Origin of the sequence: Bradyrhizobium centrosematis, assembly GCF_045571495.1 — a bacterium.
Lineage (GTDB): Bacteria > Pseudomonadota > Alphaproteobacteria > Rhizobiales > Xanthobacteraceae > Bradyrhizobium > Bradyrhizobium centrosematis.
Genome location: NZ_CP120703.1, coordinates 2,913,051 through 3,356,925, shown reverse-complemented (window position 1 = coordinate 3,356,925; position 443,875 = coordinate 2,913,051). Strand labels below are relative to the sequence as shown.

Genomic DNA, 443,875 nt, shown 5'->3' with positions numbered 1-443,875 from the left:
ACACCGTGACGTCGCCGTCGACCAACACCGGCACCTTGCCGGCGCGGCTGAAGGACAGGATCTGCTCCTTGTCCGCGGGGTTGTCGGTGTAGAGCGGGATCAGCGTCTCCACGAACGGGATGTCGTTGGCGCGCAGCGCGAGCCAGGGCCTCATCGACCACGACGAGTAGTTCTTGTTGCCGATGGCGAGTTTCAGCGCAGCCATGTCATCAATCCTTCCCGAGACGCTTTGAAACGAGCCGCTTTTAACGCCATCGCCTGCCGCCAATCAATCGTTGCTGCCCCCCCTCATGCGTGGCAATCGTTGCCGCTTCCGAGGAGACAGACATGAGCAGGCATTGGGTCGACATCACCGCCGTCGGCTTCTTCATCATCGAATGGCTGGTCTACGCCCTGACGCTGGAACATTCGAGCTATGGCCGCGACAGCCTGTCGGCGCGCATGAACCGCTATCGCGAGGTCTGGGTGCGCCGGCTGCTCGACCGCGAGACGCGCATGGTGGACATGCAGATCATGGCTTCGCTGCAGAACGGCACCGCCTTCTTCGCCTCGACCAGCCTGTTCGCGCTCGGCGGCGCCCTGGCGCTGCTGCACGCCACCAACGACGCCATCACCATCCTGAGCAAGCTGCCGGTCGATCTCAGCACCTCGCCCGCCATGTGGGAGCTCAAATGCGTCGGCCTCGTGCTGATCTGCGTCTACGCGTTCTTCAAATTCGCCTGGGCCTATCGGCTGTTCAACTATGTCGCGATCCTGTTCGGCGGCATGCCGCCTGCCGACCGACGCGACACGCCGGAGGCGGAAGCCCATGTCATCCGCACCTCGCGCCTGTTCGAATCCGCCGGCCGCCATTTCAATCGCGGCCAGCGCGCCTTCTTCTTCGCGCTCGGTTATCTCGGCTGGTTCGTCAGCCCCTGGGTTCTGTTCGTGACCACCGCGGCCGTAGTGGTGGTGACCTGGCGGCGGCAGTTCGCATCCAGTGCGTGGGCGGCGATGGCGCCGGAGACGGTGCATGGTGAGGAGAGCATCAGGCGCGGTCATTGAGCGCTCGCTCTCCCCGCCTCGTCATTGCGAGGAGCCCTTGCGACGAAGCAATCCAGAATCCCTCTGCGGAAAGTTTCTGGATTGCTTCGCTGCGCTCGCAATGACGGAGTATGTGGCCGCAACGGAATTCTCCAGCGTGCGCAGACACGCCTTCGCAGCCTCGCGGCTGAATTCGCCCGAGCTTTGCTTCGTCGCTTCGCCCTCTGAAAGTCAAGAGGGCGCAGGGAAGGCCGGGTGCCGGCTCGCACCCGCGGTCCGCCGCGCGAAAGGCACGCGCAGGAAGAACCGCACAGCAGCATACAGGTGAAGCCCAACACACGGCCTTCCCTGCGCGGTGGTCGGACGGCTTATGCCGTGCTCTCCCGGGAGCCGAGTTCGTTCTGGCCTCCCTCGCCGTTCGAATTGGATGATGCCGTCCACCCGGTCGGGCTCGCGCGCATCTTCGATCCGGCTTGACCGAAGCAACGACGGCCAGGACCACACGGTTTTGCCGTACGCGCATTCGTTGGCGCCACAGGGTCTCCCGGCATTGTCGACATGGCCGAGAGAATGTTGGCGCGACGAATAGAACAGCGCCGCTCGTCTGCACGCGGGATTCAGGCTCACAGGGACTACCCGCCCTGCCCGCCCCATCTCGTGCCGACGCTGCCGCGTCCACCGCAAGCCCGGCTCGCGCATCGTGACGACAACATGATCGCCCCTCAAGGATGAGCCGGGATGGGCGACACATACGACAAATCCGAATTTCGGTAAAGTGGAATATTCTTGGGCTGGCGGATTGACAGAGGGCGACACAGGCGCGATCGCGTAGCCCGGAGCTTCGGGACAGCTACGACCCGAAATCCCGCGGGCTGAACGGCAGGTCCATGACCTTCCATTCCCCGTACAGGTTGGCGGGCAGCATCTTGTACGGTTGGCAGGCCTGAACCGCGCTCATGGCGGACTTCACGAGCGCCACCCCTTTCGCCGAGGGCGGGGCCTCGATCAGGATCGGCTCGCGCGCCAGCGTGCCGTCGGTCGCGAACACCGTGCGCAGCTTGATGTGAACGTTGTCGGTCGGGCTTAGTCCGGCGGGCAATTTCGCACAGCTCCGCAAATGACGGCGGAGCTCGGCGACGATCTCGGGCGGCAGCTTGGCCGCGATCGAATCCTTGGCATCGCCGCCATCGTCCTTGGGAGCGTCTTTCGGCAGTTGCAGCGGCAATTCTGGCGGCAGGCCCAGCATGACACCGTATTTGATGGTGACGTCAGGCTGCGGCGCCTGATAGGCCGGCGGCGGTGCTGCCTGTGGCGGCGGTTGCTGAGCCGGTTGCGGCATCGTCTGGGCCGGCGGTTGCGGCGTCGGCTGGGGCTGGGCTTGCGGCTGCGCGTTGGCCTCGCGTGGCTTCTGCGCTGGCTGCTGCTGGGGCGATTGCGGTTCGGGCGAAGGCTGCGGCGATGGCGCCTGCGGCTTGGCCGCGGGCTTAGGCCCTGTTTCCGCCTTCTCCTTGTCGGTGAAATCCAGCTTCGGCAGCTTCAGGTCGGGCTCCGGCGGCTTGTCTTTCGCCTCTTCCCTGGCCTTCTCCTCGGCCTTCTCTTGAGCCTTGGCCTCTTCCTGTTTCACCTGCTCCGGCGTGACGATGTCCACCGCAACGGTCTCGGGCGGCTGGCTGCGAAACGGATGGACTTCGCTGATCAGGATGATCAGCACCACCAGCGTCAGATGCGCGATCGCCGACGCTGCAATGTCCGTCCGTATGATTGACCGCAGTTCCATTGCCCGATCTTGGATTGCCGCCCTGCTGTTAGCATACCGCGGTCTCCCCTCAATCCCATTTCGGAGCGAAGCCGAAGTCGGTCAGGCGGCCCTTGGGGCTGGCGAGCGCGGCGATCCGGCTCATCTCGTCCTCCGACAGCTCGAAATCGAAGATCTCGATGTTCTCGGACAAGCGCTCGATCCGCGAGGTGCGAGGGATCGCAGCGACATTCTGCTGCACCAGCCAGCGCAGGCAGACCTGAGCCGGCGTCTTGCGGTGGGTGCGTCCGATCTCGGCCAGCGTCTGATCGGTCTTGATGCGTCCCCTGGCGATCGGGCTGTAGGCGACGAGTGCAAGGCCATGCTGGTCGCAGGCCGCCCTCACCTTCGCCTGGTCGAGGTAAGGATGATATTCGACCTGGTTGCAGACCAGTGGCTCCGGTGAAGCCGCGACCGCCTGCTCGATCAGCGCCACCGTGAAATTGGAGACGCCGATGTGGCGGGTCAGGCCCATCGTCTTCGCATGCGACAGCGCGCCGAGCGTCTCGGTCAGCGGGACATGGGGATTGGGCCAATGCAGCAGCAACAGGTCGACGGAGGGAAGCCGCAGGCGCGCCAGGCTCTCCTTGACCGAGCGCTCCAGATCGTGCGGCGCGAAATGGTTGGTCCAGACCTTGGTGGTGAGGAAGACGTCGTCACGGCGCACGCCCGAGGCGCGCAAGCCGTCGCCGACCTCGCGTTCATTGTCGTAGGCCTGCGCGGTGTCGATGTGGCGATAGCCGAGCCGCAGCGCCTGCTCGACCACGCGCGCGGCGGGCCTTCCGCTCAGCTCCCAGGTCCCGAGCCCGATCGCCGGAATTCTTGCGCCATTGGCCTCGACGAACAGCATGAGGAGTCCTCTTCCGCTGCGGCAGCCCCAAACGTCATCAGGCAGCATTATGGACCCGGCCCATGACCCTGCCAACGCAGACCGCGGCAGCCCCGGCCGGATATTTGGCGCAATGCTAACGGGAGGTTCGCGTCAGGGCTGGCCGGCAGGCGCCCGACGTCAGGCTTTGGCGAGCGCCTGGAACACCGTTTCCGGCGCGTGCGCGATCACCGCAAGCAGCGCGCGGGCCGGTCCCCGCGGAGCACGCTTGCCTTGCTCCCAGTTCCGGATGGTCTCGACGGGAACGCCGAGCTTGGCGGCGAACTCCATCTGGGTCAGGCAGGCGCGGCGGCGCAAATCTCGCACCGCGAGCGAAGAGGTTTCAACCGGCGCGGCATTGGCCGTCGGCTGGACCGGAAATTCCTGTCCGTCCCGCAATTCGACGATCCGTCCGTCCGCCTTCAGCCGCAACCGCATGCCCATTCCCCCAAGCGCAGTGATGATGCGGCAGGTCGCTTAAAGTCGGATTAAAGATGCTCTTGCGCCCCGGACGCGAGAGGAAGGGTGCCGCGCTGTCTGCTCCCGTCATTGCGAGCGCAGCGAAGCAATCCAGAAATCTCTCCGCGGAGGCAGCCTGGATTGCTTCGTCGCAGAGCTCCTCGCAATGACGTGGAGAGAGCACGGGCCCAAAGCGCCCCCCTACCTCAACCCGAACCAGAGCGTCGCAATTCCGAGGAAGGAGAAGAAGCCGACGACGTCGGTCACGGTGGTAACGAAGGTGCCGGAAGCCACTGCCGGATCGGCCCTGACGCGTTCGAGCGCCATCGGGATCAGGATGCCGCCGAGCGCGCCGGCGACGAGGTTGCAGATGATCGCGAGCCCGATGACGATGCCGAGGCCGGGAATCTTGAACCAGGCCACCGCCGCAATCCCCGTGATCACCGCGAAGGCGAGCCCGTTGACGAGGCCGACCAGCGCCTCGCGCATCACCACGCGCCAAGCATTGGAGGAGCCGAGCTCGCGCGTCGCCAGCGCCCTCACCGCCACCGTCATGGTCTGGGTGGCGGCATTGCCGCCCTGGCTCGCCACGATCGGCGCCAGCACGGCGAGCGCGACCATCTTCTCGAGCTGGCCCTCGAACAGGCCGAGCACGGAGGACGCCAGGAAGGCGGTGGCGAGATTGACCAGCAGCCAATTGAAGCGGCCGCGAGCGATGGTCAGGAAGGTATCGGACAGCTCTTCGTCGCTGGTGACGCCGCCGAGCGCCTTGAGGTCCTCGTCCGCCTCCTCCTCGATCACGTCGACGACGTCGTCGACGGTGATGACGCCGACCAGGCGGTCCTGGGTGTCGAGCACGGGCGCGGCGACGAGATTGTACTTGCCGAACATGCGCGCGACCTCCTCCTGGTCCTCCAGGACGGAGACGCGGCGGCGATCCTCGTCGGTCAGCTCGGTCAGCGCGACCGGCCGGCGCGCGCGCAACAGCACGTCGAGGGGGACTGCGCCCTGCCAGTGCTGGTCCTTGTCGACGACGTAGATCTCGTAGAAGCGATCGGGCAGGTCCGGCGTCTCGCGCATGTAGTCGATCGCCTGGCCCACGGTGAAATCCTGGGGCACCGCGATGAACTCGGTCTGCATGCGCCGGCCCGCGGAATTCTCCGGGTACAGCAGGCTGCGCTCGAGCGCGACGCGCTCGCGCAGCGGCAGCTTCTCGAGGATCTCCTCCTGCTCGGCCTCGTCGAGGGTCTCCAGCAGCTCGACGGCGTCGTCGGATTCGAGCTCGCGGACGCCCTCGGCGACGGTCTCCGGCGGCAGTTCCTCCAGAATCTCCTCACGGACGGCCTCGTCGACCTCGTTCAGGGCGGAGAAGTCGAAGTCGCGCCCGGTCAGCTCGACCAGGCGGACGCGGTCGTCAGGTTCCAAAGCGCCGATCAGATCGCCGAGATCGGCCTCGTGCAGCTCGGCAACGCAGGCGCGCAGCACGGCACTGTCGCCAGCCTCGATCGCGCGCGCGATCTCCTCGACGAATTCGTGACGAATTTCGCCGTCTTCATTGCGCATCGGCACGTGGTCGAGTACCGAATCCGCGGCGGATCGGGCAACGTCCATATGTTCATCCATGGCGCGCCTCGCCGTTTGACAGGTTGGAACGGGTGATCTGGGCTGATTGTTCAGGCAATACCCATAAGGCAAAGCCGAGCGCAATGACAAAGATGCTGCGACTGAGGTGGACCTCGACCCTGGCGGGTGCGCTCGCCGCGACCGTCATTGGCAGCGCCGCGGCGGAGGCCGCCGAGTGCCCGCGCAAGGACGCGCTCGGCACCTCGCGCGTCATCAGCGTCGATCCCAAGACCTATCCGCGCGTCGGCCTGAAGAGCTTTCCGCAGACGCTGCCGCTGGCCGATCACGAGGTCGTGCTGACCTTCGACGACGGACCGAACCCTCCGTTGACGTCGAAGGTGCTGGCCGCGTTGGCGCAGGAATGCGTGCGCGCGACCTTTTTCCTGATCGGCCAGCACGCCTCCGAGCATCCCGACATGGTCAAACGCATCGCCCGCGAGGGCCATACCATCGGCCATCACTCCTACTCGCATCCGCTCTTGGGGCATATTCCGTTCGAGAAGGCCACGGCCGACATCGACCGGGGCATTGCCGCAGACGAGATGGCGCTGCGCGGAACCTCGACGACGACGCCCTCGACGCCGTTCTTCCGCTTCCCCTATTTCGAGTCCACACAAGCGCAGCTCGATCTGCTCCAGTCGCGCGGCATCGTGGTATTCGGGGCCGATCTATGGGCCAGCGACTGGGAGAAGATGACGCCAGAGCAGCAATTGAAGCTCGTCACCGAGCGCCTCGCCGCGAGTGGCAAAGGCATCATCCTCTTCCACGACAACAAGGCGCGCACGGCCGCAATGATGCCGGCCTTCCTGCATTATTTGCGCGAGAACGGCTACCGGATCGTCCACATCGTACCGCCCGGCACGTCACAGAAGAATGCCGACGCGCGCTGATGCCGGAATGTCACGCCGGCGCAAAATGGGGTGATTTGGGCCCTATTAACACTCTGTTCATGCTACCCCCTCCAAATGGACGGGGACTTCATACCGGGAAGGGCTCGTGGCGCCTGAACCGTTTCCGGACGTCTCCGACCTACTATGGCGGCAATCGCGCATGAGGGCAGACCGGGTTCATGATCGGAAGTAGCGTTGTTTCGCGGACGCGATCCTGGATCGTCCTTTGCCTCAGCGGATTCCTTGGATTTTCGACCATCGGATCGCCGGCGGCGCGTGCGGCCGACTGTCCGGGCCATCCGGACGCGCTCGGGACGTCCCGCACCCTGGTGGTCGATCCGCGCGAGCATCCGCTGATCGGCACCATGCAATACCGCGAGACGCTGCCGTTGAAGGACCACGAGGTCGTCCTGACCTTCGATGACGGTCCGCTGCCGAAATATTCCAACCAGGTTCTCAAGATCCTCGACGACGAGTGCATCAAGGCGACCTTCTTCATCATCGGCAGCCAGGCCAAGGCCAATCCCGAAGGCGTGCGCAAGCTGGTGGCGGCGGGTCACACCGTCGGCACCCACAGCATGAACCATCCGCTGACCTTCGACCGGATGCCGGCCGAGAAATTCGAGGCCGAGATCAACGGCGGTATCGAGTGGACTTCGGCCGCGATGGCCGATCCGTCCAAGCTGGCGCCGTTCTTCCGCATTCCCGGCCTGATGCGCGCCGAAGCCGTCGAGCAAAATCTGATCTCGCGCGGCATCCAGGTGTGGAGCGCCGACTTCCCGGCTGACGATTGGCGCCACGTGTCGTCCGACCGCGTCTATCAGCTCGCGATCCAGCGGCTGGAGGCCAAGGGCAAGGGCATTTTGCTGCTGCACGACATCCAGGCCCGCACCGTGGCGGCGCTGCCGAAGATCATCCGTGACCTCAAGGCGCGCGGCTATCGCATCGTGCATGTGGTGCCGGCGACCGCCGACCGACCGGCGACGCCGACCACGCCGGTCGAATGGCTGCTGCATCCGCCGACCGAGACCGTGCCGATCGCGCGCTGGCCGGCTGTCCCGCACTTCGTGTTCACCGAGACGCGGACGCTTCCGGCACCCTCGCTCGCCGACCTCAACGCGCAAGCCGAGCATCAGCCGCTGCTGCCGCACCGGGCCAAGGGGCAGATCGATCTCGCATCCACCCTGCCCGTACCCGGCCGCGCGCTGTTTGCGATCCCGGAAGGCTCGATCGAGGTGTTGCTGTCGACGACGCTGTCGCGGCGTGCCGCGACGCGGCTGGCGATGGCGGCCGCGATGCCGCAGGCTGCCAAGGGCAAGCTTGCACGGGGCAAGACAGCCAAGCCGCAGGCTCGTCACGCCGCGCATGCGGCGCCGGCCGCACCAAAGCATGCCGCGCAGGTCAAGGGCGGTACGCCGCGCCCGACCCGCATCGCCAGCCTGAAGAAGCGGGCTTGATCCCTACTGCCGCAGGATGGCAGCGACGCAGAGCAACACGATCAGCGCCAGGAAGAACAGGTCCATGTAGGACTTGAGCTCGCCGTCGCGCCGCAGCCGCGCGACGTCGGCGATGATCTGCTTGCGCGCGTTCGTTCCTCCGGAGCCGTCATTGATCGGGCCTTGAAGACGCTTCGTCTCGGCTTCCAGCCTCTCGATCTTCTGGAAAAAGTAGAACGCGCGCAGCGTCGAGACGGCGCGCATCGCGGCATAGACCAGCACCAGGATCGCAAGGATCGCCCGGTTTGGATATTTCTCCATGAAGTTGAGGCTGAAATAGACCACCGCCATGAATGCGAAGTTGGTGAAGAAGCGGTAGACGAAGCTGAGAAAGACCATGCTGGTTCGAGCCTTGAGCGGGCGCAACCGGGATCGTGTTGCGAAATTCGGGGTGCGGAGGAACCAGACCGGGAGGGCCGGCCGGATGCCGTTGCGGCCTCGGTCTATGCCAACTTTGTTTCAACAAAGATACAGCAAGTCGCCGCCTTTTAGCCACACGCGGCCATAATGCAAGCTATCGCCCTGCCCCGTGCAGCGCGCCCGCAACGGCTCAATGGCGGTTTGACGGAAGTCGCGATAGACTTGGCCGCGCCGCCATATCCGGGGTCTGCCGATGCCGAAGAAGGGAATCACCGGCCACGACGATTGGGTTCTGACCGAGGCTCTCGCGACCGCCCTGGTCGCGCTGGAGCAGCTCGAACCGAAGCACCAGCCGAATGCGCATATGGAGGACATCCGCAAGCTGCTCGCGAACGGCAAGGAGCCGGCCGCGGTGAGCCTGCACCTCGCCCAGGCCAAGTGCCGCCTGTTTCCCGACCTCGACCCGCTGGAGATCTACCGGGAATACGGCATCGGCGAGGAATACGGCTGAAGGGGCCGGCTGGCGGCCGCGCTCACGGGCCGCCGGCGACTGATCCCGCGATCACCATGACCAGTGCGCCAAGGTCGACCTTGCCGTTGACGGTGAGCTCCTCCGAGCCCTTCACTTCGTCGGTGCCTTGGACCTTGAGCGCTTGCGGACGGTCGGCGGCCTGGCGCTTCAACTCCTCGACGATGGCTTGCTTGAGCTTCTCTTCCAGCATGGGCTTGGTCCTTCACGCCGCCATTGCGCGGCAGGATTGGGCGCACGAGCGGCACCTCGCGACGCATTCGTCCATGCCGCCGACCCGCTCGCAATCTTCGGCGCATTCGGCGCATATCTCGGCGCATTCACCACAGGTGTGCTTGTGATGTGGCGTGTTGATCAGCATGAAATGCGCCGCCGTCCGGCACATCTCGGCGCAGGCCATCATCAGGCGGAAGTGCTTGGGCTCGACATGCTTGCCGCCGGTCTCGAGGCAATGGTTCATCGCCGTGCCGAGGCATGTCTGGTAGCAGCTCAAGCAGAGCCCGATGCAGCGGGTCATGTCTTCGGATTGAGCCATCCGTTCTCTCCATCGCACTGCCCCGCTCCGCTCGACCAAAGCGGGGCGGCGCGCTTCGTTCCAGGTTCCGGTCGATTGTGCGGCTCGGCTGCGTCACGCCAGACGGCGCGGCAGGCTGTTGTGGATCGTGCAGGCGGCAATCGCGGCGTGGCCGAACGCGACGGAGATCTGGTGCAGGTCGGTGACGATGTCGCCGATGCCGTAGAGCCCGTCGATCGACGTACGCTGATGGTCGTCGACCTTCAGATAACCCTCCGCGGTATGTTCGGCGCCCAGCGCCATCGCGAGCTGCGAGCGTACCTGCGCGCCCATCGCGGGATAGACCATGTCGAATTGCACTGTCCGGCCGTCCGTGAGGACCGCCTGAACGCCGCCATCTCGTCGCGTCAAGTTGAGATCGGGCGCGAACAGGATTCCGACTCCCGCTTCGGACAGTTCTGAGGTTGTGGCCTCTCCGTCATCCGAACCGGTTGCGAGCAGCGTCACGTCGCGCGAATAGCCGCGCAGGAAGAGCGCCTTGCCGGCAGCGCGCTTCAGCGGACCGACAACGCCGATGCGGCGGTCAGCAGCTTCGAAGGCGTCACAGACGGGACAATAGCGCAACAGCCCCTCACCGACCGCCGCGCGCCATTCGGCGAATGGCGGATGGGTGTCGACGATGCCGCAGGCGAGAATGACGGTTGCGGCCTGATGCGCGCAATGGTTCCAGATCGCTTCAAAGCCGTGGTCGTGCCGCCGCAATGCGGTGACCTCGGCCGCCACCCGTGTGACGGCGAGCTCGTCCAGTTGTGCCGACATGCGCGCAATCAATTCGGTGCCGGGCACGCCATGGACGAAACCCGGGACGTTGTGACTGCGCGGGATCAGGGCGGCGCGGCTGGCGCCGGCGTCCACGACGCAGACGTTGCGGCGGAAGCGCGCCAGATAGATCGCAGCCATCAGTCCGGCGGGGCCGCCGCCGACGATCAGGCAATCGAGCGGCAGCGCGCCGGTCATTTGGGGTTGGGGTCGGCGAGGCCGGCGCCGGGCTCCTGAAGGCGCCCGCTCCTCGCCAGCCGAACTGCATTGCCCAGCGCGCGCGCCGCATTCTGCACCTGCCGCTGGAATTTCACGTCCTCGTCGAGCTCGTGATGCGAGGTGGCATATGACTCCCCGTAGCCGACATAGCCGTCGAGCTCGGCGAAGCGCCCGGCCGAGATCAGCTGCATGTCGGTCAGCCAGTCCGACAAGGCGCGGCGCACGCCCTCGGCCCCGACGGCATCGCCGTGCACGACGAGGCCGAAATGACGGCCGGCGAGATGGCGCGGATAAGGCCAGCCCTTCAGCTCCATCGCCTTGGCTTCGGCGGCGTTCTTGCCGTGCGTGGAGGTCGGATCAGGATTGCCGCCATCGGCGCAGACCATGCGGTCCATCATCGCCTTGAGTCCGGCGGGCACGTGATACCAGTTCACGGGCGTCACGATCAGGATGCCGTGGGCGGCGACCCAGAGCGGATAGATCTCGTTCATCCAGTCGTGGGTCTGGCCCAGCGAATAGTTCGGATAACAGCTGCACGGCCAGTGGCAGAGCGGCATGGCGGTGCCGACGCAGGTCTTGCACGGATGGATCACCTTGCCGAACTCCGAAGCAAGGCGCGACAGATCGAGGATATCGACGGCAAACCCCATCTCGGTGAAGACAGGCTCGGCGAGCTTGACCAGGCGCCAGGTCTTGGACATCTCGCCCGGACAGGTGTGCTCGCTGCGGGCCGCGCCGTTGATGACGAGGATGCGCGGCGGCTCGTTCGCATCGTCGTGCCGTCGCTGCGCTTCCAGGATCCTTGCGCGCGCATCGAGCCAGTCGATGGCGATGTCGTAGTCGGGATCGGAAAAACCTGCGCCCGCCTTCCGCGTCAACGGCGCCTTGCGCGAATGGCTGTAGGCGTCCCAGGCAGCACCGGTGATGGCATCGAGCTCGCGCTGCAGCGAGGCGAAGGCGGGGTCGACGAACTGGCTCTTGTAGCGCCGCACGAACTCTTCGCGCGACAGCTTGACCGGCGGCATGCCTTTGCGAGCTTCGATGTCCGTCATGCTGGCTCCCGGCGAAGTCGGTATCCGACCAACCCGGGGCGCTGCGTGCGGTTCCCGCAAGCTCTATTGCCGAACCATTTCCTGCGGCACATCGAATTTCGCGATGCGCTGGTCGAGCCGCCACAGCTCGATGCGATGCACCAGCACGAGCCCGGCGGCTTCGCGCTTGGCCTGCTCGTCGTTGTCGCAGACGAGGTTGATGCATCCGAACACATGCCCGTCCGGATCGATCTGGAACGCGCGGTAATGCTTGAAGCTTCCCATTATGGTTGTCCTCGCCTTGGATAGACGGGTGCGCTCAGCCAGTCCGTCAGATTCGAGGTCACTTCGTTCTGCTTGGCACGTCGCAGCAGCATCTCCCGCTCCTTGCCGGGCGGCAGGCTGCGCGCGCGCTCGCGGGCGTTTTCAGCGAATGTCGTGAGCCGTTCCTGAAGCGACTGGGTTTGTTTCCTGCGGTTGCGTTTGGCGGTCATCTGGACTCATGGACGATTGGATTGGGGAAATGGGCCCCGGCGGGGGATCGGGCGCCGGGGCCCGAGTTCTCGTTTTACTCAGCTACTCAAGTTGCTTGCCGGCCGGGGCGGCCCAGCGCGGCAACGTTTGTAGCTTCCGCTGCAACCTGCGGTTCCGGCATTTCAATAAGTTAACGCCGCGTGATTTTGCGGAAGAGCGCGCAAGGGGTCGATCCGTCTTCGCACTGCGGCGGAACCGAAATGCTGATTCGTATGTTCAAGATCGACTTGAAGGAGGATCATCATGGCAAAAGCAGCATGGAAACGGCCGGGCTCACCGATCGGCCGCAAGGGACCGCGCAAGGCTAATCCCGCCTACAAGCGCCGCGCACGTCAGCCGTGGACGCCTGCGGACGTGAGCAAGCTGAAGCAGCTTGCCAAGGGCAACACGCCGACCGGCGTCATGAGCATCAAGCTGCAGCGCCCGGTCGCGGCCATTCGCAGCAAGGCGCAGCGCGAAGGGATTTCGCTGCGGCCCGTCAACCGTTCACCCTACAACCGGCGAACCAAAGCCGCGAAGCGGCGTTGAGGAAGGGCACCGCCGGGTGACAACCGGACGCAACGGGGACGATGGACGTGGCGCTCATTTTTCCGGTTTCTGCCCACGACAGCAACGCATCGGTACGCGCCGACATCTGACCCGTTCCCGGCGCGTGCGGCTCGATCGCTCCACGTTTTACGGCCGCCGAGCCTAATGCGGAGGCTGAAGGCCCGGCGAGCGCAGCCATTCGCTCATCTGGGACCCGGTTTCCGCCTGGCGCGCCTTGCGCAGCATTTCGTCGCGAGCCGCGCCGGGCGGAAGCGAACTTGCTTGTTCGCGCAGCCGCTCCGCCTCCGCGGCGAGCCGGGCTTCCAGAGGATCTCTCTGCTTGAACCTTTGTCGCGTCGTCATCAGGCGTCTCCTGGTGCATGAGGCCGAGCGCGGCGTTGCATATGCTGACTTCGTGGGTGCCTGGCCGCACAATTGGCAGACGATCAACGTCCCAGCGGCGGCCGGGTTGCGTGCTCCTGCGCAAAGTCCGGCTACGGTTCCTCGTTGTCCCGGCGTGCCCTGATCTCAGACCGGAGCATGGCGCTGTCCATGATGGTCAGACGCAAATCGTTCACGGTCTCGCTGTAGTGGCCCGCAAGCCGTTTATGCTGCTCCCGAAGAGCGCGACTTTCCTCGATAGCGCGTGTGGCGCGGGCAAACAGGGCCTCAGGCATCCGCCATGATGCCTCAAAGCTCACGAGCATTCCCTTGCATAGGTTACTCAAATCGAGCCAATCGCTCAAAAAGCTTCGCTGACTAACCTGGATCAAGCGTTCACAACCTTTGCGCCCCCTTCTTCAACCAGAGCCGAAGGGCCGGACATGCAAAATTGACAGGCCCACCCCGTTTCCGCTGGCCGAAGCGCGGCGGTCGGTCTATGGTTGGTTCATCACTGGCTGAGGCTCTGCCCGTAGGCGCTGGTGGCTGAGAGACCAATGGTGCTCCCGCCTGCACGACCAGGGGAGCGCCCGATGGCGAAGCAAACTCACTATCCATTGCAGTCGGATGAGAAGCACATGGAGCAGATTCGCGAAGCCATGCGCGAGTCACGAAAAGCCCTGGACCTCCCGCTGCCGGATACGTTCCTCGGCCGACGAACCCACGAACCTTTCCCAAGCGAACAAGATGATGCTTCGCCGGACGGGCGGCCTCGCAAACCGGGTTGATCGCGAGCGGGTGGCTCTTCTCGGACCTGACGTCACCGGAGGAAAGTTGTGAGCGAAGGACGCGGGCCTCACCGCGTCTTGTCCGCCCCGCGATACACTTGCAGATAACCCGGAGAGTATAGTGCCGCGTCCCTGAGCGCGCTCAAATCGTTGATGATCAGCGTCCGATCCCGCAGCACGATCAGGCCGGACGCACGAAGCTGCTGCACGGTCCGATTGAGATGGACGACCGACAGGCCGGTGGCGTCGGCAAGATCCATCTGCGTCACCGGCATGCTGCAGGAATTGCCTTCCAGCAATCCGACGGGACGAAGCCGCTCAAAGATCTCGCAGAGCAAATGCGCCACGCGCTCCAGGGCCGTGCGGCGGCCGAGATTGATCGCCCATTCGCGCTGAACGGCGTTGTTGACGAGGGTCTCGCACAAGAATGCCTCGGCGAGCGAGCGGTCGCCCGCCACCAGGCTTTCGAACCGTGCGCGCTTGATCTCAGTATAAACGACCGGCGTCAGCGTCGAGACGGAATGATCCATGACCGCGAGCAGGAAGGCATGCGCGTCACAGCTCTCGCCCGGAAAGATGAAATTGACGATCTGGCGCCGGCCGTCCTCGAGCGTCTTGTAGCGGCAGAGCCAGCCCGACAGCACGACGCGAACGCTATCGACGGGATCGCCTTCGGAGATCAGGTCCTCGCCGGCCCCGGCGCGCTGGAGCCCTTCGAGCATCGCATATTCGAGCGAGGCGCGGCCTTCCGCGGACAGCGGCCTCAGTGCATTCAGCCGGCGGATGGCCGGCTCCACCAGGCTGCGATCGGACATCGACAACGGCATCAACCAGCCACCACCGGTGTGTGAAATGTGCGCTTGCTGAGCGGGATCATGATCGTGCATTGCAGGCCCGCTGGGTTGTAAGCCAGCGTGGTCTGCCCCTTGAACTCGAATGCAAGTGTACGCTCCAGAAGCTCGGTGCCGAAACCCTTCCGCGGCGGCGGCTTGACCTGCGGCCCGCCGCGCTCGCGCCATTCGAACACCAGCTCTGCCGGCTGCGTGCTTTCGTCGAGGCGCCAGGTGATCTCGATGCGCCCGCCCGGCTGGCTCAGGGCGCCATATTTCAACGCGTTGGTTGCAAGCTCGTGGATGGCGAGCGCAAAGCTTTCGGCGGCCTTGGGCTGGAAGCGAACAGTCGGACCGGTGACCCTCATCTGCTCGCCTTCGCGGGCGTTGTAGGCCGAGAGCTCCTCGACCACGAGATATTCAAGGTCGACGCCGCCTTCGGGATCGCGGGTCACCAGCGCCTGGGTGCGGGCAAAGGCATTGAGGCGGCCATCGAGATGGGCGGCGTATTCCTCGACCGTGGAGCTCGATTCCGCCGAGCGGCGCGCGATCGAGCGCACCACGCTCAGGGTATTGCGGACGCGGTGCTGGAGCTCGGCCAGCAGCAGGCGCTGCCGCTCCTCGGCGCGGGTGATCGCGGTGACGTCGATGAAGGTGATGACGACGCCGGCGATGAAATTGTCGATGCTGCGATAAGGCAGGATACGTACGATGTAGCGCCTGCCGCTGTCCGGCGCGCTCAGCTCGCGTTCGACACTGGCGAGCGTGCGCAGGACGCGGCGAACGTCCTCATAGAGCTCCTCGATCGGGACGCGGGCCTTGATGTGGGCGATCGGCCGGCCGGTATCGGTCTCGACAAGATGCAGGATCTGCGTGATCGCCGGGGTGAAGTTCATCACGCGCAGGTCATTGTCGAGGAAGACGGTCGCGATCTGCGTGCTTTCGAGGAAGTTCTTGAGGTCGCTGGTGGCGCGCGTCAATTCCTGCACGCGGTGTGCCAGCTCGCCATTGACCGTGGTCAGCTCCTCGTTGACGGACTGCAACTCCTCGCGAGAGGTTTCCAGCTCCTCATTGGCCGACTGCAGCTCCTCGTTGAGAGACTGATATTCCTCGTTGGAGGATTTCAGCTCCTCATTGGTGCTCTCGAGCTCCTCGATGGTGGCCTGGAGACGCTCGCGCGTGGCGCGCAGATCGCTTTCGAGCCGCTCCACATGCTCGGTGCGCACCAGCGCGTTGGGACCGTTGTGGTTCAGCTCGATCGCGCGGACGGGACCGTCCTTGAACAGCACGACGAAATTGCGATGGCCACCAGTGCCTTCCTGGATCGGCTCGACCGTGATGTCGACGATGACGCGGTGACCGTTGACCCCGAGCTGCACCTGCTCGGCATGGGCCGGCTCGTTGGTTTCCGCGGCACGGCTGAGCGCAGTGCGCAATTCAAGCCGGAGATCGCGGTGCACGAGCTGAAGCAGGTCGAGCGAGGCCGTGCCGGCCGTCGGCTCGATGTAGCGGCCGGTTCGCCCGGAGAAGTGCAGGATCTGGAAATTGTCGTCGATGATGACGTAGGCGGGCGCATAGCGCTCCGCGATGCGCTGTGCGCGGCGCTCCAACCCGACGTCGGGGCCGAAGGAGCGAACCGGCGGAACTTCGACCGACGCCCTCCCCGCCGTGGCCGAGATCGGAAATTCCGGCGGCAGCCGCGTTCCGGTTTCCAGCTTCTTGAAGATGCGCGCACGGCGATCGACCGGCGCAAACAGCTTCGGGTGCCGCGTCACGTTTTCGGAATTGCCAAGAAACAGATAGCGCTCCGGCAGTAGCGCGAAATGGAACAGCGGGATCACCCGGTTCTGCAGCTCGGCATTGAGGTAGATCAGAAGATTGCGGCAGGAGACGAGGTCGAGCTTGGAGAACGGCGCATCCTTGATGACGTTGTGCTGCGAGAAGATGCACATTTCGCGCAGCTCCTTGACCACGCAATAGGTGTCGCCTTCGCGCACGAACCAGCGCGCCAGGCGCTCGCTGGTCATGTCCGCTTCGATATTGGTACGGTAACGTCCGACACGCGCGGTCGCAAGCGCCCGTCCGTCAATGTCGGTGGCGAAGATCTGCACCTGCGGCGCGGAATCCAACCGTGCCATGTGTTCGCGCAGGAGAATGCCGATCGAATAGGCCTCCTCGCCGGTGGCGCAGCCCAGCACCCAGACGCGCACCTGCTGCCCTGCGCCCTTGTTCTCGAATATCTTCGGAATGACCTGGTTTTCCAGCACCTCGAATTCGCGCTTGTCGCGGAAGAACTCGGTGACGCCGATCAGGAGGTCATTGAAGAGGTGCTGGGCCTCGTCCTTGTCGTTGCGCAGGAAATCGACATAGGCCGGGATCTCGTCGATCTGGACCACCTGCATGCGCCGCTGCACCCGGCGCAGGAAGGTGTTCTGCTTGTAGCCGTGGAAATCGTTGCCGGTCTTGTTGCGCAGGATGTCGGCGATGCGCGACAGCGAGGGTGCCGCCGCGGCCAGAACCTCGTCGAAGCCGTGCTTCTCCTCCAGCCGCCTGAGATGACGGGCATAGACCTGGATGTGCTCGGGAATGTCCTCGGGCGGCAGCACATAGTCGGCGATGGCGGCGGGCGTGTTGCCGTCGACCAGATGCGCGGCGTCGTCCGTGCCGGCGTTCTTTTCGGCGATGGCCAGACCGCCGTGATCCTTCAGCGTCGCGGTGCCGAGCGTTCCGTCGGCGCCGGTTCCGGCGAGAATGACGCCGATAGACTGCTCGGCGCGTTCTTCGGCCAGCGACACGAGGAAGCTGTCGATGGTGGCGCGCTCTCCCGGGGCCTGCTCGGCCTTGCGGATCGCGAACCGGTCGCCCTGGATCGTGGTGATCATCGCCGGCGGGCACAGATAGATCGTGCCACCCTCGATCGCATGGCCGTCGCGGATGTCGGCGACCTTGGCGCCATTGGATCCCTGTACGATGCCGCGCAGCCGCGGCTCGTCGAAGGCCTCATGATGCTGAAGCGCCAGCACGATGGCCTGGTCGGCCCCTACGGTCAGTTTGGCAAAGAAGCGCTCGATGCTATCCAGAGCCCCCGGTGAGGCCCCGACGCCGATGATCAGCGGGACCTTGCTGTGGCGCTCTCCATCGACCGGCTGGTCGCCGACTTCATTCATGGCTCTGGTCGCTCTCTTCCGCTGACCGGGACGAACGGGGGCCCGGCTCCTGCAAATAGCAGAAATCGATATAATCCCAACAGATCAAAGGCGAAAATGTCCCGAAGCTCCCTTCAATTCCCCGTCCGGGCGCCGTCAGGCCGGCCGAACGGTCCGTACTGCTCTGGGAAGGCCAGGAATGCAGATGCGTGACGAACTCGCGGCCCTGATCAACCGCGCCGAGGAGGCCATCGCGGCAGCGACCGGCCTCTCGGCGGGAACGCCGGCGCCGCAGCACGAGACGGCAGCTTGGTCACACGATAGCACTCGGCACAAAGTTCGGGAGCCTCACCATCAGCCGCCTTCAGGCGATCTCGCCTCGACATCCTGCCGAAGATACCTGACGCGCTGGTCGATCAGAACGCGATGGCGCTCCCATTCGATCAAGGTCTGCTTGAGCAGATCGACCAGCCGCTGCGCCTGGCGCGTATCACGCCCGCCGGCCATCAGCTCGCGTACGCGATCCTCCTGATCGCGGATGCGCCGCCAGCCGTCATCGATGTCCTGATCCGCCTTCTCCAGCAGGCGCTGCTCCACCTTGAGCTGCTCAGTGCGTTCGGCAAGGGACATGGCCATGACGGAGCATCAAGTGTCCCGCTTCCGAGCCGGAGGAGGATCGAGCGACTTTAGCACGACACGCCGGATCATGTCGGCATATTCGCGATATTCGACCGCACGCGCTTCGTACATCTGAGCGACCGCGGGGCGGCCGCTGCGCCGGCCGTCGGCCGCCATGCGGTGCACCAACTCCGCCCGTTCCTCGATGATGCGGAGAGCGACCCGCAGGGCTTCGTCGACACGCCCTTCCTGCTCCTTGGCAAGAACATCGGCGGTGAAACCATGGCCGACCTGGCAGCGAAAGCGCATCGGGCGCGACTCCTTGACCTCCGACAGCACCCCGCCGCAGGCCGGACAAGTCAGCGCGACGGGATCGGCCAGAGAGAGGAGATTGTCGCTGCCGATCCGGTCACCGGCGGCAATCTCGACCTCGAGCCTGATCTCGGGCGGGATTGGCAGCGCCGCGCCTGCCTCTTCCCTGACGAGGTCGGAGAGGACGTCGCCCATGCCAAGGCCGGGAACGCAGAGATCGATGGTGGTCGCCTCCATGGCGCGCCGCGGCATCTCGTCCGACACGGCGTCCGAGGGATCCTGGACCACGGCCATTCCGCCGCAGCGCTTGATGGCATTGAGGCCCGCGGCCCCGTCGGACAACAGGCCGCTCAGGAGTACGCCGATCACCCGCGGGCCATGATAGAGCGCGGCCGAGCGGAACAGAGCGTCGATCGCGGGACGGACCATGTTTTCGCGGGGCCCGCGGCCGAGGACGATGCGATCTTCCGCGACGAGGAGGTGATGGTCCGGCGCCCCCAGATAGATGTGGCCGGGCTCGATCTTCATGCCGTTCTCGGCCTGACGCACGGGAAGCGGCCCGGCGCTGCTGGCGACGGTCGAAAGGATGCCGATGCCCTGCGCCGGAATGTGCAGGACCACGAAAATGGCCGCCGGCAGATCCGCGGGCAGACGGCCCAGAATCTGCTTCAGAGGCGCAGTCGCTCCGGCCGAGCCCCCGATGACGATGATGTCGCGGTTTCTCATGGAACCCGCCTTCGATTGCATCGTTTGAAGTTTGCACCAAGGCGGTTCGCTGTCTTATGTTCCTATGCGTTCGGAGGCTGAGACGCCATGGCGACCTCGTCCATGTCATCACATCCGCGCGGGCCGCTTGCGGGGCGCCGCATCTTCATCGTCGAGGACGAGTATTTCCTTGCTGACGACATCGGCAACGCATTCCGTGCCCTCGGCGCGGAGATTGCGGGTCCTGCCGGTCATTTCGAGGACGCAGTCAAAATCTTGAACGATGGCAGCGTCCTGGATGCCGCGGTGCTCGATGTCAACATCCGCAGCGACATGATCTTCCCGGTCGCGCGCGAATTGAAGGTGCGCGGCGTGCCCTTCGTGTTCACCACAGGATATGACAAGGTGGCTGTCGGGCCGGAATTCCACGACGTTCCGCTGCTGGAAAAGCCGATCGATCTGCCGGCCATGGCGCAGAAGCTCGCCAGTCTGATCGCCGAGACCAGGACCTGACACGCAACGAGGCGTGCTCCTTCGCCCGACACATCATCAGGAGCGCTCGATGACCTATGCCCCCAATTCCGCACTCGACAAGCGAATAGTCAGCCATTCGCGCGAACTGGTCCGCGAAGCCATGGTCCTGCTGCGCAGGAGCGATCACCTGGTGAGTTGGCTACGCCTGCGCGATGAGCTGGCGGAGGAACGTCGCAACCCGACGCTCCGTGACGAGGCAGCGGGCCGCGACCCCTGAGGTCGCAAAGGCCCAATTCATTGACCATCAAAATACATGCGCGAAAGCGAGCCAGGCGGTCACCGCCAGGCATAGCAGAACCGCGGCATAAGGCAGCGCGACGCGCAAGACAGCCAACCTTTCCGCGTCAGCTCATCATCATCCAGACGATTGCCGCCATCATCACAAGGAAACCGGTGATGGCAGTTGCGACAAAGGCCTGTTCGATGCGATCCATCGCCATAGCAGCCCCCTTCTGTTTCCAGCCCGTACAATGTGACGGTTTGGGGGCCGCGGCGCATTAGGCTATGTGAATCGACGCCTCCGCAGCTCGCTCGTGCGCAGGTTAGCGCAGAGCACGTCCCGCAGATTGCAACGGAATCGGTTCACGATCTCGCCGTGCCCGGCTCCGCCATCTTGCGGTGTTGCTTGGCCAGCATCTCGTTCGGCGTGACATTTGCCACCGTCGTCTGGATCTTGTTCTTCAGCCCGATGACGATATCGGCCTCGCCGCGCAGCATCGCATCGAAGCCGGCCTTGGCGACATCGTAGGCGCCGTCCTTCTTCTCGGTGCCGACCTTGGTGTCCATCATGTCGGCGCGGCGGAAGAACTCGGTCTCGGTGGCGCCCGGCATCAGGCAAGTGACGGTGACGCCGCTGTCGCGCAGCTCCTCGCGCAGCGCGAACGAGAACGAGTCCAGAAACGCCTTGCTGGCATTGTAGGCCGCCTGGAAGCTGCCCGGCGTGAAGCCGGCAATCGAGCCCGTGATCAGGATGCGCCCGGACTTGCGCCGCAGCATCTCGTTCCCGACGCGATGGATCAGATAGAGCGTGCCGGTGATGTTGGTATCGATCAGATGTCTGATCCTGGTGAAGTCCTGATCCAGGAACGCCTTGCCGAGGCCGACACCGGCATTGGCGAGCAGCGCGTCGATCGGCCGGTCGCCGACCGCGGCGCAGAGCTTGTCGACGCCTTCGGTGGTGGAAAGATCGGCTTCGACCGGCTCAACGCTGCCGCCGAGCCGGCGCAGATCGACCGCCACGCGTTCGATCTGGGGTTCATCGGCGGCGATGACGAGGTTGAATCCTGCCTGGGCGCAGCATCGTGCGAGTTCCAGGCCGATGCCGGTGGAAGCGCCGGTGACGACGGCAAGCTGATTGGCGGGCATGGCATAGGTCCTTGAGATGGGATGATGACGCCCAATGACGCCGCCGCCATCTCGTTCCTATCAGGCGCGCTTGCGAAGAATTGCACGTCGCTTAGCAACCATCGTTCATTCCTGGACTTAAGTGCCAACTGGTTCAGCCGAAAGGACGGAAGATGAAGGCGCTGGTTTGGCACGGCAAGGAGGACATTCGCTGCGACACCGTCACAGATCCTGAGATCCAGGATCCGCGCGACGCCATCATCAAGGTCACCAGTTGCGCGATCTGCGGCTCCGACCTGCACCTGTTTCACAATTTCATTCCCGGCATGCTGCCCGGCGACATCATGGGCCACGAGACCATGGGCGAAGTGGTCGAGGTCGGCTCCGGCGTCGATGGCAAGCTGAAGAAGGGCGACCGCATCGTCGTGCCCTTCACGATCATTTGCGGCGAATGCGACCAGTGCAAGCGCGGCAATTTCTCCGTTTGTGAAACAACCAACCGCAAGCGACACCTGGCCGACAAGGTGTTCGGACACACCACCGCCGGCCTGTTCGGCTACACGCATCTGACCGGCGGCTATCCAGGCGGCCAGGCCGAATATCTGCGCGTGCCCTTTGCCGACGCCACCCACATCAAGGTGCCCGCGGGCATTCCCGACGAGCAATTGCTGTTCCTCAGCGACATCTTCCCGACCGGCTGGCAGGCCGCCGTGCAATGCGACATCGAGCCGACCGACACGGTCGCGATCTGGGGCTGCGGCCCGGTCGGCCAGATGGCAATCCGCAGCGCCATCCTGCTCGGCGCCAACCAGGTGATCGCGATCGACTGCCTGCCGGAGCGGCTGAGCATGGCGGAAGCCGGCGGCGCCACCACCATCAATTTCGAGACCGAGAGCGTGCTGGAGCGGCTCAAGGAGCTGACCGACGGCAGGGGCCCGGAAAAATGCATCGATTGCGTCGGCATGGAATCGCATGTGATGGCCTCGCTGCCCGACACCCTGCTCGACCGCGCCAAGCAGATGGTGATGGCAGAGAGCGACCGGCCTCACGTGCTGCGCGAGATGATCTATGTCTGCCGGCCCGGCGGCATCATCTCGGTGCCGGGCGTGTACAGCGGCCTGTCCGACATGCTGCCGATGGGCGCCTTCATGAACAAGGGCCTGACGATGCGGACCGGCCAGACCCACGTCAACCGCTGGACCGACGACCTGCTCCGCCGCATCGAGGACGGCGAGATCGATCCGTCCTTCGTCATCACCCACACCGTCCCGCTCGCCCAAGGCCCCGAGATGTACCAGGTATTTCGCGACAAGCGCGAATCCTGCGTCAAGGTCGTGCTGAAGCCCTGAAGGATCAAGCCATGTTTCACTTCTCCAACATCGTGCGCACCAAGGGCGATCCGAAGATCGTCGAGACCGGACCGAGCCTGAAGCAACCGGCAGACCAGCTCGCCCGCGCGCTCGGCTGGTTCAGCATTGGCCTCGGGGTCGTCGAGCTGTTCGCACCGCGCCGCGTCACGGAAACACTCGGCATGGAAGGCCAGGAGACGCTGGTCCGCGCCTTCGGCGTGCGCGAGATCATGGCCGGCATCATGTCGCTGTCGGTCGACAAGAACGCCGGCCTGTGGGCCCGAGTGGGAGGAGACGGCCTCGATGCCGCCGCGCTGCTGTCCGGGCTGACCGCCGACAATCCGAGGAAGGGCAATGTCGCCCTGGCGCTGCTGATGGTCGGAGGCATCGCCATGCTCGACTACCGCGCCGCGCAGGACACCAAGCCGCGCCGTCCGGCGCGCGACGCACGGCGCAAGCTCTATCCGAGCCGCAGCGGTTTCCCCAAGGGCATCGAGAGCGTCCGAACGGCGGCCAGGCAGATCGCGTCCCACGCTGGGCATAACGAGGTGAAGCAAGGTGATGAGCGTCGAGTCCCGTGACGAAGCAGCGTGGTGGGAATCCGCCGTCATCTACGAGATCGCACCGATCTCCTTCCAGGACTCCAACGGCGACGGCAAGGGCGATCTCGCCGGGCTGATATCGCGCATCGACTATCTGAAATGGCTCGGCGTCGACGCGGTGTGGCTGACGCCGATCTACAAGAGCCCGTTCCGTGACCTTGGCTACGACATCTCCGATTATTGCGCGATCGATCCCGCCTTCGGCAGCCTCGGTGATTTCGACCGCCTGCTCGAAGCGCTGCACAGGAATGGCATCCGCCTCATCCTCGACCTCGTGCCCAATCACACCGCCAATGATCACGCCTGGTTCGTCGAAAGCGCGAGCTCGCGCAACAGTGCCAAGGCCGACTGGTACATCTGGGCCGACGCGGCCGAGAATGGCGGCCCGCCCAGCAACTGGCTGAGCCGCTTCGGCGGCAGCGGCTGGGAATGGTGCGAGGCACGGCGGCAATATTACTATCACTCCTTCCTGGTCGAGCAGCCCGACCTCAACTGGCGCAATCCGCAGGTCCGCGCCGCGATGGCCGATGCGATGCGCTTCTGGCTCGACCGCGGCGTCGACGGCTTTCGTGTTGATGCCAGCGCGGTCCTGATCAAGGACGCGCTGCTGCGCGACAATCCGGCAAATCCCGACGCCGAGGGCAAGCCGCCGCCACAGCGTCAGACCCCGGTGTTCACCGATGACCGGCCGGAGACGATGCACTGTATCGAATTCATCCGAGAGGTGATCGACGGATACCGGGGACGCATGCTCTGCGGTGAAGTCCAGGGCAAGACCGACCGCATCGGGCACTTCTACGGCAACGACAAGCCGCGCCTGCATCTGCCGCTCAATTTCGCACTGCTCGACACGCCCTGGAACGCGCTGTCGCTACAAGCGGCGATCGACGCCTACTTCAACGCCATTCCGGAGCGGGGATGGCCGGTCTGGGTGATCGGCGGCCACGACAAGCAGCGGATCGCCAGCAGGATCGGGCAGCCGCAGATGCGCGTGCTGGCGATGCTGCTGATGACGCTGCGAGGAACGCCGTTCCTCTACATGGGCGACGAGATCGGCCGCAAGCGCGTTGCCATTCCGCCCGACCGCGTTCGCGATCCCTTCGAGAAGCTCGTGCCTGGCTTTGGACTTTGCCGCGATCCCGAGCGCGCACCGATGCGCTGGGACGACAGTCCGCAAGGCGGCTTTACGACGGGCGATCCGTGGCTGCCGCTGGAGCGTCCCGATGGCGCGGCCAACGTCGCCGCGCAGCAACGTGACGAGCGTTCGATGCTGATGTTGTTTCGCGCGCTGATGGCGCTGCGGCGCGAGCATGCGTGCCTGCGCCAGGGTGGCTACGAGCCACTGCGCGCTCAGAACGATATTCTCGCCTACAAGCGAACCGACGGCGGCAACGGACTCCTGGTCGCGCTCAACATCGCGGCCGAGCCGCGGAAATGTCATTGGCAAGGTCGCGGCCGCCTGCTGATGTCGACGCATCTGGATCGCCCGCCCGCGCCATTGCCGGACGCCTCCATCCTGCTCCGCGGCAATGAAGGCGTGATCATCGCGGTCGAGGCGCGGTGACGGCAGGAACCATCGGCGCATCAGGGAGTCTGATCAACGCCTCCGACATCCCCCCGCCGGAGGCGGACTGCACGAAACCGCGGCCCCGGCGCTCGCCCCCCTTCAGGCGCCGGGGTTGGCGGCATGAAGCCTGGTGGCAGGCCAATGGAGGCAGCTCATGAGCAAGACGAAGGGTCTGCGGCAACGGATCGTCGGCAAGACCAGGCAGGCCGTCGGCGAGATCATCGGCGACCAGGATCTCCACGATGATGGCAAGGCACAAGCCGAGCGCGGCCGCGACGAACAGGATAAGCCGAGCGAGCTCAATCCGCTGAAGAAGCTCAAGCAGCTGACGTGAACGCCGAACCGCCAACGCCTTCCGATCCAGCGCAACACGCTGGCGGAGGTGCGTCGCGGTTCGCGGGGCGACAGCGGCGTTCGCGATGGATCGCCGCCGCCGAGCTCGGCCTGATCAGCAGCACGTTCTCGACCCTCGTCAGCCAGCTCTTCGCCGCCCGCATCGGCCGCGATGCCGCGGTCGACTGGATGACGGTCGCCGCCATCCCCGCGCGCGACTGGGCGCTCGGCGCAGAGCCATCATGGGGCGCGATCCTCGCCGGCATCGCGTTTCATCAATGGGCGGATTTTTCCTGGGCCCTGGTCTTCTTCGGCGTGCTTGGCCGCTGGACCGCGGACTTGCGGCCGCGAACGATCCTCTTGCTGGCACTGCCTTGGGCGGTGTTCTCCTCGAGCACGGAATGGTTTGCGCTGGTGCCGCTATTTCCGTTCTGGCAGCCGCTGTTCACGCTGCAACAGCCCTACTGGATCGGGCTGCTGGTCCATGCCTCCTCGGCCGTGATGTACCCCCTGTTCGCCCGCCTGCGCTGGAGGCGCGGCCATGCGCCGGCGCGCGATATTCGTTTCACCTATGCCTGGATCACCGGAGCGCTGGCTATGGTGGTGCTGCTCGGCGCGGTCGCGCTGTTCGGCAGCCACGGCTACGAGCCGCCGTGGATGGGCCGCGACAGGGATGCGGACCAGACCTATATCCGCCACATGACGACGCATCACGTCCAGGGCATCGAACTTGCGCGGATCGGCGCCGAGCACGCCCAGGATCCGCATCTGCGCAAGCTCGCGATGCTGATGGTCGCGAGCCAGGCCGGCGAGATCAGGATCTTCGAGAACTTTTGGCTGAGCTGGTTCGATACGGAGATGCCCGACTGCAGCGCGGAAGAACGTGCCGCCATGCCCGGCTTCCTGACGCCAGCGGAGATGCGACAGGTCAAGGCCGCGCCATCCGACCGGTTCGACGCGGTCTTCGTCGAGACCATGAGCCGGCATCACGCCGGCGCGGTCAGGATGGCCGATCAGATGTGGCGGAGCCGCGGTGATCCGCGCCTGCGCATCATGGCTCATGCCATTCGCCACGAGCAGCAGGGTGAGATCGCACTCATGCACGGCGTGGACGGCCTTGCGGCCGTCGCCACGGCCTTCCGCAACATGTTCGCCGACAACGTCAATTGAGCAGACCGCCCTACTCGCGCCAGAACTCGGCCAGCTCCTCCGCGGTCACCAGGTCGACCTGGCCGTGAAAGCGGGTGCGGTACATCGTCATCAGCGCGTCGTGCCCGACGTCGGACGAGCTGCACAGCGCGTCCTCGACGATGACGACCCTGAAGCCGAGATCGACGGCACTGAGGACCGTCGAAAGCACGCAGACATCCGTCTCGGCGCCCGAGATCACGACCGTGCCGATGTTCTTTTCGACCAGCAGGCCCGCAAGGCCCGGATTGCTGAAGGCGGAATAGGCCGGCTTGTCGATCAGCGACGCCGGCGGAACGAAGCGGCTCAGGGCCGGCACGAGCTCGAGGGCGGTTGGCGGAAGATGCTTCCGCGTCGCCTGATGCCAGCGCTGAAAATAGCGCTGCCACTGTCCGGGACGATCTTCCGGATCTTCCGGCGTGATGAAGCGGGTGAAGATCGTTCTAACCTGGCTGCGCGAGACGATCGAGACGATCGTCGGCAGCACGCGCTCCATCCAGGGGGTCGCCCACAGACCGCCGGGGGCGAAGATGTTCTGCATATCGATGCAGAGATGAACGGCATCCTTGATCTCGGCGACGTCTGACGTGCTGCTCCTCATTGTCCTCCACCGGCGCACTCTCGGCTGCGGCACGGCCGCGGCTACCGACTGCAAATGCGATCTCGACGGTCATCGTTCCGCATCATGCGCTCGGCGATCGGCAGCGGACAAAGCCTGGATACACCCCTCCGGCGAATCGAGGCCGGGATGGCGTCAGGGCAAATGAGAAGGCCCGGTTCGGCCGATCACGGCCAAAACTGCCACAGCTCCAGGCGGCGCGCCCGAGGTGAGCGGCGGACGGATGATGCGCGGCTCAGGGCCATGCCAAGTCCGGTTGAGCTTTTGGGAAAAGCTTAGCTATTTCAGGGACAAACGAGGATTTGGTGCGCTCGGAGGGACTCGAACCCCCACGATTTTACTCACTGCCACCTCAAGGCAGCGCGTCTACCAGTTCCGCCACGAGCGCTTTGGGGATGCCGGCCTGAGGCTTGAGGGCCGGCCGGATCAGCGGCGCCGATCTAACAAATCCATCAGGGGGATACAAGCCTGCAAAGATCCCGAATTCCACAGGCTTGGCCGAAAAGCACCGCCCTGCCCCGGATCGGCCTTTTCCCCGGGTCCGGGCCGCTACTGCGTGCCCAGACCCGCTATCGCGTGCCCGGCGAGCGTGGCAGCATCTGCTTGACCTCCACCGCGATCCGGTTGCGGTCGACGAGCACGACGCCGGAGGCGATCGGCAGGTTGTTGGCGAGGACTTTGACCTCGTCGGCCTCGGTTGCGTCCAGCTCGATGATGGCGCCGCGGGAAAGACGTAATACTTGATGGATCGGCATCGTGGTCGTCCCGAGGACGACCATGAGATCCACGGTGACTTTATCGAGAGTAGGCACTGTCGGGACCGCCGCAACAAAGGGACTGACGCCAAGGGACTTGGCATTTGCTCCCGAGATGATCACCACGTTATGGTTAGCCAATGGTTAATTCAGCCCAAAACCCCCGCCAACAGCTCGATTTGACGCCGTTTTCCGCTTCTGGCGGCGCGCCGGTCGAATGGCGAATCTCGGACGCGCCGGTGCCCTATCCGGAAGCCATCGCCGCCATGGAGGCCCGGGTTGCCGCGATCGCGGCGGGCGACGCGCCGGAGCTGGTCTGGCTGCTGGAGCACCCCGCGCTCTACACCTCCGGCACCTCGGGCAAGGCCACAGATCTGCTCGATCCCCGCTTCCCGATCTTCGCCACGGGACGCGGCGGGCAGCTGACCTATCACGGACCCGGCCAGCGGGTGGCCTACATCATGCTCGACCTCAAGCGGCGCCGGCCGGACGTCCGGGCCTATGTCGCGAGCCTGGAGGAGCTGATCCTGCGCACGCTCGCCGCCTTCAACGTTCGTGGCGAGCGGCGCGAGGACCGGGTCGGCGTCTGGGTCAGGCGGCCTGACAAGGGGCCCGAGAACGAGGACAAGATCGCCGCGATCGGGGTCCGGCTGAAGCGCTGGGTTTCCTTCCACGGCATCGCGATCAATGTTGAGCCGGAGCTATCGCATTTCGCCGGCATCGTGCCTTGCGGCGTCGTCGATCCCCGCTACGGCGTCACCTCGTTGGTTGACCTCGGCCAGCTCGTGACCATGGCCGATGTCGATATCGCACTCCGGCAGGCGTTCGAGGAGCTGTTCGGACCGACCCGCGCGCTGGTGCCGGAAGCGGCCGCTTGACGCATTCCTGGTGGAGACTTGCCGTCTGCGTTCTCGACCGACGCGGAATCGGCTATGTTCAATTCCGGTGCCGCCCACGCCTCCCCCCTCCGCCGGGAAAGCACACCTCATGTCGGGCGATGAGACCACCGGACCGACTGTTCGAGCGCCAGGCATAAGGAGGGATTGCGCTTCTGCTCGCAATGGGAGGTTTGGGACGATGAGACTCTCTGCGCCGATCTATCATCTGAAGCGACGGGCGAAGCGCCTGTCGCGCGAGAAAGGCATTCCGCTCCACGATGCGCTTGACCGCATCGCCACGACGGAAGGGTTTTCCGCCTGGAGCATGCTCGCGGCGAAAGCCGCCGCAACGTCACCGGCGAACAGACTGTTTCCGCAATTCAGGCCAGGCGACCTGATGCTGGTCGGGGCGCGTCCCGGCCAGGGCAAGACGCTGATGAGCCTCGAACTTGCCGTGGAGGCCATGAAGTCGGGCCATCGCGCCGCGTTCTTCTCGCTCGAATATACCGAGCGAGATGTGTTGGACCGCCTTCGGGTGATCGGCGTGGAGCCGGCGCAGTTCGACAAGCTGTTCGAGGTCGATTGCTCCGACGCGATCAGCGCCGACCACGTCATCAAGCAGATGGCCGCTTCTCCGCGCGGCACCGTCGTGGTGATCGACTATCTGCAACTGCTCGACCAGAGACGGGAAAATCCTGATCTCGCCGTGCAGGTGCGCGCACTGAAATCATTCGCGCGCGACAAGGGGCTGATCGTCGTCTTCATTTCGCAGATCGATCGATCCTATGATCCCTCGGTCAAGCCCTGTCCTGATCTCAGCGATGTCAGGTTGCCGAATCCGCTGGACCTGAAGCTGTTCGACAAGACGTGCTTCCTTGGCAATTCCGAGGTTCAGTTCCGCGCAGTGGGCTGACGAGTCTTCGCGAATCGGCCGCGGGCGACATCGCTCACCCGCGGCCTCTCGCATCACGCCGCCTGCAGCGAAACCTCGAGCTTGCCGGCAATGTAGCGCCGCTCCTGGGTGAGGCCGCCGAAACCGTAGGCGTCGCCCCTGACCTCGTCGACATGCAGGTAAGTCTCGGGATGCAGCGGGCCCAGGATCTCGGCCATGCGCTTGAACATGGCCGCGAGATAGGCCGCCTTCTCGTCCTTGGTATTGGTGCCCTCGGTGACGTGGATGTCGATCCAGTAGCTTGCAAGCTTCTGCTCGGCGAGCGATTTGCCGCCGGCAAACCAGTCGCCCGCATCCACCGACTTCACGATGATGGCGGTGACCTGGGGATCCTTATGCAGGATCTTTGCGGTGAGCTCGGACACGGCGTTCGCGATCTCGATCTTCAGGGCGGGTGATTGACGCGACGTGGTGTAGGACACGGTGATCAGGGGCATGGTGGCTCTCCTCAAGTTGAGGCGCGGGTGGCGCGGCGTTGGTGAGAAGCTAGACCTCCGCGCATCATTTTGATACCTTATCTCTGTTGATATCAATGATAACAACTTATAATGACACCGATCCTAGACATCGCCACCGTTCGAGCCTTCCTGCTGGTCGCCGACTTGCAGAGCTTCACGCGCGCCGCCGAAGCGCTCGGCACGACGCAGGCGGCCGTCAGCCTGAAGCTGCAGCGGCTGGAGACGTTGCTGGGAAAACGCCTCGTCGAGCGCTCGCCGCGCGCGGTCCGGCTCACCGCCGACGGCGCCGCGTTCCTCGATCGCGCCCGCGCGCTGATGACCGCGCACGACCGCGCACTCTCGGGCGAGACACCGGCCGCGCAGTCTCTCTCGCTCGGCATCTCCGATCACGCCGCCGGCCCCGAACTGGTGCCGCTGCTGGAACGCCTGCACGCGATGTCTGCGAATCTCACGCTCGCCGTCACCATCGGTTTCTCGCGCGAGATGCAGGATGCCTATGACGCGGGTGAGCTGGACGCCGTGATCGTGCGGCAGGAAGGCAGTCGCCGCGGCGGCGAGAGGCTGACTGAAGACGAGTTCGGCTGGTACGCCGCGCGACGCTTCGCCCTGCCCAAGGGTGAGCCGCTGCCGCTTGCGACGCTCGCCCCGCCCTGCGGCGTACGTGCCGTCGCCGTGCGCGCGCTCGACAAGGCCGGCATCGCCTGGCGTGAGCGCTTCGTCGGTGGCGGCGTCACCGCGGTAGTCGCCGCCGCGCTGGCCGGACTTGCGATCGCCCCGCTGGCCCGGCGGATCGCGCCTGCCGGCCTGGTCGACATCGGACCTGCGCACAAGCTGCCGAAACTCGGCAGCTCCAAAGTGATGCTGCATTCGAAGGTCAGCGACCCCGCCAAGCTGGCGGCGCTGCGTGCCGTGGCGGCGACGTTCCGCAGCGGGGCGGCCTGACCACCGTGTGGAGGCGTCAGCGGCCCTTGTCTGCATACCGGACGGGAATACCTGCCTAAAAATGCTCCACCTCGCGGAACCATTCCTCGCCTGCCGCGTTTGTCCCCGTCGAGGCGGGGTCCGGAATGGTCAGAAAGTTCAGTCAGCAGAGAGACTTGTTCGAGAGCGAACGCAGTTTCCGGCTGTTGGTTGAGGGAGTTGCGGACTACGCCCTCTACATGCTCGATCCCAACGGGATCATCACCAGCTGGAACATCGGCGGCGAGCGCATCAAGGGCTACTCCCCCGAGGAAATCCTCGGCCAGCATTTCTCCCGCTTCTACACCGAAACCGACCGCGCCAATGGCAAGCCGGCCCGTGCGCTGGGCATCGCGCGGGAAAAGGGCCGCTACGAGGAGGAAGGCTGGCGCGTCCGCAAGGACGGCACGTTCTTCTGGGCCAGCGTCGTGATCGATCCGATCTACGAGGGCGGCAAGCTGGTCGGATTCGCCAAGATCACGCGCGACATCACTGAACGCCGCAACACACAGATCAAGCTCGAGGCGATGCAGAAGCAGCTCGCCGAGTCCCAGAAGTTCGATGCGCTCGGGCAGCTCACCGGCGGGGTCGCCCACGATTTCAACAACCTGTTGATGATCATCAGCGGCAGCCTCCATATGCTGAAGCGAGGAGCGGACGACGCCGCCAAGGTTCAGCGCGCGATCTCGGCCATCGAGACCGCCACCAAGCGCGGCGCGGCGCTGACGAACCAGCTGCTCACCTTCGCGCGACGGCAGAGCGTCAATCCGCAGGCGATCGATTTCGCCGAGCGCATCGCGGCGATCCGCGAGGTGCTCGACGCCGGCGTCGGCAGTTCCGTGCGGCTGGCCTTCGACATCGGCCGGGACGTCTGGCCGATCAAGGCCGACGTCTCCGAGCTCGAGACCGCGCTGCTCAACCTCGTCATCAATGCCCGCGATGCGATGCCCGACGGCGGCACGGTGACGATCCGCGCACGCAATGCCGTGCTGGACGAGGCGCCGCTTGCCGGCGATTTCGTGGCCATCGACGTGACCGACACCGGGCTCGGCATCCCCTCCGACGTCCTCGACAAGATCTTCGAGCCATTCTTCACGACCAAGCCGATCGGAAAAGGCACCGGGCTCGGCCTGTCTCAGGTGCACGGCTTCGCGCACCAGGCCGGCGGCACGGTGAGGGTCGCAAGCGAGCTCGGCAAGGGCACGACGTTCACCGTCCTCCTGCCGCGCGGAGAAGACGCGCCGTTGCAAGACACGGCCGGAGAGCCGGCTTTCCAGGGCAGCGGCACGGTGCTGCTGGTGGAGGACAATCCGGACGTCGCCGTCGTCAGTATCGGCTTGCTGGAGCAACTCGGCTACCACGTACGCCGGGTCGCCGACGCCGAAGCCGCTCTGCGCGAGATCGAAACCAACGGCGTCGACTTCGTGTTCTCGGACATCGTCATGCCCGGCAAGATGGACGGCCTGACCCTCGCCCATCATCTCCGCCAGATTCGGCCCGGTTTGCCGATCCTGCTCGCCACCGGCTACAGCGACGTCGCCGCCCACGTGCGCGGCGACTTCCCCATCCTGCGCAAGCCGTATGAGATCCACGAGCTGAGCGAAGCGATCGCGAAATTGCCGCGGTGACTTTCTCTTAGCCTCTCCCTGCAAGCGGCAGGGCTATCGCATATCGAGTGAACGATGCGGCGGCGTCGGCGCTGGGCTCCCTCTCCCGCTTGCGGGGGAGGGCTGGGGTGGGGGTCTCTCCGCGTCGGGATTGTTAGGGATTGAGGAGGATGTCCCTGCGTGGCGAGAGCCCTCACTCGCCGCGCTCTGCGCGCGTCGGCCTCTCCCGCAAGCGGGAGAGGCGGAGCAAGCCCGCAGACAGTCCTCGTGAAGTCCATATACGATAGCCCGCTGCAAGCGGGACGAGGGAGCAGACCTACACCGTCGGCAACACCGAAAACGCTTCGCCTGCCCTGCGCAAATTCAGCTCATCCGCACCGGCGGTCTCGCTCGTCACACTGTCGACGCGCGAGGATGGCGGGCCATGGCGGCACAGTGCGACCATGTCGGCGACGTGCTTCGGTGGGCCCGCGAACAGCGCTTCCACGCTGCCGTCGCGGCGGTTGCGGACCCAGCCTTCGAGCCCGCTCGCCGTCGCCTGGTACTCGACCCAGGCACGATAGCCGACGCCTTGCACGCGCCCGCGGATCATGACCTGGAGAATCGCCCGGCTCATTGCTTCAATCCGAGGACGTCGGCGCTGCGCGCCTTGACATCGGCCTCGCGCATGACGCGGGCCATCAGCTCGGACGACGCGAGCCCTTTGAGGTTCTTCGGCGACGCGCCTTCGCGGAGCGCCTTCAGCGTCTCGTACACGGCCTGCGTCGCGGCGGCGATCGGCGCATGGCCCTGCAGCGCGATCCGGACGCGTTGACTTGCGAGGTAATCGGGTGCGTTCAGCTCCTCCGGCGCCCCGCCAAGCACGATCGGCAGGCGCGTCGCGGCGACGATCGCCTCGAGCTCGGCGCGCGACTTGATGCCGGTGAAGAACAGTGCATCGACGCCCGTCGCCTCATAGGCCTTGGCACGCCTGATCGCATCTTCGACCGAGGTGATCGAGGCCGCTCCGGTGCGGCCCATGATGACCAGCGAGGCGTCGCTGCGGCCACCGAGTGCCGCCTTCATCTTGCCGACGCCTTCCTCGAGCGAGATCAGCTGCGTCTTCGCTTCACCGAAGGCGCCCGGCAGCAGTGTGTCCTCGATGGTGAGGCCGGCGGCACCAGCCGTTTCCAGCTCCTGCACGGTGCGGCGCACGTTCAGCGCATTGCCGTAGCCATGATCGGCATCGACCAGCACGGGGAGCGCGGAGGCGCGCGACATTCGCCGCATCTGCTCGCAAAGTTCGGTGAGCGTGATCAGCGCGATATCGGGATCGCCCAGCACTGCGAGCGAGGCGACCGATCCGCCGAACATGCCGAGCGGAAAGCCGAGGTCTTCGGCGATGCGGATCGAGATAGCGTCATAGACCGAGCCGGGATGGACGCAAGCCCCGCCCGACAGGACGGCGCGCAGCTTCTCGCGGCGGGAACGAAAGGCCATGGGTGCCTCATTCTCAATTCCTCATCCTGAGGAGCGCGCTCTTGCGCGCGTCTCGAAGGATGCTGGCCCGGCTGGTGGCCTCCGCCCTTCGAGACGCGCGCCAATAGGCGCGCTCCTCAGGGTGAGGGTCTACTGTCGTACTCCGGAGCGCTTACGCAAACTCCAATATCAGTGCGTCCACCGCAAGCGTCGCGCCGGCGCTGGCATGAATCTTCTTCACGGTGCCGTCCTGCTCGGCGCGCAGCACGTTCTGCATCTTCATGGCTTCGACCACCGCCAGCGTCTCGCCGGCCTTGACCTCCTGCCCCTCGGTCACCGCGATCGAGACGACGAGGCCCGGCATCGGGCAGAGCAGCTTCTTGCCGGTGTCGGAGGCCGCCGTCACCGGCATCAATCGCGCAGACGTGGCTTCCGTCTCGGTCCAGACATAGACCGGCACCTCGACGCCCTGATGCGCGAGGCGAATGCCGTTGGCGATCGGGCGCGCCTGCACCGCGATGAAATGGCCGTCGATGGTACCCTGCCAGACCGGATCGCCCGGCTTCCACGGCGACCGCAATAGATGCGCGTTGCCGGCCTTGCCTTCGGCGTCGACGAAGCGGATCGCGATCGCCTCGCCCTCGCGTGCGACCTCGAGCGGAATCTCCTGGCGATCGAGCCAGACCGCGCGGCGCCGCTCGCGCTGCACGACGCGGCCGCCCATCTGGCCGGAGATCTGCCGCTTGCGCTCCCCGAGCACGTGATCGATGGCGGCGCCGACTGCGGCGATCCGCCGGGCAACCTCGCCTTCAGGCACGCGCACCGCGAAGCCCTTCGGGAATTCCTCGGCGATGAAGCCGGTCGACAGATTGCCCTCGCGCCAGCGCGGATGATGCATCAAGGCCGACAGGAACGGGATGTTATGCCTGATGCCGTCGACATAGAACGAATCCAGCGCTGTCGCCTGCGCCTCGATCGCCGCTGCGCGCGACGGCGCATGCGTGACGAGCTTGGCAATCATGGGATCGTAATGGATCGAGATCTCGCCGCCCTCCTGCACGCCGGTGTCGTTGCGGATGGTGATGCCGTCCTTGCTGGCTTCCGCCGGTGGGCGGTATTTCACGAGCCGCCCGATCGAGGGCAGGAAGTTGCGGAACGGGTCTTCGGCATAGAGGCGCGATTCCACCGCCCAGCCGGTCAGCGTGACGTCCTTTTGCGCGATCGCGAGCTTCTCGCCGGCGGCAACGCGGATCATCTGCTCGACGAGATCGACGCCGGTGACGAGCTCGGTGACGGGATGCTCGACCTGGAGGCGCGTGTTCATCTCCAGGAAGTAGAAGCTCTTGTCCTGGCCGGCGACGAACTCGACGGTGCCGGCAGAGTCGTAATTCACGGCCTTGGCCAGCGCCACGGCCTGCTCGCCCATCTTGCGGCGCGTGGCCTCGTCGAGCAGCGGCGACGGCGCCTCCTCGATGACCTTCTGGTTGCGGCGCTGGATCGAGCATTCGCGCTCGCCGAGATAGATCACGTTGCCGTGCTTGTCGCCCAGCACCTGGATCTCGATGTGGCGGGGATCGACGATGAACTTCTCGACGAAGACGCGGTCGTCGCCGAACGAGGCCTTGGCCTCGGCCTTGGCGAGGTTGAAGCCTTCGGCGACCTCGGCCTTGGAATGCGCGATGCGCATGCCCTTGCCGCCACCGCCCGCGGAGGCCTTGATCATCACGGGGTAGCCGATCTCATCGGCGATGCGGACCGCGTGCTTGTCGTCCTCGATAACACCGAGATAGCCCGGCACGGTCGAGACCTTGGCCTTGGCAGCCGCCTTCTTGGATTCGATCTTGTCGCCCATCGCCGCGATCGCGCCGGGGTTCGGGCCGATGAAGACGATGCCGGCGGCCTCCAGCGCGCGCGGAAACGTCTCGCGTTCGGACAGGAAGCCGTAGCCGGGATGCACGGCCTGCGCGCCCGTCTTGCGGCAGGCCTCCACGATCTTCTCGATCACCAGATAGCTCTCGGCCGCCGCCGGCGGGCCGATCAGCACGGCCTCGTCGGCCATCTCGACATGGAGGGCGTCGCGATCGGCCTCGGAATAGACTGCAACCGTCTGAATTCCCATCTTGCGGGCGGTCTTGATGACCCGGCAGGCGATTTCGCCGCGATTGGCGATCAGAATGCGTTTGAACATGCTTTTCTTGAGTCTCGACCTTGGGCGGGACCCTTCCCCGGCCGTTGGGGCCTATCGGGACGGGCCGTGTAGCTCCCGTGGTACATCAAAATGGGCCGGAGGCAACGGTCTAAATCCGGCCCGCTTTTAGCGTACCAGCGCAAGACCGAAACGGGCGCGACAAGCCCCTAGGGACGCCCGGCGGCGTCCTGCGGCTTCCCAGGCCTGGCCACGTCCCGGACCAGGCCGTGAATGAAGTCCAGCTTCCCCACCACGGCCGGCGACAGGATGAAGGGATAGAGGTCGCGCAGGCCCATGGCACGGTTGACGCTGTTCATGGCGAAGGTGAAGGGCAGCCATGCGTCGATGAGCGCCTGGACGTCCCTGGCCTCGTAGGGGTTGAAACGAATGCGCGCCGTCAACTCCCCGTCGCGGTCGACCTTGGGGCGCACCTCCATGCCGAACTCGGCGGCCATCTCCAGGGTGTCGACGATGTGGAGATAATGCGCCCAGGTCTCGGCGAAGTCCTCCCAGGGATGCGTGGTGGCATAGGCGGAGACATAGTTCTGCTGCCAATCCGGCGGCGGCCCTTCGGCGTAGTGACGCTGCAAGGCCTGGCCGTAATCGGCGGAATCATCGCCGAATACCGCGCGGCATTGATCGAGCTTGCCGCCGTCGCGCACCAGCACATCCCAGAAATAGTGCCCGACCTCGTGACGGAAATGCCCGAGCAGCGTCCGATAGGGCTCGCCCATCTCGAGCCGGCGGCGCTCGCGCTCGATGTCGTCAGCCTCGGTGAGCGCGATCGTGATCAGACCGTTGTCGTGGCCGGTCAGGACCTTCTCGCCGCTGTGCGGATCATCGGCGAGAAAATTGAAGATCAGACCATGCTCGGGATCGTCTTGCCGGGTCCGGAGCGGCAGTTTCCAGCGGATCAGGGAATAGAACAGACGGTGTTTCGCCACCTCCAGCTCGCGCCAGCCGGCGAGCTGCGCCGGGTCAGAGAGGTTCGGCACCGTCCCATTGTGGCGGCAGGCGCGGCAATAGCCGGTGGTATCGCCCGCGTCGATCAGCCAGTTGCAAGCATCGTACGCGGCATTCCGGCACAGCATCCGGCGTTCGCCCTTGTCGGCGAGCACCCTCCAGGCCTCCCCGTCGGCCTCGATCGCCGACATCGTCTCCTTCTCCGGCAGAAAGGCGACCCGATGGCCGCAGCGTTCGCAGGCATGGTTCTCGAAATAAAGGACGTTGCCGCAGGCCTGGCAGACAAAGAGCTTCAAGATTTAGCCTCTTCGGAAGGGGAGCTTCATGGAAGCCGGTGATTGCGCCTCGCGAAGACGCCTTCACCGGCGGATCGTTCCAGTCTCTGGAACAAATTGCCAGGCCGGGCGTTGGCAACGCGTCCTTTTTCCCGTCTGCGCGCGCCCGCATTTTCCCGACACGCGCTTCCCTCTAGGCAATGGCCATCACGCTCCGTCTGTGTGAATATCGATCCGGCACGTGCGCTCCCGCATGACAACGGCCGACGCCTTGAACGATCCCTTGCCAGAGACCATCGCCGCCGAAAGGCTGCGCCAGCACCTCGAAGACGTCGCGCGTGAGCGCGATAACGCCTACCGCGCGCTCCAGGAGCGCGAGGCCGAGCTGGCGCGCATCCAGCGCATCGGCAAGGTCGGCGGCGTCGAGGTCGATTTCCGCGAAGGCTTCAAGAACCGTCGTTCGCCCGAATATTTGATGATCCACGGCCTGCCGCCGGAGGCGGCAGAGGAGTCGCACGAAGATTGGGTCAATCGCATCCATCCCGACGACCGCGATGCCACCGTCAAGCACTTCTTCGAAGCTCTCGCCGGCACGAGCGAAGACTACAGCGCCGAATACCGCATCATCCGCCCCAATGACGGCGAGACCCGCTGGATCCGGGTCGTCGCCAAGATCGAGCGCGACAGGGATGGCCGCGCCATCCGCCTCGTCGGCGCCCATATCGACATCACTGATCAGGCGCTCGCGCGCGAGACGCTGCGCGAGAGCGAGGAGCGCTTTCGGCTGATCGCCGACAGCGCGCCGGTGCCGATCTGGGTGACCAAGCTCGATCGCAAGCGTTCCTTCGCCAATCAGGCCTATGTCGACTTCCTCGGCCTGCCCTACGATGAGGCCATCGACTTCGATTGGCGCAAGGTGCTGCATCCCGACGACCTGCCGCACGTGCTCCAGCAATCCGTCCAGGGCGAGGCGTCACTCAAGCCCTTCGTCCTCGAAGCGCGTTACAAGAACGCCAGCGGCGAATGGCGCTGGCTGCGCTCGGAATCGCAGCCGCGCTGGGATCCGACCGGCAAGCATATCGGCTTCATCGGCGTCGCCCATGACATCACCGTGGCCAAGCAGGCCGAGATCGAGCTCAGGCGGCTCAACGAGACGCTGGAGGAGCGCATCGCTGAGCGCACCGCCGAGCTCGAGTCCAACGAGGCCCGGCTGCGCGCGATCCTCGAAACCAGCAACCAGTATCAGGGCCTCGTCAATCTCAAAGGCGAGCTGCTCTACGCCAACAAGACGGCGCTGGACGGCATCAAGGCAGTCTCCTCGGATGTGATCGGAACGCCCCTGTGGGAGACGCCCTGGTTCAGCGCCACCGAGGGCATGGGCGCGCTGGTGCGCGAGGCCTTCGACACCGTGCTCAACGGCGAGGCCGTACGCCTGGAGATGCGCCTGCGCCTTCCCATCGGCGAGCGCGATTTCGACTTCAGCATGCGCCCCGTGCTTGACCGCCACGGCAACATCACCGGCGCCGTGCCCGAGGCCGTCGACATCACCGAGCGACGCCGCGGCGAGGAAGCATTGCGGCAGTCGCAGAAGATGGAGGCGATCGGCCAGCTCACCGGCGGCGTCGCACACGACTTCAACAATCTCCTCACCATCATCCGCTCGGCCACCGATTTCCTGCGCCGCCGCGAGCTGCCCGAGGAGCGCCGCCGCCGTTATGTCGATGCCATCTCCGAGACGGTCGAGCGCGCCTCCAAGCTGACCGCCCAGCTTCTGGCGTTCGCGCGCCGCCAGCCGCTGAAACCCCAGATCTTCAACGTCGGCAGCCAGGTCGAGGCCGTCGCGCAACTGGTACGGCCGCTGGTCGGTGCCCGGATCGAAATCGCGGTGCAGATTCACGATTCCGACTGCTTCACCGTTGCCGACATCGCCCAGTTCGAGACCGCGCTGATCAACCTCGCCATCAACGCCCGTGACGCCATGGACGGTGAAGGCCGCCTCGTCATCGCCGTGCGCAAGGTCTCTGGCATCCCGAGCCTGCGCGCGCAGTCGGCGCGCGGCGGCGATTACGTCGCCATCTCCGTCACCGACACCGGCAGCGGAATCGCGCCGGAACATCTCGACTCGATCTTCGAGCCGTTCTTCACCACCAAGGAGGTTGGCAAGGGCACGGGCCTCGGCCTCAGCCAAGCCTTTGGTTTCGCAAAGCAGTCCGAGGGTGACGTCGCGGTGACGAGCAGCCCGGGCAAGGGCGCGACCTTCACCATCTACCTGCCGCAGGCGCAAAGCCCGGCGACGGACAAGGAAGTCGCGGCGCTGACCCACGAGACGGCGACCACCGGCCGCGGCTACCGCGTGCTCGTGGTCGAGGACGACGACGAAGTCGGCCGCTTCTCCACCGAGCTGCTGGAAGATCTCGGCTATGTCGTTCGCCGCGTCGCCAACGCCAACGCGGCGCTGGCAATCCTCGGCGAGAACGAATTTGCCGTCGACCTCGTGTTTTCCGACGTCATCATGCCCGGCATGAACGGCGTCGAGCTTGCCGGCATCATCCGCGAGCGCTATCCGGGCTTGCCCGTGGTGCTCACCTCTGGCTACAGCAATGTGCTCGCGGAAAATGCCCATCGCGGCTTCGAACTGATCCAGAAGCCGTATTCGGTCGAATCGCTGTCGCGGATCCTGCGCAAGGCGATCACGGAGAAGCTATCGGTGGCAAGGTGAAGATGACGGCGCCGAGGGTCGCCGCGCCATTGCCGCCGATCCAACCCGCGGATGTGAAGTTGAAGGCGGGAACAATGATGCCGTGATGTCGGTTCTTGCCGCGGCGCTTCCCAGCCTCGATCGAGACACCGATGCCCAGCGAAAATCCCGATCAGGCAAGGCAGGCCGGCCGCGCGCTGGATGCGGCCAATTTCTTCCTCGCGGATGTCCGCGACGGCCTCGGTCCCTATCTCGCCGTCTATCTTCTCACCGAACAGCACTGGGACGAGGCGCGCATCGGCCTGGTGATGTCGATCGCGACCATCGCCGGCATCGTGGCACAGACGCCCGCCGGTGCGCTGGTCGACGCGACGCGGGCAAAGCGTCTGGTGATGGTCATCGCCGCGGTCATGGTGACGCTGGCCTCGCTGTCGCTGCCATTGTTTCCGCGCTTCCTGCCGGTCGCGATCTCACAAGGCATCGCGCAGGCTGCCGCCGTGATCTTTCCACCCGCGATCGCCGCCGTCTCCCTCGGCATCTTCGGCCATGCCGCCTTCACCCGACGGATCGGCCGCAACGAGACCTTCAACCACGCCGGCAATGCCGTCGCGGCCGCACTGGCGGGCGTCTCCGCCTATTGGTTCGGCCCGACCGTCGTCTTCTATCTTCTGGGCGCAATGGCGATCGCGAGCCTCCTCAGTATCCTCGCGATCCCCGCTCGCGCCATCGATCACGACCTGGCCCGCGGCCTGCACGATGCGGACACGGCTGCGCAGCGGGACACGCCGTCAGGCCTCGCCGTGCTCCTGACCTGCCGCCCCCTGCTCGTCTTTGCGGCCTGTGTCCTGCTCTTCCACCTCTCCAATGCGGCGATGCTGCCGCTGGTTGGGCAGAAGCTGGCGCTGCAGGACAATGACATGGGCACCAGCCTGATGTCGGCCTGCATCGTCGCCGCGCAATTGGTGATGGTGCCGTTTGCCATGCTGGTCGGAGCCAGGGCCGACCGCTGGGGCCACAAGCGATTCTTCCTCGCCGCGCTGTTGATCCTCCCGGTCCGCGGTGCACTCTACACGCTCTCGGACAATCCGTTCTGGCTGGTCGGCGTGCAGTTGCTCGACGGCGTCGGGGCCGGCATCTTCGGTGCGATCTTCCCCGTGATCGTCGCCGATCTCATGCGCAACACCGGCCGCTTCAACGTCGCGCAAGGCGCGGTCATCACCGCCCAGAGCATTGGCGCGGCACTGTCGACGACGCTGGCCGGTTTCGTCGTGGTCGGCGCGGGCTACAGCGCGGCCTTCATCACCCTCGGTATCGTCGCCGCAATCGGTGCCGTCATCTGCTTTCTCGCCCTGCCCGAGACACGACATGGCGCCTCGCGCCCACAGGGGGAGACAGCAGCGCCGGCATCCGCTATCGCTGCCGAATGAACGCATTTCATCTCGAGGACTGACCGTGCCGTCTGACGCCATTTGGGCCTGGAGCATCATCGCCGTCGCGACCGCAGGCGTCATCGTCCGGCCGTTTCGCCTGCCTGAAGCGATCTGGGCCGTGATCGGCGCGAGCGCCCTGGTGCTATCAGGCTTGCTGCCGTGGCGGGACGCTCTCGCCGGCATCGAAAAGGGCCTCGACGTCTACCTCTTCCTGATCGGCATGATGCTGATCGCCGAGCTCGCGCGGCTCGAGGGCCTGTTCGACTATCTCGCCGCGCTGGCGGTGGAATACGCAGCCGGCTCGCCGCAGCGGCTGTTCCTGCTGATCTATCTCGTCGGCACGCTCGTGACGGTGCTTCTCTCGAACGATGCCACCGCGATCGTGCTGACGCCGGCCGTCTATGCCGCGACGCGCGCGGCTGGCGCAAAACCGCTGCCCTATCTCTTCGTCTGCGCCTTCATCGCCAATGCCGCGAGCTTCGTGCTGCCGATCTCCAATCCCGCCAATCTCGTCGTGTTCGGCGCGCGCATGCCGCAGCTGACGGAATGGTTGCGCCTGTTCGCCCTGCCATCGCTGGCCTCGATCCTGCTGACCTACATCGTGCTGCGCCTGACCCAGCACCGCGCGCTGAAGGAGGAGACGATTGCGCGCGCCGTGCCGCATCCCAAGCTCGGCCGCGGCGGCAAGCTGACGGCTATCGGCATCGTCGCGATCGGCATCGTGCTGGTCACGGCGTCGGCGCTGGACAGGCCGCTGGGCCTGCCGACCTTCATCTGCGGCGGCGTTACGGCCGCAATCGTGCTGCTGCTCAGCCGGCAGTCGCCCGTGCCCGTGCTACGGGGCGTGTCCTGGAGCGTGCTGCCGCTGGTCGGCGGACTCTTCGTCATGGTGGAGGCGCTCATCAAGACCGGCTTGATCGCGCAGCTCAGCGCGCTGCTGCACCAGGCGGTCGCGCAATCGGTGCCGCAGGCGGCCTGGAGCGTCGGCATCGCCACCGCGCTCGCCGACAACATCGCCAACAACCTTCCGGTGGGCCTCGTCGCCGGATCGGTCGCCGCCAGCGATCATTTGCCGGCGCCGGTCGTCAGCGCCATCCTGATCGGCGTCGATCTCGGCCCTAATCTGTCGGTGACCGGATCGCTCGCGACCATCCTCTGGCTGGTCGCGCTCCGCCGCGAAAAGATCGAGGTCGGCGCCTGGCCGTTCCTCAAGCTCGGCCTGCTGGTGACGCCGCCCGCCCTGATCGCGGCGCTGGCTGCGGCAATCAGGTAAGAGAAGCCGGACGCAGCTTCGAAATGGGTGCAAGCTCTTTGCGGTGCGTCAATGCCGGAGGCGACACTGCGGCTGATACTCCATTGCCGCGCAAATCAGATCGGTATCGCGCGGCAAGGAGCCCATGATGCGAATCCAATCGAAAGCATTGCCGCGGAGCTTCTCCCTGCGTCGCGCGATCCGGAGCCTCACCGCAGCGAGCGAGAGCGGGGTCGAGACGGCCCATCCCCTTCTGGTCGTCACCGCGGTGGCGTTGTTCACCCTGTTCGTCATCGTGGAGATCGATCTCCACACCGCCCAGCTTCAGGCGCTCGGCCTGCTCGGCCATGGGACGGGACTCGATCCGGTTTTCTTCAGCCCTTAGTCGCCGGCGCGCAGCATTTCGAACTATCTCCCGATCGCGGCCATGGCCGCGACCGGGAAGCGTTTCGTCAGTCGTTCTCGTAGCCGTAGACTTCCGGCAGGATGAAGATTGCGGCGAGCAATCCGATCAGCGGGAAGATCGCGACCATCAGCGTGGCATTGGCCTGCCCGATCGCGGCGAACACGGTTGGAAACAGGAAGATCGCCAGGAACGACGGCAGCTTCACAAACATGTAGGCGAAGCCGCTGGCGGTACCGCGATATTTGGGCTTGGCGACCATAGTCGGGATCGTCATGCAGTTCGACGCATCCCAGTAATGGCCCCACAACATCGCGGCGGCCGCGAACGGCAGCAGGATCTTGTTGTCGGTGTAGAGCGCGAAGGCCGCGACCAGCAGCGCGGCCAGCACGATCGAGAAGCCCGCGATCGAGATGCCGCGGTGGCCGATCTTGGGCGTCAGCAGCGGACCGACCCACCCCGACAGTGCGGCGAAGGAGAACAGCACCATCGTCACCAGATTGATGCCGAGCACGCTCGACACGCCGACCATGACGAAGAGTACCGGCAGATAGAACGCGAAGGTCGAGAACTCGCTGGCTTGCACGAAGCAGGCGATCCAGCCGTAGATCGTCGCACGCCAGCGGATCGGATCCTTCTTGAGATCGGCGAGAAAAGCGCGGGTCGAGACCTTCGGAATCTCCACGTCGTGGTCCGGCAGCATATCGAGATTGTCGTTGAACATCTCGCGCGCGACCTGCTTGGCCTCCCGGTAGCGGCCCTTCTGCACCAGCCATACCGCCGTCTCCGGCACGTCGTGCCGCATGATCAGGATGATCAGCGCCGGCACCGCGCCGAGTCCGAGCGTCACGCGCCACAGCATCTCGTGATTCATGTCGATCAGGAGGAAGATCACGATGACGCCGATGGTGAGGACCTCGCCGACCGCGAACATGAATTGCCAGCGGTTGCCCATGACCTCGCGCTCGCCCTTGGCCATGGATTCCATGATGTAGGTGTAGCCGGTCGAAATGTCCGAGCCGAGCGGAATGCCGAGCAGGAAGCGGATCACGATGAGCCAGGTGATATCAGGCACGAAGGCCTGCGCCAGCGCCAGCACGATGAACAGCACCATCGTGGCCAGGAACATCACGCGGCGGCCGATCTTGTCAGACAGCCAGCCGCCGAGCAGTGCACCGATCAAGGCGCCGCCCTGCGTTCCCGCCGCGGCGAGGCCCAGCATTAGAGCCGAGGGATTGTACTGTTCCTTGATGAAGATCAGCACGAAGGCGATCGAATAGAGATCCCAGGCTTCGACCAGGATCGAGGCCATCATCAGCCAGCCGACCTTGTTGCCCTTGGGGCTATAGTTCGTGATGAGGTAGCGGACCGCGGCTTCGCTCGCGGTCGGTTGTGGCATCGCCATCGTTGACATTCTTCTTCCTTTCTCAGAACTTTCTAAAGAGCGATGAGATCGAGATCTCATCGCTCTTTAGCTTGTTGTCTTGCTCATGATCTCTTCGGAAAACCGCTTCACACTTTTCCGGATCATGCGCTACGCGCCGAGCAGCGGCTCGATCCTGCAGTCGAGCAGGCGCGGGTCGATCCCCGCCTCCATGCCCGTGAACATCTCGCCCATGTAGTCGATCAATGCATCGCTCGCCTTCACCGCGTCCTCGACGCGGCGGTTGGCGACGGCGTTCAGAATGGCGAGATGATGATTGATCGTGCCTGACAGATCCGCCTGCCCCGGCATGAAGCGGTGGTGGATGTAGCCGATGCGGCGATACAGCGTGTGCAGCGGCCGTAGCGTGTGCACCAGGAAGGGCTCGCCGGCCGCCTCCAGCACCAGCGCGTCGATGCGGCGGTCGAGCTGATTGAATTCGTCGAGCGTCAGGCTGGCGCGGCGCTCGCGCAGCAGACGCTCGATGTGCAGCGCCTGATTGCGATGCGACAGGCTGGCGCGATCGGCCGCCAGGCGGATCACGAAGCGCTCCATGTCGCGGCGCAAGGCCAGCAGCATGCGTTCGCGCGCCAGATCGATTGGCGCGATGTGCAGGCCATGACGAGGGCGGACGATGATGAGGGTGTCGGCGGAGAGACGATTGACGGCGTGATGCACGGGCGTGCGGCCGAAACCGGTGATTTGCTGCAATTCCAGCATGGTCATGAACTGGCCTGGCTTGAGCTCGCAATGGACCAGGAGCTCTTCGATCCTTTGATAGGCCAACTCGAAAAAGTTGAGACGGTTGCTACGGGAAGGCCGGCCTCCGCCGTCATCCTCGTCCTTCACCACCTCGAGCGCGCGCTTGCGTCGTGCCATGTCGTCCTCCCGTCAGCCCGCGCTCTCTCGTTGCAGGATGGCGCCCTGTTTGTGGCAGCCTTAAAACATGTTGTGATATATTACAAGCAGGCGTAAGACGTCGGCACGGCCTGCAAACATGCTGCAGCGCAAAATGAGACGTCGGGTGCGAAGCGCCTTTCGATGGGAGGATAGTTGCCGTGAAGATCACGTCGATCGAGACACTGCGCACCGAGGAATTTTCCAACGTCATCTGGGTCCGCATCCACACCGACACGGGCATGATCGGTCTCGGCGAGACCTTCTACGGCGCGGGCGCGGTCGAGGCGCAGATCCACGACACGTTTGCCGGTCGTCTGCTTGGCCGCAATCCCCTGCACATCGAAGCGATCCATCGCGACATGCTGAACCTGCCGATGGCGCAGTCCTCGACCGGCGTCGAATATCGCGCGGCCTCCGCGATCGACATTGCGCTGTGGGACCTGTTCGGCAAGGTCTGTGGCCAGCCGGTGCACCAGATGCTCGGCGGCCTCTGCCGCGACAAGCAGCGCATCTACAACACCTGCGCCGGCACGCAATATGTCCGCTCGACCAATATCAGTCCGGTCTCGAACTGGAATCTCGGCGCGTCCAAGGGGCCTTACGAGGATCTCGACGGATTCATGAACCGCGCCGATGCCCTCGCCGAAAGCCTATTGGAAAGCGGCGTCTCCGCGATGAAGATCTGGCCGTTCGATCCGGCGGCCCAGGAGAACAAGGGGCTCTACATCACCGCCGCGCAGATGAAGCAGGCGATCGAGCCGTTCGAGAAGATCCGAAAAGCGGTTGGCGACAAGATGGAGATCATGGTCGAGCTCCACTCGCTCTGGAACCTGCCGACCGCCAAGCAGATCGCGCGCGCACTCGAGCCCTACAAGCCGACCTGGTACGAGGACCCGATCCGGATGAACTCGCCGCAGGCGCTCGCCGAATACGCGCGCTCGACCGATGTCTGGGTCTGCGCCAGCGAGACGTTGGGCTCGCGCTTCCCCTACAAGGACATGCTCGACCGCGACGCCATGCATGTGGTGATGGCCGACCTGTGCTGGACCGGCGGCCTGACCGAAGGCCGCAAGATCGCGGCGATGGCCGAGACCTATCACCGGCCTTTTGCTCCGCACGATTGCATCGGCCCGATCGGCTTCATCGCCGCCATCCACATGTCGTTCAGCCAGCCCAACACGCTGATCCAGGAATCGGTGCGCGCCTTCTACAAGGGCTGGTACAATGAGCTCGTCACCACGATGCCGGTGATCAAGGACGGCTTTGTCTTCCCGATGGAGGGCCCTGGCCTCGGCGTCGACCTCCTGCCTGCCGTGTTCGACCGCACCGATCTCACCGTGCGCCGCTCCAACGTCTAAGGACTTTTCTGACATGAGCACTTCCCTGTTCGATCTCTCCGGCCGCACGGCGCTCGTGACCGGTTCGTCCCGCGGTCTCGGCCGCGCCATCGCCAAGGGCATGGCGAAGGCTGGCGCGAAGATCATCGTCAACGGCGTCGATCCGAAGCGCGTCGAGCAGGCTGTCGCCGAGTTTCGTGCCGCGGGCCATCAGGCCGAAGGCGCCGCGTTCGACGTCACCGACGAGGGTGCGATCGTCGCCGCCTTCAACGACTTCGACAAAAAAGGCATTGCGGTCGACATCGTCGTCAACAATGCCGGCATCCAGCACCGCAAGCCGCTGGTCGAGTTCACCACCGACGAATGGCGCAAGGTAATCGAGACCAACCTCACCAGCGCCTTCGTGATTGGCCGCGAAGCGGCCAAGCGCATGATCCCGCGCAAGCACGGCAAGATCATCAATATCGGCTCGCTGGGCAGCGAGCTCGCCCGCCCCACCATCGCGCCCTACACCGCGGCCAAGGGCGGCATCAAGAACCTCACCCGCTCGATGGCGGTGGAATGGGCGCAGCATGGCATTCAGGCCAATGCGATCGGCCCCGGCTACATGCTGACCGACATGAACGAGGCGCTCGTCAACAACGCCGATTTCAACAACTGGCTGATGGGCCGCATCCCCTCCAAGCGCTGGGGCAGGCCGGACGAGCTGGTGGGCGCGGCGATCTTCCTGGCGTCGGACGCCTCCACTTACGTCAACGGCCAGATCATCTATGTCGACGGCGGCATGATCGCCGCGATGTAACTGCGAACCAGGAGCAGGCCATGCGCGCCGTCGTCATCCACGCCCCGAAGGATTTGCGGATCGACAGCTACCCCGATCCGGCGCCCGGCCCGGGCGAGGTCCGCGTCAAGATCGCCAACGGCGGCATTTGTGGCTCCGACCTGCACTACTACCATCACGGCGGCTTTGGGGTCGTCCGCATCAAGCAGCCGATGGCACTGGGGCACGAGATCGCCGGGATCGTCGCCGCGGTTGGTGACAACGTCACCACCGTCAAGCCGGGCACGCGCGTCGCGGTTAATCCAAGCAAACCGTGCGGGGCATGTCCGCATTGCCAGGAAGGCATGCGCAACCAGTGCCTCGACATGCGCTTCCTCGGCAGCGCGATGCGCTTTCCCCATGTGCAAGGTGGCTTTCGTGAGTTCATCACGGTCGACGCCTCGCAGGCCGTGCCGATCGCGGACAAGCTGTCGCTGGCGGAAGCGGCGGTCGCCGAACCGCTGGCGGTGTGTCTGCATGCCGGCAAGCAGGCCGGCGCCCTGCTCGGCAAGCGCGTGCTGATCACCGGCTGCGGCCCGATCGGCGCGCTGATGATCCTGGTGTCGCGCTTCGCAGGTGCGTCCGAGATCGTCGTGACCGATGTGGCCGAAGCGCCGCTCGCGGTCGCGCGAAAGCTCGGCGCCACGCACGCCGTCAATGTCGCGGCCGATGCCGCAGCGCTCGACCCCTGGCGTGCCCGCAAGGGCGTGTTCGACACGCTGTTCGAGGCCTCCGGCAACCAGGCCGCGCTCCGCACCGCGCTCGACGTGCTGCGTCCAGGCGCAACCCTGGTGCAGCTCGGCCTCGGCGGCGAGATGACGCTGCCGATCAATTCCATCGTCGCCAAGGAATTGCAGCTACGCGGCACATTCCGCTTCGACCCCGAGTTCGAGCTCGCGGTGCGCCTGATGGGCGAAGGCTTGATCGACGTTAAGCCGCTGATCACGGCCACCATGCCGTTCGAGAACGCCGTCGCCGCCTTCGAACTCGCCAGCGACCGCTCGCAGTCGATGAAAGTGCAGCTTACTTTTTGAGCGAGCCCGCGGCCTGCTGGCTCTCGATCAACCGTTCATTGACCAGCCGAACCGCGCCGCGTTTCCAGGAATAGTCCGCGCCCATGCGCAAGCCGCTGTCGCCGCGCGCCAGCACCGCGCCGGTACTGGCATCGCGAACCTGGAAGCCGAGCGTGTATTCGGTGCGGCTGACCCGCCGCACCACGCCGATCAGCGATTGATCGGCTCCGAGCCCCCTCGCAATCGCAGCCTCACAGCCGCCGCAGTCACGCAGCGTACCCGCCGTCGCCACCTCCCGGCCGACCTCGACGATTCGGTAACGCCCGGATTGGCTGAGGACGTCACGCACGCCGCCGGTGACCTCGGCGAGGTGCGACGCGTCCGACGCGGCTGAGCCGCCCATCGACGCGGCCGTCATATCCTCGAGCTCGAACTCGAACACGGCAAGCGCGACCGGAGCAGGTGTTGCGAGCGCAGCCATCACCTCGCGCGAAACAAAGATCTCGGCGCGCGCCCAGGATTCATCATTGTCGCCGCGAAAGGTGTAGAGCTTGTCCATGACCAGCTTCTTGGCGCCGATGTCGATCACCGCGACCCTGGCCCATTGCACCAGCGTGCTCGTTTTCTGAATGCCGCCGATGATCTTGTACGCCGCACCGTCCTGGGCAGCGGGCACCACGTGATAGCGCCCACCCTCCTCGATGTCGCGCCGCAGCGCGGCCATGAACGCCGACAGCCGCCGCTCATGGGCCGCAGTCTGGTTGGTCGGCTCGGCCGAGGTATCGGTATAGCTGAAATCGTCCATGGCAACGCCGATGGCGGCCGCGGCAGCCGGCCCGGAAGGCAGGAGGAAGAGCAGAAGTGCAGGAAGGGTGAACCGAGAGAGGTGCATGAGCGGGACCTCGCGAGATGGAGCGGCCGAAAATCTCGACGGCAGCCCGAGACGCTGCAACGGCGAGCATCCCGGCGAGCCCCGGGAAAATCTCACGACGTTGCACTGCGGGAACACCTGACGCTTTCCGCGGCTGGCGTTCTGCCGTTTAATGCGGAGGCGACAAACCCGTTCGCGCAAGGCACCTCCGATGTGGAACCGCCCGAGATTCGATCTCAAGGTCCGTCTGACGTTGCGCGTGGCCGCGATATCGGCCGCCTGCTTCGCCGGGATCTCCGCTTATTTCCTGATCACGGCCGATCGTGAGGCTCATGCGCGCATCGACGGCATAGCCGCCATCGTGGCGAAGTCGCTGGAGCTGCAGCAGGGTAAGATCCAGTGGGTGGCCGGTCCGCGCTCGGACTTTCCCAATCTCGATCCCGTCGCCGCCTATGTGATGACGCCCGGCCTGTGCCTGGCGTTCCGCGGCGCAGGCGGCGAGATGCTGCAGCGATTCTGCAGCGGTGCGCCTGCCCCTGCGAGCCCACCGCCGCAGGCCTTCGCGGCCTTCTATCGCAGCCTGTTCGATCCCGGCCGCGAAGCGGCGCGGCCCGTGATCGTGCGCGGTACGAAGCTGGGCGAGACTGTGGTCTCGGTCGATCCGGCGGTGCAGACAGCGGAGGCCTGGCACGAGGCCGGCCGCCTGATGATCGCGCTTGCGATCGCGCTGCCGTTATTATGCCTGCTGGTCTACGCCGCGCTGGCACGCGCGCTGCGTCCGACCCGCCTGATCTGCACCGGCCTCGAGCGCATCGCGGCCAACGACCTCTCGGCGCGGCTGCCGCCGTTCGACCTGGCCGAGCTCTCCGCGATCCGCGACGGCTTCAATCATCTCGCCGAGAGCCTCGACACCGCACTTGCCGAACGCAGCGAGCTGACGCGGAAGCTGATCGCGCTGCAAGATGACGAGCGCCGCCATCTCGCGCGCGAGCTGCACGACGAGTTCGGCCAGTCGCTGGCCGCCATCCGCGCGCTGGCCTCGTCCGCGCGCCAGACCGCCGCGCAGGATTGCCCCGCCTTGCTGTCCGAATGCGACGGGATCGCGCGCACCGCGACCGGCATGATGGAGACGCTGCGCGGCGCGTTGTTCCGGCTGCGCCCGCCCGACGTCGAGGAGCTCGGGCTCGTTGCGAGTTTGGAAGGCCTCGTCGCCGGCTGGAACGGCCGCAGCCGCGGTGAGACGCGCTTCACGATCCAGTTCGACGGCGCGTTCGAGACCCTGCCCGCCGCGATCAGCGCCAATCTCTATCGTATCGTGCAGGAGGCGCTCACCAACGCCGCCAAGCACGCCGGCGCCATGAAGGTCGGCTTGCATTTGACGATGGAGGCAGACGAAATCGCGCTCGCCATCGACGATGACGGCCGGCCGAGCGATGCATCGGGCAAGTCCGGCATGGGCCTGCTCGGGATGCGGGAGCGCGTTGCGGCCTTGCGCGGCCGGATGAGCTTCGACGTCGGCCGCAACGGCGGCTCGGCGCTGCGCGTCACCATCCCGATCGCCGCCACCGAACGGCAGGTGCTGGAGCACGCGGCATGAGCGCGGCCGATGCGTCCATCCTTCTGGTCGACGACCATTCCGTCGTTCGCGAGGGTTATCGCTCCGTGCTCCAGAAGCAACCGGGCCTGCGCGTCGTCGCCGAAGCCGCCGACGGCGCGGAGGCCTATCGCCTTTACAAATCCGAGACCCCCGACCTCGTCATCATGGACCTGAGCATGCCCGGCATCGGTGGCATCGAGGCCGTCAGGCGGATCAGGCAATGGGACAAGCGCGCGAGGATCCTCGTCTTCACCATGCACCAGAATGCGGGCTTCGCCGTGCAGGCGATCCGTGCCGGCGCCAGGGGTTACGTCACCAAGACCAGCCCGCCGGAAACGCTGGTGCGGGCCGTGATGGACGTGCTCGCCGGTAAGATCGCCATCAGCCCCGACATCGACCACGAGCTCGCGCTGAGCCGGCTCGGCGGCGAAAGCTCGGCCGCCGACGTCCTCACCGCGCGCGAGTTCGAGGTGCTGCGTTTGCTGCTCGCCGAGAAGACGACGGACGAGATCGCCGAGACGCTCCATGTCAGCCCGAAGACCGTGGCCAACCTGCATTCCCTGATCAAGGACAAGCTCGGCGTCGGCTCCGATATCGAGCTGGTCCGCCTCGCGCTGCGGCAGGGGCTGCTGACGGAGCTGGATCTCGGCGAGGCCTGATCGCTCTCACGCCACCACGATCATTCGCGCGCGATCACCTGGTCCAGCCACGCGCAGTTGAGCGGCGGCACGCGCGGATCGGCGGCGCGCACGCCGCGGGCCGCCGCATCGAGGCGCATGTCACGCAGACGCTTGCGCTGTTCTTCCGGCATATGCAGCCGCTCGTGGCCCCACAGCGACGGGCCATCAAAGGTCTCGTGCGGTTGCCAGGTCTCGGGATCGATCACACGTCCGCCCCAGCCGTATTCGATGAAGAAGCCGGACGGGGTGTTCACATAGAACGAGGTCATGTGATCATTGGTGTGCCGGCCCAGCGTGTAGGCGACGCGGCCCTCCTCGAGCTGCGCGAGGTCGTAGCCCTGACCGACATCGTCGAGGCTGCCGAGCTCGATCATGAAATGGTGCAGCGCCTTCCGTCCGGAGCCGACCATCGCGAAGCTGTGGTGGCGGCCGTTGACGTGGAAGAAATACAGTCCGTAGGGCTTCAGCCCGAAATCCGAGACGTGAAAGCCGAGTACGTCGCGATAAAACGGCAAGAGCAGCTCGACATCCTCCACGTTGAGCACGACGTGGCCCATGCCGAGCGCGCCGGTGCGGAAGCCCGAGATCGGCCTACCCGGCCTGAAGGGTTCGGTCGCAAGCTCAGGGTTGCAGAAGGCTTCGAGCCGATTGCCCGCGGGATCCGCAAACGAAATCAGCTGGGTTACGCGCCGTTCATCGGCGAGCGCGCGCGATCCGGAGATCACCTTGAGGCCGTGGCTCTCCAGCCGGCCGGCGAGGCGATCGAGCTCGGCGCCTGATGGAACTTCCCATCCCATCACTGCAAGGCCGGCATCGCTGCTGCCATCGACGATCAGCCGCTGCTTGCGATCGTCCATGCGGAAGGCGCGCATCTTGCCGCCGCGATCGACCTGCTGCATGCCGAGCAGCCCCGTTGCCATCCGGTCCCACTGGTCGAGCTGCGATGAGTTGATCCCAATGTAACCGAGTGCGGTGATTTCCATTGAATTCCTCCCGAAGGCATCGCCTGTGCCGGAATACGGCCAACTTGATACCGACCGCGCGCGATCTTAACGTGGCGCTCCGCAATCGCTTCGCGTTCGCAACGATAATCGCGGGACCGTGCGCCACAAGGGAGGAAATGCGAGGTGTCCAAGGAGCGGACGGGATCGGGAGCGCCGCGGCAATCCGAGGGCGTCCGTGCCTTCAAGCGCGGGCTCGACGTGCTGCGAGAGGTCAACCGGTCCGGCGGCATCCGCGCCGGCGACGTCGCCCGCGCGCTCGACCTGCCCCGTCCCACCGTCTACCGCCTGCTCGAAACCTTGGAGGAACTGGGTTATGTCGCGCGCAGTGCCAGCGACGACCGATTTCGGGTGACCCGGCGGGCGCTGGGCCTCGGAGACGGCTACGATCCCGGTGTGGTGATCTGCCAGGCGGCGGCGCCCTACCTCGCCGAGCTCAGCAAGACCCTGGTCTGGCCGGTCGACCTCTCCACGTATGAGAACGCGGCGATGGTCGTGCAGGAGACCACCCACGCGCGCAGCCCGCTCTCGATCGACCGCGGCATGATCGGCAAACGCCTGCCGATGCTGCGCACCTCCGCCGGCCGCGCCTATCTCGCCGCCTGCCCGGCACGCGAGCGCGACCTGATCGTCAATCATCTGCGCCGCATCGACGAGGCCGACGATCGTCCGTTCCTGGACGCAGCCCACCTCGATCGCATGATCGCCGAGACGAAGGCGCGCGGTTACGCGATCCGCAGCGAGGGCGAATACAATGCCAAGACGGCCTCGATCGCCGTCCCCATCGTTCGCAATGAGATCGTCTTCGGCTGCATCTCAATCATCTGGATCAGGACGGCGCTAGGAATCGACGAGGCGATTGCGCAGTTTGCAGTACAGCTTAAGGAGGCAGCTTCGGCGATTCCGGTCGAGGTGTAACGCACTGCCGTCTCACGCTGTCATGCCCGGGCTGATCTTGCCGCGCGGCACGGCGTGGATGGCCGGGACAAGCCCGGCCATGACGAGCGAGCCCGTCCGCTGGGCGGACACTTGGCGCGCGGCCGTTGATGCTGCGACGCGGCTTGGGGAAGAGATGGCCCCATGCAAGATAAATCCACCCCCGAAGAGTTCGACGTCGTGATCGTCGGCCGCGGCCCGGTCGGCGCCACGCTCGCCAATTTGCTCGGCCTTTGCGGCGTGCGGACACTGGTGCTGGAGCGAGAGGCACGGACCTATCATCTGCCGCGCGCGGTGCATTTCGACGACGAATGCATGCGCGTGTTCCAGACCATCGGTCTCGCCGACGCCATCCTGCCGCACGTGATCCTCAGCCCTGGAATGCTCTTTCTCGATGCCGAGGGCCGCCTGCTGCTGGACTGGTCCCGTCCGCAGACATTGACCCCGATGGGTTGGCATCTCAGCTACCGATTTCACCAGCCGGATCTGGAAGATGTCCTGATCAGTGGACTCTCCCGCTGGCCGCACGTCGTCCTGCGCAACCGCTGCGATGTGTTCGCGCTCGACCAGGGCGAGCATGGCGTGCGCGTCCGCTATGAGGACCTCTCGAACGGAAAACTCACTGAGGTGCGCGCAGGCTATGTGATCGGCTGCGACGGCGCCCGCTCGCTGGTCCGGCGCTTTATCGGCTCCAGCATGGACGATCTCGGTTTCCACGAGCGCTGGCTGGTGATCGACGTGCTGCTCAAGCGTGAGCGCGACGATCTTGGCGACTACAGCCTCCAGCATTGCGATCCCAGGCGGCCTGCGACCTATGTGCGCGGGACCGGCACGCGGCGGCGCTGGGAAATCACGATCCTTCCGGACGAGGATTCTCACGAGATCGCACAACCCGCGAAGGTCTGGGAATTGCTGTCGCGCTGGATCACGCCAGACGATGCCGACATCGAACGTGCGGCGGTCTACACCTTTCATTCCGTCATCGCGCGGCAATGGCGAAGTGGACGATTGCTGCTTGCTGGTGATTCCGCACACCAGACTCCGCCCTTCCTCGGACAGGGCATGTGCGCGGGCATCCGCGATGCCGCGAACCTCGCCTGGAAGCTCGCCGCCGTCATCCGGGGCGCCGCAAGGCCGGACCTGCTCGACACCTATCAGAGCGAGCGCGAACCGCATGTGCGCGAATTCATCGAGCTCGCCATTCGGCTGGGCGGCGTGATCAATACCAAGGCGATCGAAGCTGGCCTTGCTGCCGGAGAGGTTCGCGAGAACGCGCCCGTGAAGCTCGAGGTGAAGAAGCCTCTGCTCGGCCCTGGTCTGGCGCCCCGCGACCAGCCTCTCGCCGGAGATCTGGCGCCGCAGTTCGAGCTTCGGGATGGCAGCCGCAGCGACGATCGTGTCGGCTACGGCCATGTCCTGCTCGTCGCAAACGCGACCGCCCTCTCCTCACGCCCGGCTTTTGCACAGGCAGGACTGAAGATCCTGACCAGCGACGATGCGGGCGCCATCGGCGACTGGCTGCGCAAGCACGGCATTATCGCTGCACTCGTTCGCCCCGACCGCTATGTGCGCGGCATCGCCCGTAACGAGGCCGAATTCGACCTGCTCATCGCCGCCATCACGCCTCCAACCCACGTGCCGTCCGCGGCCTGAAGCGAACACCTCAAGGATATCTCATGAAGCTGCTTTCATTCATCGCCGACGGCCGCGCCTCTTTCGGCGCCGTCAAGGATAACGGCGTCGTCGATCTCGGTGCGCGGATGACCGGCTGCGCGACGCTGCGGCAGTTGCTCGAAGCTGGCCGGCTTGCCGAGGTGGCCAAGCTCGTCGCGGCCGCCGCGCCCGATCATCCGCTCGACAGGATCAGCTTCGCCCCCGTGATTGCGGACCCCGGCAAGATCATTTGCGTCGGCTTGAACTACCGCGACCATGTCGCCGAGACCGGACGCACCGTCACCGAGAAGCCGGCGCTGTTCGCGCGCTTCGCCTGCAGCCAGGTCGGCCATCTCCAGCCGATCGTGAAGCCGAAGGTGAGCGAGGATTTCGACTATGAAGGCGAGCTCGCGCTCGTCATCGGCAAGCAGGGCCGGCACATCCCGGCGAGCCGTGCGCTCGATCATATCGCCGGCTATTCCTGTTACAATGAAGGCAGCATCCGCGACTGGCAGCGTCACACCAGCCAGTTCCTCGCCGGCAAAACCTTTGCCGAGAGCGGCAGCTTCGGCCCGTGGCTGGTGACGGCGGACGAGATTCCCGATCCGTCAAAGCTCACCTTGCAGACGCGCCTGAACGGCACCGTCGTGCAGAACACCACCACCGACCTCCTGATCACCGCGATTCCCGATCTGATCGCCTACATCTCCACCATCTGCCCACTCGTCCCCGGCGACGTGATCGTTACGGGCACGCCGGGCGGGGTCGGGGCCAAGCGCACGCCGCCCTTGTGGATGCGGCCCGGCGACACGGTCGAGGTCGAAATCTCAGGCATCGGCACCTTACGCAACACGGTCATCGCCGAACAGGCCTGACCACGCCTTCGAACAATCAAGAACAATCAAAATGACAAACGGGGAAACACCATGGGCCACCTTCGCGCTAGATCCGCCGCCATCCTGCTGGTCACGCTGACGCTCGCAGGCCCGCCTGCGCGCGCCGAGATAAAGGGCGACGCCATCCGCATCGGCGTGCTCACCGACATGAACGGCGTATTCGCGACCGCCATGGGCCCGGGCTCGGTCGAGGCGGCGCGGATGGCTGCGGAGGAGTTCGGCGGAAAGATCAACGGCAAGCCGATCGAGATCCTGCAGGTCGATCATCAGAACAAGCCGGATCTAGCGGCATCGCTCGCACGCAAATGGTTCAGCGAAGGCGTCCAGGCGATCGCCGACGGCGGCAGCTCCGGCGCCGCCCTCGCCGTGCAAGAGCTGGTGCGCGGCAACGGCAGGATCTTCCTCATCTCCGGCGCCGGTGCCAACCAGCTCACCGATGAAGCCTGTGCGCCGACCAGCGTGCAGTGGACCCAGGACGCCTATTCCACCGCAACCGCGGTGGTCTCCGGCATCATGCAGACCAGCAAGGAGCCATGGTTCTTCATCACCGGCGACTATGCGTTCGGCCATTCGATCGAAGCGACGGCGCGCGCCCGCATCGGCGAGCTCGGCGGCAAGGTCGCCGGCAGCGTCAAGGCGCAGCTCGGCACGCCCGATTTCAGCTCGTTCCTGCTTCAGGCGCAGTCGTCGGGCGCCAAGATCCTCGCCATCAACGTCGCCGGCGACAACGCCACCGCGATCAAGCAGGCCGAGGAGTTCGGCCTCGCCGATCAGGGCATCAAGATCGTGCCGATGTCGTTCCAGAACGTCGATATCGAGTCGGTCGGGTTGAAGGCAACCCGCGGCGACCTCATCGTCACCTCCTTCTTCGAGGACGTCTCCCCCGCCGCCCGGAAGTTCTCCGACGCCTTCTATGCGCGGCGGAAAGCAATGCCGTCGCAGATCCAGGCCGGCGTCTATTCCGCCGTGCGCCACTATCTGCAAGCCGTGAAGGACACCGATTCCGACGAGGCCGCTGCCGTGATGGCGAAGATGAAAGCAACACCGGTGTCGGACGCCTACACCCCCAACGGCCGCATCCGGGAGGATCAGCGCATGGTGCACGATCTTTACCTGGTTCAGGTCAAGACACCCCAGGAGTCCCGGGGGCCATGGGATTTCGTCAAGCTGGTCGCGACCATCCCGCCCGACCAGGCCTTCCGTCCGCTCGACCGCAGCAAGTGCAGCCTAGTGGGGAAATAAAAGCTTACGCCAGATACAGCGCCAGATAGCCTTCCATCGCATAGAGCGCGCAGAGTGCGAGGCTCGACCACACGGCGGCGCTGAAATACAGGAACATCCAGGTCAGCTCGCCCTTCCAATGCGCGATATCGTGGGTCACCACCCAGCGCGTCGAGACGTCATGCAGGCCCTCGAGAAAGCCGAGGAATGTATTGCCCTCGGCGTGCCCGGCCCGCCAGCGGCTGAGATACATCGGCACGTCGACGGTGATGAGGAAGGCGAGAAAGCAGGCGATGCCGACGATGCCCGACATCAGCGCCCAGCGCACCATGCCCTGGAATTCGGGCATCAGGCGGCACAGCGCGATGCCGGCCAGGAAGAAGGTCACCGCCCACAGCGAGTTCTCGATCGCGTTGTAGAGGAAGTTGGTCGTCACCACCGCGTACCAGGAGAAACACTCCGCGATGATGATGATCGGCACGATCACGAGCGCAATGTTCACCGCGGTCTCCGCGCCGGTCATCTTGCCGAGCTGATGCAGGATGATCGCCCATTGCGCGACGAAGCAGAGCTCGGCCACGGTCGCCACCGTCCGGCCGACGACGACGCTCGACAGCCAGGTATCGAACAGGCAGATGCGCTGCACGTCGGCGCGCGGCAGCACCGAGCGGAACGCACAGCCGAACACATAGCCGGCGCAAAGCAGGAACATCAGCCCGATATCCGAGCCGCCGCCGTGGCTGCCGGAGGGCGTCGGATGAAATTCGCGGTACAGCATGAACCAGACCAGGATGTTGGCCGCGCTCACAAGCGTCAGGGAGCCCCACCACCACGCGAGGGGATTTGACCGCGCCTGCCACTGCAACATGAGCCGCTCCGCAAATTATCGATCTGACATGTCGTCGTAATAATCCTGTCACAGGACGGCATGCAATCACGACAAGAATCTGCGTGTTGGATCGGTCCAGCGCGTTCTTTCACGACCGGCAGCGCACGTCGATTGTCCACATATTAGACATCTTATCGGCGATCGACGAATTTATTGGACAGAGCTGATCCGACCGTTCGATAGTTGGGAATGCCCACGACAGACTCATCCAAGCCGCGACACCCGCCCTCCTCCGCGGCTGCCGTGCTGGCGGAAAGTGTCGATGACGCCGCCTTCGCAACGACGCTGGCCAAGGGGCTCGTCGTGCTCGAGGCGTTCAAGGCCGGGAGCACGCTGCTGGGCAACATGGAGCTATCGACGCTGACGGGCATTCCACGGCCGACGGTCGCGCGGCTGACCCATACGCTGGCTGAGCTAGGCTATCTCCGCTACGACGCCGAGCGGTCCAAGTACCACGTCGGTGCGCGAGCGCTGCGCATCGCGCATCCCCTGCTCGCCGGAATGCAATTCCGCCAGGTCGCACGGCCGATGATGCAGGAGCTCGCGCTCAGCGTCCGCGGCACCGTCTCGATCGGCCTGCTCGACGCCACCTCGATGATCTATGTCGAGACCGCGCGCTCAGGCGACGTCGGCCCGCACGTGCCCGATATCGGCATGCCGATCCCCGTAGTGCTGACCGCCATGGGACGCGCCGCGGCGGCGACCTTGCCGCCGGCCGATGCCGACCGACTCGAACGGAACATCGCCGCCGAAGATTCCGGGCTATGGACGGCTTTTCGCGACAAGTACCGGGCCGGGCTCGTGCAATGCAAAAGCCGCGGCTTCTGCACCTGCTGGGGCGAGTACATCGCCTCCATCCATGCGGTCGCGGCACCGCTGTTTCACGCGAGCGAATCGAAGCAGTCGTTCTCGATCAATTGCGGCATCCCCGCGTTTCGCCTCCAGCCGGGCCAGCTGGAAGCCGAGATCGGCCCGCGCATCGCGGCGCTCGCCGACAGTATCCGCGCCATCGTTGGACACACGGAGCTCGCGCCGCTGCCACGCAAGACCAAGAAGATCACACGCGGCGGGACGTGACATGGCCGGACCGCTCGAGGGATTGAAGGTTCTCGACATCGCGACGATCATCGCAGCGCCCTTTGCCGCAACGCTGCTGGCCGACTACGGCGCCGAGGTGCTCAAGATCGAGATGCCCGGCCAGGGCGACGGCGTACGCTCGTTTCCGCCATTCAAGGACGGCAAGCCGCTGTGGTGGAAGGCGGCCAACCGCAACAAGAAGTTCGCCACGCTCGACCTGCGGACGCCGGATGGACTTGCACTGTTCAAGCAGCTGCTTCCACGGTTCGACGTGCTGATCGAGAATTTCCGCCCGGGAACGCTCGATCGATGGGGCTTGCCCAAGGAGGTGCTGTGGTCGATCCAGCCGCGTCTCGTGATCCTGCGCGCCACCGCCTTCGGGCAGGATGGCCCCTATCGCGAGCGGCCCGGCTTTGCCCGTATCTTCGAGGCCATGGGCGGGCTCACCTACATCACGGGGGAGACGGACGGCGAGCCAACTCATCCCGGATATCCGATCGGAGACTCGATCGGCGGCCTGTTCGGCGCCGTCGGCGTGCTGGCGGCGCTGTGGAAACGGGCGCGCGATCCCGATGCGCCCGGCGAGGAGATCGATCTTTCGCTGACCGAAGCCACCTTCCGCCTGCTCGACGTTCTCGCGATCGAGCACGATCAGCTCGGCGTCGTTCGCAGCCGCATCGGCAATGCCAACGGCTATTCGGCTCCGGCTGCCGTGTTCCGCACCAGCGACGACCGTTGGGTGACGCTCGCAGGCTCGACCAACGCGCTTTTCGCAGCAAACTGCCGGGCGATCGAACGGCCCGACCTCATCGACGATCCGCGCTTTGCCACCAACGACCGGCGCGTCAAGCACGCCTCCGAGCTCAACCACATCTTCGCCAGCTGGTGTGCCGCCCATCCCCTGAGCGAGGTCCTCGCCAGATTCAATGCCGCACAGGGAACGCTCGCTCCGATCTATTCGACCGACCAGATCGCGGGCGATCCGCAAGTGAAGGCGCGCGAGGTGATCACACGCGTTGCCGACCGCGATTTTGGCACCGTCGCCATGACCAATGTCGTCCCGCGTTTCACCAATGATCCCGCGCGAATGCGTCACGCCGCCGGCGACGTCGGCCAGGACAATGACGAGGTGTTCAGGGATTGGCTCGGCCTTTCGGACCATGAGATTGAACGGCTCACCGATCGGAAGGTGATCTGAACGTCACAACAAGACCAACAATAAAACGGGAGAAAGACAACAGTGGCATCGCTCGAAGTCACACGCCGAACGCTGCTGGGCACGATCGCGGGCGGCATGGTCGCCGGATCGAGTCTGGCGGCACGCGCCGAGGATGCATGGCCCTCGCGCATGGTGCGGCTGATCTCGCCTTACGGGCCCGGCGGCTCCAACGACATCTCGCTACGCCTGCTCGCCGAGGAGTTCGGCCGCAGTCTCCGCCAGCAGTTCATCGTCGAGAACAAGCCGGGCGCAGGCACCCGCATCGCCAACGACATGGTCGCCCATGCGCCCGGCGACGGCTACACCATTCTCTACGTCGCGGCGCCCTACGCCACCGCCGAGGCGCTGTTCGGCAAGCTGACCTATGACCGCAAGGATCTGCAGCCGGTCGCTATGGCGGTGATCGCGCCGCTGTTTCTCATCATCAGCGCCGATGCGCCGTTCAAGACGCTCCCCGAGCTCATCGCCTACGGCAAGTCGAAGCCGGATGGGCTGACTTTCGCCTCGCCCGGCGCCGGCTCGCAGCCGCACCTTGCCGGAGAGCTGCTGTTCCGCGATGCGGGCGTCAAGGGTCTCAACATCCCGTTCCGCGGCGATGCCGCTTCCTATACCGAGCTGCTCGCCGGCCGCGTCGACGCCACGCTGACCGCGCTCCCGACCGCGCTGCCCTACATCCAGAGCGGCAAATTCATCGTGCTCGGCGTGGCTTCACCCGAGCGCAGTGCGCTCTATCCGCAGGCGCTCACTTTGCGCGAGCAGGGCTTTCCCAACGTCGCCGCCGCCGGCTGGTACGGCTTCATGGCGCCCTCCACGACGCCGCGCGCGATCATCGACAAGCTCCAGGCCGAAGTCCTGCGCGCGCTCGCAGAACCCGGGATCAGGGACAAGCTGACGGCTCAAGGTCTCGAGGTACGCGCCGGCACCGCCGCCGAGTTCGGCCAATTCATCGATAAGGAGACCCAGAAGTGGACCAGGCTGATCCGCGACGCCGGCCTCAAGGGCGAATGAGCATTCGCGAGCAGGAAATCAACATGAAATACCGTCGTCTCGAACACGCCGCGGCCGTCGCGCTCGCTCTGGCGATGTCGATCGTACAAGCGCATGCGAAGAAATACGATCCCGGGGCTTCCGATACCGCGATCAAGGTCGGGCAAACCATTCCGCTGAGCGGTCCCGCTTCGGCCTACGCCGTGATCGGCAAGACCCAGGCCGCCTACATGAGGATGATCAACGACCAGGGCGGCGTGAACGGCCGCAAGATCGAGCTGATCCAGTATGACGACGCTTATTCGCCGCCGAAAACCGTGGAGCAGACCCGCAGGCTGGTCGAAAGCGACGAGGTGCTGCTGACGTTCCAGATCATCGGCACCGCGCCCAACGTCGCCGTGCAGAAATATCTCAACGCCAAGAAAATCCCTCAGTTGTTTGCCGCGACCGGTGCGGCGCGCTTCACCGATCCCAAGAGCTTCCCCTGGACCATGGGCTTCAACCCGTCCTATCTCGTCGAGGGCCGCATCTACGCGCAGTACCTCCTGAAGAACCATCCGAATGCCAGGATCGGCGTGCTCTACCAGAACGACGATCTCGGCAAGGATTATCTCGCCGGGCTCAAGGCCGGTCTCGGCGACAAGGCGAAGATGATCGTGGCCGAGACGTCCTACGAAATCACCGAGCCGACCATCGACTCGCAGATTCTGCGGTTGAGGGATGCCGGTGCCGACGTGCTGTTCAGCGCAACGACGCCGAAACAGGCGGCCCAGGCCATCAAGAAGGTCGCGGAGATCGGCTGGAAGCCGCTGCACATCATCGATATCAACGCCTCCTCGCTCAGCGCCGTGCTGAAGCCGGCAGGTCTGGACAATTCGAAGGGTGTCGTCAGCGTCGGCTACGTCAAGGATCCCGCCGATCCCGAATGGAAAGACGATCCTGGCATGAAGCGCTATCTCGCCTTCATGGCGAAGTACTATCCCGACGGCGACAAGGACTCGAACCTGAACGTCTACGGCTACATCACCGCGCAGCTCCTGATTCAGGTGTTGAAGCAATGCGGCGACGATCTCACCCGCGACAACGTGATGCGGCAGGCGGCCAATCTCAACAATGTCGTGCTCGACCTCACGCTACCCGGGATCTCCGTCACGACTTCGCCGACCGACTACCGCGTCAACAAGCAGTTCCAGATGGTGCAGTTCGACGGACAGCGCTGGCAGAAACTCGGCGAGATCGTGACGGACGAGGCCAGGGAGTGAGGCGACGGCGCGTGGGTCGTGCGGGTGCGGCTCTCAATGCCGTTCCGCACGGCGGCCGCCGCTGCGGATGACGTCGTCGGTCTCGTCGACATGGCGCTGATATTCGGAGATCGCACGATTGGCCATGCGGATCCGGTTCGTCTGTCCCTCCTCCACCATCACGGTGATACGCTGCGCCAGGAACACGCAGGCATCGAACTCCTCCTGGATGGCGCCGGTGCGCACGAGAAAGTCCCAGGCAATCTCGTAAGCCTCCTCCGCAGCGGGATTGCGATAGTCGCTGAAGATGATGTGTGTCATCACTGCCAAAGCCGGAGCGCAGCGATCGTTCCTACCGGCCGGAGAGCCGGGCCAAGGGCGTGAAAAAACCACCGGCCGCCTTGGCGCGCCGGTGGTCCGATCTCGGCGAAGAACGCGTAAAACTAGGCCGCCTGACGCTGATGCGACAGGAACTCCATCGTCACCTTCTCAACATTGGAGTCGATCCAGGCGGCCATGCGCTGCTCCTCCTTCAGCGAAGTCTCCAGCGGTGCCTTGGCCTCCGGCATGCCGGCGGCGGAGCAGAGCGCCAGCAGAGACTTGTAGGCAGCGATCTCGAAATTCTCGAACGCATTGTTGGCGAAGGTATTCTTGAGGATCTCGTCTCCGGCAACCGAATTCGCCATCGCCATCATGTTGGCCATCACCGACTGCGCGGTATCCTTCAGGCTGGACGTGCTCTCGCCGCAGGCTTCGAGGCATTTCTCCAGCCGCCTGAGCTGTTCGTTGGTCTCCTGCAGGTGCGCGGTGACCTTCGCCTTGACCTCCGGGTATTCGTCCAGCCGCTCCGACTGGCGCTCCATCAACTCTCGCGCCTGCACTTCCATCGCATGCGCGTTGCGTAGTCCGACCACGAACGTGTCGCGGGCTTCGTTAGCCATCTTCCTGTCCTCCATCTGACTGGCTTCCTTCCCGCAACCGGGAACACCAGCGGTTGTTCCTAGGAGGAACGGCTTGATGACCGAACCAGACGTCCGAGTCCCGGCGCGTGTTCCGTCCGAAGGACCCGACGCTAACCTGCGATAGCAAAGCGCTAAACAGGTCTTCTGCGGCAGGAACGTCGAGCTCGACCGACGGTTCAAAGCGGCGTGCGGCCTCGTCGCGGAATTGCGGGCCGAAAGACGATGATGACCTGATGACAAACACTCCCCTTACCGCCGGCAATCCCTCTGTCTTGCGTCCCGGACACGGACACCCGGACAACGCCTCTGACCCCTATTTCATGCAGATCCGCGACGACCTCGCGGACAAGGGCTTCTTCACCGCCACCTCGGAAGAGCTGATCACGTGGGCCCGCACCGGATCACTGATGTGGATGACCTTTGGCCTCGCCTGCTGCGCGATCGAAATGATGCAGATGTCGATGCCGCGCTATGATGCCGAGCGGTTCGGCTTCGCGCCGCGGGCATCGCCGCGGCAATCCGACGTGATCATCGTGGCAGGCACCTTGACCAACAAAATGGCCCCCGCCTTCCGCAAGATCTACGATCAGATGCCCGAGCCGCGTTACGTGATCTCGATGGGATCCTGCGCCAACGGCGGTGGCTACTATCACTACTCCTATTCCGTCGTGCGCGGCTGCGATCGCGTGGTGCCGGTCGACATCTACGTGCCCGGCTGTCCTCCCACCGCCGAGGCGCTGCTCTACGGCGTGATGCTGCTTCAGCAGAAGATCCGGCGCATGGGCACGATCGAACGTTAGACGCCAAGAATTGCATGCATCGGACAAGTCGGACATGACGCAGATCCCACTCTCCTCCACGGCAGAAGCCGAGCACCCCGCCCTCGATTTCGACCGCAACGACGACACGCGACAGATCGTCGCCGACGTCGCGTACCGGCAGCTTGCCATCGTCAACGTGATCTTCGTTGGCATCGAAGGTGCCGGTGACGGCAATTGGGTGCTGGTCGATGCTGGCCTTCCCGGCTCCGGTTACGCCATCCGCTCCGCCGCCGGCGCGCGGTTTGGAGGACATGGCCGCCCGGCCTGCATCGTCATGACGCATGCTCATTTCGATCACGTCGGTGCGCTCGAGACGCTGGCGAGCGAGTGGGACGTACCGGTCTATGCACATCACGCCGAGCATCCTTATCTCGACGGTACGCAAAGCTATCCACCGGCCGATCCGAGCGTCGGCGGCGGGCTGCTCGCCCGGCTCTCTCCGCTGTTTCCGACCCGGCCGGTCAACGTCGCGGCCCACCTTTACGACCTTCCGTCGGATCACAGCCTGCCCTTCATGCAGGACTGGCGATGGATCGCCACGCCGGGGCATACGCCCGGACAAGTCTCGCTTTGGCGCGAGCGCGACCGCGTCCTGATCGCCGGTGATGCATTCATCACCACACGACAGGAGTCCGTCTATGCGGCAATGACCCAAACGCCGGAGATGCACGGACCCCCAATGTACTTCACGCCGGATTGGGGGAGCGCGAAAGCATCGGTGCGCGCACTTGCCGCGCTTGCACCTGAGATCGTCGTCACCGGTCATGGTGCGGCAATGCAAGGACCGGAGATGCGCGCTGCGCTCGATGCTCTCGCCGAACGTTTCGACGAGGTTGCCGTGCCGCCACATCGACGCGCTGAAGGTGTGCAGCCTAGGAACGGCAGGCCCGGCACGTGATTGGTTCGTCGTAAACCTCAAGGAGAAACAACATGCGCAAGACAATTCTGACGATCTTCACGGCAGCCATGCTGGCTGGCGCTTCATTCGGCGTCGCCGTCGCACAAGGCGCAGGGGGCGGTGGCGGCGGGGGTGCCGGGGGCGGCGCTGGTGCAGGCGCCGGTGGTGCGGGCGCGGGTGCTGGCGGCGCCGGAGCGGGTGCCGGTGCGGGTGCCGGAGGTAGCGGCGCTGGCGGAAGCAGCGGAAGCGCGGGAGACGGCTCCGGCTCCGGCAGTGGCGGCATCACTCATGTGGAGCGCGGCGGACAAGGCGCTTCGAGTCCGCGTGGCATGCGCAACGAAACGACGCCGCCTTCAAACGGTGTGACGCCGCGACGCTAGCCAATCGTCGAACGCGCTCTTCGAAACCCGGTCCCTTTCTCAGATGCGCGTGTGAGCGCGGCCCCGGCGAGTCCTCCCCCCGCCGGGGCCGCATTCGTTTTCGAACTGCGCATCCAGTCGGGGAGCGCGCGAGACGTGTAGGAACGCAACCTCCGTCGCCTTCATTGACCTGGTCAAGGTCTAGAAACTAGAACCGCCGGTTGTCAACGCGCTCACCTGAGCGCGCCGCCGACCGATCCGTCATTCCGGGCAAAGCGGAGCCCAAGAGTCCGGAATGACGATGCTCCGTTTACCTCTTCATGCCGGCGACATAGGCCGCGAGCTTGTCCAGCGTCTGATAGCCATACTCGACGGCACCGAAACCGATCATGCCGTCGCGCTGCTCGGTGCTCGAGGCCAGCTGACGCATCATCAACACGGTCTTGCCGTTGCTCTGCTCGGCAAAGGTGACCGTGAAGCGGAACATGCCGGGATCTTCATCCTGGTCGACGCCGTGATCCATCTCCATCAGCGAGGGCCGCTCGATGCGGCGGAAGCGCATGCGGTTTGGATAGATCGTGCCGTCGGGGCCGATCATGTTGAAGCGCCAGACGCCGCCGACGCGCACGTCGATCTCGAAGGTCTCGACCTTGAAGCCTTTCGGCCCAAACCATTGCGGCAGATGCTTCGGGTCGGACCACGCCTCGAACACCAGCTCGCGCGGCGCGTCGATCACGCGTGACATCACGATCTCGCGGTCGAGTGACCATTGCGACAGAGCGGGATTGGCAGAATTCGTCATCAGTCGGACCCTTTCCGTTTGGTTGTTCGGGACGGCCGCTTGGCGGCCGCCCTCTCCTTCTCTTTCTTCAGCTTCATCACGTAGGCTTCGAACCGGTCGAGACGCGCCTCCCAGATCGCGCGCTGCTGCTGGAACCAGTCCTCGGCGCCGAGCAGCGCATCCGGGCTGAGGCGGCAGGTGCGGACGCGGCCGGATTTCTCGGATTGGACGAGCCCGCTCGCCTCCAGCACATGAATGTGTTTCATGAAGCTCGGCAGCGCCATGTCGAAGGGATCGGCGAGCTCGCCGACCGAGGCCTCGCCGGCGCAGAGCCGCATCACGATCGCGCGCCGCGTCGGATCGGCAAGCGCCGCGAAGACCTGGTCGAGCCCGGATGATTGGTTAGCCATGAAGCTAACTATATACGCCGGATGCTGGGGCGTCAACGATAGTTAGCCGATTGGCTCAGTTTTTGTGGCCCGGATGGAACGCAGCGCGTTCCAAGGAGGTCTTCGCGCTCATCCGGCCAACGGAACCCGCAACGCGCAATTGTGAATTGGGACATCGCGCCCTGTTCGCTAAACAGGATTCGGGGGTGCATCCGCATCATTCATCAGAGCACGTGCCGCCTATTGTCACCTCATCCTCGATCAGCCGGCGAAGCTTCGTACGGGCCGCATGCATTCCGATTGCGATGGCGCTTGGCCCGCAGGCATCCGCGGATTCCGACATGATCGCGCAGATGCGCGACATCGTCGCGGACGAGCTGGCGCCGACCGCGACGCCGGACCATGCGGGCGGCCTCGCCGCAGCCCTCTACGCCGGGCGCCATGTCGAGTTCTTCAACTACGGTTTTGCCGACGATTTGACCGGACGGAAGGTGACGCCCGACACGCTGTTCAATCTCGCCTCGTTGCGAAAGCTGTTCGAAGCGACACTCGTGGCGCTCGGCGTGCTGCGCGGCGAACTGCGCCTCGACGATCGTCTGCCGAAATACCTGCCCGAGCTGAACGGCAACGACATCCGCAATGTCACTGTTGGCCAGTTGGCGACGCACACCTCGGGCCTGCTGCTGCCGACCGACCATTCGCCCTGGCCGAACGAGGAGTACACACGCGAGCAGTTCATCGCCATGCTGAACGCCTTCACGGCAGCGGCCGGCGTCGTCCCCGGTCGGCAACGCGTCTACACTCATGCCGGCTACGTGCTGCTTCAGCTCGTGCTCGAGCGCTGCTACGGCCTGCCGATCCACGCGCTGATCGAGCACCGCATTCTCCGCCCGCTCGCCATGGAATCCACTTTCGTCCCCGAGCGCGGCCCGGACAACCGCGCCGTCATGGACCGGGCCTGGATGCAGCGCGTGGTCCAGGGCTATTCCGACCAGGGCATGGCGATTGGCCCGATCGGCAATCAGCAGAGCTATTTCGATTTTCCCGGCACGGGCCAGATGTTCGCCTCCGCCCGAGACCTCGCCCTTTTCGCGGCGGCCTGCATCGACGGCCGCGCGATCGATCCGCATCTGCGCGAAGCGTTGCGGATGACGCAACGCGAGGCCTTCCGCGTCGATGAAAAATTCGGGCAGGGCATGGCCTGGGAGACCGTGCGCCTCCCAGGCGTTACCATCGTCGACAAGCCCGGCGGCCTCAACAACGCCTCCGGCTATATCGGCCTGGTGCCGGCGCGGCGGATCGGCATCGTCCTGCTCGCCAATCGCGGCGAGTATCCGCACGAGATCGCCCGTTACAAGATCCTGCCGGAACTGGCGCGGCTTGTCGCCTCACATTGAGGCGTCGCTCAGACCGAACGGGTCAGGCCGCCATCGACGCGGATGTTCTGGCCGGTGATGTAGGCGGCGCCGTCGGAGGCCAGGAACGCGATCGTCGCCGCGATCTCCTCGACCTTGCCGTAGCGCTTCATCGGCACGCTGTCGCGCCGCGCGTCCTGCTGCGGCAGGCTGTCGATCCAGCCCGGCAGAACGTTGTTCATGCGGATGTTGTCGGCCGCGTGGGTGTCGGTGAAGATCTTGGTGAAGGCGGCAAGCCCTGCGCGGAACACCGCCGAGGTCGGGAACATCGCGCTGGGCTCGAACGCCCAGGCGGTCGAGATGTTGATGATGACGCCGCCCTTCTGCGCCTGCATGAGCGGCGTCACCAGCCGGGTCGGCCGGATCACGTTCAGGAGATACGTGTCGAGGCCGGCATGCCACTGCTCATCGGTGATCTCGGTGATCGGCGCGCGCGGCCCGTGGCCGGCGCTGTTGACGAGCACGTCGATCCGTCCCCATTTCGACATGGCACCGTCGACGAGGCGCTTCAGGTCGTCATTGGACTTGTTCGAGCCGGTGACGCCGAAGCCGCCGAGCTCGGCCGCCAGCGCCTCGCCCTTGCCGGAGGACGACAGGATCGCGACGCGAAAACCGTCCGCCGCCAGCCGCCGCGCAGCCCCTGCCCCCATGCCGCTGCCGCCGGCGGTAACGAGCACGACCTTCTCTGCTGCCATCTTTGATCACCCTTCAGTTGAAGCGAGCCGCGGGCTCGGCCTATCATGAGGGCCTTCTACAACGAGACCTGTCGGCAGGTCCATGGCCGAGCGCATCCATCATGAGCGACGCGCAGTGAGTGATTTGCTGATCCGCAATCTGCGCCCCGAGGAAATCTCCCTCGCCATCGACTGGGCGGCGGCCGAAGGCTGGAATCCCGGCCTCTCCGATGCCGCCTGCTTCGCGGCTCCCGACGCGCAAGGCTTTTTCGTTGGCGAGATCGACGGCGAACCGGTGGCAACCGTCTCATGCGTCAATTACGACGACCGTTTCGCCTTCCTCGGCTTCTACATCGTGGCGAAGAGCTTTCGCGGCTCCGGCCACGGCGTGCGCATCTGGAACGCGGCAATCGCGCATGCGGGCCCGCGCGTGATCGGGCTCGATGGCGTGGTGGCGCAGCAGGACAATTACCGGAAATCGGGCTTCGAGCTTGCCTATGCCAATATCCGCTATGGCGGCGTCAGCGCCGCGCCCGTGAAGCCGCCTGCCGATGTCGTTGCGCTCGACACGATCCCGTTTGCGCTTGTGGAAGCCGACGACGCCACGGTCTTCCCCGCGCCGCGCAGCACCTTCCTGCGCGCCTGGATCAACACGTCAGGCCATGTCGGCCGCGCGCTCCTGCGTGACGGCAAGCTCGCCGCATGGGGCGTGATCCGGCCCTGCCGCACCGGCTGCAAGATCGGCCCGCTGGTTGCCGACGACTGCGCAGCCGCGGAGGCGATCGTGCAGGCTCTGCTGGCCGGCACGGATGGCGGCGAGGTATTTCTCGACGTTCCCGCCGTCAATCGCGAGGCCGTCGCGCTCGCCGAAGCGCTCGGGCTGAAGCCGGTGTTCGAGACAGCGCGGATGTACACGGGAGCGATTCCGCCGCTGCGCATCGCGCGCGTCTTCGGCGTGACCAGCTTCGAGCTGGGTTAGAGCGCCACTCAGTAGCAACGCATGATGTTGACGGTGTGCTCGCTGCCGCCGCGGCCGGGAACCGTCACCTGCTCCGTTGGACAGCTCGGCACATAGGGCCGATCGGACGGCACGACGTTCGGCGGGAAGCGGTGCGTCCAGTCCCACGGCACATCATAGGTGTAGGTGTAGCGCACGTCGGTGGAGACCAGCTGCCCCGCATCCACGAAGGGCTGGCTGTAGCCAGCGCTGTCGTAGAAGAACCCGCCGCCTCCCGGCCAATAGACCCAGGGATTATTCCGCCGGTGGAACCGGGCGCCGGGCGCGATCGACGGACGCGCCATTGCGCCGGAAGGCGCAGCCGTGATCCCATGCGGCGCGGCACCGCCGGGTCTGGCAAGGCTGTCATCGAGGCAAAGGAGCAGCGCGGCTGCGCTGAGCGAGGCGAGCAAGGCCCCGTGCATTCGATAGGTCATGATACGCACCAACTCGTTGGGCTTAAGCGAAAGCGGCTCCCCGCAGCTACGCTAGGCCGGGCCATCACCCACCCGCAAACGTATAATTAATTATTGGTTAAGGCACGGGATTAACGGCGGAACGGGTGCGGCAAGACGCCCGGGTTTCTCGACTCGTTTCAAAGACTTCGATCCAACCAGCTCGGTCTTCATAACCAGTTGATCGGAGTTGATCGCACGCCGCGAATACCTCCGGAACGCTACCGCAGCGCAACCGTTGGCCCCCGACACAAGCAAGGAGCATCGCGAATGCAGAGTAAGTCAAAACTCCTCTGCCTGATCACGGCATCACTCATCGCCGGCACGGCAGCCGCCTCGGCGCAGGGCTACGACTGGAACGGTCCGCGCAGGGGTTGGGACCGCACCGCCCCCGCCTACGAACCGGTCCAGCCAAGGGCATACTATCCTGATGTCGGAGGACCTTATGGCGCGCTCAACGGCACCAACCATCCGACCCCGAGTTCGACACAGGGCGACGTCGGCCCTGACGGCAACAACAACGGCACGCTGACCGGCGGTTATCGCTGGTGACGCGGCGCGCGGCGAGGCCCATCATCCCTTCGCGGACGGTGGGCCTTTGCGCGTCACTGCGATTGGTGCTGTTTGAGCAGCCAGTCGAGCAGGTTCTGCATGTCCTGCGGATTTCCGCTGCCCTGCGACACGATCGCGGTGTTGCCGCCGCTGCGCCGATAGACCGTCGTGCGGCCCGGCTCCTTCTCGATCTTGACCTCGGCCTGCGCGGGATTGCCGCTTTGCGTGATGACGGCGGACCCATTCTCGTCCTGGATCACGGTGGTATTGCCGTTGCCGGTCTCGCCGGCGCCGGCTAAATCGGCTGTCGTCGCTGCCATGATGCCAATTCCTGCTGCGAGGATGATGAACCTCATGTCGCACCACCTTTCGGATTACCGGCCGAACTGGAAGATCGCCGCCCAGTTGAAGCGCCCGAACTGCTGCACCGTTCCCCTGTTCATGCTGCCAAGTTGAAGCAGCAGCGCGTTCGTGGAATTCGCGACCTGGGTGATAGAGGCGATGTTGTTCACGCCGGACTGGCCAACCACCGCATTGGTGGTGCCGCCGACCTGGAGCACACTGACATAGTTGGTCGTGCCGTTCTGGACAATGGTCGCATCGACCTCGCCAGTCCCGCCGATCTGGATGACCCGCGCGATGTTGATGGCGCTGTTCTCGAAGATCGTGACCGGCTGGACATTGTTGCCGACCTCCACGACCGTCTCGATACTCACACTCTTGTTCGAGAGCCCGCCTAGTCCGAACCCGCCTGGCCCGTATCCGCCTTGTCCGAAGCCGTAGGATCGCGGTGCCCCTCCGGCCGATGCCGCGGACGCAAAACTGACCAGGGCAATCAACACCGACAGCTCGAAAAGCTGCTTGGTATACTTCATCGCCTTTTCCCCCTGCCGGCTCCTGACGCGGACAAGCGCGCATTCACCTTACGCTCCCCGGATGTGAACATGTCCCGGATCTGCGTTCTGGACTGACCAACTAATGACCGATCTGTGTGATGCTCGACAAATTGAGGCCGCCGAACTGAGCGATCGAGCCGGTATTCCCGGACCCGACCTGGCCAATCGAGCTGACGTTCCACGCGCCGCTCTGACCAACGGCGGTGCTGTTGGTGCCGCCGAACTGCAGGACGCCGGTGGCGTTGTTGGTTCCGTTCTGGGTGACGGTCGCGCTGGTTGTACCGCCGATCATGAATATGCCGACCGCGTTGGTCGGGCTATTCTGGTTGACGACGACCGGCGCCCCATTGATCGAGATGATCGTCCTGGAGTCGACGGTTTGCGCCCGTGCCGGGCCGTTCGCTGCGCAACAGGCGACGAGAGCTGCAGCAGCAGCGATTAGAAGATGCTGGGTCATCACATGTCTCCACACTATTTCCGAGATCTCGGTACCGTCTCGGGTCACGGAGCCGCCTGCAGAACCGTGGAGCCGTTCAGGATCCCTAGCTGGGTCACTCCCGCCGTGTTGTTCAGGCCAATCTGACCGATCAAGCTCGTGTTGGCGCCCCCGGCCTGTGCGACCCCGGCAATGTTGGTCGCGGTCGTCGTCGTGCCACCCTGTCCGATCGTCGCCGAATTGGATGAACCAAGGGATCCCGACTGTACGCTCGAGGCTGCGTTGAAAGCTCCGAATTGCAGGGTCGTCGCGGTGTTGTTGCCCGCGCTGGCCTGGTCGGTCGATGAAAGATTTACCGTGCCGAACTGCAACACGCTGCTCGTGTTAGCAGCTTGAGCATCGACTGACGTCAACGCACTGAGCGTGACGATCGCCGCAACAAAATATCTGATCCGCATGGGACTGCCTCCGCCAGCAGCAGCTGGTCGATCCGTCGTTTCTACTGATCGCGATCACTTCAGGCCTGCCTTGGGTGCACCAGGCTGTGGCGCACCCAAGGGGGTACGGGGCTGGCTTAATGCTGCACAACCACGCCGGTGTTGAGTCCGCCGCCGAGCTGCAGAAGCGAGGAGGCGTTGTTGCCGCCGGAGAACTGGAAGATGCCGGCCGTGTTGTTGCCGGTGGCAACTTGGGCCGTGGCTTGCGCGTTCGCCAAGCCGACCTGGGTGGTCAGGCTGAAGTTGCTGGTCGACCCGCCGGCCGTGGTCGTGCCCTGAGTGGTCTGCGAGAGATTCAGGAGACCGACCTGCGTGGTGGTCGAGCTGTCAGCCACGTGGCCCTGCTGGTCCGTGCTGGATACGTTGACAGCACCGACCTGAGTGGTGGTCGACGTGTTGGCAGCCTGCGCTGCGGAGGACAGGGCGAGGACGGCAACGGAAGCAAAAAACAATTTGCGCATGGAGAATCCCTTTCTAGCAAAGTTGTCTGACTGAGTTCGGATGCCGTCTTGGAAGGGGCGGACATCGTAGGGACAACTTTGAACCGATCGTGTCCTGCGCGACAGACTGCAGTTCATGCTAGTCGGTACGGATTAGACGTTGCGCGAAATCTCGCGCGATAAAAGCTCGGAAGCGACGCTACCCGGCACCGGTGCGCGTCGTCTCCGCTTCGCGCCCCATGCTGTCGATCAGCCGCACCACCTCGATCGGCGTACGCAGCTCCAGCTTTCGCATCATTCTGGCGCGATGGACCTTCGCCGTCACTTCGCTCACGCCGAGTCGCGCCGCGATCTGCTTGGCGACGAGCCCTTCGGCCATCAGCAGCATGATCTCGCGCTCTCGCGCCGTCAGCGTCTCGACGCGCTGGCGGGCTTCACGCACGCTATCTTCGCGTTCCAGCCGCCTGCGATCGCGCTCGATGCCGTGCCTGATCGCGTCGAGGATCTCCTGCTCGCGAAACGGTTTCGGCAGGAACTCGACCGCTCCGCGCTTCATGGCTTCGACCGAGACGCGGACGTCGGAATGGCCGCTGATGAAGACGATCGGAATCGGCACGCCGGTCTCGGCGAGCCGCCGTTGAAGCTCGAGGCCGGTCGGCGAGGTGCCGGGAAAGCGGACATCGAGCACGAGGCAAGAAGGCCCAGGCGAAATGGGCTCCGCGAGGAATGCGTCGGTCGACGCAAACAGCTTCACCTGATGCCCGGTCTCCTCGCAGAGGCTTCCGATCGCGGTTCGAATCTGGACTTCGTCGTCAACGACATAAACTGTGGCTTGACCTGAACTCATGAGCAGCGGCTCCCCCGGCTTGGGGCTCGATGAAAAAGCAACGAACCATCCATTCTTCTTGCAAGCGTGACAAAGGTGCTTGAAATAGAATCGCGAAGGTCGAACGAGGCGCATCGCTCCGCCGGTTCGACCTCTTAGAGCCAACACGCGCCTGAGACGAGTGAAGGCGTTCACATATCGGGCTTCGTGATCGAAAGGATTCGGCCTCGCTTCCGGCGGCGTCGCGTCGGGCCGATATCGAGAATGCGGCAATCCTACGTCGTGGTGTCGCCGGCTGCGTCATGGCATCGCCGCCCATGTGCCGGTTCGAACGCCGGCGGCTTGGCCGCTTCGGCCAGACCAGACGGGACGTTCAATCGGCTTATCCGAGTTCGATACCGCGCGCGTCATATCGATACGCCCGGTATGCCTTGTCTTCAAATCACAAAAAGTAGCACTGCGCGGACTTTACTACTGGATCATCAAACGCACCCGACCGTCGGCCCGGCAGCAGCGACATACTGACGATCGGTATTGCTTTGGGGAATTACAACCACAGCGCGATCACTGTCCGTGCCTCCATGAAGCCATTTCAAGAGGCGGGTTTTTGATATGCGATTTGTGCCAGTCATTGCCTTGCTTGGAACTGCCTGCAGCCTCGCCGCGGTCTATGCCGCAGGGCCGGCCGTGATCGGCGCGGCCGGGGGCGCTGCGAACAAGGCGTCGCATGCCTTGGAATCGACCCGACGCCTGCTCGTGCCCGGCGGGCACAAGGCCTCGACATTTGGGCCCGAGGCGCCGGTGTTCCGCTACGCCTCGATCCAGCGCGGCAGCATCGAGCAGACCGTCACCGTCACGGGTGCCCTGCAGCCGGTCAAGACGATCGAGGTGGGCTCCCAATTGTCCGGGCAGCTCGCCCGGGTCTATGTCGACTTCAACGATACGGTCGCCAAGGATCAGCCGCTCGCCCTGATCGACCCGCGCAGCTTTGCGGCCAAGGTCGATGAAGCCAAGGCGTCGCTGGCGGTCGCCAATTCCATGGTCGACATCGCCAGGGCCAAGCTCGATCGCGCCAGGATCGACCTGCAAAACGCCAGGGGCAGCCGGGACGTGCTCGCCGCCAAGCTCGAAAGCGCCCAAGCGGTCAAGAGCTCGGCTCAGAAGACCCTGCAGCGCAAGCTCGCGCTGCAATCGCAGAACGTGGTGGCGACCACGACGGTCGACGACGCGCAGACGGAGTTCACGGCACGGCTGGCCCAGGAGCGCGAGGCCGAGATCCTGGTCTCACTGAACACCTATTCCGTCGACGGCGCGCAGGCCGATGTGCGCCGCATCGAGGCCGAGCTGCAGCAGGCCCGGATGACGGTGCCCGAGAAGGCGGCCGTCCTCGCCGCGGCCCAGGCCGATCTCGACCGCACCGTGATCCGCTCTCCCATCGACGGTGTCGTCGTCGGCAGGTTCGTCAACGAGGGCCAGACGCTCGCGGTGGGATTGGAGTCGCGCACCACCTTCGTGGTCGCCCATCGGCTGGAAGACATGGAGATCCACGCGCAGGTCGACGAGGCCGATATCGGCCGCATCGCTCCCGGCCAGCGCGCTCATTTCACCGTGGACGCCTACCCGGATCGCCGTTTCGAAGCCGTGGTGCGGCAGGTGCGCAAGGCGCCGCAGACTCAGCAGCATGTCGTCACTTATACCGTCGTGCTCGCGACCTCCAACCTTGACGGCGCGCTGCTCCCAGGAATGACCGCTTTGGTGAAGATCGTGATCGAGCGGCAGGATGACGTTCTGAAGGTGCCGCTCGCCGCACTGCGTTTCCAGCCCTCCGGCATGCGGCCGGAGCCGGCAGGCACCCACAGTGGGGTGTGGGTACGCACCGCGAGCGGCTCGCTCCAGCGCATTGCCGTGACGGTCGGCGCGGCCGGGACCGAACAGGTCGCACTCAAGAGCGGCGATCTCGACGAGGGCAGTCAGGTGGCCGTCGGCCAGGCGATCCGTCCGGCGGGCTTTGAATTTCTCGGAATCAGGTTCGGATCATGACCGCCTCTCCTCTCATCAGCCTCCGCTCGGTCAGCAGGACCTACCGCACCGACGGCATCGCGGTAACGGCGGTGCGCAATGTCAGCTTCGACATCGCGCAAGGCGAGATCGCGGCCGTGATGGGGCCGTCCGGCTCGGGCAAATCGACACTGATGAACATGATCGGGCTGCTCGACCTGCCGAACGAGGGCGCCATCTATCTCGAGGGGGCCGACGTCGCCGGCCTGTCGGAAGATCGCCGGTCGTCCTTGCGCGCCCGCAGCATCGGCTTCGTGTTCCAGTCCTACAATCTGCTCGCCCGCCACAATGCGATCGAGAACGTCGCGCTGCCGCTGGTCTATTGCGGCATCAATCGCAGAGAACGCCTGGCGCGTGCGGAAGCGAGCCTTGAGGCCGTTGGCATGCTGCATCGAGCCCATCATTTCCCGCGGCAGCTCTCGGGCGGCGAGCAGCAGCGCGTCGCGATCGCGCGCGCACTGATCGCCTCCCCGCTGATCGTGCTCGCCGACGAGCCGACCGGCGCCCTCGACAGCCGTACCGGCGCCGAGATCCTGGCCCTGTTTGCCGCGCTCAACCGCACCGGCCAGACCATCGTGATGATCACGCACGATCCCGGCATCGCGACGCAATGCCGCCGCACCATCCGCCTGCATGACGGCGAGCTCGTCAGCGACGAAACGCAATCTCCGATCCTGCCGAAGCGGAGCCTTGCGCCATGACGATGCTCCAGGGTTTTCAGATCGCTCTGCACGCCTTGCGCCTCAATCCGCTGCGCAGCTTCCTCACCATGCTCGGCATCGTCATCGGCGTCGCCTCCATCGTGACGGTGTTCGCGATCGGGGCCGGCGCGCAGCTGCGTCTGCAGGAGCAGATCCGCTCAATCGGCGCCAACGTGCTGATGATCACCCCCGGTGCGGTCTATCAGGGCGGCGTGCGCCTCAAGGACGGCAGCAAGCTGACGATGACCGAGAGCGACGTGCAGGCCATCCTCGAGCAGATTCCGGAAATCCAGGCCGCGGCCGGCTCGCTCGCCGGAACGGCACAGGTCATCCACGAGGGCAGGAACTGGAATACGACAATCAACGGCACGACGACGGGACATTTCATGGTGCGCGACTGGCAGCTTGCCGCCGGCCGCTATTTTTCCAGCGCGGAAGAATCGGGCGCCGGCAAGGTCGTGATCCTCGGAAACAGGGTCGCACGCGAGCTGTTTCCAGCCGGCGACGACCCGATCGGTTCGCAGATCCGGATCATGAAGGTCCCGCTCGAAGTGGTCGGCGTGCTCGACCGCAAGGACCCCGCCCAGGACGATGTCGCCTTCGTGCCGCTCGCCACCGCCAAGCTGCGTTTTCTCGGCAGCGCAAGCAACATCAATCGCGATTCGGTCGCCTACATCATCGCCAAGGTTGCCGGCGACGGACAGATGGCGGGGGCGCGAGCGGAGATCGAGAACCTGCTGCGGCAGCGCCACCGTATTCCCGCCGGTCAGGAAGACGACTTCAAGGTCCAGGATCCCGCCGCCGCCATGGAAGCGCAGCAGGGTGCGATCCGGACCGTCGCGCTGCTGCTCGTCGCCATCGCCTCGGTCTCGCTGCTCGTCGGCGGTATCAGCATCATGAATGTCATGATCGTGTCGGTCACGGAGCGCACGCGGGAGATCGGAATTCGCCGTGCGCTGGGCGGGCGGATGCGCGACATCCGTCTGCAGTTCCTCTGCGAGGCCCTCGTGCTCTGCCTGCTCGGCGGAGCCATCGGGGTCGCCTGCGGCGTCACGCTCTCGATGACGGTCGCCCGTATGGCAGGATGGATCACCTCGATCGACGGTCAGGCGATCGGCCTTGCCCTCGCCTTCTCGATCGCCACCGGCCTCATCTTCGGTTTCTATCCCGCCCACAAGGCATCCAAGCTTAGCCCAATCGAGGCGCTCAAGACGGAGTGAGAAGATGCTGGAGGCGGTCAATTCGGCCCGAAGACCAGGGAGGAGCCCGTCATGAGCCCGGATCCGAAGGATTCGATTACACCGACGCCGCGCGAGCGCGAACTGATGACGTTGATCGCGCGGGGACTGCAGAACAAGACCATCGCCTACGAGCTCAAAATCTCGGAGAACACGGTGCGGGCGCATATCGGCAACATCATGCGCAAGTACCGGCTCCAGAACCGGACGCAGATCGCGATCGCGTTTGCCCTCCACGCGGCCCCCCTGGCGCTGCGCCGCAATCTTGCCAGGGCCGGCCGCCGTCCGCCAGCCGCAAAGCCCGCTCAGGCCCCCGCACCAGGTCCGGAGGTACAGACCGCGCCGGATTGAACGTCGCGGCACAATCCTTGCGGTGACCGACGGGCAAAACACCCCGAGCCGTGCGCCAATGCATACGGCCGAAGATATTCAGTCCCGCCGAATTTCGGCAATCCCATTTGTCGCCGCGACCCGGTCCTGGCTCTATGCCGCAACATTCACGCGCTGCGTCGCGTCCGGGACGCGAGAGCAACGCCATTCCTTTTCCGGCCCTCTTGCATCGGCAACGGCTCTTGTAACAAAACTGTCATCCACGGAAACTAAACGAACCGGGGGCCGCGGTCGGCGGCCATGCCGCCTCACCGCCAGGAGACCTCCATGCGCCGTTCACTGCTGTTGCTGTCCGCCGGACTGACAGTGTTGTCCACCGGACTTGCTTCCGCCCAGAACAACACTCCCCGCAATCTCATCCTGTTCATCCCGGATGGTCTGCGCGCGCTGAAGGTCACCCCCGAAACGGCCCCCGCGATGGCGGAAGTCCGCGACAAGGGCGTCAACTTCAAGAACCCGCACTCGCTCTTCCCGACCTTCACCATGGCCAACGGCTCGGCGATGTCGACCGGCCATTATCTCGGCGATACCGGCGTGTTCTCCAACACGATCTGGACCAACTACACCTCGGCCCCGGCGGGCGACACCGTGGTCCCCTTCATCGAGAACGACGCCGTGCTCGGCGACATCGACGAGCATTTCAAGGGCGACTATCTCAACGAGGAGACGATTCTAAAGCTGGCTCGCAGCAAGGGCCTCAGCACCGCGGCAATCGGCAAGGTCGGCCCGACCTACCAGTTCGACCACACCGACAAGCCCGAAAAGGCCGGCCAGCATTCGATCGTGTTCGACGATTCCACCGGCGGCAAGAACGGGGTGGCGCTGTCGGACGAGGTGAAAGAAGCGCTGACCAAGGCCGGCCTGCCCACCGCCACGCCGCCGCGCGGCGACAATTCCAAGGCGGGCGACGCCAAGACGCCGGGCACCACGGTCGCAAACGTCGCCCAGCAGGCCTATTTCGCCGACGTCGCCACCAAGGTGGTGCTGCCGATGTTCAAGGCGCGCAACAAGCCGTTCGTGCTGGTGTTCTGGTCGCGCGACCCCGACGGCAGCCAGCACAACACCGGCGACAGCCTCAATCAGATCATGCCGGGCATCAACGGGCCGACCTCGATGGCCGGCATCAAGAACGCCGACAACAATCTCGCCCAGCTCCGCAAGGCGCTCGACGAGCTCGGGCTCGCGGCCTCAACCAACATCATCATCTCGGCCGACCACGGCTTCTCCACCATCTCCAAGGAGAGCAAGACCAGCCCGTCGGCCAAGGTCAGCTATGACGATACGCCCAAGGACTTCCTGCCGATGGGCTTCTTGGCGCTCGACCTGGCGAAGGCGCTCGATCTGCCGCTGTTCGACCCCAACGACAAGAATGCCAAGATCGAAGGCAACAAGCATCCGAAGGCCGGCAACGGCGTGCTCGGCAACGATCCGGCCAAGCCCGACCTCGTCGTCGCCACCAATGGCGGCTCCGACCTCGTCTATCTCCCGAACAAGGACAAGAAGCTGGCGGCGAGGACCATCAAGGCGCTGCTCGAACAGGACTACGTCTCCGGCCTGTTCGTCGAGGACTCGCTCGGCCGCTTCCCGGGCACGTTGCCGCTGTCGAGCGTCAACCTGCGCGGCAAGGCGGCAACGCCGACGCCGTCGATCGTGGTCAACTTCCGCTCTTATGCCAGCGATTGCGGCGAAGCGCCGACCAACTGCTCGGTGCAGGTGGCCGACACCGTGCTGCGTCAGGGCCAGGGCATGCATGGCAGCTTCAGCCGGGGCGACACCATGAACTTCATGGCCGCCATCGGCCCGGACTTCAAGTCCGGCTTCGTCGACGAGCTGCCGGTCAGCAATGCCGATGTCGGCATGACCGCGGCCCGTCTCATGGACCTGCGCGCCTCGCAGAACGGCGGCCTGGTCGGCCGGGTGATGTCGGAGGCGCTGCCCAACGGCGTCGTGCCGAAGGCGTTCAAGATGGTCGAGAGATCGAAAAAGAAGGCCGAGAATGGTCTGGAGACCGTGCTCAACGTCCAGCGCGTCGGCAGCCAGCGCTATTTCGATGCCGCCGGTTTCCCCGGCCGCACGCTGGGCCTCGAGCCTGATAGCGGCAAACAAGAAACGGCGGGGAAATAACCCCGCCGTTCAGATGCTCCTCGCAAGAGGTGCGAATTCACATGCCGATGTCGAACACGTTCGGCAATTGGCCCGCCAGAGGCAGCGCGGTGGCGCCGAGGAAGGTCGCCACCATCGCCATCAGGCGACGGTTGTTGTGGCGCTTGCCGCGCATCTGGCCGGCGATCCACTCCAGCATCTCGCCGTTGACCTTGGAAGCATAGGACGGCGCCCAGCTCTCGATGTCGGTGTCGGGCGACAGCGCGACGCTGCGCGGCGGCACCTTCAGGCCCGAGGCGCTTGCGGCATAATGGGCAACGGCCTTCGCCAGCAGGTCGTCGAAGCGACCACCATCGGTGCGTTCGGTCGCGGCCTCGTTGATCTCGAACAGGACTTCAGCTTCCGCGCGGCTCACCGGCTGGTCGTTGACGGCAGTGGCGGTCAGGATACGCGCGCACCAGGCGGTGTCATCGGCATCGAGCGAACGGGAGAAGTGCACCCTTCCCTTGGTGGTCGGACCTTCGCCCGTGATCACGCCGTCGCGCACGATGGAGAGTGCATGAGCCGCGGTATCGCGGCAGGATGGTTCGAGGGACGACGACTCGACAGATTTAGGCGCAGCGGCAGACATAGTTCACTTCCAGATTTCTTCTGACCGGTCAGCATTTTCATGCTGACGTAAAGGGGTGGTTAACGATTTGATACGGTGGTCGCGACTTTTCTAGATGGTTGCCAATTGGTCGCTGTCGGGACCATTTTGGTTCTAGCTCGCGACGGGCGAGCGTGATGGAAGTCATAAAAGGCATTATCGGGGCGAGCGAGACCGTGTGAGCCCGGGTGGGGCTGTTTCGCCGCAGGTGCCGCTGTAACAATAAGTTGCTAGAAAATCGGCCCTTCAAGGAAGGAATTCACATTTTACTTGAGCCGGTTCAGTTGGCGTTCACTTAGACTCGTAGGCCCCCTATAATGAGGGCGGCCACCAAAGACGAATTCTGCAGTAAATTCAACGCGATGAGGTAAAATCATGACACTTCCGATCGGCGCCACCGCCCCCGACTTCGAAGCCGAGACCACCGAAGGGAAGATCAAGTTCCACGACTGGATCGGCAACAGCTGGGCCCTCCTGTTCTCTCATCCCAAGGACTTCACACCGGTTTGCACGACCGAGCTCGGCGCGCTCGCCAAGCTGAAGCCGGAATTCGACAAGCGCGGCGTTAAGCTCATGGGCCTCTCGGTTGACCCGGTCGACAACCACGCCAAATGGTCGGAAGACATCAAGGAGACGCAGGGCGCAGCTCCCAACTATCCGATGATCGGCGATACCGATTACAACGTCTCCAAGCTCTACGGCATGCTGCCGGCCGCCATCTCGGGCGATCCCCTCAAGCGCACCGCCGCCGACAACCAGACCGTCCGCAACGTCTTCGTCATCGGCCCCGACAAGAAGATCAAGCTGGTGCTGGTCTATCCGATGACCACGGGCCGCAACTTCCAGGAGATCCTGCGCGTCATCGACTCGCTGCAGCTCACTGCCAAGCATCGCGTCGCGACGCCGGCCGACTGGTCACAAGGCGACGACGTCATCATCGCGGGCTCGGTCTCCAACGACGAGGCCAAGACGATCTACCCGCAGGGCTGGAAAGAGCCGAAGCCCTACATCCGCATCGTGCCGCAGCCGAAGTGACTTTGGCGGTCGCGCACAGCGACTGCAAAAAGTCATCCCGGGATGGTCCGAAGGACCAGACCCGGGATCTCGAGATCCTCTGGTGCGCAGTTGCGCACCAGAGCTCGGTCCTGCGGACCGCCCCGTTCGGATTACGCCGCGCGGACGCGGTCCAGGAAACCGTCGACCTCTGCCTTCAGGTGCAGGCTCTCGCTCGATAAGGCCTGGGCGGAGGCAAACATCCGGCTCGAGGTTTCGCCCGTCTCGCTGGCGCCCTTGGCGGCATGGCGGACGTTGACGGCGACATCGGCCGTGCCTGACACCGCGGCGCGAACGCTGGACACGATGTTGTGCGTCGCGCTCTTCTGCTGCTCGACGGCAGCCGAGATCGAGCCCGCAATGCCGCTGATGCGCTCGATGGTCTGGCTGATCGCCTTGATGGCCGCAACCGACTCCTCGGTCGCGAGCTGCATGCTCTCGATCTGGTTGGAGATCTCGTCCGTCGCCTTCGCGGTCTGGCCGGCCAGCGTCTTGACCTCCTGGGCCACCACCGCAAAGCCGCGGCCGGCGTCGCCCGCGCGCGCGGCCTCGATGGTGGCGTTCAGGGCCAACAAGTTGGTCTGCTCGGCGATCGAGGTGATCAGCTTGACGACGTCGCCAATGCGCGCGCCGGCCTCGGAGAGCTGCGCGATGCGCTGGTCGGTTGCCTCGGCCTGGCGGACCGCCTCGGCGGAAATCTCGTTGGATTCCTGCACTCGCCGCGTGATCTCGGAGATCGATTGAGACAGCTCGTCGGAGGCCGACGCCGCCGAACGCACGTGCTCGGAAGCGTTTTCGGAAGCGCCGGCGGATCGTGCCGACAGATCGGCGGTGGAGCGTGCGACGTCGGTCAGTTGCCGCGCCACGCGCTCGAACTCGCCCGACGAGGTCAGCACCTTGTCGAGGATGCCGCCGACGCTGCCGCGAAACTCCTCGACGAAGTTGCGCAGGTCGGATTTGCGCTGCTCGGCGGCTGCGGCCGAGGCCGCCGCCTGCTCGCTGCGCAGGCGCGCCCGCTCCAGCGAATTGCTCTTGAATACCGCAACCGTGCGGGCGATCTCGCCGATCTCATCGGCGCGATCCTCGCACTCGATCGCGACGTCGCTCTGGCCGTTGGCAAGCGCGGTGAGCGAGCGGGTAACCGAGGTGAGCGGACGGGTGACGCGGCGCACGACCAGCAGAGTCAGGACCAGCACCACAAGCGCGGCAAGGCCGGCGGCCGCCGCCATGCTCTGGATCGCGTGGGCCAGCATGCTCTCGTACTGCATCATGGGGATGCCGACATAGAGAATGCCGACGACCTTGCCGGCGCCGTCCACGATCGGGAAATAGGCGGTCATGAACGATTTGCCGAACAGCGTCGCCGGACCCTTGTAAGCCTCGCCGCGGCGCAGCGGCGCCTGCCCCGGATGGTCGGCTGCGAGCTGAGTGCCGACGGCACGGTCGCCATTTTCCTTCTTCACGTTGGTGGAGCGGCGGACGAACTGCCCGCTCGCATCGTCGAACACGAACAGGGTCGCATTGCCGCCGACATAGGACACCGCGCGATCGACGATGGCGTGATCACCAAAGTCGGGCATCCTGGGGATTTCGGCGCGCACCACCGCGCCATCCCGCATCGTGATCTTGGCAGCTGGGACTGTTTCGGTGAAGGCTAGCGCCAGCGTGCGCAAATTGACCTCGATGTCGCGCAATGCGCGGTCATTGAAGGCGGACGTCAGTGACCAATAGCCGGCGCCGACCACAAGCGCCGTGTTCACGGCGATCAGCAGCACGGCGCACAGCACCGCTTTCGTGCCCAGCTTGAACTGCGGCAAGAACTTTCCAGTCAGAACCTTTGACATGAATGGAATGACCCCCGTAATTCCTGCATAATGGTGCAGCCGGATTACGGTCGCATTAACGACGGTTCCCACCTCCGCCTTCCGATATGCTTTCCAAATCGTAAACGAGGACGCCCTGACCCCGCCGAGCGCGCCCCCCATCATCGTCTGGTTCCGCGACGACCTTCGCCTGTCCGACCATCCCGCCCTGCACGCCGCTGTGAAGACCGGTGCGCCGGTGCTCTGTCTCTTCGTCCTCGACGACAGCGCCGGGCGGGCGCCCGGCGCCGCAACGCGCTGGTGGCTGGCGCAATCGCTGCGATCGCTCGGGGCCGCGATCGCCGCGCGCGGCGGGTCGCTCGTCCTGCGCAAGGGACCGGCCGCCAAGGTCATCGGCGAGGTGGCCCACCAGAGCGGCGCTCGCGCTGTCTATTGGAATGCAATCGCGCAAGCGCCGCATCAGGCTGTCGAGCGCCAGCTCGCAGCGATGCTGGCAAGGCTCGGCATCGGCTCGCAAAGCTTTGCCGGCGATCTCCTTGTCCCGCCCTCGGCAATCCGCACCAAGGACGGCCGCGGCCTGCGCGTGTTCACGCCGTTCTGGCGGCGCGTACTGTCGCTCGGCGATCCGCCAAAACCGTTGCCTACCCCGAAGCAGCTGCGCCCCGGACCGAAGATCGCCGGCGATGTGCTGGAGAGCTGGCGACTCGCGCCGAGCACGCCGGACTGGGCGGGCGGGTTGCGCGAGGCATGGACCCCGGGCGAGGCCTCCGCGCGAGCGCGCCTGCGCGACTTCCTCAGCCACACCTTACGCGGCTATGTCGGCGATCGCGATCGCCCGGATCGCGATGGCACCTCAAGGCTCTCGCCGCATTTGAGGTTCGGGGAGCTCAGCCCGCGCCAGATCTGGCACGCGGCGCGGTTCGCCGCGGACGAGGATCCGACACTCGGACCCGGCATCGAAAAGTTCCTGAGCGAGCTCGGCTGGCGCGAGTTCTGCCGCCACCTCCTCCACGATCATCCCGACCTCGCCATCGCAAACCTGCAAACGAACTTCGACAGCTTCCCCTGGACGCGCGACGCCAAGGCGCTCGCGGCCTGGCACCGCGGCCGCACCGGCTATCCGATCGTCGATGCCGGCTTACGCGAACTCTGGCGCACGGGAGTGATGCACAACAGGGTGCGGATGGTGGTCGCCTCCTTTCTGGTCAAGCACCTCTTGATCGACTGGCGCGAGGGCGAAGCCTGGTTCTGGGACACGCTGGTCGATGCGGACGCCGGCAGCAATCCCGCCAATTGGCAATGGGTCGCCGGCTGCGGCGCCGACGCCGCGCCTTATTTCCGCGTGTTCAATCCGCAGCTCCAAGGCGAGAAGTTCGATGCGGATGGAAGCTACGTTCGGCGCTGGGTGCCGGAGCTAAAGGACATGCCGGCCAAGCTGATTCATCGGCCCTGGCAGGCAACGCCGATCGAGCTTGCGAGCGCAGGCATCACGCTCGGCAAGACCTATCCGCAGCCGATCGTCGATCATGCCAAAGGCCGCGAGCGCGCGCTCGCTGCTTACGCGACGATCCGCAGAAGTTGAGCGCGGCTTTGACACGATTCCGAAACCCGCTATCGTCACCACTGCAGTCAAACCGTGGGGGGCGACATGGACGACGACAAGCCGATCACCGAGCAGGCGATTGAAACGATCACCACCGCCGTGGAAGCGACCAAGGACGCGGCAGTGACCGCCGTCAAGAAAGTCAGGCAGGCCGCGAAAAAAGTAGCGCCGAAGAAGAAGGCCAAGACGGCTCCGAAGAAGAGCTCAAAGAAAGCCGCCAAGACATCCTCGAAGAAAGCGGCCAAAAAGACCGCGAAGAAGGGTGCCAAGAATTCGACCAAGAAAGCTGCAAAGGCAAACAAGAAGGCCAAGAAGGCGAAGCGCTGATCATAGCGATCAGGCCGGGTCCTGCGGATGCGCGCGCATCCGGAGACCAGCGCCGCGATCCCGTGCTCCCGCCGCTCCCTGCGCCTACGCGCGCCGGTTGACGACGAACACCGCGGCCGCACACATCGCCATGCCGGCAATTGCCAGCCCATCGAGCTTCTCTCCGAACAGCATGTAAGCCATCAGCGCGGTCACGGCCGGCACCAGATAGAACAGGCTCGCGACCGAGGTCGCCGCGGCGTGACGGATCAGCCAGTAGAGCAGCCCGATCGATCCGATCGAGAGCGCCACGGCGAGCCAGGCGAGCGCCAGCACGAACTCCCGCGTCCAGTGCACCACGCGGTCCTCGAACAGGAAGGCTCCGATCGCGAAAAAAATGGTGACGGCGACATATTGCACGAGATTGCCGGCGCGCCAGTCGATCTGATTGCAGTAGCGGCGCTGATAGAGCGTGCCGAGCGTGATGCTGATCAGCGAGACCACCGAGGCGAGCCAGCCAAGCCCGGCTTCGCCGGTCATGGGACGGTTGTGCAGGATCATCACCACGCCGCCGAGGCCGAGCACCAGCCCTGCCCATTGCAGCGGCGTCACCCGCTCGCCGAGCCAACGATTGGCGATCGTCGAGGTCAGGATCGGCTGAAGGCCGGGGATCAGCGCAGAGAGCCCGGCCGGAATCGAATGGGCGATCGCGATTGCGGTGCCACCGAGATAGAAGCCATGGACGAGGATGCCGGCGACCGCGCTATGCGCAATGCCGGCACGGTCCGGCCATTTCGGCCGGGCGAGGCCGGCGATGATCGCCATCAGGCCGACCACGATCGCCATGCGGATGGCGAGATAGGTCAAGGGATCGGCGTTGTCGACGACGTATTTGGTGCCGATGAATCCTGTGCTCCACAGCAGGACGAACAGGATTGGCGCGGCGCGGGCCGTCAGGGCTTCTTGATTATGATTCATTGCCGCCCTCATTGCCCCACCCGGGGCTATGCGGCAATGCGAATTTCGGTCGGGCGATGCTGCGCTGCGACGGACGCCGGCGGCTCAGCCCAGCCGCTCACCATTCTTCCGGACAGGGATCGACGATCTTCCAGAGCTCGACGCCGTTCTTGATCTTCTTCATGTCCGTGGTGAGCCCGCCGTTGCGGCGAATCCAATCCTTCACCGTATCGGGGTAGTAGGACATCAGGTCGGAAGTCCCCTCGGAGCTGGTCACCTTGATGCCGAAGGTGAAGGCCTTGTCGTAATAGGCCTGATGGAAGCCGAGGCTCGCGCGCGGCGTCACGCAGATCTTGTTCATCGGCACGATGCCGAGCACCAGCGTGCAGGCCGAATTGCAGATGCCGTCGATGATGACCCGCTCGCCCTTCTCGCGGACGCGCTTGTACTTGGCCTTGTATTCCTCGACATAGCCGCCATGGTCGCGGGTAATATGCAGCTCGGCCCGCGCCGGCGTAGCGGCGACGAGGCAGAGCGACAGCAGGCTCAGAAGCGTGATGCGCATGGCGAGGTGACGGCGGCAGCCTTCAGAAAGACACCGGCCTCGAAGGAGCCCAACGGGCCGGCGACAGGATCTTAACCGAATAGTCTTTGGTCACACTTGTGTGGGGAATTCGTTAAGCATCCCGAAAAGGCCAAAAATGGGCAGTCTTCGGCCGCATATCCGGCAATTCTGTCACACCCGCCCGGAAATCTGAGGGATCAGGCCGGATTTCCGGGCATCGGACCGGTGCCTCGCAGGCTCGAAATGGCTATAGATGAGGGGCTATTCGCGCGGGTTCCGGAGAATCGAGATGAGCAAGTTGAAGCTTGTAGCCGCGGTTGCAGCCCTGTCGGGTGCAATCCTCGCCCCTGGCCTTGCGGAGGCGGGCGGCCACCACCGGCACCACCGCACTTACGCCAACCCGTTGCCCTACCCGATCAGCTATGTCCACAATTACGGGCCCGGTATCAGCCCCGGCACCTTCGCCTATTACGACGGCCCGTCGACCAATCACTGCTACCAGAGCTCGGCTGCCTATGTCGGCCAGGACCGCCGCCGGCACCCCTGCTACTGAGGCGCGCCGGCGCGTCTGCACCGGGCGCCCTTATTTGGCGGCGCCCGAGCGCAGCAATTGCTTCTCGATCTCGTAGACCGGCAGCTTGACGAGATCCTTACCGACTTCTCCTTGAAGTGCCTTGCGCACGACGTCCGAGTAATCGGCGCGGATCATGCCAAGCGCGCGCGGCGAGGCCACCATGGTCAGGGCCGTGGTCTCGCCGGAGCTGATGGCGGCATCGAGCCGGCCGGCCAAGCTTCGCAGGAAGGCGCGCTCGGCCTCGTCATGCCAATCGGTCTGCTCGACCGAGCTGCGGGCGCCGCCGGCAGCGGCGTGCACTCGCCCCGGCGCGTCGCTCCCTTGCGCGCTGGTTGCGGGATTGGGCTGCTCGTGCACCTCCTTGGTGTGGAGGTTCGGAAACATCTCGTCGCCGAGGTTTTCCAGAATGAGCGCCTTGCGCCCGTCGCACACGACCAGCCAGTCGCCCTTGTCGATTCTCATTTTGTCCATTGCCACTCTCCTTGAAACTTATGGACGCCGCGGCCGGCATCAGAGATGTTCTTCGAATTCCTCAAAGGACTTGCCGAACTGCGCCATCGCCTCCTCCAGATAGTCGGCGAGCATTGGCGTGCCGATCAGGTAGGACGCGGTGCGCTGGTTGTGCGCCTGCGCGGCCTGGGTCCGCAGTTCGCGCCAATTGGAGAGATCACCGTCGCCGCGGCCGAGCCAGGTCAGCGCCACAAGATCGATCTGCTCGTCGACATTGAGATCGCGGATAAAGCCCGCGAGCTCCGCACGGTCGGTGGTCCCGCCGCGCCCTCCGCGGCCATAGCTCATGTCATCGTCGCCGAAGTCCAGGACGACGCCGCCTCCGGCCGCCTCGTTGTCGGACCGGCGCGATTTGGAAATGACGAAGAAGACTTTCTCCGGCGAGATCGACAGATTTGGAATGACTCGCATCCAGCTCACCTTGTCCGGCAGCAAGCACCATGCCTGCCGTCACACCAACACTATGAGCCGGCGCAGGCTTGCGAATTGCGCAGGATCAAGGTTGGCGGCACGTCATCGGACGCGGCTACAGCCAGCCAGAGCAGCGATTGGCCAAAGGCCTCTTCATCAGCATTACATTTCGGCTTCGCCACAATTTGAGCAGAACATCTTCGATATCCTGCTTTGCGTAAGCGGAGGAAGACATCATGACTTTCAAGATCGGCCTCGTCGGCGCAGGCCTGTTCGGTGCCATGTTGGGCGCGTTGGCGGCATCGCCGGCGTCCGCCATGCCCATCGCGCCGGCGCCTGCGACGCCGCAGCTCTCCGGCGTCGAGCAGGTCCGCATGGTCTGCGATGCATGGGGGCGCTGCTGGTGGCGTCCGAACTATTATGGGTATTACGGTCCGCGGCCATATTACGGCCCGCGGTATTATCGGCCGCGCTACTACGGCTATTATGGCCCGGGCTACTATCGCCGCTGGTGACGTCTGAAGGGGCCCTCGGGCCCCTTCGCTTTTGCGAGATCAGGCCTGGCGCCGTTGTCACCGGCCTAGAGCGGTTCCAAAACTGATCCAGATCAAAGCGGAAGCCGCCCTCACCGGCATTCTACGGCAATGGCCGAGTTGATCGTCTTTCGATGCCCTCAGACGGGCATGAACGTGCAGACGCATCTGGAGAAACAGGAGAGGACAGAGGGACAGAGCTTTGCGTCCTTCGCCTGTCCCGCCTGCACGCGGCTGCACTTCATCGACCTCGCTTCGGGAAAGCCGATGAGCCGAGAACGTTGACGGTGACATTGACCGGACCAACGTCATGGCATGATGTCCGCAATACTACGGCCTGGAATTCGATTTACTGAAGCGCGATGTTTCGCCATTGATGGCGGTAATCGACGTTCATTTGATTGTCACATTTCAGCAGCCGGTCCAATCCATGTTGTTCGACGCCCTCGCCCCCTCCTCCGCGCTTCAGGTGATCGGCTTTGCCGACGTCGATGCGTTTCGGCCGGTCGAGACGGTGGAAGATGCGAGAAGCATTCCGCTCGACATCCCGAACTTCGCCGCGGCCCGCGCTGTCGTCTCCCTGCCGGCGTGCCGCATCATCGTGATGAGATCGTTCGCGCGCATCCTCGACACCGCCTATCGGATGCCGGGCGGGATGGTGATCCTGTCCATGACCGACGACCTCCAGGTCAACTTCAAGGGCCTCGACCTTGATGCGCGCTTCTTCGTCACACTCCGCGGCACTGACGAATGCCATTTCGTCGAGCCCCAGACCAATCATCATGCGATGATCATCTTCTCCCCCGAGCTGAAGGACCGGGGCTGGTTCGATCGCGCCGACGACTTGCGAGCCCGTGTTGCGAACCGGCCCGCCCTGCTCCACACGCGGCAGCTGCTGCTCGACATCCTGCGCACCGCCTCAGTGCAGCCGCTCCTGTTCGAGACCACCGAGGTGGCCGCGCATCTCCAGGAGGGCCTGCTGCTCGCGCTCGACGATTTGTTTCGGGTCGATCCGATGCCGGATCTGAGCGCCTCGGTCCAGGGCGAGCGAGCGATCAAGCTCGTGCAGCGCATCGACGATTACGTCGCAGCCTATCCCACCGCGCCGATCTACACCGCCGATCTCGCCGCTCAGTTCGGTGTCTCGATCCGGACGCTCGGCGGCGCGGTCAGCAAGGTGCGGGGCATGAGCCTGCACCAGTACATTCGCCTCAAGAGGTTGTGGGCGACCCGCGCCCGCCTGCTCAAGGGCGGTGGCGCCACCGTCGCCACGTGCGCGCGTGCCCAGGGCTTCCATCATCTCGGCGAGTTTGCCGCAGCCTACCGCGCGATCTTCCACGAGGCGCCCTCCGACACCCTCGCACGCGGCCGGCAAGGCGCTTGCCGTCAGGTTGACTGACGCGGCCAGCCCTTGCGACGGTTGCTCGGCCTCAGCGCCGGTTCGGAACATATCTGGAACACAGTGAGGCTGGCGCGCTCGGAAGGATTCGAACCTCCGACCCTCGGAATCGAAATCCGATGCTCTATCCAGCTGAGCTACGAGCGCCTGGGCCCGATTGGCAACAATCGGGACAACACCGCATCGCGGCTGAGGCCAGCGCACCGAGCGGTGTTCGGATGGGTTGGAATTAGCAGAGAGACCGACGAATAAAAAGCCCTTCCCGCCTCGTTTCGAAGCGGGGCGGTGCCGTTCTTACCAGGTATTGCCGAAGAAGCCGAATTGCGGGCGCTGCGCCACCATCATCGGCCGGTCCTGCTGTTGCGGTACCAAACGCGCTCTGGCGACCTTGCGCTTCGGCGGCTGCGCCTGAGCAGGCTGGGCCTGCGTTTGAACCTGCAGCTTGGCGTCCGTCTTTTTCGCCGCAGCGGCGTCGGTCTTGGGAGCCGGCGTGAACTGGGCGAACGTCTCGCGCACCCGCGCCTTGGCCGACATCTCGGCGAGAGCTGCCGACGTGGCGTCCTGAACCGGCGGCTGAGGCGGAACGACGGCGGCGGTCTTCACCGCAGGCGGTATGATCGTGGGCTGGGTGGTGTCGAGCACGACACGCTCGGGCAGGTGGCGGTCGGAGCGAATCCGGATCAGCGGCTGATCATTGCCTACCGTGGCGGTGGCCTGCACAACCGGTTGCGATGGCAGAACAAAGTCAGCTGCGAATAGCAGTGCGAGTAGAGCCCCACCGACAAACATGAAATACCGAAAGATGGGCATTGGCCGCGCTCCGCCCCCCGCATCCCCGCGTGGGCTCTCCGCCTCAACAGGCGATCTCTCAATTGGTTCCTGGCCCAGCCGTTCGGTTCAAATGGCGACGTGAGGTTTTTTGGCCAAGGGTCGCGCAAGGTAACTTTTCCGCTACCGGAACATGTCGCCTTCACGCGCGGCGCGCCGCAACCAGCGAGCATTTTGCCTGATCGGCATTAACGTTGACGAAGCCGACGGGAATCCGCGCAAAGGTCTTGCGGCTCCTCATGCTGACCGGATCTGCCAGCACGCGACTGCGATCGGTGAGATGGCTGCCGTCACGCCGCGCAAAGGCGCAGACGATCTCGACATCCTTTACGGCATAGTCATTGTCGTTTCGCAGCGTGAACGTCACCAGGGCTTTTGATCCGAGGCCGCCGCGGCGCCAGGTCTGCGATGAAATGCGCAAGCGAGCGAGCTCCGCCATCGCCGGCACTTCCGCCTCGGGAGCCGAAGGTACCGTTACCGCCGCATCATCAGGAGGAGCCGTCCCGGCGGCAGCCACCTCCGACTTCACCGGCTCGGTACTGTTGCCTTTGGACAGCGGCAGCAGCATCCACACACCGCATCCGAGGATGATGGCTGCCAGCAGCCACAGCAGACTTCGGCCAAACGAGACGCTCGCGATCGTCACGGCCCGCGCCAGTCGCTCGCCGCTTGTTCCGGCGAAACGCCCCAACCTGGTCCGGTCAAGCCGCGCGTTCATGACATCCCGATAGCGGCCGAAGCACGTCGGACGACGGATTCGGCTACAAGCTCATTTCAATCCGGAAGACGACCTAAGGTTCCGCGCGGTTGCGAATCGGCAAGGACGGTGGCGGTTGCCGGTTACGGCCGCTAACATGCGCTGCAACATCAAAGCCCTCGCGGGAGAACATGAAATGCCAATCGCCGTCACTTGGGATCACGTCCATCTGCGCAGCCCCGATCCGGAGGCCACGGCGGGCTGGCTGCGGGACATCCTCGGCGGCGAGGTCGTGCGCGCGCCGGGACGGATCGACGTGAATCTCGGTGGCGCCAGGATCTTCATCGCGCCGCTCGAGGGCGACAACACCGTCAACCCGCCGCCCCCGCACCCGCACCAAGGCCTCGACCATTTCGGCCTGACGGTGAAGGACATCGACGCCGTCGCGGCCGAGATCAAGGCCAAGGGTGTCACCTTCACGCGCGAGCCGACCACGATCCGGCCCGGCGTGCGCATCTGCTTCATTCGCGGCCCCGAAGGCATCTCGATCGAGCTGCTCGAGCGAGACAAGAAATATACCTGACGCGGCGCTTGCCGCGCCGTACATCGGGCCACCGGGCAAGGTACCGCCCGGTGCGGCTCAAGTCATGCTACCGGGCATAAAGCAGCGGATCGTGACGCCCATATAGCCGTAGATCGGCCAGACCATTGTGCGCCCGACACGGTTCGGCTCCGCGATCACGGCTTCCTCGGGCACATCGACCCAGACCAGTTCCTGCTGCTGGCCGTCGATCGCGTAGCCGTAGCGTGGCACACGGACGCGATAATGCCCGTCTTTGCTGTCCCAGTCGCTATCCGAGAGCGCCGAGCCGTCGGCATCGGAGCAGCACGGCCCCTTGCCGCTGCGCAGGCCGTCAAACCAGGCTTTCAAATCGGGATTGGTGTTGGCGAACTGGCCGCGGTCGCGCGCATGTCCGAACGGGGCTGCAAGCGCCATCAACGCCAGGACGCAAGCGAAGCTTGCGACGCCTCGCCAGCGTGTCGAGCTGGCGCCGTAGCATGTCTTGGAACGCGCACTGTACAGACGCGACTCATCGCCGCCGGATTTGATCCAGTTCCTCATCGTCTTGCTCCAGCACCCCGCGGCCAGTGCAACAAATGGCTATGCATTTCACGGGCCAAGTCCGATTCGCAGCGACCGGCCCCGTCTCGTCATCAGGCCGTCATGAGGCGCCACACGCAAGCCGGGACAATTACGGCTCGCGGCGGCAGGCACTTGCGGCTGGCCGCCAAACTGCCGCGTTGCGCGAGCGGATGCGCTTTGGCATAAAAGCAGGACCGGTCTACGCCATTGGGCGATGGCGGCCGGCCGACGGGACGTTATGAAGAACGGCCTCTATTCGATTCATGTGACCCTGCTCGATGGTCGAGTCGGCAAGGGCAGCGGTGTCATTCTTTTCCGCGACGGCAAGATCCTTGGCGGCGATGCCTATCTCTATTACACCGGCAGCTACGTGGTGAAGGACAGCACGAACTTCAAAGGCGAGGTGCTGGTGCAACGGCACACCTCGCCACGGGGCGATGACAATCCGCTGTTCGGCGGCCCTGCCCCGGTTGGCATCGGCGTCAGCGGCACCTACACGGACACGCGCGCGGAGATGATCGGCACGGCGCTGGTCGGCAAGGCCAGCCTGATCTTCGGCGCCACCCTGCACAAGCTCGCTGACGTCGATTAGATGCGCGGCCGAAACATGGCCCCTGACATCCTGAGCAAGAGGTTGCAGGCGGTGAAGATGCCTGGAGCGTGGACATATGGTCCGTTGGCTCGCGGCTCGGCGATCGAGCTGGGCCGTCTCACTGCGGCCTCGGCAACCGTGCTTGCGTGTCACATTCACCCGGACGTTCAAATCGCCACCGTCACGGAAGGATGGCGGACGTACACGAGCGTGTTCGGCGAGTTCCGCGCTGTCGCCGGCGACATCGTCGTGATTCCGAAGGGCGTACCACATGCCTCGCGCGGCGGCGCCGGCTCCATCATCACCCATCTCTATGTACCGAGCGATCATGCAGCCGTGAGAGAGATCTCGAGGCCGCTCCGCATCCGCCACTCGCGGGCAATCCTGCCCGACGAGGTACTCGATGCGATCGGCTCGCACGGTCCGTGGCCGCGAGATCCCGTGCGGCCGGAGCGAGGTGCCGCGCTGGTGGAACTGGTTTCGGGTGACGATCTCGACATCCGCAGAATGGCGGCACGGGAGGGCCGATCCACCGACGGCTTCATTCGGCTGTTCAAGCGAGAGGTTGGCATGACGCCAGCCGCCTATCGTCTCGCGCGGCGACTGGCGTCGGCGCGCTCGCAGCTGAAGTGCGGCGATGCGGTTGCCGACGTCGCCTATGCCGGTCTGTTCTCCGACCAGAGCCACCTTGGTCGTCTGTTTCGGCGCGCTTATGGCGCAACGCCGGCCGCCTATCGGTCGGCGTTCGCAGACTGAAGCCGTCGATTTCGTTCCAGACGTGAATTGACCCGGGCGCTACGCTGGCAGCATCTCTCCATGCCATTGCGAGCCGCGCATGAATCTTCTCGCACCTCTCCTGGTCCTGTCTGCGGGCCTGAGCCTCGCCTTTCAGCAGGTGCTGAACGCCAGCCTGGGCAGCGCCATGCAATCCGCGAAATGGGCGGCGTTCGTGAGCTATCTTGGCGGAACGATCGCGCTGCTGCTGGCTCTCGTCGTCGCGCGGGAGCCGATGCCGACGGCCGCCCTCGCCGGGCGAGCTCCCTGGATCGCCTGGACCGGAGGAGGCTTCGGTGCGATCTTCATCGCGACCAGCATCTTGATGGTGCCACGTCTCGGCGTGGCGACCGTGCTCACGCTGGTCGTTGTGGGCCAGTTGGTCGGTTCGTTGGCGCTCGACCAGGCCGGCATGTTCGGCCTACCGCAGCATCCGATCACGCTGACGCGCGCGTTGGGGGTCCTGTGTCTCGTCCTGGGCGCGGCTCTTGTTCGTGGGTGACGACACCAATAGGCATCCACGCGTTCGAGTCACCGATCACTCCGCCGCCTGCTCCAACGGCGCCGTGCGCGGCAGGATGATCTGGATGCGCGTGCCTTTGCCCGGTTCGGAATCGAGATCGAGCCGTCCACCGAGCCGGTTGGTGACGATGCTGTAGACGATGTGCAGCCCGAGGCCGGTGCCGCCCTGGTCGCGCCGGGTCGTGAAGAACGGATCGAAGGCGCGGCGGCGGACGTCGAGCGACATGCCGCAGCCATTGTCGGAGAAGATGATCTCGACATTGTCCTTGCCGGACTCGCGCACCTGAATCTCGATGGTCCCCGGCCGGCCGTCCGGGAAGGCATGCGCCACCGAATTGAGAAACAGATTGGTCAGCACCTGGCCGTACGGACCCGGATAGCTGTTCATGGTGAGATCGGGCTGGCACTCGACGTTGAGCGTCAGGTTGTGCTTGCGCAGGCCCGGCCGCAGGCTCATCACCACCTGCTCGGTGAGGTCGCCAAGATCGAAGGTGCGCTGGTCCGAATAGTTGCGATCCGCGGCAACCTGCTTGAACGACTGGATCAGCTCGGCGGCGCGGTTGAGATTGGACACGAGCTGCGAGGATGCGTCGCGGCTGGTGCTGAGGAAGTCGTTGAGCGTGGAGCGGCGGAGCTCGCCGCGCTCGACCTCGGCGGTGAATATCGCGGTCTTGCGCTCCAGCGCGGAAGCGACCGTGAGGCTGATGCCGACGGGGTTGTTGACCTCGTGGGCGACGCCGGCAACCAGGCGTCCGAGCGCGGCGAGCTTCTCGGCCTCGATCAGCGAGGCCTGCGTCTCGCGCAGATTGCGCAGCGCCGTCTCGGCGGCTTCCTTGGCCTTGCGCATCTCCTGCTCGCCGCGCTTGCGCTCGCCGATGTCGAGCGCGACGGTGACGATCCGCTCGATCTCGCCGTCGGCATCGAGCAGCGGCAGCTTGTTGACCAGCCATTGCCGCATGTTGCCGGAGGCGTCCTTGTATTCCTCCTCGTAAAAGCCGAGCCCCTTGCGGAGGCTGAGCACTCGCTTGTCGTTCTCGTCGGTCTTTGCCGCGCCATAGCGCGACATCAGGTCGGCCGTGGTTCGGCCGAGTGCGTCAGCGGGTTCGATGCCAAAGATGCCCGCCATGTAGCGGTTCATCAGCACATAGCGCAGGTTACGATCCTTGACGTTGATCACCGCCGGCACGGTGTCGATGACCTGCTGGAGCAGGCGCCGGCCTTCGGCGATGGCGTCTTCCGCCCGCTTCTGGTCGGTGATGTCGCGCAGCGTGCCCTCGTAGCGGACGATGTTACCCGCTTCGTCCCGCACGCCGGTGGCGCTGTCGGAGAGCCACAGGATGTTGCCGCTGCGCTGGCGCACCTGATACTCGAACTCGCGGACCATGCCGTCGCGGGCCATCAACCGCTGGTATTCGGCGCGCGCCTCCGGATGGACGTAGATGGTGTGCGCGATGTCGCTGATGCTGTCGATCAGCTGCTGCGGGCTGTCGTAGCCCATCATCCGCGCCAGCGCCGGATTGGCATTGAGGAGATCGCCGGCCGGCGTCGTCACGTAGATGCCGTCGATCGAGCCCTCGAACAGCTTCCGGTAGCTCTCTTCGGCAAGGCGCTGCTCTGTGAGCGCGCGCACCGCCGCCTCGCGCGCCGTGTCCGCCTCCTCCAGCGCGCGGCGGAACACTTCGGCTGCACGCGCGATGTCGCCGATCTCGTTGTCGACATCCGCCGACGGGATCAAGGTGTCCTTCTGGCCCGCCGCAAGCGCGCGGATGGAGCGCGCGATCTGGGCGAGCGGGCGGACCGTCCGGCGCACCACGAACAGCGCAGCGCCGATACCGATCAGGACGCCGATGGTGCCGAGCACGATGCTCTGCCATCGCGCTTCCGTCAGGGTCCGGGCGAAGTCGCGCGACAGCACGTGGCCCCGCCGGGCACTGACTTCGCGCAGCAATTCGGTGACGCGGCCGATCAGCCGGCCCTCGGTTCCCAGCACCTCGCGGTCGATGTCGGCGATCTGCCGCTCGCGGACAGCCACGGCGATGATCGCCTCGGCGTAATCATTCACCGCCGCCTTCAGCTTGGCATCGCCGATGTTCAGGGCCCGCATGGTCTGCGCGGCCTGCTCGGCCGCGGACGGGTTGCGTGCGAGCAGCCCGAGCGCGATGCGGCTCTGCGCCTCCGATAGGCGCGAGGCCAGCTCGCGGTCGGCGGTGCCGGACACCGCCGCATCGAACTGGTCGCGCAACGGCGGCAAGCCCGCGAGCAGCTGGGCGCGGCGGTCGATCAGCGTCGAGATCCGCTCGAGGCCGTTGCGATAGGTCGCAAGCCGCTCGGTCACCCCGTCGATCATGTCCTGCTGCTCGGGCGCGAGCTCGATGCGGGTCTTCTTCAGGACGTCGCTCAGGGTCGCAGCCGCCTCGCCCACCTGCTTGAACTGGATGCCGGCGCCGGGATCGGTGACAAAGTCGCGCGCGGCGAGGCGCAATTCGTTCATGCGGCGGTCGATGTCCTCGGCAAGGTCGCCGACGCTCTGCAGCCGCTGCAGCTCGGCGAAGGTCGTGTCGATGTGCCGGATCGCGATCACGCTCGCGGTCGAGGTGACGATGATCACCGCCAGCACCAACAGGAAGCTGCCGAAGGTGAGCTGGCCGATGGAGAGCGAAAAGGCTCGCTTTTTCTCAAGAGTCGGCGTCAATTCGGCGGACATTGGCGATGAGAGGACCGGGCTATCGGGGGCCCAATATACGACGTATTGCCGCCCGGGGGGAACATGCCTCCGAACGCCCATTATCCTTAATATGGTGGTCCTGTAGCCTCCTTTCTCCAATCTATGACGGCTTAAGGCGCGCCGGCTGCCGGGCCGGGATCGTCATGGCGGCGACGCCGAGGACGACGCAGGCAAGCCCGATCCAGGCGGTCCGGCTGAGGCTCTCGCCAAGGAAGGCGACGCTGATGGCCACGCCAATGGGCACGCGGAGATAGGCCTGCGCCGTGGTGCCGACCGAACCCAGAGTCTGGATCAGGCGGAAGTAGATCGCAAACGCCGCGGCGGTCGAGAACACGGCGAGCGCGAGCAACGCCAGCACGGAGCTCAGCGACGGCGACAGCGTCCAGGGCTGCTCGACCACGAGCGAGGCCGGGATCAGGGCCGCCGCCCCCGCCAGCAGCGAGCCGGCGGCCGGGGCCATGGGATCGAGGCCCTTGAAGCTGCGGCCGAAGATCGCGGCGCAGGCATAGCATAGGGTGGCGGCAACGATGGCCGCCTCCGCGGGGAGGCCGCGACCGATGCCATCGAAGGCGTCGGTTCCGACAATGAGGCAGATGCCGGCCATGCCGGCGACCACACCGAAAAGTTTCCTGGGGGACGTTGCTTCGTGGCGGGTGACGATTGCCGTGAGCAGGAAGGTGAAAATCGGGCCGGCCGAGTTGAGGATGGTGGCGAGCGCGGCATCGACATGACGCTCGCCCCAGGCGATCAAGATCCAGGGAATGACGCTGTTGAGCACGGCCTGGAAGGCGAAGCGCTGCCACGTCGCGGCGTCTCTGGGCATCCTGATGCCGCGCGCCCGCATCACGACGAGCAGTAGCAGGCCCGCGATGGCGGTGCGTGCAGCGATCAGCGTGATCGGGGGAATGGTGGCGACGCCGAGCTTGATGAAGGTGTAGGAGCCGCCCCACAGCGTCGCGAGCGCGACCAGCAGCGCCAGCTCGACGGCGAGATTGGTGTCCTGCCTGACGTCCATGACCGTTCCGTCCTCTCCACGATTGACGGAATCTAGCGCGACCGCGGGCCCCAATACTTCGTCCGGCGTCGAAGTGTACTAGCCCACGGCTCCCACCTCGAAGACCTCGCCGTCATAGCCGGCCTCGCGGGGAATGCGGAGCTGGCGGCCCGTTTCGGTCTTGGTCATGACCGGCATCACGGTGACAATCGACAGGCTGCGGGCGTGCTCCAGTGCGGCACTCACGCTGTTCTGCTTGGCGAGCCTGATGAGGTTGCGCGTGGTGGGGAACGGCAGCTTGAAACGGCCGCTCTCGCCGCCCTCCACCGCTTCGCGCGGCGAGACCCAGATCGAATCCGTCGATTCCCGGCCATCATGGGCGCCGAGCTGGTCGGGCGGCGCGGCGGCAAGGAAGAACCAGGTGTCGAACCGTTTCGGCATGCCCTCCGGCGTGATCCAGTGCGCGTAGGGCACCAAGGTGTCGAGCGCGAGCTGGAGGTTGTTGTCGGCCAGGATGTCCAGGAAGCTGACCTTGTGCTCGTTGAGCGCAACGCGATGCTTGTCGGCGATCTCGCCGGCACGCCTGGCGTCGACCGGCGCACCCGTCTCCTTTGAGCGAGCCAGCAGGATGCCGCTCTCCTCGAACGTCTCGCGGATCGCGGCGATACGGAAACCGCGATCCGCTGCGCTGAGGCCCTCGCCGCCCGAATACAGGTCGGTGCGGGCAACGATTTCCTTGTCGCCGGCATCGACGCTGCCGCCAGGAAACACCAGCGCGCCCGAATTGAACTCGATCTGATGATGGCGAACCATCATGAAGACCTCCAGCTCCTTCCCGCCGTCACGCAGCAGGAGGATCGTCGAGGCCGGGCGTGATGCTGATGTTTCGGCCATTCAACTAGCCCGCGGCGCTGGATTGCGGGCCGAGATTGGCGCGCTTGTCGAAACGGGCGACCCGCGACAAGAGATAATCGACCTCGGCCTTCGCCGTCGCCGTCATCACTGCGCCCGGCTTGCGCTGCGCGCTGGAGGCGATGACGCCGCGCTTCTGCAGCACGTATTTGCGCACGGTCAGGCCGACGCCGGGCTGCTGCTCGTAGCGGATCAGCGGCAGATGCGCGTCGAACAGGTCATGCGCGGCATCGCGCTTGCCGGCCTTGGAGAGGTTCACGACGTCGATCAGGAGCTCGGGGAAGGCGTAACCGGTCATGGCACCGTCTGCGCCGCGCTCCATCTCGAAGTCGAGGAACGTGCCGCCATTGCCGCACAGGATCGAAAGCGGACGCAGCGAGCCGTCCTTCTGGAAGCCACGCAGGGTCGAGATCTTCTCCAGGCCCGGCCAGTCCTCGTGCTTGAGCATCACGCAGTTCGGATTGTCCATGACGATCTTGCGGATCACGGACGGGGTGAACACCACCTGCAAGGTCAGCGGATAGTCCTGCAGCACCCAGGGCACGTCCGGACCGATCGCTTCGGCCGCCTGCTTGAAATAGCCGATGATCTGGTCGTCGGTCCGCAAGGATGGCGGCGGCGCGATCATGACGCCGGCCGCACCCGCATCCATCGAGGCCCTCGCCAGCGAGCGCATGGTGGCAAAGCCCGGGGCGGAGACGCCGACGATCACCTGCATCTTCTTGGCGCGCTTGACGTAGCGCACCGCCACCTGCTCGGCTTCAGTGGCATCGAGCTTCGGGGCTTCGCCGAGAATGCCCAGCACCGTGACGCCGTCGCAGCCGACCTCCTCGTAGAAATCGGTCAGGCGGTCGATCGAGCGCTCGTCGATCCGGCCGTCGTCGTGGAACGGCGTCGGCGCGATTGCGAAAGTGCCCTTGGCGTCGGCGGTGAGTTTCATGAGTCCAATATCCTCTTGTTCGTCATTCCGGGGCGATGCGCAGCATCGAACCCGGAATCTCGAGGTTCCGGGTTCACGCTAGGCGGTGCCCCGGAACGACAGTAAATCAGAACCGCCGCGCCCCCATCTTGATCTGCTCCTCGGAGAAGAAGATCTCCTTGGCGTGATCGACGATGTCCTGGGCCTTCCAGCCCGAATGCGGCGGTTTCCAGCCTTCCATTTCCATCATCCGCATCTCGCGCACGCCGCGGGGCCCGGACACGCCCAGCACCTTGCCGGTCTGGTCGCCCGACAAGTCGCTGACCATGTATAGCACGGCCGGCGCGATGCCGTCCGGCCCCAGCGCCGCGCCGGGGTTCTCCTTGTAGCGGGGCAGGTCTGCGGTCATGCGGGTCAGGGCGCCCGGGGCGAGCGTCCAGATCCGGATGTTGTACTTCCGGCCCTCGATCGCGAGCACGTTGGACAGGCCCCAGATGCCGCCCTTGGCCGCGCCGTAATTGGTCTGGCCGAAATTGCCGATCAGCCCCGATGTCGAGGAGGTGTTGACGATGACGCCGCCGCCGTTTTCCCGCATCCAGCGAAACACCGGCATGGTGCAACAAAAAGTGCCCTTCAAATGGACCTTGATGACCTTGTCCCAGTCGGCCTCGCTGGCCTTGTGAAAGGTCTGGTCGCGCAGGATGCCGGCATTGTTGACCAGGATGTCGGCGCGACCGAAGTGCTTGATGGCGTCGTCGAACACCGACTGGCCGCCCTCCATGGTGGAGATGTCGGCGCCGTTGGCGACCGCCTTGCCGCCCTCGGCCTTGATGGCGTCGACCACCTGCTGGGCCATGGACTTGTCGGCACCTGAGCCGTCGCGAGGTCCGCCGAGATCATTGACGACGACCGCGGCCCCTTCCCGCGCGAACAGCTTCGCATAGGCCTCACCGAGCCCCCCGCCCGCGCCGGTGATCAGCGCAACCTTGCCATCGAGTAGTCCCATGGTGGCTCCTCCCTGTTTTTGTTTCTTTGCTAACCTCTCCCCGCCTGCGGGGAGAGGTCGGATCGCTCTTGCGATCCGGGTGAGGGGGTACAGGTCTCAATACCGTCCCGACTCGTGGTGAGAGCCCCTCACCCCACCCTCTCCCCGCAAGAGCGGGACGAGGGAGACGACGGCCCGTGCCTGCCTAACCCAGCACCGTCTTGCCGTTCTTGATCACCGTCACGCCGCGCGACTTCACCTTGGCTTCGAACGAGATCACGTGGCCGTCCTTCCAGAGGTCCATGGTCACGGTCTCGCCGGGATAGACCGGCGAGGAGAACCGCGCGACGTGCTGGCGGAATGCGCTCGCGTCGTAGTCGGCATAAGTCTGCAGCACGCCGCGGCAAGTGATGCCGTAGGTGCACATGCCGTGCAGGATCGGACGCGGGAAGCCGGCTTTCTTGGCGAACTCGGGATCAGAGTGCAGCGGGTTGCGGTCGCCGCAGAGGCGATAGACCAGCGCTTGATCGGGACGCGTCGTGATGTCGATGGTCTTGTCGGGCCCGCGCGATGGGATCTTGTGCGGATCGGGCTGCGTCAGGCTCGGCCCGCCAAAGCCGCCGTCGCCGCGGGCGAAGCGTGAGGCGACCAGCGTTGCCAGCTTCTCGCCCTTCTCATTCTTCAGCACGGTCTGGTGCACGATGACGACGCCCTTGTCCTTGCCCTTGTCGTAGACTTCGAGCACGGAGGAGTCGGCGGTGATGTTCGCGGCCACCGGCAGCGGCTGGTGAAAGGTAATATCGCGCTCGCCGTCGACTACCATGACGCGGTTGAGATTCATCTCGCCGGGACCGGCCCCCCACGCCGCGACAGAGGCGAAGGTCGGCACCACCTTGAGCGGCCGCGGCGTGAACGTGCCCTCGTTGACGAAGGCGAGCTCCTTCTCGTCCATGGGGTCGGCGCCGAGGCCGATGCCGTAAGCGTAGAGCATGACCTCGCGGTCGGTGTAGGCATATTTCTGGCCGAGGTTCTTGAGGCCTTTGAGCTCTTCGTATCTGGCGGACATTTTTTCTGGTTTCCTCTCCGGCATTTGTCTCAGCGAGCGCCGGCGCTCGTCAATTTGCCCTCTCCCCTTGTGGGAGAGGGCTACTCCGCCGGAGCAACAAACTCGTTTGGGTGAGGGGTTGGCTGCTCGATGACACTTCTCGTGTCGAGAGAGACCCCTCACCCGGCAGCCTTCGGCTGCCACCCTCTCCCACAAGAGGAGAGGGTTACATCTTGCTTCGCGTCAAGCCGGCGTGAAAAACGGCAGCGGCGCGCCATCCGTCGGCTTGAACACCACCTTCACCTTCTGGCCGATCTTGAGCGTCGCAAGATCGCAGTCGACGAAGTTGGTCTGCACCGACGGTCCCTCCTTGAGCGTGACGTAGCCGATGGCGTAAGGGCCGGTCGGTGATTTCCGCATCAGGCTGTAGGTGTAGATCGTGCCCTCGCCCGACGCTTCCTCCCACACCGTCTTGTCGGAGTAGCAGAACGGGCAGATCGAGCGCGGGAAGTAATGCGCTTCCCCGCAGGCGGTGCAGCGCTTGATCATGAACTTGCCCTGCTTCGCCGCGTCCCAGAACGCTGAGGTCTCGGGGTTCGTGATGGGGGCCGGGTATTTCTTTGCTTCACTCATCACACGCGCTCCAGGATAGCCGTCGAGGCGGCGTGGCGGACGCCGAGGAGGCCGCCGGTGCCGTGGGCGATGGCGAGATCGCAATTCTTGACCTGCACCTTCGGATGCGCCTCGCCGCGCAGCTGGCGCACGGCTTCGAGGATCTTGGTCATGCCGCCGCGGTTGACGGGATGGTTGCTGCAGAGGCCGCCGCCGTCGGTGTTGAACGGCAGGTTGCCGACGCCCGAGATCAAATTGCCGTCGGCGACGAACTTGCCGCCCTCGCCCTTCTTGCAGAAGCCGAGGTCTTCCAGCTGCATCAGCACCGTGATGGTGAAGCTGTCATAGATCGAGGCGTATTTGATGTCCTTCGGCGTGATGCCGGCTTCCTCGAACGCGCGCGGGCCCGACCACACGCCGGCGGAGTAAGTGAGGTCGAGATCCTTGCCGCCGCGCGGGCCCTTCATGGCTTCGCCATGGCCGATCAGGCGCACTAGAGGCTTCTTCAGGCTCTTGGCAATTTCGGGCGTCGTCACGATCATCGCACCGCCGCCGTCGGAGACGACGCAGCAATCCATGCGATGCAGGGGATCGGAGATCATCGGCGAGTTCAGGACGTCCTCGACGGTCACGACATCCTTGAGCATCGCATGCGGATTGTACTGCGCATGATGCGAGGCCGCGACCTTGATCCAGGCGAGCTGCTCGCTCGTGGTGCCATAGTCGTGCATGTGGCGCATGGCACACATGCCATAGGCATTGTGCGTGGTCGCGCCGTAGGCAGATTCAAAATCGACCTCCGCGCCGGCCGCACGCGGCGGCATCACGCCGGTGCGCGGCTTGCCGGCTAGCGTGATCAGCGCGATCGAGCACTTGCCCGCGGCGATCGCTTCGGCGGCATGGCCGAGATGGATGATGTAGGAACAGCCGCCGGTCTCGGTGGAATCGACGTGACGGAGCTTCTTGGTGTTGAGGCCGAGATAATCGACCATCGGCCAGGCACCACCCGGGGCATCGCCCGCGCAGAAATAGCCGTCGACGTCGTCCTTGCTGATCCCGGCATCCTCGATCGCGCCCTTGGCGACCTCGGCATGGAGCTGGGCGGTGGATTTGTCCGGCGCATGCCGGGTCGGGTGTTCGTAGATCCCGGCAATGTAGGCCTTGCCCTTGATGGTCAAACTTCAGGTCTCCGCTCGCGTTTCTTATTGCCCCGTTTTTCTGAACCGCACCGGGCGGATTGGCAAGCGCGGAAATATTCCGCCCTGCGAGAGGGCGGCGGGTGGCGCAAGGGGTCCGCATCCAAAATCGGGCCGAGGATAGGACGCGACGCTGCCTGCCGCGTCGTCGTTGCGAGGAGCCCTTGCGACGAAGCAATCCAGAATCCCACCGCGGAGAGATTCTGGATTGCTTCGCGGAGCCTGTCATCGGGCCGCGCTTCGCGGACCCGTTGGCTCGCAATGACGGAGTTCGGGTCGCTTACAGCGCTCCTTCAACTCAAAACGCGTTCGCAGACACAGTCCCGCATCCTCGCGGCGCATCTCGCCCGAGTTTTGCTCCCGTCTTGCTCCCTCGGAAACAGAGGGCGCAGGGAAGACCGGGTGCCGGCTGGGCACCCACGGTCCGCTGTGCGCGAATTGCGCGAAGAACAGATGCACAGCGGCATACAGGTGGAGCCAAACATCCGGCCTTCCCTGCGCAGTGGCTTTACGGCTTATGTCGCGCTCTCCTCGGGGAGCGATGCACTATTGCCCCCGTCGCCTTGCGAGAGACCCGCAAGACTTGACGCACAGACCCCGGGCGTCAGGACCACACGATTTTGCCGTACGCGAGACTGCGTCCGTCGTGCACGAGACAATCGCTCGCGCGACGCCGCCCGCGTCCACCGCCGCTCACCCCGCGTTTCGTGACGATCGCGATACGCCCCTCTGAGAGGGATGAGGTGGGGAAGCGATACGACAATTCCGAATTTCGGTAAAGCGGAATGTTTTTACGCCGGTAGATTGACCCATGGCGTGGGTGTTTTGCCCGACTGGCAGCACAACGGGTGGTGCCGTACGGTGGGCAAAGGCGCACCGCGCCGTGCCCACCATCTCTCCGAGATCATTCCCGAAGACGTGGGCACGCTTCGCTTTGCCCACCCCGCGAGACTGCCCTACTCCGCCGCGATCTGCCTTGGCGCGGGCGGCGGATTGGCAAGATCCGCGGCGAGCTGGGCATAACGCACTTTGGCGTCCTGAACCGCCTTCTCCTTCACCGGGCCGTAGCCGCGGATGCGGTCGGGCAGTGACAGGAGTTCGACCGCGGTATCGATCGTGACCGGCGACAGCAGGCCGAGCACGGTCGAGACGTCCTTCTCGTAGCCGGCGATCAGGTCGCGCTCGAGCTTGCGGTCGGCGCTGCGCCCAAAGATGTCGAACGGGGTGCCGCGCAGGAATTTGAACTTGGACAGCACGCGGAAGGCCTTCAACATCCACGGTCCGAAGGCACGCTTCTTTGGGCGGCCCAGGGCGTCGACACCGCTCGCCAAGATCGGCGGGGCCAGATTGAAGTTGAACGTGAAGTCGCCTTCGAACTGATCGCGGAGCTGCTGCTCGAAGGCTCCATCGGTATAGAGGCGCGCGACTTCGTACTCGTCCTTGTAGGCGAGCAGCTTGGCGTAGTTGATCGCGACGGCGCGCGGCAGCGCATCGCCATAGCCGCCCTTCGCCGCGGCATCGCGCACCTGGTCGACCAGCTTGCGATAGCGCTTGGCCAGGCGACCGTTCTGATAGGCGGTCAGATGCTTGGCGCGATGCTCGATGACCTCGTCGAGGCTCATCGCGTCGAGAGTCTTCGGCGCAATCACCTCGTCCGTTCCCTTCAGCATGTCGGCAAGACGCTTGGGATCCGCGACCGCGAGACGGCCGAGCCGGAAGGCTTCCTTGTTCATCTTGATCGAGACGCCGTTGACCTCGATCGCCTGCTCGATCGCTTCTGCGGAGAGCGGCAACAGGCCCTTCTGATAGGCATAACCCATCATCATCATGTTGGTGGCGATGGCATCGCCGAGCAGTTGCTCGGCGGGCTTGGTGAAATCGAAGAACACGGAGTCCTTGTGCAGCGCGGTTTCCAACAGCCCGTTCAGCTTGCGGGTCTGGAAGTTGAAATCGCGGTTGAGGATGAAGTCGGCGGTGGGAATGACGTGGCTGTTGATGATGCCCCGGGTGCGGCTGGTATCACAAAGGGTGATCGTGTCCTTGGCGACGGCGACCACCTCGTCGGCGGCTAGCACGAGATCGGCCGTGCCGGTGACGATGCGCGAGCAGGTCACTTCGGCCGGATGATCCGACAGGCGGACATGGCTGAGCACCGCCCCGCCCTTCTGCGCAAGGCCCGACATGTCGAGGATCATCGAGGCCTTGCCCTCGATATGGGCAGCCATGCCGAGCAGCGCGCCGATGGTCAGAACGCCGGTGCCGCCGACACCGCCGACCGCGATGTTATAGGGCTTGTCGAGCGTCGGACGCGACGCCGGCTCGGGCAATTCGCCGATGTCGGCAAGCTCGCTAGGCGCGCGGTGGCGCGGCTTGCCGCCGTCGACCGTGACGAAGGACGGGCAGAAGCCTTTCAGGCAGGAATAGTCCTTGTTGCAGGAGGACTGGTTGATGGCGCGCTTGCGGCCGAACTCGGTCTCCAGCGGCTCGACCGAGATGCAGTTCGACTGCACCGAGCAGTCGCCGCAGCCTTCGCAGACCGCCGGGTTGATCATGACGCGGCGCGCCGGATCCTCCATCAGGCCGCGCTTGCGGCGGCGGCGCTTCTCGGCCGCGCAGGTCTGCACGAACACGATCGCGGAGGTGCCCTTGAACTCGCGGCACATCTTCATGACGTTCTGAAGCTCGTCGCGATGGTACTTCTTCACGCCGGGCGCAATGGTGTCGGCCGGATAGGCGTCGGGCGCTTCCGAAACCAGATAGATCTCGCGAATGCCTTCAGCATGGAGCTGAAAGGTGATCTGCTGCGGCGAGAGATCGCCATCGTGGCGCTGGCCGCCGGTCATGGCCACCGCGTCGTTGTAGAGGATCTTGTAGGTGATGTTGGCCTTGGACGCGACCGCCTGGCGGATGGCGAGAATGCCGGAGTGGAAGTAAGTGCCGTCGCCGAGATTGGCGAAGATGTGGTTCTCGTTGGTGAAGGGCGCGATGCCGACCCAGGGTACGCCCTCGCCGCCCATATGCGTAAACGTCTCGGTCGAGCGGTCCATCCACAGCGCCATGAAGTGGCAGCCGATACCGGCAAGCGCGCGGCTGCCCTCGGGGACCTTCGTCGAAGTGTTGTGGGGGCAGCCGGAGCAGAAATAAGGGGTTCGGGAGACAGGGGCGACCGCCTGCATCTGGGTCGCCTGGCGGCCGTTGAACCAGTCGGCCTTGGCGCGGAGCATCTGCGCGATCTCAGGGTTGAGATCAAGTCGAAGCAGCCGCTCGGTCAGCGAGGTCGCCAGCGAGGCGACGCTGAGCTCGGCGGCGAAGGTCAGGAAGCGCTTGTCGTGCTCGTCCATCTTGCCGACGATGCGCGGACGGACATCGTCGCGCCAGTTGAACAAGACCTGCTTGACCTGGTTCTCGACGATCTCGCGGCGCTCCTCGACGATGAAGATCTCTTCGAGGCCGACGGCGAATTGATGCACGCCTTCCGGCTCCAGCGGCCAGGGCATGCCGATCTTGTAGAGGCGCAGGCCGATCTTTGCGGCGACCTCCTCCGTAATGCCGAGCTCGCGCAGCGCCTGGCGCACGTCCTCGTAGCTCTTGCCCGAGGCCATGATGCCGAAACGGGCATTCGGCGAATCCATGGTGATGCGGTTGACCTTGTTGGCGCGCGCAAAGGCGATCGCGGCAAAGCCCTTGTAGTCCTGCAGCCGGCGATCCTGCTCGAAGCGGTCGTCGGGCCAGCGCAGATTGAGGCCGCCGGGCGGCAGCTCGAAATCGGTGGGGATGATGAACGGCTTCATCTCGTCGGTGAGATCGATCTCGGCGGTGGTCTCCACCGTCTCCGTGATCACCTTCATGCCGACCCAGCAGCCCGAATAGCGCGACATCGCGATGCCGAGCAGGCCCATCTCGATCATCTCGTGGATGCTCGAAGGATAGAGATACGGCATCAAGGCCGACATGAAGGCATGGTCGGACTGATGCGGGACGGTGGAGGATTTCGCGCCGTGGTCGTCGCCGGCAAGGCACAGCACGCCGCCGTTCTTGGCGGAGCCCGCAGCATTGCCGTGGCGGAACACGTCGCCGCAGCGGTCGACGCCCGGGCCCTTGCCGTACCAGATCCCGACCACGCCGTCGTATTTGGCGCCGGGCGAGAGGTTGAGCTGCTGCGAGCCCCAGACGGCGGTGGCCGCCAGGTCCTCGTTTACGCCGGGCTGGAACTTGATGTTGTACTGCTCGAGGTGCTTGCGGGCGGCGAACAGCTGCTGGTCATAACCGCCGAGCGGCGAGCCGCGATAGCCGGAGATGAAGCCCGCGGTGTTGAGGCCGCTGGCGCGGTCGCGCCGGATCTGGGCCATCGGCAGGCGGACCAGGGCCTGGATGCCCGTGGTGAAGACGTGCCCGGTCTCCTGGGTATATTTTTGATCGAGGCTGATCAGACCCTGGTTGATGCCCATGCTGTCCTCTTTTGCCGCCCTGTTCAGGTCTTGCTGACTTAAGCCGTTGCCTTCCCGTTGTTTTTAGCTAGGGCGCGCCGACCAATTGCGCCACTCTATGTCGGATATTTCACGATCCGCATCACAAATCTGGACCAAAGGGAGACCTAATTAAAAATCGCAATTTCGTGGCCCGAAACACGCCAGGCATTTTCAATTTGTGTCACCATACCCCCGGCACCGCGAAATGAATCGACGCTGCACCTATGCGGGCGACGTCGATTGGTCGCAGGAGAAGCTTTCGATGCGGACGATTCTGACCGGCCTGGCTCTGGCGGGCGTGGCATTGTGCAGTGCGGTTGCAGGCGCGGCCGAGCCGTCGCCGGAGCTGATCGCCTACGGGAAGACGCTGGTCGAGGCCGGCGACTGCGCGGGCTGCCACACCGCCGATCCCGCGAGGCCGTTCGCGGGTGGCAAGCGCATCGACACCCCGTTCGGTGCGATCTATGCGCCCAACCTCACCCCCGACCGCGACACCGGGATCGGCGCCTGGCTGGATGCCGATTTCACCCGCGCGCTGCGCACCGGCATCGCCCCTGATGGATCGAACTATTACCCGGCCTTTCCCTATCCCTACTTCACGAAGATGACGAAGGACGACACGCTGGCGATCCGCGCCTATCTCGGCACGCTCGCGCCTGTCGTGAGCCGCAACAAGCCGCCGGAGCTGCGCTGGCCATTCGGCTATCGCGGCCTGATGCGGATCTGGAACGCCGTGTATTTCAAGCCAGGCCTGTTCGAGCCGGACCAGAGCAAGAGCGCGGCCTGGAACAGAGGCGGCTATCTCGTCAGCGGGCTCGGCCATTGCGGCGCGTGCCACACGCCGAAGACCTATTTCGGCGCGGACCGGGACACGCAAGCGCTCTCCGGCAACGCGGTCGACGGCTGGTTTGCCCCGCGCCTCGATGGCGCCGCACGCACGGGGTTGCAGTCGTGGAGCGCGGATGACATCGCCGAATATCTGCAAAGCGGCCGCAATGCGAAGAGCCATGCCGGTGGACCGATGGCGCAGGTCATCGTCAACTCGACCTCGAAGATGAGCGATGCCGACGTGCACGCGATTGCGCTGTATCTGAAGAGCCTGCCGCCGGCGCGGCGCGAGACGATCGTGACGCCGCCCGACGAGGCCGAGATGAAGGCGGGCCAGGCGGTCTACGCAAAACTCTGCATCGCGTGCCATGAAGCCGACGGCACGGGCAGCCCGCGCATCTATCCGCCGCTGCCCGGCAACGCGCTGCTGCAATCGATCAATCCGTCCTCCACCTTGCGCATCATCCTCGACGGCGCCCACACCGTGACGACGCCGCGCGCCCCCAACACCGGCGAGATGCCGGGCTATGCCAAGCAGCTGTCCAATGAGGAGATCGCGGCGGTGACGAACTACATCCGCAATTCCTGGGGCAATGCCGGCCTGCTGGTGACACCGGCGCAGGTGGCGAAGGCAAGGAAGGAGGAGTAGCTCACCGCTGCCTCTCCGCAATGACGGCGATAGAGCGGAGCGAAATCACCGCTCCCGCTCCTCGTCTCCCGTGAACACGAATTTCGGCATCTCCCATTTGTAGCGGACCGCGAGCAGGCGGAAGCTGATGCCGAGGGCGAAGGTTAGAATGGTCCAGAGCTCGGCGTTGAGCTGCAGCCCGAAGGCCGTCGCATAGAACAGGCCGGTGACCACCGACACGCTGGCATAGAGCTCGGAGCGGAACAGCAGCGGCACGTCGTTGCAGAGCACGTCGCGCAACACGCCGCCGGCGCAACCGGTCACCATGCCGGAGACGATGACGATCGGCAGCGAGGCGTCCATCTGCCAGGCGACGTCGCAGCCCGTCATGGTGAAGACGACGAGCCCGATGGCGTCGAGCACGATGAAGGCGACCTTCAGCCGGTGCACCAGATGCGCCATCAGGATGGTGACGAAGGCCGCGCCGCCGGCGAGCGCGAGATAGACCGGGTTTTGCACCCAGGCCAGCGGATAATGGCCGAGGAAGAGATCCCGCAACGTGCCGCCGCCGAGCGCGGTGATGCAGCCGAGAAAGCAGACCCCCAACCAGTCCATGCTGCGGCGCCCGGCAGCAAGCGCGGCCGTCATGCCCTGTGCGGCCACCGCAACCAGGGACAGGAAATGCAGCACGCTGTCGGTCGGCGGCAGGCTCCACATCGGGGTTGTTCCTTCGTCAAGGCCAAGGAACTCGCGTCCAGTTCCGGCGTCAACAGGTTCCCAATTCCTGGGGCGGAGCAACATGCGACGAAAGCATTAGGGAGCGCGGAACGGAATCTCGCATCTGAGGGTTGTCTCGGCGTCATAACCGAGGAGATCCAATCGATGGCTGACGACCGTTTTCCCAACGATCCGTACCGCCCGAACCTCGCCGACGATGAGTATCTTCGCGCGGCCCGCCGGGATGCCGATCTGCAAGCCGACCCCGAGCTCGGCGAAGGCCCCGCCTCCAGCGGCAAGGTTGCATTGTTCGCCGTTGCGATCGCACTGGTGCTGGGCGCCGTGTTCTACGGCCTGAACAACAGCAGCACGACCAACCAGGCCAGCAACGCTCCGACCTCGCAGACGGCACAGACGCAGCCCACCAATCCGGCCGCGCCTCCCGGCATGCGCGACGTGACGCCGCGCAACAACACGGGACCCGGCGTGACCACGGGCGCAGCGCCGAGCAAGCCGGCGCCGGATGCCCAGACACCGTCTGACGGCGCGAAGTAACACTTAGCAACAGCGCGTGAGAGCGGCGGGACTGATCCAGTCCCGCCGCTTTTCGTTGTGCTGCTAGCCGAACATCTTGTTGAGCTCGCCACCCGGATAGCCGCTGCCGAGCTCGGTGAATGTGCCCTTCTCCGCCATCTCCTTTGCCGCGCGCATGAAGCCGCCCCAGGCGACGCGGGCCAGCGAGCCGCCGACACTGATGCGGCGCACGCCGAGGTCTTCCGCTTCCTTCAGCGACAGGCCCGAAGCACCGATCAGGAGGTTGAACGGCTTGGGCGCGACGGCCTTCACCACGGCAGTGATGTCCTCGCGGCTCTTGAGGCCCGGCGCATAAAGGCAATCGGCCCCGGCGTCCGCATAAGCGGTGAGCCGGTCGATGACGAGCTTGAGATCGGTGACGCCCCAGAGATAAGCCTCGCAGCGGCCGACCAGCAACGTGCCGCTGTCGCCGATCGCCTTGCGCGAGGCCTTGATGCGCTCGACCGCGAGCGTGCGCTCGTAGATCGGCTTGTCCTTGTCGCCGGTGGAATCCTCGATCGACAGGCCAGCAACGCCGGTGCGCACGCAGCGCTCGACGTTTTCGGCGACCTTGTCCGGCTCGACCGCAAAGCCGCCCTCGAAATCGGCGTTGACGGGAATGTCGACGGCCGAGCTCAATGCTGCCAGATGCTGACAGACGTCCTCAACGGTGACGTGATTGTCGGCCTTGCCGATGGTCCAGGCAAAGCCGGCGCTCGACGAGGCGATCGCCTTGAAACCGAGATGCTGCAGTGCCTTGGCGCTGCCGACGTCGACCGGATTGGGCAGGATGAAGCACCCGCTCTCGTGCATCTTCCTGAAGGTCGCGCGCTTGTCAGCGGTTGTCACATGCATGTTTCTTCTCCCTTGTTGGCCGCGCACACATAGGGGCACCGAGCCGGCAGTGCCAGAGCGGGCCCGACAGCCTAATGCGCGTCGTGCACCGCCCGGCTGTCCTTCGGCGCCTGCTCGCGATCATTCATGCCGTAGTCCCTGACCACACTGGCGATGCGCAGGTGATAATCGGCAAAGATCTGCGCCCTGCCCTTGGCCTGGGTGCGGCGGTGCTCCACCGTGTTGCGCCAGGCAGCAACCGCCGCCTCGTCGCGCCAGAACGACACCGACAGGATCTTGCCCTTCTCGGTCAGGCTTTCGAAGCGCTCGACCGAGATGAAGCCGTCGATGGTTTGCAGGATCGGTTTCAGATCGGCTGCGAGGTCGAAATAATCCTGGCGGTGTTCCGGCTTCGGCCAGACCTCGAAGATCACGGCGATCATAGGCGTCTCCTGCTGCTGCGGTTTGGCCTACAATACCACCTTACGCAGGAAGGTGCGCTCTTCGGCGAGAATGAATTTGTGCTCCTCGGCGAAATGGAAATTGGCCATGGCTTCGGCGTCCTGCCGCAGCCGGGCGCGATAGGCTTCATAGCCGGCGAGGCTCTCGAAGCTGATCAGCCCGAACGCGATGTTGTTGGTGCCCTCATGCGGCATGAAATAGCCGATCAGATCACCACCGCATTTCGGGATGATGGTGAGCCAGCGCTTCGCGTATTCCTCGAACTGCGCCCGCTTGAACGGATCGAGCTGGTAGCGGATGAAGACGGTGACGGACATGATGGGCTCTCCTCTTTTGCGTCATTGCGAGCGCGGCGAAGCAATCCAGGAATTCCGCCGCGAAGGCAGTCTGGATTGCTTCGCTGCGCTCGCAATGACGACCAAGTGAGAGGCTACCCGCTTGCCTGACCTCAATGCTTCGGTTACCATCGAAGCATGAAATCAGGACCCGACATTGCCATGGTCGCCTCGCTGGTCGGCGACCCCGCCCGCGCCAACATGCTCACCGCGCTGATGAACGGCCGCGCGCTGACGGCGAGCGAGCTGGCGCAGGAGGCCGGCATCACGCCCCAGACGGCGAGCTCGCATCTGGCCAAGCTCGAGGCCGGCGGCCTGGTCGAGCCGGAGAAGCAGGGCCGCCATCGCTACTACCGCCTCACCGACGACGACGTCGCCGGCGTGCTCGAGGGCCTTGCGGGTCTCGCTGCGCGGACCGGCCATATGCGGGTGCGCACCGGGCCAAAGGATCCGGCGCTGCGGCGCGCGCGGATCTGCTACGACCATCTCGCCGGCGATCTCGGCGTGCAGATGCTCGATTCCTTACGCGAGCGGAACCTGGTCAGGCAGAAAAAGCAGGACATCGAGCTCACCGCCGAAGGCGAGCGTTTTCTCGCCAAGCATCTGCAGATCTCGCCCGACATGCTCGCCCACCCGCGCCGCCCGGTGTGCAAGGCCTGCCTCGACTGGAGCGAGCGGCGGCATCACCTTGCCGGCACGCTGGGGGCGGCCATGATGCAGCGCTTTGCCGAGTTGAAATGGGCCGCGCGCGACGCCACGCCCGGCAGCCGCGTCGTGAACTTCACCCGCACCGGCGAGAAGCAATTTGCCGCGCTGTTCGGCAACGGGAAAGACTGATCCCCCAATCTGCGTCAGATCGCACATTTGCGTGTGAACTCTCACTGTCGTCATGGCTGGGCTTGACCCGGCCGTCCACGCGTTTATGGCCATTGTCATTCCGGGGCGAAGCAAAGCATCGAACCCGGAATCTCGAGATTCCGGGTTCGCGCTCCGCGCGCCCCGGAATGACGGCTCCAATTATGAGACCCCAAAATGAACCGCTTCCTCCCGGCCACACTCGCCGCGGCCCTCCTTGCTTCCCCGTTCACCTCCGCCCACGCCGCCGAGACTGCGCCGCGCGAGCCCTACGGCATTGCGCTGGAAGGCTTTGCCTATCCCTATCCCGTGCACCTGCTCCCCGTCGTCAATGACGGCGAGCAGCTCAGCATGGCCTATATGGACGTAGCGCCCGCGCAGCCGAACGGGCGCACCGTGGTGCTGCTGCACGGGCGCAATTTTCCATCGAGCTATTGGGCGCCCGTGATCAAGATGCTGAGCGAGGCGGGTTATCGCGTCGTGGTGCCGGACCAGGTCGGCTTCGGCAAATCCTCCAAGCCGGCGGGAGAATTGCATTTCGACAATCTGGCGCGCAACACCATCGCGCTGCTCGACCACCTCAAGATCGACAAGGCCGAGATCGTCGCGCATTCGCTCGGCGGCATGCTGGGCGTGCGCATCGCGCGCGCCTATCCCGACCGCGTCGCGCATCTGGTGCTGACGGCGCCGATCGGACTCGAAGACTACCGCTTCTACGTGCCGCCAACGCCGACCGAGACGATGATCGAGACCGAGGACAAGCTCACCGCGGACGGCTATCGCAAGCAGCTGCAGACCAACTACGCGATCAAGCTGCCGGGCGACGCGATCACGCCGTTCATCGACGCCCGCTTCAACATCAAGGGCAGCCCCGACTATCCGCGCTGGCTGCGCGCCTTCGTCAGTTCCGGCCAGATGATCTATCGTGAGCCGGTCGCGCACGAGATCCCGCTGATTGCGCTGCCGACGCTGTTCATCATGGGCGCCGACGACCACAACGCGCCGGGCCGGCCGCTCGCGCCCGAAGCGCTGCGCGCAAAGATGGGACAGAACGCAGAGCTTGCAAAGCAGCTCGCCGCGAAGATGCCGAACGCGCGGGCCGAGGTGATCCCTGACACCGGGCATCTCGTCTTCCTGGAGTCGCCCGAAAAGTATCGCGAGCTGGTGCTGGGCTTTCTCGGCCGCTAGCGACGTTGCGTGTCGCGTGAGGCAGGATGCGGCGAACGTTCATGCCGCATTCAGGTCACGATTGGCAGGTTTGGATCGCGCCGCGTCGATATGTTGCAAGATTTGACATGTCGAATCGTGTCTTTTGAATCATTGTGCGCCGCAAGCGCAGTCTCCGAGAATCTGCCCAAAGGACGAGAAGGAAGATCAAATGAAATATCTGTTCGCAGCCGTTATGCTTGCCAGCGCGGCAGTGGGTTTCAGCGAGACGGCCAGCGCTGCCGGCGGCTGCGGTCCCGGCTGGTATCGCGGCCCTTATGGCGGCTGCCGCCCGATGCGCGGCCCGGTGGTCGTGCGCCCCGGCCCTGTCGTCGTGGCCCCGCCGGTCGTTGTCGCGCCCCGCGCGCGCGCGTGCCCCTATGGCTTCCGCTGGTACGCCGGGCGCTGCCGCCCGTTCTGATCTCGTCCATTCGCGTTGCAGAGTGGCCGCGCGGCGAAAGCCTGCGCGGCCTTTTTTTGGACTGCCGGCGCTTCAACCGCCATGGAACCGAAGCGCTTGCAGAATCGAAACGGGGACCGCCAGTGGCGATCCCCGTCCAGTCCGCGAATTGTCCCGAGCCTACCAGTGGCGGCGGTGCCAGCGTCGGTAATGCCGGCGCCAATGACGGCGGCGCCAGCCCCAGTGGCGGTGATGGCCATGCCAGTGCACCTGCTCGGGGGTGAGCTGCGCTGCTTCCTCGCTGGAGGTGACGGCAGGATGAGCGTCGGGATTGCCTTGCGGCGTGCGAGCGGGATCACCGAGCGGCTGTGGTGACAGCGGCGCGGCCTGCGCGGCCGTCGCGGCGAAGGCCGCGGCGCCCGCGGTCACACCCAATGCAAGTTTCAAAAAGTTCCGGCGCTCCATGACAAAACCCTCTAGGCTATCTGGAAAGTGATGCAGAGGAAGTGTCGCGGTCGCGACATGAACCAAGGCTGAATCAACCAGGGCTGAATCGTGTTTGAGATGGAGAATTCGCAGCCCGGATCGCGCGCAACGCAATCCAGGTACCGGGACCTCGCTATTTCACAAACTCCTGCGCAAGCACCAGCGTCTCGCGCGTGCGCTTCACGTCGGGCCAGTCGCGGTTGAAGTCGGCGACCAGCTTTTGCAGCGCGTCACCCTTCAGCATCGCCGCGAGCTTGGCCTCGTCGTCGAACTGATACATCGCCTGATGCAGCGAGGGATCATCGAGGCTCCAGAACCGCCACGCCTTGCTCACGCCAAACGCCTTCACCGCATCGGGCAGATGTTCCGTCTCGTACCATCTGTCGAAAGCGGCGCGCTTGTCGGCATCGGAGACGGTGGCGCGGACGACGAAGAAGGCGGCGGGCATCGGATTTCCTCCTGTTTTTTGAACCGAGACTAACCGCTTCCGCCGCCGGCGACAAAAAGAGTTGACCACGGTGTCGGAATGGCCGCCCTTCGCCCGTCCTTTGCTTCGAACAGAACACGGAGACAGCAGATGGCCGACCTCACCCTGACCACCTTCGACTGGGTTCCCGAACCGCCGCGTGGCCTCGTGCGCGATCTGCGCGTACGCTGGGCTCTCGAAGAGGCCGCCTTGCCCTATCGCGTCGCCAGCGCTCGGTTCGACGAGCGCGGGCCTGCGCACCTGGCGCACCAGCCGTTCGGCCAGGTGCCGTGGCTGACCGACGGCGACATCTCGATCTTCGAGACCGGCGCGATCCTGCTGCATCTTGGCGAGCGCAGCGAGAAGCTGATGCCCACAGATCCGCGCGGCCGCACTGAAACGACGAAATGGGTGTTCGCGGCGCTCAATTCGGTGGAGATGGCCAGCCTGCCCTGGGCCATGTCGAAGTTCATGGGACATCCGACCGACACGGCGGCGTGGAAATTCGTCGACGACTTCCTCAAGCTCCGGCTGAGGCATCTCGAGCCGGTGCTGGCCGGCCGTGAATGGCTGGCCGGCTCCTTCTCCGTCGCCGACATCCTGATGGCGGACGTGCTGCGTGTCGTGGGTCGCTTCGACGGGCTGGCGGACAGTCCTGCCTGCCGCGCCTACGTCGCGCGCGCCACCGCTCGCCCGGCGTTCGTCAAGGCGCATGCGGACCAGCTGGCGCATTTCGCCGCGGCGGATCAGGCGCGCGCGGTGTGATGCGCCTCACATAATCGCCCCGGTGCCCGGCGTAGAGTTGCCGCCATCGGAACAAAGCCATTCGACAGGTGCCACATGCTCCGAATCGAATATCTCAAGCGACAGATCGCCCGCGCCGAGCGGCTGGCCAAGGCCATCCTCGACCGCCAGACCGCCGAGCGGCTCCAGGCCTACGCCGCCGAATGCCGTACCGAATTGTCGGAGTTGACGCTCAAGACCGCCGCGTAAGGCGTGGCGGCGCTGGATGCGTCAGATCCGTAGGGCGGATTCGCGTCAGCGTAATCCGCCGCTTCTCCATCCGGTGACGCAGACCTTGGCGGATTACGCTATCGCTAATCCGCCCTACACCTCACACCAATTTCAGCGGCGCGTCCGCGACGACGCGCAGGTCGATTGATCCAATCAACGCCGCACGCCGCGCCTCCGCCGCACTGATGGCTTCGTCCGTCTGCCGCAGCGTCGAGACGTTCGAGCCGAGCGAGACGATTCCGCCGAGCACCAACGCGATCGATCCGAGCGCGGCGGTCTGACCAAATCCGAACAGGCCGAGGATCGTCACCAGCAGCAGCGCCGCCCCGCTTCCGATCGCGATCTTGGACGCCAGAATGTACTTGCGGCACCGCTCGGCGACCTCGGCGAGCCGCTCGATCCGATCCTCGAGATCAGAGATTTCGTCGGTCCGATCGTCGTCGGTCATGGGATCGAGGACACCAAATCAGCAGCAAGCGCTAGCCCGCATGAGCAACGCGACATGCGGGACCTCGGCAAAGACCCGGATGTCGCTGCGCTCATCCGGGCTACCATCCTTCACAATGGCAAATTGTCGTGCTTCTTCGCCGGCATTTCCGTTTTCTTGTCCTTCAGCATCGCCAGCGCCCGCGCGATGCGCTTGCGGGTGGAGTGCGGCATGATCACGTCGTCGATGTAGCCGCGCTCGGCGGCGATGAAGGGGGACAGGAAGCGGTCTTCGTATTCCTTCGTTCGCGCCGCGATCTTGTCGGGGTCGCCGATGTCTGAGCGGAAGATGATCTCGACCGCGCCCTTGGCGCCCATCACCGCGATCTGGGCGGTCGGCCAGGCGTAGTTCATGTCGGCGCCGATCTCCTTGGAGGCCATGACGTCGAAGGCGCCGCCATAGGCCTTGCGGGTGATGATGGTGACAAGCGGCACGGTGCACTGCGAGTAGGCGAACAGCAGCTTGGCGCCGTGCTTGATCAGGCCGCCATATTCCTGCGCGGTGCCGGGCAGGAAGCCCGGCACGTCGACGAAGGTGACGATCGGGATGTTGAAGGCATCGCAGAAGCGGACGAAGCGCGCCGCTTTCCGCGAGGCGTCGCTGTCGAGCACGCCGGCGAGCACCATCGGCTGGTTGGCGACGAAGCCCACCGTGCGGCCCGCAATGCGGCCGAAGCCGGTGACGATGTTCTTGGCGAAGGCTTCCGCGATCTCGAAGAAGTCGCCTTCGTCCACGACCTTCAGGATCAGCTCCTTCATGTCGTAGGGCTTGTTCGGATTGTCGGGAATCAGCGTGTCCAGCGACATGTCGACCCGCTCGATGTCGTCGAAGCTCGGCCATTCCGGCACGCCGTCGGTATTGTTGGACGGCAGGAAGTCGATCAGGCGCCGCATCTGTAAGAGCGTCTCGACGTCGTTCTCGAAGGCGCCGTCGGCGATCGAGGAGCGCGTGGCGTGCACCGAAGCGCCGCCGAGCTCTTCCGCCGTGACGACCTCGTTGGTCACGGTCTTCACCACGTCGGGGCCGGTGACGAACATGTAGCTGGTGTTCTTGACCATGAAGATGAAGTCGGTCATCGCCGGCGAATAGACGTCGCCGCCGGCGCAGGGGCCCATGATGACGGAGATCTGCGGGATCACGCCGGAGGCGAGCACGTTGCGGCGGAACACGTAGGAATAGCCGGCGAGCGCGGCGACGCCCTCCTGGATGCGGGCGCCGCCCGCGTCATAGAGGCCGATGATGGGCGCCCTCGCCTTCATCGCCATGTCCTGCAGCTTGGTGATCTTCAGCGCGTGGGTCTCGGACAGCGAGCCGCCGAACACCGTGAAATCCTTGGCGAACACGAAGGTCTTGCGGCCGTTGACGGTGCCCCAGCCGGTGACGACGCCGTCGCCGGGCACCTTGGTCTTCTCCATGCCGAACTCGGTGGAGCGGTGCTCGACGAACATGTCGAACTCCTCGAACGATCCCTTGTCGAGCAAGAGCTCGATGCGCTCGCGCGCAGTCAGCTTGCCGCGGGCGTGCTGCGCCTCGATGCGCTTCTCCCCGCCGCCGAGCTTTGCGCCGGCGCGACGATCTTCAAGGGCGTCCAGGATGTGCTTCATTTGCTCCCGCCAGTTCTTAACTAAGCCATGCTTGCCGGGGGTTCTAACACGGCATTTTGCGGCCCGGGAAGCGGCTTTCGGCGCCGCAGGGCTGCCCTGTCGCAGCGTGAAAGCGCAAGGAATTACAAAGTTTTGCCTGGGAGGCGCAGATGGACGAGCGAGCGACCGAAACAGGAGCTGCGACAGGTGGCGTCAAGATCCTGCTTCGCCTGGAGGGCCTCACCCTGTTCGCAGGCATGGTGATGCTCTACTGGGCCTGGGACGGCTCCTGGCTGGTGTTTGCCCTGCTGTTCTTCGTCCCCGATCTGAGCTTCCTTGCATACCTTGCCGACGCGCGCTTCGGCGCGATGGTCTACAACGCCGCCCACAGCTATATGGCGCCGGTGACGCTGCTGACATTGGGCTTTGGCCTCACCTCGCCGCTCACCCTGTCCATCGCCTTGATCTGGCTCGCCCATATCGGCATCGACCGGGCGCTGGGCTACGGCTTGAAATATTCCGCCGGGTTCGGCTTCACCCATCTGGGACGGATCGGCCGGCAGAAGGATGCCTGACGGTAGCGGCGGCCCGGCTTCGACGGACGGCGTGGCCCGGATGGAGCGCAGCGTCAGGCTGTTGACCGCGCCGGGCGATTCAGGCTTGCTTCAGGCCTGCGATCAGGCGCCGAGTGTTGCGTGAGCCCAGTCGGTACGGCGGCGGTCCATCACGTCTGGCTGCAAGCATCACCCATGTCCGCGACGGTCGTCTCCCTGCCGCCGAAGTCATCGTCCGAAACCACCGATTTCCTGCGGCGGATGGCCAGCATGGTGTCGGGGCGGAACGGCGAGATGCTGCTGCGCGCCGCGAAGCTGATCGAGTCGTTGGCACAGCGGGCGATGTCGGCCGAGCGGCTCTATCACGAGCAGCAGATCGAAGGCACCCGCAACGCCGAGCTGCGCGAGGCCGCCGAGCGCGCCACCGACGCCATGGCCGGCCAGATCGAGCTGCTGCGGGCGCAGCTCGCCGAGGTCACGGCGGCAGCCGCAGCCGAGCGCGCCGCCTTCGACGCCGAACGAGGCAAGCTGATCGGCCTGATGCAGAGTGCGGAGAGCCATATCGGCAACCTCACCACCGAGCTGGACAGGTTGCGCGCCTCCGTCGACAGCTTCAACGAGAGCGTGGTCTCCGTACCGATCGAGGCACTGCGGCTGGCGCGGACGCAGTTCGACTTTCTCTCGGCCGGTTTTGCCCGCAAGGGCGATGTGATCTCGCAAGCCATGAGCGAGATCGGCGGCTTTGCGATCGACCAGGCGCTGTCGGCGAAGAAGACTGCCGACAAGGCCTGAGGCCGAGCCGCGACAAATTGACAGCACTCCGGCACGTTGTTCTACTGAGAAAAATATCAGGGAGGATCCGATGCCGACGGCATTTCGCGTCGTTGCAACATTCCTTGCGCTCTGCGCTTGCACCGTGCTCGCCCATGCGCAGTCCCTGCCCAGGGAAGTCGCCATCCGCGCCGAGATCTATCCGATCCCCTCCCTTACCCTCACCGACCAGCAATTCCTCAACGGCGATGCCGCCGCCGGGCGGCCGGTGACGGTGGCCGGCGAACTCCGCGTCGCGCAAGGCACCGGCAAGCTCCCCGTCGTGGTGCTGATGCACGGCTCGAGCGGCGTCGGCGCCGCCACCGAAGCCTGGGTGCACGCCTTCAACGCCATGGGCATCTCGACCTTCGTGATCGACGGCTTTTCCGGCCGCGGGCTGACGGTGGTCGGGCCGAACCAGGCTCTGCTCGGCCGGCTCAACCTGATCGTGGACATCTACCGCTCGCTGGAGATCCTGGCGAAACATCCGCGCGTCGATCCCGATCGTATCGTACTGATGGGCTTTTCCCGCGGCGGACAGGCGACGCTCTATGCGAGCCTCGACCGCTTCAACAAGCTCTGGAACAAGTCGGGCATCCAGTTCGCGGCCTATATCCCGTTCTATCCGGACTGCTCGACGACGTATCGGAGCGACAACGAGGTCGCCGCACGACCGATCCGCATCTTCCACGGCACGCCCGACGACTACAATCCCGTGAAGAGCTGCAAGGCATTCGTCGAACGGCTCAAGACGGCGGGGCACGACGTGGTGCTGACCGAATACCCCAACAGCGCGCACGGGTTTGACAGCGGCCTGCTCGGCGTCAGCACCGTGGCCGTATCAGCCAACGCGCAGACCGTCCGCAGCTGCACGATCAGGGAGGGTGAAGGCGGCGTGCTGATCAATGGCGATACCAACGCACCCTTCACCTACAAGGATTCCTGCGTCGAGCTGAACCCGCATGTCGGCGGCAACCCAACGACGGCGGCGGAATCGCGCAAGGCGGTGCTGGAATTCCTGCAAGTGCTGTTCAAGCTGGGCTAGGCCAGCGCGGCATACTCCGTCATTGCGAGCGCAGCGAAGCAATCCAGAGTGTTACCCGCGGAACAATTCTGGATTGCTTCGTCGCAAGAGCTCCTCGCAATGACGGGCCCCCTTACGGCTCACCCGGCTTGAACGGCTCCTGCTTGTCCGGCGGCACCGTCTCCTCGGCCATCGCCAGCAGCATCGCCACCATCACGTAATTGCCGGCGACCGCGGTCAAATCGACGATCTGCTGGTCGTTGAACACCTTCTTCGCCCGCGCATAGGTTTCGTCGGAAATCTTCTTGGTCGTGGTGAGCTCGGTGACGAAATCGTAGACCGCCGCCTCGTCCTCGGCCATCTTCGACGGCCGCTTGTTGGCCTTCAGCTCCGCGATGATGTCGGCCGACAGGCCTGCCTTGGCCGCCAGCGGCGCATGTGCAAACCACTCCACCTGAGAGCGCCACTGCCGTCCGATGATCAGGATCGCAAACTCGTTGAGCTTGATCGGGACCGAGGTTTCCCAGCGCAGATAATGGAACAGGTCGAACAGGCGCTGGCCCAGCACCGGGCTGCGGATCATCGGATTGTAGGGACCGCCGATGCCGACGCTCGACACCTTCATGATCTGCTCGCCAAGCGGCTTCTGCTTGGCATCGAGCTGATCCATGGTGAGCTGCGGAAAGCGCGGCTCCTTGCTGGTGGCGGGGCCGGCGAACATCGTTGCGGCGAGCCAGCCGCCGGCTGCGGCAAGCGTGAGCGACGACAGCCAGAGTGGCGTTGAGTTCATCATGATCCTCCCGGTTTTCTTTCTTGGCCGGGAGGATGCTAGTCGAGCGACAGCGCTAGATCGCGCCGATATCGGCAAGGCAGGCTTGCGTCAGGCTCATGCGGGCCTCGATGTGACGCGGCTCCTTGCAATCCATGTTGAGGGCGAACACGGTATGCGCTTCGCCCTTCTCGGCCCAGCCGACCATCCAGCCGAGCGACGGCTCACCGCGCTCGGCGCCAAGCAGTCCGGACTTGGCGCGGATGACGCTGTCGCCCACCTTGGTCACCGGCAGGATGTCGGCGACGAGGTCCTGGCTGCGCTTCGAGATCGGCAGCGCGCGGCGGCGCAGCCGGTCGACGAAATCGATCTGCTCGACGGGATCGATGCGCAAGGCTCCGGTGAGCCAGAACTGGTCGATGCCGCCGCCGATGTCGCGGTTGCCATAGTCGAACTCATCGAGATATTTCTGCATGCGGGCCTCGCCGATGCGGCGCGCGATCTCCTGATAGACCGGTACCGCGCTCACCGCGAGGGCGCTGCGCAGCGTGTGATCCTTGTTCCAGGCTTCGATCGGACGCTTGACGCCGTCCCAGGCAAACACGTCCTTGTCGGGGTCAGCGACCACGCCGGTCTCCAGCGCGATCAGCGAGTTCGGAATCTTGAAGGTCGAGGCCGGCAGCTTCCCCTCGCCCGAGCGATCCTTGTCGCTGGCGACGATCAGATAGTCCTCGACCTTGTAGCCGACGAAGGTGCCGGATGTGCCGAGATCGGTGAAGCGTTTCGCCAGGCTGTCGCGAATTTCACTTCGTGGCGGCGCGACGTGGGCCAGCGCGCGTTGCGGCATGGTGGCGGCTGCGGCGAGAAGGCCGAGAGTAGAACGGCGGGTCAGCAAGGGCAGTGTCCGTAAGCAATGAAAGACCAGCGCGACCATGCAGCCGCGACGTGGTGAAACGATGACAGGTTAGGTCTACCGGCCCCGGCCCGACAGCCGCAACACGAACACCAGCACTTCGGCGACGGCCTTGTAGAGGTCGGGCGGGATCTCCTCGCCGAGCTCGACTTTGGACAGCGCCCCGGCCAGGATTTCGTTCTCCTCGATCGGGATGTCGTGGGCCTTGGCAATCTCGACGATCTTCTCGCCGATCGTGCCCTTGCCCTTGGCGACGACGACCGGCGCGCCCGAGCCCTTTTCGTAATGAAGCGCGATGGCGAGCTTGGAGGGATCGCTCATGTGGCGCGATCCAGAAAGTGGCCGGCGCGCGCCGGTGCCGGTTGCGGCGGCGTGCCCTCGCGGACCATGATGTCGCCGGGCTTGAGCTCGGCCCGTGTCAGCGCCTGGTTCAGCTCTCCGATGCCGGCGCGGAGCTGCTGCACCGTCGCCGGCCGCTCCGCCCACATCCGCACGAAGGTCTTGTCGCCGCTCAGCGTGATCAGCGCGTGAACCGGACCCGCCGGCTCGACATTGAGCGAGAAGCGCGCGCGCCAGGCGCGCTTGGCGGGATCTTCCGCCTCATGGCTGCCGTCGCGGGAGATCTCGAATTGCGCCATCGCGGTGCCGTGCGGCGTTGCAAAGGGAATCTCGAAATTCCACTGCGGCACCGTGGGATCAACGCGATGACCGCTGGCGTCGGTGCGATCGGGAAGCGAAGCGACCTGGAGCAGGGTCTGCCGCGCGATCGCGGCATCGGTATCGTCGAGCAGGCGATGCACGGTCGCGTAGAGCGGCGCATCCGGTGCGAGCGATGGCGATACGATGGATTGCGCCGACGGCAGCGCGCCACGAAATGGCGGCGGTGTCGCCCGCGCCGCGGCTTCGAAAATATGGCCCTCGGGCACGGCCTTGTTGGAGCCCGGGACATTGCCGGTGAGACGCGGCAGGTTCTGCGTGGCCTCCTGCAAGAGGCTCGCGGCGAGACCCGCGGACATGATCCGCGGCATCGCCATTTGCGGTGCGTCGGCCGCCATATCGGCGAGCACCGCGGCTGCGGGATTGGCGCCGCGCGGCACTTGCGGCTGTTGCGCCGTTTCGGCTGCGATCGACGGCGAGACGGCTTGGGGGACCTGATTTGCCGGCTGAGCCGGCGCGGCGGCGGTGCTGGCCTGAGGCGCGGCGGCTTGCGCCTGCGGCGCCGCGGACTCGAGCGCGACCAGGGTCTGGCGCAGCACCAGCAGTGCCGCCTTGAGGTCGGGCAACGTGCCGGAGGGCGGCGTCGCGCCCGCGGCCAGCGAGGCCTCGAGGAACAAGCCGGATTTCTGGAACGCGGACGCGATGTCGGCACCATCGAGCCCCGAATTGAGCGGCGTCTGCTGCGCCAGCACGTCCAGCACCGCCTGCTTCAATCCCGCGGGCAGATTGCTGCCGGTGACGACGGACGCCAGGTTGGCGAACAGCGGCGCCTGACTGCCCTGCTTTGTCACAGCCTCCGCCGAGGCGGTGGTGACAACGGCCTGCTCCGCCGGCGTCAGTGTATTGCGTGCCGCGCTCGCCGCGGGCGCAAGTGGCGGGCTCTCCACCAGCGAGGCCGCCCGCGGCGTCAGCGTGATCTGATCGCTGGCTGCCTCGCCTGCCCCGTTCAGCACAGCGAGCCGGATGATGCCGTCATTCTGCGACACCGCAAGCTGCAGATTCTGCCCCTGTGTCAGCGCCACTTCCGACATCACGTCCATCGACAGATTGGCGATCGCAATCCGCACCAGATTGTCGGCCATCACGCTGACGACTCGTGCGTCTACGACGCTGCCGGCCTGAAGCACGAGGTCGGGCGACGTCGCATCAGCCACGCGGCTCGCGGCACTGACGGGAACGATGGACGTGACCGGCGTCGGCATCTCAGGAAGCCCAGGGAAGCATGCCGCAACCCTAACGCCAGCGTCGTAAACCTCTCGTTAAGGACCTTTGGACGCCGCCGCCTTGACCGCCGCCAAGACCGTCACGGCCGCCTCGAAATCCCGCAGGCGCGCAGCCCGGCGAGCGGCCGCTTCCTCGTCCACGCCCCACTGGTCGGCGTTCCAGTCCTCGTCGACATGGGCGGCGGCCCAGACCTGGCCGGCGTCCCGCGCGCCATGGGCCAGCGCCAGCGCCAGCAGCGCCGAGCCCGTCAGGGTCGTCACCATGTGGAGCGCGGCGACCGACCAGGCGTCGTCGGGCAGCGCGGCGCGGGCCGCCTGAAGCGCCTCGTCCGGCTGCTTCACGTGCATGATGCCCTCGGACAGGATGAAATGCGCTCCCAGCGTCTCCGCGGCCCAGAACAGCACGGGATCCCAGTGCGCCGCCTCGCGGGCGACAAGCCCCTCGGGATGGCCGGCGCGATAGAACAGCAAGTCGGACTGGAAGTATTTTGCGAGGTCGTCGCTGACGAGCTCGACACGGTCGAGGACGCCCTCGACCACGCTGTTGGCGATCCGCGTCAGCGGCATGGTCGAGGGATCGATCGCCTCACCCTGGGCTGCCCATTCCGCAGCCACGGCGTCGGCGAGTTCGCGCGACGGGATCACCACCTGGCGGCCGGACGGCGTACGAATCGGCTTGCCGTCGAGCGTGATGGCAAAACCGTCCTCGGCATCGGTGACGCCGGCCTCCTTGTAGAAGCGCTTGCGCAAGGGCGTGCGCGCGGCCTGCCGGATCGCAGCTTGCGGATCGGGCGGGGTCTGCCCCGCGGCTTCTTCGAACAATTGGCGCATGTCGTTTCGGCCCTGGTCGCTGAATGCTAGGCTTTTAAGATAAGACCTGTGGCCGATAAAGCGAGCAGCGGGCATGAGGGAACTTGCGGGCATTTTGGCCCTGTTCGCCGGGCTCTGGCCGGCCGCGGCGGAAGCCGGCTTTCGCAGCCCGGAATCGCTGGTCCGCAACGTCTATGCCCATTATGGCGAAGGCGCGCCGGAGCTGTCGAAGGGGCTGCCGCGGGATGCGGCCACGGCCCGGCAATTCTTCGATCCTCCCTTGCGCAGGGCCTGGAGCGCGCCGCGGGTCGAACCCTACGATTTCCTGGTGCAAAGCCAGAGCTGGAAGCTCGGCCCAGTCGCGATCGCGGTGCTCCGCAGGCAATACGACAAGACCTATGTCGCCGCGAACTTCGACAATCGCGGCAGGGCCGTGACGCTGAACTTCATCCTGATCAACGGCCCCGAGGGCTGGCTGATCACGGATGTCGAGAGCCCGCACGACAGCTTGCGGATGTTTCTGGAGCAGTTTCGGAATTGAGGGGGCCGCGGCAGGTAGCGCGCCGCGCCCCCTAGTCCTCCGGCGCGTTCTCGATCGGATCGAACCGGCTTGCATCCAGCCCGAGCAGATTCCACGACTGCTGCATGTGCGGCGGCAGCGGCGCGGTGGCGTCGATCACGCCGCCGCGCGGATGCGGGATGATGATGCGGCGCGCGAGCAGATGCAGCCGGTTCTGCAGGCCGCCCGGCAGCTCCCAGTTCTCGATGTTGAAATATTTGGGATCGCCGATGATGGGGTGGCCGATATGAGCCATGTGGGCGCGCAGCTGATGGGTACGGCCCGTCACCGGCTTGAGCGACACCCAGGTCAGCTTGTTGCCGGCGGTCTCCACCACCGCGTAATAGGTCACCGCGTGGCTCGCCCCCTCGTCGCCATGCTGAGCGATGCGCATGATGGTATCGTCCTCACTCTCTTCCTTCGCCAGGAAGGTCGAGATACGCCCCTGCTTGGGTTTCGGCAGGCCCGGCACCAGCGCCCAATAGATCTTGCGCGCCGACCGCGAGCGGAATGCGCCGGTCAGATGCGAAGCCGCAAAGCGCGTCTTGGCAATCAACAGACAGCCGGACGTCTCGCGATCGATGCGATGCACGAGGCGCGGCTTCTGGCCCTTGGCATCGCGCATCACCTCTAACATCTGGTCGATGTGGCGCGTCATGCCCGAGCCGCCTTGCACCGCAAGACCCGCCGGCTTGTTCAGAACGAGGACGTCGTCGTCCTCAAAGATCGTCATCTCCTTCAGCGCCTTGAGCGTCTTCTGCGCAGCCTCCGAGAGCGGGCCTGCGGCCTTCGGCGCGTCGAGCTTCAGCGGCGGAATCCGGACGCTCTGTCCCTCCTCCAGCCGGTCCTTGCTGTCGACGCGCTTGCCATCGACGCGCAGTTCGCCTTTGCGGACGACACGCTGGATGTGAGAGAACGACAGGCCGGGAAAGCGCGCTTCGAGGAAGCGGTCGACACGCATGTTGTTCTCGTCGGCCGTCACCTTGACCGTCTGCACCTTGGTCGGCAGCAGCGCCTCGATGGGCTTTTCAGGCGCAGGCCTCTCCTGGACCGCTTTGGGCGGACGCCGCTCGGCACGCTCGCCGGAAAAGCGCGGCTTCCCGCCCGGTTTGCCGCCCGGACGCGGCCCGGCCTTCTTCGCGCTACGCGCCTGGTGCGGCCGCGAGTCGTCGCGCTCGTCACGCGAACGCGGCTTTGGGTTCATTCTTTTGATACGGCGGCTCATGGTTGCCTGCGTACCCTAAAAGCCGGCTGCCGTCACGGCGAAATGGCCGTTTCTACCGCGAGCCGCCCCGCTCTTTGCGCAGCTTGGCCCAATAATCCAGCCGCTTGCGGATCTCGCGCTCGAAGCCGCGCTCGGGCGGGTCGTAGAAGGTCTGGCGGCCCAGGGCTTCCGGGAAGTAGTCCTGGCCGGAGAAGGCATCGGGGGCGTCGTGGTCGTATTCGTAAGCTGCGCCGTAGCCTTCCGACTTCATCAGCTTGGTCGGGGAATTGAGGATGTGCTTGGGCGGCAGCAGCGAGCCGGCCTGCTTGGCGACCTGCATGGCGGTGCCGAAGGCGGTGTAGACCGCGTTCGATTTCGGCGCGGTGGCGAGATAGACGACGGCCTGCGCGATGGCGAGCTCGCCTTCGGGATGGCCGAGGAAATCGAACGCATCCTTCGCCGCATTGGCGATCACGAGCGCCTGCGGATCGGCAAGGCCGATGTCCTCGACCGCCATGCGCACGACGCGGCGGGCGAGGAACAATGGGTCCTCGCCGGCATCGAGCATGCGCGCGAGATAATACAGCGCCGCGTCGGGATCGGAGCCGCGCACCGACTTATGCAGCGCCGAGATCAGGTTGTAATGGCCATCCGCCGACTTGTCGTAGATCGGCGCACGGCGCTGCAAAATGTCCTGCAGCTGCGCGGCGTTGAAAACCTCGTCCGCGCGCGCCGAACGCCAGACCTCCTCGGCGAGCGTCAACGCCGCACGGCCATCGCCATCGGCCATGCGCACCAGCACCGCGCGCGCCTCCGCATCGAGCGGCAGCTTCCTGCCCTCGACCGCCTCGGCATGCGCGAACAGCTTTTCGATCGCGGCGGCATCGAGCGAGCGAAACACCAGCACGCGCGCACGGGACAAAAGCGCCGCGTTGAGCTCGAAGGACGGGTTTTCGGTGGTGGCGCCGACCAGCACCACCGTGCCGTCTTCCATCACGGGCAGAAACGAATCCTGCTGGGCGCGGTTGAATCTGTGCACCTCGTCGACGAACAGCAGCGTGCCCTTGCCCATCTCACGCCGCGCGCGCGCGGCATCAAACGCTTTCTTCAGGTCGGCAACGCCGGAGAACACCGCGGAGATCTGCTCGAAATGCAGATCTGTCGCATCCGCCAGGAGCCGCGCCACCGTGGTCTTACCGGTGCCGGGCGGGCCCCAGAACACCAGGGATCCCAGCGTGCGCGTCTCCAGCATGCGCGTCAGCGCACCGTCGGGACCGAGGATGTGATCCTGGCCGACCACCTCCGACAGCGCGCGCGGGCGCAGCCGATCCGGCAGCGGATGCGGAGCCTCGTGGTCGAGCCCCGCCGCGGCGAAGAGAGTTGGCGTCTGTTGTGGTCGCTTCGGACTCATCCGCCCAGCGTGACGTTGATTTGCTGACCGCCGCGTATCAGCGTGATGCGCCAGATCCGCGGGCGCTCTCCGGCCGCCCTTTCGAGGTCGCCGGTCTTGCTGATCTTCTGGTTGTTGACCGCGAGAATGATGTCGCCCTTCTGGAAGCCGACGCTCGCGGCCGCACTGTCGCTGCCGAGATCGGTGATCACGACGCCTTCGGTATCGGCGTCAAGATGCAGCTCGTCGGCAACCGCCGGCGTGATGGTCGAGACCTTCGCGCCCTGGAATGGCGAGCGCGCCGTGACGACGAGCTCGTTGCGCCCCGTATCCGGTGCGGTCTCCAGTGGCACCGTCAGCTTGAGCGGCCTGCCGCCGCGCTGCACGTCGATCTGCGCGGTCCCGCCAAGCGGACGGGTGGCGAAGCGATAGTCGAACGCGTTGGGATCATCCACGGTCTGGCCGTCGATGCCGGTGATGAGATCGGAGGATTTCAGGCCGGCCTTCGCCGCGGGGCTATTCGACACCACGCTGGCGACCAGCGCACCGGTCGGCGAACGCAGGCCAAGGCTCTCGGCGATCTCGGGCGTCACCGCCTGCAGCTTTGCGCCGAGCCATGGCCGCTTGACCGCCTTGCCGCCGCTCTTGGCGGAGGCGACGACGACGCGCACCATGTTGGCGGGGATGGCAAAGCCGATTCCCTGCGAGCCGCCGGAGCGCGAGTAGATCGCGGTGTTGATGCCGGCAAGCCGGCCGTTCATGTCGACCAGCGCGCCGCCCGAGTTGCCGGGATTGATCGCGGCATCGGTCTGGATGAAAAACTGATAATCGGTGATGCCCACCTGCGTGCGCGCCAGCGCCGAGATGATGCCGTGGGTCACGGTCTGGCCGACGCCGAAGGGATTGCCGATCGCCAGCACGACGTCGCCGACCAGCAGCTCGTCGGAATTCGTGAATTCGAGCGCCGGAAACTTCTCTTTCGAATCCTTCAGACGCAGGACCGCAAGATCGGTGCGGGAATCCTTCAGCACGATCTCCGCCTCAAACTCGCGCTTGTCCGACAGCGACACTTTCACCTGATCGGCGCCTTCAATGACGTGGACGTTGGTGACGACGAGGCCGGACGTATCGACGATCACGCCGGAACCGAGTGAGCGCTGCACCTGCTCCGGCTGCTGGCCCGGCACGCCGAAGAAGCGGCGGAAGATCGGGTCGTCCAGCAGGGGGTTGCGGTTCTGCACCACCTTGGCGGCATAGACGTTGACCACTGCCGGCTGCACCCGCTGCACGATCGGTGCATAGGACAACCGCAGCTCGGCCGGCGAGGACGGGACGCGACGGTCCTGCGCCGCAGCGGGATTGAACTGGGCAGAAAAGGCTATGCACAAAGCCGTGACGACGGCGGCCGAGATCGATCGAAACATTCCTACCTCTTGGAAAAGACGCCGGAATATAGGCGCGTTCGCCCCCCAATAGAAGGGCGCCGGGCCGCAATTTCGGTCTCCATCCGGCGGCTCCGGCATGCAAGCGGAACGTGCAAGACGGCGATTGGCTCGGCCTCCTGCATTGGCATGACGCGCGTCATCTTGCATTCTTTCCCACGGCGGATTCGGTGGCGGCGAAATTGCATCAGTGGGAACCGCACAATCGACACGCGCCGTCGCGGGGCAGTCATCGACCATTCCTAGGCTCTCCGCTTGCGACTTGGGGAAGTTCGTCCAACGAGGGAGTGATGACGTGAGCAAGACAAGGATTGCAGCCGCGGCGATTGGCCTCGCCGGCGCGCTGGCGGCCGCGCAGGCCCGGGCCCAATCAGCCAACAGCAGCGAGCAGGAGATCGCGCTGCTCAAGCAGCAGCTGAAGATGCTGGAGCAGAAGCTCGACAAGCTGCAGAGCCAGACCGCCGCGAACACGGCGGCTGCGGCGAAAGCCAAGGCCGAGGCAAAGGCTGAAGCCAAAGCCGAAGCGCGCTCAGAGGCGAAAGCGATCGTGGCCAATGCGAATGCGGCGATCCCCGTCAAGGGACCGGCGCCCGCCTCCGGCGTCGTCGTGACCATGCCGAACAACCGACCGACCATCTGCACCGCCGACGGGGCGAACTGCGTCGCGATCACCAGCCGCCTACATTGGGACGTCGGCGGCTACGACTTCCGCCCCAACACGGCGACAACTGTGCCGCAAAAGCTCGACAGCGGCGAAAACGTCCGTCGCGCGCGCATCGGTGTCGTCGGCAAATTCCTCGAAGACTGGAATTTTGCCCTGATCTACGATTTCGGCGGCACGTCCGACGGCTTTGGCGGCACCGCCGCCGCGGGCGCGACCCCTGTCGGCTTCCTGCCCGGCGGAGGCACGTCCGGCATCGAGAACGCGTATATCAGCTACACGGGGCTGAAGCCGTTCGGCGGCAAGATGGCGATCGAAGCCGGCATCATGGATATTGCCTGGACCTTGGATGAATCCACGAGCTCCAACGACATCGCCTTCATGGAGCGTGCCTCGGTCGGCATCATCGCGCAAAATATCGCTGCCGGCGATTTCCGTTCTGCCGCCGGTGCCCGTTGGTACAACGACGTGTTCTACGCCGGCGCCTACGTGACCGGCCCGACCACGGGTGCCATTCACTCTGCATCGAGCGTTTCACCTCCCGGCACCAGCGAGCAATACGGCGCGACGGCCCGCGTTGCGGGCCAGGTCGTAAGCGGCAACGACTACTCGGTGCATCTCGGCGCCGACGCCGAGTGGCTGATCCAGCCGCCGCGCAATCTGGTGGCGAACACGCAAACGCTTACGCTCAGCGATCGTCCGGAGCTGCGCATCGATCCCACGACGCTCATCTCAACCGGAGCGATTGCAAATGTATCGGGCGCGCAGATCTATGGCGTGGAAGCCGCGGGCACCTACGGATCGCTCTGGGTCCAGGGCGAATACTATTGGTTCAACATCGATCGCGGCGCGAACACCGCCGTGGCGCCCATCGGTACGTCGAGCCTGAAATTCCAGGGCGGCTACGCTCAAGCGGCCTATGTCCTGACCGGTGAGTCACGCAAGTACAATCCGGGCAACGCGGCCTATGGTGGCGTCAAGCCGAACAATCCGTTCTCGATCAACGGCGGCGGCTGGGGTGCATGGGAGATCGCCGGTCGCTACTCGACCGTGGATCTGAACGATCAGCTGGCGACCGCTGCCGGAATCGCCGGCGGGCGGCAGACCGTCTACACGCTGGCGCTCAACTGGTACGTCAACGGCAACGTCCGCTTCATGCTCGACTATCTGCACGGCACGGTGTCGAAGCAGGCCTCGGCGGTGTCGGCGGCGGACACCGGCTCGAAGTTCGACGCGGTCGCGTTGCGTACGCAGTTTGCGTTCTGACACGATCTCGTCCGGGAGCGGCAGGTGCCGCTCCCGGATACTTACGCCGCGCGCTTCGGCTTCTTCACGACCACCGGCGGCGGCGCGCAGGAGAGCCGCTGCTGATGGCTTTCGCCCCAGGCTTTCAAAATATCGATCACGGGCTTGAGGCTGTCACCGAGTTCGGAGAGGCAGTATTCCACCCGCGGCGGCACCTCGGCATAGACCTTTCGGATGACGAGCTGGTCCTCCTCCAGGGCGCGAAGCTGTTTTGTCAGCATGCGCTGCGTGATCCCTGGCATCCGGCGGCGCAACTCGCCGAAGCGTTGGGTGCCGCTCTGCAGGTGGTAGAGGATCACCCCCTTCCACTTGCCGTCGATCAGATCCAGCGTCGCCTCGACCGAGCAGCCGGGACGACGGGCAAAATTGCGCCGTTTCATGCGGAGTTTTCCCAATAGTATCCAAACAGGGACTATATCCCCGAATTTACAGTACTTGCCAAATCGGAGCCAGGAAGACAGTTAGCAGGTCAGGCGCCCATGCCAAGCTGCGCGCCATCTGATGGAGACACGCCATGAAAGCCGTCGGCTACAAGAAATCGCTTCCGATCGAGGATGCGGATTCATTGTTCGATTTCGAGACCGCAAAGCCCGAGCCCAAAGGACGCGACATCCGCGTCGCCGTGAAGGCTATCTCGGCCAATCCGGTCGATTACAAGGTGCGCAAGCGGGCCGCCCCGCCCGAGGGCGAGACCAAGATCCTGGGCTATGACGCGGCCGGCGTGGTCGATGCCGTCGGGCCCGAGGTCACGCTGTTCAAGCCGGGTGACGAGGTGTTTTACGCCGGCTCGATCCTGCGCCAAGGCACCAATGCCGAGTTCCATCTGGTCGACGAGCGCATCGTCGGCAGCAAGCCGAAGAGCCTGTCATTCGCGCAGGCGGCCGCCCTCCCCCTCACCTCCATCACCGCCTGGGAGCTGCTGTTCGACCGGCTCGGCGCGGTACCGGGCAAAAGCGTCGATCCGCGCACGCTGTTGATCACGGGCGGTGCCGGCGGCGTCGGGTCGATCCTGATCCAGCTCGCCCGCCGCCTCACCGGCCTCACGGTGCTTGCCACCGCGACGCGGCCGGAATCGCAGAAATGGTGCCTCGATCTCGGCGCGCATGCCGTCGTCGACCATGGCAAGCCGATGAAGGAGCAGATCGAGATATTGAAGCTGCCGCCGGTCGCGTTGGTCGCCAGCCTCACCTTCACCGACCAGCACTACAAGGCGATCGCGGAATTCATGGCACCGCAGGGCAAGTTTGGCCTGATCGACGATCCCCCGGAATTCACGATTGCCGCATTCAAGGGCAAGGCGATCTCGGTGCATTGGGAATCGATGTTCACGCGCTCCTCGTTCCAGACACCGGACATGATCGCGCAGCATCATCTGCTCAACGACGTCGCCGACCTCATCGACAAGGGCGTGTTGCGCACCACGCTGGACCAGACCTTCGGCACGATCAACGCCGCCAACCTCAAACGCGCCCATGCGCTGCTCGAGAGCGGCAAGTCGCGCGGCAAGATCGTGCTCGAGGGGTGGTAGGCCTCATTTCGAAGCGTGTGGCGCCTTCGCTTCGAGCGGAGGCGTCGCCCGTTCGACAAAGCCCTTTGCCAGTGCGTGGTAGATGCCCTCCTCGCAGATCATTCGCGAGGTCACATGCGCGATCAGCGCGGCCGCCATCAGCGGCACCACCATGCCATGATTGTCCGTCATCTCGGTCACGATCACGAACGCCGTGATCGGCGCCTGCACCACGCCAGCGAAGTACGAGACCATGCCGAGCAGCATGATCGCGCCGAGCGGCGCGTCGTGGAAGAACGAGGCGATGTTGCTGCCGATGCCGGCGCCGACGGCCAGCGAAGGCGAGAAAATTCCGCCCGGTATGCCGCTGATCGCGGCAAAGGTCGTCGCGAGAAGCTTGAGCACGCCGAAATCCTGCGGCAAGGCCGAGCCGTGCTCCAATGCCGTCTTCACCTGCTCATAGCCGGTGCCGTAGATCGTATCGCCTGAGACCAGGCCGCAGATCGCGACAGCGATGCCGCACGTAAATGCGAACCAGAGCGGATGGCCTTTGATCGCGCGTCCGAACGGAGTCTTGAACCCGCGCGCCGTCGCGATGACGGTGCGGCTGAACAGGCCTCCGGCGAGGCCGCCCACAACGCCACAGAGCGGGACGGCCAGCCAGTCCATGCCACGCGCCAGCGACATCGCGCTGCTGCCGAAATATGCGTAATTGCCCGCCAGCGCCAGCGAGGTCAGGCCGGCCGCGATCACCGCCGCAATGATGAGGCTGGAGGTGCGGGTCTCAAAAGCGCGGCTCATCTCCTCGATGCCGAAGACGATCCCCGCCAGCGGCGTGTTGAACGCCGCGGCAACGCCTGCGGCGGCGCCGGCCAGGATCAGCCCCGGCTGGCGGCGCGGCGAGACACGACCGAGCGCGAACATGATGGACGCGCCGACCTGCACCGTGGGTCCTTCCCGGCCCACGGAGCCGCCGCACAACAGACCGAACAGAGTGAGGATCACCTTTCCGACCGCGATCCGGATCGAGACCAGGCTCTCGCGCGCCCCCTGATCGGTCAGATGGCGTGCGGCGATCGCCTGCGGAATGCCGCTGCCCTGCGCATTGGGAAACAGCCGGATCGTCAGATAGGCCGACAGCATGAAGCCGAGCGGGGTCACCGCCAGCACGGCGTAGCGCGACTTCGCCAGCAGCAGCGCAAAAGCATGCTGTGCCAGATCGGCGAGTTGCGCCAGCACCACCGCCGCCGCGCCAACGCCGATACCGCCGAGCAGAAAGATGGCCTGCCGCTGCCATCGTGCGGACGTCAGTCTGAACAGGCGTTTATGGCGGGTCGACAGGGGCCAGATCATGCAGGCCCCTTTAAGCGCGTTGGGCGCCGAAATGAAGCCGCAAGTGGGCAGATCAGCTAGGCCGGAACCACGCCCTCGACGAACATCAGCCGCCGCTCCAACGCTGCCTGGCGCAGCTTCAGCGCCTCCGCATATTCCGGAGAAGCGTACCATTCACGCGCGCGGGCCATCGAGGGAAACTCCACGATAATGATGGTCTTGGGCGGCGGGCCGCCCTCCACCACCTCGGCGGCACCACCGCGCACAAGATAGCGACCGCCATATCGCGCGATGCTCTGCGCGGCCAGTGCACGATAGGACTCCATCGCGACCCTGTCGCGCGCCTCGACTTCCGAGATCACATAGGCCGGCACGCGACGGCCTCATGCGATCGTATTGACGATGCCGCCTTCCGCGCGCAGCGCGGCGCCGTTGGTGGCCGACGCCTCTTTCGAGGCAACATAGACCACCATGTTGGCGATCTCCTCGACGCTGGCGAAGCGTTGCAGCAGCGAGCTCGGCCGATGCTGCTTGACGAAATTGGCGGCGGCCTCGTCCACGGATTGACCGTTCTGCTTGGCAAGATCCTTCACGAACGTCTCGACACCCTCCGACATGGTCGGGCCCGGCAGCACTGAATTGACGGTGACACCGGTGCCGCGGGTGAGCTGCGCGAGGCCGCGCGCGATCGCAAGCTGCGCCGTCTTGCTCATACCGTAGTGAATCATCTCGACGGGAATGTTGAGGCCCGATTCCGAGGAGATGAAGACGATGCGGCCCCAGTTGCGCTTGAGCATGCTCTTCATGTACGCGCGCGACAGCCGCACGCCGCTCATCACGTTGACTTCGAAGAAGCGGCTCCAGTCCTCATCCGGAATCTCGAAAAAATCCTTGGGCTCAAAGATGCCGGCATTGTTGATGAGGATGTCGACCTCAGGCAGAGCAGCCACCAGCGCCTTGCAGCCTGTAGCGGTCGAGACGTCGGCAGCGATGCCGCGGACCTTGGCGCCCGTCCCTTCGAGCTTGCGCACGGCCGCATCGACCTTGTCCTGGCCGCGGCCGTTGATCACGACGCTGGCGCCGGAGGCTGCCAGGCCCTTGGCGATGGCATGGCCGATGCCCGCAGTCGAGCCGGTGACGAGGGCGGTCTTTCCGGAAAGGTCGATGTTCATGCGTCGTCTCCATAAAGATTGACCGAGATATCGTGCGCTGCGAAGGCAGCTTCAATCGTCCCTCACCGACGCGTGAGGATCGGCGTCATGACAGCAGTGCGGCAAGGATGGGCAAAGCGTAGCGCGTCCACCTGTCAACGCGGGATGCGATCCAATGACAGCATATACCAGCGGCGAGACCAGCTTGTGCCCGCCTCAGGCGATGCCTTACGTGATCGCACGTTTGATTTGGTGATCGCTCCAGGCGCGCAGTCGACCGCTTTCCAGGGAAAGGCGTTGGTCGAGAGACAATGGCCGTGCCACAAAAAAACGGCGCCCGAGGGCGCCGCTTTCTGAAAACTCGACTACCGGTCGGCTTACGCCGCCTCGGCTTCCTTCTCCTGCACCGGGCCGGAGTCCTGGCCCTTGGCATCGACGTCGCGATCGACGAACTCGATCACGGCCATCGCGGCGTTGTCGCCGTAGCGGAAGCCGGCCTTGATGATGCGGGTGTAGCCACCCTGGCGGTCCTTGTAGCGGGTCGCAAGCGTGTCGAAGAGCTTCTTGACCATGTCGACGTCGCGCAGCTCCGAGATCGCCTGGCGGCGCAGCGACAGGCCGCCCTTCTTGCCGAGGGTGACGAGCTTCTCGACGATTGGGCGGAGCTCCTTGGCCTTGGGCAGCGTGGTGACGATCTGCTCGTGCTTGATCAGCGCAGCCGCCATGTTGGCGAACATTGCCTTGCGGTGCTCGGCCGTGCGGTTGAGCTTCCGATGAACCTTGCCGTGACGCATGTGTGTAGTCCTTCTTCGATTGTGTCGCGGTGGTTCAGCGACTGGTTTTCAGGTGGGCTTCCTGCGTTCGCCCTGGGTCGTCATTCCGGACGGCGCGAAGCGGCGATCCGGAATCTCGAGGTTCCGGGCCCGGCTCTGCGAGCCGTCCCGGAACGACGAAATGCTCAGTAATGATCCTCGAAGCGCTTGGCGAGCTCGTCGATGTTCTCCGGCGGCCAGCCCGGCACTTCCATGCCGAGGTGCAGACCCATCTGGGCCAGCACTTCCTTGATCTCGTTCAGCGACTTGCGGCCGAAGTTCGGGGTGCGGAGCATTTCCGCCTCGCTCTTCTGCACGAGATCGCCGATGTAGACGATGTTGTCGTTCTTCAAGCAGTTGGCCGAACGCACCGACAGCTCGAGCTCGTCCACCTTCTTGAGGAAGGCCGGGTTGAAGGCGAGGTCCGGGATGATCTCCTGGGCGACTTCCTTGCGCGGCTCTTCGAAATTGACGAACACGTTGAGCTGGTCCTGCAGGATGCGGGCAGCATAGGCCACCGAGTCATCCGGCGAGATCGCGCCGTTGGTCTCGATCGTCATGGTCAGCTTGTCGTAGTCGAGGATCTGGCCCTCGCGGGTGTTCTCGACCTTGTAGGAGACCTTGCGGACGGGCGAGTACAGGCTGTCGACCGGGATCAGGCCGATCGGCGCGTCCTCGGGGCGGTTGCGCTCGGCGGGCACGTAGCCCTTGCCGGTCGAGACCGTGAACTCCATGCGGATCTCGGCGCCCTCGTCGAGGGTGCAGATCTGCAGGTCCGGGTTCAGCACGACGACGTCGCCGACGGTCTGGATGTCGCCGGCGGTGACGACGCCGGGGCCCTGCTTCTTCACGACCATGCGCTTGGGGCCTTCGCCCTGCATCTTGATCGAGATGTCCTTGATGTTGAGCACGATGTCGGTGACGTCCTCACGGACGCCCGCGATCGAGGAGAACTCGTGCAGCACGCCGTCGATGTGCACCGACTGCACCGCCGCGCCCTGGAGCGAGGAGAGCAGGATGCGGCGCAGCGCGTTGCCGAGGGTCTGGCCGAAGCCGCGCTCGAGCGGCTCGGCGACAATGGTCGCGAAACGCGAGGGGTCACTGCCGGGCGTGACCTGGAGCTTGTTCGGCCGAATCAGTTCTTGCCAATTTTTCTGGATCGTCACTGTTTCACCCATACAGGCCAGTCAATTTGACGCATCAAATACTGGCGTTGGAGAAAGGCCGCAGAGCATTCCCGCGGCTTCTTGCAAAGTCGTTGCGGGCGCCGATGCGCCCGCAACTTGTCAAATCAAACGCGACGACGCTTGCGGGGACGGCAACCGTTGTGCGGGATCGTGGTCACGTCACGGATCGAGGTGACGGTGAAGCCGGCAGCCTGGAGCGCGCGGAGCGCCGACTCGCGGCCCGAACCGGGACCGGCGACCTCGACTTCCAGCGTGCGCATGCCGTGCTCCTGCGCCTTCTTGGACACGTCCTCGGCGGCAACCTGCGCGGCGTACGGGGTCGACTTGCGCGAGCCCTTGAAGCCCATCGTGCCAGCGGAGGACCAGGCGATCGTGTTGCCCTGCGCGTCGGTGATGGTGATGGTCGTGTTGTTGAACGACGAGTTCACATGCGCGACGCCGGAGGCGATGTTCTTGCGCTCACGACGACGAACGCGGGTGGCTTCCTTGCCCATTGAGTCCCTTTCCTGAAGATCTCAAACGCCGCCGTAATGCCAGCGGCTACACCTGTGGAACGAAAAGCGCGCGGCGAACGGGTCATCCCCTTTCGCCACACGCCGCGATTGGATGCGAAAACTTACTTCTTCTTGCCGGCGATGGCCTTCGCCGGACCCTTGCGCGTACGCGCATTGGTGTGGGTACGCTGACCGCGCACCGGCAGACCGCGACGATGACGCAGGCCGCGATAGCAGCCGAGGTCCATCAGACGCTTGATGTTGATGCCCACCTCGCGACGCAGGTCGCCCTCGACGAGATAGTCGCGGTCGATCACTTCGCGGATCTGGAGCACTTCGGCGTCGCTGAGCTGATTGACGCGACGATCCTCGGGAATCTTCACCTTCTCCATGATGTCACCGGCGATCTTCGGGCCGATGCCATGGATGTACTGAAGCGCGATCAGCACGCGCTTGTTGGTGGGAATGTTCACGCCGGCAATACGGGCCACGGCCTTCTCTCCTGTTGCCGATCCTCGTCAGGACCGGGCTTTAAGTGCTTGCTTTCTCGGGCAGGTGTTCACAAACGCGAACACGACGCCCACCCCCGGTCTTCCTGGGGCCCGGCATCGTCTGAAACTATCCGACTTGGATGCGGGGCTTATTAGGGGATTCCGGGGGCTTTCGTCAACCGCTGCTAGCGCTTGGCTCGCTTTTTCGTGACCTTTTTTGCAGCCTTTTTGGCACCCTTTTTGACGGCCTTCTTGGTGGTCTTTTTGACTGCCTTCTTGACGGCTTTCTTGGTGGGTTTCCCGGTAGCTTTCTTGGCCGCCTTCTTAGGGCCCTTCACCACCGACTTGCCGGCCTTTTTGGCCGATTTGGCGCTCTTTTTGGCCATTTCCGCCGGCTTTGCAGCCGCCTTCTTCCCTGCCCCCGCCTTGGCCTTCTTGGCCGGCGCCGCCTTGGCTGCGCTCCTGGCATGGGTCTTGGGCTCGACGGCTCCCAGCGCCAGCAGCTGGCGATGGATGGCGCGGGTGACCTCGTCGATCGCCATCATGCCGTCGATGGTGGAGAGCTTCCGTCGCTCGGAATAGTAGTGAATCAGCGGTTCCGTCTGGCTGCGGTAGCTGGCGAGTCGCTTGGTCAGGACTTCCGGTGTGTCATCGAGCCGGACCTCCTCGCCGCGCTCCCGCATCTGGGCGACGCGTGTCTCGACGCGGCTCAGCAGCGCGCTCTCGTTGACGCGGAGCTCGATCACGGCGTCGAGCTTGAGGTGCTTGGCCTTGAGCAGCTCGTCCAGCGCCTCGGCCTGCGGCACGGTGCGCGGAAAGCCATCGAGGATGAAACCGTTCTTGGCGTCCGGCTGGTCGATCCGGTCGGAGATGATTCCCACCACGACCTCGTCGGGCACGAGGCCGCCGCTGGCCATGATCTCCTTGGCCTTCAGCCCGACCGGCGTTCCCGCCGCAACCGCTGCGCGCAGCATCTCGCCGGTCGAGAGCTGGACGATGCCATAGCGCTGCACCAAGAGCTGCGCCTGGGTCCCCTTGCCCGACCCCGGCGGTCCCAGAAGTATAATTCTCATCGGCGTACGCCCCCCGGATTGGTGAGCGATACGTCGCGCACCTGTGTTTGAAGATCAAGAACGGTGCAAACCACAATCAGCGCCGCACCGCTACCCATATCATAGGGGAGCGAATGGGCGGTCGCCAAGAAGGCTTTGAAATCAGGGATTGCGCACAGTGAGAGCGGCATCTGCGGATGCGGCCAAGCGGCCCGCTGACGGTGGTCGCGGACGCACCACATTGCTCGCGCCGCGAATCGGCGGCGCGGTTGCGCCGCCCGAGAGATGCGTTCAGCGGCGGCGGCCGCGCAGCTTCGACTTGCGGATCAGGCCTTCGTACTGATGGGCCAGCAGATAACCCTGCACCTGTGCCACCGTGTCCATGGTGACGCTGACGACGATCAGCAGCGAGGTACCGCCGAAGTAGAACGGCACCGAGGCGTAGGAGATCAGGATCTCCGGGATCAAGCAGACGATCGCCAGATAGATCGCGCCGAGCACGGTGATGCGCGAGAGCACGTAGTCGATGTATTCCGCGGTGCGCTCACCCGGGCGGATGCCCGGAATGAAGCCGCCGTGCTTCTTCAGATTGTCCGCAGTCTCGGTCGGGTTGAACACGATCGCGGTGTAGAAGAAGGCGAAGAACACGATCAGCGCGAGATAGAGGATCAGGAACAGGGGGCGGCCGTGGCCGAGCTGGGTGGTGATCCACTGGAACCATTCCGGCCCGCTGCCCGCGTTGAAATTCGCGACCGTGGTCGGCAGCAGCAGCAGCGAGGATGCGAAGATCGGCGGGATCACGCCGGAGGTGTTGAGCTTGAGCGGCAGATGCGAGGACTGGCCCTCGAACATCTTGTTGCCGACCTGGCGTTTCGGATACTGAATCAGGAGGCGGCGCTGCGCGCGCTCCATGAACACAATGAAGGCGATCACGGCGACGGCCATGACGATGACGACCAGGATCAGGCCGGTCGACATCGCGCCCTGACGGCCGAGCTCGAGCATGTTGGCGAGCGCCGCCGGCAGCTCGGCAACGATGCCGGCGAGAATGATCAGCGAGATGCCGTTGCCAATGCCGCGCGAGGTGATCTGCTCGCCCAGCCACATCAGGAACATGGTGCCGCCGGTCAGCGTGATCGCGGTCGACAGGCGGAAGAACATGCCGGGATCGCTGACGACGTTGCCGGCACCCTCGAGGCCCACCGCGATGCCGTAGGACTGGAATGCGGCCAGGATGACGGTCAGATAGCGGGTGTACTGGTTCAGCGTCTTGCGGCCGGCCTCGCCTTCCTTCTTCAGCGCCTCGAGCTGCGGCGAGACGGTGGTGAGGAGCTGGATGATGATCGAGGCGGAGATGTACGGCATGATGTTCAAGGCGAAGATCGCCATGCGGTGGATGCCGCCGCCGGCGAACATGTTGAACATGCCGAGGATGCCGCCCGCCTGGGAGCGGAACACCTGCTCCCAAATGTTGGGATCGATGCCCGGCAGCGGGATATAGGTCCCGAGCCGATAAACGAGCAGCGCACCCAGGGTGAACCAGATGCGCTTCTTCAGTTCGTCAGCCTTGGCAAACGCACCGAAATTGAGATTGGCTGCCAGTTGTTCCGCTGCAGAGGCCATCTTGGACTTTCTCCCGCCGCCTATTGCGCCGTCATGCCCGCGGCCGGGCTACTGAAGCGCGACGATATCGCGCTTCAGGCTATCGTTTGAGCAATCTTTCCGGAAAACCGCGTCACACTTTGCGCTGGCGCGGCCCTCCGGGTCCGGATCATGCTCGAGCGGACGCCGGACATTATCTGGGGCTCGACTTCGATAAGTCCACGTCCCGCATACGTAAAGGCCCGCGAGCCGCGGGCCAATGACGCAGTTGTTACGCCGCCTCGCCTTCTTCCTTGGCAGGGGCGAGGATCTTGACCGAACCGCCGGCCTTCTCGACCGCGGCGATGGCGGTCTTGGTGGCACCGTGCACTTCGATGTTGAGCTTGGACTTGAGCTCGCCGCGGCCGAGCAGCCGCAGGCCGGCCTTGGCGCGGCGCAACACGCCGCCCTTCACCAGGGCCTCGACGTTGACGACGCTGCCGGCGTCGATCTTCTTGGCATCGACCGCTTCCTGGAGCCGGTCGAGATTGATCTCGGCGAACTCGACGCGGAAGATGTTGTTGAAGCCGCGCTTGGGCAGACGGCGATGCATCGGCATCTGGCCGCCTTCGAAACCCTTGATGCGCACGCCCGAACGCGCGGTCTGGCCCTTGCCGCCGCGGCCGGACTGCTTGCCCTTGCCCGAACCGATGCCGCGGCCGACGCGCATGCGCTTCTTGCGCGAGCCGGCGTTGTCGGCGATATCGCTGAGCTTCATCGCCCTTCTCCTTGTGTCTTGCGCCTGATCTTCGCCGAAAACGGGTAGCCCGCTGTTCGGGATCACGCGCCCTTGCTTACTTCTCGTCGACGATGCGGACGAGATGGTGAACCTTCTCGATCATGCCGCGGACTGCCGGGGTATCAGGCAGCTCGCTGGTGCGGCCGATCTTGTTGAGCTTGAGCCCGATCAGCGTCGAGCGCTGCGAGTGATGGCGGCGGATCGCGCTGCCGGTCTGCTCGAGCTTGATCGTCTTTGCGGCCTTGGCCATGGGAGTCTACTCCGAAAAGCTTCCGTTAGTCGGCAGCCGCCTCGGCATCGCCGCCGATACGGCGGGACTGGAGGGTGGACACCTTGATGTTGCGGCGGGCTGCGACCGAACGCGGCGAATCCTGATGCTTCAGCGCGTCGAAGGTTGCGCGAACCATGTTGTACGGGTTCGACGAGCCGATCGACTTCGCCACCACGTCCTGGACGCCGAGCGTCTCGAACACGGCGCGCATCGGGCCACCGGCGATGATGCCGGTACCGGCCGGAGCTGCACGCAGGTAGACACGGCCCGCGCCATGACGGCCGGCGATGTCGTGATGCAGCGTGCGGCCCTCGCGCAGCGAGACGCGGGTCAGGTTGCGCTTGGCGGATTCAGTGGCCTTGCGGATCGCCTCCGGCACTTCGCGCGCCTTGCCGTGACCGAAGCCGGCGCGGCCCTTCTGATCGCCGATCACGACCAGCGCTGCGAAACCGAAGCGCTTGCCGCCCTTGACGACCTTGGCCACGCGGTTGATGTGGACGAGCTTGTCGACGAACTCGCTGTCGCGCTCCTCGCGCTCCCTGCGTTCACGTCCGCCGCCGCGTTGATCGCGTCCACCACGTTGTTCGCGTTCAGCTGCCATGGTTTTTCCAATCCTTCAGAGGCTTACGCCTCAATCCTCAAATTCTGTTAGAAGCTCAGCCCACTCTCACGCGCCGCGTCGGCAAGAGCCTTGACGCGCCCGTGGTAGAGATAGCTGCCGCGATCGAACACGACTTCCTTGACACCCTTCTCGGCGGCGCGCTGGGCCAGCAGCTTGCCGACCGCCTTCGCCGCATCGATGTCGGCGCCGGTCTTGCCGCCGTCGCGCATCGACTTCTCGAGCGACGAGGCAGAGGCCAGCGTCTCGCCCTTCAGGTCGTCGATGACCTGGGCGTAGATGTGCTTGGACGAACGGAACACCGACAGACGCGGACGGCCGCCACCGGAGCGGCGCAGCTTCAGCCGCACACTCCGCTTGCGCCGGGCATTCGTAACCTTGGCTTTGGACATGACCGGCTCCGTTACTTCTTCTTGCCTTCCTTGCGGAAGATGAATTCGCCAACATACTTCACGCCCTTGCCCTTGTAGGGCTCCGGCGGGCGATAGCTGCGGATCTCGGCTGCGACCTGGCCGACGCGCTGGATGTCGCTGCCCGACACCGTGATTTCGGTGGGCTTCGGCACCGCGATCGTGATCCCTTCCGGGATCGGGTAGATCACGTCGTGGCTGTAGCCGAGCGCGAGCTGCAGGTTCTTGCCTTGCATCGCGGCGCGGTAACCAACGCCGGTGATCTCGAGCTTCTTCTCGAAACCCTTGGTGACGCCTTCGACCAGATTCGCGACCTGGGCGCGAGCCGTACCATAGAGCGCGCGCGCGCGGTTGGTCTCGAGCCGCGGCTTGACCTTGATCTGGCCGCTCTCGAGCTTCACCTCGACGTCGTCATGAACGACGAACTGAAGCTGGCCCTTGGGGCCCTTCATCTTGACGGTCTGCCCATCGACGGTCGCGGTAACACCCGACGGCACCGCCACAGGCTTTTTGCCAACACGTGACATGGATCAAAAATCCTTCTCAGAACACCGTGAAGAGGACTTCACCGCCCACATTCGCGTCGCGCGCGCTGTGGTCGGCCATGATCCCCTTCGGCGTCGACAACACCGAAATGCCGAGCCCATTGTTGACCCGCGGCAGGTTCTTCACCGAGGCGTAGACACGGCGCCCGGGCTTGGAGACACGTTCGATCTCGCGGATGACGGGCTCGCCGTCGAAATACTTCAGCTCGATCTCGATCTCGCTGCGACCCGAGGAATGCTCGAGCGTGGCGTAGCCACGGATGTAGCCCTCGGTCTTGAGGACCTCGAGCACGTTCTCGCGCATCTTCGAGCCAGGCGTGGAGACCTTGGTCTTGGAACGCATCTGCGCGTTGCGGATACGGGTGATCAGATCGCTGATTGGATCGTGCGTAGACATCTAAACGACCCTCCTTACCAGCTGGACTTCACGAGGCCCGGGACCATGCCCTTGGAGCCAAGGTCGCGCAGCGCGATACGGGACAGCTTGTTCTTGCGGTAGTTCGAGCGCGGACGGCCCGACAGCTCGCAACGCAGGCGAATGCGGGTCGCCGACGAATTGCGCGGCATTTCCGCGAGCTTCAGGGTCGCGGCGAACCGCTCCTCCATCGGCAGCGTCTTGTCGGCGATGATCGCCTTCAACCGCTCGCGCTTGGCGGCGGCGTTCTTCACCATCCGCTTGCGCCGGTTGTTCTTCTCGACTGAACTCTTCTTTGCCATGCTTGGCTCCTGGGTATCCGCGTTTGAGAGGCTCTAGGTCAGCGTCTCACTGCCGGAACGGGAAATTGAAAGCGGTCAACAAGGCCCTCGCCTCTTCATCGGTCTTGGCCGTGGTGCAGACGGTGATGTCCATACCGCGGGCTTCCGTGACCTTGTCGAAGTCGATCTCGGGGAAAATGATGTGCTCCTTGATGCCGAGCGAGTAGTTGCCGCGGCCGTCGAAGCTCTTCGGGTTCAGGCCGCGGAAGTCGCGGACGCGCGGCAGCGCGACCGTCACCAGGCGGTCGATGAACTCGTACATGCGCGCCTTGCGCAGCGTGACCTTGCAGCCGATCGGCTGGTTCTCACGCAGCTTGAAGGTCGCGATCGCGATCCGCGAATAGGTCACGATCGCCTTCTGGCCGGCGATCTGGGTCAGCTCGGCAGCGGCGGTCTCGGCCTTCTTGCGGTCGTTGACGGAATCGCCGACGCCCATGTTCAGCACGACCTTGTCCAGGCGCGGAACCTGCATGACGTTCTGGTAACCGAACTTCTCGGTCAGAGCCGTGCGGATCTTCGCGTCGTATTCCGCGCGCAGGCGCGGGGTGTAAGCGGCCTCAGCCATCGATCTCAGCTCCCGAGCTCTTGGCGATGCGGACCTTCTTGCCGTCCGCCAGAATCTTGAATCCGATGCGGGTCGGCTTTCCGTCCTTGCCGACATACGCAATGTTGGACAGTTGGATCGGCGACTCCTTGGAGATGATGCCGCCCTCCTGGGCCTGCGTCTGCTTCTGGTGACGCTTGACCATGTTGATGCCGCGCACCAGCGCCGTACCGGCCTCGGGACGCACCTCGAACACTTCGCCGGTCCGGCCCTTGTCGCGGCCGGTCAGCACGACGACCTTGTCGCCCTTGCGAATCTTCGCAGCCATCACAGCACCTCCGGCGCGAGCGAGATGATCTTCATGTGGTTCTTGGCGCGCAGCTCGCGCGGCACCGGTCCGAAGATACGGGTTCCGACCGGCTCGGACTGGTTGTTGATCAGAACGGCGGCGTTGCGGTCGAAGCGGATGAGCGAACCGTCGGCGCGGCGGATGTCCTTGCGGACGCGCACCACGACGGCCTTCATCACGTCGCCCTTCTTCACCTTGCCACGCGGAATCGCTTCCTTGATCGAGACGACGATGATGTCGCCAATCGTGGCGTAGCGGCGCTTGGAGCCCCCGAGCACCTTGATACACATGACACGGCGTGCGCCAGAATTGTCGGCCACGTCGAGGTTGGTCTGCATCTGAATCATTGATGCACCTCGTCCTCTTCTCTTTGCGCCAGCCCAGCCGGCGCTCAACATTTCCCTGAAGTCAGTCGGCTAAAGCCAACAGATCAGGCGCTTTTCTTGTGCTCGCCCCGGATCACGACCCAGCGCTTCAACTTCGAAATCGGCTTCGATTCCTCGATCCACACCATGTCGCCCGGCTTGAACTGGTTGCTCTCGTCGTGCGCGTGGTAGTTCTTCGAACGGCGGATCGTCTTCTTGTAGATCGGGTGCGTGAAACGGCGATCAACGCGCACCACGATGGTCTTGGCCTGCTTGTCGCTGACGACCACGCCCTGCAAAGTACGTTTCGGCATCTTCGTAAGCCTCTTACTTCTTCTTCGCGCGCGTCTGCGCGGCGACGGTCTTGATCCGGGCGATGTCACGGCGGGCCTCGCGCAGGCGCGAGGTGTTCTCGAGCTGCCCGGTGGCGCGCTGGAAGCGCAGGTTGAAGCGCTCCTTCTTCAGGTTCAGGATGGCGTCATCCTGCTGGTCGGGGCTCATCGCGCGGATGTCTTCGATCTTCATCTGGGCCATGGCCATTACTCCGCTATGCGCTCGACGAAGCGCGTCTTGATCGGCAGCTTGGCGGCCGCCAAGGTCAGCGCCTCACGCGCCGTCTGGGTGTTGACGCCGTCGATCTCGAACAGCACCCGGCCCGGCTTGACGCGCGCCACCCACAATTCCGGCGAACCCTTGCCGGAGCCCATGCGGACTTCGGCCGGCTTCTTCGACACCGGAACGTCGGGGAATACGCGGATCCAGACGCGGCCGGCGCGCTTCATGTGGCGGGTGAGCGCGCGGCGCGCGGCTTCGATCTGGCGCGCGGTGACGCGCTCAGGCTCGGTCGCCTTCAGGCCGAACTGGCCGAACGCCAACGTCGCGCCCGAAGACGCGACGCCGTGGATGCGGCCCTTATGCGCCTTCCGGAACTTCGTTTTCTTAGGTTGCATCATGGCTTTAAGCCCTCAAATTCCTGTGCGGCTTTAGGCTGCAGCCGTATCGCGGCGCTGACGGCCACCACGATCGCCACTGCCACCCGTCTCGCCTTCGGCCATTCTCTTGTCCTGGGCCATCGGATCGTGCTCGAGGATCTCGCCCTTGAAGATCCAGACCTTGACGCCGCAGGTGCCGAAGGTCGTGAACGCGGTCGCAACGCCGTAGTCGATGTCGGCGCGCAGCGTGTGCAGCGGCACGCGACCTTCGCGGTACCACTCCATGCGCGCGATTTCCGCACCGCCCAGACGTCCCGAGCAGTTGATGCGGATGCCTTCCGCGCCGAGACGCATCGCCGACTGCACGGCGCGCTTCATGGCGCGGCGGAACGCCACGCGGCGCTCCAGCTGCTGCGCGATCGACTCGGCCACCAGCGTCGCATCGAGCTCCGGCTTGCGGATTTCGACGATGTTGATGACGACGTCGGACGAGGTGATGTCCGCCACCTTCTTGCGCAGCTTGTCGATGTCGGCGCCCTTCTTGCCGATCACCACGCCCGGACGGGCCGAGTGGATGGTGACGCGGCACTTCTTGTGCGGACGCTCGATCACGATGCGGGCGACGGCCGCCTGCTTGAGCTCCTTGTGCAGGATCTCGCGGATCTTGACGTCCTCGTGCAGCAGCTTGCCGTACTCCTGCTTGCCGGCGAACCAGCGGGAATCCCAGGTACGGTTGATGCCGAGGCGCAGACCGATCGGATTGATCTTTTGACCCATCGTGTTCTCCTGCGCCCTTAAGCGGCGGCTTCAGCTTCGACCTGACGAACGATGATCGTCAGCTGCGAAAATGGTTTGTAGACACGGCCCGAGCGGCCACGGCCGCGCGCGGCGAAGCGCTTCATCACGAGGCCGTTGCCGACGAAGGCCTGCGCCACGACGAGATCGTCGACGTCGAGGTCGTGGTTGTTTTCGGCGTTGGCGATCGCCGATTCCAGGCACTTCTTCACGTCGACCGCGATCCGCTTGCGCGAAAACTGCAGATCGGCGAGCGCAGCAGCGGCCTTCCGGCCGCGAATGAGCTGGGCGACCAGGTTGAGCTTCTGCGGGCTCACCCGCAGCATCCGGGCGACCGCCTTGGCCTCGTTGTCGGCGAGGCTCCGTTCGCGCTTAGGTTTGCTCATCGTTTAATCCTCAAGCCTTCTTGGCTTTCTTGTCGCCGGAGTGGCCATGGAAGGTCCGGGTCGGCGAGAACTCGCCGAACTTATGACCGACCATTTCCTCGTTGACGGCCACCGGCACGTGCTTCTGACCGTTGTAGACGCCGAAGGTCAGGCCGACGAACTGCGGCAGGATCGTCGAGCGACGGCTCCAGATCTTGATGACGTCGTGACGGCCGGACGCGCGCGCGGCATCTGCCTTCTTGAGCAGAGAACCCTCGACGAACGGGCCTTTCCAGACTGAACGAACCATGTCCGGCGTTCCTTACTTCTTCCGCTTGTGGCGGCTTAGGAGAATGAATTTGTTGGTCGACTTGTTGGTGCGGGTCTTCTTGCCCTTGGTCGGCTTGCCCCACGGAGTGACCGGGTGGCGACCGCCCGAGGTACGACCTTCACCACCACCGTGCGGATGGTCGATCGGGTTCATCGCGACACCGCGGTTGTGCGGGCGACGGCCCATCCAACGCTTGCGACCGGCCTTGCCGATCGAGGTGTTCATGTGATCCGGGTTCGACACCGCGCCGATCGTGCCACGGCAACGGCCGTGCACCAGGCGCTGCTCGCCCGAGTTCAGGCGGATGATCACGTAGTCCTGGTCGCGGCCGACGAGCTGGGCATACGTGCCGGCCGAACGGGCGAGCTGGCCGCCCTTCCCGATCTTGACCTCGATGTTATGGATGATCGTGCCGACCGGCATGTTGCCGAGCGGCATGACGTTGCCCGGCTTCACGTCGACGTAGTTGCCGGCGATGATGGTGTCACCCACCGCCAGGCGCTGCGGCGCCAGAATGTAGGCCTGCTCGCCGTCCTGATACTTGATCAGCGCGATGAAGCCGGTGCGGTTCGGATCATACTCGAGACGCTCGACGGTCGCGGGGACGTCGATCTTCTCGCGCTTGAAATCCACGGTGCGCAGCGTCTGCTTGTGACCGCCGCCACGGAAACGCACGGTGATGCGACCAGTGTTGTTGCGACCGCCCGAGGACTTCTTGCCTTCGGTGAGCGCCTTCAACGGCTTGCCCTTGTAGAGGGCCGAACGATCGACCATGACCAGCTGGCGCTGGCCCGGCGTCGTGGGATTGAATGTCTTCAGTGCCATCGTCGTGCGACCTTACAGACCGGTGGTGACGTCGATCCGGTGGCCCTCTTCGAGAGTCACGATCGCGCGCTTGCTGTTCGACTGAGAACCGAGATTACCGCGGAAGACCTTGACCTTGCCCTTGCGGACCAGCGTGTTGACGCTCTTGACCTTGACGTCGAACAGCTTCTCGATCGCTTCCTTGATCTGCGGCTTGGTCGCCTTGGCGGCCACCTTGAACAGCACCTTGTTGTGCTCCGAGGCGATCGTGGCCTTTTCGGTCACGACCGGCGACAGGATCACGTCGTAGTGGCGAGGCTCGATGTTCTTGCTCATTTGAAGCGCGCCTCCAGCGCATCGATGGCGGCCTTGGTCAGAACGAGCTTCTGACGGCGCAGGATGTCATAGACGTTGATGCCCTGGATCGGCAGCACGTCCATGTTCGGAATGTTGCGGGCCGCGGCGGCAAAACCGTTATTGAGCTCGGCGCCGTCGATGATCAGAGCGTTGGTGAGCCCGAGGCCCGAGAAGTGGCCGAGCAGCGCCTTGGTCTTGGCGGTTTCGAGCGCAGCCTTCTCGATCACGACGAGATCGCCGTCCTTGGCCTTGGCCGAGAGCGCATGCTTGAGCGCGAGCGCACGGACCTTCTTGGGCAGGTCGGTGGCGTGCGAGCGCACCACCGGACCGAACGCCCGACCGCCGCCGCGGAACTGCGGCACGCGGGCCGAGCCGTGACGAGCACCGCCGGTGCCCTTCTGCTTGTACATCTTCTTGCCGGTGCGCCAGATCTCGGCGCGCCCCTTGGCCTTGTGCGTGCCGGCCTGGCGCTTGTTGAGCTGCCATTGCACGCAGCGCGCGATGATGTCCTCGCGCGGCTCGAGGCCGAAAATGGCGTCGGAGAGCTGGACGGAGCCGGCTTCCTTACCTTCGAGGGTGGTGACCTTCAATTCCATCTCACGCCTCCTGCGCAGCCGGAGCGGCTTCCGCGTCGCCAGCAACCTTGAACTTGCCGGGCTTCGGAGCTTCCTTCGGCAGCGGCTTCTTGACGGCGTCGCGCACGCGAATCCAGCCGCCCTTGGAGCCGGGAACGGCGCCTTCGACGAGGATCAGACCGCGCTCGACATCGGTCTGGACGACGCGAAGATTGAGCGTGGTGATGCGATCGACACCCATGTGGCCGGGCATCTTCTTGTTCTTCCAGGTCTTGCCGGGGTCCTGACGTCCGCCGGTCGAACCGATCGAACGGTGCGAGATCGACACACCGTGCGTGGCGCGCAGACCGCCGAAGTTCCAGCGCTTCATGCCGCCGGCAAACCCCTTACCGACCGAGGTGCCGGTGACGTCGACAAACTGGCCGACGACGAAATGATCGGCCTGGATCTCGGCGCCGACCGGGATCATCGCATCCGCGGTGACGCGGAATTCCTCGACGCGGCGCTTCGGCTCCACCTTGGCGACCGCGAACTGGCCGCGCTCAGCCTTGGGCATGTAAACGGTCTTGCGGCTGCCAGAACCGAGCTGCAGCGCGACGTAACCGTTCTTCTCTTCGGTGCGGTGGCCTACGACCTGGCAATTGCCGAGCTTCAGCACGGTCACGGGGATATGTTCGCCGGCCTCCGTGAAGACCCGCGTCATCCCGACCTTTTGTGCGATCACTCCGGAGCGCATCGGCTTGCTTCCTGTTCTTTCTGTCCGCTTACGCGAACGGGATCCAAAATCTTAGAGCTTGATCTCGACGTCGACACCGGCGGCCAGGTCGAGCTTCATCAAAGCATCGACGGTCTGCGGGGTCGGATCGACGATGTCGAGCAGGCGCTTGTGAGTGCGCATCTCGAACTGTTCGCGGCTCTTCTTGTCGACGTGGGGCGAACGGTTGACGGTGAACTTCTCGATGCGGGTGGGCAGCGGAATGGGTCCGCGGACCTGCGCGCCGGTGCGCTTCGCCGTGTTCACGATCTCGCGGGTCGACGTATCGAGGATACGATGGTCGAACGCCTTGAGACGGATACGAATGTTTTGGCCGTTCATTGCCGTGGTCTCTCTTCAGTGGGTGGCGAATAGCGAATAGCGAATGTCACCATTCGCTACTCGCCGTCCCTATTCTCGTAATTACTCGATGATCGAGGCGACGACGCCGGCGCCGACGGTGCGGCCGCCTTCGCGGATCGCGAAGCGGAGCTTCTCTTCCATCGCGATCGGCACGATCAGGTGCACTTCCATCGCGATGTTGTCGCCCGGCATCACCATCTCGGTGCCTTCCGGCAGGTGCACGACACCGGTCACGTCGGTGGTGCGGAAGTAGAACTGCGGACGGTAGTTGGTGAAGAAGGGGGTGTGGCGACCGCCCTCTTCCTTGGTGAGGATGTAAGCCTCTGCCTTGAACTTAGTGTGCGGCTTGACCGAACCCGGCTTGCACAGCACCTGGCCGCGCTCGACGTCTTCACGCTTGGTGCCGCGGAGCAGCGCGCCGATGTTGTCGCCGGCCTGGCCCTGATCGAGCAGCTTGCGGAACATTTCGACGCCGGTGACCGTGGTCTTCTGCGTGGCGCGCAGACCGACGATCTCGATTTCCTCGCCGACCTTGACGATGCCGCGCTCGACGCGGCCGGTCACGACGGTGCCGCGGCCCGAGATCGAGAACACGTCTTCAACCGGCATCAGGAACGGCTGGTCGATCGGACGCTCCGGCTGCGGGATGTACTCGTCGACGTTCTTCATCAGCTCGAGGATGGCGTCGTGGCCGAGCTTCTTGTCGGAATCTTCGAGGGCGGCGAGCGCCGAACCCTTGATGATCGGGATCTTGTCGCCCGGGAAGTCGTACTTCGAGAGCAGCTCGCGGACCTCGAGCTCGACGAGCTCGAGCAGCTCCGGATCGTCGACCATATCGCACTTGTTGAGGAACACGACGAGCGCGGGCACGCCGACCTGGCGGGCGAGCAGGATGTGCTCACGGGTCTGCGGCATCGGGCCGTCAGCGGCCGACACGACCAGGATCGCACCGTCCATCTGGGCGGCGCCGGTGATCATGTTCTTGACGTAGTCGGCGTGGCCGGGGCAGTCGACGTGAGCGTAGTGACGGTTCGGCGTCTCGTACTCGACGTGCGCGGTCGAGATGGTGATGCCGCGCGCCTTCTCTTCCGGCGCCTTGTCGATCTGATCGTACGCGGTGAACGTCGCACCGCCGGCTTCGGCGAGGATCTTGGTGATCGCCGCGGTCAGCGACGTCTTACCATGGTCGACGTGACCGATGGTGCCGATGTTGCAGTGCGGCTTGGTACGTTCAAACTTTGCTTTGGCCATTTGACTCTCCGTTCAATCGTCAGCTTGAGACCGACGACAATCAGGCAAACTTCTTCTGGACTTCTGCCGACACGTTGGCCGGCGCTTCTGCGTAGTGGTCGAACTGCATGGTGAAGGTCGCGCGGCCCTGGCTCATCGAGCGCAGGTTGTTCACGTAACCGAACATGTTCATGAGCGGCACCATCGCGTTGATGACGTTGGCGTTGCCGCGCATGTCTTGACCCTGGATCTGACCGCGCCGCGAATTCAGGTCGCCGATGACCGAACCGGTGTAGTCTTCCGGGGTCACCACCTCGACCTTCATGATCGGCTCGAGCAGGACGGACTTGCCCATCTGCAGCGCTTCGCGGAAGCAGGCGCGCGAGGCGATTTCGAAGGCGAGCGCCGACGAGTCGACGTCGTGATACTTGCCGTCGACGAGCTGCACCTTGACGTCGACCACAGGGAAGCCCGCGACCACGCCGGACGACAGCACGCTCTCCAGGCCCTTCTCGACGCCCGGGATGTATTCCTTAGGCACCGCGCCGCCGACGATCTTCGATTCGAATTCGAAGCCCTTGCCGGGCTCGTTCGGCTCGACGATGAACGACACCGCCGCGAACTGACCGGTACCGCCGGTCTGCTTCTTGTGGGTGTAGCTGTGCTCGACCCGCTTGGTGACGCGCTCGCGGAAGGCCACCTGCGGCGCGCCGATGTTGGCATCGACCTTGTAGGTGCGCTTGAGGATGTCGACCTTGATGTCGAGATGGAGTTCGCCCATGCCCTTGAGGATGGTCTGGCCGGACTCGTGGTCGGTCGACACGCGGAAGGACGGATCCTCCGCGGCGAGCTTGGCCAGCGCCACGCCCAGCTTCTCCTGGTCGGCCTTAGACTTCGGCTCGATCGCGATCTCGATGACCGGCTCGGGGAATTCCATCTTCTCAAGGATGACCTGATGGTCGGGATCGCACAGGGTGTCGCCTGTGCGCGCTTCCTTCAGACCAGCCAGCGCGACGATATCGCCGGCATAGGCTTCCTTGATGTCTTCGCGGTTGTTCGCATGCATCAACAGCATGCGCCCGATCCGCTCCTTCTTCTCGCGGGTCGAGTTCACGACGCCGGTGCCGCTCTGCAGAATGCCGGAGTAGATGCGGCAGAAGGTGATGGTGCCGACGAACGGGTCGTCCATGATCTTGAACGCGAGCAGCGCCAGCGGCTCCTTGTCGTCCGCCTTGCGCACGACTTCGTTGCCCTTGTCGTCGGTGCCCTTGATCGCAGGCACGTCGAGCGGCGACGGCAGATAGTCGACCACGGCGTCGAGCAGCGGCTGCACGCCCTTGTTCTTGAAGGCCGAGCCGCACAGCACGGGATAGAACGCGCCGGTCAGCACCGCCTTGCGGATCAGACGCTTCAGGGTCGCCTCGTCCGGCTCCTTGCCGTCGAGATAGGCAGCCATGGCGTCATCGTCGAGCTCGACGGCGGCTTCCACCATCTTCTCGCGGTATTCCTTGGCCTGGTCGACGAGGTCTTCCGGAATGTCGACATAGTCGAACTTCGCGCCGAGCGACTCGTCGTTCCAGATCACGCCCTTCATCTTCACGAGGTCGACGAGACCCTTGAAGTTGTTCTCGGCACCGATCGGAAGCTGGATCGCGACGGGCTTGGCGCCGAGGCGGTCAACGATGTCGGACAGGCACTTGAAGAAGTCCGCACCGATCTTGTCCATCTTATTGGCGAAGACGATGCGCGGAACCTTGTACTTGTCGCCCTGGCGCCAGACGGTCTCGGTCTGGGGCTCGACGCCCTGGTTCGAGTCGAGCACGCAGACGGCGCCGTCGAGCACGCGCAACGAACGCTCCACCTCGATGGTGAAGTCGACGTGGCCGGGCGTGTCGATGATGTTCAGGCGCTTGCCGGCCCAGAACGCGGTGGTCGCAGCCGAGGTGATCGTGATGCCACGCTCCTGCTCCTGCTCCATCCAGTCCATCGTCGCGGCACCTTCGTGCACTTCGCCGATCTTGTGGCTCTTGCCGGTGTAATAGAGGATGCGCTCGGTCGTCGTGGTCTTGCCGGCGTCGATATGCGCCATGATACCGAAGTTACGGTAGTCCTCGATGGCATGTTGGCGGGGCATGGGTGGTTCCTTGCGAGTCCGAGTGTGTCGCCGTTACCAGCGATAGTGCGAGAAGGCGCGGTTGGCTTCCGCCATCCGGTGCACGTCTTCACGCTTCTTGACGGCGTTCCCGCGGTTGTTCGATGCGTCCAGCAGCTCGGCCGAGAGCCGCTCGGTCATGGTCTTCTCGTTGCGCTCGCGCGCAGCCGAGATCAGCCAGCGGATGCCCAGCGCCTGCCGGCGGGTGGAGCGAACCTCGACCGGCACCTGGTAGGTCGCGCCGCCGACGCGGCGGGAGCGAACTTCGATCGTCGGCATGACGTTCTCGAGCGCCTGCTCGAACACGCCGAGCGGGTTCTGCTTGGTCTTGGCTTCGATGATGCCGAACGCACCGTAGACGATGCCTTCCGCGACCGACTTCTTGCCGGCGTACATCACCGAATTCATGAACTTCGTGACGATGATGTTCCCGAACTTCGGATCGGGAAGGACTTCGCGCTTTTCCGCTGAGTGGCGACGAGACATGGAGCTGATTCCCGCTTACTTCGGACGCTTCGCGCCGTACTTCGAACGACGCTGCTTACGGTTCTTGACGCCCTGGGTATCCAGAACGCCGCGGAGGATGTGGTAGCGCACGCCGGGCAAGTCCTTGACGCGGCCGCCGCGGATCATGACCACCGAGTGCTCCTGAAGGTTATGGCCCTCGCCGGGGATGTAGCCGATCACCTCGAAACCGTTGGTCAGGCGCACCTTGGCGACCTTACGAAGCGCCGAGTTCGGCTTCTTCGGGGTCGTGGTGTAGACGCGGGTGCAAACACCACGCTTCTGCGGCGACTGCTGCAGCGCCGGCACCTTCTTGCGCGACTTCTGCACTTCACGCGGTTGAGCGATCAGCTGGTTGATCGTCGGCATCCTGGCCTTACCCTTTGTTCTGTCGCAGACCCTTCCGGATCCACTGTCTTGCTGCAGCCCGTTGCCGGGACTGCAAATTCTTTCGAGCCACCTGCCCGACGAGGCCGCCTTCGCGGAACAATCCGCACAAAGCGAAATTGCGCCAACCGCTCCATCAACGAGCGGAAAGCGCTTCGACGCCACAGAGGACCGCAGTATTTAGGCCGATCGGCGTAAAGCCGCGGCCCGCGCACTGAGGTCATGCATCCGAATTCGATCTCAAGAGAACGTGCTCAAGAGAACTAAAGTCGCACTGGCATTGCCTAGCTATGATCGACAGCGTTTGAGCGGCATTCGTCGAGGTTGGTGCCCGCCTTGAGCGACCCTTGAGGATCCAGGTCCTTCGGGGTCTAACGGGTGGCCCGTTCCGACGCTGGCGATGCTCACCGCCTGTCGTTAAGTGAGGCGCTTTCTATAAGTGAGAATCGCTCAAGTCAAGGCGAAACGACAGCCACAAAGCGCTTCAGGGACCTGTCAAAATCGCTGTTTGCCGCCCTCGCCGCACCGCCTGACATGGGACCGGAGCCTAGCCGGCAGACCATTTATATCCGGGTGAAACGAAACTTTATGACTCTCAGCGAGGGGCTTTTGCGCTTATGATGCGTTAAGGCGCTTTAACCCCTCCACTTCGGCGACGATCCGCGACGCACATCACCATGATTGGCGTCGGATGGCCCGGTCCGACCGACGCCGAAGTGTATCGGCTACACACGCTTATGTCGGCCAACCAATCTGCATGAGAGCCGTCTGCCCCCGGTCTCGAATCGAAGAACTCGCCGTCAGGCTCGCCCCGCACGCATATCGGCGACCGGAATCACGGACCCGCTGCGGGGCCCCGGTCACGCCTCGTCCTCGTCCTCGTCCCCGTCCTCCTCGAGGTCGTCCTCGTCATCCTGGTCTCTGTCGTCGGCATGAGCGCCCGCGCCGTGCGGCTGATGGATCTGGTCGTTCCAGAGCTTGCGATAGGTCCCATTCTTGGCCAGCAGCTGCGCGTGCGAGCCGCGTTCGATCGCCCTGCCCCCGGAAATCACGATGATCTCGTCCATCTCGACCACCGACGTCAGACGGTGGGTCGACCAGATCATGGTGCGGCCCTTGGCGACCTTGAGCAGCGTGCGGTTGATTGCGGCCTCCGTGGTCTGGTCCAGCGCGGAGGTGGCTTCGTCCAGAAGCAGCACCGAGGGGTTGCGGATGATGGCGCGCGCGATCGCGATGCGCTGGCGCTGTCCGCCCGACAGGGTGTCGCCGCGCTCGCCGACCGGGGTGTCATAGCGCTGCGGAAGGCTCATGATGTAGCGGTGGATCTCGGCCTTCTTGACCGCCTCCTCCACCTCCTCGTCGGTGGCGCCCTCCTTGCCGAGCCGGATGTTCTCCCGGATCGACATGTTGAACAGCATGTTCTCCTGGAACACCACCGCCATGCTCCGGCGCAACGAATCCAGCGTCACCTTGCGGACGTCGACGCCGTCGATGGTGACGCGCCCCTCGTCGGGCACGTACAGCCGCAGGATCAGATTGAGCAAGGTGCTCTTGCCGGAGCCGCTCGGGCCGACGATCGCAATGCGCTTACCCGCGTTCAGCTTGAGACTGAGATTGTCCAGCACCGGCGTCTGGCTGCCCTCGTACTGGAAGGTGACACGGTCGAAGGTGATGTCGTTGGTGATGCGGGGCAGATCGGGCGCGCCGGGACGATCGGCGCCGCGGGTCGGCTCGTCCAGCAGTTCCTGGATATGGCGGATCGCGGCGGCCGAGGAGATCGACACCGGGATGAAATGCATGACGTGGGCGATATTGTAGGAGACCTCCCAGAACGCACTCTCGAAGGTGACGAAGGTGCCGATGGTGATCTGGCCCTTAGTCGCCAGATAGGCGCCGATCGCGAGCACCACGAGGTGCAGCAACAAGACCGAGATGGTGACCGTCCGCTCCACCATGGTCGACAGGAACGCGGCCGAAGCGATCTTGTTGCGGGTCTCGTCGTTGCGGAAGGTGAAGAAGCCGAACATCTTGCGCTGCAGGCTGAATGCCTTGATCACCGCCTGCGCCGCCACGTTCTCCTGCACCATGCCGAGCAGCGCGCTCTCGTTGAGCTTCTGCTCGTAATTGGCCTGCACCGCCTTGGGCGTCAGGATCCGCGGGCCGATCAGCGTGATCGGGAACACCAGCAGCGCGACCACCGCGAGCTGCCAGTTCAGGAACACCATCAGGATGATGCCGGCGACCAGTTCCAGGAACGGCAGCGCGGCGCTGTTGGCGAAGGTCTTCACCGAGCCTTCGAAGGCCGAGAGGTCGACCGAGAAGCGCGACAAAATCTCGCCGCGCTTGGTGCGGCCGAAATACGCGGCCGGCAGGTCCTGGACGTGTTCGAACAGGCGCTTGCGGACGTCGGAGATGATGCAGGCCGCCAGCCGCGCATCCCAGCGCTCGTACCAGACGGCGATGATCGAGGTGAGGATGCCGGCGACCGCGAGCACGCCGAGGATCTTGTACAGCGCCTGGAAATCCTCCTCGCCGAGCGCGTCGTCGATCAGGAACTTGAGGCTGAGCGGCATGATGACGTTGAACAGCGTCTCGACGCAGACGCCGAACGCCACGAATGACAGCATCCGCTTGTAGTTCGACACGAAAGGCTTGACGAAACCGACGATGGTCGCGAGCGCACCGGCAGCTTCCCGCGCGGTGAAGACGACGAGATCCTCGTCCTCATCGTCGTCGTCGAGCTCCAGCTCGTCTTCCGCCTCGTCTTCGTCATCCTCGTCGTCTTCGAGGTCCGGCTTGGCAGCCGCGGCGAGCTTGTCGCCGAGCTCGACCGCCTCTTCCGCGGCGCGCTTCTGTTTGTCGGGCGAGAGAGGCTTGTCGTCGGGAGAGAGAGGCTTGGATGCCATGAAACCAACCGATGCTGACGGCCGGCATGACCGCAGAGAAAGCAGGATATAGCGGCAACCGCTATTGAACCGATTCTATGCGATCAGGATGAATTCGGCAAAACAATTGGCGAATTCGCGTGTTCTGTTCTGCCGCGCCACATGCACCCCGCTCCTCATCCCGAGGAGCCCCGCTTGGCGGACATCTCGAAGGATGGCCGCGGGCGCGAATGCGGCCTGCATGGTTTCGCCGCGCGATGCGAAGCATTGTCGGAGACGCGCGCCGCGCGGGCTAGTCCTCGTCCTCGACCTTGTCGAAGAAGGAATAGCGCAGACTGTCGGCGTCAGCGTACCACTGCCCCGGCCCCTTGTTGGCCGCGAGCGTCGCCTCCCAGAGCGCATCGGTGCAATCCTTGCGGTGCATCGACAGGTCGAAACCGTTGCCGAAGAACAGCTCGGACCATTCCCACCAAGTGCCGAGCTTCTTGACGCCGCGCAGCAGATCGTAGCGATCGATCAGAGCCGGAGCCATGTCCGAGGTGATCGAGCCGAACACGAGGCCGGTCTTGACCACGCGGTTGAGCTCGCGGATCGCACGCACCACCTGCTTCGGGGAAACGTGGCACAGGCTGGTCTCGAACACGAAGTCGAACGCGCCGTCCTTGAACGGCATGTCGGTGATCGAACCGAGCTTGTTGTACTTCTTCAGCGCCTTCGGCGTCTTGGCGTGGATGGCGCGGTTGTTCTCGATGCCGAAGGCATCGATGCCACGCTCGCGCAGCGCGCCGACCAGCTCGCCGCTGGCCGAGCCCGCGACGAGCAGCTTGGCGCCCTTCGTCTTGCCCCAGACGATGCCGAGCAGTTTGGTGAGATAATCAGGATCGGTGAAGTGGCGCCACGACTCGTGATAGGGACCGAGACCGCGATAGTTCTCGAAATAATCGCGATCGATCTTGTCGGAGAGCGGCTTGTCTTCCTGCGCGCGTTCCCGGCGCAGGCGCATCATCTCGGTCAAGATGATGTCGGTGGCGGCGTCCGAGGAGTCGAGCAGGCCGTTCAGCGTCGAGTCGAACAGATAGTCGCCGACCACGACGATGCCGGGATGCTCCTTCGGCTCCGGCCGGTGATTGGTCATGACGTCGCGCACGGGCAGACCGCCCGGTATGGCGTTCACCGACGACAGCCAGCGGTGGATCTTGCCTTCCATGAAGTGCGAGCGCGCATCGCCGAGCGAAGCCGGCAACGACTTCAGCGCGGCCTCGATCAGCTCCTGGTCCGACAGATTGGCGTAGGCCAGCGCGTCGGAGCCGGGAATCAGCCAATTCAGCACGCCGTGCTTGCCGACGTCGTGGCGCGCGCCCTCGTTGTAGACACAGCAGCCACCGAATGCTTCCGACATGAACCAGGCGCCGGGAATCTTCTCGCCCCAGAACGGCGTGTCGAACAGGATCGAGACGCGCAGGTAATGCGCGGGACGGTCGAAATAGGCGACGTGCTTGACCATCGACTTGCGCAGCTGTTCGCCTTCCCACCCCATGGTGGCGAGCCAGGAATGCGGGAGGCAGACCAGCACGAGATCGAAGTCACGTGTCTCTGGTCCCTTGCCATTCATCATCTTGAGCTGGTAGCGGCCGGTCGGCGCCTTGCCCACGGCGAGGACGCGGTGATTGAGCTGGATGTCGGCGTTGACCTCCGACTGCAGGCATTCGATCAGCTGCTCATTGCCGTTCTGGATGGAATAGAGGCCGATATAGCCGTCGACATCCATCAGATAGTTCTTGAGCGCATTGAGGCCGTTGGTGTTGTGGCTCTCGGTCGCGATGTCGGAGCGCGCCATCACCTTGAAAAAGCGCTTGGCGGTCTCGTCATCAACCTCCTCGTCGAGCACCTGCTCGGCGGTCTGGTAGGCCCAGGGATTCTCGTTGTCGTGCGCGCCGACGCCCTCGTAATACTCGATCGGCGACATCACCTCGGTGCAGCGCTTGCGGAAGGCCTCGATCGCAGCGGCGGTCTTGGCCCCGTATTTGCGGCGCATGCCGGGAACGTCGTTCAGCAGCTCGCCGCCGAGGTGCACCTGCTCGGCGTCCATCGGAATGGTCTGCAGCCCGAAATGCTGGATCAGCTCGCGCAGCGGATCCGGACCCGTCATCGAGTAGTCGTAGATCTCGGCAACGCCGGCCTCGTACATCGCCGGCGCGGAATCGAACTTGCGCGTGACGATCTTGCCGCCGAGCCGGTCCGAGGCCTCGTAGATGGTGACGCGACAGAGATCGCCGAGCTTGCGCTTCAGATACCAGGCGCTCATCAGCCCGCCAGGGCCGCCGCCTACGATTGCGAGATCAAGCATGTGAGTTCCGTGGTCTCCCGGTCCGCCCCCCTTCACGGGACCACCGGTCTAAACTCTCCTAGCAGAAGCGCTTTTACGCCTGAAGGAAAGATGAACAAAGGTTGGTCCCGCATCGCAGCAAGCGAAGAAAGCAACAAAAAGGCCGGCTTTCGCCGGCCTTTTCATTGTCCTCGGTATTCCTACGGATGAACCATCATTCCGCCGGCGGCAGCGCAGGAAGCTCCGCTTCCGGCGCGGGCGATACCACCGCCGCCTGCTTCTCGCGCTCATCCAAAATCAGCTTGTCGCGCTTCATGGCGACTTCGCGGATCTTGGCCATGGAGGCGCCGGTGCCCGCCGGGATCAGCCGGCCGACGATGACGTTCTCCTTGAGGCCTTCGAGCGGGTCGATCTTGCCGTTGACCGCCGCTTCCGTAAGGACGCGGGTGGTCTCCTGGAACGAGGCCGCCGAGAAGAACGAGCGGGTCTGCAGGCTCGCCTTGGTGATGCCGAGCAGAACCGGCGTTCCCGTGGCGGGCTTCTTGCCCTCTTCCTTGGCCTTCTCGTTCAGCGCGTCGAACTCGATCTTGTCGACCTGCTCGCCGGAGATCATGTCCGTGTCGCCCTGGTCGGTGACTTCGACCTTCTGGAGCATCTGACGGACAATCACCTCGATGTGCTTGTCGTTGATGAGCACGCCCTGGAGCCGGTAGACCTCCTGGATCTCGTTGACCAGATAGGCCGCGAGTTCCTCGATGCCCTTGACCGCCAGGATGTCGTGCGGCGCGGGGTTGCCTTCCACGATGAAGTCGCCCTTTTCGACGACGTCGCCGTCTTGAAGGTGGATGTGCTTGCCCTTCGGGATCAAGTACTCGCGCGGCTCGTCGGTCTTGTCCATCGGCTCGATCGAGATGCGACGCTTGTTCTTGTAGTCGCGCCCGAACCGGATGGTACCGGCGATCTCGGCGATGATCGCCGCATCCTTCGGACGCCGTGCCTCGAACAGCTCCGCCACCCGCGGCAGACCGCCGGTGATGTCACGCGTCTTGGCGCTTTCGGTCGAGACGCGGGCGAGGATGTCGCCCGGATTGACCTTGGCGCCGACGTCGACCGAGAGAATGGCGTCGACCGACAGCATGTAGCGGGCATCGCCGCCACGGGGCAGCTTGAGCACCTTGCCGTCCTTGCCCTTGACCACGATGGCCGGACGCAGGTCCGAGCCGCCGCGGGTCGAGCGCCAGTCGATGACCACGCGCTTGGCGATACCCGTGGCTTCGTCGAGCGTTTCCGAGATCGACTGCCCCTCGACCAGATCCTCGAAGCCGATGGTACCTTCGACCTCGGTGAGGAGCGGACGGGTGTAGGGATCCCACTCGACGACACGCTGGCCGCGCTTGACCATGTCACCTTCGTCGACGTGCAGGCGCGAGCCGTACTGGACGCGGTGCGTCGCACGCTCGGTGCCGTCGGCATCGACGATCGCCACCACCATGTTGCGCACCATCGCGATCAGGTGACCTTCGCTGTTGCGGGCGATGGCCTTGTTCCTGATCACGACCTTGCCGTCGAAATTGGCTTCGACGAAGGACTGCTCGTTGAGCTGCGCCGCACCACCGATGTGGAAGGTGCGCATGGTGAGCTGGGTTCCCGGCTCGCCGATCGACTGCGCCGCGATGACGCCGACCGCTTCGCCGTGATTGACCGGCGTGCCGCGGGCGAGGTCGCGGCCATAGCACTTGCCGCAGATGCCGTTGACGAGCTCGCAGGTCAGCGCCGAGCGGATCTTCACCTCCTGGATGCCGGCCTGATGGATGGCATCCACGTGGCTTTCTTCCATCAGCGTGTCGCGCTTGATGATCACCTTGCCCGAGCTGTCACGCACGTCTTCGCAGGCCGTGCGTCCGAGGATGCGCGAGCCGAGCGAAGCGACGACGGTGCCCGCATCGACGATGGCGCGCATCTTGATGCCGAGCTTGGTGCCGCAGTCGCTCTGCGTGATGATGCAGTCCTGCGCGACGTCGACGAGACGACGGGTCAGGTAGCCCGAGTTCGCGGTCTTCAACGCGGTGTCCGCGAGGCCCTTGCGGGCGCCGTGGGTCGAGTTGAAGTACTCGAGCACCGAGAGGCCTTCCTTGAAGTTCGAGATGATCGGCGTCTCGATGATCTCACCCGACGGCTTGGCCATCAGGCCGCGCATGCCGGCGAGCTGGCGCATCTGGGCCGGCGAACCGCGGGCACCGGAGTGGGCCATCATGTAGATCGAGTTGATGTCGGCATCGGCTCCGCTCGCCGTCTTCTTGGTGGCGGAGATCTCCTTCATCATCGCCTTGGCGATTTCTTCCGTGGCCTTCGACCAGGCGTCGACGACCTTGTTGTACTTCTCGCCATGGGTGATCAGGCCGTCGTTGTACTGCTGCTCGAAATCCTTCGCTAGCGTACGGGTGGTGTCGACGATCTTCCACTTGCCGTGCGGCACGACCATGTCGTCCTTGCCGAACGAGATGCCGGCCTTGAACGCATTGTAGAAGCCGAGCGCCATGATGCGGTCGCAGAAGATCACCGTCTCCTTCTGACCGCAGTGGCGGTAGACCTGGTCGATGACGCCCGAGATCTCGCGCTTGGTCATCAGCTTGTTGATGATCTCGTACGTGACGCGCGGGTGCTTCGGCAGCAGATTGCCGAGCATGACGCGTCCCGCCGTGGTCTCGATCCAGCGCTTGGAGACCTTGCCCGTCTCGTCCATGCCTTCCCACCGGTACTTGATCTTGGTGTGGAGGTGGATGACCTTCGCGTGCAGGGCGTGCTCGAGCTCGGCCATGTCGCCGAACGCCTTGCCCTCGCCGGGCAGGCCTTCGCGCATGATCGAGACGTAGTAGAGACCGAGCACGATGTCCTGCGACGGCACGATGATCGGCTGACCGTTGGCCGGATGCAGGATGTTGTTGGTCGACATCATCAGGACGCGCGCTTCCAGCTGCGCTTCGAGCGACAGCGGGACGTGCACGGCCATCTGGTCGCCGTCGAAGTCGGCGTTGAAGGCGGAGCAGACCAGCGGGTGCAGCTGGATCGCCTTGCCCTCGATCAGCACGGGCTCGAACGCCTGGATGCCGAGGCGGTGCAGCGTCGGTGCGCGGTTGAGCAGCACCGGATGCTCGCGGATGACCTCATCCAGGATGTCCCAGACCTCGGGCCGCTCCTTCTCGACCAGCTTCTTCGCCTGCTTCACGGTGGTGGACAGGCCCTTGGCGTCGAGCCGCGAGTAGATGAACGGCTTGAACAGCTCGAGCGCCATCTTCTTCGGCAGGCCGCACTGATGCAGGCGCAGCTCGGGACCGACCACGATCACCGAACGGCCCGAATAGTCGACGCGCTTGCCGAGCAGGTTCTGACGGAAGCGGCCCTGCTTGCCCTTGAGCATGTCGGCGAGCGACTTCAGCGGGCGCTTGTTGGCGCCCGTGATGACGCGGCCGCGGCGGCCGTTGTCGAACAGCGCATCGACCGCTTCCTGAAGCATGCGCTTCTCGTTGCGGATGATGATGTCGGGAGCGCGCAGCTCCATCAGGCGCTTCAACCGGTTGTTGCGGTTGATGACGCGGCGATAGAGGTCGTTGAGGTCCGAGGTCGCGAAGCGGCCGCCATCCAGCGGCACCAGCGGACGCAGGTCCGGCGGAATCACGGGAACCACGGTCATGATCATCCATTCCGGCTTGTTGCCGGAATGGCGGAACGCTTCCACGATCTTCAGGCGCTTGGCGAGCTTCTTGTGCTTGATGTCGGAGTCGGTCTCCTGCATCTCGACGCGAAGCGAGGCCTCCAGCTTCTCGAGGTCCATGCCCTTGAGCAGCTCGCGGATCGCCTCGGCACCGATCATGGCGGTGAAGCTATCCTGGCCGTACTCGTCCTGCGCCTTCAGGTACTCGTCTTCCGACAGCAGCTGACGGTCCTTGAGCGCGGTGAGCCCCGGCTCGAGCACGACGTAATATTCGAAGTAGAGGATCCGCTCGAGATCCTTCAGCGTCATGTCCAGCAGGAGGCCGATGCGCGAGGGCAGCGACTTCAGGAACCAGATGTGGGCGACGGGAGCTGCGAGCTCGATATGGCCCATGCGCTCGCGCCGAACACGCGACAGCGTGACTTCGACCGAGCACTTCTCGCAGATGATGCCCTTGTACTTCATGCGCTTGTACTTGCCGCACAAGCACTCGTAGTCCTTGATCGGCCCGAAGATGCGGGCGCAGAATAGGCCGTCGCGCTCGGGCTTGAAGGTGCGGTAGTTGATGGTCTCCGGCTTCTTGATCTCGCCGTAGGACCAGGACAGAATCTTCTCTGGAGACGCGATCGAGATCCGGATCTGGTCGAAGACCTGAGCCGGCGTCGTCGGGTTGAAGAGATTCATAATTTCTTGGTTCATCGTCTTCTCCTCGCGTGCCGGTCGCCTCCGGCCGCAAATTCGAAAATCACTTCTGCACGGCGCCCTGCCCTCAAGGCCTCGGGCCGGGCGCCGATGCCCGGCCGCGAAGGCCGGGCATGACAGGTCGAATTACTCGGCCGCTTCCGACGTCGGCGCCGGTCCCATCTTGGAGTTATGCAGGTCGACGTTGAGGCCGAGCGAGCGCATTTCCTTGACCAGCACGTTGAACGATTCCGGAATACCGGCCTCGAACGTGTCGTCGCCGCGCACGATCGCCTCGTACACCTTGGTACGGCCGGCGACGTCGTCCGACTTCACCGTCAACATCTCCTGGAGCGTGTACGCCGCGCCGTAAGCCTCGAGCGCCCACACCTCCATTTCGCCGAAACGCTGGCCGCCGAACTGCGCCTTGCCGCCCAGCGGCTGCTGGGTAACGAGCGAGTACGGACCGATCGAACGCGCGTGGATCTTGTCGTCGACCAGATGGTGCAGCTTGAGCATGTAGATGTAGCCCACCGTCACCTTGCGATCGAAGGCATCGCCGGTGCGGCCGTCATAGACGGTCGACTGGCCCGACGCATCGAGACCGGCAAGCTTCAGCATCTCCTCGATGTCGGCTTCCTTGGCGCCGTCGAACACCGGGGTTGCGATCGGCACGCCACGGCTGAGGTTATGGCCGAGCTCGAGCAGCTCGTTGTCGTTGAGCGACTTGATCGTCTCGTCCTCGCCGTAGACCTTCTTCAAGGTTTCCTTCAGCGGCTTGATGTCCTGCTTCGACAAGTACGCATCGACCGTCTGGCCGATACGCTTGCCGAGGCCGGCACAGGCCCAGCCGAGATGGGTCTCGAGGATCTGTCCGACGTTCATGCGCGAGGGCACGCCGAGCGGATTGAGCACGATGTCAGCATGCGTGCCGTCCTCAAGGAACGGCATGTCCTCGATCGGCACGATCTTCGACACCACGCCCTTGTTGCCGTGGCGGCCGGCCATCTTGTCCCCGGGCTGGATCTTGCGCTTCACCGCGACGAAGACCTTGACCATCTTCATCACGCCGGGCGGCAATTCGTCACCGCGCTGAAGCTTCTCGACCTTGTCGAGGAAGCGCTGTTCCAGCCCCTTCTTCGACTCGTCGTACTGCTTCCGCATGGCCTCGATCTCGGCCATCAGCTTGTCGTTCGGCGAAGCGAACAGCCACCATTGCGACTTCGGGTACTCCTCGAGCACCGCGCGGGTGATCTTGGTGTCCTTCTTGAAGCCCTTGGGACCTGCGATGCCCTGCCGCCCCTCGAGGAGCTCGGCAAGACGGTTGTAGACGTTGCGGTCCAGGATCGCCTGCTCGTCGTCGCGGTCCTTGGCCAGACGCTCGATCTCTTCCCGCTCGATCGCCAGCGCACGCTCGTCCTTGTCGACGCCGTGACGGTTGAACACGCGCACTTCCACGATCGTGCCCTGCACGCCCGGAGGAACGCGCAGCGAGGTATCGCGGACGTCGGAGGCCTTTTCGCCGAAGATGGCGCGCAGCAGCTTCTCTTCCGGCGTCATCGGGCTCTCGCCCTTCGGCGTGATCTTGCCGACCAGGATGTCGCCGGCGCGCACTTCCGCGCCGATGTAGACGATACCGGCTTCGTCGAGGTTCTTCAGCGCTTCTTCCGAGACGTTCGGAATGTCGCGGGTGATTTCCTCAGGTCCGAGCTTGGTGTCGCGGGCCATCACCTCGAATTCCTCGATGTGGATCGAGGTGAAGACGTCTTCCTTCACGATCCGCTCGGAGAGTAGGATCGAGTCTTCGAAGTTGTAGCCGTTCCACGGCATGAACGCGACCAGCACGTTGCGCCCCAGCGCGAGCTCGCCGAGATCGGTCGACGGACCGTCGGCGATGATGTCGCCCTTCTTGACGATGTCGCCGACCTTCACCAGCGGACGCTGGTTGATGCAGGTCGATTGGTTGGAGCGCTGATACTTCATCAGACGGTAGATATCGACGCCCGACTTGGTCGGATCGAGATCTTCCGTGGCGCGGATGACGACGCGGGTAGCATCGATCTGGTCGATCACGCCCGAACGGCGCGCCGCGATCGCGGCGCCCGAGTCACGCGCAACCACGCCCTCCATGCCGGTGCCGACGAACGGCGCCTCGGCGCGAACCAGCGGCACCGCCTGGCGCTGCATGTTCGAGCCCATCAGCGCGCGGTTGGCGTCGTCGTTCTCGAGGAACGGGATCAGCGCCGCGGCGACCGAAACGAGCTGCTTCGGCGACACGTCCATGTAGTCGACCTTGTCCGGCGTCACCGGCAAGACTTCGCCGGCATGACGACAGACGACGAGGTCTTCGGTGAAGCGGCCCTTCGGGTCGAGCGGCACGTTGGCCTGCGCGACTGTGTAGCGGCCCTCTTCCATTGCCGAGAGGTACACGACCTCGTCGGTGACGCGGCCGTCCTTGACCTTGCGGTACGGCGTCTCGACGAAGCCGTACTTGTTCACGCGCGCGAAGGTCGCGAGCGAGTTGATCAGGCCGATGTTCGGACCTTCCGGCGTCTCGATCGGGCAGATGCGGCCGTAATGCGTCGGATGCACGTCGCGGACCTCGAAGCCGGCGCGCTCGCGGGTCAGACCGCCCGGTCCAAGTGCCGACAGGCGGCGCTTGTGGGTGATCTCCGAGAGCGGGTTGGTCTGGTCCATGAACTGCGAGAGCTGCGAGGAGCCGAAGAACTCGCGCACCGCCGCAGCCGCAGGCTTCGCGTTGATCAGGTCCTGCGGCATGACCGTGTCGATGTCGACGGAGGACATGCGCTCCTTGATCGCGCGCTCCATGCGCAACAGGCCGATGCGGTACTGGTTCTCCATGAGCTCGCCGACCGAACGCACACGACGGTTGCCGAGATGGTCGATGTCGTCGATCTCGCCCTTACCGTCGCGCAGGTCCACCAGCGTCTTGATGACGGCAAGGATGTCCTCCTTGCGCAGCGTGCGCTGGGTGTCGGGCGCATCGAGGTCCAGGCGCATGTTCATCTTGACGCGGCCGACCGCGGAGAGGTCGTAGCGCTCGGCGTCGAAGAACAGCGACTGGAACATGGCCTGCGCCGAATCCAGCGTCGGCGGCTCGCCCGGACGCATCACGCGGTAGATGTCGAACAGCGCGTCCTCGCGCGTCATGTTCTTGTCGGCCGAGAGCGTGTTGCGGATGTACGGGCCGACATTGACGTGGTCGATGTCGAGCAACGGCAGTTCCTTGTAGCCCTGCTCGTTGAGACCCTTCATCAGCTTGTCGGTGATCTCCTCGCCGGCTTCGGCATGGATTTCACCCGTCTTCGGGTTGACGAGGTCCTCGGCGACATAGTTGCCCACCAACTCTTCGTCCGCCATGCGCAACGCCTTCAGCCCCTTCTCCTGGAGCTGGCGGGCGGCACGGACGGTGAGCTTCTTGCCGGCCTCGAGCACGACCTTGCCGGTATCGGCGTCGATCAGGTCGTTGACGGTCGAGTAGCCGCGGAAACGGTTGGCGTCGAACGGAACGCGCCAGCCTTCCTTGGTCCGCTTGTACAGGATCTTCTTGTAGAACGTCGAAAGGATCGCCTCGCCGTCCAGCCCGAGCGCGAACATCAGCGACGTCACCGGAATCTTGCGGCGACGGTCGATACGCGCATAGACGATGTCCTTGGCGTCGAACTCGATGTCGAGCCAGGAGCCGCGGTAAGGGATGACGCGGGCGGCGAACAGCAGCTTGCCCGAGGAATGGGTCTTGCCCTTGTCGTGGTCGAAGAACACGCCGGGCGAGCGGTGCATCTGCGAGACGATGACGCGCTCGGTGCCGTTGACGATGAAGGTGCCGTTCATCGTCATGAGCGGGATGTCGCCCATGTAGACGTCCTGCTCCTTGATGTCCTTCACCGACTTAGCGCCGGTTTCCTCGTCGATATCGAACACGATGAGGCGCAGCGTCACCTTGAGGGGAGCCGCGAAGGTCATGCCGCGCTGGCGGCACTCGTCGACGTCGTATTTCGGCTGCTCGAACTCGTAGCGGACGAACTCCAGCATCGAGGTGCCCGAGAAGTCGGAGATCGGAAACACCGAGCGGAACACCGCCTGCAGACCCTCGTCGAGACGGCCACCCGGGGGTTCATCGACCATCAGGAACTGGTCATAGGACGCCTTCTGAACCTCGATGAGGTTCGGCATCTCGGCGACTTCCTTGATGTGTCCGAAGAACTTGCGAACGCGTTTGCGACCGGTGAATGTCTGCTGCGCCATCGTGGCCTCTCATTTTCGTCGCCCGCTCTGGGCGCGCCGTCCAGGACGCGGCTGCCACCGCTCCCCGGGTTGAATTTTTCGAACCCGTTTTGGGGCCGCAGACTCAGTTTCAGGCCAGAATGTCCTGAATCTGTTCTTCAGACCTTCAAAACGCAAAACGACGCGCGGGGCGCTGGTGCGCGCCCGCCCGTCACAACGATTGTCTTCACGGACTGCAAAAGCCCGAAATAGCCTGCTCTCCCAACGGCTTACAGGGAAATCCGGCCTCCCTGCCCACCGCGCTTTCGTGCTGCCGACCCGATATGGGGCGACAATAGTGCAGATTCGAGGGTCGAACCCTCAAATCCCCACACTTTTTCGTGTTCGGCCCGCGTCGGGACGTTCCGTCGCACGCCTTTTGCATCCGGCCCCGGTCTTTCCGATCGTCATGGCCGGGCTTGACCCGGCCATCAACGATCTTGGGGCGAGATCCCGGGTCACGCTGCGCGAGCCCGGGATTTCACTGAGGTAACGCGCGTTACTTCAGCTCGACCTTGGCGCCAGCCTTCTCGAGCTGGGCCTTGATCTTGTCGGCTTCTTCCTTGTTCACGCCTTCCTTCAGCGGCTTCGGAGCACCCTCGACGAGGTCCTTTGCTTCCTTCAGGCCGAGACCGGTGATGGCGCGGACTTCCTTGATGACCTCGATCTTCTTGTCGCCGGCGCTGGCGAGAACGACCGTGAACTCGGTCTTCTCTTCCGCCGGAGCGGCAGCACCGCCGCCAGCACCAGCCGGGCCGGCCACGGCGACGGCCGCGGCAGCCGAAACGCCCCACTTCTCTTCGAGGAGCTTTGCGAGTTCGGCAGCTTCGAGCACGGTGAGGCTCGAGAGGTCGTCAACGATCTTCTGCAAGTCAGCCATTGTTCAGTTTCCTTAAGTGTAAGTCTGGTTCGGGTTTGAGTTTTGCGAAGGGCGTCAGGCCGCTTCGCCCTTTGAGGCATGAGCCTGGATGACGCGCGCGAGCTTGCCCGCGGGCGCGTTGGCGAGCTGGGCCAGCTTGGTCGCCGGGGCCACGATGAGGCCGACGATCTTGCCGCGCAGTTCGTCAAGCGACGGCAGCGAGGCAAGCGCCTTCACCCCGTCGACATTCAGGACGGTCTTGCCCATCGAGCCGCCGACGATGACGAACTTTTCGTTCGCCTTGGCGAATTCGATGGCGACCTTTGGCGCCGCTACCGGATCGTTCGAAGTGGCGATCACGGTCGGTCCCTTCAGCATGGGACCGATGGCAACGACGTCAGTGCCTTCAAGAGCAATTTTGGCGAGACGGTTCTTCGAGACCTTCACCGAGGCGCCAGCCTGCTTCATCTGCTTGCGCAGGGTCTGCATCTGGGCGACGGTCAGGCCGGAATATTGAGCAACGATCGCGACGCTCGTGGTCTTGAAGACCTCGTTGAGCTGTTCGACCGCCTCTTTTTTTGCCGCTCGTTCCACAGCAAGCTCTCTCCGGTTGGCGGTCATCGCGAAAAGCGGGACCGCCGGGTTGCACCCATCGTCCCGCCCAAACCTGAACCTCGGGGCCAAACCCTTCGGACACGCCGGGCAAGACGACAATTCAAAGCCTGCCCTCCGGAAGCCCCTAGAGGCCCGCGGCGTGTCGAGGTCCGAACCAGACCCGTTTCGCGAACCAGCTTAAAGCTGGGTGCGAAGTCAAATCCGGTCTTCACCCGTCTATGCAGGCCATGCGATTAAGCCGTTGAGAAATCGAAACTCCTCGCGGGCGCCTGCAGTCTTGGACAGGACAAGGTCAGCCGGCGAACCGCCCGACCTCTGCCCGCATCCCACCAACCGACGGATTTTCCTTCCTTTTCCGGCAAATCCTTGCGGACGTCCTGAAAAGGAATGATCTCCTGTCGTGTCAGGTTTTCGGAATGCGTGCACGAACGCGCCAGCCGAGGCCGGCACGTCCGGAGGCGGTTCTTTAACCGCTCCGGGCCTGCTTGCCAAGAGCAAAATTCACACCAGTTCCAATCCGTTGCCGGCCGGGCTTGAGGCGGGCCGACAAGGGCCGATTCAGGCCGATTTGACCGCATAGGGCAGCGGTTTGCCCTCGAAGAACGCAGTCAGGTTCGCCAGGACGCAGGCCTGCATCGCGACGTGCGATTCGAGGGTGTGGCCGCCGATATGGGGCGCAAACACCACGTTCGGCAGGGCAGTCAGGGCGTCGGGGGCGTGCGGCTCCTTCTCGAACACGTCGAGGCCGGCGCCGGCGATGGCCTTGTCGGTCAGGGCCGCCACGAGGGCGTTCTGGTCGATCACCGATCCGCGGGAAATGTTGACGACATAGCCGTCCGCGCCGAGACGTTGAAGAATGTCCGCGTTGACGACGTGCTGGGTGTCGGCCCCTGCCCGCACCGCGATCATCAGCACGCTGCACCACTCGGCCAGCGCCTCCAGCGACGGAAAATATTGATAGGGCAGATCGTATCGGGTGCGGCTGAAATAGCCGACTTCACTCTCGAAGGCGGCGCAGCGGGCGGCGATCTTGCGGCCGATTTCGCCCATGCCGTAGACGCCGATGCGGCGGCCGGGCATGCCGGCCTGCGGCCGCATCATCGGCGACGGCTTCGACGCCGCCCAGTCGCCACTGCGGACATATTGGTCGGCAATCAGGAGCCGCCGCGTCGTCGCCAGCATCAGCGTCATCGCGATATCGGCGACCGAGGCGGCGTTGGCGCCCGGACTGTGGCCGACCGCGATGTTGCGGGCGGCAGCTGCCCTGAGGTCGACGCCGTCATAGCCGGTGCCGTAGCAGACGATGGCGCCGAGCTTCGGAAACATGTCCATCGCCTCGGCACCGAGCGGCGAGCCGCCGGCGGTCAGCAGCGCACGGATGCTGCCGAGTTCGTCGGCCGGAAACACGTCTCGCGCCGGTTTGCCGCCGGTGTCGAGCAATTCGAACCGCTCGGCAAAGCGCGCCATCATGGTCTTGGGAAAGCGCGAATAGATCAGGACCTTGTCAGCCATTGTTCTTGTTTCCGGTAAGCGCCGACGAAAATGGAAAGGGGCGGAATCGGTCGCCCGATTCCGCCCCTCGCCTCATGCAATTTCCAAACCTCAGCCGAGAATGGTGCCCGGCTCGACCTTCACGCCGGGGCCCATCGTCGAGGACACCGCAACGCGCTGGATGTAGGTACCCTTGGAACCGGCCGGCTTGGCCTTCGAGACAGCGTCGGCTAGAGCCTTGATGTTCTCGACCAGCTTCTCCTCGGAGAACGAGGCCTTGCCGACGCCGGCCTGCAGGATGCCGGCCTTCTCGACGCGGAACTCAACCGAGCCGCCCTTGGCACCCTTCACCGCCCCGGTGACGTCCATGGTCACGGTGCCGATCTTCGGGTTCGGCATCAGGCCGCGCGGGCCGAGCACCTTACCGAGACGGCCGACCAGCGGCATCATGTCGGGGGTGGCGATGCAGCGGTCGAAATCGATCGAGCCGTTCTGTACCTTCTCGACCAGATCCTCGGCGCCGACGACGTCGGCACCGGCGGCCTTGGCCTCGTCGGCCTTGGCGCCGCGGGCGAACACGCCGACGCGAAGCGTACGGCCGGTGCCGTTCGGCAGGGTCACGACGCCGCGGACCATCTGGTCGGCGTGACGCGGATCGACGCCGAGATTGATCGCGACCTCGATGGTCTCGTCGAACTTCGCTTTCGCGCGTTCCTTGACCATCTTGATGGCGTCCGCGAGCGGGTAAAGCTTTTCGCGGTCAATGCCTTCGCGGGCTTTGTTCAAACGCTTTCCGATTGCCATGGCCGCTTACCCCGCAACTTCCAGACCCATCGAACGGGCGGAGCCCTCGACCATCTTCATGGCCGATTCGATGGTGTCGCAATTCAAGTCCTTCATCTTCTTCTCGGCGATCTCGCGCACCTGCGCCTTGGTCACCTTGCCGGCCTTGTCACGGCCCGGCGCCTTCGAGCCGGACTGGATCTTGGCGGCCTGCTTGAGGAAGTAGGACATCGGCGGCGTCTTCATCTCGAAGGTGAAGGAACGGTCCGCATAGATGGTGATGATCACCGGGATCGGGGTGTTCTTCTCTTCCTTCTGGGTCTGGGCGTTGAACGCCTTGCAGAACTCCATGATGTTGAGACCGCGCTGACCGAGCGCGGGACCGATCGGGGGCGAGGGATTCGCCGCACCGGCCGGGACCTGAAGCTTCAGGTATCCGGTCACTTTCTTTGCCATGTATCACTCCTGTTGTGCCGGCAGTCGCCGGCGGTTTCAGGTTCGTGGTCTGGGTCGGATGCGGCTGGCAACCGCCCTCTCCCTCCCACGGCCTCTTGTTGCGTAAGACCTAACGCCTCACGCGCGACCCGGTCAGACCTTCTCGACCTGCCCGAATTCCAACTCGACCGGCGTGGCGCGGCCGAAGATCGACACCGCGACCTTCACGCGCGAGCGCGCCTCGTCGATTTCCTCGACCACACCCGAGAACGAGGCGAACGGGCCATCGGCCACGCGCACGTTCTCGCCGATCTCGAACGACACCGACGCCTTCGGCCGTTCCACGCCCTCCTGCACCTGGTGCAGGATCCGCATGGCCTCGGCTTCCGAGATCGGCATCGGCTTGTTCTCGGCGCCGAGAAAGCCCGTGACCTTCGGCGTGTTCTTGATCAGATGAAACGCCTCGTCGGTCAGCTTCATCTTCACCAGCACGTAGCCCGGGAAGAACTTGCGCTCGGCATCGATCTTGCGGCCGCGGCGCACTTCCGTGACCTTCTCGGTCGGCACCAGCACCAGCTCGAACAGGTCCTCGAGCCCGCGCTGCTTGGCCTGCTCGCGGATCGATTCGGCGACCTTCTTCTCGAAGTTCGAATAGGCGTGGACGATGTACCAGCGCTTGTCAGACAGTTGAGCGGTTGCTGTTGCCATCAGTGAATGCCCAGAAGGAAGGTGATGAGGTAGCGGATGATCTGGTCGGCGGCGAAGAAGAAGATCGAGGCCACCGCGACCATGACGAACACCATGATCGTGGTGATCGTGGTCTCGCGGCGGGTCGGCCAGGTAACCTTGGCGGTCTCCGAGCGCACTTCCTGCAAGAACTTGAACGGGCTGACTGCCATCGTCTAGGGTCCAGCGTCCGTCGACAGACGCAACTGAATTTCGGGGATCCGAACAGCCGCCGTTGGCCCAGCCCTCTGTCTCGAAGGATGAGCCGGAAACCGGGCTCGATTGTTCGGGGATTTCAAAGCCGCGCCGGAGATCCGCGTCTAACGGGCCGGCTGCGAGTGCCGGCTATCTACTGCGGTTGGGACCAAAGGTCAAGATAGAGCGGGCCCGCCCGGCCCGGCCGCGCTTCCCGGACGGGAGAGCAGAGCCCATGCGGATCAAGGGCTTACCTGCCCCGCCCCTGCGAGGCGGGGCCACCGCTTCCATCGGCTCCGTCAGGACGCTCCACTGGAGCGCCCGCTTCCTCAGCGCTATCGCCGGTCAGTCGGCGCGGTCGACGATGGAAATGCCCGGCAGCGGCACTACGAACTTTCCGCCTTCGGCGAAATAGCGGGCGTGCTTGGCCCGGATCGGGTCGACATAGCGCCAGGCGAACACGACGACGAACGCCGGCTTGCGCTCGTACAGGGCGACCGGCGGCAGGATCGGGATGTCGTAACCCGGACCGGCCATCACGTTCCCCTTCTTGGGATCGTCGTCGACCAGGAAGTCGATCTTGTTCTCCAGGCCGAACTGCGGCAGCAGCGTCGTGGTGCCGACCGAGACGGCGTAGCCGGCAACGAGCTGCCCGCGCGCATGGGCGGCATCGGCCATCGCGACCAGCTCGTCGCGAATGGCGGCAATCCGCTTCACGTAGGGCGCATAATAGGCCGGCTGATCGACACCAAGCCGGTCCTCCTCGGCAACGAAACGCGCCACCTCGGCCGACGGCTTCTTGGCGCCACCGGCACGCTGCACGGTCACGCGGATCGAGCCGCCCTTGGTCCAGATGTGCTGGACGTCGATCAGCTCCATGCCGAGCCGGGCAAAGAAACGGATCAGCGGCTTGATGTTAAAATACGACAGATGCTCGTGATAGACGGTGTCGAGCAGATTCTTCTCGGTGACGTCGACGCCGTATTGCGTCTCGAAGACGAACAACCCGTCCGGCGCGAGCACGTCGCGAACCCCGATCACCAGCGGATCGAGATCGTCGACATTCGCAATCATGTTGTTGGCGATCACGACACTTGCCGCGCCGTGGCTCTGCAGGATGCGGTGACCGATCGCGTCGGTGAAGAAATCGCCGATCGTCTCGATTCCCGCCTCCGTCGCGCGCCGCGCGATCTCGACGGCGGGATCGACACCCAGCACCCGCATCCCCCGCTCCTTGAAGAAGCCGAGCAGCGATCCATCATTGCTGCCGAGCTCGACGACCAGCGAGCCCGGGGCGATGCCGAAACGGCTGACGACGTCGTTGGCATAGCCCGCGAAGTGCTCCCGCAGGCCGAGCGAGAGCGAGGTGGTGTAGACGTAGTTGCGGTACTGCACCTCCGGATTACCGACATGGAGAATCTGGAGATGACCACAATTCCTGCACAGATGCAGCGCCATCGGCACCGCGGCCCGGAACACGGGATCGTCGACGCTGGCGTCGGGGACCTGGAAGTTCGGCGTGCCGATGGGCATGCCGGCCATCGGGACGACCAGCTCTTGCTTGTCCGAATGACAGAGGCGGCAGGTATGGCGGACGTAGAACAGATTTTTCATCGTTGGACCGAAAAGTGAGAGATGCGTGCGAGTGAGGCAGTCCAAGCCCGTGAACACCGGGCCGGCAGCAACGAGCGCGGGCGGAAGACCGGCACCGCGATCGACAGCGGCAGCTTCAGCGAAAACCGGGCCGCCCGCTTGAACCGCGCCTGCATCGGTTGCTCTCAGGACGCCGGATATTCCGCGCGACCGATCACGAGGTCGATCGCGGCCATCATCCAGAACTGGTGCGTGGTCTCGACAATATTGTAGCTGCGGCTGTCGACGAAGAAATTGACGTCGCCGAGATTGCGCAGGGGATTGTCCGCATTCATCCCCGACAGCGTGACGACGTCGAGCTTCATCGAGCGCGCCTGCGCAACCGCATTGAGGATGTTCTTCGAGCGTCCCGACGAGCTGATCGCGACGAGGCAATCGCCGGTACGGGCGTTCAGCCGCACGGCATGCGCGATCCAGTCCTCGAATCCGAAGTCGTTGGCAAGACACGACATCATGCTCGCATCGCTGAAGCAGAGCGCAGGCACCGATCCGTTCTTCGCAAGATCGATCGCCAGATGCGAGGCTATCCCAGCCGAGCCGCCGTTGCCGATGAAGATGACGCGGCCGCCCTGCTCGCGCACGCGCAACCAGATCGCGCGCGTGGCGGAGATCCCGGCGAAAACGCCATCGTCGATCGCCGTCGCGCGATGCAGCCGCGCCACATAATCGTCGAGGAACGCCTTGTGATCGGGATCGACGGACTCGACAGGCATGGGCTGGCGACTCGCTTGCAGCATCACGTCCTGATACCGGCTATCACCAGGGATTGCAAAGGTATCCTCCTTGCAAAGTCGGCGAGCGGCTGATAGTCGGATTCTCGTTGGCCGGCCTGTTTCGCTGGGCATTCGCATCACGGATGTTTCCCATGAAATGCATTGTCACTGGTGGCGCAGGTTTCATCGGAAGTCACCTCGTCGATCGCCTGCTCGATGATGGCCATGAGGTCATCGCGCTCGATAATTTCGTCATCGGCCGCCCCGAGAATCTGGCGCCACGCGCCGATTCGAGCCGCTTGAAGGTGGTGCGTGCGGACGTCACCGATCTCGAAACGATCAAGCCGTATTTCCACGGTATCGACTGGGTCTTCCATCTTGCGGCGCTGGCTGACATCGTACCGTCGATCGAATCGCCGATTCCCTACCATCGCGCCAATGTCGACGGCACGGTCAACGTTCTCGAGGCGGCACGGCAGGCGGGCGTCAAGCGCTTCGTCTACGCTGCCTCATCGTCCTGCTACGGAATTCCCGACGTGTATCCGACGCCGGAGAACGCCGAGATTCGGCCGATGTACCCTTACGCGCTGACCAAAAATCTCGGAGAGCAGTGCGTCATGCACTGGTGCCAGGTCTACAAGCTGCCCGCGGTCGCGCTGCGCCTCTTCAACGTCTACGGGCCGCGCCATCGCACCACCGGCACTTACGGTGCCGTGTTCGGCGTGTTCATGGCACAGAAGCTCGCCGGCAAGCCCTTTACGGTGGTCGGTGACGGCGAGCAGACGCGTGACTTCACCTTCGTCAGCGACGTCGCCGACGCCTTCGTGACCGCCGCGCACTCCGATATCTCGCATGAAGTACTCAACGTCGGCTCGGACAACACCTACAGCGTCAACCGGCTGGTTGAGCTTCTCGGCGGCGACAAGGTCCACATTCCCAAACGTCCGGGCGAGCCGGATTGCACCTACGCCGACATCACCAAGATCAAGCAGGTCCTGAACTGGACGCCGAAGGTGAAATTCGAGGACGGCGTTGCGACGATGCTGAAGTCGATGGATCAGTACAAGGACGCGCCGCTGTGGACCGTCGACAAGATCGCCGACGCCACCAAGGACTGGTTCAAATATCTCGGTGATGACAAGGGTTCGCCGCGGAAGGCAAGCTCCTGAACAGGTTCACCTGTTATCGTTGCTGTGAGTCGATCGTTCCGCGCGGCCATCTGAGACCTGCCGGCGCTTTGGGTGATTCACATGGGTAGTGCTCCGATAGACAAGCCGGCCGTCCATCCGGCGCCCCACGCCAAGATCAAGACGATCGAGGAGCTCGGCGAGGTGGCACGCGCCGCGCAAGCCAAGGGCCTGACCGTCGCGCTCTGCCACGGTGTGTTCGATCTGGTGCATCTCGGCCACGTCCGACACATCCTGGCGGCGCGCAACGAGGCCGACGTGGTCATCGTGACGATCACCGCCGACCGTTTCGTCAACAAGGGTCCAGGACGCCCGATATTTCCGGAGAGCATGCGCGCCGAGATGCTGGCCGCGCTCGGCACGGTCGACTGGGTCGGCATCAACCAGACCTCCAGCGCCGAGCCGGTGCTCGATGCCGTGCGCCCGGACATCTATGTGAAGGGCTCCGACTATGAAAATCCGGAGGATGACGTCACCGGCAAGATCGCCGCCGAGCGCGAGGCCGTTGAGCGTCATGGCGGGCGAATCGTCTTCACGCGCGACGTGACCTTCAGTTCGTCGTCGCTGCTGAACCGCTACTTCGACATCTACGATCCCCCCTTGCGCGACTACCTGCAGAAGGTCCGCGAAGGCGGCGGCGCCGAACGCCTGCTCAAGCTCATTGACAAGATCCAGGACATGCACGTCGTGCTGGTCGGCGATACCATCATTGACGAATATCAGTATGTCACGGCGCTCGGAAAGGCCTCCAAGGAGAACATCGTCGCCACTCAGTTCAAGAATGGCGAGCAATTCGCCGGCGGCGTCATCGCCGCGGCCAATCACGTCGCAAGCTTTTGCAAATCGGTCGAGATCGTCACGACGCTGGGTGGCAACGACTACCCCGAGGAGTTCATTCGCGCGCATGTCCGCCCGAATGTCACGCTGACACCGATCCGCATTCAAGGCCGTCCGACGACCCGCAAGCTGCGCTACGTCGAGATGGGCTATCTGCACAAGCTGTTCGAAGTCTACACGATGGACGACACGCCGCTCGACGAGACCGCGCGCAAGGAGGTCGACCGCATCACCGCCGAGCGCGTGCGCGGCGCGGACGTGGTCATCGTCACCGACTTCGGTCACGGCATGATCGCATCCAGCACGATCGACACGCTGATCGCGAACGCCAGGTTCCTGGCGGTCAACGCCCAGAGCAACAGCGGCAATCACGGCTACAATCTGATCACGAGATACCCGCGGGCCGACTACATCTGCATCGACGCGCCGGAAGCCCGGTTGGCCGCCACCGACAAGTTCAACGACATCGCGTCGGTGATCCAGGACGGCCTGCACCGCAAGATCGATTGTGGCAACATGATCATCACGCACGGCTCCTTCGGCTGCTACCCCTTCTCGTCGAAGACCGGCGTCGCGCGCGTGCCCGCCTTCACCAAGACCGTGGTCGACACGGTCGGCGCAGGCGATGCCTTCCTGACGATCACAGCGCCGCTGGTGGCGGCCGGCGGCAATATCGAGGACGTCGCCTTCATCGGCAACGCAGCAGGCGCGATCAAGGTCGGCATCGTCGGTCACCGCAACTCGGTCGAGAAGGCGCCGCTCGTCAAGTTCGTCACCGCGTTGTTGAAGTAGCGCGATCGAAGAGTCCGGAGAACGACAGTGATTGATCAGAAATGGAACGTGATGGTCACCGGTGGCGCCGGCTATGTCGGCAGCGTGCTGGTTCCCCAGCTGCTGGCGGCCGGCCACAAGGTCACGGTGCTCGATCTCTTCATGTACGGCGACGACGTCTTCAACGCGGTTCGCGACAATCCGAACCTTCGGCTGGTCAAGGGCGACATCCGCGACGAGGCCGCGATCAAAGAGGCGTTGCGCGGCAACAACGCGGTGATCCACCTCGCCTGCATCTCCAACGACCCCTCGTTCGAGCTGGACCCGGCGCTCGGCAGGTCCATCAACTACGACTGCTTTCGTCCGATGGTGCGCGCTGCGAAGAAAGCCGGCATCAAGCGCTTCATCTACGCCTCCTCCTCGAGCGTGTACGGCATCAAGGAAGAGGCCGAGGTGACGGAGGAGCTGTCCTGCGAGCCGCTCACCGACTACTCCAAGTTCAAGGCGATGTGCGAGACCGACCTCGCCGAAGAGGCCACGGCCGGCTTCGTCACCTGCACGGTTCGTCCCGCCACCGTCTGCGGCTACGCGCCACGGCAGCGGCTCGACGTCGTCGTCAACATCCTGACCAATCTCGCCGTCAACACCGGCCGCATCCGCGTGTTCGGCGGAACGCAGAAGCGGCCCAATCTGCATATCCAGGACATGGCGGCCGCCTATCTGTTCCTGCTTCAGCAGGAAGACGCAAAGATCGACGGCAAGACCTACAATATCGGCTACGAAAACCACTCGCTGATGAAGATCGCCGACATCGTCAAATCCGTGGTCGGAAACAACGTCGAAGTGGCCGTCGAGCCGACCGACGATCTACGCTCCTACCACGTGTCTTCGGAGAAGATTCGCCGCGAGCTCGGATTTGCGCCGACGCACACGATCGAGCAGGCCGTGTCCGGACTCGTGGACGCCTTCAAGGCCGGCCGCCTGCCGAATTCGCTGAGCGATCCCCGGTATTTCAACATCAAGATGATGCAGAACATCAGCCTGAAGTGAGCGGCGTGCGGATCGGCATCGATTTCGACAACACCATCATCTGCTACGACAAGGTCTTTGCCGCCGCCGCGCGGCAGCGTGGGCTGGTGCCGGAGGGCTGGGTCGGGGTGAAGACCGAGGTGCGGGATCTCTTGCGGTCCCGCGCCGGCGGTGAGCTGGCCTGGCAGGGGCTGCAGGGCTTCGTCTACGGCAAGGGCATCGGCGGCGCCGAGATCTACCCCGGAGTCCGCGAGTTCCTTGCGGCGTGCCGCAAGGCCGGCGCGAACGTTTACATCGTCAGCCACAAGACCCAGTTCGGCCATCAAGACCCCGACCGCGTCGACTTGCGCGAGGCCGCGCGCGGCTGGTTGAAGAGCGCCGGTCTCATCGACGCCGCCGATGCGGCGCTGGCAGCGGGCGACGTCTATTTCGAGGACACGCTGGCGGCCAAGGTCGAGCGGCTCGCGAACCTCAAGCTCGATGTCTTCATCGACGATCTCGTCGATGTCTTCGAGCAGCCGCATTTTCCGAAAGCGACGCGATCGATCCTGTTCACGCAGTCGCGGCCTCCTCATCCCGATCATTGCGAGCCTATCGCGACCTGGGCGGATATCCACCGCGGAGTGTTCGCGCCATGAGCGAGCTGGACCTCAGCGCGCAGGATGCGATCGCGATTGGCAGCCACCTGGCCGGGGCGCGCGTCACAGCCGCCCAGCCGGCGCGCTCCGGCGGCAACAACCGGGTGTTTCGGCTGGAAATGGCAGAGGGACCGCCCCTCGCTCTCAAGCATTATCCGTCCGACGGGCGCGATCGCCTGGGACAGGAATACGACGCGCTCACATTTCTGTCGCGCCACGGCATCGATTCGGCGCCGCGGCCAATCGCGAAGGACGCGAATGCGTCCTGTGCCCTCTATCAATGGTTCGACGGTGAGGCAGCAGTCCTGCGGCCCCGGCACGACGATGCCGACCAGTTGGCCGATTTCCTGATCGAACTACAGAAGCTGCGCGACGCGGAAGGTGCGCAGGCTTTGCGGAACGCATCCGCCAGCATCTTTTCGCCCGAGCAAGCCGTCGCCCAGTACGAGCTGCGCCTCGACGGATTGAGGCGGGCTGCGGACGATCATCCGGACCTGCGCGCGTTCATCAACAACAGCCTGGTTCCCAGCACTGCCGCAGCCGTTACGCGACTGCGTCGACGCTATGCGGAACTGGGGCGAGATCCCGCCACGAACCTCCTGCCCGCGCATCGCGCATTGAGCCCGTCGGATTTCGGACTGCACAACGCGCTGCGCACCGAAGACGGCCGGCTGCGCTTCATCGACTTCGAATATTTCGGCTGGGACGATCCGGTCAAGCTGGTGTCCGACACCGCGATTCACCCGGGCAGCGATCTGCCCGAGGCCGGCGCGAATCGGATCATCGAACGACTCTCGCGCATGTTCGAGGCCGGCGATGACGCCTTTGCGATCCGCCGGACCGTACTGTATCCTGTGTTCGGGGCGATTTGGTGCCTGATTGTCCTGAATGCCTATTTGCCGGAAAGCCGCTCCCGACGCGCGATGGCCGCGCAAGGTGGCGATCTGACGGTCCGCCTTGCCGGTCAGCTCGACAAAGCCCGCCGGCTTCATCAAGCGATTTGCCAACGTGATCCAGATCTCACCCCACGCTGAAGCCGCCCTCACCTGCACGCTGGACGAGCGCAGTCTCCATTTGCGCCGCCTGGTCCTCGGCTCTGTCCGTTCGGCTGGACGCGGCCATGTCGGTCCGGCGCTGTCGCTGATCGAGATGGTCCGCGTGCTCTACGACGACGTGCTGCGGATCGACCCGAAGAACCCACGCGATCCGAATCGCGACCGCGCGATCCTCAGCAAGGGACACGGTTGTCTCGCGCTCTACGCGCTGCTGGCCGATCGCGGTTTCTTCCCGCTGTCGGAGCTGGACGGCTTTTGCGGCCCCGACAGTATCCTCGGCGGACATCCCGAATACGGCATGGTGCCGGGGGTCGAGGCATCGACCGGCGCGCTCGGACACGGCCTGTCGATCGGCGTCGGTCTTGCGCTCGCAGCCCGCATGCGCGAGCGCAACTACCGGACCTTCGTGCTGCTCGGCGACGGCGAGATCAACGAGGGATCGGTGTGGGAGGCCGCCATGGGCGCGGCCAAGCACGGGCTGGACAATCTCGTCGCGCTGATCGACTACAACAAGCTGCAGAGCTACGGCCCCACCGACTATGTGCTGCCGCTGGAGCCGCTCGCGGACAAATGGCGCAGCTTCGGCTTTGCCGTTCAGGAGCTCAACGGTCACGACGTCGGCGCCCTGCGAACCGTGCTGAAGCAGGTCCCGGCCGTTCCGGGCAAGCCCACCGCAATCATCTGCCATACCGTCAAGGGCAAGGGTCTGCCTGCCGCAGAATCCAACGCCGACTGGCATCACAAGAACAAGCTGACCGACAGCGAGCTCGACGCCATCCGCGTCGCCGTCGGCGATTTTTGATCGGCTCCCCATGCGCAACACCGCGATGAACATGGTCCACAAGCTCGCCGCAAGCGACGAGCGTGTGCTTTACATCGGCTCCGATCCCGGCGCCGGCACCTTGCGCGCGATGAGCAAGGAGTTTCCCAAGCGCCATCTGATCGAGGGCATTTCGGAAGCGCACGTCATCGGAATGTCGGCCGGTCTCGCGATGGAGGGCTTCGTGCCTTACGTCAACACCATCGCGACCTTCCTCACCCGCCGCTGCTACGAGCAGGTGGCCGTCGATCTCTGCCTGCACAATCTGCCGGTGCGGCTGATCGCCAATGGCGGGGGCCTCGTCTACGCGCCGCTCGGCCCCACCCACCAGGCCATCGAGGACATCGCGATCATGCGGGCGCTGCCGAACATGACGGTGGTCTGTCCGTGCGATGCCGACGAGGCCGCACGCCTGATGGAAAAGACGCTCGACTGGACCGGGCCGATCTACATCCGGCTGGGCAAGGGCGGCGATGCGATCGTCTCGAAGGCCGAGCACGGCTTTGAGATCGGCAAGGCCATCCTGATGCGACCGCCGGGCGACGTCCTCATGGTGAGCACCGGCATCATGCTTCAGCGCGCAATCGCCGCCGCCGACCTGCTGGCCGCGGAAGGCATTCGCGCCGGCATCCTGCACATGCATACCGTGAAGCCGCTCGACGCCGATGCGCTGCTGCAGGCGGTCCGCGGTATCAAGCTGGTGGCAACGCTGGAGGAGCACGTGCCTTCGGGCGGCCTCGGCAGTGCGGTCGCCGAGACGCTGATCGACAAGCTCGGTTCAGGCCTGCCGGCGATGCTGCGGCTGTCGCTGCCGGACCGCTTCATGCACAATTACGGCTCGCAGGATTCACTGCTGAAGAAGCACGGACTTTCCGCCAATGCCATTGCGACCTCGATCGAGCATGCGCTCGCGGCGTCGCGCCCCTCCGCTCCTCAACTTCATTCCACCTGACGGGTCACATGTACGACGTTCGATATTCCTATCTGCTCGAGCAATTCGCCGACCCCGCCCCCATCCTGGCCGAGATCGGCCGGCTGGTTGCGACCGGTGACTTCACCCTTGGCAAGCCCGTCGCCGAATTCGAGAAGCGCTTCGCCGAACTGATCGGTGTGCGTCACGCCATCGGCGTCGGCTCCGGCACCGACGCGCTCAAGCTGCCGCTCAAGGCGCTCGGCATCGGCCATGGCGACGAGGTCATCACCGCCGCCAACACGTTCATCGCGACCGTCGGCGCGATCGCCGAAACCGGCGCCACGCCGGTGCTGGTCGACTGCGACGATTCCTTCTGCATGAACGTCGACCAGGTCGAGGCGGCGATCACCGAGAAGACCAAGGCGATCATGCCGGTTCAGCTGACCGGCGAGGTCACCGACATGGGCAAGCTGATGCCGATCGCGCAGCGGCACAACCTGCCTGTGGTCGAGGACGCCTGCCAGGGCATCCTGTCGGAGTTTGCCGGAAAGCGTTCCGGCACCCATGGCATCGCAGCCGGATTCTCCCTGCATCCGCTCAAGAACCTTAACGTCTGGGGCGATGCCGGCGTCGTCGTCACCAATGACGACGGCATGAACGAGAAGCTGCGCCTGATCCGCAACCACGGCATGAAGAACCGCGACGAGATCGCGATCCTCGGCTGCAATTCGCGGCTTGATTCGCTCCAGGCGGTCGTCGGCAACTGGCTGATCGGCCAGACCAGCGAGATCACGCGGCGCCGGATCGAGAATGCCGCCTATTACGACGCCGGTCTTGCCGGCCTGCCTGGCCTGCGCGTTCCGCCGCGCCGGCCCAATGTGAAGCACGTCTACCATCTCTACATGGTGTTCGCCGAACGCCGCGACGAGCTCTACAAATACTGCCTGGACAATGGCATCGAGGCCAAGATCCACTATCCGATCCCGCTGTATCAGCAGGAAGGCCTGAAGCATCTCGGCTACGCGCCCGGCACTTTCCCGGTCACCGACCGCCACGCCAGGGAAGTCATCAGCTTCCCCGTCGACCAGCATCTGACGCGCGCCCAGCAGGACCGCGTCATCGAAACCGTCAGGACGTTCTGCCATGGACGCTGACACCGGCCGCCGGCGCGTCGGTTACGTCAATCTTCCCGCACAATTCGAGGAAGAGCGCGCCGAGATCATGCAGGCGGTCGAGGGCGTGTTCCAGCGCGGCGACTTCATCGGCGGCGCGGCAGTTGCCAAGCTCGAGGAGGAATTGTCGGCCTATCTCGGCTCTCCCCACGTGGTGACGCTGAATTCCGGCACCGACGCGCTGATCCTTGCCATGCGGGCGCTCGACATCGGTCCCGGCGACGAGGTCATCACCCCGCCGAATTCGTTCGTGGCATCGACCGCCGCGATCATCGCGGTCGGCGCGAGGCCTGTCTTTGCGGACGTGCTGCCGGACCAGAACATCGATCCCGCCGCGGTCGAGGCGGCCGTCACGGCGCGCACCAAGGCGATCATGCCGGTGCATCTGACCGGGCGCATGGCGGACATGAACCCGCTGATGGCGATCGCCGCCAAGCACGCGCTCGCGGTGATCGAGGACAGCGCCCAGGCGATCGGCTCGACCTATGACGGTCGGATGAGCGGCACCATCGGCACGTTCGGCTGCTTCTCGGCCCACCCCCTGAAGAATCTCAATGCTGCCGGCGATGCCGGCTTCCTCGTCACCGCCGATACAGAGCTCGCCGCAAGAATCCGCCGGCTGCGCAATCATGGCCTGATCAACCGCAGTGACGTCCAGGAATGGGGCGTCGTGTCACGGCTCGACACGTTGCAGGCCGAGGTGCTGCGCATTCGCCTGCGTCACCTGCCCTCGGTGATCGAGCGGCGGCGGCGCAATGCCGCGCAATACCGCGCCGAGCTCGCAGGGGCCCCCCTCTTCATTCCGCCCTGCCGCAACATCGAGTGCAACACCTTCCACACCTTCGTGGTGCAGACCGACCGCCGCGACGACTTGCAGAAATACCTGGCGGGCAAGGGCATCGAGACCGCCATCCACTATCCGGTCCCGATCCACCTGCAGCCGGCGGCGGCGCATCTGGGTCACGGCCGCGGCGCGTTCCCGGTGACCGAGCGGCAAGCGGACCAGATCCTCACGCTTCCCATCAACCAGTTCCTGTCGGCCGCCGATATCAGCTATATCTGCGCGACCGCCCGGGAGTATTTTGCATGACGGATACGGACTTCCTTCAGGCCGACGAACAGGCGCTGGCGCAGCGTTTCATCGACGACGGCTTCGTCACCACCCCGGCCGACGACCGCGCCGGGCTCGACCGGATCCAGCGGCGCGCCGCCGAGCTCGCGGCGGACTATCTGAAGCTGCCGCACAGCAACGATCCCTATGCGATGCTGGACAGCATCCACACGCGCGTGAGCGTGGACGATCTCAACGGCCTGCGGCTGCACGTCTTCAACGGCCTCAATGCCGAGCCGTGGTTCCGGCCGACCTATTTCCGTCTGGCGCGCTCGACGATCGAGATCATCGTCGGCAACGAGCTCTGCATGCAGCGCCGCGTCAATCTGAGCATCCAGCTTCCCGGCGACACCTCGTCGCTGCTCGCCACCCATTCCGACGTGTGGTCGGGCGACTCGCCGTTCGAGGTCGTGGTCTGGGTGCCGCTGGTCAACGTGCACCGGACCAAGTCGATGTATCTGCTGCCGCCGTCCCTGAACGGCGAGATGCAGGACCGGATGGCCGATCTGCGCAGCGCCGAGGAGCTGTACAGGACGATCAAGCCGCACGCGACCTTCATCGAGATTCCCTACGGTCACGTGATGCTGTTCAACCAGACGCTGATGCACGGCAACCGCGTCAACGAGGAACCCGGCACGCGCTGGAGCATGAACTGCCGCTTCAAGAGCATCATGTCGCCTTACGCGGACAAGCGCTTCGGCGAGTTCTTCGAGCCGATCCTGCTGCGCCCGGCGACACGGGTCGGCATGCAGTACAAGCTGCCGGGAGGCTTCCATGGCTGAGCGCACTGGCCATCGCGGCTATATCGGCGCCCGGCCGTTGAACGGCAGCCGCACTCCGCAGCACGTCCAGAACATCGTGATCCGCGATTACGCGCGGCGGAAGAACCTGCAATATCTGCTCAGTGCCGCCGAGCACACCATGCCCGGCAGCTACATGGTGCTCGAGGATATCCTGGACGAGCTGCCGCAGCTGCGCGGCCTGATCCTGTACAGCATCTTCATGCTGCCGCCCGACGAGGCTCGCCGGCGACAGATCTACGACCGCGTATTGCGCGAAGGCTGCGACCTCCACGCGGCCGTCGAGGAGATCACGCTGTCGTCGCAGAAGGACATCCAGGCGATCGAGGATATCCTGCTGGTCAACAAATTCGCGACCATCCTGTGACGATGCCGCGATCCGGTTAGCGACCATGGCCGAGATCAACCTGCTCCAACCGATGCACGCGTCGACCCGGCGGAACTACGTTCAGCGCGTGATCGAGCACGACAAGGCGGAATCCGCCACGGTGGCGCGACAATGGGGGCGCGACTATTGGGATGGCGACCGGCGCTACGGCTATGGCGGCTATCGTTATGATGGCCGCTGGCGTCCGCTCGCCGAGACCCTGATCAATCGCTACGGCATCAAGCCCGGCATGAGCGTGCTCGACGTCGGCTGCGGCAAGGGCTACCTGCTGTACGAGTTCACCCAGCTCGTCCCCGACCTCAAGATCGCCGGCATCGACATCTCCGAATACGGCATCGCCAACGCCAAGGAGGAGGTGCGGCCGCACTTGAAGGTCGGCAGCGCCGTCGAGCTCCCCTATCCCGACCACAGCTTCGATCTCGTGGTATCGCTCGGCGTGCTGCACAACCTACCGCTCGAGGAGGTGTTTCGCGCGGTGGGTGAGATCGAGCGCGTCGGACGCGGCACCTCGAAATATCTGATGGTGGAATCCTTCCGCAACGAGCGCGAGAAGGCCAATCTGCTCTACTGGCAGCTCACCTGCCTGAGCTTCCACGGCCCGGAAACCTGGGCGTGGATCTATCACAAATGCGGGTATCGGGGCGACCATGGGTTCATCTTCTTCGAATGAGGCTGCGGGCCGGCGCCGGTCGACGTCGCTGCGCGCGCAGAATCCCGAAGTCTATTATTCGGACGACGCCATCGTCACGGCGGACGACGCCACGATTGCGGAGCTGAAGCGCATCGCCGCGGCCAACCCGCGCCTGCGCAGCCGGCTGTGCACCCATCCGGATCCCTCGTCCGGCCTGCATGAGATGCTGATCGTGCATCACCGCGAGGCCTATGTGCGGCCCCACAAGCATTTTGGCAAACCAGAATCGTTTCACCTGATCGAAGGCACCGCACAGGTCGTGATCTTCGAGGACGACGGCCGCATTCGCGACGTGCTCGAGATGGCGCCATACGGCCGGGGCGCTCTCTGCTATTACCGGATGCCGGAACAGGTCTTTCACTCGATCCTGATCACCTCGGAATGGCTGGTGTTCCACGAAACCACCGCCGGTCCGTTCGATCCCTCACGCACTGCTTTTCCCGACTGGGCGCCCGATGGCAGCGACGCCGCAAAGGTGCAGGACTACGTCACGAGGGTTGGCGCACTCGCCGCGGAGCATCTGCGGGGACGCTAGCCTCGAATGCTGTTGCCGCTCCATTACGCTGCGACAGATCGAGGACGAACCAAGCGAGGAAGGCTGGTACGAAAGCGTCGCAACAGCACGGCGTGCAATGGTCGCAGACGATCGGCAGCATCTTGGCCGATCGCCCCGCGACGCGTCAGGCCGACAATCCAAGGATTCTGGTGCGGCCTGTGACGCAATATCAGCTTCGGCTACACTGCGCACCAGTCAACGATGCTGATTCGTACTCCTCCTGCAAAGAGTCAAAGCCGTGACCGACCATTGCCGCCTTTGCCATTCGACCAAGCTGCGTCCGGTCATCGACCTCGGGCTGATGCCGATCGCGCATCGGCTTCGACATAGCCGAAACGAGCAGGAGGAGCGCTATCCGTTCGAGGTGCTGGCCTGTGGCGACTGCGGCCTGCCTCAGCTCGTCAAGCCGATCGATCCCGAAATTCTGTACCGCCAGTTCAACTACAATTTCAGCAGCTGGAAGCCGGAGCCGCATCAAGCGGACGAGCTCGACACCATCGCTAAATTCTCGAACCATCGATCCGTGTTCGAGATCGGATGCAACGACGGCCTGTTCATGGACAAGCTGCGCGAACGCGGCGCGAAGGTCCTGGTAGGTGTGGAGCCCAATCCCGTCTCGGGCAAGATCGCCCGCGAGCGCGGCATCAAGGTCTATGCCGACATGATCAGCCCGGCGCTGTGTCACGACGCAGTCGCTGAGGCCGGCAAGTTCGACCTCGTCGTCTCGCGCCAGGTGCTGGAGCACATCGTCGATTTCGAAAACTTCTTCGACTGCGTCAAGATCGCGCTCAGCGACGACGGGCTGCTGTTCATCGACGTGCCGGATTTCGCGCCCGGCTCGACGGCCGGTGACCTCTCCGTCCTCTGGGAAGAGCACGTCAGCTATTTCACCGAGCCGACCCTGCTCGCCCTGCTGGCGCGCCATGGCTTCGAGGCGGTCTCCGTGAAGAAATACAATTTCAGCGGCGGCAGCCTCGCGATCGCAGCCCGCCGTGCCAAGGGCGACGTGACGCCGCCGCCTGCGCCATCCGGCGTCGGCGAGAGATTCGGTCAGCGAGCTAGGGAATACGGCGCACGTCTCCGCCCGATTCTCGCGAAGGCCCGCGCCGGCGGTGCCGAGGTCGCCATCTACGGCGCCGGCTGCCGCTCGTGCACCTTCACCAACGCCCACGAGCTGGCGGAGCTTGTCGACCTCTCGGTCGACGATCAGAAAGAGCGTCAGGGGCTGTTCCTGCCCGGCACCGGCATCCCGATCCGTTCGCCCGAGGAGCTCGCCGGCAAGTCGGGACCACTCGTCTGCCTTCTCGCCGTGAACGAGGAGAACGAAGCCAAGGTCAGCAGCCGGCTGCGGGAAAATGTGAAACGTCCATTGCACATCGTTTCGATCTTCGCACCCTCCGACATCTGGAGCGAGCTCGATCGTCTCGAGGCGGCGCTAAGGTCGCGGCATGGCTGAGGACAAGCTCTTCAACTACTACGAACGTCAGGACGTCCTGCCGACGTTCGGAAATTTCAAGTCGCCTACCGAGCTCGACGCCTACGCCAGCCAGCGGCGCGAGCTGTTCGCGGACAAGCTGGTGCTGCCGCCGCGGCTGTTCGGCAACGCCGAGGTGCTCGAGTTCGGTCCCGATTCCGGCGAGAATGCACTGGTGTTTGCCGGCTGGGGGGCGAACATGACGCTGGCGGAGCCGAACCGGCATGCCCATCCGAAGATCGAGGCCTACTTCGCCCATTTCGGCCTGACCGAACGTCTCCGCACGCTCGCACTGGCTGACGTCGAGGGTTTCCGCAGCGATCGCCGTTTCGACATCATCGATGCCGAGGGCTTCATCTACACCGTGCAGCCAAGCGAAAAATGGCTCGGCATCTTCCACCGCCTGCTCAATCCCGACGGTTACGCCGTCGTGTCTTATTATGAGCGCTATGGCGGCTTCTTCGAGCTCGCGCTCAAGGCGATCCATGCGGCCGGCAAGGCATTGACCGGTCGCGCCGCGCTGGAGACGGCGAAGATGCTGTTCGAGACGAAGTGGAACAGCATCCCGCATACCCGCAGCTTCGAATCCTGGCTGATGGATGTGCTGGAAAATCCATTCGTCCGGCATCGCTACTTCCTCGATGCGACCGCCTTGTGCACGGCGGCGCACGAACAGGGCTTCGACATTCATTCGGCCTGGCCCCCCTACCGCGACAGCCTGGACATCTACTGGCACAAGAAAGTCCTGCCCGGTGACGAGAGGCTGCATCGCACCGCACGCCATCTCGACCGCAGCCGCCTCAGCTTCGTCGGCGGCCGAAAGCTCTATCTGGTCGGCAAGGCCGATGCCGTGCAGGCGATCTCGGCATCGATCGAGGCGCTGGTTCTCGACGTCGATGCGATGATCGACGATCCCTTCGGCGAGAGCTTCCCGCGCGCGGTCGCGGGTCTTGCGTCCCTGCGCGAGACGATCCGGACGGCAGACGTTCTCGCCGACGATGCGGCCGACGTCGAAGCCATCATCGCGACGCTCGACAGCCTCCATCGCATCTTCGGCGCAATCGGGCGCCGGGATGTATCCGCGGTCACCGCCCTCACCCAGTCAGACCCGGCGTTCATCAACACCTGGGGTCAACCGGCGCATTTCCTCGTCGTCCGGAAGCGCCTCGAGGGATCGTAGCCAGTGAAGCCAGGCATTGGCATCATCGGAACGGGGATGGTCGGCCAGATGTGCCACCTCGCCAATTTCGCTGCCAATCCCGCCTGCCGCGTCGTCGCGATCGCCGATCTCCGGCCCGATCTGGCGGCCGCCGCCGCGCAGAAATTCGGCATCTCGCGAGTCTACGGCACGCACCGGGAGCTGCTGGCGGATAGCGAGGTCTCCGCCGTCGTCGTCGTGACGAAGCGTCGTGCCACGGGCCCGATCGTCCTGGACGCGTTGCACAGCGGCCGGCACGTGCTGTCGGAAAAGCCGATGGCCTACACCACCGCTCAGGCCCTCTCGCTGGTCGAAGCCGCGCGGCAGCAAAACCTCGTCTACACCATCGGTTACATGAAGCGTCACGATGCCGGCGTGGCGCGGGCGCTGCAGGTGCTGACGCGTTTGCGCAACGACCGGTCGCTCGGACGCATCGTCCGGGCAAGAGGCTGGTGCTTCGGCGGCGACACCGGCCGGTCGCAGGACAATTTCGTGATGACTGGCGAAGCGCGACCGGACGGGCTCGAGCTCTGGCAGGATGGCCCTGACTGGATGCCGCGCGATTTGCGTCCCGGCTACGACAATTTCCTGAACGTCTTCAGCCATATCATCAACCTGGCGCGCTACCTGCTCGGACCCTCGCCGACGGTCGCCGAAAGCGCGGTCGAGACTTCGGGCGCCGCGCGCGTCACGCTCGACTTCGACGGCATCGCCTGCACGCTGAATCTCGTGAACGGATCAGAGGGAGCCTGGCGCGAGGGACTGACGATCGATTTCGAGCGCGGCGCGGTGACCCTGGAATTGCCCCCGCCCTTTGCCGAGCAGGAGGCGGACGTCATCGTCGATCACGATGGTCAAAGCACGCGGCTGACCGGCGAAAGGAGCTGGGCATTTCGGCGCCAGGCCGACGCCTTCGTGTCCGATATCGCCGCACGCAGCCGGCCCGTGGCCTCCGGCGAGGATTCGGTCACCGATATCGCGCTCGCTGAGGCTGTTTGGAAATCACGCGCTAGCGGCTAGGTGCGGGACCCTTGTTGGTGGCGGTAAGCCCGAAGGCGCGACCGAAAGGATCCGCGCGGATGCCCTCGGCACAAGAGCTGGCGCCTGGCGGATCGCCGGTGCGACGCGGTGTTCCTATCCTGCCAGAATTCCATCTAAGCGATTGATTTTGCTGGCAGGAGTGGCAGGGCTCGAACCTGCGACCCCCGGTTTTGGAGACCGGTGCTCTACCAATTGAGCTACACTCCTACAGACCCTGCGTCGCCTTAGGATCAGGGGCGCTTTCAAGCACAGAGAGCGGCCGGATTGCAAGGGTGAACCGCGCCGAGTTCGCTTGTTTGTAGCAAGGGTTCTGGGCCACAGTCGCCTCCGGACAACGAAGAACAATTGGGAGCGCCCATGACCGCCACAGCGACTGCTACAGCCGGCCCACAGGCCACGATCGCGCCGCACACGCCGCCCCTGCCGGAGGCCCGGCCGGAGACGCTCGGGCTGTCGCGCCCCCGCCTCCAGGCGATGTCGGACGCGTTCAGGCGGGAGATCGACAAGGGAACCGTTCCCGGAGTCACCGTGCTGGTGGCCCGACGCGGCCAGATCGGCTGGTTCGAGGCGCTCGGCAAGCAGAGCCCGGCGGCCGGCGCGCCGATGGCCCGTGATTCGATCTTCCGGATCTTCTCGATGACCAAGCCGATCGTCTCGGTCGCCGTCATGGCGCTGGTCGAGGACGGCCACCTCCTGCTCAGCGACCCCGTCGCCAAGTTCATCCCGGAATTTGCAAGCCAGCAGGTCGGCATCGTCAAGGATGGCAAGCTGGAACTGGTGCCGCCGGCGCGGCCGATGACCGTACAGGACCTGCTGCGCCACACTTCGGGTCTCACCTACGAGCACCAGGGCGACGGCCCCGTGCACAAGCTCTACCAGGAATCCCGCGTCCGCAGCCGCAAGATCAGCAACGCCGAGCACGCCGCGCTGGTGGCGAGCTTCCCGCTGGTCTGCCAGCCCGGTGCGGAGTTCAACTATAGCCGCTCCACCGACATCCTCGGTCGCATCATCGAGGTCGTCAGCGGCAAATCGCTCGGCACCTTCCTGACCGAGCGCGTGCTCGGCCCGCTGCAGATGGCCGAGACCGGCTTCTCGACCTCCGAGGCCAATGCGGGCCGGCTCGCCGAACCGTTCGCGGCCGATCCCTGGACCGGCGACAAGGTCGCGCTGTTCAACATGTGCGAGCAGCCGGTGATGGAATCCGGCGGCGGCGGCCTGGTCTCGACCACGATGGACTATGCCCGCTTCTGCCTGATGCTGCGCAATGGCGGTACGCTCGACGCCAACAGGATCATCGGCCGCAAGACGCTTGAGCTGATGGCGTCCGATCATCTCGGGCCTCACGTTCAGACCAACGGCACGCTGCTCTCTCCCGGCCACGGCTTCGGGCTCGGCTTTGCCGTGCGCCGCGAGGCCGGCATCGCGCCCTTCCCCGGCAGCGTCGGCCAGTATTTCTGGAGCGGCATTGCGGGCACGTTCTTCTGGATCGATCCGAAGGAGGATCTGTTCACGGTGTTCATGAGCCAGGGACCGGGCCAGCGCGATTACACGCGGACCTTGGTGCGGGATCTGGTTTACGCGGCGGTGGAGTGATCCGCAGGGTCATTCCGGGGCGGTCCGCAGGACCGAACCCGGAATCTCGAGATCCCGGGTTCGCGCTAAGCGCGCCCCGGGATGACGCTCTATCGCCTCAACTGATCGTCGCTCCGCCGTCGATCACCATGGTTTGGCCGGTCATGAAGTCGCCGGCCTTCGAGCCCAGGAACACGGCCGCGCCCGCGATCTCGTCGGGAATGCCGATGCGCAAGAGCGGGGAGCGCGAGGTCGAGGCCTTCAGGTTCTCCGGATTGTCCCACAGCGCCTTGGCGAAGTCGGTCTTGATCAGGCCCGGCGCGATGCAGTTCACGCGGATGTTGTGCTTGCCATATTCGCAGGCGAGATTGCGCGCGAGCTGCATGTCGGCGGCCTTCGAGATCGCGTAGGCGCCGAGGATGGTCGATCCCTTGAGGCCGCCGATCGAGGAGACGATGATGATCGAGCCGTCCTTGCGCTCGATCATCTGCGGCACCACCATCGAGATCAACCAGTTGTTGGCGACGATGTTGTTGTCCAGGATCTTCCTGAACTGATCATCGGAGATGCCGGCGAGCGGACCGTAATACGGGTTCGAGGCGGCGTTACAGACCAGCACGTCGATCTTGCCGAAGGCGCGGTTGCTCTCGTCGACGAGATTTTGCAGGTTCTCTTTTGACGAGATGTTGGCGGCAATCGCGACCGCGGTGCCCTTGCCAAACTTGTCGTTGATACCCTTCGCCACCTGGTCGCAGACGTCGGCCTTGCGCGAGGAGATCACGACCTTGGCGCCGTGCTCGGCCATGCGCTCGGCGATCGCCAGCCCGATGCCGCGCGTCGAACCGGTGATGACGGCGACTTTTCCCTTCATGTCGAACAAGGTCATGTGTCTCTCCCAAATTTGATTTTCGTTAGGCAACGTCATTCCGGGACGGTCCGTAGGACCGGACCCGGAATCTCGAGATTCTCAGGTGCACAATTGCGCACCATAGTTCGATGCTTTGCATCGCCCCGGAATGACAATTTAGATCACGCGAGCTTCTTGACTTCCGGCCCCGCCGGCTGGTGCATCGCCGCATGCGCATCATCGGCGATCCACGGCTGCTGGTTCACCATCGGCAATCGCCAGACCGTACGCTCGGGACTTGCGAAATGATCGAGCCGTGTCACCGAGCAATTGTCGATGTCGAACGACAGCCCCCGCTCCGGCTGGCCGTCGAGCGCAAGCCCGAGCGCCGCCTTGATAGTGCCGCCATGGGCGACGGCAATGATATCCTGCCCGGCCGCCTCGCTGTTGATCCGCTCGATGGTGCGGCGCGTGCGGTTGTAGAGATCCATGAAGCTTTCGCCGCCGGGCGCGGGCTCGTTGATATCGGCGAACCAGCTCGCGCCGACGGGACGGCTGGCGATGAACTGGGCGCGGTTCATGCCCTGCCAGCGGCCGAGATTTTGCTCGGCGAGGTCCGCTTCCCATTTCATGGACGCAGGCCGCGGGAAACCGGCCGCCCAGATCGCTTCCGCGGTCTGGTGCGTGCGCATCAGGTTGCTCGAATACCAGACGGCGGTGCGCGGCAGCACCTTGGCAACGGCATTGAACACATAGGTATCGCTGGTGTCGCAGGCGATATCGCTCTGTCCGTAGATGTTGCCGCCGTCATTGCGCACCGGCGCGTGGCGGACCCACCACCATCGCGTGACGACCACATTGGGCTTGCCTGCACCTGCCATCGAAACTCTTCCATCCCGTTTGATGTCGCTGTACGTGAGTAGGCAACGTGTCTCAAGACACTTTACCGTTTGAAATCTTGTTTGAAATTCCGTCGCGCGGCAAGCGTCGTGCGAGCACCCAAGGGAGAAGCGCATGGGCCGTCTGCAAGGCAAATCCGTCATCATCACCGGCGCCGGCAGCGGCATCGGCCGCGCCGCCGCGCTGCTCTTCACCAAAGAGGGCGCCAAGCTGATCGCGGTCGATCGCACCGAGGCGGTGAAGGAGACGGTCGAGGAGATCAAGAAAGCCGGCGGCATTGCGGAGGCGATGGTTGCCGATGCCGGCTCCGAAAAGGACGTCGTTGCCGTCATCGAGAAGGCGGTGACGACGCACGGCCGGCTCGATGTGATCTGGGCCAATGCCGGCATCTCCGGCGGGCTCGTCCCGATTCCCGAGCAGACTGTGGAGCATTGGCAGGAGATCCTGCGCATCAATCTGATCGGACCGTTTCTCGCGGTGAAGCATGCGATGCCGCACATGGTGAAGCAGCAATCCGGCGCAATCGTGCTGACCGCGTCCGTTGCGGGCCTCAAGGCCGGCGCCAGCGGGCATCCTTATGCCGCGAGCAAGGCCGGCGTGATCAGCCTGGTGCAGACCACGGCCTATTCGCTCACCGGCACCGGCGTGCGCATCAACGCGGTGTGCCCGGGTCTGATCGAAACCGGCATGACCAAGCCGATCTTCGACCGCGCCAAGGAGCGCGGCACCCAGGACAAGATCGGCCAGCTCAACCCGCTCAAGCGCCCCGGCCAGCCGCACGAGCTCGCGGCGATGGGCCTGTTCCTGGCCAGCGACGAGGCGTCGTATGTCAACGGTCAGGCCTTCCCGGTCGACGGCGGCCTGACAGCGTCTATGCCGTACACGGGCAAGCCGGTTTAGCAATGGTCGCGTGTCCCCCGACGCGGTGCAATGTCGAAGAGACGCTGCGCTCCGTCCGGGGCATGAGAGCGGGAGTTGGTGCGCGACTTTTCCGTGCCGTCATTGCGAGCGTGGCGAAGCAATCCAGGCTGCCCCCGCGGAGGCAGTCTGGATTGCTTCGTCGCAAGGGCTCCTCGCAATGACGGTGTATCTGGTACGCACCTGGCGTATTCAACTCGCATCTTCATCGCAGACACAGTTTCGCATCCTCGCGGCTCATCTCGCCCGAGCTTTGCACGATCTCTTCACCCTCATGAATGAATGGAGAGGGCGCAGGGAAGACCGGGTGCCGGCCGGGCACCCACGGTCCACTGTGCGAGAGATGGCAACAAGAATTTGCACAGCGGCATACAGGTGGGGCCAAACATCCGGCCTTCCCTGCGCAGTGGTTTTACGGCTTATGTCGTGCTCTCCTCGGGGAGCGATGCACTATTGCCCCCGTCGCCTTGCGGATGGCTGATGCGCTTGCCCGGTTGGGCACCCCACATCACCGCAACGCTTGACGCACAGACCCCGGGCGTCAGGACCACACGATTTTGCCGTACGCCGATCGCACCGGTCGTATGCGCGAGGCCCTTCGCTCACGGTTGCCCGCCCTGCAAAACCCTTCGCGCCGATGCAATCAGCGTCCACCGCCCCCCGACCCGCGTTCGTGACGATCGCGATACGCCCCTCTTCCTTGGGCCGGGTTGCGATGACACATACGCCGTTTCCGAATTTCGGTAAAGTGGAATATTTTCGGCGATGCGCCTTGACCCACCGCTCGGGTGTTTTGCCCGACAGCAACGCAAGGGATCGTAGCTCACCTTCGTCATTCCGGGGCGCGAGGGCGCGAGCACGGAATCCATTTCACCGCGCGTGGAGCGGCCCGGTGGAATTCCGGGCTCGACGCCGCCCCGGAATGACGGTTGCGACGTCATTTGCTCTATCAGCCGCCACATTGGTATGGTTCCTGCAGGCACCTCAGCCTCCTTCCTCCCGAACAAGAACGTGACAATGCCAAGCTCAAGACCGGACCGTATTCGCAAGCTCCTCGCCGACCTCGTCGGTTTCGATACCGTCAGTGACCGCACCAACCTGCCCCTGATCGCTCACATCGAGAGCTACCTCGCCACGTTCGGCATCAAGGGCGAGCGTATCGTCGATGCCACCGGGCAAAAGGCCGCGCTGTGGGTCACGATCGGCCCCGACGACCGCCCGGGGTTCGTGCTGTCGGGCCACACTGATGTCGTGCCCGTTGTGGGTCAGGACTGGAGCCACGACCCGTTCAAGCTGATCGAGCGCGACGGCAGGCTCTATGGCCGCGGCACCACCGACATGAAGGGCTTTGTCGCGGTGTGCCTCGCCATGGTGCCGGAGATGGTGGAGGCCAAGCTCGCAACGCCGATTCACCTGGCGATCTCCTATGACGAGGAGATCGGCTGCGTCGGCGTCCGGCCGATGCTGCGCGAGGTCGCGAAGAAGAGGGTGCGGCCGCTCGGCGCCTTCATCGGCGAGCCGACCGAGATGAAGGTGATCATCGGCCACAAGGGCAAGCACGGCGTGCGCGCGACCTTTCACGGGCTCGCCCGCCATTCCTCGATCGCGCCCGACGGCGTCAACGCGATCGAATATGCAGCCGAGTTGATCACCGAGATCCGCCGCCGTGCCGTGGCGCTCGCAGCCGCGCGGGCGACGGACAGCCTCTACGACGTTCCGCACTCGACGCTGCTCACCAGCATCGTGCATGGCGGCGCCGCGCTGAACATCGTGCCTGATACCTGCACGGTGGATTTCGAATGCCGCGGCATCGGCATCACCGAGTCGCGCGAAGTCACGGATGCCATCGTTGCCTGGGCCAAGGCCGAGATCGAACCGGCGATGAAGGCGCGGCATCCGGATTGCGGCATCGATTTCGAGGAGATCCTCGACTACCCCGCGCTCGACACCGCCGCCGACGCCGCGATCGTCACGCTCGCCAAGAGCCTCGCCGGCCGCAACGACCACGCCAAGGTCGCCTTCGGCACCGAAGCCAGCCTGTTCGCCAGCATGGCCGACATCCCGTCAGTGGTGATCGGCCCGGGCGCGATCGCGCAGGCGCATACCCCGGATGAGTTCGTGGAGATGGCCGAGCTGGAGAAATGCGCGGGCTTCGTGGAGAGGTTGATCGCGCATTGCGCGAAGGCGGAGTCCTAGGCGACACTGCCATAGAGTGGACAACACGACGTGTGCCCACCACCGTTCCATATGCGATCGCCCTGCCGTTACCACGATCACAGAAAGACGGTGGGCGCATCGCTATGCTCTCTTGCCCACCCTGCAAAGACTGCCGGCGAAGACGCCGGACTCGATCCTCGTCATTGCGAGGAGCTCTTGCGACGAAGCAATCCAGACTGCTACTGCGGATACATCCCTGGATTGCTTCGCTTCGCTCGCAATGACGGACGGAACGAGCTCGCCTTATCACAGCTAACGCAGCAAGTTTCGTGACGGCGAATAATCCACCGGCACGAGCAACCGGTCCTCGATCTGGCCAACCATCAAACCGTGCTCCGCGTGAGTAACCCGCTTGATCTCGGCCCACTCGGTGTCCGCCATGAAGGCCGTCCATGCGGCCACCTTGGTCGCTTCGTCCGGCCACTCCAGGAGATAGACGAACTCGGTCCTGTCGCCGAATTTCGTTTCCCACATCGCCACGATGCGAAAGCCATACTTTGTCCGCATAATCCGCGCGGCGTGGTCGCGGAAGCGAGCGTGAAAGGCCGCCTTGTTCTTCTCGAAGATCTCGTAGATGCGCAGTTGCTGAACCATGATCTGTCTCCACGGGGGAGGAGATAAGGTCGGGCCGCTGGATGTCAAAGGTCGCGATCTCGACGCAGACGACAGGCACAGCGCTGCCGCGCCGTCGTCGCCTAGGCTACGAGACGGCGTAGCCTGCTGACACTCAGCGCTCCTGCAGGGCCAGCCTCACACCGACGGCGCAGTAGATGGCGCCGACCACCTTGCCTTGCCACTTCACCACCGCCGGATGGCAGCGCAGTAGCTTGCCGAGACGGCCGGCGCCGATGGCGAACACGATGGTGCTGACGAGACCGAGCAGCACGAAGACGACACCGAGAATGGCAAGCTGAACTGCCATCGCGCCGTGCTCCGGCTTCACGAATTGCGGCAGGAACGCCAAGAAGAACAGCGCGGTCTTGGGATTGAGCACTTCCGTCAGCACGGCCTCGCGGAAGGCACGACCAGCACTGATCGTCGGGGTTCCGCCATTCAGCTCGATCGGAGACCGGTCGAGCATGGCGCGAATGCCGAGATAGATCAGGAACGCCGCGCCGGCATATTTGACGATGCTGAACAGCAGCGCGGAAGTCGCGATGATCGCCGACAGCCCGACGATGGCCATGCTGGTGTGGATGATGTCGCCCGCAGCAATTCCTGCTCCTGTCGCGATGCCTACCCTCGTGCCGGAGCTCGCCGCCCGCGCCATTGTCAGCAGCGTCGCTGGCCCGGGAATAAAGACGAAGCCGAGGACAATGAGGACGTAGGTGATAAGGGTGGTCTGGTCGATCATGTGTCCGTCCCTACGTGAACAGATGATGGGCTCGCCACCCGCCGCCCGTCATTGCGAGGAGCTCTTGCGACGAAGCAATCCAGAGTGCTGCGGCGGAAGCATTCTGGATTGCTTCGCCGCGCTCGCAATTGTGCATGTTCACTAATTCGCTGATTGGATCGCTCCAGCGGAGGAACGATCCGATGCGAGACAACAGCTATGACCGAACGGTTGAACGCAACTATCTGCAGAAATGGCGTTTTCTGATTTCAGAGTATGAGGCGGTAAAGGCTGGCCGATCGCCGCTGTTCAAGCGGGTCGGTGACTTTTACCGGCACCACGGGACCTGCTCGCAGACGTTCCGCAAGTATTACAATCGCTATCTGCAGAGCGGCGAGGAAGCGGACCTGCTGCCGCGGCGGCGTGGCCCCAAGTGGCGGGAACGGCGCGAGCCGGAAGGGATCGAGACGGAGATCGTCGCCCATCGCCAGCAGGGGATGAACCGTTATGAGATTCATGCCGTCTTGCGCGAAACGCGCGACACAGTACCTTCGCCGATCACGATCTACCGGGTGCTGAAACGCTACCGTCTGAACCGCCGTACGCCGGCGATGCGTGAGGAGAAACGCCGTATTATCAAGGACAAGCTCGGAGAGCTGGGCCACGTCGATCTGCATCAATTACCGCGCGATATGTTCCTCGCGCCACCCCCGGTCACGGCCTACATCATCAGCCTGATCGACAGCTGCTCGCGTCTGGCCTGGGCAGAGGTCCTGACATCCAAGAAGGCGCTGCCGGTCATGTTCAAGACCCTGAAGATGATCAACACCCTCAACGTCACCTACGGGCTCGTCTTCCAGGAAATCCTGTCTGACAACGGCGCCGAGTTCGCCGCCCGCACCAAGCCGGGCGAGCATCCGTTTGAGGCCATGCTGCTCGAGCTCGGCATCAAACACCGCTACACCAGGCCCTATCGGCCGCAGACCAACGGCAAGGTGGAACGCTTCTGGCGTACCCTCGATGACGACGTCATCGACGGCGCGACCTTCGACAACCTCGACCACTTCGCCAATGAACTGTTCGAGTACCTCGTTTACTACAACAACCACAGACCCCATCAGGCCTTGGCAGGACTAACCCCCAAGGCCTTCGCCGCTACCAAGACCACCGCGATCCAATCAGCGAATTATTGAACATCGACAGCAATGACCGAGACTGTTGAAGCAGCACGAACTGCAGATAGAAGGCGCAGCCACCGGCCGCGCCCTTGTCATCCCTACACCGCGCCCGCCTTCTGCGCGTATTCCCACGACGCCTTCGACAGCGGCACGGTGCGCTTGGCGGATTCGAGCGCCTTGGCGTTGGCGGCGGTGCCGTCGCGGACGCGGCCGGCGATGCCTTGCGTGATACCGGCGAGACGGAACAGATTGTAGGCGAAGTACCAATTGAGATCGGGCACCGTCATCTTGGTGACGTTGCAATAGATCTGCGCCGCCTCTTCCAGGCTCGGAATGTTGAGCGCCTTGAGATCGGCGCCCTCGAGGCCCGGCATGATCCACTGCATCAGCAGGTAGGTGAAGTCGGCCATGGGATCGCCGAGCGTCGACAGCTCCCAATCCAGCACGGCCTGCACGCGCGGTTCCGTCGCGTGGAAAATCATGTTGTCGAGGCGATAGTCGCCATGGACGATCGAGACGCGCGCCTGTTCCGGCACCGTCTTGGGCAGCCATTCGGCGACCTTCTCGAACTCGGGAATGTGCTGCGTCTCGGAGGCGCGATACTGCTTGGTCCAACGGTCGATCTGGCGCGCGAAATAGTTGCCGGGCTTGCCGAAGTCGCCGAGCCCGATCGCGGTGGGATCGTACATATGGAGTTTTGCCAGCGTCTCGATCTTGCTGGTGAAGATCTTGCGCCGCGCATCATTGTCCTGGCTCGGCAGCGTCGGATCCCAGAACACCCGGCCCTCCTCCATCGACATGATGTAGAAGGCCGCGCCGATCACGCTGTCGTCCTGGCACAGCGCGTAGGCGCGCGCGACGGGAAAACCCTGCTTGCCGAGCGCTGCGATCACCCGGTATTCGCGATCGACTGCGTGGGCGGACGGCAGCAATTTGCCGAACGGCTTGCGCCGCATCACGTAGGAACGGTTCGGCGTATTCAGGCGATAGGTCGGATTGGACTGGCCGCCCCTGAACTGGAGCACGACCAGCGGCCCCTCGAAACCTTCGACATTCTCGCGCATCCAGGCTTCCAGGCGCAGCTCGTCGAAACGATGCCGCTCCTCGACCGGCTTGGTGCCCGAGAACTCTTCGTCTTTCCTGACGCCGTCAGCCACGATGACGCTCCCTCTTCCCATTGTCCGTCATTCCGGGGCGCCTCAGAGAGGCGAACCCGGAATCTCGAGATTCCGGGTTCTCGCTGCGCGAGCCCCGGAACGACGGTGAGGAGAGCACTGTTCGCGCTCTCCGCCGTTCTTAATGACTAGAGTTTGCATACTTCCGAAGTTCAAGTCTGGCAATGGCGCGATTGTGCACCTCGTCCGGACCGTCGGCGAGACGAAGCGTGCGGATGTGGGCGTAGTCCTTGGCAAGGCCCGCCTCGTCCGACACGCCGGCACCGCCGAAAGCCTGGATCGCCTCGTCGATGATCTTCAGCGCCATGTTGGGCGCAGCGACCTTGATCATGGCGATCTCGGCCTGCGCCGTCTTGTTGCCGACCTTGTCCATCATGTCGGCGGCCTTGAGGCACAGCAGGCGCGTCATGTCGATGTTGGTCCGGGCCTCGCCGATGCGCTGCTCCCACACCGAATGCTCGACGATCTTCTTGCCGAAGGCGGTGCGCGAGGCGAGCCGCTTCACCATCTTCTCCAGCGCCTCCTCGGCCTTGCCGATGGTGCGCATGCAGTGATGGATACGGCCAGGGCCGAGGCGGCCCTGCGCGATCTCGAAGCCGCGGCCTTCGCCGAGCAGGATGTTCTCCTTGGGCACGCGGACGTTCTCGAGCAGAACCTGGGCGTGACCGTGCGGCGCGTCGTCGAAGCCGAACACGGGAAGCATCTTCTCGACCTTGATGCCGGGCGTGTCGAGCGGAACCAGGATCTGCGACTGCTGCTGGTGCTTGGCCGCCTTGAAATCGGTCTTGCCCATCAGGATCGCGATCTTGCAGCGGGGATCGCCGACGCCCGACGACCACCATTTGCGGCCGTTGATGACGTAATGATCGCCGTCGCGCTCGATGCGGGTTTCGATATTGGTGGCGTCCGACGAGGCGACCGCAGGTTCCGTCATCAGGAAGGCCGAGCGGATCTCGCCGTCCATCAGCGGACGCAGCCATTTGCGCTTTTGCTCCTTGCTGCCGTAGCGGATGAACACTTCCATGTTGCCGGTGTCGGGCGCGGAGCAGTTGAACACTTCGGAGGCCCAGGTGATGCGGCCCATCTCTTCGGACAGCAGCGCGTATTCGAGATTGGTCAATCCCGCGCCATGGAATTCGTCGTCCTCATGCTCGGACGGCGGCATGAACATGTTCCAGAGGCCTTCGGCCTTCGCCTTCTTCTTGAGGTCCTCCAGGATCGGGATCACCTTCCAGCGCTCGCCGCTGTGATCCTGCTGGTCGTAGATCGGCACCGCCGGGCGCACGTGCTTGGCCATGAAGGACCGCACGCGGTCGAGCCATTCCTTCTGCTTGGGGGACAGATCGAAATCCATGGGACGCTCCTCGTCTCTCTCTCTCTTCTCTCTTACGAAACTGGCGGCTCCGCGAGCCTGCGTTGGGCCGGACTGTCCTCCCGCTGCGCAGCGCCCGCAAGCGCGGGCTCGCGGACGCCTTGGACCCGGGATCCGCAAGTTGCGAACGAGTCCGAATTGCGGATTGACATTTCCGGCCTTCAAACGATAGTTTCATACAACTGTTTGAATTGCAACTGCCTCGACTGTTTTGCAGCCCCCCGTGCGTCATTCCGGGGCGATGCGAAGCATCGAACCCGGAATCTCGAATTGCGGCGCGAGATCCCGGGTTCGGCACTTTCGTGCCGCCCCGGAATGACGAGGTGTCCCAATCATGGCGAGCGATCATACGAGATCTGCCATTCTTGCCGCCGCGGAACGGCTCTATGCCGACCGGGGCTTCGGCGACGTGACTCTCCGCGACATCGTTGCGGAGGCAGGCGTCAATCTCGCCGCGGTGAACTACCATTTCGGCTCGAAGGACGAGCTGATCGCAGAACTATTTGTCACCCGTTCGATCGCGACCAACCGCGAGCGCCTGCGCGAATTGAAGGCGGCGGAAGAGCAAGGCGGCGGCCGTGCGCCGATCGAGGTGATCCTGCGCGCGCTGGTCGGGCCGACGCTGCGCGGTTGCCTCGGCCCTGAGAACCAGCGCTCGACCGCGGCGCGATTCATGATCCGCGCCTCGATCGAATCCGTGCCGCCGATCCGGCGCATCAAGAACCGCGAGATCGACCATTTGCGCAAATTCGCCGGCGCGATGCGGCGCGCCCTGCCCGAGCGCAGCGAGGTCGATATCTATTGGGGCCTCAATTTCGCGCTCGCGATGGCGCATCACACCATCCGCGAGAGCGAGCGGCTGACCAAGCTGTCGGAAGGCAAATGCGACCTCGACGACGTCGAGGACGTCGTCGCGCGCGTGGTCAGCGTGGCGACGATGGCACTGACGGCAGGAAAGGCGGAGACGAAGGCGCCGTCGCGCGTGGCGGCGCGGTAACGCGCTCACATCATCGCGATGCAGTCGATCTCGACGTCGAAGGGGCCGAACCATTCCGGCGTGCAGACAAAGATCCGCGCCGGCGGATCATCAGGGAAATAGCGGGCATAGACCGCGTTGAACGCAGCGAAGTGTCTGGTCGAGGTGCAGTAGACGTTGCACTTCATGACGTTATCGAGCGAGGCGCCGGCCGCGTGCAGGCACAGCTTCATCTGCTCCATGATGAGCTCGCTCTGCCGCTCGATCGGCGCCTCGGCGATGTCGCCCGTATCGGGATCGAACGGCGGCAGGCCGGCGACGAAGATCATGTTGCCGGCGCGCGTGACCGGCGAGGCCGGCGCCTTCCAGCGATCGAGAAACGTCGAGATCGGTTCGACGCGGAGCGCTTCGCGTTTCATGCCGCCACCCTTCGTTTCGAGCGAGAGTGACGCCTGACTACATCATCTTGCAGCCGGCACGCTTCGCTTCTGACCGAAGTGTGGTCGCCGGGTCAGACCCGCTGCGGCATCTCCTCGGCCTCTTCCTTGGCGAGCAGCAGCAGCATCTCGATGCCCATCTCGCCTTCCTGCGGCGAGCGGATGAACTTGATTTCGTCGGAGCTTTGCCGCAGCGCGGCAATGATGGCGACGGCCTGATTGGCGGTTGCCGCCTCGGTTGCCAGAATGGACTTCTGGTTCTTGGCCTGGAACCCGATCGTGTAGGACATTCATTCCCTCCCGCGCTCAAGTGGAGAGATCGAATCAGAGTCGCGCGCAGAGTGGAAGCCTGTGCGACTACGGACCGGGCTTAACTGGGGATTGCGCACAAGCTCCACGCAAGGTCGCGCGAGCGCCATGTTGTCGTCACCAGCCTATGCTTAGCGATCCGGCGCAGTCGTTACGCCAGCCCGAGCAGTTCCCGCGCGTCCTGTGCGCTCGCAATGCTTGCGCCCAGGCTCTTCAGGATGGAGGCGGCATGCGCGACCAGCTCGGCATTGGTCTTCGCCAGCACGCCCTTGGACATATAGAGATTGTCCTCCATGCCGACGCGGACGTGGCCGCCGAGCAGATAGGCTTGCGCCACCATCGGGAATTCGGCGCGGCCGATGCCGAAGCCGGACCAGATCGCGCCTGATGGCAGCAGGCTGCGAGCATAGAACATCGTCTCGGGCGTGGCGGAGAAACCGTATTTCACCCCGAGCACGAGGGAGAACAGTCCCGGCCCCTTCAGCGTGCCCTCGGCGAACAGGTCGCGTGCCAGATGGCAGTCGCCGCTGTCGAACAGCTCGATCTCCGGCAGCACGCCGGCCGCCTTCATGCGCTCGGCCATGATGCGGACGTTGCGCGGCGTGTTGATCACGACCTCGCCGCCGGAATTCATGGTGTTGAGATCGAGGGTGCAGATATCGGGCTTGAGCAGCTCGATATGCTCGACGCGCTTCTCGGGCTGGAGCAGCGTGGTGCCGGGACCGGCGACGCGAGGATCCTCGATCGAGGGCACGAACCGCCCGCCGGGACCGGTCGTGAGATTGATGACGAGCGACTTGTTGCGGGCGCGGATGCGCTCCATCACGTCGCGGTAGAGATCGATCTCCATCGACGGACGGCCGGTTTTGGGATCGCGCACATGGATGTGGGCGATGGCCGCGCCGGCCTCGGCCGCTTCCAGCGCGGAGGTTGCGATCTGCTCGGGCGTGATGGGCAGATACGGCGACTGCTCGGGCTTGGTCAGGTTGCCGGTGATGGCGCAGGTGATGATGGTCTTGGTGGTCATTGGGGCTACTCCGGCTTCGCAAGCTGGGTCACGTTAGATGAATCCGCCGCCGCAGAGTAGCTGCGCCGCCTCGCCCCACTTGCGGCGGCGAGGCGAAGGAAGAATCGCTAGATGATCCCCTGCTTCTTCAACTCCTCGATCTTCGCCGCATCATAGCCGAGCTTGCCGCCAAGCACCTCCTGAGTGTGCTCGCCGAGCAGCGGCGGGGCGCGATATTCGGTGATGGGAGTGCCCGAGAGGGTCAGCGCGTTGCGGATCAGGGAGAGCTCCGGCTCGAACTTGTGCTTCGTCTTCACCCGCATGCCGCGCGACTGGACGTGCGGATCGGAGAACACCTGCTCGAAATTGTTGATCGGACCCGAGGGCACGCCGGCCTCTTCCAGCTTTTCCAGCCAGTAGGCCACCGGTTTCTTCAGGAACAGGCCGGCGAAGATCGCCATGATCTCCTTGCCGTGCACGACGCGGTCGTTGTTCCTAAGGAAGCGCGGATCGCTTGCCAGCTCCGGCTCGCCGAGCACGGCGCAGGTGCGCTGGAACTGGCCGTCATTGCCGACCACCAGCATCAGCTCGCCGTCGGTGCAGCGGAACACGCCAGCCGGCATGCCGCCATTGCCCCAGGTGCCGCGGCGCGGCGGGGTCTTGCCGTTGACGAGATAGATCTGCAGCCAGTGCGACAGCGACGCGATCACGGTATCGAACAGGCAGACGTCGATGTGCTGGCCCTGCCCGTCATTGGCGTCGCGATGATAGAGCGCCGAGAGAATGCCGATCGAGGTGTTCATGCCGGTCATGTAGTCGACGATGGAGGGGCCGACCTTCATCGGGCCCTCGCCCGGCTCGCCGTCCATATGGCCGGTGACGCTCATCAGGCCGCCCATGGCCTGCAGGATGGCGTCGTAGCCGGCGCGCGGCGCGTAGGGTCCGGTCTGGCCAAAGCCGGTCACCGAGCAATAGATGATGCCGGGGTTGATTGCCTTGATGGTCTCGTAGTCGAGGCCGTAGCGCTTGAGGTCGCCGACCTTGTAGTTTTCCATGAAGACGTCGGCATCCTTGGCGAGCTCGCGGATGATTGCCTGCCCTTCGGGCTTAGCGATGTTGACCGTGACCGACTTCTTGTTGCGGTTGGCGCAGAGATAGAACGAATTGTTGTTGTTGGCCTTGCCTTCAGGGTCGGTCAAATAAGGCGGTCCGAACGCGCGCGCGTCATCGCCGGTGCCCGGCCGCTCGATCTTGATCACCTCCGCGCCGAGATCGCCCAGCATCTGGGCCGACAGGGGCCCCGCCAACACGCGGGTGAGGTCAAGGATCTTGATGCCTGAAAGCGGCAGGGCCGACATGTCGATTTCCTCCGGGGAACTGATCTTGGCGCCGATTTGGCTTGGCCGCTCGAAGCAGCCCGCGCTCCTTGCCGATACACCATTTTGGCGCGCTGGAGCACTGCACTGGCGGCATACGGCTATCTCCCGCCGGGGCACGGAGGCCATTGCCATCAGCAACTTTCCGCGCCGCGAATATATTGCCTCGTCGGCTCAGGTCACCGCCGCCGCAACCCGCGGCCGGCGCCGGCCAAGCAGGATCAGGATCAGCACCGTCGCGCAGGAGAACACCAGCGTGAGGCCGAGCGCGCCGCGGCTGCCGAATTCGGTGAGCAGGCCGACAAGGAGCGGCGGCGAGATCGCGGAGGCCAGGTTGAGCGGCAGCGCGATCATGGACATCGCCTTGGCGAACTCGGCCTGGTCGTAGAACACCAGCGGGATGGTGGCCCGCGCCACCGCCATCGCGCCGCTGCCGGCACCGTAGAGCAGGATGAAGGCCGCGACGGCCCAGGTCGCGCCCTCGCTCATCATCAGCAGCAGCATGGCCACGGGCAGCGCCGTGCCCGCGACGAGCCCGGTCGTGATCCCGTCCCAGCGCCCGCCGCCGAGAAGATCCAGCCCCCGCGCGCTGACCTGGATCACGCCCAGCATCGAGCCGAAGGCCAGCGCCTGCGCGGGCGCCAGCCCCTCCGCCCGCAAGAGCTCGATCAGGACGGCGCTGATGCCGAAATTGACGAAGGCGTTCAGCGTGATCGCGGCCACGACGAGGCCGAATGTGCTCCTTGGAATCGCAGGCGGCGGCGACGACTTGACCGGCGCCCCAGCATCATCGCTCGCGATCTTCCGGCGCGGCGCGAGGAACGCATAAAGTGGGAGGCTGACGAGGAGCATCATCGCGGCATAGACGAGGCACGTTCCGCGCCAGCCGAGGTGGCCGCTCAGGAACGAGGTCGTCGGCCAGAAGATGCTGCTGGACAGGCCCGTCACCAACATCAGGGCTCCGATCGCGTTCTTGGCCTGTCGCCCGGCGATCTCGTTCAGCATGATATAGGCGCCGGTGGAGAGCGTGGCGCTGCCGGCGATGCCGAGGACGATCCACCCGGCGAAATAGAGCATCGGCTCGCGCGCGAGCGACAGCAGCACGAAGCCCGGTGCGGTGACCACCGTGCCGACCATCATGACTATCCGTGCGCCATGCCGTGCAAACGATTTGGCGAGCCACGGCGCGCACAGGCCCATCGAGACGTAGAGAACGGATGTCCCGGCGAACACCGCCGGCAGGCTCATGCCAAGATCGGCGGCGAGATCGCGCCCGACGATGGCAGGAAGACCGATCGTGCCCCATCCGACCAGCTGCGTGATCGCGAGCACCAGCAGGACGCCGATCAGCCCGCCGTCAGATTTCAAGAAGCGCATTCCAAACGTTCGCCTGCCCTGCCAGGCGCAGATCGCGCCGGCGCGGCCAGTCTTAGCCGGAGACTCAGCTCACGGGCATGTCGGTTCCGAATGGCACCGCAGCGCTGACCGCAGAGCGGCGCGTCCGATCAGGGCCTATTCCGGCGGATTGAACGTCCGCACGAAATACACGGGCTTACGGCCAGAATGACGCTGAGCCGCATCACGCGGTGTGGCCGGGATCGACGTGCTTCGGCGTCTTCTTGTCGCGCTGGGGCGTCATCTTGGCCGGATCGGGCGCACCGGCCACACCGCGCGGACCGAGCTGCTCGCGCTGGATGTCGTCCTCGGAGCGGGATGGCTCGACACCGTTGGGCTCACGGGGCTTGGTCATCGCGTCTTCCTTCTCAAGCGTTGCCTTATGCGTTGTCCTGGACGCCGAGCGCGTTGCCTCCAGCCTCGCGGCCGGGCACGCTCACCTGGACTTCATGCCCCTCACGCAGCGCGAGGGACGCCGCGGCGACGGCGGACTCGAACGCAGCTTCCTTGGTGGCATAGATGTTCTTGACGTCGCCGTCGTGCAGCACGCCCCATTCGTCCCGCACCGGCACGATGGCATATTGAGCAAGGCCCATTTGTCCAACTCCTGGCTTTGAGCTTCAGAATCTTGGCTTTCAGAAAACCTCTGCCAGATAACGCGCCGGTGGGCTCAACGTTGCGTCAGTTGCGGATGCGCGGCGGTAACGCGCCACACCGTGTTGCCGCTGTCGTCTGCAACCAGCAACGCGCCTGATTTGTCTATGGCGACGCCGACGGGGCGGCCGCGGGCCTTGTTGTCGCTGTTGAGGAAGCCGGTCACGACGTCCTGCGCCGGCCCGCTCGGCTTGCCGTCCGCGAATGGCACGAACACCACCTTGTAGCCGTTCAGCACTTGCCTGTTCCAGCTGCCATGCTCGCCGACGAAGGCGCCGCCGCGATAGGCGGCCGGCAGACCGGAGCCGGTGTTGAAGGCGAGCCCGAGCGGTGCGACATGCGAGCTCAGCGCATAATCCGGCACGATCGCCTTCGCGACCAGATCCGGCCGCTGCGGCTTGACGCGGGGATCGACGTGCTGACCGTAATAGCTGTAGGGCCAGCCGTAGAAGCCGCCGTCCTTCACCGATGTCATGTAATCGGGCACGAGATCGGGACCGAGCTCGTCCCGTTCGTTCACCACCGTCCACAGCGCGCCGGTCTGCGGCTCGAAGCTGAGCCCGTTGGGATTGCGCAGGCCGCTTGCGAACACGCGCCAGCGGCCGCTGGCGCGATCGACCTCGAGGATGGCGGCGCGATTGTGCTCGGCCTCCAGGCCGTTCTCGGTGATGTTGCTGTTGGAGCCAACGCCGGCATAGAGCTTCGAGCCGTCGGGGCTGGCGACCAGGCTCTTGGTCCAATGATGGTTGATCGGCCCGCCCGGCAGCGGCGTCAGCACCGTGCCCGGCGCGGTGATCTTGGTATCGCCTTCCGTGTAGGGATATCTGACGATAGCGTCGGTATTGGCGACATAGAGATCGTTGCCGACCAGCGCGACGCCGAACGGCGAGTTGAGATGGTCGAGGAAGACGCTTTGCGTCTCCGGCACCCCGTCGCCGTTGCTGTCACGCAGCAGCGTGATGCGGTTACCCGGTCCGGTGTCGTCGCCGCCTGATGTCGCCCAGGACTCGATATATCCCATGACGATCTCCTTGGGCCGCTTGATCGCGGCCCCCTTCGGCGCCTTCGATTCCACCACCAGCACGTCACCGTTGGGCAGCACGTAGAGGAAACGCGGATGCTGCAGGCCGGCCGCGAAGGCCTTGACCTGCAGACCATCAGCCACCGTCGGCGTCTCGTCCTTCTTCCAGCCGACGATGCGCGCGATGTGCACGGGCGGCAGCAGATATTGCTGGATGCCGGGAAGCTGAGGGTTGGCACCGATTTGCGCCTTGGGATCACCGCTGCCGTCGTCGCAGCCGGCCAGGAGCAGCAAGGCGGAGCAAAGCAGCCCGCGGACAAGCAAGAAATTCATCGCGCTACTCCCACGCCGTGGCGATAGACCATCGCCCAGCCGAGCCAGCCGGTGACGGGCAGGATCAATACGGTGATGACCGACAGAACGAGCCCCGTCGGCCACACCGAAGTCCAGGCGTCGCGGGTGTGGATCAACGCGTTGACGATGGCGAGGATCAGCGCCAGGGCGTTGCCGATCAGATGCGGCCAGGCCGGCGTCTGCGCCCGCACCAGGCGATTGCCGAGGAAGTCGGTCAAGCCCGCAATCGCCGCCAGCACGCCGAAGACGACGCCGACGAGCAGAAGCCAGGCGGAAAAATCCGCCCACATGATCTCGGCGCTGGCGACATAGGCGATGTCGGTCAGCAGCGCCCCGACGAAGCATGCGATCGGGATCGGCACCAGCATCGGATGAATCGGATGGCCCGCGATTTGCGCGGTGGTAGGAACGCGCGCGACGTTCTGCACGGTCTTGCCTCTTGCCGAAAGGCCCCTTCCCAATGGCAAAACTCTACCTCGTGGCGAAGGTTCCTCGCTGAACCCTGCGCCGCAGGTCAACTGGCTCTCGCGAGGAACTGACGCGCACGAGCGGCCTTGAGTTCGATCACCCATTATCGAAAGACCCAAGCGTGGATCAGCTCGGCGACGGCGCCTCATTCAATCCAGCCTCGAAGCTCGACGGCGTCTCACGGCGTCAGACCGAGCAGATCGAATCTCAGAGCCGCCCGAATGCTGCACTCATCCACGAAACGATCCGTGCCGAGGGTGAGCAGGAACTGGAACGGCGATGGTGGGCAATCCTGCTGTCCGGTTTTGCCGCCGGCCTGTCGATCGCGTTGTCGCTGATCGTCCAGGGCGAGTTTCACGCGCTGATCGCGGACGAGGCGACGCGCCGCCTCGTCGCTCCGCTAGGATACACCGTCGGCTTCCTGGTCGTCGTGCTCGGACGGCAGCAGCTCTTCACCGAGAACACGCTGACACCGATCCTGCCGCTGTTGCACAACCGAGATCTCGCGACGCTGGGGAGCGTGCTCAGGCTGTGGGTGCTGGTCCTGGCCTCCAATATCGCAGGAACCTGGGCGGCCGGATCCGTGCTCGCTCACACCAGCATCTTCGAACCTCGCATCGTCGATGCTTTCGTCGATCTCAGCCGTAACACAATAGAGGGGCCTTTCGCGCCGACCCTCATCCGCGCGATCTTTGCCGGCTGGCTGATCGCTTTGATGGCATGGCTTCTCCCGGCGACAAAAGGCGCGCGGGCCCACATCATTGTCGTGATGACCTACGTGGTCGCGCTCGGCGAGTTCGCGCATATCGTCGCCGGCTCGGTCGAGTGCGCTTTCCTGGTGCAAAGTGGCCGGGCCTCGCTGGCCCAATATATATCGGACTTTTTCATGCCAACGCTGCTCGGCAACATCCTGGGCGGAGTGACTCTGGTTGCGCTGCTGAACTACGGACAGGTCGCCCCCGAAATCGACGCCCACAGGGAATAGGACCTGCGGGGCAGGAACGATAGGCGCGAGCCGGGCTTGCCTCCGCAGTCACTTTCGGACACAGGCAGGAGCGCTCATGAGCACCACAATAAAGAGCCCATTCGATAAGGAACCCGCAGAAGGATCGCGAGAGGTCATCGACCGCGAACTGCAGCGCGCCGAAGAGGCGGACAAGAACAAGGTCGATCATCTACCCGGCGTAAAGGTCAGCGGACAACCTCAAGGCGGCGCCGTCGACCGCGCACGGAAAGAACGCGAGCAGGAGAACGCGAACGGAAAATAGAGGCTGGTGACTGCCAGACCAAGCGGTTGCTGAGGCCGTTGGCCATCCCACAATTAGCTGGGCCGGGTGAAACTATGCCATGCCCGCGCGCCGCGCGTAATCTCAAAGAACGCGCGGCAGACCCAGCTTTTCGCGAACCTCGTCATCCTCGATCGCTTGATCCAGGCGCGCATCCTTGGCGGCCTCGAACTCTTCCGCGATCGTCTCGAGCACCCGAAACGCGTCTCCGGCGCTCGCGGCCGTCTCGATGTGCGCAATCGACTGACCGTTGACGGTGAGATCGGCCTCGCCCCAGGGCGTGGTGTCGATCTCCAAGCGGTCGCCGCCGGCCTTTGCGACGAAGTGCTGGACGGTGGATTTGGAGGTCGGCAAGGAAAGGTCCGGCGTCCAGTCGATCGGCTTGTCGGTCATGTCGTTGTTGTCCCGAAGTTGCGACCAATGGATAGATCATCGGGCGTGCGGGACATTGACCTGGATCAGGCGGGAGGCGACCGGCCATCTTGGACGTGGCGGCCGGTGATGATTGGAGCGGGTGAAGGGAATCGAACCCTCGTATTCAGCTTGGAAGGCTGCTGCTCTACCATTGAGCTACACCCGCGTTACGGGCTCCCTAACACGGCCGGGCGGCGGTCTCAACTGCCCAGGACGCCGCTTTGCGGCGTCGTCCCCCGCCCTTGCCAACCGCGCCGGTTCCTGCAGACCGGCCGCCCCTTAACAGTGGGGGCAATGCCACCTATATTGAGGTCTTCCGAAACCAACGAAAGGAGGTGATCCAGTGTCTTTTACCAAGCGCTGTCACCTCGCTGGGATCGCCCGCTGAGTTCTGAATAAGGGCTTGGCATCGGGGCGTTCTCAGCCCTGGACCAGCGAGCACGAAATCGGGCGCGACGGGGCCTCCCCGCCGCGCCTTTTTCGTCGGTCGCGCGGTTCAACCCGGCGGCTCGCCGGCAAGCACCTCGCGAATCTTCTGCGACAGCTCCGACTTCCGATAGGGTTTCTTGAGCAACGCCACGCCGGGATCCAGATGCCCTTCGTGGACGATGGCATTATCGGTGTAGCCGGAGGTGTAAAGCACCCTCACGCCGGGCCGGCGGAGCCGCACGGCGTCGGCCAATTCCCGCCCGTTCATGCCGCCGGGCATGATGATGTCCGTGAACAAGAGATCGAACTTGGCGCCCTGGTCGACCAGCGCCAAGGCCGATGCGCCGTCGCCGGCCACGAGCGTGCGATAGCCGAGGCTGCCGAGCTGGGCGATGACGTAACCCTGCACCAGCGGATCGTCCTCGACCACGAGGATCACCTCGTGCCCGCGTGCCGTGGCGAGCGCCTGAACCGGCGCCGTCCTGGCCGGCGCCTCGCCCTTCGAGCGTGGCAGGAACAACCGCACCACCGTGCCACGCCCCTCCTCGCTCTCGATGGCAACGGTGCCGCCGGTCTGCTTGGCAAAGCCGTAGACCATGCTGAGCCCGAGCCCGGTGCCGCGACCGACGCCCTTGGTGGTGAAGAACGGCTCGAACACGCGTTCGCGGATGTCGGCCGGAATGCCGTGACCGGTATCGCTCACGGCCACCATCACGAAGGCGCCGCGCACGACCTCGCCGCTCGTATCGTCGAACTCCCGGTTTGCGGTCTCCACAACGAGCTTGCCGCCACCCGGCATCGCGTCGCGCGCATTGACCGCGAGGTTGACGATCGCGGAGGAGAGCTGCGACGGATCCGCCATCGCGGACCAGGTGTCGTCGGCGAGCCGGGTCTCGATCGCGATATGCTCGCCGAGGATCGGCTTGAGCAGCTTTGCGGTCTCGACCACGAGGGCGTTGACGTCGATCTCGCGCGGCTCCAGCGGCTGGCGGCGCGCGAAGGTCAGGAGCTGCGAGGTGATCTCCGCGCCGCGCGCGGCCGCATCGTCGATCAGCTGCGCGATCGCCGCGAGCTCGGGCTTGTCCGCAAGCCCCTCCTGGATGATCTCGATGGTGCCGGTGATGACGGTGAGCACATTGTTGAAATCGTGCGCGACGCCGCCGGTGAGCTGGCCGATCGCATCCATCTTCTGGGATTGACGTAAGCGCTCCTCGGTTTCGTGCTGCGCGGTGAGGTCGGTCGCGGAGCCGCGGTAACCCAGGAAGCGTCCGTCGGCATCGAAGACCGGTTGGCCGTTGACGCTGAAATGATGCACCCGCCCGCGCGAGTCGCGTCCGCGATATTCGAATTTGCGGAACGGCTCGTGACGGTCCAGCGTCGCCAGATGGGCGCGCCATTTCTCCGCCTCGGTATCGCGGTCGAGGGCAGTATCGATGCGACGCGTGCCGATCCGCACCTTGGGATCCATGCCGAAGGCAATCACGCGGTCAGAGAGGTAGGTGAAGCGATGGTCCGGTCCGGTCTCCCAGAACCAGTCGGACGCGGTCTCGGCATAGTCGCGGAAACGTTGTTCGCTCGCCCGCGCGTCCGCTTCGGCGCGCCGACGGATGGTCAGGTCACGCTCGAGATTGGCATTGGCCTCGCGCAACTCGCCGTAGGCTCGTTCGAGGTTCGCACACATGGCGTTGAAGGCCTCGATCACCTTGTCGAGCTCGTCGGCATCGGAGGGCGGCCGGCGCTCCAGGCGTAACGGCGGCGGCGGCCGCGCCAGATTGTATCTGCTGACGAACTCGGCGATGGCGACCAGATGCCGCGTCACCAGCAGATGGACCATGTAGATGATGAACAGCGAGACGAGGAACGTCTTCGCCGCCTGGCTCGCCAGAATGACCAGGGCCCGGTTCAGCAAATGCTGATAGACGTCGGTCAGCGTGGCCTCGACGTGGAGCACGCCGATCTCACGTGTGCTGCCCTGCACGCCGTAGGTCAAGGGATAGTCGCGCGTCACGACCGAGCGGGTGCCGGGCTCGCCGACTGCAAGACGGATCGGATTGGGACGATCGGCAATCTCGCGCACCTCGGCGGCGCGAATGTCGGGCAGCCGCAGAATGCCGTCGAGCTGGAGCTTGAGCTGGTTCTGGTCGAGATTCCACAGGCTCTCGCCAAGGCTGCCGGTCGTGCTGCGGCCGATCTCGTCGAGTCGCGTCTCGATCAGAGCGACCTCGCGATCGTAATCGAGATAGAGCTGGAGTGCGGTCAGCGTCAGCGTCACGACCGAAGAGAACAGCAGCACGGCGGCGAGCAGCCGCGGTCCGACGCCGCTGCGCGACCAGTTGAACAGCCGCGACAGCAGCGAAGCGAACATCGAAGGCGCAAGCGGGGCATCAATGCCGGTCAAACCCGGCTTGGCAGCCGCCGGCGCGATGGCGCGGCTGTGCTTGGCGTCCTCGTCACCTGCGTTGGCCATGCATCACGTCCCCGAGATGGCAGCTCTCTGCTCCGGTCCACCGGTCGCAGTTACGAGCAGTCCAAGAATTGAGACGCCTGCCTCGTCACCCGATGGGCGCGATCACCCTGTCATCCCGTGGGCGGCGAGTCATTTGTTGCGCCCAACGGCAGGATTTCCGCGCAGGCTAGCACTGCGCGTGTTAGAATGACATCGGTGAAACTCCGGAATAGCTCGCATGGCAGGCGAGCGGTAACGGTTGCCGGCGCAAATTCCAACTTGCGGTAGATCGCGCGGGCGTCCGAATCCAGTGGTAGCAATGCACGGCCGAAGGAGGCGCCCGATGTGGCGGCTAATCGTCGCCTGCCTGTTGCTCGCAGCCGGTCCGTCGCAGGCGCAGGACTTGATCCGGCTGGCGCGCATCGCCGACATTCCCGACCAATATGTCGGCGGCGAGATGCTGCGGGCCGTCTATGCCAAGCTGAACATCAGGCTGGAGTTCGAGGACGTCCCTGGCAAGCGCGCGCTCGCGTTGTCGAGCGCCGGCGAGGTCGACGGCGAGATCCAGCGGATCGGCACGCTCTCGCGCGATTACCCGACACTGATCCAGGTCACGCCGGCGATCAACTACATCGAGCCCGCGGTGTTCGCGACCAAGCTCCGGTTCGACGTCGCCGGCTGGGACTCGATCAAGGACTACAGCATCGGCATCGTCCGCGGCGTCGGCTCCTCGGAAGCGGGCACGCGCGGCATGGCTCGCGTCACCGCGACCAGCAGCCTCGACAACATGGTCAGGATGCTCGACGCCGACCGTTTCGACGTGATGGTGACCGACCTCTTCAGTGGCCTTGCCGCCGTAAGGAAGCTCAATCTGCAGGGTAGGATCTACCCGCTTTCGCCGCCGCTCGAGCGGATCCACATCTACCACTACCTGCATGAACGCCACCGCGACCTGGTGCCGAAAGTGGGCCAGGTGATTGCTCAGATGGAGGCGAGCGGCGAGCTGGCGGCGCTGCGCGAGGCCCTGGTCAAGCAGGTCCTGAGCGCGCCGTGAGAGCCACGCGTCAACCCGCGCGAAGCCGCTCGCGCAAGGCTACGGCAGCGATCAAGATGCCGACACACCAGGCCATGACCGCGCGGTGAGGCTCTCCGCCGAGGAAGACTGTAAAAATGCTCGCGAGCAGGCACGGCGCGATGGCCTTGGCGTTGCGGCTCACGAGCGAGACGGCAAACGGCATCGCCGCGATCGATATTTGCAGGGCGTCCATGCTGGAAAGACGGTCGCGCCAGAGGATTCAGAAGCCGAGAATGTTGAACGTGCGCCGGCGCTTGCCGCGCCGGCTCTCCACGATCCGCTCGCCGACGTTTTCGGCCGAGCTGCCGTAATAACGGTGATGACCCGCCTGATCGTGCAAGTCGGCCGGCTCCGATTGTCCCGCCCGACGCGCGTCGCAGATAATCTTGATGGTTTGACCCGACATAGCCGCCTCCAGCGAAAGCCTTGTTGTTTGTGGTCATCAGTCGCAATCGCGTCCGGCGGCGTTCATGCAACCAGGCCGCAATCGGGTTTCAGGAACGTTTCGTGGCGGCATGACCACGCAATGTTTCGTGCGAGAATTTTTGCGTGAATTTTTCCTTGAATTTTTCCTTGAGTTTTTTCTTGGGGATTGTCGGCACCGCCTCCCGTGCTACGTCCTTGGGGTCTGTGCGGAAAAAACAACGAGGTGACGATGCTATACGCCATCCTGGCCTATCATGTGGAAGAGGAGCTCCTGTCCTGGACGCCGGAGCAGGATGCCGCGGTCGTGGCCAAGGTCATCGAGGTTCAGGCGCCCTTGCGGGCAAGCGGACAGTTTGGGCCAGCCGCCCGTCTGGACGAGACCCGAAAAGCCCGCACCTTGCGTGGCCCGGGCGCGGGCATGGTGCTGGACGGGCCGTTTGCCGAGACCAAGGAGCAGCTCCTGGGCTTCCACCTGATGGAATGCGCCACCGAGGACGAGGCGATCGCGGCGGCGCGCAAGCTGCGTGCGGTCAATCCGACGGCCGTGTACGAAATCCGCCCGGTCAAGCTTTACGTGCCGGCCGATGGGTTCGGCGCGACAGCGGGGTGAGCTAGGCGTCCGGCGCGGTCCGTACAGTGTAGAAGCGCTGGATCGCGATTCCGCCGAACGCGATGAACCACAAGAAGGGCGCGACGCGCGGGGCGAAGGCCGCAACGATCGTGCCCGGGATGAACACCAGCAGCGGAAACAGCGCGGCCATGATTTCATGGCGCCAACCGCCCAGGATCGTCCACCACAGCCAGGCATTGAGGCCGGCGATCGCCGACAGGTGCAGGCCGTAGAGCACCGCGACCGCGCTGCTCGTGGCGTAATTGGTATAGAGGCCGTTGGTCACGGGCAGCAGCACGATCGAAAGCAGGAAGAACAGATTGAGTATCACCGCGCCGCGGCTGCCGACAGGCTGGCGCGCCAGCCGCCGGTGATGGCTGATCCAGAATACGCCGGCGATGATGAAGCTGAGTGCGAAGCCGGCGAGCCTGCCGGAATAGACATGGGCGAGGTCGCTCCAGTCCGGCGCGCTGGTGAAGACCGCCGCCTTGGGCAGATCGTAGGCGAGAAGCGTCATGGCGACGCCGAAAATGGTGTTGCTGAGCGATTCCAGCCGCCGCATCTCGAACTGGTCGGGCTTGAGCTCGGTCATGCCGGTGCACTTTTCGGGCTGGAACTTCGGACCCTCTTTCCCCTAGGTCTTAACACCGGTTCCCTCCAGCCGCATTGCGATTCGCGCCGGGATCGCCGACTCTCACCCTTTCACCGGGGCGATTCGTGGCGACATATCTGGACACGCTCAATGCGGAGCAGCGCCGCGCCGTCGAGCATGGCGTGGCCGATGGCGCGACCGTGGGCGCCCCCCTGCTCGTCATTGCCGGCGCCGGCTCCGGCAAGACCAACACGCTGGCCCATCGTGTCGCGCATCTGATCGTCGCAGGCGCCGATCCGCGCCGCATCCTGCTGATGACGTTTTCGCGCCGCGCCGCGGCCGAGATGGCCGGCCGGGTCGAGCGGATCGCCCGCAAGGTGCTGGGGGAGAACAACGCCGCGATCATGCGCGACGCGCTCACCTGGGCCGGCACCTTCCACGGCATCGGCGCGCGGTTGTTGCGCGAGTATGCCGAACGGATCGGCGTCGATCCCGCCTTCACCATTCATGACCGCGAGGATTCCGCCGACCTGATGAACCTGGTCCGGCACGAGCGCGGGCTGTCGAAGACCGAAAGCCGCTTTCCCGCCAAGGGCACCTGCCTGTCGATCTACTCGCGCTGCGTCAATGCCGAGATGGAGATCGAGAAGGTGCTCGGCCAGCATTATCCCTGGTGTGCGGGGTGGGTCACCGAGCTGAAGGGCCTGTTCGCGGCCTATGTCGAGGCCAAGCAGGCCCAGCATGTGCTCGATTACGACGATTTGCTGCTGTACTGGTCGCAGATGATGAGCGACGCGCTGATCACTGAGGAGATCGGCAGCCGCTTCGATCACGTGCTGGTCGACGAATACCAGGACACCAACCGCCTGCAATCCTCGATCCTGCTGGCGCTGAAGCCCGACGGACGCGGCCTCACCGTGGTCGGCGACGACGCGCAGTCGATCTATTCGTTCCGCGCCGCCACCGTGCGCAACATCCTGGACTTTCCGCAGAGCTTCTCGCCCCGTGCCGAGATGATCACGCTCGACCGCAATTACCGCTCGACGCAGGCGGTGTTGGCAGCGGCCAACGGCGTCATTGGCCTCGCACGCGAGCGCTTCACCAAGAACCTGTGGACCGACCGCAGCTCGGGGCGGAAGCCGCAGCTCGTCACGGTGCACGACGAGGCGAACCAGGCGCGCTACATCGTCGAGGAAGTGCTGGCCAACCGCGAGCAAGGCGCGCTGCTCAAGCACCAGGCGGTGCTGTTCCGCACCTCCTCGCATTCCGGCCCGCTCGAGATCGAGCTGACCCGCCGCAACATCCCCTTCGTCAAGTTCGGCGGGCTGAAATTCCTCGATGCCGCCCACGTCAAGGACGTGCTGGCGTTGCTGCGCTTTGCCGAGAACCCGCGCGACCGGGTCGCCGGATTCCGCATCCTGCATCTGTTGCCGGGCATTGGGCCTGCCACCGCGCAGCGCGTGCTCGACCAGATGGCGGAAAGCACCGATCCGCTTCATACGCTCGGCCAGCTTCCGGTGCCGGCGCGCAGCGGCGCGGACTGGACCTGTTTCGTCCGCACCATCGGAAATCTGCGCTATTCGGAATGGCCTGTCGATCTCGAGCGCGTGCGGCTCTGGTACGAGCCGCATCTCGACCGAATCCACGAGGATTCCGAGACCCGCCGCGCCGACCTGATGCAGCTCGAGCAGATCGCGAGCGGCTATTCGTCTCGCGAAAAATTCCTGACCGAGCTGACGCTCGATCCGCCGGACGCGACCAGCGACAAATCGGGTCCGCCCTTGCGCGACGAGGACTATCTGATCCTCTCCACCATCCACTCCGCCAAGGGCCAGGAGTGGAAATCGGTGTTCGTGCTCAACGTCGTCGACGGCTGCATGCCGTCCGACCTCGGCGCCGGCACCAGCGCCGAGCTCGAGGAGGAACGCCGGCTGCTCTATGTCGCGATGACGCGCGCCAAGGACGATCTCCACCTCGTCGTCCCCCAGCGCTTCTTCACCCACGGCCAGGCCGCCAAGGGCGACCGCCATGTCTACGCCTCGCGCACCCGCTTCATCCCGGAGCAGCTGGTCCACCTGTTCGAGCGCACCGCCTGGCCGAAAGCCGCGGCCGGTGCAGCGCGCACGGCGGCGCAAGGTCCGAAGATCGACATCGGGGCGCGGATGCGCGGGATGTGGCGGTAGTTACGCGTCCAACCTGTCGAACTGAACCTTGCCCGCCTTCATCACCAGCGGGATGTGCTCGCCCTGGCCGAGCAGGCAGGCAACATCGCGCAGCGGATTGCCGTCGACCACTAACAGGTCCGCGAGTGCCTCTGGCGCGATCCGGCCGAGCTTGCCTTCCATGCCGAGCACCTCGGCGCCGATCACCGTGGCACTGGCGATCACGGCGCGCGGGCCGAGGATTTCGGCGCGGATGCGGAATTCGTCGCTCTGCAGGCGCTGCGACGGCCCGAGCAGATCGCTGCCAAAACCCATCTTCACGCCGGCGTCGCGATAGATCGCGAGCGAGCGCAGGCCGGCGTCGCGAACATCGGTGATCTTGGCGACGCTCTCCGGCGGCAGGCCGTATTGGGCACCCTCGCTCGCCAGCGCCTCGTAGGTGACGAGCGTCGGCACCACATAGGCGCCCTGCTCGGCCATCAGGCGCGCGGTCGGCGCATCGACCAGATTGCCGTGCTCGATGGTGCGCACGCCGCAGCGAACCGCGCGCTCGATGGCGGCGGCGGTGTAGGCATGGGCGAGCACATAGGTCTGGCGCCCGCGCGCCTCCTCGACGATGGCGCGAATCTCGTCCTCGCAGTAGCCAAACGCGCCGACCGGATCGGTCGGCGAGGCAACGCCGCCGGACGCCATGATCTTGATCTGGTCGGCGCCCATCTGCAGCTCCTCTCGCGCGGCCTTGCGCACGCCGTCGACACCGTCGGCGACGCGCGCAAGCGCGCCGACACGCACGCAGCACGGGCACGGCGCGTCGCTGGCGAGAAAGTCCGAGCGCGCCCGCATGTCGCCGTGGCCGCCGGTCTGGCTCAGCGCACGGCCGGAAACGAACAGCCGCGGACCGTCGGTCAGGCCGGTCTCGATGGCCTGCTTCAGCGCATGGCCGGCGCCGCCGGCATCGCGAACGGTGGTGAAGCCGCGCCGCAGCATGCCGCGCAGCAGCAGCGTCGAGCGCAGCGTCACCAGCACGTTCGGCATGTGCACCTGCTGCGCCAGATTGAGCTCGACCGCGATCGCATGCACATGCAGGTCGATCAGGCCGGGCATCAGCGTCTTGCCCTTGAGGTCGATGGTGCGAGCGGCGGCGACCAGGAGCGGCCGGTCCGAGACGTCCTTGATGACGTTGTCCTCGACCAGCACGTGATGGCCTTCCAGCAGATCCGGCTGCAGCGGATCGAGCAGCGCGGCATTCTTGAAGAGGGTGCTGGGCATGGTGTTTATTCCCGGGGTCAGGACGGAGTGAGCAGCGCGGGCAATGCGAGCTGGGCGAACGGAAGGCAGGCGGCGACATCGTCCTCGCCATACCAGCCCGCCTCGTGGAGCAGGTTGAGCGAGCCGAGCGTGCGCCCGCGCCAGCGCACGGGCATGTTGAGCACGCTCTCGCAGCCGAGTGAAGCGATCAGCTCGTGATCGGGAAACACGTTGCGCAGATCCTCGATTGTATAGCCGACATAGGCCTCGCCGCGATCGAGCACGGCCTCGGCCCACGGGCCCGCAGTCAGGCGCTTGCGCCCGCCCGTCGGGTAAGGTCCGGGACGGCTGGAATAGATCCGCGCCGCTTCTCCGCTGCCGTCATCATAGGTCAGGATCGTGAACAGCTTGTGCCCGATCGCCGATTTCAGGGCCTGGTCCAGCGCCGCGAACAGCGCCTCCGGCTGATCCGCCCTGCCCTGCGCCGCCGCCACGGCGCCGAGCAGCGGATCGGCCCGGCGTGTCGCCTCCCTCATGCCACTTCGCCCGCGGCGATGTCTTCCAGCGAACGGCCGCGGGTCGGCACGCCCATCACCACGACGGTCAGTGCGCCGATCAGCAGGACGCTGGTGGTGATGCCGAACACGCCGGCAAAGCCGAAATTGGGATAGAGATAGCCGACCAGGATCGGCGAGACGATGGCGCCAATGCGGCCGATCGCCGAGGCAAGCCCGGCGCCGGTCGTCCGCACCGGCGTCGGGAACACCTCCGCCGTATAGGCGTAGACGCCGGCATAGGTGCCGTTCATGAAGAACGACAGCATGATTCCGGCGAGCATGATGTGCTGGTCGCTCTGCGCGAAGGCGAGCCCGAGCGCGCTGACGCCGCCGAGCACCATGTAGCACGCGATCGTTGCCTGCCGGCCGATGCGCTCGTTGAACCAGGCTGCGCTGAAATAGCCGGGAATCTGCGCGCAATAGATCGCGATCGAATAGGCAAAGCTCTTGGTGATGCTCATGCCGTTCTGGACCAGGAGGCCGGGGATCCAGACGAAGAAGGAATAATAGCTGAAGGTGATCGCGAGCCACATGATCCAGGTCATGATGGTGATCCGCGCCTGCCGCCCCGCGAGCAGCGCGGCAAAATTGGCAAGCAGTGTTCCCCCTGCGACGGGTGGGCTGACGACATCGACGACCGGCTGGGGCAGTCGGAGCCCCTGGCGCGCGAAGCCGGCTTCGATCCTGTCCAGCACCGCCTCGGCTTCCTTCGCCCTGCCCTGGCTTTCGAGCCAGCGCGGCGATTCCGGCAGCGCCCTGCGCCACCACAGCAGCATGACGACCGGCACCGCGGTGATGACAAGCACGACGCGCCAGCCATTGTCATAGGCGGGCACGATGAAATAGCCGAGCAAGGCCGCAGCGACGAAGCCAAAGGAGAAGAAGCCGGCCAGCGCGCCGGTGAAGCTGCCGCGGAAGCGCCGTGCGACGAACTCGGCGAGATAAGGCGCGATGATCGCGCTCTCCGCACCCGTGCCCATGCCGGCGACGACGCGGGCGGCGAAGAAGGACGGCCAGCTGTCCACCGCCGCGCTGATGATCGATGCCGCACAATAGAGCGCCAGCGCCGACATCATCACCGCACGACGGCCGATCAGATCGCCGAGCGTGCCCGCCAGCAGCGCGCCGAACAGGAAGCCGATATAGGTGCTGCTGCCGAGCACGCCGATCTGCACGCTCGTCAGATTCCACGCCGTGCGCAGCACCGGCAGGATGAAGGCCAGCACCGCCGCGTCCATCGCGTCGAACATGTAGCCGAGCCCGCCCATCAGCAGCAGATGCGTGTGGAAGCGGGCGTACGGAAGGCGCTCGATGCGCGCCGATATCATCGACATGAAAGTCCCCTTCGATTTTCACGGCCCGGCGCGCCGCTCGGGAGGGAACCATAGACAAAGTGACATTATCGTCATAATTTATAATCATGATCTGATATATCACTGTGGTGAATGTTTGTGTCGTTCCGCGCGCTCGACCTCAACCTCCTGAAAGTCTTCGAGGCGCTGATGACCGAGGGCAGCGTCACGCGCGCCGCCAATGCGCTGCGGATGACCCAGCCCGCGGTCAGCAACGCGCTCGCGCGGCTGCGCGACGCGCTCGGCGATCCCCTGTTCGTGCGCGCCGGCACCGGCATCCGCCCGACCCAGCGCGCCGTGGTGCTGTGGGAGCCGATCGGCGAGGCGCTGGAAAGCGTCCGCGGCGCGCTCGACGAGCAGGTGTTCGATCCCGCACGCGCGCAGACCGAGTTCAGCCTGTCGATGTCGGACTACGTCTCCTCGCTCGTCATGCCGAACCTGCTCAGCCATTTCGGCAAGATTGCGCCGAAGTCGCGCGTCCACACCGTGCCCAATACCGTCGTCGAGATCGCCGACCAGCTCGAGGACAACAGAGTGGACTGCGTGCTCAGCGTCTATGTCAACGAGGCGCAGCAGCCGGCCGCCATTCGCTCGCGCTCGCTGTGGACGGTCGACTACGCCTGCTTCATGCGGCGCGGCCATCCGCTCGCCGCCCAGAAACGGCTGAGCACGCGGACCTTCCTCAGCGCAGGCCATGTCGACGTCAGCCTCGCCGGCAAGACCATGCCGTCCTACGACCTGTTCCTCGCCTCGCGCGGGCTGTCGCGCAATCTGGTCGCGACCGTCAATCATTACAGCGCGGCCTACGAGGTCGTCCGCCAATCCGATCTCATCGCCGTGCTGCCGAGCGACTTGCGCTCGCAATCAAGGCATGCGCCGCTCCTGCACGCCATGCCGCTTCCGCTTCGCGCGCCGCCGCGCATCGTCAGCCTGTTCTGGCACCAGCGCAACGACACGGTGCCGGCACAGCGCTGGCTGCGCGAGACGCTGGTCGCGATGTTCGCGGAGTCCGACTGATCACGCGGGCGATCCCCCTTCCCACAATAGACAGGCGCAAGTTGCGCCCACAGACAGGATGGCGGGTTCGGACACTTCGGCAAAAGCCATTGACCAGCCCAATGGCTAAGGCAAGATAACCGACCCCACAATTGTGTGCACACGCATAACCCTCTCATCGAACACCCGCTAAGGGTCCAACGGCAAGGGGAGATCATGGGCTTTATCAATATCGGCTATAGCGCTCTGCTGGCTAACCATCCAAGCATGACCGACGATTTCAAGACAATGATCAACGGCCCCATAAAGAAGTTTCACGACGAACCGGGGCACAAGAATACGTGCGCTTCGAAAATCAGTTGGGCCTTCAATCATGTCGATGGTCACTATATCAATTGCGACGGCGACTATGGAAAAGGTGGCGTGCTCGTCAAAAAAGTTCGGGTTCTGATGGACGACGACGGTTGGGAATATATTTTTTCAACGCTCGATCTTCGGCAGTACCTCAATAACAGATATGGCTCCGGACAGATGTTTTCGAACACGTCTAAAATAGGGAGCCGGAACGGGGTGATCATATTTGAACCGACAGACACCAGTACCATCGGCCATACTGACATCTGGGTAAATGGACAGATACACGATGCTGACATGTACTATGGCAGTTGGTATTCGGCAGTGACAAACGACAGGGTCTTTTTTTGGGACCTCAATTCGTAATGGCGACTGAAGAAGCCGCCCATGCAAGCCGGCTCCCGGCCTATCAGCTTTTGATATGGGGGTCTGACCGCATGGGATTAAGTTCGGTATTTTTCCAGATTGGAGATTTCAGCCTCACTGGAGTCGGGCAACGGGTATGATGCGGTCACAATCTCTAGAGACGGCCGCTTCTTGGCAAATGTCGCGGCCGGAAGCTGGCATCAATATTTCCTAGAGGCGACGGCCTGCTGCTGATCAGAAAAGGCAACCTACGTCGTGAGCCTACCAAGTGGTTTTGACGCGGAGCAACGTCATCAGCATGTGCTTTTTGAGTCGCGCGAAAATCAGACGTCAGGTCGACGCAATAGCTTGACAGCCTTCGCTAGCTTCGCGTGACGACGATCTTGGCTGGCTTGCCTAGCCGCAGCTCGCGAAGCGAGCGAAGGCTGGTGGGGGAGGCAGGACTCGAACCTGCGAAGCCATGAGGCGGCTGATTTACAGTCAGCTCCCTTTGCCACTCGGGACACTCCCCCGCTCGACGGCAGCACAATCGGGCCGGACCTTGCCGGCGGACCGAAGACGGCCATGGAACGTGAAGGCCGCGACAGCCCGGATGGGGGCGCGACCGGGCGCGTTTATGGGCGAAGCGGTGGGGCAAAGTCAACCGAGGCGAACAGCTAAAATCGCCCTCGCGGGCACTCAAATTGCCATATTCGGGGACCCGTGACACAAGCGAGCCCATGAAGGATCGAAAATTCACCCCGAGGGGTCCCCGCGGTGGGGCTAAGCCCTTCAACAGGCCCGGAAAATCGGCCGGCCGACCGGCCTGGCGCGACGGCGATTCGCACTCCGACGGGCCCGTCATCCTCTATGGCTGGCACACCGTCACCATGGCGCTGGCCAATCCCGCGCGCCGGATCCGCAAGCTGACGCTGACCGAGAACGCGGCCCGGCGGCTCGCGGAAGAAAACATCGAAACCCGCGTCACCCCTGAGATCGTCCGGCCTCAGGAGATCGACCGCCTGCTGTCGCCCGACGCCGTGCATCAGGGGCTGCTCGCCGAGGCCGATCCCCTGCCCTCGCCCGATATCGAGACCTTGAAGCAGGAGGGCATCGTGCTGGTGCTCGACCAGATCACGGACCCCCACAATGTCGGCGCCATCCTGCGCTCGGCCGCCGCGTTTGCGGTGAAGGCGATCGTCACCACCGCCCGCCACAGTCCCGAAGCGACCGGCGTGCTGGCCAAGGCCGCCTCCGGTGCGCTCGAGCTGGTGCCTGTTGTCACCGTGCAAAACCTCGCCCGCGCGCTCACCGCGCTGAACGAACGCGGGTTCCAGACGGTTGGGCTCGACAGCGAGGGCAGCGAGGACCTCTCGGAGGTCGCGTTGCGCGAGCCGCTGGCCCTCGTGCTCGGCGCCGAGGGAAAAGGTCTGCGGCAATTGACCCGCGAGACCTGCAGTGTCGTGGCGCGGCTCGATATGCCCGGCGAGATCAAGAGCCTCAACGTGTCGAATGCCGCCGTGCTCTCGCTCTATGTCGGCGCCAGCCGGCTGGGGCTGATGAAGCGCTAAAGCATGATCCGGACACGTGCGAAGCGATTTTCCGGAATGATCGTGCGCGACCAACAACCCAAAGCGCGATGAGGATTCATCTCACTCTCATCGCGCTTGAGACAAGACAAAGCGCCCGTCCGCATCATGCGAACGGGCGCTTTGCAGCTTTCAGCCGATCAGCGATCGGGGATCAGTAGTAGCGGCGCAGGACACGATGGCCGCCGTAATACGGCGCGTGGCGGTGGGCATAGCCGTAGCGCGGACCGTAGCCATAGTGCGCGCGCGGCAGATAGCCGTAGCGCGGGCCGTAGCCGTAGCGGTACGGACGGTAGTACGGGCGGTGATAGGGAGCCAGGGCGGCGCGATAGCCGTAGCCATAGCCGTAATTGGCGGGCGCGACGACCGCGTCCTCGCGGTAGGTCGGATACGGTGCGAAGGCGCCCGGACCGGTATAGGTCGGGCCCTGGTTGACATAGTAATACTGCGTGGTCGGCTCGGCGAGACGCTCATAGGCGCCATAGCCATAGCCGTAGCCATAACCGCCGCAGCCGGTGTTGCAGCCGGTATAGGCCGGCGCAACCGGCGCGCAGGTGGTGAAGCCGCAGGCCGCAGCGGGCCCGGTGGCGGCGAACATCACGGCAGCCGCCGCGACCAGTCCCGAAATCATTTGACGCATGACTCTCTCCTGTTGATTTCTGTTTGTTGGATTACGACGTTTCTTAACCCGGCGGCCTGCCGGGTTCTTGGACATGAGGCCGAGGCCGCGGACGCTCGTTGATCTCGGGCGCAAGGATCACCGCCGGCGGATTGACGGGCACGTCCATCTGCGGCGGCAGCGGCGCCGATTGCGCGCCCCAGCTCTGGTAATAGCTCTCGGCGGGCTTGGGCAGTTTGCGGTTGGCGGGCGGCTCGACCTCAAGCCGGCCATAGCCGGGCCGCAGGCCCAGCGTCGGATAATAATGGCCGACATTGTCGGGCTGCCGTTCGGCGACATAGCGCCCGCCATAGATCGTGGGCTGCACCTGTTGGTTCTTGCCGAGGCCCCAAACACCCTCGACCACGGCGTAGGAGGCGTCGATGTTGTTGATGATGATCGGGACGCCCGGACGACCGGGAACGACGACATCGAAGCCGCCCGCAAACGCCGTCGCAGGCAATCCGATCAGACAGGCGGCGAGCGCCATAGCACGCATGAAAAGACCCCGGTTATTCAGGCGGCAACCTAACCGATCGCGACGCAGAGAGGGTTAAGGCCCGCTCACCAAATTCCGGTAAGCCTAATGTGTAAGGATCGCGCGCCGCTCAAATGCTGCAGAGCGAGCTAGCGAAGCGTTAACGGCGCAAGGCCCCGACGCACGGAACCGTGCGGTGCGCTCACATCCGTTTGACCGTCCGCGTGCGAAAATCCACAGGTTTCGCCGGAACGTCCGGCGCCTTCGGCGTTTAGCCCCGGTCAACAAAATGGGAGCCAACAACCATGAACATCAAGCTTCTCGGGGCTACGGCGATTGCGGCGACCATGCTGGCAAGCAGTGCCATGGCGCAGGCAGTCGTCAACGAACCCGGCCGCTGCTCGGCGCAATTCCCCAACGCCAATTGCCAGAATCTCGGCCCCGGCAATCCGTCCACGGATCGCGGATACCGCCGTCATCGCGTCTCCTACCGTCAAACCAGTTCTTACCGTCAGGCGAATGGGGACTGGAATAACGACTGGAACAGGAGCCGCACCGGCTTCTGGCCGACCGACGTCGCGGCCGGCGTAGCCGGCGCCGCAATCGGCACCGCTGGTGCGATTGCGACTGCGCCGTTCCGCGCCTGGGACAATTCCTACGCCTACGACAATCGATGGGACAACCGCGGCTGGGACACCCGCACCTATGCCCAGCGTAACGGCTTCGTCTGCACGCCCGGCACCTGGTTCAAGGGCGAAGACGGCCGCCGGCACATCTGCCAGTAAGGCCATCCAAATCGAGCGCGCGACGTCAGGCGGCCTTCACGGCCGCCTGATTCATGTCAGCGAGGGCGCCCCGGGGTTCTGGCACTTTCCGATCAAGTCTGGTATTGCGGCGCGCACGGGTGGACAGCCCCGGCCCATGCCGGCTCTCCCCATGTTTTCAGGCGTCGCCGGCTTAGCTCAGCGGTAGAGCAGCGGTTTTGTAAACCGAAGGTCGGGGGTTCAATCCCCTCAGCCGGCACCAGCGTCTGGCGTATAGCTCTCAGCGCGACTGCTTGGACACACGCCTGACATCTCCACCCAGCCATGTTTAGGCACCCACACCGAACGGCGCGCCGGTACGCCGCTGGCAGTCGAGGCAATGGCAGGCGACGACGAGGCGCGAGCGCCCCGGAAGCGACAACGCAAGGGCACCGCAGCTGCATCTGGCATCGATCATAGAATGTGCTCTCCTCGCGTTGGCGGATGGAATTGAAGTGGCGACGCCGTCGCCGACCTTCCGTCATTGCGAGCGAAGCGAAGCAATCCAGACTGCCTCTGCGAAAAGACTCTGGATTGCTTCGTCGCTCCGTCGCAATGACGCGTTCGAGGAGGTAGCCTCAACCCGCCTGCAGAAGCGTTGCAGCGTGTCCAGGACATGAGTGCGAATGCGTGACGCTCACTCCGTCCCCACCTCGAACGCCAGCAGCACGTTGCCGGGGACGCCGCTCCATTGGCCGTAGCCGGAATTGGTGTAGAGCATGCCGCCGGCGATGACCGGGCCGGGGCCGTCGATCGCGCCGCCATGGGCAGGGACGCCGTTCACGGCCTTGAAATCCCGCGCGGTGTCGAACTCCCAGAGCAGCTTGCCGTCGGCGGTGGAATAAGCGCGCAGGAAGCCGCTGACGCTGCCGGAGAACACGACGCCCGGGATCAGGCTCACCGCCGCCGAGAGCGCCGGGCTGCATTGCGGACGTTCGCCGCAAGCGACCGGCGGCACGTCCATCACGACTTTCCCGCTGGCAAGGTCGAGGCCAAACAGGCCGCCGCCTTGCGTGGAATCTAGTTGCCGCGTGCCGTCGCGTTTGAAGCGCACGTCGGAGTTGGCGACATAGACGCGCTCCCCATCCGCAGCCGAGCCCCATTCGCTGCCACCGAGTGAACCGCCCTTCCCGACTCGGGTCTGCCACAGGATCTTGCCGCCATCGTCGGGGTCGAGCGCATGCACGACGCCGGACTTCTGCGCGATGGCAAGAATACGCTTGCCATCGCGCAAGCTCACGAGGATCGGCGACTGCCCGAAATCGTGATCGGGCCCAGGCTCCTCGGGACAATTGGTCTTGTCCGCAGTGAAGCAGGCGACGACGAAGGCATCCTTCGGCGTCGCCTGCTGCTTCCACAGCAGCTTCCCCGTTGCGAGCTCGAACGCCAGGATCGCATCGGCGGTCGCGGCCGGCGGATTCGAATAGGAATTGCTGGTCGCGACATAGACCGCGCCCCGCTGCGCATCGATCGTCGGCGCCGACCAGATCGCGGCGCCGGACGGGCCGAACAGCTGGGTGCCCCGGGCGTTCTTGCCGGTCGGATGCGGCACTTCCGGAATCGTATACGCCTGCCAGATCATCTTGCCGGTCGCCGCATCCAGCGCCACCACGCTGCCGCGGAAGGTGCAGCATTCGTAGGAGGCCTGCGAGCCGGCTGCTTCCTCGATCGAGGACACCGGGACGTAGAGCATGCCTGAATGCAGCGTCGGCGCGCCGGTGATGCGCGCGGCGGCATGCTCCTCGACCTTGGTCTTCCAGATCAGCGCGCCGGTCAGCGCGTTCACCGCATAGGCGTTGGCGCGCAGATCGCCGAAGAAGATCGCGAACTGGTCGGAGCCCGGAAGCGGCGCAAAGCTGATCGCGGCGCGCACAGCCGCATCGATCCCCAGCGTCCATATCGTGCAGCCGCTTCGCGCGTCGAGCGCATGCACCTTGCGGTCGGTGCCGCCGATGAACAGCATGCCGCCGACGATGGTCGGCGGCGCAAAGGACACCGAGGCGCCGGGAAAGGCATAGGCCCATTTCAAGCGCAATCGCGGCACCTGCGCCGCGGTCAGCCCCGCCATGCCGGCCGGCTGGAAGCGGCTGTTGCCGGCATCGACGCCCCACCCATTCCAGCGCGGACCATCGAGCGCTTGCGGAAAGCCGCTGATCTGCTGCGTGCAGCGGCCGTCCGCATCAGCTGCGACGCCTCCGGCCGCCGCCATCTTGCCGGTGACGAAGGCAGCTATCGCACGGCGCTCAGCGTCGCTGCGGTCCTTCGCCATGGCAGCCATGCTGCCCGAGGTCAACGTCCCCAGCACATGGTCGAACGACATCGCCTGCAGGGCGCCGCGGCCCGGCACGCGGCTCTGCGCATCGCCGTCGTGGCATTGCGTGCAATGCGTTGCATAGAGCGCAGCACCGTCCTGCTGCGCCAACGCCGGCGCGCTGCACCAGATCAACAACGCGGCCAGCACGGCACGTGCGCTCATGGTGGGTTCCGGTATGCGAGATGAGAACGCTTCACACAACCAGAAGTCTATCGCCATTGCGATCGCGGACGCAATGGCGTTGCGCCCTCCGGCCGTCACACATCCGTGGCGGTGCGGACGCGATCCGGCAACGCGTCCAGCCGCCAGAGCCCGAGGCTCTTGTCGCGCCAGCCGCCATCGCCCTCCTCGCAGCGCTCGTCGATCAACTCGCGCGGCGCCGGCCAGTCGAACGGCGCCCTCGTCATGTTGAGCGCGCGCCAGTCGCCGTCCTCGCAATCGCGATTGTCCTCCCACTCCGGAAACGTCGTCGCGAGCAGGAATTGCGCGCCGCTCTCGCGAAAGCGGTCGGTGACGCGGGCGATGTTCTGGAAGCTCAGATGCACCAGGCAGTCCCGGCACAGGATCAGATCGGCGCGCGGCAGCGCATCGCGGGTGATATCGGCAACCAGGAACCGTCCGGCGAATTCGCCGTCCACCACGCGCCGGTTGTTGGCTTCGATCAGCGACGGCACGATGTCGATGCCGATGTAGTGGAGATCGAGCTTGAGGCGGCCGATCCAGCCGGCATCGCCACAGGGCGCATCGAGCAAGGAGCGCACACCGAGCCGTTGCAGCAACGGCGGAAGCGCGTCCCGAATCGCGGCGGTGGCGGTGTCCTCCGAGCCGAGGCCCGACACCGAGCTGGCAGCGCCCCAGAGGTTCGTCCGCTCGATCCGCTCGAACCGCGCAGCGAGGTCCAGCCCCGAGAAATTGTCGCGGTCGGCGACGAAGCGGTCGTGGGCAAGCACGGAGGGACGATTGGAGATCATTGGATCAGCCCCAGTCAAAATTCCGTCGCAAGGCCACCATACGACGGATGCACCGTACCCGAAATCACCTTGAAGCGAGCCCGCCGATGATCACTCGACGAACGGCCCTGAGCGGGCTCGCCGCGTTGATGATGCCTGCCACGGCGCATGGCGTGCCGAGCGAGCAGCTCAGCGTCGCAACCGGGAACGGGAGCCAGTCGGTCTCACGCTATGCGGCGAAACCGGCCGGAAAGCGCCCTGCGGTCGTTCTGCTGCACGGCTCGCGCGGCGTCGAGCTGAGACAACGCGCCTATGAGCGCTATGCCGACGCATTGACGGCGGCAGGTATCGACACCTATCTCCTGCACTACATGACCGCCAGGGACGCCGCGGCACTCGATCCAAAGTCAAGCACGAAACAAAGCCGCGAGGCCTATGACATGGGGCGCTTCGACGGCTGGTCCGACACTGTGTCCGCCACCGTCACGACCATTCTCGACCGTGCCGACAGCTCTGGGCATGTCGGCCTGCTGGGCTTTTCGCTCGGTGGCTTCATCGCCGCCAATACCGCCGCCCGCGATGCGCGCATTGCCGCGCTCGCGGTGCTCTATGCCGGCATGCCCGAGGCGACAGCTGGCAAGGTCAAGCATATGCCGCCCGTGATCGAGTTGCACGGCGAAGCCGATCAGACCGTATCGATCGCGAATGGCAAGAAGCTGATCGAGCTTGCGAGGTCCGTTGGCGCCGAGGCCGAATTCGTGCCCTATCCCGGCAAGCCGCATGGCTTTGATTTCGCCGACTCCGATCCGATGACGTCGGACGCGATCGATCGCGTCACGCGGTTCTTCAAGGCGAGGCTCGCTGCCTGATCCGCCACCGCTCAAGCCGGCTTCTGCCACTCCATAATGTGGAAGTAGGGCACGCGTCGATGGCGGGCGATTTGCTCGGGAGTGCCGCCCGTCGGTTGCGGCTCGCTGAACAGGCGCAGCTGGAGCCCGTGATCGAGCAGCAGCGTCATGTAGCTGCTGAGCGGACGGTGCCAGTTCTGGATCCGGATGCCGCGCCAGCTCAACCAGATCGGCCGCTCCTCCATGTAATGGTCGATCGCAAAGCGCGGGATGCCCTCATGATCGCACGTCCAGCCGCCGGGCTGGCCGGCGGTGTTGAAACTGGTCAGGTTGGCGATCAGAAGCGTGCCGCCCGGCCGCAACGCCGCCACCATCCTGGCGATCGCTGCGCCGAGATCAGGCATGTCGATCAGGCTGAGATAGCTGACGACGAGATCGTAGGAGGCCTCGATGTCCATCATCTCGGCGCGGCCGAACCGATAGTCGCCATCGGGATCAATTTCCCTGGCGCGCGCGAGCAGCGCCTCGGTTGGTTCGATGCCGGTGGTGCGGATGCCAGCGCGCTGCATGATGCGGCAGAAGCGCCCCTCCCCACAGCCGACATCGAGCGCATTGCGGAAGCCGCGGCCTTCGATCCGCGCAAGCATCGGCGCATCGAGCACGAAGCGACGGCCATAGTCGCCGTCTTGTCCTTGCTCGACGATCCATGCGGCCGCGGACGCGGCCCAGCCATGGCTGACGTCCTCGTTCATGGGAGCGACCTTCCGGAACGGAGGTTTGACCGCGCGCGTCGCGGGCGCGGTTACTGACCACAGATTGGATCAGAGTTCAATATGAGGTAGCCTGCGCATGCCATGCGCCCGACCACCGCCAAAGAGAAGTCCAGGATCATCGCCGGCGCGGCGACGGCCGTCGTCATGACGGCCATGCTGCTGGTGATCGTGCTCGGTTTCCTGCTGGCGTGACCGAGGCCGCGGCAGACGGGCGCCGGCGCGCGGGCTTACGCCGTGCGCACCGTCCGCAAGAATTTTCCGACCTCATCCTTCAGCCGGTTGCTGTCGGTCGCCAGCATCTTGGCGGTCGAGAGCACCTGCGAGGAAGCCGACCCGGTCTCGGCCGCGCCGCGCTGCACGTCGGTGATGTTCGAGGAGACCTGCTGGGTGCCGTGAGCGGCCTGCTGCACGTTGCGCGAGATCTCCTGGGTCGCGGCGCCCTGCTCCTCGACCGCCGCGGCAATGGTCGAAGACACTTCCGACAGCCGCTCGATGGTCACGGAGATGTCGCGGATCGCGTTGACGGATTCCTGCGTCGCGGTCTGGATCCCGGTGATCTGCTGGCTGATCTCGCCGGTCGCTTTCGCGGTCTGCTCGGCGAGCGTCTTCACCTCGGAGGCGACGACGGCGAAGCCGCGGCCGGCCTCGCCGGCGCGTGCCGCCTCAATCGTGGCGTTGAGCGCCAAGAGGTTGGTCTGACCGGCAATGGTGTTGATCAGCTCGACGACGTCGCCGATCCGCGTCGCCGCGACCGAGAGCTCGCTGACCCGTTCCGTCGTGGTGCGGGCCTGGGCGACGGCCTCACCCGCCATCCGCGCGGATTCCTGCACCTGCCGGCTGATCTCGTTGACCGACGAGGACAGCTCCTCCGTGGCGGTCGCGACCGATTGCACATTGCCGGTGGCTTCGCCGGAGGCGACCGCAACGAGCGAGGTCAGCTCCTGCGCGCGCTGCGCGGTGGTGGCCAGCGTCGAGGATGACGCTTCGAGCTCGGTGGACGCGGATCCGACCGTCTCGATGATCTCGCCGACTGCACGTTCGAAACTGTCGGCCAGGTCGACCATATCCCGGCGGCGCCGCTCGGCCGCCTGCTTCTCCGCTTCGAGCTGCGCAGCCTTAAGGCGCTCGACCTCGAGACCGTTGGTCTTGAACACTTCGACGGTCTTGGCCATGTCGCCGATCTCGTCGCGCCGGTCCTTCTCGGGCACCTCGGTGCTGAGATCGTTGCGGGCAAGTCCCTCCATGGCGAGCTTGAGCCGGGCGATCGGCTGCGACATTGCCTTGAGACCGATGAACAGCGCGATCATGATGCCCAGGACGAGGCCGCCGGCGCTGACGCCGATCACGGTCCAGGTCGCGGCGTGGGCGTCGCGGTTGATGGCGTCCTTGCGCTTGGCAACCAGCTGCGCGGTCTCGGTGGTGAAACTGGCGATGCGGGCCAGGGCTGCATCGAGCAACGGATCGCACTCCTTGTGCGCCCGGTCGGCGGCCTTGGCATTCTCTTCCGTGCTGCTGGCCTGCGATCCAGCCTTCAGCACCGGATCACAGCCTGCGAAGGCCGCCTTCAACTGGTCACCGATGCTCTTGATCTGGCTCGCGCGTGACGGATCATCCTGCTCCGCCGCGTCCAGATATTGACGGATCTCGTCGCGATTCTGGTTCGCAGTTTTCAGGCGGGCGACATTGCCGGCCTCCGTCGCCTCGGTGAAGATGGCGTAGAGCGCAGCATGATAGGTTTCCGTGCGGCGCTGGACGCGCGCGAGGCTGAGGGCGGAAGATTGCGCGGCGGCGAGTTCGCCGAAGCCATCGATGGTCGCGGACAACTCGCGCACACCGAAGGTCGCGACGCCGATCATCGCACACCCCATCACGGTCACGATCAGCGCGACCTTCCACACGATTTTCAAATTGTTCAAAAAGCTCATTTCCACCGCCCAATGATGGTTCTGCCGACGCATAATCCCGGTATTGGGCATTGGAAGTGGTGGACGTTAAAATTTACCCCAAATGATCTGAGTAGTCTTACGGAAAACTAACCCTTTCGCGCTTCGGCGTAAGCCTCGCGTAAGCTTCAGCCCGTTTTCGCTCAGGGCCGATCCTGATCGCCGCTTCCGGAACCGCAACCCGGCGCCGGCCGTTGTCGGCGCATGCGGATCAGGGAAGAAAACCGAAACATGTTTTTGCTGGCGACGGTGACGCTGTGCTGTGGCACCGTGGCCGGCACATTGACGCTGCTTGAGCCAATGCTTGCGCGGGCTCCCGCAAGGCTGGGCGCCGAGCGGCCGGCCGTCGACCTTCCCCGAACGGCGGTTCAGACACCCGTCCGGGTGGTCGGCGCGCCGTTCGAGCCCAACGTCAATCCGCGCGAGCGATAGCGGTCACCTCGGCGATACCTTCGTGCCCTCCTCGGGCCGGCCATGGACACGGGCCAATTCCTCCACGAACGCGATCACCTCCGCCCGCTTATCGGGCGGTAGCGACAGGAACGCGCGGATGAGCCTCAGCCCCTCCACCTCGTCTGACCGTTCTTTTCCGGCATCCATCTGCCCACTGTCGGCCGACCGGGAAAAATATGCAATCCCTTGTGAACCTCCTTGATTCGTCGCGGCCGCTTTGCTGGAATGAGGTTTCGCTGAGGTGGATCATGAAATGGATCAGGGAGCGCGACGCACTGTTCGCGCAGACACTGGCCTTCGTCCAATCGGTAACCGGCAGAAAGGATGATGTCCTTCAGCCGGAGAAGGCGACGGTAGCGCCGATCCGCGCGACCGAGCTTGTCGCCGTCGAGGCCGTCACGGTCGAGATCGAGCCGACGCAAGCTTCCGTGCCGCCCCTGCCCACGCCTCTTGCGCCACCACGGGCGGGCGGAGATTTCCGCGCCGAAATGCAGGCCCGAATCGCCAATTTCCGCAGGCATCAGGAGCGGTTCGAGCGCGAGCGGGAGGAATATTGTGCCGCAACCCTGACGAAATTGCGCGCCGCCATCCGCGACGCCCCTGGGCTCTTGGCGAAAAAGTGAGCCTCCCCAGAGGCCTAAAGCCAGGACCAGACCAGCCAAAGATTGGCCGCGCAGGCGCCGAATAGCGCCAGCGTCAGAGGCAGGAGCATGTGCCCGCAGGAGGTCTTGAGGTCGCTCGTCATGGCGGAAAACATCCGCTGATTCCGGCCAACGAGTCCCAGGGATTCTTTTTTCCCGGATTCAGGACTCGTTAAGGACTCAGGGCCCTGTCCACCGATCACGGCTCCGTGATCGGTCGCCGACCGGAACCCCTTACCCCACAAGCTCGTTAATTGGCAGTTTTGGAGCGGTAAGAATGCCCTACGCCCTGTTCTGCAACGACGCCCAGATCAGCAAGGCCTATCCGAGCGAGGCCGACGTCTGGAAACTCGCACAGCGGAGTGGTCTCGTCGTCGATGTCATGGCGGACGATGAGCGGCCGGGGCCACGCCGGGTGCTGGACAACGACTACGAAATTGCGCCTTGCCAGGCAGCGCAGGGCGAGGACCCCGCAAAGAACAAGGCCGAGGCCGACCGCCAGTCCAGGATGGAGCTTGAGCTGAATTCCTGAAGACGCCGGCGAAAGCCGCAAAATGGTCAGGGCGTGGCGGCCGCAAGCGACGCCTGCTCGCCCGGCATGGCCACGCAGGCCTTACGGCGGTGCAGCCCGCGGATGGCGCCGGTCACCTTCAGCACTTTGCCCGACGAACAGGACGCATCCTTGACGAAAGCCACCTCGTAAGGTGCCAACATCAGAGGCTCGGATTTGAGGATTGTCTGTGCAGAGCACGGCAGGCAGAACAAGCACGAGAACACCACCGCCGACACCAAGATACGCATGTCCGTCGTCCCACCTGCCCGGTAATTCTCATATAACGCGTTCCGGAGCGCGAGTTCCGTAAGCGGCAAAAATTATTTTTGCTTTACCCAAGTCCCATGACGCGCGTGAGAAGGCGCGCTCCGGAATGTTTGCTTGCAAATGGCGCGCCAGATGGTTCACGCATTGCAAACCCCGGGCCGGCGGCAAGTCAGCCCCACAAACAAAAGGCCGGCGGAGCCGGCCTTTGTCAGAGCGTGACCGCGGTGGAGGGGTCAGTAGCGCGAGGCTGCCGGCCCGCCCCAGCCGAAGCGGTAGTTCACACCGACCTTGACGGTATGCTCGTCCTCCCGGCCGCGGACGCCGACGATGTCGGCCGGACCGGAGGTGAAGGTGGTGCTGCCGAAATTGTAGTACTGGTACTCGGCCTTGGCCGACCAGTTCGGCGCGAACATGTATTCGAGGCCGGCGCCGACGGTATAGCCATCCTTGTTGTTGCCGGTGGCGGTGAAGGTCTGCGGCACGCCGGCGACGTTGACACCCAGGCCGCCATTACGCCAGGCGTAACCGCCCTTGGCGTAGAGCAGCGTCGGACCCCAGGTGTAGCCGATGCGACCGGTCACCGACCCGAGCTGGTCGGTGTTGGAGGTCACCTGCGTGCCCAGCGGGAACGTGACACCGTTATTGTTGGTCGGCAGCCAGGAATACTGGGCCTCGATACCCACCACCCAATTCGGTGCGAACTGGTAGTCGAAGCCGCCCTGCACGCCGCCCAGGAAGCGGGCGTCGCTGGACTGGAAACTGCTGTCGCCGGCAAACGCGCCGCCGACATGGCCACCAATGTAGAAACCGGTCCAATTGTAGATCACCTGCGGCGGCGTATAGGCGGGAGCCTTGGTGTAGGTGCGCGGCTGCATATCCGCAGCTGCGGCCGGCGCGGCCAGCGCAAGCAGAGCGGCTGCACCCAGCAAAGTCGATTTCATGATCATCCCCGTTCTTTCATTTACAACACTCAGGAAACAACGTGGCGTGAATTGGGTTGCTTCGCGGCGGTGCCGGAACGTTGATCGTTCGTTACTGTGACGGGGTGGCAACATCGCGATTTTGTTCCGTCACTCGCCCGTGCGCCGACTGTTTTTGTCGCCTGCGCGAGACCTGCCGTAACAATTTGTCGCAACACCAAGCCGCCCCGTTCAAAGCTCGCCGAAATGTGATCCGGCCGCTCCAGCAGCCTTCGTTCTAGCAGGCGGCGGTGAAGGTGGGCTTTGCCTCACCGCGTCATCTTTTCCAGTTCCGGAAAGGGTGTGTAAACCGCACCTGCGCAGAGCTCGCTCGTCCGGTCGACGACGCGATCGCCTCGCCCGTTGACGAAGATCACGGCGCGCTCACGCATCGCCTTGTAGCTGCCGTCGGTCTCGCGCGGGGTGAAGTGCAGGCAGCTCACGTAGAACTGCCGGCCACCGACCTCGCGCTGAACCGGCTCGGCCATGCTGGCTTCGCGCACACCGACCGGATTGTTCAGATAGGTGCGCATCAGGGCCAGCGTATCGCTGCGGAAATTATCGGGAAATGGCTGCGGTCCTCCGGCCTGGGTCCCGCCGATGAACGTTGGACGGTCACCATCGCTACCGAAACATGCCGCAAGCGCCAGCGGCAGGGCCATGATCAATGCCAAGCGTGCCGTACGTTTCGCCAATCGCCCCACAGGTCCGCTCTCCGCTCGATCAGACTCGGAGACGTTCTAGCCGCTAGGTTGCGCAAAGGGAATTCGCATCCGCCCAGCCTTTCGATCAACGCACCGCCCCGCCGCCGGCGTCTGCGCTTTCGCACAAGGCGCCGAGACGGCGGGCCGGGCCTGAGGTCCTGACGCGGCGGCGGGCAATGCTTGGAATGCCGCCGCGCAGGATCAGTCGTTAGCTGCGCTTCTCGGTGGTTGCCGGCTTGGTCAGATCCGGCTGCGCCTTCTGCGCCTTCTTAGCCGAAAGATGCTTGTGGTGATGGCGATGCGTACGCACCGTCTTGTGCTCGTCCGGCGTCACCGCCGCGTTGGCATTCATCGCCTTCGACTTGGTATCCACCTTGGCGTCCGCCTTGACGTCGGCAGGCTTGGTTTCGGAAGCCTTGGTATTGGCCTTGACGCCGGCGTCCGGCTTCGCGGCGGTGGTCGAGGATTTGGTCTGGCTCTGGTCCGCCTTGATCACTGGCGTCGTCGTGGTGGTCTTGCCGGTCTCGGCAGCGAAGGCCGGGGCTGCGATGACGGAAGCTGCGAGCAAGGCTGCGGAAATGGTCTTCAGCATGGTGGTCTCCTCTTGGAAGGATCTTGAGGCGGCGCCCTCTCGCCAACTCTTCGATCGTAGGTGGGAGCCTAGGAGCAGCGCACTGAACCCAGTCTGAAGCCGGTTGCAGGCTTCCGTTCATCTCGATGACAAGTTTGTCATCTGGAAGCGGGCAAACGGATCGTGCGATGCGGGAATGTTTTTGCCGGGCGGGTGTTCCGGTCTTCGGGCAATCGTGTAGGATCGCCACGTTCCATACGGGAGAAATTAGATGCGCAAACTCTCAATGCTTGTCTTGCCGGGACTGGTCGCCATGTCGCTGGCGGCCGCCCCGGTGCTGTCCAGCGCCTATGCCGCCGGCAGCGACGAGCCCTCGTCGCCGCCGAAGTCGGACTCCTCGTCCAAGAAGGGCAAGAAGAAGAGCTCTTCCGTCAGCGATCCCAAATTCCTCGCCGCCTATCGCACCGCCTACACGGCGATCTACGACAAGCAGGACTACACCAGCGCGATCGATCAGTTGAAGTCGCTCAAGCGCGACGACGTCGCCGACGTCGCCAATCTGATCGGCTACTCCTATCGCAAGCTCGGCGACTACCAGTCGTCGAAGGCCTATTACGAGCTGGCGCTGAAGGACGATCCGAACCACGTCCGCACCTGGCAGTATTACGGCCTCTGGCAGCTCGAGCAGGGCAACCGCGAACAGGCCCAGTATCATCTGGGCAAGATCGCCGCGCTCGCCGGCACCGACAGCTCCGAGTATCGGTCGCTCGCCGCAGCGCTCGACAAGCCGACCGGCGCGACGCTGGTCTACTGACCACACCGCAATTTCGAACAAAGCGAGCGGGCACAACCTTTGGGTTGTGCCCGTTCCGCTTTCTCGGCTAGCCTCTAAGCACCACTCTCCCCCGCAAATCGGTGTGCAATGGATAAATGGCTGCGATCGGCGATCGACTACATGGTCCCTTGGATCGAATTCCAACTGACGACAATCCAGCAGCCAGGCGTCATCGTTGCGTTCGCCCATCGCGGCGAGATCGTCGCCGAGCATGCGTTCGGCCTCGCCAATCTCGACACCGGCGAGAAGCTCACCCCGCGTCACCGCTTCCGGATCGCCTCCCATTCCAAGAGCTTCACCTCGGCCGGCGTCATGAAGCTGCGCGAGCAGCGCAAGCTTCGGCTCGACGATACGGTCGGCCAATATGTCGGCGGCCTGCATCCGCACGTCGCCGAAACCACGATCGCACAAGCGCTGTCGCACAGCGCGGGGCTGACGCGCGACGGCGCCGATTCCGGCCAGTTCATCGACAGCCGTCCCTATCTCAACGCGAAGGAGTTGCTGGCAGAATTGAAGTTGCCGACTGCGATCGAGCCCGGCACCCGCTTCAAATATTCCAATCACGGCTTTGGCCTGCTCGGCCTCGTGATCGAGGCGATTGCGAAGGAGCCCTACTCGGTTTGGATCAAGCGAGAGATCATTGCACCGGCCGGCCTGCGCGAGACGGAGCCGGACGCACCGCTTCCCAAGGGCGCAGCGTTCGCGCGCGGCCACACGCGAAAGGTGCCGTTTGGCGAGCGCTGTGTGATCCCGGGTGACAATCCCGCACACGCAATGGCATCTGCCGCAGGCTTCGTCGCCACCGCCGCCGACACCGCCCGCTTCTTCGCGCAGCTGGCGCCCAATGCGAAGAAGAGCGTGCTGTCAGTCGCGAGCCGCCGCGAGATGACGCGAAACCATTGGCGCATCCCGCAGAGCTTCGAGGCCCATTATGGCTTGGGCGTCAATGCCGGCAAGACCGATGGCTGGGACTGGTTCGGCCATGGCGGCGGTTTCCAGGGCTATATCTCGCGGACCTGCTCCATTCCCGCTTGCGAGCTTGCAATCAGCATCCTCAGCAACTCGATCGACGGCGCGGCACCGTTCTGGATGGACGGCGCAATGCAGATCCTGCGCGTCTTCCAGACCCGCGGCGCACCGGACCGGCGCGTGCGCGACTGGACCGGGCGCTGGTGGACGATCTGGGGCGCGACCGACCTCGTCCCCGCAGGCAACCGCGTGCTCGTCGCCAATCCGCAGTTCAACAACCCGTTCATGGATGCCGCCGAGATCGAGGTCACCGGCCGCGACACCGGCAGGCTGGCCTGGGCCGCAGGCTATTCCAGCCACGGCGAGCCGGTGCGTCGCATCCGCGACAAGCGCGGCAAGGTCAGCGACATCTGGATCGCGGGCGCAAACGTGAAGCCGGAGCGCGTCGTGGCGCGCGAAATCGCGCGACGCTATCCACGGCGCAAGCGGCGCCCTACTCCCTGACGAGCGCCTCGACCTCGCTACGAAACGCTTGCCGCGAGCCGTCTTGTGAATAGAACATGTGGCCGCCGGGATAGACCACGAACTTCACCCGCTCAGTCACGAAGGCCGGCAGCTGATCGAGCACCCGCCTCGTTCCGAAATAGGGCGTGGCAAGGTCGAACAGGCCATGCGCGACCAGCACGTTCAACTTGGCATCGGTGGCGAGGATCTGGCGCAGCTCGGACACCGACTGCGGCGGGTTGATGCCGCGGCCGAAATCCCAGTGACCTTCCACGCTGCCGTTCAGAACTTCATAGGAGCCGTCGGGCCGCCAGTTGAGCTTGCGCGCGAGCAGGTCGACCGCAGCGCTCGTCAGTGGCGCCTGGAGCGCATCGCCTGAGGGATCGCCGAACCGCGAGCTGCTCGAATCCGGATAGGGATCGAAGCCGCGCACGGAGCCGTCGTAACGCCCCGTCACCTTGCCGTTCTTGCGGTCGAATTCGCGGCGGAATTCGCCGACGTCGAAGCGGCCGGCGAGCCGGCGGCTCACCGCCTGGTCGATGCCGGTCAGCTCGGCGACCTTGTCGGCCAGACGATTGGTTGCCTCCTTGTCCGCCTCGCCCCTGACGAGGTCGGCCAGGAATTCGCCGCGCGCGTAAGCTTCGACGTCGGCGAGATCGGCGCGCTTGACCGGCCCTTTGGCTTGGCGCGCCACCGCCACATAGCTCGGCAGCGTCGCGACATATTGCAGGAGGCTGGTGCCGGTGAACTCGCGGAAATCGAGCAGCGGCGAGACCAGGATGAGGCCCCTGACGCCGACGCCGTGCTGGAGTTGCAACTGGCGCACCACCTTCGGTCCGCGAATGCCGCCATAGCTCTCGCCCGCGACGTATTTCGGCGAGGTCAGCCGGTCGTGCTTCTCGAGCCAGCGGCGGATCACAAGCGCGATCGCGTTGACGTCGCCATCGACGGAGTAGAACGATTTGCGCGCCTCCTCGCCGCTCGCGACGAAGCGGCTGTAGCCGGTGCTGACGGGATCGATGAAGACGAGATCGGTGAAGTCGAGCCAGGTCTCCGCATTCGGCTTCACCTCGGGCGAGGCCGATGGCGACAGCGCCTCGCCGTCCAGCGGCAGCCGCCACGGACCGGCGGCGCCGAACTGGAGCCAGGCCGAGGACGCGCCGGGCCCGCCATTGAACAGGAACGTGACCGGGCGCGTGGCGCGGTCGGCGCCGTCGAGCTGATAAGAGGTGTAAGCGATGTCGGCCAGCGGCTCGCCCTTGCCATCGAACACACGGATGGAGCCAGCGGTAGCCGCGAAGTTGAGCGTCCGGCCGGGCAGATCGAGCGTCTGCCGGGTGGTCGAATCCGGCGGGAGGCGGTGCGGCTCGGCGACCGAGGGCGATGCCTGCGCCGCACTTTGCGCGTTGCCGGCGCGCCCACCTTTCTGTCCCGCTGGCGAGGCCGTCTCCGAGCGCGGCTGCGGCTGATCCTCCGCGCGCGCAATGCTCGCGAGCGCGAGCGCAGACACGGCCAGCACGAGCCCGGTTCGTCGCAGCGTCGGCAAGATCGCGAGCATGGTCGTTCTCCCTGCCCGGCTGTAATAGCCGATGCCCACCCCAGCTAGCGAGGAATTGCGACGGTTTGCGGGATCACGATGGCGCGCGAAGGAGCCCGAGCTGGCCCAAATCGACCCGTTTTGTTCTCTGGATCGAGAATGGCCCGTTTCCCTTGAGAGGCGGTCATCCTCGACAATGGAGCCCCAGGTCGTATAGACGAGCCCGGCGGAACTTACTCGAGCCAGCGGCAGCTGCCTGGAAGCCCATGACCAAGCCCTCGCGATACGACCGGATCGCCTTCGTCGCCAGCCCGAGCAGCGAGGCGCAGGCCGCCTTCGGCCAGCTCACCAGGGACTATGGCAATTGCGACCCGAAGGACGCCGACATCGTGGTCGCACTGGGTGGCGACGGCTTGATGCTGCAGACGCTGCACCAGAACATGCACACGGGTAAGCCGATCTACGGCATGCATCGCGGCACCGTCGGCTTTCTGATGAACGAGTACTCGACGCACGACCTGCGCGCGCGTCTCGAGGCGGCGCATGAATCCGAGATCAATCCGCTTCTGATGCGCGCGACCGACGTGAACGACCGCGTCCATCTGCATCACGCCATCAACGAGGTCGCCCTGTTCCGGCAGACCTACCAGGCGGCGCGCCTGCGGATCATGATCGACGAGCGCGAGCGCATGGCCGAGCTGATCGCCGACGGCATCATGGTGGCAACGCCGGCCGGCTCGACCGCCTACAATCTCTCAGCCCAGGGACCGATCCTCCCGATCAACGCCGCGCTGCTGGCGCTGACTCCGATCAGCGCCTTCCGCCCGCGCCGCTGGCGCGGCGCGCTGCTCCCCAACACCGCCTATGTCGTGATCGAGGTGCTGGAGGGCGACAAGCGCCCCGTGGCGGCGGTGGCCGACCACGACGAGGTGCGCGACGTCCGCCGGGTCGAGGTCTTGTCCGACAAGACCATCTCGATGCGCATGCTGTTCGATCCCGGCCACAGCCTGGAAGAGCGTATCCTGCGTGAGCAGTTCGGCTACTGAAACCGCCGCCCCGCCCGCCGCCGTCGCCTCACTCGCAACCCTTCGTTAACCCCCGCCACGATATGGTTAACGAAGGTTGACCGCTTTGGCCCGGGCGTCATGTTCCGTATCGACTTCAACAAGCTGCGCTTCCTCGTCTGCGACGACAATCCGCACATGCGCCGCATCCTGCGGACGCTGCTGCATTCGTTCGGCGCGCGCGAGGTCTATGAGGCCGAAGACGGCGCGACCGCGCTCGAGATGTACAGCCATTACGTGCCCGACATCGTCATCACCGATTGGGCCATGCCGATCTTCGACGGACTCGAGCTTGCGCAGATGATCCGGCAGCCGGAATCAAAGGGCAACCCTTACGCGCCGATCATCATGCTGACCGGGCATTCCGAGAAGCGCCGCGTCACCGTGGCGCGCGATGCCGGCGTCACCGAATTCTTGGCCAAGCCGATCTCGGCCAAGGGGCTCTATCAGCGCATCCTCAATGTGGTCGCCAATCCCCGCCCCTTCATCAAGACCAAGACCTATTTCGGGCCGGACCGGCGCCGCAACACCAATTCCGCCTATATGGGCCCCGAGCGCCGCGTCGGCGAAAAGCACGAGGTGTTGCAGCAGCCCTCGCTGCTCGACAAGGCCCGCTCCACCATCTAGCGCAACGTCTTCAGACGAGGCAGGCATCATGGCGAAGAACAGCGCAAAGGACATCGAGGTCAAGGCCTTCGCCACGCATCAAATCATCACGCAGCCCAATCCGCTGCGGAAGGTGTTGCGCCGGGTCGAGGAGAAGGACCTGGACGATCCGGTGGGCCGCGCCGAGCAGGCGCTCGCGAGCCTTTCCGGCGAGTTCAAGCACTGGATGGCGATCGAGGTCGACAGGCTCTCCGCGGCCTGGGCCGCCGTGCAGAAGGACGGTTTCACCAAAGAGCGGCGCGACGAGCTGTTCCACGCCGCCCACGACATCAAGGGCGACGCGGCGACGTTCGGCTTTCCGTCGGCAGCCGGAATCGCCGAGAGCCTGTGCCGGGTGATCGAGCACGCGCCGGATCTAGCGAAAGTGCCGGCCGAGCTGTTCACACATCACATCAATGCCATCCTCGCTATCCTCCACGAGAACACCAAGCTCGACAGCATCAGCGTCTCCGCGGAGCTCAGCCGCCGCCTGCGCAAGATCGCCGACGACTATCTCGCTGACGTCAACCGCGACCGCCCCGAGCATCTCGAGGTGATCCTGGCGCCCAGCATCGCGCCGTCGGAGTAAGGCTTCACTCTTTCCTCGGCATTGCGAGCGCAGCGAAGCAATCCAGATTCCCTCGCGAACTTTGAACTACGCCGCGATCAGATCATCATAAACCGGATCGATCGCGTCGTCCGCGACCAGCTCGTCGCAGAATAGCCGCGCCTCCTCGCGCGCGGACTCGGTGGCGAAGCGGCGCAGCAGGACCATCAGCGGCTCGGTGGCGCCACGGTCGGTCTCGCAATGGGTGAGCACACGCTCGACCATGCGCCGGCGCAGCCGGGCCGCACCGTCGTCGCTGCCGACAAAGCCCTGCTCATGGCAGGCTTCGAGTGCAACCTGGAACGCCGCAAACGTCGTCTCGGGCAGCCCGGCGCGGCGGAGCAGCGCATGCAGGCTGTTCCCGCCGCGGTCATGCAGCAGCGCAGTGACGCGCGCCAGCGGCAGATCGGCAAGCTCGGCCAGCGCCGCGTCGAACAGATCGAGATTGCTCGACAGCAGCGCGCGCAGGATCAGGCCGGCGGTCAGCTGGCCGGTGACGCGCAAATGATGCACCAGCCCCTGCAAGTCCTCGCCGCGCGAGCGCGCCGCGATGTTGATGGTGGAGCGGTCGCGCGCCTCGATGGTGATGCGGTCGGCACGGTCGGCGCTGAGCCAGTTCCGCGCCACGACGAATTGTGCCAGCGTCTCGGAGAGTTTCGCCACCAGCGCGGCACGGGTCGCGGACGGCAGATCATCCAGCACCAGCATCGCCTCGCGGATCGCGGCGAGATGGCCGTGACGCTCGACGATGCGACTCCAGGAGAACGGCGCCAGCTCGGCGTTGGGATTTTCGATCAGCTCCAGCGCGGCCGCCGCACAGCCGACTTCGGCAATGGCGGCGCCGACCGACGCCGGCAGCGCGATGCGGCGAGCGACCGCGCATTGCACGTCGTCGTTTCCGGTCGCAACGATGTCGACGAGATCCGCATCGATCAAGAGCGGGGAATGTTCGAGCACAGGCAGCGCCACGGTCGGCTGGTCCGCCGACAGCGCCCGCACGATCGATGCCGGCGCATCCGGGCTGCGCGCAAAAGCCTCGGCCATCGCCTGCCGTACCAGCGGCGAGGGATCGTCGAGCAACATCAGAAGCGCGCCCTCGGCTGCGATGCGGTCGTCTGTCGAAAGATCCGAGATCAACCAGGCCCGGGCTAACGCCCGTGTTGCCTCGGCCCGCTCGCCGGCGGGCGCGGTCCTGATCCAATTAATGAACTGCCGAACAATCATGCTGCTTCCGGCTTACACAACAAAAGAAAATGGCGACGGCTCGTCACCTGCAACACAAAATAAACCACGACGCTTAACAAAGCGTTCACCATAACTGGCTGGTATTGTTGATGATTTATTAAGGTCAGACAAGAGAGGGGACGGGAGTTCCCGTCCATCCTCCGTCATTGCTGTCGATGTTCAATAATTCGCTGATTGGATCGCGGTGGTCTTGGTAGCGGCGAAGGCCTTGGGGGTTAGTCCTGCCAAGGCCTGATGGGGTCTGTGGTTGTTGTAGTAAACGAGGTACTCGAACAGTTCATTGGCGAAGTGGTCGAGGTTGTCGAAGGTCGCGCCGTCGATGACGTCGTCATCGAGGGTACGCCAGAAGCGTTCCACCTTGCCGTTGGTCTGCGGCCGATAGGGCCTGGTGTAGCGGTGTTTGATGCCGAGCTCGAGCAGCATGGCCTCAAACGGATGCTCGCCCGGCTTGGTGCGGGCGGCGAACTCGGCGCCGTTGTCAGACAGGATTTCCTGGAAGACGAGCCCGTAGGTGACGTTGAGGGTGTTGATCATCTTCAGGGTCTTGAACATGACCGGCAGCGCCTTCTTGGATGTCAGGACCTCTGCCCAGGCCAGACGCGAGCAGCTGTCGATCAGGCTGATGATGTAGGCCGTGACCGGGGGTGGCGCGAGGAACATATCGCGCGGTAATTGATGCAGATCGACGTGGCCCAGCTCTCCGAGCTTGTCCTTGATAATACGGCGTTTCTCCTCACGCATCGCCGGCGTACGGCGGTTCAGACGGTAGCGTTTCAGCACCCGGTAGATCGTGATCGGCGAAGGTACTGTGTCGCGCGTTTCGCGCAAGACGGCATGAATCTCATAACGGTTCATCCCCTGCTGGCGATGGGCGACGATCTCCGTCTCGATCCCTTCCGGCTCGCGCCGTTCCCGCCACTTGGGGCCACGCCGCCGCGGCAGCAGGTCCGCTTCCTCGCCGCTCTGCAGATAGCGATTGTAATACTTGCGGAACGTCTGCGAGCAGGTCCCGTGGTGCCGGTAAAAGTCACCGACCCGCTTGAACAGCGGCGATCGGCCAGCCTTTACCGCCTCATACTCTGAAATCAGAAAACGCCATTTCTGCAGATAGTTGCGTTCAACCGTTCGGTCATAGCTGTTGTCTCGCATCGGATCGTTCCTCCGCTGGAGCGATCCAATCAGCGAATTAGTGAACATGCACAATTGCGAGCGCAGCGAAGCAATCCAGAAATGCCTCCGTGGAGAGATTCTGGATTGCTTCGCTGCGCTCGCAAAGACGGTGTTGATGCAGCTTGACACGAAAATCTCCATCCTGTGCCGGGACGCAACGCGTCCTGGACACGAGACTGCGTTTCTAGCTGGAGAACGCGCCGCTGCGATCGCTGAAGAGATCGAGTGGCTGCGGCGGCCGCACGTCCGGCGTCACCGAGGCGACCGAGCTGAGCGAGGCGTTGTTGCCCCATAGCTTCTGCACGGTGGTCGAGACCGGCTGCGTGGTGTCGCCGGGTTGATAGATCGAACGGAATGCCGGCGTCACCGGCGTATTGTCTGCGACCATCGTCGATGATGTCGCACCCACCTGCGTCACCGCATTGGTATTGGGAAAAGTCTGAAGATAAGCCGCGTTGTCGACCAGCGGGGCCGTCGGCTGCACGCCATTGGCGCTCGCGACCTGCGTCGTGGATGGCGTATCGCCATACATAGCCATCGCGCTGCGGGTCACTTTCGAATTGGCCGCGCTGGCATAGCGCGCGTCCAGCACCGAATAGACTTCGGAGACGCTGCGGGCGCGGCCGTCCTTGGCGTAGAAGATCGAGCGATTGGAGGCCGCCGCGTTGGGAAACAGCCGCGCCCCGACCGCTTGCGGATTGTCCTCGGCATTGGCGATCAGTTTCGCGGCACCACCGACGCCCATGAAATGCGCCATGTAGAGCTCGCTGTCGCTCGGCCTGCGCCCGAGCAGGCCGGTGAGCTTGAAGCTGTTCGACTGAGTCAGCGCCGCCGCCATGCTGGAGGCAGCCTGCGGATCGTCGCGCAGCTTCATGATCGATCGCTTCATCACGGGATCATCGACGGTGTAGGTCCCCGACGACGTCCTGGTGATGGCGTCGGAATAGTTGCCATAGCCGAGCTGTGTGCCCGCCTCCTTCACCGTGCCGAGCCAGGTCTGGTCGATGAACTGGTAGAGCCCGTGCGCAGAGGACGTGGTGGCGCCGGCCGCCGGATCGAAATCCGATTCCATCTTGGCGGTGGTCAGCATGTACTGGAAGCTGACGCCGCTGACGTTCGAGGCCTGCTTGATCGCACCGGCCACACGCGCGCGTGTCGGATCGAGACCGGCCGTCTGCGTGGCGCTGGAATTGTCGACCGACATGATGAGTGCCCGCCCCGCGCGGCCTTGATCGGCGCCGGCAATTCGGCGCCCGTCGTCTCACCGTGGGACAGGCATGGTTAATGCGGAGTTAATTTGGGAAGCGGCCCCTCTCCGAATCATTCCGGGCTCGCGCTTCCGCGCGCCCCGGAAGGACGGAGGCTACTTCTTGTAGACGTCGCTGGGATCGAACAGCCGCTCGGCATCGGCGAACACCAGCTTGGCGCCGCCGCCCTCACCTTCGACCTTGCGATAGAAGCACGACCGCCGCCCGGTGTGGCAGGCAGCGCCAATCTGCTCGACGCGGATCCAGACCGCGTCCTGGTCGCAATCGGTGCGCATCTCGACGACGCGCTGGGTTTGACCCGAGGTCTCACCTTTTCGCCACAAGGCCTTGCGTGAACGGCTGAAGTACCAGGCCTCGCCGGTCGCGATCGTCTTGCGCAGCGCCTCGTCGTTCATGTGCGCGACCATGAGCACGTCGCCGGTCGCGACGTCGGTCGCAACGCAGGTCACGAGCCCGCTTGCATCGAACCGCGGCTGGAAGGACAGTCCTTCCTCGATCTCATGGGAGTGAGCGGACACAGCAACTCTCGCCGTTCATGCGCGAGGTCAGCGCGTGCCTCGCACCAAGGACAGGAAACGGGCCTGCTCCGCCGGATTGTCGCGGAACATGCCGGTGAAGCGGCTGGTGAAGGTGGAGGCGCCGTGCTTGGCGACGCCGCGCACCGACATGCAGGTATGCTCGGCCTCGATCAGCACGGCCACGCCGCGGGGCTTCAGGACCTCGTCGATGGCCGCCGCAATCTGCGCCGTCAAATGCTCCTGGGTCTGGAGCCGGCGGGCGAAGATGTCGGTGAGGCGGGCAAGCTTGGAGAGGCCGACGACGCGTTCCACCGGCGTATAGGCGATGTGCGCCTTGCCGTAGAACGGCATCATGTGATGCTCGCACTGCGAGGTGAACTCGATATCGCGCACCAGCACGAAATCGTCGTAGCCGGCGGTCTCGCCGAACGTCCGGTCGAGCACTTCGGCCGGGCATTGGTGGTAGCCCTGATAGAGCTCGTCGAACGCCTCGACGACGCGGCGCGGCGTGTCGAGCAAGCCCTCGCGCTCGGTGTTCTCGCCGATATAGGCGAGCAGCGTCTTCACCGCCGCTTCGGCCTCGGCGCGGGCCGGGCGCGGCTGGTCGGCGCGGACGGCGGCCGCCAGGAATTCGGCGGGATCGAGCTCGGCCGGACGGCTCTCGAGCTGCCGATCGGAGGGCTTGTTGGGGCGGATGGATTTGATTGCAGCGTCCATATCGACTCCGTTCGACGGCCCTAACGGCCGGAGTGTCACCGGCAGACGGGGCGGCCAAGCCGCCGGACGCCTGAACAGAACAGTTCTGGCGCAAAAGATCCGCAGTCTATACGGCCGGCCGCGCAGTTGGCTGTCGCCTCCGGTGTGCTGCTGGACTGTTTTTCCGCCAGTTCCGCCCCTATATAGGACCGTGGACGCTGCCCGCCAAGGCCGATCGGGCGCGGAAGTGCTGGACTCCATCACATGCTGAACGACATCTACAACAAGCGGATCATCGAACTGGCCGGGAATATTCCGCGCCTCGGACGGCTGCCGGACCCCGATGCCTCCGCCACCGCCCACTCCAAGCTGTGCGGCTCGACCGTCAAGGTCGACCTCAAGATGACCGGCGACACCGTCACCGACTTCGCCCATGACGTGAAGGCCTGCGCGCTCGGACAAGCCTCTTCATCCATCATGGCAAGTCGGGTTGTCGGCTCGACTGCGAGCGAACTCCGCGAGTTACGCGAAACTGTTCGCAAGATGCTGAAGGAGAACGGTGCACCTCCTGAAGGCAAATGGGAGGAGATCAAGTTCCTCGAGCCGGTCCGCGACTACAAGGCGCGCCATGCCTCGACGCTACTGACCTTCGATGCCGTGGTCGACGCCATCGGCCAGATCGAGGCCAAGGCCAAGCAGCCGGCTCCGGCACAGGGCTGATTCCACTTGGTCATTCCGGGATGATGCGCAGGATCGAACCCGGACGTCCGAGATCGTCGATCGAGATTGCGGGCTCGCGCTGACGCGCGCCTCGGAATGACTGTCGGCAGTCTGCTTACTTCTGCTGCGTCGCCGCAGCTGGCGCGGCCACGCCACCGGTCGGGACCAGGGCTTCTGCCGTCTTGGTCGACTTGGCCGGCGGCTCCGGTTCCACGCCGAACCTCGCCTGCGTCTTCGGGGCAAGCTCCGCCATCGCCGGCGCGGAGATATCGACATGCGGCAGCACGTCGGCAACGAGATCCGTCGTCACGAGATTGGTCAGCTTGAGCTCGCCGGCATCCAGCTCGTGCAGGTCTTCCCAGGGCGGAACGCTGAGCGCGAGCGAGAGCAGATCGCCTGCACCGCCCATGTCGAACGTGTATTTGGCAAGCCGGCCGATGTCGCGCTCCACGATCATCAGATCCTGCGCGTTGTAGCTCGCCGCCTTGGCATCGTCGGCGCGGTCGCCCATCCAGATCTGGTGGACGCGGACATGGGCGGCATCCGGCACGTAGCGCTTCTTGCCGGCCAGCAGCAGGAACACGCACATGGATTCGCAATAGGCCTCGGGCGCGACCGCAGGGCGGGCCGACTGCCCGCCGCGGAGGCTCACGCCGACCGTTGTCAGAAGTCCGAGATTGCGGAAGCGTCGGCCGAGCGTGATCGCGTCATTGACGGAACCGCCGCTGGAATCCAGCACCACGGTGGCACCGCCGAGCTGGCGGCCGCGAGAAAACTCTTCGAAATCCTTCGGCGTATCAGCGGTGATGATGCCGACCGCGCTAACCCAGCCGCGGCAGTTCGGCTCGCAGGCGACCCAGCTGAACTTCATCGGCAGCTTGCGCTCTTCGAGAGCAGCACCGGCACGGGCCGACGACCCGAGCGTCGCGACGGCAGCGATCAGGGCAACTCCGCACACGGCGGTTCCCACCAGCAACCAGCCGCGAAGATTGAGCGACGTCAGAATTTTCAAACTGGTCCCTTCCCCAAGCCCCGAGCACTAAGCCAAAGCCGATTCAGGCAAGCCCCGTATTGCGTCCGATGAGTCTACACATGGACGTCATAAAAATGGTATCCGGGGGAATACAGATCGTCCATAGGCACTTGCTGCACTGCTCCCAAAAAGCATGCAAAATATGGCGCAGAAACAACAGCTTACAGTTCCCTGCGTCGGAACCGTGCAATACCTCGCTCACCATGACAGCATTGTGCTCATGAAGCATTCAGCCTGCGGGCACTGTTCCAGTTCGGTCGAAGGGGCGCTGCGGCTCCCGCGCCGATTCGGCCGTGCGCTGATCTGGCTCTACCGCCACATGCTCTCGCCCCTGGTCGGTTACAACTGCCGGCATCTGCCGACTTGCTCCGTCTATGGCGACGAGGCCATCGAGCGCTTCGGGCTCTGGGCCGGCGGCTGGATGACGCTGGCGCGGCTGCTCCGCTGCAATCCCTTCGGCACGTCGGGTATCGACAACGTGCCGCTCACCGCTCCGCCAGGCGCGCGCTGGTATCTGCCATGGCGCTATGGCCGCTGGCGCGGCGTCAATGCATCCTGAGATTGCTGCGATGCTTCGGGCGCCGGGAGCCTGAGCGGAACCTTAAACTTTCTTCCCGCGTTGTTTAATGCTCCCCCGGGAGGAAACAACAATGCGCTGGAAAATCAGCCCTCATCTTCACTTCAGGCTTGGGCCCACCCCCGGCTCCAGGCGGCACCACGATCCCAGAACCATGGACCTGCTCGCGATCGTCGTCCTGCTGGCGCTCGTGCTCGGCTCCGGCTGGTATCTGGCCACGAGTCTTGCCACGCCGCCGAGCACGACGGCGTTCATCGTGCCGAGCCAGAGCGTGCACTGGTAGCTTAGAGGTCCAGCACCAGCCGCTCGGCCTCCGAGCCGGCCACGCAAACCATGAGATAGCGCTCGCGCTCGTAGGGCGACAGGATGCGGTCGCGATGCACCGGCTTGCCCTCGATCCATCCGACCTTGCAGGCGCCACAGATGCCGCCGCAGCAAGAGGTCGCGATGTCGATGCCTCCCTCCTGCAATGCGGCAAGCATGGTCTGACCGGCCCGCACGTGAATCTCGGCGCCCGAGCGCGCCAGTGACACTGTGAACGGTTTGGCGTCTGGATCGATGACCGGTGGTGGTGCGACGAACCGCTCGATATGGACACTCGCCGCGGGCCATGCCGCGGTCACCCGCTCGAAATCGTCGATCATGCTTTCCGGGCCGCAGCAGGCGACCATGGTCTCAGATCCGCCCTCTCCGACGAGCACGGCGAGATCGGGACGCCCGGCCTGGGACGTCCGATGCACGATGATGCGCCCCTTGTCGACCAGCGAGCCGAGATGCGCGGCGAGCGGCACCTCCTCGCGCGCGATCAGATGCAGCGCGAAGTCGGCTTGCTGCGTGCGCTCGAGATACCGCGCCACGGACAGGAACGGCGTCACGCCGATGCCGCCAGCCAGGAACACGTAGCGCGCGATGCGGGCTTGGGGCTCAAGTCCGCCCCGGGGCAACGAGACGCCGATGACGTCGCCGATGCCGACTGCGTCATGCAGCGCCCGCGAGCCGCCGCGTCCGCCCGCCTCGCGCTTGACCGCGATGACATAGCGCGTGTTGTCCGCGGGGTCGTTGCACAGCGAATAGGTGCGGACCAGCCCGTTCGGCAGATGCAGATCGATATGCGCGCCGGGCTTGAACGGCGGCAATTCCCACTGGTCGGGATCGGCCAGCGTGAACAGTTTTATACCTGCCCCCGCCTCCTCGATGCCGGTAACGACCGTCTTGACCGTCGTGATGGGGCGCGCGCTCATGCCGCATTCCGCACGGTGTCGCCGATCCTGACGATGCCGCCTTGCAGGATCTTGCAGTTGAGGCCGGAGCGATTGATCAAGGGGTCGAAAATCGCCTTGCCGGTAATCTCCTCGATATGCCGGCACGGTATCGACAGGCGCGTCGCTTCCAGCAGGGTCTCGCCCAGCCAGAAGCGGCAGCCGACAAGACGATTGAGCGGCACGCCCTCCACCGTGACGTTGCGCCGATGCTCTTCCGGGCCGAGCTCGATCCCCGCGTCGCGCTTCAGCGCAACCAGCGTCTCGAGTTCGAACAGGGTGACCTGCCGGCCCTCCTCTGGCTTGTGCGAGTAAAACCCCTCTTCGTTGCCGATCATGTAGCGGTCGCCCTCGATCCCCTTGCCGGCGACGAGGGTGACCGTCTCGGCTGCGCGCATCGGCAGGAACGCGCGCGGGGCGAGATGGAGGAAGCGCACCACGCCGGTCCAGCCGAGCTGTGCTGCACTCTGCGCCGGACCGGCGCTGATCGTATCAAGCATGACAAATCCTTATGAGCAGGTGATGGCGCGCCGCCGGGAGTGGCGCGCCGCGGGATCAGGTCAGTTCCTTGTTCGCCATCTCCGGCGCGAACCTTGTCGCGGTCGCGGTAATGGCCGCACAGACGATCAGCAGCAGCGAGACCGGCCAGGTTGCGCCGCCGCTCCAGGCCATCAGAGAGGCTGCAATCAACGGCGTCAATCCGCCGCTCAGCGCGGCGCCGACCTGGAACCCGAGCGAGGCGCCGCTGTAACGCAGGCGCGCGGTGAACAGCTCGGAGTACCAGGGCGCGCCGATGCCGAACATCACCATCTGACCGAAGGTGATCGCGACCACGATGGTGCAGATGACGATGGCGGGATCGCGGGTGTCGAGCAGCCAGAACAGCGGGAAGGCAAACAGCGCCGAGAATACGCAGCTCGCATAGAACATGGTCTTGCGGCCGACGAGATCGGACAGCCAGCCGAACAGCGGAATGGCAAGCAGCGCAACCAGCGACGCGGCAAAGGCGCCGTTCAGCACCACCGCCCGCGGCAGTCCCAGATTGGCGGTGGCGTAGGACATCACGAACACGCCGCCGATGCTGGCATAGGCGATCTCGGAAATCTTGAGACCGACCGCTGTGAAGAAGGGCGTGCGGTGATGCGTGAAGATCTCGACCAGCGGCAGCTTCGCAACGTCCTTCTTGGCCTGAACCTGACGGAAGGCGGCGGTCTCTTCCATGTTGAGGCGGATGTAGAGACCGACGCCGACCAGCAGGACCGAGATCAGGAAGGGGATGCGCCAGCCATAGGCCATGAAGTCGCTCTCCGGCAGGCTCGCCACCAGCGCGAACATGCCGATCGCGGCGAGATTGCCGATGGGATTGCCGACCTGCACCATGCTGCCGAGCAGGCCGCGGCGGTGTGTCGGGCAATTCTCCACGACCATCAGCACGGCCCCGCCCCATTCGCCGCCGAGGCCGATCCCCTGGAGAAAGCGTAATCCAATCAGCAGCACCGGCGCTGCGATGCCGATCTGCTGGTAGGTCGGAAGCAGGCCGATCAGGAAGGTGCCGATGCCCATCACCATGATCGTAATCGCGAGCATCGCCTTGCGGCCGACCCTGTCGCCGTAATGGCCAAAGATCGCAGCCCCGAGCGGTCGTGCCAGAAATCCGACGGCATAAGTGCCGAAGGCCGCGATGGTGGCGAGCGTGGGGTTGCCGGCGGCGAAGAAGACCTTGTTGAACACCAGCGCGGTCGCTGTGCCATAGATGAGGAAATCGTACCATTCGACCGCGGTGCCGATCACGCTCGACCACACGATCCGTCGCAAGCTCGCCGCCTCGTCCGGCGCTACGTTCAGTGTTACGTCGTCTGCTACGGTCATCGATCTCTCCAGAAGGTACCGGCGCCAGGGAAAAGCAGTTGGTTCGGTCCGCGCGCCCATCGGCAGCCACGGCGGTAAAAATCGATCATGTTTACTGTTGGAAATCAACGCATCGAAACGCGGCAAATGCCGACAATCGCGGCAAATTTGAGAGAATGCACTTATTTTGAGCCAGTTTTCGCGCCATACCAATTCACCTGCTCACAATATCCGCGCCCCTGCCTGAAATTTCTGCTCATAAGTTTTCTTTTGGAATACACTCGGCGGCGACCGGCGCCGTGCCTTGCCGGCCGCCGGGCTGGCAGTCCGGCGCCATCTGTTGCAAAACAGGCCTGAGCAGTTCGGGAGATTCATGCGTGCTTGACGTCAGCAAAGCCACGGCGGTCGGGGCCAACATCCGCCAGGCGCGGATCGCCAAGGGCCTGACGCTGGACCAGCTTGCGAAGCAGAGCGACCTCACGCGCGGCTACATCTCGCTGGTCGAGCGCAACCTCAAGATCCCCTCGCTCGCGGCACTTCTGCGGATGGCCGCCGCGCTCGAGGTCAATGTCGCGAACTTCTTCGACCCGAACGCCGAGCCGGCGCCGCGCTACACGCTGTTCCGCCGCCAGGACGGCAATGTACCGCTGTTCCAGGACACGTTTGGCGTGGTCCCATTGGCGACCGGTCGCATCCGCAAGATGATGGAGCCATTTCTGCTCAGCCCGCCGCACAAGGCGGCGACGCGGGCCTCGCATGCGGGTGAGGAGTTGATGTTCGTCGTCAACGGCAAGATCGCGATCAAGCTCGATGGCGAAGAGCTCGTCCTCGGTAAGGGGGACTGCCTGTATTTTTCAGGCGAGACGCCGCACGAGGTCAGGAGCCTCGGCCGGCAGAAAGCCGAAGTGCTGGTCGTCGTGGCCCAGACCTCTTGAGGCCCACCAAAAAGCCTAGCGAAACCAGAAAAAGCGTCCCTGTGACGGTGGGATCAGCTCGGGCGGCCGCAGTCGTTTCGGACGCGGCGGCTTGGGCGGTAGATCGGCCGACGAGGTGGCCTCCTCGCCCGGCGGCGTTTCGGTACCCGGCACCCTCACCGCCAACAGCAAATTCGACTCGTGCATCCGCCAGCGGTAGCCGACGCCGAAATCGATCGGCTGGGCGCGCGTGAACAACTCGGCGTAACGCTCCTGGTAGCGGCCGGGGAATTCGTCGATCGGGCCGAGATAGCGGCCGAACGGGAAGAACCGCCATTGCCGCGCGCTGTAATTGGCAAGCGGAATCCCGGAATCGTCCTGGATGATGGTGGCACTGTTGGCGAGCAGCCAGTCGCGGACCACCGCGAAGTCGCCTTTGTGCAGCAGATAGGATGCGCTCTTGAGCAGGCTGTTGCCGGATCCCTGCGTCTCGCAGAATTTCAGGAATCCGGTGTTGCGCGCACCGGCATTGGAAAGGTCGGTCGAGAAATAATACAGCGTGCGCGCTTCGCCATCGGAGCCTGCAAAGGTGATGCGGACACCGTGGGTGGCGTTCGGTCCCGGATTGTCGCCAGCGGCATGCATCCCACCCTTGGCATCGAGCGCGACCAGCTCGACGTTGCGGATGGTCTTGCCCGAGCGGGCCAGGAAGACATAGAGGATCGGCAAGGTGCCGTTGACCTGGTTGGCGTGCAGGTCGACCTTCATCTGCTTGGTGATGAAGAAGGAAAAGCTCAGGATCGAGCCGAGCGAACGCTCGACATTGTAGAGCGCGGCACTGATCGAACCGCGCGGCAGCCGCGTCAGATCGGGCACGGCGCCGACCGGCTCCAGCGCGCCGAGCACATAGGTGCTGGCCTTGGAATAGAAGGTGTTAGCGTAGAGGAAATCGGGGCCGCTGAACATGTAGAACATGGTCGGCCTGGGCGCGGCGAGATTGACGTCGGCCCAATTGCGGATCTTCGAGAGCTGGCGCTGTTCGAGCTGGGCGAAGGCGCCGTCGAAGAATTTTGCATGGCGCTGCCAGGTCGGATCCCTCGTGAGCGGCAGCAGCGGCGAGTCCGCCGAAGGCTCCATGCCCGCGAGGAAGCGCGCGGTGTCGTCGAAGGTCATTTCGGCGGCGCGCGCGGACGCGACGGCCGCAGCCAGCAGGACAAGAGCGACGGCCGCAATTCTGAGGGGTCGAAACATATCTATCCGCGATTGTGTGACGTTCCAGCGGCGACCGGCCGCCTGCGGAAACCAGCATAGATCAACAGGCCCGAGAGCATGACCAGCATCCCCGACAGCGACTGCACCGGCCGCTCGGTCAACAGGTAGTACATCATGAACCCTGTCACGAGCAGGAAAACCAGCGGCGTGAACGGGTATCCCCAGGCGCGATAGGGCCTCGGCAGATCGGGATCGGTGATGCGCAGCTTGATGACGCCGGCGACCGTGAAGAACGAGCAGAACAGCAGCGCGAACTGGATGAAGTCGAGCACCGCCTCGAAGCTGCGCGTGAACAGCAGCAGGGTCGCGACGGCGAGCTGAAACAGGATGGCATAGGCCGGCGCGCCGCTCACCGATCGCTTCGAGAACACGCGCAGGGCCGGAATGTCCTCCCCCATCGTCATCATCACCCGCGGGCCGATCCACATCATCGCACTGATCGAGGAGATCAGGCCGACGCAGATCATCGCGCCGACGATCCGCCCGCCCAGACTGCCGAAGATCGCGCTGCCGGCAACGCTGGCAACATCGAGCTGGCCGGCCAGCGCATCGACGGGCGTGGAGTAGAGGAACACCGCGTTCAGTGCGACGTACAGCACCAGCACGATCAGCGTGCCCGAGAGCAGCGCGCGCGGCAGGCTCTGCTGCGGCGTGTTCATCTCGCCAATGATGTAGGTCGCGGCATTCCAGCCCGAAAACGAGTACATCACGAAGACGAGCCCGATCGCGAAGGGCGCGCTGACGATGTGGGCGAGATCGCCCGGCTGCGGCGTGAAGGCGATCGGCTGGGGCACGCCGATGACGAAGCCGGCGACCAGGAAGGCGACGATCAGCACGACCTTGATGATCGTCGAGATCAGCTGGAAGGTCGAGGAGTGCCTGACACCGGTCAGTTGCACGAGCGAGACCAGCCACACCACGGCGATGGCGAGCGGGATCGGCGGCAGATCGGGCATGACCGATTTGGCGTATTCGCCGAACGCCATTGCGGCGAGCGCGACCGGCGCCGCGAAGCCCACCGTCGCCGACACCCAGCCGGCGAGAAAGCCGAAAGCCGGATGATAGGCACGGCCGAGGAAGTTGTACTCGCCGCTCGAGCGCGGAAACATCGCGCCGAGCTCGCTATAGGCGAACACCCCGCACAGCGCGACGATGCCGCCGACGGTCCACAGCAACAGGATTGAAAAGCCGGACGGGATGTCCTTGACCTGGAAGCCGAGGCTGGTGAAGACGCCGACCCCGATCATGTCGGCCACGACGATGGCGGTTGCGACCAGAACGGAGACCCCTGTCCCGCTTCCGGTCAGTCGGACGATCCAGGGTGCGGTGCCCGCATCTGATGCCGTCATCGGGGTCCTTAACCTCAGGCGTCTTGCCTCGCGGGCGCATCGTGCAGTTCGGCCCAGTCAATTCAAGCAGGGTTAACAAGGGTTAAATGAGGCAGCCGAAACGGGTACTTGAACACCGCATACTCCCGCCATCAGGCGAAAAGGCAGCAGATTCCCCGGGATGTCCCCTTCCCCTCCCCCACAATCAGGACACGATTGCATGGTCCTTTTGAGCGTTCCGGATGTGGGGAAGTTTCTCCGGACGCTTAACGTCGCCTAAACGCCCGTCGCTCAATTGTTGAGATCGCCGATGGACGTGTGACTTGGGTCGTGACTTTGGGGTCATGGGTGGATGGTCGGGGCCGCTCCGAAACTGAGAGCTGATAATCGTGCCGATCGGACGCTGTCCGGTCGGCACGGTCGTGCGCTCCGGATCGGCCTGATCTCAGCCTTGATGCCGCTGTCGCTGACACTGGTTCAATGCGGCAAGGCGCCGAACCCGGCAGCCCTTGCCGCGAACTCGCAGGCCGACGCCCAAGGGGGCAGTCAGGTCGTTGCCAAAACCCATCAGCAGGTGGCAAGCGGCGACACGTTCGAGGATCGCTTTCCGGTCCCGCAGTTCGGCGAACGCTTTCCCTCGCCGAGCGAAAGCTTCCTGCAACGGCAGATGTCGGACTTCTCGCCCAAACGCGCCGTGCAGCAACAACCGCCGGAGCAGGCGCGCTACAAGGTGGCGTCGCTCGAGCCGCAAGTCCCCTACAAGCGCCCCGGCCGCGAGGATCTGACGACACTCGTCAGCATGAAGTCGTCGGCCTTTCCCTATTTTGGCAACAACCCCGCCTCCGACGCGCCCTTCCTCAACATCTCCAAAGGCGACCGCCGCGGCCACCGCAGCTATTCCGGGCGCGTCTACTGGCAGGACGAGACCTACAGCGACAGCCGCGTGCTGGTGCACGTGCCCGAGCATTTCGACGTGCGCAAGCCGGGCGTGATCGTGGTGTTCTTCCACGGCAATGGCGCAACGCTCGAACGCGACGTGCGCGATCGTCAGCTGGTGCCCAAGCAGATCACCGATTCAGGCGCCAATGCCATCCTGCTCGCGCCGCAGATGGCAGTCGACGCCGCCGATTCCAGCGCCGGCAAATTCTGGCAGCCGGGCGGCTTCAAGCGCTTCATGGCGGAATCGGCCGACCACCTCGCCCGCGTCACCGGCGATCCCAACAACGCGCGCACCTTTGCCAACATGCCGATCGTGATCGTCGGCTATAGCGGCGGCTTCCTGCCGACGGCCTGGAGCCTGGAGGTCGGTGGCATCAGCGACCGCGTCCGCGGCGTCGTGCTGCTCGATGCGGTCTACGGGGAAATGGACAAGTTCGCGTCCTGGATCGAAAGCCACCGTTCCGGCTTCTTCGTCAGCGCCTACACCCGCTACACCGCCCGCCGCGACCGCGAGCTGATGAGCATGCTCCGTCAGAAGGGCATCAGCGTCGCCGAGGACATGGACGGGCCGCTCCGTCCCGGCAGCGTGGTGTTCGTGGAGACCGGCGACGGCATCACCCATCGCGACTATGTCACGCGCGCCTGGACGCGCTATCCGCTCAAGGACGTGCTGGTGAAGATGGCAGCCACGCCGTCGCTCGCGCTCACGCGCGTCGCCACCACAAATCCCTAGCCGGGCAGATTCCAAATATCAGTTCTTGGGCAGCTTCGGAATGCTTTCGGCGAAGCCGTTGAAGCAGGTCAGCCGCTCGTCCTCTTCCTTGAAGAAGCGGCAATCGGCATAGCCCTTGGCCTTCGCCGGCTTCGGCTTCGGGGCCGGCGGGATGACGGCGTCGTAGCAGTTGAGGCGGTCCTTGGTGCCGTCGTCGATCTCGAGGCAGGCCTGGAGCCGCACGGCAATCGACTGCGGCTTGCCCTTCGGCGCCGTAGCCGGTTTCGCGGCGGCTTCCTTGGTGCCCTTGGGCTTGACCTGCACCAAGGGCTTGTCCCCGACCATCGGTGGCTTGTCGGCTTGCGCGAACGCGGAGGCTGAATAGAGCACCGCGGCAACCGCCAGAATCATCCTCATCTCAGTCAACTCTCTTTGGTCCCCATAACCGGCCTTCTAGCGCTCCCGCGCGCGGTTTGCCAAGCATCTTGCGCACGCGAAACGCGCCCGTCAGGCCGCGGCAGCAGCCCGACGGGGCCGGGTCAGGACCACCAGGATCAGCGCTGCCACGACGAAACCGACCGCGACGAACCCAAGCGAATGCAGGAGTTCGCGGGCGAACAGCAGCCCGCCGATGGCGGAGCCGACCGCCTGGCCGATATAGAGGACCGAGGTATTGAGCGCGACCGTCGCCGAGGCCAGCGACGGCGCGGCGGCGACCAGCCGCACCTGCTGCATCGAATTGGTCGAGGCAAAGCCGAGGCCCCAGATCGCGACCCCGCAAGTCATGAAAGCAAGCGTGCCGGCGCCGAGCGCCCAGCCCGTGATCCCCGCGAGCAGCAGGCAGGTGAACAGCAGCGACGTCCGATAAGGCCCCCAGGTGTCGACGATGCGGGTGGCGGTGACGACGCCGAGGAAGCCGCAGACGCCGTAGAGCGCGAACACCATGCCGATCGAATCCGGGCCGGCGCCGGCGAGCTTGTTGAGCAGCGGCCCCATGAAGGTGAACACCACGAACTGCCCAGACATCTGCAGCATGGTGATCGCAAGCAGCAGCAGGATCACCCTGCTTCGGCCGACGGCGGCCCATGTCTTCAGGTCCACCGGTGCGCCTTTCAAGCCCGCCGGCAGGCGCAGCAACAACAGCAGGAAGCTGATGCAGCCGAGCACGCCGATCTCGCCATAGGCCGCGCGCCAGCCATAGCGGCTGGCAATGAAGGTGATCAGCGGCAGCCCGACGGCGGCAGCCAGCGACCAGCCGAGGAAGATGTAGGCGATCGTGCTGCCACGCCGCTCGGCCGGCACGATCAACGCCGCCGTGCCCGCGGCCTGCGGTGTGTAGAGCGCCCCGACCGCGAGCATGACGAGACGGATGACGAGGAGACTGGTGTAATCGGGCGCGAAGGCCGAGGCGAGATTGCCGAGCGCAAGCACTGCAAGCGTCGTCGTGAGCAGCGTCCGCCGTTCGATGCGGCTTGTCAGCCAGGCCGTCAGCGGCGAGCCGATGCACAGCGTCACGGCGCCGAACGTGATCAGGAGCCCGGCCGCATGAATGCTGACGTCGAGCCCCCTCGCCAATTCCGGCAGCATGCCCGCCGGGGCCAGCACCGAGCAGCCGGTGACGAGATTGCCAAGCATCAGGGCGGTGGGGGCGAAACGGCCGGCGGCGGGCGGATTTTTCATGCAGCTGCATGTAGAGCCGCCATCGACGAGTTAAAGGGCGCAAAGCCAAATAGTTGAAGCTCCGCCCCGGCTTTTGCGCGCCACTTTCTTGGAATTGCCGGATTGCGCAGGCCGAATCGCCTGATATATCGCTCGTTCCCGCTTACCTGCGCTCGTTCGCAGGAGTGAGCCTCAGGAGAAAAGCAATGACCGACCAGCCCAAATCCGAGTCCGGCTTCCAGTATAGCCTGTCCAATTTGAAGCCCGTGACCCCAGCTCCCAAAGTCACCCTCACCTTTCCCGATGGCGCCCAGCGCCAGTTCGACAAGGGCATCACCGGCCTCGACATCGCCAAGGGCATCTCGCCCTCGCTGGCCAAGCGGACGGTTGCGATGGCGCTCGACGGCGCGCTCGCCGATCTCAACGATCCGATCGAGGCCGACGCCAAGATCGAGCTGGTCAATCGCGACGATCCGCGCGCGCTGGAGCTGATCCGCCACGACTGCGCGCATGTGCTCGCCGAGGCCGTGCAGACGCTGTGGCCTGGCACCCAGGTCACCATCGGCCCCGTGATCGAGAACGGCTTCTACTACGACTTCTTCCGCAACGAGCCGTTCACGCCGGAAGATTTTGCCGCGATCGAGAAGAAGATGCGCGAGATCATCGCGCGCGACAAACCCTTCACCAAGGAAGTCTGGGATCGCGAAAAGACCAAGCAGGTGTTCCGCGACAAGGGCGAGGCCTTCAAGGTCGAGCTGGTCGACGCCATTCCCGGCACGGAGCCGATCAAGATCTACTACCAGGGCGACTGGTTCGACCTGTGCCGCGGTCCGCACATGACCTCGACCGGCAAGGTCGGCAACGCCTTCAAGCTGATGAAGGTGGCCGGTGCCTATTGGCGCGGCGACAGCAACAACCCGATGCTCACCCGCATCTACGGCACGGCCTTCGCCAAGCAGGAGGATCTCGACGCCTACCTCAAGCAGATCGAGGAAGCCGAGAAGCGCGACCATCGCAAGCTCGGGCGCGAGCTCGACCTCTTCCATTTCCAGGAGGAAGGCCCGGGCGTCGTGTTCTGGCACCCGAAGGGCTGGACCATCTTCCAGCAGCTGATCGCCTATATGCGCCGACGCCTGACCGGCGACTACAGCGAGGTCAACGCACCGCAGATCCTCGACAAGGTGCTGTGGGAGACCTCGGGCCATTGGGGCTGGTACCGCGAGAACATGTTCGCGGCGCAGTCGGCCGGCGACGAGGCCGAGGACAAGCGCTGGTTTGCGCTCAAGCCGATGAACTGCCCCGGCCACGTGCAGATCTTCAAGCACGGCCTGAAGAGCTACCGCGATCTGCCCTTGCGCCTCGCCGAGTTCGGCGTGGTGCATCGCTACGAGCCCTCGGGTGCCATGCACGGGTTGATGCGCGTGCGCGGCTTCACCCAGGACGATGCGCACATCTTCTGCACCGAGGACCAGCTCGCCGAAGAGTGTCTGAAGATCAACGATCTCATTCTGTCGACCTATGCCGATTTCGGCTTCACCGGCGATCTCACCGTGAAGCTGTCGACCCGGCCGGAGAAACGCGTCGGCACGGACGAGATGTGGGATCACGCCGAACGCGTGATGGCGACGGTGCTGCGCGAGATCCAGTCGCAGAGCAATCACATCAAGACCGAGATCAACCCGGGCGAAGGCGCGTTCTACGGGCCGAAGTTCGAATATGTGCTGCGCGACGCCATCGGCCGCGACTGGCAGTGCGGCACCACGCAGGTCGACTTCAACCTGCCGGAGCGGTTCGGTGCATTTTACATCGACCACGACGGCGGCAAGAAACCGCCTGTCATGGTCCACCGCGCGATCTGTGGCTCGATGGAGCGCTACATCGGCATCCTGATCGAGCACTATGCCGGCAACTTCCCGCTCTGGCTCTCGCCGGTGCAGGCGGTGGTCACCACCATCACCTCGGAAGGCGACGAATACGCCAAGGTGGTGCTGGAACAGGCCCGGCGCGCAGGGCTCCGGGTCGAGATCGACCTGCGCAACGAAAAGATCAACTACAAAGTCCGCGAGCACTCGTTGGCCAAGATCCCGGCACTGCTCGTGGTCGGCAAGAAGGAGGCCGAGACGCATTCGGTCTCGGTCCGCCGGCTCGGCAGCGACGGCCAGAAGGTGATGACGACCGAGGAGGCGATCGCCGCGCTGGTCGATGAGGCAACCCCGCCCGACGTCAAGCGGGCGCGCGGCGTCGCTTGATCTCTGAAATCGATCTAAATTCGCTTCCGGTTGCGGGCGTGCATGCTTATCTCGGCATGGCACGCCCGCCGACCATTTGAAGAGGATATCGCAGTGCCCGACGCCATCGAACTCCTGAAGACCCGCCGCTCGGTCAAGCCGCGCGAGATGACCGGGCCCGGCCCTTCCGCGGCCGAGCTCGAGACGATCCTCACCATCGGGGCGCGGGTGCCCGACCACGGCAAGCTGGCGCCGTGGCGCTTCATCATTTTCGAGGGCGACGCCCGCGCACGTGCCGGCGAGGTGATCGCCAAGGTGTTTGCGCGGAAAAATCCCGGCGCGCCCGCGGCCGACATCGAGACCGAGCGCAAGCGCCTGATGGATGCGCCGCTGGTGATCGGCGTCGTCAGCTTCACCAGGCCGCATCCGAAAGTGCCAGCGTTCGAGCAGGAATTGTCGGCGGGCGCCAGCGCCATGAACATCGTCACGGCCGCGACCGCGCTCGGCTACGGCGCCTGCTGGCTGACCGGCTGGTTCTCGTTCGACCGCGACGTGCTCGACGGCCTCGGCCTCAAGCCGGATGAGAAGCTCGCCGGCTTCATTCACGTGGGCAAGCCGACCAAGCCGAGCGAAGACCGTCCGCGACCGTTCCTTTCGGAAATCGTGACGCGTTTTTAGTCGATGTTGTGTTGACGCCTCCAACGTCTTGCGGCTTTGATCCCGCCGAGGGAGGAAGCCCGGATGAGACGCCGTGAATTTCTGGTCGGGGCCGCAATGCTCGCCGGCACGATGGCGCGAAGCCGGGCCGCCGACATCCCCGCCCCTTCGCCCGACGGGCTCGATCGCATCACGGCATTCTTTGACAATGAGGTTACGAGCGGCCGCCTGCCGGGCGCCGTGATCCTGGTGCAGCAGCACGGCAAGCCGGTCTATCTGAAAACCTTCGGCGTGCGCGACACCAGGACGGGCCTTGCGATGACGCCCGACACGATCTTCGCCATCCACTCGATGACCAAGCCGATCACGTGTCTTGGCGCAATGATGCTGATCGACGAGGGCAAGCTCGCCCTCACGGACCCCGTGTCGAAATACATCCCGCTGTTTGCCCGCACCAAGGTCGGCCTCGAGGTCACCGAGCCTGACGGCAAGCTGGAACTCGACCTCGTGCCGCCGGTACGTCCCGTCAACATCGAGGATCTGCTGCGGCACACTTCCGGCATCAGCTACGACTATATCGGCGGCAAATGGGTCGAGCAGGCCTACCAGGCCGCCAACATCTTCGAAGGGCAGTTCAACAACAGGGAATTCGCCGATCGCATCGCCAAGCTGCCGCTGGCGCGGCAGCCGGGAACGCTGTGGCGTTACGGCCATTCCACCGACGTACTCGGCAGCATCATCGAGATCATCTCTGGCCAGACGTTGTACCAGTTCCTCAAAGCTCGCATCTTCGATCCGCTCGGCATGAACAGCACCAAATTCGTGCTGGCGACCGAGGACGAGCTGGCGCGGATGGCGCGGCCGCTGCCGAACGATTTCATCCTGCTCGCTGGAGAGCGCGAACGTCTCGATCATCCGGAATGGCAATCCGGCGGCGGCGGCCTGCTTTCGACCATCACCGACTATCAGCGCTTCTCGCAGATGCTGCTCAATGGCGGCTCGTTCGCGGGCCGGCGCTATCTAAGCCCCGCCGCGTTCAAGGCGATGACGACCGACCATATCGGACCGGGCTCCGGCGTCGGACGCGACTATTTCTATTTCCCGGGCGATGGCTTCGGCTATGGCTACGGCCTTGCGGTACGGACCGATCCCGGCAATGCGAAACCGCCACCGCCGGGCTCGCTCGGCGAACTGAAATGGGACAGTGGCAGCGGCACCTATTTCGGCGTCGATCCCAAGCTCGACATGGTCTACCTCATGATGCAGCAGACCCAGACCGAACGCGGCCGCATCACGCCCGCATTCAAGGCGCTGGTCTACGATTGCTACCCGGAGGGGCTACGCCGCCCGTGAGGCGCGCTGGCCGAAATCGGCGAGCAGCTTTGCGATCTCTGCCGCAGGCCGCGCCGCGCTGAACAGAAAGCCCTGTACCTCGTTGCAACCCTCCGCGCGGAGCCAGTCGAGCTGGTCCTCGGTCTCGACGCCCTCCGCAGTCGTGGTTATGTTGAGGCTTCGTCCAAGTCCGGAGATCGCACGCACGATCGCGCCGCAGTCAGGCCGCTGCGCCAGATCCTTCACGAACGAGCGGTCGATCTTGATCTTGTCGAAGGGAAAGCTTCTGAGATAGCTCAGGCTGGAATAGCCGGTGCCGAAATCGTCCATGGAAATGCCGACACCGAGCTCGCGCAGCTGGTGCAGGATGGCGAGATTGGCATCGGTCTCGGCCAGGAAGATCGACTCGGTGATTTCGAGCTCGAGCCGCCGCGGCGACAGGCCCGACTGCGCCAGGGACGAGATCACGACCTGAACCAGGTTGCGGCTGCGGAATTGCGCCGGCGACAGGTTGACCGCGACCTTGACATCGGCAGGCCATTTGACGGCCTCTGCGCACGCCTCCCGCAGCACCCACTCCCCCAACTGGGTAATGAGGCCGATGTCCTCGGCGACCGGAATGAACTCCGCCGGCGAGATCATGCCCTTGTCCGGATGACGCCAGCGCAGCAGCGACTCGAAGCCGGCGATGCGGTCGGAAGCGATCGACACCAGCGGCTGGTAGTGCAGCTCGAATTCGCCGTTGGCGAACGCACGCCGTAGATCGAGCTCCATGTCGCGGCGCTTCTGCGCCTGGAGGTCCATCTCGCGCTCGAAGAAATGGTGCACGCCGCCGCCGTCGGACTTCGCCCGGTACAGCGCCATGTCGGCATTTCGCATCAGCTCTTCCGGCGTCGTGCCGTCGCCGGGCGACAGCGCAATGCCGATGCTGGCGCCGATCACCACCTCCTGACCGTCGAGATCATAGGGCACCTTCAGCGTATCGATCAGCAGGCCGGCACAGGCGCTGGCCTCGTTCGGCGAGACGTCGGCCGCGAGGATCACCGCGAACTCGTCGCCGCCGAGCCGGGCCGCCAGATTGGCGCCGCGAACCGCGGTTGTCAGGCGTTCGGCGACTTCCTTGAGCAGGCGGTCGCCCACGGGATGACCGAAGGAATCGTTCACGTTCTTGAACAGGTCGAGGTCGATGTAGAGCACGCCGACGCGCTTGTCTCCGGCCTGGTCCAGCGCCTGCTTCAGGCGCTCCTGGAAATATTCGCGGTTCGGCAGGTCGGTGAGTCCGTCATGGTGGGCCATGTGCGCGATGCGCGCCTCGGCCTTGCGCCGCTCGGTGATGTCGACCACCGCGACAAGATAGCCGTCGCGATCGTCGAAGGCGACGCGGCGGCCAAAGGTGAGCACCTCGATCTCGGTGCCGTCGGCGCGCAAGTGCCGCCAATTGCGCGAGGAATGGTAGGCGTCGCCGAGGCGTTCCAGCGCCGCAGCGTGGCTGTCCCACTCGTCCTCCGGCCATATCTCGTGCAGCTTCATGCGCAGGAAGGTCGCACGGCTATAGCCGTAGTGCTGGACCGCGGCGTCGTTGACGCTGAGAAACTCCTTGGTCTCGGCATCGAACACCCACATTGGCATTGGATTGTTGTCGAACAGGAGGCGGAACGACGCATCGCGCCGCTTCAAGACGGTGACATCGGAGATGGTCAGCGAGACCACGTCGGCGAACGCGGTAGCGCTGAGCCTGAGATAGCGCCCCTCGCTCTCGATCTCGAGCTGCTCGCAGCGGCTGCCCGAAACGGCCTTGAGCAGGAATTCCATCACCTCGGGTAAAGCCAGCAGCGTGCCGCCCTCGCCGATCCGCCGCCACAACAGGCTTGCGCCTGCAACCTTCAGCAGCTCGCCCGCGCTCTTGTTGTGGTGCACGACTTGAAGGTCGAACGGCTTGCCGGCGGCATCGCGGAGCGTCGCCAGCGAGACCACCGCGTCATCGGTCGAGGCGAAGATGGCGTCGAGGAGATTGTACTGCGCGCCGCGCTCGTTGATATAAGCCCCGACCAGCGTGGCGCCCCAGCGCGAGGCCGTCGGCAGCGCCAGCACGTCGTAGGTCCGCACCATGCCGTCGCGCACGCAATGCGCGCTGGCCCGATGCGGCCGTCCGTTGGCAAGCGCGCTGGTCGCTGCTTCCGACAGCGCGGTGGCGCAATCCGGCGACAGTTCGGCGACGGGAATGTCCCAGCGCTCCTCGCCGAGCCATTTCTGCACGTACCGTCCGCTGCGCGACAGCTCGAGCACGCCGTCGTTCTTCAGCAGCGCGATGTGGTCGGCAAGCCGTCCGAGACTGCCGAGCATGACGTCCTCGTAGCGCGGCAGCCGTTCGCCCGGCTTCAACGCCGCTCGCCATTTGCGCTGAAGCACCGGGATGTCGTCGAACATTTCGGCGGCCGGCTTTCCCGACATCTTCTTCGCGGCAGTCATTGCAGTCCCCAACGCACTTTGCCGCCGCATCCAATGCAGGCGCGCTTAACGACATGTAAAAAGCGCGCAGGCGCGGGTTCCATTCAGCGATTATGACAGTCTTAAGTCAGGTGTTGGTTAGTGCGCGTTAGAGACTATGACGGTGGTGCGAAGGCGGAAGGAGGATGGCTAGAGCGAAGCGAAACCCTCATGCTTCCCGAACGAAAGGCGATGGGTTTCGCTTCGCTCTACTATCCGATGCCTCCTAGACACACCTTCGCATCCTCGCGGCGCATTTCGCCCGAGCTTTGCTTTATCGTCTCGCCCACAACTGAAAGAAGGGCGCAGGGAAGACCGGGAGCCCGCTGGCACCCGAGGTCCACTGTGCGAAATCCTGCGTAACAAGAAGCTGCACAGCGGCATACAGGCGTAGCCAGGACATCCCGGCCTTCCCTGCGCAGTGGTCTTACGGCTTATGTCGCGCTCTCCTCGGGGAGCGATGCACTATTGCCCCCGTCGCCTTGCGGATGGCTGATGCGCTTGCCCGGTTGGGCCGCCTACATCACCGCAAGACTTGGCGCACAGACCCCGGGCGCCAGGACCACACGATTTTGCCGTACGCCGATGACACCGGTCGTATGCGCGAATGCCTTTGCTCACGGTTGCCCGCCCTGCAAAACCCTTCGCGCCGATGCAATCAGCGTCCACCGCCGCCCGGCCCGCGTTCGTGACGATCGCGATACGCCCCTCTTCCAAGGGCCGGGTTGGGGCGACAGATACGCGATTTCCGAAATTCGGTAAAGTGGAATATTTTCTGCGATGCGCCTTGACCCACGGCTCGGGTGTTTCGCCCGACGGATACCGCAAGGGAATGTGGCTTGTCGCCCGAATGGAGCGCGGCGTAGTTGGGCAATCTTCGAACAGGTGCCAAGGCCCCGGATTACGCTGCAGCGCAATCCGGGCTACGAACCCGGCCTCTAGTCCTCGCTGGACGCCGCGGAGCGATTGCGCAAGTGAGCCTGCGACAACAGGAAGAACAACGCGCGCTCGCCATGGTATTTGGCGGACGGCCGGGTGCGCTCGAAGCCATCGGCAAATATCTTGCCGGACTGGTCGCACACCTGCCATCGCCAGCCGAACCGTTTGCGCCTGGTGAGGATCACTTCGAACATGTCGACGAGCTTGGTCCCCTGCTCCCTGCCGGTCTCGCAGACGCACAAGCCTGCTCCGGCCTCCTCCGTTAGATGGATGCCCGACATATATCGCAGCGGGACGGAAAGAGAATAAAATTGATTATCGGAAATACGTATCTTCCACCGGCCGTGATGAGTCCGGAATAAGTCGACGATGCCGGTGTTTTTGCCGCTTCTGAGAAGTAGCCCGGGAGCGCGTATTCAAGACAGAATACGGGCATTGATGCCGAAGAGCCTGCGCGCACCCGCGCGCCTGGACGGCGGCGGTAACAGGAGATGGGTCAATCGTGCGCGGAATAATAAATGGCGTGCGAGCGAAGCTCGTCCAGCATCTTGCCGGCGGCATCCAGGCCTAGCGCGCGACGAGATCTAGATGAACGTCGTCGCGCTTCCGGTTGTTGTTTGCGCATGATCTTTCCGGAAAACCGCTTCGCACTTTTCCGGATCATGCTTCAGCGCGCGACGACCTCGACTTCGCCGTCGACGCCGTTCACGACGTTGAAGCCGCGCTCGTAGACCTTTCCCTCGTTCTTGGCGATAGCGCGGTATTCGCCCTCCGAGAGCACCACGCGTGGAAAGGCGCCGATCGATTCCTTGATGACGTCGCCGCCCGGCGTCAGCACCGACCAGGCGGTGTTGGCCAGCGCCTCGCCGCCCTTGTCGCTGACCAGCTTGAGCGTGATCACGGCGGCACGGTGCGTGATGGTGACGTCGGTGAGCTTGCCGGCCTGGACACGGATGTCCGAGCGCACCACCGAGTTGGCGTCGCCGTAGTTGGAGACGATGTAATAGGTGCCTTCCGGGATCAGCACGACGTCGCCGGCGGCGACGTTCGGCACCAGCGAGGCGCGCTCGCCGGATTCGAACTGGCTGCCCTTGTAGATCGCGAACGAGATCTGGTTCTGCGGAATGCGGCTGGTGCCGACCCGGCCTTCGATGCGCAGGCCGCCGGCCGGCAGCACGAACGACTCGCGGTCGGTCTCGGCCTTCAGGCTGACGGTCCGTACCGCGCTGACCAGGCCGAAGGCGACGTGCACGACGTAATTGCCGGGCGGCAGCACGATATTGGGCGAGGCGTTGCGGTCCTCGCGGATCAGCTTGAAGGTGCCGTTCTCGTCGGGACGGTCGGCAAACACGCGCCAGACCAGGCCGCTGGTGATCGGCGGTGTGTCCTTGCCGTATTTCGCGGTCAGCGACAGCACGCCCTGTCCGGGTACCGCGGCATTGAGCGGCGCGGCCGGCGGCACGGTCGTGACCGCGGGCGGCGGCATGCTGGGCGTGGTCGGCTGCATCAGGGTCGGCGGCAGGCTCGGAGGGCCGGCGCCTGGCCCGGAGGGCGGCGCCAGGCTGACGGCGCCGCCGGGATCGGGTACCGGAGCCGGCGGCACCGGTGGCGGACGATCGGAGAAAAGCTGCGCCTGCGCAGCGTTTTGGCCGGAGGTAACGAGGCCCACGACGAGCATCAGCGCCGGCAGCAGCTTGCCGCTGCGCCGCCATCCGATGATGCCGTCACCCCCGCGTGTCATACCCCTGCTTTTCACTGAAAACGCGGCAAATTCAAGCCTCTGAAACCCCAGGAAATACGGTCACGGGACGTTCTGTGGAACCGGGTTGACGGCTGCGTGATTAGCCTGGAGGCAACCGCCCCTCGCCATACTCCTGCCCCGTGCCGTTTCCAAAGCGGCATAAACCATGCTTCACGCCTGATATGGCGGAAGGCAAGTGCGGTGCCTAGTCTCATCATAAGGGCTGGCCCGGCGTAGGAGAGTTTCGGTGCTGGACAGATTGAAAGGCCGGAGCGCGAACGGCTCGAATGGCGAGAAGGTGGGCCTCGGCAGCATCCGCCGGCCGGTGATTGGCCTTGCGCTCGGCGGCGGCGCGGCGCGCGGCTTTGCTCATATCGGAATCCTGAGGACGCTGATTGCCAACGGGATCGTGCCCGATGTCGTGGTTGGCACCTCGATCGGGGCTGTGGTCGGCGGCCTCCATGCGGCCGGCCGGCTCGATACGTTCGAAGATTGGGGGCGCAGCCTGCAGGGCATGCGCAACATCCTCGGCTATCTCGACATCCGCCTCAATGGCTCCGGCCTGCTCGGTGGCGAAAAGCTGGCGAACCGGCTGGAGGAGGCAATCGGGCAGATCCTGATCGAGGACCTGCCGATCAAGTTCGCGAGCGTCGCGACCGAGGTCCGCACCGGCCACGAAATTTGGCTGACACGCGGTCGCGTGGTCGATGCGATGCGGGCGTCCTATGCCCTGCCCGGGATCTTCGCGCCCGTGCTGATCGGCGACCGCTGGCTGGTCGACGGCGCGCTGGTGAACCCGGTGCCGGTTTCCGCCGCCCGAGCGCTTGGCGCCGAAATCGTCATCGCCGCAAATCTTTCCAGCGACATCTTCACGCATTCCACGACGATCTATTCGCACGGCGCAAAGCCCGAGCCGGACGCGCCGGCGGCCGAAGAGCCCCGCACCAAGCGGCGGTTCTCGCGCCTGTTCTCGCCCGAGAAGACTGTGAAACGCGAGTTTTTCGGCGGCAACGGCCGGCCCGGCATCTCCTCGGTGATGGTGGATGCCTTCAACATCATGCAAGACCGCATCACCCGTGCGCGCCTCGCGGGCGATCCGCCAGATCTGTTGATCACCCCACGGGTCGGCCAATTCGGCTGGTTCGACTTCCACCGCTCCGAAGACCTGATCGCGCATGGCACGCGCGCCGCCGAGCGCGCGCTGGACTCGATCCAGGAGGCGATCCAGGTGCTGGCACCGGCGCCCGAAGGCACCGCGCCAAAAGCGGGCGAGCAGGCCTGATCAGGCCGTCTTGATGTAGTCGCGCAGGGCTTCCTGCTCGGACTCGTATTCCTGGACGCGACGCTTGACGACGTCGCCGATCGAAATGAGACCGACGACCTTGCCGTTCTCGACCACGGGCAGGTGGCGGAACTTGCCCGTCGTCATCGTCTCCATGAGCTCGGCGATGGTGTCGGTCTCCTTGCAAGTCACGACCTTGCGGGTCATCACCTCCGAGACCGGCACCTCGAGCACGCCGGCACCGCGCTCACCAAGCACACGGACGATGTCGCGCTCCGACAGGATGCCCTCGAGACGGCTCTGGTTCATCACCAGCACCGCGCCGATCTTCTTCTCGCCGAGCAGCTTGATCGCATCCGCCAGCTTGGCGTCGGGCTCGACGCTCATGATCTGGTGGCCCTTGGTGTTCAGAATGGAACGTACCGTCATTGTCGCCTCCCTGAATCCGAGCCGTCCGCCTTTGGCGGTCCGGACTTGTTCGCGAGTCTTCAACTAACAGTTACAGCGCCGGTTTCACGCTCGTGCGCTTTGCGAAACATCGTCGCTAAGGACGTGTCGCTTCGGAACATTCTTCGCGGGAATGATGGATGAATTCGGGCCGGGTCGCAAGCGCCGCTTCAGATACGGTCTGAAACGTCCTGTGATGACGCATCCGCAGCATCGCTTCGCACGCGCGGCACGGGATCGAACAGGGTGAACAGCAACAGGCCGGCGAAGAAGCCGCCGATATGCGCCTGCCAGGCGACGCTCGTGGTTTCGGCATCGACCCCGATCGCGCCGACGCCGAAGATGATGTTGACGCCGAACCACACGGCGAGGAAGCCGACCACCCGTCCGTCGCGCAGCGCGCGCGACAGCGGCAGCGCCGGAACCCTTGCTGCGGTCTCGGCGTCCGAACGGTTGAACGACAGGAAGCTGCCGCGGACGAACGCGAAGCGGATCGCGGCTGCCATCGCGCCCGACACCGAAGCCGAGGCGCCGATCATCGGCGCCACCGCATGCTCATGGGTGACGAGATGGGCAAGCGCGCCGGCCACCGCCGTCACCGCGAGGAACAGGAAGAATCTGACGGCACCAAAGCGCCGCGCCAGCGCGCTGCCGAACGGCAGCAGCCACAGCACGTTGAAGCCGAGATGGGTCAGGTTGGCGTGCAGCAGCGAATAGGTGACGAAGGTCCAGACCTTCGCCCCCGCGCCGCCGGGGATCTCCAGATTGAGCAGAGAGGAATCGTAGCGCTTCGGAATGAAGCCGAAGACGTCGATGGTCCAGTTCTCGAGCTCCGGCGGCAGCAGCACCCGCAGATGGATTACGGCCAGGAGGACGATATAGGCCGTCAGCGCCCCGGGCAGCGTCAGGACCGGCTCGCGCGGAACCTCCTCGTGGACGGCCGGCAGGCCCTGTTGAGGATGTTGCGACGAATCTTGCGGCGGGGAGTCCAAGGCAGCTTCGCTTTCAGGCGCGATCGGAGCGATTCACTTGCAGATAGTCGCCTTTCCCGCCCTTGCGCAAGTGCACAATGGGAAATCGTCGACGAGGGGGCGCGTTGTGCACGGCGAGGCGCGTCATCCCGGCTCTGCAGCGCATATGTTTCGTCGCCAGGGAAGTGCTGCGCTGCGTCCGCGACGGATGCCTGTGCTGAAAAAGGAAAAGGCAGGGCCCTGGGAAGCCCTGCCTGTCCGTGTCAGCCTTCCGATGCCGGAGGAATGAAGGTGTATCCCCACCCCTCCCCGGCCCGTGGCCAAACTGTTTGACGCCTCATGTACAGACCTCGCCGAGAACCTGGAGAAAAAGCGGCGAGGCTTGCGACCGCGATCACCGTAGCAGGGCCGCGCGCGCTGCAAAGCGCATAGTTAATTTAACGTTAACGGTTGTGGTCCGCGCAGTTGGACGCAAGTGACTCGTGCCGCTTGAGTATTTGGGGCGCACCTTATTGGCGCACGCGACCCAATAAGGTGGATTTGGTAGGCCCCGCCCCTTTGCGCCCATTTGTGCGGGGCCACTGTGCAAAACCCACCAGCGCGACCCGCACTGTGACTGGCGCGATCGCCCAGAACTGGCGTTACGCAAACACGCCTTGGCGCCGCCCAGCTGGTGCTGGACGCCGCGATGGCTCCCGTGACTCTGCGAATGCTAAAATTCGGCTTACGCGAATATTGGCAGAGGAGCCCCACATGCGGACCCGAGTTCATCCCACCATGCTGCGAGGGAGTGCGTTCATCGACGAGATCGCCGAGGCGCGGTCACCGTCGCCGCGAGTGCTCTTGGCAAAGTTGCAGGCGGCACAGGAGCGGTGGCGGAACAGCACCGGCAGAGAGCGCGATAGGGCCATGGCGCGGGTGCTGCGGCTGGCGAAGGCCATCGACCACCTATGACAGGGTGCGCATAGCTGCCGATTTCAAGCCCGGCAATTGCCGGGCTTTTTCTTATATGGGGCCGGTTCTAGCATTCAGACTTCCCTCTCGGCTCCTTTCCTGCCGAGCAGAGGCTCGGTCTCTGGACGCGGACTTCCGTTTCGTTTCTCTCCAAAACAGACGACGCGGGGCAAGCACAGAAGCGCCCGCGATTTCGGTATGAGCAGCGAAGGAGCAAGCATGATCGTCGAACAGATTGGGCACATGAAGCCGTTCAAAGATCTCGAGAACGGGACGTTATTCTATAGAGGCAACCTAGGCATAAAGGTTACGATCGACTCGCATTCAAGCGTGCTGGTGCTTGAGGCTGGCCCTAAAGCCGTCATGTACGACGGTAACGACCTAGCCAACAGATCAGTCCTCGTGCTGAACAAGCCAGTCTTTCAGGTAAAGAACGATCTGGCCTTATGGCATTTTGGGGTACCGAAGGGACCCGTCACCGGAATTGTGGTCGTGAGTGCAGATGGCCAGCGCCTGCGCGCTCATCACGAAAGTGGCGAGTACGACATCGACCTCGCCACGGGCATAGGGCATCGGATAAATGCTGATGAGAACGTGAGCTGGACTGCTGCGTGGCGGGTGGTCAGCAAATCTGGCTTCGAGCAAGAGACCGCGCTGCTGCAGTCCTCCGAATGGGAGCGATAGACAGTTGAGGCGTGCGGTGGCATCGATGACCGACGATGCCACCGCAGCGCCAATATTAGCGACTGCGCTGCCGGCCTGTTCATTTCGTCGCATGCAGGCTGTCGATAATAATAGCAAAAGATTCGTTGCACTCCTTACAGAGTGCGCGGAAGTGTGCGGGAAAAGACCCGTACTTTGCCAATGCTTCCTGTTCCAACTCTACACGCTCTTTTGTGTGGTGACCTGAGACCTTGCTTCGTAGGTGATGAAGACTCCGTAGTGGCGCAACAATTTCATCCGAATGATCCTGCCCGCGAAGTCGGAGTAGAGTCTCGATGATTTTGAGGCTTTGCCAGTTGCGATCGAGCTCTGCGTTTGCGCCCTCAGCCAACCTTCTTAGTTCTTTTGCGACGAAGCCTTCCACAATGAACTGGTCGAGCAACTGCAACTCATCAGCCCACTCCTTGGATGCGTTCGTGACCGGATAGTGAACTCGTCTGCTCAGTTCGTCACCGCGCTGCTTCCACCATGCCGGGGGCTTGCCGTCCAGCTCACTCACAGCATGCCTGAGGGCTTGTAAGGGATCTTCTTCAGATGCCCAGCTGCCTTGAAAATCGGATTCATACGCTCGCTTGGAGATGGGAGCCTTGGGCCGCTCGTTGTAGAGCTTCCAGTACTGCTGCTCGCTGTACGGCAAGTTCTGTAAATACCCGATATACGTGTGCACCTGACCCGCCTCATTGACATCATATGTTTTCAAGTACCAAGCGTTTCGGCACGAAATTGACCGATCCCGCAAATCATACTTCTCGGGATCGGCCTTATACTTGACCAAAACCTGCGGCTTGAAGAAGGCAGGGGATGTCTCGAATGGTTTTTCGGACGTTTGGAAATAGTTACTAAGCGCGTCCGGCGCACTCGACCATTCTATAATGCGCTTATTTTTCCAGTCGTGGATGATAAAGCTCTCGTACCGCCGATTAGACCGATCTTCCGTAGCCTTCCACTCTTCCACCATATCTTCAACGGTCAACACCGACCGAAGGATCTGCCCACCGTGCACGTAGCTGCCACCGCCTCTTGACAGCCCCGCGTAATAAAAGAGGTCATCACGCTCGAAATGCTGCTTGGCATTGTCCCAGTCACTGAAGTTACTGGGCGGAAAGCGTGTCACATCGAATTTTCGAAACAGCGCATAGTCCCCGACAGCCATAAATTCTGCTAGAGCTTTTGAGCTGATCAAGACGCATGCGCGATCGTCGAAGTTGCCGGTTCCCTCATCTTGAAACACGTGGATGACGTCCTCGATATCTCCGTCACTATTCAAGCGGCAGTAAGCGTTGCGACTTTTTACGAAATGAAGACCAAGAGCGTGTACCAGCTTCTGGCTTATCTCGACGGGCGTCGCTTGATTTTGGACGCCCGTAAATGAACGATAGAAAGTGATAGGCTCCGCGCCCCTGAGCGGATGTCGCGGCTCGAATTCAAGCGGCGGCTCTAAGCACACCCGGTGCCCCTTGCCGCCTCCCCAAATCCTTTGGATGCACCACGCTGCATCCACTTCTATCCTTGCATCGTACAATTTCTTTTTGTTCGGCTTTTTCATCCTCGCGGCGGGCGCAAAAACAGATACTATCCACAAGTGACGGAACATCGCATAGAGAATCGTCAGGTCACCGGCTTCGCGTAGCAAGGCAAGAGCGTCTTCCTCCGCGGTCTGCAACCAGCTCTGGCCGTCTGCTCCAGAAGGCATCGCGCTTAACGAACTCAATCTCTCATAGAGCTTTCGTGCTGAAATCATGCTTGCGGCTTTCGCGGCGGCTTTAAGAATCGCCCAACTCGCTAGAGTTGCACAAATTTCCATGTTTTTCAGCGGTCAAGGCGCGGCGGTAAGGAGCAACCCGCCGCGCCAGCCGTTGTCGCACTCCCGCCGGCTGGGTCAGTCGTGCGCCGAATGGGTGCCCGGTCGTCTGCATCCGGACCGGGCGCGTCGAGCGACCACGTGAAGGGCCCGACCCCTGCGGCGATGGGGAGAAGCCATCGCCGAAGCTTTTGGGAGCGACGGCGCCACCCTGCCAATGGCGCCGCCGCCCTTTGCGCGGCCGGTGCTGGCGCGCGCATTGCGATCACCGGAACGTGGAGCCGACGAAGCCGATTTGAACACCCTCGCTCGGAACGCGGTCGGCGATCCGAAGCTCGGCGCTGAACATCGAATAGGGCAACGGGCTCGCAGCGGGCACCCGGCCGGCTGCCAGCGTTTGCCGCCACGCGTCGCCGGGGGGCTTTCCCGCGAACGGGTACGTCAGTCCCCAACACGCATCGTAGGGCCAGCGCGGGCCGATGGTGTGCGGCACGTCCCCGTGAGACAGCGTGGCGGCGGCAAACATCCGGCCCTCGACCTCGTGGTCAATGCGATGATCGCGAAGTAGGTCGCTGAGGTAATCGCACCACCAGCTCGTGTGCTTGGGGTCCCTCTGCTCGACCTCGGGCAGGCGCCCAAGCCACCCGACGCTCCAAAAAGTGCGCTTGAAGGCAAGGTCGTGGTCGTCCTTGCTCAGCACATTGCGCGTGTCGAGCATGGGAAAGGCGGCGTAGGCGAGTGCCGCGAGCTGTCGCAACTCTGCGTCGCTGGGCATGACGAGCGTCGACTTCACTCCGGTCTCGGCGCCAACGAGTATGCGAACCATGTTGCCTCCTATCATGCAGTTGTCCAGGCGAACCTTTCGCCGGGATTGACGGCGATGTCCTCGCGCGAGTTGAGCGCTGGATCATAGTAGCGGCGAGGGTCGCTATTGATGTTGGGGTTCTGGCCGACGACGTAGAAGATGGGCGCGCTCGCGCTGATCGAGAGTAGCGGGAGCGGGCCGACACCCAGCTCCGAGGGAGCACTGATGGTGGACGTTGCCGGCGAGGCCATCGTCTGTGAGGAGGTCGCATTGAACGGCAGCGCCGGCCCGTGCTTGTTGAGGACATCGACGGCGTAGCCAAACGTGATGTGTACCCCCGAGAGGGCCATGACGGTTCTCCTTGGTTAGAGCGGCGCCTCGCCGCGCGCCCTGCGGCCGGCGTTGACGATCTGCAGAGCGAGACCAGTCGGCTTGATCCCGTCGTCGATCTCTCCCCGACGAAGCTTGCCGGCTCGGATGATCGCGCGTGCTGGGTTCGGACCGACAGGCTCCTGGGCGGCCGGGGATGGTTGCGACTTGCCTCTGGCAAATTCGACTAGTGAGCGCATCTTCAGCTCTCCTCTGCGCGCCGCTTCCTGCCGGCGCGAACGATTGCGTCGGCGGCCTCGCGCTCGCTGACGATCTCCTTGGCTGCCGCGACGGTCGCGTCCCAGTCGCGGGCAGCTCGGTCGTGCGTCATCCTGCCCGCGCGACCATTAGCAATGGCCAGCTTGGCCATCCGCTGGTAGTCGGGAGCCGGGCAAATGAAGTGCTGAATAGTGCGCTGAAGCTCCGCCCCAAATTCGCGGCGCATTGCGCGGCGCATTTCGCGAACCTCGGTCGAGGAGTAGATGAGCCTGAGGGTCGGTAGGCCGTGCTCGCGGCGGCAGGCGTTGAGCCGATCCTGCTCTGCCAGCGCCTGACCGGCAGCGCGGCGGGCGCTGGAATCACGAAGCTTTACTAGCTGGGGTACGGGTGCCTTTGCCATTTTGGCACCCTAGCGCACCCCAGTTGATGCACGCGCGGAGCAAAAATGCACTTGCTGCAACGGAGTCGGTTGTGGCCCGGAAAGGCGGTTGGTGCTCGCCCCAGAGAAGAGCGGAGCAGCCCCAACCAACCAAATTGGATTGTGCCGGTTGGCTGACTTGACCCAGGATTGAGGCTTGCGTCTTGCACGCAGGCGTTGCACCTTTCAAATAGTTTCCGGTGTCTTTTTGTTTGGAAGTTCTCATGCCGCTTGCTGAATTTTATGACCAGTTTCGCACGCTCAAATATGTAGTTCGCAAACAACTGATCGAGAGCCCCCGTCTAATTCAAAAGCCGAACACTGCGATTCTCGATCTTCGGCAATTTGATTGCCCGGACATCGACAACACCCTCTTCATCGAGGACGAGGTAGATATACAAATCGAGAAGGACTTCGCTTCTGGACGCAAGCCTCGCGCACGCACTGATTTCCTTATCATGCCGGCGCAAGCTGGTTGGTTGAGCCTCAGAATAGGCGGGAGGCCGCTTCCGGCTCCCGCGACTGCGGCGGCATTCGGCAATGAAAAGGGCGCTTCTCTCGTTTTTAGCCAACATGAGTTGGACGGCTCCGTGATTGCTCTATCCACCTGAATCGGAAACTAGAGTTGCCAACTTCTGCTGCTTCCTCGGACGATTTTCCCGGCCCATCGAAATCAGAGTTGATCACATTGCAGCCTTTATCGAATTGCTGATTCAGTTTCAGCGGGTGCTTGGCTTCGATCAGCACCCGACTCGTTCGGAACGTCTTCGGGTTTGGTACACGAGAGTGACCACCGGTGCGAAATTGGATGGATCCGAGCCTTTGCAATTCGGTTTTCGCCAACGTCTGACCATCTATCTGAAGCAAGTGCTTGGAAGAGGTGCACTAGTGATCGGCGGCGCCATCGTTGTCGCCATAGTTGTTGCGGTCCTTAACCACATTGGTCTCGACAACTTAGCAAACATTCTGCGAGGGAAGCCGCTTTAGGTTCAGCAGCTTCGCGATTATCTCCACTTCGGCCGCCGCGCCGCTCACGATGTTCGATGCTGCACGTCTCCTTCAATACGTGCACGGAATTCGTCCATGCTCTTCCGGTGGATGAACACCCGGCCGCCAACCTGAACGCGCCGCAGATTGCCCTTGCGGCAGTGATACTTCACCCCGTTGACGGTTAGGCCCAACTCGCCGGCCGCTCGTTTAAGGGGCACGTCATCGGCGCCCATTGCCGGGGGTGGCGGGTCGAGGTGGAGTTTGGCCCGGAGCTGTTCGTTGGACTGTTCCAGTTGGGATATGCGGGCCGACAGAACCTTGCTGATGCCTCGAAGCTCCTCGATGCGGTCTAGGAGCACGGATTGATCGGGCGCCGTCATTCGCCTTCCCCCTCCGTGCCGGCATCTGACGTTGCGGATTCCTCATCGGCAAGGCGGCTCCATTGCTGGCTAAGGCGCTGTCGCTCCCCCTGAATCACTCGGTCGTACTCCGACCGCAGCTTCAAGTCGCGCGTGAGCATGGCCGGGAGCCCGTTGAGCATTGCCGCCATTCCGCCGACCATGAGGGCGACTGTGTCGCAGTGAAACTGAAAAGTGACCAACTCTCCAGATTCCCGAGCGGTGCGCAGCTTGATCTGCTCTGCGCGAGCTTCGTCTACCTTGGTTCGCGCCGGAGTTGGCGCAACCATAGCGCCGCGCTTCTCTTCGCGTGCGTGCTTGAGGAGTCCGGCCACCACGTTTCCGATGCGATAGGTGCCGTGTCGCTCGCTCTTGAAGTAGCCGTCCGCCGCCAACTTGTTGAGCCAAGACTTCGATCGGCTAGTTATGTCAGCCAGTTCTTCGAGCGATACCTCGCTGCTCTTTGTCAACTTCATCTTCATCTTGCGGTTCTCCGCTTTGGTCATGAAATACAAATGCAACCGGGGAATTCTCGCCATCCGGAAATACTCATAAGGAGCGATGGCGCGAGCCTCGCGCGAATTTTCGGGCCCAGCAAGGACCCGCGAGGAATGCCGGGGGTTACGTTACGCACGCGCACATAAGGCAAAATTTCTATAGTAACGCGCGCGCAGGCGAGCTTTTTGCGTAACTGCGTAACCTTATGTGCGTACGCTATTGGGGCTGCTTGAGTTTTTGCGGTTACGGAACGGGTTACGCACGAGCCCAAGGTTACGCTACCCCCGTAACCCTGCGACGGTTGCGCACGAACCCGCGACCGAAAGGTTACGCCACCTGCGTAACCCGTAACCTTGGTTGCTATAGACATCAGACGTGCTCCTTGGGCAGCGCGGGGGGATCTAGCTCGGGGGTCTCTTGAACAGCGTTCGCAGGCACCCACCAGATAGAAATGAGCTTGCCTTTCACCTTCGTCTTGTTTTGCTCATTGTCGGCCAGCGGCCCTCCACCCAGCGCCTTGATCCATTCGTACGGCTGCATGCGAGTGTGCTTGAAGCCCTCCTGCTTGAGGAAATTCGTCAGCGCTGGCATCGTGAATTCGTATCGTCCGCTCTCCTCGTCCTCCCAGGGCGCGCCGCGCAGCAATGCCTCGCGTCCCTCAGAGTGCGCAGCCCTCCTTCTGTTGGTGAGAAAGCTTTCCAGCAGGTTCTTGAATTCGCCCAGCGGCGTCAGGTCGATTGGCGTCTCCTTGACCTCTGCGTTCTCCAGCTCGAAGCTATAGAGCAACGTCCAGAAAGCGTCCGTCAGAGGCGCGAACGTCGTGTGAAGTTGGGCAATGCACATATTGCGAAACCTCTTGAAGTCGCTGATGTCCCGCGCATCCGCCGTCTTTATCCACCGGTCGTAGCCCTTCAGCTTAATGTGAAAGACCGGCTCCTCCGACGCATAGACCACGATGCGCTCGACCACCGGCACGCGGGCGCCGTCCCCGATGCCGAACTGCCGCCCGATGCAGACGGGCTGATCGCAGGCGCCGCTCATCGGCTGGTCCTTGCAGCGGTAGTTGTATAGCTTCTTTTCCAGCTGCCGCTGCACCTGCAGCACTTCGTCGCGCGGCAGTGGAGGCCGCATGTACCTTTGGTTATCCGCCTCTAACTGCTCCTTCCATGCGTCAGGGAATGCACGCTTGGAGTAGATGCCAAGCTGCAGAAGCGCGTTGTTTCGGCTTCCCTCGGGAAATCCGCCGCGAGCCAGCTTCTGCAGGCAGGGCGGTCCATCTGCGAACGCCTCATTGGGATCGGCGCTTAGGTCAGCTATCTCGCGCCTTCGCTGCGCGCGCTGCGCTGCCTTGTTCTCTCGCGCGTTGTCGAGGCTCACAACCTCCGCCTTCAGCCGATTGTGCTTGGATGCGGAGGACGCAACGACGGCCGGTCTGGCGGGCCTGGTCGCAAGCGCGGCGAGCTGGGAGATAGAAACCCGCCGCTGCTCTGCGAGGCGCAGAAACTCCTCTATGGTCTGCTCGGCGCCCGTTCGCTTTAGACCGTACTGCATCTTCAGCTTGCCGCCGAAGTCCCCGCCGAAGTAGGGCATCACGATCCAGTTGCCGCTGCTGCTCTCGTCTATGTGCGCCTGCTTTGGAAAAACCTCGGCATCTGCAAGCCCAAGCGTCGCGGCCATGCACTTGAGCGCCGCCACTAGCTGCTCGGCGCTCACCGGTTCGTCGGTAAGGCAGAACAGGTGAAGTCCGCCGGATTTCGACCGGCAGGGCACCAGCGGCAGCCGCATCGACTCCACTCTGCCGACCAGCTTCAGAAGGTCGATGTCGTAGCTATCGACGTCGATGCAGCCCCACCGGCATGAGCTGTCCTCCAGTATGGGAACGACTCCGAGCGGGCGCTCGCCCGCGAGATGCTGCTCCCACCACTGCAGCGACGGTCCTTGGGCAAGCGTTCGCGCGGTGTTCTTAATCGCCCACTTGCCGTTTGGCCGCTGCTCGTCGGGCTCGCCGTGCGTGCCACTCGCCTTCGAGTAGCCCGCGAACAGCGCCATCATGCGCGCTGCGGGGGTGTCGCCTGCTTTCACGAGCCACCCCCGATCCTCGCCATGATGGCGTCGAGGTGCCGCGTCCACTCCGTGGCGTAGCCCATGATGTCGAGAACAAACTCGCTATTGTCGCTGTCCAACATTGTCAGAGCGAAGCCGATGGCATTGCGAAGCTGCGGTCGGCGAATTGCGCGCTCGGGGCCGGAGTCATAGCGCGCCAGCCACCCACCGCGCCGCCCTGCAGCGCGCCGCACGCAGACCACGTGATTGCGGCCGCCCTTGGTGTGGGGTAAAATTAGCGCCGTGGCCTCAATGGCCGCCCCAGATTGATCAGCAGTGTCCTTTGCCCCGCGCGCCGCTCCACCGGCGCCGGGGCTTTTGCTTTTATGGAATGACCGCATCGCTCAGGCCTCCTCCGCCTGATATTCTGCGGTGGATTTGTGCTTGCGACTTTCAAGCCATTGAATGAGATCGCCGACGCGGTAGCGAATGAGCTTCGCGCTAATCTTTCGAAAAGGCGGTCCATAGCCCTTCGATCTTCCGATCTCTAGCCAGGGCACGCTAACGCCCAGCCAGTCGGCAGTCTGCCGCGTATCAAGTAAGATGTCGGGATCGGCGCCAATTGCCATGTTGGCAATCTGCTGCGCGCGGCGGTCGAGGAGCAAAAACTTCGGCTGATGACGAGTTCGATTGTCCGCCTTGATAGGCATGCGGTTCACCGTTGCAGAAGGCGCCCAGTGCGCGCACGCACTCGACGTCCTATTGACGAGGTGAGATCGAACTCAGGCGTGGTCGCGCCATCGAACTCGGTTCGTCCCCTTCTGCAGCGGGGAATTCTCTGGGCTCGCCAAGCCTGCACCGTCGACCGGTGCGGAGGGGTCGTGGCCTCCTCCCAAGCGTCTCAGACCAAGGGGCCTCCCGCCAAACTGAGCGGATGCCGCGCTAGCGCAATAACTGCCCAGCACCAACATTAACGCTACAACACACGCGCTCGTTTTGCCTAGTGCCAGTTGCTAGGTTTTTTAGCCGTGGGGCGCCCGTAAGAATACGGTGCTGCGCGCAATTACCCACTCTGTCCGCGTCGCGCATCACCGATTGCTTCCTTCGATAATTCGGCAAGCGACGGCGCCCGAGCAAGACTCGGCTGTACTCCTTTGATGTACCTGTCGGCCAACGAGCGCCAAATCTGCCTTCGCTCGCTTGCCGAAAAGTCACCTTCTTGGATGAGAAGCTTGACCGTGTTTATCTGCTGAATGGGAGCCTCAAGCGCACCCTTTCGTCCCATCACTAGAGGAACGAACAGCAGCGGCGTAACTATCAAGATATAGCACCACGCCGCGTACTCGTTAAGTGTCGTCCAAATTGGGCTGTCCGGAAAGTACTTAGCTAAGATCGCGACTGCGATCTTTGCAATCAGTGCAAGCGATACGCCAGAAAGAAGCCTTATCGGATGTCCCGCGCCAAGGCTGCTGGTCAGAAGCCTGGCAAAAGCTGAAAGGTCATCCCCCATCATGCATCACCTGGAATCGCGCTGCCAACAGGCTCTTCTGAAAAGCCCTCGCCTCCTGCATGCGCTTCATACAATCTCCCCCCGGGCGGACGTCCGTCCTGGTGGTACCGAGCAAGGATGAAGGAGATTACTTCCTGCACCTCTTCAGAATTTGAAGGAAACAGGCCACCGCGCACGCGAATCTTAGTAAGAGCGAGGTGTGCAATAATAATTGCGGCCATGCTGGCCGACAGGATCGCTGCGGAGAACTCTTGAAGAAAAACCGCGACCAGACTCAAGACGAAAAGACCGCAGGTCGCCGCAATGGATTGCGTCCAAACTTTCGAGAAATAGTTCTCTGACACCGAATCGGACGGCGGAGGTTTTTTAATGCGCAACGTTATCCAACGGGTCGCCAGCGTCCTTGAGCGCTCTTCGAGAGACCTTGCTGCCCCTCTTGTGTCGATTCGACTTAGCAGGATTCCTCCGAGCAACACCAACATCGAAACCCCGGCAGTCATTGCAGCAGCCATAGTGCCAGTAGGAAAACCGAACTGGCTGAGATAAGCGGCGAGCCCAACTGCAGCTCCAGCGACCGCATTTGCAAGGACGGCCAAAAACAATACGCTAAAGTAAGGTCGATGGACCTTTAGAATTGGGAGACTTAGAAAAATGCCCATAAGCAATGCCGTTGCGGCAAGCTTATGGGTTTCCGAGCCCGATGAGCGGAAGAGCCCCCAAGCAAAAGCATGGATAGCTGAAGCGAGTAAGAGGATAGCGACTATGCCGCGCATATAACCACCTCCAGCAGTATCAGGTATTTCTGCAGGATGCTTGCGCCTCGGTCAACCTCCGCTTAGGAAAGATTGTCGCAACTTGGCAACGTTCCCCGAAAGCATCCGGGGCACGTTGCACAGCTCCAGCATCTTGTCACAAACCTGCTGTGCCGGCTCGCGAAGATCCTCCAGCTCAGGTGCGATGTAGTGTTCGGACGTGACATCACGGCCGAGCGAGTGATTGGCGAGCGCCTTGAGGTAGACGAGATTGACCCGCGCGGCGGCTCCGGTCTTCAGGAACGTGCGCCGGAGCGAGTGTGCGCTGACTGTAATGCCGGTTGCCTTCTTCACCTTGCGCAGCGGCAACTGAGTGTCTGAGAGCGGCCTACCTGCGCGATAGCCCGGAAACACGTACTCATCGTTGCCGGTCAGCCCCCGACGCTTGACCAGCAGCTCGTAGACAAACTGGCTCATTGGAATCTCAACCCTCTTCTTGGACTTCGTGTCGGGCGCAATCAGCGTAATCGCGCGCTGACGCAGATCGATGGCCGTCCACTTCAGGCGCGCTGTCTCGGTCTTGCGAAAGCCAGTGAACAGCAGCATGAGGAGGAAGTCGCGCTGCACCGGGCTCAGGTCCGCCTCCGCGCTCACCGCCCGATAGAACGCGGGTAGCTGGTCGGGGGCTACGCGCGTGGTGCGGGCTGCCACGTGAAACCAAGCCTTGTCCTCCTCCAGTCTGCCGACGGGGCATGGCGGCAGCGCAATGCGCTTGGCAGCCCATCGCCACAAGACTCGCAGCGTCACCATCACGCCGTTCGCGGTTGCCCTCCCCTCGTACCGCCCCTCCCTCGCGATGTCGGCAGCGATCTTCGCGTGTCGCTGCTCGACCATGTCCTTGGTGATCGAGGCCAACGGCTGGTCCATCCAGTCAGCGAGATGCGCCTCGATCTGGTCGTAGACGTGCTTGCTGCCCTTGCTCAAATTCTTCTTGGCGAGGTAGTAGCGCTCCTTCGTTTGCCGGAGCGTGAACATCGTGGCCTCTGGCCCCGGCTCGGCCTTCGCCTTCGGGTCGATGCCGCGCCGGATCTTGTCCAGCTCCTCCTCGGCGCGCTCGCGGGCCACCTCCAGTGTGACCACCTTCGAGTTGACCGGCCCGATGTTGACCCGGCGCGTCTGCTTCCGCGCACCCTTGATCTTGTTTGGTAGATCGCGCTGCGCGATGTAGTCGATGGCAGCCGTGGAGCCGGACACCTGGACCCCGAAGCCCTTGGTGACCGTATCGAGATAGAGCACCTGCTTTCCGCTCGGATGCGGCGCGCGCAGCTTGTCGACGAACGACTGGGTTAGCTTCACAACTGGCATGGCCTGCCCCCGTGGTTGGGGCGGCCCCGCCAATAAGGGGATTCTTGACGTTTGGCCGCCCAAGGATGCCTTAGCGGCCACATAATTAACGGCGCAGCGATCGGCCGACCATCAACAAAATCAATGGGTTAACTCACCCAGCCTTAGCGCTAAAACCCCGTACGGCTGCGTTTGGTAAATTTAACGTTAACAACGCAAAGACCGCCTGAACTGGAGCGAAAACGCCCGCTCGGCATGGACGCTGCAAATCCCCTCCTGCACAACAACACAAGGGATCGTGGCTGCACTGAAGCGGGACAGGTTTGTCTCATCATGTTGCGCCCCGGGTAAGCGTTCAGACATGAAACATCCGTCAAGCCGCGCGTTCTTCTCGTATTGGGACAACAAGCGCGGCACTGCACGGGCCCCTGATCGGGCCGACATCGACCCGGCTGCGGTGCGTGGCCTGCTCGGCGACATCTTCGTGCTCTCCTGCGAGCCGAAGCTCGGCTTCCCGTTCCGCGTCGCCGGCACGCGCGTCTGCGCGCTGGCCGGGCGTGACCTCAAGGACCAGAGCTTTGCGGCTCTGTTCGATGATGCGAGCCGCAGCGAGATCGAAGAGATCGCGACCGTCGTCGCTGACGAAGCGTTAGGTGCGATCGCCGGCGTCACGGCCGCGCGCGACGACGGCAGCAAGGCCTATCTCGAGCTGTTGCTGCTGCCCTTCAACGCCCGCCCGCACACGCCGGTGAGCGTGACGGGCGTGCTCGCGCCGTTCGACGACGAGTGCGGCGCACTTTCAGCCTTCACCCTCACCTCCTGGCGCTATCTGCACCAGCCGGAGAAACTGCTGCCGCGCGCGATCCGAAAATTGCAGATCGCACGCGGGCTGATGGTGTATGAGGGGCTGAGGTAGTCCCTCTCCGTGACAATTGATCGCGCTGGTGCACGCGACCGTTTTTGCGGGATCTGCGTCATTCCTGATCGTGCTGCGAACGGATAGTTTCCGCCTCGCGTGAGTGACGACGATCAGGTGACATCGCATGAGCTGGCGAATTCTGGCATTGAGCGCTCTCGGCTGCATGGCGCTGCTGGTGGCGATCGGCGGGACCTGGCTGTACCTGCTGCCTGGCTCGCCGGCCCGGGGAGCCGCGCCTGCGATATCCAAGGACGAGAGCGAGGCGACGCTTGCGGCGCTGAAGCCACCGAAGCGCAAGCGTCCGCTGATCGCCATCGTCGGCATCAACGACATGAGCGAGACGACCGACTATCTGATGCCCTACGGAATCCTCGCGCGCGCCGACATCGCCGACGTCCTCACATTGGCGACGCAGCCCGGACCCGTCGCCCTCTATCCCGCGCTCAGAGTGCAGCCGCACGCGACCATCGCCGAATTCGATGCGGCGCATCCTGATGGCGCCGATTACGTCATCGTGCCGGCGATGAGCCGCGAAGACGATGCCGTGGCCTTGCAGTGGATCAGACGCCAGGGCGGCAACGGCGCGATCGTCATCGGCGTCTGCGTCGGCGCCAAGGTCGTCGCCAACACCGGGCTGCTCGACGGCCGGCAGGCCACCACGCACTGGTACTCCGTGCGCGACCTGCAAAAGCATTCCGCGATCCGGTATGTCGCGGACCGCAGGCTGGTGGTCGACCGCGGCGTCGCGACAACGACCGGCATCACCGCTTCCATGCCGATGGCGCTGACCCTGGTCGAAGCCATCGCCGGCCGGGCCAAGGCGGAGGCGGTCGCCCGCGAGATCGGTCTTGCGCACTGGGATGCGCGCCACCGCAGCGAGGCGTTCCAGTTCACACGTCCCTTCGCGCTCACCGCGATCGCCAACACGCTCGCATTCTGGAATCGTGAGCAGCTCGGAATTGCCCTCACGCCAGGGATCGACGAGGTGTCGCTCGCGCTGGTCGCCGATGCGTGGTCGCGCACCTATCGCTCGCGTGCCCTCACCTTCGCGGCCACGGCGGAGGCGCAGACGAGCCGCGGCGGTCTTCTCATCCTGCCCGACAAGGTCGCAACCGACTGGCCGGCAAGACAGACGCCGCCGACCACGGTCGAGCTGCCGCCGGCGCGCGCATTGGACCAGACCTTGCACGCTATCGATGCGCGTTACGGGTTACGCACGGCCGACTTCGTCGCGATGCAGCTCGAATATCCGAGATAAGGACACGGCAGCGCGTCGGCCGTCGCCTGCGACAGCCGGCGCGCCGTGTCTGCGTGCGGGGCCGTTACGGCATGGCTAGATGCCAGGCGCCGTTCAGGAAGCCATCGCCGGTGACGTCGCCGGGCTTCTGATCCTTGGCGAACGTGTAGAGCGGCTTGCCCTTGTAGGCCCATTGCTTGGAGCCGTCGTCGCGGGTGATGATGGTGTAGCCGTCACCCGCGGTGTCGCTCGCTTCGGCCTTCAGCACCGGCCAGTTCGTCGCGCACGGACCGTTGCAGGCCGACTTGCCGTCCGCATCCTTGTCGAAGGTGTAGAGCGTCATGCCCTTGGCATCGGTGAGCACGTTGCCCTTGTCGGTCTTGCCGGTCTTGGTCGGCGGCGCGGCGAAGGCAGTGGGAACGATCGCGAGCGAAAGTACGAGCGTCAGCGCGAGGCGGATCGAGGACGTCATGATGTCTCCTGTCATGCAATTGGCTTGCATGGATAGGACGCCGGGCGAGACGTCCTATTCCTGAAACGGCGGCCAAGAAATTTTTCGCTGCGCGCGGTGGCGTGGTGGAATAAACTGCATGATGTGAGACGGAATGACGGATCGAGATGAGCAAGCAGCATTGGCGCCCCGCGCGCGTATCCGACGTCCGCGCGATCGTCGCGATCGCAGCGCAGATCCATCCTGACCTTCCCGAACGCCCCGAAGTGTTCATGGAGAAGATGCAGCTCTATCCTCCCGGCTGCCGCGTGCTCGTTGCGGACGATGCGGTCGCCGGTTACGGCCTCGCGCATCCCTGGACGCAGCTTCAGATCCCGCCACTCGATGGTTTCCTCGAGCGGCTGCCGGCACATGCGGACTGCCTCTACGTGCACGATGTCGCCGTGCTGCCGGACCGGCGCGGCGGTGTTCTGCGCGGCTATATCGCCGACATCGAGGAGCTGGCGCGCGCAGCCGGCATCGCGACGCTTGCTCTGGTGTCGGTCTATACCACGCGGCCGCTGTGGGAACATCTCGGCTTTCGTCCCGTCACCGCAGATGCGGAGCTGCGCGGAAAGCTCGCCTCCTACGGGCCAGGCGCGACCTATATGCTGCGCGATCTCGCCGCGACATAGCGCCTGCCCCGCCCGGCCGGCTCACGCGGGCGTGAAGCCGCCGCCTCGAACCGGGTCCGGGCAGGCCCCGTCGAAGGGGTGTGCGAGCCGTTCCGGTCTCGCCGAACCGAGGCTGGAGAAATTTCATGAAGCTCACATTGTCGAAAGTTGTTTTTGCTGCATGCGTTGCGACGAGCGCGTTCGCAGCGACCGCCGCCAACGCGGCGACACACCGAACCGATGGCTGCCAGTTCGCGTTCTTCGAAAGCTGCGGCATCGTCGCGGAGTCGTCGACCCCGGGCCGCGCACGCCGCCTCGTCGGTCGCATCGCCAACGATACCTCGCCGACCTACATGAAGCAGTCTGACCCGCGCTACAGCTCGTCGATGCGCGACGCCGGCGGCGGAGGTGGTGGCGGCGGAGGTGGTGGCGGTGGTGGCGGTGGTGGCGGCGGCCGCTGAACTCAGACCCGACCTTTCGAGTGATGCCGCCGGCACAATCCGGCGGCATCATTTCCGTCCGTGCTGAACGGTGCCAGTTCAGCCGCGATGCTTTTTCTTCTTCGGCTTCTTTCCAGGCGCGCCCTTCACGGGCCATGGTGTGACCGACGGCTCTGCGCGGCCCGGCTTGTTCTTGTGCTTCTTCTGACCGAAAGACCGAGCATCGTCGAATTTCGGCCCGCGCTCGCTGTGAGGCTTGGCACGTGGCTTGAATTCACTTTTTTCGCGCGGACGATCGTCGCGCCGGTCACGATATTCGGCCGTTTCGCGCCGAGGCGCGTGTGGCCGCTCTTCCAAAGGCTCCTGCCGCTGTGGGGCGTCCGCCATCGGCTCGATGCGGATGCTGTCTTCCTTGTCGGGACGCTTGATCTTTGCGGCAAAGGACTCCGCGACCCGCTCGGAAATCTCGAACTCGGTGGTGGTGTCCATGATCTTGATGGCGCCGATGTCGCGCTTGTCGATGCCGCCACGACGGCAGATCATCGGCAGAAGCCAGCGCGCTTCCGCATTCTTGCGTCGTCCGATCGCGGCGCGGAACCAGACGCTGCCCTCCGCCATGCCGTGCTTCGACGGTTTCCCGGATTTCGGTCGCGGCTTGCCGGGACGATCGTCGCCGGCTTCAAATCTGTCGCGTCCGCGTTCGTCTCGCGGCCGGCTGGGTCGCTCGCCGGGGTCGATGATGTCTTCCGGCGCCGGCAGCCGCGCGCGATAAAGTCGCGCCAGCGCCGCGGCGATGTCCTCGGCCGAGCGCTCCGCCAGGAGCGCCTGCGCCAATGCGAGATCGTCGGCCGTCGTTTCCTCGGTGAACAACACGTCCTTCATGCGCTCATGATCGAGCTTGCGGATCTCGTCCGCCTGCGGCGCCGTGCCCCAGGCAGCCTCGATGCCTGAGAGATTGAGCAGCAGCTCCGCGCGGCGCCGGCGGGCGGGCGGCACCAGCAGGACGCTCGTCCCCTTTCGACCCGCGCGCCCGGTGCGGCCCGAGCGGTGCTGCATCACCTCGGCGTCGTTGGGCAGGTCCGCATGAATGACGAGGTCGAGGCTCGGCAGATCGATGCCGCGGGCGGCGACGTCGGTCGCGACGCAAACGCGCGCGCGTCCGTCCCGCAGCGACTGCAGCGCCAGGGTGCGCTCGTTCTGCGTCAATTCGCCCGAGAGCGCGACGACGGAAAAGCCGCGCTCCAGCAGCGCCGCCTGTAAATGCCTGACCGCATCGCGCGTGCTGCAGAACACCAGCGCGCTCGGTGCCTCGTAGAAGCGCAGCACGTTGACGACGGCATGCTCGACGTCGGCGGGCGCGACGCGGATCGCGCAGTACTCGATGTCGGCATGACCGCCCTCGTCACCGGCGACCTCGATCCGGAATGCGTCGCGCTGATATTGCCTCGCCAGCGCGACGATGCCGCGCGGGAACGTCGCCGAGAACAGCAGGGTGCGGCGCGTCTCCGGCGTGGTCTCGAGGATGAATTCCATGTCCTCGCGAAAGCCGAGATTGAGCATCTCGTCGGCCTCGTCGAGCACCACCGCCTTCAATTCCGAGATGTCGAGGCGGCCGCGACGCAAATGGTCGCAGAGCCGGCCGGGCGTGCCGACGACGATATGGGCGCCGGCCGCCAGCTCGCGCTGCTCGCGGCGCGGATCCATACCGCCGACGCAGGAGACCACGCGCCCGCCCGCATGCCCATAGAGCCAGGCGAGTTCGCGCTGAACCTGCATCGCGAGCTCGCGCGTCGGCGCCACGATCAGGGCGAGCGGAGCGGCCGCCGGCCCGAACCGCTCGGCGTCATCGAGGAGATCTTTCGCGATCGCCAGTCCATAGGCGACGGTCTTGCCGGAGCCGGTCTGAGCCGAGACCAGAAGGTCGCGGCTGGTCGCTTCGTGGGCGAGGACGGCGAGCTGGACGGGGGTCAGCGAATCATAGTTCCGCTCGGCCAAAGCGCGGGCGAGCGGCGGGGTCAGGGCCGGAACAGACACGGGATGGGAAACCTTGGTTAATTCAGGCGCGCAAACGGCGGACCGGCGGGCCTAAAGCTGACGTGCGCGGCAAACGGCCCGGCCGCACGCTGGATTTGATCTGGGCGCTCTTTACGCCAAGAGTTCGGAAATCACCATGCCTATGATGCATGGCTTCGCCAAGAGAGCCGCGCCTTAGAGGTTGCAGCTGAGATTTTGGGCCGCGTCGGTTAACCCCGGGGATCCACTGGATCTGCTGCCCGCTCCCTCCACCGTCATTGCGAGCGGAGCGAAGCAATCCAGAATCTCTCCGCGGAGGCAGTCTGGATTGCTTCGTCGCATCTGCGCAAAATTGCTCCGCAATTTTGTCGCTGTGCTCCTCGCAATGACGTGGAGAGAGCGCTGGTGAACATCCGGCTGGGCGATGCTAGATATGCCTGGTGACCTGACAGCATAGTGTTCAGGCGAAATCACGTGGGAGCGCGCGGCGATGCGATTGGCAGTCATTTCCGATGTCCACGGCAACCTTGCTGCGTTGGAGGCCGTGCTGGCCGACATCAAGGCGCGGGGCGTCGATCGTACGGTGAACCTCGGCGATTGCGTCACCAGCCCGTTGTGGCCGAAGGAGACTTTCGAAGCTCTGCAATCGCTCTCATTGCCGACCGTGCGCGGAAACCATGACCGCTGGATCGAAGAGTTTCCGGACGACAAGCTTTCGCCGGCCGGCCTGTTTGCGCGTCGCGCATTGACTGCGGAGCAGCGTCGGGCGCTGCACAGCCTGCCTTCGCGCTTGCAGCTGGATGACGAAATTCTGGCCTGCCACGGCACGCCGGAAGACGATACGGCGTGCCTGCTGGAGGAATCACTCGACGACGGCCGCTTCGTGCCGGCACGCCGCGAGGTGTTGGCGACGCGCCTCGCGAACGAGCCGACGGTGCGCGTCGTGCTGTGTGGCCATAGCCACCGCCAGGCCGCGGTTCACGGACCTCGCGACTGCCTGGTGCTCAATCCCGGAAGCGTTGGCTGCCCCGTCTTCGCGGACATTCCGTTTGCCGCAAAGCTGGAGTACCGCTCGCCTCACGCCCGCTACGCGATACTCACGAAGAAAAAGAGGGGCTGGCAGGTCGAACTCCTGGCTCTCGAATATGATTGGGACGCCGCAGCGGCGCGTGCACTCGCCAACAACCGTCCCGAATGGGCGCAGGCCATGTTGTCCGGCTATGTCAAATAGCCCGCCACGGTGACAACTCCCGAATTCGCTGCGGTCCTGCTGGATTCACCGGTGAACGGCTACGGTCTTGTCGCGCCCGCACGCGCCCCCAAATCGTCCCTCACGAGACAGCAACGGGTGAAACATGGCTGACAGCATATCTCTCGCCGACAAGCTGGCATAGGAGCCGTATCGCAGGCTGGCAACCCTAGTCTTAGTCGGCCGGGATGAAGCGAAGTGTGCCTGCCTGTCGCGTCGGCTTACCGGTGTCATTGGTGTGATTGATACCGTCCATGACGGGCACTTCGGCGAAATCGAACGGGCTCACCCCATCGAGGCAGGCGACGTTGACGGCATAGAGGCTCTGGTCGGACCGACGCTGGTGGTGGGTGTAGATTCCGCAGCGCGAGCAGAAGAAGTGCTGTGCCGAACCGGTGTGGAAGCGGTACGTCGTCAGCACCTCCTCACCCTGCAGGAACCTGATCCCGCCCATGGCCGCCATGGCAACGACGGCGCCTCGCATGCGGCAATAGGAGCACGTGCAGCGGCGGATCGACCTGAAGCCGTCGCTGAGTGTCACCTCGAAGCGCACCGCGCCGCAATGGCACTGGCCGGCTTGAACGTTCGCATCGCTCGCCATGGTCGCTGTATTCCCTGATCAGATGATGTCCACGCCCGATCGCACCGGGCGCACTGGACTGTCTTAGCGAGGATCGCGCACGATGTAAGAAATATTCGCGCGAGCACCCTTCAGTCGCGGGAGGTCGCGAGCCTGCTGAAGCCGTTGACCAGCCTTGCTCTTGCCCGGGCAAGACTGTCCCTCACCGCGCGGCTCACGGTTCGGATAGCGCGCCAGGCTTCGGTGGCTTGCAGCCAGACCTTCGCGGCGGCGTATTTTCCGTAAGCCCAGGCAAAGGCGGGGATCCGCATCAGCTTGTCGCGCGTGAGATGAAACAGCCGTTCGACCAGCACCAGCTTGAGCAATTCGCCGACAATGAACGTCACCGCGCCGCCCACGACCTGACCGGTTGCAGCGAGGTAGGCAGCCACCGGCTTGACCGGCTCCAGAACAATGACGGGCACGGAGAACAAAGCGAGTGACGGATAAGGCGACAGGGACCTGATCCAGCCCCGCAAACGCCTGAAATCGAAATGCCGCCCGATCCAGCGCGCGATCGGGGCCGCCACGGCCATAAAGACCGCATCCACCAGGAAGTAGATCACGGCCAGAACGTATGTGACTGGTTTCAGAATGCGCTTCACGTCACCTCTCCCGCGAAGTGAAAGCCGGAACCCGGGCCTAAGTTTCACGTCCGTGTGGATCATTCGAGGCAGCCACCGGGAACTTTTGCGGCACTGCCGCGCTCAGATCTCCGCATAGACCTCCAGCAGGTTGCCGTCGGGGTCGCGAAAGAACAGCGTGCGGTGGCCGAAAGGCTGGTTCGTCGGCGGCGACACCAGCGCGACGCCCCGCCGCATGAGTTCATCGGCGCACTGATCGACCTCGGCGGCCGAGACCTTGAATGCCAGCTGCAGCGCGGCGCTTCCCGCCGGCGTCGGCGCATCGCCCGCGGTGCGGCTTGGCCGTGCCAGCGCCAGCGTGTTGCTGCCGATGCCGTATTCGATCCAGTTCGGCGACAGCTCGCGCAGCGGGGATAAGGCGAGCACGTCCTCATAGAAGCGGCGCATCGCGGTCATGTCGCGCACGAAGATGACGGTGTAGTCGATCGCGCGGATGGCGTTGAAGGGGGAGCGGGTTCGTTTCGACTGCGGCTCCATCGGCGATTTCACTCCTGATCCGCAATGCGATCGGCGACGGAGACACCGTTCGGCTGGTGAAAGACGATCTGATCGATTTCGCCGTGTTCGCCGCGAAACTCGACGGCAAAACCGTCCAACTCCATGATGCGAAACCTGCGCCCCTGCTGCGGCTCGAGACGATAGGTCGGCTGGAAGTCCGGCTTCAGCAGCAGCCGGCCGTCTGGGTCGAGGGTCACGTGGTGATTCACGCTTCCGCTCTTGAAATGCCCGGCGCAGCGCTTGCGAAACGCGGGATCCATACAATCCCCGGCCGCGCGACGCTCGAAAACGATGTCCTTCACCATCGGCTCCAGCGGCGCCGACAGGTGCACGATATTGCCGTCGCGGTCGGTCTGGAAGGTGATGGGGAGATTGTCCGGATGCAGCGCACCGACGATCTCCGGCGTCACGAATGTCTCAAAATGCCGATGCGACAGCGGCGCGCTCATACCACGCCACGACCAGTGCAATGCGCCGTCCTGCTCGCGGATTGATATCACGCCATAGGCTGGATGGGCGTAGTCGGCCGCATAGGCGGCCAGCTCGTGCGCCGGCTTCGTATCCTTGTGACGCGAATTCTCGCGTGCCGCCTTGTCTGCCGGAATATGGGCGACAAAATCGTCTCGCATCTTGCGGAAGCGCGCGAGCCAATCGACCGGCTCCCGGCCGCGCAGCCGGTCGATGATATAGTACGTCAGAATCGACGTGACCTCGCTGGGACTGCGGTTCGTCAGCACGGCCACGCCGATGCCGGCGTCCGGTACCAGCGTCATCAGCGAGCCCCAGCCAATCCAGCCGCCGCTGTGCGAGACGATGCGCTCCCCTTGATAGGTGTTGGTCTGGAAGCCAAGGGCGTAATGTCCATGGCCGAACTCGGAAAACTCCGACTTGGCGACGAACGCCAGCGGCGCGTGCAGCTGCCCGATCAGTTCCGCCGGCAACAGCCGCTCGCCAGCGAACTCGCCCTTGCCGAGATGCAGCCGCATCCAGTTGGCGAGATCAGCCACCGACGTGTTGATAGCGCCGGCGGCGGTGGTGCGGATCGGCAGCCGCAACGCCGGCAACCGCGTATTCACGTCGATCATATAGGGCCGCGCCGGCTCAGGCCCGGCTTCGAGCTCGTCCACCGAAAAACTCACGGTCATGCCGAGCCGATCCGTGAGGCGCCTGCGCAGGAAGGCTTCAAAGCTCTGCCCGCTCAGCCGCCCAATCAGGAGACCGGCAACGTTGTAACAGAGGTTGTTGTATTGCCAGGCGGCGCGAATGTCGCGACTTAGCTCGAGATGCCGCATCAGGGGCAGCATCTCGGCCGGCGAGAGATCGCCCGGCATATGAATCCAATCGTGCCTCGGCAGCCCCGACTGATGGCTGAGCAGATCACGAATGGTGATGCGCTCGGTGGCGACCGCATCAGAGAGGCGAAACTCAGGCAGATAGTCGCGGACCGGCTTGTTCCAGTCGAGCACGCCTTCATTGTGCAGCAGCGCGACGGCGGTGGCGGTGAACGATTTGGTGATCGAACAGATCACGAAATGCGTATGCGGCGTGACCGGCAGATCGGCCTCGACATCACGCTGGCCATAGGCGCGCGTGAGCGCGACCTCGCCGCCCTGCACGATGGCAAGCGCGACGCCCGGCACCTTCCAGACGTCCATCGCTTCCATGGCGAGCCGATCGACGTCGGGAATCAGAGACGCAACCGCGGAATTTGGGATGTCGGCAGATGTGTCCATTGGCACACGGGGAATTCCTGCGAGATGCGCAGTATAGATGCATCAACTTCAGATGGAAGCTGGCGCTGAACGTCTTCGCAGAGAATTGAACCGCGGATCACAAAAACCGCGACACTTATCGCAGCAGACCTCCACATAAGCGCAGCTCGTACGGCAAGGTGCCGTCCTGTGGCGCAATGGTTTCAACGCGCCGCTTGGCCTCCACGAGGAACGCCGCGCGATCGGGTGGAATGGACGGCATTGGCTGCTACTCCACCAGCTCCGGCCAGGGCACGATGGTCGACTTCACCGTCTTCATCGCCATCGCGTCCTTCACGGCCTGCGCGACGCCTTCTTCCGTGAACGGATAGATCGTCTGCATCTTCAGCCACGGATATTTGTCTCGCGTGCGATAGAGCATGTCGACGCCGAGCGGCAGGTCGTTGCCGGTGAAGCCCCAGGATCCCAGCACGTTGAGGTCCTTGGTGCAGATACGGTGCCAGGAGGTGTCGATCGAGCCGGCGTCGGTGAACTGGCCCATTTCGACATAGGTGCCGCCGTCGCGCAGCATCTCGATGCCCTCGGGGCCGGCTGAGGGATGGCCCGAGCAGTCCATCACGAGATCGGCGCCGAAGCCGCCCACGATCTCCCGCACGCGGGCAATGCGATCCTGCGCAGACGTCAGCTCTTCGATGTTCACAGTCGCCTCCGCGCCGAATTCGCGGGCGAGCTTGAGCCGCGGCTGCTCCGGCGCACCGACGCAGATCACACGCCCTGCCCCCATCTCCCTGGCGGCCGCGACCGCCAGAATGCCGATCGGACCCGAGCCCTGGATCACCACCGTATCACCCCAGGAAAAGCCGCCAGCGCGGCTGGCGCGGTTGAAGGCGCGGATGCAGGAGGTCAGCGGCTCCGACAGCGCCCCTAAGCGCAGCGACATGTCGTCGGGCAGCTTGTAGATCTTGGTGCCCGGCAGCATCTCGAGATCGACATAGACATATTCGGCCCAGCCGCCCCACAAATGCGGCGCCTTGTCGAAGCCGAGATAGCGGCCGTAATAGACAGGCGTCAGGCACTTGTTGGCCGTTTGCGGATAGTGGATGCAATAGTAGCAGCGCCCGCACGGCATCAGCGGCGGGATCATCACCTTGGAGCCGACCGTCAGCGGCTTGCTCATGAAGTCCTCGGTGAATTCGTCGCCGCATTCGACGATGACGCCGCCGAGCTCGTGACCGAGCGTGAACGGCCAGGGCAGCGGTTTCGGCCAATGTCCTTTCAGGATGTGCAAATCGGTGCCGCAGACCCCGCAGGCGCCGACCTTGATCAGGGCGGCCTTCTTGCCGACCTTCGGCCACGGCACGGTGCGGATGACGGGCTCCGAGCCCGGCCCGGCGTGGGTGCAGACGCGGATCTGTTGCATGGCTGTTTCCTCGGTGCCCGTCTGTTATGATCGATGGGTGCGGGCTGACGACAAGCGTATGTGAGATGCGCGGCCGTGCCAAGCAGGCAGTCACATTGCCAAAGAGGACCGTGCCGATGCTGCGCGACTATCGGACTGACGATGCGGAAGCTGTCGGGCGCGTCGCTCTGGCGGCCTTTGCGCAATTCGAGCAGCACTATTCCGACTGGCCGCTGTTCACGGCCAATGTCGCGAAGATGCCGCTGCTTGCCAAGGCAGGCGAAATCATCGTCGCCGAAGACGGAGGCCAGATCGTCGGTGCCGTCGCCTATGTCGGCGCGCAAGCGCCGAAGCCGACATTCTTCGATCCGGCCTGGCCGGTCATCCGCATGCTGGTGGTCGACCCCAGCGCACGCAGCAAAGGCATCGGCCGGCAATTGACGGAAGAATGCCTGCGCCGCGCCGAGCGAGACCAGTCGCCGGCCATCGCCCTGCACACGACGCCAATCATGACGGTCGCGCTGCCGATGTACCTCTGCATGGGATTCGTGAAGACTGGCGAGGCGCCGGATATTCTGGGCGTGCCGTACGCGGTTTATGTGAAGTCGCTGGTTTAGGAGCGGATGCGCGAGGTTCGAATTTCGGCAAGAAACTTGCAGCGAAGCGCGCCGTAGGGCCACACCAAATCGATGTCGGGGTTCCATGACTGATAGCACACGCGCGCTTTTCGATCGCTGGGAGCGGGTCTGGCACGAGGGACGATTTGACCTGATCCCGGACTGCGTAGGGTCGCACTACATCCGCCACGATGAGAAAGGCGACCGGACCGTTACCCGGGACGAGTATGCGGTGGAATTGCAGGCGGTGCATCGAGACAGGCCTGGAATCCGCGTCCTGGTGTACGATCATTCCTTCACGATCGACCGCGCCTGGTTCCGATTTGCATTCGTATGGCCCGATCCCACGACCGGCGCGACGCATAGTCGGGCCGGCATGCAAAGCTACCGTATCGAGGGCGGCAAGCTCGCCGAAACCTGGATCACGATGGCTGGTCTTGGTACTGCATGGGCGGACGAGCCCCAGGTCAGCTGGACCCGCCGCAAGGCATGAGAAAGACGCAAGGTCGGGACGTCGCTCGTGCGCGGTTCGCGTTTGATGCACCGGCGGAGCACGGTCCATCGCGCGACGGGTCACGGCCACCATGCAAGGCATGGCTGGTCTTCAACCACACCTAAGTGTCTTGAGCAGCGGCAGGCGAACGTGTAAGGCCCAACCAATCCTGCCCAGGTGATCGATTGAACCCCCTTCCCCCAAATCCCGTGGTCGCCTCCGGCTCGTTCGCGGCGATGAGGTCGGTGCCGTATCGTCTGCAATTCATGGCCTATGTGCTGGCGATGATGGCCGACAATATCGAGCACGTGATCAGCTATTGGGTGGTGTTCCAGAAATTCCATTCGCCGGCGCTCGCGGGCTTTGCGGTGCTGTCGCACTGGCTGCCGTTCCTCTTGTTCTCGGTCGCGGTGGGCGGGCTCGCCGACCGGTTCGATCCGCGCCGCATCATCCAGTGCGGCATGCTGCTTTTCATCGTCGCCTCCGCCGGATGGGGCTTCTTCTTCATCACCGATACGATCCAGATGTGGCACGCGATGCTGCTGCTGGTGATCCATGGCTGCGCCGGCGTGCTCTGGCAGACGCCGAACCAGCTCCTGCTCTATGACCTCGTCGGCCCCGCGGATCTGCCAAGCGCGGTGCGGCTGAATGCCATGGCGCGCTATCTCGGCATCCTGGTCGGGCCCGCCGTCGGCGGAATCATCATGCTGACGCTGGGCACCTCGCACGGCATCATCTTCAACACGCTGTTCTATCTGCCGATGCTGCTCTGGCTGTTCTGGGCGCCGGCGCGCGACAAGAGCGTGGCGGCGCGGCGCTTCGCCGTGCGCGGCCTTGCCGACATCGTGCTGACCATCCGCGCCATCGGCACCCAACCGGTGCTGACGGCGATGACATGGCTTGCCGGCCTCACCTCCTTCATGATCGGCAACGCCTACCACGCCCAGATGCCGGGCTTTGCCGGGGATCTCGGCCACGGCGATCCCGGCGTCTCCTACAGCGTGCTGCTCGCGGCCGACGCCGCCGGCGCGCTGCTCGCCGGCATTGCGCTCGAATCCTGGGGGCGCCTCAAGGGCACGCCGCGCACGGCGATCATGCTCGCGATGCTCTGGAGCGTGGCACTGCTCGGCTTTGCCGCGGTGCGGATCTATCCGGTCGCGATCGTGCTGCTGTTCTGCGCCGGCTTCTTCGAGCTGTCCTTCAACACCATGGCGCAGGCGCTGGTGCAGCTGAACGCGCCGCACGACATTCGCGGCCGCGTCGTCGGTCTTTATAATATGGCGGGCCTCGGCATGCGGGCCTTCAGCGGCATCACGGTCGGGCTGTTTGGGGCGGCGATCGGCATACACTGGTCGCTCGGCCTGTCGGCCGCGCTGCTGCTGGCGCTGCTGCTGTTGCTGCAGCGGCGGGCAGCGAGCCCGGCTTGAGCGGCCGCGCCGGGCCTTTGGGGTGTGGCTTTTCGAACGCATTGTGTCAGTCTGTGACCGCCGCACCCGATCCTAACGCGGCATTAACCCTATGCACCTTAGGGTCGTCCCGGACTCCGCCCGGGCGGGGGGTCGGGTGTTGAAAATGGCGTTGGCTAACAAAAAGTTTCTTCCGGCCGCCGAGGAGCGTCGGCGCTTCCAGCGGGTGAAGGTGCACCTGCTCGGCCGCTACATGCTGCCGGACCGCCGCGAATTCCCCTGCCAGGTGATCAACATGTCGCCGGGCGGGCTCGCGCTGCTCGCCCCCGGCATCGGCAATGTCGGCGACCGCGTGGTCGCCTATCTCGACCATATCGGCCGCGTCGAAGGCAAGATCACCCGCATCATCGACAACGGCTTCGCCATGACGATCGGTGCGACGCCCAGGAAGCGCGACAAGCTCGCGGCGCAGCTGACCTGGCTCGCCAACCGCGACATCCTCAATCTGCCGGAGGACCGCCGCCACGACCGTATCGTGCCGCGCAACCCGATCGCGGTGCTGACGCTCGAGGACGGCACCAAGATGACCTGCCGCATCATCGACCTGTCGCTGTCGGGCGCGGCCATCGCCGCGGAGAACCGGCCGCCGTTGAAATCGACGGTTCTGCTCGGCCGGGTCCAGGGCCGCGTGGTCCGAAACCTCGAAGACGGCTTCGCGCTGGAGTTCCTGCACGAGCAGCCGATCGAGACACTCGAAGAGAGCGTTACCGCGCGGTAAAGCACCAGAGCGCGAAAACACCCGTATTTCCGGCGCTGAAGGCGGCCTCCGCGATGCGGACGCCGCCTTTTCCTTGCCGCGAGATGTGCCGCGCTCAGGTTAACGCGCGCCGCTTTGCAGGTGGGAAACGGCGGTTCCGACAGCGTTTCCGCGTTAATCGAGAAACTTTGAATCAATTGCAGTTGTTTCGAATTTTATGAGAATTCGATTCAAGTATAGATCGAATTCGCCGCGGCTTTTACTTGTATTCGTCTCGACTTGACTTGACTGACTTAGCGGCAGCTCAAAAGCTCCGTGCGCAATGTGGTCCCAACAAGAAACGGGGGCCGCAATGTTTGACTTCAGGGGACAGGGGAAAGGGCTGGCGCTGGCCGCCATGCTCTTCGGGATCAGCGCGGCAGCGCAGGCCGGCGAAAGCCGTCTGCTCTACGCGAGCCTCGGTGACACCACGCGTGCACCGATCGGCTGGGTCGAATTCTGCGCGGACAATGCCGCCCAGTGCCAGGGCGCACCGACGCAGCCGCGCGACATCGTGATGTCGCAAGGCGCATGGCGCGACCTCGTCAAGGTCAATCGCTGGGTCAACGAGACCATCAAGCCTTTGACCGACCAGGAGCACTGGGGCGTGATCGAGAAATGGTCGCTGCCGACCGACGGTTACGGCGACTGTGAAGACTACGTGCTGTTGAAGCGCAAGATGCTGATCGATGCCGGATGGCCGCGCGAGGCCCTGCTCATCACCGTCGTGCGCGACAAGAAGGGCGAAGGACACGCGGTGCTGACGGTGAAGACCGACAAGGGCGAGTTCATTCTCGACAATCAGAACGAGAACGTCGTCGCCTGGACGGAGACCGGCTACCGCTTCGTCAAGCGCCAGTCGCAGAGCGATCCCAATGTCTGGGTCTCGCTGGGCGACACCAAGCCGGCGGTCTCCACCGCCAGCGCGAAGGATCAGTAGGAACGAGACAACGAGTTACGCGGCCCGGTCACATCCCCACCCCTCCCCGTCCCAGACCGGTTCGCGCGCGGCCAGGCTTCCCCCAAAGCCTGGCCGCAACTTTTTTCGGTGGCGAGCCGCCTCACTCTGCGGCTTCAAGATTGGCCGGCTTCTCGACCTCGCCTAGCGGCGACACCGCCGGGCCATTGAGCGCGGTGCCGTCGGGCGCGAACTGCGAGCCGTGACACGGACAATCCCAGCACTGCTCCAGCGCATTCCAGTGCACGACGCAGCCGAGATGGGTGCAGCTTGCGGAATGCAGATGCAAATGTCCGTGGCGGTCTCGGCACGCCGCAACCTTTTTCAGGCCGCTGCGGACGATGCGCCCTTCGCCGGGCTGCAGCCGCTCGACGGTCGCGATCTCGCTCGCCGCGAGATACTCCGCAAAATTCTTTAGCGGCGTGATGTTCTCGCTGATGAACTCACCGATATTCCTCTGAATCTTCCGGGAGGGGGCGTAGAGATCTTCCCACGGGCTCGCGCCCGTCGTGATCAGATCCGTCACCAACAGGCCGGCGACGAGCCCGTTCGTGATCCCCTGGCCGGAATCGCCGCTGACGATGAAGACATGCTCCTCGCCGGGACTGCGGCCGATGAAGCCGGCGAAATCGACCGGCTCCAGCACCTGACCGGACCATTGATGAGTGACCTCGCGCAAATCCGGCAGGCGCTCGCGTGCCCAGCGCTCGAGCGCGTCAAGGCGCTGCGCGCCATCGTTCGCTTCACCCGACTTGTGATCTTCTCCGCCGACGATCACGATGTCCTCGTCTTCAGAGAACGGCTGCAGCCGGACATAATGATAGGGATCGAGCGTATCCCAATAGAGCGCATCCTCCAGGGCGCCGGCTGCCATCCTCGCGGCGAGCGCATAGGTGCGGTAAGGTGCCTGCTTGGTGTGGATCGCCACCTCGACGTTGACGGGCGAGTTGGTTGCGACCACGACGTCGGTGGCGTGGACCTCGTGGCCTGAGGCGGTCGTCACGACCATCTCGCCATGCCGCTCGCGGATGCTCTCGACACACGTATCGGCGTAGAGCCGAGCCCCGCGGCGCTTCAGTGCGCCTGCCAGACCCGCGAGGTATTTGGTCGGGTGCAGGCGCGCCTGGCTGGCAAAGCGCAGCGAACGCACCTGACCTCTGGCATGGAACGGGGTTGGATCGACGCAATTTTCGACGGGAATCCCGAGCTTGCGACAGCAGTCCAATTCGTCGTCCAATTCGGACGCGGACGTTTCGGGTGCCTGCACCCAGTAACCATCGACGCGTTTGAAGTCGCAATCGATGTGCTCGGCCCCCTGCACGGCCTCGGCCCGATCGATCGCGGCGGCGACGCTCTGATAATAGCGGCGCGCACAATCGAGCCCGCGCACCTTCACCAAGGCGTCGTAACCATCGTCGAGTGCAGTGGCCAAATGCGCGGTGGTGCGCGCCGTCATCCCGCTGCCAATGCTGCCGCGGTCCAGCACGACGACCGAGCGTCCATGGCCGGCCAGCTCATAGGCGACCGATAGCCCAGCAATTCCAGAGCCGATAACGACGACATCCGTGCCCAGCGTTCCGGACAACGCCGGCGCGTCCGCGACCGACACATCCATCCAGAGCGATCGGGTGTACTCATCCCGTACGTTCATGACACGGCCTCCTCACCCACGAACCAAACGACCCGGCAAGATCAGGGTTCCTCTCTTGCAGTCGGCGACAAGAAATGCCGTTGAAACGGGGATCGAGTAGGAACCTTCAGCGCGCTCGCGGTTGAACCGGCATGACAGATCCATCACCCGGGATGCGCAGGGCATTGCGTCATGCCCAATTGTACGGCCACCTGCTCGTCCGACATGACAGGCTGTATTACCCAGGAGGTAACCATCCCATCTGCTCGGTCCAGCTTGCACGGGAGATGGTCAGGTCAGGATGGATGACGAAGCAGGACGGCGATTACAAGATCACCCCGGACGGGCAGCTCGCCGCGGAACGCGAACTCGGTCGCTGACATAGATCGCCGGTCGGGCCACCGCCACCCCTCCCCGTCCCAGGCCGGTTCGCGCGCGACCAGGCTTCCCCCAAAGCCTGGCCGCAACTTTTTAGGGCTATGCCGGCGCGGTCTCGGCGGCAGCCGGAGCCGCCGCTGGCCGCGCGATCAGGGCATAGGCGACCGGCACCACGAACAGCGTGAACAGCGTGCCGATCGACAGCCCCGTCGCGATCACGAGGCCCATGTTGTAGCGCGACACCGCGCCCGCACCGCTCGCGGTGATCAGCGGAACGACGCCGAGCACCATCGCCGCGGTCGTCATCAGGATCGGCCGTAGCCGGATCGCCGCGGCCTCGATGATCGCCTCCGTCCGCCCCTTCCCGGCCGCGCGCAACTCGTTGGCGACTTCGACCATCAGAATGCCGTGCTTGCTGACGAGGCCCATCAAGGTGAGCAGCCCGACCTGGGTGTAGATGTTGAGACTCGCGCCGCCGATGCCGAGGCTGATGAAGATCAGGGCGCCGGCCAGCGACATCGGCACGGACACCAGGATGACGATGGGATCGAGGAAGCTGTTGAACAGCGCGGCGAGCGCCAGGAAGATGATGATGACGGCGAAAGCGAACGTCGTGACGAAGCCGCCCGACTCCTGCTCGAGCTGCCGCGAGGCGCCGCCGAAATCCACCGTGTAGCCGGCCGGCAGTGTTTTCGCGAGATCCTTGAGCGTGGCGAGCGCGCTGCCCATCGACACCGTCGGCATCGCAACGCCGGAGATCGTCGCCGCATTGATCTGCTGGAAGTGGTTGCGCGACTGCGGAACGGTCCTGTTCTCCAGATGGGCGACGGTCGACAGCGGCACCATCGAATTGTCGCTCGCCTTGATGTAGTAGCCGAGCAGCTGGTCCGCGTTGAGCCGTTCGTTCTGGCGGGCTTGCGGAATCACCTTGTACGAGCGGCCGTCCAGGCTGAAGTAATCGAGATAGTTGCCACCCAGCATGGTCGCGAGCGAACCACCGAGGTCGCTCATCTTCAGGCCGAGGTCGCCAGCCTTGTCGCGGTCGAACGTGACCATGGTCTGCGGCTTGTCGACCTTGAGGTCGGTATCGAGGAAGATGAACTGCCCGCTCTTCAACGCCTGCTCCATGAAGTTGCGGGAGACCTCGTTGAGCTCGTCATAGGAGCCGGTCGTGCCGATCACGAACTGGATCGGGAGGCCGTTGCTGCCGGGCAGCGGCGACGGCTGGAAAGCGACCGAGCGCGTGCCCGCGATGGTATTGAGCAGATTCTGGAAGTCCGGCTGCAGCGTCTTGGTGGTGAGCACGCGCTGCTCCCAGGGCTTGAGCACCCAGCCGCTGATCACCTGGGTCGAGGTGTCGATCTGGAACACGGTGGCCGTCTCGGGGCGCTTGGCAATCAGATCGTAGAGCTGTCGTCCATAGAACTGCCGCTGCTGGAGAGTCGCCGAGGGCGCCGCGGTCGTCAACGAGAGAACGACGCCCTGATCTTCGTCCGGTGCGAGCTCGCTGGTCGAGGTCGCATACAGCCAGGGAATGCCGGCGAGCAGCAGCAGCGCAAACACCGCCACGACAGGCTTCATGGTGAACACGGCTTCCAACCGGCGGCGATAGGCGCTGGAAAGCCAGTCCAGCACGTGGTCGATCCGGCGCACCAGTCGCGCCTCCCAATGGGTCGCGTCGCGCTCGGTCCGGCGCAGGAGCCAGGCGCAGTTCATCGGCGACAACGTCAGCGCGATCACCGCCGACACCGTCACGGCACCGGCGAGCGTGAAGGCGAATTCGATGAACAGCGCACCGGTGAGGCCGCCCTGGAATCCCACGGGCACGTAGACGGCGATCAGCACCACGGTCATGGCGACGATCGGGCTCGCCAGCGCACGCGCGGACTGGATCGCCGCTTCGACCGGCGCCACGCCCTCGTCGATCAGCCGGTGCACGCTCTCCACCACGATGATGGCGTCGTCGACGACGAGACCGATCGCGAGCACCAGGGCCAGCAGGGTCAGCAGGTTGATCGAGAATCCCATCAGCAGCATCAGGCCGAAGGTGCCGATCAGCGACAGCGGAATGGCGATGACGGGGATCAGGACCGAGCGCCACGAGCCCAGGAACAGGAACACCACGACGATCACGATCACCACCGCCTCGAGCAGCGAGTGGATGACTTCGCTGATCGAGGAGTTGACGAAGTCGGTGGAGTCGTAGAGCACCTCGCTGACCAGCCCATTGGGAAGCTGCGCCCGGACGTCGGGCAGCACGGCCTTCACACCATTGACGACGTCGAGCAGATTGGCGGTCGGGGCCGTCTGGATGCCGATGTAGACCGCGGTCTTGCCGTTGAAACGCGTCTCGCTGTCGTAGTCGTCGTTGCCGAGTGTGACGTTGGCGACGTCGCGCAGGCGGATGATGGCGCCGTTGACCGTCTTGACCACGAGGTTACGGTACTGCTCCAGCGAATGGAGATTGGTCGAGGCCGCCAGGTCGACCTGCACCAGCCGGCCCTTGGTCGTGCCGAGGCCGGAGATGTAATCGTTGCCGGAGAGCGCCGTCGACACGTCGCTTGCGGTGAGGCCGTAAGCCGCCAGCTTGTCGGGATCGAGCCAGGCGCGGAGTGCGAACTTCTTGGCGCCGAGCAGCTCGGCGGTCTGCACCCCAGCGACGGCCTGCAGCCGCGGCTGAACCACGCGCGTCAGATAGTCCGTGATCTGGTTCGGTGCCAGCACCTCGCTGGCGAAACCGATATACATCGCGTCGATGGTCTGGCCGACCTTGAGGGTCAGCGTCGGCTGCTGCGTGCCGCTCGGAAACTGGTTCAGCACCGAATTGACCTTGGCATTGATCTCGGTCATCGCCTTGCCGGAATCGTAATTCAGCCGCAGGTTGACCGTGATGGTGCTGGAGCCGGTGACGCTGCTCGAGGTCATGTAGTCGATGCCGTTGGCCTGGGCGATGGCATTCTCGAGCGGCGTCGTGATGAACCCGGCGATGATGTCGGAATCCGCGCCGGCATAGGCGGTGCTCACCGTGACGATCGCGTTCTGCGTGCGCGGGTATTGCAGGATCGACAGCGTGGCCATCGAGCGCAGGCCGAGCACGAGGATCAGGACGCTGACCACGAGCGCCAGCACCGGTCGGCGGATGAAGATATCGGTGAAACGCATCTTGTCCTGAACTCGTTTGTCGCCACTCGTTGCTGCGGTATCCTCGCGCCGTCGCGAAGCCTACTGATCGACGATGTTTGGCGCGGCTTCCGCCTGCGGCACGTGTGAATTGTCGATCTTGACCGGGCTGCCGTTGCGCAGCTTCAGCTGGCCGGCGATGACCACCGTCTCCCCCGGCTTGATCCCATCATTGACCGCGACGCGGTCGCCTTTCGGGGGCCTCGTCTTGACGAACATCTGCCGTGCGGTGCCCTGCCCGTCATGGAGATCGTCGACGAGATAGACCATGTCACCGTAGGAATTGTTCACGATCGCGGTGAGCGGGAGGGTGACGACCTGCTCGGGCTTGCCGACGGCGATCTCGACCTTTGCGAACATGCCCGGCAGCAGGCGGGCTCCGCCATTGCCCAAGGTGGCGCGAACCTGGATGTTGCGGCTGCTTGAATCCACCTTGGCGTTGATTGCCGTGATCTGCCCGGTGAAGCGCTCGGCCGGAAAGGCGTCGACTGCGACCGACACGTCCTGCCCGATGCGGATCGAGGCCAGCGCCTGCTGCGGCAGGTAAAAGTCGACATAGATCGGATCGAGACTCTGCAGCGTGACGATGCTCGTGCCGGCGGAGAGATACTGGCCGAGATCGACGGCGCGGATGCCGAGGCGCCCGGAGAACGGTGCCTTCAGCGTCTTCTGCTCGAGCAGAGCCTTCTGCTGCTCGACCAAGGCCTGGGCGTTCTTCAGGTTGGCCCTGTCGCTGTCAACCGTCGCCTGGCTCACCGCGTTGAACTTGATCTGCTCCTCGTCGCGCTTGAGCACGATCGCGTAGTTCTCCGCCGTCGCCTGCAGTGAACGTAGCTTGGCGAGGTCGTCGGTCGCCACCAGCGCCAGCAGGGTCTGTCCGGCCGTGACGCTGTCACCCGAAGAGAACTCGATGCTCTGCACGATGCCGGCGACCTGGAGCGCGAGATCGGCACCGTTGACGGCGCGCAGCGAGCCGACCGCGGTCAGGCTGGACTGCCAGGGCGCGTTCGCTGCAACCGCTGTGGAGACCGTCTGCGGCGGATTGGCCAACGCCCCGATGGCCCGCCTGATCATGATCTCCTTGAAAGCCTGGAATCCATAGAGGCCGCCGAACAGGATTGCCATCCCACACAGCATGATGGTCATCCGCTTGATCATCGCAACGCGTCCTCAGTCTTCTTGTCGACACCGGCGAAATAAGCGGCATTGGCGCGCGGCAGCGCGTCCGGCGTTTCATCCACGCGATTCCACCAGCCGCCGCCGAGCGCCTGGAACAGCGCGGCGGTGTCGGTAAAGCGGGTCGCTTGCGCCTTGACGCGCGACACCCGCGCGTTGAGGTAGGATTGCTGGGCATTGATGATGTTGGCGTACGGCACGGCGCCGGTCTTGAACTGCTCGACCGCCATCGTCAGGCTGTCGGCCGTCGCCTTCTCGGCGGCGGTCTGCGCCTTCAGCGTCGCGGCGTCGTACTGGATGGCGCGCAGGGAATCCGCGACGTTCTGGAACGCGGTCACCACCGTGCTCTTGTAGAGCGCGAGATCCTGCTCGAACGCCGCCACGTCGGCTTCCTTGGTGTGGTACAGCGTTCCGCCGTCGAAGATCTTCTGGCTGACGCTGGAAGCGGCACTCCAGACGATCGTCTCGGGCGAGAACAGCCGCTCGGGACTGGTGGCACCGTAGCTGCCCGAGAGCGTGAGCTGCGGCAGCAGGTTGGCGATGCCGACACCGACGGTCGCGGTTGCCTGATGCAAGGTCGCTTCGGCCTGACGGATGTCCGGGCGCTGCCGTACCAGCGTCGAGGGCAGCGACAACGGCAGCCGCCCGGGCAGGCGCAGATCGGCCAGCCGCACATGCTCGCCGCGGTCCTGGCTCGGCAGCCGGCCGAGATAGGCCATCAACTGGTTGCGCTGTTGCGCCAGCTGCTTCTGCAGAGGAGCCAGCGTCGCCTTGGCTTGCGCCAGCGTGGCCTCTTGCGACAGCAGGTCGGATTTCGAGATCGCACCGACCTCGAACTGCCGCTGGATGCGCGCCAGCTGATCCGACTCCGCCTTGATGATCTCCTCGGTCGCAAGGATTTGATCGCGAAGCGAGGCATCCGTGATCGCGGCCGTCACCACGTTGGCGGTGAGCGCGAGATAGGTCGCTTCGAGCTTGAAGTCCTGATAGTCGGCCTGGGCTTGCAGCGCCTCGACCTGACGCCGCGTGCCACCCCAGATGTCGAGCGCGTAGGACACGCTGACCGAAGCGTTGTAGAGCGTGTAGGTCGAACCTTGCGCCGGCCACACCCCCGACTGCGACGTGCTCGTCCGATCGCGCTCCGCCGAGGCGCTTCCGGACACTTGCGGAAACAGGCTGCCTTGTTGCGCCAGCGCACTCTCCCGCGCATAGCGCAAGGCGAACTGCGCCGCCTGCACGTCGGGATGATTGCGGATGGCTTCCTCGACAAAGGCGTTGAGCTGCCGCGAGCGGAATAGCGCCCACCAGGCGCCGGGAATGTCCCGGCCTGTTTCGAAGCCTTGCGAATTGCCGCCGGTCACCGGCGCGCTCGTGGTGGCGGCCGGGCGCTGCTCGCGTGTGTAGCCGTCCACGGCCGGTCCGGCCGGCGACACGAAGTCCGGTCCGATGGCACAGGACGCCAGTACAACGCCGCAGAGCGAAACGCCGGCCCAGGCCGGGGCCCGCGCCGGCCGCCACCCTCCTGCGACGACGGGGACGTGCCTGGGCCGGCCTGAAAGAGGAGCTGTCAAAGAACTAAACCGTTTAGTTTTTGTCCGGAAGGCTGTATGTTGCAGGTTGGAACCAAAAGTCAAGCCGTGGGGTTACGGGCCAATGACGACGACAGTGCATAAGGCGCAGATGCGAGAGACCAAAGAGCTGGCCGATACGAGTCAGAAGCCGCGCGCCAGGGCCAAGCACAGCCGGATTCTCGACAGCGCTCGCGTTCTTTTTCTCGATCAAGGCTTCGATGCCACCAGCATGGACGCGATCGCGCGCGAGGCCGGGGTCTCGAAGGCTACGCTCTACGTTCATTTCGACGACAAGGACGATCTGCTGCTGGCGCTCGTGAATGAGGAGTGCAAGCGCTTCGGGCCGAAGACGCTATGGCGCGATCACGGTGGCAAGATCGATCTCAGGGCAGAACTCCACGCCATTGGCACGACGTTCCTCGACGCCTTTCTCGACCAGCGCGGGCTCGCCGTGCACAGACTCGTGATGTCCTGCGCCTCGCGCTATCCGCGCGTGGCGGAAGTATTCATGAAGTCCGGACCGGACCGCTGCGACTCCGAAGTCGCCGCCTTCCTGCGTGCAGCGCAGGCGCAGGGCCTTGTCGACGTTTCCGATGTCGCCATGGCAGCGACGCAGTTTCTCAGTCTGATTCAGGGCAAGGAGATCCTGAAATGGACCCTCTCGATGAAGACGCCGAGCCCGGCCCACCATCGCGCCCTGATCGAGAATGGCATCAAGGTGTTTCTCGCGGCCTATGAACGACGTCCCGCGGCTGCGAAGCGGACGCGGCGAAACTCGGCAAAGGCATCGGCGCGCCGCTAAGGAGCGATGCGACTGGATGAACGTGATCGCGCTCTGGGTTGTCGTTCAAGCATGATCTCTAGGAAGCCACGGCGGATCACACTTTAGTATCCGGACCGCTCAGGCGCCCAGCACGTCGGCGAGCCGCAGCTCGTCCGCGGCCGGATCTTTCAAGAACAGCTCGGCCTCGATCTCGGTCAGATGCGACAGCATCTGTGCGCGCGCGGCCTCTCTGTCGCGCTTGCGGATCGCGGCAACGATGCCGGCGTGGTGATCGGTGCCGCAGGCCGGCGTGTCGTGGCGGCGGTAGAGCAGGATGATCAGCGAGGAGCGCGCGATCAGCTCCTTCAGAAATCCGAGATAGATGCTGTGGCCGCTCATCTCGGCGACGAGCTTGTGAAACTCGCCGGAGAGACGGACCGAGGCGCGGGCGTCACCGCGCAGCTCGGCCTCGCGCTCTTCCGTGAGATGGTGCTGCAGACGATCGATCCAATCAGGCGACACCGCATCGATGGCATGATCGACGATGGTGGGCTCGATCAGGCGCCGCGCCTCGAACACTTCGCGGGCGTCGGCCGGCGTCGGCCGCGCGACGAAGGCGCCGCGATTCTTCTCGATGTTGACGATGCCCTCATGCGCGAGCTGCTGCAGCGCGGTGCGCACCAGCGTACGGCTCGCGCCGTAGATCTCGCCGATCTCGTCCTCGCCGAGCTTGGTGCCCGGCAGCAGGCGATGCTCGAGGATCGCTGAGGTCACACCCTCCCGGATGCGGCTGACGCGATCGCTCGCATCTGGCGCGTCGGATTTGGGGCGAGACTTGGCAGCCATTAGGTCGAGGCGTGGTTCGAGGACTCGATCGGCGACGTTCGCCCCGAATGTTAGTCGACGTGCTGTATCCAATCACAGGCGAAACTTTATACAATCTTCGCCCGTTTTGTGTGCAGACGGCTGCGCGGAAAACAGGCGGGACGAAGGCGCCGGATTCGATCTAACGATCTGACTCCGCTGCACAGTTTTAGAATTCGGCCGGCAAGGAGGCGGTTGGCACGGAGCTTGCGGAGAGAACGGCAGCCCCGCCCCTCTTGGATACGCCATGGCCACTCCCGCCGCCCTTGAACTGGTCGCCGTCACCAAGCGCTATGACACGACGCTGGCGGTCGACGCCGTCAATCTGAAGATCCCGGCCGGCACCTATTGCTGCCTGCTCGGCCCCTCCGGCTGCGGCAAGACCTCGACCTTGCGGATGATCGCCGGCCACGAGGCGGTCAGCGAGGGCGACATCATCCTCGGCGCACAGAACGTCACCGACCTGCCGCCCGCCGACCGCGGCACGGCGATGATGTTCCAGTCCTACGCGCTGTTTCCGCATCTCTCCGTGCTCGACAACGTCGCCTTCGCGCTGAAGATGCGCGGCATCGACAAGCCGACGCGCCACAAGCGCGCCGGCGAGTTGCTCGAACTGATGGCGATGAGCCAATATGCGGGCCGGCTGCCGGCGCAGCTCTCCGGCGGCCAGCAGCAGCGCGTCGCGCTCGCCCGTGCGCTGATCACCGAGCCGCAGATCCTCTTGCTCGACGAGCCGCTGTCGGCGCTCGATCCGTTCCTGCGGGTCAAGATGCGCGGCGAGCTGAAGCGGCTGCAGCGCGAGCTCGGCATCAGCTTCATCCAGGTCACCCACGGCCAGGAAGAGGCGATGGCGCTCGCCGACCACATCGTCGTGATGAACCACGGCAAGATCGAGCAGCAGGGCACGGCGCGCGAGATCTTCCACCATCCCCGCACCGAATTCGTGGCCCGCTTCATCGGCGGCCACAACGTCCTCAGCGACGCCGGCAAACTCATCGCCGTACGCGCCGATCAGCTCGGCATCGTGCCGTTTGCTGACGGCGCGTTCGGCGCGCCGGCGCTGCTGACCCAGACCGAGTACCAGGGCTCCTACATCGCCGTCTCGCTCACGCTCGACGACGGCACCGCCCTGTTCTCCCACGTTCCCGAAGCCACGTTCGACGTGCACCCGTTCCGTCCGGGCGATCGCGTGCTGGCCACCTGGGATCCCGCCAAGGCGCAACGCCTGCAATAGCGCCCGTCACGACAGAAATGCGCAACACAGAGGAGTGAGCGAAATGACCGAGACGACCAGGACAAAAGGCGTCAGCCGCCGCACGCTATTGAAGGGCACCGCGGGTCTCGCCGGGCTTGCCGCCGGCTCCGGCGCCATCACCGGCTTTCCCTACGTGAAGTCTGCAGATGCCAAGGTGCTGCGCTATCTCGGCACTGCCGTGAACGAGGGCGACGACATCTCCAAGCAGTGCCTGAAAGACACCGGCATCAAGATCGAATACATCACCGCGACCACCGACGACGTCACCAAGCGCGTGATGACCCAGCCGAACTCCTTCGACGTGCTCGACACCGAGTATTTCTCGCTGAAGAAGCTGGTGCCGTCGGGCAACATCCTTGCGCTCGATGCCAAGAAGATCAAGGAATTCGACAACATCACGCCCGTCTTCACCAAGGGCGAGACGCCCGGCGGCAAGAAGATCGGCGGCCAGGGCACCGCGCCCTGGAAGGTGCTCTATCTCGAGGGCAAGGACTCCAAGAAGTTCGCGACCTCGGCGACCGAATTCGTCACGCTGATCCCGACCGTCTACAACGCCGACACGCTCGGCATCCGTCCCGACCTGATCAAGCGGCCGATCAGCTCCTGGGCCGAGCTGCTCAACCCCGAATTCAAGGGCAAAGCCTCGATCCTCAACATCCCCTCGATCGGCATCATGGACGCCGCGATGGTCGTGGAAGCCACCGGCAAGTACAAATACGCCGACAAGGGCAACATGACCAAGGAAGAGATCGATCTCACCATGAAGGTGATGACCGAAGCCAAGAAGGCCGGCCAGTTCCGCGCCTTCTGGAAGGACTTCAACGAGAGCGTCAACCTGATGGCCTCGGGCGAGACCGTGATCCAGTCGATGTGGTCGCCCGCGGTGACCAAGGTTCGCTCGATGGGCATCCCCTGCACCTTCCAGCCGCTCAAGGAAGGCTATCGCTCCTGGGCCTCGGGCTTCTGCGTCTCCAAGGGCGTGTCGGGTGCCAAGCTCGAATGGGCCTATGAGTTCGTGAACTGGTTCTTGTCCGGCTATGCCGGTGCCTATCTCAACCGCCAGGGCTACTACTCCGCCGTGCTCTCCACCGCCAAGGCGCATATGGAGCCATACGAGTGGGCGTATTGGATGGAGGGCAAGCCGGCCGAGAAGGACATCAAGGCGCCCGACGGCTCGCTGCTGGAGAAGGCCGGCGCGGTGCGTGACGGCGGCTCGTACGAGGACCGCATGGGCGCCGTCGCGTGCTGGAACGCGGTGATGGACGAGAACGATTACATGGTCCGCAAGTGGAATGAGTTCATCGCGGCGTAACGGACATGTCGGAAGAGGTCCTGCAACAGGCATCCCCGGGCTTGATCCCGGGGTCGGGCACGGTGCGCGCGGCAAAGCCGACGCGCCTGTCACCATCCTTCATATCCTGGCTTCAGGCCGGGCCGATGATGCTGGTGTTTCTCGCCTTCTTCCTCATTCCGCTCGTCTTCGTCGTCATCGTCTCGTTCTGGGACTACAACGAATATCAGCTGCTGCCGGCCCTCTCCGGCCGCGGCTACACCGACACGTTCGAAGGCTGCATCGCGCAGCTTCCTGATCTCTGCACCATCGCCAAGACTTACCTGAAGACACTGAAGCTGTGCTTCCTGGTCTGGGCGATCACCCTCTTCATCGGCTTCTGGGTCGCCTATTTCCTCGCCTTCCACGTCAAGTCCAAGACCTGGCAGATGGGATTGTCGCTGCTCTGCACGATTCCGTTCTGGACCTCCAACGTGATCCGCATGATCGCCTGGATTCCGCTGCTCGGGCGCAATGGCCTCGTGAACTCCGGTCTCACCAAAGCGGGGCTGATCAATCACCCGATCGAGTGGCTGCTGTTCTCCGAATTCTCGGTGGTGCTGGCGCTGGTGCACCTCTTCACCTTCTTCATGGTGGTGCCGATCTTCAATTCGATGGTGCGCATCGACAAATCGCTGATCGAGGCCGCCTATGATGCCGGCGCGACCGGCTTCCAGACGCTGGTCAACGTCATCATACCGCTCGCCAAACCCGGCATCGTGATCGGCTCGATCTTCGTCATCACCATCGTGATGGGCGATTTCATTACCATCGGCGTGATGGGCGGCCAGCAGATCGCCGCCGCCGGCAAGATCATCGAGACGCGCGTCAATGCGCTGCAGTTCCCGGCCGCGGCAGCGAACGCGGTGATCCTGCTCGCCATCACCTTCCTGATCATCACCATGATGTCGCGCATCGTCGACATCAAGAAGGAGCTCTGAGCATGAAGGAAGGACGCCCGCGCTCGTTCTACGTGCTCGCGATCTTCTTCGCGGCCTATGTGCTGTTTCTCTACGGGCCGATGATCGCGATCTACGTGCTGTCGTTCCAGGGGCCGCAGGGCGGCCTCACCTTCCCGATGAACGGCGTATCGACCTTCTGGATCGCAAAGCTGTTCCAGGGCACCGGCATCGTCGATCTCGGCGCCGCCTTCCGCCGCTCGCTGCTGCTCGGAATCATCGTGATGATCGTCACCGTCGTGCTGTCGGTCGCCGCTGGCATGGCCTTCCGCCGAAAATTCAAGGCGCAGAGCATCCTGTTCTACTCGGCGATCGCCAGCCTGATCGTGCCCTCGATCATCACCTCGCTCGGCATCTCGCTCGAGTTCCGCATTATCGACGACCTGATCAAGGCGCATTGGAACGAGAATTTCGAGACCTCGATGGGCCTGCTGACGTCGGGCCTGGGGGCGCATCTGACCTGGACGCTGCCGTTCGGCCTGCTCATCATGTTCGCGATCTTCAATCGCTTCGACCCGCGCCTCGAGGAGGCCGCGCGCGATCTCGGCGCCACACCGTGGCAGACGTTCCGCCATGTCGTGCTGCCGATCATCCTGCCCTCCGTAATCGGCATCGGCCTGTTCGGCTTCACGCTGTCCTGGGACGAGCTTGCCCGTTCCAGTCAGGCGATCGGGGCGGTGAATACGTTGCCGCTCGAGCTGCAGGGCCTTACCACCACGGTGACGAACCCCGACATCTATGCGCTCGGCACCGTGATCTCGGCGGTCTCGTTCACGGTGATCACCCTTGCGCTCGGCACCATCCACATGCTCAACAAGCGGCAGGCGGCCAAGGGCTCGGACGCCGGCCAAGGACTCGTCTAATAGAGCGCTTCTCTGAGAAAGGACTTTGTCTGGATCGATGCGGCTGCACGTCGTCAATCCCAACACCACCGCATCCATGACGGTGAAGATCGCCGCCGCGGCACGCAGCGTCGCCCTGCCCGGCACGGTGATCGATGCGCGGCAGCCGACGATGGGCCCGGTCTCGATCGAGGGATTTTACGACGAAGCCTTCGCCGTGCCCGGCATGCTCGGCTGCATCCGCGAGGCCGATCGCGACGGCGCGGAGGCGCATATCATCGCCTGCTTCGACGACACCGGCTTGGATGCCGCCCGTGCGGTGGCGAAAGTGCCGGTGATCGGCATTGGCGAAGCCGGCTTCCACATGGCGAGCCTGATCGCGGCGCGCTTTGCCGCGGTGACGACACTCGGTGTCTCCATCGTGCCGATCGAACACAATCTGAAGAAGTACGGCCTCGCCGAGCGCTGCGTCCGCGTCCGCGCTGCCGAGGTGCCGGTGCTGGCACTGGAAGAGCGCAACACGGATGCGCTCGCGAAGATCTCGGCGGAGATCACCGCCGCCATCCGTGAGGACCGCACGGAGGCGATCGTGCTCGGCTGTGCCGGCATGGCCGACCTCGCAAGCGAGCTCGCCGCCGCGCACGGCCTGCCCGTGATCGACGGCGTCGCGGCAGCGGTGACGCTGGCGGAATCACTGGTGCGGCTGGGACTGAAGACCTCGCGTCTCGGCCCCTACGCGGCGCCGCGGCCGAAGACCTATTCCGGACCATTTTCGGTGTTTCAGCCCTGATTCCCGAGCCAGGGGCCGAGCCTCGGAGGCTCCAAGGCCCGCTAAGTACTGGTTTTTTTAGCCCCAGCCTCTTTTTGGTCCCATTCCTTGCCGAAACGTAGCGTTTTCGGGACGCCCCGGCCGCCTCTGGGCTGCCGGTCTTCGCCACTCACCAAGTTTCAATTTGGGTTTTGTGACCGATGATCGATCTCGCCCAGGACACACCTTCCATCCCCCGCCTTCGTCTCGGCGCCCAGCCCATCGCGCTGACCGCCGCAGCGCTCCTGCTCCTGATCGCGGGGGTCACCTCGATCGCGATCTGGCGTGCCTATACGGGTGCCGCACCTGAGACCGACCGGGTGGTGGCCTCGCGGCAGCTCCAGGCACGGACCGCCCAAGCCTCCGAGCAGCTCGTCGAGAAGACCAAGGGCCTGGAGGCGACCCAACAGGAGTCGATCGACCAGCTTCAGGTGGTGCAGGATCAGCTCCAGACCATGAAGCGGCTGATGGCAGCCCAGCAGGCCGATACCAAGCGCCTGTCCGAGCAGGTCGCGACGCTGAGCGAGTCCATCGACGGCCTGCGGCAGTCATTTGCCAGCGCACGGGCAACCGAGGTCGAAACACCCACAGTTACCCGCAGGAAACCGGCGCGGCATCGCGTCCACGCCAGCGCGCGCAAGGGCTCGCGCGGCTGAGCCGCTCACGAAACCGCGACTAATTTTTTCGACTTGTGAACTGGATCACATTCGCCCGTATGATTCCGAGCGATGCTGGCGATTACCGGATGGCGTGAGCCGATTTCAATGTCCGGGGCTGGCAAGGTCGTTGACGGTATACTGCGTCAACGGCCTTGTTTTTTGCCCGGTAAGTCCGGCGTGAAGGACGCTATTCGCAGACGTCCACGCGGCGGATACGCCAGCCTGCCGGCGTCATGACGCGCTTGCGCGCCACGTAGCAGCCGCCATAGCCATCATTGTCGTCGTAGCCGGTACCATAATAGTAGGGATCCCCATAATAGGGGTACCCATAGCCGTAGCCGTAGCCGTAGCCGTAATAGCCGCCGTACAAACCGGCGCCGGCGATGCCCGCCCCGATCGCGACGCCGGGCCAGAAGCCGCCGCCATGCCAATGGCCGCCATGGTGGCCCCAGCCGCCACCGCCGTGACCCCAGCCGCCGTGTCCCCAACCGCCATGCCCGAAGCCCCGCGCCTGTGCCACCTGCGGCACCGACAGCCCGACCACCGCGACGGCCAGCGCCGCCATCATCATCCTGCGTAACATCACTCGATCCTCTGCGCGGACACGCTCCACGCTTCAAAGTGGGATCAAGCTATCGCCACTTGGGCATTCCGGACAGCCACACTGCCTCACTTCCGCGCGAGCCTTCAACAGCCGCGGCAGATGCTCTTGAGCTTCTTGTCGAGCATACGATTCTCGGCGGCGACGGCCGCATCCGTCCCGCCGCCCGTGGCGGCGGCGCCTCCTCCGCCCGCCCCGGATGATTGAGCCGTGCCCAGGCTGTTGGTGCCGGGCGGCGGGGCCGGCGAATTGGCGACACCTCCAGCCGATCCCGCAGCGCCGCCGGCCGAACCGGCAGACCCGCCGGTCGCCTGCGCGAGGGCGACGGCCGGCAACGCCGCCGCGAGCACGAAGATCGGGATCATGGTCTTGAGTGAGCCGGTTGCACGCAATGCAGCCATCGGAAGTTCTCCTTTACCGGTCAACCGCCGCTGCGAAGTCCAGTTCCGGAACAAATGCCGGTCACGTCGGCTTGAAAGCCGAGGAGGCACATCACGATGACCGATCGGGATCCCTTTGCGGAGGGCGAACGCGCCGCGCGCGACAGCATTCCAAGGGAGGCCAATCCCTACGTCGACGGCAGCGATGAGCATGCGCTGTGGTCCGCCGGCCACGAGAAGGTCGCCGGCGCCATCGAAGCGAGCGAATCCGAAGGGCGCTGACGCGCCGCTCGGGTGGCGCAGGCCGGCGGTTATGCCGCCGCCACCATATTCTCGGTCCGGTCCTCGACCATGGTCACGAACATGTGGGACTCTTCGCCGGCGCCGCCGATCTGAACCCGGCGTGCGGAAATCACGCGGCGCCCGCGCGCCGGATTGTCGATGGTGTCGATGATCGGCTCGAGCTGCTGCTTTTGCGCGAGCAGCTGCTGGTCGCGCCGCTCGATGAGTTCGGCCGCCTCCGCCGAGAACAATTCCCGCGCGGTCTTGCCGATGAGTTCGCTGCGCGTCATGCCGATCATCTTCTCGGCGGCCTTGTTGACGAAGACGTAGCGCAAATTGCGCGCATCCTTGGCGATGATGCCCTCGGCGACGTTCTCGACGATGGTGGCAAGGAAGCGCTCCATCCGTTCGAGAAGGCGCTCGCGCTGACGCTGTTCGGTCACGTCCTCCTGCACCGAAACCCAGCCGCCGCCGTCCATCGGACGCTCGTAGATCTTGATGGTGCGGCCGTCGTTCAAGGCGATTTCGTACGCCGTCGGCTCGCGCCTGGCGATGCGGCCGAGAACCGCTGCGACATATTTCGCGACATCGCCATCGAACAGCCCGCTCTTGACCCGGTGCTGGAGGATTTCCTCGAGCGTCGATCCGGCCTGAATCGTGTCGGGCAGATTGTAGATCTTCCGGTAGTTCGCATTCATCGCCACCACATTGGCCTTGCTGTCGAGCATGATCAGGCCATGCGGCATGCTGTTGATCGCCGCCGAAAGTTGCCACTTCTTGGCCTGGTACTTGTCGTTGAACTGGTCGCGCTCGGTCATCGCCGCGTCGCGCGCCTGCGCGGTGCCGAGCTCGAGCTCCTCGAGCTCGAAGATGCGTGCCACCGCGTCGCGGAAGTTCTGCACGGCGCGCGCAAGACGCCCGATCTCGTCGTGGCGGCCGAGATGCGGCACCTCGCTCTTGACGTCGCCTTGCGCGATCCGGTCGGTCGCGAGCGTGATTTCGGACAGCGCGCCGACGACCAAGCTGCGCATGACGACGACGTTGAGCGCCGCCAGCATCAGGGCGGCAAGTCCGAGCGCGAACAGATAGGCAGCCGCATAGTGGTTCTCGTTGGCGAGCTCGTCTGCTTCGCTGGCGCGTTGCCTGTAGATCCGCTCGAGCGCCTCGATATCGCTGTTGAGCTCACTGCGCACGGTCCGGTTGGCTTCGTTGGCGCCCCATTCGCGCGCCGCCGCCGGGCTGATCTCCACTCCGCGCCGCACCAGCTCCTGGCGGAAGTCGCTGAACTGCATGATGCGCTGGCGGAAGCTCGCGAACAGTTCGGCGTCGTCGTCGCCGACGTTTTTCTGCATGCTCTTCACGGCCTCGGCGAGCTCGTGGTTGCGCCGTACCAGCCCGTCCGCAAACTGCTTCGCCGCGCTGCGATCGGCCGACATGTAGATACCGCGTGATTCCATCACGATGGCGTAGATCAGCGCATTGATGTGCCCAACGCCGATCGCCGCCTCCGCGGACGAGGCATGCATGTGACGATAGGTCGTCTGCAGCCGCACCGACTGGACCGACATCACCATGAGGAAGGTGGTGACGATCCCAAGGAAGGCGGCAATGCTGTACACCTTCTCGGCAACGGTGAGCGTGTCGGTGCCGCGCGCGAACCTGACAAACTTCTTCAATAATTTGGTTCCGGCACCGAAGCCGGAATCCAGCGCTCTCGCATCCATGGCGCCGCTCCTCCCGGTTGAAAACGCTCAAGGATAAGCGTGAGCGCGCTAGCGGAGGATTAAAGTACCAGCCTGTATTCTTACGGTGCGGAACCGTGGCTCAGACACCTTGGGCCGGCCGGCGGGCTTCTCAACCGATCCGCCTCAAGCCCTTCTTGAAACGCGGACCGTTGGCCACGTAGAACCTCGCCGCGCTTCCCATCTTCTGCACCTGGGCGTCGTCGAGCGTGCGGATCACGCGCGCCGGAGAGCCGATGATCAGGGAACGCTCGGGAAACTCCTTGCCCTCGGTGATGACGGAACCGGCGCCGACGATGCTGTTGCGGCCGATCTTGGCACCGTTCATCACGATCGAGCCCATGCCGATGAGCGCGCCCTCCTCGATGGTGCAGCCATGCAGGATGACGTTGTGGCCGACGGTGCAGTTCCTGCCGATGTGAAGCGGAAAGCCGAGATCGGTATGGCAGGTCGAGCCGTCCTGCACATTGGCGCCCTCGCCGATCTCGATCCACTCATTGTCGCCGCGCAGCACGGCGCCGAACCAGACGCTCGCACCCGGCTTCAGGCGCACGCGGCCAATCACGGTCGCGGTCTCCGCGATGAAATAATTGCCGTCGGCGGGAAGATCGGGCGCCTGCCCGTCGAGCTCGTAGATCGCCATGAAGGTCTCCTGTCAGGTCGACCTCAGCCATAGCGAAACGGCGGCGAAGAGGCAAAGGGCCGCGCGCGCCGGGCGTCAGCCCAGAACGCCGGCCGCGCGCAGCGTCATCAGAAAGAAGGTGCCGCTCATCATGCTCCAGAAGCCGGCGATCAGCGTCGCCATCATCACGAACTCGGCGCGGCGGCTTTCCACCCGCATGCCGCGCAGCGTGTTGCGCATGATGATGAAGGGCGCGGCAAACACCAGGAACGGCACCGCCGCGAAGGTCTTCGGCGCCACGCCGGCCTGCAGCAGGCCGAAGCCGGCGGGCCGCTGCGTGGCCGCCTGATATCCGTTCACGAGCGCCCCGGCGAGCGCGAAACCGATGCAGATCGAGAAGAGGGTATTGAGAGCTTCAGGTGTCATCGGAACGGTCCGCTCTTACGCAACGCCACCGCCTTCCTGTGACAAATCGTGCTGGTTAACGCTACATTATCCTTAAGGGAAGGTTAATGCCGCCGCCCCTCCTGCGCAGGGCCGTCTCTGCCTGCCGCAGGCGCGGAATGCTGCGCGAAATCGCCGCCGCATGGCATATTCGCCGCTGATTCGTCGGCCATCGGCCGACGTCCGGCTCGACTTCGCAAGCTCATGACGGTGTTCTCGGCAGCTCTTTTCAGGTCTCCCCGCATGCGCGCCCGGGCGCATGTCGTCCCGGTCGTGCTCGGCGGCATCGCCGCGGCGTGCGCGGCCGCGCTCGTCGCCTATTTGCTGTGGCCGACCTGGGGCACCGGCGGCGCCAACGCGCCGGACAAGCTGCCGGTGAGCGTCGGCGGCACGCTTTTCAACCTGCCAGTCAACGCAATCCGCATGAAGATCCAGCGGCACTCCGGACCGCAGGAGCGCATCGATCTCGACTTCCTCTATCCATCGCTCGAGCCGCCCGGTGCGCCGAAGCACGTCACCGCCGATACCGTGGAAGCGGCGGTGCAGACGATCGACCGCATCTTCCTGTCGATCGCGGCCCATCACGATGCGCTCTCGCCCGAGCAGCGAACGGCCACGATCTATCCGCGCTATCTCGACCCCGCCGCGGCCACGCCCGTGGACGGCCTGACGATGCGGATGTTTCGCACTGAGACCCCTTACGGCAGCGAGGACCTCTATTCCGCCGCAAGCCCGGCGCTGACGGCGCGCTGCACGCGCGATGCGGCGACCCCGGGCATGTGCCTCTCCGAGCGCCGCGTCGGCGGCGCCGACCTCACCTTCCGCTTTCCACGCAGCTGGCTGTCGCAATGGCGCGAGGTGGCGGAAGCGATGGACAGGCTGACGGCGCAATTGCGCGGTCCGAAGGGCTGAGCGTGGCCGTTCGGCCTGGCGTCCAAAGCAGAAACTGCGAAAACAACCCCATGCACAGTAGCCAAGCGCCTGTGATGTTTCGCCTTTTTCGAAGTCAATTTCGAGCGCAGGATGTCAACATGGGGCGCGGACGCAAGACGCGTCTCCTGTAGCCCGCAGCGCGCTGCGCATTCTTACAAGGAAGTCGAATGAGTGGCCGTGATGCTGCGGTCCATCATTGAGCCAACGGTCCGCGCATAGCGCGGCCCCGTTGGCTCGCAGCAATGACCCAGGAGAGACTATTCCTGATCGACGAGATCGTCCTCGAGGATCGCCATCTGGAACTGGAACGAACGATCATCGTCCTCGTCGTCGACGAACAGCACGCCGATGAATTCCTCGCCGATATAGACTTCGGCGGAATCGTCCTTCTTCGGCCGCGGCACGACGCGGATCTTGGGATTGCCGAATACGCGCTTCAGATACGCATCCAACTTTCTGACTTCTTTGACGTCCACGGCAAGTCTCCGATCGAAAATGGTCGGCGGGTTTTAGGACGAGACGCGACGAACCGCCAGCATGAATTGCCAATCAATTTGGGGACGGAAAGGGCCGGCAAATCCGGCCCTCTTGAGCATCGATGCAGGTCTCAAAGCCCCATGGCGTTGATCATCTGGTCCATGGTGCGCGACGGCTCGGCACAGCCGGCCTCGCCGACGATCTTGGCCGGTACGCCCGCAACCGTGACGTTGTGCGGCACAGGCTTGACCACGACCGAGCCGGCGGCGATGCGCGCGCAATGGCCGATCTCGATGTTGCCGAGGATTTTCGCGCCCGCGCCGATCAAGACGCCGTGACGGATCTTGGGATGGCGGTCCTCGTTCTCCTTGCCGGTGCCGCCAAGCGTGACGCCGTGCAGGATCGAGACGTCGTCCTCGATCACCGCCGTCTCGCCGCAGACGAAGCCGGTGGCGTGATCGAGGAAGATGCCGCGGCCGATGCGCGCGGCGGGATTGATGTCGGTCTGGAACACCGCGGAGGCGCGGCTCTGGAGATAATACGCAAAATCCTTGCGGCCCTTCAGATAGAGCCAGTGCGCCAGGCGATGGGTTTGGATCGCATGGAAGCCCTTGAAGTAGAGCAAGGGATCGATGAAGCGCGAGGTCGCGGGATCGCGGTCATAGACGGCCACGAGATCGGCGCGGAAGGCGTTGCCGATATCGGGATCGTCGCGCAGCGCGTCCATATAGGCCTGGCGCACCAAGTCGCCCGAGAGCGCGGAATGATCGAGCCGCTCGGCGACGCGGTGAACCACCGAATCCTCGAGGCGCCCGTGATGCAGCACCGACGAATAGATGAAGGTCGCAAGCTCGGGCTCGCGACGGACGATGTCCTCCGCTTCGCCCCGGATCCGGTCCCAGATCGGATCGAGCGATGCGAGCTTTCCTCCCGGATTGACCTGATGCACTGCCATGGATTTGCTCTTTGGAATTTGCTCTTTTGAGTGGGCTCGTTTGGCCGGCTCTATAGCATAGTCTAGGCGACAAAGTCCTGAGCGGCTTGCCTGAGAGTGAACTTCGGCTTGCCCCGCGAAAGCATAGTAAGACGTTGAAACACAAAAGTTTCTTCCGACGCCCCCACGCGGCAAGGTCGGCTCAAAATGGTCAGAGTTTTGCCAAATTCAAGCCGGGCGGCCTCAAACTATTGGTGAATTCTCTTTGAACCGCTATTGCGAGCATGGTCCAAGGCGAGGACGGGGACGGATTTGAGCATCACCACCGATCAATTGCGCGCACGCGCCGCGGGCTCTTTGTGGCTGCGTCTGGCGACGATGGCCCTGCCCCTCCTGATGATCGCGCCCGCGTTCTGGAACGGCTATCCGCTGTTGCAATGGGATACCGGCGGCTACCTGGCGCGCTGGTACGAGGGCTATCTCGTCCCCAGCCGCTCCACGGTGTTCGGGCTCTATCTGCATTATGGCGAGAGCTTTGGGTTCTGGATCAACCTCGCGGTCCAGTCGCTGGCGACGTTGTGGCTGCTGCAGCTCACCCTTCGCGTGCTCTCGCTGATGCAGACCTTCCGCTTCGTTGCGATCAGCCTTGTCCTGATCGTGTCGACCGCGCTGCCCTGGCTCGCGAGCATGCTGCTCACCGACATCTTCGCCGGGCTCTCGGTGCTGTCGCTGTTTCTCCTGGCGATCGGCGCGAACCGCATCTCGGCGCTCGAAAAAATCTCGCTGTTCGTCTTCACCGCCTTTGCCGCGGCAACCCACAGCGCCACGCTCGGCGTGCTGCTCGGTCTTTGCACCGCGGGCTGGATGGTACGGCCGCTTCTAAGGGATCGCCTTCCGCTGGCTGGATTGACCCAGGCGAGCCTCACGATCGTTGCAGGCGGCGTGATGCTGGTCTCGGCGAATTACGCGCTGTCCGGCAAGCTCGCCTGGACGCCCGGCGGTTACGGCGTCGCCTTCGGCCGCATGATGCAGGACGGCATCGTCGCGCGCTACCTCAACGACCACTGCCCACGCGAACGCTACAAGCTGTGCCCATATCGCAACGAGCTGCCGGCGACGGCAGACGAGTTCCTGTGGGGCCAGAGCATGTTCAACACGCTCGGCCGCTTCGATGGGCTCAACGACGAGATGGGTTACATCGTCGTGCAGTCGCTGAAGGATTATCCGGCCTGGCAGGCTGGCGCGGCGCTGCAGGCGATGGGCCAGCAATTGCTGCATGTCGCGACCGGCGAAGGCACCAATGGCTGGATCCCGCACACCTACGGCATCATCGAGCGCTACGTGCCTTCACAGGTCGCGCCGATGCGCGCGGCGCGGCAGCAGCACTGGGCCATCAATTTCGACGACGTCAACTGGCTGCATGTCCCGGTCGCGCTCGCCTCGATGCTGGGGCTGGTTGCGCTGCTCGCCCACGCGCTCGCAACCCGCCGGCTGGACGAACTGACGCTGCTCGCGGCGACGGTGACGCTGGCCCTGCTCGGCAACGCCTTCATCTGCGGCGTGATCTCGGGGCCGCATGATCGCTACGGCGCGCGGATGGTGTGGGTTGCGACGTTCGTCGTGCTGATCGCGCTGGCGCGGCGGTTTGGCGAGGACGCTAAAGGCTGAAGCGTCATTGCGCATGCCACCGCGGCAGCATGAGGATCGTCAACGGCCGGACTGGGACCAGTTTTCCGGTGCGCACGTTCGCGGGGCGAAGGCAATGTGCGCTGTTCGGCAGGCGGCGCGATCCTTAACCTGGGTTTAGCCGCGGCGTCTTACGGCTTGGTTTGGCTCGGCAACGGGAACGATGGCGGAAAGAGAGGATTGTGTCGTGAATCTTCCCAAGTGAGAGGACGACGCAATGCGTCCGAACCTGTTCGGCTCCTGCGCGGCAGTGCTGCTCTCGATCTCATCCGCTGTCCACGCGCAAACGGCGACAGATGACATCAAGGCCAAGGCGGAACGACTTGTCTCTCCTTTGATCGACACTCGCGACAACCGCCTGCAAGCGGTCGCCAAATTCGAACATCAGGTCACCGGTGTCACCGTCGCACCGGACGGCCGCATCTTCGTGAATTTCCCGCGCTGGACCGAGGATACGCCCGTTTCAGTGGCTGAGCTCATGCCGGACGGGACGACCAAGCCTTACCCGAATGAGGAGTGGAACAGCTGGCGCAACGCTCGGATGTCCGAGGTCTCGCCAAACGATCATTTCGTTTGCGTTCAAAGCGTTGTCGCGGACCAACGGGGATCGCTCTGGGTCGTGGATCCGGCAGCCCCAAATGCCGAGAAGACGATCAAGGGCGGGCCCAAGGTTGTCGAGATCGATCTAAAATCAAACAACGTGAAACGATCCTTCCCGATTCCTCCCGAGATAGCGGGTCCGGGCAGCTATCTGAACGACATCCGCATCGCACCCGATGGACAATTCGCCTACCTCACGGACTCCGGCTCACCCGGCGGTCTGATTGTTCTCAAGATCGAGTCAGGAGAGGCGTGGCGCGTGCTGAGCGACGATCCTTCAACCCAATTCGATCCGAGCGTCAATGTGATGAGCGATGGTCGGCCGGTGCGGCGGCCCGACGGACGGCAACCGCTCTTCAATGCGGATAGCCTGGCGCTGTCCAAAGATGGCAGCACACTGTATTGGCAAGCCCTGACCGGGAAAACCCTCTACCGCGTCCCCACATCCAGCATCCAGAATCCCGACGGGGCAAGTCGTGCGCGTCCCGAGAAGGTTGCCACGACCGAGCCGGTCGATGGACTCTGGATGGGCGAAAATGGCGAGATCTACCTCAGCTCGATCGCCAACAATGCAGTCAAGATCTTAAATCCGCAGAACGGCAGCATAAGGCAGCTCTTGACCGATTCGCGTCTGCGCTGGCCGGATACCTTTTCGCAAGGTCCCGACGGCCACGTCTATGTGACGGCGTCGCATATCCAGGATTCGCCCTGGTTCCACATGGCATGGACCGACAAGAACTTCACCTTGTTCAAGTTCATGCCGCGCGATTCCAGTGCGGCCGCGTCGGACGGCACTTCCACACGGAAGTAAGCGACGACTTGGGCCGCCGACTCAGCCGAGGAGGCCGATGGTGCGCTGGTTGGAGCCCGTATTGGGCACGTTGTTGATGGCCATCGTCCTTGCCGATGTCTTTCTCACGGTTCTCTACGCGCGCGCGGGCACCGGGATCATAAGCGACCGCCTCGCACGATTGGTGTGGCTCGCAATGCGCGGGGCTGCTTCCGGCCGCAATAATCATCTGCTTTCGTTCTGCGGACCGATCATCGTCGTCTCGTTGCTCCTGACCTGGTCGATTCTGCTCGCATTGGGAGCTGCACTGATTGCCCATCCCCTACTCGGGACGAGCATCACGAGCAGCAACCCGGACACGCCGACGGATTTCATGACCGCTCTATACGTCGCCGGAAGCAGCCTCTCGATCGTGGGCGGCAGCAACTTTGGACCGCAAAGCGGAGGAGCGAAGCTGCTGTTTCTTCTCAATTCGGTGATCGGAACGTCAGTCATATCGCTCACCATCACTTACCTGATGCAGATCTACGGCGCTCTGCGCAGCAGAAACTCGCTATGTCTCAAAATCCACGCGCTTTCCGGTGAAACCGGTGATGCTGCGGAGTTGCTCGCTCACCTCTTTGCGAACAACCAGCTCAGCGCGGGTTACAACAACCTCTCGGAGCTCGCTGCAGAGCTCACGGACGCGAAGGAAGCTCACCATTTCTACCCGATCCTGTTCTACTTCCGTTTCCCCGAGCCGTTTTACGCAGTGTCCAGGTCGTGGTTGATCGCGCTTGATGCAGTTTCGCTGATCAGAAGTGCGTTGCCGAAAGATGCGGAATGGCTGAAACAATCAGGAGCGGTCACGCAGATCTGGTCCTCCGCGCTATTGCTCCTTGCCACCCTCAACGACGTATTTCTGCAGAAACGCCCGTCGCGTGAAATCCTCGGGGCGGATCAGCAATTCTGGCCAGCACGGTTTGACAATGCGCGACAGCGGCTACAGGGCGCCGGAATTCGTGTAACCGACGATGTTCGACATTCGGTCCACTCGTACATGGAATTCAGAACCAGGTGGGACAGCCTTGTCCACCTGGTTGGCAATTCCATGGCTTACGCATCCGCGGAGATCGATCCAGCGATGCGGAGGACGCAAACGCCTATCTTTCTCTCGGAGCGACGAGAGGGCGAGGTTCCAAGTGGTTCGGATTAGGAATCCCTCGGCCCGTGGAGCAATGGGAGGGTTACCCGAAGAGAGTGGATGGCCCTGAAGCCAGATAGCCCGGGACAATAAGACGACGACCTCATCGCCTCAGACAACGCCACCTCACCCCCGCCGCGACAGAAAATCCAGCACGCCGTTCTTGTAGACCTTGTCGCCGACCGCGCGCATGTGGTCGCGGTTCGGAATGTCGAGCACTTCCGCACCCGGAATGATGGCGCCGAGCGCGCTGGCGCTTCCGGCGACGTCGTCGGTCGAGCCGACAGCGATCAGCACCGGCACGTCGATACGCGCGGCTTCGTCCCTGGTCATGAGGTCGCGCGTGCCGCGCAGGCAGGCGGCGAGCGCGCGATGATCGGAGCGGGTCTGGTCGGCGAACGCGCGGAAGGTACGGCCCACGGGATCGGTGACGTCATCCAGCGACGGCGCCTCCAGCGCCTTGGCGACGTTCTCGCCGGGCCCGGTGCCCTCGATCAGGCCGCCGATGCCGATGCCGCCAAGGATCGCCGAGCGCAGGCGCTGCGGCTCGTTGAGGCCGAGCCAGGCCGTCATCCGCCCGCCCATCGAATAGCCCATGATGTCGGCCTGCGGGATGGCGAGATGATCCATCAGCGCGAGCACGTCGCCGGCCATCACGGGAATCGAATATTGCGCGGGCTCGTAGAGCTTTGCGCTTTCGCCATGGCCGCGATTGTCGAGCGCGATGACGCGGCGGCCGCTCTTGCGCAGCTCCGAGACCCAGGTCGGATAGACCCAGTTCACGTTCTTGCTCGAGGCAAAGCCGTGCACCAGGATGATCGGATCGCCCTCGCCTTCGTCGAGATAGGCAATTTCAACGGCGCCGTTGTGAAAGCTCGGCATCATCAGTTCCGTGAGGTCTTGAGGGGGATAGGTCGATCTTAGAGCATGATCCGGAAAAGAGTGCAGCGCTTTTCCGGCAACATCATGCTCAAACATTAGCCTGAAGCGCGTCGTAGCTCACGCCGCCGTGGCCGCATTGGCCAGAGCGGCGGCCGCCGCGATCTGCGCCCGACGGAGCCGGCGCGCCCTCTTGCGATCGCACCAGGCCTGGGTGAGGCGCTCGGTGGTCGCCTTGATGGACGAAAGAAGACCGAACAGCGTGAACATCGCGCCGAGCAGCCAGAGCGCCAGATCGAACGCGCCGCCGACGAGCAGCAGCGCGCCCCGGCCGAGCAGCTTCATGATCGCACGCGTCTTGCCGCCTTGCGCTTCCGCAAGCCGCGCCGCGCGCGCGACATCTTTGGGACCTTCGGCGATGCGCAGCGTATCCATCGCCCCGCGTGTGCCGGTCTTCTCGGCGACGCGCGTGACGTCCTTGCCGAGCCGGACCAGCGCGCCGGCCTTCTCGGCCCGGAACGCGGCCTTGATCGCGCTCACCGTCTCGCCCGGGCGGAGCACCGAACCCTTGGCAACTGCATTCTGGAGCATCGGCGTGTCGACGACCTCGCGCGCGGAGCGGCCGGCCCAGACGGCGAGCCCCTCGCCGAGCCGCCCGACTTTGCGTGCATCCTTGACCAGGGTCAGTCCGGCGCGCACCGGCGCTGCGCCACCGACGGATACGTAGGTTGCCGCCGTCACCGCAAGGCCAGCGGCCGCAAGGCCGAGCACGAGGCGGTCGGTGTCCTCGCCCATGGCGAGGTGCTTGCCCTCGCGAACGACGTCCCTGATGTCGCCGATGACGAAGAGATCGCCGGCGACCGTTCCGGAGAGGCTCGCCAGATCGTCGGCATTGCCGGTGACGAGACCGGTGGCAAATCGTTTGGCGAAATGCGAGGTGGAGCCTTCGGCCCTGACCGCATCGCTGACGCGGTTCAGGAGGTCGTCGGGCAGCGCGATGTTGCGGTCACGCGCGAGCACGACAAAACTATCGGCGAGATCGGCATCACCAGCGGCGAGCGCGGCCTCGATATTGTCCTGAACCAGGCGGTCGTTCTGCCGCAGCAGCTGATCGAGCCTGAGCTCGGACAGCACGGCCGGATCGTCCTGGGCGGCGAGGATCGCGCCGGCCTCGCTGGCGTGCGGCGCCACCTGCGCGAGCATGAAGCCGCACGCCGCGATACCGGTCAACGCAGTGGTGATTCGCAGCCACTTCATGTGGAAAAGCCTGAATTGGAAAAGCCTGACGTGGAAAGCCTTGATGTGGAAGGCCTTGCGGTCCCTGGGATCATTTGCGCGGAATGATTCGTCTTTCGGCGCAATTTTGCTCGTCCGAGAGACATAGTATGCCAAAATTGCGACACAACGTCCCCGACGAAAGAAGGGCTTCTCTCAGGCCGCAAGATTGTGTCGAATTTGCATGAGCAAATGAGCATGGGGCAATTGCGGAGCTTTCGGTTCCGCTGGACTAGCAATCATCTGCACCCGCCAGTATGGTCCGCGGCGCCTTAAAGATGCCGCGTCAGTTCTTGATTGTGTCTGCCGCCATTGCCACTCCAGGATGAGTTACGATGTCCGACCATGTCGTCCCGCACTTCCATAACGATGCCGGTGTTCCCGTCATCGAGATCGGCTCGCAAGAGTTCATGTGCGTGGGCGCCAATCCTCCGTTCGACCATCCGCACGTGTTCCTCGACCTCGGCAACGACAACGAGATCATCTGCCCTTATTGCTCCACGCTGTACCGCTTCGCGGCCGACCTGAAGGCAGGCGAAGCCCGCCCGCCGGAATGCGTGCTGAAGGACAAGGTGGCCTGACCGCATCCGTCGGTCAGGGGTGGCGCTCTCCCGAACGATTGTCATCGCCGGTGCCGGGATCGGTGGATTGACGGCCGCGCTGGCGCTCGCGGCCCGTGGCTTCCGCATCGTCGTGCTGGAAAAGGCCGAGCGCCTCGAGGAAGTCGGCGCCGGCCTGCAGCTCTCCCCCAATGCCAGCCGCGTGCTGGTCGAGCTCGGCCTCACCGAGCGCCTCAAGCTGCGCGCCGTCACCCCGGAAGCGGTCTCGATCATGAGCGCGCGGGCCGGCGGCGAGCTGCTGCGCCTGCCGCTCGGCGAAGCCGCCTCTGCGCGGGCCGGCGCCCCCTATTGGGTGGTGCACCGCGCCGACCTGCAATCCGCCCTCGCCGGCGCGGTCTCCGACCATCCCGATATCGACCTGAAGTTAGGGGCGACCTTCGAAGACGTCGCGCCTCATGCCAAGGGCCTGACGGTGGTCCATCGCAGCGGCACGATCCGCCGCAGCGATCTCGCCAGCGCACTGATCGGCGCCGACGGCATCTGGTCGACGGTGCGCCAGCATCTGTTTCCCGAGGTGCAGCCGCGCTTCTCCGGGCTGATCGCCTGGCGCGGCACGCTCGAGGCCACGCAGCTGCCGAAGGATTTCACCGGGCGCCGGGTGCAGCTCTGGATGGGCCCGAACGCCCATCTCGTCGCCTACCCCATCGCCGGCGGACGCCAGATCAACGTGGTGGCGGTGCTGCCGGGCATCTGGAACAGGCCGGGCTGGAGCACACAAGGCGATCCGCGCGAGGTGGTGGACGCCTTTGCCGGCCCGCGCTGGCCGCCGACCGCGCGGATGATGCTCGCCACGGTCGATCACTGGCGCAAATGGGCGCTGTTCGGCGTGCCCGACGGCTGCCCCTGGAGCAAAGGCCCGGTCGGGCTGCTCGGCGATGCCGTGCATGCGATGCTGCCGTTCGCGGCCCAGGGCGCCGGCATGGCGATCGAGGATGCCGCGGTGCTCGCCCGTCATCTGAGCCTCGAGGCCGCCGAAAGCACTGCGGGCATCACTGCGGCGCTGACGCAGTATGGCCGTGCGCGCCAGGCGCGGGTGCGGCGGATGCAGCGGACCGCGCGGCAGCAGGGCCGCATTTATCATTTCAGTGGGCTGCTGGCGACCGCGCGCGACCTTGCGATCCGCACGCTCGGTCCTGACCGGATGCTGGCACGGCAGGACTGGATCTACGGCTGGCGGCCCTGACGCGAAGCGCCGAGACGGCGCCCTCAGCGGGTCGCTTTGCCGGATTTCGACGCGGGCCTGGCCGCGGCTGCGGGCGACAACGAGGTCGCAGGCGGAATCGCCTCGGGCGTCTCCCGGCACCTGTTGCGGCGCCAGGCGTCCTCGGCCAGTTGGGCCTGCCCGCGCACCGAGATGTAGTCGTTGCGATAGGCGAGCTCGGACACGACGGCGCCGCCGGTCCCGGTCTCGGCCTTGTCCATCAGCTTCTGCAACTCGTCAGTGCGCTTTGCGAGCTGCTTGCGCTCCCCCTCGAGCTGCTTGCAGTCGTACAATTCGTATTTGGCGGGATCGGCGAAGGCCGGCGCGACGGTCTCGCTCATGCTGGCGCAACCGGACAGCGCGGCGGCGGCCGCAAGCAGCGCGAAGAGCGCACCAGAGGCGCGCAGGGAAGAGGAAATCGAAGCAGCCATGCCGGATGGATAGTCCCCGTGGATTGAGAATGCCTAAAGCAAGGCCAGATGTCCGGATTGAGGCTTTGCCTTGTGCGCCCGGCTCGCTTAAGGAAGAACCGTCCCCCGGCGACGCAACGCGCCAATTCCAGACGGCCGCCGATGGACTTAAGTGTTTGATCTCGTTGGATCAAGCGGGCATGGCGGAATTGGTAGACGCAAGGGACTCGAAGCCCCGGTGGGCATCATGGGTCTGGACTGCAGCGATGCCCGTCAGTCGATTGCCTCCGCGCCTTGGACGTTTCGACGAGACGAGCTGCTTCGAGGCCATGCTGCTCAAGCCGTTGCGAAGCAACTGTATTCCCTTTGCCTCAGGCGATCTGCACCGTATAGATGGGCTGATGCGGGCGTGGCGGAATTGGTAGACGCATCGGACTTAAGCCATTGAGTGCCCTGGGGGAAACTCCGGGAGCAGAACTGCTCAAAGTCGGGGAAACCTTCACTGGCAATCCCGAGCCAAGCCCTCTCCCCGGGGGAAGGTGTAGAGACTAGACGGGCAGCACCTAAAGCGGACAGACGCCAAGGTGAAGGGATAGTCCAGACCACGAACGCCGGAGGGGCGGCGGCGAAAGCCGAAGTGGTACGAAAATCCGTGGGGCCGCAAGGCCTGTGCCGGTTCGAGTCCGGCCGCCCGCACCAACCTCTCTAAGGCTCGCGCTCAGTAGGTCTTTGAAGCCAGTTGCTGACGCCGAGCGCGGGAGGGAGATTTGTTCACTCGATCCTTGCGGGGAGCACGGTCGCTTCTCGTCTGCATACATCCGGAGTTGATTGGCTCTGGCGCATCCGGCTCAGCTCTCTTCCCCAAGAGAGGATCGGCGCTTCAATGACGATGTGCAAGATAGCGGCAAGACCGATGGAGAGCAGGATGACAGCGATGACTGTCGCGAAGGTCGACAGCGCCCACGGCCCATCAAAATTGGCGATCCATTGCAATAACGGGCAGTGGACGATGTAGAGCGAGTACGAGATCTTGCCGAGCCATTGCAGGACCGGCGAGAAGGATCGTCCTTCGATCTCGGCAGACACCACCGCATGGATGAGCAATCCCGCGCCAAGGCCATAGGTCGGTACGCGGGCGAACAGTGCATCGGTCGCTCCATGCATGAAGATCCAGTACCAGCCGCCAAAGAACAGGCCTGCTGAACAGGCTATGATGCGAGGCGAAAAGCGCAATCCGCGATTTGTCAGGAGATAGGCAATGCCAACGCCTGCGCCGAATTCCAGCACCAGCGGATGGGAGTAGATGCCGAGCTGAATTTGGAAGAAGGCAGCGACGATGACCATGCCGAACCACGTGAAGAGGATCTCGAATAGCCGGTTCGGCTTAATCGCGAGGATCATCGCGACCACGGCATAGAAGTGCAGCTCGAAAGCCAGTGACCATGCCGGCCCGATATACCAGTTCGGGTATGTCCATGCGAAGATCGTTCCGGCGTCGAGCCCTGGACGTTCCCCCGGCGCCATTGCGATCCAGAACGAACTGATGAACGCCACGAGCAGCGCGAGCCAATAGACTGGATAAATTCGGATGGCTCGTCTGAAAGCAAAGCTCCACGCGTTGTGTTGTGCCGCGGCCGTCGTTGCGATGATGAAGCCCGAGATAACGAAGAAGACGTCAACGCCGCTCGAAAGAATGGTCAGCGCACCTTCGGCAAGCTCCGGGCCGACCATGTCGGGTCGCACACTGACTGCATGACCGCAGACCACCGACAGCACAGCAATGCCGCGCATCGCCTGCACACCCGCGAACACTTGCGGCATCGGAGGAGCCTGGCACTCGACCGGACCATCGCAGCAGGTCTCGCCTCGCCGTGACGACAGTGATGCGTCAAACTCCGGCGCTCTGAGCGATTGAGAAGGCGATTGCGAAACTGCCTCATCGCTTTCTTTTGTCATTGGCATTCTCGTATTCCAGGAGAATGTTTCTGGCAGAAGAGCTCTTAAGGGAATCACAACTCCTGGATGTGATTGTTGGCAAAAACATCCACTTTGATCGATTTCAGGAAATCTTGGCAGGACAATCTGGCAATGCAGGATCACGCATGCCTGCAGATGACAGGCTTATTGTGGTCTGCAGCACGCTTACGACCGTCAAACGCCGCCGGCGCGGCGTGCGGCAGCGTTGCCCGGACGAAGCAAAGGCGAAGCCGGGTCTCCTTGAAATAATGAAGTCTGCTCAGAGCCAGGCCTGCATCAGCCTCGCCACCGAAGCCGCAGACTGCGTCCTGGTCGGATCAGGAACGGGCGCGGGCGGCGAGCCAGGCATGGAGCGCTTCGCGGGTGTCCTCTGTCGCTGCCATGCGCGCGAACTGCTCGCTCTCGACCGCGAGGCCCTCCGCGATCGAGACATTGAGGCCTCGCGTCGCCGCCGTGATGACCCGGGCGACCGCCAGCTGCGAATGCCGCGAGATGCGGTCCGCCAATGCGAAGGCGGCGTCGAGAAGCTGCGCATGCGGCACGATGCGGTTGACCAATCCCATCTCCAGGGCTCGCTGTGGTGAAAAGGAATCTCCGGTCAGGAGATATTCCAGCGCCCGCTTTCGCCCGGCGAGCCGCGGCAGCCGCTGCGTGCCGCCGAAGGTCGGCGTGATGCCGATCGCGATCTCGGGCTTGGCGAAGCTCGCCTGCTCGCTGGCGACGGCGAGATGCACGGCTTCCGTGATCTCGCAGCCGCCGCCGAACGCGATGCCGTTGACCGCGGCGATGATCGGCTTCGGAAATGCCTCCATGCGCGCGGTCATCGCCTGGCCGCGTCGCACGAAGTCCTTCACGGCAACGTCCGGTCCGCGCTTCACGCTCTCGGAGAACTCGGCGATGTCTGCGCCGGCCGAGAACGCGCGATCGCCCGCTCCGGTCAGGACCACCGCGCGAACCTTCGCATCGTCCTCGATGCGGTCGAGGATGGCCATCAGCCGATCGACGAGAGCGTAGCTCAGCGCGTTGAGCTTGCTCGGGCGGTTGAACGTCAACAGCGCGGTGGCACCGCGCGTCTCCCAAAGGATCAGATCAGACAAGTCGCAGCTCCTCCCAGATCGAACAGATGGAAATGAGCCACACCAGCCTTGTTGTGTATACTCACTAGTCGGTATACATTGCGGCAATGTCGGAGAAAGGCAACACCACGCGCGAGCAGATCGTCGTTGCGGCGACGCGCCTGTTCTATGGCCAAGGTATCCGCGCGGTCAGCATGGACGCGGTCGCCGAGAAAGCCGGCGTCACCAAGAAGACGCTGTATTATCACTTCACCAGCAAGGACGAGCTCGTCGCAGAAACCATCGCCGCCCGGGATCAGCCGACGCTGGAGCTCTATATGCGATGGTTCGCCGAGACCGACGGCACCGTGGCCGACAAGGTCCGCGGTCTCTTCGTCAAGCTCGGACGCTCCGTGGATACGCCGCGCTGGCGCGGCTGCGGCTTCCTGCGCACGATCGCCGAGCTCGCCAATACGCCGGCACATCCGGCCGTCAAGGCCGGCGCTGCGCATAAGAAGCGCTTTGAAGCCTGGCTCGGAGCAGAGCTGCGCAATCACGGCGTTCCGGGGGCGGAGACGCTGGCACGGCAGCTATTGATCCTGCTCGATGGCGCCACGACCGTGATGCTGATCCATCGCGATCTCGATTATGTCGACACCGCCGGACGATTGGCACTCGGCCTGGTCGAGGCGGCACGCAAGCGGGGCTGATGGCGGCACCAGCCTCGCCCGGAGGGTGACTTCACCAATTCTTGTCCGCCCGCCTGTCAGCCATCCCGAAACATGGGTTGTGCAACGCAGCATGGACATTGGATAAAGTCGCTCGATTTCAGAGGTGAGCTGCTTGTCCGACGTCAATGCCGACTCCTGGGTGTCCTCCGGACACCGTCCCATGGGTTTTCCAGAATTCGTCATCGTGATCGCGTCCATTATGGCGCTGAATCCGCTTGCGATGGACATGATGCTGCCGGCGCTGCCCAATATCGGCACCGCCTTCAAGATCCCCGTCGCCAACCATCTCCAACTGGTGCTGTCGACCTTCCTGATCGGCTTCGGCGCCGGCCAGTTCGTGATGGGCCCGTTGTCGGACCGGTTCGGCCGCCGGCCGGTGCTGCTCGGCGGCATGGCGGTCTATGCGGTGGCGAGCGTGCTGGCGGTCGCTGCGCCCTCGTTCGAGACGCTGCTGCTGGCGCGCGCGCTGCAGGGCCTCGGCACCTCGGCGACACGCGTGATCGCGACCTCGATCGTGCGCGACTGCTATGTCGGCCGCCGCATGGCGAGCGTGATGTCGCTGGCCATGATGGTGTTCATCGCGGTGCCCGTGATCGCGCCCTCGTTCGGCCAGGCGGTGCTGCTGGTGACGGCGTGGCGCGGCATCTTCGTGGTGCTGATGCTGTACGGCCTGCTCGCGCTCGCATGGTGCGTGCTCCGGCTGCCTGAAACGCTGCCCGAGTCGGAGCGCCGGTCGCTGGCGCCCGCCGACGTGCTCTCGGCGTTCCGGCAGACCGTGACCCATCGCCAGACCATCGGCTATGCCACGGCGGCCGGCAGCGTCATCGGCGCGCTGTTCGCCTATGTCTTCTGCGCCCAGCAGGTCTTCACCGGCATCTATCATCTCGGCCACTCCTTCCCGCTCGCTTTCGCGGCGATTGCGGCCGGCACGGCCATCGCCGGCTTCCTCAATGCGCGGCTGGTCGGACGGCTCGGCATGCGCGTGATCTCGCACGGTGCGCTGGCGCTCTACACGGCCGTAGCCGCCGTGATGCTGCTGACGGAAAGCCTCGGCATGCTGCCGCTGGCTTTGTTCATGGTGCTGTCCGCCCTGATGATGTTCTCGTTCGGCATGATGGTCGCCAACTTCACCGCGCTCGCCATGGAGCCGCAGGGCCACATCGCCGGCACCGCCTCCTCGCTCTACGGCTCGATCACGACGCTGATCGGAATCGTGGTCGGCATCGCGATCGGCCAGAGCTTCGACGGCACGCTGCTGCCGTTCTCGGTCGGCTTCTTCTTGTCGACGCTCGCTGCGCTCGCGATCGTGCTGGTGGTGGAAAAGGGACGGCTGTTCAAGCCGCATCATCGCCCGCTTGCTTGAGGAACCTCCCGGCGGCCTCGATGTTGTCCTGCAGCAATTCGAAAGGCCGCTGCGATGGAACTGGAACACCGCGAAGATCACGCTGAGGTCGAGCCGCAGACCACGGAGCGTTGCGAGCCGGGTACCGGACCGGCCGCGTTGACAACGCCTTTTGCGAGCGAGGGCCTCGAGCAGTTGCGTGACAGCCACTGCTGAGCCCGACATCTAAAGCGCGATGAGATTTAGATGAATCGTCATCGCACTTTAGGTCGCTGTCTGCGCATGATCTTTCGGAAAACCGCTTCGCAGTTTTCCGGATCATGCTTTAGTCGGCCGCTCGCCGGCTGGCGCTGAAATCATCCGCCGCGCTCTTGGGAATCGTCCGAATTCCCCGAGGGCGCGCCATCAGCATAACCACCTGTCGCGTCAGACCCGGCCGCCCCCACAGCGTGGCCTGCACGGTGAACTCACGCCTGACGACGTATCCAGCCTGCGAGGACGCCCACTCCATCCATCGGAGGCAGGGCTCCTGGTCGCGGAAACACAGCCCGGCCCAGCTACGGCTGAGCACCGACTTGCCCGGCAAGCTCAACATGTGATCGTACTCGAAGGGCCGCGCATCGGGCGGATGATCCGCGCCGTAGAACGCGGTGGCGAAAGCCAGCGAAGCATCGCCGCTCACGGCCTTCAGGGGCTCGCCGGTCAGCTCCCGCCAGGCACGCGTCGCTTCGCTCGCCGCCTGGGCGTAGAGATTGCGGCTCTCCTCATAGCCGTGATCGTTGCGATAGACCGCATGAATCGGCGCGGCGATCAAAACCGCCGCGAGGGCGACGCCGGCTACGATCACGGTGAGGTTGACCGTGTGGAATCGCTCGATCGGGTAGCTGGTCCCGCAGACCACGAGAACGGCGAACAGGAACAGCCCCTGCAACGCCCACAGCGAGGGCAAATCCGTGCCCATCACAAGCGATGTCGCCACCGGCAGCGCGATGGTGCCGATCGTGACGTAGAACAGAAGCCGCAGGCCCGGGCTCATCGCCGCGAAGTCGGTCGGAAACTGCTTCAAGCGCGTTCCTGCGACGAGCACCCAGAGCACGGCCGAGATGCTCATCGCCGCTGCCAGCCCCAGCAGGAAGCTTCTCGCCTCGCCGAGCGAGGTCGCGGCACTTCCGCCGGTGTGCGCCAGCGCGTAGGTGAAGGTCGAGGCGCCCGTCGTCGCGAGCCAATGGATGTGAGGTGACAGCGCCGCGAGCCCGACGACGACCGAGATCCAGGGCGAAGCGGAGGTGAAATAGGCGCGCCGCGCCGGGTGCGCCAATGCGGCAAGCGCGAAGCTCGCGACGAGAAAGATCGAGTAATATTTGCCGACCATCGCCAGTGCTGTCGTGCATCCCACCGCAACCGCCCACAGCGGAGCGCGCGTCTCGAATGCGCGCAGGAAGCACCAGGTCGCCAGCGGCCAAGTCGCGAGCAGCACCGAATTGGCATTGAAGCGCTGGGCATGGAATTGATAGGCCGGCGTCAGCATCAGGAGCAACAGCACCAGGATGCGCTTGTGCCCGGTCACGAAGTGCCGGGCGATCCGGTCGACGAAGATCAGCGCGAGCCCGGCATTGACCATTGCCATCAATTGCAGCGACCAGTCGCTGAGCGGAAACACGGAGGTCCAGCTCGCGGCTATCCAGCCGCTCAAGGGCGGATGCTTGTGATAGCCCCAGGCGAAACGCCGCCCCAGGTTCCAGGCCTCGAGCGTATCGGGATGCAGGCCGCCGCCGGCATAGGCGATCACGAGATAGAGCGTCCAGGCCGCAACGAAACAGCCGATGAGCAGCGGAACGGCCCAGCCCGCCTCAACGCCATCCAGCCAATGCAGGAAGGGTCTCCGCCAGCGTGCCGGCGCACGATCGGACCGTTCGGCCATCGCCTGGAGGGGAAAATCGATCGGCACGGAACTCAAATGGCAGACGGGAAATGATGCGTAAGGACAACACATCTATTTCAGGACTGAAACAAATAGCAATGATTGGAAATTGGAAGGGTTAAAGGCTCCACCGGTTTCGGCCTGACGCGAAGCTGACAAAAGCCAACGGCGCCGCTGACGACAGCGGCGCCGCCGATGGTCGAGCCGACGGGCGCGGATATGCCGTCCGCCTACTCCAATTTGTCGACATTCCAGAACACCGGAGTCGCTGGGCCGTCGAGAACGCCGGTCAGCGACTTGCGCCAAGCGCTCGGCGCCTGATACTGGCCGAGCGGCATGTAGAGCACCTGATCGTAGGCCTCTTTCTGGATCTCGGTCGCGATCTTCTTTTGCTCATCGAGCGAGGTCGCACGAACGAAGGCATCCTTGAGCTGCTCGATCTTGGCATCCTCCGCCCATCCAAACCAGCCGCCCTTCTTGCCCTGCCCGCCGACGGCGACGTTGGAGATCGGGTTGTCCACGTCGGCGCTGACCCAATTGGTGATGAACATGTTCCAACCGCCCTCCTTCGGGGGCTTCTGGCTGGCGCGCCGGCTCACCACCGTCTGCCAGTCGGTCGCCTGCAGGTCGACCTTGAAACCGGCCTCGCGCAGTTGCTGCGCGACGACGATGGGCTGCGCCTTCAGCGTCAGCACATCGCCCGGCGCCATCAGCACGACAGGTGTTCCGTCGTAACCGGATTCGGCCAGCGCCTTCCTGGCCGCGGTCATGTCGCCGCCCTTCGCCAGGGTCTCTCCGCCAGCCTCCGTCGCAAACGGCGTGTCGCAGATGAAGGCCGCCGCGCAAGTCTTGTAGTATTTGGGATTGCCGATCAGTGCATCGAGCACGTCCTTCTGGTTCATCGCCAGAAACGCGGCGCGGCGGACCTTGACGTTGTCGAACGGCGGATGGAGGAAGTTCATCCGCGCGCCCGTCTGGAAACCGAACTTGTTGAGGATCCCGAGCTTGAGCTCCTTGTCGGCTTCAATGGCCGGCAACATGTCGATGGCTGGAAATTCCATGAAGTCGACGTCACCCGACTGCAGCGCGTTTAACGCCGTCTGCGCATCCGGCATCGTGATCCATTCGACGCGGTCAACCTTCACCACCTTGCCGCCGGTGGTCCAGTTCGCCGGCTCCTTGCGCGGCACGTAGTCGGTGTTCTTGACGTAGACCGATTTCACCCCGGGCTGGAATTCACCCTGCACGAACTTGAAGGGACCGGAGCCGATCTGCTCGGGGATCTGCTTGTCCACCGGCGTCTCGGCGAGACGCTTCGGCATCATGAAAGCCACCCGCGAGGACGGTTTGCCGATCGATTCCAGCACCAGCGCGTAAGGCTCCTTCAGCTTCAGCGTGATCGTCTTCGGGTCGGTCGCCTCCATGCTCGCGGTGAACAGCATCAGCTGCTGCCCCATGCCGTCGACCGCGGCCCAGCGCTTCAGCGAGGCGATGCAATCTTCGGCGGTGACGGGCGCGCCGTCATGCCACTTCAGACCGTCGCGCAGCGTGAAGGTGTAGGTCAGCTTGTCGTCGGAGATCTTCCAGTCCGCCATCTGCGGCTGGATCTTGAAGTTGGAATCCGTCGCAATCAGGGTGTCGTAGACCATGTAACCATGGTCACGCGAAATATAGGCGCTGGTGAAGATCGGATCGAGGATGCGCAGATCCGAATGCATCACCGCTGTGATGGTCTTGCCCCCGGCAAGAACTGGCGAGGCCAGTGCCGAAAGTGCCGCAACTGAAAGCGCAAGCTTGGAGGCGAACGACCGACGCCCCCGACGCATGAGTTGGAACATTGAAGTTCTCCTGGCGAGCGGTTGGCGCACGGCGCCGCTGACGTCAGCGGCGCCGTGTAACGTTCGGCGTCGAAGGCGCGCGATGCGCCTTCGCTTGGCTAGCTTGACATTACTCCGACTTGTCGACGTTCCAGAACAACGGCGTCGCCGGACCGTCGAGCACGCCGGTCAGCGATTTGCGCCAGCCGCTCGGCAGCAGGTACTGCCCGAGCGGGATATAGATCACCTGCTCATAGGCTTCCTTCTGGATATCGGCCGCGATCTTCTTCTGGTCGTCGAGCGAGGACGCCCGGACGAAAGCGTCCTTCAGCTGCTCGATCTTGGGATCTTCCGCCCAGCCGAACCAGCCGCCCTTCTTGCCCTGGCCGCCGATCGAAAGATTGGCGATCGGGTTGGCGACGTCGGCCGCGACCCAGTTGGTGAAGAACATGTTCCAGCCGCCCTCCTTCGGAGGCTTCTGGCTGGCTCTGCGGCTCACCACCGTCTGCCAATCGGTCGCCTGCAGGTCGACCTTGAAGCCGGCCTCGCGCAACAGCTGGGCCGCGACGATCGGCTGGGCCTTCAGGGTGGTGACGTCGCCGGGCGCCATGATCACGACCGGCGTGCCGTCATAGCCGGACTCGGCGAGCGCCTTCTTGGCTTCCGCCATGCCGTTACCCTTCACCAGGGTCTCGGCCCCGACCTCGGTCGCCAGCGGCGTATCGCAGACGAAGAACGCACCGCAGATCTTCTGGTACTTGGCATTGCCGACGAGGGCGTCGAGCACGTCCTTCTGGTTCATCGCCAGAAACGCGGCGCGTCGCACCTTCACATTGTCGAACGGCGGATAGAGGAAGTTCATCCGGCCGAGAGTCTGAAAGCCGAACTTGTTCGAGACCTCGATCGTGATCTCCTTGTTCGCCTCCAGCACCGGCAGCATGTCGTAGGGCAGGTTCTCCATGAAGTCGATGTCACCCGACTGCAGCGCGTTCACTGCGGTCTGCGAGTCCGGCATGGTGATCCATTCGACGCGGTCGACCTTGGCGACCTTGCCGCCGGAGGTCCAGCTCGCCGGCTCCTTGCGCGGCACGTAGTCGGTGTTCTTGACGTAGACCGCCTTCACGCCGGGCTGGAATTCCGATGCGACGAACTTGAAGGGACCCGAGCCGATCTGCTCCGGGATCTGCTTGTCCGGCGGCGTCTCGGCGAGGCGCTTCGGCATCATGAAGGCGACGCGCGAGGACGGCTTGCCGATGGAGTCGAGCACGAGGCCATAGGGCTCCTTCAGCTTCAGCGTGATGGTCTTGGCGTCGGTCGCCTCGAGGCTCGCGGTGAAGTCCATGAGCTTCTGGCCCATGCCGTCGACCGCGGCCCAGCGCTTCAGCGAGGCGACGCAGTCTTCCGCCGTCACCGGGGCGCCGTCATGCCACTTCAAACCGTCGCGCAGGGTGAAGGTGTAGGTGAGCTTGTCGTCGGAGATCTTCCAGTCCGCCATTTGCGGCTGGATCTTGAAGTTCGAATCGGGGGCCACCAGCGTGTCGTAGACCATGTAGCCATGGTCGCGCGTGATGTAGGCCGTGGTGAAGATCGGATCGATGATGCGCAGGTCCGAATGCATCACCGCCGTGATGGTCTTGCCGGCCGCAAGCACCGGCGAGGCGAGTGCCGTCGAAAGCGCGACGACAGACAGCGCAAGTTTGGAGGCGAACGCGCGAGGCCCCCGGCGCATGAAGTGGAACATAAAAAGTCTCTCCTGACGTGAAACTGTTCAAAGGCAGGTTATTGATTGAGCATGTGGTTCGTTCCTTGGGCGAACTAACTCCATGCAATGCCTTTGTCTTTCGAGACTTGCAGACAGTGCCGAGCGCGTCAATCCGGTTTCGCTGCAAGCCCTGGCGGCGCGCGCACGGGCTCCACAAAGATCGGTTTGGCTCTACAACACCCTCCACTCGTCCTGCCCCGCGCAATGCAATGTGCGTTCCACCTTCGAAGCTTGAGAGACATTGAGATGAATCCAGCCAATCTTCCCTTCGATTCCGAGGCCATGCTTGAAGGCCTGCGCACCTGGGTGGAATGCGAAAGCCCGACCTGGGACGCTGGTGCCGTCGACCGCATGCTCGATATCGCAGCGCGGGATATGGCCATCATGGGTGCGACGATCGAGCGCATTGCCGGCCGGCAGGGCTTCGGCGGCGTGATCCGCGCGCGCTTTCCCCATCCGAAGCAGGGCGAGCCCGGCATCCTGATCGCCGGACACATGGATACCGTCCACCCGGTCGGCACCATCGAGAAGCTGAAATGGCGCCGTGAGGGCGACAAGTGCTACGGGCCCGGCATCTATGACATGAAAGGCGGCAACTACCTCTCGCTGGAAGCGATCCGGCAGCTGGCGCGCGCATCCTTCACCACGCCGCTGCCGATCACCGTGCTGTTCACGCCGGACGAGGAAGTGGGCACGCCCTCGACGCGCGACATCATCGAGGCGGAAGCGGCGCGCAACAAATACGTGCTGGTGCCCGAGCCCGGCCGCGCCGACAACGGCGTCACCACCGGACGTTACGCCATCGCGCGCTTCAATCTCGAGGCGACGGGGCGGCCCAGCCACGCCGGGGCGACGCTGTCGGCGGGACGCTCTGCAATCCGCGAGATGGCACGGCAGATCCTCGCGATCGATGCCATGACGTCGGACGATTGCACCTTCTCGGTCGGCGTCGTGCATGGCGGGCAATGGGTCAATTGCGTCGCCACGACCGCCACCGGCGAAGCGCTCTCCATGGCCAAGCGGCAGGCCGATCTCGACCGCGGCGTCGAGCGAATGCTGGCGCTCTCAGGCACCAACAACGATGTCACCTTCAAGGTGACGCGCGGCGTGACGCGGCCGGTCTGGGAGCCGGATGCCGGCACCATGGCGCTGTATGAAAAGGCGCGCGGCATCGCCAAATCCCTCGGCGCCGAACTGCCGCATGCAAGCTCCGGCGGCGGCTCCGACGGCAACTTCACCGGCGCGATGGGCATCCCGACACTCGACGGCCTAGGCGTGCGCGGCGGCAACGGCCACACGCTGGAAGAGTATATCGAGGTGGAGAGTCTCGCCGAGCGCGGTCGGTTGATGGCGGGGCTGCTGGCGACGCTGGAGTGACGGCGCAGCCGTCATTCCGGGATGGTCGGAAGGACCAGACCCGGAATCTCGAGATTCCCGGTTTCGATGCTGCGCGTCGCCCCGGAATGACGCCGAAACGCAAGGGCGCAGAAAACGGCTGACCGCACTGCAAAATCTGTGGCCCTGATGGCACGGGAATTGCTGAAATGTTAGGCTGGTGGCAGAACAGCGATAAACCGCTACCACCGATTTGACTCTAATCAGACGGATCCAACTTGCTCGGATATCTCCTTCGCCGAATTCTCGCCGCCGTGCCCGTGATGGGCGTCGTCGCGCTGTTCGTGTTCCTCCTGCTCCGCCTCACCCCCGGTGATCCCGCCGCGATCCTCGCCGGCGACAATGCGACGCCCGAGCGGCTGGAGCGCATCCGCACCTCGCTCGGTCTCAACGAGCCCCTGATCGTGCAGTTCATCACCTGGGTGAACAAGCTGCTGCACGGCGATCTCGGCACCTCGCTGATCTCGAACCTGCCTGTCATGAAGATGATCGGCCAGCGCGTCGAGCCGTCGATTTCCATCGCGCTGTGCACCATCATCCTCGCCGTCATCGTCGCAGTTCCCTTGGGGGTGATCGCGGCGTGGAAGCACGGCACCTGGATCGACCGCTTCGTGATGGGGCTGTCGGTGCTCGGCTTCTCGGTGCCGGTGTTCGTGGTCGGCTACATTCTGATCCAGCTCTTCGCGATCGAGCTGCGGTGGGTGCCGGTGCAGGGCTTCCGCAGCATCTTCAACGGCTTTGGTCCGTTCTTCGAGCGCATGATCCTGCCGACCTGCGCCCTCTCCTTCATCTACATCGCGCTGATCGCTCGCATGACGCGCGCAGCGATGCTCGACGTGCTCGGTGAGGACTATGTGCGCACCGCGCGCGCAAAGGGCATCAACGAGGTCGCCGTGATGATGCGCCACGCGCTGCGCAACGCCGCCGTGCCCGTGATCACCGTGATCGGCACCGGCTTTGCGCTGTTGATTTCGGGCGTCGTCGTCACCGAGAGCGTGTTCAACATCCCCGGCATCGGCCGTCTCACCGTGGATGCGGTGCTGGCGCGCGACTATCCGGTGATCCAGGCGATGATCCTGCTGACGTCGCTGATCTATGTCGTCGTCAATCTCCTCATCGACGTCGCCTACACCCTGCTCGATCCCCGGATCCGGTACTGAGGCAAGGATTAAGGACAAACATGTCGGTCGATACCCTTCCCCAGTCGTCCATTCCGATCACGTCGCCGCTGCGGCCGCGTTTCGGGTTCCTCACCTCGACGCCGATCATCGCGACGGCAACGGTCCTGCTCGCATTGGTCATCCTGGTCTCGATCCTCGCGCCCTTGATCGCGCCGCATGATCCGATCCAGCTCGCACCGTCGCAGCGGCTCAAGCCGTCGTCCACGCAATTCCTGCTCGGCACCGACGCCTATGGTCGTGACCTGTTGTCGCGCGTCGTCTATGGCGGCCGCATCTCGCTGCTGATCGGCATCGGCTCGGCGATCCTGTCGATCGTCATCGGGCTCGCGATCGGCCTCGTTTCCGGCTTCTTCAAGCTGGTCGATGCCGTGATGATGCGCATCATGGACGGCCTGATGGCGATGCCGAGTATCCTGCTTGCGATCGCCGTGGTGTCGCTGTCCGGCGCTAGCCTCTGGACCGTGCTGATCGCGATCACCATCCCCGAGATCCCGCGCGTGGCGCGCCTGGTGCGCTCGGTCGTGCTGTCGGCGCGTGAGGAGCCTTATGTCGAGGCGGCGATCTCGGTCGGCTCATCCTTGCCGAAGATCATGTGGCGGCACCTGATGCCGAACACGGTCGCGCCGCTGATCGTCCAGGGCACCTACATTTGCGCGAGCGCCATCCTCACCGAGGCCATCCTCTCCTTCCTCGGCGCCGGCATCTCGCCGGAGACGCCGACCTGGGGCAACATCATGGCCGAGGGCCGCCAGTACTTCCAGATCAAGCCGTCGCTGATCTTCTGGCCGGGCCTCTTGCTGTCGATCGCCATCCTCAGCATCAACCTGATCGGTGACGCCGCCCGCGACGCGCTCGACCCCCGCATGAAGCAGCGGGAGGGGAAGTGATTTGTTTCGCCGGCTTATCCCCTTGTTCCGTCATTGCGAGCGAAGCGAAGCAATCCAGTCTGCCTCCGCGGAAACATTCTGGATTGCTTCGTCGCCAGTGCAAGATTGCTTTGCAATCTTGTCGCGGGCTCCTCGCAATGACGACGGAGTGACCTCATGACCAACACCATCCTCGACATCAACAACCTCGTCGTCTCCGTCGGCAAGAAGCCCGGCGGGCCGAAGATCATCGACGGCATCTCGATCCAGGTGCGCGAGCGCGAGACGCTGTGCCTCGTCGGCGAAAGCGGCTCGGGCAAGTCGGTGACCTCGCTCACCACGATGGGCCTGTTGCCGAAGGGAACGCTGGTTCCCACGGCCGGCAGCGTCAAGCTGGTCGGCGAGGAGCTGCTCACCGCGACCGACCGCCGCCTGCGCCAGCTCCGCGCCACGCAGATGGCGATGATCTTCCAGGAGCCGATGACCGCGCTCAATCCGGTGGTGCCGGTCGGCCGCCAGATCGACGAGGTGCTGCGCGCGCATACCAATCTCGACGCCAGGGCGCGAAAGAAGCGCATCCTCGACATGATGGAGCAGGTTCACCTGCCCCAGGTCGAGCGCATCTTCGCCTCCTATCCGCATCGCCTCTCCGGCGGCCAGCGCCAGCGCATCATGATCGCGATGGCGCTGGTGCTGGAGCCGAAGCTCTTGATCGCGGACGAGCCGACCACCGCGCTCGACGTCACCACGCAGAAGCAGATCCTGTCGCTGATCCGCGAGCTGCAGCGCGATCACGGCACCGCCGTGCTGTTCATCACCCATGACATGGGCGTGGTCGCCGAGATCGCCGACCGCGTGGCGGTGATGCGGCAGGGCCGCCTGGTCGAGACCGGCCCGCTCGAGACCGTGCTGCGCAATCCGACCATGGAATACACCCGGAACCTGCTGGCTTCGGTGCCGAGCCTGGTGCCGCGGGCGGCGCGGGAGGAAAGCCGCGAGCCGATCGTGCTCGAGGCCAACGAGCTCAGCAAAGTCTACAAGGAGCGTGCCTTCTTCGGCAAAGGCCGCGAGGTCGTCGCCGCCGACAAGGTCACGCTGACCCTGCGCAAGGGCCGCACGCTCGGCATCGTCGGCGAAAGCGGGTCGGGCAAGTCGACGGTCGCACGCTGCATCGTCCGCCTGATCGACCCGACCTCCGGCGGGGTGCGCCTCGCCGGCCGCGAGATTGCCGACATCTCGCGCCGCCTGCTGCAGCCGCACCGCCAGAAGATCCAGATCGTGTTCCAGGATCCCTACCGCTCGCTCAATCCGCGCGTCACCGTCGGCGAGAGCATCGCCGAAGGCCCGATCAATTACGGCATCGCGCATGCGGATGCGATGAAACGCGCGCGCGAGCTGCTCGAGCTGGTCGGCCTGCCCGCCGATGCGGTGTCGCGCTATCCACACCAGTTCTCCGGCGGCCAGCGTCAGCGCATCGCCATCGCCCGCGCGCTCGCGCTCGATCCCGACGTTCTGGTCGCGGACGAAGCGGTCTCCGCGCTCGACGTCTCGGTGCAGGCGCAGGTGCTGGAGCTCCTGGACGAGATCCAGAAACGCCTCGGCATCGCCATCCTGTTCATCACTCACGACTTGCGCGTCGCAGCGCAGATCTGCGACGAGGTCGTGGTGATGCAGCACGGCCGCGTCGTCGAACAGGGCCCCGCCGCCGAAGTGCTGACGCATCCGAAGGAAGCCTACACCAAGGCGCTGCTGGACGCCGCGCCGGGGCGCAACTGGGACTTTGCGAACTTCCGGCCAGTGGCGGAGGGCGTGGGGGCGAGCGCGTAGGCCATTCGCTCGTCATTGCGAGCGCAGCGAAGCAATCCAGAATCCTTCCGCGGAGAAAGTCTGGATTGCTTCGCTGCTGTTCGCAATGACGATGTGCGCGGCACACATTCCCAAAACAGCTTGAGGCCATGCATGGCGCGATGGCCTCTCACCTTGCTCTCTCCTCAGAGCCAAGGCTAATTTCGCGCACTTTCAAAGACTGGACTTGAATTGATGACACGTATCGCCGTCGGCGGCTTCCTGCACGAGACCAACACTTTCGCTCCGACCAAGGCGACGTTCGCCGATTTCGAGCATGGCGGCGGCTGGCCGGCGATGACCAGAGGCGCCGACGTGCTGAAGGTGATGCGGCGCATCAATGTAGGCCTTGCCGGCTTCGTCGACAGCGCGGAGGCCAACGGCTGGGAACTCGTTCCGACCATCGCCTGCGCCGCGAGCCCGTCTGCGCATGTCACCAAGGACGCCTTCGAACGCATCGTGAAGGAGATGGTCGATGGCATCGCCGCCGCGGGCCCGCTCGATGCGGTCTATCTCGATCTGCACGGCGCGATGGTGACCGAGCATCTCGACGACGGCGAAGGCGAAATCCTGGCCCGCGTCCGCCGCGTCATCAGCAAGGATGTTCCGCTGGTCGCGAGCCTCGACCTCCACGCCAACGTCACCCCCGAGATGATCGAACATGCGGATGCGCTGATCGCCTACCGCACCTATCCGCATGTCGACATGGACGACACCGGCCGCGCCTCCGCGCGACATCTCGCTTTGCTGCTGAATTCGAAGCAGCGTCTTGCAAAGGCGTTCCGGCAATTGCCGTTCCTGATCGCGATCAGCTGGCAATGCACCAATGACTTCCCCACCAAGGGCATCTACGAAAAGCTCGCCGCGCTGGAGAGCGATGCGGTTCCGACGCTCTCGTTCGCGCCGGGCTTTCCCGCCGCCGATTTCCGCCACTGCGGCCCAAGCGTGTTCGCCTATGGCAGGACGCAAGAAGACGCCGACCGCGCGGCCGACGCCATCGTCAAGCTGGTCGAAAGCCATGAGGACGATTTCGACGGCAAGATCTGGACGCCCGACGACGGCGTGCGCCACGCCATGGAGCTCGCGAAGACTGCGAGCAAGCCGATCATCATCGCCGACACCCAGGACAATCCCGGCGCCGGCGGCGATTCCGACACGACGGGCATGCTGCGCGCCCTGGTGCGCAACAGAGCGAGCGCCGCGACCGGCGCGATCTACGATCCGGAATCGGCGAAGGCCGCGCACGCGGCGGGCGTCGGCGCCACCGTGACGCTGTCGCTCGGCGGCAAGTCCGGCATTCCCGGCGACGAGCCGTATCGCGAGACCTTCGTGGTCGAACAGCTCTCCGACGGCCGCTTCATTGCGCCGGGCCCCTATTACGGCGGCCGCGAGATGGAGATGGGCCCCTCGGCAGCCTTGCGCATCGGCGACGTGCGTGTCGTCGTCGCCTCGCACAAGGCGCAGCTCGCCGACCAGGCGATGTACCGCTATGTCGGCATCGAGCCGACCAAGGAGAAGATCCTGGTCAACAAGAGCTCGGTGCATTTCCGTGCCGATTTCGAGCCAATCGCGGAAAAGCTGATGATCTGCGCCGCGCCGGGCGCGATGCCGGCCGATACCGCTTCGCTGCCCTGGACGCGGCTGCGCCCGGGCATCCGCATCAAGCCGAACGGTCCCGTTTTCACGCCTCCCTCACGCTAACTGGACAGAACATATGCCCACGATCGATCGCATCGACGGCTACGCCGACGAGCTCACCGCCATCCGCCGCGACCTCCACGCCCATCCCGAGATCGGCTTCGAGGAAGTGCGCACCTCCGGCATCGTCGCCGACAAGCTGAAGAGCTGGGGCATCGAGGTGCATCGCGGCCTCGGCGGCACCGGCGTGATCGGCGTCATCAAGGGCAAGGGCTCGGGCAGCAAGCGCATCGGACTTCGCGCCGACATGGACGCGCTGCCGATGGAGGAGAACACCAACCTGAAATGGAGCTCGAAGATCCCCGGCCGCTTCCACGGCTGCGGCCATGACGGCCACACCACCATGCTGCTCGGCACCGCGCGCTACCTCGCCGAGACCCGGAATTTCGACGGCACTGTGCATCTGATCTTCCAGCCGGCCGAGGAAGGCCTCGGCGGCGCCCGTGCGATGATCAAGGACGGCTTGTTCGATAAGTTCCCCTGCGACGAGCTCTACGGCCTGCACAACGCGCCCGACCTCAACCATGGCGAGATCGCGATCCTGCCAGGACCGGCAATGGCCAGCGCCGACTTCTTCGACCTGCGCATCACCGGCTACGGCGCGCATGGCGCGATGCCCGAACGCTCCAAGGACGCAGTGGTCATTGCGACCACGCTGGCGCAGGCGATCCAGACCATCGTCAGCCGCAACGTCGAGCCGCTGCAGGCCGCCGTCATCTCGATCACCCAGATCCATGCAGGTTCGGCCTACAACGTCATTCCGGGCGATGCGCATCTGTGCGGCACCATCCGCACCTTCTCGAACGAAGTCCGCGCCCTGATCGCCGAGCGCATCCGCACGATCTGTGCCGGCATCGCGGCGGCGTATCAGTGCACGATCGAAGCCGACATCCGCGACACGTTCGGTGTTCTGGTCAACCAGGTCGAGCAGTCCAAGGTGGTCGAGGAGGTCGCGCGCACAATCGTCGATCCCGCCAAGGTGATCACCCGCGCCCAGCCCAAGATGGGCAGCGAGGATTTCGCCGACATGCTGGAGACCATTCCCGGCGCCTATTTCTGGGTCGGCCATGACGGCTCGGTGCCGGTGCACAATCCCGGCTTCGTGCTCGACGACAAGATCCTGCCGATCGGCGCCAGCATGTTCGCCCGCATCATCGAGACGCGCATGCCGGTGGGTGGCAATGCATAAAAAGAGCGTCGAGGAGACGGTTGCCTCGCTGCACGATCTGTCCGCGGTCGATCTGATCGCGGGCTATCGCGCCAAGCAGTTCTCGCCGAGCGAGGTGCTGGAGGACGTGCTCGCGCACGTCGCTGCGTGGGAACCGCATCTGAAGGCACTCTATGCATTCGACCCCGATGGCGCGCGCGAGGCCGCCAAGGCGTCGACCGCGCGCTGGACCGGCGGCGAGCCGTCGGGCGCGCTCGACGGCGTGCCGGTGACGGTGAAGGACAATATCGCGACCAAGGGCGTGCCGGTGCCGCTGGGCGCCGCCAGCGTCAAGCTCGTCCCGGCCGAGAAGGACGCGCCGCCCGCGGCGCGCCTGCGCGAAGCCGGCGCGATCATCTTCGCCAAGACCACCATGCCCGATTACGGCATGCTGTCCTCCGGGCTCTCCAGCTTCCATGCGCTGGCGCGCAACCCCTGGGACCTCAGCAAGAATCCCGGCGGCTCCAGCGCGGGCGCCGGCGCCGCGGCCGCGGCCGGCTATGGCCCGCTGCATCTCGGCACCGATATCGGCGGCTCGGTGCGCCTGCCCGCCGGCTGGTGCGGCCTCGTCGGCCTGAAGCCGAGCTTCGGCCGCGTGCCGATCGATCCGCCCTATGTCGGCCGCGTCGCCGGTCCCATGACCCGCACGGTCGATGACTGCGCGCTGATGATGAGCGCGATCGCAAAGCCCGACCGGCGCGACGGCATGAGCCTGCCGGCCGAGCCGCTCAACTGGAAGGGACTCGAGAAATCTCCGCGCAAGCTGCGCATCGGGTTGATGCTCGATCCCGGCTGCGGCCTGCCGCTGGAAAAACCGGTGCGCGAGGTCGCGGTGAAGGCCGCGAAAGCGTTCGAGTCCGCTGGCAGTGTCGTCACCGAGGTCGACGGCATCCTGACGCGCGAGATGCTCGACGGTCTCGACAATTTCTGGCGCGCGCGGATGTGGGACGATCTGTCCAGGCTGACGCCTGCCGAGCAGGCCAGGGTGCTGCCCTATATCTTCAAGTGGGGCGAGTCCGGCGCCAGGCTCTCGGGCGTCGACGTCATCCGCGGCTTCAACCAGACCATGGCGATCCGGGCCGCGGCCTCAAAGCTGTTCTGCGAGCTCGACTATGTGATCTCGCCGATGGCGCCGAACGTGAACTTTCCGGCGGAATGGGCGTCGCCGACCAATGATCCGATGAAGCCGTTCGAGCACATCGCCTATACCGTGCCATGGAATATGTCGGAGAACCCCGCGATTTCCGTCAATGGCGGCTTCGATGCCAAGGGCTTTCCGATCGGCGTGCAGATCGTCGGCCGCCGCTTCGACGACATCGGCGTCCTCGGCATGGCCAAGGCGTTCGAGGGCCTGCGGGGTGCGCAGCGGCCCTGGCCGAAGCCGCCGGCGAAGTAGCCGCACTCTCTGTCATTCCGGGTTGCGCCCACTTGGCGCAAGCCCGGAATCCATTCCTCGGCACAATCCGTGCGGAGAGATGGATTCCGGGTTCGCGCTTCGCGCGCCCCGGAATGACGTGCTAGAGAAATCGGCAAAGAACCCGGGAAGGAAACCAGCCATGGCGTATGAGACGATCAAATACGAGGTCGCCGAGCAGATTCTCACCATCACGCTGAACCGGCCCGACAAGCTCAACGCCTTCAATGCGCAGATGCAAGGAGAGCTGATCGACGCATTCGACGCGGCCGACAAGGACGACAACGTCCGCGCCATCATCGTCACCGGTGCGGGCCGCGGCTTTTGCGCGGGAGCCGATCTCTCCTCCGGTGCCGACACGTTCGATCGCGACGCACGGCGCGGGCCGGTCAAGCGTCTTGCCGACGGGAAGGTCGACTACAGCGATCCCCAGGTGCGCGACGGCGGCGGCCAGGTGACCTTGCGCATCTTCAAGTGCCTGAAGCCTGTCATCGCCGCGGTGAACGGCCCGGCCGTCGGCATCGGCGTCACCATGCAGCTCGCGATGGACATCCGCATCGCCTCGGAGGCTGCACGCTTCGGTTTCGTGTTCTCCCAGCGCGGCATCGTGCCGGAGGCCGCCTCGAGCTGGTTCCTGCCGCGCATCGTCGGCATCTCTCAGGCGCTGGAATGGTGCTATTCCGGCCGCGTCTTCCCGGCGCAGGAGGCGCTTGCCGGACGGCTCGTCAGCAAGGTCGTGGCCCCCGATGACCTCCTGCCGACCGCCCGCGCGCTCGCCAAGGAGTTTGCGGCCAAGACCGCACCGGTCTCGGTCGCGCTGATCCGCCAGATGATGTGGCGCATGATGGGCGCAGACGATCCCATGGAAGCGCACAAGGTCGACAGCCGCGGCATCTATGCTCGCGGCCGCTCCGACGACGTGAGGGAAGGCGTGGTGTCGTTCCTGGAGAAGCGCCCTGCGCAGTTCAAGAACAAGGTGTCCACCGACATGCCGGACTATTTTCCGTGGTGGACCGAGCGGGAGTACAAATAGTTCACGGTCATTCCGGGGCTCGCGAAGCGAGAACTATGGTGCGCGCTTGCGCACCTGAGAATCTCGAGATTCCGGGTTCGCCCTTCGGGCGCCCCGGAATGACGACTTTAGAGGTCACTCCATCATCAGTGCCACGCGCCCGATCGCCTTGCGGTCGATCAAAAGCCGCATCGCGCTCGCATAGTCTTCCAACGGCAGGCGATGAGAGACGTTGGGGCGCAGCTTGCCCTCCTCGGCCCATTGCAGCAGCGCCTTCAGGCGCACCTGGCCGAGCGCCGGATTCCTCCGCACCGCCTCACCCGCACGCACGCCGAGCACGCTGGCACCCTTGATCAGCAGGAGGTTGGTCTTGGCCGAACCGATCCCGCTGGTGAAGCCGATCACCAGGAGCCGCGCGCCCCAGGCGATGCAGCGCATGGAGTCTTCGAAGACCTGGCCGCCGACGGGATCGAACACGACGTCCGCGCCGCGGCCGTCGGTGATGCGCTTGACGGCATCGCGAAACGGCTCGCGGTCGTAGCGGACGAGATGATCGGCGCCGCGCGCCTTGGCAATCGCGAGCTTCTCGTCGCTGGACGCGGTTGCGATCACGGTGGCGCCCAGCATCTTGCCGATCTCGACGGCGGCAAGGCCGACGCCGCCGCCGGCGCCGTGCACCAGCAGCACCTCACCCGGCTCGACCCGGCCGCGATCGATCAGCGCATGATAGGCGGTGCCGTGGCCGGCGAGATAGGTCGCGGCCTCCGCGTAGTCGAATGTGGATGGCTTGGGGGTGAGCTGTGACGGTGTGACGACGGCTTCGTCGGCGAAGGCGCCGTGGCGCATCTTGACGATGACCTTGTCGCCGACGGCAACACCTCTCGCCTCCGCGCCCACCTCGGTCACGTCGCCCGCCGCCTCCATGCCCGGTGTAAACGGCAACTCCGGCTTGAGCTGATACTGGCCGGCGGCCATCAGCACATCCGGAAAATTCAGCCCGGCTGCGCGGATCGCGACGCGCACCTCGCCCGGGTTCAGGGCGCGCGACGGAAGCTGCTCCAGCCGCAACGCTTCGGGCGCGCCGAGCGCGCGGCAGACGACGGCGCGCACCATCAGGCCGCGCTCGCCTTGCTGCGCATCAGCGCTTCGCGGATCAATGGCAGGCGGTCATTGCCGAAATACATGTCGGTCTTGTTGACGAAGATCGTGGGCGAGCCGAAGCCGCCGCGTGCGACGACCTCTTCCGTATTCGCCTTGAGCTGATCCTTGATCTCCTGCTCCGAGATGCCGGCGAAGAATTTTGGCGCGTCGATGCCGACTTGCTTGCAGATACCCGCAAGCACCGTGTCCTGCGAAATGTCCTTGTCGTCGCCCCAATAGGCCTCGAACACGGCGGTCGCGAACGGCACCATGTCCTTGCCCAGCCAGATGCAGCCGCGCATCGCTTTCACGCTGTTCACCGGGAACACGGTCGGCGGCATCTTGATCGCAAGGCCTGCCGAGCGCGCCCAGTCCTGAAGATCCTTCTTCATGTAGCGCGCCTTCAGCGGCACCGGCTTTTCCCGCTGCGCATAGACGCTCGGATTGACCGTATTGAAAATGCCGCCGACCAGGATCGGCCGCCAGACGATTTCAGCGCCCAGCTCCTTGGCAAGCGGCTGGATGTTGTGGAAGGCGAGATAGGTCCAGGGACTGGAGCAGTCGAAGAAGAATTCGATCATGGCGCTTCCTTTTCTTGTATTCGACACGCTCAATCTTCCGTCATTGCGAGCGCAGCGAAGCAATCCAGAATCTTTCCGCGGCGACAGCCTGGATTGCTTCGTCGCAAGGGCTCCTCGCAATGACGGGGAGAGAGCGGTGCTTACCTCTTTCCCAACACTTCCTTAGCCCTTTGCCCGAACATGATCTTGCGTGATTCCTCGTCGAACGGCTCTTTCACGAATTTGCCGATGGCAAGCCCCGCCTGCACCTGCGGCCTGGCGCGGACCTCGGCATACCAGCGCTTGACGTTCGGATAGTCGTCCAGCGTAAAGCCCTGTGCCTTGTGGGTCATGGTCCAGGGAAAACAGGCGATGTCGGCGATGGAATAGTCGCCCGCGACATAGGAACCGGTCTTCTCCAACTGCCGGTCGAGCACACCATAGAGCCGTGCCGCCTCGTCGCGATAGCGCTCGATCGCGTACGGGATCTTCTCCGCCGCATAGAGTGCGAAATGACCGTGCTGGCCGAGCATCGGCCCGAGGCCGGCCATCTGCCACATCACCCACTGGATGGTGGTGGAGCGGCCGCGCAGATCGGGCGGCAGAAAACGGCCGGTCTTTTCGGCGAGATAGATCAGGATCGCGCCGGTCTCGAAGGCCGAGAACGGCTCGCCCCCGTCGGCGGGAGCGTGATCGACGATCGCGGGAATGCGGTTGTTCGGGGAGATCGCCAGAAACTCAGGCGCGAACTGCTCGCCGGCGCGGATGTTGACAGGGATCACCTTATAGGGAAGCCCGAGCTCCTCCAGCATGATCGAGATTTTCCAGCCGTTCGGCGTCGGCGCGCAATAGAGGTCGATCATGGCCTTTCCCTTGCGCCGTCCCCGTCGCTGCCGCCAGCCAATGGCGACTTTTGTTGTTCTGTACCTCGACGTTAGGACATGGCAGGAAGGGGCGCAACACAACCTGCCGGGAGGGCCGCCATGCTGTTTCCAACCACGATCGCCGGCTCCTTGCCGAAGCCGGAATGGCTCGCCGAGCCCAACATGCTCTGGGCGCCCTGGAAGTCACAAGGCGACGAGCTTCTTCGTGCCAAGCGCGACGCGACGCTGATCTGGCTGAAGATCCAGGAGGACGCCGGCGTCGACATCGTCACCGAGGGCGAGCAGGCCCGGCAGCATTTCGTCCACGGTTTCCTGGAGAAGATCGATGGCATCGACTTCGCCCACAAGGTCGAGATGGGCATCCGGAAGGATCGCTACAAGGCGATGGTGCCGCAAGTGGTCGCACCGCTCCGGCTGAAGGATCGGGTGCATGCCTTCGAGGCGCGCGTGGCGCGCACGCACACCAAGAAGCAGCTGAAGTTCACCCTGCCCGGTCCGATGACCATCATCGACACCATCGCCGATCGCTACTATGGCGATCGCGTGAAGATGGCGTTTGCGTTTGCCGAGCTGCTCAATGAGGAAGCCAGGGCATTGCAGGCCGACGGCGTCGATCTCGTGCAGTTCGACGAGCCAGCCTTCAACGTCTACATGGACGAGGTCAACGATTGGGGCATCAAGGCGCTCGAGCGCGCCGCGCAGGGGCTGACCTGCACCACTGCCGTGCACATCTGCTACGGCTATGGCATCAAGGCCAACACCGACTGGAAGGAAACGCTCGGCAGCCAATGGCGGCAGTACGAGCAGATCTTCCCGGCGATCGACGCCAGCCCGATCCAGCAGGTCGCGATCGAATGCCGCAATTCGAAAGTGCCGCTCGACCTGCTCGCGCTCCTGAAGAACAAGATCGTGCAGGCCGGCGTGATCGACGTCGCCAGCGACACCGTGGAGACCGCCGAGGACGTCGTGAAGGTGATCGAGGCGGTGTCGGAATTCGTGCCCAAGAGCAACATCATCGCCACCACCAATTGCGGCATGGCGCCGATGCGGCGCGAGATCGCCGAAGCCAAGCTGACGGCGCTCGGCGCGGGTGCCGCTCTGGCGCGCGAGAAGCTGGGGTGATCTTCGGGCCGCTCCGCTAGTCCAGGGCGGTCGGATGCAGCGCCGGCTGATAGCCGGCGCCGAGCGCACGCAAGGTGGACGGCGGCGTCAGCAGCATTGCGCTTGCCAACGTATGCCCGGTGCGGGCATAGCCGGCCGGCGACCACAGCAGCGCCCTGCCCTGCAGCACCAGAAAGCTCTCCTCGCCCTGCTGCACCATCGCGCCATCGGGCAAATCTTCCAGCGGCCTTCGCACCGCGTGCAGGCGCTTGCGGCCGTGATCCAGACGCTCCAGGTGCAACTGGGCGTCCATCGCCTTTGCGCTCATCTTGCTTGCACCATTGCCCTTCTCCCATGCGGCGCGGAAGCGGTTGGCATCGTCGCGCCGGCAAAAGAAGCAGGGCCGGTGTCCGGCGGCGAACGCGGTGGCCTCGTCGAGGAAGAACAGCTCGGTCCAGCTCCGCCGCGCCATCACCGGCCGCCGCCAGCCGCGGAATTCGCACAGGCACGTAATCCAGGCCGGCGACGACCAGCGCTTCTTCAAGAGCGTCCTGGTCGCGGGATCGTGGATGATGCCGCGATTGCCCGTGAACATGCCGCGGTGCGGAGTCGCGATGATCTCGCCGGTGGGGGTGACGCGGTTTTGCAGGGGCATGGCGGTCAACTGTCGTCATTCCGGGATGGTCCGCAAGGACCAGACCCGGAATCTCGAGATTCCGGGTTCGGTCCTGCGGACCGCCCCGGAATGACTTCATGCCTCACGCCGCGCCGTCGCGCAGCGGCGGGTGATAGGACAGCGCGGTGTCCCAGGGGAAGAAGATCCAGGTGTCCTGCGACACCTCGGTAATGAAAGTGTCGACCAGCGGTCGTCCCATGGGCTTGGCATAGACGGTGGCGAAATGCGCATCGGGCAACATCTTGCGCACCATCCTGCCGGTCTTGCCGGTGTCGACGAGGTCGTCGACGATCAACAACCCCTTGCCGGTGCCGCTGCCGAGCTTCATGGTCGCGTCCGAGATGCCCTTGAGGACCTGGAGCTCGCCCTGCTTGTCGTGATCGTAGCTCGCGATACAGACCGTATCGATCACGCGCACCCCTAACTCGCGCGCCACGATCGCGGCGGGCACCAGGCCGCCGCGGGTGATCGCGATCACCGCCTGGAACGGACCGACCTCGTTGAGTCGCCAGGTCAGCGCCCGGCAGTCCCGATGGAACTGGTCCCATGAAACCGGGAAAGCCCTGCCCGCCCGCTCCTGCGCACTCAGTTCCGGTGCTTCACCAGCCATCGTTATCTCCTGCTTCGTCTGTCGGCAGCCGCCGTCGCTAGCGCGTGATGTTCAATCCTGCGAGCATGTCCTTCACTGCAGCCATCGCGGCCGCCAGCTTCTCCGGATCGCGCGAGCGCACCACCAGATTGGTGTTCGGCTTCTGCTCCTCGTCCATGAAGGGATAGCTGCCGATGATGGTGTCGGGATGGGCGGCGGCGATCGCCCGCAGCGGGCCGCCGATATCGCCCTCGCGCGCGTTGGCGCGAACCGATTCGGACAGCATGCGCACGCCCGACTTCAGCTTGGGCGCGACGATGTCCATCATCGCCTGCATGATCGAGGGCACGCCGGCCATGACGATGACATTGCCGATCTTGAAGCCGGGCGCGAGGATGGTCGCGCTCTGGATCAGCTCGGCCCCGTCGGGAATCCGCGCCATGCGCAAGCGGGCTTCGTTGAGGTCCTGCTCGCTCCAGCGCTCGCGGAAACGCGCAACCACCTCCGGATGGTGGTCGATGCCGACGCCAAACGCCTTGGCGACGCTGTCGGCGGTGATGTCGTCATGGGTCGGCCCAATCCCGCCGGTGGTGAAGACGTAGGTGTAGCGATGCCGCAGTGCATTCAAGGCAGCGATGATGTCGGCCTCGTCGTCAGAGACGACCCGGACTTCCTTCAAGTCGATGCCGATATTGGTCAGGTATTCGGCGATGAAGCCGATATTCTTGTCCTTGGTCCGGCCTGACAGGATTTCGTCCCCAATGACCAGAATGCCTGCCGTGACGATCTCGCTCATACCTTAAGTCCCTCACCTGTGGCGCCAACTTTGCCGGGGCAACGCGTTGAAGTCACGCGGTTTTGCTGCCGAAATAAGCAGTCCTCAGCCATTTTTTCAGGCAAGCCGCCGGCCATGCCCGGCAAATGCTGCCAGTCCATGCTTATCGCGCTGGCCCGGCCCTTGCTACCACCTCAGAGTCATGCACTCTTGCCGCATGGCCAGGACGTTGCGGTCTTCATGAGGGCTTGGCGACCTGTCCAACGGCGCAACGCCTTGCGGAGACAAGTCGGGATCTATGGCAGTCGCGTTTGACGAAATGAACATTCCCGGCGGGGACCTTCGCCCCGCCTACCAGGAGCTGGCGCGCTGGCTCAAGGAGACGCCTCCCGAGGCGCTCGAATATCGCCGCCAGGAGGCCGAGCTCCTGTTCCGCCGGATCGGCATCACCTTCGCAGTCTACGGCGATTCGGAGTCCACCGAGCGCCTGATCCCCTTCGACGTCATCCCCCGGATCATGTCCGGCAAGGAATGGGCGCTGCTGGAAAAGGGCCTGAAGCAGCGCGTGCGCGCGCTCAACATGTTCCTGCGCGACATCTATCACGGCCGCGACATCCTCCGCGCCGAAATCGTGCCCGACGATTTGATCTTCCAGAATCCGGTATTCCGGCCGGAGATGAACGGACAGCAGGTGCCGCACGACGTCTACGTGCACATCGCCGGCATCGACATCGTCCGGGTCGACGCCGAGGACTTCATTGTGCTGGAGGACAACGCGCGCACGCCTTCCGGTGTGTCCTACATGCTGGAAAACCGCGAGATCATGATGCGGCTGTTTCCGGATTTGTTCGCCCGCCACAAGGTGGCGCCGGTCGAGCGCTATCCGGACGAGCTGCTCGCAGCGCTCCGCTCGGTCGCGCCGCTCAGCGCATCCAGCGAGCCGACGGTTGCCCTGCTCACCCCCGGCGTCTACAACTCCGCCTATTACGAACACTCGTTCCTCGCCGACAAGCTCGGCATCGAGCTGGTCGAGGGCCGCGACCTCATCGTCAAGAACAACGAAGTGTTCATGCGGACGACGGAAGGGCTGAAGCGGGTCGACGTGATCTATCGCCGCGTCGACGACGACTTCCTCGATCCCCTCACCTTCCGTCCCGATTCCGTGCTCGGCGTGCCCGGGCTGATGTCGGCCTATGCGGCCGGCAACATCACGCTTGCCAACGCGGTCGGCACCGGCATCGCCGACGACAAGGCGATCTACTCCTACATGCCCGACATCGTGAAATTCTATCTCGGCGAGGAGCCGATCCTGAAGAACGTGCCGACCTGGCGCTGCCGCGAGCCGAAGGATCTCGCCTACGTGCTGGACAACTTAAGCGAGCTCGTCGTCAAGGAAGTCCATGGCTCCGGCGGCTACGGCATGCTGATCGGCCCCGCCGCGACGAAAGCCACGATCGAAGCCTTCCGCGAGAAGCTCAAGCGCGAGCCGGAAGGTTTCATCGCCCAGCCGACGCTGGCGCTCTCGACCTGCCCGACCTGCACCGCCTCGGGCCTTGCGCCCCGCCACGTCGACCTGCGGCCCTTCGTGCTCACCGGCCGCAAGAGCACGACCATCGTGCCGGGCGGGCTGACGCGCGTGGCGCTGAAGGAAGGCTCCCTGGTGGTGAATTCGAGCCAGGGCGGCGGCACCAAAGACACCTGGATTCTGGACGAGTAGAGAGAATGCTGTCGCGTACCGCTGAAAACCTCTACTGGCTCGCCCGCTACGTCGAACGGGCCGAATATCTCGCGCGCACCATCGATGCGACGCTGCGCGTCACCGCGCTCCCCGCCGCCTATGTCGGCAAGACCAATGAATGGGACTCGGCGCTGCTCACCGCCGGCGTCGCCGCCAGCTTCTATCAGACCTATGAGGAAGCCAACGAGCACAACGTCGTCGATTACCTCTCCTTCTCCGTGAACAATCCCTCCTCGATCAGGAACTGCATCGAGGCGGCGCGGCTGAACTCGCGCTCGGTGCGCACCGCGCTGACCAGCGAGATGTGGGACACCATCAACTCGGCCTGGATCGAGCTTCAGGCGGTGTGGAGCAAAGGCACCTCGACGCGCGAGGACCTCGCCAAGTTCCTCCGCTTCGTGCAGGAGACCTCGCTGCGCTTCGACGGCTCGGCCTATCGGACCATGCTGCGCAATGACGCCTATTGGTTCTCGCGGATGGGCGTGCATCTGGAGCGAGCCGACAACACCGCGCGCATTCTCGATGTGAAGTACCATGTGCTGCTGCCCGAGGAGGAGCATGTCGGTGGTCCGCTCGACTTCTACCAATGGAGCTCAATCCTGCGCTCGGTTTCGGCGCTGACGGCCTATCACTGGGTCTATCGCGAGACGCTGAAGCCGTGGCTGATCGCCGACCTGCTCATTCTCAACGACACGCTGCCGCGCTCGCTGGCGAGCTGCTACGGCAACCTCGTGCGCAACCTCGACCAGATCGGCGTCGCCTATGGCCGCCAGGGCCCGGCCCAGCGCCACGCCCGCGGCATCCGCAACCGGCTGGAACACAGCAACATGAACGACATTTTCCAGCATGGCGTGCATGAATTCATTCAGGAATTCATCGCGGACAATTCCAGGCTGGGCGAAATCATCACGAAGCAGTATTTGATCTGACCTTCAGTCATTCCGGGGCGCCCGAAGGGCGAACCCGGAATCTCGAGATTCCGGGTTCGATGCTGGCGCATCGCCCCGGAATGACGGAGCAAACAACCCACCATGCGCCTGCGAATCCGCCACATCACGACCTATCGCTACGAGCCGCCGGCCACCAGCGTGATCCAGATCCTGCGCATGACGCCCGGCAGCCATGACGGGCAATATGTGGCGGAGTGGCAGATCGACGTCTCGACCGACACCAAGCTCGACACCCATGAAGACGCGTTCGGCAACGTCACTCACGTGCTGTCCTGCGGGCCTGTCGGCGACATCCAGATCACCGCAGAGGGGCTGATCGAGACCCACGACACCGGCGGCGTGCTGCGCGGCACCGACGAACGCTTTCCGCCGGGCATGTTCCTGCGCTCGACCGATCTCACCTCGGTCAATCCGGCGATGCTGGCGGTTGCGCGCCAGTTGCGCAGCGAGGCCGAGAGCGACACGCTCGGCTTCCTGCATACGTTGATGACTGAGATTGCCGATCACATGACGTTCGACGAGGACCCGACCACCAGCGGCACCTCGGCGGCGGAGGCGTTCACGCTCAAGCGCGGCGTCTGCCAGGACTACGCGCATATCTTCATCGCCTGCGCCCGGGCCGGCGGCGTGCCGGCGCGGTTCGTCTCCGGCCATTTCCTCCGCTCGGACGGCCTGCTGCATCAGGAGGCCGGGCACGCCTGGGCGGAAGCCTTCGTGCCCGATCTCGGCTGGGTCGGCTTCGATCCCGCCAACAGCATCTGCGCCACCGACGCGCATGTCCGCGTCGCGATCGGACTCGACTATCTCGGTGCAGCCCCGGTGCGCGGCACCCGCTATGGCGGCGGCACGGAGACGCTGGACGTGACGGTGAAAGTCGAGCAGGCCGGCCGCGGCGGACCGTCGCAATCGCAATCCCAGCGGCAGGGCTAGGCACGGCGTCCAGGCACGTGGGTCGTGCTACACTTGCGAAGATCAGACCTGCCCCCCGCGAGGTACCCCATGGCAACCGTGAAGCTGCTTTCGGACGCTGAACTCTCTGCTGAAGCGCGCGCCGTCTTCAATGACATCCGCAAGGTGCGGAAGTCGGACTTCGTTAACAATTTCTGGCGCGCGCTGGCGCATGATCCGAAGACGCTGCGGCGGACCTGGGAGAGCATCAAGGAGGTGATGGCTCCGGGCGCGCTCGATCCCAAGGTCAAGGAAATGCTCTATGTCGCGGTGTCGATCGCGCATGGCTGCAGCTACTGCATCCACTCCCACACCGCCGCCGCACGCGCCAAGGGCATGACCGAGGCCGAATATGGCGAGCTGCTCGCCATCGTCGGCATGGCCGCGGAGACCAACCGCCTGGTCACTGCGCTCGGCGTGCCGGTTGATGATGCCTTTCTCGTCGATGCCGCGGATTGAGGTCGGAGCGAAGCGCTAAGCCGATACCCTCGTCATTCCGGGGCGCGCCGAAGTCGCGAACCCGGAATCCATTCATCCACCAACTATGCAGCCTCATGGATTCCGGGCTCGCGCTGGCGCGCGCCCCGGAATGACGCCCTTCCCCGCGGGAATCGGGGGTTTCGTGGCTCCCGGAAATTGGCTAGTAATTCCGCGCAAACGCGTTCGGGGACTGGAAATGACCTATTGCTGCGGAATCCTGGTTCGGGACGGTCTGGTGATGATCGCCGACACCCGCACCAATGCCGGGCTCGACAATGTCTCAACCTTCCGCAAGCTGCACATCTTCTCCAAGCCCGGCGAGCGCATCATGGCGATCGCCAGCGCGGGCAACCTCGCCATCAGCCAGTCGGTGCTCTCTACCCTGACCGAAGGCCTGGAGGACCCCAACACGGGCGAGATCGAGACGCTGATGAACGCGCCGACCATGTTCCAGGCTGCCCAGCGCATTGGCCGGGCCATCCGCGCCGTGCATGCCACCGAAGGGCCGGCCTTGAAGTCCGAGGACGTGTCCTTCGACGTCTCCTTCCTGTTCGGCGGTCAGATCAAGGGCGCGCGCATGCGCCTGTTCATGGTCTACACCGCCGGCAATTTCATCGAGTGCACGACCGACACGCCCTACCTGCAGATCGGCGAGCACAAATACGGCAAGCCGGTGCTCGACCGCGCCATGCATTACGACGTCGAGCTCTACGAGGCGCTGAAGACCGGCCTGATCTCGATGGATTCGACCATGCGCTCCAATCTCGGCGTCGGCCTGCCGATCGACGTGCTGGTGGTGCGCAACGACGCCTGCGAGGCCGATCTCAACCACCGCATCGAGGCCGGCGAACCCTATTTCCACGACCTGCGCTCGCGCTGGTCGGCGGCGCTGCGCGCGGCGCATCAGAACATTCCGCGGCCGCCCTACAAGAACGAAAAAGAACCCAAAACCTGACAGCTCAAGAGAAAAGGCAGGAAACAATGAGTGAAGCAAAGAAGATCGCCCTGGTGACGGGCGCCGGCACCGGTGTCGGGCGCGCGGCGTCGCTGGCGCTGATGAACACCGGCTTCACCGTGGTGCTCGCAGGGCGCCGCCTCGACATGCTCGAGGAGACCGCAAAGCTCGGCCCCGCGGGAAAGAGCCTCTGCGTCACCGCCGATATGACCAAGCCGGACCAGATCGCCGCGCTGTTCGACAAGGTGAAGGCGACCTATGGCCGGCTCGACGTGCTCTTCAACAATGCCGGCATGGGCGCGCCCGCGGTGAACTTCGAGGACCTCAGCCTCGAGCAGTGGCAGGCCGTGGTGAACACCAACCTCACCGGCCCGTTCCTGTGCACCCAGCACGCCTTCCGCATCATGAAGGACCAGACCCCGCGCGGCGGCCGCATCATCAACAACGGCTCGATCTCGGCGCATGCGCCGCGGCCATTCTCGGCGGCCTATACCTCGACCAAGCACGCCATTACGGGCCTCACCAAGGCGAGTAACCTCGACGGCCGCATGTATGACATCGCGGTCGGCCAGGTCGATATCGGCAATGCCGCCACCCCGATGACCGATCGCATGGTCAACGGCCCCGGCGTGCTGCAGCCCGACGGCACCACCAAGCACGAGCCGCGCATGGACGCCAAGGCGGTCGGCGACGCCGTGGCCTACATGGCCGGCCTGCCGCTCGACGCCAACGTGCTGACCATGACGGTGATGGCGACGAAGATGCCGTTCGTCGGGCGGGGCTGAACAAAAAACGCGAAAACAACCCCATGCACAGTAGGCGGCAAGTCGCGCCTGCCGCTGCCCGGCTGCGGGGGTGACGCGAGTTAAGTCCACACGCTGTCTCAACAATCGTCATTGCGAGCGAAGCGAGGCAATCCAGGCCGTCAAATGCGGCGAGATCTGGATTGCTTCGTCGCAAGGGCTCCTCGCAATGACTGGGGAGACGGCGTGTCCTACTCCAAGCTCTCCACTTTGCGCAGGCTGGGAAACAGCTTCATCCAGAGCAGCGCCACTATGACGGTGGCGGCGCCGCCGAGCACGGCGGCAGGCATGGTGCCGAACAGGGCGGCCGTGAGCCCGCTCTCGAACTGACCGAGCTGGTTCGAGGCGTTGATGAAGAGGAAGTTCACCGCGCCGACGCGGCCGCGCATCTCGTCGGGCGTGGAGAGCTGCACCAGCGAGAAACGGATCACGACGCTGATCGTGTCGGCCGCGCCCAGAACGGCGAGCGACAGCACCGACAGCCACATCCAGGACGACAGTGCGAACACGATGGTGGCGAGGCCGAACACGATCACGGCCTGGAACATGCGCAGGCCCACATGCCTGGAGATGGCGTGACGCGCCAGCACCATGGTCATCAACAGCGCGCCGACCGCGGGCGCCGCGCGCAGCACGCCGAGCCCGACCGGGCCGGTCTGCAGGATGTCGCGGGCATAGATCGGCAGCAATGCCGTGACGCCGCCGAACAGCACCGCGAACAAATCGAGCGAGATGGTGCCGAGGATCGCCGGATTGCTGCGGATGAAGCGGACCCCGGCGAAGATGTTGTCCGAGTCCGTCCCCTCCTTCGCGATCGCCTGCGGGCGCGGCCGGATGAAGCCGGTCAGGATCATCCCGAGGATCCAGAACAGCACCATCACGGCGTAGGCAAAGTGCGGGGCGACCGCATAGGCGAAGCCGCCGAGCGCCGGCCCGGTGATGGTCGCGACCTGCGCCGCGCCGCTGGAGACGGCGGTAGCGCGCTGCAGCGATCCCTGCGGCGCGATCAGCGGCAGCAGCGCCGCGGTGGTCGGACTCTCGAAGGCGCCGGCGATGCCGAGCACGAAGGTGGCAACGAAGATCTGAACCTCGCCGACCGCGCCGAGATAGGTGATGATGGCGAGATAGAGCGCGGTCGCCGCTTCCACGAGCTGGCAGAGCTGGACCACGCGCTTACGCTCGAAGCGGTCGGCGGCGTGGCCGGCGACGAACACCAAAAGGGCGGTGGGCAGGAACTGCACCAGGCCGACCATGCCGAGATCGAAGGCCGACCCGCTCAGATCGTAGATCTGCCAGCCGATCGCGACCGCTGCGATCTGGCTGGAGAAGCGCGACAGGCTGCGCGAGAGCAGGAAGAACAGAAAGGCGCGATGGCCGAGAAGCGCGCCGGCGCTGACCGGCGGGTTTGCGGATCTTGGCTGCTCTGGCATCGCCTCTTCGGTCACCTCGGACTGTCCGGCCCTTGATTGATGGGCCCCCGCGTGGCTGAGACGGGTCCGCTTGTCAACAACGGGACGCTTCCGTGGTCTGTCGGCATTGCCTTTGCAGCGCAGGCACGGCCATAATCATTGAGGGTTTGGGGACATCATGCTGCGCTTGCAATCGGCACTCGGCATTTTCGCATTGCTGTTGATCGCCTACGCGCTGGCCGAGAACCGGCGCGCCGTGTCGCGGCGGCAGGCGGCGATCGGCCTCGTCGTCACCTTCGTCACCGCAATCGTGCTGCTGAAGCTGCCCGTCGTCGCGCATGCCTTCGGCGCCATCAACGACGCGGTCGGCGCGATCTCCGCGGCCTCGCGGGCCGGCTCCGCCTTCGTGTTCGGTTACGTCGGCGGCGGCACTCTGCCCTTCGACGTCAAAGTGCCCGGCGCCGATTTCATCCTGGCGTTTCAGGCGCTGCCGATCGTGCTGGTCATGAGCGTGCTGACGACGCTGCTGTTCCACTGGCGCGTGCTGCCGCCGATCGTGCGCGGCATGGCCTGGCTGCTGGAGCGCACGCTCGGCGTCGGCGGCGCGGTCGGCCTGTCGACCGCCGCCAACATCTTCCTCGGTATGGTCGAGGCACCGCTGTTCGTGCGCCCCTATCTTGCGCAGATGTCCCGCAGCGAATTGTTTCTGGTGATGACGGGCGGCATGGCCGGCATCGCCGGCACGGTGCTGGTGCTCTATGCGACGCTCCTTGCTCCTCTTATTCCTGATGCAGCCGCGCATTTCGTCATCGCCTCCGTGCTGGGCGCGCCGGCGGCGATCCTCGTCAGCCTGATCATGGTGCCTGAAATCTCCGACAAGCGCACCGGCGGCTCGCTGGAAGATCCCGAGATGGAGGTCTCAAGCACGATGGATGCGATCGTGAAGGGCACCAGCGCGGGGATCGAGTTGCTGATCAACATCGTCGCCATGCTGCTGGTGCTGGTGGCGCTGGTTTATCTCGTCAATGCCATCCTCGGCCTCCTGCCACATCTCGGCGGCGCCGCGATCTCCCTGCAGCGCCTGCTCGGCCTCGCGATGGCGCCGGTGTGCTGGCTGATGGGGCTGCCGTGGGACCAGGCCGTCACCGCCGGCAGCCTGATGGGCAGCAAGACCGTGCTCAACGAATTGATCGCCTATGTCGAGTTCTCGAAGCTGCCGGCCGAGGCGCTCGACCCACGCTCACGCCTGATCATGCTCTATGCGATGTGCGGCTTCGCCAATTTCGCCAGCCTCGGCATCATGATCGGCGGTCTGGGGGTGATGGCGCCGGAGCGCCGCGAGGAGATCAATACGCTCGGGCTGAAGTCGATCCTGTCGGGGACGCTGACGACGTGCTTGATGGGCGCGGTGGTGGGGGTGTTAAGTTAGCTCTCTCCACCCGTCATTGCGAAGCGACTTGTCCGCCGTAGCCTTGGCGAAGGCGGAAGCAATCCAGAAATGTGTCCGCGGCAGCAGTTTGGATTGCTTCGTCGCAAGGGCTCCTCGCAATGACGGGCGGAGAGTATCGACTTCTTACGCCTTCAACTCCACCGTCTTGAACTCTGCCGGAAGGATCACCTCCAGCAGCTCCACATCATCCGAGTAATCCAGGATCATGTGCTTGATCTTCGGCGGCTGCGTCCAGGCGCTGCCTTCTTTCATCAGGGTCTCGCCCTGCCCCTCCATGTAGGTCTTCACCCAGCCCTTGAGGACGTAGACCATCTGGAATTCGACGTCGTGGAAGTGCAGCTTCGACACCTCGGCCGGATTGCAGGGGCCTTGCAGGCGGATCACATGCGCTTGCGCAAGGCCGTGGGTCGCTGCGGCAATGCCGAGATCGCGATACTTGGCGTAGGCGCGCAGGCCGTCGGCCTTGAAGTCTTCCTCGCGGTGATGGCTGATCGCGATGCGTTGCCGGGGTCGCACGGGCTTCTTCGGGGCCGCTGTGCGCGCCTTCGCCTTCACCGCCTTGCGCGCCGACGATCGCGCCGCGACTTTTGCTCCGCTGCGCTTCTTCATCGCCGTCTTCGCCGCGGGTCTTGATGCCTTTTGCTTGGCCATTGTCTGCCTCCCTGATCTGGGCCGCGCCGCCAGACGGGTACGACCCGAGGGCAGACTATCCAGTCTCGGGCGAGGCAGCAATTGCAGGGCTCAAGACCGGTCCCTCGAAGCTCCGATCGACATCGTAGCTTGTCCCAGGCTGTCGTGCCGAGCGGCCCGCGTCTCGTATTGGTTCTCTCGCTGAATTAGTCTCGCCTGCGAGATTCTGGGGGATTGAATTCATGGGCAACAGCGTAGGCCAGCGTGCATTTCAAAATGCCCGGCTTCAGAAGCGACAGAAGGCCGAAGTGCTGCCGTTGCTCGGGCACGCCCTGCAATTGCACAAGATGGGTCTTCTGCCCGAAGCGCAGGCCGCCTATCGCCAACTCCTGCAGATCGCACCCAACCAGTTCATCGCGCTGCACATGCTCGCCGTCTTGGAGTCCGGTGCCAAGAATTATCAGCAGGCCGAAATCCTCTTGAACCGCGCGGTTGCCGTCGATCCGCGATCTGCCGATGCGCTTATGAGCCTGGGCGTCGCCCTCAACGGACTACGGCGTCACGACGAAGCTCGCGCGAGCTATCGGAAAGCCCTCGCCTTGCGGCCCAATCACGCCCTCACCCTGTCCAATCTCGGCAATGCGAACGAGGCTCTCGAGCTTCACGAGGAGGCGCTGAACAGCTACGACAAGGCGCTCGCACTCAACCCAAACCTTGCCGAAGCCCATAACGGCCGGGGTTGGGCGCTCTGTCGTCTGCGCAACTATGACGAGGCCGTGGCAAGCCTGAACCGCGCGCTATCAATCAAGCCCGACTATGCGTCGGCGCTCGCGAACCGCGCCATTGCATTGCGGGAACTTCAGCGATTTGACGAAGCCCTGGCAGACGGCAATCGGGCAGTCGCGCTGGCACCCGACGACGCGAATGGATGGCTCGCGCGGGCCGGCGTGTTACTCCAGATCCAGCAAATCGCGAGGGCATCGCACGATTGCGAGAAGGCCCTCGCGCTCGCTCCCGATTCCATTCAAGCTCACATGGTGCTGGGCCTTTGTCTCGCCGGGCTTGGCCGGGTCGAGGAAGCCCTCGCCAGCTTCGACAGAGCACTCGAGATCCAGCCCGACTTTCAGAGCGCGATCTCCAACAAGATCTTCACGCTCGATTTCATCGCGGACGCCAGCGTCGAGCAGCATCAGCAGGCGCGGCAGATGTGGTGGGAGCGGATCGGTGCGAAGATCGCCTCGGCCGAGGCGAAACCGCATGACAACAGCCGCGATCCGGATCGCCGTCTGGTGCTTGGCTATGTCTCGTCGGACTTCAATGCGCATTCGGCGGCGTTCATCTTCAAGCCGGTGCTGCAGCACCACGACCGGGCGCAGTTCGAGATCGTGTGCTATGCCTGCTCCTCGAAAGTGGACGCGACCACCAGCGAGTTTCAGGGCATCGCCGATCGTTGGCGCGACGCCTCGCAATGGACGGACGATCGCCTCGCCGCCGAGATCCGCGCCGACGGCGTCGATATCCTGATCGACCTGTCCGGCCACACCAGAGGAAACCGCCTCGGCGTGTTTGCCCGCAAGCCGGCACCGATCCAGGTCCATGGCTGGGGCCACGGCACCGGCACGGGGCTGCCGACGATCGACTATCTGTTCTCGGACCCCGTCGCGATTCCCGTCGAGGTTCGGCACCTGTTTGCGGAGACCGTCGTCGATTTGCCGTGCTTCGTGACGCTGATGCCACTGCCGGCCGGGATTGCGCGGGCGCCGACCCCGGCGATCGCGAACGGCTTCGTCACCTTCGGTGTCTTCAACCGCATCAGCAAGATTTCGGACGAGACCGCGGACGCCTGGGCCAGGATTCTCAAGCAAGTGCCGGGCTCGCGACTGCTGATCAAGGACGTTGCGCTGGATGATCAACTGGTCCGCGACAATCTGCTGGCGCGGTTTGCGGCATGCGGATTGCCGGCCGAACGCGTCGATCTGCTCGGCGCCACCTTCCGGGGCGAGCATCTGGCCTCGTTCAATCGCGTCGACATCTGCCTCGACCCCTTCCCGCAGAATGGCGGCGTCAGCACGTGGGAAGCGCTGCAGATGGGCGTGCCGGTGGTCGCAAAGCTTGGCAACAGCCTGCCGAGCCGCGCCGCCGCCTCCATCCTTACCGCACTCGGCCTGCCGGACTGGGTCGGGAATGACGATGAGGCCTATGTCGACATCGCAGTCGGTCATGCCGCCGAGATCGGCGAGCTCGATCGATTGCGCCGCGGCCTGCCCGGACAGATCGACGCCGCGGCCGCCGGCAACCCGGTCTCCTACGCGCGGGCCGTGGACGATGCCTATCGCGCGATGTGGCAGCGCTATTGCAACGGCGGCGCCTGATTGCGTGTTCGAAGGCGGCCTGCGCCTGGCGCAGCCGCCTTGCGTGCGATCGCGGAGCGCTGGTGGGTACGGCGCGGAGGCGCCTTTACCCACGAGGGATTACGGGACCGTTCTGCGCTTCAATGCAGCCGGAACACGCCATCCACGGCACGCAGCTCGGTCGGCTTGATCAGCTTGGAATGCGCCACGGTGACCGAGTGGAGCGGGCCGTCGAGCTTCTCCTGCCAGAACGCCAGGAAATCCTTCAGCGCGGGGAATTTCGGAAACATGTCGTAGTTCTGCCAGACGTAAGTCTGAAGCAGCGAGGGATGATCCGGCATCCGATAGAGAATCTGGGCCGTCGTCAGCCCGTAACCCAGCATCTGTTTCCGGAAATCCTCGGAAACGCCCCCACGCCGCAAGCCCATGCCAACCTCCTTTTCAGGAGCGCATCCGCTGGGGTGGCTTGAACGGTGCCCCGGGAGCCACCCGGAAACGATGCGCTCACATGAGAGAAATGTGACGCAAACTGACAATTCATCTCAAGCCCAAAAGTTTAACAAGCTGTTGAAATTCAATGCGTTAGCAGCAGAGAACGCTCCGTGCTAATACGGCCATCAGGCTCGGTTAACGATGGTCCAGCGGAGTTGGCAAAGCGCACTTCCGAGTGCTGATTTTTTTGCTACAAACCCTTGCCCCCGCAAAATTCCTGTCCTATTTCAGCCTCGCTCGTGCTAGCACTCACGGGCGACGATTGCTAACAACCTCAAAATCCTCAACTCGTGCAAATGCTTAGGAGGACTGCATGAAATTCCGTCCGCTTCACGACCGCGTCGTGGTCAAGCGCATCGACGCAGAAGAGAAGACCGCTGGCGGCATCATCATTCCCGACACTGCCAAGGAAAAGCCCTCCCAGGGCGAAGTCGTCGCCGTTGGCCCCGGTGGCCGCGACGAAGCTGGCAAGCTGATCCCGATCGACCTGAAGGTCGGCGACCGCGTGCTGTTCGGCAAGTGGTCCGGCACCGAAGTCAAGATCGACGGCCAGGACCTGCTGATCATGAAGGAGAGCGACGTGATGGGCGTTCTCGAGGTCACCGAGTCCAAGAAGAAGGCGGCTTAAGAGCCCCTCTCCTCCCTCCAGTCAAACATCATCCAAGGAAAACTCCAGATGGCAGCCAAAGAAGTCAAATTCTCGGTTGAGGCGCGCGACAAGATGCTGCGCGGCGTCGACGTTCTCGCCAACGCGGTGAAGGTCACGCTCGGTCCGAAGGGCCGCAACGTCGTGCTCGACAAGTCGTTCGGCGCTCCCCGCATCACCAAGGACGGCGTCACCGTCGCGAAGGAGATCGAGCTCGACGACAAGTTCGAGAACATGGGCGCCCAGATGGTGCGCGAAGTCGCCTCCAAGTCCGCTGACGCGGCCGGCGACGGCACCACCACCGCCACCGTGCTCGCCCAGGCGATCGTGAAGGAAGGCGCCAAGTCGGTTGCCGCCGGCATGAACCCGATGGACCTCAAGCGCGGTATCGACCTCGCGGTCGAAGCCGTCGTTGCAGACCTCCAGAAGAACTCCAAGAAGGTCACCTCGAACGAGGAGATCGCCCAGGTCGGCACCATCTCCGCCAATGGCGACCAGGAGATCGGCAAGTTCCTCTCCGACGCCATGAAGAAGGTCGGCAACGAGGGCGTCATCACCGTCGAGGAAGCCAAGTCGCTCGAGACCGAACTCGACGTCGTCGAGGGCATGCAGTTCGACCGCGGCTACATCTCGCCCTACTTCGTCACCAACGCCGACAAGATGCGCGTTGAGATGGACGACGCCTACATCCTCATCAACGAGAAGAAGCTCTCCTCGCTGAACGAGCTGCTGCCGCTGCTCGAGGCCGTGGTGCAGACCGGCAAGCCGCTGGTCATCGTCGCCGAGGACGTCGAAGGCGAGGCGCTCGCGACCCTGGTCGTGAACCGTCTGCGCGGCGGCCTGAAGGTTGCTGCCGTCAAGGCTCCGGGCTTCGGCGATCGCCGCAAGGCCATGCTGCAGGACATCGCGATCCTGACCGGCGGCCAGGCGATCTCGGAAGATCTCGGCATCAAGCTCGAGAACGTCACGCTCAACATGCTCGGTCGCGCCAAGAAGGTGATGATCGACAAGGAGAACACCACGATCGTCAACGGCGCCGGCAAGAAGGCCGACATCGAGGCGCGCGTGGCCCAGATCAAGGCGCAGATCGAGGAAACCACCTCGGACTACGACCGTGAGAAGCTCCAGGAGCGTCTTGCCAAGCTCGCAGGCGGCGTCGCGGTGATCCGCGTCGGCGGCGCAACCGAGGTCGAGGTGAAGGAGCGCAAGGATCGCGTTGATGACGCGATGCACGCGACCCGCGCGGCCGTGGAAGAAGGCATCGTTCCGGGCGGCGGCGTCGCCCTGCTCCGTGCCTCCGAGCAGCTCAAGGGCCTGCGCACCAAGAACGACGACCAGAAGACCGGCGTCGAGATCGTGCGCAAGGCGCTGTCGGCGCCCGCTCGCCAGATCGCGATCAACGCCGGTGAAGACGGCTCGGTGATCGTCGGCAAGATCCTGGAGAACAAGACCTACAATTACGGCTTCGACTCCCAGACCGGCGAATATGCCGACCTCGTCAAGAAGGGCATCATCGACCCGACCAAGGTGGTCCGTACCGCGATCCAGAACGCAGCCTCGGTGGCCGCGCTCCTGATCACCACGGAAGCCATGGTCGCCGAGCTGCCCAAGAAGGGCGGCGCCGGCCCGGCGATGCCCCCCGGCGGCGGCATGGGCGGCATGGACTTCTAAGGCCAAACACCTCAAGAACGACGAAACCCCGGCAGCGATGCCGGGGTTTTTGTTTTGGGAGGGACGCTCCATCCGGGCCACGGCCTTCGCGCTCGCGCCCGAGTAAGCACGCCCCGGAATGACGGCCCCTCACCGCACCTTCCCGATCCGCTCGAGGCGCGGTTCGCGGTCTTCGTCGAGCGACCAGAAGATCCGCGTCACCTTGCCGACCAGATTGTCCATCGGCACGAAACCGAAGCTCGACATGCGGCTGTCGGTGGAATTGTCGCGGTTGTCGCCGAGCACGAAAAAGTGGCCCGGGGGCACCGTGAAGACGTTGGTGTTGTCGAAATAGCCGTCATCGACGCAATCGTTGGTGACATAGGAGGTGCCGTTCGGCAGCGTCTCGCGCCAGCGCTTGACCTTGGCATCCTCGTCGGCCCTGCAGGTCGAGCCGGCGCGCGCGCTCTCGAGCGCAACGCGCGTCACAGGCCGGTCGTTGAGGATGAGCCGGCCCTGCCGCATCTGGATGCGGTCGCCGGGCAGCCCGACCACGCGCTTGACGTAATCGACCGAACGGTCCTTCGCCGTCCGGAACACGACGATATCGCCATAGTCCGGGTCGGCGGCAAGGACACGGCCCGAGATCCAGGACGGCGCGAACGGGATGGAATAGCGGCCGTAGCCGTAAACATATTTCGCGGCGAAGACATAGTCGCCGACCATCAGCGTCGGCGCCATCGAACCGGACGGGATGTTGAACGGCTGATACAGCACGAAGCGAAACAGGATCAGCGGCGACCACAGCACCGGGATCAGCAGGATCAGGATGAGGATCGCCTTCCATTCCCGCGATTGCGCCCTCGATGGCGGGATGGCTCCGGTAAGACTCGTCATGCGCTGGCCCTGCTCAAGTCTCGCGAGATTACGCACCCCTGGCGCGCGCGCAATCCCGGCTCCGTGATCTTGGTCGCACATCGCGCTGACTGCGTTCAATGCCAAGGCCTGAACGTCGCCGAGGTCAGCCGTGCGACAGATCCTTGAAGCAGTGCCTCACCCAATCGATCGTCACGCGCGTCGCCGGATCGCGCTTCAGATGGTTTTGTACCAGCAGCCAGACGTCGCGCCGTTTTGATAGCAGCGTGGCGCGCAGGCTGCGGTCCGCAAGCAAGCCGTCGCAGCTGTGCTCGGGCAGCACGCCGACGGCCTGATGCGACTGGATCATGGTCCTGATGATGCGGACATTGTCCGTGATGCAACGGATGTTCTTCAGCCGCTTGGCGCGCAGGAATTGCGATTCCGGAATCGCGTCGAGCTCGTCCGGATAGACGCAGGCGACCGGCTCGCCACCAGTGCGGTCGGCAGGCTCGAAGAAATACAGCCTGACATCGCCGAGCTTGGAGATGGTGAAGTCGCCCTTCTCCGGCTTGCGCAGGCGAATGGCGAGGTCGGCCTGCCAGCGCGAGAATTTGACGTTGCCGCTGGAGGTGAGGAATTGCAGGGTGAGGCCAGGATGATCGCGCAAGAAGGCGCTTGCCCGCGGCGCCAGCAGTTCTTCGGCGACCGCATTGGTCGAGGCGATGCGCAGGCGGCCGACCGGGCCCACCTGGCTCTCCTTGATGCGATCGATCGCCGCGGCATGGGCGGCCATGGCGCCGACATGCTCGAGCACCGCCTCGCAATGCCGGGTCGGGCGGCGCTGTCCATCCACCGCATCGAACAGCGGCACGCCGAGATCGCGCTGGATGCGCGCGAGCCGGCGGCCGACGGTGGTCTCGTCGATGCGCAGCCGGGCGCTGGCGCCGGCATAGGTGCCCTCGTCCCTCACCGCGGCGATGATGCGCAGATCGTCCCAGTTCATTCCGGCGAGCCTAGCAGGCGATGCCGCGTCCTGCAAATCTGCAGCCATAAGCTGCAATAGTCCTGCACAATGGCAGGCCGCCACTGCGCTAATGTCGCGCCATCCGATACCCCTTGAAGGCCTGACCAGCATGACTGCTCCCATGACCCTGCTCGAACTCGCCGGCGCCGATCTCAATCCGCCGCAGCTGCACGAAGCCTGCCTCGTGCTGATCGACATCCAGAACGAATATTGCTCCGGGCCGCTCGCCCTGCCCGACGCGCAAGCAGCGATCGCGGCCGCGGCCCGCCTATTGGCGCGGGCACGGGAGAGCGGCGCGGCGATCTTTCATGTCGCGCACAAGGGCCGCGCCGGCGGCCTGTTCGACCGCGCGGCCGCGCGCGGCGCGATCGTCGAGCGCCTGACGCCGCTCGCGGGCGAACCGGTGATCGAGAAAGCGCTGCCGAACTCATTCGCCGGCACCGACCTGCAAGCCAGGCTTGCCGCCACCGGACGCAAGACCATCGTGCTGGCCGGCTTCATGACGCATATGTGCATCTCCTCCACCGCCCGCGCCGCCCTCGATCTCGGCCTGCGCACGACGATCGTCGCCGATGCCTGCGCCACCCGCGACCTGCCGGACGGCCGCGGCGGCACGCTCGACGCCCGAACGATTCACGAGGTCGCCCTGGCCGAGCTGTCGGACCGCTTCGCGATCATCGCGCAGAGCGATGCGCTGAACTGACGGAGCGGGCCATGCTGCAGCTCTATTTCTTTCCGATGGCCTGCTCGCTCTCGAGCCGCATCGCGCTGATGGAGGCCGGCATCGAGGCGCAGTATCGTCTCGCCCATATCTGGACCAAGCGGATCGTCGACGACGGCAGCGATTTTCGCGACCTGTCGCCGAAGGGCGCGGTGCCGGTTCTGGTGCTGGAGAACGGCGAACGGCTGACCGAGAGCGCGGCTGTGCTGCAATACATCGCCGACGCAAGACCGGAGGCCGGTCTCGCGCCGCGCTTCGGTGATCCCGACCGCTATCGGCTGCAGGAATGGCTGAGCTTCATCGGCGGCGAAATCCACAAGGCATTCCTGTTTCCGACCTTCTGGTACAAGGACGACGGCTCGCTCGCCAAGCCGCGCGCGAGGATCGCACAGACCTTGTCGGTGCCATCCGCGCATCTGGCGCAGCGCGAATTCCTGGTCGGCAACAGTTTCACCGTCGCGGACGCCCATCTCACCTGGGCGCTGCTGCTGCTCCGTCCGGCAGGCATCGATCTTGCACAATGGCCGTCGCTGTCGGCCTATCTCGCTCGCATGCAGGCGCGCCCCGCAGTGCGGGATGCGATCGCAACGGAGATGGCACTGCGCAAGGCGGTGGCGGCGTGAACGCGCCTCACTCCACCCGCGCCAGCACCGCGAGCTTGCGGATGCCCTTGTTGCGGTAGGCGTCGAGGAACGCGTAATAGTCCTTGAACGACACGCAGCCGTTGGAATCGCCGTTCGGCCCGAGCATGAAGGTGTGCGCGAGCAGGCCGTCGCGGCCGTAGATCGCACTCTCGCCGCCGATCGGCGTCAGGCGCAACGCCGGCACGCCATGGAACAGCGCCTCGCGCGGCTTCAGCGTGTAGATGTGCGGCGGCGTCACGCCGCGCATGCGGACCTTCGAGGAGCGCGGATCGTCGAGATTGGAGCCGAGGCCGGAATGCGCCTCGAGCTTGGTGCCGTCGGGCAAATAGACGGTCTTGGCCGTGATGTCGTAGACCGCGGTGTCACGCTCATAGGGTGGCGCGCCGCCGAACATCGGGTTCTGCTCCTTCGGCGCGATGGACGCGGTCACGCTGGCGTCGGCCGAGGCATAGGCGAGCAGCCCGCCGGACGGCTCGCGCTTGCCCCAGAGCTTCTCGACCATCGACTGCCGCGGACCGGTGATCGACATCACCGCGGCCTTGGCGCGATCGGCGAACGACTTCTTCGGTTCGGGTGCCGGCACGATCTGGGCCGGATCGGCCGAGGCCAGCTGCACCTGGGTGTCCGGCGCGCGCTTGGCCTTGTCTGCGGCCTTGTCGGTGCTCTTGTCACTGGACTTGTCACTGGACTTGTCACTGGACTTGGCCGGGGCCGACGGCTTCAGCGCTTCCGCAACCTTCGCGATCACGCTCTGCTTCGGCGGATCTTTGGCCACCGCAACCTGGGTTGCCGGTGCGGCGCTCGCCGCATTCGAGGGCACGCCTTGCGTCGCAGCCGCGGCGAAGCGCTCGTTGAACATCTCGCGCGAGATCGGAGCTGCGACCTGGAGCCGGTCGGGCAGCAGCGCGAAGGTCTCCCGGATGGCCTCGCCGGCCTCGCGCAGCGCGACCTTGGGCGCGCGCTTGATCACGGGCTCGTCGTAGCCAATGCTGCCGACGGTCGGATAGACACTCGCGCCGAAGACATTGCTGTAGATGGTCCAGCCGGCGCCCATCACGACGCAGCCGATCGCCGCGGCGCCGAGCCAATTGATCGTGGTCATTTTCCGGGAAGGCTTCCGAAGAGAATTCTTGCCAGGATTTTTGGACTTCCGTGCCGCGTTATTTTGCGCAGCGATACTCGTACTCATTCGCCTTGCGTCCAGGACGGTGTCACTCAGTCCCCCTTCGAAGCGCCGCTGGTCACGATCCGGGAACAGCATCTCGCAGAGGGTCGGAGCGTCATTAAGGCGACTTTTAGTTAAATGCGGATTAAGTTCGGGCAGATCTGGGGCAGCTCGTTAACGCTGTCTCATTCTGAGAAAAAAGCCCGCAGAATTACGGACTTAGATGCGTTTGTTAACTATAATTCTCGGCCGGATCAGCGCCTTTCAGCGGACCTCTCCGGCCGCTCTTTAAGCACATCCAACCAAGTCCTTTTCGTGGTCTTCAATGCCCGCACGATACCGGGGAAGCATTGCGCCAAGCTGGTGTGCGCGCTCCGTCTTTGCCTCTCGCGGCGCCCGCGGTGCTGTCGTCCTCTCGCATTCCGGCGCACCGACGCGGCACGACCCCTGACCGAAAGTTGATCGCGCCGGAGTGGAAAATGCCGCGGCGGGGGAATAGCTCGCAGGAAGCGGCACTTTTCAGCAGCCTCTGCGTGTGATACGGTACCGTATCAACATCGCCTTGAACTGTGCCAAGCACGCAGACGGAGGCTGGCATGACTGGGTTCGCGCGCGCCGGATTTTTCGCCCTGGCGTGGTCGGGTTTGTTGATCGGCGCTGCAGGTGCACAGTCTGCTGCCAATGCGGGCTGCACGGCGTCGCCGTCCGCCGCCGGCACGCAAGTCTGGCGCTGCGACAACGGCATCACCATCGTTGCCGAAAATGGCGCCAGATTTGAACTTAAGGACGCCAATCGCGACGGACATATAGACTCCGTGGAATTGAGCAGCAAAGCATTGCTGGTCGAGGTGCCCAAGAAGCCCCGAGGCAATCCCTTTAAGGTGCTGACGCCGCAGGCGATCGCTGCGGTGCGCGGCACCCGATGGGCGGTCGACGTCACCGACGCGAAGACGTCGGTTTTCGTCAGCGATGGCCGTGTCGGCGTCACGCGCAGGAGCCGCGGACGCGGCGTGGTGCTCGGCCCCGGCGAAGGCGTCGACGTGGAAGCGACCGGGCCGTTGACCGTCAAGACCTGGGGTCAGCCGCGCGTCGACGCGCTGATGGCAAGGCTTGGTCAATAAGGCTGGTCAATCGGACTTGAAACACAGAAGATTGCGGCAGGTCGTGACGAGACGCGTTCAGATCCTGGTGGCACTCGTCCTCACCGCGCTGTGGGGCGCGGGCATCTATGCCGCCCATGCAGGCGGCCATCTGCGCTTTCTTGATCGTCTCGAAGCAACGCTGACCGACTGGCGCACCCAAATCCGCGGCGTGCAGCGGCCGCCCGATCTCGTCACCATCGTTGCGATCGACGATACCGTGGTGAAACGCGGCGGCAGCTATCCGCTTCCCCGCGCCGATCTCGCCCGCGTGGTCGATACCATCGTGCAATTCAAGCCGAAGGTCGTTGCGATCGATCTCCTGCTCGTCGACCGCAGCGCCGCGATCGGCGATGCCACGCTGGCCAACACGCTCGCCACCGGTCCCATGGTGCTCGCCGCCGCCGCGATCTTTCCCAGCGCCAGCGAGACCGTGGAGGCCGGCAGCCCGGGCCCCCTCGCCGTGCTGCCGCAGGCCGAGCGGTTCCTGCTGCCGCTGCCGGCGTTCGCCGGTCACGCCGAGGTCGGCGTCGTGAACGTCGCGACGGGTCAGTCAGGCTCGCCGCTCTCTGTGCCGATGCTGTTCCGGACGGCCGACAAGGTCGAGCTGTCGTTCCCCTTGCGGGTCGCCGCCCGCGCGCTCGACAAGCCGCTGACGATCGCGCCGGACCATCTCATGCTCGGCGAGCGCGCGGTGCCGACCGACAGCGATTTCACGCTGCCAATCACCTATTACGGTCCGCGACGCACCATCCGCACCGTCAGCGCACAGAGCATCTTCGACGGCACGCTCGATCGCGCGGCGATCGAGAACCGGATCGTCGTGATCGGCGCCGCGGTCGCCGGCGGCGGCGACTTCTATCCGACGCCGTTCGATTCCCTGATGCCCGGCGTCGAGGTGGTCTCGACGGCAATCACGCATCTGGTCGCCGGCGACGGCATCGTGCGCGACCACAGGGTTCATATCGCCGACGCGCTCACCGCGATCCTGCTGCCGCTGCTCCTGATTGGTTTGCTCGCCTGGCGGCGCAGCGCACTCGGCATCATGGCTGCGGCCGCGGTGATGATCGCCTGGGCCGGGCTCAATGCGTTCGCGTTCACCCATGGCGTTTGGCTGAACGCCGCGACCACGCTCGCCGCCGCCGTGCCTCCGGTTGCGATCTTTGCCGGCGTCCAGCTGTGGGCTGGAGGCCGCCGCACGCAATATCTTGCGGCCAAGAGCAGGGCGCTTGCCCAGTTCCAGGCACCTGCGATGCAGGAATGGCTGGCGCGCGATCCCAATTTCCTATCCAAGCCCGTGCGGCAAAACGCAGCCGTGGTCTTCATCGATCTCTCCGGCTTCACCGGCATGAGCGAGCAGACCGATCCGGACGCCATCCAGGAGATCCTGAAGGCATTTCACGCGCTGATCGACAAGACTGCGGTCGATTGCGGCGGCACGATCACCGGCTTTCTCGGCGACGGCGCCATGATCCTGTTCGGGCTTCCGGGCGCGATGCCCGACGATCCGGCGCGCGCGCTGAAATGTGCGATCGACCTGCATCGCGGCGTGGAACGCTGGATCGCCTCGCTGCCATCGGCAATCGGCGGTCGGCTCGGCTTCAAGATCGGCGCGCATTTCGGCGAGATCGTCGCCTCCCGCCTCGGCGAAAGTCATCAGCACATCACGGCGACGGGCGACACCGTCAACGTCGCCAGCCGGCTGATGGAGGTGGCCGCCCAGAACGGCGCGCAGCTCGCGCTGAGCGATACGCTGCTGGATGCGGCCGACTTCCACGGGGCTCCCGACGGCATTCTGTCGGGCCCCCTGCTCGCCCGCCTCCGCGGCCGCTCGGGCGTCGTCACCGTGTGGTTCTGGCGCGACCAAGGCGCGCCGAAGGAGAGCGCGGCCGAGGCCGAGGCGATCGACTAATCATCATTGCTGCGCGCCACGCGCTCCGCCGTCGTTCCCGAGGCGGCAGGGACGACAGGAGGAAGCGAGGCCTATCTTGCCTCCGGCGGCGGCGAGCGGTCGAGCACGTCGCCCTTGGCACCCTCCAGCAGATCGATGCCGTAGGTCTCGACCACCAGCGGGCCGCGCTTGCGCTGCAATTGCGCCACCTGCGTGACCTTCGCAAAGAGGTCGTTGAGGACGGGATGACCGTCGGGGCGCAGCTCGTCGACATAGAGCAGCTTGCCCGCAAGCAGCTTTGGATCGGGCTCACCCATGTTGACCCAGCGGATGCGCTGGTTCTGCTGCGCCACGCAGGTGCCACGCGGCAGGTAGAAGGCGAGCCAGCCCGTGGTGCCGTAGTCCTGCGCGAGCACACAGGTCGCACCATGGCGCGCGCGCACCGCTTCGATTCCCGCAGCGAGCTCGCGCCAGCCGACGCCGACGCTGCGCACGGTGGCGTCACGCCGATAGCCGGACAGCCAGCCGGTATTGGCCTGCACGATGAGGGCTGCAAACATCACGATGCCCGTGGGTGCCGCCCAGCGCAGGCAGAAATCTGCGAGGCGCCGCGCGCGCGGCTTCCACTGCACGAGATTGGCGGCGGCCGCAGCCGCAACGACGAAGGGCGGATAGACCGGCGCGAACCAGTTGGCCTCGACGCGGGCATGCAGCGAATGCCAGACGAAATAGGCGACGATGGTCCAGAACATCGCCTCGATCAGCACGCGCGAGGCCAGCGCGCCGGCCCGGTGCCAGGTCAAGGCGTGCAGGCCCATCGCGCCGAGGATGAAGACGAGCGGGGTTGCGAACGCAATCTGGGTCGGGATCAGCTCGGCGATGAAGACCGGACGGAAGTCCTCGATCCTGGCGCGGCCGAGCTGCTTTGCGAACGAGACCCATTGATGGTCCGCATTCCAGAGGATCACCGGTGCAAACAGCGCCAGTGCAACGAGGCCGCCGAGATAGGGCCAGGGCGAGAGGAACCAGCGCCTGAGCTCCGGCACGAACACGAGCCAGATCAGGATCGCAGCGCCAAAGAACATCGCGGTGTATTTCGACAGCAGCGCCGCACCGACGGCAGCGCCGACCGCGAGCCACCAGGCGCCGCGGCCGGTCTCCAGCACCTTGGCAAGGAAGAACAGCACGAAGCTGGAAGCGACCAGCAGCGGCGCGTCGGGCGTCACGATCAGCGTGCCGACGGAAGCCATCATCGTCACGTTGAGCAGGATGGCGCTGGTCGCGGCCACGCGCACGTCCGCGAACAGGATCGCGGCCGAGCGATAGACCGCATAGCTCATCGGCAGCGCCAGCAGGATCGAGACCAGGCGGACGCCGAGCTCGGTATCGCCCGCGATCATCGTGCCGGCGCGGATCACATAGGCGACCATCGGCGGATGGTCGTAATAGCCCCCGGCGAGGTTCTTCGACCACATCCAATAATAGGCTTCGTCGAAGGTGATCGGCGTGAACGCGGCCGCGACCAGCCGTAAGCCGACCAGCGCGAGAATCAGCAGCGCAGTGTTGCGGACGATCCGCGCGTCAGCTCCGCCCATTTCGCACTATTTCTTGCGCCAGACGAACAGGCCCGACATCGCGTAGTTCCACACCACGCCCATCAGCGCTCCCGCCATGCCGGCCAGCCACCAGATCGGCTCCTGGTCGTACACCGAGAAGGCGACGCCGACATTGGCGAGCAGCCCGACGCTGCACACGATGTAGAAAGCGATCAGGCCACGCAGCAGGGCAAAGCCCTTCAGGCGCTGGTCGCGATAGGTGAGGAAGTTGTTGAGGATGAAATTGCTGGTCATGGCGACGATGGCGCCGGCGGCCTGCGCCTCCGCGAACGGCGCCTTGAACAGCTGAAGGGCGATGAACAGCGTGGTCAGATGCACGATGAGGCCGATGCCGCCGACCATCGCGAACAGGACGAAACGCAGCGAGACGATGTCGTTGGTCAGCTTTGCGAGCACGAGACCGAGGAAGTCGAGCGCGACCATGGAATCGAGCTTGCTCTCGCCGTGCTGCCGCGCGCCGAACGTGTAGGGAATCTCGATCGCCCGCAAGCTGCCATGCGCGGTCGCGACGACGTCGAGCAGGATCTTGAAGCCGTGCACCGACAGTTTCGGCGCGAGCTGCTCGAACCGATCGCGGCGGATCATGAAGAAGCCGCTCATGGGATCGGCGATCTCGACCCGCAGCACCTTCTTGGCGACCTCGGTCGCCAGCGCGCTGGCGCCGGCGCGCTGCTTGTTGAAGCCCTCGCTCTTGTAGCCCTCGATGTAGCGGCTGCCGACCACGAGGTCCGCCTGGTCGCTTGCCAGCAGCAACAGCATCTTCGGCAGCTGCGTCTCGTCGTGCTGGAGGTCGGCGTCGATCACGGCCACGAAAGGCGCGTTCGAGGCCAGGATACCCTCGATGCAGGCGCCGGACAGGCCGCGACGGCCGATGCGGCGGATGCAGCGCACACGGTTGTCGCGCTGCCCCAGCGCGCGCACGACGTCCCAGGTGCCGTCCGGCGAATTGTCGTCGACGAACACGACCTCCCAGGCGACGTTGGCGAGCGTTGCCTCCAGGCGCCGGTACAGCACCATGACGTTGTCACGCTCGTTGAAGGTCGGGACGATGACCGACAGTTCCGGGCCCTCTTGAGCCTGCGGGGGAACGTCGGAGCCCGGTCTGATCGCTTCGTTCATGACGGCAGCGTATATCTGCCGCATCCTGCGCTGCCAAGCCGGGGGACCTGTGGGAAACCGCCCAAAAAGGGTCCTAAAATGCCAACGACCCCGGAACGGCAGGCCGCGCGTACATCCGGCGCAGGCCTTATGCTATTCCAAGGTCGTCCCAGCGCCGGAGTTTTCGCTCAACGGCGCCGTTAGAGACTAGATAGGAGCGGCAAGGCTGCTCCGCAAGGGGGCGAGAACCACGATCTTGCCTTGGATTTTCTTGCCCTGGGTTTTCTTGCCCTATTGGTTCGGCACTTCCCGGATGATCGGGCCGCGCGGCGCGGGCGCGGCGGGGGCTGCGGGCGCCGCAGCCGGGGCCGGCTCGGCCTTCGCCGGTTTGGGCGGCTTGCCGTATTGGCCGATCGGCCCGAACACGACGGCGACTGCAAGCACGACCGCGGCAACGATCGCACCCAAAATGCCCCCCACCGACTCAGACGCCATTGGAAATCCATCCCTGTTCCAGATCGGCGCTGTGATACCACGGATGCGCGAGGCGCCGGAAGGCCTTGGAGCGAGTAGCGAATGGCGAGCGGCGAATGAGGAAGACCCGCTTTCCTGCCCTATTCGCGATTGGCCATTCGCCACCCCCTACTTCGCCGGCGGCCTGCGCTTGACGAAGGCCGTCACGATGTCCTTCTGCGCGGACTCCACCGCTCTGTTCGCGGTCGCGAGATGGGCGCCGGCATCGATGCCGGGATATTGCGTGGTAAGATAGTCGAGCAGCGCCACCCGGTAATATTGCCGCTCTGACGGGCAGGCGCCCGCGACCGAGCGGCCAAAATCCTGTTCCGTCATTCCCTGATTGCTGTCACGCGAATATTCCCGCGCCAGGCAATGCCAATAATCGTCGCGGCCCTGTTGGGCGAGCTTCTGCGCATTCTTCGCATCGTCATCCGCCATGAGTGAAGACGTCATGGCAGCAGTTGTCATCACGATGAGCGCCGCTCCCACCATCAGCATCCGCATCTTGTTCTCCCTTGTCGCAGATTGCACTGCGGAGCTTAGACTGGAGGCGAGAACTGGCCAATCACATCTCGTTTGACTAGGATGAAGCTCTTCCCTCCCCCGTCGATGCGAGATCCTCCCGTGGCCAAAGCAAAAACCGCGTCCAAAAAATCCGGCAACATCTTCATCGGCATCGGCGGCTGGACCTTCGAGCCCTGGCGCGGCGTGTTCTATCCGGAGAAGCTGGCGCAGGCGAAGGAGCTGTCCTACGCGGCCTCGAAGCTGACCTCGATCGAGATCAACGGCACCTATTACGGCTCGCAGAAGCCGGAGAGCTTTCGCAAATGGGCGAGCGAGGTGCCCGATGGTTTCGTGTTCTCGGTGAAGGGGCCACGCTTCGCCACCAACCGCCGCGTGCTGGCGGAAGCCGGCGACTCCATCAAACGGTTCTACGATTCCGGCGTGCTGGAACTCGGCAATCATCTCGGGCCGGTGCTGTGGCAGTTCGCGCCCACCAAGAAATTCGACGGGGCCGATTTCGGCAAGTTCCTCGAGTTGCTGCCGCGCAAGCTCGAGGGGCGCGCGCTGCGCCATGTCGTCGAGGTCCGGCACGACAGTTTTTGCACGCCGGACTTCGTGGCATTGATCCGCGAGTTCGAGACGCCTGTGGTGTTCGCCGAGCACGGCAAATATCCGGCCATTGCCGACGTCGCCGGCGATTTCGTCTATGCCCGGCTCCAGAAAGGCAATGACGAGATCAAGACGTGCTATCCGCCGAAGCAGCTCGATGCCTGGGCCGAGCGCTTTCAAGCCTGGGCTTCGGGCAGTGAACCGGACGATCTGCCGAAAGTTGACAAGGCGAAACCGAAGAAGGAGCCTCGCGACGTGTTCGCCTACGTCATCCACGAGGGCAAGGTGCGCGCACCGGCCGGCGCCATGGAACTGATCGCGCGGGTGAGCTGAGGTGGTTCATGGCAAAAGCCAAGAAGCTCTTCACCATCGGTTATGAACAGACGCCGCCCAAGGCGGTGCTGGACGAGCTGCAAGAGGCCGGCGTCAAGCTCGTGGTCGACGTGCGGGCGGTGACGTCGTCGCGACGGCCGGGCTTCTCCAAGAAGCAGCTGTCGGCGGGACTCGACGAACGCGGCATCGCCTATGTCCACCTCGCCGCGCTCGGCACGCCGAAGGAAGGCCGCCTCGCCGCGCGGAGCGGACAGTACGAGGTGCTGGAGAAGATCTTCTCAAAGCACCTGAAGACGCCCGAGGCCAGGGAAGCGATGGACGAGCTCTCCTCGCTGGTGAAGAAGGCCGGCCCGGTGTGCCTGCTCTGCTACGAGCGCGACCACACCCATTGCCACCGCCAGATGATCGCGGAGATCATCGAGGAACGCGATGGGGTTGCGGTGAAGAATTTGGCGGGGCGGCAGGCCTGATGCTCGTCGTTCCGGGTCAGCGCGAAGCGCTGAAGCCGGAATGACGGGCTAAGACTCCCCCGCCAGCTTGAACGTCCCCTCCATCATCTGCACGCAAGCGCCACCGACGTGAGCGGACACGATCTTGCCGTCCTGCTTGCGCACGCGGGTCGAGAGAATGCTCGGCCGGCCCATGTCAAAGCCCTGACCGACGGTGAGCTTCAGCTCGCCGTCACGCGCCGGATCGAGATCGGCGAACAGCGCAGCGGCAGCCACCGTGGCGCTGCCGGTGGCGGGGTCCTCGACGAGACCGCTTGCGCCGCGCATGAACATCCGCGCCTGGCGCTCGCACGGCGCCTCCGCCGGGGGCACGTCGCGCGTATAAAACCAGACCGAGCGGGCGCCATCGCGCGGCAAAACCCTGCCGTAGGCTGCGGCATCCGGCCGAGCACGCTTCAGCGCCTCGCGCGAATGCAGCTCCATCACCAGAAACGCGTTTCCGACGGTGACGATCTCAGGCTCGTGATTGTCTGTCCTGATGTCGTCGGCAACGAGCGAGATGCAGCTCGCGGCTTCGGCAGCCGAGAGACGTGAGAGCCGCTCCAGCGGCTGCGGCGCGGTGAGCTCGGTTCTGATCACCCGGCCCTGCTCTCTCACGATATCGACCGGCACGAGCCCGGCCTTCTCCTCGAACAGCAGACGCGGCTTCGGCTCCTTCGCCATCGTGGCAAGCACGAAGGCGGTGCCGACATTGGGATGGCCCGCAAAGGCAATCTCCTGCACCGGCGTGAAGATGCGCACCTCCGCGTCATTGGCCCTGTCGCGCGGCGGCAGCACGAAGGTGGTCTCGGAATAGTTGAACTCGGTCGCGATCGCCTGCATCTGCGCAGTCGTGAGCCCGTCGGCATCGAGCACCACGGCGAGCTGGTTACCGCCGAAGGCGCGGTCGGTGAACACGTCGACGGTGATGTAGCGGCGCGGCATCGTCTCTTCCCCATGCAAGTCGCGGCCACGACCGGCCGCTTCGCCGGCAGTCTACAGGCCGGCGATATCGCTCGTCATGCCCCAAAATTCGGAGCAATCGGAGCAATCAGGGATGATGCAAGAGAATCGCGCGCGCCTGTGGAGCGAGCTACCCCAGCTGAAACACTGCGACCGGACGCTCGTAACCGCGCACCTCGACCTCGCCGAGCGCGACGGCATCGCTGCCCTCATCGCCAAGCGCCTCGCGCACGGTCGCGGAGATCAGCAGCTGCGAGCCGAACTCCTTGTTCAGCGCCTCGAGCCGCGAGGCGAAGTTCACGGTGTCGCCGATCACCGTGTACTCCTTGCGCCGGGGCGAGCCGATATTGCCGGCGACGACCTCGCCGAAATGGATGCCGATGCCGATGCGAAGCGGCCAGCTCGTCTCTGCGTTGATGCGGTCCATCGCCAGCAGCATCTCGCGGCCGGCGGCGACGGCGCGGTGCGCGGCGTCCGCGGCCTCAAGGGGCGCGCCGAACAGCGCGAGAAAGCCATCGCCGAGAAACTTGTTGACGATGCCGCCGTGGCGGTCGAGGACGTCGACCAGCACCGCGAAGGCGCCGTCGAGCCGGTCGACCACCTGTTGCGGGGTGCGCGATTGCGCGCCGGCCGTGAAGCCGCGGAAGTCGACGAACATCACCGCGACACGGCGGACGTCACCGCCCCCGCTGGTGCCGGCCGCCATCAGCCGCTCAACCACCTGCGGAGAGACGTGCTGGCCAAACAAATTGGTCACGCGGTCGCGCGCGGTGGCGGCTGCGATGCTCGCGGCAAACTGGCGGCGGAGCTGAGCACCCACCGAGCCTGCGAGCACGCCACAGATCAGGATGATGGTGCTGCGCACCGCGTGGAAGTAGATCAGCGGCTCGCCGGCGTCGTTGACCGAATTGTAATACAGCGCGACAGCCAGGAGCTGGGCTCCAGCCACAAATCCCGTGAAGGTCGAGAGCCAGAAATCGAGCCGCAGCGTCGAAAGAATGACGAAGATGAAATAAACCAACGGCAGCACAAAACCGAGCGCCTGGCTCGCGCCCATGCTGTGGATCTGCAGGATCAGGATGATCGTCGGCAGGGACGTTTCGATGAAGGCGCCGGCATAGCGCCGGACCACCGGGAGGTCGCGATCGAGCTTCAGGTTTCGCCTGATCTGGCCGTGAACCCAGGCTTCGAAGAGGATGAAGCCTCCTAAAAGGATATATTCGCGGACGAGGCCCTCGGTCCCGCGCCAGACGCGGTTCACGAGCGCAGGGTCGATCAGGAAGGTCGAGGTGAGGAACAAGACCATGACACCGCCGGTGATGATCAGTGTCCGCACCCGCAACAGCTCGGTGCGCAGCACCTCCCTCGTCAGCTCGCGCTCGAAATCCTCTGATAGCACAGCGTGCTGCCGCGACTTCCTGCTCGCAAACCGGACCATCATTCCCCCAGTCATTCCGGAGCGCGGCACAGCCGCGAACCCGGAATCTCGAGATTCCGGGTTCGATGCTAGCGCATCGCCCCGGAATGACATCGAGACAGTTTGCCTCAATCCAGCGTGCGACGGAAGCGCGTCACGGCGATGGTCATGGCGACCAGCATCAGGGCCGCCAGCGCCAGCGTGTCGAAGCGCAAATTCTGCATGGTCGCGCCCTTCAGCATGATGGCGCGGACGATGCGCAGATAATGGGTCAGCGGCAGGCATTCGCCGACATATTGCGCCCAGGCCGGCATGCCCGCAAACGGAAACATGAAGCCCGACAAGAGAATGCTCGGCAGGAAGAACATGAACGACATCTGTATCGCCTGTAATTGATTCTGCGCGATGGTGGAGAACGTGTAACCAATCGCGAGATTTGCGGCGATGAAGAGGGTCGAGAGTGCCGCGAGCAGAACGAGATTGCCGAGCACCGGTACGCCGAACAGGAACACTCCGATATTGACGATCAGGAAGGCTTGAATGAAGCCGACCAGGATGTAGGGAATGATCTTGCCGAGCATGACCTCGACCGGCTTGATCGGCATCGACAACAGGCTTTCCATGGTGCCGCGTTCAATCTCGCGCGTCACCGATAGCGCCGTGAAGATCAGCATGGTCATGGTAAGGATGGTGCCCACCAGTCCCGGCACGATGTTGAGCCGCGATTCCGCAGCCGGATTATAGCGCGCATGCGCCCGGATCTCGAACGGCAGCACCGGCGCATCGCCGATATAGAGATCGTGCTGGAGAGCGGTCTGCACGATCATCCCGAGCGAGCCGAGTGCGGAGCTCGCGGCGATCGGATCGGTCGCATCCGCTGCGACCAGCAGCGCCGGCTTGTCGCCGCGTCGCACCGCCCGTTCGAAGCCGCGCGGGATTTCGACGCCGAACAGTACCTTGCCGGACTTCAGCAGGTTGTCGAAATCGTCGACATCGTGCACTTCGTAGACGAAGCGGAAATAGGCGGTATTCTCCAACGCCTTCAGGACCGAGCGGGCGAGGTCAGACTCCTCCTGCAGCAGCACCGCACTCGGCAGATGGTGCGGCGTGGTGTTGATGGCATAACCGAACAACAGAAGCTGCATCACCGGGATCGCTACGATCATCGCGAACGAGACGCGGTCGCGACGAAGCTGAATGAACTCCTTCGCCATCATGGCATAGGTACGGCGCCAGAAGCCGAAGCGGTCGCGGATCTCCCGTACGGGGCCGGCTGCCTGGATGGTGCTCATTGGAAATTGTCCCTGGAGCGATTCATCAATTCGATGAAGACATCTTCCAGCGATGGATGCGACTTTTGCCAGTGCAGGCCACTTCGCTCGCGCCAAGGTGCGATGCTGGCCTCGAGCGCCGCAACGTCGCGGCCCGAGACGTGCAGCGAGGTGCCGAACGGAGCCACCATGTCAACCCCAGGCTTGCCGTCGAGCTCGGCCGCGAGGCCGCCCAACTCGCCGGTGACGGTGTAGGTCGTCAGCGCGGACTTCGCGATCACCTCGTCCACGGTGCCGCGCGCCAGGAGATGGCCGTAGGCGATGTAGGCGATCTCGTGGCAGCGCTCGGCCTCGTCCATGTAGTGGGTCGAGACCAGCACGGTGAGGCCCTCGGCCGCAAGCGCGTGGATCTCGTTCCAGAAGTCCCGCCGCGCCTTGGGATCGACGCCGGCGGTGGGCTCGTCCAGCAGCAGCAATTGCGGATTGGGCAGCGTGCAGGCGCCCAACGCCAGCCGCTGCTTCCAGCCGCCGGAGAGCTCGCCTGCGAGCTGCTCCTCGCGCCCGGAGAGCCCGAGCCGCTTGATCATGTCGCGTGCGGCACCGCGCGCATCGGCAAGGCCATAGAGGCGCGCGACGAATTCGAGATTCTCGCGGACGGAGAGATCCTGATACAGGCTGAAGCGCTGGGTCATGTAGCCGACTTGGCGCTTGATCTTCTCGGAGTCGCGCAAGATGTCGTAGCCGAGACAGGTGCCCTCGCCGCTGTCGGGCGTCAGCAGCCCGCAGAGGATGCGGATGGTGGTAGTCTTGCCCGAGCCGTTGGGCCCGAGGAAGCCGTAGATCGAGCCGCGCCTCACCTGCATCGACAGATCATGCACGACCTCGCGGCCGCCGAACGATTTGCTCAGGCCCTTGACATCGATTGCGATGCCGTTGCCGCCATTCATCGCTTGTCCGCCACCGGAGTTTTGGGATTGAGATAGACGTCGATCGGCTGTCCGACCCGTAGCGCGTCCGGGCGTGAGGGCCGCGCCTGGATCAGATAGACCAGCTTGTTGCGCTCATCGAGGCTGTAGATCACGGGCGGGGTGTATTCGGCCGTGGTCGCGATGAAATAGATCTTTGCGGTGAGGTCGGCGGAGCAATTGTCGCAGGCGATGCGCACCGTATCGCCGATCGCAAGCTTCGGCAGTGCGGTCTCCGGCACGAAGAAGCGCAGCTTCATGTTGCCGGGCGGCATGATCGACAGCACCGGCCGCTGCGCCGCCACCATCTCGCCCTCGCGGAAATAGATCTGCTGAATGGTGCCGGCAACGGGCGCAAAGCCCTTGCGCCGCGCCATCCGCGTCTCCGACGTCGCAACCCTCGCTTCGGCAACGCGCAAGGCGGACACGGCGGAATCGAGATTGGCCTGGGTGCCCGAGCCGGTCTTGCTGAGCGAGGCGGCACGATCATAGGTCTGCTGCGCATTCGCCAGCGTCGCCTTGTTCTGGTTGAGGTCGGCGAGTTGGAGGTCGTCATCGACGGCATAGAGCTGATCGCCGACCTTCACCTCGTCCCCCTCGCGGACGCTGAGCTTGGTCACCCGCCCCGCTTCGTCGGGGCTGACAAAGATCATGTCGGCCTCGACCCAGCCCTGGAAGCCGGGCTCGCGCTTCTCCTTGCACCCGGCCAGCGAGATTGCGAGCGCCAGCGCGGCGATCGTGCCGAGACGCGGCAGATTGTGCTGTCGATCCCTTACCCTGAGGAGCTGCGAAGCAGCGTCTCGAAGGGCGAGGAGCCACAGCCGGGCCCGCATCCTTCGAGACGCGCGTTCCGCGCTCCTCAGGATGAGGTGAGAGGTGTTGCGCGACGACCTCATGTCGTCCTCCGTTCGCCAAAAATCAAATCGAGATGGACGCGCAGCATCTCTTGCGCATCGAGCGGCGCGTGCCGCGCAAACAGGCTCTGCCAGATCACCGCGATCATCGCCGGCGCGACCAGGATCTGCGGATAGCGTGCGAGGTTCTTCTGGCGGATCTCGCCACGCGCGATGCCGAGTTCGATCAGCGCGCGCATGGCGGCGATGCCGCGCGAGACGACTTCGCGGTAGTAGAAGTCGGCGACGGCCGGAAAGCGCGGCCCCTCCGCCACGATCAGGCGGACCAGATCGCCGCGCCTGGTGTTGATGACCTCCTTCAGGAAATTGCCGGCGAAGCTCTCGACGAGGTCGCGCACGGTCCCGGTCGGCGGCGGCAGCGCGGTCAGCCGCTCCACCACCGGCACGATCACGATGCGGACCAGCTCCTCGAACATCGATTCCTTGTCCTTGAAGTGCAGATAAATCGTGCCCTTGGCGACGCCGGCGCGTTTGGCGATGTCGTCAAGGCGCGTTGCGGCGAAGCCGCGGGCGATGAACTCCTCCATCGCGGCGTCGACGATTGCCTTACGCCGCTCCAGCGCGCGCGCCGCCCTGTTCGAGGCAGGCGCCTCGCCGCTGCCAGCTGCCGCCGGGGCCTTCGCGCTGGCGCGAGTTGCGGACGGCAAGGCGGTCTTGGTCGGCTTCTGGATCATGGTCTATTTATGACTGACTGGTCAGTCATAGTCAAGGCCGTGATGCAACCCCAGTTCGGCTAATGAATTAGTCTTGACTAATTCATTAGCTTCTACTAATTGAATTGCATGATCGAAGCTGCGCCAAACCCCGTCACCATCGTGATGCGCGCCCTCGCCGACCCGACGCGGCGAGCCGTGTTCGAGCGCGTATTCGAAACCAAGGAAATCAGCGTCGCCGAGCTCACCCGCGGCAGCGGCGTGACCCAGGGCGCGATCTCGCAGCACCTGAAGTCGCTGAAGCAGGCGGGCCTCGTCGCCGAGCGCGCCGAGGGCCGCAACGTCTATTACCGCGCCGCGCCGCAAGGCCTCGAGCCCCTGGTCACCTGGATGGACCACTACGGTGTGTTCTGGCGCGAGCGTTTCCAGAACCTGCGTGACCTGTTGAAGGAGATCGATCCGTGAGTGCTGCCGCGTTGAAAACCGAAACAAGGGACATCGTCATCGATGAGGTCTTCCCTCACACCGCTGAGACGATCTGGAAAGCGCTCACCAGCGCGCAGTTGATCGGGCGCTGGCTGATGCAGCCGACCGGCTTCGAGGCCGTCGAAGGCAAGGCCTTCACCTTCCAGACCACTCCCGGCGGTGACTGGGACGGCGTGATCCATTGCCAGGTTCTGGAGGTCGTGCCGAACCGCCGCCTCGTGTACGCCTGGAAGGGCGGCGATGCGCGCAACACCGGTTATGGCGCTCCGCTCGACACGGTCGTGACATGGTCCCTCACCCCGGTCGAAGCCGGCACGCGGATCATCCTGGTTCATGCCGGCTTCGTCCTGCCCCGGAACGAGTCGGCCTACACGGTCATGAGCGGCGGCTGGAAGAAGGTCGTCCGCAAGCTCGATGAGATCAGCGGCGAAGGTTGAGCGGGAGATATCGCAATGGACAAGCCCTACACCGGCGGCTGCGCCTGCGGCGCCATCCGCTATTCGATTGCGGGTGAGCCCCTGTTCAGCAATCATTGTCAGTGCCGGGACTGCCAGCGGGAAAGCGGCGGCGGCCACGGCTCGTACGCGACCTTCGCGCGTGCCGGCGTCACGGTCACCGGCGAGGCGAAGCATTGGGACATGGTCGCCGACAGCGGCCAGGTGAAAACGCGCGGCTTCTGCCCGCAATGCGGCGTGCCGGTGTACATGACCTTTGCGGCACAGCCCGACGTCTTCACCATCCGCGCCGCAAGCCTCGACGAGCCCGCCCGCTACCAGCCGCAGGTTGTCACCTACGCCGCGCGCGCACATCGCTGGGATTACCTCGATCCCGATCTGCCGAAATTTGCCGGCATGCCGTCGGCGTAGGATCGGGCGCGCCGAGGCCGATCGGCAGGTCAAATGCACGCTCGGATGTAGGGCCGGTTGATTTCCCACAACTCATCAAGCAGCCCGCGCGCCGCCTCCTCGGATTGGATGACGGGGTCCAGCAGCAAAGCCTGCAGCGCTGTCTCCTTCGACGCATGCATCGCCGCTTCCACGGCCATCTGCTGGACCTGAACCTGAACGGTCATCAGCTTGGCCACGGCGTCGGGCAGCGGCCCGAGCGAGACAGGGTGGATACCCGCGATATCTACCTCCACCGGCACCTCGACCGCAGCATCGGCGGGCAGATTCGGTATCACCTGTTGATTGTAAATGACGGCGGACTCGAAGAGTTGCCGACGGTTATGAACAACGGCGGTGATGATACCGGTCGCGCGCTCCCCCGAAGGCACCGACCACCAGTCAGGCACCTCGGCCACGCCTGCGAGCACGTCATCGATCTGCCGCGTCAGCTTCGCGCGCTCGCCCTCGTCCCAGTCGTAGTTGTAGCCGCCCTCGCCGGCCTCCCAGCCATACGAGAGATACTCGCCAACATGGCTGTCGCCACAGCCGAGCCAGTAGCCAAAGGCATGCAACAACTTGCGCGTCAGCGGGGAGAAGGTGGGATCGAAATCCTTCACCCTCTCGCGCAACAACGGATAAAGGTCCTCACCCGTCTCGCGGTTGCGAATTTCGGTCAGGCACTGGAAATGATTGAGGCCTGCACCCCATACTTCCACCTGATCTTCCCGCATCCCCAAGATTCGGGCGACATTCGCGCGGGCAAGAAATATCCCGTGGCAGAGGCCGATGCTGCGAATGTTGCTGTACCGGCCCAGCGCCAGGATGATGCGACTTTCCGGATTGGAATAGTTGATGAAGGTCGCCCGCGGACAACGGAGCTCCATCTCACGCACAAAGTCGAAGATCACCGGCAAGGTGCGCAGCGTGAAGAACAAGCCGCCAGGCCCCCCGTTCTCACCCAGCGTATGACGGACGCCAAACTTGCGCGGAACCTCGAAGTCGAGCCGCCACAGCCGGTTACGATCGATCGCGGTGGAATGCACCACGAACTCGGCACCGTCGAGCGCCGAGCGCCAATCCGTCGTTGCCTCGATTGTAAGACCGGCACCGGATTTCTCGTTGAGCAGTTTCGCAAGCCGCGTCGACCGGCCGAGCCGGTCGACGTTTCGTCCGACCAGCACGAGCGTCGCGCCGGAGAGATCGCGGCTCGAAAACAGATCCCGGAACATGCTCATCCCGAAGGATGCACTGCTCGCACCGAGAAAGACGATCTTCGTTGGCCGGGCCACGCTCTGCTCCTCGGAGAGACTAGCCGAAATCCAGCACCATGCGGCCGTCGATCTTGCCGGCCTTCATCCGGTCGAAGACGTCGTTGATTTGCGCAAGCGGCACCTTCGTCACTTCGGCCTTGACCTTGCCGTCCGCGGCGAAGGCAACGGCCTCGTCGAGGTCGCGCCGCGTGCCGACGATGGAGCCGCGCACGGTGATGCGCTTGAGCACGACGTCGAAGATCGGCGTCGGGAATTCGCCCGGCGGCAGGCCGACGAGGCTGACGGTGCCCTTGCGGCGCACCATCTTGAGCGCCTGGGCGAACGCAGCGGTCGAGACCGCCGTCACCAGCACGCCGTGGGCCCCGCCGCCGGTTGCCGCAAGAACCTTGTCGACCGCGCCGGCTGCGAGGGCATTGACCGCGAGATCAGCGCCGGTCTCGCGGGCGAGCGCGAGCTTGTCCTCGGCAATGTCGATGGCGGCGACCTTGAGCCCCATCGCCTTGGCGTACTGGATCGCGACATGGCCGAGCCCGCCGACGCCCGAGATCACCACCCACTCCCCGGGCTTGGCCTCGGTCTCCTTCAATCCCTTGTAGGTGGTGACGCCGGCGCACAGGATCGGCGCGATGGCGGCGAAATCGACCGTCGCCGGCAGCTTTGCGACAAAGGCAGCCGAGGCGATGACATATTCGGCGAAGCCGCCGTTGACGCTGTAGCCGGTGTTGTGCTGGTGCTCGCACAGAGTCTCCCAGCCGGTCTCGCAATATTCGCAGGACATGCAGGCGTCATGGAGCCAAGCGACGCCGACGGCATCTCCCACCTTCAGATTCTTCACGCCGGGTCCGAGCGCCGCAACGATGCCGGCGGCCTCATGGCCGGGAATGAAGGGAGGAACCGGCTTCACCGGCCAGTCGCCGGAGGCCGCATGCAGATCGGTGTGACAGACGCCGCAGGCCTTGACCTTGACCAGAACCTCGCCGGGATCGGGCTGCGGCACCGGCACGTCCTCGACCACCAGTGGCTTGCCGAACTGCTTGACGACTGCGGCTTTCATGGTCGGCATCTGTCTGCTCCTCTATGCTTTCTGAAGCAGAATAGCGACGCCGCCCGGCGCACCTTTGACGGGAGTCAAACAGCACAAAGTTTCCGCATGGGCCGGCCATCATGACGTCACGATGACGCGGCGCGGGGCTCCCGACCTGTCAGCTATGGAACTTCAGGCCATCGACGATCTTGTCGATCACCTTGCGCTCGGCACGCATGGCGATGCCGACGAGATTGAGATCCGTGCGCGCAACGGCCCTCACCGCCTCGCGATTGGCGGCATCGTGCGTGGTGCTGAACATGTCCTCGGTATAGACCGCCGGCTTGACGTTGCGCGCGAGCGCACGGTCCAGCGCGCGCGACAAGGCGGGACCGTCGGCGCCATAGATCAGGATCGGTTGGCCGATCAGCGCATGATATTTCGTCCCCGAGGCGTCCTCATAGGCTTCGCCGATGCATTCGGGAAAAGCCGCGGCGATGCCGCTGGAGAGAAAAGATGCGACGTTGAGCTTCTGCCAGGCCTGAAGATCGGTGCGGATCACGATGGCGATCTTGGTGTCGAACTGCATGTATTCCCTCGACTGTCATTCCGGGCTCGATGCTACGCATCGCCCCGGAATGACGGCAAGGAAAAATCACCCCTTGGCGTCGCAGGCCCAGGCGCGGATCACGCATTCCTTGCCGCCGTATTTGTAGCATTCGCGCGTGGCGGCGTTGAGAGAGGCCGAAATCTTCGGCTTGACCGCGTAGCCGTAGGCGCCGCACGGATTTGTTATATCGACCGACATCGCGGCACAGGCGCGCTTCATCGTCACGGTGGTGCAATCGCCCTTGCACTGCTTCTGCGCCGCGGCGCGGGCCTCGTGCTCGTAGCCGTAATCATAGGCCTGACCGTAAGCGCCGCACTTGCCGACTGCAAAAGCCCCGGCGGCATGCGCTCCCGTCACATAGCGGGCGCCGGAAACACAAACGGACAACGCAAAGAAAAACATCGCGCAACGGCGCGCGATGACGTTCGAAGCCATGGAAAAACCCCTCACCCCCAAGGCAGGTGCCGGCAACTCTAAGCGGCGGTCGTTTCCAGATGGTGAACGGGTGGTTGAAACCGGCAGGTGGGAGATGTCGCAGGGTGGCAAAGCGACTTGTCCGTCATAGCTCGGAGAGCGACGGCGGAATCGTGCCCACCAATCGTCGATCGCAACGAAGAGACCGTGGCGCGAAGCTCTAACCCTACGGCACCGTCGTTTGCGGCATCTTCATCCCCGCCTTGCCGCTTCCAGCGCCTGCGGCGTGTCGATGTCGAGGAAGGCGCTCTCGCCGTCCACGGGCACCTCGGCCACGGCCTCGGTGTGCTTGGCGATGAGATGCCGCGCCCCGACGTCGCCATCGAGCGTCATCAATTCCTTGAAGAAGCGGCGCGACCACAGCACGGGATTGCCGCGGCGGCCTTCGCTGACGGGCACGACGATGAGATTGCCGCGGTCCGGCGCAAAGCCGTCGATGAGACGGTCGATCAGGCCGGCATCGATCAGCGGCATGTCACCGAGACAGACCAGCGCGCCGTCGCAGCTCTCCGGCACGGCCGCGATGCCAGCCTTGACCGAGCTTGCGATGCCGCCGGCGAAATCCGGATTCTTGACGAATTTCACGTTCAGACCTTGCAGCGCCTGCTCGACCAGCTCGGTCTGATGGCCGGTGACGACGATCACCTCGGATGCTTTCGAGGCGAGCGCCTGCTCGGCGGCGATGCGCACCAGCTTCTTGCCGTCGAGCTCGGCGAGCAGCTTGTTCGGGCCGCCCATGCGCGTCGAGCGGCCTGCCGCGAGCACGATGGCGGCGACCTGGCTGTTGCCCTCGGTTTCCGCTTTCGCGCGCGGCTGCGGCCGCGTCACGATCTCCATCAAGAGGCCGCCGACGCCCATGCCCATCAGCTCGGACCGCGTCACCTTGATGCCGGCGAGGAGCCGCATCAGGACCCAGTCGAATCCGTTCTCGACCGGCGAGCGCGCGCAGCCGGGCGCGCCGAGCACCGGCACATTGCCGGCGCGGGCGATCAGCAAGAGATTGCCGGGATCGACCGGCATGCCGAAATGCTCGATCTCGCCGCCGATGCCGGTCACGGCCGCCGGGATCACGTCGCGGCGATCGGCGATCGCGGAGGCTCCGAACACGATGACGAGCTCGGCCCCCAGCGCGAGCAATTCCTTGATCGCGGCCGACAGCTCGCGCTCATCATGCTGGACGCGCCGCTCGGCGATGATGCCGGCTCCGGCCGGCGCGAGCCGCTCGGCGGTGACGCGCAGCGTCTTGTCGATCACCTTGGACGACAGGCCCGGCAGCAGGGTCGAGACCACGCCGACGCGCTTGATGACGTAAGGCGCTATTCTGAGCACGTCCTTGCCCGCCGCCTTCACCGCGGCATCGCGCAGGCGTCCCTCGACTCCGAACGGGATGATCTTGACGGTGCCGACCATCTCGCCCTCGACCACCGGCTTGTAGGCGGTGAGCGTGGCAAAGGTAATGGCCTCGTCGATATTGTTGATGCGGTCGACCGCGGCGCGGTCGATCACCAGCACGCCCGCTCGCGCGGCGAACAGATTGGCGCGACCGGTAAAGGCACGCTCGACATGGATGCCCTCGCCGCCCACCGCAAGCGCGATACTTGCGGCCGCGACGTCCTCGGAGACGTCGCCCGCCTCCATGCGCACCACGACGATGTCCTTGATGCCGGCGCGCGTCAGCGCCTCGACCTCGGCGGGGCCGATCGTCGTGCCTTTCTTCAGTACCAGCGGTCCCTGGCGCAGGGTGTGGACGGTCACCCCGCCGATCGCATCCTCAGGGGTCGCCGGGCCGAACTTCATGCGGCTTCTTCTTTCTCCTTGGGAGGCAGGCGGAGCCCCGCCGTGATCTCTGCCATGATCGCGACCGCGATCTCGGCGGGCGAGACCGCACCGATCGCCAGGCCAATCGGCGCGTGGATGCGCGCGATGTCGCTCTCCTTCGCCCCCTGCGCGCGCAGTCGGTCGCCGCGCTTGGCGTGCGTCTTCCGCGAGCCTAGCGCGCCGATATAGAAGCAGCCGCGCTCGAAGGCATGCAGCAATGCGGGATCGTCGATCTTCGGATCATGCGTCACCGCGACGAAGGCGGTGTAGGCATCGACATTGAGCGGCGGCAGCGCCGTGTCGGGCCATTCCGCGATCAGCGGAATGTCGGGGAAGCGCTCGGGGCTCGCGAATGCCGTGCGGGGATCGATCACCGTCACGTCATAGCCGAGCGAGCGCGCCAGCGGCGCCAGGGCCTGGCTGATATGGACCGCGCCGACGATGACGAGCTTTGCGGTCGGCGCGTAGACGTTGAGGAACAGCTTCTTGCCGCCGGCTTCGACGGTGGCGCTCTTGCCCATGCGAAGCTGTTTCTCCAGCTCGGCACGCAAGGGATCTCTGGCAAAATCCTTCGCCTTCACCAGGCGCTGCTCGCCGCTCTCGGTGTCCGTCACCAGGATCGCCGGCCGGCGCGCGGCCCGCTCGGCATTGAGTTCGTGCAGGATCTCGAGCTTCACGGCTAGCCGACCTTCTCGACGAAGACGCGGATGGTGCCGCCGCAGGACAGCCCGACATTCCAGGCGGTCTCGTCGGCGACGCCAAACTCCAGCATTCTCGGTTTGCCGCTCTGGATCACGTCCATGGCCTCGGTGACCACGGCGCCCTCGACGCAGCCGCCGGACACCGAGCCCAGGAAGGTGCCCTCATCGTTGATGACGAGGCTCGAGCCCGCCGGGCGCGGCGCCGAGCCCCAGGTCTCCACCACCGTCGCCAGCGCGACGCCGTGGCCGGCCTTCTGCCAGTCCTCCGCCGCCTTCAGGATATCCTCGTCGCGATCGAGCATGGGTGCCTCTCAAGCTGCGGAGCGGATCAGGCTGCGGTGATGCGGCGGCAGCGGCTGGGAGAGCGTCGTGATCAGCTCCTGGATCGAACTCAAATTATGCACGGGGCGGAATTCGTCAACGTGCGGAAGCATCATTTTGATGCCCTGCGCCTTGGCCTCGAAGCCGCCGAACCGCAGCAGCGGGTTGAGCCAGATCAGCCGCCGGCAGGAGCGATGCAGCCGGTCCATCTCGAAGGCGAGCTTGGAATCGGCCTCCCGCTCCAGCCCGTCGGAGATCAGGAGCACGATGGCGCCCTGGCTCAGCACCCGGCGCGCCCACAATTTGTTGAAATTGTGCAGCGAGGCTGAGATCCGCGTCCCGCCGGCCCAGTCCTCGACCGAGGCCGAGCAGCTCGCCAGCGCCTCGTCCGGATCGCGCTGGCGCAGCGCGCGGCTGACATTGGTGAGGCGGGTGCCGAACAGGAACACCGAGACACGTTTGCGCGCATCCGTGATGGCGTGCAGGAAATGCAGGAACAGGCGGGTGTACTCGCTCATCGAGCCCGAGATGTCGAGCAGCGCGACGATCGGCGCCGGCTTCTCGATCCGCCCGAGCCGACGGATGTCGATGATGTCGCCCCCGGTGCGCAAGGATGCCCGCAGGGTACGGCGCAGGTCGAGGCGAAGCCCGTGCGGATCGGGCCGGTGCCGGCGCGTCAACAGCTCGGCTTGCGGCAGGTGCATGCGATCGATGGCGCGGAGCGCCTCGGCGATCTCGGCTGCACTCATCTGCGCAAAATCCTTCTTCTGAAGGATCTCTTTGTCGGAGACCGACAGGCGCAGATCCTGCTCCTGATGCTGCGGCGTCTCCGTCATCCGCGGCTGCGACATCGCCTCCTGCACGCGGCGCGCGCCGGCCTTCGGCTTCTTCTTGGCCTCGTCCGGCAGCGGCACCGAATCCAGCATGTGCTTCCATTCTTCCGAGGCGCGGAAGAACAGGTTGAACGCCTGGCTGAAGATCAGCGCATGCTCATGGCGCTTGACGAAGATCGCTTCCAGCGTGGTGAAGACGTCGGCGCGATTGCCGATGTCGATCACCTGCAGCGCGCTCATGGCATCGATGACCGCACCCGGGCCCACCGGCATCCCTGCCGCGCGCAGCGCGCGGGCAAAACCGACGATGTTGTCGGCGAATTGCTCGGTCTGTTCGGGGGCAAGGTGGTTGATGGCCATGATCTCGTATCCATCCCCTCGTCATTCCGGGGCGCGCCACTTGGCGCGAACCCGGAATCCATTCTCCACCAACCCTGCGGCCCGATGGATTCTCAGGTGCGCAATTGCGCACCATAGCTCGCGCTACGCGCGCCCCGGAATGACGAGCTCGTTATGACGCACGCACGTCAATTCTCGCTCGTCGCTTCCTTCAGCACCTTCTGCAAGGCATCGCCCTGCATGCGGGTGATGTCGTCCTGGTACTTGAGCAGTGCGCCCAGCGTGTCGCCGACCACTTGCGGGGTCAGCGAGCGGGCATCCAGCTCCGACAGCGCCGTGGCCCAGTCGATGGTCTCGGCAACGCCCGGCGATTTGTAGAAGTCCTGGTTGCGCAGCGCCTGCACAAAGCGCACGACCTGCTGCGACAGCTTGGCCGAGATGCCGGGCACGCGCGTCTTGACGATGGCGAGCTCGCGCTCGGCGGCGGGATAATCGACCCAGTGATAGAGGCAGCGCCGTTTCAGCGCGTCGTGGATCTCGCGGGTGCGGTTGGAGGTGATGATGACGATCGGCGGGTGTGGGGCCTTCACGGTCCCGAACTCGGGAATGGTCACCTGGAAGTCGCTGAGGATTTCGAGCAGGTAAGCTTCGAATGCCTCGTCGGCCCGGTCGAGCTCGTCGATCAGCAGCACCGGCGGTCCGGCGACGTCAGGCTCCAGCGCCTGCAGCAGCGGCCGCTTGATCATGTAACGATCGGCGAAGATGTCGCTCGAGAGCTGCTCGCGATCGGTGTCGCCGGCGGCTTCCGCCATCCGGATTGCGATCATCTGCGCGGCGCTGTTCCACTCGTAGACCGCGGAGGAGACATCGAGGCCTTCGTAGCATTGCAGACGGATCAATTTCCGCCCCAGCGCGGCCGAGAGCACTTTTGCGATCTCGGTCTTGCCGACGCCGGCCTCGCCTTCCAGGAACAGCGGCCGGCCCATCCGCAGCGACAGGTACGTCACCGTCGCCAGCGACCGCTCGGCGAGATAGCCGCGCGATGTCAGGAGCTCGAGCATCGCATCGACCGATGCCGGCAAAGCACCGGAAGAATTGGTCGCTGAAGTCATAAAGAAGCCAGTCTCGCTACGTCCTCGCCAGGGACAGGTTTTGATCGTGGAATGAGCTCAGCTCATTCCTTGGCGTTGGCTGCATCGACCGCGCGCCGCGTCAGCACGCCGATGAGATGCGCGCGGTATTCGGCGCTGCCGTGGATGTCGCTGTTGAGCCCCTCAGCCGGGACGTCGATGCCTTCCAGCGCCTTGGACGAGAAGCGCTTCTTCAGCGCCTCCTCGAACGCGGTGACCCGGAATACGCCTTCGGAGCCGGCACCGGTCACGGCAACCCGCACGTCCGAGGGACGCCGCGCCACGAACACGCCGACCAGCGCATAGCGCGAGGCCTGGTTGCGGAACTTGACGTAGGCGGCCTTCTTCGGCAGCGGGAACATCACCTTGGTGATGATCTCATCGGCTTCGAGCGCGGTCGTGAAGAGGCCCTGGAAGAACTCTTCCGCCTTGAGCCGGCGCTTGTTGGTGACGATGGTGGCGCCCAGCGCGAGCACGGCGGCCGGATAGTCCGCGGTCGGGTCGTTGTTGGCGAGCGAGCCGCCGATCGTGCCCTTGTGGCGCACGGCGGGATCGCCGATGCCGCCGGCAAGATTCGCCAGCGCCGGGATCGCCTCGCCGACGATCGCGGAGGTGGCGACCTCCGCGTGCTTGGCGGTGGCGCCGATCACCAGCGAGCGGCCCTTCATCTCGATCGTGTTGAGCCCCTCGATATGGGAGAGGTCGACCAGATGCGGGGGGCTGGCGAGGCGCTGCTTCATGACGGGAATCAGCGTGTGGCCGCCGGCGATCACCTTGGCGTCCTCGTTCTTCACCAAAAGATTGGCCGCCTGGCGAACGGTGCCGGGGCGATGATATTTGAATTCGTACATCTGAATGTCCTGATCGCGGGATGCGCGTTACGCGAGGTCGGATTTCGCCATCGCCTTGGCGCCGGCGGAGATCGACGCGACGATGTTCTGGTAGCCGGTGCAGCGGCAGAGATTGCCTTCCAGTTCTTCCCGGATCGTGTGGTCGTCGAGCTCGTGGCCCTTGCGATGCACGATGTCGATCGCGGTCATGATCATGCCCGGCGTGCAGAAGCCGCACTGCAGGCCATGGTGCTCGCGGAAGGCCTCCTGCATCGGATGCAGCGGCGCGCCGTCGGCGGCCAGCCCCTCGATCGTCTTGACCTCATGGCCATCGGCCATCACCGCAAGCGTAGTGCAGGACTTCACGGCCTTGCCATCGAGATGGACGACACAGGCGCCGCACTGCGAGGTATCGCAACCGACATGGGTGCCGGTCAGGCGCAGATTCTCGCGCAGGAATTGCACCAGCAGGGTGCGGGGATCGACATTGGCCGTAACAGGATTGCCGTTCACGATGAGGGAGATTTTTGCCATAAGCACTCTCTATCAGCGCCCCGACGGGTCCCATCGAAGCGGTTCTTATAATTATTCCAACCCATCATATGGGCCATTATGCCCCGGGGCAACATCGCCCGGGGCGCAAGGCGCCATGCCGGAGGCGATGACCTTCAGCTTTGTACAGCCTTGGCGAAGTTCGCGAAAAACTCGTCGGCGAGCTTCTTGGCGGCGCCGTTGATCAGGCGCTGACCGAGCTGCGCCAACTTGCCGCCGATCTGCGCCTCGACGTCGTAGGAGAGCAGCGTGCCGCCGTCCTTCTCCGCCAGCCTGACCGCCGCACCACCCTTGGCGAAACCGGCGACCCCGCCCTCACCCTCGCCGGAGATCTTGTAGCCGTTCGGCGGGTCGAGATCGGACAGCGTGACCTTGCCCTTGAAGCGCGCCGACACCGGGCCGACCTTCATTTTCGCCGTCGCGCGAAAGCCGCCGTCCTCGGTCTTCTCGAGCTCCTCGCAGCCGGGGATGCAGGCCTTCAGCACCTCGGGATCGTTGAGCTTGGCCCACACGGCCTCGCGCGGCGCCGCAAGCTGGACTTCGCCGTTCATCGTCATGGCCATGAGGGTGCCTCCCGGATCGCATAACTATAGTGCTGATCAAGTAACGCAGGGACGCGGCAAAGGAAAGGGCGGCGCCCGGTCACGTGCAATGCATATTCGCAACTGCAAAATGACGTGTGCAGGGGTTGGGGGATTGGCACAGCCGGCCCATGATGATTAGGTCGCGCGCAATATGAGCACATCCCTCTCCCCCCTGCTCGCACCGATGCTGTCGAGCGCCGCCATGCGCGTGGTCTGCGACGACCGGTCCACGCTGCAGAACATGCTTGATTTCGAGGCAGCCCTGGCACGCGCCGAAGCCGCCACGGCCGTGATTCCGGCATCCGCCGTGGGGCCGATCGAGGCCGCGTGCAAGGCCGATGGCTTCGACATGGCCGCGCTCGCGGAGGCCGCGACGCGATCGGGCAATCTGGCGATTCCCCTGGTCAAGACGCTGACCGCCAATGTCGGCAAGGCGGACAAAGAGGCTGCACGCTACGTGCATTGGGGCGCCACCAGCCAAGATGTCATCGACACTGCGACCATGCTCGCGCTCCGCGCCGGCATCGACGCGCTTGACGCCGACCTTAGCCGCGCCATCAAGGGCTTTGCCGCACTGGCGCGCCACCATCGCACTACCGCGATGGTGGCGCGGACCTGGCTGCAGCACGCGCTGCCGATGCCGTTCGGCCTGAAGGCCGCCGAATATGCATCCAGCCTCGCCCGCGCCCGCTGCCGCCTGCGGCGGCTCCGCCGCGAGGGCCTCGCGCTGCAATTCGGCGGTGCCGCCGGCACGCTCGCGGCCCTCGGCGACAAGGGGCTGGCAGTGGCTGAACGGCTCGCGCAGGAACTCGACCTGCCGCTGCCGGAAGCGCCCTGGCACACCCATCGCGACCGCATCGCGGAAGCCGCATCCTGCCTCGCCATTCTCGCCGGCAGCTGCGGCAAGATCGCGCGGGACGTCTCGCTGATGATGCAGACCGACGTCGCCGAAGCGTTCGAGCCGGCCGGCGAAGGCCGCGGCGGCTCCTCGACCATGCCGCACAAGCGCAACCCGGTCGCCGCCGCGAGCGCGCTGGGCGCCGCCACGATGGCTCCGCAGCTCGCCGCGACGATCTTCGCAGCCCAGGTGCAGGACCATGAGCGCAGCGCCGGCCCCTGGCACGCGGAATGGCCGACGCTGCCGCAACTGATGCTGGTTGCCTCGGGCGCGCTGGCCGCCGTCGTCGACATCGCCGAAGGGCTCGACGTCGATGCCGCGCGCATGCTCCGCAATCTCGATGCGACGCATGGCCTGATCATGGCCGAGGCGGTCACGTTCGCGCTGGCCGATAAGATTGGCAAGAGCGACGCGCATCATGTGATCGAGGCCGCCAGCAAGCGCGCGGTCGCCGAGAAGAAGCATCTGCGCGAGGTGCTCTCGGCCGATTCGCAGGTCACTGCGCACCTTTCGCCGGAAAAAATTGCGGCATTGTTCGAGCCGATGGCCTATCAAGGGGCTTCCCAGGCCCTGATCGACCGGCTGCTGGATTCACTGGATCTCTCCTGATGTCATTGCCGGGCTTGACCCGGCAATCCATCATCCTGGATAGATTCGCTTTGGAGATGGATGTGCGGGTCATCTAGCGCTGTTACCCGCGCATGACGAGGAACATGCCATGCCCATGATCGATGCCGACGGATGCCTGCTCAACGTCTCCGTCGAGGGCCGCGACGGCGGGCCGACCTTGATGCTGTCCAACTCGCTCGGCTGCACGCTTCAGATGTGGGAGCCGCAGATGAAGGCGCTGACGCAGGTGTTCCGCGTCATCCGCTACGACCGCCGCGGCCACGGCAAGTCCAACGTTCCGCCGGGCCCCTACACGATGGAACGCTTCGGCCGCGACGTGCTCGCGATCCTCGACGACCTCAACATCGAGAAGGTGCATTGGTGCGGCCTGTCGATGGGCGGCATGGTCGGGCAATGGCTCGGCGCCAACGCGCCGGAGCGCTTCGGCAAGCTCATCCTCGCCAACACCTCGTGCTACTATGCCGAGCCGACCAAATGGCTGGAGCGCATCGATGCCGTGAAGAAGGGCGGCATCGCCGCGGTCGCCGACGCCGTGATCGCAGGCTGGCTGACGCAGGATTTTCGCGAGCGCGAGCCTGCGATCACCGCAAAGATGAAGGCGATGCTGCTCGCCTCGCCGGTCGAGGGCTACCTTGCCTGCTGCGAGGCGCTCTCGACGCTGGACCAGCGCGCGCTGCTGCCGAAGATCAAGAGCCCGACGCTGGTGATCGCCGGCCGCCACGATCAGGCGACGCCGATCTCGGCGGGCGAATTGATCCGTTCGAACATTCCCGGCGCCAGCATGACCATCATCGACGCCGCGCACATTTCCAATGTCGAGCAGCCGCACGCGTTCACGGATGCGGTGGTGGGATTTTTGACGCAGCGCTAGTTGTTATCACCGTCATTCCGGGGCGCCTCGAAGAGGCGAACCCGGAATCTCGAGATTCCGGGTTCGATGCTTCGCATCGCCCCGGAATGACTTATTCGGAGAAACACCATGGACGACCAGAAGCGCCGCGATGCCGGCATGAATGTGCGCCGAAAGGTGCTGGGCAATGCCTGGGTCGACAAATCGATCGCGGGCCGCAATGCGTTCAACACCGACTTCCAGGATCTGATCACGCGCTACGCCTGGGGCGAGATCTGGACGCGGCCGCATTTCGACGAGCGCACGCGGCGCGTGCTGGTGATCGGCACCATGGTCGCGCTCGGGCAATGGGACGAATTCCGCCTGCATGTGCGCGCGGCGCTGGCCGAGGGTGGCTTCACGCCCGACGATATCAAGGAGATCCTGCTGCAGCAGGCGATCTATTGCGGCGTGCCGGCCGCGAACCACGCCGTGAAGGAAGCCTCAGCGATTGTGCAGGAGCTCGGCCTGCTCAAGACCTAGCGGCGCGGTGATCTCGACGGGCTTTTGAACGGCCTTGGGCGCTGGCGCCGGCTTCTCGATCACGACCACGATGGCAGCACCGAGCAAGAGCAGGAGCTCGGTGGCATGCAGCCGGAGCGCGGCCATCTCGCCGACCTTCGAGGACATGACCATGCTGGCAAACGAGATCAGGCTGCCGATCGCCAGGGCGATGCTGAGCGCCTCGTCGCTGCCGCCGTTCCTGCGGATGCGGGGAATACAGAGCAGCACGAGATAGATCGAAAAGAACGCCACCACGGTCAGACGGCCCAGCGCCAGCAGCCACGCGGCGCGCACCGTGTCCATGCCGGCCATCTGGAGATGGTCGCTGAGGAAGAGTGCCACCGCGACGCTCGGCCGCTCGTAGAGGCCGTGCACCGGGGCCACGATGATGTTGAAGGCAACCAGCGCCCAGGCCGGGATGAAATAGGCCGCCAGCAGCGCGCCGTTGACCGAGCCGATCCGCCAATTCCTGAACATGCCGCTTCCCGCTTCGCCTGCCGTTCGCCCTCGATGGAAGGCTTTGCCGGGGAGCTAACTCGCATCAGACTGTGGCGGCAATTTAAACCCTTTGTTTACCTTAACTGGCCCGGCCGCAGACGTCGTCATTCCGGGGCAATGCGCAGCATTGAACCCGGAATCTCGAGATTCCGGGTCTGGTCCTTCGGACCATCCCGGAATGACGGAATAAGACGCAAAAGAAAAAAGGCCCCGCCTCTCGGCGGGGCCCTCCTACTCCCGGGCTCTCGAACTATTCGTCCTGGCTGCGCTGGCCACCCTGCTGGCCGGGGCGTTCGCCCTGGCGCATCGGATCCTGCTGCTGCTGTCCGGGTTTCTGACCACCGCCCTGCTGCTGTTGCGGATTGCGCTGGCCGGGGTTCTGACTCTGCTGACCCGGATTCTGGTTCTGTTGCTTCGTCATTCGGGGAAACTCCCTTGTTGGACGTCACGGGGAGGATAACGACAGGCTTCCAATTTGGTTGCCCTGCGGAACCCGGTTCCTCGCAGCTGCGGAACTCCGAAATGACCTCTGTACAAACCTTGATGACGAGGTCTGGCCAGTTGCAGCCGCCAGTTCCCTCCTGTTACAAAACGGGAAGAATGCGTAGGGGCTGCCGGGGCCCGAGAAGAAACTCGATCACACTCTCTCGAAAGCTCTCCCTTCGAGCCGCGTCAGGTTTGGTAACGGCAGCCCATGGATTATTTCGCCCAGCAGCTCATCAATGGCCTCGTGCTCGGCTCGATCTACGGCCTGATCGCGATCGGCTACACGATGGTCTACGGCATCGTCGGCATGATCAACTTCGCCCATGGCGACGTCTTCATGATCGGCGGCTTCATCGCCTTGATCACTTTCCTAATCCTGATCTCGCTCGGCCTGACCGCGATACCGCTGATCCTGCTCGTGGTGCTCCTGGTCTCGATGGCGATCACTGCGCTCTATGGCTGGACCATCGAGCGCATCGCCTACCGGCCGCTGCGCCATTCCTTTCGTCTCGCCCCGATGCTGTCGGCGATCGGCATGTCGTTCGTGCTGACCAACTATTCACAGGTCGCGCAGGGCGCGCGCGTCAAGCCGATCCCGCCCTTCATCACCGGCGGCTACACCCTGCATGAGAGCCCGGACGGCTTCCTCATCCAGCTCTCCAACATCCAGATCATGGTGGTCATCACCACGATCGTGCTGCTGGCCCTCTTCACCTGGCTGGTGTCGCGCACGCGGCTCGGGCGCGACATGCGCGCCTGCGAGCAGGACCAGACCATGGCGGCGCTGCTCGGCGTCGACGTCGACCGCACCATCTCCATGACCTTCGTGATCGGCGCCGCCCTCGCCGCGGTCGCGGGCCTGATGTACCTGCTCTATTACGGCCTCGTCGATTTCTTCATGGGCTTCGTCGCGGGCATCAAGGCGTTCACCGCCGCCGTGCTCGGCGGCATCGGCTCGCTGCCCGGCGCGATGCTCGGAGGGCTTGCGATCGGCCTGATCGAGACGTTCTGGTCGGCCTATTTCTCGGTCGAGTACAAGGACGTCGCGGCGTTCTCGATCCTGATCGTCGTGCTGATCTTCATGCCGACCGGCCTGCTCGGCCGTCCCGAAGTCGAAAAAGTCTGACGGACGCGCGCGTGAAAGCTCCCTCGCCCACGACTGCCAAACCTGCCACGGGCATCCCCTCCATCCTGAAGACGGCCGTCATCAACGCCCTCGTCGCGCTGGTGCTGTTCTCGTTGATGGTCGGCATCCGCACCGAGGCAGGCGCCTCCGGCCAGCTCACCTATTGGACACGCTTCGGCGAACTCGCCTCCCTCGTCGCTGCAGTCTTCGGCGGCTCCATCGTGATCGAGCTGCTGCGGCAATGGATTGGCCCGACTGGCGCCGAGAAGCTGGTGCCGCCCGCGGTGAAGAGCGGCGTGTCCTTCGTCGGTCGTTACCTGGCGCCGGTGCTTCTGATCTTCACGCTGCTGGTGCCGGTTATCTTCTATAACCAGCGCTACATCCTCGACCTTGCCATCCTCGTGCTCACCTATGTCATGCTGGGCTGGGGATTGAACGTCGTGGTCGGGCTCGCCGGCCTGCTCGATCTCGGCTACGTCGCCTTCTATGCGGTCGGCGCCTATTCCTATGGACTGCTCGCGACCAATTTCGGCTGGTCGTTCTGGATCTGCCTGCCACTCGCCGGCATCCTTGCCGCGTTCTGGGGCGTCCTGCTTGGCTTCCCGGTGCTACGCCTGCGCGGCGACTATCTCGCCATCGTGACGCTCGCCTTCGGCGAGATCATCCGCCTCGTCATCATCAACTGGCAGGAGCTCACCGGCGGCCCGAACGGCGTCTCGGGCATTCCCCGGCCCTCCTTCTTCGGCATCCCGCTCGACAACAGCGATGACGGCCTCGCCGCCAAGCTCGGCATCGAATATTCGCCGACCCACCGCATCGTCTTCCTGTTCTACCTGATCCTGGCGCTCGCCCTGCTCACCAACTGGGCGACGATCCGCCTGCGCCGTCTGCCGATCGGCCGGGCCTGGGAAGCCTTGCGCGAGGACGAGGTCGCCTGCCGCGCGCTCGGCATCAACACCACCACCACCAAGCTCACGGCGTTCGCGACCGGCGCGATGTTCGGCGGCTTTGCCGGCGCGTTCTTCGCCACCCGCCAGGGCTTCATCAGCCCGGAATCCTTCACCTTCCAGGAATCGGCGCTGGTGCTCGCCATCGTCGTCCTCGGCGGCATGGGCTCCCAGCTCGGCGTCGCCCTGGCCGCGCTCGCTATGATCGGCGGCTTCGAATTGTTCCGAAGCCTGGAGACCTATCGCATGCTGGTGTTCGGCATGGCCATGGTGCTGATCATGATCTGGCGGCCGCGCGGCTTGATCGGCCATCGCGCGCCCACCGTCTATCTGACCAAGGCGCAGGCGATCTCCTCCGACCTCGTCAAGGAAGGGCACGGATGAGCGGCGACAAGATGAGCGACAGGATTCTTGGCGTCGACCGGCTCACCATGCGCTTCGGCGGCATCGTGGCGGTGCAGGATCTGTCGTTCTCGGCGGCGCGGAAGAAGATCACCGCGCTGATCGGACCGAACGGCGCCGGCAAGACCACCGTGTTCAACTGCATCACCGGCTTCTACAAGCCGAGCGGCGGCGCCATTCGCCTCACCCATGACGACGGCAGGACGATCGCACTGGAGCGGCTGAACGATTTTCGCATCGCCAAGCAAGCCAAGGTCGCCCGCACCTTCCAGAACATCCGGCTGTTTCCCGGTATGACCGCGCTGGAAAACCTGATGGTGGCGCAGCACAATGCCTTGATGCGCGCCTCCGGCTTCACCCTGCTCGGCCTCATCGGCGCGCCCGGCTATCGCGACGCCGAAAAGCGCGCGATCGATCTCGCCACCGACTGGCTCAAGCGGGTCAACCTGCTCGACCGCGCCGACGATGCCGCCGGCAATTTCGCCTATGGCGACCAGCGCCGGCTCGAGATCGCGCGCGCCATGTGCACCGAGCCCGCGCTGCTGTGCCTGGACGAGCCCGCCGCCGGCCTCAATGCGCGCGAGAGCGCGGCCTTGAGCGAGCTCTTGCTCTCGATCCGCGACGAACTCGGCACCTCGATACTCCTGATCGAGCACGACATGTCGGTGGTGATGGAAATCTCCGACCACATCGTGGTGATGGACCATGGCGTCAAGATCGCGGAAGGCACGCCGCGCGAGGTCCGCGACGATCCCAAGGTGATCGCGGCCTATCTCGGCGCCGACGAGGAAGAGGCGGCCGCTGTGATGGAGGGCGGCTCGTGACGCCGGTGCCCTCTCCCCTGCTCGCGATCCGCGGCCTGCGCGCCGCCTACGGCAAGATCGAGGCGCTGAAGGGCGTCGACGTCGAGATCAACGCCGGGGAGATCGTGGCTTTGATCGGCGCCAACGGCGCCGGCAAGTCGACGCTGATGATGACGATCTTCGGCAAGCCGCGCGCCCGCGCCGGCCAGATCCTGTATGAAGGCCGCGACATCACCGACGTCCCCACCCACGCGATCGCGCATTTGCGTATCGCGCAATCGCCGGAAGGCCGCCGCATCTTCCCGCGCATGAGCGTGGCGGAAAACCTTCAGATGGGGGCGGATGCCACCGGGTGCACCGAGGGTGAACGGGAGGCGACACTGCAGCGCGTGTTCACGCTGTTTCCACGGCTGAAGGAACGCTACGCCCAGCGCGGCGGAACCCTGTCCGGCGGCGAGCAGCAGATGCTGGCGATCGGCCGCGCCTTGATGAGCCGTCCCCGCCTGCTGCTGCTCGACGAGCCCTCGCTCGGCCTCGCGCCGCTGATCGCGCGCCAGATCTTCGATGCGATCCGTACCCTGAACCGGCAGGACGGCCTGACCGTCCTGATCGTCGAGCAGAATGCCAACCACGCCCTCAAGCTCGCCCATCGCGGTTATGTCATGGTCAATGGCCTGATCACGCTGGCCGGGACCGGCAGCGAATTGTTGCAGCGCCCCGAGATTCGCGCCGCCTATCTGGAAGGCGGTCGCCACGGCTGACCACGCCTCAGGGCGGGCGAGTGCGGTCGAATGTGGCGAGATAACTCCGCCAATGCCCGTATTTTGCCGGTGACTTCTCCTCGAATTCATTCAAGAATGGCGGCGGTTTGAACCGGGCATGTCCCGGCAACTTCCACAGGCGACCACCCGCGAGGTATCTCATGAAATCACTGAAGCTCATCGGTCTGGCATTCGGCGCATCGCTCGCGCTGTCGAGCGCAGCATTCGCGCAGGATGTCACCGTCGCAGTCGCAGGCCCGATGACCGGCGGCGAGTCCGCCTTCGGCCGCCAGATGAAGAACGGCGCCGAAATGGCCGTGGCCGATATCAATGCCGCCGGCGGCGTCAACGGCAAGAAGCTTGCGCTGTCCGTCGAGGACGACGCCTGCGACCCGAAGCAGGCACGCTCGATCGCCGAGAAGATTGCCGGAGCCAAGATCCCGTTCGTCGCCGGGCACTATTGCTCGTCGTCGTCGATCCCGGCTTCGGAAGCCTATGCCGACGGCAACGTGCTCCAGATCACCCCGGCCTCGACCAACCCGCTGTTCACCGAGCGCAAGCTCTGGAACGTGGCGCGCGTCTGCGGCCGTGACGATCAGCAGGGCCTGATCGCGGCGCAATACATCGCCAAGAACTACAAGGGCAAGAACATCGCGATCCTCAACGACAAGACCACCTACGGCAAGGGTCTTGCCGACGAGACCAAGAAGGCGCTCAACAAGGCCGGCATCACCGAGAAGATGTACGAGTCCTACAATAAGGGCGACAAGGACTTCAACGCGATCGTCTCGCGCCTGAAGCGCGACAACATCGACCTCGTCTATGTCGGCGGTTACCATCAGGAGAGCGGCCTGATCCTGCGTCAGATGCGCGACCAGGGCCTCAAGACCGTGCTGATGGCCGGCGACGCGCTCGCCGACAAGGAGTATGCCTCCATCACCGGCCCCGCCGGCGAAGGCACGCTGTTCACCTTCGGCCCCGATCCGCGCAACAAGCCGACCGCCAAGAAGATCGTCGAGGCCTTCAAGGCCAAGAACATCGATCCCGAGGGCTATACGCTCTACACCTACGCGGCGATGCAGGTGTGGTCGCAGGCGGCCAAGAAGGCCGGCACCACCGACGCCAAGAAGGTCATGGAGGCGATGAAGGCCGGCAAGTGGGACACCGTGATCGGCCCGATCGAATATGACGCCAAGGGCGACATCAAGCAGATCGACTACGTCGTCTACAAGTGGGACGCCAAGGGCGGCTACGCCGAGATCAAGGGCAACGGCACCTGAGCGCGCTTGCCGGGTCTTGTGCCCGCCATGCGATCATCACGACGCCCCGGCTTACCCCCGGGGCGTTCTTTTGGCGGGATCAGACGGCTGCGGGCACCTCGCCGGCGGCCGCGGCCTGGGCCTTGCGAAGCGCCTGCAGGAGATCGTTCGGCCGAAACGGCTTTTGCAGGCAAATCACGTCAGCGAGGTGGGGCGACTGCTCCATGAAGTCCAGCGCCGTCATTCCGGATACCGCAACGATGGGAAGCCCCGGCGCACGCTCGCGCAGCGCCGCGATCACCTCGACACCGCTGATGTCGCCGAGGAAGATATCGACGATCACCGCATCGAAAGGGCCGTCGGCGAAGGATTTCAGCCCGGCTGCACCGCTGTCGGCCTCGGCAACCTCGTAATGATTGACCCGAAGCACGATTGCGACCATCGCGCGCACGTCCTTCTGGTCGTCGATGATGAGAACGCGAGGCATGGGAACAACTCCCGCAGATTGATCAAATCGTATGATTCAAACCTGGAACCCGCCGCAGCGGCAGGGCATTATGACACCGCCCAGTAAAGCGCATCTTACCCGATCCCTATTCCGCCTCCCCACCAGAATTAAGTAAGCTGTAACCTTCGGTTGAGTCGTCGCTGCAACAATTCACGGCACGCGCCCGGAACGCGCTACCGTGGGGGTCGTGGAGGTCAAGCCTACCCGGATGTTGGAATTGCGGAGATGCTCAAAACGGGTCTGCACGAAATGAACGCGCCTGCGATCGACCGAAGCACCTTTCTCTCAACCCTGCCGGCCTCTTCGGCCGATCGAACCGCGGCATTATGGATCGTCGGCGTTTCCTCGATCCTGTTTGCACTGGCCGTTCCGTTCGCAGGAACTCCATTACTGCCGGTCCCCGCCTTCGTCGCAAGCTATCAATCAGCCCTGGCCGTGAGCGACATCATCACGGCCGCACTGCTGCTGGCGCAGTTTTCGGTGCTGCGGACCCGCGCGCTGCTGTGGCTGTCGACCGGCTACCTGTTCACCGCCGCCGCGGCGCTGGTCCATGCCCTCACCTTCCCCGGCCTGTTTACACCGACCGGACTGTTTGGCGCCGGCAGCCAGACCACCGTCTGGCTCTACATGATCTGGCATGGCGGTTTCCCGCTGTTCGTGCTGGGCTATGCCTGGCTCAAGGAAAAGGACGGCGGCCCGAGAATCCGCACCGCAACGAGCAAAGCGATCTACGCGACCGTGATCGGCGTCATCGCAACCATGGCCGTGTTCACCTGGATCGTCACGGCCCGGCACGATCTGCTGCCCGTCCTGCTCCGCGACGGCCGCTACACTCCGACCATGATCGGGGTCGTGTCCTTCGTGTGGTCGCTGAGCTTTGCCGCGCTGGTTTCACTGTGGTTCCGGCGCCCGCATTCGGTGATCGACGTCTGGCTCATGGTCGTGATGTGCGCATGGCTGTTCGACATCGCGCTGTCTGCGATCGTCAACGTCGCGCGCTTCGATCTCGGCTTCTACGCCGGCCGTCTTTATGGCCTCTGCGCGTCGAGCTTCGTGCTCGGAGTGCTGCTGATCGAGAACGTTCGCCTTCAGGCCCGGACGGTGGGTCTGGTCGGCAGGCTGCGCGAGCAATCGGCGTCGGATCGCGACTTCTATGGCAAGCGCCTCGCGCTGTACGGCGCCGTCGTCGAATCCTCCAACGACGCCATCATCACCAAGACGCTCGACGGCATCATCACCGGCTGGAACAAGGCCGCCGAGCATCTGTTCGGCTATTCCGCCGCGGAGGCCGTCGGCAGGTCCATCGACATCATCGTGCCGCCGGACCGCAAGAGCGAAGTCAGGAGCATCCTCAACCGGATCGCCAGCAACGAGACGATCGCCCAGCACGAGACGGTACGGATTCGAAAGGACGGCCGCGCGCTCGACGTCGTGCTGAATGTCTCTCCGCTGCGATCGGACACCGGAGAGATCATCGGAGCCTCCAAGATCGCCCACGACATCACCGAGGAGAAGCAGGCACAGGAGAAGCTTCGGCGCGAGATCGAGGAGCGCCAGCGCATCTTCGAGACCTCGCAGGACCTGATCCTGGTCACCGACGGTTACGGCAATTTCATTCAGGTCAGCCCGAGCGTGAGGGACATCCTCGGCTTCAGCCCGGAAGACCTGATCGGGCACAGCGCGACCGAGTTCATCCACCCTGACGACCTCGAGAAGACACGGGAGGAGATGCGCGCGGCGCGGCGTGGTGCGACCAAGCGCAGCTTCGAGGCGCGCTACTATCATTACGACGGCCACGAGGTCTCGCTGAACTGGATGGGCACCTGGTCGGAGCCGGTGAGGCGCCATTTCTTCATCGGCCGCGATCTGACGGAAAAGCAGGCCGCCGAAGCCCAGTTCCGCCAGGTGCAGAAGATGGACTCCATCGGCCAGCTCACCGGCGGTGTCGCTCACGACTTCAACAACGTGCTGACCGTCATCACCGGCACGATCGGCATCCTGGCCGACGCGGTCGCCGACCGGCCGGAGCTTGCTGCGATCACCAAGCTCATCGACGATGCCGCCGAGCGCGGCGCCCAGCTGACCAAGCATCTGCTGGCCTTCGCCCGCAAGCAGCCGCTCCAGCCGCGTGAGATCGACGTCAACGCGCTGGTGCTCGAAGCCGCCAAGCTGCTCCACCCGACCCTCGGGGAGCAGATCACCATCGTGCCGCAGCTCACCGAGGATGCCTGGCCGACCCTGGTCGATCCAGGCCAGTTGTCCACGGCGGTCCTCAACCTCGCGCTCAACGCGCGGGACGCCATGCCCGAGGGCGGCACCCTCGTGCTCGAGACCCGCAACATCTTCCTCGACGACGGCTATGCCAGCATGAACCCCGACGTCGTCGCCGGCAGCTACGTGATGATCGCGGTCAGCGACACCGGCTCTGGAATCCCGCCGGAGCTGATCGACCGGGTGTTCGATCCCTTCTTCACCACCAAGGAGGTCGGCAAGGGCACCGGGCTCGGCCTCAGCATGGTGTTCGGCTTCGTCAAGCAGTCCGGCGGCCACATCAAGATCTACAGCGAGCAAGGCCACGGCACGAGCGTCAAGATCTATTTGCCGCGCTCGAGCGGCGTGCAGGAGAGCGAGTACGAGGTGCTGCAGAACGCGCCCATCACCGGCGGCGACGAGAAGATCCTGATCGTCGAGGACGATGCGCTGGTGCGGCAATATGTGGTGACCCAGGTCAAGAGCCTCGGCTACACGGCGCTCGAGGCCGCCAACGCGGCCGAAGCCCTCACCATCATCGACGCCGACCAGGGCATCGACCTGCTCTTCACCGACATCATCATGCCGGGCAACATGAACGGCCGTCAGCTGGCCGACGAGGCCGCCCGCCGCCGTCCCGAGCTGAAGACGCTGTTCACCTCGGGCTACACCGAGAATGCCATCGTCCATCACGGCCGGCTCGATTCCGGCGTGCTGCTGCTGGCAAAGCCCTACCGGAAGACCGAGCTCGCCAAGATGCTCAGAACCGCGCTCGCCAGTTGAGCCCGCGGCGCCGCTGAGCTATCGCAGATCGCGAACCGCACTCAACGACGAGGCCGCCTTGAATAATCTGCTCACCGATATCGCCGGCGTCCGCGTCGGCCATGCCGAAGATGCGAAAGTGGCCTCCGGCACGACCGCGATCATTTTCGACCAGCCGGCGGTCGCGGCGATCGATGTCCGCGGCGGCGGTCCCGGCACGCGCGAGGACGCGCTGCTCGATCTCGCCAACACCGTCGAGCGCGTCGACGCGATCGCGCTGTCGGGCGGTTCCGCCTTTGGCCTCGACACCGGTGGCGGTGTGCAGGCCTGGCTCGCAGAGCAGGGCCGCGGCCACCGGGTTCGCGAGGCGCTGATCCCGATCGTGCCGGGCGCGATCCTGTTCGACCTCCTCAACGGGGGCGACAAGGCCTGGGGCCGCTTCTCGCCCTATCGCGAGCTCGGCTACGCCGCGGCAGCCGCCGCCGGCACCGACTTCGCGCTCGGCAGCGTCGGCGCCGGCGTCGGCGCCACCACCGCGACGTTCAAGGGCGGGCTCGGCTCGGCCTCGGCGGTGACAGCTGACGGCGTCAAGGTCGCGGCGATCGTCGCCGTCAACGCCGTCGGCAGCGTCACCGTGGGCAACGGTCCATGGTTCTGGGCGGCGCCGTTCGAATTGGCCGGCGAGTTCGGCGGCCGCGGCCTGCCTGACAAGTTCACCGACGACATGCTGCGCATGCGCATCAAGGGCGGCCCGGCCGCAACCGCGCGCGAGAACACCACCATCGGCGCCGTCGTCACCGATGCGGTGCTGACCAAGCCCCAGGCCAAGCGGCTGGCGATGATCGCGCACACCGGCTTTGCCCGCGCGATCTATCCGGTGCACGCGCCGACCGATGGCGACGTGCTGTTTGCTGCCGCAACCGGGGAGAAGCCGATCGATCCGCTGGCTGGCCTCACCGAGCTTGGCACCGTCGCGGCCAACGTGGTGGCGCGGGCGATTGCCCGCGGCGTGTACAGTGCGACAGCCCTGCCGTTCCCGGGGGCGCAGCCGGCCTGGAAGGACAGATTCGGCTAGAGCGTTTTCGAGCGAAGTGGACACCGGTTCGCGTGAAGAAAACGCGTCAAAACAAGAATCTAGAGCCTTGGTTCTGATTCAATCAGAACCGAAAACGCTCTAGAAACGAAACGGCGGATACGGCGTTACCTTGGCGCCCCCGGGGTGTGCTGCCATGCCGTCTTCCGTGATCCGGTTCTTCCGCTACGCGCCCGACACGCGGGAGCTGAACGTGACTTTCGTCAGCGGCCGCCTCTATGTCTATGAGGACGTTCCGCCCGAGGTCGCTGCAGCATTCCGGGAAGCGCGCGCAAAGGGAGCGTTCTTCAACCACGAAATCCGAAACCGGTATGCCTACTGTGACATCACGCGCGAGTATGCCGGCTGATCTCGGATGCCGCTTACACGCTCATCGACATCGAGGAACCGGCGGGCGCCGAAGAGCCCTGCCCGTGCCCGCCTTGCTGCTGCATCAACTGTGCAAACAGATCGTAAGCCGAGTTCCGTGAGGAGCTGGAGGCGCCCGGCACCGTCGTCGACATCTTGAAGCCGTCGGCATAGGTGACGGTGGTGGTGGTCGAGCCGTCCCCATTTGTCGTCGTGGTCGAGGTCGATCCGCCGCCCGACGAGGACTGCGAGCCGCCGCCGGAAGCATCGCCCGCGCCGTGAGCGTGTTGGCCGCGGTGACCGCTCTTCAGCGCCTTCGACATCTCGTCCAGGCTGACGCTGCCGTCCGCATTCGAATCCAGCTTGGAGAACACGTCGTCGGCCTGCGCGAGGTTGGTGCCGCCGGCGCCCAGCGCGTTCTCGAACTCGGATTTGGTGATGCTGCCGTTGCCGTCCGCATCGATCAGCGAGAACAGATCCTTGAGCGCGGCGTCCCGGCCCTTCGACGCCGAGGAGGTCGCGCTCGAGGCGGTCGATGTCGCCGCGCTGCTGGTGCTACCCGCCGACTGGCTCTGCGCGGCAAACAGCGCGTTCATCGTCTCCGGCGAGATCTGCGGCGATTTGCCGGCGTTGACCGACGAGGCCACACCGCTGGTCGTGCTGCTGCTGTCGATGGCGAATGGATTGGTCGCGCCCTGCACCGATCCGGTCTTGTGCGCCGACGAGGACGACTTCGAGTCCGTCAGCGACTGGATGACGCCGAGTGCACTCGATACGGCACCAAGGGCAAACAACATTGCACAACTCCAACCGGTGCGGCATGCCGCGGCCAATGTTCTGCAGTTGATGTCAGCAAGCGTCGTGCCAGCGCAAAAAGCTCAATGAAATCCGCCGCCGCCGCGCCTTGGACGGCCCGGAGACACCGGCAATTCGTGCCGGTCACGGCAGAAATTTCCGCCCACAGGAAGCACGCCTCCCCTGCATTGCCCGCCATGGAGGCCCATGTTAGGCGAGGCCTATCCTTCACGGCCGCCACGGGAAACCGCGCCATGACCCAAGCCTTCGCCCCCCGCCCCCTGGCCATCGCGCCCTCGATCCTGGCCTCGGACTTCTCCAGGCTCGGCGAGGAGGTGCGCAGCGTCGATGCCGCCGGCGCCGACTGGATCCATCTCGACGTGATGGACGGGCACTTCGTTCCCAACATCTCTTACGGCCCCGACGTCATCAAGGCGATGCGTCCGCACACGAGGAAGATCTTCGACGCGCATCTGATGATCTCGCCCTGCGACCCCTACCTCGAGGCCTTCGCGAAAGCCGGCTGCGACCACATCACCGTGCACGCGGAGGCCGGCCCCCATCTGCACCGCTCGCTGCAGGCGATCCGCGCGCTCGGCAAGAAGGCCGGCGTCTCGCTCAATCCCGGCACGCCGATCAGCGCGCTCGAATACGTCCTCGATCTCGTCGACCTCGTGCTGGTGATGTCGGTCAATCCCGGCTTCGGCGGCCAGGCCTTCATTCCATCCGCGATCGCAAAGATCCGCGACATCCGCGCAATGACGGCGGGGCGGCCCATCGACATCGAGGTCGACGGCGGCGTTGGCCCCGATGTCGCCGGCGCACTCGCCGCGGCCGGCGCCAACGCCTTCGTCGCGGGCACGTCCGTCTTCAGGGGCGGCACGCTGGACGCCTACAAGAGCAACATCGCCGCGATCCGCAACGCGGCGCTGCAGGCGCGCGGCGAAGCGATTTGAGCTGGAGCCGGCTTCGCGGCCGAACGACGGAAAATCCCGCAGCATTTGCGGGTGTTGCAACGCGCAATGCATAAAATTGCAGTCGTGATCCGTACTCATCCGGACTTCACTGATTCGCGCAAATCATCGCAAGTGAGTCCTGCCTGCTTTTGACGGGAGGACATCATGACGACGACCCTGGTTTGGACTGGCGTAGCGTTGTGGTTAGGGTTCAATGCGGCGATCGTGGCTCGCGGCCTCTACGCGGCGCGACCGGTGAAGGCCGTAGCTTCTGCCCGCATCATCCATCTTCATCGTCGCCGGGGCTGAGCGCCATGCAGATGCCGCTCGTGAAGCGCCAGCCGAAACGCAGGTGCCGGATCCCGCGTCGTCCGCACCCGGGCCTCGATTATTTCTTCGGCCGCCTGGAGCGCGCCGACGGCCCGCTCAACGACGATGCCGGGTTCGACAATTCGGACCTCGACCATTCGTTCGCTTGGCAAAGCCGACACTGAGACTTCGTTACCGGACCGCCCCATGAAACCGCACTGCCCGAACTGCCTCAAGGAAATGACCAAGGCGTCCGCGTCGCGTAACCTGTTCAATTGCGAGCCCTGCCGCGAGATCATCCAGTATTTCGGCGGCAGCGCGGATCACGGCGAACCCGGCCCGCAATTCGCCTGGCCGATCCGCCGCAAGCGCTCGGCCCACACCGTCCACGCCGCCTGATCCTGGCGCCGGACGCGCGCGGCCTTATCCGGCCATCTTGCCGGCGTCAGTCTCACCGACATCTCCCGCCATCCGCGGCGGCCTGACCACGGTGACGGTGCAGCTCGCCTCAGAGGCCACCTTGGCCGAGACGCTGCCGAGCAGCGTGCGGCGGAACGAGCTTTGCCGCGCGCCGATGATGACGTGGTCGACCTGGTTGACCTCGGCGAACTCCAGGATCGCGGCGGCGGGATCGACCGCTTCCAGCACATGGGCCGACAGCCGGCTTTCGTCGAGCTTCAGCGGCGTCGCCCAATGCCTGAGCGCGACCAGGCGGTCGATATGCTTGTTGGACCCCTGCTCGTCCAGGGTGCGGTCGATCGCGATCCGGTTCAGCTTGAGCACGTTGACGCAGGCAAGCCGCGCCGACGGCAAGGTGGCGAGGATGCGTTCGGTGGTGACGCGCAGCGCCTCGTTCAGCTCCGGTGCACCTTCCACCGTGTCGAGCGCAACAGCGAGGATCGGGCTCGAGGCGATCTGGGCCGCGACATCCGATTTCGCACGCGGCGCCATGACGCCCTGATTGAAGCGGCGCCGCAAGGCGACGCCGAGGGGGTCGCGCTTGAGCCGCTCCGCGCGCGCGGTGAGCTTGACCTGGTCCGGATGGGCGAGATCGAAGGCGAGCTGGGACGCGGTCGGATAGCGCCACACCGGCTCGATCTCGAGACACCGCAACACCACCTCCTGAAGCCAGGGCGGATAGTCGGCGCGCAGCTTGCGCGGCGGATGCGGATCGCGCCACAGCCGGCGGCGCATCGCGCGCAAGGTCTCGCCCTCGCCGAACGGCCGCTCGCCCGTGGTGAAGAAATAGAGCAGCACGCCGAGCGAGAACAGATCGCTGCGCGGATCGTCGCGCACCCCGAGCAGCCGCTCGGGCGCCATGTAGGGAGCCGTGCCGTAAGGCAGGCGGAATTCCTCCTGCAACAGATCCGGCAGATGATTGTGATGCGACAGGCCGTAATCGATCAGCACCGCCTCACCGCTGTCGCGGAACATGATGCTGCTCGGCTTGATGTCGTGATGGATCACGTTCTGCCGATGCAGGTCAGCGAGCGCAGTGGCGATCCTGGCGACGAGCTGCCGCGCTTCGTCATAAGGCAGCGGCAGATCGGGCAGCCGTTTGTAGAGCGTAGTGCCGCCGATGCGCTCGATCACGACATAGGCCTGGCGCGCGAAATCGCCGGTGCCGAAACAAGCCGGCACATGCGGCCCCGCGAGCCGCGGCAGGATCATCATCTCCATCTCGAAGGAGACGATCGCGGCAGGGTCCTCGCCCTCCGACACCCGCGGGATCTTCATCAGCAGGGGCACGTCGATGCCGGGATGGGTGACCGTCCACAGCGTCGCCATGCCACCGGCATGCACGCATTCACCGATGGTGTAGCCGTCGATCTCCGCGCCGGATTTGACGAGTGATTTCGGCATCGGACGCTAGCGCCCCTGCGACAGCCGGTCGGCAAGCCAGTGCGGCAGGCCGTTGTCGCGAATTCTGCCCGCTGCGGTCGCGATGTCGTAGGGCGCGCGGCAATAGGTGATCTGGCACGACTCGGTATCGAACAACACGAAGGCCGCGGACGGATCGCCGTCGCGGGGCTGGCCGACCGAGCCGAGCACGGCGAGCCATTGCCGTCCGCGCAGGAGCTGCACCGGGACGTCGGTCTTCGGCACGAAGCTCGTCATCTTCGCCGTCACCGACATCGAATAGAGTGCGGGACGATGGATATGGCCGCAGAACGTGACATGGGCGGGCGTGGCGATCAGGCTCTTGGCGGCGTCCACCGTGGAGCGGACATAGTGCCAGCGCTGGGGGTGAGAGGCTTCCGAATGCACGAACAGGCGATCGCCGTCTTCCACCAGCATCGGCAATTCGGCCAGGAACCGGCGCTGCGCGGCGTCGAGCCGGCCACGGGTCCATTCGATCGCAATCTGCGCCTCGGCATTCATCGTCTCGGCCGAGGAATTGACCGCTTGATCATGATTGCCGCGCACGGCAATCGCCCCCCGGGCAACGAGCTCCATCGCGGTATCCACCACCCATTCCGGATCGGCACCATAGCCGACGAAGTCGCCGAGCAGGACGAACTGCTCCGCGCCATGCGTCCGCGCCACCTTCAGGCACGCCTCGAACGCCTGCCGGTTGCCATGAATATCCGAGAAGACAGCTAGGAGCACGCACCCTCCACCCTCCAATTCATATTGAAGTCCGATAAGGCCAAATTGAGGGAGGTCAACAAGATGCGCCAGCGCGGCGCCGTTGACCAGCGCCGCGCTGCGGGGATGGTGAAGGGCCTATTGCTCGTCTTTCGGGGGCATCCGCGGCGGCGGCAGCGGGGTGAACACGGCGCCTTGCGCGCCGGCCGGCGGGGCGATGAATTCGCCGGTCGAGGAATCGCCGCCGCTCGTCTCCATGATCGTCTTGGGCGTCACATATTCCCGGACCATGTCGATGAGGCTGCCATCACCGCCGCCGAAATCGGCCGCGCGGCCCCCTTGCGGATGCCCCAACGCGATCTCGTTCTCCGCGGCATGGGTCTTGTCGGCGAGGCCGTCATTGTAGGGCACGCGGAAGGCCCGCGGGATACCGCTTGGGCGATTGTCCTCGTCCAGCGCCTCGACCCAGAGATAGATCGAGCCGGGATCGCCCTGAAGCGAATGCGGCTCGACGATGCGCGCCTTCAGCAGCTTGAATGCCGTCGGCAGCCGGTCGGAGCTGGCCCAGCCGAGCAGCCCGCGCATCTCGGTGAAGCTGACGACATAGAAGGCGCTGGTCACGACCACCGCGACCGCCTTCAGTGACCAGTGCAGGCGCGCATAGACCAGCACGACCAGCAGCAGCGCACCGATCACGGCGTAGGCGACCGACAGTGTCAGGATGACCGTCTGCAGGCTAATCACGGCGTACTCTCGCTGCGTTCCTGCTCACACCGGTCCTCGGGTCGAGATCGGCACCGTTGCGCCAGCCGCTGCGGAATGTCTCCAGCAGCGATTTCGGCCGCTGGTCGACATTGACGACCTTGCCTTCGGCGTCGAGCCGGAACCGCACCGCAGTCTTCTCGTCGCCGGTGTGGTCGAGCGTGAACTTATTGTCGAACACCACCTGCGCCGTCGGATTGAGCTTCTGCACCTTCACATTGGCCGTGACGGGCTCGCCGGTCGTCGCCACGAAATGCGAGACGTTGACGGTGTATTCGCCGGCAAGGATGCCGCGTACCGTGACGATCTCCTCGCGGATCGGCGAGGCGATCTTCTTGCCGGCGACCATGATGAAGTCGTTGGCCCCGCCGCGGTCGTCGCGGTCGAGCGTCAGAAAACCGGCCTCGCGGTGGCGATACCAGGCGATGTTGCCGGCGGGATCCTGCACGAACAGGTCGAGATCGTCGGGATGGTTGTCCGGCCAGTCCAGCGTGATCATGAACTCGGCCTTGGAGTCGATCTTGCCCTCCTTGGCGTCGGGAGAGACCGCGAGCAGCGCCAGGAAGAACAGGAACGCGATCACCTGAAGCGCCTTGAACAGCATCACGCCCAGCGGGTCGAACGGCTCCTCGCGCGGATAGAGACCGAAATCATCCATCATGACGGCGTTCCAGCGCCTTTAATTCCAGCGCCCCGGCGCTCGAGCACCGGCGTCACATAGGTCTCGGTCAGCACCACCGCATCCGAGAACACCCGCTGGGTCGCGGCATCCAGCATGTAGTACTGGATGCGGACCAGGATCGAGCCGACAAGGCCGGCGAGCGTCGTGTACATGGCAACAGCCATGCCGTCGCTCATCAAGCCCATGGAGGAGCGCATCGCGACCTTGTCGGCGGCGTCCAGCCCCGCGATCGGCGCCAGCATGATGATGAAGCCGATGATGGTGCCGAGCAGGCCGAGCTTCATCAACGTGTCGGAGACGAAGGCGCCGAACCCGTTGGAGCCGCGCAGGCGATCGGCGAGCGTCCGCAGCAGCAGGGTCTGGTCGACCGGCCGGTAGTCCTGCGCGGCGGCTTTCGTCACCAGGCTCTCGATATGATCGCGCACCAGCCCGCGCGGCAGCGCCGTCGCGCGCGCATCGAGCACCTTGCTGCCATCAGGCGCCGCGAGCGCCGTCCGGCAGCGCCGCGCCGCCGCTCCCTCGCGCGCGATCGCCCGCGTCCGCAGGAAGCAATGGCCGCAGGTGACGATGTAGAGCACCGCGATGACGCTCGAAATGTAGGTGCGGTCCGAGGTCAGCATCAGATGGATCAGGCCGAACCGCCACAGCAGCACGACGGCGAAGATCGAAAGCCCGGTGAAGATCATCCAGAACAGCAGCGCGCTGCGCTCCGATGGGTCGGCAGCAGATCCCGCGATCGGTCCAATCGTCATCGAACTCATGCTGCACTGCTCCCGGCTTGCAGGAATTGGCCTGCAACGATTCCACCCGATTAGATCAAAGCCGTCGCGCCCGGTCCAAAGACCCATGCCCAATCCGGCTTGGGAAATTTGCCCGAGCTGCCGTCCTGGCCCACCCCGCAATTGGCAAGGCGCGGCGGCGTTGTTAGGCTGAGCTTATCAAACGTCGGGGGTGATCGCATGCGCCTCGTGCTTCAGCTTGTCGCCCGTCTCCTGCTCATCGTGGCGCTGTGCCTTGGCGCGGCAACGATATGGGCCACGTTCGATGCCTATCACAGCGTCGACCGGTCGACCGCGGCCTCGGCGCAGCGGGTCGCGCAGGCGCTCCAGGCGCTGTATTGGCGCGAGCTCTTGCTGCGCAGCAGCAGGGCGCGCGAGCATCTCCTGCCGGTTCCGGACTGGCGCACGCTGGAGACGATGAAGCTGATCTCGCCCGGCGTCTGCGTCGAGTTCCAGCCCGCCGCGGCGTTCGAGAAACCGCTCTGTGGCCAGAGCGAGGGACTCGGCAAGACGCCGCCGCGCTGGTTTGCCGCCATCGTGCCCACCTTCCTCGGCAGTCACGCCGAGGTGGTGCGGCCGGTCAGTCCCCGTGCCGCGTCTGCCGGCACCGTGGTCGCGACGCCGGATCCCGCGGCCGCCATTTCGCTCGCCTGGGAATACATCCTCAACGTGATCGACGTCGCACTGTTGATGGCCGCGGCGATCGCGCTGCTGGCTTCGCTCGCTATCGCGCATGCGCTGGCACCGGCGCGCGCGATCGTGACCGCTTTGCAGCGTATGGCGCGCGGCCATTATCGCACCAAATTGCCGCGCTTCCGTTCCATGGAGCTGGCGATGATCGGCGGCGCCGTCGGCGAGCTCGGCGGCCGCCTGGAGGAAGCCACCGAGCAGCGCGCCGCGCTGACGCGGCGCCTGATCGAAATCCGCGACGACGAGCGCCGCGCCCTCGCCCGCGAGCTGCACGACGAGTTCGGGCAGAACCTCTCCGCCATCCTCGCCTTCGCCAACACGATCGAGACAGCGAGCGCGAAAGACAACAGCGATAATGGCATCGCACAGGATGCGCGCATGATCTCGCAGGCCACCCATCACCTGATGGTCTCGCTGCGCGATGCGCTGAAGCGCCTGCGCAATCCGCTGCCCGAGGAGCTGGGGCTCGAGGCGAGCCTCGTGAACCTCGTGGATAGCTGGCGTTCGCAGAGCGCGGCGCGGCCGACGATCCAGCTCGACCTCAGGGGCGATCTGACGGACGTGCGGGGGCCGGCCGCCACCACGGCCTATCGCGTCGCGCAGGAATGCCTGACCAATGCGCTGCGCCACAGCGCGGCGCGCGAGATCTCCTTGCGGATCGAGCGCCGGGCCGGCGAGGACGATGCGCTGCTGATCCGTATCGAGGACGATGGCGGCGGCGATGCGGAGCGCGTTGCGCAATCGGCCGGCTTCGGCCTGACAGGCATTCGCGAGCGCATCGCCGCCGCGGGCGGTTCGTTGTCGATCCTGCCGGCGCGCGGCGGCCTCAGCGTCGCCGCCACCATCCCGCTCGCCGCGTGAGGCCGGCATGAGCGAGGTTGCAGCAACAGGCATCTCCGTGCTGCTCGTCGACGACCATCCGATCGTCCGGCAAGGCTATCGGCGCGTGCTGGAAAGCCAGGGCGATCTGCATGTCGTGGCGGAAGCCGACAACGCCGCGGACGCCTACGGCGCCTTCAAGGCGCACGAGCCCGATGTCGTCGTGCTCGATATCTCGATGCCGGGCGCGAGCGGGCTGGAGGCGATCCGCAACATCCGCGCGCGCAGCCCGCGGGCGCGGATCCTGGTCTTCACCATGCACAACGAGGCCGTGCTGGTGAAAGCCGCCTTCGGCGCCGGCGCCAGCGGCTTCGTCACCAAGAGCAGTGAGCCGTCCGCCGTGGTCGGCGCCATCCGCGCCGTCGCGCGCGGCGAGCGCGCCATGAGCGACGACATCGCGCATATCCTCGCCGAGGACAGTTTGTCGGCGGGCTCGGCGCTGGATCAACTGGGCGAACGCGAGATCGAGATCTTGCGCCAGTTCGCCGGCGGCGCCACCACCGAGCAGATCGCGGCGCATCTCAACCTGAGTGTGAAGACCGTGCAGAACTATCACTACCTGATCAAGACCAAGACCGGCGCGCGCACGGATGCGCAACTGGTGCGGCTCGCCGCGGCGTGCGGGCTGACGAGGATCTAAACGCAGAGCCGTCGCACCGTCTCGGTCCCTCGAAGCTTCTCAATCAGTCGAACGAAATTGGAACGGAGACCGTCCGGCGCCGGTTAACACGGCAATGAAGGAGTACAGGGTCATGAGTAAGGGTCATCACAAGACAGCCGACCATCCCCCGATCATCACGGTAGGCGAGCTCATCGACGAACTCTGCCGCCTGCCGGACACGGCCATCGTCCACTTCCGCTGCCCCATGTTCGACCAGGAGCTAACATTCTACCGCCTTCGAAAGCGGTCAAAGGACGCCGTCGAGATCGCGGTCAATGCATATCCGGAGAGCCCGCCGGTGGTGCCGTCGTCCGATGCTGCGCTCAACGCGCGACGGCACTCGGCATCTTCGCCGTCGCTGCGCGACGGCGCCCTTCTTCACAAAGCGAGAGGTTGACCGGCCCTACGGCGACTGGGTTCGAGTTCTCGTAGCCTCAGGCCGCCTTCAACCCGCGCAGCACCAGTGTAAGCGTCGCATCGACGCGCGCGGGCAGGTCGGCGTCCTTCCACTCGTCCGCATGGGCCGGATGGTGGAAGCGGCTGGTGGCATCGAAAATCGCGCGTGCCGTGATCTTGGCGTCAGCAACGTCAAACACGCCCTGCTTCACGCCGTCAGTCAGGATCGCCGCGATCTGCTCGATCATGGTGTCCTTGTGGCATTTGACGGCCGCGCAGGCCTCGCGCGCCAGCGTCAGATAAGTTTCGAACATCTCGGGGTCGTCGAGCACGCGCGAACGCTTGGCGGCGAACAGCGTGCGCAGCCAGCGCTCGAGCCTGGCCGGCGCCGGGCCCTGCTCCTCGGCGATCTGGCGCAGCGGTGCATCGATGCGGTCGAGCCAGCGTTTGGCGACGGCCTCGCGCAGCGAGGCCTTGCTCGGAAAATGGCGATAGACGCTGCCGTGGCTCACATCGAGCGCACGGGCAACGTCGACCACGGTGGCCTTCGCAAGTCCGTATCGCCTGAGCACGTCCTCGGTGACTTCGAGGATCCGCTCCGGCGTCAAGACGACTGCTTCATTCATGCCAGCACCATGTTCCCGTTCAGGGCTCAGTTACTCCGGCAGTAGGGCTGCTTCCGAAGCGCCCTGGCCGGTCGTTTCGGAAAGCCTATGCCTTAATGAGGCAGTTTTGCAGCCTGCGCCGCGATCTGGCGCGCCACCAGCAAATTGAGCCAATGCCCAATCACGCCGGTAAAATTGAGGATTTCGGTCGTCATCGTCTTAAGTCTCCATTCGTCCGCGGTCCCCGTTCTTCAATCGCCCTCCGATCCGATTCGGATGTCAGGCTCCCCGAGGCTTGTCGCGGGACGCCCAATCGGAGCGTCCGAGAACGGATATACACGTCTCGCTGACAGATTTCAATATCTGTCAGTCAATGATCCGTGATTGACAGTTAATATTTGCAGCGGGGCCCGCCGCCCCCCTGCCCAGCAGTCCGTTGGAAAGCTCGGCATCCATCGTTGCCTGCCGGGGCCAGACCGTTGGAACCCGGTGCTGTCGGAAAACCTCACCGGCCTCTCCCGCTGGTGCGCGCGCCTGTGTGACGCCGGCGCTGGAAACCTCCTGCTCTGGCACGAGCGCGACATCTCGCACTCCGCGGTCGAGCGCGTGATGGGTCCGGATTCCACCGTCACGCTCGACTTCGCGCTGGTGCGTCTCGTAGGCCTGATCGACAAGCTCCTGGTGTCCCCCCAACATGCAGAAGAACCTCGGCCGGCTCGGCGGCCTCGTGCCCGAAGAAGGACACCGAGGGGAAGAAATATCTCACCGACGCCGAGATCGAGGAGCAGTTCGACCTCGGCTATCACCTCAAGCATGGCGACACGATCTTCAAGCGCGTGTTCGGCGAGAGCTGAGCCCACGTCCGTAGCCCGGGTGAGCGTAGCGATAGCCGGGAAATCTCTTGCGAAAGATCCCGGATGTCGCTTTGCTCATTCGGGCTACAACAATCAAAAACGGATCACTCATGCCCATCGTCAACCGCGTTGCTGCTCTCTCCGACGAAATGGCCGCCTGGCGCCATGACTTCCACGAGAATCCGGAATTGCTCTACGAAGTCCACCGCACCGCCGGCATCGTCGCCGAGAAGTTGCGCGAGTTCGGCTGCGACGAGGTGGTGACCGGCATCGGCCGCACCGGCGTGGTCGGCGTGATCCGCGGTCGCAAGTCCAATTCCGGCAAGACCATCGGCCTGCGCGCCGATATGGACGCGCTGCCGATCATGGAAACCTCGGGCGTGCCCTATGCGTCGAAAGTCCCCGGCAAGATGCACGCCTGTGGCCATGACGGCCATACCGCGATGCTGCTGGGCGCGGCCAAATATCTCACCGAGACGCGCAATTTCGACGGCACCGCGATCATGATCTTCCAGCCCGCCGAGGAAGGCGGCGGCGGTGGCAAGGCCATGGTCGAGGACGGGTTGATGACGCGCTGGAACATCGAGGAGGTCTACGGCATGCACAACATGCCGGGCCTGCCGGAGGGGCACTTCGCCACCACGCCCGGCGCGATGCTCGCCTCCTCCGACAATATCCAGATCACGGTCTACGGCAAGGGCGGCCACGCTGGCGCGGGTCCGCACAAATCCGTCGACAGCGTGCTGATCGGCTCGCAGATCGTCAATGCGCTGCAATCGATCGTGGCGCGCAACGTCGATCCGCTCAAATCGGCGGTCATCTCGATCACGCAATTCCACTCCGGCACGGCCTTCAACATCATCCCCGAGGTCGCCGAGCTCGGCGGCACCGTGCGCACGCTCGACCCTGAAGTGCGCGATCTCGTCGAGCGCCGCATCGGCGAAGTCGCCGACAGCGTCGCGCGGGCCTATGGCGGCTCGGCCGAGACCAAGTACACGCGGATGTATCCCGTGACCATGAACCATGCGCGCGAAGCCGGCCTTGCCGCCGACGTCGCCCGCGACATCGTCGGCGCCGAACGCGTCAACGACAAGTTCATCCCGATGATGGGCGCCGAGGACTTCTCCTTCATGCTGGAGGCGCGTCCCGGCGCCATGGTGCTGGTCGGCATGGGCGACGGCAACGAGTGTCACCACCCGGCCTACGTCTTCAACGACAACATCCTCGGCCACGGCGCCTCGTTCTGGGCGCGGCTGGTCGAGACGCGGATGCCGGCAGGGTAGCGCCGGTCTCGCCCTCGTAGAGTGGCAAGGCGGAGCGCGCCCGCAACCCGCTCCGAAAATGCTGGGTACGGCGCTTCCCGCCTTTGCTTACCCTACGATTAGCTTGGCAAGAATCAATTGCACACCTCGTAATTGCCGCCGCCGCCATTTGTGCTGCCGCCGCCCCTTCCGAAAGCAACCGTGTTGCTCACAAGTTTGCATCCCGGCCGCACCGGCCGACAACCGGCAGAGTTGCAAATGATCTGTCCCGTCGCCTGCGGTTTTGATGGCGCAGCCTCGGTCTGCCGACGCTCCGTATCCCGCTTCTTCGAGTCCTCTCGCGTCGCGACCGGCTTCTTGTCCGGGATCTTCTCGCATTCATTGTCGTCGCCGACGCGGTAGCCGGCGCGGCAGGTGATCTTCACGCATTGATCACCATCGGCCTTGAAGCCGAAATTGCAGACCAGCGGGCAAACCCGGCCGGGCTTCGCCTTGAGCGCATCGAGCGCGTCGACGCTGGCAAGCTTCGCGTCGAACTGGGTGCCGGCGTATTTGTTGAACAGCATCAGCGAACGTTGCGCAGCCGAGGACCACTCGCCTTCCGGAGCCGCGGTGAGGCAGCCGACACGGCGCAACTCGCTCTGCACCGACTTCGCGAGGTCGGCCGCGGACAATGGCGCTGTCGACCCGGGCGACAGCGCCGCGACTTTTTGCTCGACTTCAGGCATCTGCCGATCGGCCGCCGGCTTTGTGCCCTGCTCGGCCCTCTCCGCAGCCTGCTTTGCGGCAAGCTCGGCCTTGGCTTTCTCCGCAGCCTGCTTCTCGGCCAGCGTCTTGGCAGCCGCCGCCTCTGCCGCCTTGCGCTCGCGTTCGGCCGCTTCAGCCTTCGCCTGCTCGATCTCCTTCTTCTTTTCGGCTGCGATCCGCGCCTCTTCGGCCGCCTTGGCGGCCGCGGCCGCCTTCTCCTGCTCCGCCTTCTGGGCGCGCTCGGCGATCAGCCTCGCCTTTTCCTGCTCGGCCGCCTTGGCCTTTTGCTCGGCCACCGCGCGCGTCTCCTCAGCGCCGATCTTATTCAGCTGCCCCTTGGCGAGATTGGCGTAGAAGCCGTCGGGATATGCTGCCAGAAATGCTTCCCAGGCGTCGCGCGTCGCAAGCTGGAGCGCGAGTTCGTAGTCCCTGCGGATGGCGTCCTGCGGATTTGCCTGGGGACCCGTTGCGGCTTGCTTCACGACGAGAGGAACGTCGTCACCTCCGAGCGAACCATAGACATAGGGCTCCTGCTTGTAGCCGGTCGCCTTCAGCACATCGTCGCGGACGAAGCCGAAGGCCTTGCGCAGGTCGAGGCCAGGCTTCGGCAGGTGCTCGACCAGCGCGGCAGCGAACGGGCTGTTTCTGGCATCGCCGTCCGATGCGGTCGATCCCGCCTTCGCGGCAAAGGCAATCATGGTATTGGGGCTGGTCGGCTCGACCTTCGCGAGGCCGCGTCCGATCGCGCGCGAGGCCAGCGTGCGTTTCATCGTTTTCGCGAACGGATTGTCGCGGCACGCATCCAGGATGATCAGGCGCAGCTGCTTGGCCGGCTCGACCGCGAACAGTGCTCGTTCGACCGGGATGGTCTCGTCGAGAACGTCGCCGTCGGTCTCCAGCGTGGCGTCGGTCGGAATGAGGTAATTGTTGCCGTCGAGCTCGATGCCGTGACCGGCGTAATAGATCACCGCCATGTCCGCTTCGCGCGTTCTGCCGGCGAACTCGCGCAGCATGCGACGCATCTCGCTTGCACTGAGATCCAGCCTCACGTCGACGGAATCGAAGCCGGCCTTCTTGAGCATGCCACCGACGAGGGTGGCGTCGTTGACGGGATTACCGAGCTTCGGTGCGCTCTTGTAGGCCGAATTGCCGATCACGAGCGCCACCCGTCGGTCGGCATGCGCCGGTCCGCAGGTAAGTCCCATCGCCAACATCAACAAAGCAAAGAGCCGAAACGGAATCACTTGCGTCCCCCCGGATGCAATTCCATGAGACTATTCGGTAGGATGGCCGATTGCCAATGTTTCCAATGTGATATCCATCACATAGAAGCTTTCGACGGCGATATGGCTAATGCAGCAAGGCGCGGCCTGCCGTCGAGTCCGCGAGCGAAGCATCGCCCTCGGCACGAGCGGCTTGTAATTCCGGTCGGCGACGGCTCGCGTCGAACCGGGATTCAGCAACACGGTGGCGGATCTCCGTTTCCCGGCATAAGCTGGCGCGATCGGTCCGCAGAGGCCGAGCGACAATCTTCGGGAGGATGCCAAGATGCCGGCCCACCAAGCCGTGAAGTTGTCTTTCGCGGCCATGATCCTGTTCGGTGCTGCAAGCTTCAACGCTGCGCAGGCAAAGCCATTGATGATCGTCGGCCTCGACGAAAAGGTCCTATGGGACGACAGCGGCAAGCCGATTTTGTCGCCGCCAGGCAAGGATCATGTCCTGATCGTCGATCTCGCAACTCCCGAAACTCCGAAAATCCTCGCGTCCCTGCCCCTGAAGAACTCGGTGGTGGGACCACCCGTCAATGTCGCGATCGACCCGACCGGGACGATCGCGCTGGTGGCCGACTCCGTCGACATCGTCAAAGAGGGCGACGGGCTCAAGCAGGTGCTCGACAACAAGATCTATGTCATCGACCTCAAGGCCGATCCGCCCAAGCTGGCGGCCACGCTGACCGGTGGCAAGCAGCCGTCCGGGCTGAGCTTCAGCCCCGACGGCAAGATGGCGCTTGTCGCCAATCGTGGAGACAATTCAATCAGCGTGCTTTCGGTCAGCGGCACCGACGTCAAGATCGTCGACACCGTCTCCATGCCGGATAGTGTGGCGCACGTAACGTTCACGCCGGACGGCAAGCGCGCGCTCGCCGCCCGCTTTCCCGCCCATAAGATCTCCATTCTGGACGTTGCGGGCGACAAGGTCTCCTACAACAAGATTGACCTGCCCGCTGGCCAGTGGCCCTACAACGTCGAGGTCGCGCCGGGTGGGAAGATCGCCCTGACCTCGGACAACGGCAATGCCGGCGCCTCTGACGGCAGCGTCGACACGGCCAGCGTCATCGACCTCGAAGCCAATCCGCCGCGCATCATCGACCGCGTGGTGGTCGGCGATGGACCGGAGGGCTTGGCCATAAGCCCTGCGGGCGACGTCGCCGTTTCCGTGATTCTTCGCGGCTCCAACGCGAAGAATGCCTATTTCCACGAAATGAACGGCAGCATCACGGTGTTGAAGCTCGACGGCAAGAAAGTCACCAAGACCCAGGAGATCGAGGTCGGCGGTCTGCCCGAAGCAGCGGTGTTTACGCCCGACGGCAAGTATCTTCTCGTCGGCAATTATCTGACCGAGGATTTTTCGATCCTCAAGGTCGACGGCAGCAAGGTCACGGATACGGGAAAGCGCTTTCAGGTGCCTGGCCATCCCGCCTCCGCGAGGATGGGCCCCTAGAGCATGATCCGGAAAAGCGTGAAGCAATTCTCCGAAACGAGCATGCTCACGTGACCGCCTCAAGCGCGGTGAGGATTCAACCTGAATCCCATCGCGCTTGCTGGTTCGCCTGTCGACCTCCCGCCGGCACTGCTGTCGCTTAGACTTGCACCACCTCGTGCCGCATCACGAACGGCGCGAGGAGCTTATGCACCTCGTCCGCGACGGCCTCGCGCATATCGGCCGGCACGCCGGCGATCGTCACCGTCGCGATCGACCCGTGGCTGCCATGGGCGCCGACCTTGACCTTGCAGTCGATGCCGCGCTCGACCAGCGGCGCGAGCACCTTGGTGAACACGCGCTCGGCCGCGTCCCAGCGCAGCTGCGGCTTGAACACCTTGCCGACGCCGGTGACCGGCATCGGATCGATCGGAATCACCTGCACCGGAACGGCGGCGCGCTCGGGCGTGCGCTCGCGCACCCACGCCTCGAGCTCGCCCGGCTGAACGGTCGCGCCGGGCTTCAATTGCACATATCCCACCGGCAACTCGCCGGCATAGGCGTCGGGCTGGCCGACGACGGCGGCGAAGCCGACCGCGGGATGGCGGAACATGATCTCCTCGATCGGTGCCGGGTCGATGTTATGGCCGCCGCGGATGACGAGATCCTTGGCGCGGCCCGTGATCCAGAGATAGCCGTCGGCATCGAGACGGCCGAGATCGCCGGAATTGACCCAGACCTCGTCGACGAAGGCACCCTTGTTGTGCTCGTCATTGAGATAGCCGCTGAACACGCCGGGACCCGCCATGATGACGACGCCGATTTCGTCCGGCTTGCAGTCGCGGACCAGGCGGCCATCGGCGTCGAGCTGCACGATGCGCACGCGCGCATAGGGCATCGGCAGCCCGACCGAGCCGAGCCGGATCGGCCGGCCGGGATAAGCGAGCGTGTGCACGCTCGATGTCTCAGTCATGCCGTAGACCTCGATCACCGGCAGCTTCAGCTTGTCCTGAATCGCCGAGCCCACGGCAACCGGGATCGCCGAGCCGCCGCCGGCGGCATATTTCAGGCTGGAGATATCTGCATTGCCTGGCGGCACCCCGAGCGTCGCGGCCAGCACCGTCGGCACGCTCGATAGCGCTTCGGGCTTGAAGCGCTCGACGAGCTGCCAGATGTTCTTCACCGCATTCGGATTGCGCCACCCGCTCGGCGACAGCACGACCAGCGAGCTGCCGCTCGACAGTGTCGTCAGCACCTGTGTCAGCGATCCCCCAACGTGAAACAGCGGCATGCCGAACAAGAGATTGGCGCCGGGCTTGCCCTTCAGCAGCAGATTGAGCGCCCAGGCCTGATAGACTTGGTTGGCATGGGTATGCCGCACCAGCTTCGGCGTGCCGGTGGTGCCGCCGGTGTGGAAATAGGCGGCGATATCACTGCCGAGAATCTTGCGCCCGCTGACAAGCCGGTCCGACGGCTGCTGCTTGATCAGATCGTTGAAAGCGAAGATGCCCTTGTCCGGATCGCCGCCGCCGAACACCTGCACGATCGCCTTGAGGTGCTTGAGCTGCGGGCGGATCTGCTCGACCTTCTGCCAGATGTCGGTGCCCGGCATGGGCCCAAGCGCCACCAGGATCTTGGTTTTGGCAGCTTCCAGGATTTCCGCAATCTGGTGCGGCTCGAGCAGCGGATTGACGGGATTGGCGATGCCGGCGGCCTCCGCACCGAACAGCGTCACGAAGGCATCGGGCACCAGCGGCAGCATGAAGCTGATGACATCGCCCTTCTCCGCGCCGAGCGCATGAAACATGTTGGCGGCCTGCGTGACGCGCGCGATGAAATCGCGGTACGTCACCACCAGCGGCGTGTCGGCGGGATCAGCGTTTTGCAGAAACTGGATCGCCGCCCCGTCGGGGTTGCGCTCAGCGCCCAGCTTGATGGCGTCATAGGTGCTCGCGGCCGCAACGCGTTCTGCGTAAGGGACCTGCTCAAAGGCCCGCACCTCCGCATCGGTTAGAAGTTCAGGATAGTCGCTGGCGATGAGCCGATCGAGCGCGTGGATGCCCGCCATGGAATTCCGTCCTCCCTCAGGTTCACCTCCCGCCTCCTGTCTTTTGACATTTCGGTTCGACGGGACGCCGACCGATGACCGGTCGAAGCGCGGACAGAATGATGGATGATTTGGCGTTCGTCCATTCCCTAACGCTGCGGGAATCGAACCCGGCTTGGATGGCGATTGAACCTCCGCGCCGGATCCGGGGACCAAGAACAAGCATTGGATTCGTCTGCCAGCGTCCTGCCGCAAGACTTGAGGTGATTATGACCACGTCCCCGCGGCATCGCTCTCCTCGGCCATTTGCCGCGCGCGCGATGGCATCGATGATCATAGTAGTGGCGATCATCCTGCCTTGCACCGCGCTCGCCGACAGCCAGTTCGACAAGATGCGCGCCAAGATCGCGGCCTTCGTCGCCGACAAGATGGAGAAGCTGGGCGGCTCGCGCATCATCTACAAGGTGGACCGCGACGGCTTGCGCGAGAGCGTCGTCACGGATTTGCGCGACGATGTTTACAAGACGCTGCGCGAAGGCAAGATTGCCTTTTCCGATCTTGCGATCCGTGACGGCGGCGTCGACGTCAGGATCGCCGACGCCAAGGGCCGCGAACAACTCGTGCGCAAGCTCGCAGCGGCCGCGGAGGGATTACCGTCGCATGCGCTCACCGTGAGCGACGGCGGCGACGGATTGCTCAGGCTCGCTCCGACCGACGCCGCCTTCGCCGCGCGGCTGCACGATCTCGTCGAAGATTCCATTGCCATGATCGAGCAGCGCCTCAAGGACGCCGGCGTCAAGTTCGCCAGCGTCCAGCCCGAGGGAACGGATCGCATTCGGATCTTCCTGCCTGGTATGATGGAGCCCGAACCGATCACCGCGATGTTGGCCAGGAAGGTCAAGGTCGGCTTCCGCCTGGTCGATCTCTCGATGCCGGCGGAGCAGGCGCAATCCGGCACGCCGCCCGCAGGCACGGAAGTCCTGCTCGGCTTCAAGGACGACAAGCCCTATCTCGTCGCCAAGGACAGCGCGCTCGAAGGCGACGACATCAGCTATGCGGGTCCCGGATTTGCGAGCGGCACGAAGGAGCCGATCGCCTCGTTCCGCTTCAACGGCCGTGGCACGCGGCGCTTCGCCCATATCACCGCGGAGAACGTCGGAAGACCGTTTGCCATCGTCATCGAGGACAAGGTGATCTCCGCCCCCGTGATCCGCGAGCCGATCACCGGCGGCTCGGGCCAGATCTCCGGAAACCTGACACTCGAAGAAGCCAACTCAGTCGCCATGATGCTGCGCGCCGGTTCGCTCCCGGGGCATCTCGGCCTGATCGAGCAGCAGGTCGTGCAGCCCGCCGCCAAGCCGTAAGCCGAAGATCGTCCGACGTCCCTGCCTGGGGCCTCCAATCCCCTCCGCGGCGCCGAATCACGGCCGCGCTGTGGCCAGATGCGCAACTTACGGGCAATTGCCGAAATGCCCGATCGGGCTAAAATTTGCCTCTTGCGACTTGGCGGCCGAAGGCTTCATTTCAGGCGGCCGTCATGCGATTTCGGCTATACGTGTCGAGCATACCGACCAGGACTGAAGGCCTTACGCGGGGTTAGTACCATGCCGTCCGGCAGCGCAGACATTTCCTCGATCCTCGACCGCATTCTCGACGCGGCCACGGACAATCTCAGGATCGCGAAGATCCTGGTGCAGATGGGCCTCGATCCCAACGACGTCACCTACGACGCGATCTTCAACCGGCTGCTGGAGATCTTCGTCCACAACATCACCTTCGCGAATCTGTTCGCCGTGGTCGGGGCCGGCTTCTTTGTCGCCACGCTGTTGATGCGAACGATGGTGCCACTGCGCGTCGCCAACATGATCGGATGCGTGTTTTTCGCCCTCTTCGGCGCGCTCTCCGCCAATGTCGCGACGTTCCTGCTCTATCTGCTGATGCTTCCGATCAACGCC

455 protein-coding genes, 6 tRNA genes and 3 pseudogenes (2 of these 464 only partly in view) are annotated in these 443,875 nt (G+C 64.5%); 196 read left to right on the top strand and 268 right to left on the bottom strand.

Features of this window, described 5'->3' with window-relative positions; translation table 11 throughout:
• Positions 1–205, bottom strand: partial view of a glutathione S-transferase family protein gene (locus P6U31_RS16235; protein ID WP_407189395.1) — the beginning only. Its footprint begins 458 nt before the window's first position; the window shows 205 of its 663 coding nt (coding positions 1–205); the start codon lies at positions 203–205; its stop codon lies off the left edge, out of view.
• 122 nt (positions 206–327) lie between these two features.
• Here P6U31_RS16235 and P6U31_RS16230 point away from each other — a divergent pair, with 122 nt between their 5' ends.
• Positions 328–1,044, top strand: a complete 717-nt coding sequence (locus tag P6U31_RS16230; RefSeq protein WP_407189394.1) for a DUF599 domain-containing protein — start codon at positions 328–330, stop codon at positions 1,042–1,044.
• A gap of 829 nt (positions 1,045–1,873) precedes the next feature.
• Here the strand turns inward: P6U31_RS16230 and P6U31_RS16225 are convergent.
• From P6U31_RS16225 to mgtE, 4 genes are all read right to left on the bottom strand, one after another.
• On the bottom strand, positions 1,874–2,800 hold the full coding sequence (locus tag P6U31_RS16225; RefSeq protein WP_407189393.1) for a hypothetical protein: 927 nt from the start codon (positions 2,798–2,800) through the stop codon (positions 1,874–1,876).
• 49 nt (positions 2,801–2,849) lie between these two features.
• Positions 2,850–3,668 (bottom strand): aldo/keto reductase, encoded by an 819-nt coding sequence (locus P6U31_RS16220; RefSeq protein ID WP_407189392.1) that lies wholly within the window; start codon positions 3,666–3,668, stop codon positions 2,850–2,852.
• Positions 3,669–3,827: 159 nt separating this feature from the next.
• Positions 3,828–4,130: a helix-turn-helix domain-containing protein gene (locus P6U31_RS16215; RefSeq protein WP_407189391.1), complete on the bottom strand. Its 303-nt coding sequence runs from the start codon at positions 4,128–4,130 to the stop codon at positions 3,828–3,830.
• A gap of 216 nt (positions 4,131–4,346) precedes the next feature.
• Complete coding sequence (gene mgtE / locus P6U31_RS16210; protein ID WP_407189390.1) at positions 4,347–5,768, bottom strand: magnesium transporter; 1,422 nt, start codon at positions 5,766–5,768, stop codon at positions 4,347–4,349.
• A gap of 83 nt (positions 5,769–5,851) precedes the next feature.
• On the opposite strand from mgtE, the gene P6U31_RS16205 reads away from it, so the two are divergent.
• Positions 5,852–6,658 carry a polysaccharide deacetylase family protein gene (locus P6U31_RS16205; protein ID WP_407189389.1) on the top strand — a complete coding sequence of 269 codons (807 nt, stop codon included), beginning with the start codon at positions 5,852–5,854 and terminating at the stop codon, positions 6,656–6,658.
• A 179-nt stretch (positions 6,659–6,837) separates the two neighbouring features.
• Positions 6,838–8,115 (top strand): polysaccharide deacetylase family protein, encoded by a 1,278-nt coding sequence (locus tag P6U31_RS16200; RefSeq protein WP_407189388.1) that lies wholly within the window; start codon positions 6,838–6,840, stop codon positions 8,113–8,115.
• 3 nt (positions 8,116–8,118) lie between these two features.
• Here the strand turns inward: P6U31_RS16200 and P6U31_RS16195 are convergent, their stop codons facing one another.
• Positions 8,119–8,493, bottom strand: a complete 375-nt coding sequence (locus P6U31_RS16195) for a hypothetical protein (protein ID WP_407189387.1) — start codon at positions 8,491–8,493, stop codon at positions 8,119–8,121.
• A gap of 274 nt (positions 8,494–8,767) precedes the next feature.
• Here P6U31_RS16195 and P6U31_RS16190 point away from each other — a divergent pair, with 274 nt between their 5' ends.
• Positions 8,768–9,025, top strand: a complete 258-nt coding sequence (locus P6U31_RS16190; RefSeq protein WP_164937794.1) for a hypothetical protein — start codon at positions 8,768–8,770, stop codon at positions 9,023–9,025.
• Between the two features lie 22 nt (positions 9,026–9,047).
• Here the strand turns inward: P6U31_RS16190 and P6U31_RS16185 are convergent, their stop codons facing one another.
• From P6U31_RS16185 to P6U31_RS16160, 6 genes are all read right to left on the bottom strand, one after another.
• Complete coding sequence (locus P6U31_RS16185) at positions 9,048–9,236, bottom strand: hypothetical protein (RefSeq protein WP_407189386.1); 189 nt, start codon at positions 9,234–9,236, stop codon at positions 9,048–9,050.
• Positions 9,237–9,248: 12 nt separating this feature from the next.
• Positions 9,249–9,578, bottom strand: coding sequence for a four-helix bundle copper-binding protein (locus tag P6U31_RS16180; RefSeq protein ID WP_407189385.1), 330 nt, complete (start codon positions 9,576–9,578; stop codon positions 9,249–9,251).
• 93 nt (positions 9,579–9,671) lie between these two features.
• Positions 9,672–10,574, bottom strand: a complete 903-nt coding sequence (locus P6U31_RS16175) for an NAD(P)/FAD-dependent oxidoreductase (RefSeq protein ID WP_407189384.1) — start codon at positions 10,572–10,574, stop codon at positions 9,672–9,674.
• Entirely contained in the window at positions 10,571–11,647 is a 1,077-nt protein-coding gene (locus tag P6U31_RS16170) for a flavodoxin family protein (RefSeq protein WP_407189383.1), read from the bottom strand. The genes P6U31_RS16175 and P6U31_RS16170 overlap by 4 nt, the downstream gene beginning before the upstream one ends.
• A 63-nt stretch (positions 11,648–11,710) precedes the next feature.
• Positions 11,711–11,911 (bottom strand): hypothetical protein, encoded by a 201-nt coding sequence (locus tag P6U31_RS16165; RefSeq protein ID WP_407189382.1) that lies wholly within the window; start codon positions 11,909–11,911, stop codon positions 11,711–11,713.
• Positions 11,911–12,120 carry a hypothetical protein gene (locus P6U31_RS16160; protein ID WP_407189381.1) on the bottom strand — a complete coding sequence of 70 codons (210 nt, stop codon included), beginning with the start codon at positions 12,118–12,120 and terminating at the stop codon, positions 11,911–11,913. Before P6U31_RS16160 ends, P6U31_RS16165 begins: the two co-directional genes overlap by 1 nt.
• A gap of 283 nt (positions 12,121–12,403) precedes the next feature.
• Here P6U31_RS16160 and P6U31_RS16155 point away from each other — a divergent pair, with 283 nt between their 5' ends.
• Positions 12,404–12,688: a hypothetical protein gene (locus P6U31_RS16155; protein ID WP_057197072.1), complete on the top strand. Its 285-nt coding sequence runs from the start codon at positions 12,404–12,406 to the stop codon at positions 12,686–12,688.
• A gap of 162 nt (positions 12,689–12,850) precedes the next feature.
• Here the strand turns inward: P6U31_RS16155 and P6U31_RS16150 are convergent, their stop codons facing one another.
• Positions 12,851–13,051, bottom strand: a complete 201-nt coding sequence (locus P6U31_RS16150) for a hypothetical protein (protein ID WP_407189380.1) — start codon at positions 13,049–13,051, stop codon at positions 12,851–12,853.
• Between the two features lie 611 nt (positions 13,052–13,662).
• On the opposite strand from P6U31_RS16150, the gene P6U31_RS16145 reads away from it, so the two are divergent.
• Positions 13,663–13,857, top strand: a complete 195-nt coding sequence (locus P6U31_RS16145) for a hypothetical protein (RefSeq protein ID WP_407189379.1) — start codon at positions 13,663–13,665, stop codon at positions 13,855–13,857.
• Between the two features lie 68 nt (positions 13,858–13,925).
• On the opposite strand, the gene P6U31_RS16140 is transcribed toward P6U31_RS16145, so the two are convergent.
• The 4 genes from P6U31_RS16140 to P6U31_RS16125 form a co-directional block, all read right to left on the bottom strand.
• Positions 13,926–14,684: a Crp/Fnr family transcriptional regulator gene (locus P6U31_RS16140; RefSeq protein ID WP_407189378.1), complete on the bottom strand. Its 759-nt coding sequence runs from the start codon at positions 14,682–14,684 to the stop codon at positions 13,926–13,928.
• Complete coding sequence (locus P6U31_RS16135; RefSeq protein ID WP_407189377.1) at positions 14,684–17,854, bottom strand: CheR family methyltransferase; 3,171 nt, start codon at positions 17,852–17,854, stop codon at positions 14,684–14,686. The genes P6U31_RS16140 and P6U31_RS16135 overlap by 1 nt, the downstream gene beginning before the upstream one ends.
• 333 nt (positions 17,855–18,187) lie before the next feature.
• Positions 18,188–18,469 carry a hypothetical protein gene (locus P6U31_RS16130; protein WP_407189376.1) on the bottom strand — a complete coding sequence of 94 codons (282 nt, stop codon included), beginning with the start codon at positions 18,467–18,469 and terminating at the stop codon, positions 18,188–18,190.
• A gap of 9 nt (positions 18,470–18,478) precedes the next feature.
• Positions 18,479–19,489 carry a chemotaxis protein CheB gene (locus tag P6U31_RS16125; RefSeq protein WP_407189375.1) on the bottom strand — a complete coding sequence of 337 codons (1,011 nt, stop codon included), beginning with the start codon at positions 19,487–19,489 and terminating at the stop codon, positions 18,479–18,481.
• An 87-nt stretch (positions 19,490–19,576) separates the two neighbouring features.
• Here P6U31_RS16125 and P6U31_RS16120 point away from each other — a divergent pair, with 87 nt between their 5' ends.
• Entirely contained in the window at positions 19,577–19,981 is a 405-nt protein-coding gene (locus P6U31_RS16120; RefSeq protein WP_407189374.1) for a response regulator, read from the top strand.
• A 49-nt stretch (positions 19,982–20,030) separates the two neighbouring features.
• Positions 20,031–20,219, top strand: a complete 189-nt coding sequence (locus tag P6U31_RS16115; protein WP_407189373.1) for a hypothetical protein — start codon at positions 20,031–20,033, stop codon at positions 20,217–20,219.
• Between the two features lie 365 nt (positions 20,220–20,584).
• On the opposite strand, the gene P6U31_RS16110 is transcribed toward P6U31_RS16115, so the two are convergent.
• Positions 20,585–21,367, bottom strand: a complete 783-nt coding sequence (locus P6U31_RS16110) for an SDR family NAD(P)-dependent oxidoreductase (protein ID WP_407189372.1) — start codon at positions 21,365–21,367, stop codon at positions 20,585–20,587.
• Positions 21,368–21,519: 152 nt separating this feature from the next.
• Here P6U31_RS16110 and P6U31_RS16105 point away from each other — a divergent pair, with 152 nt between their 5' ends.
• The 5 genes from P6U31_RS16105 to P6U31_RS16085 all read left to right on the top strand — a co-directional run bounded on the left by P6U31_RS16105 (position 21,520) and on the right by P6U31_RS16085 (position 26,367).
• Positions 21,520–22,695 (top strand): zinc-dependent alcohol dehydrogenase, encoded by a 1,176-nt coding sequence (locus tag P6U31_RS16105; RefSeq protein WP_407189371.1) that lies wholly within the window; start codon positions 21,520–21,522, stop codon positions 22,693–22,695.
• Between the two features lie 11 nt (positions 22,696–22,706).
• Positions 22,707–23,276, top strand: a complete 570-nt coding sequence (locus P6U31_RS16100) for a hypothetical protein (protein ID WP_407189370.1) — start codon at positions 22,707–22,709, stop codon at positions 23,274–23,276.
• A complete protein-coding gene (locus tag P6U31_RS16095) occupies positions 23,257–24,861 on the top strand; it encodes an alpha-amylase family glycosyl hydrolase (RefSeq protein WP_407189369.1) in 1,605 nt (534 codons plus the stop codon). Before P6U31_RS16100 ends, P6U31_RS16095 begins: the two co-directional genes overlap by 20 nt.
• Before the next feature lie 157 nt (positions 24,862–25,018).
• Positions 25,019–25,198, top strand: coding sequence for a CsbD family protein (locus tag P6U31_RS16090; RefSeq protein WP_407189368.1), 180 nt, complete (start codon positions 25,019–25,021; stop codon positions 25,196–25,198).
• The gene (locus tag P6U31_RS16085) at positions 25,195–26,367 is read left to right on the top strand and encodes a DUF305 domain-containing protein (protein WP_407189367.1); all 1,173 of its coding nucleotides are present in this window, start codon (positions 25,195–25,197) and stop codon (positions 26,365–26,367) included. Before P6U31_RS16090 ends, P6U31_RS16085 begins: the two co-directional genes overlap by 4 nt.
• Before the next feature lie 10 nt (positions 26,368–26,377).
• Here P6U31_RS16085 and P6U31_RS16080 read toward each other — a convergent pair whose 3' ends face one another.
• From P6U31_RS16080 to P6U31_RS16070, 3 genes are all read right to left on the bottom strand, one after another.
• Complete coding sequence (locus P6U31_RS16080) at positions 26,378–26,986, bottom strand: cysteine hydrolase family protein (protein WP_407189366.1); 609 nt, start codon at positions 26,984–26,986, stop codon at positions 26,378–26,380.
• 321 nt (positions 26,987–27,307) lie between these two features.
• A tRNA-Leu gene (locus P6U31_RS16075) sits at positions 27,308–27,392 on the bottom strand.
• A gap of 181 nt (positions 27,393–27,573) precedes the next feature.
• Entirely contained in the window at positions 27,574–27,816 is a 243-nt protein-coding gene (locus tag P6U31_RS16070) for a FliM/FliN family flagellar motor switch protein (RefSeq protein WP_128926228.1), read from the bottom strand.
• An 83-nt stretch (positions 27,817–27,899) separates the two neighbouring features.
• Here P6U31_RS16070 and lipB point away from each other — a divergent pair, with 83 nt between their 5' ends.
• Together lipB and P6U31_RS16060 are read left to right on the top strand one after the other, a co-directional pair.
• Positions 27,900–28,637: a lipoyl(octanoyl) transferase LipB gene (gene lipB / locus P6U31_RS16065; protein WP_407189365.1), complete on the top strand. Its 738-nt coding sequence runs from the start codon at positions 27,900–27,902 to the stop codon at positions 28,635–28,637.
• A 199-nt stretch (positions 28,638–28,836) separates the two neighbouring features.
• The gene (locus P6U31_RS16060; protein WP_407189364.1) at positions 28,837–29,550 is read left to right on the top strand and encodes a DNA helicase; all 714 of its coding nucleotides are present in this window, start codon (positions 28,837–28,839) and stop codon (positions 29,548–29,550) included.
• A 53-nt stretch (positions 29,551–29,603) separates the two neighbouring features.
• Here the strand turns inward: P6U31_RS16060 and P6U31_RS16055 are convergent, their stop codons facing one another.
• Positions 29,604–30,026 carry a 4-oxalocrotonate tautomerase family protein gene (locus tag P6U31_RS16055; protein ID WP_407189363.1) on the bottom strand — a complete coding sequence of 141 codons (423 nt, stop codon included), beginning with the start codon at positions 30,024–30,026 and terminating at the stop codon, positions 29,604–29,606.
• A 111-nt stretch (positions 30,027–30,137) separates the two neighbouring features.
• Here P6U31_RS16055 and P6U31_RS16050 point away from each other — a divergent pair, with 111 nt between their 5' ends.
• Positions 30,138–30,989: a LysR family transcriptional regulator gene (locus P6U31_RS16050; RefSeq protein ID WP_407189362.1), complete on the top strand. Its 852-nt coding sequence runs from the start codon at positions 30,138–30,140 to the stop codon at positions 30,987–30,989.
• A 125-nt stretch (positions 30,990–31,114) separates the two neighbouring features.
• Positions 31,115–32,635 carry an ATP-binding protein gene (locus P6U31_RS16045; RefSeq protein WP_407189361.1) on the top strand — a complete coding sequence of 507 codons (1,521 nt, stop codon included), beginning with the start codon at positions 31,115–31,117 and terminating at the stop codon, positions 32,633–32,635.
• 295 nt (positions 32,636–32,930) lie between these two features.
• Here P6U31_RS16045 and P6U31_RS16040 read toward each other — a convergent pair whose 3' ends face one another.
• The 4 genes from P6U31_RS16040 to P6U31_RS16025 all read right to left on the bottom strand — a co-directional run bounded on the left by P6U31_RS16040 (position 32,931) and on the right by P6U31_RS16025 (position 37,519).
• Positions 32,931–33,230, bottom strand: a complete 300-nt coding sequence (locus P6U31_RS16040; RefSeq protein ID WP_211419265.1) for an acylphosphatase — start codon at positions 33,228–33,230, stop codon at positions 32,931–32,933.
• A complete protein-coding gene (locus tag P6U31_RS16035; RefSeq protein ID WP_407189360.1) occupies positions 33,227–34,093 on the bottom strand; it encodes an oxaloacetate decarboxylase in 867 nt (288 codons plus the stop codon). The genes P6U31_RS16040 and P6U31_RS16035 overlap by 4 nt, the downstream gene beginning before the upstream one ends.
• Positions 34,094–34,244: 151 nt before the next feature.
• The gene (locus tag P6U31_RS16030; protein ID WP_407189359.1) at positions 34,245–36,260 is read right to left on the bottom strand and encodes an acetyl-CoA carboxylase biotin carboxylase subunit; all 2,016 of its coding nucleotides are present in this window, start codon (positions 36,258–36,260) and stop codon (positions 34,245–34,247) included.
• A 167-nt stretch (positions 36,261–36,427) separates the two neighbouring features.
• Positions 36,428–37,519, bottom strand: a complete 1,092-nt coding sequence (locus P6U31_RS16025) for a putative zinc-binding metallopeptidase (protein WP_407189358.1) — start codon at positions 37,517–37,519, stop codon at positions 36,428–36,430.
• Between the two features lie 220 nt (positions 37,520–37,739).
• Between P6U31_RS16025 and P6U31_RS16020 the strand changes: the two genes are divergently transcribed.
• The 4 genes from P6U31_RS16020 to P6U31_RS16005 all read left to right on the top strand — a co-directional run bounded on the left by P6U31_RS16020 (position 37,740) and on the right by P6U31_RS16005 (position 43,263).
• Positions 37,740–40,217 carry a PAS domain S-box protein gene (locus tag P6U31_RS16020; RefSeq protein ID WP_407189357.1) on the top strand — a complete coding sequence of 826 codons (2,478 nt, stop codon included), beginning with the start codon at positions 37,740–37,742 and terminating at the stop codon, positions 40,215–40,217.
• 131 nt (positions 40,218–40,348) lie between these two features.
• Positions 40,349–41,623, top strand: a complete 1,275-nt coding sequence (locus P6U31_RS16015) for an MFS transporter (protein WP_407189356.1) — start codon at positions 40,349–40,351, stop codon at positions 41,621–41,623.
• 25 nt (positions 41,624–41,648) lie between these two features.
• Positions 41,649–42,899 carry an arsenic transporter gene (locus P6U31_RS16010; protein ID WP_407189355.1) on the top strand — a complete coding sequence of 417 codons (1,251 nt, stop codon included), beginning with the start codon at positions 41,649–41,651 and terminating at the stop codon, positions 42,897–42,899.
• Positions 42,900–43,023: 124 nt separating this feature from the next.
• Positions 43,024–43,263, top strand: coding sequence for a hypothetical protein (locus P6U31_RS16005; protein WP_407189354.1), 240 nt, complete (start codon positions 43,024–43,026; stop codon positions 43,261–43,263).
• 67 nt (positions 43,264–43,330) lie between these two features.
• Here the strand turns inward: P6U31_RS16005 and P6U31_RS16000 are convergent, their stop codons facing one another.
• Entirely contained in the window at positions 43,331–44,695 is a 1,365-nt protein-coding gene (locus P6U31_RS16000) for an MFS transporter (protein WP_407189353.1), read from the bottom strand.
• Between the two features lie 120 nt (positions 44,696–44,815).
• Complete coding sequence (locus P6U31_RS15995; RefSeq protein ID WP_407189352.1) at positions 44,816–45,583, bottom strand: GntR family transcriptional regulator; 768 nt, start codon at positions 45,581–45,583, stop codon at positions 44,816–44,818.
• 179 nt (positions 45,584–45,762) lie between these two features.
• Between P6U31_RS15995 and P6U31_RS15990 the strand changes: the two genes are divergently transcribed.
• Genes P6U31_RS15990 through P6U31_RS15980 form a run of 3 tightly spaced genes read left to right on the top strand, consistent with a single transcriptional unit; the run spans position 45,763 to position 48,795 of the window.
• The gene (locus P6U31_RS15990; RefSeq protein ID WP_407189351.1) at positions 45,763–46,962 is read left to right on the top strand and encodes a mandelate racemase/muconate lactonizing enzyme family protein; all 1,200 of its coding nucleotides are present in this window, start codon (positions 45,763–45,765) and stop codon (positions 46,960–46,962) included.
• A gap of 13 nt (positions 46,963–46,975) precedes the next feature.
• Positions 46,976–47,743, top strand: coding sequence for an SDR family oxidoreductase (locus P6U31_RS15985; RefSeq protein ID WP_407189350.1), 768 nt, complete (start codon positions 46,976–46,978; stop codon positions 47,741–47,743).
• 20 nt (positions 47,744–47,763) lie between these two features.
• Complete coding sequence (locus P6U31_RS15980) at positions 47,764–48,795, top strand: L-idonate 5-dehydrogenase (RefSeq protein WP_407189349.1); 1,032 nt, start codon at positions 47,764–47,766, stop codon at positions 48,793–48,795.
• Here P6U31_RS15980 and P6U31_RS15975 read toward each other — a convergent pair.
• Complete coding sequence (locus P6U31_RS15975; protein WP_407189348.1) at positions 48,785–49,666, bottom strand: DUF2380 domain-containing protein; 882 nt, start codon at positions 49,664–49,666, stop codon at positions 48,785–48,787. The genes P6U31_RS15980 and P6U31_RS15975 overlap by 11 nt on opposite strands.
• Positions 49,667–49,856: 190 nt before the next feature.
• Here P6U31_RS15975 and P6U31_RS15970 point away from each other — a divergent pair, with 190 nt between their 5' ends.
• Together P6U31_RS15970 and P6U31_RS15965 are read left to right on the top strand one after the other, a co-directional pair.
• Positions 49,857–51,242: a histidine kinase gene (locus tag P6U31_RS15970; RefSeq protein ID WP_407189347.1), complete on the top strand. Its 1,386-nt coding sequence runs from the start codon at positions 49,857–49,859 to the stop codon at positions 51,240–51,242.
• On the top strand, positions 51,239–51,901 hold the full coding sequence (locus P6U31_RS15965; RefSeq protein WP_407189346.1) for a response regulator: 663 nt from the start codon (positions 51,239–51,241) through the stop codon (positions 51,899–51,901). Before P6U31_RS15970 ends, P6U31_RS15965 begins: the two co-directional genes overlap by 4 nt.
• A 20-nt stretch (positions 51,902–51,921) precedes the next feature.
• Here P6U31_RS15965 and P6U31_RS15960 read toward each other — a convergent pair whose 3' ends face one another.
• Positions 51,922–52,905, bottom strand: coding sequence for a VOC family protein (locus P6U31_RS15960; protein WP_407189345.1), 984 nt, complete (start codon positions 52,903–52,905; stop codon positions 51,922–51,924).
• 144 nt (positions 52,906–53,049) lie between these two features.
• Here P6U31_RS15960 and P6U31_RS15955 point away from each other — a divergent pair, with 144 nt between their 5' ends.
• From P6U31_RS15955 to P6U31_RS15940, 4 genes are all read left to right on the top strand, one after another.
• A complete protein-coding gene (locus P6U31_RS15955; RefSeq protein ID WP_407189344.1) occupies positions 53,050–53,841 on the top strand; it encodes a DNA-binding transcriptional regulator in 792 nt (263 codons plus the stop codon).
• 162 nt (positions 53,842–54,003) lie between these two features.
• Positions 54,004–55,512, top strand: coding sequence for a bifunctional 3-(3-hydroxy-phenyl)propionate/3-hydroxycinnamic acid hydroxylase (locus P6U31_RS15950; protein ID WP_407189343.1), 1,509 nt, complete (start codon positions 54,004–54,006; stop codon positions 55,510–55,512).
• A 23-nt stretch (positions 55,513–55,535) separates the two neighbouring features.
• On the top strand, positions 55,536–56,387 hold the full coding sequence (locus P6U31_RS15945) for a fumarylacetoacetate hydrolase family protein (protein WP_407189342.1): 852 nt from the start codon (positions 55,536–55,538) through the stop codon (positions 56,385–56,387).
• Positions 56,388–56,438: 51 nt separating this feature from the next.
• A complete protein-coding gene (locus P6U31_RS15940; protein ID WP_407189341.1) occupies positions 56,439–57,650 on the top strand; it encodes an ABC transporter substrate-binding protein in 1,212 nt (403 codons plus the stop codon).
• Between the two features lie 4 nt (positions 57,651–57,654).
• Here the strand turns inward: P6U31_RS15940 and P6U31_RS15935 are convergent, their stop codons facing one another.
• Positions 57,655–58,497 carry a hypothetical protein gene (locus P6U31_RS15935; protein ID WP_407189340.1) on the bottom strand — a complete coding sequence of 281 codons (843 nt, stop codon included), beginning with the start codon at positions 58,495–58,497 and terminating at the stop codon, positions 57,655–57,657.
• A 210-nt stretch (positions 58,498–58,707) separates the two neighbouring features.
• Between P6U31_RS15935 and P6U31_RS15930 the strand changes: the two genes are divergently transcribed.
• The 4 genes from P6U31_RS15930 (at position 58,708) to P6U31_RS15915 (ending at position 63,063) form a co-directional block, all read left to right on the top strand.
• Positions 58,708–59,595: an IclR family transcriptional regulator gene (locus P6U31_RS15930; RefSeq protein WP_407189339.1), complete on the top strand. Its 888-nt coding sequence runs from the start codon at positions 58,708–58,710 to the stop codon at positions 59,593–59,595.
• Between the two features lies 1 nt (position 59,596).
• Positions 59,597–60,793, top strand: a complete 1,197-nt coding sequence (locus P6U31_RS15925) for a CaiB/BaiF CoA transferase family protein (protein ID WP_407189338.1) — start codon at positions 59,597–59,599, stop codon at positions 60,791–60,793.
• A gap of 96 nt (positions 60,794–60,889) precedes the next feature.
• Positions 60,890–61,822, top strand: coding sequence for a Bug family tripartite tricarboxylate transporter substrate binding protein (locus P6U31_RS15920; protein WP_407189857.1), 933 nt, complete (start codon positions 60,890–60,892; stop codon positions 61,820–61,822).
• Between the two features lie 23 nt (positions 61,823–61,845).
• On the top strand, positions 61,846–63,063 hold the full coding sequence (locus P6U31_RS15915; protein WP_407189337.1) for an ABC transporter substrate-binding protein: 1,218 nt from the start codon (positions 61,846–61,848) through the stop codon (positions 63,061–63,063).
• 33 nt (positions 63,064–63,096) lie between these two features.
• Here the strand turns inward: P6U31_RS15915 and P6U31_RS15910 are convergent, their stop codons facing one another.
• Both P6U31_RS15910 and P6U31_RS15905 read right to left on the bottom strand, forming a co-directional pair.
• Positions 63,097–63,363, bottom strand: a complete 267-nt coding sequence (locus P6U31_RS15910) for a hypothetical protein (RefSeq protein WP_407189336.1) — start codon at positions 63,361–63,363, stop codon at positions 63,097–63,099.
• A gap of 122 nt (positions 63,364–63,485) precedes the next feature.
• Positions 63,486–63,983, bottom strand: a complete 498-nt coding sequence (locus P6U31_RS15905; RefSeq protein WP_407189335.1) for a ferritin-like domain-containing protein — start codon at positions 63,981–63,983, stop codon at positions 63,486–63,488.
• Positions 63,984–64,237: 254 nt separating this feature from the next.
• Here P6U31_RS15905 and P6U31_RS15900 point away from each other — a divergent pair, with 254 nt between their 5' ends.
• Positions 64,238–64,804: a NuoB/complex I 20 kDa subunit family protein gene (locus P6U31_RS15900; RefSeq protein WP_407189334.1), complete on the top strand. Its 567-nt coding sequence runs from the start codon at positions 64,238–64,240 to the stop codon at positions 64,802–64,804.
• 34 nt (positions 64,805–64,838) lie between these two features.
• Positions 64,839–65,723 (top strand): MBL fold metallo-hydrolase, encoded by an 885-nt coding sequence (locus tag P6U31_RS15895; protein ID WP_407189333.1) that lies wholly within the window; start codon positions 64,839–64,841, stop codon positions 65,721–65,723.
• Positions 65,724–66,392: 669 nt separating this feature from the next.
• Here P6U31_RS15895 and P6U31_RS15890 read toward each other — a convergent pair.
• Positions 66,393–66,884: an SRPBCC family protein gene (locus P6U31_RS15890; RefSeq protein WP_407189332.1), complete on the bottom strand. Its 492-nt coding sequence runs from the start codon at positions 66,882–66,884 to the stop codon at positions 66,393–66,395.
• Positions 66,884–67,273: an ArsR/SmtB family transcription factor gene (locus P6U31_RS15885; protein ID WP_407189331.1), complete on the bottom strand. Its 390-nt coding sequence runs from the start codon at positions 67,271–67,273 to the stop codon at positions 66,884–66,886. The genes P6U31_RS15890 and P6U31_RS15885 overlap by 1 nt, the downstream gene beginning before the upstream one ends.
• A gap of 320 nt (positions 67,274–67,593) precedes the next feature.
• On the opposite strand from P6U31_RS15885, the gene P6U31_RS15880 reads away from it, so the two are divergent.
• Complete coding sequence (locus tag P6U31_RS15880; RefSeq protein WP_407189330.1) at positions 67,594–68,649, top strand: serine hydrolase; 1,056 nt, start codon at positions 67,594–67,596, stop codon at positions 68,647–68,649.
• Between the two features lie 8 nt (positions 68,650–68,657).
• Here P6U31_RS15880 and P6U31_RS15875 read toward each other — a convergent pair whose 3' ends face one another.
• On the bottom strand, positions 68,658–69,362 hold the full coding sequence (locus P6U31_RS15875; protein ID WP_407189329.1) for an SDR family oxidoreductase: 705 nt from the start codon (positions 69,360–69,362) through the stop codon (positions 68,658–68,660).
• Positions 69,363–69,477: 115 nt separating this feature from the next.
• On the opposite strand from P6U31_RS15875, the gene P6U31_RS15870 reads away from it, so the two are divergent.
• Complete coding sequence (locus P6U31_RS15870; RefSeq protein WP_407189328.1) at positions 69,478–70,320, top strand: GNAT family N-acetyltransferase; 843 nt, start codon at positions 69,478–69,480, stop codon at positions 70,318–70,320.
• An 8-nt stretch (positions 70,321–70,328) separates the two neighbouring features.
• Here P6U31_RS15870 and P6U31_RS15865 read toward each other — a convergent pair whose 3' ends face one another.
• On the bottom strand, positions 70,329–70,775 hold the full coding sequence (locus tag P6U31_RS15865; protein ID WP_407189327.1) for a hypothetical protein: 447 nt from the start codon (positions 70,773–70,775) through the stop codon (positions 70,329–70,331).
• 288 nt (positions 70,776–71,063) lie between these two features.
• Here P6U31_RS15865 and P6U31_RS15860 point away from each other — a divergent pair, with 288 nt between their 5' ends.
• On the top strand, positions 71,064–71,345 hold the full coding sequence (locus P6U31_RS15860) for a hypothetical protein (RefSeq protein WP_407189326.1): 282 nt from the start codon (positions 71,064–71,066) through the stop codon (positions 71,343–71,345).
• A gap of 53 nt (positions 71,346–71,398) precedes the next feature.
• On the opposite strand, the gene P6U31_RS15855 is transcribed toward P6U31_RS15860, so the two are convergent.
• The 6 genes from P6U31_RS15855 to P6U31_RS15830 form a co-directional block, all read right to left on the bottom strand.
• Positions 71,399–71,701, bottom strand: coding sequence for a hypothetical protein (locus P6U31_RS15855; RefSeq protein WP_407189325.1), 303 nt, complete (start codon positions 71,699–71,701; stop codon positions 71,399–71,401).
• 18 nt (positions 71,702–71,719) lie between these two features.
• Positions 71,720–72,220: a curlin gene (locus tag P6U31_RS15850; protein ID WP_407189324.1), complete on the bottom strand. Its 501-nt coding sequence runs from the start codon at positions 72,218–72,220 to the stop codon at positions 71,720–71,722.
• A gap of 100 nt (positions 72,221–72,320) precedes the next feature.
• The gene (locus P6U31_RS15845; RefSeq protein ID WP_407189323.1) at positions 72,321–72,698 is read right to left on the bottom strand and encodes a curlin; all 378 of its coding nucleotides are present in this window, start codon (positions 72,696–72,698) and stop codon (positions 72,321–72,323) included.
• 44 nt (positions 72,699–72,742) lie between these two features.
• Complete coding sequence (locus tag P6U31_RS15840; protein WP_407189322.1) at positions 72,743–73,135, bottom strand: curlin; 393 nt, start codon at positions 73,133–73,135, stop codon at positions 72,743–72,745.
• 116 nt (positions 73,136–73,251) lie between these two features.
• Positions 73,252–73,635 (bottom strand): curlin subunit CsgB, encoded by a 384-nt coding sequence (locus P6U31_RS15835; protein ID WP_407189321.1) that lies wholly within the window; start codon positions 73,633–73,635, stop codon positions 73,252–73,254.
• A gap of 178 nt (positions 73,636–73,813) precedes the next feature.
• Positions 73,814–74,461, bottom strand: coding sequence for a response regulator transcription factor (locus P6U31_RS15830; RefSeq protein ID WP_407189320.1), 648 nt, complete (start codon positions 74,459–74,461; stop codon positions 73,814–73,816).
• A 591-nt stretch (positions 74,462–75,052) separates the two neighbouring features.
• Between P6U31_RS15830 and P6U31_RS15825 the strand changes: the two genes are divergently transcribed.
• The 5 genes from P6U31_RS15825 to P6U31_RS15805 all read left to right on the top strand — a co-directional run bounded on the left by P6U31_RS15825 (position 75,053) and on the right by P6U31_RS15805 (position 80,951).
• Positions 75,053–76,480, top strand: a complete 1,428-nt coding sequence (locus P6U31_RS15825; RefSeq protein ID WP_407189319.1) for an efflux RND transporter periplasmic adaptor subunit — start codon at positions 75,053–75,055, stop codon at positions 76,478–76,480.
• A complete protein-coding gene (locus P6U31_RS15820) occupies positions 76,477–77,199 on the top strand; it encodes an ABC transporter ATP-binding protein (RefSeq protein WP_407189318.1) in 723 nt (240 codons plus the stop codon). The genes P6U31_RS15825 and P6U31_RS15820 overlap by 4 nt, the downstream gene beginning before the upstream one ends.
• Positions 77,196–78,419 carry an ABC transporter permease gene (locus P6U31_RS15815; RefSeq protein WP_407189317.1) on the top strand — a complete coding sequence of 408 codons (1,224 nt, stop codon included), beginning with the start codon at positions 77,196–77,198 and terminating at the stop codon, positions 78,417–78,419. Before P6U31_RS15820 ends, P6U31_RS15815 begins: the two co-directional genes overlap by 4 nt.
• A 51-nt stretch (positions 78,420–78,470) precedes the next feature.
• On the top strand, positions 78,471–78,788 hold the full coding sequence (locus P6U31_RS15810) for a response regulator transcription factor (RefSeq protein WP_407189316.1): 318 nt from the start codon (positions 78,471–78,473) through the stop codon (positions 78,786–78,788).
• A 306-nt stretch (positions 78,789–79,094) separates the two neighbouring features.
• Positions 79,095–80,951, top strand: a complete 1,857-nt coding sequence (locus P6U31_RS15805; protein WP_407189315.1) for an alkaline phosphatase family protein — start codon at positions 79,095–79,097, stop codon at positions 80,949–80,951.
• Between the two features lie 37 nt (positions 80,952–80,988).
• On the opposite strand, the gene P6U31_RS15800 is transcribed toward P6U31_RS15805, so the two are convergent.
• Positions 80,989–81,561: a hypothetical protein gene (locus P6U31_RS15800; protein ID WP_407189314.1), complete on the bottom strand. Its 573-nt coding sequence runs from the start codon at positions 81,559–81,561 to the stop codon at positions 80,989–80,991.
• Positions 81,562–81,954: 393 nt separating this feature from the next.
• Between P6U31_RS15800 and P6U31_RS15795 the strand changes: the two genes are divergently transcribed.
• Entirely contained in the window at positions 81,955–82,614 is a 660-nt protein-coding gene (locus P6U31_RS15795) for a peroxiredoxin (protein WP_407189313.1), read from the top strand.
• Positions 82,615–82,745: 131 nt separating this feature from the next.
• Here P6U31_RS15795 and P6U31_RS15790 read toward each other — a convergent pair whose 3' ends face one another.
• Entirely contained in the window at positions 82,746–84,476 is a 1,731-nt protein-coding gene (locus P6U31_RS15790) for a methyl-accepting chemotaxis protein (protein WP_407189312.1), read from the bottom strand.
• 115 nt (positions 84,477–84,591) lie between these two features.
• Between P6U31_RS15790 and P6U31_RS15785 the strand changes: the two genes are divergently transcribed.
• Together P6U31_RS15785 and P6U31_RS15780 are read left to right on the top strand one after the other, a co-directional pair.
• Positions 84,592–86,037: a cryptochrome/photolyase family protein gene (locus tag P6U31_RS15785; RefSeq protein WP_407189856.1), complete on the top strand. Its 1,446-nt coding sequence runs from the start codon at positions 84,592–84,594 to the stop codon at positions 86,035–86,037.
• Between the two features lie 66 nt (positions 86,038–86,103).
• Complete coding sequence (locus P6U31_RS15780) at positions 86,104–86,385, top strand: histone (RefSeq protein WP_407189311.1); 282 nt, start codon at positions 86,104–86,106, stop codon at positions 86,383–86,385.
• Positions 86,386–86,469: 84 nt separating this feature from the next.
• Here the strand turns inward: P6U31_RS15780 and P6U31_RS15775 are convergent, their stop codons facing one another.
• Entirely contained in the window at positions 86,470–87,342 is an 873-nt protein-coding gene (locus P6U31_RS15775) for a DMT family transporter (protein ID WP_407189310.1), read from the bottom strand.
• A 97-nt stretch (positions 87,343–87,439) separates the two neighbouring features.
• Positions 87,440–87,886, bottom strand: coding sequence for a hypothetical protein (locus P6U31_RS15770; RefSeq protein ID WP_407189309.1), 447 nt, complete (start codon positions 87,884–87,886; stop codon positions 87,440–87,442).
• A gap of 289 nt (positions 87,887–88,175) precedes the next feature.
• Between P6U31_RS15770 and P6U31_RS15765 the strand changes: the two genes are divergently transcribed.
• Positions 88,176–88,439, top strand: coding sequence for a hypothetical protein (locus P6U31_RS15765; protein ID WP_407189308.1), 264 nt, complete (start codon positions 88,176–88,178; stop codon positions 88,437–88,439).
• 30 nt (positions 88,440–88,469) lie between these two features.
• Here the strand turns inward: P6U31_RS15765 and P6U31_RS15760 are convergent, their stop codons facing one another.
• Both P6U31_RS15760 and P6U31_RS15755 read right to left on the bottom strand, forming a co-directional pair.
• Positions 88,470–88,931: a host attachment protein gene (locus P6U31_RS15760; protein ID WP_407189307.1), complete on the bottom strand. Its 462-nt coding sequence runs from the start codon at positions 88,929–88,931 to the stop codon at positions 88,470–88,472.
• A 39-nt stretch (positions 88,932–88,970) separates the two neighbouring features.
• Positions 88,971–89,381, bottom strand: coding sequence for a DUF3775 domain-containing protein (locus P6U31_RS15755; protein ID WP_407189306.1), 411 nt, complete (start codon positions 89,379–89,381; stop codon positions 88,971–88,973).
• 236 nt (positions 89,382–89,617) lie between these two features.
• Between P6U31_RS15755 and P6U31_RS15750 the strand changes: the two genes are divergently transcribed.
• Together P6U31_RS15750 and P6U31_RS15745 are read left to right on the top strand one after the other, a co-directional pair.
• Positions 89,618–89,896 (top strand): hypothetical protein, encoded by a 279-nt coding sequence (locus P6U31_RS15750; protein ID WP_407189305.1) that lies wholly within the window; start codon positions 89,618–89,620, stop codon positions 89,894–89,896.
• A gap of 448 nt (positions 89,897–90,344) precedes the next feature.
• On the top strand, positions 90,345–91,313 hold the full coding sequence (locus P6U31_RS15745; protein ID WP_407189304.1) for a helix-turn-helix domain-containing protein: 969 nt from the start codon (positions 90,345–90,347) through the stop codon (positions 91,311–91,313).
• A gap of 70 nt (positions 91,314–91,383) precedes the next feature.
• On the opposite strand, the gene P6U31_RS15740 is transcribed toward P6U31_RS15745, so the two are convergent.
• The 3 genes from P6U31_RS15740 to P6U31_RS15730 all read right to left on the bottom strand — a co-directional run bounded on the left by P6U31_RS15740 (position 91,384) and on the right by P6U31_RS15730 (position 92,859).
• Positions 91,384–91,460, bottom strand: a tRNA-Arg gene (locus P6U31_RS15740).
• Between the two features lie 147 nt (positions 91,461–91,607).
• A complete protein-coding gene (locus P6U31_RS15735; protein WP_407189303.1) occupies positions 91,608–92,123 on the bottom strand; it encodes a hypothetical protein in 516 nt (171 codons plus the stop codon).
• Positions 92,124–92,283: 160 nt separating this feature from the next.
• Positions 92,284–92,859, bottom strand: coding sequence for a hypothetical protein (locus tag P6U31_RS15730; RefSeq protein ID WP_407189302.1), 576 nt, complete (start codon positions 92,857–92,859; stop codon positions 92,284–92,286).
• Between the two features lie 175 nt (positions 92,860–93,034).
• On the opposite strand from P6U31_RS15730, the gene P6U31_RS15725 reads away from it, so the two are divergent.
• Positions 93,035–93,421, top strand: coding sequence for a VOC family protein (locus P6U31_RS15725; RefSeq protein ID WP_407189301.1), 387 nt, complete (start codon positions 93,035–93,037; stop codon positions 93,419–93,421).
• Between the two features lie 57 nt (positions 93,422–93,478).
• Here the strand turns inward: P6U31_RS15725 and P6U31_RS15720 are convergent, their stop codons facing one another.
• On the bottom strand, positions 93,479–93,961 hold the full coding sequence (locus P6U31_RS15720) for a hypothetical protein (protein WP_407189300.1): 483 nt from the start codon (positions 93,959–93,961) through the stop codon (positions 93,479–93,481).
• A gap of 259 nt (positions 93,962–94,220) precedes the next feature.
• Here P6U31_RS15720 and P6U31_RS15715 point away from each other — a divergent pair, with 259 nt between their 5' ends.
• The 3 genes from P6U31_RS15715 to P6U31_RS15705 all read left to right on the top strand — a co-directional run bounded on the left by P6U31_RS15715 (position 94,221) and on the right by P6U31_RS15705 (position 95,850).
• Positions 94,221–94,574, top strand: coding sequence for a GrlR family regulatory protein (locus P6U31_RS15715; RefSeq protein ID WP_407189299.1), 354 nt, complete (start codon positions 94,221–94,223; stop codon positions 94,572–94,574).
• Between the two features lie 15 nt (positions 94,575–94,589).
• Entirely contained in the window at positions 94,590–95,330 is a 741-nt protein-coding gene (locus tag P6U31_RS15710) for a helix-turn-helix domain-containing protein (RefSeq protein WP_407189298.1), read from the top strand.
• A gap of 79 nt (positions 95,331–95,409) precedes the next feature.
• Complete coding sequence (locus tag P6U31_RS15705) at positions 95,410–95,850, top strand: DMT family transporter (RefSeq protein ID WP_407189297.1); 441 nt, start codon at positions 95,410–95,412, stop codon at positions 95,848–95,850.
• Positions 95,851–95,886: 36 nt separating this feature from the next.
• Here P6U31_RS15705 and P6U31_RS15700 read toward each other — a convergent pair whose 3' ends face one another.
• The 9 genes from P6U31_RS15700 to P6U31_RS15660 form a co-directional block, all read right to left on the bottom strand.
• Positions 95,887–98,574: a PAS domain S-box protein gene (locus tag P6U31_RS15700; RefSeq protein ID WP_407189296.1), complete on the bottom strand. Its 2,688-nt coding sequence runs from the start codon at positions 98,572–98,574 to the stop codon at positions 95,887–95,889.
• A 121-nt stretch (positions 98,575–98,695) separates the two neighbouring features.
• Positions 98,696–99,610 (bottom strand): DMT family transporter, encoded by a 915-nt coding sequence (locus P6U31_RS15695; RefSeq protein ID WP_407189295.1) that lies wholly within the window; start codon positions 99,608–99,610, stop codon positions 98,696–98,698.
• A gap of 78 nt (positions 99,611–99,688) precedes the next feature.
• On the bottom strand, positions 99,689–100,483 hold the full coding sequence (locus tag P6U31_RS15690) for an NUDIX hydrolase (RefSeq protein ID WP_407189294.1): 795 nt from the start codon (positions 100,481–100,483) through the stop codon (positions 99,689–99,691).
• Positions 100,484–100,487: 4 nt separating this feature from the next.
• On the bottom strand, positions 100,488–101,441 hold the full coding sequence (locus P6U31_RS15685; RefSeq protein ID WP_407189293.1) for a dihydrodipicolinate synthase family protein: 954 nt from the start codon (positions 101,439–101,441) through the stop codon (positions 100,488–100,490).
• Between the two features lie 106 nt (positions 101,442–101,547).
• Positions 101,548–102,426, bottom strand: coding sequence for an SDR family oxidoreductase (locus P6U31_RS15680; RefSeq protein WP_407189292.1), 879 nt, complete (start codon positions 102,424–102,426; stop codon positions 101,548–101,550).
• A gap of 184 nt (positions 102,427–102,610) precedes the next feature.
• On the bottom strand, positions 102,611–103,471 hold the full coding sequence (locus P6U31_RS15675) for a MaoC/PaaZ C-terminal domain-containing protein (RefSeq protein ID WP_407189291.1): 861 nt from the start codon (positions 103,469–103,471) through the stop codon (positions 102,611–102,613).
• Between the two features lie 222 nt (positions 103,472–103,693).
• The gene (locus P6U31_RS15670) at positions 103,694–104,083 is read right to left on the bottom strand and encodes a Zn-ribbon domain-containing OB-fold protein (protein WP_407189290.1); all 390 of its coding nucleotides are present in this window, start codon (positions 104,081–104,083) and stop codon (positions 103,694–103,696) included.
• Positions 104,083–105,240, bottom strand: coding sequence for a thiolase domain-containing protein (locus tag P6U31_RS15665; RefSeq protein ID WP_407189289.1), 1,158 nt, complete (start codon positions 105,238–105,240; stop codon positions 104,083–104,085). The genes P6U31_RS15670 and P6U31_RS15665 overlap by 1 nt, the downstream gene beginning before the upstream one ends.
• Before the next feature lie 974 nt (positions 105,241–106,214).
• Complete coding sequence (locus P6U31_RS15660; RefSeq protein WP_407189288.1) at positions 106,215–109,706, bottom strand: indolepyruvate ferredoxin oxidoreductase family protein; 3,492 nt, start codon at positions 109,704–109,706, stop codon at positions 106,215–106,217.
• 283 nt (positions 109,707–109,989) lie between these two features.
• Between P6U31_RS15660 and P6U31_RS15655 the strand changes: the two genes are divergently transcribed.
• Positions 109,990–111,204 (top strand): c-type cytochrome, encoded by a 1,215-nt coding sequence (locus P6U31_RS15655; RefSeq protein ID WP_407189287.1) that lies wholly within the window; start codon positions 109,990–109,992, stop codon positions 111,202–111,204.
• Positions 111,205–111,249: 45 nt separating this feature from the next.
• Here P6U31_RS15655 and P6U31_RS15650 read toward each other — a convergent pair whose 3' ends face one another.
• Positions 111,250–111,900: a trimeric intracellular cation channel family protein gene (locus P6U31_RS15650; protein WP_407189286.1), complete on the bottom strand. Its 651-nt coding sequence runs from the start codon at positions 111,898–111,900 to the stop codon at positions 111,250–111,252.
• Positions 111,901–112,065: 165 nt separating this feature from the next.
• Here P6U31_RS15650 and P6U31_RS15645 point away from each other — a divergent pair, with 165 nt between their 5' ends.
• The gene (locus P6U31_RS15645; RefSeq protein ID WP_407189285.1) at positions 112,066–112,455 is read left to right on the top strand and encodes a hypothetical protein; all 390 of its coding nucleotides are present in this window, start codon (positions 112,066–112,068) and stop codon (positions 112,453–112,455) included.
• Positions 112,456–112,518: 63 nt separating this feature from the next.
• On the opposite strand, the gene P6U31_RS15640 is transcribed toward P6U31_RS15645, so the two are convergent.
• The 3 genes from P6U31_RS15640 to P6U31_RS15630 form a co-directional block, all read right to left on the bottom strand.
• Positions 112,519–113,328 (bottom strand): oxaloacetate decarboxylase, encoded by an 810-nt coding sequence (locus P6U31_RS15640; RefSeq protein ID WP_407189284.1) that lies wholly within the window; start codon positions 113,326–113,328, stop codon positions 112,519–112,521.
• A gap of 71 nt (positions 113,329–113,399) precedes the next feature.
• Positions 113,400–113,750 carry an antibiotic biosynthesis monooxygenase family protein gene (locus P6U31_RS15635; protein WP_407189283.1) on the bottom strand — a complete coding sequence of 117 codons (351 nt, stop codon included), beginning with the start codon at positions 113,748–113,750 and terminating at the stop codon, positions 113,400–113,402.
• Positions 113,751–113,777: 27 nt separating this feature from the next.
• Positions 113,778–114,086, bottom strand: coding sequence for an NIPSNAP family protein (locus tag P6U31_RS15630; RefSeq protein WP_407189282.1), 309 nt, complete (start codon positions 114,084–114,086; stop codon positions 113,778–113,780).
• A gap of 156 nt (positions 114,087–114,242) precedes the next feature.
• Here P6U31_RS15630 and P6U31_RS15625 point away from each other — a divergent pair, with 156 nt between their 5' ends.
• The 3 genes from P6U31_RS15625 to P6U31_RS15615 all read left to right on the top strand — a co-directional run bounded on the left by P6U31_RS15625 (position 114,243) and on the right by P6U31_RS15615 (position 116,586).
• Positions 114,243–114,941 carry a winged helix-turn-helix domain-containing protein gene (locus P6U31_RS15625; protein ID WP_128919643.1) on the top strand — a complete coding sequence of 233 codons (699 nt, stop codon included), beginning with the start codon at positions 114,243–114,245 and terminating at the stop codon, positions 114,939–114,941.
• 195 nt (positions 114,942–115,136) lie between these two features.
• The gene (locus tag P6U31_RS15620; protein WP_407189281.1) at positions 115,137–116,147 is read left to right on the top strand and encodes an alpha/beta fold hydrolase; all 1,011 of its coding nucleotides are present in this window, start codon (positions 115,137–115,139) and stop codon (positions 116,145–116,147) included.
• A 190-nt stretch (positions 116,148–116,337) separates the two neighbouring features.
• Positions 116,338–116,586 (top strand): GCG_CRPN prefix-to-repeats domain-containing protein, encoded by a 249-nt coding sequence (locus tag P6U31_RS15615; protein ID WP_407189280.1) that lies wholly within the window; start codon positions 116,338–116,340, stop codon positions 116,584–116,586.
• Positions 116,587–116,745: 159 nt separating this feature from the next.
• On the opposite strand, the gene P6U31_RS15610 is transcribed toward P6U31_RS15615, so the two are convergent.
• Together P6U31_RS15610 and P6U31_RS15605 are read right to left on the bottom strand one after the other, a co-directional pair.
• Positions 116,746–117,030, bottom strand: a complete 285-nt coding sequence (locus tag P6U31_RS15610) for a twin-arginine translocation signal domain-containing protein (RefSeq protein WP_407189279.1) — start codon at positions 117,028–117,030, stop codon at positions 116,746–116,748.
• 154 nt (positions 117,031–117,184) lie between these two features.
• Positions 117,185–117,499 (bottom strand): hypothetical protein, encoded by a 315-nt coding sequence (locus tag P6U31_RS15605; RefSeq protein WP_407189278.1) that lies wholly within the window; start codon positions 117,497–117,499, stop codon positions 117,185–117,187.
• A 129-nt stretch (positions 117,500–117,628) separates the two neighbouring features.
• Between P6U31_RS15605 and P6U31_RS15600 the strand changes: the two genes are divergently transcribed.
• Positions 117,629–118,282, top strand: a complete 654-nt coding sequence (locus P6U31_RS15600; protein WP_407189277.1) for a glutathione S-transferase family protein — start codon at positions 117,629–117,631, stop codon at positions 118,280–118,282.
• A 75-nt stretch (positions 118,283–118,357) separates the two neighbouring features.
• On the top strand, positions 118,358–118,510 hold the full coding sequence (locus P6U31_RS15595) for a hypothetical protein (RefSeq protein WP_407189276.1): 153 nt from the start codon (positions 118,358–118,360) through the stop codon (positions 118,508–118,510).
• A gap of 121 nt (positions 118,511–118,631) precedes the next feature.
• On the opposite strand, the gene P6U31_RS15590 is transcribed toward P6U31_RS15595, so the two are convergent.
• Together P6U31_RS15590 and P6U31_RS15585 are read right to left on the bottom strand one after the other, a co-directional pair.
• Positions 118,632–118,979: a hypothetical protein gene (locus P6U31_RS15590; RefSeq protein ID WP_407189275.1), complete on the bottom strand. Its 348-nt coding sequence runs from the start codon at positions 118,977–118,979 to the stop codon at positions 118,632–118,634.
• A 110-nt stretch (positions 118,980–119,089) separates the two neighbouring features.
• Entirely contained in the window at positions 119,090–120,622 is a 1,533-nt protein-coding gene (locus P6U31_RS15585; protein ID WP_025036964.1) for an acyl-CoA carboxylase subunit beta, read from the bottom strand.
• Positions 120,623–120,771: 149 nt separating this feature from the next.
• Between P6U31_RS15585 and P6U31_RS15580 the strand changes: the two genes are divergently transcribed.
• The 3 genes from P6U31_RS15580 to P6U31_RS15570 all read left to right on the top strand — a co-directional run bounded on the left by P6U31_RS15580 (position 120,772) and on the right by P6U31_RS15570 (position 123,010).
• Positions 120,772–121,176 (top strand): DUF4260 domain-containing protein, encoded by a 405-nt coding sequence (locus tag P6U31_RS15580; protein ID WP_407189274.1) that lies wholly within the window; start codon positions 120,772–120,774, stop codon positions 121,174–121,176.
• Between the two features lie 174 nt (positions 121,177–121,350).
• Complete coding sequence (locus tag P6U31_RS15575; protein WP_407189273.1) at positions 121,351–121,947, top strand: hypothetical protein; 597 nt, start codon at positions 121,351–121,353, stop codon at positions 121,945–121,947.
• A gap of 70 nt (positions 121,948–122,017) precedes the next feature.
• On the top strand, positions 122,018–123,010 hold the full coding sequence (locus P6U31_RS15570; protein ID WP_407189272.1) for a dienelactone hydrolase family protein: 993 nt from the start codon (positions 122,018–122,020) through the stop codon (positions 123,008–123,010).
• A gap of 112 nt (positions 123,011–123,122) precedes the next feature.
• Here P6U31_RS15570 and P6U31_RS15565 read toward each other — a convergent pair whose 3' ends face one another.
• Genes P6U31_RS15565 through P6U31_RS15545 form a run of 5 tightly spaced genes read right to left on the bottom strand, consistent with a single transcriptional unit; the run spans position 123,123 to position 127,442 of the window.
• Positions 123,123–123,779, bottom strand: coding sequence for a carboxymuconolactone decarboxylase family protein (locus P6U31_RS15565; protein ID WP_407189271.1), 657 nt, complete (start codon positions 123,777–123,779; stop codon positions 123,123–123,125).
• A 55-nt stretch (positions 123,780–123,834) separates the two neighbouring features.
• Positions 123,835–124,692 (bottom strand): class D beta-lactamase, encoded by an 858-nt coding sequence (gene blaOXA / locus P6U31_RS15560; RefSeq protein WP_407189270.1) that lies wholly within the window; start codon positions 124,690–124,692, stop codon positions 123,835–123,837.
• 36 nt (positions 124,693–124,728) lie between these two features.
• Positions 124,729–124,992 (bottom strand): EscU/YscU/HrcU family type III secretion system export apparatus switch protein, encoded by a 264-nt coding sequence (locus P6U31_RS15555; RefSeq protein ID WP_407189269.1) that lies wholly within the window; start codon positions 124,990–124,992, stop codon positions 124,729–124,731.
• Positions 124,989–126,590: a flagellar hook-length control protein FliK gene (locus P6U31_RS15550; RefSeq protein WP_407189268.1), complete on the bottom strand. Its 1,602-nt coding sequence runs from the start codon at positions 126,588–126,590 to the stop codon at positions 124,989–124,991. The genes P6U31_RS15555 and P6U31_RS15550 overlap by 4 nt, the downstream gene beginning before the upstream one ends.
• Positions 126,591–126,647: 57 nt before the next feature.
• Positions 126,648–127,442 (bottom strand): ATP12 family chaperone protein, encoded by a 795-nt coding sequence (locus P6U31_RS15545; RefSeq protein WP_407189267.1) that lies wholly within the window; start codon positions 127,440–127,442, stop codon positions 126,648–126,650.
• Between the two features lie 73 nt (positions 127,443–127,515).
• Between P6U31_RS15545 and P6U31_RS15540 the strand changes: the two genes are divergently transcribed.
• A complete protein-coding gene (locus P6U31_RS15540) occupies positions 127,516–127,962 on the top strand; it encodes a hypothetical protein (RefSeq protein WP_407189266.1) in 447 nt (148 codons plus the stop codon).
• Between the two features lie 31 nt (positions 127,963–127,993).
• On the opposite strand, the gene P6U31_RS15535 is transcribed toward P6U31_RS15540, so the two are convergent.
• From P6U31_RS15535 to P6U31_RS15525, 3 genes are read right to left on the bottom strand one after another with little or no spacing between them, the layout of a single operon-like run.
• Positions 127,994–129,205, bottom strand: coding sequence for an RluA family pseudouridine synthase (locus P6U31_RS15535; RefSeq protein ID WP_407189265.1), 1,212 nt, complete (start codon positions 129,203–129,205; stop codon positions 127,994–127,996).
• Between the two features lie 52 nt (positions 129,206–129,257).
• Positions 129,258–130,595, bottom strand: a complete 1,338-nt coding sequence (locus P6U31_RS15530) for a replication-associated recombination protein A (RefSeq protein WP_407189264.1) — start codon at positions 130,593–130,595, stop codon at positions 129,258–129,260.
• Positions 130,592–131,998: a DegQ family serine endoprotease gene (locus P6U31_RS15525; RefSeq protein WP_407189263.1), complete on the bottom strand. Its 1,407-nt coding sequence runs from the start codon at positions 131,996–131,998 to the stop codon at positions 130,592–130,594. The genes P6U31_RS15530 and P6U31_RS15525 overlap by 4 nt, the downstream gene beginning before the upstream one ends.
• A 313-nt stretch (positions 131,999–132,311) precedes the next feature.
• On the opposite strand from P6U31_RS15525, the gene P6U31_RS15520 reads away from it, so the two are divergent.
• On the top strand, positions 132,312–133,943 hold the full coding sequence (locus tag P6U31_RS15520) for an OprO/OprP family phosphate-selective porin (protein WP_407189262.1): 1,632 nt from the start codon (positions 132,312–132,314) through the stop codon (positions 133,941–133,943).
• Between the two features lie 41 nt (positions 133,944–133,984).
• Here P6U31_RS15520 and P6U31_RS15515 read toward each other — a convergent pair whose 3' ends face one another.
• Positions 133,985–134,362: a winged helix-turn-helix transcriptional regulator gene (locus P6U31_RS15515; protein ID WP_407189261.1), complete on the bottom strand. Its 378-nt coding sequence runs from the start codon at positions 134,360–134,362 to the stop codon at positions 133,985–133,987.
• A 134-nt stretch (positions 134,363–134,496) separates the two neighbouring features.
• Here P6U31_RS15515 and P6U31_RS15510 point away from each other — a divergent pair, with 134 nt between their 5' ends.
• Positions 134,497–135,510: a zinc-binding alcohol dehydrogenase family protein gene (locus P6U31_RS15510; protein ID WP_407189260.1), complete on the top strand. Its 1,014-nt coding sequence runs from the start codon at positions 134,497–134,499 to the stop codon at positions 135,508–135,510.
• 3 nt (positions 135,511–135,513) lie between these two features.
• Here P6U31_RS15510 and P6U31_RS15505 read toward each other — a convergent pair whose 3' ends face one another.
• The 47 genes from P6U31_RS15505 to P6U31_RS15275 all read right to left on the bottom strand — a co-directional run bounded on the left by P6U31_RS15505 (position 135,514) and on the right by P6U31_RS15275 (position 179,154).
• Positions 135,514–136,842, bottom strand: coding sequence for a chloride channel protein (locus tag P6U31_RS15505; RefSeq protein WP_407189259.1), 1,329 nt, complete (start codon positions 136,840–136,842; stop codon positions 135,514–135,516).
• A gap of 56 nt (positions 136,843–136,898) precedes the next feature.
• Positions 136,899–137,195 (bottom strand): DUF1330 domain-containing protein, encoded by a 297-nt coding sequence (locus tag P6U31_RS15500; RefSeq protein WP_407189258.1) that lies wholly within the window; start codon positions 137,193–137,195, stop codon positions 136,899–136,901.
• A gap of 9 nt (positions 137,196–137,204) precedes the next feature.
• Positions 137,205–137,993 (bottom strand): SDR family NAD(P)-dependent oxidoreductase, encoded by a 789-nt coding sequence (locus tag P6U31_RS15495; RefSeq protein ID WP_407189257.1) that lies wholly within the window; start codon positions 137,991–137,993, stop codon positions 137,205–137,207.
• 356 nt (positions 137,994–138,349) lie between these two features.
• Positions 138,350–138,766 carry a 50S ribosomal protein L17 gene (rplQ, locus tag P6U31_RS15490; protein WP_025036979.1) on the bottom strand — a complete coding sequence of 139 codons (417 nt, stop codon included), beginning with the start codon at positions 138,764–138,766 and terminating at the stop codon, positions 138,350–138,352.
• A 164-nt stretch (positions 138,767–138,930) separates the two neighbouring features.
• Positions 138,931–139,962: a DNA-directed RNA polymerase subunit alpha gene (locus P6U31_RS15485; protein ID WP_100176993.1), complete on the bottom strand. Its 1,032-nt coding sequence runs from the start codon at positions 139,960–139,962 to the stop codon at positions 138,931–138,933.
• A 113-nt stretch (positions 139,963–140,075) separates the two neighbouring features.
• Complete coding sequence (gene rpsK / locus P6U31_RS15480; protein ID WP_007603045.1) at positions 140,076–140,465, bottom strand: 30S ribosomal protein S11; 390 nt, start codon at positions 140,463–140,465, stop codon at positions 140,076–140,078.
• Between the two features lie 122 nt (positions 140,466–140,587).
• Positions 140,588–140,956, bottom strand: a complete 369-nt coding sequence (gene rpsM / locus P6U31_RS15475; protein WP_027574068.1) for a 30S ribosomal protein S13 — start codon at positions 140,954–140,956, stop codon at positions 140,588–140,590.
• A 185-nt stretch (positions 140,957–141,141) separates the two neighbouring features.
• Positions 141,142–142,029 (bottom strand): adenylate kinase, encoded by an 888-nt coding sequence (locus P6U31_RS15470; RefSeq protein ID WP_407189256.1) that lies wholly within the window; start codon positions 142,027–142,029, stop codon positions 141,142–141,144.
• 270 nt (positions 142,030–142,299) lie between these two features.
• Positions 142,300–143,631 (bottom strand): preprotein translocase subunit SecY, encoded by a 1,332-nt coding sequence (gene secY / locus P6U31_RS15465; protein ID WP_407189255.1) that lies wholly within the window; start codon positions 143,629–143,631, stop codon positions 142,300–142,302.
• 250 nt (positions 143,632–143,881) lie between these two features.
• On the bottom strand, positions 143,882–144,367 hold the full coding sequence (rplO, locus tag P6U31_RS15460; RefSeq protein ID WP_018322273.1) for a 50S ribosomal protein L15: 486 nt from the start codon (positions 144,365–144,367) through the stop codon (positions 143,882–143,884).
• A gap of 76 nt (positions 144,368–144,443) precedes the next feature.
• A complete protein-coding gene (gene rpmD / locus P6U31_RS15455) occupies positions 144,444–144,638 on the bottom strand; it encodes a 50S ribosomal protein L30 (protein WP_011088137.1) in 195 nt (64 codons plus the stop codon).
• A gap of 25 nt (positions 144,639–144,663) precedes the next feature.
• Positions 144,664–145,260 carry a 30S ribosomal protein S5 gene (gene rpsE, locus P6U31_RS15450; protein WP_014494507.1) on the bottom strand — a complete coding sequence of 199 codons (597 nt, stop codon included), beginning with the start codon at positions 145,258–145,260 and terminating at the stop codon, positions 144,664–144,666.
• Between the two features lie 47 nt (positions 145,261–145,307).
• On the bottom strand, positions 145,308–145,670 hold the full coding sequence (rplR, locus tag P6U31_RS15445) for a 50S ribosomal protein L18 (protein ID WP_027554160.1): 363 nt from the start codon (positions 145,668–145,670) through the stop codon (positions 145,308–145,310).
• A gap of 11 nt (positions 145,671–145,681) precedes the next feature.
• Positions 145,682–146,215: a 50S ribosomal protein L6 gene (rplF, locus tag P6U31_RS15440; protein WP_407189254.1), complete on the bottom strand. Its 534-nt coding sequence runs from the start codon at positions 146,213–146,215 to the stop codon at positions 145,682–145,684.
• Between the two features lie 16 nt (positions 146,216–146,231).
• Positions 146,232–146,630 (bottom strand): 30S ribosomal protein S8, encoded by a 399-nt coding sequence (gene rpsH, locus P6U31_RS15435; protein WP_027554158.1) that lies wholly within the window; start codon positions 146,628–146,630, stop codon positions 146,232–146,234.
• A 14-nt stretch (positions 146,631–146,644) separates the two neighbouring features.
• Positions 146,645–146,950 (bottom strand): 30S ribosomal protein S14, encoded by a 306-nt coding sequence (gene rpsN, locus P6U31_RS15430; protein ID WP_024342455.1) that lies wholly within the window; start codon positions 146,948–146,950, stop codon positions 146,645–146,647.
• 46 nt (positions 146,951–146,996) lie between these two features.
• Positions 146,997–147,554 (bottom strand): 50S ribosomal protein L5, encoded by a 558-nt coding sequence (gene rplE / locus P6U31_RS15425; RefSeq protein ID WP_407189253.1) that lies wholly within the window; start codon positions 147,552–147,554, stop codon positions 146,997–146,999.
• Positions 147,547–147,861 (bottom strand): 50S ribosomal protein L24, encoded by a 315-nt coding sequence (gene rplX, locus P6U31_RS15420; protein ID WP_407189252.1) that lies wholly within the window; start codon positions 147,859–147,861, stop codon positions 147,547–147,549. The genes rplE and rplX overlap by 8 nt, the downstream gene beginning before the upstream one ends.
• Positions 147,861–148,229: a 50S ribosomal protein L14 gene (gene rplN, locus P6U31_RS15415; protein WP_407189251.1), complete on the bottom strand. Its 369-nt coding sequence runs from the start codon at positions 148,227–148,229 to the stop codon at positions 147,861–147,863. The genes rplX and rplN overlap by 1 nt, the downstream gene beginning before the upstream one ends.
• Positions 148,230–148,312: 83 nt before the next feature.
• The gene (gene rpsQ, locus P6U31_RS15410) at positions 148,313–148,561 is read right to left on the bottom strand and encodes a 30S ribosomal protein S17 (RefSeq protein WP_097658742.1); all 249 of its coding nucleotides are present in this window, start codon (positions 148,559–148,561) and stop codon (positions 148,313–148,315) included.
• Between the two features lie 13 nt (positions 148,562–148,574).
• Positions 148,575–148,781 carry a 50S ribosomal protein L29 gene (gene rpmC / locus P6U31_RS15405; protein ID WP_011088144.1) on the bottom strand — a complete coding sequence of 69 codons (207 nt, stop codon included), beginning with the start codon at positions 148,779–148,781 and terminating at the stop codon, positions 148,575–148,577.
• Positions 148,782–148,786: 5 nt separating this feature from the next.
• Positions 148,787–149,200 carry a 50S ribosomal protein L16 gene (rplP, locus tag P6U31_RS15400; protein ID WP_008136349.1) on the bottom strand — a complete coding sequence of 138 codons (414 nt, stop codon included), beginning with the start codon at positions 149,198–149,200 and terminating at the stop codon, positions 148,787–148,789.
• A 30-nt stretch (positions 149,201–149,230) separates the two neighbouring features.
• Complete coding sequence (rpsC, locus tag P6U31_RS15395) at positions 149,231–149,956, bottom strand: 30S ribosomal protein S3 (RefSeq protein ID WP_014494500.1); 726 nt, start codon at positions 149,954–149,956, stop codon at positions 149,231–149,233.
• Between the two features lie 17 nt (positions 149,957–149,973).
• On the bottom strand, positions 149,974–150,360 hold the full coding sequence (gene rplV, locus P6U31_RS15390) for a 50S ribosomal protein L22 (RefSeq protein WP_028137020.1): 387 nt from the start codon (positions 150,358–150,360) through the stop codon (positions 149,974–149,976).
• A 10-nt stretch (positions 150,361–150,370) separates the two neighbouring features.
• Entirely contained in the window at positions 150,371–150,649 is a 279-nt protein-coding gene (gene rpsS, locus P6U31_RS15385) for a 30S ribosomal protein S19 (protein ID WP_008136357.1), read from the bottom strand.
• Positions 150,650–150,661: 12 nt separating this feature from the next.
• Positions 150,662–151,495 (bottom strand): 50S ribosomal protein L2, encoded by an 834-nt coding sequence (gene rplB, locus P6U31_RS15380; protein WP_027574056.1) that lies wholly within the window; start codon positions 151,493–151,495, stop codon positions 150,662–150,664.
• Positions 151,496–151,507: 12 nt separating this feature from the next.
• Positions 151,508–151,810 (bottom strand): 50S ribosomal protein L23, encoded by a 303-nt coding sequence (locus P6U31_RS15375; RefSeq protein ID WP_128926342.1) that lies wholly within the window; start codon positions 151,808–151,810, stop codon positions 151,508–151,510.
• Positions 151,807–152,427, bottom strand: coding sequence for a 50S ribosomal protein L4 (gene rplD, locus P6U31_RS15370; protein WP_091894751.1), 621 nt, complete (start codon positions 152,425–152,427; stop codon positions 151,807–151,809). The genes P6U31_RS15375 and rplD overlap by 4 nt, the downstream gene beginning before the upstream one ends.
• A 1-nt stretch (position 152,428) precedes the next feature.
• Positions 152,429–153,142, bottom strand: a complete 714-nt coding sequence (rplC, locus tag P6U31_RS15365; protein WP_025036993.1) for a 50S ribosomal protein L3 — start codon at positions 153,140–153,142, stop codon at positions 152,429–152,431.
• Positions 153,143–153,193: 51 nt separating this feature from the next.
• A complete protein-coding gene (rpsJ, locus tag P6U31_RS15360; RefSeq protein ID WP_002712302.1) occupies positions 153,194–153,502 on the bottom strand; it encodes a 30S ribosomal protein S10 in 309 nt (102 codons plus the stop codon).
• Positions 153,503–153,583: 81 nt separating this feature from the next.
• Positions 153,584–154,774, bottom strand: a complete 1,191-nt coding sequence (gene tuf, locus P6U31_RS15355) for an elongation factor Tu (RefSeq protein WP_128926343.1) — start codon at positions 154,772–154,774, stop codon at positions 153,584–153,586.
• 40 nt (positions 154,775–154,814) lie between these two features.
• The gene (fusA, locus tag P6U31_RS15350) at positions 154,815–156,887 is read right to left on the bottom strand and encodes an elongation factor G (RefSeq protein ID WP_407189250.1); all 2,073 of its coding nucleotides are present in this window, start codon (positions 156,885–156,887) and stop codon (positions 154,815–154,817) included.
• A 33-nt stretch (positions 156,888–156,920) separates the two neighbouring features.
• On the bottom strand, positions 156,921–157,391 hold the full coding sequence (gene rpsG / locus P6U31_RS15345; protein WP_024342445.1) for a 30S ribosomal protein S7: 471 nt from the start codon (positions 157,389–157,391) through the stop codon (positions 156,921–156,923).
• A gap of 15 nt (positions 157,392–157,406) precedes the next feature.
• Positions 157,407–157,778, bottom strand: a complete 372-nt coding sequence (gene rpsL, locus P6U31_RS15340) for a 30S ribosomal protein S12 (protein ID WP_007603006.1) — start codon at positions 157,776–157,778, stop codon at positions 157,407–157,409.
• Between the two features lie 878 nt (positions 157,779–158,656).
• Positions 158,657–160,702: an ABC transporter ATP-binding protein gene (locus P6U31_RS15335; protein WP_407189249.1), complete on the bottom strand. Its 2,046-nt coding sequence runs from the start codon at positions 160,700–160,702 to the stop codon at positions 158,657–158,659.
• Between the two features lie 271 nt (positions 160,703–160,973).
• Positions 160,974–163,028, bottom strand: coding sequence for an FAD-dependent oxidoreductase (locus P6U31_RS15330; protein ID WP_407189248.1), 2,055 nt, complete (start codon positions 163,026–163,028; stop codon positions 160,974–160,976).
• Between the two features lie 193 nt (positions 163,029–163,221).
• Complete coding sequence (gene rpoC, locus P6U31_RS15325; RefSeq protein WP_407189247.1) at positions 163,222–167,418, bottom strand: DNA-directed RNA polymerase subunit beta'; 4,197 nt, start codon at positions 167,416–167,418, stop codon at positions 163,222–163,224.
• A 129-nt stretch (positions 167,419–167,547) separates the two neighbouring features.
• Positions 167,548–171,666 (bottom strand): DNA-directed RNA polymerase subunit beta, encoded by a 4,119-nt coding sequence (gene rpoB, locus P6U31_RS15320; protein WP_407189246.1) that lies wholly within the window; start codon positions 171,664–171,666, stop codon positions 167,548–167,550.
• A gap of 517 nt (positions 171,667–172,183) precedes the next feature.
• Positions 172,184–172,564: a 50S ribosomal protein L7/L12 gene (rplL, locus tag P6U31_RS15315; RefSeq protein ID WP_122402689.1), complete on the bottom strand. Its 381-nt coding sequence runs from the start codon at positions 172,562–172,564 to the stop codon at positions 172,184–172,186.
• Positions 172,565–172,618: 54 nt separating this feature from the next.
• Positions 172,619–173,137 carry a 50S ribosomal protein L10 gene (gene rplJ, locus P6U31_RS15310; RefSeq protein WP_128926350.1) on the bottom strand — a complete coding sequence of 173 codons (519 nt, stop codon included), beginning with the start codon at positions 173,135–173,137 and terminating at the stop codon, positions 172,619–172,621.
• 579 nt (positions 173,138–173,716) lie between these two features.
• Positions 173,717–174,670, bottom strand: coding sequence for a 2-hydroxyacid dehydrogenase (locus P6U31_RS15305; RefSeq protein WP_407189245.1), 954 nt, complete (start codon positions 174,668–174,670; stop codon positions 173,717–173,719).
• Positions 174,671–174,760: 90 nt separating this feature from the next.
• Positions 174,761–175,453 carry a 50S ribosomal protein L1 gene (rplA, locus tag P6U31_RS15300; RefSeq protein ID WP_018647230.1) on the bottom strand — a complete coding sequence of 231 codons (693 nt, stop codon included), beginning with the start codon at positions 175,451–175,453 and terminating at the stop codon, positions 174,761–174,763.
• Positions 175,454–175,459: 6 nt separating this feature from the next.
• Positions 175,460–175,888, bottom strand: coding sequence for a 50S ribosomal protein L11 (gene rplK, locus P6U31_RS15295; RefSeq protein WP_011088164.1), 429 nt, complete (start codon positions 175,886–175,888; stop codon positions 175,460–175,462).
• Between the two features lie 132 nt (positions 175,889–176,020).
• Positions 176,021–176,575, bottom strand: a complete 555-nt coding sequence (gene nusG, locus P6U31_RS15290) for a transcription termination/antitermination protein NusG (protein WP_028177956.1) — start codon at positions 176,573–176,575, stop codon at positions 176,021–176,023.
• The gene (secE, locus tag P6U31_RS15285; RefSeq protein ID WP_007611620.1) at positions 176,575–176,766 is read right to left on the bottom strand and encodes a preprotein translocase subunit SecE; all 192 of its coding nucleotides are present in this window, start codon (positions 176,764–176,766) and stop codon (positions 176,575–176,577) included. Before secE ends, nusG begins: the two co-directional genes overlap by 1 nt.
• Before the next feature lie 367 nt (positions 176,767–177,133).
• Positions 177,134–178,402, bottom strand: coding sequence for a methyltransferase domain-containing protein (locus tag P6U31_RS15280; protein WP_407189244.1), 1,269 nt, complete (start codon positions 178,400–178,402; stop codon positions 177,134–177,136).
• A 164-nt stretch (positions 178,403–178,566) separates the two neighbouring features.
• A complete protein-coding gene (locus P6U31_RS15275) occupies positions 178,567–179,154 on the bottom strand; it encodes an SIS domain-containing protein (protein ID WP_407189243.1) in 588 nt (195 codons plus the stop codon).
• A gap of 152 nt (positions 179,155–179,306) precedes the next feature.
• Here P6U31_RS15275 and P6U31_RS15270 point away from each other — a divergent pair, with 152 nt between their 5' ends.
• From P6U31_RS15270 to P6U31_RS15195, 16 genes are all read left to right on the top strand, one after another.
• A complete protein-coding gene (locus P6U31_RS15270; RefSeq protein ID WP_407189242.1) occupies positions 179,307–180,323 on the top strand; it encodes an SDR family oxidoreductase in 1,017 nt (338 codons plus the stop codon).
• An 81-nt stretch (positions 180,324–180,404) separates the two neighbouring features.
• The gene (locus P6U31_RS15265) at positions 180,405–181,970 is read left to right on the top strand and encodes a PfkB family carbohydrate kinase (protein WP_407189241.1); all 1,566 of its coding nucleotides are present in this window, start codon (positions 180,405–180,407) and stop codon (positions 181,968–181,970) included.
• Positions 181,971–181,997: 27 nt separating this feature from the next.
• Positions 181,998–182,999, top strand: coding sequence for an NAD-dependent epimerase/dehydratase family protein (locus P6U31_RS15260; RefSeq protein WP_407189240.1), 1,002 nt, complete (start codon positions 181,998–182,000; stop codon positions 182,997–182,999).
• A gap of 5 nt (positions 183,000–183,004) precedes the next feature.
• A complete protein-coding gene (locus tag P6U31_RS15255; protein WP_407189239.1) occupies positions 183,005–183,616 on the top strand; it encodes a hypothetical protein in 612 nt (203 codons plus the stop codon).
• Positions 183,613–184,650: an aminoglycoside phosphotransferase family protein gene (locus tag P6U31_RS15250; RefSeq protein WP_407189238.1), complete on the top strand. Its 1,038-nt coding sequence runs from the start codon at positions 183,613–183,615 to the stop codon at positions 184,648–184,650. Before P6U31_RS15255 ends, P6U31_RS15250 begins: the two co-directional genes overlap by 4 nt.
• Positions 184,625–185,473 carry a transketolase gene (locus tag P6U31_RS15245; RefSeq protein WP_407189237.1) on the top strand — a complete coding sequence of 283 codons (849 nt, stop codon included), beginning with the start codon at positions 184,625–184,627 and terminating at the stop codon, positions 185,471–185,473. The genes P6U31_RS15250 and P6U31_RS15245 overlap by 26 nt, the downstream gene beginning before the upstream one ends.
• Before the next feature lie 10 nt (positions 185,474–185,483).
• Entirely contained in the window at positions 185,484–186,443 is a 960-nt protein-coding gene (locus P6U31_RS15240; protein ID WP_407189236.1) for a transketolase family protein, read from the top strand.
• 8 nt (positions 186,444–186,451) lie between these two features.
• Positions 186,452–187,558: a DegT/DnrJ/EryC1/StrS family aminotransferase gene (locus P6U31_RS15235; RefSeq protein WP_407189235.1), complete on the top strand. Its 1,107-nt coding sequence runs from the start codon at positions 186,452–186,454 to the stop codon at positions 187,556–187,558.
• On the top strand, positions 187,548–188,666 hold the full coding sequence (locus P6U31_RS15230; RefSeq protein ID WP_407189234.1) for a DegT/DnrJ/EryC1/StrS family aminotransferase: 1,119 nt from the start codon (positions 187,548–187,550) through the stop codon (positions 188,664–188,666). The genes P6U31_RS15235 and P6U31_RS15230 overlap by 11 nt, the downstream gene beginning before the upstream one ends.
• Complete coding sequence (locus tag P6U31_RS15225) at positions 188,663–189,469, top strand: sporadic carbohydrate cluster 2OG-Fe(II) oxygenase (protein ID WP_407189233.1); 807 nt, start codon at positions 188,663–188,665, stop codon at positions 189,467–189,469. Before P6U31_RS15230 ends, P6U31_RS15225 begins: the two co-directional genes overlap by 4 nt.
• Entirely contained in the window at positions 189,462–189,854 is a 393-nt protein-coding gene (locus P6U31_RS15220) for an LIC12192 family sporadic carbohydrate cluster protein (protein WP_128926364.1), read from the top strand. The genes P6U31_RS15225 and P6U31_RS15220 overlap by 8 nt, the downstream gene beginning before the upstream one ends.
• Positions 189,855–189,879: 25 nt before the next feature.
• The gene (locus tag P6U31_RS15215; protein ID WP_407189232.1) at positions 189,880–190,545 is read left to right on the top strand and encodes a class I SAM-dependent methyltransferase; all 666 of its coding nucleotides are present in this window, start codon (positions 189,880–189,882) and stop codon (positions 190,543–190,545) included.
• Positions 190,523–191,101, top strand: coding sequence for a WbuC family cupin fold metalloprotein (locus P6U31_RS15210; RefSeq protein ID WP_407189231.1), 579 nt, complete (start codon positions 190,523–190,525; stop codon positions 191,099–191,101). The genes P6U31_RS15215 and P6U31_RS15210 overlap by 23 nt, the downstream gene beginning before the upstream one ends.
• A 259-nt stretch (positions 191,102–191,360) precedes the next feature.
• Positions 191,361–192,578, top strand: a complete 1,218-nt coding sequence (locus P6U31_RS15205) for a class I SAM-dependent methyltransferase (RefSeq protein ID WP_407189230.1) — start codon at positions 191,361–191,363, stop codon at positions 192,576–192,578.
• A complete protein-coding gene (locus P6U31_RS15200; RefSeq protein ID WP_407189229.1) occupies positions 192,571–193,776 on the top strand; it encodes a class I SAM-dependent methyltransferase in 1,206 nt (401 codons plus the stop codon). Before P6U31_RS15205 ends, P6U31_RS15200 begins: the two co-directional genes overlap by 8 nt.
• A 3-nt stretch (positions 193,777–193,779) precedes the next feature.
• Entirely contained in the window at positions 193,780–194,814 is a 1,035-nt protein-coding gene (locus P6U31_RS15195; RefSeq protein WP_407189228.1) for a Gfo/Idh/MocA family protein, read from the top strand.
• Between the two features lie 152 nt (positions 194,815–194,966).
• Here the strand turns inward: P6U31_RS15195 and P6U31_RS15190 are convergent.
• A tRNA-Trp gene (locus P6U31_RS15190) sits at positions 194,967–195,042 on the bottom strand.
• A 150-nt stretch (positions 195,043–195,192) separates the two neighbouring features.
• Here P6U31_RS15190 and P6U31_RS15185 point away from each other — a divergent pair.
• Positions 195,193–196,428: a serine hydrolase domain-containing protein gene (locus tag P6U31_RS15185; RefSeq protein ID WP_407189227.1), complete on the top strand. Its 1,236-nt coding sequence runs from the start codon at positions 195,193–195,195 to the stop codon at positions 196,426–196,428.
• Positions 196,429–196,525: 97 nt separating this feature from the next.
• On the opposite strand, the gene P6U31_RS15180 is transcribed toward P6U31_RS15185, so the two are convergent.
• On the bottom strand, positions 196,526–197,293 hold the full coding sequence (locus tag P6U31_RS15180) for an SDR family NAD(P)-dependent oxidoreductase (protein ID WP_407189226.1): 768 nt from the start codon (positions 197,291–197,293) through the stop codon (positions 196,526–196,528).
• A 143-nt stretch (positions 197,294–197,436) separates the two neighbouring features.
• A complete protein-coding gene (locus tag P6U31_RS15175) occupies positions 197,437–198,135 on the bottom strand; it encodes a histidine phosphatase family protein (protein ID WP_407189225.1) in 699 nt (232 codons plus the stop codon).
• Between the two features lie 133 nt (positions 198,136–198,268).
• Between P6U31_RS15175 and P6U31_RS15170 the strand changes: the two genes are divergently transcribed.
• Together P6U31_RS15170 and argE are read left to right on the top strand one after the other, a co-directional pair.
• Positions 198,269–199,054 (top strand): SDR family NAD(P)-dependent oxidoreductase, encoded by a 786-nt coding sequence (locus tag P6U31_RS15170; RefSeq protein WP_407189224.1) that lies wholly within the window; start codon positions 198,269–198,271, stop codon positions 199,052–199,054.
• 1,035 nt (positions 199,055–200,089) lie between these two features.
• A complete protein-coding gene (argE, locus tag P6U31_RS15165) occupies positions 200,090–201,268 on the top strand; it encodes an acetylornithine deacetylase (protein WP_407189223.1) in 1,179 nt (392 codons plus the stop codon).
• A gap of 273 nt (positions 201,269–201,541) precedes the next feature.
• Here argE and P6U31_RS15160 read toward each other — a convergent pair whose 3' ends face one another.
• Together P6U31_RS15160 and P6U31_RS15155 are read right to left on the bottom strand one after the other, a co-directional pair.
• Positions 201,542–201,883, bottom strand: coding sequence for an NIPSNAP family protein (locus P6U31_RS15160; RefSeq protein WP_407189222.1), 342 nt, complete (start codon positions 201,881–201,883; stop codon positions 201,542–201,544).
• A 133-nt stretch (positions 201,884–202,016) separates the two neighbouring features.
• Entirely contained in the window at positions 202,017–202,643 is a 627-nt protein-coding gene (locus P6U31_RS15155; protein WP_407189221.1) for a LysE family translocator, read from the bottom strand.
• Between the two features lie 182 nt (positions 202,644–202,825).
• Between P6U31_RS15155 and P6U31_RS15150 the strand changes: the two genes are divergently transcribed.
• The gene (locus P6U31_RS15150) at positions 202,826–203,815 is read left to right on the top strand and encodes an integrase core domain-containing protein (RefSeq protein ID WP_407186064.1); all 990 of its coding nucleotides are present in this window, start codon (positions 202,826–202,828) and stop codon (positions 203,813–203,815) included.
• Positions 203,816–203,898: 83 nt separating this feature from the next.
• Here P6U31_RS15150 and P6U31_RS15145 read toward each other — a convergent pair whose 3' ends face one another.
• The gene (locus P6U31_RS15145) at positions 203,899–204,957 is read right to left on the bottom strand and encodes a phosphotransferase family protein (RefSeq protein WP_407189220.1); all 1,059 of its coding nucleotides are present in this window, start codon (positions 204,955–204,957) and stop codon (positions 203,899–203,901) included.
• Between the two features lie 139 nt (positions 204,958–205,096).
• On the bottom strand, positions 205,097–206,329 hold the full coding sequence (locus P6U31_RS15140; protein WP_407189219.1) for an acyl-CoA dehydrogenase family protein: 1,233 nt from the start codon (positions 206,327–206,329) through the stop codon (positions 205,097–205,099).
• A 352-nt stretch (positions 206,330–206,681) separates the two neighbouring features.
• On the opposite strand from P6U31_RS15140, the gene P6U31_RS15135 reads away from it, so the two are divergent.
• Positions 206,682–207,344, top strand: coding sequence for a TetR/AcrR family transcriptional regulator (locus P6U31_RS15135; protein WP_407189218.1), 663 nt, complete (start codon positions 206,682–206,684; stop codon positions 207,342–207,344).
• A 5-nt stretch (positions 207,345–207,349) separates the two neighbouring features.
• Here the strand turns inward: P6U31_RS15135 and P6U31_RS15130 are convergent, their stop codons facing one another.
• The 9 genes from P6U31_RS15130 to P6U31_RS15090 form a co-directional block, all read right to left on the bottom strand.
• Complete coding sequence (locus P6U31_RS15130) at positions 207,350–207,742, bottom strand: RidA family protein (protein ID WP_407189217.1); 393 nt, start codon at positions 207,740–207,742, stop codon at positions 207,350–207,352.
• A 92-nt stretch (positions 207,743–207,834) separates the two neighbouring features.
• On the bottom strand, positions 207,835–208,050 hold the full coding sequence (locus P6U31_RS15125; RefSeq protein ID WP_407189216.1) for a hypothetical protein: 216 nt from the start codon (positions 208,048–208,050) through the stop codon (positions 207,835–207,837).
• A gap of 170 nt (positions 208,051–208,220) precedes the next feature.
• Positions 208,221–209,096, bottom strand: coding sequence for a 3-keto-5-aminohexanoate cleavage protein (locus P6U31_RS15120; protein ID WP_407189215.1), 876 nt, complete (start codon positions 209,094–209,096; stop codon positions 208,221–208,223).
• A gap of 107 nt (positions 209,097–209,203) precedes the next feature.
• Entirely contained in the window at positions 209,204–210,433 is a 1,230-nt protein-coding gene (locus P6U31_RS15115) for a CaiB/BaiF CoA transferase family protein (RefSeq protein WP_407189214.1), read from the bottom strand.
• A 192-nt stretch (positions 210,434–210,625) separates the two neighbouring features.
• Complete coding sequence (locus tag P6U31_RS15110) at positions 210,626–211,828, bottom strand: MFS transporter (protein ID WP_407189213.1); 1,203 nt, start codon at positions 211,826–211,828, stop codon at positions 210,626–210,628.
• A 202-nt stretch (positions 211,829–212,030) separates the two neighbouring features.
• On the bottom strand, positions 212,031–212,201 hold the full coding sequence (locus P6U31_RS15105) for a hypothetical protein (RefSeq protein WP_407189212.1): 171 nt from the start codon (positions 212,199–212,201) through the stop codon (positions 212,031–212,033).
• A 25-nt stretch (positions 212,202–212,226) separates the two neighbouring features.
• Positions 212,227–212,442: a hypothetical protein gene (locus P6U31_RS15100; protein ID WP_407189211.1), complete on the bottom strand. Its 216-nt coding sequence runs from the start codon at positions 212,440–212,442 to the stop codon at positions 212,227–212,229.
• Between the two features lie 74 nt (positions 212,443–212,516).
• Positions 212,517–213,854, bottom strand: coding sequence for a PQQ-dependent sugar dehydrogenase (locus P6U31_RS15095; RefSeq protein ID WP_407189210.1), 1,338 nt, complete (start codon positions 213,852–213,854; stop codon positions 212,517–212,519).
• Positions 213,851–214,243 (bottom strand): DUF2231 domain-containing protein, encoded by a 393-nt coding sequence (locus P6U31_RS15090; RefSeq protein WP_407189855.1) that lies wholly within the window; start codon positions 214,241–214,243, stop codon positions 213,851–213,853. The genes P6U31_RS15095 and P6U31_RS15090 overlap by 4 nt, the downstream gene beginning before the upstream one ends.
• Positions 214,244–214,464: 221 nt before the next feature.
• Between P6U31_RS15090 and P6U31_RS15085 the strand changes: the two genes are divergently transcribed.
• Together P6U31_RS15085 and P6U31_RS15080 are read left to right on the top strand one after the other, a co-directional pair.
• On the top strand, positions 214,465–215,328 hold the full coding sequence (locus P6U31_RS15085; protein ID WP_407189209.1) for a formate/nitrite transporter family protein: 864 nt from the start codon (positions 214,465–214,467) through the stop codon (positions 215,326–215,328).
• Positions 215,329–215,404: 76 nt separating this feature from the next.
• The gene (locus P6U31_RS15080) at positions 215,405–215,611 is read left to right on the top strand and encodes a hypothetical protein (RefSeq protein WP_407189208.1); all 207 of its coding nucleotides are present in this window, start codon (positions 215,405–215,407) and stop codon (positions 215,609–215,611) included.
• A 102-nt stretch (positions 215,612–215,713) separates the two neighbouring features.
• Here the strand turns inward: P6U31_RS15080 and P6U31_RS15075 are convergent, their stop codons facing one another.
• From P6U31_RS15075 to P6U31_RS15065, 3 genes are all read right to left on the bottom strand, one after another.
• Entirely contained in the window at positions 215,714–216,022 is a 309-nt protein-coding gene (locus P6U31_RS15075; protein ID WP_407189207.1) for a hypothetical protein, read from the bottom strand.
• 113 nt (positions 216,023–216,135) lie between these two features.
• Positions 216,136–216,209: transfer RNA gene (locus P6U31_RS15070), tRNA-Gly, on the bottom strand.
• A gap of 330 nt (positions 216,210–216,539) precedes the next feature.
• Positions 216,540–218,939, bottom strand: coding sequence for an ATP-binding protein (locus P6U31_RS15065; protein WP_407189206.1), 2,400 nt, complete (start codon positions 218,937–218,939; stop codon positions 216,540–216,542).
• A gap of 322 nt (positions 218,940–219,261) precedes the next feature.
• On the opposite strand from P6U31_RS15065, the gene P6U31_RS15060 reads away from it, so the two are divergent.
• Positions 219,262–219,972: a substrate-binding periplasmic protein gene (locus tag P6U31_RS15060; RefSeq protein ID WP_407189205.1), complete on the top strand. Its 711-nt coding sequence runs from the start codon at positions 219,262–219,264 to the stop codon at positions 219,970–219,972.
• A 10-nt stretch (positions 219,973–219,982) separates the two neighbouring features.
• Here P6U31_RS15060 and P6U31_RS15055 read toward each other — a convergent pair whose 3' ends face one another.
• Both P6U31_RS15055 and P6U31_RS15050 read right to left on the bottom strand, forming a co-directional pair.
• Entirely contained in the window at positions 219,983–220,186 is a 204-nt protein-coding gene (locus P6U31_RS15055; RefSeq protein ID WP_407189204.1) for a hypothetical protein, read from the bottom strand.
• A gap of 27 nt (positions 220,187–220,213) precedes the next feature.
• Positions 220,214–220,399: a hypothetical protein gene (locus P6U31_RS15050; protein ID WP_407189203.1), complete on the bottom strand. Its 186-nt coding sequence runs from the start codon at positions 220,397–220,399 to the stop codon at positions 220,214–220,216.
• Positions 220,400–220,648: 249 nt separating this feature from the next.
• Between P6U31_RS15050 and P6U31_RS15045 the strand changes: the two genes are divergently transcribed.
• Complete coding sequence (locus P6U31_RS15045) at positions 220,649–221,029, top strand: YciI family protein (RefSeq protein ID WP_407189202.1); 381 nt, start codon at positions 220,649–220,651, stop codon at positions 221,027–221,029.
• Position 221,030: 1 nt separating this feature from the next.
• Here P6U31_RS15045 and P6U31_RS15040 read toward each other — a convergent pair whose 3' ends face one another.
• Positions 221,031–221,621: a TMEM175 family protein gene (locus P6U31_RS15040; protein ID WP_407189201.1), complete on the bottom strand. Its 591-nt coding sequence runs from the start codon at positions 221,619–221,621 to the stop codon at positions 221,031–221,033.
• Positions 221,622–221,746: 125 nt separating this feature from the next.
• Between P6U31_RS15040 and P6U31_RS15035 the strand changes: the two genes are divergently transcribed.
• Positions 221,747–223,804 carry an ATP-dependent helicase gene (locus tag P6U31_RS15035; protein WP_407189200.1) on the top strand — a complete coding sequence of 686 codons (2,058 nt, stop codon included), beginning with the start codon at positions 221,747–221,749 and terminating at the stop codon, positions 223,802–223,804.
• Here P6U31_RS15035 and P6U31_RS15030 read toward each other — a convergent pair whose 3' ends face one another.
• The 3 genes from P6U31_RS15030 to P6U31_RS15020 are packed head-to-tail and all read right to left on the bottom strand — an operon-like array spanning position 223,805 to position 226,922.
• Positions 223,805–225,052: an amidohydrolase family protein gene (locus tag P6U31_RS15030; RefSeq protein ID WP_407189199.1), complete on the bottom strand. Its 1,248-nt coding sequence runs from the start codon at positions 225,050–225,052 to the stop codon at positions 223,805–223,807. It lies immediately after the preceding gene.
• Positions 225,053–225,069: 17 nt separating this feature from the next.
• Entirely contained in the window at positions 225,070–225,567 is a 498-nt protein-coding gene (locus P6U31_RS15025) for a GAF domain-containing protein (protein WP_407189198.1), read from the bottom strand.
• Positions 225,564–226,922 carry an MFS transporter gene (locus P6U31_RS15020; protein ID WP_407189197.1) on the bottom strand — a complete coding sequence of 453 codons (1,359 nt, stop codon included), beginning with the start codon at positions 226,920–226,922 and terminating at the stop codon, positions 225,564–225,566. The genes P6U31_RS15025 and P6U31_RS15020 overlap by 4 nt, the downstream gene beginning before the upstream one ends.
• 111 nt (positions 226,923–227,033) lie before the next feature.
• On the opposite strand from P6U31_RS15020, the gene P6U31_RS15015 reads away from it, so the two are divergent.
• Positions 227,034–227,957 carry a LysR family transcriptional regulator gene (locus P6U31_RS15015; protein ID WP_407189196.1) on the top strand — a complete coding sequence of 308 codons (924 nt, stop codon included), beginning with the start codon at positions 227,034–227,036 and terminating at the stop codon, positions 227,955–227,957.
• A 195-nt stretch (positions 227,958–228,152) separates the two neighbouring features.
• A complete protein-coding gene (locus P6U31_RS15010) occupies positions 228,153–228,656 on the top strand; it encodes a T6SS effector amidase Tae4 family protein (protein WP_407189195.1) in 504 nt (167 codons plus the stop codon).
• 426 nt (positions 228,657–229,082) lie between these two features.
• Here P6U31_RS15010 and P6U31_RS15005 read toward each other — a convergent pair.
• Positions 229,083–229,168: transfer RNA gene (locus P6U31_RS15005), tRNA-Tyr, on the bottom strand.
• Positions 229,169–229,375: 207 nt separating this feature from the next.
• On the opposite strand from P6U31_RS15005, the gene rlmB reads away from it, so the two are divergent.
• Positions 229,376–230,206 (top strand): 23S rRNA (guanosine(2251)-2'-O)-methyltransferase RlmB, encoded by an 831-nt coding sequence (rlmB, locus tag P6U31_RS15000; RefSeq protein WP_407189194.1) that lies wholly within the window; start codon positions 229,376–229,378, stop codon positions 230,204–230,206.
• 172 nt (positions 230,207–230,378) lie between these two features.
• On the opposite strand, the gene P6U31_RS14995 is transcribed toward rlmB, so the two are convergent.
• Together P6U31_RS14995 and P6U31_RS14990 are read right to left on the bottom strand one after the other, a co-directional pair.
• Entirely contained in the window at positions 230,379–230,864 is a 486-nt protein-coding gene (locus P6U31_RS14995; protein ID WP_407189193.1) for a hypothetical protein, read from the bottom strand.
• A 43-nt stretch (positions 230,865–230,907) separates the two neighbouring features.
• A complete protein-coding gene (locus P6U31_RS14990; RefSeq protein WP_128926400.1) occupies positions 230,908–231,381 on the bottom strand; it encodes a hypothetical protein in 474 nt (157 codons plus the stop codon).
• A gap of 284 nt (positions 231,382–231,665) precedes the next feature.
• Here P6U31_RS14990 and P6U31_RS14985 point away from each other — a divergent pair, with 284 nt between their 5' ends.
• The gene (locus P6U31_RS14985; protein WP_407189192.1) at positions 231,666–232,145 is read left to right on the top strand and encodes a hypothetical protein; all 480 of its coding nucleotides are present in this window, start codon (positions 231,666–231,668) and stop codon (positions 232,143–232,145) included.
• A gap of 166 nt (positions 232,146–232,311) precedes the next feature.
• Positions 232,312–232,386, top strand: a tRNA-Thr gene (locus tag P6U31_RS14980).
• Positions 232,387–232,455: 69 nt separating this feature from the next.
• On the opposite strand, the pseudogene P6U31_RS14975 reads toward P6U31_RS14980, so the two are convergent.
• From P6U31_RS14975 to P6U31_RS14965, 3 genes and pseudogenes are all read right to left on the bottom strand, one after another.
• Positions 232,456–232,581, bottom strand: a pseudogene (locus P6U31_RS14975) (aldehyde-activating protein); the annotation flags it as partial.
• A 219-nt stretch (positions 232,582–232,800) separates the two neighbouring features.
• Positions 232,801–234,639 carry a PQQ-binding-like beta-propeller repeat protein gene (locus P6U31_RS14970; RefSeq protein ID WP_407189191.1) on the bottom strand — a complete coding sequence of 613 codons (1,839 nt, stop codon included), beginning with the start codon at positions 234,637–234,639 and terminating at the stop codon, positions 232,801–232,803.
• Positions 234,640–234,734: 95 nt separating this feature from the next.
• Positions 234,735–235,448 (bottom strand): class I SAM-dependent methyltransferase, encoded by a 714-nt coding sequence (locus tag P6U31_RS14965; RefSeq protein WP_407189190.1) that lies wholly within the window; start codon positions 235,446–235,448, stop codon positions 234,735–234,737.
• 86 nt (positions 235,449–235,534) lie between these two features.
• On the opposite strand from P6U31_RS14965, the gene P6U31_RS14960 reads away from it, so the two are divergent.
• Complete coding sequence (locus P6U31_RS14960; protein WP_407189189.1) at positions 235,535–236,296, top strand: dienelactone hydrolase family protein; 762 nt, start codon at positions 235,535–235,537, stop codon at positions 236,294–236,296.
• An 11-nt stretch (positions 236,297–236,307) separates the two neighbouring features.
• Here the strand turns inward: P6U31_RS14960 and P6U31_RS14955 are convergent, their stop codons facing one another.
• Positions 236,308–237,027: a class I SAM-dependent methyltransferase gene (locus tag P6U31_RS14955; RefSeq protein ID WP_407189188.1), complete on the bottom strand. Its 720-nt coding sequence runs from the start codon at positions 237,025–237,027 to the stop codon at positions 236,308–236,310.
• Between the two features lie 248 nt (positions 237,028–237,275).
• On the bottom strand, positions 237,276–238,973 hold the full coding sequence (locus P6U31_RS14950; protein WP_407189187.1) for a methyl-accepting chemotaxis protein: 1,698 nt from the start codon (positions 238,971–238,973) through the stop codon (positions 237,276–237,278).
• Positions 238,974–239,222: 249 nt separating this feature from the next.
• On the opposite strand from P6U31_RS14950, the gene P6U31_RS14945 reads away from it, so the two are divergent.
• The 3 genes from P6U31_RS14945 (at position 239,223) to P6U31_RS14935 (ending at position 240,617) form a co-directional block, all read left to right on the top strand.
• On the top strand, positions 239,223–239,423 hold the full coding sequence (locus P6U31_RS14945; protein ID WP_407189186.1) for a hypothetical protein: 201 nt from the start codon (positions 239,223–239,225) through the stop codon (positions 239,421–239,423).
• A gap of 269 nt (positions 239,424–239,692) precedes the next feature.
• On the top strand, positions 239,693–240,067 hold the full coding sequence (locus P6U31_RS14940) for a hypothetical protein (RefSeq protein WP_407189185.1): 375 nt from the start codon (positions 239,693–239,695) through the stop codon (positions 240,065–240,067).
• Positions 240,068–240,362: 295 nt separating this feature from the next.
• Positions 240,363–240,617 (top strand): hypothetical protein, encoded by a 255-nt coding sequence (locus P6U31_RS14935; RefSeq protein WP_407189184.1) that lies wholly within the window; start codon positions 240,363–240,365, stop codon positions 240,615–240,617.
• 26 nt (positions 240,618–240,643) lie between these two features.
• Here the strand turns inward: P6U31_RS14935 and P6U31_RS14930 are convergent, their stop codons facing one another.
• The 4 genes from P6U31_RS14930 to P6U31_RS14915 form a co-directional block, all read right to left on the bottom strand.
• Positions 240,644–240,886 carry a hypothetical protein gene (locus tag P6U31_RS14930; RefSeq protein WP_407189183.1) on the bottom strand — a complete coding sequence of 81 codons (243 nt, stop codon included), beginning with the start codon at positions 240,884–240,886 and terminating at the stop codon, positions 240,644–240,646.
• A 252-nt stretch (positions 240,887–241,138) separates the two neighbouring features.
• On the bottom strand, positions 241,139–241,846 hold the full coding sequence (locus tag P6U31_RS14925) for an outer membrane protein (protein WP_407189182.1): 708 nt from the start codon (positions 241,844–241,846) through the stop codon (positions 241,139–241,141).
• A gap of 287 nt (positions 241,847–242,133) precedes the next feature.
• Positions 242,134–242,526, bottom strand: a complete 393-nt coding sequence (locus P6U31_RS14920) for a hypothetical protein (protein WP_407189181.1) — start codon at positions 242,524–242,526, stop codon at positions 242,134–242,136.
• Positions 242,527–242,776: 250 nt separating this feature from the next.
• Positions 242,777–243,160, bottom strand: a complete 384-nt coding sequence (locus P6U31_RS14915) for a His-rich protein BRANT (protein WP_407189180.1) — start codon at positions 243,158–243,160, stop codon at positions 242,777–242,779.
• Positions 243,161–243,410: 250 nt separating this feature from the next.
• On the opposite strand from P6U31_RS14915, the gene P6U31_RS14910 reads away from it, so the two are divergent.
• Together P6U31_RS14910 and P6U31_RS14905 are read left to right on the top strand one after the other, a co-directional pair.
• On the top strand, positions 243,411–243,953 hold the full coding sequence (locus tag P6U31_RS14910) for a tetratricopeptide repeat protein (RefSeq protein ID WP_407189179.1): 543 nt from the start codon (positions 243,411–243,413) through the stop codon (positions 243,951–243,953).
• Between the two features lie 108 nt (positions 243,954–244,061).
• The gene (locus tag P6U31_RS14905) at positions 244,062–245,447 is read left to right on the top strand and encodes a serine hydrolase domain-containing protein (protein ID WP_407189178.1); all 1,386 of its coding nucleotides are present in this window, start codon (positions 244,062–244,064) and stop codon (positions 245,445–245,447) included.
• Here the strand turns inward: P6U31_RS14905 and P6U31_RS14900 are convergent.
• Complete coding sequence (locus P6U31_RS14900; RefSeq protein WP_407189177.1) at positions 245,437–247,005, bottom strand: S10 family peptidase; 1,569 nt, start codon at positions 247,003–247,005, stop codon at positions 245,437–245,439. The two genes, P6U31_RS14905 and P6U31_RS14900, sit on opposite strands and share 11 nt — an antisense overlap.
• Positions 247,006–247,250: 245 nt before the next feature.
• On the opposite strand from P6U31_RS14900, the gene P6U31_RS14895 reads away from it, so the two are divergent.
• The 3 genes from P6U31_RS14895 to P6U31_RS14885 all read left to right on the top strand — a co-directional run bounded on the left by P6U31_RS14895 (position 247,251) and on the right by P6U31_RS14885 (position 249,282).
• A complete protein-coding gene (locus P6U31_RS14895; protein ID WP_407189176.1) occupies positions 247,251–248,030 on the top strand; it encodes an NAD kinase in 780 nt (259 codons plus the stop codon).
• A 99-nt stretch (positions 248,031–248,129) separates the two neighbouring features.
• Complete coding sequence (locus tag P6U31_RS14890) at positions 248,130–248,675, top strand: response regulator (protein ID WP_011088265.1); 546 nt, start codon at positions 248,130–248,132, stop codon at positions 248,673–248,675.
• Positions 248,676–248,703: 28 nt separating this feature from the next.
• Positions 248,704–249,282, top strand: coding sequence for an Hpt domain-containing protein (locus tag P6U31_RS14885; RefSeq protein ID WP_407189175.1), 579 nt, complete (start codon positions 248,704–248,706; stop codon positions 249,280–249,282).
• A gap of 66 nt (positions 249,283–249,348) precedes the next feature.
• Here P6U31_RS14885 and P6U31_RS14880 read toward each other — a convergent pair whose 3' ends face one another.
• The 5 genes and pseudogenes from P6U31_RS14880 to folE all read right to left on the bottom strand — a co-directional run bounded on the left by P6U31_RS14880 (position 249,349) and on the right by folE (position 254,218).
• A complete protein-coding gene (locus tag P6U31_RS14880) occupies positions 249,349–250,524 on the bottom strand; it encodes a DUF2336 domain-containing protein (protein WP_407189174.1) in 1,176 nt (391 codons plus the stop codon).
• Positions 250,525–250,704: 180 nt separating this feature from the next.
• The gene (locus tag P6U31_RS14875) at positions 250,705–251,694 is read right to left on the bottom strand and encodes an integrase core domain-containing protein (RefSeq protein WP_407186064.1); all 990 of its coding nucleotides are present in this window, start codon (positions 251,692–251,694) and stop codon (positions 250,705–250,707) included.
• A 205-nt stretch (positions 251,695–251,899) separates the two neighbouring features.
• Positions 251,900–252,960: pseudogene (locus tag P6U31_RS14870) on the bottom strand (lytic transglycosylase domain-containing protein).
• A 118-nt stretch (positions 252,961–253,078) separates the two neighbouring features.
• A complete protein-coding gene (hisI, locus tag P6U31_RS14865) occupies positions 253,079–253,501 on the bottom strand; it encodes a phosphoribosyl-AMP cyclohydrolase (protein ID WP_407189173.1) in 423 nt (140 codons plus the stop codon).
• Between the two features lie 27 nt (positions 253,502–253,528).
• Positions 253,529–254,218, bottom strand: coding sequence for a GTP cyclohydrolase I FolE (gene folE, locus P6U31_RS14860; RefSeq protein WP_271532621.1), 690 nt, complete (start codon positions 254,216–254,218; stop codon positions 253,529–253,531).
• Between the two features lie 243 nt (positions 254,219–254,461).
• Here folE and P6U31_RS14855 point away from each other — a divergent pair, with 243 nt between their 5' ends.
• The gene (locus P6U31_RS14855) at positions 254,462–254,917 is read left to right on the top strand and encodes an iron-sulfur cluster assembly scaffold protein (protein WP_407189172.1); all 456 of its coding nucleotides are present in this window, start codon (positions 254,462–254,464) and stop codon (positions 254,915–254,917) included.
• A 115-nt stretch (positions 254,918–255,032) separates the two neighbouring features.
• Here P6U31_RS14855 and P6U31_RS14850 read toward each other — a convergent pair whose 3' ends face one another.
• Complete coding sequence (locus P6U31_RS14850; protein ID WP_407189171.1) at positions 255,033–255,929, bottom strand: hypothetical protein; 897 nt, start codon at positions 255,927–255,929, stop codon at positions 255,033–255,035.
• A gap of 241 nt (positions 255,930–256,170) precedes the next feature.
• Here P6U31_RS14850 and yidD point away from each other — a divergent pair, with 241 nt between their 5' ends.
• Both yidD and P6U31_RS14840 read left to right on the top strand, forming a co-directional pair.
• Complete coding sequence (gene yidD / locus P6U31_RS14845) at positions 256,171–256,509, top strand: membrane protein insertion efficiency factor YidD (RefSeq protein WP_407189170.1); 339 nt, start codon at positions 256,171–256,173, stop codon at positions 256,507–256,509.
• Between the two features lie 91 nt (positions 256,510–256,600).
• Positions 256,601–256,810, top strand: a complete 210-nt coding sequence (locus P6U31_RS14840; protein ID WP_407189169.1) for a hypothetical protein — start codon at positions 256,601–256,603, stop codon at positions 256,808–256,810.
• A 1-nt stretch (position 256,811) separates the two neighbouring features.
• Here P6U31_RS14840 and P6U31_RS14835 read toward each other — a convergent pair whose 3' ends face one another.
• Genes P6U31_RS14835 through P6U31_RS14825 form a run of 3 tightly spaced genes read right to left on the bottom strand, consistent with a single transcriptional unit; the run spans position 256,812 to position 259,655 of the window.
• A complete protein-coding gene (locus tag P6U31_RS14835) occupies positions 256,812–257,768 on the bottom strand; it encodes a PDR/VanB family oxidoreductase (RefSeq protein WP_407189168.1) in 957 nt (318 codons plus the stop codon).
• The gene (locus tag P6U31_RS14830) at positions 257,765–258,286 is read right to left on the bottom strand and encodes an MOSC domain-containing protein (RefSeq protein WP_407189167.1); all 522 of its coding nucleotides are present in this window, start codon (positions 258,284–258,286) and stop codon (positions 257,765–257,767) included. Before P6U31_RS14830 ends, P6U31_RS14835 begins: the two co-directional genes overlap by 4 nt.
• A 55-nt stretch (positions 258,287–258,341) precedes the next feature.
• Positions 258,342–259,655, bottom strand: coding sequence for an MFS transporter (locus tag P6U31_RS14825; protein ID WP_407189166.1), 1,314 nt, complete (start codon positions 259,653–259,655; stop codon positions 258,342–258,344).
• A gap of 356 nt (positions 259,656–260,011) precedes the next feature.
• On the opposite strand from P6U31_RS14825, the gene P6U31_RS14820 reads away from it, so the two are divergent.
• Positions 260,012–260,569 (top strand): helix-turn-helix domain-containing protein, encoded by a 558-nt coding sequence (locus P6U31_RS14820; protein WP_407189165.1) that lies wholly within the window; start codon positions 260,012–260,014, stop codon positions 260,567–260,569.
• A 15-nt stretch (positions 260,570–260,584) separates the two neighbouring features.
• Here P6U31_RS14820 and P6U31_RS14815 read toward each other — a convergent pair whose 3' ends face one another.
• Both P6U31_RS14815 and P6U31_RS14810 read right to left on the bottom strand, forming a co-directional pair.
• Positions 260,585–261,799, bottom strand: coding sequence for a hypothetical protein (locus tag P6U31_RS14815; RefSeq protein WP_407189164.1), 1,215 nt, complete (start codon positions 261,797–261,799; stop codon positions 260,585–260,587).
• A 2-nt stretch (positions 261,800–261,801) separates the two neighbouring features.
• On the bottom strand, positions 261,802–263,169 hold the full coding sequence (locus P6U31_RS14810; protein ID WP_407189163.1) for an APC family permease: 1,368 nt from the start codon (positions 263,167–263,169) through the stop codon (positions 261,802–261,804).
• Between the two features lie 331 nt (positions 263,170–263,500).
• Here P6U31_RS14810 and P6U31_RS14805 point away from each other — a divergent pair, with 331 nt between their 5' ends.
• Positions 263,501–264,820: an alpha/beta hydrolase gene (locus P6U31_RS14805; protein WP_407189162.1), complete on the top strand. Its 1,320-nt coding sequence runs from the start codon at positions 263,501–263,503 to the stop codon at positions 264,818–264,820.
• 18 nt (positions 264,821–264,838) lie between these two features.
• Here P6U31_RS14805 and P6U31_RS14800 read toward each other — a convergent pair whose 3' ends face one another.
• Together P6U31_RS14800 and P6U31_RS14795 are read right to left on the bottom strand one after the other, a co-directional pair.
• Entirely contained in the window at positions 264,839–265,216 is a 378-nt protein-coding gene (locus P6U31_RS14800) for a hypothetical protein (RefSeq protein ID WP_407189161.1), read from the bottom strand.
• A gap of 90 nt (positions 265,217–265,306) precedes the next feature.
• Entirely contained in the window at positions 265,307–266,479 is a 1,173-nt protein-coding gene (locus tag P6U31_RS14795; RefSeq protein WP_407189160.1) for an MFS transporter, read from the bottom strand.
• Between the two features lie 185 nt (positions 266,480–266,664).
• On the opposite strand from P6U31_RS14795, the gene thrS reads away from it, so the two are divergent.
• From thrS to P6U31_RS14780, 3 genes are all read left to right on the top strand, one after another.
• Positions 266,665–268,707 carry a threonine--tRNA ligase gene (thrS, locus tag P6U31_RS14790; RefSeq protein WP_407189159.1) on the top strand — a complete coding sequence of 681 codons (2,043 nt, stop codon included), beginning with the start codon at positions 266,665–266,667 and terminating at the stop codon, positions 268,705–268,707.
• A gap of 93 nt (positions 268,708–268,800) precedes the next feature.
• The gene (locus P6U31_RS14785; protein ID WP_407189158.1) at positions 268,801–269,364 is read left to right on the top strand and encodes a nitroreductase; all 564 of its coding nucleotides are present in this window, start codon (positions 268,801–268,803) and stop codon (positions 269,362–269,364) included.
• 63 nt (positions 269,365–269,427) lie between these two features.
• Positions 269,428–270,696: a serine hydrolase domain-containing protein gene (locus tag P6U31_RS14780; RefSeq protein WP_407189157.1), complete on the top strand. Its 1,269-nt coding sequence runs from the start codon at positions 269,428–269,430 to the stop codon at positions 270,694–270,696.
• Here P6U31_RS14780 and P6U31_RS14775 read toward each other — a convergent pair.
• The 3 genes from P6U31_RS14775 to P6U31_RS14765 all read right to left on the bottom strand — a co-directional run bounded on the left by P6U31_RS14775 (position 270,682) and on the right by P6U31_RS14765 (position 275,842).
• The gene (locus tag P6U31_RS14775; protein WP_407189156.1) at positions 270,682–273,144 is read right to left on the bottom strand and encodes a putative bifunctional diguanylate cyclase/phosphodiesterase; all 2,463 of its coding nucleotides are present in this window, start codon (positions 273,142–273,144) and stop codon (positions 270,682–270,684) included. The genes P6U31_RS14780 and P6U31_RS14775 overlap by 15 nt on opposite strands.
• Positions 273,145–274,100: 956 nt before the next feature.
• Entirely contained in the window at positions 274,101–274,343 is a 243-nt protein-coding gene (locus tag P6U31_RS14770) for a hypothetical protein (RefSeq protein ID WP_407189155.1), read from the bottom strand.
• 425 nt (positions 274,344–274,768) lie between these two features.
• The gene (locus P6U31_RS14765; RefSeq protein WP_407189154.1) at positions 274,769–275,842 is read right to left on the bottom strand and encodes a hypothetical protein; all 1,074 of its coding nucleotides are present in this window, start codon (positions 275,840–275,842) and stop codon (positions 274,769–274,771) included.
• 247 nt (positions 275,843–276,089) lie between these two features.
• Here P6U31_RS14765 and P6U31_RS14760 point away from each other — a divergent pair, with 247 nt between their 5' ends.
• Positions 276,090–277,124: a patatin-like phospholipase family protein gene (locus P6U31_RS14760; RefSeq protein WP_407189153.1), complete on the top strand. Its 1,035-nt coding sequence runs from the start codon at positions 276,090–276,092 to the stop codon at positions 277,122–277,124.
• Here P6U31_RS14760 and P6U31_RS14755 read toward each other — a convergent pair whose 3' ends face one another.
• Both P6U31_RS14755 and P6U31_RS14750 read right to left on the bottom strand, forming a co-directional pair.
• On the bottom strand, positions 277,125–277,553 hold the full coding sequence (locus P6U31_RS14755; protein ID WP_407189152.1) for a CBS domain-containing protein: 429 nt from the start codon (positions 277,551–277,553) through the stop codon (positions 277,125–277,127).
• 188 nt (positions 277,554–277,741) lie between these two features.
• A complete protein-coding gene (locus P6U31_RS14750) occupies positions 277,742–278,518 on the bottom strand; it encodes a rhomboid family intramembrane serine protease (RefSeq protein ID WP_407189854.1) in 777 nt (258 codons plus the stop codon).
• 1,197 nt (positions 278,519–279,715) lie between these two features.
• Here P6U31_RS14750 and P6U31_RS14745 point away from each other — a divergent pair.
• Positions 279,716–280,180 carry a hypothetical protein gene (locus tag P6U31_RS14745; protein WP_407189151.1) on the top strand — a complete coding sequence of 155 codons (465 nt, stop codon included), beginning with the start codon at positions 279,716–279,718 and terminating at the stop codon, positions 280,178–280,180.
• 79 nt (positions 280,181–280,259) lie between these two features.
• On the opposite strand, the gene P6U31_RS14740 is transcribed toward P6U31_RS14745, so the two are convergent.
• The 5 genes from P6U31_RS14740 to P6U31_RS14720 all read right to left on the bottom strand — a co-directional run bounded on the left by P6U31_RS14740 (position 280,260) and on the right by P6U31_RS14720 (position 283,813).
• Positions 280,260–282,023, bottom strand: a complete 1,764-nt coding sequence (locus P6U31_RS14740) for a hypothetical protein (protein WP_407189150.1) — start codon at positions 282,021–282,023, stop codon at positions 280,260–280,262.
• Positions 282,024–282,285: 262 nt separating this feature from the next.
• On the bottom strand, positions 282,286–282,846 hold the full coding sequence (locus P6U31_RS14735; RefSeq protein WP_407189149.1) for a hypothetical protein: 561 nt from the start codon (positions 282,844–282,846) through the stop codon (positions 282,286–282,288).
• Positions 282,847–282,857: 11 nt separating this feature from the next.
• Positions 282,858–283,175 carry a hypothetical protein gene (locus P6U31_RS14730; RefSeq protein ID WP_407189148.1) on the bottom strand — a complete coding sequence of 106 codons (318 nt, stop codon included), beginning with the start codon at positions 283,173–283,175 and terminating at the stop codon, positions 282,858–282,860.
• 15 nt (positions 283,176–283,190) lie between these two features.
• A complete protein-coding gene (locus P6U31_RS14725; protein WP_407189147.1) occupies positions 283,191–283,394 on the bottom strand; it encodes a hypothetical protein in 204 nt (67 codons plus the stop codon).
• 2 nt (positions 283,395–283,396) lie between these two features.
• Positions 283,397–283,813 (bottom strand): hypothetical protein, encoded by a 417-nt coding sequence (locus tag P6U31_RS14720; protein WP_407189146.1) that lies wholly within the window; start codon positions 283,811–283,813, stop codon positions 283,397–283,399.
• 242 nt (positions 283,814–284,055) lie between these two features.
• Between P6U31_RS14720 and P6U31_RS14715 the strand changes: the two genes are divergently transcribed.
• Complete coding sequence (locus P6U31_RS14715; RefSeq protein ID WP_407189145.1) at positions 284,056–284,442, top strand: hypothetical protein; 387 nt, start codon at positions 284,056–284,058, stop codon at positions 284,440–284,442.
• Positions 284,426–284,818 carry a hypothetical protein gene (locus P6U31_RS14710; protein WP_407189144.1) on the top strand — a complete coding sequence of 131 codons (393 nt, stop codon included), beginning with the start codon at positions 284,426–284,428 and terminating at the stop codon, positions 284,816–284,818. Before P6U31_RS14715 ends, P6U31_RS14710 begins: the two co-directional genes overlap by 17 nt.
• A 44-nt stretch (positions 284,819–284,862) precedes the next feature.
• Here P6U31_RS14710 and P6U31_RS14705 read toward each other — a convergent pair whose 3' ends face one another.
• The 8 genes from P6U31_RS14705 to P6U31_RS14670 form a co-directional block, all read right to left on the bottom strand.
• Positions 284,863–285,201, bottom strand: coding sequence for a hypothetical protein (locus tag P6U31_RS14705; protein WP_407189143.1), 339 nt, complete (start codon positions 285,199–285,201; stop codon positions 284,863–284,865).
• A complete protein-coding gene (locus P6U31_RS14700; protein WP_407189142.1) occupies positions 285,198–285,758 on the bottom strand; it encodes a hypothetical protein in 561 nt (186 codons plus the stop codon). Before P6U31_RS14700 ends, P6U31_RS14705 begins: the two co-directional genes overlap by 4 nt.
• Before the next feature lie 328 nt (positions 285,759–286,086).
• The gene (locus P6U31_RS14695) at positions 286,087–287,799 is read right to left on the bottom strand and encodes a TOTE conflict system archaeo-eukaryotic primase domain-containing protein (RefSeq protein ID WP_407189141.1); all 1,713 of its coding nucleotides are present in this window, start codon (positions 287,797–287,799) and stop codon (positions 286,087–286,089) included.
• The gene (locus P6U31_RS14690; RefSeq protein ID WP_407189140.1) at positions 287,796–288,161 is read right to left on the bottom strand and encodes a hypothetical protein; all 366 of its coding nucleotides are present in this window, start codon (positions 288,159–288,161) and stop codon (positions 287,796–287,798) included. Before P6U31_RS14690 ends, P6U31_RS14695 begins: the two co-directional genes overlap by 4 nt.
• Positions 288,162–288,164: 3 nt before the next feature.
• The gene (locus P6U31_RS14685; RefSeq protein ID WP_407189139.1) at positions 288,165–288,470 is read right to left on the bottom strand and encodes a helix-turn-helix transcriptional regulator; all 306 of its coding nucleotides are present in this window, start codon (positions 288,468–288,470) and stop codon (positions 288,165–288,167) included.
• 353 nt (positions 288,471–288,823) lie between these two features.
• Entirely contained in the window at positions 288,824–289,273 is a 450-nt protein-coding gene (locus P6U31_RS14680) for a hypothetical protein (protein ID WP_407189138.1), read from the bottom strand.
• Complete coding sequence (locus P6U31_RS14675) at positions 289,270–290,043, bottom strand: hypothetical protein (protein WP_407189137.1); 774 nt, start codon at positions 290,041–290,043, stop codon at positions 289,270–289,272. Before P6U31_RS14675 ends, P6U31_RS14680 begins: the two co-directional genes overlap by 4 nt.
• Before the next feature lie 51 nt (positions 290,044–290,094).
• Positions 290,095–291,387, bottom strand: coding sequence for a tyrosine-type recombinase/integrase (locus P6U31_RS14670; RefSeq protein WP_407189136.1), 1,293 nt, complete (start codon positions 291,385–291,387; stop codon positions 290,095–290,097).
• A gap of 340 nt (positions 291,388–291,727) precedes the next feature.
• On the opposite strand from P6U31_RS14670, the gene P6U31_RS14665 reads away from it, so the two are divergent.
• Together P6U31_RS14665 and P6U31_RS14660 are read left to right on the top strand one after the other, a co-directional pair.
• Positions 291,728–292,282, top strand: coding sequence for a PAS domain-containing protein (locus P6U31_RS14665; protein WP_407189135.1), 555 nt, complete (start codon positions 291,728–291,730; stop codon positions 292,280–292,282).
• A 127-nt stretch (positions 292,283–292,409) separates the two neighbouring features.
• Positions 292,410–293,543, top strand: a complete 1,134-nt coding sequence (locus tag P6U31_RS14660; protein ID WP_407189134.1) for a DJ-1/PfpI family protein — start codon at positions 292,410–292,412, stop codon at positions 293,541–293,543.
• Positions 293,544–293,607: 64 nt separating this feature from the next.
• Here the strand turns inward: P6U31_RS14660 and P6U31_RS14655 are convergent, their stop codons facing one another.
• Complete coding sequence (locus tag P6U31_RS14655) at positions 293,608–293,994, bottom strand: hypothetical protein (RefSeq protein ID WP_407189133.1); 387 nt, start codon at positions 293,992–293,994, stop codon at positions 293,608–293,610.
• Between the two features lie 146 nt (positions 293,995–294,140).
• On the opposite strand from P6U31_RS14655, the gene P6U31_RS14650 reads away from it, so the two are divergent.
• Together P6U31_RS14650 and P6U31_RS14645 are read left to right on the top strand one after the other, a co-directional pair.
• Positions 294,141–294,647 carry a GNAT family N-acetyltransferase gene (locus tag P6U31_RS14650; RefSeq protein ID WP_407189132.1) on the top strand — a complete coding sequence of 169 codons (507 nt, stop codon included), beginning with the start codon at positions 294,141–294,143 and terminating at the stop codon, positions 294,645–294,647.
• A gap of 125 nt (positions 294,648–294,772) precedes the next feature.
• Positions 294,773–295,087, top strand: coding sequence for a hypothetical protein (locus P6U31_RS14645; protein WP_407189131.1), 315 nt, complete (start codon positions 294,773–294,775; stop codon positions 295,085–295,087).
• A gap of 78 nt (positions 295,088–295,165) precedes the next feature.
• Here P6U31_RS14645 and P6U31_RS14640 read toward each other — a convergent pair whose 3' ends face one another.
• On the bottom strand, positions 295,166–297,100 hold the full coding sequence (locus P6U31_RS14640) for a DEAD/DEAH box helicase (RefSeq protein ID WP_407189130.1): 1,935 nt from the start codon (positions 297,098–297,100) through the stop codon (positions 295,166–295,168).
• A 469-nt stretch (positions 297,101–297,569) separates the two neighbouring features.
• On the opposite strand from P6U31_RS14640, the gene P6U31_RS14635 reads away from it, so the two are divergent.
• Positions 297,570–298,310 carry a metallophosphoesterase family protein gene (locus P6U31_RS14635; protein WP_407189129.1) on the top strand — a complete coding sequence of 247 codons (741 nt, stop codon included), beginning with the start codon at positions 297,570–297,572 and terminating at the stop codon, positions 298,308–298,310.
• 193 nt (positions 298,311–298,503) lie between these two features.
• On the opposite strand, the gene P6U31_RS14630 is transcribed toward P6U31_RS14635, so the two are convergent.
• The 5 genes from P6U31_RS14630 to P6U31_RS14610 form a co-directional block, all read right to left on the bottom strand.
• Positions 298,504–298,929: a GFA family protein gene (locus P6U31_RS14630; protein WP_407189128.1), complete on the bottom strand. Its 426-nt coding sequence runs from the start codon at positions 298,927–298,929 to the stop codon at positions 298,504–298,506.
• Between the two features lie 110 nt (positions 298,930–299,039).
• Positions 299,040–299,552 carry a hypothetical protein gene (locus P6U31_RS14625; protein WP_407189127.1) on the bottom strand — a complete coding sequence of 171 codons (513 nt, stop codon included), beginning with the start codon at positions 299,550–299,552 and terminating at the stop codon, positions 299,040–299,042.
• 102 nt (positions 299,553–299,654) lie between these two features.
• Positions 299,655–300,068, bottom strand: coding sequence for a VOC family protein (locus P6U31_RS14620; RefSeq protein WP_407189853.1), 414 nt, complete (start codon positions 300,066–300,068; stop codon positions 299,655–299,657).
• A gap of 8 nt (positions 300,069–300,076) precedes the next feature.
• Positions 300,077–301,822 (bottom strand): serine hydrolase, encoded by a 1,746-nt coding sequence (locus tag P6U31_RS14615; RefSeq protein WP_407189126.1) that lies wholly within the window; start codon positions 301,820–301,822, stop codon positions 300,077–300,079.
• Between the two features lie 247 nt (positions 301,823–302,069).
• Positions 302,070–303,221: a zinc-binding dehydrogenase gene (locus P6U31_RS14610; protein ID WP_407189125.1), complete on the bottom strand. Its 1,152-nt coding sequence runs from the start codon at positions 303,219–303,221 to the stop codon at positions 302,070–302,072.
• Between the two features lie 95 nt (positions 303,222–303,316).
• On the opposite strand from P6U31_RS14610, the gene P6U31_RS14605 reads away from it, so the two are divergent.
• The 5 genes from P6U31_RS14605 to P6U31_RS14585 all read left to right on the top strand — a co-directional run bounded on the left by P6U31_RS14605 (position 303,317) and on the right by P6U31_RS14585 (position 307,452).
• Positions 303,317–303,817 (top strand): GNAT family N-acetyltransferase, encoded by a 501-nt coding sequence (locus tag P6U31_RS14605; RefSeq protein ID WP_407189124.1) that lies wholly within the window; start codon positions 303,317–303,319, stop codon positions 303,815–303,817.
• 85 nt (positions 303,818–303,902) lie between these two features.
• Positions 303,903–304,310: a nuclear transport factor 2 family protein gene (locus P6U31_RS14600; protein ID WP_407189123.1), complete on the top strand. Its 408-nt coding sequence runs from the start codon at positions 303,903–303,905 to the stop codon at positions 304,308–304,310.
• Between the two features lie 236 nt (positions 304,311–304,546).
• Positions 304,547–305,737 (top strand): MFS transporter, encoded by a 1,191-nt coding sequence (locus P6U31_RS14595; RefSeq protein WP_407189852.1) that lies wholly within the window; start codon positions 304,547–304,549, stop codon positions 305,735–305,737.
• A 145-nt stretch (positions 305,738–305,882) separates the two neighbouring features.
• Positions 305,883–306,494, top strand: coding sequence for a PilZ domain-containing protein (locus tag P6U31_RS14590; RefSeq protein WP_024340745.1), 612 nt, complete (start codon positions 305,883–305,885; stop codon positions 306,492–306,494).
• A gap of 331 nt (positions 306,495–306,825) precedes the next feature.
• The gene (locus P6U31_RS14585) at positions 306,826–307,452 is read left to right on the top strand and encodes a transglutaminase-like cysteine peptidase (protein ID WP_407189122.1); all 627 of its coding nucleotides are present in this window, start codon (positions 306,826–306,828) and stop codon (positions 307,450–307,452) included.
• A 121-nt stretch (positions 307,453–307,573) separates the two neighbouring features.
• Here the strand turns inward: P6U31_RS14585 and P6U31_RS14580 are convergent, their stop codons facing one another.
• From P6U31_RS14580 to P6U31_RS14565, 4 genes are all read right to left on the bottom strand, one after another.
• On the bottom strand, positions 307,574–309,121 hold the full coding sequence (locus P6U31_RS14580; RefSeq protein ID WP_407189121.1) for an FAD-dependent oxidoreductase: 1,548 nt from the start codon (positions 309,119–309,121) through the stop codon (positions 307,574–307,576).
• Positions 309,122–309,577: 456 nt separating this feature from the next.
• On the bottom strand, positions 309,578–312,640 hold the full coding sequence (locus tag P6U31_RS14575) for an efflux RND transporter permease subunit (protein WP_407189120.1): 3,063 nt from the start codon (positions 312,638–312,640) through the stop codon (positions 309,578–309,580).
• Between the two features lie 60 nt (positions 312,641–312,700).
• Positions 312,701–313,816, bottom strand: a complete 1,116-nt coding sequence (locus P6U31_RS14570) for an efflux RND transporter periplasmic adaptor subunit (protein WP_407189119.1) — start codon at positions 313,814–313,816, stop codon at positions 312,701–312,703.
• Positions 313,813–315,297 (bottom strand): efflux transporter outer membrane subunit, encoded by a 1,485-nt coding sequence (locus P6U31_RS14565; RefSeq protein ID WP_407189851.1) that lies wholly within the window; start codon positions 315,295–315,297, stop codon positions 313,813–313,815. Before P6U31_RS14565 ends, P6U31_RS14570 begins: the two co-directional genes overlap by 4 nt.
• On the opposite strand from P6U31_RS14565, the gene P6U31_RS14560 reads away from it, so the two are divergent.
• Positions 315,281–316,207, top strand: a complete 927-nt coding sequence (locus P6U31_RS14560; protein ID WP_407189118.1) for a TetR/AcrR family transcriptional regulator — start codon at positions 315,281–315,283, stop codon at positions 316,205–316,207. The genes P6U31_RS14565 and P6U31_RS14560 overlap by 17 nt on opposite strands.
• Positions 316,208–316,306: 99 nt before the next feature.
• On the opposite strand, the gene P6U31_RS14555 is transcribed toward P6U31_RS14560, so the two are convergent.
• Positions 316,307–317,014, bottom strand: coding sequence for a GntR family transcriptional regulator (locus P6U31_RS14555; RefSeq protein WP_407189117.1), 708 nt, complete (start codon positions 317,012–317,014; stop codon positions 316,307–316,309).
• Positions 317,015–317,279: 265 nt separating this feature from the next.
• Here P6U31_RS14555 and P6U31_RS14550 point away from each other — a divergent pair, with 265 nt between their 5' ends.
• From P6U31_RS14550 to P6U31_RS14525, 6 genes are all read left to right on the top strand, one after another.
• Positions 317,280–318,266 carry an ABC transporter ATP-binding protein gene (locus tag P6U31_RS14550; protein ID WP_407189116.1) on the top strand — a complete coding sequence of 329 codons (987 nt, stop codon included), beginning with the start codon at positions 317,280–317,282 and terminating at the stop codon, positions 318,264–318,266.
• Positions 318,267–318,309: 43 nt separating this feature from the next.
• Complete coding sequence (locus tag P6U31_RS14545) at positions 318,310–319,599, top strand: PotD/PotF family extracellular solute-binding protein (RefSeq protein ID WP_407189115.1); 1,290 nt, start codon at positions 318,310–318,312, stop codon at positions 319,597–319,599.
• Positions 319,600–319,604: 5 nt separating this feature from the next.
• Positions 319,605–320,558, top strand: a complete 954-nt coding sequence (locus P6U31_RS14540; RefSeq protein WP_407189114.1) for an ABC transporter permease — start codon at positions 319,605–319,607, stop codon at positions 320,556–320,558.
• 2 nt (positions 320,559–320,560) lie between these two features.
• The gene (locus P6U31_RS14535; RefSeq protein WP_407189113.1) at positions 320,561–321,439 is read left to right on the top strand and encodes an ABC transporter permease; all 879 of its coding nucleotides are present in this window, start codon (positions 320,561–320,563) and stop codon (positions 321,437–321,439) included.
• 37 nt (positions 321,440–321,476) lie between these two features.
• Positions 321,477–322,208 carry an aspartate/glutamate racemase family protein gene (locus tag P6U31_RS14530; protein ID WP_407189850.1) on the top strand — a complete coding sequence of 244 codons (732 nt, stop codon included), beginning with the start codon at positions 321,477–321,479 and terminating at the stop codon, positions 322,206–322,208.
• 179 nt (positions 322,209–322,387) lie between these two features.
• Positions 322,388–322,882 carry a hypothetical protein gene (locus tag P6U31_RS14525; protein ID WP_407189112.1) on the top strand — a complete coding sequence of 165 codons (495 nt, stop codon included), beginning with the start codon at positions 322,388–322,390 and terminating at the stop codon, positions 322,880–322,882.
• A gap of 190 nt (positions 322,883–323,072) precedes the next feature.
• Here P6U31_RS14525 and P6U31_RS14520 read toward each other — a convergent pair whose 3' ends face one another.
• Together P6U31_RS14520 and P6U31_RS14515 are read right to left on the bottom strand one after the other, a co-directional pair.
• Entirely contained in the window at positions 323,073–323,468 is a 396-nt protein-coding gene (locus P6U31_RS14520) for a hypothetical protein (RefSeq protein ID WP_407189111.1), read from the bottom strand.
• A 104-nt stretch (positions 323,469–323,572) separates the two neighbouring features.
• Positions 323,573–323,887 carry a hypothetical protein gene (locus tag P6U31_RS14515; protein WP_407189110.1) on the bottom strand — a complete coding sequence of 105 codons (315 nt, stop codon included), beginning with the start codon at positions 323,885–323,887 and terminating at the stop codon, positions 323,573–323,575.
• A 96-nt stretch (positions 323,888–323,983) separates the two neighbouring features.
• Between P6U31_RS14515 and P6U31_RS14510 the strand changes: the two genes are divergently transcribed.
• Positions 323,984–324,148, top strand: coding sequence for a hypothetical protein (locus tag P6U31_RS14510; RefSeq protein ID WP_407189109.1), 165 nt, complete (start codon positions 323,984–323,986; stop codon positions 324,146–324,148).
• Between the two features lie 29 nt (positions 324,149–324,177).
• On the opposite strand, the gene P6U31_RS14505 is transcribed toward P6U31_RS14510, so the two are convergent.
• The 3 genes from P6U31_RS14505 to P6U31_RS14495 form a co-directional block, all read right to left on the bottom strand.
• A complete protein-coding gene (locus tag P6U31_RS14505; RefSeq protein WP_407189108.1) occupies positions 324,178–325,872 on the bottom strand; it encodes a PAS-domain containing protein in 1,695 nt (564 codons plus the stop codon).
• A gap of 130 nt (positions 325,873–326,002) precedes the next feature.
• A complete protein-coding gene (locus P6U31_RS14500) occupies positions 326,003–326,533 on the bottom strand; it encodes a gamma carbonic anhydrase family protein (RefSeq protein ID WP_407189107.1) in 531 nt (176 codons plus the stop codon).
• 75 nt (positions 326,534–326,608) lie between these two features.
• Entirely contained in the window at positions 326,609–326,938 is a 330-nt protein-coding gene (locus P6U31_RS14495) for a DUF6949 family protein (protein WP_407189106.1), read from the bottom strand.
• 222 nt (positions 326,939–327,160) lie between these two features.
• Between P6U31_RS14495 and P6U31_RS14490 the strand changes: the two genes are divergently transcribed.
• A complete protein-coding gene (locus tag P6U31_RS14490) occupies positions 327,161–327,868 on the top strand; it encodes a hypothetical protein (RefSeq protein WP_407189105.1) in 708 nt (235 codons plus the stop codon).
• A gap of 278 nt (positions 327,869–328,146) precedes the next feature.
• On the opposite strand, the gene P6U31_RS14485 is transcribed toward P6U31_RS14490, so the two are convergent.
• Positions 328,147–328,365, bottom strand: a complete 219-nt coding sequence (locus P6U31_RS14485; RefSeq protein ID WP_007602550.1) for a DUF3126 family protein — start codon at positions 328,363–328,365, stop codon at positions 328,147–328,149.
• 131 nt (positions 328,366–328,496) lie between these two features.
• A complete protein-coding gene (gene cysE, locus P6U31_RS14480; RefSeq protein ID WP_407189104.1) occupies positions 328,497–329,321 on the bottom strand; it encodes a serine O-acetyltransferase in 825 nt (274 codons plus the stop codon).
• A gap of 291 nt (positions 329,322–329,612) precedes the next feature.
• Between cysE and P6U31_RS14475 the strand changes: the two genes are divergently transcribed.
• From P6U31_RS14475 to P6U31_RS14465, 3 genes are all read left to right on the top strand, one after another.
• A complete protein-coding gene (locus tag P6U31_RS14475; RefSeq protein ID WP_407189103.1) occupies positions 329,613–330,968 on the top strand; it encodes a hypothetical protein in 1,356 nt (451 codons plus the stop codon).
• Positions 330,969–331,203: 235 nt separating this feature from the next.
• Positions 331,204–332,397, top strand: a complete 1,194-nt coding sequence (locus P6U31_RS14470; protein WP_407189102.1) for an L-dopachrome tautomerase-related protein — start codon at positions 331,204–331,206, stop codon at positions 332,395–332,397.
• 37 nt (positions 332,398–332,434) lie between these two features.
• Positions 332,435–333,571, top strand: a complete 1,137-nt coding sequence (locus P6U31_RS14465; RefSeq protein ID WP_407189101.1) for a two pore domain potassium channel family protein — start codon at positions 332,435–332,437, stop codon at positions 333,569–333,571.
• Between the two features lie 114 nt (positions 333,572–333,685).
• Here the strand turns inward: P6U31_RS14465 and P6U31_RS14460 are convergent, their stop codons facing one another.
• Both P6U31_RS14460 and P6U31_RS14455 read right to left on the bottom strand, forming a co-directional pair.
• On the bottom strand, positions 333,686–334,441 hold the full coding sequence (locus tag P6U31_RS14460) for an alpha/beta fold hydrolase (protein WP_407189100.1): 756 nt from the start codon (positions 334,439–334,441) through the stop codon (positions 333,686–333,688).
• Positions 334,442–334,558: 117 nt separating this feature from the next.
• Positions 334,559–335,695, bottom strand: a complete 1,137-nt coding sequence (locus P6U31_RS14455) for a hypothetical protein (protein WP_407189099.1) — start codon at positions 335,693–335,695, stop codon at positions 334,559–334,561.
• Positions 335,696–336,048: 353 nt separating this feature from the next.
• On the opposite strand from P6U31_RS14455, the gene P6U31_RS14450 reads away from it, so the two are divergent.
• Both P6U31_RS14450 and P6U31_RS14445 read left to right on the top strand, forming a co-directional pair.
• On the top strand, positions 336,049–336,294 hold the full coding sequence (locus tag P6U31_RS14450; RefSeq protein ID WP_007602543.1) for a zinc-finger domain-containing protein: 246 nt from the start codon (positions 336,049–336,051) through the stop codon (positions 336,292–336,294).
• A gap of 19 nt (positions 336,295–336,313) precedes the next feature.
• On the top strand, positions 336,314–337,516 hold the full coding sequence (locus P6U31_RS14445) for an FAD-dependent monooxygenase (RefSeq protein WP_407189098.1): 1,203 nt from the start codon (positions 336,314–336,316) through the stop codon (positions 337,514–337,516).
• 23 nt (positions 337,517–337,539) lie between these two features.
• Here the strand turns inward: P6U31_RS14445 and P6U31_RS14440 are convergent, their stop codons facing one another.
• The 3 genes from P6U31_RS14440 to P6U31_RS14430 form a co-directional block, all read right to left on the bottom strand.
• Positions 337,540–337,965: a twin-arginine translocation pathway signal gene (locus tag P6U31_RS14440; RefSeq protein WP_407189097.1), complete on the bottom strand. Its 426-nt coding sequence runs from the start codon at positions 337,963–337,965 to the stop codon at positions 337,540–337,542.
• A gap of 750 nt (positions 337,966–338,715) precedes the next feature.
• Positions 338,716–339,900: an acyltransferase family protein gene (locus P6U31_RS14435; RefSeq protein ID WP_407189096.1), complete on the bottom strand. Its 1,185-nt coding sequence runs from the start codon at positions 339,898–339,900 to the stop codon at positions 338,716–338,718.
• A 338-nt stretch (positions 339,901–340,238) separates the two neighbouring features.
• Entirely contained in the window at positions 340,239–341,018 is a 780-nt protein-coding gene (locus P6U31_RS14430; RefSeq protein ID WP_407189095.1) for a crotonase/enoyl-CoA hydratase family protein, read from the bottom strand.
• Between the two features lie 86 nt (positions 341,019–341,104).
• On the opposite strand from P6U31_RS14430, the gene P6U31_RS14425 reads away from it, so the two are divergent.
• Positions 341,105–341,686 (top strand): TetR/AcrR family transcriptional regulator, encoded by a 582-nt coding sequence (locus tag P6U31_RS14425; RefSeq protein ID WP_407189094.1) that lies wholly within the window; start codon positions 341,105–341,107, stop codon positions 341,684–341,686.
• A gap of 133 nt (positions 341,687–341,819) precedes the next feature.
• Complete coding sequence (locus tag P6U31_RS14420) at positions 341,820–343,070, top strand: multidrug effflux MFS transporter (protein ID WP_407189093.1); 1,251 nt, start codon at positions 341,820–341,822, stop codon at positions 343,068–343,070.
• Positions 343,071–343,374: 304 nt separating this feature from the next.
• Here the strand turns inward: P6U31_RS14420 and P6U31_RS14415 are convergent, their stop codons facing one another.
• From P6U31_RS14415 to P6U31_RS14405, 3 genes are all read right to left on the bottom strand, one after another.
• Entirely contained in the window at positions 343,375–344,970 is a 1,596-nt protein-coding gene (locus tag P6U31_RS14415; protein WP_407189849.1) for a glycosyltransferase family 39 protein, read from the bottom strand.
• A 230-nt stretch (positions 344,971–345,200) separates the two neighbouring features.
• Complete coding sequence (locus tag P6U31_RS14410; RefSeq protein ID WP_407189092.1) at positions 345,201–346,808, bottom strand: ABC transporter substrate-binding protein; 1,608 nt, start codon at positions 346,806–346,808, stop codon at positions 345,201–345,203.
• A gap of 109 nt (positions 346,809–346,917) precedes the next feature.
• Positions 346,918–348,528 carry an ABC transporter substrate-binding protein gene (locus P6U31_RS14405; RefSeq protein ID WP_407189091.1) on the bottom strand — a complete coding sequence of 537 codons (1,611 nt, stop codon included), beginning with the start codon at positions 348,526–348,528 and terminating at the stop codon, positions 346,918–346,920.
• A gap of 267 nt (positions 348,529–348,795) precedes the next feature.
• On the opposite strand from P6U31_RS14405, the gene P6U31_RS14400 reads away from it, so the two are divergent.
• The 8 genes from P6U31_RS14400 to P6U31_RS14365 all read left to right on the top strand — a co-directional run bounded on the left by P6U31_RS14400 (position 348,796) and on the right by P6U31_RS14365 (position 359,188).
• The gene (locus tag P6U31_RS14400) at positions 348,796–349,926 is read left to right on the top strand and encodes a M20/M25/M40 family metallo-hydrolase (RefSeq protein ID WP_407189090.1); all 1,131 of its coding nucleotides are present in this window, start codon (positions 348,796–348,798) and stop codon (positions 349,924–349,926) included.
• Between the two features lie 236 nt (positions 349,927–350,162).
• Complete coding sequence (locus tag P6U31_RS14395) at positions 350,163–351,104, top strand: ABC transporter permease (RefSeq protein ID WP_407189089.1); 942 nt, start codon at positions 350,163–350,165, stop codon at positions 351,102–351,104.
• 20 nt (positions 351,105–351,124) lie between these two features.
• Positions 351,125–352,012, top strand: a complete 888-nt coding sequence (locus P6U31_RS14390) for an ABC transporter permease (protein WP_407189088.1) — start codon at positions 351,125–351,127, stop codon at positions 352,010–352,012.
• A 156-nt stretch (positions 352,013–352,168) separates the two neighbouring features.
• Positions 352,169–353,818 (top strand): ABC transporter ATP-binding protein, encoded by a 1,650-nt coding sequence (locus tag P6U31_RS14385; RefSeq protein WP_407189087.1) that lies wholly within the window; start codon positions 352,169–352,171, stop codon positions 353,816–353,818.
• Between the two features lie 213 nt (positions 353,819–354,031).
• Complete coding sequence (locus P6U31_RS14380) at positions 354,032–355,537, top strand: M81 family metallopeptidase (RefSeq protein ID WP_407189086.1); 1,506 nt, start codon at positions 354,032–354,034, stop codon at positions 355,535–355,537.
• A 13-nt stretch (positions 355,538–355,550) separates the two neighbouring features.
• Positions 355,551–356,723 (top strand): M20 aminoacylase family protein, encoded by a 1,173-nt coding sequence (locus tag P6U31_RS14375; protein WP_407189085.1) that lies wholly within the window; start codon positions 355,551–355,553, stop codon positions 356,721–356,723.
• On the top strand, positions 356,716–358,137 hold the full coding sequence (locus P6U31_RS14370) for an amidase (protein ID WP_407189084.1): 1,422 nt from the start codon (positions 356,716–356,718) through the stop codon (positions 358,135–358,137). The genes P6U31_RS14375 and P6U31_RS14370 overlap by 8 nt, the downstream gene beginning before the upstream one ends.
• Positions 358,138–358,297: 160 nt before the next feature.
• The gene (locus P6U31_RS14365) at positions 358,298–359,188 is read left to right on the top strand and encodes a crotonase/enoyl-CoA hydratase family protein (RefSeq protein WP_407189083.1); all 891 of its coding nucleotides are present in this window, start codon (positions 358,298–358,300) and stop codon (positions 359,186–359,188) included.
• 114 nt (positions 359,189–359,302) lie between these two features.
• Here the strand turns inward: P6U31_RS14365 and P6U31_RS14360 are convergent, their stop codons facing one another.
• From P6U31_RS14360 to P6U31_RS14350, 3 genes are all read right to left on the bottom strand, one after another.
• Complete coding sequence (locus P6U31_RS14360) at positions 359,303–360,280, bottom strand: NADPH:quinone oxidoreductase family protein (protein ID WP_407189082.1); 978 nt, start codon at positions 360,278–360,280, stop codon at positions 359,303–359,305.
• Entirely contained in the window at positions 360,280–360,888 is a 609-nt protein-coding gene (locus tag P6U31_RS14355; RefSeq protein WP_407189081.1) for a 2-hydroxychromene-2-carboxylate isomerase, read from the bottom strand. The genes P6U31_RS14360 and P6U31_RS14355 overlap by 1 nt, the downstream gene beginning before the upstream one ends.
• A 140-nt stretch (positions 360,889–361,028) precedes the next feature.
• Entirely contained in the window at positions 361,029–361,730 is a 702-nt protein-coding gene (locus tag P6U31_RS14350; RefSeq protein ID WP_407189080.1) for a glutathione S-transferase N-terminal domain-containing protein, read from the bottom strand.
• A 120-nt stretch (positions 361,731–361,850) separates the two neighbouring features.
• Between P6U31_RS14350 and P6U31_RS14345 the strand changes: the two genes are divergently transcribed.
• A complete protein-coding gene (locus tag P6U31_RS14345) occupies positions 361,851–362,873 on the top strand; it encodes a methionine synthase (protein WP_407189079.1) in 1,023 nt (340 codons plus the stop codon).
• 16 nt (positions 362,874–362,889) lie between these two features.
• Here P6U31_RS14345 and P6U31_RS14340 read toward each other — a convergent pair whose 3' ends face one another.
• From P6U31_RS14340 to P6U31_RS14330, 3 genes are all read right to left on the bottom strand, one after another.
• Positions 362,890–363,507 (bottom strand): hypothetical protein, encoded by a 618-nt coding sequence (locus P6U31_RS14340; protein WP_407189848.1) that lies wholly within the window; start codon positions 363,505–363,507, stop codon positions 362,890–362,892.
• 103 nt (positions 363,508–363,610) lie between these two features.
• On the bottom strand, positions 363,611–364,138 hold the full coding sequence (gpt, locus tag P6U31_RS14335) for a xanthine phosphoribosyltransferase (RefSeq protein WP_407189078.1): 528 nt from the start codon (positions 364,136–364,138) through the stop codon (positions 363,611–363,613).
• A 37-nt stretch (positions 364,139–364,175) separates the two neighbouring features.
• Entirely contained in the window at positions 364,176–364,913 is a 738-nt protein-coding gene (locus P6U31_RS14330; RefSeq protein WP_407189077.1) for a competence/damage-inducible protein A, read from the bottom strand.
• A gap of 277 nt (positions 364,914–365,190) precedes the next feature.
• On the opposite strand from P6U31_RS14330, the gene P6U31_RS14325 reads away from it, so the two are divergent.
• From P6U31_RS14325 to P6U31_RS14300, 6 genes are all read left to right on the top strand, one after another.
• Positions 365,191–366,609, top strand: a complete 1,419-nt coding sequence (locus P6U31_RS14325; RefSeq protein ID WP_407189076.1) for a circularly permuted type 2 ATP-grasp protein — start codon at positions 365,191–365,193, stop codon at positions 366,607–366,609.
• 5 nt (positions 366,610–366,614) lie between these two features.
• Complete coding sequence (locus P6U31_RS14320) at positions 366,615–367,559, top strand: alpha-E domain-containing protein (protein ID WP_407189075.1); 945 nt, start codon at positions 366,615–366,617, stop codon at positions 367,557–367,559.
• A 102-nt stretch (positions 367,560–367,661) separates the two neighbouring features.
• On the top strand, positions 367,662–368,510 hold the full coding sequence (locus P6U31_RS14315) for a transglutaminase domain-containing protein (RefSeq protein WP_407189074.1): 849 nt from the start codon (positions 367,662–367,664) through the stop codon (positions 368,508–368,510).
• 69 nt (positions 368,511–368,579) lie between these two features.
• Positions 368,580–368,987 carry a carboxymuconolactone decarboxylase family protein gene (locus tag P6U31_RS14310; RefSeq protein ID WP_407189073.1) on the top strand — a complete coding sequence of 136 codons (408 nt, stop codon included), beginning with the start codon at positions 368,580–368,582 and terminating at the stop codon, positions 368,985–368,987.
• Positions 368,988–369,204: 217 nt separating this feature from the next.
• A complete protein-coding gene (locus tag P6U31_RS14305) occupies positions 369,205–369,963 on the top strand; it encodes a peptidase (protein ID WP_407189072.1) in 759 nt (252 codons plus the stop codon).
• Positions 369,964–369,989: 26 nt separating this feature from the next.
• Positions 369,990–370,748, top strand: coding sequence for an SDR family oxidoreductase (locus P6U31_RS14300; RefSeq protein WP_407189071.1), 759 nt, complete (start codon positions 369,990–369,992; stop codon positions 370,746–370,748).
• Positions 370,749–370,957: 209 nt separating this feature from the next.
• On the opposite strand, the gene P6U31_RS14295 is transcribed toward P6U31_RS14300, so the two are convergent.
• The gene (locus tag P6U31_RS14295) at positions 370,958–372,196 is read right to left on the bottom strand and encodes an MFS transporter (RefSeq protein WP_407189070.1); all 1,239 of its coding nucleotides are present in this window, start codon (positions 372,194–372,196) and stop codon (positions 370,958–370,960) included.
• A gap of 157 nt (positions 372,197–372,353) precedes the next feature.
• Between P6U31_RS14295 and P6U31_RS14290 the strand changes: the two genes are divergently transcribed.
• Positions 372,354–373,604: a NupC/NupG family nucleoside CNT transporter gene (locus P6U31_RS14290; protein ID WP_407189069.1), complete on the top strand. Its 1,251-nt coding sequence runs from the start codon at positions 372,354–372,356 to the stop codon at positions 373,602–373,604.
• A gap of 144 nt (positions 373,605–373,748) precedes the next feature.
• On the opposite strand, the gene P6U31_RS14285 is transcribed toward P6U31_RS14290, so the two are convergent.
• A complete protein-coding gene (locus tag P6U31_RS14285) occupies positions 373,749–374,276 on the bottom strand; it encodes a cupin domain-containing protein (protein ID WP_407189068.1) in 528 nt (175 codons plus the stop codon).
• 221 nt (positions 374,277–374,497) lie between these two features.
• Between P6U31_RS14285 and P6U31_RS14280 the strand changes: the two genes are divergently transcribed.
• Positions 374,498–376,627, top strand: a complete 2,130-nt coding sequence (locus P6U31_RS14280) for a tetratricopeptide repeat protein (protein ID WP_407189067.1) — start codon at positions 374,498–374,500, stop codon at positions 376,625–376,627.
• A gap of 119 nt (positions 376,628–376,746) precedes the next feature.
• On the opposite strand, the gene P6U31_RS14275 is transcribed toward P6U31_RS14280, so the two are convergent.
• A complete protein-coding gene (locus tag P6U31_RS14275) occupies positions 376,747–377,034 on the bottom strand; it encodes an usg protein (RefSeq protein ID WP_407189066.1) in 288 nt (95 codons plus the stop codon).
• A 377-nt stretch (positions 377,035–377,411) separates the two neighbouring features.
• Here P6U31_RS14275 and P6U31_RS14270 point away from each other — a divergent pair, with 377 nt between their 5' ends.
• Together P6U31_RS14270 and groL are read left to right on the top strand one after the other, a co-directional pair.
• Positions 377,412–377,726, top strand: coding sequence for a co-chaperone GroES (locus tag P6U31_RS14270; protein ID WP_008563030.1), 315 nt, complete (start codon positions 377,412–377,414; stop codon positions 377,724–377,726).
• Positions 377,727–377,774: 48 nt separating this feature from the next.
• A complete protein-coding gene (groL, locus tag P6U31_RS14265) occupies positions 377,775–379,415 on the top strand; it encodes a chaperonin GroEL (RefSeq protein WP_407189065.1) in 1,641 nt (546 codons plus the stop codon).
• 129 nt (positions 379,416–379,544) lie between these two features.
• Here the strand turns inward: groL and lepB are convergent, their stop codons facing one another.
• Together lepB and P6U31_RS14255 are read right to left on the bottom strand one after the other, a co-directional pair.
• A complete protein-coding gene (gene lepB / locus P6U31_RS14260) occupies positions 379,545–380,291 on the bottom strand; it encodes a signal peptidase I (protein ID WP_407189064.1) in 747 nt (248 codons plus the stop codon).
• A 124-nt stretch (positions 380,292–380,415) separates the two neighbouring features.
• Positions 380,416–381,255 (bottom strand): LysR family transcriptional regulator, encoded by an 840-nt coding sequence (locus P6U31_RS14255; protein ID WP_407189063.1) that lies wholly within the window; start codon positions 381,253–381,255, stop codon positions 380,416–380,418.
• 130 nt (positions 381,256–381,385) lie between these two features.
• Here P6U31_RS14255 and P6U31_RS14250 point away from each other — a divergent pair, with 130 nt between their 5' ends.
• The gene (locus tag P6U31_RS14250) at positions 381,386–381,979 is read left to right on the top strand and encodes a cysteine hydrolase family protein (protein ID WP_407189062.1); all 594 of its coding nucleotides are present in this window, start codon (positions 381,386–381,388) and stop codon (positions 381,977–381,979) included.
• Between the two features lie 11 nt (positions 381,980–381,990).
• Positions 381,991–382,620 (top strand): glutathione binding-like protein, encoded by a 630-nt coding sequence (locus tag P6U31_RS14245; protein ID WP_407189061.1) that lies wholly within the window; start codon positions 381,991–381,993, stop codon positions 382,618–382,620.
• Positions 382,621–382,627: 7 nt separating this feature from the next.
• On the opposite strand, the gene P6U31_RS14240 is transcribed toward P6U31_RS14245, so the two are convergent.
• Positions 382,628–383,743, bottom strand: coding sequence for a DUF2778 domain-containing protein (locus P6U31_RS14240; protein WP_407189060.1), 1,116 nt, complete (start codon positions 383,741–383,743; stop codon positions 382,628–382,630).
• 659 nt (positions 383,744–384,402) lie between these two features.
• On the opposite strand from P6U31_RS14240, the gene P6U31_RS14235 reads away from it, so the two are divergent.
• Positions 384,403–384,927: a FecR domain-containing protein gene (locus P6U31_RS14235; RefSeq protein WP_407189059.1), complete on the top strand. Its 525-nt coding sequence runs from the start codon at positions 384,403–384,405 to the stop codon at positions 384,925–384,927.
• A 43-nt stretch (positions 384,928–384,970) separates the two neighbouring features.
• Positions 384,971–386,857 (top strand): CHASE2 domain-containing protein, encoded by a 1,887-nt coding sequence (locus P6U31_RS14230; RefSeq protein ID WP_407189058.1) that lies wholly within the window; start codon positions 384,971–384,973, stop codon positions 386,855–386,857.
• A 71-nt stretch (positions 386,858–386,928) separates the two neighbouring features.
• Here P6U31_RS14230 and P6U31_RS14225 read toward each other — a convergent pair whose 3' ends face one another.
• The 4 genes from P6U31_RS14225 to P6U31_RS14210 all read right to left on the bottom strand — a co-directional run bounded on the left by P6U31_RS14225 (position 386,929) and on the right by P6U31_RS14210 (position 390,570).
• Positions 386,929–388,431: a glycosyltransferase family 39 protein gene (locus P6U31_RS14225; protein ID WP_407189057.1), complete on the bottom strand. Its 1,503-nt coding sequence runs from the start codon at positions 388,429–388,431 to the stop codon at positions 386,929–386,931.
• Between the two features lie 6 nt (positions 388,432–388,437).
• Positions 388,438–389,571: a glycosyltransferase family 2 protein gene (locus tag P6U31_RS14220; RefSeq protein WP_407189056.1), complete on the bottom strand. Its 1,134-nt coding sequence runs from the start codon at positions 389,569–389,571 to the stop codon at positions 388,438–388,440.
• Between the two features lie 270 nt (positions 389,572–389,841).
• The gene (locus P6U31_RS14215) at positions 389,842–390,045 is read right to left on the bottom strand and encodes a hypothetical protein (RefSeq protein ID WP_407189055.1); all 204 of its coding nucleotides are present in this window, start codon (positions 390,043–390,045) and stop codon (positions 389,842–389,844) included.
• A gap of 147 nt (positions 390,046–390,192) precedes the next feature.
• Complete coding sequence (locus P6U31_RS14210; RefSeq protein ID WP_407189054.1) at positions 390,193–390,570, bottom strand: hypothetical protein; 378 nt, start codon at positions 390,568–390,570, stop codon at positions 390,193–390,195.
• A 105-nt stretch (positions 390,571–390,675) separates the two neighbouring features.
• Between P6U31_RS14210 and P6U31_RS14205 the strand changes: the two genes are divergently transcribed.
• Both P6U31_RS14205 and P6U31_RS14200 read left to right on the top strand, forming a co-directional pair.
• Positions 390,676–391,512, top strand: coding sequence for a DUF72 domain-containing protein (locus tag P6U31_RS14205; RefSeq protein WP_407189847.1), 837 nt, complete (start codon positions 390,676–390,678; stop codon positions 391,510–391,512).
• Positions 391,513–391,520: 8 nt separating this feature from the next.
• On the top strand, positions 391,521–391,982 hold the full coding sequence (locus P6U31_RS14200; RefSeq protein WP_407189053.1) for a DUF488 family protein: 462 nt from the start codon (positions 391,521–391,523) through the stop codon (positions 391,980–391,982).
• A gap of 48 nt (positions 391,983–392,030) precedes the next feature.
• Here P6U31_RS14200 and P6U31_RS14195 read toward each other — a convergent pair whose 3' ends face one another.
• The 6 genes from P6U31_RS14195 to P6U31_RS14170 form a co-directional block, all read right to left on the bottom strand.
• Positions 392,031–392,945: a PhzF family phenazine biosynthesis protein gene (locus tag P6U31_RS14195; RefSeq protein ID WP_407189052.1), complete on the bottom strand. Its 915-nt coding sequence runs from the start codon at positions 392,943–392,945 to the stop codon at positions 392,031–392,033.
• A gap of 148 nt (positions 392,946–393,093) precedes the next feature.
• Positions 393,094–394,401: an adenylate/guanylate cyclase domain-containing protein gene (locus P6U31_RS14190; RefSeq protein ID WP_407189846.1), complete on the bottom strand. Its 1,308-nt coding sequence runs from the start codon at positions 394,399–394,401 to the stop codon at positions 393,094–393,096.
• A gap of 107 nt (positions 394,402–394,508) precedes the next feature.
• A complete protein-coding gene (locus tag P6U31_RS14185; protein WP_407189051.1) occupies positions 394,509–395,672 on the bottom strand; it encodes an ABC transporter permease in 1,164 nt (387 codons plus the stop codon).
• Positions 395,669–396,598, bottom strand: coding sequence for an ABC transporter ATP-binding protein (locus P6U31_RS14180; RefSeq protein ID WP_407189050.1), 930 nt, complete (start codon positions 396,596–396,598; stop codon positions 395,669–395,671). The genes P6U31_RS14185 and P6U31_RS14180 overlap by 4 nt, the downstream gene beginning before the upstream one ends.
• Positions 396,595–397,512 carry an HlyD family secretion protein gene (locus P6U31_RS14175; protein WP_407189049.1) on the bottom strand — a complete coding sequence of 306 codons (918 nt, stop codon included), beginning with the start codon at positions 397,510–397,512 and terminating at the stop codon, positions 396,595–396,597. Before P6U31_RS14175 ends, P6U31_RS14180 begins: the two co-directional genes overlap by 4 nt.
• Positions 397,509–398,204, bottom strand: a complete 696-nt coding sequence (locus P6U31_RS14170; protein WP_407189048.1) for a TetR/AcrR family transcriptional regulator — start codon at positions 398,202–398,204, stop codon at positions 397,509–397,511. Before P6U31_RS14170 ends, P6U31_RS14175 begins: the two co-directional genes overlap by 4 nt.
• Before the next feature lie 108 nt (positions 398,205–398,312).
• Here P6U31_RS14170 and P6U31_RS14165 point away from each other — a divergent pair, with 108 nt between their 5' ends.
• Genes P6U31_RS14165 through P6U31_RS14155 form a run of 3 tightly spaced genes read left to right on the top strand, consistent with a single transcriptional unit; the run spans position 398,313 to position 399,535 of the window.
• Positions 398,313–398,648, top strand: a complete 336-nt coding sequence (locus tag P6U31_RS14165) for an ArsR/SmtB family transcription factor (RefSeq protein WP_407189047.1) — start codon at positions 398,313–398,315, stop codon at positions 398,646–398,648.
• Positions 398,645–399,106 (top strand): SRPBCC family protein, encoded by a 462-nt coding sequence (locus P6U31_RS14160; RefSeq protein ID WP_407189046.1) that lies wholly within the window; start codon positions 398,645–398,647, stop codon positions 399,104–399,106. Before P6U31_RS14165 ends, P6U31_RS14160 begins: the two co-directional genes overlap by 4 nt.
• 15 nt (positions 399,107–399,121) lie before the next feature.
• Entirely contained in the window at positions 399,122–399,535 is a 414-nt protein-coding gene (locus P6U31_RS14155) for a GFA family protein (RefSeq protein ID WP_407189045.1), read from the top strand.
• Positions 399,536–399,564: 29 nt separating this feature from the next.
• On the opposite strand, the gene P6U31_RS14150 is transcribed toward P6U31_RS14155, so the two are convergent.
• From P6U31_RS14150 to P6U31_RS14095, 12 genes are all read right to left on the bottom strand, one after another.
• Positions 399,565–400,845, bottom strand: coding sequence for an alpha-glucosidase/alpha-galactosidase (locus P6U31_RS14150; protein WP_407189044.1), 1,281 nt, complete (start codon positions 400,843–400,845; stop codon positions 399,565–399,567).
• Between the two features lie 19 nt (positions 400,846–400,864).
• The gene (adhP, locus tag P6U31_RS14145; protein ID WP_407189043.1) at positions 400,865–401,890 is read right to left on the bottom strand and encodes an alcohol dehydrogenase AdhP; all 1,026 of its coding nucleotides are present in this window, start codon (positions 401,888–401,890) and stop codon (positions 400,865–400,867) included.
• Positions 401,891–402,029: 139 nt separating this feature from the next.
• Positions 402,030–402,440, bottom strand: coding sequence for a DUF2000 family protein (locus tag P6U31_RS14140; RefSeq protein WP_128926586.1), 411 nt, complete (start codon positions 402,438–402,440; stop codon positions 402,030–402,032).
• A gap of 66 nt (positions 402,441–402,506) precedes the next feature.
• Positions 402,507–402,896, bottom strand: a complete 390-nt coding sequence (locus P6U31_RS14135) for a DUF4189 domain-containing protein (RefSeq protein ID WP_407189042.1) — start codon at positions 402,894–402,896, stop codon at positions 402,507–402,509.
• 231 nt (positions 402,897–403,127) lie between these two features.
• Entirely contained in the window at positions 403,128–404,732 is a 1,605-nt protein-coding gene (locus P6U31_RS14130) for an NTP transferase domain-containing protein (RefSeq protein WP_407189041.1), read from the bottom strand.
• Positions 404,729–405,430: an XdhC family protein gene (locus P6U31_RS14125; protein WP_407189040.1), complete on the bottom strand. Its 702-nt coding sequence runs from the start codon at positions 405,428–405,430 to the stop codon at positions 404,729–404,731. Before P6U31_RS14125 ends, P6U31_RS14130 begins: the two co-directional genes overlap by 4 nt.
• Positions 405,431–405,432: 2 nt before the next feature.
• On the bottom strand, positions 405,433–405,756 hold the full coding sequence (locus P6U31_RS14120) for an XdhC family protein (protein ID WP_097658284.1): 324 nt from the start codon (positions 405,754–405,756) through the stop codon (positions 405,433–405,435).
• A gap of 9 nt (positions 405,757–405,765) precedes the next feature.
• Complete coding sequence (locus tag P6U31_RS14115) at positions 405,766–406,968, bottom strand: vWA domain-containing protein (protein ID WP_407189039.1); 1,203 nt, start codon at positions 406,966–406,968, stop codon at positions 405,766–405,768.
• Positions 406,969–407,135: 167 nt separating this feature from the next.
• On the bottom strand, positions 407,136–408,059 hold the full coding sequence (locus tag P6U31_RS14110) for an AAA family ATPase (protein ID WP_407189038.1): 924 nt from the start codon (positions 408,057–408,059) through the stop codon (positions 407,136–407,138).
• Positions 408,060–408,121: 62 nt separating this feature from the next.
• Positions 408,122–408,928: an FAD binding domain-containing protein gene (locus P6U31_RS14105; protein ID WP_407189037.1), complete on the bottom strand. Its 807-nt coding sequence runs from the start codon at positions 408,926–408,928 to the stop codon at positions 408,122–408,124.
• 27 nt (positions 408,929–408,955) lie between these two features.
• Positions 408,956–409,441, bottom strand: coding sequence for a (2Fe-2S)-binding protein (locus P6U31_RS14100; protein WP_014494194.1), 486 nt, complete (start codon positions 409,439–409,441; stop codon positions 408,956–408,958).
• Between the two features lie 134 nt (positions 409,442–409,575).
• On the bottom strand, positions 409,576–410,022 hold the full coding sequence (locus P6U31_RS14095) for a carbon monoxide dehydrogenase subunit G (RefSeq protein ID WP_128926593.1): 447 nt from the start codon (positions 410,020–410,022) through the stop codon (positions 409,576–409,578).
• A gap of 172 nt (positions 410,023–410,194) precedes the next feature.
• On the opposite strand from P6U31_RS14095, the gene P6U31_RS14090 reads away from it, so the two are divergent.
• The 3 genes from P6U31_RS14090 (at position 410,195) to P6U31_RS14080 (ending at position 412,943) form a co-directional block, all read left to right on the top strand.
• Positions 410,195–411,550, top strand: coding sequence for a 3-carboxy-cis,cis-muconate cycloisomerase (locus tag P6U31_RS14090; protein ID WP_407189036.1), 1,356 nt, complete (start codon positions 410,195–410,197; stop codon positions 411,548–411,550).
• Positions 411,551–411,659: 109 nt separating this feature from the next.
• Positions 411,660–412,442: a 3-oxoadipate enol-lactonase gene (pcaD, locus tag P6U31_RS14085; RefSeq protein ID WP_407189035.1), complete on the top strand. Its 783-nt coding sequence runs from the start codon at positions 411,660–411,662 to the stop codon at positions 412,440–412,442.
• Between the two features lie 108 nt (positions 412,443–412,550).
• Positions 412,551–412,943: a carboxymuconolactone decarboxylase family protein gene (locus P6U31_RS14080; protein ID WP_027548693.1), complete on the top strand. Its 393-nt coding sequence runs from the start codon at positions 412,551–412,553 to the stop codon at positions 412,941–412,943.
• Here the strand turns inward: P6U31_RS14080 and P6U31_RS14075 are convergent.
• Positions 412,905–413,441 (bottom strand): hypothetical protein, encoded by a 537-nt coding sequence (locus tag P6U31_RS14075; RefSeq protein WP_407189034.1) that lies wholly within the window; start codon positions 413,439–413,441, stop codon positions 412,905–412,907. The two genes, P6U31_RS14080 and P6U31_RS14075, sit on opposite strands and share 39 nt — an antisense overlap.
• A 271-nt stretch (positions 413,442–413,712) precedes the next feature.
• The gene (locus P6U31_RS14070; protein ID WP_407189033.1) at positions 413,713–413,883 is read right to left on the bottom strand and encodes a hypothetical protein; all 171 of its coding nucleotides are present in this window, start codon (positions 413,881–413,883) and stop codon (positions 413,713–413,715) included.
• 273 nt (positions 413,884–414,156) lie between these two features.
• Here P6U31_RS14070 and P6U31_RS14065 point away from each other — a divergent pair, with 273 nt between their 5' ends.
• From P6U31_RS14065 to P6U31_RS14045, 5 genes are all read left to right on the top strand, one after another.
• Positions 414,157–415,074, top strand: a complete 918-nt coding sequence (locus tag P6U31_RS14065) for an ABC transporter permease subunit (RefSeq protein WP_407189032.1) — start codon at positions 414,157–414,159, stop codon at positions 415,072–415,074.
• 11 nt (positions 415,075–415,085) lie between these two features.
• Entirely contained in the window at positions 415,086–416,405 is a 1,320-nt protein-coding gene (gene livM, locus P6U31_RS14060) for a high-affinity branched-chain amino acid ABC transporter permease LivM (protein WP_407189031.1), read from the top strand.
• The gene (locus tag P6U31_RS14055; RefSeq protein WP_128926600.1) at positions 416,402–417,247 is read left to right on the top strand and encodes an ABC transporter ATP-binding protein; all 846 of its coding nucleotides are present in this window, start codon (positions 416,402–416,404) and stop codon (positions 417,245–417,247) included. Before livM ends, P6U31_RS14055 begins: the two co-directional genes overlap by 4 nt.
• Positions 417,244–417,987, top strand: a complete 744-nt coding sequence (locus tag P6U31_RS14050) for an ABC transporter ATP-binding protein (RefSeq protein WP_407189030.1) — start codon at positions 417,244–417,246, stop codon at positions 417,985–417,987. Before P6U31_RS14055 ends, P6U31_RS14050 begins: the two co-directional genes overlap by 4 nt.
• Positions 417,988–418,148: 161 nt before the next feature.
• Positions 418,149–419,267, top strand: coding sequence for a branched-chain amino acid ABC transporter substrate-binding protein (locus P6U31_RS14045; RefSeq protein ID WP_128926602.1), 1,119 nt, complete (start codon positions 418,149–418,151; stop codon positions 419,265–419,267).
• A gap of 79 nt (positions 419,268–419,346) precedes the next feature.
• Here P6U31_RS14045 and P6U31_RS14040 read toward each other — a convergent pair whose 3' ends face one another.
• Complete coding sequence (locus P6U31_RS14040; protein WP_407189029.1) at positions 419,347–419,733, bottom strand: response regulator; 387 nt, start codon at positions 419,731–419,733, stop codon at positions 419,347–419,349.
• Between the two features lie 246 nt (positions 419,734–419,979).
• On the opposite strand from P6U31_RS14040, the gene P6U31_RS14035 reads away from it, so the two are divergent.
• The 3 genes from P6U31_RS14035 (at position 419,980) to P6U31_RS14025 (ending at position 424,208) form a co-directional block, all read left to right on the top strand.
• Positions 419,980–422,787, top strand: coding sequence for a PAS domain S-box protein (locus P6U31_RS14035; protein ID WP_407189028.1), 2,808 nt, complete (start codon positions 419,980–419,982; stop codon positions 422,785–422,787).
• A 58-nt stretch (positions 422,788–422,845) separates the two neighbouring features.
• Positions 422,846–423,841: a P1 family peptidase gene (locus P6U31_RS14030; protein ID WP_407189027.1), complete on the top strand. Its 996-nt coding sequence runs from the start codon at positions 422,846–422,848 to the stop codon at positions 423,839–423,841.
• Between the two features lie 154 nt (positions 423,842–423,995).
• Complete coding sequence (locus P6U31_RS14025; RefSeq protein WP_407189026.1) at positions 423,996–424,208, top strand: KTSC domain-containing protein; 213 nt, start codon at positions 423,996–423,998, stop codon at positions 424,206–424,208.
• A 13-nt stretch (positions 424,209–424,221) separates the two neighbouring features.
• Here the strand turns inward: P6U31_RS14025 and P6U31_RS14020 are convergent, their stop codons facing one another.
• On the bottom strand, positions 424,222–425,004 hold the full coding sequence (locus P6U31_RS14020; RefSeq protein WP_407189025.1) for an EF-hand domain-containing protein: 783 nt from the start codon (positions 425,002–425,004) through the stop codon (positions 424,222–424,224).
• A gap of 252 nt (positions 425,005–425,256) precedes the next feature.
• On the opposite strand from P6U31_RS14020, the gene rpe reads away from it, so the two are divergent.
• From rpe to P6U31_RS14000, 4 genes are all read left to right on the top strand, one after another.
• A complete protein-coding gene (gene rpe, locus P6U31_RS14015; protein WP_407189024.1) occupies positions 425,257–425,958 on the top strand; it encodes a ribulose-phosphate 3-epimerase in 702 nt (233 codons plus the stop codon).
• 165 nt (positions 425,959–426,123) lie between these two features.
• Positions 426,124–426,267, top strand: coding sequence for a hypothetical protein (locus tag P6U31_RS14010; protein WP_164937837.1), 144 nt, complete (start codon positions 426,124–426,126; stop codon positions 426,265–426,267).
• A gap of 11 nt (positions 426,268–426,278) precedes the next feature.
• Positions 426,279–426,452 carry a hypothetical protein gene (locus P6U31_RS14005; RefSeq protein ID WP_407189023.1) on the top strand — a complete coding sequence of 58 codons (174 nt, stop codon included), beginning with the start codon at positions 426,279–426,281 and terminating at the stop codon, positions 426,450–426,452.
• A gap of 22 nt (positions 426,453–426,474) precedes the next feature.
• The gene (locus tag P6U31_RS14000; protein ID WP_407189022.1) at positions 426,475–426,666 is read left to right on the top strand and encodes a hypothetical protein; all 192 of its coding nucleotides are present in this window, start codon (positions 426,475–426,477) and stop codon (positions 426,664–426,666) included.
• A gap of 24 nt (positions 426,667–426,690) precedes the next feature.
• Here the strand turns inward: P6U31_RS14000 and P6U31_RS13995 are convergent, their stop codons facing one another.
• From P6U31_RS13995 to P6U31_RS13975, 5 genes are all read right to left on the bottom strand, one after another.
• Positions 426,691–428,130: a serine/threonine protein kinase gene (locus P6U31_RS13995; protein ID WP_407189021.1), complete on the bottom strand. Its 1,440-nt coding sequence runs from the start codon at positions 428,128–428,130 to the stop codon at positions 426,691–426,693.
• Between the two features lie 6 nt (positions 428,131–428,136).
• The gene (locus tag P6U31_RS13990) at positions 428,137–428,877 is read right to left on the bottom strand and encodes a metallophosphoesterase family protein (protein ID WP_407189020.1); all 741 of its coding nucleotides are present in this window, start codon (positions 428,875–428,877) and stop codon (positions 428,137–428,139) included.
• A 117-nt stretch (positions 428,878–428,994) separates the two neighbouring features.
• On the bottom strand, positions 428,995–429,600 hold the full coding sequence (locus P6U31_RS13985; protein ID WP_407189019.1) for a hypothetical protein: 606 nt from the start codon (positions 429,598–429,600) through the stop codon (positions 428,995–428,997).
• On the bottom strand, positions 429,593–430,279 hold the full coding sequence (locus P6U31_RS13980) for a hypothetical protein (RefSeq protein WP_407189018.1): 687 nt from the start codon (positions 430,277–430,279) through the stop codon (positions 429,593–429,595). Before P6U31_RS13980 ends, P6U31_RS13985 begins: the two co-directional genes overlap by 8 nt.
• The gene (locus tag P6U31_RS13975) at positions 430,276–431,061 is read right to left on the bottom strand and encodes a MotA/TolQ/ExbB proton channel family protein (RefSeq protein WP_407189017.1); all 786 of its coding nucleotides are present in this window, start codon (positions 431,059–431,061) and stop codon (positions 430,276–430,278) included. Before P6U31_RS13975 ends, P6U31_RS13980 begins: the two co-directional genes overlap by 4 nt.
• A 198-nt stretch (positions 431,062–431,259) precedes the next feature.
• Here P6U31_RS13975 and P6U31_RS13970 point away from each other — a divergent pair, with 198 nt between their 5' ends.
• From P6U31_RS13970 to P6U31_RS13960, 3 genes are all read left to right on the top strand, one after another.
• Positions 431,260–432,630 (top strand): sensor histidine kinase, encoded by a 1,371-nt coding sequence (locus P6U31_RS13970; protein WP_407189016.1) that lies wholly within the window; start codon positions 431,260–431,262, stop codon positions 432,628–432,630.
• Positions 432,631–432,637: 7 nt separating this feature from the next.
• Positions 432,638–433,288 carry a response regulator gene (locus P6U31_RS13965; protein WP_407189015.1) on the top strand — a complete coding sequence of 217 codons (651 nt, stop codon included), beginning with the start codon at positions 432,638–432,640 and terminating at the stop codon, positions 433,286–433,288.
• 112 nt (positions 433,289–433,400) lie between these two features.
• Positions 433,401–433,706: a hypothetical protein gene (locus P6U31_RS13960; RefSeq protein ID WP_407189014.1), complete on the top strand. Its 306-nt coding sequence runs from the start codon at positions 433,401–433,403 to the stop codon at positions 433,704–433,706.
• Positions 433,707–433,743: 37 nt separating this feature from the next.
• Here the strand turns inward: P6U31_RS13960 and P6U31_RS13955 are convergent, their stop codons facing one another.
• On the bottom strand, positions 433,744–434,331 hold the full coding sequence (locus P6U31_RS13955; RefSeq protein ID WP_407189013.1) for a TetR family transcriptional regulator: 588 nt from the start codon (positions 434,329–434,331) through the stop codon (positions 433,744–433,746).
• A 450-nt stretch (positions 434,332–434,781) separates the two neighbouring features.
• Between P6U31_RS13955 and P6U31_RS13950 the strand changes: the two are divergent.
• Positions 434,782–435,164, top strand: a pseudogene (locus tag P6U31_RS13950) (adenylosuccinate lyase); the annotation flags it as partial.
• A 110-nt stretch (positions 435,165–435,274) separates the two neighbouring features.
• Positions 435,275–436,447, top strand: a complete 1,173-nt coding sequence (locus tag P6U31_RS13945) for a M20 aminoacylase family protein (protein ID WP_407189012.1) — start codon at positions 435,275–435,277, stop codon at positions 436,445–436,447.
• Between the two features lie 113 nt (positions 436,448–436,560).
• Here the strand turns inward: P6U31_RS13945 and P6U31_RS13940 are convergent, their stop codons facing one another.
• Positions 436,561–438,378, bottom strand: coding sequence for a caspase domain-containing protein (locus P6U31_RS13940; RefSeq protein WP_407189011.1), 1,818 nt, complete (start codon positions 438,376–438,378; stop codon positions 436,561–436,563).
• A 343-nt stretch (positions 438,379–438,721) separates the two neighbouring features.
• Here P6U31_RS13940 and P6U31_RS13935 point away from each other — a divergent pair, with 343 nt between their 5' ends.
• The gene (locus tag P6U31_RS13935; protein WP_407189010.1) at positions 438,722–439,894 is read left to right on the top strand and encodes a beta-propeller fold lactonase family protein; all 1,173 of its coding nucleotides are present in this window, start codon (positions 438,722–438,724) and stop codon (positions 439,892–439,894) included.
• Between the two features lie 139 nt (positions 439,895–440,033).
• Here P6U31_RS13935 and P6U31_RS13930 read toward each other — a convergent pair whose 3' ends face one another.
• Positions 440,034–441,941: an acyl-CoA synthetase gene (locus tag P6U31_RS13930; RefSeq protein WP_407189009.1), complete on the bottom strand. Its 1,908-nt coding sequence runs from the start codon at positions 441,939–441,941 to the stop codon at positions 440,034–440,036.
• Between the two features lie 248 nt (positions 441,942–442,189).
• Here P6U31_RS13930 and P6U31_RS13925 point away from each other — a divergent pair, with 248 nt between their 5' ends.
• Both P6U31_RS13925 and P6U31_RS13920 read left to right on the top strand, forming a co-directional pair.
• On the top strand, positions 442,190–443,284 hold the full coding sequence (locus P6U31_RS13925; RefSeq protein ID WP_407189008.1) for a SecDF P1 head subdomain-containing protein: 1,095 nt from the start codon (positions 442,190–442,192) through the stop codon (positions 443,282–443,284).
• 240 nt (positions 443,285–443,524) lie between these two features.
• A protein-coding gene (locus tag P6U31_RS13920; RefSeq protein WP_407189007.1) for a Crp/Fnr family transcriptional regulator crosses the window boundary here: on the top strand, positions 443,525–443,875 show its start. The gene runs 456 nt beyond the window's last position; 351 of the gene's 807 nt are visible here — the first part of the coding sequence; its start codon is at positions 443,525–443,527; its stop codon lies beyond the right edge, outside the window.

Coding starts and splice junctions, on each gene's coding strand:
- P6U31_RS16230 (WP_407189394.1), top strand. CDS start 328: ATGAGCAGGCATTGGGTCGACATCACCGCCGTCGGCTTCTTCATCATC.
- P6U31_RS16225 (WP_407189393.1), bottom strand. CDS start 2,800: ATGGAACTGCGGTCAATCATACGGACGGACATTGCAGCGTCGGCGATC.
- P6U31_RS16220 (WP_407189392.1), bottom strand. CDS start 3,668: ATGCTGTTCGTCGAGGCCAATGGCGCAAGAATTCCGGCGATCGGGCTC.
- P6U31_RS16215 (WP_407189391.1), bottom strand. CDS start 4,130: ATGGGCATGCGGTTGCGGCTGAAGGCGGACGGACGGATCGTCGAATTG.
- mgtE (WP_407189390.1), bottom strand. CDS start 5,768: ATGGATGAACATATGGACGTTGCCCGATCCGCCGCGGATTCGGTACTC.
- P6U31_RS16205 (WP_407189389.1), top strand. CDS start 5,852: ATGACAAAGATGCTGCGACTGAGGTGGACCTCGACCCTGGCGGGTGCG.
- P6U31_RS16200 (WP_407189388.1), top strand. CDS start 6,838: ATGATCGGAAGTAGCGTTGTTTCGCGGACGCGATCCTGGATCGTCCTT.
- P6U31_RS16195 (WP_407189387.1), bottom strand. CDS start 8,493: ATGGTCTTTCTCAGCTTCGTCTACCGCTTCTTCACCAACTTCGCATTC.
- P6U31_RS16190 (WP_164937794.1), top strand. CDS start 8,768: ATGCCGAAGAAGGGAATCACCGGCCACGACGATTGGGTTCTGACCGAG.
- P6U31_RS16185 (WP_407189386.1), bottom strand. CDS start 9,236: ATGCTGGAAGAGAAGCTCAAGCAAGCCATCGTCGAGGAGTTGAAGCGC.
- P6U31_RS16180 (WP_407189385.1), bottom strand. CDS start 9,578: ATGGCTCAATCCGAAGACATGACCCGCTGCATCGGGCTCTGCTTGAGC.
- P6U31_RS16175 (WP_407189384.1), bottom strand. CDS start 10,574: ATGACCGGCGCGCTGCCGCTCGATTGCCTGATCGTCGGCGGCGGCCCC.
- P6U31_RS16170 (WP_407189383.1), bottom strand. CDS start 11,647: ATGACGGACATCGAAGCTCGCAAAGGCATGCCGCCGGTCAAGCTGTCG.
- P6U31_RS16165 (WP_407189382.1), bottom strand. CDS start 11,911: ATGGGAAGCTTCAAGCATTACCGCGCGTTCCAGATCGATCCGGACGGG.
- P6U31_RS16160 (WP_407189381.1), bottom strand. CDS start 12,120: ATGACCGCCAAACGCAACCGCAGGAAACAAACCCAGTCGCTTCAGGAA.
- P6U31_RS16155 (WP_057197072.1), top strand. CDS start 12,404: ATGGCAAAAGCAGCATGGAAACGGCCGGGCTCACCGATCGGCCGCAAG.
- P6U31_RS16150 (WP_407189380.1), bottom strand. CDS start 13,051: ATGACGACGCGACAAAGGTTCAAGCAGAGAGATCCTCTGGAAGCCCGG.
- P6U31_RS16145 (WP_407189379.1), top strand. CDS start 13,663: ATGGCGAAGCAAACTCACTATCCATTGCAGTCGGATGAGAAGCACATG.
- P6U31_RS16140 (WP_407189378.1), bottom strand. CDS start 14,684: ATGCCGTTGTCGATGTCCGATCGCAGCCTGGTGGAGCCGGCCATCCGC.
- P6U31_RS16135 (WP_407189377.1), bottom strand. CDS start 17,854: ATGAATGAAGTCGGCGACCAGCCGGTCGATGGAGAGCGCCACAGCAAG.
- P6U31_RS16130 (WP_407189376.1), bottom strand. CDS start 18,469: ATGGCCATGTCCCTTGCCGAACGCACTGAGCAGCTCAAGGTGGAGCAG.
- P6U31_RS16125 (WP_407189375.1), bottom strand. CDS start 19,489: ATGAGAAACCGCGACATCATCGTCATCGGGGGCTCGGCCGGAGCGACT.
- P6U31_RS16120 (WP_407189374.1), top strand. CDS start 19,577: ATGGCGACCTCGTCCATGTCATCACATCCGCGCGGGCCGCTTGCGGGG.
- P6U31_RS16115 (WP_407189373.1), top strand. CDS start 20,031: ATGACCTATGCCCCCAATTCCGCACTCGACAAGCGAATAGTCAGCCAT.
- P6U31_RS16110 (WP_407189372.1), bottom strand. CDS start 21,367: ATGCCCGCCAATCAGCTTGCCGTCGTCACCGGCGCTTCCACCGGCATC.
- P6U31_RS16105 (WP_407189371.1), top strand. CDS start 21,520: ATGAAGGCGCTGGTTTGGCACGGCAAGGAGGACATTCGCTGCGACACC.
- P6U31_RS16100 (WP_407189370.1), top strand. CDS start 22,707: ATGTTTCACTTCTCCAACATCGTGCGCACCAAGGGCGATCCGAAGATC.
- P6U31_RS16095 (WP_407189369.1), top strand. CDS start 23,257: ATGAGCGTCGAGTCCCGTGACGAAGCAGCGTGGTGGGAATCCGCCGTC.
- P6U31_RS16090 (WP_407189368.1), top strand. CDS start 25,019: ATGAGCAAGACGAAGGGTCTGCGGCAACGGATCGTCGGCAAGACCAGG.
- P6U31_RS16080 (WP_407189366.1), bottom strand. CDS start 26,986: ATGAGGAGCAGCACGTCAGACGTCGCCGAGATCAAGGATGCCGTTCAT.
- lipB (WP_407189365.1), top strand. CDS start 27,900: ATGGTTAATTCAGCCCAAAACCCCCGCCAACAGCTCGATTTGACGCCG.
- P6U31_RS16060 (WP_407189364.1), top strand. CDS start 28,837: ATGAGACTCTCTGCGCCGATCTATCATCTGAAGCGACGGGCGAAGCGC.
- P6U31_RS16055 (WP_407189363.1), bottom strand. CDS start 30,026: ATGCCCCTGATCACCGTGTCCTACACCACGTCGCGTCAATCACCCGCC.
- P6U31_RS16050 (WP_407189362.1), top strand. CDS start 30,138: ATGACACCGATCCTAGACATCGCCACCGTTCGAGCCTTCCTGCTGGTC.
- P6U31_RS16045 (WP_407189361.1), top strand. CDS start 31,115: ATGGTCAGAAAGTTCAGTCAGCAGAGAGACTTGTTCGAGAGCGAACGC.
- P6U31_RS16040 (WP_211419265.1), bottom strand. CDS start 33,230: ATGAGCCGGGCGATTCTCCAGGTCATGATCCGCGGGCGCGTGCAAGGC.
- P6U31_RS16035 (WP_407189360.1), bottom strand. CDS start 34,093: ATGGCCTTTCGTTCCCGCCGCGAGAAGCTGCGCGCCGTCCTGTCGGGC.
- P6U31_RS16030 (WP_407189359.1), bottom strand. CDS start 36,260: ATGTTCAAACGCATTCTGATCGCCAATCGCGGCGAAATCGCCTGCCGG.
- P6U31_RS16015 (WP_407189356.1), top strand. CDS start 40,349: ATGCCCAGCGAAAATCCCGATCAGGCAAGGCAGGCCGGCCGCGCGCTG.
- P6U31_RS16005 (WP_407189354.1), top strand. CDS start 43,024: ATGATGCGAATCCAATCGAAAGCATTGCCGCGGAGCTTCTCCCTGCGT.
- P6U31_RS16000 (WP_407189353.1), bottom strand. CDS start 44,695: ATGTCAACGATGGCGATGCCACAACCGACCGCGAGCGAAGCCGCGGTC.
- P6U31_RS15995 (WP_407189352.1), bottom strand. CDS start 45,583: ATGGCACGACGCAAGCGCGCGCTCGAGGTGGTGAAGGACGAGGATGAC.
- P6U31_RS15985 (WP_407189350.1), top strand. CDS start 46,976: ATGAGCACTTCCCTGTTCGATCTCTCCGGCCGCACGGCGCTCGTGACC.
- P6U31_RS15980 (WP_407189349.1), top strand. CDS start 47,764: ATGCGCGCCGTCGTCATCCACGCCCCGAAGGATTTGCGGATCGACAGC.
- P6U31_RS15975 (WP_407189348.1), bottom strand. CDS start 49,666: ATGCACCTCTCTCGGTTCACCCTTCCTGCACTTCTGCTCTTCCTCCTG.
- P6U31_RS15970 (WP_407189347.1), top strand. CDS start 49,857: ATGTGGAACCGCCCGAGATTCGATCTCAAGGTCCGTCTGACGTTGCGC.
- P6U31_RS15965 (WP_407189346.1), top strand. CDS start 51,239: ATGAGCGCGGCCGATGCGTCCATCCTTCTGGTCGACGACCATTCCGTC.
- P6U31_RS15960 (WP_407189345.1), bottom strand. CDS start 52,905: ATGGAAATCACCGCACTCGGTTACATTGGGATCAACTCATCGCAGCTC.
- P6U31_RS15950 (WP_407189343.1), top strand. CDS start 54,004: ATGCAAGATAAATCCACCCCCGAAGAGTTCGACGTCGTGATCGTCGGC.
- P6U31_RS15945 (WP_407189342.1), top strand. CDS start 55,536: ATGAAGCTGCTTTCATTCATCGCCGACGGCCGCGCCTCTTTCGGCGCC.
- P6U31_RS15940 (WP_407189341.1), top strand. CDS start 56,439: ATGGGCCACCTTCGCGCTAGATCCGCCGCCATCCTGCTGGTCACGCTG.
- P6U31_RS15935 (WP_407189340.1), bottom strand. CDS start 58,497: ATGTTGCAGTGGCAGGCGCGGTCAAATCCCCTCGCGTGGTGGTGGGGC.
- P6U31_RS15930 (WP_407189339.1), top strand. CDS start 58,708: ATGCCCACGACAGACTCATCCAAGCCGCGACACCCGCCCTCCTCCGCG.
- P6U31_RS15925 (WP_407189338.1), top strand. CDS start 59,597: ATGGCCGGACCGCTCGAGGGATTGAAGGTTCTCGACATCGCGACGATC.
- P6U31_RS15920 (WP_407189857.1), top strand. CDS start 60,890: ATGGTCGCCGGATCGAGTCTGGCGGCACGCGCCGAGGATGCATGGCCC.
- P6U31_RS15915 (WP_407189337.1), top strand. CDS start 61,846: ATGAAATACCGTCGTCTCGAACACGCCGCGGCCGTCGCGCTCGCTCTG.
- P6U31_RS15910 (WP_407189336.1), bottom strand. CDS start 63,363: ATGACACACATCATCTTCAGCGACTATCGCAATCCCGCTGCGGAGGAG.
- P6U31_RS15905 (WP_407189335.1), bottom strand. CDS start 63,983: ATGGCTAACGAAGCCCGCGACACGTTCGTGGTCGGACTACGCAACGCG.
- P6U31_RS15900 (WP_407189334.1), top strand. CDS start 64,238: ATGACAAACACTCCCCTTACCGCCGGCAATCCCTCTGTCTTGCGTCCC.
- P6U31_RS15895 (WP_407189333.1), top strand. CDS start 64,839: ATGACGCAGATCCCACTCTCCTCCACGGCAGAAGCCGAGCACCCCGCC.
- P6U31_RS15890 (WP_407189332.1), bottom strand. CDS start 66,884: ATGACGAATTCTGCCAATCCCGCTCTGTCGCAATGGTCACTCGACCGC.
- P6U31_RS15885 (WP_407189331.1), bottom strand. CDS start 67,273: ATGGCTAACCAATCATCCGGGCTCGACCAGGTCTTCGCGGCGCTTGCC.
- P6U31_RS15880 (WP_407189330.1), top strand. CDS start 67,594: ATGATCGCGCAGATGCGCGACATCGTCGCGGACGAGCTGGCGCCGACC.
- P6U31_RS15875 (WP_407189329.1), bottom strand. CDS start 69,362: ATGGCAGCAGAGAAGGTCGTGCTCGTTACCGCCGGCGGCAGCGGCATG.
- P6U31_RS15865 (WP_407189327.1), bottom strand. CDS start 70,775: ATGACCTATCGAATGCACGGGGCCTTGCTCGCCTCGCTCAGCGCAGCC.
- P6U31_RS15860 (WP_407189326.1), top strand. CDS start 71,064: ATGCAGAGTAAGTCAAAACTCCTCTGCCTGATCACGGCATCACTCATC.
- P6U31_RS15855 (WP_407189325.1), bottom strand. CDS start 71,701: ATGAGGTTCATCATCCTCGCAGCAGGAATTGGCATCATGGCAGCGACG.
- P6U31_RS15850 (WP_407189324.1), bottom strand. CDS start 72,220: ATGAAGTATACCAAGCAGCTTTTCGAGCTGTCGGTGTTGATTGCCCTG.
- P6U31_RS15845 (WP_407189323.1), bottom strand. CDS start 72,698: ATGACCCAGCATCTTCTAATCGCTGCTGCTGCAGCTCTCGTCGCCTGT.
- P6U31_RS15840 (WP_407189322.1), bottom strand. CDS start 73,135: ATGCGGATCAGATATTTTGTTGCGGCGATCGTCACGCTCAGTGCGTTG.
- P6U31_RS15835 (WP_407189321.1), bottom strand. CDS start 73,635: ATGCGCAAATTGTTTTTTGCTTCCGTTGCCGTCCTCGCCCTGTCCTCC.
- P6U31_RS15830 (WP_407189320.1), bottom strand. CDS start 74,461: ATGAGTTCAGGTCAAGCCACAGTTTATGTCGTTGACGACGAAGTCCAG.
- P6U31_RS15825 (WP_407189319.1), top strand. CDS start 75,053: ATGCGATTTGTGCCAGTCATTGCCTTGCTTGGAACTGCCTGCAGCCTC.
- P6U31_RS15820 (WP_407189318.1), top strand. CDS start 76,477: ATGACCGCCTCTCCTCTCATCAGCCTCCGCTCGGTCAGCAGGACCTAC.
- P6U31_RS15815 (WP_407189317.1), top strand. CDS start 77,196: ATGACGATGCTCCAGGGTTTTCAGATCGCTCTGCACGCCTTGCGCCTC.
- P6U31_RS15810 (WP_407189316.1), top strand. CDS start 78,471: ATGAGCCCGGATCCGAAGGATTCGATTACACCGACGCCGCGCGAGCGC.
- P6U31_RS15805 (WP_407189315.1), top strand. CDS start 79,095: ATGCGCCGTTCACTGCTGTTGCTGTCCGCCGGACTGACAGTGTTGTCC.
- P6U31_RS15800 (WP_407189314.1), bottom strand. CDS start 81,561: ATGTCTGCCGCTGCGCCTAAATCTGTCGAGTCGTCGTCCCTCGAACCA.
- P6U31_RS15795 (WP_407189313.1), top strand. CDS start 81,955: ATGACACTTCCGATCGGCGCCACCGCCCCCGACTTCGAAGCCGAGACC.
- P6U31_RS15790 (WP_407189312.1), bottom strand. CDS start 84,476: ATGTCAAAGGTTCTGACTGGAAAGTTCTTGCCGCAGTTCAAGCTGGGC.
- P6U31_RS15780 (WP_407189311.1), top strand. CDS start 86,104: ATGGACGACGACAAGCCGATCACCGAGCAGGCGATTGAAACGATCACC.
- P6U31_RS15775 (WP_407189310.1), bottom strand. CDS start 87,342: ATGAATCATAATCAAGAAGCCCTGACGGCCCGCGCCGCGCCAATCCTG.
- P6U31_RS15770 (WP_407189309.1), bottom strand. CDS start 87,886: ATGCGCATCACGCTTCTGAGCCTGCTGTCGCTCTGCCTCGTCGCCGCT.
- P6U31_RS15765 (WP_407189308.1), top strand. CDS start 88,176: ATGAGCAAGTTGAAGCTTGTAGCCGCGGTTGCAGCCCTGTCGGGTGCA.
- P6U31_RS15760 (WP_407189307.1), bottom strand. CDS start 88,931: ATGGACAAAATGAGAATCGACAAGGGCGACTGGCTGGTCGTGTGCGAC.
- P6U31_RS15755 (WP_407189306.1), bottom strand. CDS start 89,381: ATGCGAGTCATTCCAAATCTGTCGATCTCGCCGGAGAAAGTCTTCTTC.
- P6U31_RS15750 (WP_407189305.1), top strand. CDS start 89,618: ATGACTTTCAAGATCGGCCTCGTCGGCGCAGGCCTGTTCGGTGCCATG.
- P6U31_RS15745 (WP_407189304.1), top strand. CDS start 90,345: ATGTTGTTCGACGCCCTCGCCCCCTCCTCCGCGCTTCAGGTGATCGGC.
- P6U31_RS15735 (WP_407189303.1), bottom strand. CDS start 92,123: ATGCCCATCTTTCGGTATTTCATGTTTGTCGGTGGGGCTCTACTCGCA.
- P6U31_RS15730 (WP_407189302.1), bottom strand. CDS start 92,859: ATGAACGCGCGGCTTGACCGGACCAGGTTGGGGCGTTTCGCCGGAACA.
- P6U31_RS15725 (WP_407189301.1), top strand. CDS start 93,035: ATGCCAATCGCCGTCACTTGGGATCACGTCCATCTGCGCAGCCCCGAT.
- P6U31_RS15720 (WP_407189300.1), bottom strand. CDS start 93,961: ATGAGGAACTGGATCAAATCCGGCGGCGATGAGTCGCGTCTGTACAGT.
- P6U31_RS15715 (WP_407189299.1), top strand. CDS start 94,221: ATGAAGAACGGCCTCTATTCGATTCATGTGACCCTGCTCGATGGTCGA.
- P6U31_RS15710 (WP_407189298.1), top strand. CDS start 94,590: ATGGCCCCTGACATCCTGAGCAAGAGGTTGCAGGCGGTGAAGATGCCT.
- P6U31_RS15705 (WP_407189297.1), top strand. CDS start 95,410: ATGAATCTTCTCGCACCTCTCCTGGTCCTGTCTGCGGGCCTGAGCCTC.
- P6U31_RS15700 (WP_407189296.1), bottom strand. CDS start 98,574: ATGTCCGCCGAATTGACGCCGACTCTTGAGAAAAAGCGAGCCTTTTCG.
- P6U31_RS15695 (WP_407189295.1), bottom strand. CDS start 99,610: ATGGACGTCAGGCAGGACACCAATCTCGCCGTCGAGCTGGCGCTGCTG.
- P6U31_RS15690 (WP_407189294.1), bottom strand. CDS start 100,483: ATGGCCGAAACATCAGCATCACGCCCGGCCTCGACGATCCTCCTGCTG.
- P6U31_RS15685 (WP_407189293.1), bottom strand. CDS start 101,441: ATGAAACTCACCGCCGACGCCAAGGGCACTTTCGCAATCGCGCCGACG.
- P6U31_RS15680 (WP_407189292.1), bottom strand. CDS start 102,426: ATGGGACTACTCGATGGCAAGGTTGCGCTGATCACCGGCGCGGGCGGG.
- P6U31_RS15675 (WP_407189291.1), bottom strand. CDS start 103,471: ATGTCCGCCAGATACGAAGAGCTCAAAGGCCTCAAGAACCTCGGCCAG.
- P6U31_RS15670 (WP_407189290.1), bottom strand. CDS start 104,083: ATGAGTGAAGCAAAGAAATACCCGGCCCCCATCACGAACCCCGAGACC.
- P6U31_RS15660 (WP_407189288.1), bottom strand. CDS start 109,706: ATGGGCATCAACCAGGGTCTGATCAGCCTCGATCAAAAATATACCCAG.
- P6U31_RS15655 (WP_407189287.1), top strand. CDS start 109,990: ATGCGGACGATTCTGACCGGCCTGGCTCTGGCGGGCGTGGCATTGTGC.
- P6U31_RS15650 (WP_407189286.1), bottom strand. CDS start 111,900: ATGTGGAGCCTGCCGCCGACCGACAGCGTGCTGCATTTCCTGTCCCTG.
- P6U31_RS15645 (WP_407189285.1), top strand. CDS start 112,066: ATGGCTGACGACCGTTTTCCCAACGATCCGTACCGCCCGAACCTCGCC.
- P6U31_RS15640 (WP_407189284.1), bottom strand. CDS start 113,328: ATGCATGTGACAACCGCTGACAAGCGCGCGACCTTCAGGAAGATGCAC.
- P6U31_RS15635 (WP_407189283.1), bottom strand. CDS start 113,750: ATGATCGCCGTGATCTTCGAGGTCTGGCCGAAGCCGGAACACCGCCAG.
- P6U31_RS15630 (WP_407189282.1), bottom strand. CDS start 114,086: ATGTCCGTCACCGTCTTCATCCGCTACCAGCTCGATCCGTTCAAGCGG.
- P6U31_RS15625 (WP_128919643.1), top strand. CDS start 114,243: ATGAAATCAGGACCCGACATTGCCATGGTCGCCTCGCTGGTCGGCGAC.
- P6U31_RS15620 (WP_407189281.1), top strand. CDS start 115,137: ATGAACCGCTTCCTCCCGGCCACACTCGCCGCGGCCCTCCTTGCTTCC.
- P6U31_RS15615 (WP_407189280.1), top strand. CDS start 116,338: ATGAAATATCTGTTCGCAGCCGTTATGCTTGCCAGCGCGGCAGTGGGT.
- P6U31_RS15610 (WP_407189279.1), bottom strand. CDS start 117,030: ATGGAGCGCCGGAACTTTTTGAAACTTGCATTGGGTGTGACCGCGGGC.
- P6U31_RS15605 (WP_407189278.1), bottom strand. CDS start 117,499: ATGCCCGCCGCCTTCTTCGTCGTCCGCGCCACCGTCTCCGATGCCGAC.
- P6U31_RS15600 (WP_407189277.1), top strand. CDS start 117,629: ATGGCCGACCTCACCCTGACCACCTTCGACTGGGTTCCCGAACCGCCG.
- P6U31_RS15595 (WP_407189276.1), top strand. CDS start 118,358: ATGCTCCGAATCGAATATCTCAAGCGACAGATCGCCCGCGCCGAGCGG.
- P6U31_RS15590 (WP_407189275.1), bottom strand. CDS start 118,979: ATGACCGACGACGATCGGACCGACGAAATCTCTGATCTCGAGGATCGG.
- P6U31_RS15585 (WP_025036964.1), bottom strand. CDS start 120,622: ATGAAGCACATCCTGGACGCCCTTGAAGATCGTCGCGCCGGCGCAAAG.
- P6U31_RS15580 (WP_407189274.1), top strand. CDS start 120,772: ATGGACGAGCGAGCGACCGAAACAGGAGCTGCGACAGGTGGCGTCAAG.
- P6U31_RS15575 (WP_407189273.1), top strand. CDS start 121,351: ATGTCCGCGACGGTCGTCTCCCTGCCGCCGAAGTCATCGTCCGAAACC.
- P6U31_RS15570 (WP_407189272.1), top strand. CDS start 122,018: ATGCCGACGGCATTTCGCGTCGTTGCAACATTCCTTGCGCTCTGCGCT.
- P6U31_RS15565 (WP_407189271.1), bottom strand. CDS start 123,779: ATGAACTCAACGCCACTCTGGCTGTCGTCGCTCACGCTTGCCGCAGCC.
- blaOXA (WP_407189270.1), bottom strand. CDS start 124,692: ATGGTCGCGCTGGTCTTTCATTGCTTACGGACACTGCCCTTGCTGACC.
- P6U31_RS15555 (WP_407189269.1), bottom strand. CDS start 124,992: ATGAGCGATCCCTCCAAGCTCGCCATCGCGCTTCATTACGAAAAGGGC.
- P6U31_RS15550 (WP_407189268.1), bottom strand. CDS start 126,590: ATGCCGACGCCGGTCACGTCCATCGTTCCCGTCAGTGCCGCGAGCCGC.
- P6U31_RS15545 (WP_407189267.1), bottom strand. CDS start 127,442: ATGCGCCAATTGTTCGAAGAAGCCGCGGGGCAGACCCCGCCCGATCCG.
- P6U31_RS15540 (WP_407189266.1), top strand. CDS start 127,516: ATGAGGGAACTTGCGGGCATTTTGGCCCTGTTCGCCGGGCTCTGGCCG.
- P6U31_RS15535 (WP_407189265.1), bottom strand. CDS start 129,205: ATGAGCCGCCGTATCAAAAGAATGAACCCAAAGCCGCGTTCGCGTGAC.
- P6U31_RS15530 (WP_407189264.1), bottom strand. CDS start 130,595: ATGAGTCCGAAGCGACCACAACAGACGCCAACTCTCTTCGCCGCGGCG.
- P6U31_RS15525 (WP_407189263.1), bottom strand. CDS start 131,998: ATGTTTCGATCGATCTCGGCCGCCGTCGTCACGGCTTTGTGCATAGCC.
- P6U31_RS15515 (WP_407189261.1), bottom strand. CDS start 134,362: ATGAAACGGCGCAATTTTGCCCGTCGTCCCGGCTGCTCGGTCGAGGCG.
- P6U31_RS15510 (WP_407189260.1), top strand. CDS start 134,497: ATGAAAGCCGTCGGCTACAAGAAATCGCTTCCGATCGAGGATGCGGAT.
- P6U31_RS15505 (WP_407189259.1), bottom strand. CDS start 136,842: ATGATCTGGCCCCTGTCGACCCGCCATAAACGCCTGTTCAGACTGACG.
- P6U31_RS15495 (WP_407189257.1), bottom strand. CDS start 137,993: ATGAACATCGACCTTTCCGGAAAGACCGCCCTCGTCACCGGCTCGACT.
- rplQ (WP_025036979.1), bottom strand. CDS start 138,766: ATGCGTCACGGCAAGGTTCATCGGAAGCTCAACCGCACGGCCGAGCAC.
- P6U31_RS15485 (WP_100176993.1), bottom strand. CDS start 139,962: ATGGGTGAAACAGTGACGATCCAGAAAAATTGGCAAGAACTGATTCGG.
- rpsK (WP_007603045.1), bottom strand. CDS start 140,465: ATGGGCAAGGAAGCCACCCGCGTTCGTCGTCGTGAGCGCAAGAACATC.
- P6U31_RS15470 (WP_407189256.1), bottom strand. CDS start 142,029: ATGAGAATTATACTTCTGGGACCGCCGGGGTCGGGCAAGGGGACCCAG.
- secY (WP_407189255.1), bottom strand. CDS start 143,631: ATGGCCTCTGCAGCGGAACAACTGGCAGCCAATCTCAATTTCGGTGCG.
- rplO (WP_018322273.1), bottom strand. CDS start 144,367: ATGAAGCTCAGCGATATCGCCGACAACGCCGGCTCGCGCAAGAAGCGC.
- rpmD (WP_011088137.1), bottom strand. CDS start 144,638: ATGGCCAAGGCCGCAAAGACGATCAAGCTCGAGCAGACCGGCAGCGCG.
- rpsE (WP_014494507.1), bottom strand. CDS start 145,260: ATGGCAGCTGAACGCGAACAACGTGGTGGACGCGATCAACGCGGCGGC.
- rplR (WP_027554160.1), bottom strand. CDS start 145,670: ATGTCCAAAGCCAAGGTTACGAATGCCCGGCGCAAGCGGAGTGTGCGG.
- rplF (WP_407189254.1), bottom strand. CDS start 146,215: ATGTCACGTGTTGGCAAAAAGCCTGTGGCGGTGCCGTCGGGTGTTACC.
- rpsH (WP_027554158.1), bottom strand. CDS start 146,630: ATGTCTACGCACGATCCAATCAGCGATCTGATCACCCGTATCCGCAAC.
- rpsN (WP_024342455.1), bottom strand. CDS start 146,950: ATGGCAAAGAAGAGTTCAGTCGAGAAGAACAACCGGCGCAAGCGGATG.
- rplE (WP_407189253.1), bottom strand. CDS start 147,554: ATGGCTGAGGCCGCTTACACCCCGCGCCTGCGCGCGGAATACGACGCG.
- rplX (WP_407189252.1), bottom strand. CDS start 147,861: ATGGCTGCGAAGATTCGCAAGGGCGACAAGGTCGTCGTGCTGACCGGC.
- rplN (WP_407189251.1), bottom strand. CDS start 148,229: ATGATTCAGATGCAGACCAACCTCGACGTGGCCGACAATTCTGGCGCA.
- rpsQ (WP_097658742.1), bottom strand. CDS start 148,561: ATGCCGAAACGTACTTTGCAGGGCGTGGTCGTCAGCGACAAGCAGGCC.
- rpmC (WP_011088144.1), bottom strand. CDS start 148,781: ATGGCCCAGATGAAGATCGAAGACATCCGCGCGATGAGCCCCGACCAG.
- rplP (WP_008136349.1), bottom strand. CDS start 149,200: ATGATGCAACCTAAGAAAACGAAGTTCCGGAAGGCGCATAAGGGCCGC.
- rpsC (WP_014494500.1), bottom strand. CDS start 149,956: ATGGGTCAAAAGATCAATCCGATCGGTCTGCGCCTCGGCATCAACCGT.
- rplV (WP_028137020.1), bottom strand. CDS start 150,360: ATGAGCAAACCTAAGCGCGAACGGAGCCTCGCCGACAACGAGGCCAAG.
- rpsS (WP_008136357.1), bottom strand. CDS start 150,649: ATGGTTCGTTCAGTCTGGAAAGGCCCGTTCGTCGAGGGTTCTCTGCTC.
- rplB (WP_027574056.1), bottom strand. CDS start 151,495: ATGGCACTGAAGACATTCAATCCCACGACGCCGGGCCAGCGCCAGCTG.
- P6U31_RS15375 (WP_128926342.1), bottom strand. CDS start 151,810: ATGAGCAAGAACATCGAGCCTCGCCACTACGACGTGATCCTGTCGCCG.
- rplD (WP_091894751.1), bottom strand. CDS start 152,427: ATGGAATTGAAGGTCACCACCCTCGAAGGTAAGGAAGCCGGCTCCGTC.
- rplC (WP_025036993.1), bottom strand. CDS start 153,142: ATGCGCTCCGGAGTGATCGCACAAAAGGTCGGGATGACGCGGGTCTTC.
- rpsJ (WP_002712302.1), bottom strand. CDS start 153,502: ATGAACGGCCAAAACATTCGTATCCGTCTCAAGGCGTTCGACCATCGT.
- tuf (WP_128926343.1), bottom strand. CDS start 154,774: ATGGCCAAAGCAAAGTTTGAACGTACCAAGCCGCACTGCAACATCGGC.
- fusA (WP_407189250.1), bottom strand. CDS start 156,887: ATGCCCCGCCAACATGCCATCGAGGACTACCGTAACTTCGGTATCATG.
- rpsG (WP_024342445.1), bottom strand. CDS start 157,391: ATGTCTCGTCGCCACTCAGCGGAAAAGCGCGAAGTCCTTCCCGATCCG.
- rpsL (WP_007603006.1), bottom strand. CDS start 157,778: ATGCCGACGATCAACCAGCTGATCGCTCAACCGCGTGAAGTGCAGAAG.
- P6U31_RS15335 (WP_407189249.1), bottom strand. CDS start 160,702: ATGGCATCCAAGCCTCTCTCTCCCGACGACAAGCCTCTCTCGCCCGAC.
- P6U31_RS15330 (WP_407189248.1), bottom strand. CDS start 163,028: ATGCTTGATCTCGCAATCGTAGGCGGCGGCCCTGGCGGGCTGATGAGC.
- rpoC (WP_407189247.1), bottom strand. CDS start 167,418: ATGAACCAAGAAATTATGAATCTCTTCAACCCGACGACGCCGGCTCAG.
- rpoB (WP_407189246.1), bottom strand. CDS start 171,666: ATGGCGCAGCAGACATTCACCGGTCGCAAACGCGTTCGCAAGTTCTTC.
- rplL (WP_122402689.1), bottom strand. CDS start 172,564: ATGGCTGACTTGCAGAAGATCGTTGACGACCTCTCGAGCCTCACCGTG.
- P6U31_RS15305 (WP_407189245.1), bottom strand. CDS start 174,670: ATGGCTGACAAGGTCCTGATCTATTCGCGCTTTCCCAAGACCATGATG.
- rplA (WP_018647230.1), bottom strand. CDS start 175,453: ATGGCAATCGGAAAGCGTTTGAACAAAGCCCGCGAAGGCATTGACCGC.
- rplK (WP_011088164.1), bottom strand. CDS start 175,888: ATGGCAAAGAAAGTGACCGGATACCTGAAGCTTCAGGTCCCGGCCGGT.
- nusG (WP_028177956.1), bottom strand. CDS start 176,575: ATGGCAACAGCAACCGCTCAACTGTCTGACAAGCGCTGGTACATCGTC.
- secE (WP_007611620.1), bottom strand. CDS start 176,766: ATGGCAGTCAGCCCGTTCAAGTTCTTGCAGGAAGTGCGCTCGGAGACC.
- P6U31_RS15280 (WP_407189244.1), bottom strand. CDS start 178,402: ATGAAAAATCTGTTCTACGTCCGCCATACCTGCCGCCTCTGTCATTCG.
- P6U31_RS15275 (WP_407189243.1), bottom strand. CDS start 179,154: ATGCCTGTCGAGTCCGTCGATCCCGATCACAAGGCGTTCCTCGACGAT.
- P6U31_RS15270 (WP_407189242.1), top strand. CDS start 179,307: ATGAAATGCATTGTCACTGGTGGCGCAGGTTTCATCGGAAGTCACCTC.
- P6U31_RS15265 (WP_407189241.1), top strand. CDS start 180,405: ATGGGTAGTGCTCCGATAGACAAGCCGGCCGTCCATCCGGCGCCCCAC.
- P6U31_RS15250 (WP_407189238.1), top strand. CDS start 183,613: ATGAGCGAGCTGGACCTCAGCGCGCAGGATGCGATCGCGATTGGCAGC.
- P6U31_RS15240 (WP_407189236.1), top strand. CDS start 185,484: ATGCGCAACACCGCGATGAACATGGTCCACAAGCTCGCCGCAAGCGAC.
- P6U31_RS15235 (WP_407189235.1), top strand. CDS start 186,452: ATGTACGACGTTCGATATTCCTATCTGCTCGAGCAATTCGCCGACCCC.
- P6U31_RS15230 (WP_407189234.1), top strand. CDS start 187,548: ATGGACGCTGACACCGGCCGCCGGCGCGTCGGTTACGTCAATCTTCCC.
- P6U31_RS15225 (WP_407189233.1), top strand. CDS start 188,663: ATGACGGATACGGACTTCCTTCAGGCCGACGAACAGGCGCTGGCGCAG.
- P6U31_RS15220 (WP_128926364.1), top strand. CDS start 189,462: ATGGCTGAGCGCACTGGCCATCGCGGCTATATCGGCGCCCGGCCGTTG.
- P6U31_RS15215 (WP_407189232.1), top strand. CDS start 189,880: ATGGCCGAGATCAACCTGCTCCAACCGATGCACGCGTCGACCCGGCGG.
- P6U31_RS15210 (WP_407189231.1), top strand. CDS start 190,523: ATGGGTTCATCTTCTTCGAATGAGGCTGCGGGCCGGCGCCGGTCGACG.
- P6U31_RS15200 (WP_407189229.1), top strand. CDS start 192,571: ATGGCTGAGGACAAGCTCTTCAACTACTACGAACGTCAGGACGTCCTG.
- P6U31_RS15185 (WP_407189227.1), top strand. CDS start 195,193: ATGACCGCCACAGCGACTGCTACAGCCGGCCCACAGGCCACGATCGCG.
- P6U31_RS15180 (WP_407189226.1), bottom strand. CDS start 197,293: ATGACCTTGTTCGACATGAAGGGAAAAGTCGCCGTCATCACCGGTTCG.
- P6U31_RS15175 (WP_407189225.1), bottom strand. CDS start 198,135: ATGGCAGGTGCAGGCAAGCCCAATGTGGTCGTCACGCGATGGTGGTGG.
- P6U31_RS15170 (WP_407189224.1), top strand. CDS start 198,269: ATGGGCCGTCTGCAAGGCAAATCCGTCATCATCACCGGCGCCGGCAGC.
- argE (WP_407189223.1), top strand. CDS start 200,090: ATGCCAAGCTCAAGACCGGACCGTATTCGCAAGCTCCTCGCCGACCTC.
- P6U31_RS15160 (WP_407189222.1), bottom strand. CDS start 201,883: ATGGTTCAGCAACTGCGCATCTACGAGATCTTCGAGAAGAACAAGGCG.
- P6U31_RS15155 (WP_407189221.1), bottom strand. CDS start 202,643: ATGATCGACCAGACCACCCTTATCACCTACGTCCTCATTGTCCTCGGC.
- P6U31_RS15150 (WP_407186064.1), top strand. CDS start 202,826: ATGCGAGACAACAGCTATGACCGAACGGTTGAACGCAACTATCTGCAG.
- P6U31_RS15140 (WP_407189219.1), bottom strand. CDS start 206,329: ATGGATTTCGATCTGTCCCCCAAGCAGAAGGAATGGCTCGACCGCGTG.
- P6U31_RS15135 (WP_407189218.1), top strand. CDS start 206,682: ATGGCGAGCGATCATACGAGATCTGCCATTCTTGCCGCCGCGGAACGG.
- P6U31_RS15130 (WP_407189217.1), bottom strand. CDS start 207,742: ATGAAACGCGAAGCGCTCCGCGTCGAACCGATCTCGACGTTTCTCGAT.
- P6U31_RS15125 (WP_407189216.1), bottom strand. CDS start 208,050: ATGTCCTACACGATCGGGTTCCAGGCCAAGAACCAGAAGTCCATTCTG.
- P6U31_RS15120 (WP_407189215.1), bottom strand. CDS start 209,096: ATGACCACCAAGACCATCATCACCTGCGCCATCACCGGCAACCTGACC.
- P6U31_RS15115 (WP_407189214.1), bottom strand. CDS start 210,433: ATGTCGGCCCTGCCGCTTTCAGGCATCAAGATCCTTGACCTCACCCGC.
- P6U31_RS15110 (WP_407189213.1), bottom strand. CDS start 211,828: ATGCGCTTCTTGAAATCTGACGGCGGGCTGATCGGCGTCCTGCTGGTG.
- P6U31_RS15105 (WP_407189212.1), bottom strand. CDS start 212,201: ATGACCAAGCCCCGTGAGCCCAACGGTGTCGAGCCATCCCGCTCCGAG.
- P6U31_RS15100 (WP_407189211.1), bottom strand. CDS start 212,442: ATGGGCCTTGCTCAATATGCCATCGTGCCGGTGCGGGACGAATGGGGC.
- P6U31_RS15095 (WP_407189210.1), bottom strand. CDS start 213,854: ATGAATTTCTTGCTTGTCCGCGGGCTGCTTTGCTCCGCCTTGCTGCTC.
- P6U31_RS15090 (WP_407189855.1), bottom strand. CDS start 214,243: ATGCTGGTGCCGATCCCGATCGCATGCTTCGTCGGGGCGCTGCTGACC.
- P6U31_RS15080 (WP_407189208.1), top strand. CDS start 215,405: ATGAGCACCACAATAAAGAGCCCATTCGATAAGGAACCCGCAGAAGGA.
- P6U31_RS15075 (WP_407189207.1), bottom strand. CDS start 216,022: ATGACCGACAAGCCGATCGACTGGACGCCGGACCTTTCCTTGCCGACC.
- P6U31_RS15065 (WP_407189206.1), bottom strand. CDS start 218,939: ATGGCCAACGCAGGTGACGAGGACGCCAAGCACAGCCGCGCCATCGCG.
- P6U31_RS15060 (WP_407189205.1), top strand. CDS start 219,262: ATGTGGCGGCTAATCGTCGCCTGCCTGTTGCTCGCAGCCGGTCCGTCG.
- P6U31_RS15055 (WP_407189204.1), bottom strand. CDS start 220,186: ATGGACGCCCTGCAAATATCGATCGCGGCGATGCCGTTTGCCGTCTCG.
- P6U31_RS15050 (WP_407189203.1), bottom strand. CDS start 220,399: ATGTCGGGTCAAACCATCAAGATTATCTGCGACGCGCGTCGGGCGGGA.
- P6U31_RS15045 (WP_407189202.1), top strand. CDS start 220,649: ATGCTATACGCCATCCTGGCCTATCATGTGGAAGAGGAGCTCCTGTCC.
- P6U31_RS15040 (WP_407189201.1), bottom strand. CDS start 221,621: ATGACCGAGCTCAAGCCCGACCAGTTCGAGATGCGGCGGCTGGAATCG.
- P6U31_RS15030 (WP_407189199.1), bottom strand. CDS start 225,052: ATGCCCAGCACCCTCTTCAAGAATGCCGCGCTGCTCGATCCGCTGCAG.
- P6U31_RS15025 (WP_407189198.1), bottom strand. CDS start 225,567: ATGAGGGAGGCGACACGCCGGGCCGATCCGCTGCTCGGCGCCGTGGCG.
- P6U31_RS15020 (WP_407189197.1), bottom strand. CDS start 226,922: ATGTCGATGATATCGGCGCGCATCGAGCGCCTTCCGTACGCCCGCTTC.
- P6U31_RS15015 (WP_407189196.1), top strand. CDS start 227,034: ATGTTTGTGTCGTTCCGCGCGCTCGACCTCAACCTCCTGAAAGTCTTC.
- P6U31_RS15010 (WP_407189195.1), top strand. CDS start 228,153: ATGGGCTTTATCAATATCGGCTATAGCGCTCTGCTGGCTAACCATCCA.
- rlmB (WP_407189194.1), top strand. CDS start 229,376: ATGAAGGATCGAAAATTCACCCCGAGGGGTCCCCGCGGTGGGGCTAAG.
- P6U31_RS14995 (WP_407189193.1), bottom strand. CDS start 230,864: ATGCGTCAAATGATTTCGGGACTGGTCGCGGCGGCTGCCGTGATGTTC.
- P6U31_RS14990 (WP_128926400.1), bottom strand. CDS start 231,381: ATGCGTGCTATGGCGCTCGCCGCCTGTCTGATCGGATTGCCTGCGACG.
- P6U31_RS14985 (WP_407189192.1), top strand. CDS start 231,666: ATGAACATCAAGCTTCTCGGGGCTACGGCGATTGCGGCGACCATGCTG.
- P6U31_RS14970 (WP_407189191.1), bottom strand. CDS start 234,639: ATGAGCGCACGTGCCGTGCTGGCCGCGTTGTTGATCTGGTGCAGCGCG.
- P6U31_RS14965 (WP_407189190.1), bottom strand. CDS start 235,448: ATGATCTCCAATCGTCCCTCCGTGCTTGCCCACGACCGCTTCGTCGCC.
- P6U31_RS14960 (WP_407189189.1), top strand. CDS start 235,535: ATGATCACTCGACGAACGGCCCTGAGCGGGCTCGCCGCGTTGATGATG.
- P6U31_RS14955 (WP_407189188.1), bottom strand. CDS start 237,027: ATGAACGAGGACGTCAGCCATGGCTGGGCCGCGTCCGCGGCCGCATGG.
- P6U31_RS14950 (WP_407189187.1), bottom strand. CDS start 238,973: ATGAGCTTTTTGAACAATTTGAAAATCGTGTGGAAGGTCGCGCTGATC.
- P6U31_RS14945 (WP_407189186.1), top strand. CDS start 239,223: ATGTTTTTGCTGGCGACGGTGACGCTGTGCTGTGGCACCGTGGCCGGC.
- P6U31_RS14940 (WP_407189185.1), top strand. CDS start 239,693: ATGAAATGGATCAGGGAGCGCGACGCACTGTTCGCGCAGACACTGGCC.
- P6U31_RS14935 (WP_407189184.1), top strand. CDS start 240,363: ATGCCCTACGCCCTGTTCTGCAACGACGCCCAGATCAGCAAGGCCTAT.
- P6U31_RS14930 (WP_407189183.1), bottom strand. CDS start 240,886: ATGCGTATCTTGGTGTCGGCGGTGGTGTTCTCGTGCTTGTTCTGCCTG.
- P6U31_RS14925 (WP_407189182.1), bottom strand. CDS start 241,846: ATGAAATCGACTTTGCTGGGTGCAGCCGCTCTGCTTGCGCTGGCCGCG.
- P6U31_RS14920 (WP_407189181.1), bottom strand. CDS start 242,526: ATGGCCCTGCCGCTGGCGCTTGCGGCATGTTTCGGTAGCGATGGTGAC.
- P6U31_RS14915 (WP_407189180.1), bottom strand. CDS start 243,160: ATGCTGAAGACCATTTCCGCAGCCTTGCTCGCAGCTTCCGTCATCGCA.
- P6U31_RS14910 (WP_407189179.1), top strand. CDS start 243,411: ATGCGCAAACTCTCAATGCTTGTCTTGCCGGGACTGGTCGCCATGTCG.
- P6U31_RS14905 (WP_407189178.1), top strand. CDS start 244,062: ATGGATAAATGGCTGCGATCGGCGATCGACTACATGGTCCCTTGGATC.
- P6U31_RS14900 (WP_407189177.1), bottom strand. CDS start 247,005: ATGCTCGCGATCTTGCCGACGCTGCGACGAACCGGGCTCGTGCTGGCC.
- P6U31_RS14895 (WP_407189176.1), top strand. CDS start 247,251: ATGACCAAGCCCTCGCGATACGACCGGATCGCCTTCGTCGCCAGCCCG.
- P6U31_RS14890 (WP_011088265.1), top strand. CDS start 248,130: ATGTTCCGTATCGACTTCAACAAGCTGCGCTTCCTCGTCTGCGACGAC.
- P6U31_RS14885 (WP_407189175.1), top strand. CDS start 248,704: ATGGCGAAGAACAGCGCAAAGGACATCGAGGTCAAGGCCTTCGCCACG.
- P6U31_RS14880 (WP_407189174.1), bottom strand. CDS start 250,524: ATGATTGTTCGGCAGTTCATTAATTGGATCAGGACCGCGCCCGCCGGC.
- P6U31_RS14875 (WP_407186064.1), bottom strand. CDS start 251,694: ATGCGAGACAACAGCTATGACCGAACGGTTGAACGCAACTATCTGCAG.
- folE (WP_271532621.1), bottom strand. CDS start 254,218: ATGGACGCTGCAATCAAATCCATCCGCCCCAACAAGCCCTCCGATCGG.
- P6U31_RS14855 (WP_407189172.1), top strand. CDS start 254,462: ATGCTGAACGACATCTACAACAAGCGGATCATCGAACTGGCCGGGAAT.
- yidD (WP_407189170.1), top strand. CDS start 256,171: ATGAAGCATTCAGCCTGCGGGCACTGTTCCAGTTCGGTCGAAGGGGCG.
- P6U31_RS14840 (WP_407189169.1), top strand. CDS start 256,601: ATGCGCTGGAAAATCAGCCCTCATCTTCACTTCAGGCTTGGGCCCACC.
- P6U31_RS14835 (WP_407189168.1), bottom strand. CDS start 257,768: ATGAGCGCGCGCCCCATCACGACGGTCAAGACGGTCGTTACCGGCATC.
- P6U31_RS14830 (WP_407189167.1), bottom strand. CDS start 258,286: ATGCTTGATACGATCAGCGCCGGTCCGGCGCAGAGTGCAGCACAGCTC.
- P6U31_RS14825 (WP_407189166.1), bottom strand. CDS start 259,655: ATGACCGTAGCAGACGACGTAACACTGAACGTAGCGCCGGACGAGGCG.
- P6U31_RS14815 (WP_407189164.1), bottom strand. CDS start 261,799: ATGTTTCGACCCCTCAGAATTGCGGCCGTCGCTCTTGTCCTGCTGGCT.
- P6U31_RS14810 (WP_407189163.1), bottom strand. CDS start 263,169: ATGACGGCATCAGATGCGGGCACCGCACCCTGGATCGTCCGACTGACC.
- P6U31_RS14805 (WP_407189162.1), top strand. CDS start 263,501: ATGGTCGGGGCCGCTCCGAAACTGAGAGCTGATAATCGTGCCGATCGG.
- P6U31_RS14800 (WP_407189161.1), bottom strand. CDS start 265,216: ATGAGGATGATTCTGGCGGTTGCCGCGGTGCTCTATTCAGCCTCCGCG.
- P6U31_RS14795 (WP_407189160.1), bottom strand. CDS start 266,479: ATGAAAAATCCGCCCGCCGCCGGCCGTTTCGCCCCCACCGCCCTGATG.
- thrS (WP_407189159.1), top strand. CDS start 266,665: ATGACCGACCAGCCCAAATCCGAGTCCGGCTTCCAGTATAGCCTGTCC.
- P6U31_RS14780 (WP_407189157.1), top strand. CDS start 269,428: ATGAGACGCCGTGAATTTCTGGTCGGGGCCGCAATGCTCGCCGGCACG.
- P6U31_RS14775 (WP_407189156.1), bottom strand. CDS start 273,144: ATGACTGCCGCGAAGAAGATGTCGGGAAAGCCGGCCGCCGAAATGTTC.
- P6U31_RS14765 (WP_407189154.1), bottom strand. CDS start 275,842: ATGACACGCGGGGGTGACGGCATCATCGGATGGCGGCGCAGCGGCAAG.
- P6U31_RS14755 (WP_407189152.1), bottom strand. CDS start 277,553: ATGACGGTACGTTCCATTCTGAACACCAAGGGCCACCAGATCATGAGC.
- P6U31_RS14745 (WP_407189151.1), top strand. CDS start 279,716: ATGATCGTCGAACAGATTGGGCACATGAAGCCGTTCAAAGATCTCGAG.
- P6U31_RS14740 (WP_407189150.1), bottom strand. CDS start 282,023: ATGGAAATTTGTGCAACTCTAGCGAGTTGGGCGATTCTTAAAGCCGCC.
- P6U31_RS14735 (WP_407189149.1), bottom strand. CDS start 282,846: ATGGTTCGCATACTCGTTGGCGCCGAGACCGGAGTGAAGTCGACGCTC.
- P6U31_RS14730 (WP_407189148.1), bottom strand. CDS start 283,175: ATGGCCCTCTCGGGGGTACACATCACGTTTGGCTACGCCGTCGATGTC.
- P6U31_RS14725 (WP_407189147.1), bottom strand. CDS start 283,394: ATGCGCTCACTAGTCGAATTTGCCAGAGGCAAGTCGCAACCATCCCCG.
- P6U31_RS14720 (WP_407189146.1), bottom strand. CDS start 283,813: ATGGCAAAGGCACCCGTACCCCAGCTAGTAAAGCTTCGTGATTCCAGC.
- P6U31_RS14715 (WP_407189145.1), top strand. CDS start 284,056: ATGCCGCTTGCTGAATTTTATGACCAGTTTCGCACGCTCAAATATGTA.
- P6U31_RS14705 (WP_407189143.1), bottom strand. CDS start 285,201: ATGACGGCGCCCGATCAATCCGTGCTCCTAGACCGCATCGAGGAGCTT.
- P6U31_RS14700 (WP_407189142.1), bottom strand. CDS start 285,758: ATGGCGAGAATTCCCCGGTTGCATTTGTATTTCATGACCAAAGCGGAG.
- P6U31_RS14690 (WP_407189140.1), bottom strand. CDS start 288,161: ATGCGGTCATTCCATAAAAGCAAAAGCCCCGGCGCCGGTGGAGCGGCG.
- P6U31_RS14685 (WP_407189139.1), bottom strand. CDS start 288,470: ATGCCTATCAAGGCGGACAATCGAACTCGTCATCAGCCGAAGTTTTTG.
- P6U31_RS14680 (WP_407189138.1), bottom strand. CDS start 289,273: ATGATGGGGGATGACCTTTCAGCTTTTGCCAGGCTTCTGACCAGCAGC.
- P6U31_RS14675 (WP_407189137.1), bottom strand. CDS start 290,043: ATGCGCGGCATAGTCGCTATCCTCTTACTCGCTTCAGCTATCCATGCT.
- P6U31_RS14670 (WP_407189136.1), bottom strand. CDS start 291,387: ATGCCAGTTGTGAAGCTAACCCAGTCGTTCGTCGACAAGCTGCGCGCG.
- P6U31_RS14665 (WP_407189135.1), top strand. CDS start 291,728: ATGAAACATCCGTCAAGCCGCGCGTTCTTCTCGTATTGGGACAACAAG.
- P6U31_RS14660 (WP_407189134.1), top strand. CDS start 292,410: ATGAGCTGGCGAATTCTGGCATTGAGCGCTCTCGGCTGCATGGCGCTG.
- P6U31_RS14655 (WP_407189133.1), bottom strand. CDS start 293,994: ATGACGTCCTCGATCCGCCTCGCGCTGACGCTCGTACTTTCGCTCGCG.
- P6U31_RS14650 (WP_407189132.1), top strand. CDS start 294,141: ATGAGCAAGCAGCATTGGCGCCCCGCGCGCGTATCCGACGTCCGCGCG.
- P6U31_RS14645 (WP_407189131.1), top strand. CDS start 294,773: ATGAAGCTCACATTGTCGAAAGTTGTTTTTGCTGCATGCGTTGCGACG.
- P6U31_RS14635 (WP_407189129.1), top strand. CDS start 297,570: ATGCGATTGGCAGTCATTTCCGATGTCCACGGCAACCTTGCTGCGTTG.
- P6U31_RS14630 (WP_407189128.1), bottom strand. CDS start 298,929: ATGGCGAGCGATGCGAACGTTCAAGCCGGCCAGTGCCATTGCGGCGCG.
- P6U31_RS14620 (WP_407189853.1), bottom strand. CDS start 300,068: ATGGAGCCGCAGTCGAAACGAACCCGCTCCCCCTTCAACGCCATCCGC.
- P6U31_RS14615 (WP_407189126.1), bottom strand. CDS start 301,822: ATGGACACATCTGCCGACATCCCAAATTCCGCGGTTGCGTCTCTGATT.
- P6U31_RS14610 (WP_407189125.1), bottom strand. CDS start 303,221: ATGCAACAGATCCGCGTCTGCACCCACGCCGGGCCGGGCTCGGAGCCC.
- P6U31_RS14600 (WP_407189123.1), top strand. CDS start 303,903: ATGACTGATAGCACACGCGCGCTTTTCGATCGCTGGGAGCGGGTCTGG.
- P6U31_RS14595 (WP_407189852.1), top strand. CDS start 304,547: ATGAGGTCGGTGCCGTATCGTCTGCAATTCATGGCCTATGTGCTGGCG.
- P6U31_RS14590 (WP_024340745.1), top strand. CDS start 305,883: ATGGCGTTGGCTAACAAAAAGTTTCTTCCGGCCGCCGAGGAGCGTCGG.
- P6U31_RS14585 (WP_407189122.1), top strand. CDS start 306,826: ATGTTTGACTTCAGGGGACAGGGGAAAGGGCTGGCGCTGGCCGCCATG.
- P6U31_RS14580 (WP_407189121.1), bottom strand. CDS start 309,121: ATGAACGTACGGGATGAGTACACCCGATCGCTCTGGATGGATGTGTCG.
- P6U31_RS14575 (WP_407189120.1), bottom strand. CDS start 312,640: ATGCGTTTCACCGATATCTTCATCCGCCGACCGGTGCTGGCGCTCGTG.
- P6U31_RS14570 (WP_407189119.1), bottom strand. CDS start 313,816: ATGATCAAGCGGATGACCATCATGCTGTGTGGGATGGCAATCCTGTTC.
- P6U31_RS14560 (WP_407189118.1), top strand. CDS start 315,281: ATGGCACAGGACGCCAGTACAACGCCGCAGAGCGAAACGCCGGCCCAG.
- P6U31_RS14555 (WP_407189117.1), bottom strand. CDS start 317,014: ATGGCTGCCAAGTCTCGCCCCAAATCCGACGCGCCAGATGCGAGCGAT.
- P6U31_RS14550 (WP_407189116.1), top strand. CDS start 317,280: ATGGCCACTCCCGCCGCCCTTGAACTGGTCGCCGTCACCAAGCGCTAT.
- P6U31_RS14545 (WP_407189115.1), top strand. CDS start 318,310: ATGACCGAGACGACCAGGACAAAAGGCGTCAGCCGCCGCACGCTATTG.
- P6U31_RS14540 (WP_407189114.1), top strand. CDS start 319,605: ATGTCGGAAGAGGTCCTGCAACAGGCATCCCCGGGCTTGATCCCGGGG.
- P6U31_RS14535 (WP_407189113.1), top strand. CDS start 320,561: ATGAAGGAAGGACGCCCGCGCTCGTTCTACGTGCTCGCGATCTTCTTC.
- P6U31_RS14530 (WP_407189850.1), top strand. CDS start 321,477: ATGCGGCTGCACGTCGTCAATCCCAACACCACCGCATCCATGACGGTG.
- P6U31_RS14525 (WP_407189112.1), top strand. CDS start 322,388: ATGATCGATCTCGCCCAGGACACACCTTCCATCCCCCGCCTTCGTCTC.
- P6U31_RS14520 (WP_407189111.1), bottom strand. CDS start 323,468: ATGTTACGCAGGATGATGATGGCGGCGCTGGCCGTCGCGGTGGTCGGG.
- P6U31_RS14515 (WP_407189110.1), bottom strand. CDS start 323,887: ATGGCTGCATTGCGTGCAACCGGCTCACTCAAGACCATGATCCCGATC.
- P6U31_RS14510 (WP_407189109.1), top strand. CDS start 323,984: ATGACCGATCGGGATCCCTTTGCGGAGGGCGAACGCGCCGCGCGCGAC.
- P6U31_RS14505 (WP_407189108.1), bottom strand. CDS start 325,872: ATGGATGCGAGAGCGCTGGATTCCGGCTTCGGTGCCGGAACCAAATTA.
- P6U31_RS14500 (WP_407189107.1), bottom strand. CDS start 326,533: ATGGCGATCTACGAGCTCGACGGGCAGGCGCCCGATCTTCCCGCCGAC.
- P6U31_RS14495 (WP_407189106.1), bottom strand. CDS start 326,938: ATGACACCTGAAGCTCTCAATACCCTCTTCTCGATCTGCATCGGTTTC.
- P6U31_RS14490 (WP_407189105.1), top strand. CDS start 327,161: ATGACGGTGTTCTCGGCAGCTCTTTTCAGGTCTCCCCGCATGCGCGCC.
- cysE (WP_407189104.1), bottom strand. CDS start 329,321: ATGGCAGTGCATCAGGTCAATCCGGGAGGAAAGCTCGCATCGCTCGAT.
- P6U31_RS14470 (WP_407189102.1), top strand. CDS start 331,204: ATGCGTCCGAACCTGTTCGGCTCCTGCGCGGCAGTGCTGCTCTCGATC.
- P6U31_RS14465 (WP_407189101.1), top strand. CDS start 332,435: ATGGTGCGCTGGTTGGAGCCCGTATTGGGCACGTTGTTGATGGCCATC.
- P6U31_RS14460 (WP_407189100.1), bottom strand. CDS start 334,441: ATGCCGAGCTTTCACAACGGCGCCGTTGAAATTGCCTATCTCGACGAA.
- P6U31_RS14455 (WP_407189099.1), bottom strand. CDS start 335,695: ATGAAGTGGCTGCGAATCACCACTGCGTTGACCGGTATCGCGGCGTGC.
- P6U31_RS14450 (WP_007602543.1), top strand. CDS start 336,049: ATGTCCGACCATGTCGTCCCGCACTTCCATAACGATGCCGGTGTTCCC.
- P6U31_RS14440 (WP_407189097.1), bottom strand. CDS start 337,965: ATGGCTGCTTCGATTTCCTCTTCCCTGCGCGCCTCTGGTGCGCTCTTC.
- P6U31_RS14435 (WP_407189096.1), bottom strand. CDS start 339,900: ATGACAAAAGAAAGCGATGAGGCAGTTTCGCAATCGCCTTCTCAATCG.
- P6U31_RS14425 (WP_407189094.1), top strand. CDS start 341,105: ATGTCGGAGAAAGGCAACACCACGCGCGAGCAGATCGTCGTTGCGGCG.
- P6U31_RS14415 (WP_407189849.1), bottom strand. CDS start 344,970: ATGGCCGAACGGTCCGATCGTGCGCCGGCACGCTGGCGGAGACCCTTC.
- P6U31_RS14410 (WP_407189092.1), bottom strand. CDS start 346,808: ATGTTCCAACTCATGCGTCGGGGGCGTCGGTCGTTCGCCTCCAAGCTT.
- P6U31_RS14405 (WP_407189091.1), bottom strand. CDS start 348,528: ATGTTCCACTTCATGCGCCGGGGGCCTCGCGCGTTCGCCTCCAAACTT.
- P6U31_RS14400 (WP_407189090.1), top strand. CDS start 348,796: ATGAATCCAGCCAATCTTCCCTTCGATTCCGAGGCCATGCTTGAAGGC.
- P6U31_RS14390 (WP_407189088.1), top strand. CDS start 351,125: ATGTCGGTCGATACCCTTCCCCAGTCGTCCATTCCGATCACGTCGCCG.
- P6U31_RS14385 (WP_407189087.1), top strand. CDS start 352,169: ATGACCAACACCATCCTCGACATCAACAACCTCGTCGTCTCCGTCGGC.
- P6U31_RS14380 (WP_407189086.1), top strand. CDS start 354,032: ATGACACGTATCGCCGTCGGCGGCTTCCTGCACGAGACCAACACTTTC.
- P6U31_RS14375 (WP_407189085.1), top strand. CDS start 355,551: ATGCCCACGATCGATCGCATCGACGGCTACGCCGACGAGCTCACCGCC.
- P6U31_RS14370 (WP_407189084.1), top strand. CDS start 356,716: ATGCATAAAAAGAGCGTCGAGGAGACGGTTGCCTCGCTGCACGATCTG.
- P6U31_RS14365 (WP_407189083.1), top strand. CDS start 358,298: ATGGCGTATGAGACGATCAAATACGAGGTCGCCGAGCAGATTCTCACC.
- P6U31_RS14360 (WP_407189082.1), bottom strand. CDS start 360,280: ATGGTGCGCGCCGTCGTCTGCCGCGCGCTCGGCGCGCCCGAAGCGTTG.
- P6U31_RS14355 (WP_407189081.1), bottom strand. CDS start 360,888: ATGATCGAATTCTTCTTCGACTGCTCCAGTCCCTGGACCTATCTCGCC.
- P6U31_RS14350 (WP_407189080.1), bottom strand. CDS start 361,730: ATGATCGACCTCTATTGCGCGCCGACGCCGAACGGCTGGAAAATCTCG.
- P6U31_RS14345 (WP_407189079.1), top strand. CDS start 361,851: ATGCTGTTTCCAACCACGATCGCCGGCTCCTTGCCGAAGCCGGAATGG.
- P6U31_RS14340 (WP_407189848.1), bottom strand. CDS start 363,507: ATGCCCCTGCAAAACCGCGTCACCCCCACCGGCGAGATCATCGCGACT.
- gpt (WP_407189078.1), bottom strand. CDS start 364,138: ATGGCTGGTGAAGCACCGGAACTGAGTGCGCAGGAGCGGGCGGGCAGG.
- P6U31_RS14330 (WP_407189077.1), bottom strand. CDS start 364,913: ATGAGCGAGATCGTCACGGCAGGCATTCTGGTCATTGGGGACGAAATC.
- P6U31_RS14325 (WP_407189076.1), top strand. CDS start 365,191: ATGGCAGTCGCGTTTGACGAAATGAACATTCCCGGCGGGGACCTTCGC.
- P6U31_RS14320 (WP_407189075.1), top strand. CDS start 366,615: ATGCTGTCGCGTACCGCTGAAAACCTCTACTGGCTCGCCCGCTACGTC.
- P6U31_RS14315 (WP_407189074.1), top strand. CDS start 367,662: ATGCGCCTGCGAATCCGCCACATCACGACCTATCGCTACGAGCCGCCG.
- P6U31_RS14310 (WP_407189073.1), top strand. CDS start 368,580: ATGGCAACCGTGAAGCTGCTTTCGGACGCTGAACTCTCTGCTGAAGCG.
- P6U31_RS14305 (WP_407189072.1), top strand. CDS start 369,205: ATGACCTATTGCTGCGGAATCCTGGTTCGGGACGGTCTGGTGATGATC.
- P6U31_RS14300 (WP_407189071.1), top strand. CDS start 369,990: ATGAGTGAAGCAAAGAAGATCGCCCTGGTGACGGGCGCCGGCACCGGT.
- P6U31_RS14295 (WP_407189070.1), bottom strand. CDS start 372,196: ATGCCAGAGCAGCCAAGATCCGCAAACCCGCCGGTCAGCGCCGGCGCG.
- P6U31_RS14290 (WP_407189069.1), top strand. CDS start 372,354: ATGCTGCGCTTGCAATCGGCACTCGGCATTTTCGCATTGCTGTTGATC.
- P6U31_RS14285 (WP_407189068.1), bottom strand. CDS start 374,276: ATGGCCAAGCAAAAGGCATCAAGACCCGCGGCGAAGACGGCGATGAAG.
- P6U31_RS14280 (WP_407189067.1), top strand. CDS start 374,498: ATGGGCAACAGCGTAGGCCAGCGTGCATTTCAAAATGCCCGGCTTCAG.
- P6U31_RS14275 (WP_407189066.1), bottom strand. CDS start 377,034: ATGGGCTTGCGGCGTGGGGGCGTTTCCGAGGATTTCCGGAAACAGATG.
- P6U31_RS14270 (WP_008563030.1), top strand. CDS start 377,412: ATGAAATTCCGTCCGCTTCACGACCGCGTCGTGGTCAAGCGCATCGAC.
- groL (WP_407189065.1), top strand. CDS start 377,775: ATGGCAGCCAAAGAAGTCAAATTCTCGGTTGAGGCGCGCGACAAGATG.
- lepB (WP_407189064.1), bottom strand. CDS start 380,291: ATGACGAGTCTTACCGGAGCCATCCCGCCATCGAGGGCGCAATCGCGG.
- P6U31_RS14255 (WP_407189063.1), bottom strand. CDS start 381,255: ATGAACTGGGACGATCTGCGCATCATCGCCGCGGTGAGGGACGAGGGC.
- P6U31_RS14250 (WP_407189062.1), top strand. CDS start 381,386: ATGACTGCTCCCATGACCCTGCTCGAACTCGCCGGCGCCGATCTCAAT.
- P6U31_RS14245 (WP_407189061.1), top strand. CDS start 381,991: ATGCTGCAGCTCTATTTCTTTCCGATGGCCTGCTCGCTCTCGAGCCGC.
- P6U31_RS14240 (WP_407189060.1), bottom strand. CDS start 383,743: ATGACCACGATCAATTGGCTCGGCGCCGCGGCGATCGGCTGCGTCGTG.
- P6U31_RS14235 (WP_407189059.1), top strand. CDS start 384,403: ATGACTGGGTTCGCGCGCGCCGGATTTTTCGCCCTGGCGTGGTCGGGT.
- P6U31_RS14225 (WP_407189057.1), bottom strand. CDS start 388,431: ATGGGCGGAGCTGACGCGCGGATCGTCCGCAACACTGCGCTGCTGATT.
- P6U31_RS14220 (WP_407189056.1), bottom strand. CDS start 389,571: ATGAACGAAGCGATCAGACCGGGCTCCGACGTTCCCCCGCAGGCTCAA.
- P6U31_RS14215 (WP_407189055.1), bottom strand. CDS start 390,045: ATGGCGTCTGAGTCGGTGGGGGGCATTTTGGGTGCGATCGTTGCCGCG.
- P6U31_RS14210 (WP_407189054.1), bottom strand. CDS start 390,570: ATGCGGATGCTGATGGTGGGAGCGGCGCTCATCGTGATGACAACTGCT.
- P6U31_RS14205 (WP_407189847.1), top strand. CDS start 390,676: ATGCGAGATCCTCCCGTGGCCAAAGCAAAAACCGCGTCCAAAAAATCC.
- P6U31_RS14200 (WP_407189053.1), top strand. CDS start 391,521: ATGGCAAAAGCCAAGAAGCTCTTCACCATCGGTTATGAACAGACGCCG.
- P6U31_RS14195 (WP_407189052.1), bottom strand. CDS start 392,945: ATGCCGCGCCGCTACATCACCGTCGACGTGTTCACCGACCGCGCCTTC.
- P6U31_RS14190 (WP_407189846.1), bottom strand. CDS start 394,401: ATGGTCCGGTTTGCGAGCAGGAAGTCGCGGCAGCACGCTGTGCTATCA.
- P6U31_RS14185 (WP_407189051.1), bottom strand. CDS start 395,672: ATGAGCACCATCCAGGCAGCCGGCCCCGTACGGGAGATCCGCGACCGC.
- P6U31_RS14180 (WP_407189050.1), bottom strand. CDS start 396,598: ATGAATGGCGGCAACGGCATCGCAATCGATGTCAAGGGCCTGAGCAAA.
- P6U31_RS14175 (WP_407189049.1), bottom strand. CDS start 397,512: ATGAGGTCGTCGCGCAACACCTCTCACCTCATCCTGAGGAGCGCGGAA.
- P6U31_RS14170 (WP_407189048.1), bottom strand. CDS start 398,204: ATGATCCAGAAGCCGACCAAGACCGCCTTGCCGTCCGCAACTCGCGCC.
- P6U31_RS14165 (WP_407189047.1), top strand. CDS start 398,313: ATGATCGAAGCTGCGCCAAACCCCGTCACCATCGTGATGCGCGCCCTC.
- P6U31_RS14155 (WP_407189045.1), top strand. CDS start 399,122: ATGGACAAGCCCTACACCGGCGGCTGCGCCTGCGGCGCCATCCGCTAT.
- adhP (WP_407189043.1), bottom strand. CDS start 401,890: ATGCCGACCATGAAAGCCGCAGTCGTCAAGCAGTTCGGCAAGCCACTG.
- P6U31_RS14140 (WP_128926586.1), bottom strand. CDS start 402,440: ATGCAGTTCGACACCAAGATCGCCATCGTGATCCGCACCGATCTTCAG.
- P6U31_RS14135 (WP_407189042.1), bottom strand. CDS start 402,896: ATGGCTTCGAACGTCATCGCGCGCCGTTGCGCGATGTTTTTCTTTGCG.
- P6U31_RS14130 (WP_407189041.1), bottom strand. CDS start 404,732: ATGAAGTTCGGCCCGGCGACCCCTGAGGATGCGATCGGCGGGGTGACC.
- P6U31_RS14120 (WP_097658284.1), bottom strand. CDS start 405,756: ATGCTCGATCGCGACGAGGATATCCTGAAGGCGGCGGAGGACTGGCAG.
- P6U31_RS14115 (WP_407189039.1), bottom strand. CDS start 406,968: ATGGCCATCAACCACCTTGCCCCCGAACAGACCGAGCAATTCGCCGAC.
- P6U31_RS14110 (WP_407189038.1), bottom strand. CDS start 408,059: ATGACTTCAGCGACCAATTCTTCCGGTGCTTTGCCGGCATCGGTCGAT.
- P6U31_RS14105 (WP_407189037.1), bottom strand. CDS start 408,928: ATGTACGAATTCAAATATCATCGCCCCGGCACCGTTCGCCAGGCGGCC.
- P6U31_RS14100 (WP_014494194.1), bottom strand. CDS start 409,441: ATGGCAAAAATCTCCCTCATCGTGAACGGCAATCCTGTTACGGCCAAT.
- P6U31_RS14095 (WP_128926593.1), bottom strand. CDS start 410,022: ATGGCCATGACGATGAACGGCGAAGTCCAGCTTGCGGCGCCGCGCGAG.
- P6U31_RS14090 (WP_407189036.1), top strand. CDS start 410,195: ATGAGCACATCCCTCTCCCCCCTGCTCGCACCGATGCTGTCGAGCGCC.
- pcaD (WP_407189035.1), top strand. CDS start 411,660: ATGCCCATGATCGATGCCGACGGATGCCTGCTCAACGTCTCCGTCGAG.
- P6U31_RS14080 (WP_027548693.1), top strand. CDS start 412,551: ATGGACGACCAGAAGCGCCGCGATGCCGGCATGAATGTGCGCCGAAAG.
- P6U31_RS14075 (WP_407189034.1), bottom strand. CDS start 413,441: ATGTTCAGGAATTGGCGGATCGGCTCGGTCAACGGCGCGCTGCTGGCG.
- P6U31_RS14070 (WP_407189033.1), bottom strand. CDS start 413,883: ATGACGAAGCAACAGAACCAGAATCCGGGTCAGCAGAGTCAGAACCCC.
- P6U31_RS14065 (WP_407189032.1), top strand. CDS start 414,157: ATGGATTATTTCGCCCAGCAGCTCATCAATGGCCTCGTGCTCGGCTCG.
- P6U31_RS14055 (WP_128926600.1), top strand. CDS start 416,402: ATGAGCGGCGACAAGATGAGCGACAGGATTCTTGGCGTCGACCGGCTC.
- P6U31_RS14045 (WP_128926602.1), top strand. CDS start 418,149: ATGAAATCACTGAAGCTCATCGGTCTGGCATTCGGCGCATCGCTCGCG.
- P6U31_RS14040 (WP_407189029.1), bottom strand. CDS start 419,733: ATGCCTCGCGTTCTCATCATCGACGACCAGAAGGACGTGCGCGCGATG.
- P6U31_RS14035 (WP_407189028.1), top strand. CDS start 419,980: ATGCTCAAAACGGGTCTGCACGAAATGAACGCGCCTGCGATCGACCGA.
- P6U31_RS14025 (WP_407189026.1), top strand. CDS start 423,996: ATGCCGTCTTCCGTGATCCGGTTCTTCCGCTACGCGCCCGACACGCGG.
- P6U31_RS14020 (WP_407189025.1), bottom strand. CDS start 425,004: ATGTTGTTTGCCCTTGGTGCCGTATCGAGTGCACTCGGCGTCATCCAG.
- rpe (WP_407189024.1), top strand. CDS start 425,257: ATGACCCAAGCCTTCGCCCCCCGCCCCCTGGCCATCGCGCCCTCGATC.
- P6U31_RS14010 (WP_164937837.1), top strand. CDS start 426,124: ATGACGACGACCCTGGTTTGGACTGGCGTAGCGTTGTGGTTAGGGTTC.
- P6U31_RS14005 (WP_407189023.1), top strand. CDS start 426,279: ATGCCGCTCGTGAAGCGCCAGCCGAAACGCAGGTGCCGGATCCCGCGT.
- P6U31_RS14000 (WP_407189022.1), top strand. CDS start 426,475: ATGAAACCGCACTGCCCGAACTGCCTCAAGGAAATGACCAAGGCGTCC.
- P6U31_RS13995 (WP_407189021.1), bottom strand. CDS start 428,130: ATGCCGAAATCACTCGTCAAATCCGGCGCGGAGATCGACGGCTACACC.
- P6U31_RS13980 (WP_407189018.1), bottom strand. CDS start 430,279: ATGATGGATGATTTCGGTCTCTATCCGCGCGAGGAGCCGTTCGACCCG.
- P6U31_RS13975 (WP_407189017.1), bottom strand. CDS start 431,061: ATGAGTTCGATGACGATTGGACCGATCGCGGGATCTGCTGCCGACCCA.
- P6U31_RS13970 (WP_407189016.1), top strand. CDS start 431,260: ATGCGCCTCGTGCTTCAGCTTGTCGCCCGTCTCCTGCTCATCGTGGCG.
- P6U31_RS13965 (WP_407189015.1), top strand. CDS start 432,638: ATGAGCGAGGTTGCAGCAACAGGCATCTCCGTGCTGCTCGTCGACGAC.
- P6U31_RS13960 (WP_407189014.1), top strand. CDS start 433,401: ATGAGTAAGGGTCATCACAAGACAGCCGACCATCCCCCGATCATCACG.
- P6U31_RS13955 (WP_407189013.1), bottom strand. CDS start 434,331: ATGAATGAAGCAGTCGTCTTGACGCCGGAGCGGATCCTCGAAGTCACC.
- P6U31_RS13945 (WP_407189012.1), top strand. CDS start 435,275: ATGCCCATCGTCAACCGCGTTGCTGCTCTCTCCGACGAAATGGCCGCC.
- P6U31_RS13940 (WP_407189011.1), bottom strand. CDS start 438,378: ATGGGACTTACCTGCGGACCGGCGCATGCCGACCGACGGGTGGCGCTC.
- P6U31_RS13935 (WP_407189010.1), top strand. CDS start 438,722: ATGCCGGCCCACCAAGCCGTGAAGTTGTCTTTCGCGGCCATGATCCTG.
- P6U31_RS13930 (WP_407189009.1), bottom strand. CDS start 441,941: ATGGCGGGCATCCACGCGCTCGATCGGCTCATCGCCAGCGACTATCCT.
- P6U31_RS13925 (WP_407189008.1), top strand. CDS start 442,190: ATGACCACGTCCCCGCGGCATCGCTCTCCTCGGCCATTTGCCGCGCGC.